The sequence below is a fragment of the Bombilactobacillus sp. ESL1202 genome, assembly GCF_058107125.1.
In genome coordinates this window covers 57,672-519,044 of sequence record NZ_CM176590.1, presented here as the reverse complement: position 1 = coordinate 519,044, position 461,373 = coordinate 57,672, and the positions used below count along the sequence as shown (strand labels likewise).

Genomic DNA, 461,373 nt, shown 5'->3' with positions numbered 1-461,373 from the left:
CGAGATTGATCGTATTTTAGAGATGGATCCATTAACTGGTGAGATTATTGGTGAGCGGCCACAAGTTGCTATTTTTCCAGCAACGCATTTTATGACTAATGACGAACAAATGCGGGCCGCTATTGAACGGATTTCTGCGGAATTAGATCAACGGCTCAAAGAACTCAAAGGCGCTGGTAAATTATTAGAAGCACAACGTTTAGAACAACGCACCACTTATGATATCGAAATGATGCGCGAAATGGGTTATACTTCCGGAATCGAAAATTATTCGCGACATATGGAAGGACGTGCAGAAGGTGAACCACCATTTACACTCCTTGATTTCTTTCCGGATGATTTTAATATTATGATTGACGAGTCACACGTTACTATGCCGCAAATTCGCGGGATGTACAATGGTGATCGGGCTCGAAAACAAATGTTAGTGGATTATGGTTTTCGCTTGCCTAGTGCGTTAGATAATCGACCCTTGACCTTATCAGAATTTGAAAAACATGTTCATCAAATTTTATATGTCTCGGCTACTCCAGGACCGTATGAAATGGACCAAACTAATGAAGTGGTTGAACAAGTTATTCGACCAACAGGGTTATTAGATCCAGAAATTGAAGTACGACCCATTATGGGGCAAATTGATGATTTGGTTGGCGAGATTAATCAACGTATTGAAAATAATGAGCGTACTTTAGTGACGACTTTAACTAAAAAAATGGCGGAAGATTTGACGGACTATCTCAAAGATTTAGGCATGAAAGTGGCTTATTTACACAGTGATGTCAAGACTTTAGAGCGGACGCAAATTATTCGGGATTTACGCTTAGGTAAATATGATATTTTAATTGGGATTAATTTACTTCGAGAAGGTATTGACGTACCTGAGGTTTCCTTGGTAGCAATTTTGGATGCGGATAAGGAAGGATTTTTACGTTCTGAACGGCCTTTGATTCAAACAATTGGCCGGGCAGCACGAAATGAACATGGTCATGTGATTATGTACGCTGACGGGATAACTGATTCTATGAAAGTGGCGTTGGATGAGACCAAACGCCGCCGGCAAATTCAAAAGCAGTTTAACGAGGAACATCACATTACTCCGAAAACAATTCAAAAACCTATTCGGGCTGCTATCACTGCGTTAAAAGAAGTTGATAACAGTAGTAGTGAAGAACAAGCAATTAAAGAAGATCAATTTGATTTTGCAAATATGACTAAACAAGATCAAACTGAATTATTAGAACAGTTAACAGTTCAGATGAATCAAGCTGCTAAGAAACTAGATTTTGAACAAGCAGCTAATTTGCGTGATACAATTTTAGATTTGAAAGCAGAGATTAGTTAATGGTAAATGATAATATTGTGATTCATGGTGCTCGTTCACATAATTTAAAAAACATTGATGTGACAATTCCCCGAAATAAACTAGTGGTGATTACTGGTTTATCTGGTTCAGGTAAAAGTTCGCTGGCCTTTGATACACTATATGCGGAAGGACAAAGACGATATGTTCAAAGTCTGTCTTCTTATGCACGCCAATTTTTAGGGCAAATGGATAAGCCGGATGTTGACTCAATTGACGGTTTAAGTCCCGCAATCTCAATTGATCAAAAGACAACCTCTAAAAATCCGCGTTCGACCGTGGGAACGGTAACTGAAATCAATGATTATTTACGACTATTGTGGGCGCGAGTAGGGATGCCAATTTGCCCCAATGATGGGACACCAATTACCAGTCAATCGGTGGAACAAATGGTTGATCGGCTCTTAAAATTGCCCGAGCGCACTAAAATTCAAATTTTAGCCCCAGTTATTCGAGCTAAAAAAGGACAACATAAAAAGGTTTTAGAAAAAATTGCCAAGCAAGGTTATGTTCGAGTCATAATTGATGAACAGCAACATGAAGTTAGTGAAAAAATTGAACTTAACAAAAATCAAAAGCATGATTTAGCCGTTGTGGTGGATCGAATTGTCATTAAAGATGGTATTCGCTCGCGATTATTTGACTCCATTGAGTCCGCTTTACGCTTATCGGATGGGTATATGACTGCAGATATTATTGGTCAAGAACCCTTGATTTTTTCCGAGCATTATGCGTGTCCGTTATGTGGTTTTACTGTAGGTGAATTGGAGCCGCGTTTATTTTCTTTTAATGCTCCATTTGGTGCTTGCCATGAGTGTGACGGTTTAGGTATGAAATTAGAGGTTGATCCCCAATTAGTGGTACCTGATGCTGATTTAACGATTGACGAAGGAGCTATTGTTCCTTGGAATAAAGACCACTCAAAGTACTATCCTCAAGTTTTAGCGCAAGTTTGTGCGCAATTAAAAATTCCAACTGACGTGGCGTTTAATCAATTAACGCAAGAGCAACAAAAACAAATTTTGTCTGGTAATGATCAACAAGAACTGCATCTGCATTTTGATAATGATTTTGGCAGTGTTCGTGATGTGGATACCTTTTTTGAGGGCGTTATTCCCAATATTAAACACCGGTATGAAAAGCCTTCAAGTACTTTTATGCGGGAAATTATGCGCAGGTATATGACCGAATTGCAGTGCCCAGTTTGTCATGGACAACGCTTGAATCCTAAAGCCTTATGTGTTCAAGTTGGCGGTCAAAATATTGCTCAAGCTTCCAATTTAGCGATTAAAGACGGCTTACCGTTTTTTGAAAGTATTGAATTGTCTTCGCAAAATCAAGTGATTGCAAAACCGATCCTAAAAGAAGTAGTTGATCGCTTGACGTTTTTAAAAAATGTCGGCTTAGACTATTTAACTTTATCTCGTTCAGCTGGAACTTTATCAGGCGGTGAAGCTCAGCGGATTCGATTAGCAACGCAAATTGGTTCTAATTTATCTGGTGTTTTATATATTTTAGATGAACCATCGATTGGTTTGCATCAACGTGATAATGAACGCCTAATTAATTCTCTCAAAGAGATGCGTGATTTAGGTAATACTTTGATTGTTGTGGAACATGATGAAGATACTATGCGTCAAGCTGATTATTTAATTGATGTTGGTCCGGGCGCGGGGGCTGCTGGTGGGCAAATTGTGGCTGCCGGTACACCAAAGCAAGTTCAAGCTAATACGCATTCTTTAACTGGACAATATTTAGTGGGCAAAAAGTATATTGCTTTACCAGCTAAACGGCGCACAGGTAGTGGCAAAGAAGTCACGGTTTATGGAGCTGCCGAAAATAACCTTAAGGCAATTGATGTGAAATTTCCGTTAGGAAAATTTATCGCGGTCACGGGAGTGTCTGGCTCGGGTAAATCTTCATTAGTTAATACAATTTTGCAACGAGCTTTGGCACAGAAAATTAATCACAGCTCCAAACGAGCCGGTAAATACCGCAAGATTACGGGTTATCAAAGTATCAAATCATTAATTAATATTGATCAAAGTCCTATTGGGCGGACACCGCGGAGTAATCCAGCGACTTATACTGGAGTTTTTGATGATATTCGCGATCTGTTTGCTAAAACCAATGAAGCAAAAGTTCGTGGTTATACGAAGGGGCGTTTTTCCTTTAATGTTAAAGGTGGTCGCTGTGAGGCCTGCAAAGGCGACGGTATTATTAAAATTGAGATGAATTTTTTACCGGATGTTTATGTTCCGTGTGAAGTTTGCCACGGAACCCGTTATAATTCTGAAACTTTAGAGGTTACCTACAAAGGGCAAAATATTGCAGATATTTTAAAAATGACAGTAACACAGGCGTTAGAGTTTTTTGATCACTTACCTAAAATCAAACGTAAATTACAAACAATTGCCGATGTGGGTCTGGGGTATGTTCAATTAGGTCAGTCAGCAACTACTTTGTCTGGTGGTGAAGCTCAGCGAATGAAACTGGCTTCAGAATTATATAAAAAATCTGAGGGTCATAACTTTTATATTTTGGATGAGCCCACGACAGGTTTACACGTTGATGACGTCAAACGTTTGTTGTCTGTTTTACAACGGTTGGTGGATCAAGGAAATACAGTGTTAGTCATTGAACACAATTTAGACGTTGTTAAATCTGCAGATTGGTTGATTGACTTAGGACCTGATGGTGGAGATTTAGGCGGTCAAGTAGTAGCAACTGGGACACCAGAAACTGTTGCTCAAAATTCGAAATCTTATACTGGTAAATATTTAAAACCAATTTTAGCCAAAACACCACGTGAAAAAAGTTCCGATTCATAATTTTGAAGCTGACAAAAATTGGGACGTGGAATAATTAAAAGTTGAGTAGAACAAAACTAGGGACTTGAGATTGTGCTAAAATCTTAAGTCCTTAGTTGTAGTTAGATATAAAATTCTCTTGAGAAACACCTGGGAGAGTTGTTAATTATTGCTAAAATATTTATAATAGACACTATGGGAAACATCGAGGAGTGATAATTGAGTGGTACAACAAAAAAAATTGACGGATTTAGTAATTATTTCGGGTATGAGTGGTGCCGGTAAAACGGTGGCTATTCAATCTTTTGAAGATATGGGCTATTTTTGTATTGATAATTTACCACCAACTTTATTGGCGAAATTTGTTCAATTAGCTCAAGGAGCTGGGAATATTAATAAAATTGCAGTAGTAATTGATTTACGGTCACAGGTTTTTTATGATCAATTATTGAGCAGTTTAATGGATTTAGAAGATTTGGTGACTATCCAAACTAGAATTTTATTTTTAGATGCCACCGATGAAGAATTAGTAGCTCGTTATAAAGAAACCAGACGTTCACACCCCTTAGCGATGGAAGATCGGTTAATTAATGGCATTAAAAAAGAGCGAAAGTTGTTAAAACCATTACATGAACGATCAGTAATTATTATGGATACTACTAATTTGACTCCACGTCAATTGCGGGCGCAAATTTTTCATCAGTTTTCCCGTCAAGAAGTTGTTCCTTTTCATATTGTTGTTATGTCTTTTGGGTTTAAATATGGTGTGCCCATTGATGCTGATGATATGATGGATGTGCGTTTCTTACCTAATCCATACTATGATCCAATAATGCGTCAACAAACAGGGTTACAAAAAAATGTCGCCGATTATGTTTTCGATCAACCAGCAACACAGCAATTTTATCAACAATATTTAAATTTAATGAAAAATGTTATTCCCCAATATCAACGTGAAGGCAAAACAATGTTAACGATTGCCATTGGTTGTACTGGTGGTCAACATCGCTCAGTTGCAATTGCTCAGCGCTTAGGTGAAGATTTACAAAAATTAGATTATGAAGTTAAAATTGACCATCGGGATATTAATCGGCATAAGGAGTCGGTGAATCGTTCATGAGAGATACGACAAAAACTATTAGAGTTATCAAAGGACGGAAACCAAAAATCACTGTGATTGGTGGTGGGACCGGTTTACCAGTTATTTTGCATAGTCTACGCAACTTAAATGCTGATATTACAGCAGTAGTTACGGTAGCAGATAATGGTGGTTCTTCCGGTGCAATTCGAGATTATATTAATGTGGTGCCACCCGGAGACATTCGTAATGTTTTGGTTTCGTTATCAAATTGGGAACAATTGCCATTAAATATTTTTCAATATCGATTTAATAGTGATGATTCTTTTTTGGCAGGTCATGCAATTGGAAATTTGGTTATTGCCGCTTTGTCTGAAATGTATGAAAATGATATTTTTGATGCGGTTCAACAGTTGGCTCAGATGATGCAAGTTGAAGGGCACGTTTTTCCCGCATCAAATTCACCACTCACTTTGCATGCGGAATTTACTGACGGGACACAATTAGCCGGTGAGCATGAAATTACGTATGCTGGAAAAAATATTAAACGGGTTTGGGTGAGTGATACGAATCACCCAGAAGTACAACCAGCAGCGGTGTTACCAGTTTTAGCAGCAATTATGCAAGCTGATGTGATTGTTTTAGGCCCAGGTAGTTTATTTACCAGTATTTTGCCTAATCTAATGATTAGTAATGTTAAACAAGCCTTACAACAAACCTCAGCAGAAGTAGTTTATATTTGTAATATTATGACCCAGATTGGAGAAACAGTTAATTTTACGGATGCTGATCATGTCCGCATTTTAAATCAACATTTGGGTGGCAATTATATTAATACGGTTTTAGTTAATGGGACGAAGGTTCCAGATAATTACATGGATCATGAAAAGTATAATGAGTATTTAGTTCAAGTGCGGTCTGATTTTGCCGGTTTGAGACAACAAGGTTGTCGGGTCATTACGGATGATTATTTATCCTTACATGACGGTGGAGCTTTTCACGATGGCGATAAAGTTGCACGGGAACTTTTAAATTTAGCTTTTCAAGCAGGAACTCGGAAACAATAAGGTGGTGTTTATCATGGCTTCTTATGCCAGTACGGTTAAAAAAGAGTTAACAAGTTTAGAGGTTCATCCTGAACACGCACGTGCTGAGTTATCAGCCTTGATTCGGATGAATGGTAGTTTATCGTTAATTGATCATCATTTTATTTTAGATGTTCAAACTGAAAATCCAGCGATTGCCCGCCGAATTTATGCGTTAATCAGACAGTTGTATACTGTAGAAGCTGATCTAGTGGTTCAACGGAAAATGAAACTCAAAAAAAATAACCAATACGTGGTTCGCTTGCGTCAGCAAGTACAAGCTATTTTGGCTGATTTACGCATTATTGAGCAGAATGGTTTTCAAATTAGAACTAATATTCCCGAGGATGTTTTAACCTCAACGCAACGCTCCCGCTCTTACTTGCGGGGAGCCTTTTTAGCAGGGGGGAGTGTCAATAATCCAGAGACTTCTAGTTATCATTTAGAAATTTATTCTGTTTATGAAGATCAGAATCAAGGCATTTTGCAATTAATGAATCAGTTTGATTTACATGCACGAGCTACAAAAAGGCGTAGCGGTTATATTGTTTATTTAAAAGAAGCCGAAAAAATTTCTGATTTTTTACGAGTTATTGGTGCAACTTCAGCAATGCTAAAATTTGAAGATATTCGTATTGTGCGTGATATGCGCAACTCTGTTAATCGGTTGGTCAATTGTGAAAATGCGAATATTAATAAAACAATCAAAGCAGCCAGTCAACAGGTTGAAAATATTAAATTTTGGCAGGAACATTTTGGTTTAGAATCTTTACCACCTAAATTACAAGAAATTGCTGAACTACGTTTAGCTAACCCAGAAATGTCATTGACTGAATTAGGGCAATTGATTCCTAGTGGTTCAATTTCTAAATCAGGGATTAATCATCGTTTACGCAAATTAAATGATTTGATCAAAGCTAAAAAACTTGATTCTTTAAAAGCCTAGGGAGGTTTAATATGCGAGTTTTAGTAGTAGGAGCGCACGGCCAAATTGGCCGTATTGTAGTCAAGCAGTTACAACAACTAAAAGAGTTTGAGGTGGTTGCTGGTCTCCGTAGTTCACAGCAAATTAAAGCTTATCAGGCAGAAGGTATCCAAACACAATTTTTGGATTTAACCGGTGAATTACAAGCTTTGGTTCAAGCGATGACAAACATTGAAGCAGTAGTTTTTGCTGCGGGTTCGGGGGGAAAAACCGGTGCTGATCAAACCATGATGATTGATTTAGATGGTGCTGTTAAGGTTATTGAAGCGGCTAAATTAGCACACACTTCCAGATTCATTATGGTAAGTGCCATTCAAGCAGATAATCGTGGTTTATGGTCTTATCACAGACAAGTTTTAAGTACTGGCAATTATTATTATGCTGCCAAGTATTATGCAGATCAGTGGTTGTGCCATAGTAATTTAGATTACACAATTATTCGGCCAGCAGCTTTGACTAATGAGCCTGGTCAAAATAAAATTTTATTGGCTCCTCGTCTGAGTCTGACTGTTGAGAATCAGGGACGCTCAATTGCCCGTGAAGATGTCGCAGCGACAATTGTTGCGTGTTTAAAGAATCCGATTACGATTAAACAGTCTTTTGATATCAGTAGTGGACCAATTGCTATTGAAAAGGCAATTACAGAATTTGTATAAGTTAGTTAAGATGTAGGAATAGTTGAATCATTTTGTTTTCAAAAATAACTAGTCCGATTGGAATTTTACTTTTTCTTATTAAGGTAGAAAAAGTACTGACAAAGCAATTATGAATAATCAAATTCACTATTTTTATTTCTATTGTATTAAATAGTGATGAATGTTTTACTAAAACCAAGCATTGGTAAAGCAAAAAAGTCTCAGAAATAAAAGTTGGTCAAACTTATAAAATAAAATGATTGGACGAAAAACATTTCGTTGCTGCTAAAACTCTAATACCTAATACTATAAAACGAATTTTGATCCCACGTACTTCGATTGAACTGAACTTTTTAGAGTAGGAAAATTAATACGGAGAAAAGAAAGGTATGTTTATAGTATAAAAAAAACTGAGAGCAGGCTCTTGAGCTCTGAAAAAGAAATAAAAAACGTTAATTATGAACTGACTAATTCTAAAAAAATATTCTTAATTTTGCTAATATTTTTCTTTCCAGATATCATCAAATTCCTAATGAAAAATTGGTAATTGAGTATTAAGATTGCAGGAGTTAACATGTATTCGATGAAAATATTAGTTTGAGTGATTATCAGAAATTTATTATAAAGTGAAGCGATCTCTATCAAAAGTGTTTTCAAACTCTTCCGACAAGTTTTGGAACACTTTTTTTATTATTTGCAGAAGAAGTATTATAGTAATGACGCTAATTCATCAAAAATTTGTTTATTACCTTAAACTAATAGAATTGGAGCAACTGGATGGCGTTGTTTTAATGAAGATATTCCTACTAAAGCCGGCAAATATTTGATTTTATAAATTGATTTTGAAATATTTTGTTAGGATTAGACACTAATATCAAATTATGTGAATAAAGTTCCATAATTTGTTACAAAAAAAACTTTCTATGTTATTATTAATATGAACTAATATATATGGATAACTATATATTAATTATGGAAAATGGAGGGATAATTTTGAAGAAGGAAAATTTAATTCGATTAATTCAGACAGAAATCAGCAATTTAAATCAAAATATTAATGAAGACAATTTATCAAGTATTATTATTCGCATGCAACAGCAAATAGATATTTTAACTGCTATTGATAAAGCAAGTTTTTTAGACACTAATTGGATGAGTGTTTCCAATAGCAATCATATTACTCCCTTTTATGGCAGTAATAGTTCGGTGACTAATAAAGCTGAAGATGATATTTTAGTTGTGGGATATTTTAAACAAATGGCTCGTGGTGGCATCATTGATAATGAAAGACCAATTGAGGTTCCCGAAAAAATTATTCAACAATTGGATTTAAAACCTGGTGATTATGTTCAGGCAACTTTGACTGATTCTGATAGTTTAACAGAGGGCAAATATAGTTTTAAAGTTTTAGCTCGAAATACTGAATTATACGAACCAACTCGCCATATTGAATCACAAGTTGTTGTTCAACAAAAGCCAGGATCTGCTCAGCTTTATATTAGTTTTAATAATGATAATGGTACTGAAAACTTAGTAATGCTCAGTAATTATGATGTCGAGCGTTTTCAATTAGTAGCTGGCGATATGATTGACTATTCTTATCAAAACGATGACTCAGCACAGGGGAGAGTTCTTAAAAAATATCCAAATAACAATACTCAACAAACAACAACTGAAGCTCATTCTACTGGAACTAAGCGTAAACGTCGGAAATTTAAGCCACTTTTTAAGGGATTGAAGATCTTGATTATTGGTAATACGGATCCAGAAGTGAAAGAGACTGTAACATTGCGGGCAGGTGACTGTCGTGTATTAAAGGGAAATGAATCGCGGCAAGCTATTTCTGAACAAATTCAAGATGCTGACTTGGTAGTTGTCTTTAATCAAAAATTAGAGACCAGCACGGTTCGGTTTGTTCGGGCCAATTGTAAAAAGTATTCTAAAATTGCCACGTACACAAAAGATTTGAGTGGTACACCTTTAGCTACTAGAATTTCACTAATGAAAAAAGAATTAAATAGTTAATCCAAATAAATTTCTGTTATTATAATAATTAGGTCAGCCTTGAGATTTAAAAATCACATTAAGTCATTTAAAATTTTAAAAAATGTTCAAAAATTAAGATTACCGTTTTTATATTAATTATACGCTAATGGTTTGATTAGAATGAAATTAAACGTAAATTGGCTAATCAGTGAAATTACAACGTTGCTAAAATGATAATGACTATTCGGCTGCTTTGGTTATAATATTTAATCATAGGAGGTATTATATTATGTTGAAGAATTTATCAGAAAAAGAATTACAAAAAGTTAATGGTGGTGCTAAGGCTTCCATATTTGGAATTGGTACAATTCCAGATGAAAAGCCGTCTACATGGTTCTGGCATTTAATTCATGGGTAATTCATGTTAGTTATTCATTTATGGACTGATACTTTTAATAATTCATTGATAATTTATGTTATTTTGAATTTTATTCATTACTTTCATAAATCATATGATTATCACTTTATTTTTACTGATCTTTTATCTTCCTTTTTTTGGGGATTAGTTGGTAGTGAAATTGGGAATATTTATTTTGCTCTGTGGTTATTTTCCTCTTTGATGCTAACTGTATTGAAAGATCAGTCTTTAGATGAACTTTATTATGATGGATTGATAAAAATAGCTAGTACTATCTTGGCTATTTTTATCAATATTATTTCCTTTATTGTTTTAAAGAATTTCAAAATTCAATTCAATAGTAATAGTACACTTATCTTTTATGGTTCTTTACTAATTATATTTTTAGTGTTTCTTGTATTGGTATTGGATTATTGTGGTAATTATAGGTTGAATTCGTTGTTTAAAGAAATTAACAATTATGGTGTATCTAAGTACATGTTTTTCTTTGTACTATTGCTATTCATGATTGTGGAAGTAATCTTAGTTGTAACTGAAAGAATTAAATCGACTTATACAGCTTTATCTTTAATTCTGTTACTATTTGTTGTTTTTGCAACTTGGACCATTGTTTATGCTTGGCTGTTTTTTCAGGCTTATTTGGCTCGACAACAAGCCGAACAAAAAGTAAAAGAAGATCGCCAATTACGTAAAGATTTGGCAAGTATTGAGCAACAATATTCTGAATTGCGAAAGTTTAAGCATGATTATCAAAATATGTTGTTAGGTTTAGAAGGCTTTGTTAAAAAAGATGATAATCAGCAGTTATCGGCTTATTATCATGAGTTACTACAACAGCGGCCGATTAAACAAGATTTAAAAAAGATGACCATTGCTAATATTGATTATCTAAAAAATGATCCAATTCGTGGTTTGCTTATTCAAAAATTTTTAGCAGCGAAAAAAGCTGGCATACAGTTGCAATTAGAATTAACGAAGTCAATTGAATTGCGCAATGTTAATGTTTTGACGGTTGTCAGAGTGTTGGGAATTTTATTAGATAATGCAATTGAACAGGTTCAAAACGAAGAATCAAAGGTTGTTGTTTGTGCGTTTATTCCATCTGATCATCAAGTTGAAGTTGTGATTGATAATCAAGCAACTAACGTTACTAATGTTCATCAATTATTTGAATCAGGCTATACAACTAAATCTGATCATCAAGGCTTGGGACTTGCTAATGTGCGGCAGTTGATCAGAGATGATGATCATCTTTGGTTAGATACCCAGTTAGATAAGGATCATCTATGTGTTACATTGATAATTACAGAGGAGGGGTAGCGATGCTCCCAGTATATTTGCTTGAAGATAATACTGAACAGCAAATTCAATATGCCGATATTATTCGAAGTGCGATTAGTACTAACAATTGGGACATGAAGCTAATTTGTCAAACATTGTCACCTTTAGAACTGTTATCAGTGGCTCAGGAATATGAAAGTAATTATGGTTTATTTTTCCTAGATATGGAAATTCATAACAATGCGCATGCAGGGTTACAATTAGCTGTTGAAATTCGGCGTTTGTTGCCTAATGCGAAAATTGTTTTCATTTCTGTTCACGATGAATTGGCATTCATGACTATTGAAAAGCGTGTTTCACCGTTAGATTTTATTGATAAAGATCATGGTTTGGACAATGTTGAACTTAAAATGTGTGAAGATTTGAATTTGACAATGTCTGCTTATCAAATGGTTGAAGAACCGCAACAACGAATGTTTTCTTATCGAATTGGAACGCGTTATTTTACGGTTCCATTAGATCAAGTATTGTATTTAACTACTTCAGAAGTAGCTGCTGGACATGTATTATTGCATACCAAAACGCGGGAAACCGAATTTTTAGGTAGTTTAAACGAATTAGAACATCGTTATCAAAACCTGTTTCGGAGTGATAAAAGTTATTTGGTGAATCTGCAACAACCTTGTAAGTATGATAACAAAACGAAAAAGTTGAAATTTCAAGATGGGAGTAGTGCCTATGTTTCTATGCGGCGCTCTCATGAATTGATGAAATATTTTCGTTAAAAGTTATTAAATATTCTTCAAGTTAACAAATCTTAACTGTAACCTGGATCCTCAGTAACTCATGTTAGTTACTGGGGATTTTGTTTGCTTAATTGAAGTTGTCGATTACAATAATAATGAGTAATTGGAGAAGGAGTTGAAGCTTATGTTGTGGTCTTGGATGCATTTAATTGCCGGAATAATTTTAATTGTTGCTTTAATTGGAGGGTTACATAAAGGGGCTCGTCAAACTAAAACTTGGGCAATGATTGCGCGGGTTTGTTATTTAATTTTATTAGTCAGTGGCATTGTCATGTTGCCTTATTCTTGGCATGAACGACCGTTCTTAACGGTTGTTAAAGTACTTGTTGCGTTAGGCTTAATTGGAATAATTGAAGTTGCCTTTGTCAAAAAGATGCAACGTAAACTTACTATGAGTTGGGTATTATTAACAATGCTGGTTATTTTAATAGTCATTGGTCTTGGCTTTTTTATGACTGGCGGTTTTCCATTATTTTAAGAATGAGGTTTGACATTTGAATTTAACCAAAGTTAATCAATTTTTATTACATTTAGCTATTTTAGTGGGCTATTTATTGCTGTATTCTGTAGCACAAATTCCAGTGATTGTTCCCCTGGAACTGCATCACGTTTCCCTTAGTTTGCTGCTGTTATTAGCTGTCATTTTATCACTATTAATGGGAGCTGTGATTTGGCGGTTGTGGCGTAGCTATCAAAAACAATCACCGCTAAGAACTCATTGGCCAGCACTCAAGTATCGTTGGCTAACTTTTGGCATTTTATTTGTTTTATTATTAATAATTGGCTTTACTAGTGATCTTTTTCCGACTTCGGATAACCAACATGATTTAGAAGTTTTAATGAAAAAGTCACCGTTTTTGATGGACTTGTTTACGATTATTTTTGGTCCAATTATTGAAGAGTTTATTTTCCGCGGATTATTTTTTAAATATTTTTTTCCAAATTTAAAAAATAATTTGCAAACAATAGTAGCGATTATGATTTCTGGAGCGGTTTTTGGCTTTATGCACGTACCAGCCCTGAAGTTGGAAGTCATTCCTTATATTTTAATGGGGATGTTATTTGCAACTACCTATGTTTTATATCAAGGAGATCTTCGCTATAATATTGCATTACATGTGCTTAATAATTTAATAGCATCTTTTTAGGAGGAAGTTCGTATGCAGATTTTACCAATTGGTTCGGTTGTAACTTTAAAAAAAGAAGCACAGACGCCTTTAATGATCGTGAATCGGGCAGCATTGTTTGAGGAAACAAAAGGAAAAATTGGTTACTTTGATTATTCTGGTGTTTTGTATCCTAATGGCGTCGATGGCACTGAGCAGTTTTGTTATTTTAACCAAAGTGATATTGGACAAGTTTTGTTTGAAGGATATTGTAATGATGAAGAACAAGCCTTTGCTGAACAATATGAACAATTAATTATCCAAAGTGGTTATCCACAACTAAAATCAAATTTAAGTTAAGTCAGGAGTTTATTTATGACCAGCAACCAGAACAAAGGTGTCTTACGACAGCAGATCTTACAGCAACGTCAGCAGTTATCGGCTAATTATCGCAAGGTTGCAACTGCCAAGATAATGAAGTTACTATTTTCTTTGCCAGATTTTAAAACTAGTCAAATGATTTTTACTTATTGGGCTTTAGAAGCGGAGTTAGCTACTCAACCATTGATTCAACAAGCTTGGCAACAGCAAAAACAAGTAGCATTACCACGGATCTATCCACAGCATCAAATGCAAGCACACTTAATAACTGAGCAGACCAAATTGGAAAAAAGTCCACTACGAGTTTTTGAACCACCGATTGCAACACCGATTGTTCAACCACAAGATATTGATTTTGTGATCGTGCCCTGTTTGTCCTGTACTTTACGGGGACAGCGTTTAGGCTATGGTGGTGGTTATTATGATCGTTATTTACAGAAAGAAAAATTAAAAGCAACAACTGTAAGTTTGTGTTTTGCTAAATTACAGCGGAACTCGTTGCCAGAAAATAAATTTGACCAAACAGTTGATTTAGTAATTACAGAACAAGGAATTGTTAGTTGTCAAAAGTAAGATTAGTTAATGCTGGATGTGTTTAAGAGTATATTAATTTACTTAGAAGGGCAGCAAGTATGAAAATTGCAGAATTAAATGAAACTATTCAACAGTATAGTAAACCTCAATTACAAAAGTTACTGAAAGAGGTTTATAAAAGTATTCCCAAAAAATTACGAGATGAAAAGCAAATTGATATGCTGATTCAAGACTTAGACGGAACTTTAGCTAGTCGTAAACTTCAGAAAAAACAACAAAACAGCATTATGGATTTTTCTACTTTCCAAAAGGAAATTGAGCAATTTGTTTCTGATGCCGAAAGTGGTTATTATTTGATTCCTAATCGTAATGTTTCTAAAAAACAACGTTCTAAATGGCGTTTTATGGTTAAGCGCTACGTCAAACTATTGCAAACAGTTTCAGTCAATTCGCCGTATGGTAATGCGGCGACGCAGATGCTTTCAATATTATATGAATTGATGTGTAGAGCAGCTGAACAATATATCTTTAACACTGAAGATCCTTTCGTTTCTATTGGAATGAAACAGAATGAATTTTTTGAGATAATTATCGTTCGAACTTTTAGTGAAGCAATTGATAAAGCTAAGATTACACAAATGATTCAACTAATTCTTAAAAGTCAAAATAGCTGGAATTTGACAAATGATGAGCTGTTTCAATTGCTACTGGCTCATTTAAAAACGGTCGATATGAAACAAGTGGCCCTTCAAATAAGCATGGCGTTGCAAAAAGAAAATTTACAACGCAAAACAAAAATCAACCCCAAGAAACCGAATAATTTCAATAATGAAATTTTGAAAATTGATTCACAAAATAGAAATTTAGCTAATTTTATATTTTTGATTTATTTAGAACTGAGTGAATATGAGCAGGCTATTGCGTATGGTAAAAATTTCTTTCTAAAATTAGATAATAACAATTATCCTGGTTTACTTGAACTATTGGGAGGTTATGGTTTCTACAGAGAATGGATTACTATGTTTGAATATGCGGTTCAAGCAGGCTTTGAGCTTCCATGGGTTTATAAAAGAGAGTATGAATTACTGTTACAGGATATTGATTCCATTGATGATTGACAGATTTTGAACTTTAATAAATTAAGTGGTGATACAAAGTTCTAATGTTAATTAAACTTAGAGATTAATCCTTGGTGCAAGTAGGTTATGATTTGATCATCTGTTTAACTATAAAAAAACACGGCAAATTAATGTCGTGTTTTTTATAGTTTTAAAATTTAATTCAGTTATTATTTTTGAGAACTGTTAGTCATAATATCATCAATTAGGCCATATTCTTTGGCTTCTTGAGCTGTCAAGTAGTTATCACGTTCAGTATCACGTTTGATAGTATCCATGTCTTGACCAGAATTATCGGCTAAAATTTTATTTAACCGTTCTCGAGTTTTTAAAATTTCTTCGGCCACAATTTCAATTTCAGTTTGTTGACCTTGGGCACCACCAGAAGGTTGGTGAATTAAAACTGTTGAGTTAGGCAAAGCAAATCTTTTACCCTTAGCACCAGATGACAATAAAACACTAGCCATTGAAGCAGCCATACCCATGGCAATTGTCTGCACGTCAGCCTTCACAAAGTTCATGGTATCCATAATTGCTAAGCCAGCAGTGACAGAGCCGCCAGGGGAGTTAATGTACATGTAAATATCTTTTTCAGAATCTTGAGCATCTAAGAATAATAATTGGGCGATAACAGTATTAGCTAAATCGTCAGTAACTTCACCAGATAACATAATAATACGATCTTTTAATAAACGAGAATAAATATCATAAGCACGTTCGCCACGTGAATTTTGTTCAATAACTGTAGGAACTAACATAAAAACAGCCTCCTATTTTGTTTTTAGCACTCTGTATACTACTCTGCTAATTTATCATATATTTGAGAATTGTCAACTCTAGCGCCCCAAATTTCCACATTAACTACAAAAAACTGGGATAATTGTTAATCCCAGTTTTTTATTTTTTAATTAATTCTTAAAATTAAGAAATTAGATGAATTAATAACGATTGATTAGTGTGACAAAAGCATCAACAATTGATTGTAAAAATTGCTTAGTATTGTCATTAGTGATTTGACCATTATCATCAATATAGTTAACCACACCGCCTAAGTAAGCTTCTGGTTGTTGCAAAGTTGGCATATTTAAGAAAACTAATGATTGGCGTAAATGATGGTTGGCGCCGAAAGCACCGGGAGCACCAGGTGAAACACTAACAACTGCAGCAGGCTTATTATCCCAAACACTTTGACCGTAAGGACGAGAACCAACGTCTAACGCATTTTTTAAGACTGCTGGCGTACTACGATTGTATTCAGGTGTAATAAATAAGATCGCATCCATTTCTTTAACTTCATGACGGAAGCGACTGTAACTGGCAGGTTCTTGTAAATCGCCATCCTCAAAGTCTTGGTTAAAAATTGGTAAATCACTGATATCAATAAACTTAGCTTCAAATCCTTCGGGAAACATTTGAGCCATTTGCCGGCCAATTGCCTTAGAGAAAGATTTTTTACGTAAACTACCAACGATAATTCCAATTTGTTTTGTCATAATTATGTTCCTCCTTATGTGGATTACAAAACCATAGTATACACATATTTAACAATAAAAAAAGTTTTTTGACTCGAAAAATATGCCGGCTGAAGACTGGTAATAAGCCAAAGCACTTGATGTTAGTTGATTTGTCCATTAATTTTTAACGATTAAATTATTTTTTTCACTATCTTAAAAATAAGATTGAATTTATATCGGTGAGCATGTGGTGAAAAGTTAATTAAGGTGTTAACGAAAAAGAATAAATGCATAAATTTTCATGACAAATGAACCTTAAAATGCAGTTAATACTAGTTTTAATTAGAATATAGATATGATTAATGCAAGCTATTCATTTTTTATGTTAAAAAATAAAAATTGGTATTGCCAAATTCTTGATTAACATGTATTATATTAAACGTACTGCGCCGCTAGTGTAATGGATAGCACACAAGATTCCGGTTCTTGGGATCTGGGTTCGACTCCCAGGTGGCGCATGATAGGGACTTTGTCAGTAATGGCAGGGTCTTTTTTTTCTATGCGTAATAATTTGGAAGAAGATTGTTAACTTGCGAAATTTAAGTTAGAAAGTTAACAATTAATTAATCTTGTTTATTGCAAATTGAATTTTGAATTGTTATAATCTGTTTGTGGGTTAGATAAGGGCTCACATATATTTTTGGAATGGATGGGTCTTAATATGCCACACAGGGACGAAAATAGTCCCACAGCCGACTTTTCACAGATTAATAACGAACTCAGCTGGATTGAGGCTATTGCACCAGATTTTTTAAAAACTTTGCGCCAACGTTATCGCATTTTACAAAGTATTCGTTGGATGCAACCAATTGGTCGTCGCATTTTAGCGGGGGAGTTAAAGCTATCTGAACGAGTTTTACGGCGAGAAACAGATTTATTTAAGACTAGTGGTTTAATTAGTTCTTCGAAATCGGGAATGATGTTGACTGCTAAGGGTGAAGAGATTGTTGCACATTTGGATATTGTTGTTGGTAAGTTAAATGATAATTCCATTTTGGCAGCGCGTTTAGCTTCATTTTTGGGAATTAAGCAGGTTATAATAATTCCAGGCGATAGTGAACATCATAATCGAATTTTAGAATTGATGGGTCAAGAGTTGAATCAAATGATGAATCGCTTTTTACCTGCTGGACGTTCAACAATTGCTGTGATGGGTGGAACAACAATGGCTGCTGTAGCTAGAGCCTTGACACCAGATTTGTCACAGAAACGTAATTTGTTATTTGTTCCAGCACGTGGCGGTTTGGGTGAGAGTGTTTCGATTCAAGCAAATACGGTTTGTGCCGAAATGGCTCACCATTCCCACGGTCATTACCGCGCTTTGTATGTTCCAGAAGATATTAGTGCTAAGAGCGTCGCTCCTTTGCTTGAGGAACCAGTAGTTAAATCGGTGTTGGATTTAATTAATCATAGTGACGTTGTGATTCACAGTATCGGTCGTGCTAAAACAATGGCAAATCGGCGTGATATGTCGTCGACGGAAATTCAACTACTTGAAGACAAACAAGCAGTTTCAGAAGCATTTGGTGTTTTCTTGGATGCAAAGGGCGAGATTGTTTATAAGATACCGAAAATCGGTTTACAGGTTTCGGATCTAACTAATATTTCACATGTGCTAGCAGTCGCTGGCGGTGCTAGTAAAGCTGCCGCAATTTGCTCATATATGAAAATTGCTCCTCATCAAACGGTTTTAATTACTGATGAGGCAGCCTCAGAAACGATTTTAAGGGATAATAACCTTTAAAATAAAAAATATTTTATTTTTCCTGAAGGAGGAAATCTTACATGGCTACAAAAGTAGGTATTAATGGTTTCGGACGCATTGGACGTTTAGCTTTACGTCGTATTTATGAAGTTGCAAATGATGACTTGGAAGTTGTTGCAATTAACGACTTGACATCACCAGATATGTTGGCACATTTATTAAAATATGATACAGCTCATGGTAACTTTAAACATGAAGTTTCCGCTACTGAAGATGCAATCGTAATCGACGGTAAGAAGATTCCTGTTTACGCAGAATCAGATGCCCGTAATATTCCTTGGGTTAAGAATGACGGTGTTGAATTAGTACTTGAAAGTACTGGCTTCTACACATCTAAAGAAAAATCTCAAGCTCATATTGACGCTGGCGCAAAGAAAGTTTTGATTTCTGCTCCTGCTGGTGATTTGAAGACAGTTGTTTATGGTGTAAACGACGACACAATTACTAAAGATGATCAAATTATTTCTGCTGCTTCATGTACCACAAACTGCTTGGCACCACTTGCTAAAGCAATGAATGATGCTTTTGGTATCAAGACAGGTACAATGACAACAATTCATGCTTATACAGCTACTCAAAAATTACAAGATGGTCCTGATCGTGGTGGTAACAAGCGTAATGCCCGTGCTGCTGCTCAAAACATCATTACTCACTCAACAGGTGCTGCTAAAGCTATTGGTTTAGTAATTCCTGAATTGAAGGGTAAACTTGATGGTCATGCACAACGTGTACCAGTTATTACCGGTTCATTAACAGAATTAGTTGCTATCTTGGATAAGAAAGTTACAGCTGATGAAATTAATGCTGCTGTTAAGAAAGTTACTGATGGTAATCAATCATTTGGTTACAATGGTGATGAAATTGTATCATCTGATATCATCGGTACAGAATTTGGTTCAGTCTTTGACCCAACTCAAACACAAGTTGTTGAAGGTTCCAATGGCGACCAAATCGTCAAAACTGTTGCTTGGTACGACAATGAATCAGGCTTTACAGCTCAAATGATCCGTACTTTGCAAAAATTTGCAAGTATGTTGTAATACCTTAGTTCATAGTAGATGAATTACTTGAAGAAGGCGGAGGGAGGATTTCTCCTTCTGCCTTTTTTCTTTGAAACTAAGGCATCAAGGCTTTGAAATATTGTGAAGTATTCCAAGTAAAAAAATTAATTAGGAGGCCAATCATGGCAAAATTAATTGTTTCTGATGTTGATGTCAAAGACAAAAAAGTTTTAATGCGGGCGGATTTTAATGTGCCGTTAAAAGACGGTAAAATTTCTAACGATAACCGGATTGTTGCTGCTTTGCCAACAATTAAGTATATTTTGGAAAATGGTGGTAAATTAATTTTACTATCTCATTTAGGCCGCATTAAAAGTGATGCTGATAAAAAAGAATTAAGTTTACGTCCAGTTGCTGAACGTTTAAGCGAACTTTTGGGTCAAGATGTGAAGTTTGTATCGGCAAATGAAGGCTCCCAAGTGGAAGATGCTATTGCGCAAATGCAAGATGGCGATGTGATTTTACTAGAAAATACCCGTTTTCAAGATATTGACAACGATTTTGGTAAGCGCGAAAGCAAAAATGATCCTAAGTTAGGTGCATACTGGGCTTCTTTAGGTGATGTTTTTGTCAATGATGCTTTTGGTACAGCTCATCGTGCCCATGCTTCCAATGTAGGGATTGCTAACGCCATGAAAGCTGCGGATAAACCAGTTGCTGCCGGTTTCTTAATGGAAAAAGAAATTAAATTCTTGGGCAATGCAGTAGAAAATCCAGTGCATCCTTTTGTAACAATTTTGGGTGGCGCTAAAGTTTCTGATAAAATTGCCGTAATTGAAAACTTAATTCCCAAATCTGATCATATCATCATCGGTGGTGGTATGGCTTATACTTTCTTAGCTGCTCAAGGTCATAAGATTGGTAAGTCTTTGTTTGAAGAAGATCGTGTACCGATGGCTAAAGAATTATTAGCTAAAGCCGGTGACAAAATTGTTTTGCCAGTTGATCATGTTGTTGCAACAGAATTTTCTAATGATGCTCCTCATGAAGTAACCGATGGTGTCGATATTCCTGATAATATGATGGCCTTGGATATTGGTCCAAAGACAATTAAATTATTTGAAGATACTTTAAAGGGTGCCAAAACTGTTGTTTGGAACGGGCCAATGGGTGCTTTTGAAATGAGCAACTTTGCTAACGGTACTTTACAAATTGGTCGAGCATTAGGTGACTTGCAAGATGCTACGACAATCGTTGGTGGTGGCGATTCAACTGCTGCGGCACAACAATTGGGAATTGCTGATAAGTTAAGCCATATTTCAACTGGTGGCGGTGCTTCTTTGGAATACTTGGAAGGTAAAGAATTGCCAGGTATTGCAGCTATTTCTGATAAATAATTTATATAAAGGAGAACCATGTTTATGCGGACACCAATTATTGCTGGTAACTGGAAGATGAATAATAATCCAGAAGATACCACCAAATTTGTTAATGCAGTTAAGGATCAATTACCTGCTTCTAGTAAGGTAGAATCAGTAATTGCAGCACCAGCTGTTGATTTACCTGCTTTATTAGCTGCAGCTAAGGGCAGTAATTTAAAAACTGCAGCTGAAAACTGCTATTTTGAAAATTCTGGTGCTTTTACTGGTGAAACTAGTCCTGAAGTTTTAGCAAGTATGGGCATCGATTATGTCATCATTGGACATTCTGAACGGCGGGATTATTTCCACGAAACAGACGAAGAAATTAATAAAAAGGCTCACGCAATCTTTGCTAACAAAATGTTACCAATTATTTGTTGTGGCGAAACATTAGAGACCAGAGAAGCTGGCAAAGCTGAAGAATGGGTTAAAAATCAAGTTACAGCTGCATTGAAAAATCTATCAGCTCAACAAGTATCCCAATTAGTTATTGCTTATGAACCAATTTGGGCGATTGGTACTGGTAAGACTGCTACTTCTGATCAAGCTCAAGAAATTTGTCATGTCATTCGTCAAACTGTTGCTGATTTATACGATGAAACAACATCTGAAAACGTTCGGATTCAATATGGTGGTTCCGTTAAACCAGCTAATGTCAAGGAATTAATGGCTAAACCGGATATTGATGGTGGTTTAGTTGGTGGTGCCAGCTTAGATCCAGAATCTTATCTACAATTAGTTAATTATCAAGATTAAGCAGTTTGCTTACTGAATTTTAAATGGTAAAATTAATTGTGTTGATCATTTAACAAAAGGAGAATATTTAATGTCTGTTATTACTGATATTTTAGCTCGTGAAATTTTAGATTCACGTGGCAACCCAACTGTTGAAGTTGAAATGTATACTGAATTAGGTGGCTTTGGTCGTGCTAGTGTTCCTTCTGGGGCTTCTACTGGTGAACATGAAGCTGTTGAATTACGTGATGGCGATAAATCTCGTTTCATGGGTAAAGGTGTTTTAAAAGCTGTCAAGAACGTTAATGACATCATTGCTAAAGAAATTATTGGTATGGATGTTACTGATCAACGGGCTATTGATCAAAAAATGATCGAATTAGATGGTACTCCTAATAAAGGTAAATTAGGTGCTAATGCCATTTTAGGTGTTTCTCTAGCTGCTGCTCATGCCGCTGCTGACGAATTGGGTCTACCGTTGTATGAATATTTAGGTGGCCCAAATAGTCATGTTTTACCAACACCAATGATGAATGTTATTAATGGTGGTAAGCATGCTAATAACAATGTTGATTTCCAAGAATTCATGATTATGCCTGTTGGTGCTAAGAGCATCCATGATGCTATTCGGATGGGTTCTGAAACCTTCCATAATTTAGCTGCGATCTTAAAAGAACGTGGTGATTCTACTGCTGTTGGTGACGAAGGTGGTTTTGCACCAAATAACATGAAGAATAACGAAGAACCTTTCCAAGTTTTAGTTGAAGCAATTGAACGTGCTGGTTACAAACCAGGTAAAGATATTGCGATTGCCTTTGACTGTGCTTCATCTGAATATTACAATACTGAAACCGGTAAGTATGATATGAAAGGTGATGGCAAGTCTTATACAGCTGAAGAAATTGCTGACTTGTTATCTGACTTAGTTGACAAATACCCAATCGTTTCCATCGAAGATCCTTTGGATGAAAATAACTGGGAAGATTGGCAAATGTTAACCAAGAAATTGGGTGACAAAGTCCAAATTGTTGGTGATGACTTGTTTGTAACCAATACCGACTACTTGAAGAAGGGTATCGATATGGGCGTTGCTAACTCAATCTTAATCAAGGTTAACCAAATTGGTACTTTGACAGAAACTTTTGAAGCTATTGAAATGGCTAAAGAAGCTGGTTACACAGCAATCGTTTCTCACCGTTCTGGTGAAACGGAAGACACAACAATTGCCGATTTAGTTGTTGCTACAAATGCTGGTCAAATTAAGACTGGTTCTATGAGTCGGACAGATCGGATTGCCAAATATAATCAATTAATGCGGATTGAAGAACAATTAGGTTCTGCTGCTGAATATAAAGGCGAAAAGAGTTTTTATAGCATTAATAAATAATCAAATTTAATTTTAGGAAAACAGTGTTGGTAATTTACTGACACTGTTTTTTTGTACAATGAATTGGTTTGTCAAAAACAAAAAAGACCCTGATTTTTATACAGAGTCATTTTTTGAGCATCTCTTATTGCTAAATCTTTAAGGGTACAAAAACTCTTGCTGAGAAGCCGCATCTAAAATACCAGTTTTTCTATTGCTAAATCTTTAAGGGTACAAAAACTAGCAAAAGAATACTGGCTAAACTGGAACTGTTTTTCTATTGCTAAATCTTTAAGGGTACAAAAACCTATTACCATGGGTCAAAATTTAATTCCAGGTTTTTCTATTGCTAAATCTTTAAGGGTACAAAAACCTATTACCATGGGTCAAAATTTAATTCCAGGTTTTTCTATTGCTAAATCTTTAAGGGTACAAAAACTGTTCCTCATTAAGTTTTTCGATTGTTTCAGTTTTTCTATTGCTAAATCTTTAAGGGTACAAAAACAATTACTCAACTAGAAATCAATTGCTAATTGTTTTTCTATTGCTAAATCTTTAAGGGTACAAAAACTAAGCGAGACCATTTGAATTAAAAACTAGTGTTTTTCTATTGCTAAATCTTTAAGGGTACAAAAACGTACGATTAGTGGAATTAACCTTTTTCTGAGTTTTTCTATTGCTAAATCTTTAAGGGTACAAAAACCATCATGGGCGATATGCAAGTTGCATACAAGGTTTTTCTATTGCTAAATCTTTAAGGGTACAAAAACCTGGTTTCATTGAGCTTTTAGTTCGTTTTAGTTTTTCTATTGCTAAATCTTTAAGGGTACAAAAACAAGTGGCCAAAGGTTTGTTGGGATACTTTAGTTTTTCTATTGCTAAATCTTTAAGGGTACAAAAACCTCAAAATTAATTTTGACCATCTACAAACTAATTTCAGTATAGCATAATTTATTCTGATAATTTTTTTAATCATTTTTATAATTGGTATCTTGCTTTACTGAATTTTTTTGATTATAATGAAAGCGTTAAAATATAATAAAAGCAAGGGGTGCCATTGGCTGAGATAGATACAATCTAAACCCTTTGAACCTGTAAGTTAGAACTTGCGTAGGGATGTGCTATTAAGAATAAGACTATTGATTAATAGACGTCTCGGTTGAGACGTCTTTTTAATATCATTTTTACGAAAGTAATCAATTTAGAAGTTCTGTGCTCGTAGGAGGAATTTTTAATGAAATTATCGTTGCTAGATGAGTTACGCCGACAAAATCCTGTGGTTTTGAATATTTCAAATTTTGTGACAGTTCAAGATGTTGCTAATGGCTTGAATGCCTTAGGCGCATCACCAATTATGTCAGAAGAAATTGCTGAAACTAAAGCGATGGTCAACATTAGTAATGCTGTTTCTTTAAATTTAGGAGCTTTTACGCAAGAACAAATTAAACATTTGCAAAAAATGGGACAGGAAGCTAATGCCGCTAAGAAACCAGTGGTGTTAGATCCTGTCGCTGTGGGAGCAATTGATTACCGCAAGCAAGTGGCTTTACAATTGCTTAAGGATTTTCAAGTTGCTGTCATCCGCGGAAATGCTGGCGAAATCGCTGCGTTAGCTGACTATGCTTGGCAAGCAAAGGGCATTGATGCTGGTGCTGGTAACGGTGACGTTGTTGAAATTGCCAAAGCAGCAGCTAACAAGTTTAATTGCGTGGTTTTATTGAGTGGTGCTACAGATTATATTACTGATGGTCAGCGGGTGGTGGCTGTTCATAATGGAACACCATTATTTGCTGCTCATGTAGGATCTGGTGATATGTTAACTAGTATTGTTGGTGCTTTTTGTGCGGTTAGTTCTGGTGATTATTTTGAAGCTGCACAAACTGCGGCTGTAATTTTTGCGACAATTGGTGAACTGGCTGTTGGTGATCAAAAGGTTGGCCCAGGTAGTTTTACGGTTAATTTGTTAGATCAATTATCATTTGCAACACTTGAGCAAGTAAAATCATTGGCAAATTATGAGGAATTATAAAATGACTGAAAAAATTAATGCTTTTCCTCAGGTTTTAACAATTGCAGGAACTGATTCTGGTGGCGGAGCAGGAATGATGGCTGATTTAAAAACGATGCAAGCCTGTCATGTTTTCGGTACAGGAGTTGTGGTTGCTGTCACAGCTCAAAACACTTTAGGTGTGCAGCAATCTTTTATGTTGCCTGAAGAAATGATCAATGAACAATTTGCTTCTATTGCGACTGATTTTCAAATTCGTGCTTGCAAAACGGGAATGTTAGGTGACGCTCAACACGTTAGTTATGTTGTTAATAATTTAAAAAAATATGATTTGGGACCATTAATTGTTGATCCTGTAATGATTGCTAAGGGTGGCGCGGTCTTATTGACCGATGATGCTATTTTGACAGTTAAAGAAGAACTGTTGCCTTTGGCGACTGTTGTTACCCCCAATTTGTTAGAAGCTCAACGTTTAGTTGGATATGATATTAATGAATCTACCGATTTTAAAAAAGCTGCTCAAGATTTGCAAGCTTTGGGATGCCAAAATGTTATCATCAAAGGTGGTCACGTTAAGGGCTCTGCGGTCAGTGATTATTGTTTATTTGCAGATCAGACTGACTTATGGTTGAGTGCTCCACGAATTGATACGATTCGTACTCATGGAACAGGTGATACTTTATCTTCATGTTTGTGCGCAGAATTGGCCAAGGGTGAATCTTTAAAGCAGGCTATCAAAATAGCAAAAAACTTTGTCCAAGCAGCCATCAAACATACGATTCAAGTTGGTCATGGTCATGGACCATTAAATCATTGGGCCTATGGAGAGGAGCAAAAAAATGATTAAATTTGATCCTAAAATTTTACAAGCTTATTTTGTTTGTGGTACCCAAGATCTTCCCGCTCAAAAAACGTTGCCTGAAATTGTGGAACAAGCTTTGCAAGCTGGAATTACAGCTTATCAATTCCGTGACAAAGGACCACGGGCGATTGTTGATCCTAAACAGCGTTTATCAATGGCACAAGAATTACAACAACTTTGCGCTCAATATCAAGTCCCTTTCATTGTGGATGATGATTTACCTTTAGCTAAAAGAATTGTTGCGGATGGAATTCATGTTGGTCAGTCAGACGAAAAAATTCAACAGGTCGTTAAAGAAGTAGGTCAAAAAATGATGATTGGTTTGTCCTGTTCTAATCAAGCTGAAGTTTTGGCTGCAAACCAAATTTCGGGAATTGATTACTACGGCTGTGGTCCGGTGTTTGTGACTAACTCTAAAGATGATGCTTCACCGGTAATTGGTCCTGATGGTTTGCAATATCTTAATCAAATTGCTAAACGTCCCATTGTCGCTATTGGCGGAATTACAGCTGATAATGTGGGAAAAGTTTTGGCAACCTCGGTCGCTGGCAGTGCAGTGATATCAATGGTGGCACAAAGTTCTGATATTTTAACTAGTGTACAAAAGTTAAAGGGCAAATAATTGATATATTAGCTAGTTCCTTGTTATGACAACCAAACAATTATTGTAAGGGATAAAAGTAAGGTTTAGTCAAAACAATAAATTTTAAATAGAGGTTGGAACAATAAAAATAATGCTTACCTTATTGATAATATTAAGTGAATTTTGAATTCAATTGCGGTCTTGCTTATAATTTTTGTCCCAGCCTTTTTCGTTGATTCTTAAAGATGTAACTCGGATAACAATGTATGATTATTGGTAATTGTCTAATTTTAATTGTGTAGCTTGCCGTTTTTAACAGATGATTTTTTCAACTAGTAAATGATAAATCTTTATGTTATGCTATCAGTAGTGCCATAACGGAGGTTATAAACGTGTACAGTTTACTAACAAATATTTTAGTTATTGATTCTATTTTGATTGTTATTGCCGTTATGATGCAACCACAAAAACAACAAGATGCATTGAATGCCTTATCTGGTGGATCAGGTGATTTATTCAATACGCAAAAGAAACGTGGCTTTGAAGCCTTTATGGAAAAGGTTACGGCAATCTTGGCAATTATTTTCTTTGTTTGTGCGCTTGCATTGGCTTTTATGTCATCAAAATAAATTTTCTAAATCCTCTGTTTTGACAGTAGGATTTTTTTATTTGTGTGTTGTGAGGTGCAAAATGAAGAGAGTTCCTCCTAAAACTTTATTTATAGATAAAGGTGAACAAACAGTTATTTTTTTACATTCGTATACTGGCAGTCCACATGATTTTTTGGCATTGAGTCGGGCTTTGGCTAAAAAAAATATTAGTTCATACCTTCCGTTATTCACTGGACATGGGACTTTAAATGCTGTTGATATTTTAACAAAGGGGACTCCTCGTGCTTGGTGGGAAGATACAAAAGCGGCCATTAATTTTGTGCGACAAAATAAATCTGGTCCAATTAGTGTTGTTGGTTTGTCTTTAGGCAGTTTGTTTGCATTGAAAGCTTTAGCAACGTTTTCAGAAATTCACAGTGGGGCAGTTTTAGGGTGCCCAGCTTTTAATAATGATTTAACCAATGTTTCAGCGGGTTTTTATCAATATGAAACTTATCTAGAGCAGCAACAGCAATTAACAATAGCGCAAAAAGCTGAGCGTCAACGCCAAATTGCTAAGTTATTGCCGCTAGCTTTAACAGCTATTAAACAAACTGCTGTAGCAGTTCGGCAACAACTGTCACAAATTAATCAACCATTATTTATTGGTCATGGTCAAGCCGACCAAATGGTGAATGTTAATTCTGCTCAACAATTAAGAGATGTTTTTCCATCCCAACAAGTTGTTACTAATTTTTATCCTGGAGCTGGGCATGTGATTACTGTTAATCAAGCAAGACCTCAATTAGAACAAGATATAGAACAATTTTTATCGTTAAATTAGGAGTAAATAATTAATGGCTTTAGAAAAAAACAAGTTAATTTCGGATGTTTTGGAAGTTTTTCGTAACTATCCTGAAAGAAAATATAGCGCTCAGGATGTGGTCGATTTACTACATTTGAAAGATGCGAATGCGTACAATAATGTCTTAAAAGCCTTAGCTGTATTAGAAGGCGAAGATAAAATTACAGCTCATAATCATAATCAATTTAAAATGACACCTATTGATCAAAAAGTAACGGGAACTTTTCGGGCAAATGATCGGGGCTTTGGTTTTGTGCGTTATGACGATGAGGAGCCGGATATTTTTATTGCGCGAACAAATACTTTACATGCAATCAATAACGACGAAGTGGAAGTACAAATTATTAAACCAGCCAATCCGTGGGGAGATAATGGTGCTGAAGGAAAAATCACTCAGATTTTAGATCATGGACTGAAGCAACTTGTCGGTGAGTTTATGCCTTACAGTGATGTTCAAGCAAAGAAAACTGGTCTTTTAGGTTATGTTAAAAGTCATGATAAAAAAATTGCTAATAATCCAGTTTTTATTAAACCGACCGGTATTACTCCACAAATGGGTGATATGGTTCAAGTTGAAATTGTTGCATATCCTAGTGATGAATTCCCTAGAAGTATGGTTGGCATTGCCTTAAAGACCTTGGGTAATAAAAATGATCCTGGTGTTGATGAGTTGTCAATAGTTTATCAAAATGATGTTAAGGATGAATTTCCTCAAGACGTTTTGCAAGCAGCACAAGAGATTCCAGATCATTTAACACAGGCTGACTGGCAGGGACGACGTGACAACCGTGATCAAGTGACGGTTACAATTGATGGTGACGACTCGAAAGATTTTGATGATGCAGTGACTTTATGGCAATTAGAAAACGGCAATTTTCATTTGGGAGTGCACATTGCTGACGTTACTCATTACGTCAAACCTGGTAGTCCACTAGATCAAGAGGCTTATGAACGAGGGACTAGTACGTATTTGGTGGATCGAGTAATTCCTATGTTGCCATTTCGTCTATCTAATGGAATTTGTTCGCTTAATCCTGATGAAGATCGCTGCGTTTTGAGTTGTGATATGGAAATTAACCCACAGGGAAAAATTATTAAGCATGAAATTTATCCTAGTGTAATTCGGTCACACGCCCGTTTAACTTATAATAATGTTAATAAAATTTTGGACAACGATTCTGAGGTTCAAGAACAATATTCTGATTTAGTACCAATGCTAAAACAAATGGCGCAATTACATGAAATTTTGTTTGCAATGCGGCATCAGCGTGGTGCCATTGATTTTGAAGAAACAGAAGCTAAAATTATTGTTGATGAAAAAGGGCACCCGATTGACATTCAATTACGGGAACGTGGCACAGCAGAAAAAATGATTGAATCCTTTATGCTGGCCGCTAATGAAACAGTTGCCGAACATTTTAATCAACTACACGTGCCATTCTTGTATCGGGTTCATGAACAACCAGATCCAGAAAAAGTCCAAAATTTCTTTGAACTGGCTAGTTCTTTTGGACTATCAGTTCCAGGCGATGCCAAGCATGTAACTCCGAAAATGTTTCAAGCTGTTCTGGAAAAAGTAGCTGGTAAACCGCAAGAAGCTGTTATTACAACAATGCTGTTGCGGAGTCTACAACAAGCTAAGTATTCTCCAGATCCATTAGGTCACTTTGGCTTAGCGGCAACTTATTATACGCACTTTACGTCACCGATTCGGCGTTATCCTGATTTGATGGTACACCGGATGATCCATAGTTATGCTGATCAAGGCTTGGGCGAAGATGTTCAAAATCAGTGGTCTGAACAATTACCGGAAGTAGCGGTTCATACTTCTGCTTGTGAAAGAAAGTCAATTGATGTTGAACGTGCTGTTGATGATTTGAAAAAAGCTGAATTTATGACTGACAAAGTTGGAGAAGTGTTTGATGGTGTTATTAATGGTGTGACTAGTTTTGGCATGTTTGTTAGTTTGGAAAATACAGTTGAAGGTTTGATTCATATTTCTAATATGTTAGACGATTATTATGAATATAATGAAAAATCTTTATCAATGATCGGTAAAAGAACTCATAAAGTTTATACAATGGGTGAAAGTATTCAAGTTAAATTGATTCGGGCTGATGCTCAACAACGACAAGTCGATTTTGAGCCCATTTTGAGTCCTGAGGAACAGGAACGTGCTGATGCAGAAAAACAACGACGTGAACAAGAACATCAACGTTTTTTGAATCGTCGGAAAAATTCTCGAAAAAATTCTCATAACAATGTAGTACGCCGTTCTGGAAAATATGAACGGCGCGATCAAAAATCCCATCATTAAGGGGGAACTTTTAGTTTATGAAAAAGCACCATCAAAAGGCAGCTAATGAGGTAGCTAATAATCGTAAAGCACGTCATGACTATAATATTTTAGCCACATATGAGGCGGGATTAGCCTTAACAGGAACTGAAATAAAGTCAGTAAGAGCACGAAAAGTTAATTTACGTGATGGCTTTGTTCAATTTCGGCGTGGTGAATTATGGTTGGCTAACGTTCATGTCAGCACTTACGATCAAGGCAATCAATTTAATCATGATCCTTTACGTGACCGTAAGTTACTTTTGCATAAAAAAGAAATCAAAAAAATTAGTGGTGAGTTGTCTAAAAAGGGGATTACTGTAATTCCTTTAAAGATGTATTTGAAACATGGATTTGCTAAAGTTTTGATCGGAGTTGCTGAGGGTAAAAAACAATATGACAAGCGTGAAACGATTAAGCGGCGCGATCAAGATCGTGAAATGCGGCGAAATCTAAAAAATGTTTTGCGCTAGTATGAAGTCAGGAGCTGCTTATGAAGCGTTCAATAACTATCGAATACCTTATTCAACGGTTAGAAAAATTATTAGAACTTAAAGAAACTCATATTTTAACTGTGAGTGATTTAATAACTAATTTAGCTATTAGTCGTAGTACTTTTTATCGTTACTTTCCCAGCGGTGTAAGCTCGATTTATCAATCGTTAATTCAAAGCCATTTCCAACATCTTGGTCAATTAGTTTTTAATGATTGGCATGACTTAAATAATTATTGCATTTTTTATTTGGATCGGCATCAGTTTGGTTGTCGTTTAATTTATAAAGTTTTACAACAGCAAAATTTATTGAATTGGTTATATCAGGAAATGATGAATTTTTTGAATAATTATTCAGCCAAGAACTTATCAGTTTTGAGTAATTTACAAAATGATCACCTTGAATTAGAATTAGTAACGAGCGCTATTTTTGACCAACTACGAAAATGGTTGGATAGTGATTTTAAGTTAGATACGCAAATTATTATAAATAGATTAGATATTATTGGCTATTTGTTAACGTGCCAAACAACTATTGAAACAATGTGACACAAACGTCTCAAAATGAGATGCTTTTGAAAAATTGTTTCTTTTTTTAATTCTTTTTTGATTGTATATTATATTTATATCATGATATTAATAAAAAATTAGGAGGAAAGGACTTTTAAAGAATCTAATATAAAATAATCAGTACAAGCTGCAGTTGTGCTGATTATTTTTTTATTATTTGCTTTACAACTTGACATTTAAAAATAAGGTTTTATAATTTCATTGTATGTTAATATTTTTTAATCTTGAAGATGAGTAAACGAGATAATTTTTTTAGAGAGACATTGGTTGGTGTAAAATGTTAAAAAATCTGGTTGAAGATGGTCTTGGAGTTGAATTTTTGAAAAATAATTTGTATTTATTTGCTACTAAAAATTCGAAACTTTATCAGTTGGATTTAATTACTGAGTTCTTTGAATAAAGTAATTATGGTGATGACCATTAAAGCATAATGAGTTAACGTACTCATAAGCGATTTTATTAAAATCGAAAACCAGGTGGTACCACGTCTTTGTCGTCCTGCAAGTCAATAATTGACTTGCAGTTTTTTTGTTTGGAGGAGAATTTTATGAAAGCACATTGGAAGGGATTTATCGGTATTAGTGTCGCTATATTAGCTTTAGGAACACAAATTAGTTCACAATCAGTACAGGCTAAAACTAAGAAAACTTTAAATTGGACTGAAAGTTCAGAACTAGCAACTGCGGATATTTCGCAAGCTTCTGATACATTAAGTTTTGATGTTTTGCTAAATACACAAGAGGGACTTTATCGTCTTGATGCCAAAGGAAAACCACAGCCTGCTTTGGCTACACAGACTAAAATTTCTGCTGATGGTTTAACTTATACTTTTAAATTACGTCCTAATGTTAAATGGTCGGATAATACACCAGTAACAGCTCAAGATTTTGTTGCTTCTTGGCGCCGAACAGTTGATCCTAAAACTGGCTCTAGTGATGCTTTTTATTTTAATCAAGTACAAAATGCCCAGCAAATTAATCAAAATAAATTACCTGTTGATAAATTAGGTGTTCAAGCTTTAAGTAAGGATAAGTTACAAGTTAAATTAACTCAGCCAGTGCCATATTTTAAAAAGCTATTAGCTTGGCCATTATTCTTTCCACAAAATCAAGCTGCCATTAATCGTTGGGGGAAAAATTACGGAACGACTGCAGCTAAAACAGTTGCTAATGGTCCCTATATTTTAAAGGATTGGAACGGAAGTAGTGATAATTGGCGGTTAGTCAAAAATCCCCATTATTGGGATAAAAAGAATGTTAAGTTACAACAAATTAAGGAAAATGTGGTCAAGGATCCGCAAACTGGCTTGAATTTATATCAAGCTAACAAAGTTGACGAAACAATCCTTTCAGGAACTCAAGTCCCTAATTTAAAAGGACAAAAAGATTTTTTGACGCGTAAGTCTTCTAATATGACTGATTTGAATTTAAATCAAAAACAAGTTGCTGCCTTTAAGAACCAGAAAGTTCGTCGAGCTTTTTCATTAGCAATTAATCGTCGCCAATTGGTAAAAGGGGTTTTAGAGGATGGTTCACTAGCGCCGAAAGGTTTTGTACCAGAAGGACTTGGTACTTATAAAAAGCAAGATTTTGCTCAAGTTAGTCAAGTTAAAAATTCGACTACTCATAATTTAAAGCAAGCCAAAAGCTTATTAAAGCAAGGTTTAAAAGCTACTAAGACTAAACAATTAAATTTAAGTTTATTGATTGATGATACAACTACATCTAAACAAACTGGGGAATTTATTCAGGGATCATTAAACAAGTTGCCACATGTGAAAGTTACTTTAAAAACTTTACCAAAAGTTCAGCGCTTAGCTCGTGAACGTCAAGGCGATTATGATATGGTCATTACCAGCTGGCAGTCAGTTTTTGCGGATCCAATTAATTTTTTGGATATTTGGGAAACCGGATCTTCATATAATACTTCTAAATTTCATGATGCTAAATTCGATCATTATTTGGATTTATCAGAAAATAAATATTCTCAAAATAAAGCTCAACGTTGGAATTATCAAGTTAAAGCTGAAAAACGTTTAATGCAATTACAAGGTACCATTCCTTTGTATCAAGCTGTTAAGGCACAATTGTTGAATCCGCAAGTTCATGGCTTAAACTATAACGGTTCTGGCGTTCCTTATGATTTTAAAACCACTTATTTTTCTACAAAGAAGGATTAATGAATGAAGTATAAAATTGATCAAAACCAATTATTAACTGATTTTTTAACTTATGTAAAAATTAATACCCAATCGGATGAACAAGCACCAATGGATCAAGTTCCCACAACAGTTGGTCAAACTGAGTTAGCCCACAATTTGCAACAACAATTGCTTGATTTAGGGTTAAGTGAAGTTAAATTAAATTCAGCCAATAGTTTCTTAACAGCTTTGCTGCCTGGAAATACTTCTGAAGATTTACCAACTATTGGTTTTATTGCACATTTAGATACAGCTACTGATTATCCGGGCGCTAATGTTCAGCCACAAGTTCATTCAAATTATCAAGGACAGGTAATCAAATGGAAGAATGGTTTGAAACTAGATCCGCAACAATTTCCTAATTTAAAAAATTATCTGGGACAAACATTAATTACTGCTGATGGAACGACTTTATTGGGAGTTGATGATAAGGGCGGAATAGCTGGCTTAATGGCAGCATTACGTTATTTAATTAATCATCCGCAAGTTAGTCACGGTCCGATTAAAGTAGCTTTTGGGCCAGATGAAGAAATTGGTCGTGGTGCTGATCGCTTTGATGTGCCAGATTTTGCAGCTGAATTTGCTTATACGTTAGATAATGGTTTGGTAGGGGATATTGAATATGAAACTTTTAATGCAGCTCAGGCTGTCATTGATATTGATGGTGTTAGTGTTCATCCCGGTCAAGCATATGGGCAAATGATTAATGCGATTAGTTTGGCCGAACAAATTGATCACAAAATTCCAGCTCAACAACGGCCAGAATTTGTGAAAGATTATGAAGGTTTTTATTTACTGAATCAATTTCAGGGGGATGTTGCTAAAGCGCACTTGGTTTATATTATTCGTGATTTTGACCGTAATGCTTTTAACAAACGTAAGCAATTTTTACAAGCAATTATTGCGCAATTAAATTCTCAATTTGCTCAACCACGGATTAAATTAACTTTGACAGATCAGTATTACAATATGGCAGATATTATTAATCAAGACCGTTATCCGATTACTTTGGCTCAAAAAGCATTGGCTAATTTACAGATTAAATCACGAGTTAATCCATTTCGTGGGGGAACTGATGGTTCCAAGATTACCTATCTTGGCTTGCCAACACCCAATTTATTTAATGGTGGCGAGAATTTTCATGGACCATTTGAATTTGTAACTGTGGAAGCCATGGCTCAATTAGCTCAAACGATTGTTGAGATTGCTAATCTTTACGCTCAAGATCATAATTGTGTGAAAGTTTAACGCGTAAATTATGCAACTTCCAATTTTTAATTGAATGTTGGTTTTTAGAGAGACGACTAGTTTGGTTTAAAACTGCCGCAAGTAATAGACCAACTCTGGCGTCTGCCTGGTTGATAATTTGCAATAAATAACCTTCGTGACCGTTTTTTAAATAAATATTGTCAATTGACATGATTAAATGGTGATGCAGATCATGAACTAAATAGTTATTTTGGAAAAGATTTCCTGAAATAATCCAATGAAATTTGGTAGCAATCATTAATTGGTGCCGTGTATTATTTAAATGAACTAGTTTGGTAACTTTCTTTTGATTTAAACTAATTTGATAATTAGCCCATGGTCGCGTTGAAGTTTGTCGAATATTGCCAACCACATTTTGTTGGACATTTAAAAGTTCATAATTTATTTTCCAGCGCGGGGCAGTACGGATTAAATAATAATGAGTGACTTGTTGTTGATCATTAACTTGGATGACACCAGGAAGATTAGCAGCGTTAAATTGTAAATAATAAATCATCGTGAACTTTCCATTGTTTTCTGATTTAATTTGATGGCGTAGTAGATTGCTTGTGCTACGCCATTTTCGTTATTACTACTAGTTTGATATTGTGCCAATTCCTTAATTTTGGGTAAAGCATTAGCCATTGCCACACCAATTCCAGCAGCTTTAATCATTGATTCATCGTTAAGATTATCACCGATCGCCATTACTTGATCAGCGGTCAAACCTAATTTTTGAGCAAAAGTAATTAATGCGGTCCCTTTCTGCGCATTAATATCATTAATTTCAATGTTATTTGGCGAAGATGATGTAACGATAATTTGTTTGTTTAACATTAGTTGTTTTTTTAAACAGTTTAATTTATCAGGATGACGATCACTAAAAACTAAAACTTTCATGACTTTAATTTGAGGATCATTTAAAATTTTGTCAAAGTTTTTGACGTAATTAATATTCATCAGTTCGGCGCGGGAACTTGCTCTAGCGACGGCCATTTTATACAATAAAGTGGGATTTAATTTAACTAGCAAATTAGCGGTATGTTGAATTCTTTGAATACGACTATTGGAATAAATTCCTTGATCAGTGATGATTTCAAAATAAAGGTTAGTGGATTTTATTTCTTGCAAACATTGTTGCAGTGCATTGGAGGTCAGCGGAATTTTAACGACAGGTTTTAGAGCTTGATCGTAGACTAGTGCCCCATTAAGAGTTATAAAATCAGGTTGCACAGTTAAGTTTTTAACTAAAGGTTCAGCTTCACTTAGGCCGCGCCCAGTAGCTACGACAAATTGAATTCCCGCTTGATTAGCTGCTTGAATAGCAGCAATGTTTTCTTGGGCAACAATTGATTCACTGTTTAATAAGGTTCCATCCATGTCGGAAGCAATTAATTTGATAGTCATAAGAATCCTCCTAAATTTATATTAAAATTTTACCATAATAGGCGGTGTTAAGTTGAAACAATTAATAAAAAATGATTGGCAGCAAATTTTAGAACCCGAGTTTAATAAAGATTATTATCGTCGCCTTCATCAATTTTTGAAACGAGAGTATCAGGAACAAACGATTTATCCCGATATGTACAATATTTTTCAAGCGTTTGATTGGACATCATTTCAACAAACAAAAGTGGTTATTTTAGGTCAAGATCCCTATCATGAACCACATCAAGCGCATGGATTGAGTTTTTCAGTTTTACCAGGAAATAAAGTTCCCCCATCTTTGCAAAATATTTATAAAGAACTGCAAGCAGATTTGGGCTATCCACCAGTCAATCATGGTTATTTAAAATCCTGGGCTGATCAAGGCGTATTATTATTAAATTCGGTATTGACAGTACGGCGTGGAAAAGCGTATTCTCATCAAGGGAAGGGCTGGGAAATATTGACGGACCAAGCGATAAAAGCGCTTTCTGATAAAGGTGGTGTTGTCTTTATTCTCTGGGGCAAAGCTGCTAAGTCAAAAATGAATTTGATTGATAGTCAACATAATGCAATTATTAGTTCGACACATCCAAGTCCATTTTCCGCTAATTATGGTTTCTTTGGTTCACGTCCATTTTCTAGAACCAACGCTGCTTTAAAACAATTTGGTGAGACACCGATTAATTGGCAATTACCAACTGAGATTATCGAAAAATAGGAGGAAAAAATGGAATTATTTGAGTCGTTAAAACAAAAGATTAGTGGTCAAAACAAGAAAATTGTTTTTCCTGAGGCAACTGATGCCCGCATTTTACAAGCGGCAGTTAAGTTACGGCAAGATCAATTATTGGAACCGGTTTTTTTAGGCAATGAGTCTGAAATTCAAAAAAAAGCCCAAGAATTAGGCTTAGATATTCAAGGAATCAAAATTTTGGATCCCCAAAATTTTGATCAATTTGATGAAATGGTTGCTGCTTTTGTTGAGCGTCGTAAAGGTAAAAATACTAAAGAACAAGCTCAACAAATGTTGCGTGATCCAAACTACTTTGGCACAATGTTAGTCTACTTGGATCAAGTTGACGGAATGGTTTCTGGTGCAATTCATCCAACTGGTGATACAGTTCGTCCAGCTTTGCAAATTATTAAAGTTAAACCAGGTTTGACACGGACGAGTGGCGCATTTATTATGCAAAAAGATCAACAGCGTTATTTGTTTGCTGATTGTGCTATCAATATTAATCCTAGTGCGGAAGAATTGGCAGAAATTGCTGTGACATCAGCAAGTACAGCCCGTTTATTTGATATTGATCCGAAAGTTGCTTTACTGAGTTTTTCAACTAAAGGTTCAGCTAAGAGTGATGAAGTTACTAAAGTAGCACAAGCCACTAAGTTAGCGCAAGAAAAGGAGCCAACTTTGGCTTTGGATGGTGAGTTGCAATTTGATGCAGCCATTGTACCATCGGTTGCTGCTCAAAAAGCACCTGATTCTCAAGTTGCTGGTCAAGCTAATGTTTTTGTCTTTCCAGAATTACAATCAGGTAATATTGGTTATAAAATTGCGCAACGTTTAGGTGGTTTTGAAGCGATTGGACCGATCTTACAAGGTCTTAATAAACCAATTTCTGACTTGTCGCGTGGTGCTAATGTGGAAGATGTTTATAAATTAGCAATTATCACTGCTGCACAAGCTTTATAATTGAGGTACTATGGAAAAATTAACACAGAACGCTGCGGAAACAAAGCAGTTTGGTCAAAGATTAGCACATTTTTTATTACCTGGGGATCTTTTGTTGCTAGATGGTGATTTAGGTGCTGGTAAAACAACTTTTACGCAAGGAATTGCTCAAGGATTAGGAATTAAACGGCCGGTTAAAAGCCCGACTTTTACTTTAATTCGGGAATATTCGCAAGCTAAGTACCCACTTTATCATATGGATATGTATCGTTTAGAAAATTCTTCTGCTGATGAATTGGGATTGCAAGAATATTTTAATAGTAAGGGAATTGTGATTATTGAATGGTCACAGTTCATTCAAGAACAATTACCACAAAATTATTTGCGTATCAAAATTGAGCGTGGTAACACTGCCCAAATGCGTAAATTAATTTTGAAAGCGCAAGGTGAGCGTTATTCTTTTTTGTTACAACAGCTAGCTGCTGTTAAGTAAAATTGATTAATAAAGTAAAGAGTCCGCTAATATGATCTTGTAAAAATTATTATCATGATCAATCTGCTAATAATTTTTATTCCATCCATATTAGGGACTCTTTTTTAGTGAATTTTATAGAAAAAGTTCTTGTTAAGCTTTTAGTTTGATAAACGGTTGTAAAGCTTCTGTACCAAATTGGGCTCTTGTTTGTAATAAAATTTCGGCACATGCTAAAGTATCATCTAAAGCATGATGGTGATGTTCTAAGTCAACATTTAAGGCTTCAGCAACGGTATTTAATTTATGATTAGGTAATTCAGGATAAAATTTTCGGGAAGTGCGCACCGTATCAATAACATTATAAGTTGGGGTGGGAATTTGATATTTTTGAAGTGTTGTTTTGAGAACGCGGGTATCAAAAGGAGCATTATGAGCCGTAATTAAGTGATTAGTGGTGAATAATGGTTTGATGTGTGGCCAAACTTGAGCAAATGTTGGTGCATCTTTAACGTCTTCTGGATGAATATGATGAATAGCAATGTTTCGACTATTAAACGGTGCCTGCGGATTAATCAAAGTGTAAAAAGTGTCTACAATTTGATTATTTAAAATGAGTGCGAGGGCTAAAGAACAGGCACTATCAGCTTGATGATTAGCGGTTTCAAAATCCAGAGCAACAAAATTCATGTAAAAAACCTCACAATTCATAACTTATTTTCAGATTTCATTATATACTATAATAGTGTTATTGTGGAAAACAGTTAGTTAGGAGTTTTAGCATGCAATCGGAAATCAGAGATCAATTTTTAAATGATTTACAATTAAAAACAGAATTGTTAAATCTGCCAGTTAAGATTAAAGTCAAAGATTCTTTAAGTCAATATACCTTTACTAAAACAGGAGGACCTGGAGATTACGTAGCTTTTCCACAAACAGTGACCGAACTACAATTATTAACCGATTTTGCCATTAAGCATCATTTACCAGTGACTGCACTAGGAAATTCTAGTAATTTAATCATTAAAGATGGAGGGATAAAAGGTTTAGTTATTATTTTAACGGCGATGAAACAAATTCTGGTTCAAAAAAATCAGATTATTGCTCAGGCTGGAGCACGTTTAATCGATGTTACTAAAGCTGCTAGTCAAGCAGGACTAAGTGGCTTAGAATTTGCCGCTGGAATCCCAGGAAGTGTTGGTGGGGCAGCCTTTATGAATGCGGGAGCTTATGGTGGTGAAGTTAGTTCAGTGATTACCCAGATTAAAGAAATCTTACCAGCTGGTCAGCTAATTGCAATTGATCAAAATGATTTGAAATTTTCTTATCGGCACAGCATAGTGCAAGATAATCACGGAATTGTGACTGAGGTGACTTTTGACTTAGTTCCAGGAGATCAACAAAAAATTCAAGCTAAAATGGACGAATTAAACGCTTTGAGACGATCAAAGCAGCCTCTGGAATATCCGTCTTGTGGGAGTGTTTTTAAACGACCAGCAGGATATTTTACTGGTCCTTTGATTATTAAAGCGGGATTACAAGGGAAGATCGTTGGCGGAGCTCAAGTTTCAAAAAAACATGCTGGTTTTATTATTAATTTGGGAACTGCCACCGCTAGTGACTATTTAGCATTAATTCATCTAATTCAAACTACTGTTCAAAAAAAGTTTGGCGTTCAATTAGAAACAGAAGTTCGAATCATTGGTGAAGATCAGAGGTGAGATTAAAGAATGCAAAATATATGGGGCCATATTTTTACATTAAATTTTTTGACTAATATCATTGATATTTTATTTGTTTGGTTTTTAACCTATAAGCTGTTAATGATGATTCGCGGAACGAAAGCCATCCAATTATTAAAAGGCTTGTTTATTATTTTAGTAATTAAATTAATTAGTTGGTTCTTTAATCTGCGTACGATTGCTTATTTGACCGATCAAGTTTTTAATTGGTCGGTAATTGCGATTATTATTATTTTTGCGCCGGAAATTAGACGTGGCTTGGAAAAATTAGGACGTTCACCAGTGTTTTTTTCAGTTCGAAATGAACAAAAGGATTTGACTGATAATTTAATCATGGCGTTAGACAAAGCGATTCAATATATGTCTAAAAGGCGTATTGGTGCACTGATTACTTTGACAATGAATACTGGTTTAGAAGAGTATGTCGAAACGGGAATTAAGTTGGATGCTGATGTTACAGGCGAATTATTGATTAATATTTTTATTCCCAACACGCCGTTACATGATGGCGCAGTAATTATTAACAAAAATAAGATTGAAGTGGCGGCGGCATATTTACCATTGTCGGAGAGTAACGCTATTCCTAAAAAGCTGGGTACCCGTCATCGAGCAGCGGTGGGGATTAGCGAGGTGACTGACGCCTTGACAATTGTCGTTTCAGAAGAAACCGGTGAGGTTATGATTACGCATAAAAATCATATGATGTTGGATTTAAATCGTGATGATTATCTCAATTACTTACGCGCTCAGTTAGAACCTAAAACATCGCAGACTAATTCTGTTGTTCGAAACTTTATTCGACGCTTTAAAAGGGGAAACGATTAATGAAAAAATGGCGGAAGTTTATTGATTCCAAGTATTTTTATCTATTATTATCCTTTTTATTGGCCTTATGGATTTATTGGAGTGTTTCTTTACCTAGTATTGGTAGTACTCGCAGTGGCATAGTGGCAGGAAATGTGGTTAATGCGAATAAAACTGCGACTTTAAATATGAAATTGCAAGTTAATTCGGATGCAGAAAATTATTTTATCACTGGTTATCCTAAACAAGTTCGAGTGAAATTAGAAGGTCCATCAGCCTTAGTGACAGCTACTAAAAATACCCATAATTTTACACTTTATATTAACTTGCATAATTTAAATGTTGGCCACCATCGGGTTTTAGTTCATCAAAATGGCTTAAATCGTGATTTAAAGTATTCAATTAAGCCACGTTATGTTGACGTTGATATCGAACCTAAAGCCGAACAAGCTTTTCCAATTCAAGCTGATTATGATGCTAAAAACATTGCGAAAGGCTACCTAGGAGGTGATGCTAGTGTTGATCCTCAAGTAGTGCAAGTTGTCGGGGCACGTAGCGAGGTTCAACGAATTAGTCAAGTAGTAGCTCATGCCAAATTACCGCATAATGCTTCAACTGACTTTCATCAAGAAGTACTATTACAAGCTCTAGATGCTCAAGGTCGAACTTTATCAGTTTTATTAACGCCACAAACAACGCGGGTGAAAGTGCCGATTAGCTTACCGAGTAAAAAAGTTGCGTTAAAATTTATCCCCCAAAACATGCCAGAAAATAAGAATTATCATTTAACAGCAGATGTGTCTGTAGTTCGTATTTATGCGAAAAAAAATGTTTTAAATCAGTTAAATGAGCTGGATATTCCGATTGATGTATCAAAAATTAGCACGAAGAAGTCAAAAATTGTTACAATTAATCAGGTGAAATCTGATATTATAGATTCGAGTCCACGAACAATTAAGGTCTATTTAAAAACTGATGAACCAAATTCAGCAGTTAATCAAAATTCAGTAAATAATTAAGATAAGAGGAGAACTATGGTTAAATATTTTGGCACGGATGGTGTCCGTGGTATTGCAAATAAAGAATTAACACCAGAATTGGCTTTTAAGTTAGGGCGTGCGGGCGGCTTTGTTTTATCACAACAAAAAGATAGTGATGAAGATCGAGCTGTAGTGTTAGTAGCACGTGATACTAGAAAATCAGGGCAGATGCTAGAGACTGCTTTGATTTCCGGCCTTTTGTCTGTTGGAATTGAAGTTTTGAATTTGGGTGTGATTACGACTCCAGCGGTTGCTTACTTAGTTAAAGTTCAAGGTGCTGATGCGGGAATTATGATTTCAGCTTCTCATAATCCTGCTAGTGATAATGGTATTAAATTTTTTGGCCCCGATGGTTATAAATTGAAAGATGCTACTGAAGAGGAAATTGAACACTTTTTAGATCAGAAGCAAGATTCTTTGCCTCGTCCTTCCGCTGAAGGTATTGGTACTTTAGAGGATTATAAAGAAGGTTCATTAAAATATTTAGAATTTTTACGGCAAAGTATTTCTGATGATTTATCAGGTGTGAAAGTGGTTTTAGATGGTGCAAATGGTTCAACCAGTAAGTTAGTTAGCAAATTATTTGCTGATTTGAATGTGGATTTCACAACAATTGCTACTAATCCAGATGGCGTTAATATTAACAACGGTGTTGGTTCAACTCATCCAGAAAAATTAGCTCGTGAAGTGGTTAAACAAGGAGCCCAAGTTGGTTTAGCCTTTGATGGTGATGGCGATCGCTGTATTGCAGTTGATGAAAAAGGTAACATTGTTGACGGCGATAAAATCATGTTTATTTTAGGAAATTACTTCAAAGCTCACGGTCGCTTGAAAAAAGATACGATTGTTACCACGGTCATGAGTAATTTAGGCTTATATAAAGCTATTGAAGCTAATGATATGAATGCTGTTCAAACAGATGTTGGTGACCGTCACGTTGCTGCTGAGATGGTTAAAAATGGTTATAATCTTGGTGGCGAACAATCAGGACATGTCATTATTTTTGATGTTCATAACACTGGTGACGGGATGTTAACTGGTATTCAATTATTAAATGTCGTCAAACAAACAGGACAAGCTTTGTCTGAATTAGCGGCACCAGTAAAGACTTATCCCCAAATTTTAATCAATGTTAAGGTACAGGAGAAGAATAATTGGCAAAATTATCCAGCTATTCAAGCAGCAATTGATACGGTAGAGAAGCAAATGAATGGCGATGGACGCGTCTTAGTACGACCAAGTGGAACGGAAGCTTTGTTAAGAGTGATGGTAGAAGCAGCAACTAAGGAAGATGCGCAGCGCTTTGGTCAACAAATCGCTAGCGTTGTGCAAGCAGAAATGGGAATTGATGAGTAAAATGTTGATAAATTATTACAATGTTTTAACAATCAATTTTGTTGAAAGTATTTAAATTATTAAATTTATTAATGAGGTGACTCCTGATTTTATTTAAATTTTCAGGAGTCATTTTTTATAATTAAAATTACTATTTACTAAAGCAACTACTATATTTGGTACTTCTTCAAAAAAAGCACTACAATATGTGTGGTGTATATGCTATTATAGATGAGGCATTTTTAGAGGAGGACAAACATGATGATAGTTTTAAGCGGTATGATTGGTGCAGGCAAAAGTAGCTTAGCAACCCTTGTTTCGGAACATTTAGGTACACAAGCTTTTTATGAACAAGTGGATGATAATCCGGTCTTACCCTTGTTTTACGATGATCCTAAAAAGTATGCTTTTTTGTTGCAGATTTATTTTTTAAATAAGCGATTTGCTTCAATTAAGCGTGCATTATCAGATGATAATAATGTTTTAGATCGTTCAATATACGAAGATTCGTTATTTTTTCACATTAATGCTGATATGGGGCGGGCAACTAAACAGGAAGTTCAAGTTTATGATGAATTGTTAGACAACATGATGGAAGAACTACCTTTTGCTGCACATAAAAAAGCTCCAGATTTGTTAGTTCATTTAGATGTCTCTTATGACAAAATGTTAGAACATATTAAAAAACGGGGGCGTTCTTATGAACAACCGGAAAATGATCCATCATTAGTGGACTATTATCATAATTTGTTGGGACGCTATGATCGTTGGTATGAAGATTACCATTATAGCCCTAAAATGAAAATTAGTTGTGATCAATATGATTTTGTAGAAAATGAAGCTGATCGACAAAAAGTTCTGCAATTAATTGATGATAAATTAAAAGAACGTGAATCAATGTAATATCTTAAGACAGTTTGGTAACTCCGAAAGAAACCTGTCTTTAAACAAAGATGATGGAGGGTTAATTTTGAAAAAATATTTTGCTAGTTTTTCCACTCGTGATTGGATTATTAATTCAATGATTGCTGCTATTTATGTAGTGTTAACCATTACACCACCATTAAATTCTTTAGCCTATGGAAATATTCAGTTACGGATTTCAGAGATCTTAGTAATGCTACCCTTTTATAATAAGAAATTTATTCCTGGTTTAACGTTGGGGTGTTTTATTACTAATTTATTTAGTCCAACGGCGGCAGTTGATATGTTTGTAGGAACATTGGCATCATTGCTGACCTTTTTAATAATTATTTACATTAAGCAAGGTTATTTAGTGCCGATAATTGCCGGAATTGTTAACGGTGTAATTATTGGTTTAGAGTTAAATTTAATGACACAAGCGCCGCTATTAATAACGATTATATATATTTTTATCGGCGAATTTCTGGCAGTGTTGATTGGCTATGTTATCTTCACGATTTTATTAAAAAATAAACAATTTCAAAAGCTAATTTTAAAAAGAGATTAATACTCGTATTTTATTTGAACAATTAAAATATTTAGTCCCCCAAAGTTCAGTACTTTTAGTATAATGTATTTGATTAAGCAGCCAAGAGGCTGTTTTTTTATTACGATAATATGCTTTGATGACTTATTTTGTTATAATTAAGCATATCAGTCAGATTTAAGGGAGCATTGATAATGAATATTGGGATATTTACAGATACTTATTTCCCACAAGTTAGTGGTGTAGCAACATCAATTCAAACTTTAAAAAATGATCTGGAACGCAAGGGCAATACAGTATATATTTTTACAACTTCAGATCCACATGTTGCTAAAGACGCTGTAGAACCTAATATTTTTCGCCTAAGTAGTATTCCTTTTATATCTTTTACTGATCGTCGTATTGCTTATCGGGGAATGTTCCACGCCTTAAAATTAGCTAAAGAATTAGACTTAGATATTGTACACACACAAACTGAATTTTCATTAGGCTTAATTGGTAAGTTTGTCGCACATAGTTTGAAAATTCCTTGTGTGCACACTTATCACACCATGTATGAAGATTATTTACATTACGTTTTAAATGGTCACTTGTTAAAACCATATCATGTTAAGCAAATGTCTAAATTATTTATTTCTGGGATGTCGGGAGTCATTGCTCCTAGTCAACGTGTTTATGACACCTTGAGAAGATATGGAATCAAGACACCAATGGAGATTATTCCCACTGGCGTTGATCTATCAAAATTTACGCAAAAAATAGATTGTCAACCATTGCTAGAGCAATTGAATTTAAGTGATGCACATCCAATTTTACTAACGTTAAGTCGAGTAGCTAATGAAAAAAAGATTGAATTGTTAATTCAACAATTACCACAATTAGTACCATCTTATCCTCGAATAGTGTTAGTGATCGTAGGTGATGGGCCAGATAAAGCTGCCCTTGAGCAATTGGTTAACCAACTTAATTTGCAAAAGCATGTACTTTTTACTGGTGAAGTTGTGCATGATCAAGTCTCGCCTTATTATCAAATGGCTGATTTGTTTGTTTCAGCCAGTGATACAGAATCTCAAGGATTAACCTTCATTGAAGCATTAGCATCACAATTAAAGTGTGTGGTTCGCTCTAGTCCTTACACTGATAATTTATTAGATGATCCATCAATGGGAGTAACTTATTTAAAGCCAGAACAATTCAATGACTTAATTAGGCAATATTTAGATCATCCGCATTTATTTGATGATCCAGCTCCCCGGCAAAAAAAGTTATATGAAATTTCCGCCGATTTATTTGGTGATCGGGTATTAGATTTTTATCAAGATGCTTATAAGTATTTTCTACGAAAAAAATTAGCAAATCAGCCATTAAAGGACGGTCAATATTACGATGATTAAAATAACAATGTTTTCATCATCACAGAAAGTAGCAGGTCAAGGAGTTGGCAGTGCTTATACTGAGTTGATGCGTTTATTAAAAACTTATTTAAGTCAAGCTTTTCAAATTAACGTTAATGATTTTATTCATGCTAGTGATATCAGTCATTATCATACAATTGATCCGCAATTTTATGCATCGACATTTTTTAAAAATCGCGGTCGAAAAATTGGGTACGTTCATTTTCTACCAGAAACGCTGGAAGGAAGTTTGCGAATTCCTAAAATAGCTCAAGGACTGGTTTCGAAGTACGTTATTTCTTTTTATCAAAGAATGGACCATTTAATTGTGGTAAATCCAAGTTTTATCAGTAAGCTGGCGCAACATGGAATTGATCCACAAAAGGTAACGTATATTCCTAATTTTGTTTCGAAATTAGAATTTTATCGATTTTCAGATCGAAAAAGGGCTCAAGTACGCGCACGATTAAATTTAAAAGCGACGGATTTTGTAGTTTTTGGTGATGGACAGGTTCAAAAACGTAAAGGAATTGATGATTTTTATCGACTGGCAGTGGAAAATCCAGAAATTAAGTTCATCTGGGCTGGGGGTTTTTCTTTTGGAGCGATGACCGATGGCTATGAACGTTATAAAAATATGATTCAACATGCGCCTAGTAATTTAACTTTTACCGATATTATTCCGCGAAGTCAACTAAATGAATATTTAAATGCAGCTGATTTATTTTTGTTACCTTCGTATGATGAATTATTTCCTATGTCTGTCTTAGAAGCTTTCAATACTGGTACACCGGTATTATTGCGTGATTTGGATTTATATCAGGCAATTATTGCTGATAAATATTTACCAGCTAAAGATTTTTCACAAATGCAGCAAGCGATTAGAGATTTACGCCATAATCCGGCCAAGTTACAGGATTTAGCGCGAAAAGCTACAAGTGCGGCTCATTATTATTCGGAAGAACATTTAAGTCAAATTTGGCATAAATTTTATCTTGAACAATTTCAGCAAACGAGGAATCCTTCATGAATCGTAAAAATCTGTTAGCGATGTTTATCATGTTGATTATTGGGGGCGGGATTTTTGCCTTCGAATTACAAAAAACCAATTTACATTCCCTAATTCAGCAAGCTACCACGATTAATTGGTGGTGGTTATTGATAGCTTTTGGTTCGATGTTTCTTTCGTTTTTTTTTGAAGCTTTGGTTTTAAAAGTTTTGTTGCACGGCCGAGAAGATGAATTACATCACTGGTGGAACATATTGCGAATACCTTGGATTCAAGCTTTGTTTAATGCAATTACGCCATTTTCATCTGGAGGACAACCAGCACAAGTTGTTTCTTTGGTTCAGTCTGGTGTTGAAGTGGGACGAGGAACTTCAGTCTTATTGATGAAATTTATTATTTATCAGACAATTGTTTTGATAAACTTTATTATTGCGATGATTTTTCAGTTTAGTAGTATTGCACAACATTTTACGGGGTTAGCTGTTTTAATTATAGCTGGTTTTATATTACACGTTTTAACCATTGGTGTTTTACTAATGATTATGTTTTACTACCAATTTACGCGAAAAATCATATTAATTATTATGAGATTTATTGGTTTTTTTGTGAATGATAATACTGCCAAAGCTTGGACTAGTAAAGTTTTGATTAAAATTGATAACTTTTATCATGAAAGTTTGGTTTTGAAAAAGGAACGGCGAAAAGTTATTAAAGCTGCAGTTTTTACTTTTATTCAATTATTGTTTTATTACCTGGTAGTTTACTTCACATTGTTGGCTTTACACGTCCATCATGTTAATATCATTAACGTCTTAATTACGCAAATTATGATTGTAATGATTACTTCGATTTTTCCAATTCCTGGAGGAACAGGTGGTGCAGAATACAGTTTTCGAACCTTATTTTCACAATATATTAGTTTGCCTAGTAAATTAGTTTTAGGAATGTTTATTTGGCGCTTTATAACTTACTATTTAGGAATGTTTTTAGGAATTATTGCAATTGCATTTAAACCGATTAATGAACGTACTAGTACGAAAGTACGTGGAGGAAAGATTTTAGAATGAAGAATTTTAGTCAAAAAATAGCAAATACTTTAAATACTAAACTGGGTTTTTTTACTTTAGCAGTAGTTCTGTGCTGGATTAAAACTTACTTGATTTGTCTAACTAAATTCAATTTAGGAATAAAAAGCAGCATGCAAGCTTTTTTGCTATTTTTAAATCCAATTCCCACAACGATTTTATTATTAGGAATTGCACTTTATCTTAAAGGACGAAAATCATACGTCTATTTGTTGATTATTGATTTGATCACTTCAACTTGGTTGTTTGCTAATATTTTGTATTATCGAGAATTTTCTGATTTTTTAACGTTAACTTTAATTAAGGGCTCTAGTTCAGTCTCTAATAATTTAGGTATGAGTATTTTGGGCATTACTAAGCCAACTGATTTTTTGGCATTCTTGGATGTTGTGTTGCTAGTTGTCCTATTAGCTTTTAAAGTTATTAAGGTCGATATTAGAAAATTAACAGCAAAGATCCCCTTAACTATTACTGGAATAGCAATTATTAGTTTTGGCATCAATTTAACCTTAGCTCAGCAAGATCGTTCAGGCTTATTGACCCGAACCTTTGATAATAATTATATTGTTAAATATTTGGGCTTAAATGCCTATTCTGTTTATGATACAGTTAAAGCAGCAAAAACAAGTGCTGTGAAAGCGAATGCTGACAGTTCCGATATGAAAACAGTTAAAAATTATATTAGCAATAATTATGTTGCACCAAATGTGCAATATACGGGAATTGCGAAAGGTAAAAATGTTTTTGTTATTCATTTGGAGAGTTTTCAACAATTCTTGATTGACTTTAAGTGGGATAATCAAGAAGTAACTCCCAATTTAAATAAGATTTATCATGAAAAAAATACGTTAAGTTTTGATAATTTCTTTAACCAAGTTGGTCAGGGAAAAACAGCCGATGCTGAGATGATGATGGAAAATTCGCTTTTCGGATTACCAGAAGGAGCGGCAATGGTAACTGATGGTACTTCAAATACTTTCCAAGCGGCGCCCGCAATTTTAGATCAAAAGGGGTATACTACGGCTTCTTTTCACGGTGATGTTCCTAGTTTTTGGAATCGGGATAACACTTATAAATCATGGGGATATGATTATTTCTTTAGTTCAAACTATTATAAGCAAAAAAAGAATTATAATGTTGGCTATGGTATGAAAGATAAAATTTTTATGAAGGATACTGCTAGTTATATTCAACAGTTACCGCAGCCGTTTTATTCTAAAATTATTACGGTAACCAATCATTATCCTTATTTATTAGACAAAAAGAATCAATCAATTTCTAAAACTAATACTGGTGATAAAACTGTTGATGGTTATGTACAGACAGCTCATTATTTGGATCAGTCAATTGGTGAATTTATGGACTGGTTAAAGGCGACAGGTCTAGATAAAAATAGTATGGTAGTCTTTTATGGTGATCACTATGGAATTTCGGGTAATCATAAAAAAGCTGTCGCTAAATTATTGGGAGAAAAGAAATTTAATGATTTTGATAATGCCCAGTTCCAACGAGTTCCATTTATGATCCATATGAATGGTTTGCAAGGTGGAATTAATCACACTTATGGTGGTGAAATTGATGCTTTACCAACTATTTTGAACTTATTGGGAATTAATAATCGGGATAAGATCCAGTTTGGTTCAGACTTATTAGCACCAAAGCATCCGCAACTTGTTGCATTTAGAAACGGAGATTTTGTCTCTCCAGAATTTACAAAAGTTAATGGTGCCTATTATTATACAAAAAATGGGCGGTTGGCTAAGAATTTAACTGCTGAGCAAAGAAAACAAGTGGAATCTATGTCCAATCAAGTAGCAACTGAACTTTCATTATCGGATAAAGTAATTACTGGTGATCTTTTGAGATTTTACACGCCACAAAGCTTTATCAAGATTAATAAAAAAGATTTCAATTATTCTAAAAAGAAGTCTTTAAAGAAATTAAAAGAGCAGAACAAGAAGGATAAGTCTAGCTTAGAGTATAAGAATGATAACAAGTCTTTATTAGACCTTTACCATACAGACGCCCCAGAACTAGCAAATTAAGATTGGAGGTTTACCTTGACTAAAAATCAAATAGAAACCGAATTTCAAGAACAAGTAGAACATTTAAAAAGTAAAAAAGTGCGCATGACCGAACAGCGATTAACTATTTTAAAGTATATGATGGAGCATCATAACCATCCAACAGCTGAAGACGTCTTTAATGATTTGAAGAATCAAATGTCTAATATTAGTATTGCTACGGTTTATAATAATCTTAATTTTTTATCTACAATTACGCCCATAAATGAATTGACCTACGATGATAGGTCAATTCATTTTGACTATTATCGTCAAGAACATTTTCATGCAATTTGTGAAAATTGCGGACAGGTTTATGATGTCAATTATGTAGATTATGAGGCTTTTAAGCAGGAATTAACTAAACTTTCACAGTTCCAAATTAAGCAGATTGAATTAAATATTCAAGGAATTTGCAAAAAATGCGAAAAAGGGGTTGCAAAAAGGACGAAAAGTTGATAATATATTTTCTGTTGTCAATGAGTCATGCAGGTCGCTGCTAAACAAATAAAAAAAACAGTTGACAAGCTCATGATAAAATGATAAACTAAACAAGCCGCTTAATCAAGTGGCAAATGATAAAAAGTAGATCTTTGAAAACTGAACAAAGTTTCTTTTAACACCAAGTGCTGGGTTCTGAAAAAGAACCTGTCAATTGAACAAAAATAAAGAAGACAAAGAACGTTAGAGTTCTAGGTCTGAGTCAACAAACTAACAAAAAATGAGAGTTTGATCCTGGCTCAGGACGAACGCTGGCGGCGTGCCTAATACATGCAAGTCGAGCGAGCAGAAGTAACGGAATACCTTCGGGTAGGAAGATATGGACGCGAGCGGCGGATGGGTGAGTAACACGTAGGTAACCTGCCCTTTAGCGGGGGATAACAATTGGAAACAGTTGCTAATACCGCATAAAGTGCTTAATCACATGATTAAGGAATGAAAGACGGTTTCGGCTGTCACTAAAGGATGGACCTGCGGCGTATTAGCTAGTTGGTAAGGTAACGGCTTACCAAGGCAATGATACGTAGCCGACCTGAGAGGGTAATCGGCCACATTGGGACTGAGACACGGCCCAAACTCCTACGGGAGGCAGCAGTAGGGAATCTTCCACAATGGACGAAAGTCTGATGGAGCAACGCCGCGTGGATGAAGAAGGTTTTCGGATCGTAAAATCCTGTTGTTGAAGAAGAACGTATTTGAGAGTAACTGCTCAGATAGTGACGGTATTCAACCAGAAAGTCACGGCTAACTACGTGCCAGCAGCCGCGGTAATACGTAGGTGGCAAGCGTTGTCCGGATTTATTGGGCGTAAAGGGAGCGCAGGCGGTTTGAAAAGTCTGAATGTGAAAGCCCTCAGCTTAACTGAGGAAGAGCATCGGAAACTGTCAAACTTGAGTGCAGAAGAGGAGAGTGGAACTCCATGTGTAGCGGTGAAATGCGTAGATATATGGAAGAACACCAGTGGCGAAGGCGGCTCTCTGGTCTGTAACTGACGCTGAGGCTCGAAAGCATGGGTAGCGAACAGGATTAGATACCCTGGTAGTCCATGCCGTAAACGATGAGTGCTAAGTGTTGGGAGGTTTCCGCCTCTCAGTGCTGCAGCTAACGCATTAAGCACTCCGCCTGGGGAGTACGACCGCAAGGTTGAAACTCAAAGGAATTGACGGGGGCCCGCACAAGCGGTGGAGCATGTGGTTTAATTCGAAGCAACGCGAAGAACCTTACCAGGTCTTGACATCTCCTGCAAGTTGTAGAGATACAAGGTTCCCTTCGGGGACAGGAAGACAGGTGGTGCATGGTTGTCGTCAGCTCGTGTCGTGAGATGTTGGGTTAAGTCCCGCAACGAGCGCAACCCTTGTTACTAGTTGCCAGCATTAAGTTGGGCACTCTAGTGAGACTGCCGGTGACAAACCGGAGGAAGGTGGGGACGACGTCAAATCATCATGCCCCTTATGACCTGGGCTACACACGTGCTACAATGGATGGTACAACGAGAAGCGAACTCGCGAGGGCAAGCGGAACTCTAAAAACCATTCTCAGTTCGGATTGCAGGCTGCAACTCGCCTGTATGAAGTTGGAATCGCTAGTAATCGTGGATCAGCATGCCACGGTGAATACGTTCTCGGGCCTTGTACACACCGCCCGTCACACCATGAGAGTTTGTAATACCCAAAGCCGGTGGGGTAACCTTTCGGGGAGCTAGCCGTCTAAGGTAGGACAAATGATTAGGGTGAAGTCGTAACAAGGTAGCCGTAGGAGAACCTGCGGCTGGATCACCTCCTTTCTAAGGAAAAGATACGGAAAGCATTTGGCTAGAAACTTTGTTTAGTTTTGAGAGGTTTACTCTCAAGGGTTGAAGACAAGCGCAGTAAAAATCGGGCCTATAGCTCAGCTGGTTAGAGCGCACGCCTGATAAGCGTGAGGTCGATGGTTCAAGTCCATTTAGGCCCATTATAGTAGTACGGGGGTTTAGCTCAGCTGGGAGAGCACCTGCTTTGCAAGCAGGAGGTCATCGGTTCGATCCCGTTAACCTCCATTGACGAGGTGAAACTTGTCAAGGAAGATAATTAGTACTTTGAAAACTGAATATTATGATAAGAAAGACACCGAGAATCGAGAGATTCGAGAAGTAAGAAGTAATAAATAGGTTAAGATAAAAAGGGCGCACGGTGGATGCCTAGGTACTAGGAGCCGAAGAAGGACGTAACGAACAGCGAAATGCTCCGGGGAGTTGTAAGTAAGCGAAGATCCGGAGATGTCCGAATGGGGGAACCCGGCTAAGGTAAAGCTTAGTCACACTTTGTTGAAAGATAAAGTGAGGAAGACGTGGTGAACTGAAACATCTAAGTAGCCATAGGAAGAGAAAGAAAAATCGATTTCCCAAGTAGCGGCGAGCGAAACGGAAAGAGCCCAAACCAAAGAGCTTGCTCTTTGGGGTTGTAGGACTGGGACGTGAGACAGTCGAAGATAGCTGAATCAGCTGGGAAGCTGAGCTAGAGAGAGTGAAAGCCTCGTAAGCGAAATCGAAGACGCTCTACCAGGATCCTGAGTACGGCGGGACACGAGAAATCCCGTCGGAAGCAGGGAGGACCATCTCCCAAGGCTAAATACTCCCTAGTGACCGATAGAGAACAAGTACCGTGAGGGAAAGGTGAAAAGCACCCCGGGAGGGGAGTGAAATAGATCCTGAAACCGTGTGCCTACAAGTAGTCAGAGCTCGTTAAAGAGTGATGGCGTGCCTTTTGTAGAATGAACCGGCGAGTTACGATTGCGTGCGAGGTTAAGTTGAGAAGACGGAGCCGAAGCGAAAGCGAGTCTGAATAGGGCGAAAGGAAGTACGTAGTTGTAGACCCGAAACCAAGTGACCTACCCATGTCCAGGTTGAAGGTGCGGTAAAACGCACTGGAGGACCGAACCCACGTAAGTTGAAAATTGCGGGGATGAGGTGTGGGTAGCGGTGAAATTCCAAACGAACTTGGAGATAGCTGGTTCTCTCCGAAATAGCTTTAGGGCTAGCCTCGGAGAAGAGGATCTTGGAGGTAGAGCACTGTTTGGACTAGGGGCCCAACATGGGTTACTGAATTCAGATAAACTCCGAATGCCAAAGATCTTTCTCCGGGAGTCAGACGGTGAGTGATAAGATCCATCGTCGAAAGGGGAACAGCCCAGATCACCAGTTAAGGTCCCAAAATCCATACTAAGTGGAAAAGGAAGTGGAACTGCATAGACAACTAGGATGTTGGCTTAGAAGCAGCAACCCATTTAAAGAGTGCGTAATAGCTCACTAGTCGAGTGGTTCTGCGCCGAAAATGTACCGGGGCTAAGTATGGTACCGAAACTGTGGATGTGCATTGAAAGATATGTACGTGGTAGGAGAGCGTTGTAAGCACGAAGAAGCCAGATCGTAAGGACTGGTGGAGAGCTTAGAAGTGAGAATGCCGGTATGAGTAGCGCGAGACCAGTGAGAATCTGGTCCACCGGAAGACTAAGGTTTCCTGGGGAAGGCTCGTCCGCCCAGGGTTAGTCGGGACCTAAGATGAGGCCGAGAGGCGTAATCGATGGAAAACAGGTTGAGATTCCTGTACTGTTCAGTGTTGTTTGAACGATGGAGGGACGCAGGAGATGAATTGTGAGCATGCAGCTGGAAAAGCATGTCTAAGCATCGAGTCTGGATATGAGTCAAATGCTTGTAACCGAGAAGGATGAGATGTGATAGGGAGCGAAAATAAAGTAGCGAAGCACAATAGTCACACTGCCGAGAAAAGCTTCTAGTTAGATACTGAGTACCCGTACCGCAAACCGACACAGGTAGTCAAGGAGAGAATCCTCAGGTGAGCGAGAGAACTATCGTTAAGGAACTCGGCAAAATAGCCCCGTAACTTTGGAAGAAGGGGTGCTGGTGTAAGAGCCAGCCGCAGTGAAAAGGCCCAAACAACTGTTTATCAAAAACACAGGTCTCTGCAAAATCGTAAGATGACGTATAGGGGCTGACGCCTGCCCGGTGCTGGAAGGTTAAGAGGATGAGTTAGACGTAAGTCGAAGCCCAGAATTGAAGCCCCAGTAAACGGCGGCCGTAACTATAACGGTCCTAAGGTAGCGAAATTCCTTGTCGGGTAAGTTCCGACCCGCACGAAAGGCGTAATGATTTGGGCACTGTCTCAACGATAGACTCGGTGAAATTATAATACCCGTGAAGATGCAGGTTACCCGCGACAGGACGGAAAGACCCCATGGAGCTTTACTGTAGCTTGATATTGAGTTTTTGTGTAACATGTACAGGATAGGTAGGAGCCGTAGAGATCGGTACGCTAGTATCGAAGGAGGCGCTGGTGGGATACTACCCTTGTTATATGAAAGCTCTAACCCGCGCCGTTGAATCACGGCGGGAGACAGTGTCAGGTAGGCAGTTTGACTGGGGCGGTCGCCTCCTAAACAGTAACGGAGGCGCCCAAAGGTTCCCTCAGAATGGTTGGAAATCATTCGTAGAGTGTAAAGGTAGAAGGGAGCTTGACTGCGAGACAGACAAGTCGAGCAGGGACGAAAGTCGGGCTTAATGATCCGGTGGCACCGAATGGAAGGGCCATCGCTCAACGGACAAAAGCTACCCTGGGGATAACAGGCTTATCTCCCCCAAGAGTTCACATCGACGGGGAGGTTTGGCACCTCGATGTCGGCTCATCGCATCCTGGGGCTGTAGTCGGTCCCAAGGGTTGGGCTGTTCGCCCATTAAAGCGGTACGCGAGCTGGGTTCAGAACGTCGTGAGACAGTTCGGTCCCTATCCGTCGCGGGCGTAGGAAATTTGAGAGGATCTGTCCTTAGTACGAGAGGACCGGGATGGACATACCACTGGTGAACCAGTTGTCTTGCCAAAGGCATAGCTGGGTAGCTAAGTATGGAAGGGATAAACGCTGAAAGCATCTAAGTGTGAAACCCACCTCAAGATGAGATTTCCCATTCAGGAATGAAGTAAGACCCCTCAAAGAAGATGAGGTAGATAGGTTGCGAGTGGAAGTGTAGTGATATATGGAGCTGAGCAATACTAATCGGTCGAGGGCTTAACCGAGGTAGTCGAGTAGGATCATAATATTCAGTTTTGAGAGGACTAAGGTTCTTTCAGAAGGTAAGAAGAGAGCAAGTGTGGTGGCGATAGCGAGGAGGAAACACCTGTCGACATGCCGAACACAGAAGTTAAGCTTCTCAGCGCCGAAAGTAGTTGGTGGGAAACTACCTGCGAGGATAGGTCGTTGCCATGCTGGTCTTATTCCGGTTTAGCTCAGTTGGTAGAGCATCTGACTGTTAATCAGGGTGTCGTCAGTTCGAGTCTGACAACCGGAGTTTTTATTTGGAGAGTTGTCCGAGTGGCTGAAGGAGCATGATTGGAAATCATGTATACGGGCTTTTACCTGTATCAAGGGTTCAAATCCCTTACTCTCCGTTAGCTTTTAGCTGACCCGTTGGTCAAGTGGTTAAGACACCGCCCTTTCACGGCGGTAACATGGGTTCAAATCCCGTACGGGTCATTTTTGGAAGATTAGCTCAGTTGGGAGAGCGTCTGCCTTACAAGCAGAGGGTCACAGGTTCGAGCCCTGTATCTTCCATTTTTATTGTTTATTATATTTTGACCCGTTGGTCAAGTGGTTAAGACACCGCCCTTTCACGGCGGTAACATGGGTTCAAATCCCGTACGGGTCATTTTTGGAAGATTAGCTCAGTTGGGAGAGCGTCTGCCTTACAAGCAGAGGGTCACAGGTTCGAGCCCTGTATCTTCCATTTTTTATTTTGGTTCTATAATATTGAGTGTTGATGAGTGATTTCATCGGCACTTTTTTATGTATACCAATTTATTTTGGAATACAAAAAAGAACATTGCCTCCCTATGTTACAATTTAGTCGTCTAAACCTATTGAAAGAAGGAAAAAACAATGCCCTTAGATAATTATTCTACCAGTTTAATTCTTGGAATTAAAGATCAAAACATTAATTTTGAATCTGTTAAGCGTCAATTTATTAATGGTAAGAGTGCTTTGGTGTTTCATGCTACTTTATCTTATCCTCTAAAACGTTGTCCTAATTGTGGTTTCACTGGAAACATAGTTAAGTATGGAACTATAAAAGTTCGTATTTTGTTACCGGACAATCACTGTCAATTAACTATCAAAACTTTTGTGAATATAACCTATAACTATTGATAATTTCAAGAAGGTTCAACTGCTTCATTAATACTGAATTTTCTTATGATTAATAATGATACCTGAACTTTTCATTTACGGTTATAGATCTGCTTGAGAAATAAACAAAAGTATCGGTTATTAGAAAAAACATTTGACCGATACTTTTCATAGTTATTAAATAAAATAGTTCAGTAAACTAAATATTACTCTAATAGTATTTAATACCGTTCCTTCTAACTTTAAATTAGTTGTAAATTTGATTATTAGAATGATTATAAAGCAACCTGAGTAACTTAAAATAGCAGTAGGACTTAGATAGTTCATAATGTATAATCCTAAAAGAACTAGGCCGATACTGAAGCCACAAATAAATATTTGTGTTAAGTTTTTGTTAAAATAAGTCAAACTACTGAAGAGCTGAATTAAAATAACACTTATAATAATTTGTGCAGATAAAAAATGAATTAAAGGAAAAATTAATAAAATGGTGCTGAAAATGGGAAGAAAAAAATTCCACAGTAAAGGTAGATGGAGATTTTTGGGAGCTAATAAGCAAACTAGTAGTTCACATAAACTTAATAGTAATAAATAGTGGGGATAAGTTTGAACTTGAATTAAATAAATAATTACTAGAGCTAAAATAAAATAAATTAAGTTGAAGTATTTATTTGCTTTAAGTGGTTTAAATATATTACAGTAGATGGCAATAATACTTACTAAAATGATGGAAATTAATCCGTTGTGATCATAAGTTGCTGGATATTTAGTCGTCAAAATTAATGGATAAATCACTAAACTAATAATATTAGTAATGGTATTAATTATTTTCATGGTTAGACTCCTTGATTATTAACTGATTTAATTTTACTAAATTTGAAGATTCTTGGCTAATGGTGTAATGTAGGAACATTGGATTTAGAAATTGAGGTAAAGATATGTTAGAAAAAACTTTTTACAAAGAGTTATTGAAGAATTCATTTAATATTCCCTTAAAGGTTACCTATTGGGATGACAAAACAGAGATTTACGGTGAAGGTGAACCACAAGTCCATATTACTTTTCATGAAGCAATCCCAATTAAAGAGATTGCCGCTAATGCTTCGATTGCACTAGGTGAAGCCTATATGAATAAAAAAATCGAAATTGACGGTAGTATTGAAGATTTAATTGTGGCTGCTTACCAAAGTAAAGATAGTTTTTTATACAATAAAAAGTTAAAGAAATTTATGCCAGAAAGAAAGCATTCTGAAAGTAAAAATCAAGAATATGTTCATGATCATTATGATATTGGTAATGACTTCTATAAATTATGGTTAGATGATACCTTAACTTATTCATGCGCTTATTTTGAGCACGAAGATGATGATTTAAAAACAGCCCAGTTGAATAAAGTTAATCATATTTTGAAGAAATTAAATCCGCAACCCGGTAAAACTTTGTTGGACATTGGTTGTGGTTGGGGCACTTTAATGTTAACGGCTGCGCAAAAATATAATTTAAAAGTGACCGGAATTACTTTAAGTGAAGAACAGTATAAGTATGTCACAGCTAAAATCGCGGATTTAGGCTTACAAGATCAAGCAGAAGTTTTATTAACCGATTATCGTGAATTAAAAGGTCGGCAATGGGATTATATTGTTTCTGTAGGTATGTTTGAACATGTTGGTGAAGATAATTTACCAGGATATTTCCAAGATGTTAGTGACTTTTTAGTGACCGGTGGTTCAGCATTAATTCATGGAATTACTATGCAAAGAGAACATGGTGCTTCCAATGGTTGGATTGATAAGTGGATTTTCCCAGGTGGTTATATTCCTGGTTTAACAGAAAATATTAAAAATATTGCTCAGTCTGGTCTACAAATTAGTGATGTTGAAATGTTACGGCGTCATTATCAAAAAACATTGGAAATTTGGGATCATAATTTTCAACAAAAGTTACCACAGGTTATTGAGATGATGGATGAGCGTTTTAGTCGCATGTGGGATTTATATTTGCAAGCTTGTGCTGCTTCTTTTGCCTCAGGTAACATTGATGTAATTCAATATTTGCTGACTAAAGGTCCTTCTGGTACCAACTTACCAATGACTCGTGATTATATTTATCAATAATTCAGTATAAATCTTAAAAGATTTGTGATAACATATTTTAGTTAACTAAATTCCCGATGGGGCTATTTAGCTTACCTGTAACCTAATTAAGGGGGAAATGGAATATTATGGAAAAAGAACGTCATTTTTTTACTTCAGAATCTGTCTCAGAAGGGCATCCTGATAAAATAGCGGATCAAATTAGTGATGCAATTTTAGATGCAATTTTAGCCAAAGATCCACAGGCACGTGTGGCTTGTGAAACTACAGTGACAACTGGTTTGGTTTTAGTGGCTGGCGAAATTTCAACGACTGCTTATGTTGATATGCAGGCAATTGTACGCAAAACTATTCGGGATATTGGCTATACCAATTCAGCTTATGGTTTTGATGCTGATACTTGTGCAGTAATTATTGCGGTGGATCAACAATCACCTGATATTGCTCAAGGTGTTGACGATGCCTTGGAAAAGCGTGATTCTCAAACTGATGACGATCCTTTGGATCAAATTGGAGCGGGTGATCAAGGCTTAATGTTTGGTTATGCAACTAACGAAACTCCAGAATACATGCCGTTACCAATTATTTTGGCACATAAATTGGTGTATAAATTAACACAAGTGCGTAAACAAAAAGAATTGACTTATTTGCGTCCGGATTCTAAGGCACAAGTAACTGTTGAATATGATGATAATTGGCATGCTTTAAGAGTTGATACGGTTGTTTTAAGCACGCAACATGATCCAGATGTTACTTTAGATAAGTTACGTCAAGATATGATTGAAAAAGTTATTAAGCAGGTAATTCCAGCAAATTTATTGGATGATCAAACTAAATTCTTTATCAATCCAACTGGGCGATTCGTTTTGGGTGGTCCAAGTAGTGATACTGGTTTAACTGGTCGGAAAATTATCGTTGACACTTATGGTGGTTTTGCTCATCATGGTGGTGGTGCTTTCTCTGGTAAAGATGCAACTAAGGTTGATCGCTCGGCTAGTTATGCAGCCCGGTATGTGGCTAAAAATTTGGTAGCGGCTGGCGTTGCTCAACAAATTGAAATTCAGTTGGCCTATGCAATTGGTGTTGCTCGTCCAGTATCTATCAACGTTAACACTTTTAATACGAGTGATTACAGTGACGCCCAGATTGTCCAAGCCATTCGACAAGTTTTTGATTTACGCCCAGCGGGTATTATTCAAATGTTAGACTTAAAGCGGCCGATTTATAAGCAAACCGCTGCTTATGGGCATTTTGGACGAACAGATGTAAAATTACCGTGGGAACAATTGAATAAAGTTGAAGCAATTAAACAAATTATACAAAAGTAGGAGATTATGTGAGTTTAGTAAATAAGCGAACGAATGTTAAGTGGGTAACAATTGCTGTTTTTATTGCAACTTTTATGACGGCCGTTGAGGGAACGATTGTTTCCACAGCAATGCCAACAATTATTGGTGATCTACACGGCTTAAAATTGATGAATTGGGTTTTTTCAATATATTTATTGATGAGTGCAGTAACGACACCGATTTATGGCAAATTATCTGATCGCTATGGTCGGAAAATTTTATTGAATATTGGCTTGATAATTTTTGTGGTCGGTTCTTTTTTGTGCTGTATTTCGCAATCAATGATGCAATTGATTTTGGCAAGAATTATCCAAGGATTGGGAGCTGGAGCAATTCAGCCCTTGACTTATACAGTTTTGGCAGATATTTATCCCCTAGAAAAACGAGCTAATATGATTGGATTAAATGGCTCAGCATGGGGAATTGCCTCAATTGTGGCACCATTATTGGGTGGTTTTATCGTTGAAAAACTATCATGGCATTGGATTTTTGCAATTAATATTCCCATTGGTTTAATTACAATTTTATTAATACAGTTATTTTTGCAGGAACCGAAGCGACGTTTTGCCCAAAAGTTGTCCATTGATTATTTAGGGATTAGTTTATTAACATTTGTTTTAGTTTGTTTGATGTTGGGCTTACAAAACCTGAATAATTTACAAGCTTGGTGGTTGAGTGTCGGTTTATTGCTGTGTTCATTGTTGGGCTTGATATGGTTTATTCGAGTGGAACGTAAACAAGCTGATCCTATTTTACCTTTGCAGTTATTTAAAAACCGAACTTTTGTAATTCAAAACCTATCGATTTTGTTAATTTCTGGTTTTTTGATTGGTTTTGAGGCCTATTTACCAATCTGGATGCAAAGTGTTTTGGGATTGAATCCTTCAATGGGAGGATTTGCGTTAACTCCAAGTTCAGTTATTTGGTTACTAGGCTCTTTTGTGTCTGGTAAAATGATTGCCAAGTATCCGCCGCATAAAATTACGTTGTTTGCTCTGAGCTTCTTAATTGTCGGTTGTTGTATTTATTTACTATTACCTCTAAAAACCGCTTTTGGCATCTTTTTATTGATTTCTGGTATCTTTGGCTTTGGCTTTGGTTTGTCGGTTACCACTTCCACTGTGACTTCACAGAGTGTTGTTGATAGTGATGAAGTAGGGACGGCAACTAGTTTTAATACTTTAGCTAGAAGCTTAGGCCAAACTTTAATGGTTTCGTTGTTTGGAATTGTTATGAATTTAAAAATGGCTCAAGGAGTTGCTGAGCATCCAGGACTGACTTTTAAGATGTTAGATCAAATGATTAATCCTTCAATGGCGCATACTTTACCTACCAAGTATTTATTGCCAGCACGGCAGGTAGTTTATGAGGGTCTGCATTGGATTTATGTGGTAAGCATTGTGATCTTACTTTTAAATTTAGTGATTAATTTGTGTGATCGAAGTAACCTGTTATTGAGTGATTTTCAAAAAAAAGATAATAGTTCAGTAAAGTCAGCGAAGTAGCCAAGAAAAAACCGGCTATGACGTCGGAAAAATAGTGAACATGTAAAATTGGTCGACTAATAATAATTAAGAAAGCAATTATCGTTAAATAAAAAGGTAATTGCTTTTTTTTCGTAGTTTGATAATAGATAAGGCTGATAGTTAATATAAAAGCAGTCGTTGCCATCGCATGTCCACTGGGAAAACTAAAACCAGTGGCCGTTACTAAATGATGGATACTGGGACGAGGACGTTGAAAAATATTTTTTAAGATATTATTTAAAATTAAATTGAGACAAAGATTACTACCAAAGAATATTTTTTGGCGGTTAGTTTTAATAAACCAGATAACTAATAATGATAAAATAAAGATCGTTTTGGGAGCACCTAAAATTGTAACGGTGGCGAAAAAAGTTTTTGCATTATGGCTTAAAGGTTTGACCATTGAGAAAAAGCTTTGATCAAACATTTTCAATAAAGAACTGTTAGTTATAAGAAGAATGGCGATTGTTAAAAAGCAAAACAGCAAGCAACTGCTTAGACAGAGGGACTTTTTGATTGATTTCATTAAAAATCTCCTAAGAATTGTTTAAATTTTCTTTAAGATGGTGGATATTTGGTACTATTAATTCATTTTATGGATATAATAATCTCTGTATCGGATAGTTTATCGGGAAAGTAATAATTAATAGAAGAACGTATCGGTTGTTTAAGATAAAATTCAGTTTCTCTGAAATTAATTTCAGAGTAGAGCTTGATTGCAATTTTACGGTTTCTTATTCAACTAGTGATTTGAAATTTATTTAAGTTTTAACTGAATGGGGTAGTAATTCATGAAGAATTATTTAAAAACGGCATTACAAATAGTTGTTATCAGTAGCGTAGGATGTTTGACACTTGCAGGCGGATTAAAGATAACTATTCATGCGGATAGTATTAATCCAGTAACTATTAATGTCAATGATGCTGATAGTTTGGAAAATGTGGTGACGTCTAATGGTTACGGTGATACAACTTTTTTAAATTATTTGGGACTATCAGCTCAAAAATTGGCCAATAATAATGATTTATACGCTTCAGTGATGTTAGCGCAGGCATTATTGGAAAGCGGTTGGGGAACCAGTTCTTTGGCCCAAGCACCTAATTATAATTTGTTTGGTGTCAAAGGAAGTTATCACGGCTTAGCTGTTAATCTGGCAACGCAAGAAGATGATGGTAGTGGTAGTCTTTATGGGATTCAAGCTAATTTTAGAAAATATCCCTCCTATCGAGAATCTTTAGAAGATTACGTGCGTTTACTCCGAGATAACGGCATGTACGCTGGAACTTGGCGCAGTAATACAAATTCTTATCGAGATGTTACTAAATTTTTAACAGGTCGTTATGCTACGGACACTTCATATGCAGATAAGTTAAATAGTTTGATTGAAAAATACGATTTAACGCGTTTTGATCAACCAATTACCGCAAATGTGAACGCTAATGATATTGTGGTTAACAATGTTAGTTTAATGACGAATAATGTTAATCATCAAATGAATAATAATTCTACAAAAAATACTTATCAAAATCAACAGGCTCCGGTTATAGTTCGGAATAAATTTTATAATCCAGCTGCGGATGAACCAATTCAAGAACCAGTGACACCAGAATTACCGGTAATTGTTAATAATTCATTGAATCAATTGATTAATTCAAATAAGGAAATGTTACAAGCTCCCAGTGTTGCTCCAACTATAAAGGTTAAAGTGCCCACAAAAGCAGCTAGTGATTTTGTTAAAACATCAAAAAATACTGATGAACAAGTTAGTCCGGCGGCAGTAATTCGTGAAAAACCTATTACCGTATCGCCAGCAAAAGATGTAGGACAGGCTGATTCTAGTACAACTAGTAAGACGCCAGCAGATACAGTTAAGCAGAATAAACCTACAGAATAGACTTGCATTTTATTTGATTTTTATTTATAATCGGTGTCAGATTAACTTTTATCAAGGAAATAGTAGTTTTTAAGTCAGTTATTTAGAGAGTGGAAGATTGGTGCAATTCCATAACGACTTTTTAATGAACTCGTCTTTGAATTTTGAAAACTGAAATTAGTAAGTTTTCACGGGGTATCGTTAATTACTAGAGGGTTATACACTTGTAAACAAGTATATAAAACTTAGGTGGTACCGCGGGTAAACTTCGTCCTATTGCGTTTTTGCAATAGGACTTTTTTTATAGGAGGAAAATTATGGGTTATAATCATAATGTTATTGAAAAAAAGTGGCAAAAGTATTGGGCTCAAAATCAAACTTTTAAAACAACTGAAGATCCCCAGAAAAAGAATTTCTATGCTTTAGATATGTTTCCTTATCCATCGGGCAAGGGCTTACATGTCGGCCATCCCGAAGGCTATACGGCGACTGATATTATAGCGCGCATGAAACGGATGCAAGGTTACAATGTTTTACATCCAATGGGGTGGGATGCCTTTGGTTTACCCGCAGAACAATATGCGATTAAAACGGGTCATAATCCCAAGGAGTTTACGCAACAAAATATTGATACTTTTAAACGCCAGATTAATTCCTTAGGTTTTTCCTACGATTGGGAGCGCGAGATTAATACGACCGATCCTAATTACTATAAATGGACACAATGGATCTTTGAACAATTATATAAAAAAGGTTTAGCATACGAAGCAAAAATTCCAGTTAATTGGAGTCCAGATTTGGGAACTGTGGTTGCCAATGAAGAAATTGTTAATGGTAAAACTGAACGTGGCGGCTTTCCGGTTTATCGGAAGCCGATGCGACAATGGATGTTGAGAATTACAGCTTATGCTGATCGTTTGTTGGAAGATTTAGACTTGATTGATTGGCCTGAAAGTATTAAAGAAATGCAGCGCAATTGGATTGGCCGCTCAGTGGGAGCTGAAGTTACTTTCCAAATTTCAGATCATAATCAGACCTTTAAGGTTTTCACTACCCGTCCGGATACATTATTTGGTGCAACTTATGTAGTGATGGCTCCTGAAAATGAATTAGTTGACGAGATTACTACTCCACAGCAAAAAGACCAAGTACAAAAGTATCAGGCAGCAACTGCTAAAAAGAGTGATTTAGATCGAACCGATTTAAATACTGATAAAACAGGGGCCTTTACTGGCGCTTATGCAATTAATCCAGTTAACGGTGATCGACTACCCATTTGGATCTCTGACTATGTGTTGGCTAGTTACGGCACCGGAGCGATTATGGCAGTTCCTGCTCATGATGACCGAGATTTTGAATTTGCCAAGACGTTTGACTTACCAATTAAAGCGGTGATTGCTGGTGGTAATGTTGCTGAAAAAGCTTATACAGGTGATGGTGAGCATATTAATTCGGAATTTTTGAACGGCTTAAATAAACAGCAAGCGATTGATAAAATTTTAGCTTGGTTACAAGAAAAGCAAGTCGGTCAAAAAAAAGTTAACTATCGTTTACGGGATTGGGTCTTTTCACGACAACGCTATTGGGGTGAACCGATTCCGGTTATTCATTGGGAAGATGGGACTACGAGCTTAGTACCAGAAGACCAATTACCGCTACGCTTACCAGTAGAACACGATATTAAGCCATCAGGAACAGTTGAAAGTCCACTGGCTAATTTGACTGATTGGGTTAACGTGGTAGATGAAAATGGGCGCAAAGGACGTCGGGAAACTAATACGATGCCGCAATGGGCAGGTAGTTCTTGGTACTTCTTACGTTACGTTGATCCGCATAATGACCAAGCAATAGCTGATTATGAAAAATTAAAACGCTGGTTACCTGTTGATTTATATGTTGGTGGCGCTGAACACGCTGTTTTACACTTATTATATGCTCGCTTTTGGCATAAATTTTTGTATGATTTAGGTGTTGTACCTACTCCAGAACCATTCCAAAAATTGTTTAATCAAGGAATGATTTTAGGTAATAATCACGAAAAAATGTCAAAATCGAAAGGTAATGTCATTAATCCGGATGATGTTGTTTCTGAGTATGGTGCCGACACTTTACGATTATATGAAATGTTCATGGGACCATTAGATGCCTCAATTTCCTGGAGTGAAGAAGGGTTAGCGGGCTCTTATCGTTTCTTAGAACGGGTTTGGCGATTATATGTCAATGAAGATGATGATAATACATTTCGGACTGATTTTGTGACAGATCAACCTAATGCTAATCTGAAAAAGGTTTACAGCGAAACAGTTAAACAAGTGAGTGATCGCTATGAAAAATTACAGTTTAATACTGCAATTTCACAAATGATGACTTTTGTTAATGCAGTTCAAAAACAAGATCATTTTCCAAGAGAATATGCAGAAGGGTTAATTAAAATGTTGGCTCCAATTGTACCGCATATTGCTGAAGAAATTTGGCAAAAATTGGGTCATGATGAATCTATCACTTACGCCCAATGGCCAACTTATAATGAAGCTGATTTAGTTAGTGATCAAGTAGAAGTTATTTTACAGGTCAATGGTAAATTGCGAAATAAAATTACAGTTCCTGCTAATACTTCTAAAGCTGAGCTTGAGCGACTAGCATTAGCTAATGAACGTGTTCAATCATTTATTGCTGATAAGAAAATTGTTAAAACCATTGTGGTACCTCAAAAAATTGTGAATTTTGTGGTAAAATAACAATTCATCAATTTTAGAGAGGATCATTTGATGGAGCAAAATGTCGAAGAGAATACAGTAGCGACAGCTAGTGCAAATGGCAAAAACAGTTTGATTAAAGGTTCCGCTTGGATGACGGCAGGTAGTATCTTTTCGCGAATCTTAGGTGCTATTTATATTATTCCGTGGAACATGTGGTTTGGTTCAGTCGTAACAGCGACGCTAGCTAATGCACTTTTTGCTAAGGGCTATAATATTTATAGCCTGTTTTTAATTATTTCAACTGCTGGTATTCCGGGGGCAATTTCTAAACAAATTGCCCATTATAATGCTTTAGAGGAATATTCTGCTGGTAATCAGTTGTTTCGCCAAGGTTTAAAAATTATGACTTGGATGGGGATTATCAGTGCTGCACTGATGTATTTTGGCGCACCATTATTAACAATTTGGTTTGCTGATGGTAATCAAAATGCGATCCCAGTTTTAAAAGCTTTAGCCATTGCTCTGTTAATCATTCCCTTATTGAGTTTGATGCGCGGATATTTTCAGGGATATTCCCAAATGGCGCCTTCAGCTATTTCACAATTGATTGAACAAGTAGCCCGCGTGATTTATATGCTGGCAGCCACTTATTTAATTATGAAAGTCCAAAAGGGTAGTTATGTTAGTGCTGTGACGCAATCAACTTTCGCAGCTTGTATTGGGGCAGTTTTTGGCTTAGGTATCTTAGTGATATATTTTTTGAAGCAGTTACCACATTTACGCCAATTATCAAGACAGAGTAGAGACCAAATAGATATTAGTAATAAAAACTTTTTTACCGAAATAGTACGCCAAGCGATTCCTTTTATTATTTTGGATTCAGGCATTATCTTATTTCAATTGTTTGATCAATCGACATTTAATGTGATGATGGCTTCATTTCAACATTTTAGTAAAGATGCTTTGAATTCAATGTATGCTCTTTTTGCCTTTAATGCCAATAAGTTAATTATGATTGTGGTTTCTTTATCAACGGCGATGGCTGTGACTGCTGTGCCATTATTATCAGCAGCTTATTCTCGGAAAAAACATTCAGAAATTCAAGAGCAAATTGCCAATATTCTCCAATTGTTTTTCTTGGTAATGCTCCCGGCAGCCTTGGGAATGTATGCCGTGGCTAAACCATTGTATATTCTGTTTTACCAATATGATCAATTAGGAATTTATTTATTACAGTGTAGTTGTGTGGTGGCCGTCTTTTTGGGATTGTTTACTGTGTTATCAGCTATTTTGCAAGGACTATATCAAAATAAAATTGCTATTAAATATTTTTTGATAGGATTCATTGTAAAGATGATATTACAATACCCATGCATCTTGATCTTTAGTAGTTTTGGACCATTGATGGCTACAACATTAGGAATGGCTGTTACTTGTTGGCTCATGATACATTTCTTATGTGTCAAGTTTCAATTTAAGTTACAGTCAACTTTAAATCGAACCTTTGGCATTTTTATGTTAACTGTAGTAATGTTAATTGTTATTGCAGTGGTTAATTTCTTAGCCTATCATTTTATAGCTAATAACGGTCGCTTCTGGGCTATTATTTTATTAATTTTAGAGGTGGCTTTAGGTGTAGTGGTTTATGGATATTTAATTTTAAAAACCCGCCTGGCTGAAAAGATTTTAGGTTCTAAAGTTGAAGTTTTACGCAGAAAATTTCATATAGTTTAATTGAATCATTGATTGGCGAAAGTAGTTTACTACTTTCGCTATTTTTGTTTGTTAATCCTAATTTTTCAAAAGTTGTCTTTGGTGTTAATCTAGGCTTATAGGTTCAAACAGCTGAAGCCATTACTTGCATTTTTATTGATTTTAGAACTTAATTTAGTTAAAAATATTTGGGGATATTATGGAAATAATTAATTTAAAGAAGTATGCAACACCATATCAGAAACAAAAATTTCATCCGCAATTGGTTACTGAACAAGAATTAACAGGATCAGGTTTTTATAATTCAATTTTTGCTCAAGATGTTCAGCAATTAAGAAAAAGAGTCTTTATTCTGACTAAAAGACAAGATAAAATTGCTTTGATTAATTCTTTAATTCCGTGTTTGTTTTTAAAAGAAATTAATTGTCATCAGCAACAAGATTTGGAAAAGGCGATAGATATTAAATATCAGGTAAATCAAGTTGATCAAGATATCATGTTAACTTGGGCCAACCAACAAGAACGACAATTATTAAAACAACGACAAGAACGTGTACAAGTTTTAGTTCGAAATTCAATTTTTCGGGATAAACGAGGAAAAATTATTCGCTCTGAAGAAGAAGTATTATTGCCTGATCAAGTTATATTTCAAAAGGAGTAAGTAGTTTGAAAAAGTATTTATATATTGAAGCTAAGGAAAAGATTCTTAACTTAATTTCTAGTGGCTTTTTTCAATTTAATGAGCGAATTTGGGACGAGCGAACATTTGTTAAAAAATTGGGTTATAGTCGGACGACAATTAAAAATGCCATCAATTCATTAGTAGCAGATAATATTTTGGAAAAACGCCGCGGGGATGGGACTTATTTAGTGGAAATGGCCGTTAATAATTTTGTGGGAATTGGTGATGATTCGCCTAATTCTTTTACGCAAATTATGAGAATTAATAAAAAGGTTACTGCTAGTCATGTCTGGTCTTTTAAGGCAATCTATCATTGCCAGCCGTTGAAAAATATTTTTCAAGATCAGTATGAAGATTTTTATGAATTAATTCGAACGCGGATGGTGGGACAGCAAGTCATAGCCGTTCAAAAGTCATATATTCCGTTTCGCGAGTTTGAAGATGCTCATCGCTATGATTTTAGCAAATTATCATTGTATGATTACATGGATTTTAGAAATAAAAAACCAGTTGTGTTTCAGACTTTATTAAAGGCACAATCACTATGTAAAGATTCTTTTGTGGCAGAGCAATTAAATTTGATTGAAGAGCAATACTTATTATTTTTTGAGTATAAAGGATTTACCAAAAAACAAAAATTAGTTGAGTATACGCAATCTTGGTACAATCCTAATTTTATTAGTTATAAAAGTACAATTATAATTGGTTCTTAAATTGGTTTTGAAAAAGAGACTATTTTGGTTAATGGTCTCTTTTTATATTGCCTAGACTTTAAAAGAGCCTTAAATTTAATTGTGGAGTTTGACAAGGGAGGTGAAAATAATGGAGGTAGTCTTAGCTAGTCATTCAACTTTATCTCAAGGTATGTATCAAACAACGTCTTTGATTATGGGACAGCAAACAAAATTGCATTATGTGACAGCTTATGTGAATGATGAAATTAGTTTTAAAGACCAATTAGAACAAACTATTGCATCTATCAAAAATGAACAACTTATTTTTGTCACTGATGTCTTAGGGGGATCTGTTAACAACGAATTGATTAAGTTAGTTGCCGACCATCATAATTATTTTTTGGTTGCTGGAATGAATTTACCGTTCGTTTTGGAATTGGTTAATTATGTTAATAGTGTTACCACGCCAACGCAATTAGAAGTAACTCAAGAACTACAGTCATTAATTGAAATCGGTCAAAAAGGCTTACAATTAGTTGATTTGTCCGACCAAATGGTTGATGAAGATTTTTAAGGGAGAAAAATAAAATGATTGTTATGACTCGAATTGATTACCGTTTATTACATGGTCAAGTGGCTTTTGCTTGGACCAATAATTTATCGGCCAATGCAATTTTGATTGCTAATGATGATGTAGCACAAAATACTTTTCGCAAGAAGGCCTTGCAGTTGGCCAAACCGGCGAATGCTAAACTGATTTTTAAATCCATTGAAGATTCTGCTAAAGCAATTAATAGCGGCGTAACTGATAAGTATAAGGTGTTTATTGTTGTAGAGACAATTGCTGATGCATATCGATTAGCCAATTTGACACCGACAATTAAATTAATTGATTTAGGATTAGCAGATAAAAAAGAACATAGTAAAAATATTGCTAAATCGGTTTATGTTACTCCAACAGAAATTGATCAGTTAACCGAATTAGAAAATCAAGGGGTAGAAGTTTTAGTTAAGCAGGCACCTAATGATCCCGATACAAAATTCTCGTCTTTAATCTAAATAAAGGAGTATGACAATGATATTACAAGTAATTGGAATTTTTATTATTTCTTTTATTGCTAATATGCAAGATTTTTTAGGCTCGTCTTTTATTGGCCGACCAATTGTAACCGGTTTTTTAGTTGGCGTTTTATTTGGTGATATTAAACAAGGATTGCTGATGGGGGCTACCTTAGAATTGGCATTTATGGGGCTGATGGGAATTGGGACAACAGTTCCGCCTGATGAAATTATTGGTGGCATTTTAGCAACGGCTTTGGCTTTAAAAAATGGCTATGGGGTTAGTGTTGCTTTAACCTTAGTTTTACCGATCGCAACGTTAGGTTTGTTAGTTAAAAATTTGTTATACGTAGTGATTTTTCCAGCGATGACTCATAAGGCTGATAAATTAAGTGATGCCGGTAAAATTAAAGCCGCCAGTCGCATGCATTTATGGGCCGCGTTTACGCGAATTATCATGATGACGTTAGTGACTACGATTTCTTTTGCTTTAGGTAGTGGATTAGTTAAATCCTTCGTCCAAATTATTCCTCAAGCTTTAATTGATGGCATTACCATTACAACAGAAATATTACCAGCAGTTGGTTTTGCGATGCTGATCAATATGTCTTTTTCCAAAAATGTGGCTCCTTTCTTTTTCATGGGTTTTGTTTGTGCCGCTTATTTAAAATTAGATATGGTAGCAGCATCAATTATTGGTGCAATTTTAGCTGGAATTATGTACTTAATTATGAGTGAAATTCATAAAAATTCGGGAACGACAGCAACCACACAGGAGGTGCAAGAAGATGACTTCTGATTCACAACACACAAAAAAATTAACTAAAAAAGATTTACGGGGCATTTTCTGGCGTAGTATGCCAATGGAAGCTTCATTTAACTATGAACGCATGATGAGTATGGGCTTTGCTTATACGATGGCAGGAATTGTTGATAAATTATATGATCGAGTTGAAGATAAGACAACGGCTTTAAAGCGACACTTGGAATTCTTTAATTGTACTTCCGCAACTTCACCATTTATTGCCGGTGTGTTAGCTTCGATGGAAGAAAAAAAGGCCAATGATTCCGAATTTGATGCGAGTGCTATCAATGCTATGAAAACCGGATTGATGGGACCACTATCTGGGATTGGTGATTCTGTTTTTTGGGGTAGTTTAAGAATTATTGCTAGCGGAATTGGAATTTCTTTGGCGCAAAAAGGCAGCGTTTTAGGTCCTTTATTGTTCATTTTAATTTACAATATTCCGAATATTTTAGTCCGCTATTATGGCACAATGTGGGGCTATCAATTAGGTAGTGCTTTTGTTGATAAAATGGCCGGTGGTTTAATGAATATGATTACTTATGCCATTAATATTTTGGGTAATACTGTGATTGGAGCGATGGTGGCTTCAATGGTGGTCATTAAAATTCCTGTAGCCATTAGTACTGGCAAACACCCGGAAACGATTCAATCAATCTTAAATTCGATTATGCCAGATCTGATGCCTTTATTAGTCACATTTTTTATTGCCTGGTTGTTAAAAAAGAAACATGTCAAGATGATGTGGATTTTATTAGCGATTTTAGTAATTAGTGTCGCTGGTGCTTTTTTAGGATTTTTGAAACCATAATTTAAAATTAGGAGAGTTAAAAATGTATTTTGATAAACAAGCTTTTACTGCTAATTACGCAGCAGCCGTTGATGAATTGGAGCATGTTAGTGCTGTAGCCAACAAATTAAAAAATAAATCAGTGGATAAAATGATTTTTACTGGTTGTGGTGGCACTTATACTAAATTTGTTGATTTACGGCCAATAATGTTCAAGCAATTGAAAGTACCATTTTTGATTGTTAGTCCAGAAGAATTAGTGTCTGAATATTTATCAATAATTGATGAACAAACTGTAATTATTGCGGGTAGCAAAACGGGTGCAACTCATGAATTAATTCAAGCACTAACTAAAATTCGTTCTGATAAAAATTGCACTATTATTAGTTTTATTGGTGATGATGATAGTCCTTTAGAAAAAGCTGATTTAATTGATGAGCGGTTAAAGTCCATTGATACTGACGCTAATTTAATTGAACTAGGTTGGTTAATTTTAAGCTTGTCTGGCAAAATTACTGCTACCAACGCTACGAAATTGCAAAATCAATTAGCAAATTTGGATACTAATTTAGTTCAAGGAATTGAAACGTTAATGCCTCAAGCTTTAGATAAAGTTAATAATACTGATTTGACGGCTCATCAGTTATGGGTAGGATCTGGTTTAATGTGGGGAGAAGTTTGTTGCTTTGCCAACTATCTCTTAGAAGAAATCCAACGGATTAAAGCTCAAGCCGTCCATTCTGGAGAGTTTTTCCACGGTCCCATGGAAATTGTTGATCATCAGCAAAATGTCAATGTAGTTATTAATAGTGGTGTTAACCGTGAAAATGATCTGAGAGTGGTTGATTTTGCTCATCAATTTACTGATGATTTGTTAACTGTTGATATGCAAGCCTTTAATTTGACTGAACTGGATCAATCAATGCGAGATTTTGTTGAACCATATGCTTTAAATCATTACTTTGATACTTTATTTAATATGTACTCGATTAAGACTGGACGCAGTGCTGAAACGCGTCGGTATTATCGATTGTTAAATTATTAGGATGATTTTTGAATAACTGAAATCGTTGAAATTTTTAATTCTAATCATTAATGACTATGATTTGAAAAAATTTCACGATTTTTTTAGTTTTAAATTTGATTTTCAACTAATATATTTGTAGAGTTAAATATTGGATAGCTCAATTGATTATCAAAAATTTCACATGTTTTGCAATTTAGATTTGATTTCCATTGATTTGAGGTTTTTGTACCCTTAAAGATTTAGCAATGGAAAAACTGAGTTTTCCAATATATTTATCTTTTGCAAGTTTTTGTACCCTTAAAGATTTAGCAATGGAAAAACATTTCCATATATATGGTTGTTATTGGATTCGTTTTTGTACCCTTAAAGATTTAGCAATGGAAAAACCTGAAAATCAAACTGGTCAGTCTGATAATGGTTTTTGTACCCTTAAAGATTTAGCAATGGAAAAACATACTTGCCCTTTAAACGGTCGCCATCTGTGTTTTTGTACCCTTAAAGATTTAGCAATGGAAAAACTCTGTAGGACCAGAAACATTCTTACTATCAGTTTTTGTACCCTTAAAGATTTAGCAATGGAAAAACTAGAATCTGTTGGGACGTTTATAGACGGGTGTTTTTGTACCCTTAAAGATTTAGCAATGGAATAATATGGAAAGCATGTTTAGCGCGATATTTAGTGAAAAATTTAATATCGAAAAAAGCTCCCATTAGGGAGCAATACATAATCTTTACTTCTATAACAAAACTGTTAGACTGATATTGAAAAATTAATTTGTGTTTTTGGTGAACATATAGTAAACAAATACTTATAAAACGTTGATATATCAACTGATTTTATGCCGTTGACAGGAGTCGAACCTGCACATGGAAATCCATACAGCGACCTGAACGCTGCGCGTCTGCCAATTCCGCCACAACGGCTTTACAAACAATAATTATAACAAATTTAGTCAATAAAGTAACTAGGGATCTGATAAAAAATGAAAAAAATAACAACTGATATTTTACAAAAGGTCATTAAAAGTCGACCAGTTAATTCTTACAAGGGAACATTTGGTAAAGTTTTATTGATTGCTGGTAGCCAACAATTTGGTGGAGCCGCACTAATGGCAACTTGTGCGGCTGTTTATTCAGGAGCTGGATTGGTTACTTTAGCAACCGATCCGGTTAATTTTACTAGTTTAAAAACAAATTTGCCGGAAGCAATGAGTTTAAAACTGGAAAATACTGATCAAATTTTGGATTTTATTACTAAAGTATCAGCTGTAGCTTTTGGACCGGGCTTAGAAGTTAATGATTTAACGGGTAATTTGTTAGTACAAGTTATTAAAGTTTTAACCAATCAACAAACGTTGATTTTGGATGCGAGCGCATTTGGTCTAATTAAAAAATATCAGATAGATTTAAAACGGATACAGGCTAATGTTGTTTTAACACCACATGTAGTAGAATGGCAAACAATTAGTCAATTAACCGTTCAGCAACAAAATCCGGCTAACAATCAATTGGTATTAGAACAATTGACTGCCAAAAATTCCGCTTTAATTTTAAAAGGCGCACCATCGCATATTTATTTTAGTGATACTAAAGAAGTTTTTGAAAATACTCTCGGTACTCCTGCTATGGCAACCGGAGGAATGGGTGATACTTTAACTGGTATTTTAACAGGATTTATTGCTCAATTTGGTTGGAGTCAAGCAACAATTTTGGCAGCGGTCTTTGCCCATAGTTATTTAGCGAAACAATTGGCGCAAGAGCGATATGTAGTTTTACCTACGCAATTAATTCAAGAATTACCCCGATTTATGAAATCGTGGGAACAAAAAAACTGAAATCATTATTGATTCCAGCTCTAATAACTATCAATTAAGCGGATGACGAGAATCGAACTCGCGACGCCAGCTTGGGAAGCTGAAGTTTTACCATTAAACTACATCCGCAAGACAAAAACAATTATACACCAATTTTAATTAAATTGAAGATTTTTTTGATATTTTTTTCTTTTTCAGGCATAATAAGATTATGATAACTATTAGAAAAAATAAATATCTCAAAAAAATTTCACGGATTCTAGGAGTTTTAATTGGTTTAGAATTAATTGCGATTAGTGTTTCAATGTTTTTTGACCCGCATAGAATTGCTGCTGGTGGTGCCACTGGGATAGCAATTTTGGTTAAAGAATTGTGGCAAATCCCGCTTTCAATAACACTTTTAATTTTTAATGTTTTTATGTGGATTTTGACGATGATTTTCTTAGATAAATTGACCGCAGTTAAAATTACTTTTGGTAGTTTAGTTTTGCCGATTTTTTTGGCTTTAACGCCCAATTTGATGATTATTAAAAATTCATTGTTGTCAGATATTATCGGTAGTATTGTGTTTGGTTTTGGTTTATCAATTATTTATCGTTTAGGTTCCTCAGCTGGTGGAACGACAGTGCCACCAATGATTTTAAATAAGTATTTTCGGATTCGTAATGCCAATAGCTTGTTTGTAATTGATGGTATTGTTTGTCTGGGAAATATAGTTGTGTCTGGCTTTGAACATTTTTTCTTAGCTATTTTATCGGTCGGTATTTCGACAATGGTCATGAATTATATTCAAACTGGTTTGGATAAGAAGTTGGTTGTCTATGTAATGAGTGAAACGCAACAAGAAGCTATTAAAATGAAATTGGAGCAAAAATTAGGTTTGGGTAGCACAATTTTTGATGTTCGTGGCGGTCATTCTAACCAGAAAAAAGAAATGTTAATGGTAGTTACGGACACTCAAAATTATGGAACTATCTTGGATTTGATTTTTGAATTGGATGATGAGGCATTTGTTTTAGCTGATAGTGTGGCTGAAGTTCACAATGGTAGTTTTTAATAAATAATTTTCTTATACTTTTTCAATAAAGATAATGAGCTGATTGGGAATAACAATTATTCTGCTCTTTTTTTGTATTATCTTAAATTATTTTAGTAAAAGATTAAGTTATTTGCTAAAATAACTTTATGAATAGGTGGGGAGGATAAGTTATGAGCTATACGATTAGTTTGGGTCTAGATATTGGTGTGTCATCTGTAGGCTATAGTGTACTGGATTATCGAACGGGTCATGTTTTAGAGTTAGGAGCACGCTTGTTTAATGCTAGCATTTCTGAAGAAAATGAAACTCGCCGTGATCACCGCCATAGTCGGCGCTTATTACGTCGCAATAAGCAAAGACGCATTGACGTAATGCATTTATTTGAGAAGTATAAATTAATTCCAAAGCATCAAAAAGATCAACCATACTATATTAATTTGCAACAAAATATTAATCCTTACGAATTACGAGTTAAGGGTTTAACGCAACAGTTATCAAAAGTTGATTTAGCTAATGCTTTATATCAGTTGGCTAAACGTCGCGGAATCAGTTTTTCATTAGAGGATTTAAAAAGTGAAAGTGACTATACCAAAAGTTTAGACATTAACGAAGCAGACCTTGAGCAATTAACGCCAGCACAGATTCAATTACAGCGCTTGCAAAAACTAGGACAAGTCCGCGCTCAAGTCCAGGATATTGAAAATAAACAAACACTGTTAAATGTTTTTCCGACCAGCGCTTTTGTTAAAGAAGCACAGACTATCATTGCCACACAACGAAAATTTTACCCAGAAATTATGACTACTGAATTTGAACAGCAGTATTGTGCAATATTACAACGTAAACGTGGCTATTATCAGGGACCAGGTAGTGAGAAGTCACGAACTGATTATGGTATTTATAAGACAGATGGTCGGACTTTAGATAATTTGTTTGAGGAACTAATTGGTCATGATAAATTTAATAACGAAGTAAGAGCTTCTGCGGCTTCTTATACAGCCCAATTATTTAACTTGTTGAATGATCTGAACAATTTAACCGTTACTAGTTACGAAGATGGTAAATTACCGGAAGCAGCCAAGTTAGAAATTATTGATCAATTAAGACACGTTAAAGGTAACCCTTCAATGATCAAATTGATTAAAAAAGTTGCGCACTGTGATGATGATGAAATTCGGGGTTATCGCACTGATGAGAAGGATAAACCAGAAATTCATTCTTTAGCTATTTATCGCAAGATGCGCAAAGCCTTTTTAAAACAAGATATTGAGATTAATAATTGGAGTATTGATTTTATTGATCGCTTAAGCGTTGTGATGACTTTAAACACTGAAAATGGTGAAATTCGTCGTCAATTACAAAAATTGCAACCTGAATTTTCTTTTTTAGATGATCAATTAATTCAAACTATTATTGATAATAAAGCAGCTTTTGAAATTAAAACTAATAATAAATGGCATCGTTTTTCCTTGAAAACAATGAATAAAATGATTCCTGATTTAAAAAAGCAACCCATTGAACAAATGACTTGGATTCATAAAAATTATCCTGGTGTTAAACTGGGGTGGGATTTTTCACAAAATAAAAATCTACCTTTTCGTCAAATTACAGAGGATATCTATAATCCAGTTGCGGCTAAATCTGTTCGTGAAGCTTTGAAAATTGTTAACGCAATTCGAAATAAGTACGGACATTTGAACTATATTGTGGTTGAAATGCCCCGTGATAAAAACGAAAAGGATATGAAAAAGTATCTTGATCAGTTAAAAAAAGAAAATAAAAAAATCAAAGATCAAGCGATGAAGGAATTTGTAATGGCTGTTGGTAGTAAACAAGCAGTTGATGATGGTTTGCAAAAACATGGTGGTAAATTGTACACGATGATTCGTTTATGGGATGAACAAGAGCGCCATAGCTTATATAGTGGTCAAGTCATTGATGCATACGAATTATTACACCATCCTGAAAAATTTGAAATTGATCATATTATTCCCCAGGCGGTATCTTTTGATGATAGTTTAAATAATAAGACATTATGTTTTAAATCAGAAAATCAGAAAAAGGGTAAACGCACGCCTTATGAATATTTGAATCAACAAAATTGGGCGAGACTGCAAGCACAGATCTTGAATAATAAGAAAATTTCTAAGGTTAAACGTGATAATTATTTATTTGACGGTAATTTAGCCGATATTGAAGTTCGTAAACGTTTCATTAGTCGCAATTTAGTTGATACTAGATATTCTTCACGAGTAGTTTTAAATAGTTTGAAAGAATTTTTCAAAGAAAAAGATGATTCAACAAAAGTGACGGTTATTCGGGGTAAATTCACTTCCAATATGCGTAAGCATTGGCGTTTAGATAAATCGCGTGATACTTATCATCATCATGCTGTGGATGCTACAATTATTGCTGCTACACCATTCTTGAAACTCTGGAAAAAGACTGGTGGAACTATTTTTCCTGTGAAAGTATCTGAGCAGACGATTGATATTAAAACTGGTGAAATTTTAGACGATAAAGATTTTAATCAGGGATTATTAGATTTAGCCGATATTAACCTAGTTGCTGAATTACGAGACATTGAACCGCGAGTGAAGTTTTCTCATCAAATTGATAAAAAAATGAATCGTAAAATCAGTAATGATACGCTTTATTCTGTTCGTAAAGGTCAGTTGGCAAATGATAAACAGCCCGCAGACTATGTGATTTCGAAAATTAAAAATATCTATGATGCTAAAGATTATGCTAAATTCAAAAAAAAATACGACAAAGATCCAACTCAATTTTTGATGGCTAAAATGGATCCGAAAAGTTTTTCCTTATTGGAAAAAGTCATGCAAGAATATCCTGATCAAATTGAAGAAGTTAATAAAGCTGGTAAAATCAAGCTCAAAAAAATTAGTCCATTTGAATTGTATCGTCAAGATCATGGCTATTTAAAAAAGTATTCCAAAAAGAATAATGGACCAATTATTAAGCAACTTAAGTATTATGATAAGAAAATGGGTTCAAAAGTTGAGATTACTCCTAAAAATGCTAAGAATAAAAAAGTTATTTTACAATCTTTAAAACCTTGGCGGACTGATGTTTATTTAGATGAGCAAACTGGTGAATATCAAATTATGGGAATCAAGCATTCAGATTTGTCAGAAATTCATGGCGTACGAGGAATTACTAGAAAAAAATATAATGAAATCAAAGAACGTGAACAAGTAAGTGATGAGGCCAAGTTTATATTTTCTTTGTATCGTAAAAACCGGATTAAAGTCCAAAATTTAAAAACGAAAGAGCAAGTTGAAATGCTATTTTGGTCGCGAACCGGGAACAATCCAAATTATGCTGAATTAAAACCACTAGATTCATATGAAAACTATTTGGAAAAAATTCCTATTTACGGTAGTGTTAAAGGTAAGCAAGTTATTAAAAATTTGGTACCAGCAAATTGTAAAATTTGGAAAGTTAATACTGATATTTTAGGCAATCCTTATTATATTGAACAAGAAGGATTGGAACCACAGAATATTCTTGATTAATTTTAAGATTGGTGTTAATATTATGGATGTAAGGGACGCCTTACTACACTTAAAGTTTTTCTATTGCTAAATCTTTAAGGATCTACAAAAATAAGGGTTAATCCCGAATTTATTGACCGTCTTTGACGGTCTTTTTTTGTACATAAAATTGTATTTTAATAATATTTATAGTTGCAATAATTGACTATAAATATTATTATGAGATTAATATTAATAAAAATTAATCAAAGAAGGAAGTGATATTGATGGGTTGGCGGATTGTTCACATAAAAGAAGGTGAATTATTAAAGCTTAGGTTAGACAATATTGAAATTATTAAATTATCCAAAAGGGTTTATATTCCACTGTCTGATATTAATATGATTATTTTGGAAGGCAATAGAACGACAATCACAACTAAACTCTTAGTGTCAATTAGTCATAATAATATTGGGCTAATTATTTGCGATGATAGGTATTTGCCAGTTGGTTTGTATCTGCCATATGGTCAATATCATCATTCTGCAAAACGAGTTATTGAACAAGCACAATGGACAAAGAGGCAAAAGGCAATTATGTGGAAACAAGTGATTGCACAAAAGATGCTGAATCAAGTTGAGTTTGCCCGATATAAGGGGGTTGAACAAGACCGTTTAGAAATAATGGAGCAATTAATTGAAGAATTGACCGATGGTGATTTAACAAATCGTGAAGGACATTTGGCCAAAGTTTATTTTGATTCACTTTTTGGGAATTCATTTACTCGCGATGCAGATGTTTTGGCAAACTATGCAATGAATTTTGGTTACGCTATTATTAGATCTGCCGTAGCTCGTTGTGTGGTAGCTGATGGCTTAAACTCCATGTTAGGAATTTTTCATCGTAATGAATATAATAGCTTTAATTTGGCTGATGATTTGATGGAACCTTTTCGTCCTTTAATGGATTATTGGATTGATCAACAAGTTTTAAATAGGGAAGATTATTTGAGTTATGAAGCGCGAATGAAATTAATTGATTTTATGAATCAAGATATGAAAATTGGTCATAAGAAAATGTCGATGGATCATGTTATACAAGAATTTGTTCAATCTTTTATTGCTGCTATTAATGGTAATGATCCGCAAGTATTATTGAAAATTAATTTACAAGATTTTATAGGAGAAAGTAACAGTTAAATAATCTATATACATTTATAGTAAAGAGTGTTATTTATGCCCCGAGTTTCTACTAGTAATCAAAAAGATAATTTGCATAATCAGGTAGCGTTTTTACAAAACTATGTAAATGCTAAAGGAATTGTTGTTGATGAGGTAATTACCGATATCGTTTCTGGCTTAAATTATCAACGCAAGAAATGGAATCAACCGTTAGACCAAGTGATGGATAAACAAATTAAGTCTATTTATATAGCATATCCAGATCGTTTTATTCGATTTGGTTTTGATTGGTTTAAGCGTTTTTGTAGTTACTAATAAGCAGCTCAGTTCTAAGCAAGAACAAACCGAGGATTTACTCAACATTATTCATGTCTTTTCTTGTCGGTCATCTGGTTTACGAAAGTATAAGAAGGGTCTAGTAAATGACAATAAAGACGCATAAGACACGATTATACCCAAATAGTCATATGAAGAAAGTAATTGATGAATCATGTGATTATAGTCGATATTGTTATAATAAAGGTCTAGCAGTGTGGAGTGATATGTATGATATGAGTAAGATTACAGACGATAAAAAGTTGAAACCAAGTTTTTATTCTGTAAAGAAGTATCTCTATAATGACAAGTCAGACTGGGAGTATAGTTATTCATCCAGAATATTACTGTTTGGTATGAAGAACTTAGATAAGGCATGGAGTAACTTCTTTCATCATATTAATAATAAGACTGGGAAACCGCGCTTTAAGTCGAAGCGTTCTGACAAGCAAAGTTTTACAACTGATCGCGCTAAGATTAAAGACAATAAATTAATCCTTGATAAGCCACGTGGTAAAGATCAAGCCACATGGTATCCAATTAAATTGGCAGAGACTTTAAGATTTGCGGGAGATGTTAAGCTGGTAACCGTCAGTAAAAAGGGCAACAAGTATTATGCTTCTATTACGTTAGATATCACGCAGGAATTGACTAAGCCTCAAAAGCAAGAGATATGTGGTGTAGATGTTAATATTAAACATTTTAATTACAATGATGGTGCAGTCTTAACATTACCTAATTCATTGATTAAGTTGTATTCGAAGATTAATTATTATCAACGTTCTTTGGCAAATAAGCGTAACAAGAACAAGCAGTATCGATATTCTCAGAGATATCAGAAGATGAAAGCCAAGCTTCAGAGGTGTTATGAGAAAGTCCAGAATCTTTAACATGATATTGTTCAAAAATTCACTACTAATTTGGTGCAAAAATATTCAGAAATTCATATCGAAGGCTTAAATGTTGCCGGTATGAAGATGAATAAGCATTTAAGTAAAAATATTCATCGGAGTATGTTTGGCTACTTCAAACAAACAATACAGTATAAATGTATTTGGAATCAACGTAAATTAGTTATGGTAGACTCCTTTTACCCCAGTACTCAAAGGTGTTCTGAGTGCGGATATATCAAGTCTAAAAATGATTATTGTGGGAAACAGACTCTGTGGGGAGATAGTATTCATCATAATCATCAAAAATATTATTGTTATAACTGTGGTGTTATCTTAGATAGAGATGAAAATGCAGTTCAAAACTTAATATAGTATAACTAAAAAGATCCCCCGTAGGGCTTTATACGGGTAACAAACGTAAGAGTTGGTCAATGTGATTACTCTCTTCATGAGAATATCGGAATACCGATGTTGACGACGTGATAAAAGTGTAGTGAATAAAATCTAATAATTATTTACAATTATATACACTTTAGAAAGCAGAATAAGGTGAAATATCAAAATATGCGTTTACTATGTATGTTTGATTTGCCAATGGAAACTACCAATGATAAGCGACAATATCGAATTTTTCGCAAAGAATTAATTCGCAGTGGTTTTACGATGTTACAATACTCAATTTATTATCGAACGCTACCTAATCGAGCAGCTAGTAAAAAATATGAGCATGCGATTAAAACTTTTTTGCCTAGTAGTGGTGAAGTTCGTCTATTAGCGGTTAGTGAAAAACAATTTGATGATATGAAAATTCTCGTCGGTAGCCGTAGTAACCAAGAAGCTTTAGTTGGTAGTAAAAAGTTGGTGCAAATATGAATTTAAAAATTGAATACTTTGATCAGCGATATATTGAGGCTGACTTGGATCAAATCTTATATTTTGTTGGTCCCAATCAAAAACTATTATGGCAAATTTTTCGTAGTTTTTATTACTATCAGCAAAAATTGGATATTACTGCAACTAATATTTATGGCGATAATGGGATTGAACTAATGATTGATGATAATTCTCTTTCCAAGAAACACAATCATTTTTATTTTCTTAACAGTCGTGAATCTATTTACCAACAGGTAGTATATCAAAAATCTTCGCTACTCTTCGATTACTTAAATCAGAAAGAAAATGAAATACCAGTAGCTCAACGTATTGAACAAATCAATAACGAAGTTTATCAATTGTCTTTTCTGTTGCAGGATTACGTTAATCAGTTTGCCGACAGTTTAATAGTTGATTTACAAGATATTAACTATCTTCAATTATTGAAACAAAATCTAGTATTAGGGTATCAAGAATCAGGACAAATGACACCCTTGGAATTAATGACCACGGATGATTTGGTAGATGAATATGTTAATTTGATTCAAATTACAGCTAAGCAAACGGCAGATGGTTTATGGTTAATTCTTTATAATTTACCAAGTTACTTGTCTAATAATAAAATCAATGAGCTATTAACTAATTTAAAGAAAATTGCGGTACAAATTAATTTGAAAATTATTTATATTTCTAATAACCTAACGGGAGTAACATTAGATACTGATGATATTTCAAAAATCATTCTGGTAAGTTCCCATTGTGAACAATTACCACCATTTGATGTGCTTCAAAGAACTTTAAGTAACCATTATCCTAATTCAATGAATTTAACGCAAGAACAAATTTTAAAATCATTAGAACGGTTGCTTCCACTAGTTGGTAGTTATCAAAAGGTAGCGTTACCACCAAAAGATATGATATTATTAAAGATAATAAATAAGTTGTTGAATTATGAGACTTCATTTGATTTCAAGAACTATTTATTAACCAGTGCAGAAACCTCGTTTTTGAAAAATGAATAATTTTTTTCATTTTGAGGTTTTTGTACCCTTAAAGATTTAGCAATAGAAAAACTAATTATCAGCAAAACAAGAATATAAATGCGTTTTTGTACCCTTAAAGATTTAGCAATAGAAAAACTAATCCACTAGTAAGATCTAATCGAAATAGGTTTTTGTACCCTTAAAGATTTAGCAATAGAAAAACTCGGACCATAGCCGTTAAGATAGTTAATAGGTTTTTGTACCCTTAAAGATTTAGCAATAGAAAAACAACTATTTGTAGAGTGCGATTTTTTCATATGTTTTTGTACCCTTAAAGATTTAGCAATAGAAAAACTGCCACCGGTGATTATGAAGCCAAAGTTGGGTTTTTGTACCCTTAAAGATTTAGCAATAGAAAAACAATTCAAGATAAAAATGATGCAGTCATTGAGTTTTTGTACCCTTAAAGATTTAGCAATAGAAAAACGATTTATATCCAATGGACATGGATCCTTCAGTTTTTGTACCCTTAAAGATTTAGCAATAGAAAAACCTCGCTTTGGTATCATTTGATGCTTAAGAAGTTTTTGTACCCTTAAAGATTTAGCAATAGAAAAACTGAGTGGGTTAGCGAGGATTACATGTCCTTGTTTTTGTACCCTTAAAGATTTAGCAATAGAAAAACCATTTCTGTATCCTTGCCGTTGGGTTTGTAGTTTTTGTACCCTTAAAGATTTAGCAATAGAAAAACCCCATCTGGGGCTACCTATAATTTAGTGGTGTTTTTGTACCCTTAAAGATTTAGCAATAGAAAAACAAACATTAAAGGAGGTGGGCGTTGATGCAAGTTTTTGTACCCTTAAAGATTTAGCAATAGAAAAACAATTTCCTTTTTTGCGAAATGAAGAAAACAGTTTTTGTACCCTTAAAGATTTAGCAATAGAAAAACTAAAAATGGTCAAAAATTGAGCGAACTTGAGTTTTTGTACCCTTAAAGATTTAGCAATAGAAAAACTTTATCATTTTATTACCTTACTTTTTAGTAGGTTTTTGTACCCTTAAAGATTTAGCAATAGAAAAACTGATAATATTAATACTATTTATATTCATAGGTTTTTGTACCCTTAAAGATTTAGCAATAGAAAAACTGATAATATTAATACTATTTATATTCATAGGTTTTTGTACCCTTAAAGATTTAGCAATAGAAAAACCTTTCGTTGAAAATAATAATCGTTACCTAGGTTTTTGTACCCTTAAAGATTTAGCAATAGAAAAGCCTCAAAATTTAATCCAATGTAGAAACATTTAATTCCAGAATTTACCTTTAATTAATAAATATTATATATAGTAAAATAAAAATATTAATGATATAATAAAAGTATGGAAAAACCAGTATTTGAGTCATATAGACGGCAAAATGGGCATGATGAATTTGAGGAATGGTTGAAAAATCTGCCTGTATCCGATCGTGCTAAAATTTTGCGAGTTATAACTGATACACAGGATCAAGGCTTACTAATTGCCCAACGTCTTAATTGGGTTAAAAAGATACAAGGTGAAAAAAATCTGTATGAAATCCGTAGTAAAGTATCTACCAATATTCAACGAGTATTATATTTTCACGTTCATGGATCTAGGTATGTAATTACTCATGGATTTACCAAAAAATCAGCTAAAACACCAAAATCAGAAATTAATCATGCAATATCTTTAAGAAGGGAATTTGAGTCTAACAATGAAAATTAACGATATCGTAAAAGAAGAATTAAAAGATCCAGAATTTGCAGAAGCTTATCGTTTGGAAAAAGAACGGTCTGCCAGTGCGATAGCTTTATATAAAGCTCGTGAAGCAGCAGGATTAACACAAGCTGATCTTGCTGAACGTGCTGGTGTACCACAACCAACCATAGCGCGTATAGAACGTGGTGATAATGTAACCTTTGATAAATTAGCTACAGTAGCGCATGCCATGGGTAAAAGACTAGTTATCAAGTTTGAATAGTATTAGATTTTTGTACCCTTAAAGATTTAGCAATACTAGGAAAAATACTACAAAAAATTCTTAAATATATTCAACTATAATTTTTAACTTATTTGCTAATTAGCGTTAACAGGACTATCATTAAATGGTCAAATTGTTTGAAATGAGTAGCAATTAATATAATTTAAAATTGCTAAACTTGAGGAGATGTAAATTTGAAATTTGACAAATTTATTACCATTTTAGGCTGGGTAGCATCAATCACAGCGATTATTATGTATGTGGCGTATATTCCACAAATTATGAATAATTTACACGGCGTGAAAGGTAGCCCAGTACAACCTTTAGCAACCGCTTTTAATACCTTATTGTGGGTTATTTATGCTTTGTGCAAAAAAGACCGCGATATTCCATTAGCGTTGTGCAATGGAGTGGGCGTTATTTTTGGTTTAATTACGTTTATTACGGCTTTATAAAAAAGTATTTATCATAATAATGTAATCGCATTCTTTTTGGGAGGAAAATCAATGGAAGCAATTAAGATTAGTGATCCAACTAATAAAATTAAGATTAACGTTCCAGTTACCTTTAATGTTAATCCAGCAGTTAAGGGAGATTTGTGGGTTGCTTATGATCAAAATCATCAAGTTGTTATTTGTCAACGATTAAAAAATAGTGATCCCAACAAATTTATCGCGATTATTTCTTTTGATCAAGGTGATGTAATTTTAACTTTTGATCATGAAGTGGCCGCAAAAGATGTTACTGGTATTAAGGAAATTGCTACAAAACAGGAAAAAGATGCTTATGTTCATTTGAATACAGGAGTCTTTGATTTAGAATTATGTCGTGGTAACGCTCAAGGTGAGGGCTCTTCAAAATGGGGTTTACGTCACTTTAAGTCTATTAAAGAAGACATGGATTTATTACCATCTGGAAATAATGCAATGGGTGGTTTTTATGGACCATTTTTCACACCAGATAATGGCTTAATTAATCCGGCTGAACATTTAATTGTTGATATTCAACCATTAGAAGATGGACCAATTTTGAAAAAGTATCGTTTATCAGGCCGCATCCCAGATGGTCTAAAGCCAGAATTATACGGCAAGCATTTTAGCTTAGATTGGTCATTTTATTATCAAGCACCATTTTTCTCTCGGACTTATCACGTAGATCATTTTCAAACAACGGTTAATCAGCGTTCGATTACGGACAAAATTACAGTTGGTGATGAATTTGAGAGTGGTATTGGTCATCAAGTCTTTGATCGCTTTATTTCTGATGCTGGTGTTTGGTATCGCGAAGGTGATCCTTACGCTAATGATCTAGCAAGTAAAGTACAGACTTTAATTAATGATGGGCAAGAACGTGGAGCAGCTTTTGAAAAGTTCCGTTCATTGTTAACCGGGGATATGGCTTCAGCGCATTGGGATTTATACTGGCGACTATTTTCTGTCTGGGAAAATGCTTTGGCTCGGGTAGAAGATGAACAACAGTTATCCGATGTTCGCGCCAAAGCTTTTGTTGAAGCAGAGACTAATCAACGTCCATGGAAGTATTCAGCTGAGCCAGTTGATGTCAGCAAAGTAGCCGATCAAACTATTTTTGCTGGTCCGGCTACGAAATCAGCGGAAATTAATACTAAAACTCATCAAGCAATGGTCTGGCAAACGGCTAATGCGTCTGGCGCTTTCCAAATTGTCCAACGTCCTAATTCTGGTTGGCAAAATTGGGGGACTAACGGGGAAAATGAATGTCCAGCTTTACCAGTCAATACCCTGATTCATACAGCTTATGGTGAATTTGAAAATAATTGGCATGAAGTAGCTGATAGTTTGGAAGCCTTAGCTCAAGTTGTGACTGAATAGCCGATAGGCAAAGTATTTGTAATTTATTCGTATTTTTTCCTTGACATGATTGGTAGATATAAGTAAAATATCTTCAATCATCTTCAAGGAGGTAATGAACATGAATAAATTACGTATTCAACTTGATACTGCTTCACAAACGTTCATTGCCGTTGATCCAAACAGAAATGTAAGTGGACAAGGCAAAACGATTCAAGAAGCAATTACACAGTTAAGTCGTTAAATTTTAAAAGCCCTTGGAACTACTAGTAAAATTATTGCTTGAAAATTGAATTTAAATCTTTTACAATAACCTTTGCAGAGAATTAAAGTATAATAAATTTGTTTCAGTGAGGTCTTGTTAGTGTGAATAGGCTACAAATAAATGCTGTCGTGTCTTTGTAACAAATAAATATTTTTAAGTGGATTACTAATCAATTAGAGTGGTACCGCGGGTTAACTCGTCTCTTTCATAAATTTATGGAAGAGATTTTTTTATACATGGAGGTCAAGATGAATTTACAGCAAGCTAAAATCAGTGTCCAACAAACTTTAAAACCAGTTTTAACGACAACTGATTTAACCGATGAACAAATTTTGCAATTAATTGAAGTTCCTAAGAATTTACAAATGGGTGATTTTGCTTTTCCAACTTTTCAATTAGCTAAACAATTGCATCAAGCGCCAGTCATGATTGCTCAAGACTTAGTTAAAAAATTGGATGCAACTCCGTTTGCCAAGGTAGAAGCTAAAGGTCCTTACATCAACTTTTTCTTACAACGCGCTGATTTGGCGACTACTACGATCAATGAAGTGTTGAAACAACAGGTAGATTATGGTGCTACTACGCAAGGTAACAAACGAAAAATAGTGATTGATATGTCCTCACCCAATATTGCCAAGCCAATGTCGATGGGGCATCTACGTTCAACTGTGATTGGTAATTCTTTAGCCAAAATTTTAGCTAAATTAGGCTATCAACCTGTTAAAATTAATCACTTGGGTGATTGGGGGACGCAATTTGGTAAGTTAATGGTAGCCTATAAAAAATGGGGCTCAGAAGCTGAAGTTAAAACAGATCCGATTACTAATTTACAAAAATACTATGTGAAGTTTCATAAATTAGATCAAGAGCATCCTGAATTGGATGATGAAGCCCGTGAATGGTTTAAAAAGTTAGAAAATGGTGATCCAGAAGCTACACATTTATGGCAGTGGTTCCGTGAAGAGTCTTTAAAAGCTTTTACTAAAGTTTATGATGAATTAGGTATTAGTTTTGATTCTTATAAAGGGGAAGCCTTTTATAATGATAAGATGGACGAAATCGTTGATCAATTAGAACAAAAAAATCTATTGGAGACTAGTCAAGGTGCCGAAATAGTTGACTTAGGTGAACAACTACCACCAGCCATGATTAAAAAATCCGATGGTGCTACTTTGTATATTACTCGTGATTTAGCCGCTGCTCTATATCGGAAACGGACTTATGATTTCGATAAGGCTTTTTATGTTGTTGGTAGCGAACAAAGTGTTCATTTTGAACAACTAAAAGCAGTTTTAGCTAAATTAGGTTATAATTGGGCGCAAGATATTGAACATATTAAATTTGGTTTGATTACTTCAGGTGGTAAAAAATTGTCTACCCGGGCAGGCCGCGTTATTTTATTAGAAGATGTTTTGCACGATTCAGTTCAATTAGCACAAGAACAAATTGCTGCAAAAAATCCAACTTTGGCTAATAAAGACCAAGTTGCGCATGAAGTTGGTGTGGGCGCGGTGATTTTTCATGATTTGAAGAATAATCGAACCGATAACTTTGATTTTCAATTGGATGAAGTAGTGCGTTTTGAAGGCGAAACGGGACCGTATGTTCAATATACACATGCTCGAGCTATGAGTATTTTACGGAAAGCTCATCATCAAAGCCCAGCCGTGACTTTAACCAAAGATACTTTAAGTGATGAAGCTTGGGAAATTGTAATTGACCTAGCTAATTTCCCTCAAGTTATTCAACAAGCCGCTCAACAAAAAGAACCCTCAGTGATTGCCAAGTACGCTTTGAAATTGGCTAAATCCTTCAATCATTATTACGCACATACTAAAGTGTTGGTGGATGATGACCAGTTGCAAGCACGATTAAACTTGGTACAAGCAGTAGCAACGGTTTTGGCAGCCGCATTAGATTTATTAGGTGTTCAAGCTCCCGATGAGATGTAGAATTTAATTAATAATTACGAAAAAATCTTTGGCAAATACTATTTGTTCAGTTTTACTTGAAGAAATAAGATAATAGCTTGCCAAGGTTTTTTTATTTTAAAAATAATTATTGCGTTAGAGTTAAAAAATTGGGCGGAATCTGGGTGGTGATAGTTTTAAATTGCCAGTCAAACGGTATTTGATAGGTTAATTGATACGCATGTAAATATAAGCGTGAAGCGGAAACATTGCCGTATAATGGATCGCCTAAAATCGGCATACCTAATGCTTTTAAATGAACGCGTATTTGGTGAGTCCGCCCAGTTTGTAATTTCAATTGGACTAGCGCCCAGTGATGGTTATGCTGTAAAATTTGGTATTGAGTAGTGGCAGATTGACCATGAGGATCAATTCGGCGTTTGCGCTGATCTGATGGATCACGACCAATCGCAGCATTAATGACCCCAGAATTTGGTAGTTGGGGATGATAGGATGTGACTGCTACGTAAATTCTTTGCAGTTGTTTTAAAGCTAATTGCCGTTCAATAATGGGAACAACTAGTGGATTTTGACCGATCATAATTAAACCACTGGTTAACATATCTAAACGATGAAGCATTAAAGGCTGCCTTGGCAAAGTAGCGGTCAAATGATTAAATAAGGTTTGAGTTTCCAATGGTTGATTAGGATGAGTTTTCATGCCCGCGGGTTTATTAACGACGACTAAATCATGATCTTGATAAATAATGGGACAGTTATTTAAGGGGGTTGGTCGGTATTGTTGGGGTTTAATATCAGTGTTAAAAGCTAAATCAATTTGTTCGCCATTCTGAACCAATTGATTGAAAGAACGATAATGACGGTTAATAAATAGTGAACGGTTGACCCGCAATTCATGTTGCCATTTTCTTGGCAAGTACCATTGCTTTAGTAATTGGCGAACCGTGAAAGTTTTGGGTGCATGTTGTAAAATTAAATGACGTTCAAGAATCAATAGTTTACTCCAGATTGAAAAATTATTTTTTGAGGGATATTAAATTATGAAACATAATGAGCAATTTGATTGGCCAGCTTTTTTTAAACGGTGCTTGACTAAAATTGTACAAAGCTGCCATTATTTGATTAAACGATTCCATTTAATCCGCTGGTTAATTTTAATTATCATGACGCTTTTCTTAGTTTTTAGTACCATTTTAACATTTAAAGCTAAAACTGCTAATGTTAGTCATTTAAAAGCTTCTTTACAAACGACGACTAAAATTATGGATGTTGATAATCAAAAAGCCGGTTCTTTGTATTCGCAAAAAGGAACCTATGTGAGTTTAAATCGCATTTCGAAAAATATGCAAAATGCAGTAATTGCGACGGAAGACCGGACTTTCTGGACAAATCATGGTTTTAGTATAAAAGGATATGCTCGTTCGGCGCTGGGATTATTATTACATCACCAAATTGTTGGTGGTGGTAGTACTTTAACCCAACAATTGGCAAAAAATGCTTTATTAACGCAAAAGCAAACTTTAACCCGCAAAGCGGAAGAATTTTTCTTGGCTGTAGAAATTAATCGAGTGTATAGTAAGCAAGATATATTATCCATGTATTTGAATAATGCTTATTTTGGTAATGGTGTGTGGGGCGTTGAAGATGCTTCGAAAAAATATTTTGCCCAAAACGCGGCTGATTTAACACCGGCGCAAGCCGCTACACTAGCAGCGATGTTACGTAATCCGAGTTTTTATGATCCCTATCGACATCCCGATAATTCTAGAGCTCGGCGCAATTTAATTTTGAATTTGATGGTTACCAATAAGACTTTGACAAAGAAAGCGGCAAAAACCAATCAACACTCGGCTTTAAATTTAGATGATGGTTACCAAAAACAGAGTGGTTATCGCTATCCTTCATATTTTGATGCGGTGATTTCGGAAGCTGAAAGTCGCTATCATTTAAGTGAAGATCAAATTCTGAATAAGGGTTACACTATTTATACTAGTTTAGATCAAACAGTGCAGCAAAAAATGCAGGCAAGCTTTGATAACGATAATCTCTTTCCCCAAAGTGCTGGTGATCAAACTTTGGCGCAAGGAGCTTCGATTGCTTTAGATCCGAAAACTGGTGGAGTTAGTGCTGTGGTTGGTGGTCGCGGCCAACATGTGTTTCGGGAGTTAAATCGAGCAACCCAAATGAAACGGCAACCAGGTTCAACGATCAAACCGTTAGCTGTTTATACACCAGCGATTGAATCCGGTTATAAAATTGATTCGCCATTACCCAATCAAGTAACTAGTTTTGGGCAAAATCATTATACACCGACGAATGCCGATGGCTCTTATACCAATGAATTACCGTTATATCAAGCTTTGAGTAATAGTGAGAATGTGCCGGCCGTTGCTTTATTAGATAAAATTGGCGTTAAAAAAGGAGTCCAGTCGGTAGAAAACTTTGGCATTAAAGTGGCTAAGAGTGATCAAAACTTGGCGTTAGCTTTAGGCGGCTTACAAACAGGAGTCACACCATATCAAATGGCTCGCGCTTATACAGCATTTGCCAATGACGGAAAATTAGCTAGTACGCATTTTATTACGAAGATTGTAGATGCTACTGGGGCAGTGGTTGGTCAAAATGAGCAAGCAGCTCCGAAACCAATTATGAGTAAAAAAACGGCGCAAACATTAACCAGTTTGATGTTAAATGTTTTTGATCAGGGCACAGGGGTCGCAGCTAAACCAGCTGGTTATCAAATTGCTGGTAAAACGGGTTCAACTGAAGTACCACAAGATTATGGCAATGGGACTAAGGATCAATGGATTGTTGGTTATACCCCTGATATTGTCGTGGCTACTTGGGTAGGATTTGATCAAACTGATCGCCAACACTTCTTACAAGAAGGTAGCGAACAAGGCGTAGCGCCACTGTTTAAAAACGAGATGACTAATATTTTACCAGCAACGAAGAATACCGAATTTCAAGTTAAAGATGCGGCTAAAATGGTACAGGAGCAAAAACAACATCATTCAAATCCTAACTGGACTCAGAAATTTAGTGATAATTTGCGCAATAAGGTACAGGATACAATAAATAATTTTAATAATGCCAAACAAAGTGTTAGTCAATGGTATAATCAAATAAAAGGCCAATGGGGTCAATAATAAGGAGATATTAAATAATGGTTAATATTTATGATACCGCCAATCAATTAGAGAAAGATTTACGTCAATCTGAAGAAGTTATGGGATTGCAAGCAGTTTTTAATCAAATGAAGGCTGATCCGATGGCTTACCAAATGTTTCAACAAATGCAAGAAATGCAAGAAAAATTACAGCAAAAACAAATGAATAATCAAGAAATTACGGACGATGAATTGCAGGAATTACAGACATTATCTGGTCAATTAGCTAAGTTTGATTCGGTTCAAAAATTAATGGATCAAGAGCGGAAAATTAATGCCATGATGGAAGAGTTGACTAAAATTATTTCTAAACCAATTGCAGATGTTTATAATAGCTAATAATTAAAAAGTGAGATCAAAATAGTCTCACTTTTTTTAAATTTCACGAATGGTTTAAATTAAATTCAGGAAGTGATAATTTTGACAAAAAACTTAAGTAATTTACACAGTGGTGATAAGTTTGAATTACCGGTTTTAATTGAACAAATGCAAGTGCGGACAGCTAAAAATGGCAAACAGTTTTTAGATTTAGTTTTTGCGGATGCTTCTGGAAAATTACCGGGGAAATATTGGCAAGCTAGTGATGAAGATGCTCACAGCTTTGTAGCCGGCAGTATTGCTATATTGACGGGGCAGTGTGACACTTATCGTAATTCATTACAAGTTAAAATTGAAAGCTTGAAATTAGCTGCACCCAATCAATATTCGGTGGCAGAATTTACACAACATGCACCTTTAAATAAAGAGCAATTACAAGATCAAATTAATGAATTAATTTTACAAATTACACAACCGCATTGGAATCGTATTGTGCGTTATTTGATTAATCAACATCAAGAGAGTTTTTTTGAATTTCCCGCAGCTAAGTCTAATCACCATGATTATGCTGGAGGTTTGGCTTTTCATACAATTAGTATTGCTAGACTAGCCAATCATGTTTGTCAACAATACCCGCAAGTTAACCGTTCTTTATTAATTTCTGGAACGATTTTACATGATTTAGGTAAAACTCGAGAATTGAGTGGTGCTGTTAATATTCAATATACTTTAGAAGGTAATTTGTTAGGTCATTTAGTGATTATGGATGCTGAAATTGTGGAAGCTTGTCAGCAATTAAAGTTAGATGCACAAGCTGAAGATGTGATTTTATTACGGCACATGATTATTGCTCATCATGGTTTATTAGAGTATGGTTCCGCTAAGCGGCCACAATTGTTAGAAGCAGAAATTTTACATGATTTGGATGAATTAGATGCGACGATTAACATGATTACGAAAGCCGAACAAAAAGTTCAACCGGGACAATTTAGTGAACGGGTCTTTGGTTTAGATAATCGCCGCTTTTATTCACCCAAAGAGTTTGCTGAAGATAAAAATAATGATTAATCAAGTTTAATTAGCCATTTAATTGCGATTAACTGTAGGTGAAAAATAAAGTTTATAGATCCTAAAAAGAAGTTGAGAACCAAATTGCTGGTTGGAAATTAACCAGTAATACATCATGATATAAAAATAAAATTTAAGACTAACTGACAGATTTAAAACGCAGTTAGTCTTTTTTGATGGACTTAAAAAATGGTCATTAATCCAACACTAGTGTTGGAACTTAATAAAAACTTAAGAATCTTAAGAAAAACTTAACATTTAGATTTTTGCTTTTTTTGAAAAAATCGTTCACAAGGATAAATGTGATGAAAATAAGCTTTATTACAAGTATGTGAAAAAATGAAACGGTCATTTTTTGTGATGTATAAATCACAATGGGCTTTTTCGAGAGTTTTTTGCCAAATAGTGTTTGATTTATCACTAATTAACCAATTATAATATGAAATATATGAGAGACCAAGATTATTAATTGCTTATTATTTGATAAAAAAGGTATCGAATTCAAGCTGAACATAATCAAAATCATTTCCAAAAAACGTAAATGTTTTAGACGATTAAAGGAGCGGATAAAAATGCATCGAAGTAAAAGATTGTTAGCAACCATGGGTGTGACCTTATTCTCATCGACATTGTGGTTAACGGCTAATAAAACGACCACTAAAGCGGATGAAGTTAATGATCAAGGCAAGGTTGATCAAGCCGCACCAGGAGAAGAAATTCAGACAACCGATCCCAGTGAAATAAATGGCAGTAACAATCGACAATCGACAATCGACAATCGACAATCGACAATCGACAATCGACAATCGACAATACTGCAGATAGCAGCGTAAATAGCACAAATAATAATCAACAGCGAGTAGAGGATGGTACTGACGAAAATAGTACGATCAATTCAATAAATGATTCTAATGTAAGCGATAGCAATAATACTATTAATAATAATCATAATCCTAACAATAGTGCCACAACCCAGCCAGATTTAACGAATCATAATACTGATCAATTAGAACAACCTAATAGTACTGATACTGATAATAATTCAGATGTAGTACATAATGATGATGAAACGACCAAGCCGGGTATTGCCAATCTTGATGGTGAAGGGGTAGTAACGGTTACGAAAGCAGAAGAATTTATCGCGGCTTACAAAGCTTCTAGTACCAAGAAAATTATCATTGCCAAGGATATGATTGTAAATTTAACTGGTAAATTAGTCGCTACTAGTTCAGATTTGACAATTGAAAGTGACTCTCCTGAAGCACCACATATTTTGGAATTACGGTGTCATGGCAATGATTCTGGTCTGTCTGCACCAGGTATCCTGAGAATAAACAATTTAATTATCTATTCTACAGCATATATTATCAACATTAACAACGATGGTGCGGATGTATATATCAATAATGTTATTGCTTATGGTATTAGCTTATTTACTGAATCGACCGATTCCAAAAATCACACGTATCATCTTTTGGGTACTTCACAAATTTATGGAGTTTCATCTTATACCTCACCAATTGATCATGAGGTACAGAATGAATCGACTACAAATCTCATCATTATAGCTTTAACCACAGGTTCAAAGTTGATTTTTGAAGATGGTGCGCAAGTTACCTTTAATCTATCAAAAACTGAAACAGATCAAATGGCCTTTTGGGTTCGTGGTTCATCAGTTGAATTAAATGCAAATGCTAATGTGACGATTAATGCTAATACTGACACAACTAATACGCATATCTTTGATATTGATGCTACCAGTACGTTGACATTAGACGATAGTTCAAAACTGAATATTAATATTCAAAAAACAGCAGATAATTATATTACTGCTTTAAGTTATCAGGGAACCATTAATATCAATCAAAATGCCGTCCTTAATATTAAAACTAGTGGAAGCTTACCAAATACAGTCTTAATTTTAGGTAGTGGTAACTTTAATATTAATAAGGATGGAACTTTACGGATTAATTGTGTAGGTATGGGTAACTTAGCTGACTTTTGTGCAATTAACTTTCACAATAATTTTAAGATTGATGAAGGAAGTCTGAATATTTCTACTGATTCTACTAATACACCATTTATGATTGCTGATTGGGGAACAATGACAATCAATAATCCAGTTTCTTTTGTATTAGATGCAGCTAATTCCTCTGGAGCTAAATTACTTCACGGTACAGGAGAGTTTAATTTTAATAACGTTAAGTTTATTGACAGTCAATCTAATACTCATATATTGAAGAAGTTAAAATTAAAGTTAATTAGTGGAATTGTTCAACCGATTAATTTAGATCCAAATGATGTAAATAATAGTGATATTGTAGGATCCTCAAAAGCAGATGAAGAAGCAATTAAAACTTTACTTGAAGGAAATGCCTTTTCTGGTAAACACTTCGGTACAGATTTAGATAATAGTACAGTCAGTTTTGTGGATAATTCCATTCAGATATCAGTTAGTGATAATAAAGTAAATGGTAAAACTGATTCTGCTAATGCCAATATTCGGGTTCAAATTAAACGTGATGATCAGTTACTGGATTTTCCGAATAATGCTAACTTAGTTGAGAGTGGTGATAATTGGCGTGGGCCTTTGTACATTACTCATTCTGATGCTGATGGTAACTTTAGTTTTACTATTCCGAGTGGTACCTTACAAGCTGGTGATCATTTAGTTTTAACGGCGGAAAAGGATTTTCAAGATAGTCCAGTTTATGACTTGGATACATCTACTCTAGCAGTATATCAAGAAGCTCAAAGCGCACTCTCAGCTTTAGGAGCTCAATTTAATCAAGATAAATCAGATTTAACAGGTATGGCCACTAATCTGGATAATACGAACGATTTAATTACTTCTTTAAGAACTGAATATAATACTGCTGTGTCTAATGTTAATAACGCTACTTCAATTACTGACATTGGCACTGCTAAGCAAGATGGTTTAGATGCTATGGCTGACGTTATGGCTTTACCACAAGCACAAAATGATGCCATTAATCAACTCAAAGACCATCTAAATGGTAATGGTTCTGATATTAATGGTGCGGTCAATGATATTAATAATTTAGGCGCGGATCAGAATGGGCATTTAACTAGTGCACAGGTTAATTATTTTAATCAAGATGGGACTGATGGCAGTAAATGTTTAACTAATGTGGCTTATGAAGCTGCTGTGCAACAAATTAAAGCCGCGCAGAATAGTACTGATGTTGATACCGCTGAACAAAATGGTGAAAACGACTTAACAGCACTAGTTAATTTAGCGCAAAAGTTAAGTGAGACCAATCAAGCTATTACTGATTTAGGTTCAGATAACAATGAGAATGGACATTTAAGTGCCGATGAAGTTAACACAGCCTTAGATCAAGTTGATCAAAAGGTACAAGCTATTATTACCGACTATCGACAAAAAACGACTTCTGAAGCTAGACAAAAAGTTGTGGATGAGGGGTTGGTTGATTTAGCTAAAGGCTTAGCTACTGCTCAATTGCAAGATTGCGTTAATAAGGCTCAGGAAGACTTGAATGCCTTAAGTACAGACAAGGGTGGTGCTTTAAGTCAAGACCAAGTTAATGGTTATATAGACGAAATTATTAATACAGATACTGGTGCACAAGCTAATGGTCAAGCAGCAATTAATGCCGCTACTGATGTGCAAGGAGCAGCAGCAGCTTTTGATGGAACTGATGGAGCTAAAGGTAAGATTGAAGCAATTGTGGCTGCGGCCAAGGGAGTATCAAATGCTAACAATGATTTCCTAACTGACAATACTGATAATGGTTTGGCTGGCTGGATTGAGGCAGCTAAACAACACATCCAAGAATTAAACAATTTAACAGGTCAAAGTGATACTAGTGATCAGACGCAACAAGTCGGAAAACTATTTAATTTATTAGATCAAGTTAAAAAAGACATTACTAATGATTTAGGTAATATTGATGTTGCTGGTTTAACAGATGATTGGAAGACTAACGAAAAAGCCAAAGTTACTAAGATTACTGATTTGGCTGATGCCATGAATACGGCCATGGGTGAGTTACAGGCTCAACATGATGCAGCAACTAATACAATTAATGACTTGCAGCACTTGGATAACAAATCAGATTACCTTGATCAAGTTGATCAGGCTTTTAAACCAGCGACAACTGGGTTAAATAATATTACTATTGATACGACAACAACTGATGTAACTGATATTGAAAAGACTGAACTATTAGGAATTGCTCAAGGCTTAGCCAGTGGTCAACTTCAAGATCATGCAACAGATGTGTTTAATCAAATTAATAATTTGAATCATTTAAGTGCTAAGGAAAAACAGAAGTATCAAGCTCAGATTACTGATCCACAAACCGGTGCACAAGCTAATGGTCAAGCTAACATTACGGCAGCTACTAATGTGGACGAGGTAACAACTGCTTATCAAGGAACAGATGGTCATGGTGGTGCTAAAGCTAAGCTGGATCAAATTTTAACGACTGCGCAAACTGCTGATGATAATAAATCAAGTTTCTTAACTGAATTACAGAATCTATTAACTGCGGCGCAGAACCAAATTAATGGTCAAGAAACTGATGGTTTACACAATTTATTGGGATATAATCCGCAAGATTCGAATCAACCTAATCAAATTCAAAAATTGCTGGATCAATTACCGACGTTAGAACAATTAACTGCTGATATTAATAATAGTGAAAATGCGCTGGATTCTGATTTTCAAGCTAAGGAAAAGCAAAAGATTGCAGATGTAGTGGACTTAGCGCAAGCAATTGATGCTGACATGCAAGCTTTAACGGCGAAGAATAATGATGTGCAACAGACCATTAATGGTTTGACTAATATTACTAATCAACAAGATTATTTAACTTCATTACAAACAGCTTATTATCAAGCGGCGCAAAACGTTTCGAAGCGCCAAGATAATGCTGAGACTGATGGTGAGTTAGCTTTACAAAAAGTTGTTGATCAAGCGCAATTAGCTGATTATGCGCAAGTTGCTTTAACAACTTTAGAACAGCAGACTTCACTTTCTCAAGACCAGATTACTGATTATAAGGGACAAATCACTAATCCAACTAATGGTGTCCAAACGACAGCAAATCATAATATTGAGAATGCTGGTAGTATTGAAACTGCTGATGGTGCTTTAACAGCTGGAGAAAAAGCAATTGCTGCGATTGTTACTGCCGCACAAGGTTTATCCGGTAATTTAAGTACAGTAGCTGGTTGGTATAATACTGCTAAGGATAATATTAATCAGTTAGCTGCAAGTAATAATCAAGGTGGTTATTTAACTGGTGCTGTTGATTCAACTGATACCAGTACGCAAGTTGGTAAGTTATTAGCTGATTTAGAGACAGCTTATAATGGAGTTTTGAATGATCTAGAAAATCCTAGTGCCGATTTTAACTTAGAAACGGAAAAACAGAAGCTAACGGATGTAACTGCTAAAGCAACAGCCATGAATACAGCCATGGGTAAGTTACAAACTGCTTACCAAACAGCTCAAGCAGCGACAACTGCTGATAAACTAAGTCATTTAAGTACAGAGCAACAGGGTTCATATCAAGGCCAAGTTAAGACAGCTTATAACAATGCAGTGACAGCTATTACCAATGGTACTGATGGTGCGGAAACCACCGGTGAAACGGCGTTACAACAAGTGGTTGATCAAGCGCAATTGGCGGAACATAAAGCTGATAATCAAAGCCAATTAGATAGCTATGCGCAAGCTGCAATTGACACAATCGGTAAGTTGAATGAAACCTTACAACCAGCTGACATTCAAAAGTATCAAGATCAAATTACCAATACCACTGATGGCGCCCAAACGACAGCAAATCAGAATATTGAGAATGCTGATAGTGTTACTGCGGCTAATACAGCTTTAAGTGATGGTAAAGATGCAATTGATGCGATTGTTACAGCGGCGAAAAACTTATCCGGTAATTTAAGTACAGTAGCTGGTTGGTATAATACTGCTAAGGATAATATTAATAAGTTAGCTGCAAGTAGTCATAATGAAGACAGTTATTTAACTGGTGCTGCTGATTCAACTGATACCAGTACGCAAGTTGGTAAGTTATTAGCTGATTTAGCTAGTGCTTATGAACAAGTTAAAACAGATGCTGCTAAACCAGGCTTTGATAGTACCCAAGAACCAAGTTCCTTAACTGATGTTGTGACTAAAGCTCAGGCTATGAATACGGCTATGCAAACAGTAGAAGCCGCTTATCAAACCGCCAAGGATGCTTTGAGTAATTTACACCATCATGATGAGTTAGTTGCTGGTAATCAATTAACAATGGCTTTAGAGCAAGCTTATCAAACCGCCCAAGCTGATTTAAGAGATGCAACTACTGCCAACATGTCGGCGCAAACTACTGCTGAAAAGACAAACATTGAGGGTGTAATTGCGTTAGTACAAGACCAAGCAACGGCTTGGGATGATCTGGAAACCATTTATAACAATGGTGTGAATGACTTAAATGGTGCTGCGGGTAATAACTTTGGTGATAACTTAACTGCGGCTTTGAAGAAGTTGAAAGACCAATACGATACTGAAGTTGATAGGATTAAAGCTGCAGACAAAGGCACGATAGAATCTGTTAGTTCCTTAGCGCAATCTAATGTCCGCGACTTGTTGGCAACCTTAAAAGAACAAAACACGCAATTAGGGGCGTTAGCCACTGCTAAACAAGATGTGGAAACAGCTTTAAGTAATGCGACCGAGTTAAGCCATGATCAAAAGACAAGTTTCACTGATGAAATTACAAACACTTATAATCAGGCTGTCAATGATGTTTTGGGTACTAAAGATTCAACTACTGCTCAAACTAAAGGGCAAGCAGGGGTTACTGCTTTAAATAAGATTAAAGAAACAATCACCCAAAAAGCCACAATTATGCAACAGTTACAAAGTGACTACAATACTGCAGTCAATCACATTAAAGAGTTAGGTACAACTGGTCATAACTTAACGGGTGGTACGACGCCAACTGATGAAGCTCAACAAGTTGGCAAGTTATTAGCTCAGTTAGATGCAGCGAAGACAACGATTGAAACTAACTTACAAAACGCCACTGATTTGCCAGAAGGTTGGTTAACTGATCAAGAAACGAAGAACTTTAAGCCGGTAACGGATTTAGCTGATAATATGAATACGGCTATGGGTGTGGTTAACGCAGCTGTTACTGCCGCTAATACTGCTATTGGTCAATTGGATCAATTGACTGACCAACAAGCTGGCTTGAAGCAACAAGTTAGTGAGCAACAAGCTAAGATTGTTGAACAAATTACTAAAGCTGATGCAACGACTAATCTTAATAAAGTAGCGAGTGACGGTGCCACAGCTATTAATAAGTTATTGAAGTTACCGCAGGCTCAAAATGAGGCCTTAACAGCCTTGCAGACACAAATTACCACCGCTAAGAATCAGCTTGAAACCACAGCTGGTTTGACGGCTGCGCAAAAGACGCAATTTAAAGAGCAATTAGATCAAGCTCAAACTGATTTAACTACTAAAATCAAAGCAGCAACGAGCGTTGAGGCTACTCAAGTCAAGACGCAAGTTATTACGGACTTAACGAGTTTAGCTACGACTTTAGGGCAAGCCAACAACGATTTAACTGGTTTAGCGAATATTAGTGCTGAGCAACAAACTGCTTTCTTAAATCAAGTCAATACCGCTGCTAACACGGCTTTAACCGGTATGCAAGATAGTAACACCGAAACTACGGCCTTTAATAAAGGGACTGCCGCCATTCAAGCAATTGTGGCTTTAGCGCAGCAATTAGCTACTAATAAGCAAAAGATTAACGACTTAGGTCAAGGCGACAACAAGTTAGACTCAGATCAAATTGATCAATTACAACACCAAGCTGACCAAGCAGCAACTAATGGTGTGAGTGCCATTGAAACGGCGCAACAAGATTCCAGTAAGACGGCGCAAGATGTCACCACTGCCGCCAGTCAACAAAACAACGCTTTAGATCAGTTAGTAACAACTGCTAAACAGAAGCAGAAATTACAAGCAAGTATTAATCAAGCAGTCAATGCCGCCAAGCAACAAATTCAAGGTTTAGGCACTGATAAGGGCGGACACTTAACCGCCGATCAAGTTAACAACTTGTTAGAGCAAGTTACAACCGAACAAACAGCGATGTTAAATGATTTAAATGACACCACCGACGTTACTGAAAGCTGGCTCAATCAAGAAAAACAGAAGTTGCAACCAACGTTAGACTTAGCTAATACGATCAATACAGCCATGCAAAAAGTTGATCAAGCAGTAACGGCCGCCAATGAGGTGATTGCGGGCTTAAATCATTATAAGTCTGACCAAGACAACTTGAAACAAGACGTGCAAACGCAAAAAACACAGGCGATTGCGGTTATCAATCAAGCTAGTTCGGCCGCTGATATTAACCAAGCGGCTAAAGATGGTGTGGAAAATATTGAGCAAGTAACGGACTTAAAGCAACAACAAAATGCCGCTTGGAATGCCTTGGATGATGAGTTAAATCGTGAGCAACAAGAATTAGGTAGTTTAGCGCAAGGTGGTAACTTAAGTAGTGACCAAGTTAACCAATTACAACAACAAGTTAAAAACGCTTATGAGACTGGTTTAGGCCAAATTAAACAGGAAACGACCGCTGCCAACGTTGCTGGTGAACAACAACAAACTATTGAGCAAATGAAACAACAAGTTACTTTGGCGCAACAAAAAGCCCAGGCAGTGCAACAGATTAAGCAAACGCAAAAACAAGCCCAACAAGCTTATAATGCTGCCGAAGCTTTGAATGAAGAGCAACAAACGGCTTTGCAGAGTCAGATTAATCAACAAGCAACAGCAGCCATTGATCAAATCTTAGCGGCAACAGATCAAAGTGGTGTGGATCAGGTTCAACAAACTGGAACTACGCAATTAAATGACACTAAGAATTTGATTAACCACAAGAACCAAGCGATGCAAGCCTTAAAGCAAACCTATCAAGAAGAACAAGTGAAGATTAATGGTTTAACGCATTACCAAGATCAAATTGGCAGTTTGAATGGTTTGTTGGAGACCGCTTATCAAGCAGCGCAAGGCAGCATTACTGAAGCTAACTTGTCAGAAGTTGATCCGCACAAACAAACCGGAATTGAAAACATGCAACAAGTGGTTCAAGTGACGAAAGCTAAAGATGATAGTTTGACTACTTTAGAGCAACATTATCAAGATACCACGGATCAGTTGAACGATTTAACTGACTTAACACCTGAACAAAAAGACGACACTCAACAAAAGGTTGATGCGGCTTATCAAGCTGCCAAAGACCAAATTGATCAAAGTCAAGGTGTTGATGCTGCTCACGCTGCGGAAGCCGACGGTGAGAACCAAATTACCAATGAAGTGGTTAAAGCTCAAGTAGCGCAAGCTAGTGCGGTTTCCATTAATGCCATTCATCAAGCAGCTGATCAAGCCGTCAAGAACTTAGAAAACAATTCGAGTTTAGACGCCGATAAACGTCAAGATCGCATCTTTGCGGTGCGGCATGCTGAAAGTGCGGGCATTGACCAAGTGCAACAAGCAACGAGTGTCGCAGCCGTTAACCAAGCCCAACATGATTGCATTCAACGCATTAATAGTTTAGTGGGCACGGGAAGTGTCAACTTAGCTGATAATTTAGGTGGTGGCTTGAGTCAAAGTCATACGGTACGCAATCCGGGCATTGCGATTGTTAAACCCGATGTCACGGGTGGTTTCATTCACTTGTATGATCAACAAGGTCACCAGTTAGAACAAGTTTTAGCCGCCAATACCGATTGGAAAGTTGACTATATCTACACGCAAAATGATGGCACGATGTATTATCGCGTAGGGGCTAATGAGTATGTTAAAGCTGATGATGTCAATTACACCAAGATTGGTAAACGCCAAATCATTGATGGGGTAATTACCGTGCAACCGACTGCTGGTCAAGACTTCATCACCGTGTATAGTGATCAAGGTGCTGCACTGAAGCAACAATTGCCAACAGGCACACAGTGGTTAGTCAATGCCCAAGAAACATTAGCTGACGGACAAGTTTATTATCAAGTAGCACCACACCAATATGTGCGTGCCCTTGATGTTACGGTCATGACGACCGCAATTGTTACTAAGCCGCAAACCGGAACCTTAAGCTTGAAAGAACAAGTGGCACCAATTTATCATTATCAACCACAAATTGGTTTCTTAAGTCGTTCCATGGATAAACATTTAACTCGCCAAGCCACTTGGAACTTCGATCAAATCTTGACTGTTAATGGTCATCGTTATTATCAAGTTGGTGATAATGATTGGGTTAGAGATATGGATGTTAAATTGAATTAAATTAAAGATGTTAAAGTATTTAAAACAAAATAAAAGAAAGTTTTCCTTAAAAAGAAGACTTTCTTTTTTTAATAATTAAAATTATCTTAAAAAGTGTATTTCAAAAATGTTATACTAACTATGTACATAAGGCAAAAGCTAAGCTAGTGGCTTCTTTTGAAGGGAGCGTGAGGCTTATGGTGTAAAAACTATAACAAATCACATTCTGAAGAAAGGAGTAAAGCTTTGTTCTGGATCATTCTCGGACATCTTTGTTTGATTTTTAAAACAATTTATTTTGTTGCACAGGCAGCAAAAGTTATTGCCAAAATCATCAAAGATCTTCGAAAATAAGATCTTAAGTACAAAGTCCCTACTTAGCTTCAAAGCTTAGCAGGGACTATAAAAGAAAAATTTTTATAAGCCACTCTTAGCAGCCTTATGAGAAGTTGATGTTCCCGCATCAACTTCGATCTACATAAATTGTAACACGTTTAGCTGAAAAACTAAAATGTTACAGTTGGTGTTACATCAAATTCTTTATTATCTTTTGGAACGCAATAATGGATTAATGTTCGTTTAACTTACGATAAAATACAAGCCTTAATCTTATTTTATCGATCTCTTAATAACAGTAATCTCTAAATTAAAAAATGGAAGTTGAAATTGTTGCAACTTTCATTTTTTATTTAAATTAGACTTATTGATACAGTAACTTCAACAGTTTCGACCATGATAATTAAAACTAAATTGACTTATTTTAATAAACAAGAGAAATAAGCTAAATAAAAATTTGTTTAAACAGATAATTGATAAAAAAATTAAAGCTTGAGCTTTGAATTTGACATTATCATTCATAAATATTAAAATTTTAGTCTAAATTCAATAAGTTGATTTTGATTTGTTCGTTAATTGTTAGATTATGAATTTGATTTAAAATTTGTCAATTATTGAAACAGTAATGTTATTCATAATAAATATTTTGCTGTTTTTTGTTATGAAATAATAATTTTTGACAATAAGACAAAAGTAGGAAGTGATTTTTTGGAACAAAATATTGAACGAACGCAACTTAGTACTGTTATCAAAAGACGATGGCCCGTTTTAATTGGTTGCGGCGTTTTAGGACTAGTGATTGCGATCTTATTAAGTTTGTTTTTTATTAAACCCCAGTATCAATCACGTATTCAAATCGTGGCCTCTGTGTCACATCAAACTTCGAAATTGAATAATGATGTTAGTGATAATTTGCAATTAATCAACACTTATAAGGAATTCGTGACGGGAGATGTAGTTTTAAAGCAAACAGCACAGCGTTTAGAAGAGCTGGGCATTGATCGCAATAGTCAACAATTAAAAAAGGCGATTAAAGTTCAGCAAACACCTAATTCGTTAATCTTTAATCTCAAAGTGACAGATTCCAACAAAAAGACAGCCAAGCAGATTGCTGAAGTGACCGCACAAACATTTAAGAAAAACGTTCAGCGTTATTTGAACCTTAATAAGCTTTCAATTATTTATCCAGCGAAGACGGTATTTCAGTCGCGGGAAAACTTCACATTAATGGTGATTGGTCTAAGTACCTTATTGGGACTAGTTGTGGGCTTATTCTTAGGCTTTGTCATTGAGTTGACTGATAAAACAGTTCGCGATGAACAATTTGTTCAACAAAGATTAGATTTACCAGTTATTGGGCGGATTAAGCAAGTTTCACCTAAACAATTCAAAACTTCAATTAATAGTCAATCATTAATAGTTCAAGATAATTTACATGATCAGGGGGAGCTGAATGATTTTTAAACGAAAAGCAAATAAAATTCGTCCCATCAGTTTAATTAGTTTATATCAACCACAGTCGCTAGCAGCACAACAGTTACGGCAATTGCAAGCTAATTTGCAATTGTTGAATCTTGATAAAAAGCTACATTCGCTGATGGTAACTTCCCCACGGGGACATGAAGGTAAATCCACTGTAGCAGCTAATTTAGCGATTATGTTTGCCCAGACAGGGCAAAAGGTTTTATTAGTGGATGCTAATTGGCAACAACCAGCACTGACTGTTACATTTCAAGCTACTAATTCTTTGGGTCTTAGTGACTTACTAACTAAATCACAAGCTTTAGCCACGGTGTTCAAGCCTACGAAGATTGAAAATCTTAGTTTTATGCCGCGAGGCGTGCAAGAATCTTTAGCTGGGTTATTAAATCCGAAAAAAGTTCAGTCCGTGGTTGAACAATTAGAAGCACAATTCGATTTAGTGATTTTTGATACTGCAGCTCTGCTTAAAACGGCAGCAACGGCTCTTTTAGCACAGCAGCTCACTGGTACCTTGTTAGTTGTCCAACCGGGAGTAACAAAAAAGCAAGCTGTGATACAGGCACAAACGACGTTAAATTTAGGGCAAAGCCCGATTTTGGGCGTTGTTTATAACCATTATTAAGATTTACTTATTAAAACCTAGTTTTAATAATCTAGAGCACGATGATGAGGTGGGATAGCAGGGGGAAATTTTCTCATTCTAACTTGGAATTGTACTTTATTTTTTTGTTAATTTTTTTAAGTCTCAAGGAGGGATTGTTATCGCAGATTGTCGACAAATTAAAGTTAATCAAGTTTCTGAACAAGTGTTACATGAACTGCCTTTTCAAGTAGGGGTTAGAAACATTAAATTTGTTCAACGCGTTTATCTAATTAATAAACGACTTTTTGATATTGTGATAGCGGCGATTGGACTATTATTGGTAGTAATCATGGGCTGTTTGTTAAAAACACTTTATTTAGTGTCTAATAATGCTGGCCCTTTGTTTTATCAACAAGAACGCATTGGGAAAAATGGTTGTCCTTTTAAAATTTATAAGTTTCGCACGATGGTGGTGAACGCCGAAAAAGTTTTAGAAAAAGATCCGCACTTATACCAAATGTATGTTGCCAATGATTACAAATTACCAGTGGATCAAGATCCGCGCATTACTAAAATTGGGGCGCTTTTAAGAAAATGGTCGTTAGATGAGTTACCTCAATTTTGGAATATTTTGAAGGGGGAGATGAGCTTAATTGGTCCTCGCCCATTAGTGCTGGCAGAATTGCGCAATTATCAGACTCCTCAGCGCATTCAAAACTTATTATCTGTTCGTCCCGGGGCTCTAGGTTATTGGCAGGCCTCAGGTCGTAGTAATATTGGCTATCCCAAACGCTGTGAAGTGGAATTATATTATGTTGAAAATGCCAATTGGTATTTTGATGTTAAGATCTTTTTTAAAAGTATTGTCAGTGTAGTTAAACATACTGGAGCTTATTAACTATGAAGCAAATTGTTTACATTGTAGAATCCTTTGGTGGCGGTGTTTTTTCCTTTTTACAGGAATTAACTTCCGCTTTAGCTCAGGACTATCAGATTACTATCCTTTATGGGCGGCGAGCTCAAACACCAGCGCAAGTGACCAATTATTTTGATAAACGTGTTCAATTGATTGAAATCAAAAATTTTCAGCGTGCTCTCAATTTGAAAACCGACTTTTTAGCTTATCGTGAATTGAAATTTTGGTTGAAGCAAATTAATCCCGATATTGTGCATCTTAATTCATCTAAAGCTGGTTTTTTAGGGCGGTTATTGCCTTTTAAGTCAGTGACCAAAGTTTTTTATACGCCACACGGGTATAGTTTTCTAAAACCCAAGCAATCTCATTACGATTTCAATCTTTATTGGTGGGCAGAAAAAATTTTAGGCTGGCGTCACCGAGTTCAAACGATTGCGGTGGGTTACAGTGAATACCAACAGGCCAAACGAGTTACAACCAATGTTACCTATGTCAAAAACGGTATTGATCTAGCAGCCATTGATCAAATTCAAGTAGCACATGCTAAATATAACAAAGCGATTGTGACAGTGGGGCGGATTGATGAACAAAAAAATCCCCTTTTAGTCAATCAATTAGCACAGCAATTTCCTCAGCAACAATTCTTATGGTTAGGTGATGGTCCTATGCGCCAACAATTGACCGCACCCAATTTGCGCGTTTTAGGCTGGTTAGATCATCAAGAAATTATTCAAATTTTAAAACAAACGCAAATCTTTATTTTATTATCAAAATGGGAAGGACTATCTTTATCTTTACTAGAAGCCATGTATTGTCAAAATGCTTGTTTGGTGAGTAATATTAGTGGCAATCGGGAAGTAATTCACAATCAAAAAAGTGGTTTACTGGTGAATGATTTACCGCAAGCCGTGGTTGCTTTAAACTGTTTGTTGACACAAGCTCCAGTCTATGCCAAACAAGCCCAAAAACGGGTAATTAATCATTATAGCTTGGAACAGATGGTAGCTAATTATCGCCGCTTGTATAACTCTTGAGGTGTTTATCTTGAAAAAAGTTTTGCATTTTGTGCGTACTAATATTTTTAGTGGTTTAGAAAGTACGGTTCTTAATATTTGCACTTTAGTGCCTAATTATCAGCATTTTTATGTCTCACCAGCCGGACCAATTGATGATTACTTGACTCAATATGGAGTCCAACACATTACGGTTTCGCGCTTAACTGCACGCACTGTTCGTCAAGTTATTCGCCAATATCAGCCCGATATTGTTCAAGGCCATGATGTGGTGGCTAGTCTGTTGTTGGCGCTGAATGCTCATTATTGTCATCAACATCAAATTCAAATTATTTCGCAGCTTCACAGTAATGATTCCCGCATGAAAAAAATTACTTTACGTTCAGTCTTATATGCAGGTAGTAGTTTGTTTTATGATCAAATTATTGGTGTATCAGCGGCAATTTTAAAGGAGTATTTTTTTCAAGCATTAATTGCCAAAAAGTTTCAAGTGATTGCTAATGTAATCAATGAAACTGTAATAACCAAACAGCTACGTTTGCCGCCGCTGAATGTTCAATTTGATTGTTTATTTATTGGCCGTTTAGTAGCAGAGAAGCAGCCGCAAAAATTTATTCACATCATCGCTGAGTTGAAGAAAACCTATCCGCAGATTCAGGGAGCGATTTTAGGAACAGGGCCACTAGAGAGCCAACTTCAACAGTTAATTAAGCAAGAACAATTGACTGACAATGTCACCCTGCTTGGCTTTCGGCAGGATCAATACCGTTATTTGCAAGCTGCTAAAATCCTAGTGGTTCCTTCGGCTTATGAAGGCTTTGGTTTGGCCGCTTTAGAAGGTCTGTTACTAGCTAAACCAGTAGTTGCTACACCAGTAGGGGGGTTAGTTGATTTGGTTGATGCAACTTGTGGGGCATTAGTACAAACAACGCCCGACTTTGTGAGAGAAATTGCTACTTTGTTAGACTCTGCCCAACTTTACCAACAAAAAGCACAGGCTGCTTATCAAAAAGGGCATGCTTTAAATCAAGTTGAGCAATTTCAACGTCAGTTTGTCGCTCTTTATCAGTAATTATTGTGTTTTAGGACTAAAGCGAATTATTAATGGCCAACAGTGGTGCTTATTGATGAAATAACTACTAAAATTAAAATGGACAACGCAAAATTCAAAAGATTGAAAGAGAAGGTTAATATATGCATCAAGAAGCCAAAAATCAACTCTGGTTACTAATTTATGGGATTTATATCTTCAGTTATCTGGTTTTATTAACCAGTAATTTAGGTTTAGATGATCAATTACAGTTTCCTTTTTTTGTTATTTCTTTAGTGGCTTTTAGTCCTTTTTTAATTTGGCGGACGTATTCGTTAGCTGAAATTTTCCAATTAGTGGTAACAATGTTCGTAGCGGTCGTTGTCTCTTGGCAATCCCATACCATTGTCTTTATTACGTTAGTAATTCTGATCTTTAGTGCGCAACAGATTGATTTAAAGCAATTTTTCCGAGTTGATTTTTGGTGGCGTTTAATTGCAGTTAGTTTAATTATTTTAGCCTCTTTACTCAAACTAATTCCGAGTTTGTTAGTTACTCGCCAAGGAATGGGGATGCGTTCTTCTTTTGGCTTTGATCACCCCAATACTCTGGGACAAATGTTAGTCGTGTTAATTGGTGAGCTTTACTATCTTTATGGCAAGAAGCATCCAGTTTTAACTAATGGCGTGACCCTGTTGGCCTTAGTGCTAGATTTCTTATTAGTTAATTCACGTACTTCCGAGTTCGGTTTATTACTACTATTGATCACTAATCTGTGGATGCATTTCAGAAATCCCCAACGGTTTTTGGGACAATTAAAAATAATTTTGTTAAGTATTATTCCTTGGTTTTTAGCACTTATCTCAGTCATGGTAATTTTGAAATTTTCCAGTAGTAATCTTTATTGGCAATTGAATAGTCTGTTATCTAATCGGTTAGTTTATATGAATTCTGTGGCCCAATCCTATCCGTTCAAAATCTGGGGTCAGTTTATTCCGGCTGGCAGTGGTAGTTATCAAAGTTTGACGCGCAATGTGATTGATAATTCTTATTACTCCATGCTTGTGCGGACGGGGATCATTGCCACAGCATTATTTTTAGGATATTTGAGTTGTCTGATTAAAAAATTAGCGCAACAGACTAATCGGCAATTATTAATCTTAATTTTGATTTTTTGCTTAATGGGCTTAATGGAATCACGTTTAAATTATTTTCAGTATAATATTATTTTATTAATCTGGTTCATGAAAGATTCTCAATCCTGGAAAGGAGCCTGCAAGACTAATGCAACCAAAGTCCGATATTGATGCTGTCATTACTTGGGTTAATGATGCTGATCCAAAATGGCTGGCCAAGAAAAAACATTATCAGGCTCAAGCCGATACAGTCATTAATGGAGCTGCTCGTTATCGTGATTTTGACACGTTAAAGTATGTTTTACGATCGATAGCGCAGTTTGCTCCGTGGCTGCGCACGATTTTTTTAATCACTGATCAACAAATTCCGATCTGGTTAACAACTAAGCACCCGCAATTAAGAGTCGTGGATCATCGTGAATACATCCCAGAACAGTATTTACCGACTTTTAATTCCAATGTGATTGAATTAAATTTGTTTCGGTTAACTGAATTATCGGAAAATTTTATTTTATTTAATGATGACACTTTACTAACTCAGCCGGTGATGCCAGAAGATTTTTTTCTTCAGGGCTTACCCCGAGATACGGCTGCTTTATCACCAATTTGTCCTGAAATTGACGGTATTGAAAGTATGATGGCAAATAACATCAAATTAGTTAATTCGCAATTCACTCAAAAATCTGTAGTCCACAAATATTGGTCCAAATTTTTTAATTGGCGCTATGGTTCATATAATCTCAGAACTTTGTTTTTGTTGCCATATACTAAATTTAGTGGTTTTATGGATTTTCACATTCCGTTAGCTTTGAAAAAAAGTGTTTTGCAAAAGTTAGCCCACCAATTTACCGCGCAATTTGTACAAACTAGTCAGCATAAATTTCGTTCAAATCAAGATATCACTATTTGGTTGGTTCGCTATTGGCAGTTATGTACCGGTCAGTTTCTGCCACGTAGTTATCATTTTGGTAAGTATGTAACACTCAATGATCTAACCTTGATTAAAAAAATGATTAATAATCAACGTTACAAAACAGTTTGTTTGAATGATGTAGCGCTAACTACTTCACAATTATTGACAGTTCAACGACAGTTGCCTTTGCTTTTACAACAAAAATTTCCAGTCAAATCTGGTTTTGAAAAGTAGCAATTATTTTGGAGATTGATAATTAATGCAGTTGCTGAAAAATTATTTATACAATGTTATTTATCAAGTATTTGTCTTGTTAATTCCTTTGGTGACGATGCCGTATATTGCTCGAACCTTAGGTACGAAAGGTTCGGGCATTGCTGCTTTTACGGCTTCGAATACGCAGTATTTTGTTTTGTTAGCAGCTTTGGGTATTTCGGTTTATGGCAATCGGGAAGTGGCTTATCAGCGGCAAAATCCCCGGCAGTTGGCGCAAACTTTTTGGGAAATTTTTATTTTACGTCTAGGAACGACTTTAATAGCGCTACTCTGTTTTAGCAGTTTATTGTGGTTCCAGCATCAATACTTGACTGCTTATCTAGCACAATCACTGTTAATTATTGCCACCGCATTTGATATTTCCTGGTTTTTCATGGGACTCGAAAATTTTAAAGTCACGGTGATGCGGAATTTTATTGTGAAATTGTGTTCGCTAGGCCTGATTTTTCTGTTAGTTAAAGCGAAAACTGATGTGAATCTCTATATCCTAATTACCTCTGGTTCTCAATTGTTAGGCAATTTATCGATGTTTACTTATTTAAAAAAATATCTTCATTGGCCCGCTGATCCATTGAAATTTGGTAAACATTTGAAGCAAGCGTTATTGTTTTTCATTCCGCAGATTTCGGTCTCTTTATATACTTCGTTAAATAAAACCATTTTAGGTGTTTTAATATCCGTGACTGCAGCGGGCATGTTTGACTATGCTGATCGTATTGTTCGCTTGGCATTGGCAATTGTCACAGCGACAGGCACTGTCATGTTGCCTCATATTGCCCAAATGTATGCTCACGGTGATCAGGCTAAAATTAAACGCTACTTGTGTTTACTTTTTAATGCCATTAGTTTCTTATCGGTGCCAATTATGTTTGGTTTAGCTGCTATTGCAACTAAATTTATTCCTTTTTTCTTGGGTCGAGCTTATCAAGCAGTGGTGGAATTGATGTTTGTGGAAGTCATCATTATTGTAATTATTGCCTGGGAAAATGTTTTAGGCAATCAATATCTAATTCCAACTAATCAGACGGCAACTTATACTAGAGCAATCTTGGTCGGAGCTTTCATTAGCTTGATTTTAAATCCTTTGTTAGTCAAATACTGGGGGCAAATTGGGGCAGTCTGGACAACAGTTTTAGCTGAATTAGGAATTTTACTTTATGAATTAGCAGCAGTTCATTCATTTGTATCGTTACGTGAATTATTTGGAGATTGTTGGAAGTTTTTTGTGGCGGGGATCATCATGTTTCTGGTGATTTATCCATTACATCTTAAATTGCCTTTTAATTTAGGAACGTTATTGCTCGAAGTTATTGGTGGCATGATGATTTACAGCGGACTAATTTGGCAATTACGTCCGCAAAGCTTGCTCTTTTTGCTGAAAACTTTAAAAAAATAATAAAATAAAATAAATTATCCGAAAAAAGTAGTGAACAGAGCTGGTACTGGGACTACTTTTTTAATATCATAAATAGTGATGGTTCGCGAAATCCCATTAAAAAAAACTAAGGATGAAGAAAAATGAATAAATTAAAAGATTGGACGTTTCCCGGAATTGCTGCTGGATTATACGTGGTAATTTCTTTGGTCTTAGCACCATGGAGTTTTGGCGCGGTTCAAATTCGCTTAGCTGAATTGTTTAATCATTTAGCCGCTTTTAACAAACGGTACATTTTGGCTTTAACAATTGGTTGTGCTATAACAAATATGTTTTCACCGTTGGGAATTATTGATATTTTTTTTGGCACGGCTGGGACCTTTTTAGGAACTAGTTTAACTTGGTATTTTGGTCACCGCGTGCAAAATAAAGGGTTTAAATATTTGTTGGCAACGCTGATGCAAATCCCTGGAACGGCGTTAGTGGCCTTAGAATTACACTTAGTTAGTCAGGCACCTTTTTGGCTAACTTGGGGAAGTGTTGCAATTGGGGAAATTATTTCGATGATTTTAGGTGCGCTCATTATTAATTTATTAACTTTACGAATTGATTTTAATAAAGGAGAAATTAAATGACATTTGAACAAGCTTTGACCGCTTTAAAGCAGGGACAAAAAGTGATTCGTCAAAATTGGCAGGGAAGTGAGGAATATATCTTTTTAGCTGTCAATCCCACTTATCAAGGAGAGGCGGTCTCGCCGTATTTTCTGATTAAGACAACAGAAACACCAGCACTATCCGTTTTTCAACCAACGGATTGTGATATTTTAGCTACAGATTGGATGATTGTTTCGTGAGTGCGATTTATCCCGATTTAAAACAAAAAGTTGCTTTAGTATCAGGCTGTGCTAGTGGGATTGGCCAAAGTCAATGTCAACTCTTATTGGCCCAAGGTTGTCAGGTGATCGGCCTGGATCAAGCAGTACCGGACTTTACTGATCGTAATTTCCAGTTTGAACAAATAGATGTCACGCAAGTTTCTGAATTACAAAAGCTATTAACCACTTTGCCAGTATTGGATATTGTGTGTAATACCGCGGGAATTTTAGACCAATATGCGCCCTCGTTACAGACTTCATTAACTTTATGGCAGCAGGTTTTAACAACTAATTTACAAAGTATGTATTTGATTTGCAACGCGGTAATTGCACAAAACTTAGCGCATCAACGGCCATTATCAATTATTAATATGGCTTCTATTGCTGGTTTGATGGCTAGTGGTGGAGGAGCAGCCTATACCACTAGTAAACATGCGATCATTGGTTATACCAAGCAATTGAATTTTGATTACGGTCGTTTTCAAATTCGTGCCAATTGTATTGCTCCCGGCGCGGTACAAACAGCGATGACGGCTAGTGATTTTGCTGACGAAACAGCGCAAAAAGTGGCGGCTCAAACGGTTATTGGCCGTTACGCTCAGCCCCAAGAAATTGCAGAGTTGACCTTATTCTTAGCTAGTTGTGCTTCCAAATATATTTACGGAGCAACAATCCCGATTGATGGTGGTTTTTCTTTAGGTAAACAAATCTAAAGTTAATCAAAAGAAAGGAGTACTTATGGCACAAAAAAGAAGCTCTAAAACTCGCTCTAAACAGACCAAAAAAACTAAGTCAAAAAATAATGATCATGTGCTTAATTTGGTGGGGTTGGTCCTAGTTTTAATTTCTGTTTTAGCTGATTTTAAATTAGGATTAGTAGGGCGTTTTTTAGCCAACTTGTATCGAATGATAGTAGGTAATGGCTTCCAAATTGCTGCAGTATTGTTGACCATCTTGGGTTTGAGCATGTTTATTTTGGGGAAAATTCCGCGTTTAGGTTGGAAACGACTGTGGGGAATTATTTTTTTGAGTTGTGGTTTATTGACGTTAATGCACGCTGCACTATTTAAACAGCTACAATTAAGCAGTGATTTTTCTAGAATAACTTGGCGAATTTTAAAAGAAGATTTTGCGGTCAATCAAGTAGCAACGAGTGTTGGTGGCGGCATGCTGGGCGCTTGGTTACTAACGATTTTAGAAACTTTATTTTCAGCGGTAGGGGCCTATTTGTTGTCTGACGTACTAGTTATTAGTGGTTGCTTAATGATTTTTAATGTACAATTTGCACAAGTAGTTTTAGTGGCCCAAAAAGTAGTGCAATTTTTTGTTTGGTTGGGTAATTACTTAAAAGATGCCTATCAACAGCAGCCTGTCAAACAGACAGCTAAAAAAACTGTCAAACAACTTAAAATAATGCAAGAATCAACAAAACCAGAACAACCAGTGACCAAAAAGCCAGAAGAAGATGATTTTCAAATTGAGACGCCACAACCGCCCAAAGCACCAGCAGAAATTGACCCGCCGGTTATTAGTGCATCCTTAAATGATGATTATCAATTGCCCAGTACTTCACTTTTAAAGCAGATACCACCGACTGATCAATCTCCTGAATACGAACTGATTGAACAAAATCGAAAAAAATTAAAGCAAACTTTGGCGAGTTTTGGAGTGGAAGTTGAAGTCAAAAAAGCCACTTTGGGACCAACCGTTACCAAGTATGAAATTCAACCAGCAGTGGGGGTTAAAGTTAGTAAAATTGTTAATTTGGCAGATGATTTAGCCTTAGCTTTAGCGGCTAAAGATTTGCGAATTGAAGCTCCCATCCCTGGTAAACCCTACATTGGCATTGAAGTACCTAATCAGCATCCATCAATGGTTAGCTTTCGCGAGATTATTGAAAATCAACCGCCACATCCCAAGGCCAGTTTAATGGTACCGTTAGGTAAGGATGTCTATGGGCAAATTGCCATGTGTGACTTAGCACAATTACCACATTTATTAATTGCTGGCTCAACCGGAAGTGGAAAATCCGTTGCTATTAATACCATTATTACTGGTTTATTAATGCAAGCTCGTCCGCAAGAAGTTAAAATGATTTTGATTGATCCGAAAATGGTCGAACTCAGTATGTATAATGGCATTCCACATTTGTTAATCCCGGTGGTTACTGATGCCAAAAAGGCTAATAGTGCCCTGCAAAAAGCAGTTCAAGAAATGGAACGTCGCTATCAATTATTTGAAAAAACCGGTTATCGTAAAATTGAAGAATATAATCAGGCAGTAGAACAAAATAATCAAGATCAACAACAACCTGTCAAAGCTAAACTACCCTACATTATTATTGTGGTTGATGAATTGTCAGATTTAATGATGGTTGCGGGACGGGAAGTAGAAAATTCTATCGTGCGTTTGGCTCAAAAAGCGCGAGCAGCAGGTATGCATCTAATTTTAGCTACTCAACGTCCTTCAGTGGATGTTATTACTGGTTTGATTAAGGCTAATATTCCTTCACGAATGGCCTTTGCAGTATCCAGTAACATTGATTCACGGACAATTTTAGATTCACCCGGTGCCGAAAAGTTATTAGGCCGTGGTGATATGTTATTTGCGCCAATTGGGCAAGCCAAGCCAACGCGGATTCAAGGGGCTTATGTTTCAACTAGTGAGGTTGAAAAAGTCGTGGCTTTTGTTAAACAACAACAAAGTGCTAACTATGATGAACAATTGTTGCCGAGTGATGCTAAAACTGCACCGAGTCAACAAGTTGATGATGAATATTGGCAAGCGGCGGTTGAATTAGTGGCACGCGAACAAAAGGCTAGTGTTTCGATGTTACAGCGTCGGTTTCAAATTGGTTATAATCGCGCTGCCCGTCTAGTTGATGCGATGGAAGCCAGAGGAATTGTTGGTCCAGCTCAAGGTTCCAAGTCACGGAAAGTTTTAATTGAGCGACCAGAAATTGAGGATATTAGAAAAAATGATTGAACCCAAAATGATCCAAGTACAATCTGGAGTTGAATTATGGTGGTGGCCCATTGATAAATTTCAAGTTTTTCGGTGTGAATTTAATTTTATTGCGCCCCAACGGCGTTCTTTGACCACTACGCGACATTTATTAGCTAATTTATTGCAACGTTCCAGCCAGCATTATCCAACACAAGCTAAATTAGCAGAACAGTTAGCCTTACTATATGGTGCTGAAATTAATGGGCGCACGACGATTTTTCAAAATTTAAATATTTTGTCATTGTCTTTAACGGCACCCAAAGCTTTTCAAACGAAAGCACTTTTTGAACCAGCGTTAGCTTTATTACTAGATTTAATTGCGGCTCCTAATTTAGATGCGCAACAACAATCATTTGCCACTACCGCTTTTGCACAGGAAACAATTAATTTAGCTAACTTATATCAATCTTTACAGGATAATTATGAGTTGCGGACTAGATTAGCACTGAAACAATTATTGGCACCAAGTAATTTGCAAATACCAGCTTTTGGGTCGTCACAACAATTGCAACAAATCACGGCGAGCCAAGTGGCCAAACAATATTTTGAATTAACGCAACATGAACGTTTAATTATTACTTTAGTAGGGATGCCGCCAGAGAAATTGTTAACTAATTGGCTCCAGCAATTGAATTTTTTAGGTACTGACCGGGAAAATGACCAGCTAGATACTGCTAGTTTAATTAAAATTAGTGAACAGCCACCAATTGTTCAAAAACATGAAGCCATTCAGCAAAGTCAAGTGGCGGTAGCATATCAGGGACCTGACAATTTTTCTGCTGCAGTTTGGCAAGTCCTGAACATGATGCTTGGCGGTGATGATCAGTCGTTACTTTTTCAAAATGTTCGTGAAAAAAATGGTTTAGCTTATTCAATTTATAGTTCAGTTAATGTTTTAGAGCGAATTGTAACCATTCAAGCTGGAGTTTCGGCAGCACAAATTGACCAATTAATTCACTTACTCGAACAGCAAATTGAGCAATTAAGCAGTCAAGACAATGAACAATTATTACAACATGCCAAAGTAGCATTAATTACACAGCGGTTAATTGATTCTGATAGTATTGTTCGGCAAACGGATCGTTTGTTAATGAAGGCTTTAAATGAGCGGATTATCTGGTCTGATCAACAATATCAGCAGCTGATTTTGGCCGTCAAAATCAGTGACGTTCAACAACTAGCTCGTAATTTGAAATTAGCAGCACAATACCAACTAATAGGTGATAACTAATGAGTCTTCTAAACATTCAAACCATTAATAATCCATTACAGTTACCGATTAAGGCCATTCTTAAGCCAGACTTTAATCAAACTTACGCTTTGGCGATGGTCGATTTTGGTTCTATTGATTCAAAAATTAACGCGCAACAAACTAGTGTTGCTGGTACGGCTCATTTTTTGGAGCATAAGTTATTTGCAAAACCAGGATTTGATAGTGCACAGGCTTTTGCCAAGTTTGGTGCTAGTTCCAACGCTTTTACTAGTTATACTAAAACTGCTTATCTCTTTCAAACTGTCGACCACGTGGCGGAGAATTTAGGAGTTTTGTTAGACTTGATTAGTCGGCCTTATTTTACCGAAGAAAATATTTTCCAGGAACAAAAAATTATTGCCCAAGAAATTCAAATGTATGCTGACAATCCCGATTGGCTGTTGGAGCAAACCACTTTGAAAAATTTGTATCCACAAGATCCCATTGCTGCTGATATTGCTGGAAGTTTGGCTTCAATTGCACAGATTCACGCTACTAATCTCTTAGCTGCCTATCAAAAATATTATGTTCCTAAAAATATGCAAATCTATTTAGCTGGAGCACTTGATCCAGTGCAATTAGAAACGGAACTAACTAACATTTTTACTACGTATTCGGCGATTCAAGATTTTGCGCACCGTTTGGCCAAACCAACTTTGAGAATGCAACCCCAGTGGCTCCCCGTTCAAAATGAGCAAAAAGTTACTTTTAAAACACAGCGACCTCGAATAATGCTGGGTTTTAGAATTGCTACCGATCAATATGATTTACCCCAGATGATTATTTTACAAAATCAATTGGAATTATTGCTAGAATTAATTTTAGGAGAAACTTCACAGTGGCGTCAACAATTACAGCAACAACAACTAATTGATGATAGTTTTGGTTATAGTGTAATTGTTGAACGACAGTACGCTTTTATTTTAATTAGCGCACAAACTGCTCAGCCACAAATTTTAGCAGAACAACTTCAAACTTATTTACTAAACCAAGAATTTATGTCAGAATTAACGCAGAAAGCACTAAAAGTCGTTCAAACGGATAGTTTAGGCAGTTATTTATTTGCGGGAGACTATATGGAAAACTTAGCCACGGAATCAGCGGAGTTAGCGTTTTATGGATTGAATTATGATCAAATGTTGCCCTTAATTAATCAAATTTCTGTAACAGCTTTAAAAAATTTAGTTCCACAAGTTTTTCAATTTAGCAATTCCACAATTACTTATTTATTACCGGAGATGAATTAAATGAAGTGGGCCTTGGTTTTAGGCGCTAGTGGTGGCATTGGTCAGGCAATTGTTGAAGATTTGGCGCAAGCTGGATGGTCATTATATCTGCAAGGTAATCAACAAATTAAACAATTACAAGAACAACAAGTGATTTTGAATCAAAAATTTCCTAAACAAGATTTTTTTATTTTACCAGCAGACTTCAATAAGCTTGAAAATACAGCACAAATAGTTGATAATATCTTTAGCTTAGATGCAATAATTGCGGCACAAGGAATTACCAATTATCAGTTATTTGACCAAGTTAGTTTGGCAAAAATGCAAGAGATATTGCAAGTTAATGTTGTTTTTCCATTACGGTTAATTCAACAATTACAGTCCAAGTTAGCACAAAGTGGTAATGGCAGAATTATTTTATTTGGTTCTGTTTATGGTGCTCAAGGCAGTGCTTTAGAAGTTATGTATAGTACAACTAAAGGTGCTTTATCAGCTTTTGCTAGGGCGTATGCCCAAGAGGTTGCTAGCTTAGGAATAACAGTGAATGTCATAGCTCCGGGGGCAGTTCAAACTCCAATGAATCAAATGTTAACACCGGAGACCAAAGAACAATTGATTACTGATATTCCAATGGGACGTATGGCTCAACCACAGGATTTGAGTTATTGGGTACAGACACTTTTATCACCCAAAGCACAATATTTAACTGGTCAAACGTTGTATGTAACTGGTGGTTGGCTAAAATAAGATAAGATTTCAAATTTAAATAATAATGGTGGTTTAGTAATGAGTGACTTAGGTAATAAATTACGCGATGCTCGGTTAGAAAAAGGCTATACAATTGATGATCTGCAAAAAATTACAAAAATTCAAAAACGGTATTTGACGGCGATTGAAGAAGGTAATTTTGATCAATTACCGGGAGATTTTTATGTTCGAGCTTTTGTAAAGCAGTATGCTGATAGTGTGGGATTAGATAGTCAAGAATTAATTCAAGAATATCAAGCAGAAATTCCAAAAGTTCAGCCTGAAGAACAACCGACTCAACAACCAACAGTTAAAAAAGAATCTCTAGCCCTGAATTTAAAAAGACACTGGCCACAATTAATGATTTTAACTGTGGTTTTGATAATTGTAATTTTAATTTGCTTGGTGGTTGCAAAAGTTCATCAACAAAACTCTAATCCGATTCCCACATCAAATCAAAAAGTAGAACAAACAACTGATACTCATAAAAAATCTAAGCCTAAAAAAGCTACTGTTAAGAAAAAGCATCCTGCTGCTAATAAGAAGGAAACTGACAATTTAACTATTAAGGCTAATGATAATACCGTTGATCATTTTGACATTCACAATTGGTCTCAGCAAAATCAACACCAAGTGAAGATACAAACGACTTCTGCCCAGGCTTGGATTTCTGTTCGGGCTAATAATCAAACAATTTGGCAAGGAGCTTTAAATCCTAATTCAGAAAGAAGTGTTCAGTTGGATAGCAATTTGAAACAATTTCAAGTGCAGACGGGCAATGCTTTAGTAACCAAGGTTTCTATTAATGATCAAACTGTCCCAATTCCCGCTAACCAGACCGGAACAGTGCACACTTATACAATGGAAATTAAGGAGTAGATATAACATGAACTTACCCAATAAATTAACGTCATTGCGGATTGTTTTAATCCCAGTGTTTATGATTTTTATGTCCATCAATTTTAATTTGGGACAACTGAATTTTTTAGGAGCTAATATTACTTGGGAAGCTTTAATTGCAACAATTATCTTTGTTTTTGCTTCAATTACAGATTTAGCAGATGGTAAAATTGCGCGCAAACACCATTTGGTAACGAATTTTGGCAAGTATATGGATCCACTGGCTGATAAAATGCTGGTATTAACCGCTTTTGTTTATTTAGCAGCTAATCATCAAGCTCCCGCTTGGATAGTAGCCATTATTGCTTGCCGGGAGTTATTAATCACTACATTGCGGCTCTTGATTGTTGAACAGGGGGGATCAGTGATGGCAGCACAAATGCCTGGCAAAATTAAGACCACAACGCAAATGTTAGCCATTGTATTCTTATTGTTAAAAGATCCAATTTTTGCTTATTGGCATGTTCCGTTTGGTTTAGTTATGCTTTATATTTGTTTGATTTTTACGGTTTATTCAGCTTGGGATTACTTGTGGCAGAATCGCCAATTTTATACAGATTTTAAATAAAGTTTATTTACTACGTCCCATAATTTTAGGGGCGTTTTTACTACTTTGAAAATTATTTCGTGTTTAATTTTGTAATTAAAGTATGATAGATTGAATCTGAAAAAACTGAAATAATGCTAAGTTAATTTTTAGTTCAATGCTTAATTTAGAAATTATTTGAAGCGGTAAAATTGCTTGACGAGGGGGATTTTTATGACTGATATGGTGACGGATTTTTGGAATAAGCAAGGTAACCCAACCCAGTTTGATTGGGCAAATTATCAAGATTTAATTGTGCAGGTTGTTCATCAACTGCAACAAAAGCAGCGAACTATTACTGCTGCTGAAAGTTTAAGTGCAGGTTTATTTCAAGCTACTTTAGCGCAGGTGCCTGGAGCTTCGCAAATCTTTGCAGGCGGTTTTGTAACTTATTCATTGGCAATGAAAGCAAAACTATTAGCAATTGATCACCAATTATTAGAAAAATTTGGCGTAGTTAGTTCTTGGACAGCACAGCAGATGGCTCAACAAAGTGCTGAGATTATTGGCAGTGATTTTGGTGTTGGTTTGACCGGGGTGGCTGGACCTGATAACTTGGAAGGACAAATTCCGGGGACAGTTTTTATTGGGATTAAGACACCGACTTTGGTGAAAGCACAGAAATTTAATTTTCAAGGTTCACGCCAAATTATTCGCCAGAAAAGTGTTGTTGCAGCTTTTATTATGGTCAACGATCAGTTATAATTATTAGTGAGTAGAACAAGTGTTCGATATGGAGGTATTTTAGGTGGCTAAAGATAACAAAGACGAAAAAGAAGGTCGCAAAGAAGCCCTTAATAAAGCACTGAAAAAAATTGAAAAAGATTTTGGTAAGGGTGCAATTATGCGTTTGGGAGAAAGTCCGCAAACCCAGATTTCTTCTGTTTCCAGTGGTTCGTTGGCGTTAGATAATGCTTTAGGGATTGGTGGTTATCCGCGCGGCCGAATTGTTGAAATATATGGTCCCGAAAGCTCAGGAAAAACTACAGTTGCTTTACATGCTGTCGCTGAAGTCCAAAAAAATGGTGGCACTGCCGCTTATATTGATGCTGAAAACGCAATGGATCCAGAATATGCAAAAGCTTTAGGGGTTGACATTGATAATTTACTTTTATCACAGCCAGATACTGGTGAACAAGGACTAGAAATTGCTGATGCGTTGATTAAAAGTGGAGCCATTGACATTTTAGTAATTGATTCAGTAGCTGCATTAGTTCCGCGTGCTGAAATTGATGGTGAGATGGGGGACTCACATGTTGGTTTGCAAGCGCGGATGATGTCACAGGCTTTGCGAAAATTGTCGGGGAATATTAATAAGACCAAAACAATTGCTTTATTTATCAACCAGATTCGTGAAAAAGTAGGTGTGATGTTTGGAAATCCCGAAACCACACCTGGTGGTCGTGCTTTGAAATTTTATGCTACTGTTCGGTTAGAAGTTCGGCGTTCCGAACAAATTAAGGATGGCTCTGATGTAATCGGTAATAAAGTTAAGATTAAAGTGGTTAAGAATAAAGTTGCGCCACCGTTTAAGTTGGCTATAGTTGATATCATGTATGGTCACGGAATTTCTCAGACTGGTGAAATTTTAGACATGGCTGTTGATAAAGAACTAGTTAATAAGAGCGGTTCTTGGTACTCTTATCAAAATGAGCGGATTGGTCAAGGACGTGAAAATGCTAAAGGATATTTGGATGAACATCCTGATATGAAAGCAGAAGTTAAGCAAAAAGTGCGGCAAGCTTATGGAATGGATGCCAGTGCTAAATCTGACAGTGAAGTTACCGATGGTAAAGAAAAAAAATCTAATAATGCTAACACTGTTAAAGAAAATTCCAATGCTAATAATAAAGCTGTCGTAAAAACTGATTTAGATTTAACAGATAAATAATGTTTGTAACTGTATTTGCCAACTGGATGAGATATTGAGCCGGTTGGTTTTTTAATTACTTAATTTTTTAATTAGATTAAGTAAACATTCGTTGACAGTTTGCACAATAAACAATAATATTAATATGTACCTGATTTTTGAAAACGAGCAAGGAAACACGTCCTTTTAAGGACGTGATGAATTGCTTATAAACTTAAATGTGTTAACATTTAAGTTGGAACTTGAAAACCAAGAGTTCTAATAGTAATAAAAAATTAGGCTTGGGACAAGCCTTGGTAAGATAAAGTGGTCACTATCCAGTTTGTATTATAAAGATTAGACAAACTACTTGTCCCCAGAAGCTCGGTACATCAGTACCGACGTAGTTCACAAAGTAATCTATTTCAAGTGAAATCAATTTTAGAATTTAAAAACAATTATTGTGTGTCGGCTACTCTTAAATTTATTGCTATTGTTGTTTACTAGAAATGAAAGTGAACAAGAAGAGCTAAGATAAAAGTCGTTTAACAGTTGAACATTGTTCAGATTAAATTTCCAAGTTGGAATTTGATTTACAAGATTTAATTTTGTTAAGTTAGATTGCTATCTTTTGAAACGTAATTTAAGAGGCTATGATAATAAACATTGAAAAGCTTAGTGCCAAGTTAGATGCCAGCTTTTACTTCTTGAACGTATTAATGAATTAATGTTCGTGTAACTATAGATGAAATATGAGTGTTAGTTTGATTGTCCCAGTCGCGTGAATTGCTTCTGATGGAGGACTAGAAAACTATGAATTCTTATCGTAAAGAAGTCTTGATTTGTAAGCAGCTTGATCAAATAAAAAATTTCTTTAAAGGTGTTGAAAAATCGTTTACGGATGTCAATATTATTAGTTTGAATAAGATAAAACTGGAACATTGACTTTTGAAACGCAATAATTAATTAATGTTCGTTTAATTGGCGATAGAATACGAACTTTAATCTTATTGTCCTAATCTATTTTCAGAATATCAGTACTTTGGTGTTGATGTAGTTTATGACATATTAACTTTTGTTGGAAAATGATTTCAGATTCAATTGATTGCTTTATAAAGGTATCAATAAAATAAAAAGTTGTTGGAATAAGGGTTCTTGTTCAATTGAAAGCAAGTTTTTAAATTTTTTGAATTAATCATCTTTATTTCAACATCAAAGTCATTAGTGTGGCTGGAGGGATTTTATGGTTATTTTTACAACCCTAATAGTCGCGCTGGGGTTATTAATTATTGGTACTGTAGTTGGTTTTTTGGTTAGAAAAAATGTCTACGAAAAAAGTTTAAAGCAAGCAGGGCAATCAGCAGGACAAATCATAGCTGATGCTAAAAAAACTGCGAAAGCTGCTAAAAAAGAGGCATTAGTCGAAGCACGTGAGGAAAGTCACAAATATCGTCAAGAACAAGAAGATGATTTACGTGATCGCCGAAAAGAGTTACAACGGCAAGAAAATCGCATGTTGCAGCGAGAGGAAACTTTGGATCGAAAGGATAATTCGCTGGATCAACGTGAACATTCCTTAGAAAAGCGTGAACAAAAGATTGATACTACAGAACAACAATTAGAACAACAGACTAAAGATGTTTCTTCTACCTTAACTCAGCAACAAACTAAATTAGAAGAAATTGCAGCCATGACTCATGAGCAGGCTCGTGATTATCTTTTAAAGCAAGTTGACGAACATTTAGTTCAAGAAAAAGCACGTTTAATTCGCAGTAGTGAAGAATCAGCTAAGCAAGATGCCAATAAGTGTGCGAAACAAATTATTGTAGATGCTATTCAGCAAAGTGCTGCTGATACTGTTTCGGAAACGACTGTTACGACAGTATCTCTTCCAAATGAAGAAATGAAAGGGCGGATTATTGGCCGTGAGGGTCGCAATATTCGCACCTTAGAGTCGTTAACAGGTATTGATGTGATTATTGATGACACACCACAAGCAGTGGCTCTGAGTGGATTTGATCCCATTCGGCGTGAGATTGCTCGACTATCTTTAGAGAAATTAATTTCAGATGGTCGAATTCATCCCGCTCGAATTGAGGAAATGGTTGATAAATCTCGCAAGGAAATGGATACTAGAATTCGCGAATTAGGTGAGCAAACTGTGTATGATTTAGGCATTCATAGCATAAATCCTGATCTAATTAAGATTATTGGTCGTTTGAATTTTCGGACTAGCTATGGACAAAATGTTCTCAATCATTCAATTGAGGTATCAAAATTAGCAGGAACAATGGCAGCTGAATTAGGTGAAGATGAAACTTTAGCGCGACGAGCAGGATTATTACATGATATTGGTAAGGCATTAGATCATGAGATTGAAGGATCACATGTGGAAATTGGTGTTGACATTACGACGAAGTACAAAGAACCTAAAGTAGTGATTAACACAATTGCTTCTCATCATGGTGATGTAGAACCACAATCAATGATCGCGGTCTTGGTGGCAGCAGCAGATGCAATTTCTGCTGCACGTCCAGGAGCCCGTTCAGAATCAATGGAGAATTATATCCATCGGTTAGAAAAATTAGAAGATATAGCTGATAGTTATGATGGCGTTGATCATAGTTATGCAATCCAAGCCGGACGTGAAATTCGGATTATGGTTAAGCCTGAACAAATTTCTGATAATCAAGCAACGATTTTATCACGCAAAATTCGCAATAAAATTGAAAAAGAATTAGAATATCCGGGACATATTAAAGTAACGGTCATTCGAGAAACTCGTAAAATTGCTTATGCTAAATAAGGCATAAGCTTTTTTTAAGGAAAAAATTCACTAATAAAAGTTGTATTCAAGTTGAGCAACTATTATAATTTCCTTTGTATGTGAAAGGGGTAGCTACCAACTATGTTGAGTGTGATTGTAAAATTAGTTTTAACAATGATTATTGCAGCAGTAATCACTCCTTTTGTGCGTAAATTGGCTTTGGTATTAGGTGCAGTTGATAATCCTAATGCGCGCAGAATTAATAAAAAACCAATGCCGACGGTCGGCGGATTAGCTATTTTTCTGGCTTTTAATTTTTCGACCTTTGTTTTATTACGGGCACAATTTCCTACACATGAGTTATTTAGTGTGTTTTTAGCTGAATGTATTATTCTTTTAACGGGATTAATTGATGATATTCGTGAATTAAAACCTATGAAAAAAATGTTTGGTATTTTGATTGCAGCATTGGTAGTTTACTTCTTGGCAGGTATTAAGATGACTTATGTGGTGCTACCTTTTGTGGGATCATTTCAATTGGGGTGGCTCAGTTTACCGGTTACTATTTTTTGGATTTTAGCCATTACGAATGCCGTTAATTTGATAGATGGATTAGATGGTTTAGCTACTGGTGTTTCCATCATCGCATTATTTACGATGGGAGTTATTGGCTATTTCTTTTCTACAATTGGCAATACTTACATTACCATTTGGATTTTTGCCATGGTGGCCTCATTAATGGGCTTTTTACCGCATAATTTTCACCCAGCTAAGATTTTTTTAGGTGATACTGGTGCTTTATTTATTGGTTTTATGATTTCAGTTTTTTCGCTAAAGGGTTTGAAAAATGTAACGTTTATTTCCTTAGTGATTCCCATTGTCATTCTAGGAGTACCAATTAGTGATACCGTATATGCGATGCTCAGACGCTTTTTAAATAATAAGCCAATTTCTCAGGCTGATCGCCATCACTTACATCACCGTTTGATGCAGTTAGGATTAAGCCATCGGCAAACAGTTTTAGTTATTTATGGGCTATCGTTAGTCTTTTCATTTATTGCTTTGTTGTATCCAGTTTCATCTTTTTGGGGCAGTGTTTTATTAACGATTGCGGTATTAATTGGCCTAGAATTGTTTGTGGAATCCATTGGTTTAGTTGGTGAAAATCGCCAGCCATTATTACATGCTATTCAAAAAATAGTTAAGCGTTTGGAAAAAGATGATTTAAAAAAAGATGATTAATTTTGAATAAAATGATATTTTATTTATTAAAAGGATACGGAACTTCGCGCGGGGCCAAGGGTCCTAATTGACTAGTAACTTGAGCATTAAGTTGGTTGTTAATGGCCGTTAAAAATTGGTCAACTAAATTGTGATCAATGAATAATGTTAGTTGAACCTGGTCAGTGTAACTAGTGTTTGCAATAGTTACAGGTTGCTGGTTTAGCCAGTGCTGGATTTGGTCAAACTGTTTATAGGTTAAAAGAAAAGTAATTTGTTGTTGCTGGACGATTTGAACGCGTCCAGCTTTTTTTATGGCCGCACTAACACTTTTGCGATAAGCCCGAATCAAGCCGCCACTGCCTAATTTAATGCCGCCAAAATAGCGGGTGACAACGGCCATTGTATTTTGTAATTGCAGTGTTTGTAATGTCTCTAACATGGGAACGCCAGCTGTACCATTAGGCTCGCCATCATCGCTAGCATGCTGGTGTAGTCCATCAATGATATAAGCACTGCAGTTATGATTAGCTTTGTTGTGCTTTTTTTTTACACCTAATAAAAAATTTTGCGCATCGGCTTCTGTCTGCACCCGTTTAACCGTGGTAATAAATCTTGATTTTTTAATAATAATTTCGTTTGCGGTTTCTTGTGCTAATGTGATTTTTTTCAAAGAAATTCTCCTTTTTATTGTAATTAATGATTGAGGGGGCGAGTTTGATGGACAATGATCAATTGTCAGGGCGTTTATTAATTGTCGGACCAGATTATCCCAGTGCACGAAAAATACCGGCTTTACGATCAATTGATGCAAAACGATTTTGTTGTCAACGTTGTCAGACAATCAATGATCGTCAAAAATATAGTTTAGCAACCGATATCTATTATTGTCCAGCTTGTTTAGCTTTGGGCCGCTTAACTAATCGTGATTATCTATTAGCAGTACCAGAAAGTAATCATTTTATTACCCCTAAACAACCAATGACTTGGCAGGGCCAATTGACGCCAGCTCAAAATGAAATCGCTCAAAAATTGTGTCAATTAGAGCGACAACAACAAGATCATTTGGTGTGGGCGGTTACAGGTAGTGGAAAAACGGAAATGTTGTTTCCAATGTTATGCCAGGCACTTTTAAAGCGAGAACGGATTGCTTGGGTGGCACCGCGGGTTGATGTCTGTAACGAAATTTTTCCACGCTTACAGCAAGCTTTTAGTCCAGTAGGGATAACTTTACTGCATGGTCAAGGAGCAAATCAGTATTCGTATTCACAATTACTAGTGTGTACCGTGCATCAATTGTTAAAGTTTTATCAGGCGTTTGATCTATTGATCCTTGATGAATGTGATTCTTATCCATATGTCAATGATCCAATGTTACATACGGCTGTTAAAAATTCGTTAAAACCGCAACATACCTTCATCTCGTTAACGGCGACTCCCAGTCATGAATATCAGGTCAAAATTAAAACTGGTCATTTATCTTATAGCGTTTTGAGTCGTCGATTTCATGGTCATGATTTACCAGAGCCCAAATATTGTTTTGTCTTGAAAGATGCAAAACAAAAGTTTAATTGGCAGTTAAGACAGTTACTGCAACGACAAATTCAAAACAAACAACGTTTTTTACTATTTGTTGATAGTATTCATCAAGCTGAATTCCTTTCACAAAAGTTGCACCAACAATTTCCTGACTTACAGCAAACTTATGTCCATGCTAAAGATAATTTTCGGCAAAGTAAGGTTCAAGCTTTTCGTGACGGGCAGTGGCAGGCCTTAGTGACTACAACAGTCTTGGAAAGAGGAGTGACCTTTAATAATATTGATGTGATTGTTTGGCATGCTGATTCCCAACGTTTTACGCAGCAAGCTTTAGTTCAAATTGCTGGACGAGCGGGACGCAGTGCAGAACATAGTGATAATCAAGTTTGGTTTTTTGGGGAACATTATACTAAAAATATTGCGCAAGCTATTCACCAGATTAAGCGTTTAAATCATGCTTAAGCGCTGTTTACTGTGCCAGAGTCCGATTGTGTTTGAATTAACACCATTACAAATTTTAGGATTACAGTTGATTGATCAGCAAAATATTTGTTCACGTTGTCTACAAGAATTTACTTTAATTCAGGCACCATTTTGTCCCAAATGTTTTAAACCGGGATCTAATAAAATTTGTTCTGATTGTCAATTATGGCAACAACTTGGTTATCAAGATTTGAAACATCAAGCCTTATTTAGATATAATGATGCAATGCATGATTATTTTAAACGATATAAGCGTTATGGTGATTATGCATTACGTTTGTGTTTTCAAGATTTATTAAAGAAAAAACTCCATCATTGTCAAGCGCCTGTGATTTATATTCCTAGTTCTCAAGAACATCTACAGCAGCGTCAATTTGACCCAGTAGTCGGTTTATTTCAAGAAGTTGTGTCATTAACACCAGCTTTAGTAAAATTGCCGACTAAGCAGGCGCAAGCGCAAAAAAATCGCTCGGAAAGATTAAGAACACCACAATTTCTAGCTTTTAATTGGGACTATCAATCAATTTTACAAGCAAAACAAATTTTAATTGTTGATGATATTTATACAACTGGTAGAACTATTTTACACGCATATGATTGTTTACGCCAAGCAGGTTTTCAAGGTGAAATTTCTTCATTTTCCTTGGCCAGATAATTGGCTTTTTAGCGGGAAAATAATTATAATGGAGTTGAACCAAATAATTGATCAAATAGATTGATGAAAGGGGTGTTCTTCATGTTAACAATTAATGTTCGTGGGGAAAATATTGAAGTTACAGATGCAATTCGGGATTATATTAATAAACGGTTAAATAATTTAAATAAATATTTTAAAGATGCTGATAATCCCATTGCTCGAGTTAATTTAAAGGTTTATAGTAATAAAACTTCAAAGGTTGAAGTTACTATTCCGTTACCCTATTTGATTTTGCGTGCGGAAAAAACTGATAAAGATATGTATAAGGGCATTGATGATGTTTTTGAAAAGTTGGAACGTCAAATTAGAAAATATAAAACCCGGATTAATCGTAAGTCTCGGGAAAAGGGAATTAAAGACTTTGATTTAACTGGTCCTAGTGATGATGTTGTCGAGGAAACCTCTGATTTACCAATTGTGCGTACAAAACGGGTGTCCTTAAAGCCGATGGATGCGCAAGAAGCAGTTTTACAAATGGATATGTTGGGACATAACTTTTTTGTTTTTGAAGATGCTCAGACTAATGGTACAAGTATTGTTTACAAACGGCATGATGGTCGTTATGGTCTAATTGAAACTGATGAGTAGTACTATCATGTGATTTTAATGTTTGCTTTGATTGGTGGTCGGAATCTGAACTTCCGAGCACCTTTTTCGTTAATTAAGTTAGAGTTTAATTATTGCTATGAAAATGATAAGATATTATAGATGTACCAGATTGAAAGTACAGGAGAGATTTAATAAATGACAAATCCAATTAAAAAATGGGTAGAAAGTGATAAACGTGAAGTCAAGCGTATGGGCAAAATTGCCGATAAGGTTGAAGCTTACGCTGATGAATACGCTAAACTTTCGGATGAAGAATTACAGGCTAAAACGCCCGCTTTTCAAGAGCTTTTAGCCCAGGGAAAAACGACATTAGATGATTTATTACCAGAAGCTTTTGCAACTGCTAGAGAAGCTGCTAAACGGGTTTTGGGGTTATATCCTTTTCGGGTTCAAATAATTGGTGGTATTACTTTACATGAGGGTAATATTGCAGAAATGAAAACTGGTGAAGGTAAGACTTTAACGGCAACATTACCGGTTTATTTAAATGCTTTGACCGGTAAGGGTGTTCATGTTGTTACAGTTAACGAGTATTTGTCGCAACGTGATGCTGAAGAAATGGGACAATTATATAATTGGTTAGGTTTAAGCGTTGGTTTAAACTTAAATTCTAAGGATTCTGAAGAAAAACGTGCGGCTTATAATTGTGATATCACGTATTCGACTAACAGTGAGTTAGGGTTTGATTATTTACGTGATAATATGGTGGTTTATAAAGAACAAATGGTTCAACGCCCTTTGAATTATGCGATTGTCGATGAAGTGGATTCAATTTTAATTGATGAAGCTAGAACGCCCTTGATTATTTCCGGTCAAGCGGAGCAATCAACGGCACTTTATCTACGAGCTGATCGTTTTGTCAAATCATTAAATGAAGCCGATTATAAAATTGATTGGCCAACGAAAACGATTGGTTTAACTGAGAGTGGTATTAAAAAAGGTGAACGAACTTTTGCTTTAAAGAATTTGTATGATATTGATAATACTTTGTTAAATCATCATATTGACCAAGCGTTACGGGCTAACTACATTATGGAACTTGATAAAGATTACGTAGTTGCTGATAAAAAAGTTATGATTGTGGATTCCTTTACCGGTCGGGTAATGGAAGGCCGCCGGTTTTCTGATGGATTACACCAAGCCATTGAAGCTAAAGAAGGTGTGCCTATTCAAGATGAAACTAAAACCATGGCCAATATCACTTATCAAAACTTTTTTAGAATGTATGATAAATTATCCGGAATGACAGGAACCGCAAAAACTGAAGAGGAAGAATTTCGGGAAATTTATAACATGGAAGTTATTACAATTCCAACGAACAAGCCGATTGCTCGAGTGGATTATCCTGATGTTTTGTATCCAACTTTAAAAAATAAGTTTAAAGCAGTTATCGAAGATATCAAAAAACGCCATGCTAAGGGACAACCTTTGTTAGTAGGGACGGTAGCAGTTGAAACTTCCGAATATTTGTCCCAACAATTGACGAAAGCCAATATTCCGCATGCTGTTTTGAATGCTAAAAATCATGCTAAAGAAGCTGAAATTATTTCCCGTGCGGGTCAAAAAGGTGCGGTAACAATCGCTACGAATATGGCTGGGCGGGGAACTGATATTAAATTAGGACCCGGCGTCAAAGAAGTTGGTGGATTATGTGTTATTGGAACTGAACGGCACGAATCACGCAGAATTGACAATCAGTTACGGGGACGTTCTGGTAGACAGGGTGACCCTGGTGAAACGATCTTTTATATGTCTTTAGAAGATGATTTGATGAAGCGATTTGGTTCTGAGCGGATTAAAAACTTTTTGAAGTCAATGAATATTGATGATGACGATGCAATTATTCAAAGTCGAATGATTACGCGTCAAGTTGAATCTGCCCAAAAACGGGTTGAAGGTAATAACTATGATACGCGTAAAAATACGTTACAGTATGATGATGTGATGCGCGAACAACGTGAAGTTATTTATAAACAGCGGATGCAAGTTATTACTGAAGATAATAGTTTAAAAGATGTTTTGTTACCAATGATGCAGCGGACTATTCAAAGTGCCATTGATTCTCGAACTTATGGAGAGCAAAAGGATTGGGATTTAGATGGGATTTATGATTTTGCTATCACCGTTTTGGTCAGTCCTAATCAATTACAGCGCTCAGACTTAGATGGTAAATCGGTTGCTGAATTGAATGAAATGTTTAAAGAATTTGTGCAGGATAATTACCAGCAAAAAGAACAGCAACTTCAAGATCCACAACAAATGTTAGAATTTCAAAAAGTCGTTATTTTACGAGTAGTTGATGAGCATTGGACCAACCACATTGATGAAATGGATCAGTTACGCCAATCAATTGGTTTACGTGGTTATGGACAGATGAATCCTTTGGTGGAATATCAAGAAGAAGGTTTTCGGATGTTTGAAAGCATGGTTGCTGATATTGAATACGATGTAACTCGGTTATTTATGAAAGCAGAAATTCGCCAAAATGCCCAACGTTAAGTCGTTATGTCAAAGTGACAGCTATTAGAAAATATAAGTGGCCGGGACAATTTTGTCCTGGCTCTTTTAGAAATTGAGGAGAATTATGGAAATTTCAGAAATTAAAGATGGTATACAACAAGCAGCAACTAAAATTGAACAATTTAGGGGGTCTCTTTGACTTAGATGAATTGCAAGAAAGTATCGCTCTGAATGAAAATAAAATGGCGCAGCCCGGCTTTTGGCAGGATCAAAATCAAGCGCAAGTATTGATTAGTCAAACTAATCAATTAAAAGAAAAGTACGATAATTTTCAGAAATTTAATTCGCAGTTAGCGGATTTGCAGATTGCAGTGGAGTTACTACAAGTAGATCCGAGTGATCAAGAATTATGGACCAATACTGTAGTTGATTTGCAACAATTACAGCAGCAATTACAAACTTATGAAACCACATTGTTGTTAAATCAGCCGTATGATAGTCATAATGCTATTTTAGAAATTCATCCAGGAGCTGGCGGCACTGAATCTCAAGACTGGGGTTCAATGTTATTAAGAATGTATGAACGTTGGGCTAAACAGCACGATTTTACGATCGAAGTTGCTGACTATCAAGCCGGTGATGAAGCTGGTTTGAAAAGTGTTTCTTTATTAATTAATGGGCACAATGCTTACGGTTTATTGCGTTCCGAACATGGAGTTCATCGTTTGGTACGTATTTCGCCTTTTGATTCTGCGGGGCGCAGGCACACTTCATTTGCTTCGGTAGAGATTATGCCGGAATTAGATCAAACGATTAATGTTGAAATTAATCCTGATGATTTGCGCATTGATGTTTTTCGTTCCAGTGGAGCTGGGGGCCAACATATTAATAAAACTTCTTCAGCTGTTCGTATTACCCATTTACCAACCGGAATTGTAACGAGTTCGCAAGCCCAACGTTCACAATTACAAAATCGGGAAACGGCAATGAATATGTTACGAGCCAAATTGTATCAGCGAGAACAGGAGCAGCAGGCTCAAAAACAAGCCGCTTTAAAAGGTGAACAATTAGAAATTGGTTGGGGATCACAAATCAGATCGTATGTTTTCCATCCTTACACGATGGTTAAAGATCATCGAACTAATTATGAGACTGGGAATGGTCAAGCTGTATTAGACGGTGATTTAGATCCCTTTATGAATGCTTATTTACAATGGCAATTAGGTCAGAGTAGTCAGGATTAAAAGGAAAATCAGTTATGAAAAAAATTTTGGTAGTTGATGATGAACGAGCGATTGTTGAATTATTGAAGTATAACTTAGAGCAAAATGATTTTGCAGTGACAACAGCGACAGATGGGCAACGGGCATTACAAAAAGTTGCTACAGAAAACTTTGATTTGATGCTACTGGATTTAATGTTACCCAATTTTAATGGCTTACAAGTCATTGAACAGTTACGTCATCAAGGTGATTTATTACCCATTATTTTATTAACTGCTCGTGATGACGCGCAAATGAAAGTTCAAGGCCTGAATTTAGGTGCAGATGATTATATTACCAAGCCATTTAATTTGTCAGAGTTAATTGCCCGGATTAATGCTATTTTACGGCGTCAGAACTCCTTAAATACTACTGAAGAGATTGTTTTAGATCGTGATAATTTTCAAGTTTTGGTTAACCAAAAGTCAGTCGCGTTAACGAAAACTGAGTATAAATTATTTGAATATTTGTATCGTAACGCTAATCGAACTTTGACTCGTGAACAGTTAATGGAGCATCTGTGGCACGATAATAGTGAGCATCTCCATGATTCGCGGGCAATTGATATTCAGGTGAGCCATTTACGTGATAAAATTGAGCAAAACCCTAAACGACCACAATATTTACAAACGATTCGTGGTTTTGGCTATCGACTAACAATTTAAGGAGATTGACATGAAACGACAACGGCGGACAATTTTTTGGACGACTATTTTAGGAGTTCTGATTTATAGTTTTTGTCTTTTGATTATGGTGCAATTTCACAAACAAGATCAAATTAATCATATTACAGCTTTAAAAGAAGATTATTTGGTTTTGAAACGCGATCTCAGTAAAAAATATTTTTCCTCCTGGGCTGATGATCATCAATTACAGATTATCACTGATCAAAAGCAACCACGGACACTTCTGCAAAAGCAAGTTCATGAATTATTGAGCCAAGATTTGTTAGACAATAATAATGCTTATCGTATTCAAAACTATCGTCATCATAAATATATTTTCTATTTACTGGACTCGACACCGGTAACTAGCCAAAAAGTCATTGTGAAAAAATATCGTTCAGTGTGGACGGAATCTAATTTGGTTTTAATTTTTTCGTTAGGCTATTGGTTGTTATTTTTAATTTTACTAATTAGTCAAATTTTAACTTATCGCCAACAAAGAATTTATATTCATGCTGTGGTTAAAAAGTTGCAACAGATCAAACAACATCAGCAAACTGATTCTTTGATGGCCTTAGATAATACACCTTATACAGAATTGATCAAAACGGTTAATTCGCTAGACCAACAGATGGGAGAATTATTAGAAAATAATAATTTATTACGTCAAAGATTTCAAAGCTTATTACGTCATTTACCACTAGGAATTATGCTGCTAGATCAAAATGGTAACGTATTATTGCATAATCAGGCGATGACAATTATCTTAGGTAAAGATATTTCTGATGAAATTCACCCTTTTGTGGAAGATATTAAGACTTATAAATTAAGTCGCATGATTGAACACACTTTACGCAAAAGTCAAAATCATCATCAAGAAATCCAATTAATTGGCGACTCGAATTGTTTGGTTGATGCGAATGTTATTCGGATTGCCCATCGTCAGGACCAAATTGAGCAGCAAGTAATTGTTATTTTGTATAATTTAACTAGTGTGCACCAGTTCGAACAACAACAACAAAATTTTATTACTAATATTAGCCATGAATTAAAAACGCCAGTGACCGCTATTTTGGGATTTGCAGATACACTATTAAATGGAGCTAAAGATATTCCCGAAAAAAATACGGAGTTTATTGGCATTATTCAGCAAGAATCAGAACGCTTGTTGGATTTAATTGAGGATGCGTTGGAGTTAGTTAAATTAGAGCAAGTGCCTAGATTAATGGTTGAACGCTTAAATTTAAAAGAATTGGTCACCAAAATTATTCAAGGCCAACAAGTTCTTATTCAAAAATTAGCGCTACAGGTAACAACTGATTTTCAAGGTAATGTTTGGGTAAGTACTTCCAGCGCAGAATTAACAACAATTTTGCAGAATTTGCTTACAAATGCCATTAAATATAATCAACCTCAGGGACAGGTGAATATTAAGCTGAATCATAATGAAATCGAAAACTATTTACAAATTATAATTCAAGATACCGGTATTGGTATTGCACCAATGGATCAGGAGCATGTTTTTGAACGATTTTATCGTGCTGATAAATCACGAAATAGTCAAATTAGTGGTACTGGTTTGGGATTAGCAATTACACAACAGGCGGTTGAAGCATTAAATGGCAAAATCAGTTTAACTAGCGAACTAGGGCAAGGAACAACGATTGCGGTTACTTTGCCGCTTTAACTACGTAGCTAACTGTTGCTGGCTTAATGAAAAACAAAATGCCGCTGCTAAAAAATTAATTTCTAAATAAAATAAAAAGTCACGATAAATTTTCAACAGAAAATATCGTGACTTTTTGATCTGGAAGAACAGTAAATTTACTTGTTAAGTACCGATGATTCTAGGCTTCGGCGTTGTCATGCTTTGGTCTTGTTGTTGTTTTTTGGGCTTTAATAGCCTGCGCTAAAAGTGCAGTTTGACCAAAAGCTGAGCTTTGATCATTAGGGATGACAACTACGTTGGTTTCAGAATTAGCTAGTTGTTGATAAGCAATAATTGATTGATTTTGAAAATATTTTTCATCAACTTGGTTTAAACCATTTTGAATGGTGTCAATACGATATTGTTCAGCATCGGCCTTAGTTTTTGTTGCTTGGGCTTGAGCTTTGGCGGTGGCAATTAAAGCATTATTTTGTGCTTCATTAGTTAAACGAATTGACTCGGCTTCACCTTGAGCTTTGGCAATAGCCGCAATTCTTTCACGATCGGCAGTTAATTGTTTATCCATTGCTTTTTGGATTTCACTTGAGGGTAATAACTCATCAATATTAATTCGGTCAACGGTGATGCCATAAGTATTGGTTAAGTCACCGATCGCCTTGGCTAAATCGAAATTAATTTTTGCCGTTGAGCCTAAAGCGGCATTCAGATCCATGCGACCAATGATATCGCGTAAATGTCCGCGAACTAATTGAGCCATTGATTCAACCGAATCAGTATTATTATATTCAAACTTGATGGCATCGGTAACATGAAAATTTAAAGTAACAGAGGTTGATACTTCAGCATTATCACTAGTAATAATCGCGTAATGTGGCAATTCAATTGGCTGCATGGCTAAACTAACAGAAGTTATTTTTTGAACCATTGGTAGATAAAAATGTAATCCTGGTTCAACGCTTCGTTTATATTTTCCAAAAGTTGTGACTAAGCCTTGACAGTTTTGCGAAATAATTTTGATTCCTAATGGCATAAAAACTCACTCCAAATTTTAATGTTTTTTTAAAAACAACTAATCATAATCAAATCATAAACGCTTACTTTTTAAAAAGCAAACTTACTTTTTGTCTTAGGACTATACCAATTACTCGAAAAATTTGACATTTTAAAATAAGATTACTATGATATCAACGTCTAGGAAGACTAAAAAATAAAATTAGGACTATACCAATTTTCTAAAGGAGAAACATTTATGTGCGGAATTGTTGGTGTTGCTGGAAGTACACAAACCAAATCAATTTTAATATCAGGTTTAAAAAAATTAGAATATCGGGGCTATGATTCGGCCGGAATTTATTTGACAACTGCAGAACAACAAGCTTATTTATGTAAACGTCAAGGAAAAATTGTTAATTTAGAACAAGCTGTCGCTGACTATCCTCAGGGAACAACCGGAATTGGTCATACTCGTTGGGCTACTCATGGTCAACCGTCACAAGCCAATGCGCACCCACAATTTTCTAGTGACGAACGTTTTTACTTGGTGCATAATGGTGTGATAAATAATAGTGCTGAACTTAAACAACAGTATTTAGCAGATGTGACATTTCAAAGTGCTACTGATACCGAAGTTATTGTGCAATTAATTGCTTATTTTGCACGAACCCAAAATTTGACGGCAATTCAAGCTTTACAAGCAACAACCAAATTGCTGCAGGGCTCTTATGCTTTGGCTTTAATGGATCAACAAGCTCCCGGGCAAATCTTCTTTGCTAAAAATAAGAGTCCGTTACTAATTGGTGTTGGCCAAGGGGCTAATTATTTATGTTCAGATGCTTTAGCCATGTTAAAGCAAACGCATGATTTTATGGAAATTCATGATGGTGAAACTGGAATTATTACGGATACTGATGTCCAATTATTTGATACCAAACAACAAGTAATTCAACGTTCAACTTATCGCGTTAACTTAGATGCTAATGATTTATCCAAGGGCACTTATGATAGTTATATGCTCAAGGAAATTGACGAGCAACCAGCGGTATTGCATCGAATTGTAGAAAAATATTTTGTGGATGGTCAAGCACAGATTGATTCATCTTTGTTACAACAATTACAACAGAGTGATCGGTTGTATATTGTGGCAGCTGGTACTAGCTACCATGCTGGTTTGATTGGTAAGCAATTATTTGAAACTTTAAGTGATATTCCCGTTGAAGTAGCAGTAGCAAGTGAATTTGGCTATCATTTGCCCAAATTATCTGCCAAACCATTTTTCTTATTTTTAAGTCAGAGTGGTGAAACAGCAGATAGTCGCCAAGTTTTAGTTAAGGTCAAAGCTTTAGGTTATCCAGTGTTAACTTTAACGAATGTGGCAGATTCAACTTTGTCGCGAGAAGCCGATTATACATTGTTATTACATGCTGGTCCTGAAATTGCCGTTGCTTCTACGAAAGCTTATACTGCTCAAATTGCCGTTGAAGCAATTTTGGCACAAACTTTAGGGCGGGTTAAACAAGTAACAGCAGCTAAGAAATTCGATGTCCAACAACAACTAGCTTTGGCCGCTAACGGCATGCAAACAATTGTGGATGAAAAAGAACAAATTAGCCAATTATCGCAAGACTATTTAACTAATCAAACTGCTGCTTTCTTTATTGGTCGCGGTGATGGTTATTACTTGGCTTTAGAAGCGGCGTTGAAATTAAAAGAAGTTTCTTATGTCCATGCTGAAGGTTTTGCGGCTGGGGAATTGAAACATGGCACAATTGCTTTGATTGAACAAGATACGCCAGTAATTGCTTTTATTACGGAAGCAAAAACGGCGGCGCATACTCGAAGCAATGTTCAAGAAGTTTTAAGTCGTGGGGCTAAACCATTAGTGATTAGTCAGGCTAATTTAGCGCAAAGTGATGACCAAATTGTTTTTAGTGAATTGAGTGAATTATTAAACGTGTTGGTGGCAATTGTTCCAGCACAACTATTAGCTTATTATACGGCTAAAGCTCGTGGTAATGATGTTGATCAACCGCGGAATTTGGCTAAAAGTGTGACTGTTGAATAAGAAGTTTTTATGGATTAAAATTAATTAGTTAAGATTAAATGATTGAGGATTTTATGAAAAAATTTAAAATCAGGAATTTAAAATGGTTAATTTTAGTTGGTTTATTAATTATTGTTTTATTTATCAGCTCATCAATGACCTATCAACAGCAATCGTTGATTTCGTTATTAATGCGGCTCCTGCCTCATCAACCAGGTTATCAGCAACTACTGAAAATTAATTTTGTTTATGGGACGAAACGCCAGGCAATTACGACTGTCGGTTACTATAAATTAGTAGAATTTTTCATTCGTAAACTAGCACATTTTAGTGTATTTGGTTGTTTAGGTGGGGTGACGTTTTTGTTTTTAAAAGATCAGGTAAAAAATTGGCATTTAGCGCCTTGGCTCAGTTGGTTTGTGGTAACTGGTTGGGCAGGTTTCGATGAGTTTCATGAATTATTAACTCAGGGTCGGACTCCTTTAATTCAAGACGTAATGTTAGATAGCATGGGGGCATTAACCGTAATTTTATTGACGTATGGTTATTTAAGCCTAAAACGATTGTTTGTTCGAAAGCATTGCCGAGCTTAGGGAAATTTGGTATGATTAATAAGGTTTTGTCTATTTAATGTTCATTTAATTCTAGACAAAATATGAGTATTAATTTTGTTGTTTTAGTTCTTTAGCTACTAATATACTAATCGGAAAGAAGGAGTAAGCGAATGTCAGGACATTCTAAATGGCATAACATTCAAGGGCGTAAAAACGCTCAAGATGCAAAACGTGGTAAAATTTTTCAAAAGCTTTCACGTGAAATCTACATGGCAGCAAAGGGTGGTGATCCTGACCCCGCGAACAATGCTTCTTTACGGTTGGTGATGGATAAAGCACGTGCTGCTAATATGCCTAAAGATAATATTAAGCGTGCAATCGATAAAGCTTCCGGTGCCGGTGGGGCTAACTACGAAGAAATCACTTATGAAGGTTACGCTCCCGGTGGTGTGGCTGTTTTAATTAATACATTAACTGATAATAAAAATCGGACGGCGACATCTGTTCGTGTAGCGGTTACGCGTAACGGTGGTAGTATGGGTTCTGCTGGTTCTGTGGCTTATCTGTTTGATCGTAAAGGTTACATTGTCGTTGATCGTTCTACCACTGATGCAGATGAGGATAAAATGTTAGAAGATTTGATGGAAGCTGGCGCTGACGACTTAGAAGTTAGTGATGATGCTTTTGAAATCTATACAGAAGCTAAAGAATTTACACAGGTGCGGGATGCATTGGAAAAAATGGGTTATGAGTTGGCTAACGCCACTTTAACGATGATTCCTAAAAATACAGTGCCAGTACCGGAAGATAAAAAAGAACAATTTGAACACATGATTGATCAATTAGAAGATGATGATGATGTTTCAGAAGTCTTTACTGCAGCGGCTGAAGAAGAATAACTAGTTAAATTACAAAAACTATGAAAAAACTTTTCTTGAAAAAAGAAAAGTTTTTTTGCGTTTTTGGGGTAGTTTTTAACTGGAAGGAGGTTAAAGTGATGCAACCAGAAATATATGCGCAAAAATTATTAGAATTTGCTTGTCAACGCGAAGTTTCTGATGTTTTTTTCTTACCGCAAGAAGCAACTTTTAATGTAAAGATGCGAGAAATTGATGGTTTACATGATTATCAGACCTTGGATTTAGCTTTTGCACAAGGAGTGATTAATTATTTTAAATTTTCAGGAAATATGGATATTAGTGAACATCGGCGACCGCAAGTAGGATCACGTTCATTTCAGTTTGCAAGGCAAAAAATTAATTTACGCTTATCAACTGTGGGTAACTTCAGTAATCAAGAGTCACTAGTTATTCGGCTACTTTATCCATTAAAATCTATGGACCAAACTGACAATCTCCAGCCTAATTGGCAGAAGATTATGAACCAAAGAGGCTTGATTTTGTTTAGTGGGCCAACTGGTTCAGGCAAGACAACTTCGATGTACCAATTAACTAAAAAATTTGCGATGAATAAGATTGTCTTAACTGTGGAAGATCCAATTGAGATTATTGAACCACAATTTTTACAGATTCAAGTTAATAATCAAGCCCAGATGAGTTATGCCGATTTAATTAGGACTTCTCTACGTCATCGACCAGACGTTTTAATTTTAGGTGAAATTAGGGATGAACAAACTGCTAGAATGGCTTTAAGAGCAGCGTTAAGTGGACATTTAGTTTTATCAACAGTTCACGCCCGTAATAAGTATGCAGTGATTGGTCGGATGATGGAGTTAGGAATTAGTCAAAATGAAATGTATTCTATTTTGAATTGTGTAGTTTATCAACGTCTTATTCCGTTAATAGATCATCATATTAAGGCTTATCAAGATGTTTTGATGGATGATGATTTAATCCAAGCGATTAAAATTCCACAAAGTAATTTTGATGATTGGCAGCAGTTGTTACAATCGGATTGGCAAAAGGGATTGATTAGTGATGAAGTTTATGAACAATTACAAACGGGGTAAATTATCCATTCAACAGCAAGCCCAATTTTTGGATACATTAGCTAAATTAGTTAAAAATGGTTTTTCACTAGAAATTGCAGTAGTTTCTTTGAAGTTGATTTATCCCCAACAAAGTTCAATCTTGGATCAAGTTTTAAAGCGCTTAAATGATGGCTTTTTACTTGATCAAGCTCTAGCAGTGACTGGTTTATCCAAAACGATCCTTAGTCAAATCATGATTGCTGATATTCACGGAAACTTAGTTCGTTGCTTGGAAGAAAATGCAGCCACCTTATTAGTTCGTCAAAAGAACAACCGTCAGATTCTTAATTTGCTGGCTTATCCGATCTTTTTATTATGTAGTTTGGGAACGCTTTTAATTTTTTTGAAAGTAGAATTAGCACAGCAACTACCCAAAATAGTATTACCTAATTGGGAGAAAATAATTTTAGGACTGGTAATTTTATTAATTGGAAGCGCAATTGTAGGGGAAATTGAGCATTTAAAGCATCTGAGCGAGTTAAAACAAGCACTTCATAAAATTAAATGGCCCATTTTAGGAAAAATTTATCAAAATTATTATCAATACGTTTTATTAACTTCCTTAGCAACTTTTTTGAAAAGTGGTTTATCACTGCAAGAAATTTTACAATCTTCGCAAAAATTAACTACTGGTTCTATTCAACATGATTTAGCGCAAATTATTCAAACTAAAATTTTACAGGGTCAAAGCTTAGCGGACATTGTGCGAGCAAATCCATTATTGCCAAAAGAAATCAATGTGGCAGTTAGTTTGGGTCATGAAACTTTACAGCTAGCAATTGAGTTACAAACAATTGCCGAATTAAAGTACCAGCAAGTTCAACGGCAAATTCAGCATTTGATTAATCAAATTCAACCATTCTTTTTTATAATTGTTGCTTTAGTTATTTTGGGCACTTATCTGAGTATTCTTTTGCCAATTTATTCGATGATGAAAGGATTATAAAATGAAAAAATTAGTTTTAAAAAAACATTCAGCGTTTACTTTAATTGAAATGGTTATTGTTTTATTCATTATTTCCTTATTGCTATTAATTATTATCCCTAACATTAATACTCAAAAGCATTCCGCTCAATCTAAAACTGACAGTGCTTTTAAATCAACTTTACAAACTCAAGTTGATATGTATGACGGAAGCAATGTCAGTTGGGATCAACTAGAACAAGAACATTATCTTTCGGCTGCCCAAGCCAAAAAAGCTAAAGGAGACGGTTATGCAATTGAAGATGGAACAGTTGTTGGACCGAAAAAATAGCCAGTATGCTTTTACATTAATAGAAGCGGTCGTGGCTTTGGGAATTGTTTGTGCCTTATTAATGCTGCCGACTAATCAATATCATGATCAGCTAGTTGATGAACAAGAAAAGCTAGCTTTAACTAGATTTGAGTACAATTGGCATACAACATTAAAAATGGCGTTTTTAAATCGACACTTTTATACAGTTACTTTAGATAATCAAGCCCATCGCATTTATTATAGTTGTCGTGGTATTAGTGATTCACAACAAATTGTTCAAGACTTTCCCCATAGTATGACTTTTGAGTTTGACACTAATCATGGTCGTGATTTAACCATGAAAATTTCAGCTGATGGGACGGTTTCGCCGGCAACGATTGTCTTTCTGACAGCACATCACCGGTATATATATAAAATTCAAATGGGATGGGGTCAATTAATTGCAGCATAAACGACATGCAGCATTTTTATTGTTGGATAACCTACTAGGCTTCTTTTTAGTATTACAGGCTTTAAGCGTTATTCCCTTATGTATTTTGCCGACGCAAGAAAAGATTCGTGAAGTTCAACAACAAACTGAGTTCAAGGCGGCCCTTTATCAGGCAATTAAGCATCCTAGTTTGCAGCAGATTACTTTGGACAATCGAGACTATAAGATTGAACAACAACCTAAGACGATTATTGTTAAGGGGCAAAAGAAAGGTTTGAGGTATGAAATTCAAACAAAGACATTCCGCTTTTTTACTGAGTGAAGCTGTGGTTTCTCTATTTATTTTGATGCTGACTTTTTCTTGTATTGCCTATTTATTGACTAGCTATCGACAACAAAAAGTAGATTTATTTCAAGCTCCCAGTGACTGGTTAGTGGCAATGTTAGAGCTCGAACAAATTAGTGATCATGCTAAAATCAAGCAAGTTGGCTATGATAAAATTACATTTGTAACCGATGATGAGGCTCATCAACCGAATAAAACTTATCAATTACAGGTTTATCATAATATGTTACGTTTAACAGGCTCTGCGCAAGGGCATATGCCCTTATTGATTAATCAAAAAAATTTACATTTAGCAGTTAAAAATCAAGTTTTAATGGTAAAAGCCATTGACCAGTTTAATCGAAAGTGGGAATATTATGTTGACTTCCAATAAACGTCATCTAAAACAGCGAGCCATGGTTTCAGTAACTGCCATTTTTTTATTGAATATTGAATGTTTATTCTTAGTGGTTTATTTGAACTTTTATCAGTCGGAATTACATGCACAACGTCAATTAGACCAAGTTTACACCCAAAAAATTATAAACTTTGCTAAATGACGTGACTTCCGCTAAGATATTATGGAAGTGTTTAGCGAAGGGAAGACTGATTATGAGTAAATCGCAAGCTCAGATTCAACAAATTTATCAATTTGTGGATCAAACTACTCAAGAATTAAAACAGGATTTACGCGTTGCTTATCAAGATGCCTTATCAGAAAATATTCTAAATATTTTAAGTCAAGCAACTTTTATCGAAGATGGTTTTCCAAATGCAGAACAGGCTAAAAGTTTAAATCAGAAGTATCAGAATTTTGATTTGAAAGCGTTTAGTTCTTCTGAAATTAAGGAAGCATTAGATTTAGCAATTATTAAGGCTCAAAAATTGGATCAAGCGGATGTCAATCATTTGATGACACCAAATATTATTGCAACCTTATGTTCATTGGTCATTGCTGAAGTGTTTAAAAACTATCCGAAAAAAGTTTTGCAAGCGATTGATCCTGCTGTGGGAACTGGCAATCTTTTGTATCAAACTAATCATGAGTTACGCCAGAGTACGATGCATAATCTTCAAATGTATGGATTAGATAATGATGATCAAATGTTAATGTTAGCAGATGCTGTTAGTCAAGCACTGAACATTGAGATTGAACTTTATCATCAGGATGCTGTGGCTGATTGGTTATTGAGTGATTTTGATTTGATATTATCGGATTTACCAGTTGGTTATTATCCAGTTGATGAAAATGTCGTTGGTTTTCAAACGCAGGCCGCTAAGGGACATTCATATGCGCATCATTTATTGATGGAACAAGCAATGAAAAATGTACAGCCAGGTGGAGTGGGAATTTTTATAGTTCCGTCACAAATTTTCGAAACGGAACAAGCAAAGCAATTGGCAGAGTGGATGGTTAAAGATGTATACTTACAGTCAGTTTTGAGTTTGCCGACGAAATTATTTGCTACTAGTGCAGCGGCTAAATCAATTGTAGTTCTGCAACGACATGGTTCCTTGGCACAGCAAAGTCCTGAAGTACTAATGGGACAAATTCCTGATTTAGATGACGGGCAAGATTTGAATCAATTTAAACAACAATTGCAGACTTGGAGTCAAAAAACTTTTCATTGGGGAGAGTAGTATTTATGCAAAAAATTTTAGTAGTAAATTCTGGCAGTTCTACTTTGAAATTCAAACTGTTTGATATGCCGGCTGAAAAAGTTGTGGCTAAAGGAATGGTGGACCGTTTGGGTAGCGACCAATCAACTTTTGAGATTACGTATGATGGTCAAAAACATACTCAAGAGCTACCAGTTAAGTCACACAGTGCAGCAGTTGACTTGTTGATTAAGAATTTGTTGAGCCTTAAAGTGATTAATGACATTCAAGAGATTAAGGGCATTGGTCACCGAGTAGTTTCTGGCGGTCCAGTCTTTGATGATGCAGTTGTTTTAACAGCTGATAATTTAACTAAATTGGCAACGATTGATGAATATGCACCATTACACAATCCAGCAGAACGCAAGGGCATTGAAGCTTTTAATGAAATGTTGCCGGGTGTCCCCCAAGTGGCAGTGTTTGATACAACTTTCTATCATAACTTACCAGAGATGAATAAAATTTATTCGATTCCGCGAAAATTGGATCAAGAATATGGGGCTCATCGCTACGGTGCTCACGGTACAAGTCATAATTATGTCTCACATGAAACTGCCAAATTGTTAAATGAAGATTATGATAAGTTAAAGATGATTACCTTGCATATGGGTAGTGGTGTATCTGTAACCGCGATTCAAGATGGACAAGCGTTTGATACTTCTATGGGCTTCACACCAATTGCTGGGGTTACGATGAGTTCACGAGCAGGTGACATTGATGTTTCACTGGTAGCCTTTTTAATGGAGAAGCTTCACATTACTGATATGCAAAAAATGATTGACCTTTTGAATAATGAGTCCGGTCTAAAAGGAATTTCTGGTATTTCACCAGATATGCGCGATTTGATAGCTGCAAGAGAAACTAATCCAGATGCTCAATTAGCAATTGATGTCTTTATCAATCGGATTGTTAAATATGTGGGTAGTTATATTGCTGAAATGCAAGGCGTTGATGTGATGGTCTTTACTGCCGGAATGGGTGAAAATAATCCCCATATCCGTGAAAAAATTATAGATGCTTTTGCATTTATGGGCATTAAAGAAGATCATGATGCTAACTTTGATGGTCAGGGTGCACGCATAATTTCGGCACCAGATTCCAAAGTTAAGGTATTAATCGTACCAACTGATGAAGAATTAATGATTGCACGTGAATTTGAACGTTTAGTTAAATAAGTTTTGTAAACATGCAATTCAGTGAAAAGGTGAGCCTATAAAGAGGGTTCGCCTTTTTACATGTTAAAAAATTGAAATTATATCAGGAACGTGATAAGATTTAATTATTAAAATTAAGGGGATGTTATGGATTCGACATATGTAGTTGAGCATTGGTTGCATCTCGTAGGTTACGGCTACGTAAAAACGTTACAGTTAAATTATAACTGCAAAAAATAATAATAATTCTTACGCTTTAGCTGCTTAATAACAGTTTAAAGTGTGATCCAGTCAATTTTGCCTAAGGATTGATCCTGGGTCTTAAATGATTAGGCTACGTTTGATTGTGCCACCTGAGCAATTGAAAAGAGATTAGTAGGTTAGCCGTTAAGGTTAGCCTTGTTACACGGCGCACTTAGCGGTGAATTTCAAATAGTGTAGCTATGGATGTAGAGACTAATGTGGCAGTATGTATGGACAGGAGTTCGATTCTCCTCATCTCCATTGCAGCTTTTCCAATTAATTCCAATAAGTTCCAATTTTATAAGAAAACATCTTCAAATCAATCGTTTGAGGGTGTTTTTTTGTTGCTTTTATTATATTAGGTTTCCAATTAATTCCATTCTATTCCAGTTTTTTGTTACCATAAAATTTAGGTTCTATGTAAAACGGTGTTTATAATTAATTTTTTAGTTAACTAGATTAGTATGGGGCTAGTTAGTTTTAGGTATCTTAAAGGTACCCAAGTTACTAGGTTTTTCAATATTATTAAATTGTTACCATTAAATCTGTAAAGTTGGTAAAAATTCTAGTTTAATGCGCAAGCAGAAATTATCCCAATTGCGAAAACCATAACTAGTTCGTTTGATTTTCTTGATCTTACTATTCAGACCTTCGATAGCATTATTATTGTAATCATAGCGACATCTATTTAAGACTGTTGTTAAATGTTTACGGAATGATTTAATGGTTTGATCCATGAAATTATGTTTGGGATTATGTAATTCCTCACAGTGGAGGAATTAAAGAATTATTTTGCAAGGTGATTTACTGCGTAATTTGCTTCTTCTGGTGTAAAACCTTCCGCGTCTGAAGTTAGCTGATCTCTAATGGCATCTGCAGACATATGTTGATCCTTTTGGTATGACTTTGCTGCTTTTAATGCATTTTTTTATAGTTGGCTTTTAAATGTTTAATAGCATATTTAGCAGCAGATGCGTGAAATTTATCTCCAGCATCTGCTGTTAGTTGATCGTATATACCTTGTTTAGACATGTGCATGCTTTTGGAATAGGTTTTTGCTGATGCTAAGGCGTTTTTCTTTTCAAAAGAAACTTTTTTAGCTTGAACTTGAGTGATAAATAAGCTTTCCTCTGAATTTTTATAGAAAGTTTTAGTTGTGGGAATAGTTAGTCCTCCAACTAGAAAGAGCGCAGTCACCAAGCTTAAAGTCAATTTTTTGCGCGTTGTATTCATAAATCAATTCTCCTTTTATATTTATTATGCAGCTTTTAAAGTCAATCAGTTTTGGACTATTGTATTTTTTTAATGTGTTCCAATAATAATTAACTTATCATTGATATAATTGAAAATAGCGTTTGTATATTCTCACGAATAAAATTTATAAATTTTTTTCACAACAAGCTCTAAAAAGTTTAGAACGTAAGTTTTACAATTAAGTTAGCCACTTAAAAAATAAAAAGACACCAAGATAAAAATCCGGTATCATTAAAGTTTCCACAACAATATGAAAAGAGGATTTTATCTTGGTGTATGAATATCTTAACACATCTCGCCGCAAAGGAAAGCATTTATCTGAGGTGGAACGTGGCAAAATTGCCACTTTACATGAACAGGGCTACTATGCTAGAGCCATCGCTCGACAACTCGGTGTTTCTCATCAAACTATTAATAATGAACTGCAACGTGGTAAAGTTAAGCAAGTTAAAAAGGTTAACGGCAAGATCTACTACTTCTATATTTATAGTCCTGAAGCTTCTCAGGAGCGGTATTTAAATAATCGTAATAACTGTAGCCGTCCCTTGAAATTCACGCAATTCACCGATTTTCTATCATTCTTTGATGAACATTTTTATCAAGATAATTGGTCACCAAATGTCGCCGTAGGCTTTGCCAAGAGTAATCAACTATTTAGTTCAGATGAAATGATTTGCACCAAGACTCTCTATAATTACATTGATAAGCAATTGTTAGAGGTTAGAAACTTGGATTTAGCTATGAAAACTAAACTCCGAACTAAACAGCACAAATCACACCAACATCGACGGCTCAAGGGACTTAGTATTGATCAAAGGCCTAAATAATATCGACAAACGTCAAGACTTTGGACACTTTGAGATAGATACAGTTATTGGTAAAAGAAAGGGACATGAAAGTGTCCTCCTAACGCTAACTGAGCGTAAAACACGCTTTGAACTGATTCGCTTAATTGATAGTAAGGACGCTGATTCTGTCAACTATTCCTTGCAACAAATCACTGCTAAATTAGGAACTATTATGAAGTCAGTTACTGCTGATAATGGAACAGAGTTTAGCACTTTAGATGTGGTTCTTGCAGGGATTGCAGATACTTATTATGCACATCCATACACTTCTTGTGAACGAGGAACCAATGAACGTCATAACAATATGATTCGGCAATATTTTCCTAAGAGCAAATCGCTAGACTTGGTTAGCCCGCTTCAAGTTCAAGAAGTAGAAGATAGACTCAACAATTTACCACGCCGATTGCTTAATTATCAAACACCAGCAGTTGCTTTCCAAAGAGAGTTAAGAAAAGCCCAGCAAAAACAAATGACTTAAATTAGAACTGAATGATTACCGAAACACTTTATCTATAGAATTTTTAGAAAGTGGCTAACTTATTATTGCAATTTACGAAAGGTAAATTACCCAGGATTTGAGTAAGATTATTTTTAATATTAAACAATTGGCTAGCAGTGACTTGAAAGATTTTAATATTACATAATTTTACTTGACGACTAAATTAGAGATGTGTCATGCTTAACTTAAATAAATTAGGAGGCTTTCATTCATGCAAAATGTGTACTTGAATCATGATGGCAATGTGGACGATTTAGTTTCATTACTGTTATTGTTACAAATGCCAGATGTTAATTTAATTGGGGTAGGCGTGACAGATGCAGACGGTTACGTGGATCCGGCTGCGAGTGCTTCACAAAAAATTATTGATACCTTTGGTCAAGCTGGAAAAAAACCAGTTGATGTTGCGAAGTCTAATTCTCGCGCTGCTCATCAATTTCCAAAGGAATGGCGTTTGAGTGCTTTTTCGTTTGATGATTTCCCAATTTTGAATGAACATGGCGCACCAAAGACACCAATTGCGGCTAAGCCAGCCCATTTAGACATGATTGACAAGATTCAAGCTGCAACTGAACCGATTACCTTAGTGATGACCGGACCGTTATCCGATTTAGCGCGCGCTTTAAAACATGATCCAAGTATCGTTCAGAAAATTGAACGTTTATACTGGATGGGTGGCGCTTTAAATAGCCAAGGTAATGTGGCGGAACCAGGTGCTGATGATACCATGGAATGGAATGCCTATTGGGATCCAATGGCTGTTAAAACTGTTTGGGACTCCGATTTAAAAATTACAATGGTCGGTTTAGACAGTACAGATCAAGTGCCATTGACTAAAGAATTACGGTTACGTTGGGCGCGTCAACGCCAATATCCAATTTTAGATTTAATTGGTCAAGGCTATTCGTTGGTGCATTCTTTTGAGGCTAATTCGATTTATTATTTATGGGATGTTTTAACTACGCTATTAAGTCGTTATCCAGAATTAGCAGATTCAAAACTTGTTAAATCCGATGTTATTACGACCGGAGCTTCACAAGGACGCACTTATCAAACCGATCAAGGCCGCGAAGTAACTTTTGTTACCAACGTTGATGCGGATGCATTTTACGATAAAATTGATGAGTTGGCAAAATTAAATTTTGCTCCTAAAAATTAAATATATTAGAGGCTGGAACAAAAGTCGTGTAACAGTGGAGCACTAACAGAATAAATTACAAAGTCCGAACTTGACTTAAAAAATTTAATTCCGTTAGGCACAAACTGTTGCCTTTTGGAGCGCAATAATGAATTAATATTTGTATAATTCTGGATCGAATACGAGCATAATTTTATTGTCCCAACCTTGTAAATTAGTGTTGATGTGTTTCTTTTGCAGATTACGTAGTATGAAAATTATTTGTACAACCAATTAAATTTTTGTGAAACAGCTTGCAACATTAATTGTTAAATTATAAACTAAGGTCAAGTGAAGCGTTGAGAGGTTTAAAATTTAATGAAATTCAAGTTATTAACTAGACAAGTGTTGATTATTATCTTAGTAATTATTGGTTTAAAGACTATTACTGCTCAAGCTAAGTCAACGCAGATGCCAGTAATTAAAGTGGAAAATACTGTCGCCCAAACGCAAAATTTGCCTGTTCCGGAAATCAAGGTTAATGCGACGGACTATCAAATTCATGAAAAGCAAGCACGTGGTGAAATTACCGAGATTCCTAATTTGCAATTACCACTGATAGCTCAAAATAACGAATTGGTACAACGCGCTAATCGTTATCTAGGAGTTCCTTATGTTTATGGTGGGACGACGCCAGTTGGTTTTGATTGTTCCGGTTTAGTCCAGTATGTAGCAAGGCAATTGGGATTAAATTTGCCGCGAACTTCGCAACAACAAAGTTTAGTTGATCAGTATATTCCCTTGAGTCAACTGCAAGTCGGAGACCTCGTCTTTTGGGGCGAGCCTGGTAGTGCTGAACATGTGGGAATTTATGCTGGTAATGGTGAATACATCCATGCTCCACAACCAGGAGAAAAGGTGCGTATTGGTCAATTTAAATGGTTTAAGCCAGATTTTGGTCGGCGATTAAATTATTGAGGTTGAGATGTTAAAAATAATCATTGCAAGCTTTATTATTGGCTTGAGTATATGGCAATTTTATCGAATTTACCAAAATTATCATCATCAAACAACTCAACAATTTCAAACGGTTGTTCGCTTAGCACAAGTCGGCAATTTGGTGTTAGCTATTTTATTATTAATTTTAGGTGTTTGGATCTTATTAATCACTTAATTAGTTTATTTAAAGTAAAAAAGTCCCTTAATTATTAGAATTGATGTAATCTAATAGTTGAGGGACTTTTTAGCTAGTTTTGTTTGAAAATAGGGTTTAATAACAAGTTCCAGGATAGACTTGGTAAGTGATATTATTGAAGTCAAAAGTAGCTAATTGACTCAAAGGCACATAACAAGTTACGCTAGGTAAGAGCATTAAGTTGATAGCGTCTTGATTGTCATCAGGAATTACAGAAACAATTGGCTTGTGATTGGCGTAAGCATAACCATATTCAAATGACATGCCAGTATCTGGATGTGATGGCAAAAACATGCCACAAACTAAATCAGAACGGTCAATACCCGCAATATCGCCATTGAAAGTCCCGATTTGCCACAAGGGATCAGCCAACATTTCGGGTTCTTTTGTGACATCGACATTGTTAAATTGGTGATCTAGGGGGCGAAAACTGTTTTTCCAATCAACCGTTGGGTTTTGAGCCAGCGCAGCTTGACCTTGTTGCATGTATGCTTGTTCCTCTGGACTAAACCAAGAGCAAGCAAAGTAAAGGGATTTCTGTTGTGTCATGATATGACTCCTATCTAATAATGTTTAATTAATTATAGCGTACTTTGATTAAAGGTAAATATTAAATTAAAAAGTTATCTTTGATAAAAGCTGCAGTTCACTGTACTAGCAAATTTGTTTTTGTTTCAAGTTGGTTAAATAAAAAACGTAGATTAATTAAGGGAGATTTTATGCAAAGTTCAGCGATTGGTTCATTTAATTATTATCCAGCGACAGATGTCCGTAGTTTTCAATTAACAGAAATTACTTTACCCAAACTACAAGCTAATGATTTATTAGTTAAAGTTTTAGCAACAGCGGTTAATCCGATTGATATTGCAACTAGAAAAAACTTGCATGATCTTACACAGCCGAAAATTTTGGGATTTGATGCTGTTGGAGAAGTCCAACAAGTGGGAAGCGCAGTGCAACATTTTCAAGTTGGTGATCGGGTCTTTTATGCCGGAGATTTCAAACGTCCGGGGAGTAACGCTCAATTTCAAGTAGTTGACCAACGAATTGTAGCTTTAGCACCGAAGCGTTTATCTATTGCCCAAAGTGCAGCGATGCCCTTGACAGCTTTAACAGCCTATGAATTATTATTTGAAAAGTTACATCTAACTTTGGATCTGGTTCAAAATCAAGCTCGTTCGATTTTAATTATTAATGGTGCTGGTGGCGTTGGTTCCAGTGCCATCCAGCTGGCCAAATTAATGGGCTTACAAGTTTTTGCGACGGCTTCACGACCGGAGTCTTTAGCTTGGGTTAAACAATTAGGGGCTGATCATGTCTTAAATCATCAGCAAGATTTAGTAGCACAAGCCCAGCAATTGGGACAAGACTATTTTGATTATATTTTGGTCTTGAGTAACGTTGATTGGCACTGGTCAGAAATTGTGCAATTAATTCAACCGACAACCGGGATGATTGGGACAATTACTAATTTAAGTGAACACCAAATTAACGACTTGAAACGTCTGAGTGTGACGTTTGCGTGGGAATGGATGTTTGCGAAAAGTTATTATCAGACTAATAATTTGGCTTCACAAGGCCGCTACCTCGCTCAAATTGCCCAATGGTTGGATCAAGGGCTATTGAAGTCTACTTTGACTAAGACTTTTAATTCTCTTGATGTTGCTAGTTTACAAAAAGCAACCCAAATAGTTGAAAGTCAGCATGCAACGGGCAAGGTTGTTCTAACGAATATGAAGGATTAAACTGATGTTAAAACAAAAGTCATTTAACAGTTTTAGACTAAGTAAATTAAATTTTAAGGATCGAAATGACTTTGAAAAATTAATTTTGTTAGTTATCAACTGTTGGTTTTGGGATGCAATACTGAATTAAAAGAGGTTGGAACAAACTTCTGATTTTTGGAGCACTATAAATCATAGCGAAGAAAAAATTCGTCAAAGTTCACGAAAAGTTCTTTTTGTCGCAATCTTTTTTACAAACTAATTTTATTGTCCCAATCGTATTAAGATGGGGATAATTACTTGGAGGAAGTAACAGATAGTATATGAAGTTATTAATGATTGAAGATAGCAAATCAGTTTCAGAAATGATGTCGATGTTTTTCCAAAAGGAAAAATGGGATGTGAGTTTTGCCTATGATGGTAATGAAGCCATTGAATTGTTTCAACAAGATCCCGCTTCGTGGGATTTAATTACGTTAGATTTAAATTTACCGGGTAAAGACGGCTTGGAAGTTGCTAAGGAAATTCGGCAGCAATCAGCCACCGTTCCTTTAATTATGTTGACCGCCCGTGACTCAGAAAGTGATCAGGTTTTAGGACTGGAGTATGCTGATGAATATGTTACTAAACCCTTTAGCCCAATTACGTTAATTGCTCGGATTAAAGCGTTGCACCGGCGCAGTGAATTGAGTGAAAGTCCTAAAGTTACTAATGAAGATAAAAATTTTGATATTCAAACTCAACATTTTCAGTTAAATAGTAGCACGCGTGAGGCTTATTTATTGGGAAAGGAAATTCCTAATTTAACGCCGAAAGAATTTGATTTATTGAAAACTTTATCTCATAAGCCGCGACAAGTTTTTTCGCGTGAACAATTATTACAGCAGGTTTGGGGGTATGATTATTTTGGTGATGAACGAACGGTTGATGCTCACATTAAGAAGTTACGCCAAAAAATTGAACAGGTTGGTCCGCAAGTAATTCAAACGGTTTGGGGAGTTGGTTATAAATTTGATGATTCCGAGTTGAGTGACTCATGAAATTAATTTATCAATATATGCTGGGATTTTTAATTGTTGTTGGAACTTGTTTAGGCGTGATTTCAATTGCAATCTATAGTTATAGTGAAAATATGGCTTACCGGCAAACGTGGGTGCAATTAGAAGGCTATTCTGATAATTTACAGAAAATGGCCTTAAAGGTTAATCCACGAACCGGGGGGATTGATAATATTACTGCTGAAACTTTAGAATCAATGCAAGATGTTCTGGCTGATCAAAAAGTTAACTTTGTGATGTTTGACAAGAATGGTGCTGAACTTTACCCTAATCGCACTTTACGACCAATGATTGATCGTCATACTTTAAAATTATTGAAGGATGGCAATGTGATTCGGGAACGGAACAGTCATGAAAATGATCGACCACAAGTTTATAATAAACAGCCCATGACTTATATTATGAAACCTTGGTTTGATCATAATAATAAATTAACTGCTATTTTGTTAGCTGGTTCCGAGGTTTCGGCTGTTCAAACTAATATTAATACTATTAAGCGTAATCTCTTATTAGCGTTATTAGTTTCAGTGGTGATTGCACTGATTATGAGTTGGTTCTTAGCTAATTGGCAAGTTAAACGAATTGATAAGTTACGAAAAGCGACCAAGCAAGTAGCGGGTGGTGATTTTGATGTGCAAATTGTCGATGAAGGTCAAGATGAATTGGACGATTTAGCCAATGATTTTAATGCGATGACTTTATCATTACAAGCTTCTGATCAGGAAATTAAGCGCCAAGAACAGCGGCGCAAGGATTTTATGGCTGATGCGTCTCATGAAATGCGCACCCCGTTAACCACGATTAATGGTTTATTAGAAGGATTAGCTTATGATGCAATTCCCAAAGACCAACAGGCGCATAGTATTCAATTAATGCGCAATGAAACTAAACGTTTAATTCGGTTAGTCAATGAAAACTTAGATTATGAAAAAATTCGGACGAATCAGATTCCTTTACATCAACGAAATTTTAATGCGACCGATTGTTTAAAAAATATTATTTCGCAATTACAAGAAAAGGCAGATTCTTCGAAAGATCAGTTGCTATTAGAGGCTCCAGATCGACTAACAGTTTATGCCGATTACGATCGTTTTATTCAAGTGATTTTTAATATTACTCAAAATGCCATTCAATTTACGCAACAAGGGCTAATCAAAATTACGGCTTGGCATGACTCAAACCAACAAGCGGTAATTATTACCATTGCTGATAATGGTATTGGCATGAGTGTTGACCAAGTCAAAAATATTTGGGAACGTTACTATAAAGCAGATCCTTCGCGAAAAAATACTAAATACGGTGAGTCTGGTTTAGGGTTGGCCATTGTACACCAATTAATGCAGCAACATCAGGGGCAAATTCAAGTTCACAGTCGCTTAGAAAAAGGAACGACCTTTACAATTACTTTTTATGATGAAGCGGTTATTAAAAAAGAAGCCACCCCAAGTTAAATAAATTGCAGTGATTCATTGAAAAAGTTGATAATTGACTAGTTTCGGTGGTTTTGATGAATTATAATGAAATTACTCTCATGTTAGGTGGAAAATTAATGACAGATAAGACTAGATTTTATAATCAGTTTCAACCCGAGCATTATGATTTATATTTAGATATCAATCGGGAAACTAAAAGTATTCAAGGCCAAACAACCATTATTGGTCAGGCTAAGGCTACTACAATTCAAATCCATCAAAAATATTTAACGATTAAACAAGTTCAAGTTGATCATCAACCAGTGGCTTTTCAAGTGGATGAACAACAAGAAGCAATCGTGATTCAATTACCACAAAGTGGTCCAGTTACTGTGACGATTGCTTATCAAGCACCACTAACGGATACCATGATGGGCATTTATCCATCATATTATCAAGTTGCTGGTCAAACAAAGCAATTAATTGGAACCCAATTTGAAACCACGGCAGCACGTCAAGCTTTTCCATGTGTGGATGAACCAGAAGCCAAGGCAACTTTTAGTTTAGCGATTAAATTTGATGAACATCCTGGGGAAACCATTATTAGTAATATGCCAGAAAAAGCCGTCAAGCATGGTGTTCATTATTTTGATACAACGGTTCAGATGTCCACTTATTTGGTAGCATTTGCTTTTGGTGAACTTTGCAGTGTGCAAGCTGTGACGAAAAGTGGCGTCCAAGTAGGTGTTTTGGCCACCAAAGCTCATCAAACTAAAGAATTAACCTTTGCGTTAGATATTGCTAAACGAGCTATTGAATTTTATGAAGATTATTATCAAACACCGTATCCATTGCCACATTCTTGGCATTTGGCATTACCAGATTTCTCTGCGGGGGCGATGGAGAATTGGGGCTTGATTACTTATCGGGAAGCTTATCTACTGTTAGATCCTGATAATTCTTCCTTGGAAACTAAGCAAAATGTAGCCACGGTCATTGCCCACGAATTGGCTCATCAGTGGTTTGGTGATCTGGTCACTATGAAGTGGTGGGATGATTTATGGTTGAATGAGAGTTTTGCTAATATGATGGAATACGTAGCGATTGACGCTTTACAACCCGATTGGCATATTTGGGAACTTTTCCAAACTGCGGAAGTGCCAGCTGCTTTACAACGTGATGCGACGGATGGTGTCCAAGCGGTTCATGTGCAAGTGGAACACCCAGCTGAGATTGACTCTATTTTTGACAGTGCGATTGTTTATGCCAAAGGTGCGCGGATGTTGGTGATGGTGCGGGCTTTAATTGGTGATGCAGCTTTACGAAGCGGCTTGAAACAGTATTTTGTTCAACACCAATATAGTAATGCTACAGGAGCCGATTTATGGCAAGCTTTAGGTGCAGCATCCCAAATGGATCTGAAAACCATTATGGACACTTGGTTAGAACAACCTGGCTATCCGGTAGTTAGTGCACAAGTAATTGATGATCAATTGGTATTAACGCAACAACAATTTTTCATTGGTGCAGCGCAAGATCAAGGGCGTCTGTGGCAGATTCCATTGAATAGTAATTATGACGCAGTGCCCCAGTTGATGACTACGAAACAATTGAAAATTGACAACTATGCGCAGTTGCGTGAACAAAATCAAGTTCCTTTACGCCTCAATTTAGGTAATGATTCACATTTGATCGTAGCTTATGATGAGACTTTATTAGCTGATATTTTACAAGCGGCTGATCAATTAGATGCAATTACCCAACTGCAAATCTTACAAGATGCTACTTTGTTAGCTCAAGGACAACAGAAATCTTATGCTGCAGTTATTAAAATGTTGCCCCAATTTAGTACCAGTTCGTCGAATATCGTGAATACAATGTTTTATCAAATTTTGCAGCAATTACAAAAATTTGTGCAACCACAGACTATTGCCGAACAAAATTTACAACAACTTTACCAAAAATTTAGTTCTTTAGCAGTAGAGCAATTAGGTTGGTTACCTAAAGAACAAGAAAGTTTAGACGATCAATTGCGCCGCCCAGTCTTACTGCAAGCTGGATTGTACGGTGAAAATGCTGATTTGATAACTGCAGGTCATCAATTATTTGGGCAATATCAAACTGATTTGTTACATTTTCCAGCAGCAACTCGGAGTTTGTTATTAGCTAGTGAAGTGCAAAATTATGGTAATGAACAGTTATTTGAGCAATTAATTAATTTGTATCAACAAACTAGTGATGCTAGTTTAAAAGCTGATATTGCCTATGCTTTACCCAAAATTAAGGATATTAGTTTATTAACTAAATTAGTTAGTTTATTTGAAAAGAGTCAAGTAATTAAACCGCAGGACTTGCGTGCTTGGTATCGGGGCGTTTTAATCAACCCTAATGGGCAACAATTGGCTTGGGATTGGTTAAGAAATGATTGGGCTTGGTTAGATCAAAATTTGGGTGGTGATATGGAATTTACCACTTTTATTACAGTGACCGCCAATGCTTTTCATACCGCGCAACGGTTACAAGAGTTCCGCCAATTCTTTGAACCTAAAGTTAATGTTCCTGGCTTAGGTCGGGAAATAATTATGGATACCAAAGCAGTTGCTAGTCGAGTTGAATTAATTGCCAAGCAACAAACTGCTGTTAATCAGGCAATTGAGCAATTAATTTAAATAATTATGTAAATTATTTATAATTTAAGGGGCTGGATCAAAAGTCGTTGTTATGTTGAACCAGAGGCCAATGACTTTTGACGTACAATATCAAATTAATATTCAGGTAATTAACTGTTTATTAATTTAATTGTTGTAGCCTCTTTTTTCTGTGAATTATTAGTTTTTAAGAGGAGTAGTGACATTTTGTTAAGTTTATTCAAACACCATCATTTAAAAACGGAAATTTTGGCCGGAATTACGAGCTTTTTTGCCATTTCTTATATTATTATTGTCAATCCGTTAATTTTAAAAGACGCAGGTATGCCCGTTAATTTGAGTGTTTTTGCAACAATTATTATTTCAGCCATCGGCTGCTTAATTATGGCTTTTTGGGCTGACGCGCCAGTAATATTGACTCCGGGAATGGGCGTTAATGCCTTTTTTACGTACACTTTGGTTGTTAATTTAAAATTTAGTTGGCAAGAAGCTTTAGCTGTTTCGATTTGCAGTAGTCTGGCTTATTTGGTGATTGCTTTTACACCCTTGGTCAAATTATTAGCGCGAACGATCCCCGTTACTTTAAAAACCGGAACTAGTATTGGGATTGGTTTATTTTTAGTGGAGTTGGGATTAAAGAAAGCAGGGCTAATCGTAGCGGGGCATAATGGCTCGCTAGTGGCTGGTGGTAATTTGAGTGTACCGGCAACTTTGTTGGCACTCTTTGGCTTGATTTTGACATTAGTCTTATATCTAAAAAAAATTCCAGGCTATTTTATTATTGGTATTGTTGCTAGTAGTATTGTGGCAGTAATTGCCCATATTCAAGCAGCAGCACCGCCGGTTAAATTAAGTCAATTGACGCAACTAGGTCAGTTAATTAATCAAGCTAATTTTGATCAAATTGGTGGTTTGAAATTTTGGTTAGCCGTCTTTTCTTTAACGATGATTTTAGTCTTTGAATCAATGGGCTTGTTAACTGGAATTTTGCCAGATGAGAAAAAATTTCCACGGGCTTTTCAAAGTAGCTCCATCACCGCAGTTTTATCTGGCATAATGGGCAGTAGTCCGACCGTGGCAGCTGCTGAAAGTGCTTCGGGAATTGAAAGTGGCGGCCGGACTGGAATTGTCGCTCTAGTAGCAGCCATTTTATTTGGTTGTTCCTTGTTTGTTGTTGGCGGCCTAAAATATATTCCCCAAGCAGCCATTGCCCCAGCGTTAATTTTAACTGGAGCAATGATGATGCAGCAATTACAGGCTATTAATCTACAAGACTTTAGCGAATGGTTTCCGGCTTTTTTGATAATCACTTTGATTCCACTCACAGGAAGTATTGCAACGGGATTAGCGTTTGGCTTTGTGAGTTATCCCATTGTTAAGTGGGCTACCAAGCAAAAGCAACAATTAAACTGGACGTTATTAATTTTGAGTGGATTATTTCTATTAGATTTGATCGTCAGTGCTATTTTATAAAAAGAATATGTAAGTCAAAATAGCTTAGTTGCTGGCAATTTCATTTTCCAGTGAAGACTGTCAGTAATTTAAGCTGTTAATTCTATAAATATTGAGTGTCGATGAGTAATTTCATCGTCCTTTTTTTTCAAAACAAAAAGCGTTAAAATCATTGAATAAACAAGGATTTATAACGCTTTTTATGGTAATTAAAATAGTAAAGTTAATTCTAAGGCGGTGACTATCCCTAAAAAGGGAGTGCTGCTTATAGTGTCAAAACTATAACCCAGATCCTAGGAAAGGAGTAGCAGTGTTTCCGTATCAGACACTCTTCAATTAATGTTGACATTTTAGCCATGCCAGGCTAGCGATTATTTTGATTTAATAACATAATCATGAATAGTCCGACGTCTTAGCGACTTTACGGAAAAGGATTGGTGTTTGTAGCACTGATCCTTTTTCAATAATAACTGTAACACAGAAATTAAAACTTTACTATCCTGAACGTACTTTAAAATTTAGCAATAAAAATCAGAGCTGTTTTTTTAAGCAAAAGGGCGTTGCAACATCAGCTTAAACTCTTATTCTAGCTTGAATTGAATGAAAATTAATTCATTATTGCGTTTCAAAAGTCAATCGTTTATCTAGCTCGCCTTCAAATAAAGATAATTTATTTTTGGGGAACTTCGTATAAGAAATTGTCATTATCTTCCAGTTCTGGCGCATCACTTTTGTATAAATCAGTAGTGGTTTTGTTATCGTTGCGCGAGTAGAGACTAGTGGATGCAGAGCCTAAAGCATCGCGGGTCTTGATTAATTGCTGAAATTCATTTTGATAGCTAAAGTCCTTGGGATTAACTGGTGTAAAACCTTTCGGAGTGTAAAAACGTAAGAGATTAGTTTTGTTGACCGAATCTGATAAGCTTAATTCTTGATCCTTTTGTTGGGCAATGTGCTTTAAACGACGTTTTAATTGCGGCGTCGGATCCGTGATTAATTGACCGTCACTATTTTGATAAATCGTCATTTTATTATTGGCATTGACAACCGTGTATTTGGGTGTGACAAAAGTATGATTACGGAAAATCACATTTTGGTCGTGTTGCTTGGATAAGAGGTCGTTACCCATCAAAATATAAGGCTTGGTATTAACACCTAATAAATTTAAAAGTGTTGGTAAAACATCAATTTCACCCCCGTATTGCTTTTGAATGCCACCTTTGAGGCCAGGCATATGAATCATAAAGGGCACCCGCTGTAATTGAAGATGGTCAAAGTTCGTCCACGTTTTAGGATCACGGTTCAACAGTGGGGCAAGATCTTTTTCATCACCTTCACTTAAGCCAAAATGATCACCATATAGGATAACAATGGAATTATCATATAAACCACTTGCTTTAAGATAATCAAAAAATTCGTGTACAGCAGAATCTAAATAATGCGCCGTCCCAAAATAATTGTTAACCATGGTGTTATTGGTTTCCGGCCTTTGAAAATCACTCAGATCATTATTGGCGATTTCAAAAGGATTATGATTGCTGACAGTTAAAAATTTAGCATAAAAAGGTTGTTGCATTTGTTCCAAATATTTTGTGCTTTCGGCAAATAACAACTTATCTTTACTACCCCAATAAGTGTTACTGTCGGGTGTTTGTTGGTAATAACTTTGGTCAAAGAAATAGTTATAACCCATATTTTTATAAACGGTATCGCGACTCCAAAAGGAGCCAATATTACCGTGGAAAACGGCGGAAGTGTAGCCTTGCTTTTGACTTAAAATCGCGGGGGCTGCTTGAAAGGTATTATTAGAGCCCAGACTAGTAAAGAAGGATCCTTCAGGTAAGCCGAATAATCCAGTTTCAAGCATAGTTTCGGCGTCACTGGTTTTGCCTTGCCCAACTTCATGAAAAAAATTGGAAAACGACAAAGTGTTATTGTCATGGTATAAACTATTTAAAAAGGGTGTTACTTCTTGACCTTTAACTTTACTGTCAATTAAGAATTGCTGAAAACTTTCTAAATGGAGGATGATCACATTTTTGCCTTTAGCGATGCCTTGATATTTGGGATTAGGTTGGGCGTAATGATCATGGACATAAGTTAAAACCGGATCCATGTTGGCTCCTTGAGCCCCCGAACGAAGATTATTACTCTGCGCAGTTTTAAAACTATCGTAGGCTAAAAAAGAATTTAAACCCAAGTATTTGACGATATAAGTGCGATCAAACGTCCGCATTAATAATTGTGGCCGACTTAATTCAGATAAAAAAAGATTTAAAGTTAACAACATTAAACTGCAACTAGTAATGGTAAAAGCTTGTAATTTGGTGGCTGGTTTGGCATCAGGTTTGATTTTTTTGGTAATCCAGAAGCAAGCAAAAATCAAAAAGTCAATGAAGTAAACTAAGTCATGAACTTTAACCATCGCAATGGCGCTACTACCTAAACCCTTTGCAACTTTACTAACACTTAAAATCGTGTTGATACTGATAAAATCGTTAAATTCACGATAATAAAGAATATTACTGTATAGTAGAATAGTCTCTATCAAGTAGATGGCTAAGATCAGCCAATAAAAGGGTTTGGTTTTTTTAAAATAGAGCGGTAGACTCAATAACAATAAGCTGGTGGCAATGGGATTGATAATCAATAAAAAGTGCTGAAAAGGATCAGCAGCTCCCATATTAAAATCACAGTAATAGGCGATGACAGTTTTTAACCATAAGCAGCCGGTTAAAATGAATAACCAGCCACGGCGGCTTGAAGTCATTTTATTAAACATTTTCATTAATTAATTTCTCTCCATAATCGTAATCAATAACAATTTTACCATTTAATTATCTTGACAGTGAGGTTAGGCATGATTTTCTTAGGTTCAATTTACCAACAGGTTTACCAGCAGCTAGCGGGGCGGATTAATCATTTTCCTTTAATTCGCTTGATTTTTGTGAGCCTTGATAAAACGATTTTTTATTTTTTGATTTTTTTCGTTTGTCGCTTACTCTGGCTATTTCAGCGTAAACGCAAATTAAGCTGTGGTCATGAACTATTAGTGAATTTTTTTGTAATTTATTTGTTACTGTTACTTTTTCTGACAGTTTTTCGGGCAGGATATTTTCCGTGGGATTTTCAGTTTCACTGGCAACGTTCTTGGCGTGAAATTAACTTTACACCTTTAGTAGAAACATGGAAATTAACGGCAGGAACTTCAATTGTAGATTTCTTTTATAATTCTTTAGGCAATATTTTATGGTTTTTACCATATGGGTGGTTACGACCTTTGATTGGGAACAAAAAGTTAACGGCGTCACGGGTAGTGATTGAAGGCGTACTTGTATCAATGATGATTGAAAGTTTGCAATTCGTGTTATTAACCGGAGTTAGTGACATTGATGATGTGATTTTTAATACGATCGGGGTAATTTTAGGTTATGGAATTTATCGGATTTTTGAAAAGGTTCCGCACGTTAAATAACGATTGAGTATTTTTGAAAATCACTAGGCTTACACTTCAATGAATATGCTATAATTTGTTCGTGGTACTCATTAGTGTACTTTAATCAATCTTTGGAGGAATGTATAGTGGCACATATTAAATTTGATGACTCAAAATTAAGTCAATTCGTTCATGATAATGAATTGACTGAAATGCAACCGCTAGTCAATGCAGCAGATCAAGAATTACGTCAAGGTACTGGTGCTGGTAATGACTTTCGCGGTTTTTTAGATTTACCTGTTGCTTATGACAAGGAAGAATTTGCCCGAATTAAACAAGCAGCGGCGCAGATTCAAAACGACTCTGAAGTTTTTGTCGCTATTGGGATTGGTGGTTCCTATTTAGGCGCCCGTGCAGCGATTGATTTCTTAAGCAGTAGTTTCTATAATATCAAAAATGAAAAATCAGTGCCCGAAATTTATTTCTGTGGTAATTCAATTAGTCCTAATTATCTCAGCGATTTGTTAGCAGTGATCGGTGAGCGGGATTTTAGTATTAACGTGATTTCGAAATCGGGGACAACGACTGAACCTTCCATTGCTTTTCGGATTTTGAAAGCCAAGTTAATTGCTAAATACGGTGAAGCGGAAGCTAAAAAGCGGATTTATGCGACAACTGATCGGCAAAAAGGGGCTTTAAAGACGGAGTCCGATGCGCAAGGTTATGAAGAATTTGTCGTTCCAGATGATATTGGGGGGCGTTTTTCTGTTTTAACAGCAGTTGGTCTATTACCAATTGCCGTTGCCGGGATTGACTTAGATCAATTAATGCAAGGTGCGGCCGCTGCGCGGACAGACTACCAAAATCCTGACGTGCAACAAAATGATGCTTATAAATATGCTGCTTTACGCAATATCTTGTACCGGAAAGGTTACACTGTTGAATTATTGGAAAACTATGAACCAAACTTGCAATACTTTGGTGAATGGTGGAAGCAATTAGCTGGCGAATCTGAAGGTAAAGACCAAAAAGGCATTTTTCCAGCTTCGGCTAACTTTTCAACAGATTTACATTCCTTAGGTCAGTATATTCAAGAAGGTATGCGTAATCTAATGGAAACTGTGATTATGATTGACAAACCACGCCATGACGTCGAAATTCCCCAAGAAGCTGATAATTTAGATGGTTTGCAGTATCTTGAAGGCAAAACTATGGATTATGTGAATAAAAAAGCTTATGAGGGTGTTGTTTTGGCTCACACCGATGGTGGTGTGCCTGTCATGAGTGTTAAAATTCCAGAACAAGATGCTTATACTTTAGGTTATCTAATTTACTTCTTTGAAATTGCCATTGCTATTTCCGGTTATTTAAACGGAATTAATCCATTTAACCAACCAGGTGTTGAAGCCTACAAGAAGAACATGTTTGCACTTTTAGGCAAACCTGGTTTTGAAGAATTGGGTCAAGAATTAAATCAACGTTTGTAAAAATAAATTAACGATAAGTTAATTGGTAAAAGAACATTAGTTAGTAAGTCAGCTAATGTTTTTTTATTCACTATTTTTCAGAAAACTTTATTAAATTATAATTGAAACATTATGACTATGGCGATTTTTTGTAATTTTTTCACTTTAAGACTGGAAAAATATGCAAAGACATGCTAAAATGATTTTGTTACTAATCATAGTAATAAAAGATTATTATTTATTTAATAACTCTTTTCCCCATATCGGAAAAGGCTAGTACATAGTACTAGCTTTTTTTGATCTCTTAAAATCCGAATATTAGTGTTCAACATGAAATTAATGATGCGGGTGTTTCAAATTCTATAAAACTGCGTTTGCATCAATGGTTATAACGCTTTTTGTTTTAAAAAAATGTAACTTCTTATTGGTCACATTATATGTAATGTGTTATCATTGACATTGAAAAAGGATCAGTGCTTGAACACCAATCCTTTTAGTAAAGTTGCCAAAGCGGTGACTGTTCAAAATTAAATATAGAATTTGAAAGCCATCAGCTCCTGCACAGAGCTAAGACGGCTTTTTTCTACCTTGAATTGCGATATTTTAGAATGTCTATCACTGTATCCACAATTTCATGAATTGCTTTTGCAGACCAATAAATGACTTCTAAAACAACGATGATCCAAGCCAACTGGCTACTCCTTTCTTCAGGATCTGCGTTTACAGTTTTTACACCATAAGCACCACCTCGGTTCCAGAATAGCCACCGCCTTAGGCCTTAGCATTTACTTTACTGTTTTTATTATATCATAAAAAGCCTTATAAATTCTTATGTATCAATGGTTTTAACGCTTTTTGTTTTAAAAAAATGTAACTTCTTATTGGTCACATTATATGTAATGTGTTATCATTGGTATTGAAAAAGGATCAGTGCTTGAACACCAATCCTTTAGTAAAGTTGCCAAGATGGCGACCATTCATTTTTAAATTCAAAAATAAATAATCGCTAGCCTCACGCGGCTAAGGCGATTATTTTTTGTCCTTTTTGATATATTCAAGAACTCTCATCACAGCGTCAAATATTGCTTTGCCGCCTGTAATGATAAGCTCCAGAATCTCAAACAGAGACACTTTGCTACTCCTTTCTTTAGGATCTGCGTTTACAGTTTTTACACCATAAGCACCACCTCGGTTCCAGAATAGCCACCGCCTTAGCATTTACTTTACTGTTTCTATTATATCATACCATCCCTTTATAAATTCTTATGTATCAATAATTGCAGTGTTTTTAGCTTTCTTAAGTCACTCCTATTTATGGTGGGAATGGCTTTTATGATACAGTTAATGTGTGAGATGATATAAGTTGTAATAACATTTCAGCACCCCTTTTTGGGGCGAGTTGCCATGTTTGATTATATCATTTAAAACAAATTGTAAATTCGCTTGTGAGTACTACTACCGGTTTTGTACATAGTTGATCTTGGAACTTGTTCCAGGATTAAAAAAGTAATTTTGTTTTTAAAATGATCGTGACAAGATAGACGCTCTATTTATTCTATGCATTGAGTGTTATCGTTTGATGGGAAAGAATGGTGCACTCGTTTTAGTAAGTACTTTTTAATAACTTTCCTTTAACAAAGCTGCCGATAATTTATCGGTGTCTTTGTTTCTTACATAAATTCATAAATTAAAAAAGAGGACAGGACAATAAAACAGAATTAATGTCCTGTTTAGAATTTAACGAACATTAATTCTGGATTGCGTTTTAAGAAACAAACCTTAAAAACGGCTATGATAACCCTCAATTATCGGTTACGATCACTGGGATAAGTAGCGTCTTGTTGTTGCTGAGCTAGTTGGGCACTTTGATAGTAGTGAACATCAGTCCAAATTCCAGCACCACTGGCAGCAATGAGAACCGGGGTACTTTGACCGTCAATATCTTCATTCATCACGTAATAAAAAGTACCATCACCAGCGCTTTGATACCAGCCTTGTAAGTCAATAATTGGTGAAGCAGGCAGCGGATCAAAATTAGCTTCTTTAGGATCAATGACTTGTGCTGCTTGCCAGGTATTCATTCGTTCTTGTTGTTCCGGACTTAATGAAGAAGTGTCGCCATTTAATGGCCCACGATCGCTTTGCGGGCGAACCTTTGTATCATAAGCGTAATCAGTTTTGCCCGCAACTGTAATTTGATTGCCATTAAAATTAATGGTTTCTACATTATCGTCATCAGGATCGTAACGATACCAAGTGCCTTGTAAAGCAGTTGGAAAAGTGAATTCTTGAAAGTCGATCTTAGTTTTAGCGGGCTGGTTTTGAGAACTAGCAGTAATAGCTTGGGCACTATTGTTATTAGTTGTTTGCGACTGGTGTTTGGCTGCTGGTTTTTTCAACCAAGTATCCTTTGCAATACGCGCCATTTGGTGATTACTAATCGCTTTAACAGCCTGAACCTGCCATTTGGAATGGGATGCTAGGACTTTGGCGCGGTATCTCTGTCCTGTGGTGTGATATAAACTAGTGGTTTTAATGGTTGTGACGGTCTTGGCCGCTTGCACAGTTTGTGCTTTATTGAGTGTTAAACTGCTAAGGCTAATAATTGTTGTTGCCATTAGCGAGTAAATTAATTTGTGGTTGATCATCTTTATTCCTCCTCAAAATATAAATAGCACTTTTGGAAAAGTTTCGCAAATTTTGATACAAATAGCACGAATTTGTTTAAATCTTAAGAAATCCTTAAGATCTTTACCAAATCTTAACATTTAGATTTTAGCCGTTTTTGAAAAAATTGTTCACAAGAATAAATGTGATTAAATCAAGATTTGCTGTGAGTATGTGAAAAAATAAAGCGGCCATTTTGGGTAATGTATAAATCACAATTGGCTTTTTGGCGAGTTTTTTGCAAAATAGTGTTTGATTTATCACTAATTAACCAATTATAATATGAAATATATAAGAGACAAAGATTATTAATTGCTTATTATTCGATAAAAACAGGTATCGAATTCAAGTGAACATAATCAAAATCATTTTTAAAAGTGTAAATAGTTTAGACGAGACGAACAAAGGAGAGTATAAAAATGCATCGAAGTAAAAGATTGTTAGCAACTATGGGTGTGACTTTATTCTCATCAACATTGTGGTTAACAGCTAATAAAACGACCACTAAAGCCGATGAAGTTAATGATCAAGGCAAGTTTGATCAAGCAGCACCGGGGGAAGAAATTAAGACGACCGATCCCAGTGAAATAAATGGCAGTAACAATCGACAATCGACAATCGACAATCGACAATCGACAATCGACAATCGACAATCGACAATCGACAATCGACAATCGACAATCGACAATCGACAATCGACAATCGACAATCGACAATCGACAATCGACAATCGACAATCGACAATCGACAATCGACAATCGACAATAATGCAGATAGCAGCGTAAATATTACAAATAATGATAGTCAACAGCAAGTAGTGGGTAATACTAACGAAAATAGTACGACTAGTTCAGTAGGTAGCTCTAATGTAAACGATAACAATGGAGCTGATTCCAACAGCAATGTTACAGAAAATAATGTAACTAATGATGTTAATCATTCTAGTCAATTAACTGACGAAAATTCTGACAATAATGGTGGTAATCAAACAGTATTACATAATAATGAGAATACCAAGCCAGAAATTGCGAATTTTGATGGCACCACTGTACATGTTACTAATATGGGGAACTTTGTTAGTGCAATTAATGATAATAATGTTTCAGAAATCCAATTAGATGCTGACGTTGACTTTACTGCACATGGAGATGTTTACGCTAGTATTATACAAATCAATCATGATCTAATCATTGATGGTCAAGGTCATTACTTGAATCTAAGAGTGCATAGTATTGGTGGTAATGGTAATCTAACTTTTAAAAATATTAAACTTTATGCGACCAGCGTCAATGGGGTAGTCGTTAATACTTCAGCAAATACCGATAAAACTATTACTTTTCAAGATATAACCTTTCAAGGCTCACAACTAACGCAGGGAAATAGTGGAAATAATAATGGCTCTCCACATGGTTATGGCAATTTAATCTTTGAAGGCACTAATAGGATTGAAAGTGTGGCTAGTTATACGACGAATGGGATTACGTATACTGTTTCTTCGGCTGACCGTAAACCAATGACCGCCGGAGCAATTACCATTAAATCGGGTGCTGAATTATCTTTGATTAATGTGGGGATCAATGCGGTTTATGCTAAATTAACCGTTGAAAAAGATGCTAAGTTAAATATTAATGTTGATGGTAGTCAATATAATAATAATAATTATCAATATGCCGATATTAGATATGAATTTTTTACTTTTGATTATTTGTATGACTATGGTTCGATTGATGTTACAGCCACTAATATCAATTTAGGTAACAGTACAGCTATTAACTGGGCGATATTTTTAACTAATGATTTTTATGTTGAGCCTGATGCAACCTTGAAAATTGTTAGTCAAGGAACGAATGGCAATTATTGGTTTTCTTATGGAATGGATATTACAGATCCTAAATTGTTAATATTGGATGCTGGTGGCAGCAATCCGGTTAAATTTTTTAAGAGCAGTTCAGATTTTAAACTATCTAATGTTGATTACGTGAAAAGTCCAACGGAGTCATACGAATTAAATAAACTTAATTTTACAGTTGGCTATACTAATACCATAGCAGCGATTAAGCAGGATGAAAGTAGTGAAGCAACTAGTGACATCGTTGGTAAAAGTAAAGCCGATGAACTACAGGTTATAAATTTTTTAAATCACAGAACTTTGGTTGGTGAAAGGCTAGAATTTAGAAAGCTAGATAATAATAATATTAATTTTGATAATGTTAATTTAAATCTAGATAATCAGTTAATTAGCGGTAAAACAACTTTGCCAAATGCGAATATCAAAGTGCAAATTAAACGTGGTGACCAGTTACTTGATTTTCCGGATAATGCTAATTTAAAAGAATCCGGTGGTTATTGGCGTAATAATAAGTACTACATTACACACTCTGATGAAAACGGTGATTTTAGTTTTACTATTCCAAATGACGCTTTACAAACTGGTGATCATCTAGTCTTAACTGCGAACGAAGACTTTCAAGATAGTTCAGTTTATGATTTAGATATAGCAGCTATTAAAGCAGCTCGCCAGGCTGCTCAAAGCGCACTCTCAGCTTTAGAAACTCAATTTAATCAAGATAAATCAGATTTAACGGGTATGGTCGCTAATTTGGGCGATACGGGTGATTTAATTACTTCTTTAAAGAATGCTTATGATACTGCGGTGGCTAATGTTAAGGGTGCCACTTCAGTTGTTGCTGTTGATACCGCTCAACAAAATGGTTTAACTGCAATGGCTGGCGTTATGACCTTAGCTCAAGCGCAAAATGATGCCATTAATCAACTCAAAGACCAATTAAATGGTAATGGTTCTGATATTAGTGGCGCCATCAATGATATTAGTGATTTGGGTGCGGATGCTGACAAAGGTGGTCATTTAACTAGTGATCAAGTTGCTGACTTTAATAATAATGCGACTGATGATAAAGGTTTAGTTCAAGTTGCTTACCAGACAGCTGTTAGTCAAATTAAAGCAGCGACAACCACTGCTGCTGTTACGACCGCTGAAACTACAGGTACCAATGATTTAACAGCTTTAGTTAGTTTAGCGCAAAAATTAAGTGACAATAATCAAGCGGTTAATGATTTAGAAGATAAAAATGGAACTGGTTATTTAAGTTCAGATGAAGTTCAAGCGGCCTTAGATCAACTTGACCAAACAGCTCAGAATTTAGTAACTGCTTATCAAGGTACTAGTGATGACTCAAGTCGCCAAACCGCTTTAACTAAAGGGCAAGCCGCTTTGGCTGCTGGTGCGGATTTATTAACTAAACTTCTTGATAATTTAACGACGATTGCTGGTTTACAAGGTGCTGACGGGTTAGATGCTGATCAGGTTTCAACATTACAAGGCCAAGTCATTAGTGATGCGCAAGCTGGTTTAGTAGCGATTAATGCTGCCCAAAGTGCAGCCGATCAAGTTGCTAATGACGTGACACAATCTACCAGTGATGCTATCTCCAAGATGAGTGCAGTGGTTCAATTAGCTCAAAGTCGTCATGATGCTATTAATGATTTATACAACACTTATCAAACGGCATATAATACAACCATTCCTAATTTAAATTTATCTGAACAGCAAGAATCCTATAAAGGTCAAGTCAAACAAGATTTTGATGATGCCGTAATAGCTATTAATCAGGCTGAACAAACAGCAATTGATACAGCCAAATCTGCTGGTTTAACAGCGATTGCTAAGACAGTCGCCAATGCCCAATTGCAAGCTTGTGTTAATAAGGCTAAGGATGACTTGAATGCCTTAAGTACGGATCAAGGTGGTGCTTTAAGTCAAGACCAAGTTAATAGTTATATAGACGAAATTATTAATACCGATACTGGTGCACAAGCTAATGGTCAAGCAGCAATTAATGCCGCCACTGATGCGCAAGGAGCAGCAGCAGCTTTTGATGGAGCCGATGGTGCTAAAGGTAAGATCGAAGCTATTGTGGCGGCTGCCAAGGGAGTATCAGATGTTAACAATGGCTTCTTAACGGATGATACTGAAAATGGTTTGGCTGGCTGGATTGATTCAGCTAAACAACACATTAATGATTTACAACATTTGACAGTCGGTAATACTCCAACTGATACAAGTAAGCAAGTTGGTCAATTGTTGGCATTAGTGGATAATGTTCAAAAAGAGATCATCAAAGATGTTAATAATTTAGGTGCTGGTGGTTTAACTGATACTTTTAAAGCTGACGAAAAAGCGAAAGTTACAAAGATCACCGACTTGGCGGATAAGATTAATGCCACTATGGAAGAGTTGAAGAGTCAACATGATAACGCCAATACGACAATCAATGGCTTACCAAACTTAGCGACGGCTCAGGATAAGAAAAAGTACACTGACTTGGTTGATAAAGCTTATAATGATGCTACAAATAATTTAAATACCATTACTGACCAAACGACAATAGATAGTGTAACAAAGACTACAAACACTGGTTTATTAGGAATTGCACAAGAGTTAGCCAGTGGTCAACTTCAAGATTGTGTTAATCAAGCAGAAACTGACCTGAATGCTTTAAGCACTACGAATGGTGGTCATTTAAGCTCTGGTGTCATTCAGGGTTATGTAGATCAAATTACAAATTCTGATTCAAGTAAAGAAACTGAACAAACTAAAGGTCAAGCTAACATTGATCAAGCCGGTACTGCAAGTGATGCTAATAACGCATTTACTACCGCCCAAACGAATATTAATAATATTGTCCAAGCCGCTCAAGGTGTGGCTGGTGTTAATAGTGGCTTCTTAACAGACGATACTGAGAATGGTTTAGCTGGCTGGATTGAGGCAGCTAAACAACAGATTAAAGCCTTGCAACATTTGACCGTCGGTAGTACACCAGCTGATACAAGTGCACAAGTTGGCAAATTGTGGGCATTAGTGGACGATGTTCAAGCAGTGATTACGGATGATTTAAACAATTTAGCTGCTAATGGTTTAACTGAAGAATGGAAGACTAACGAAAAAGCAAAGATTAATGTTATCACTGATTTAGCTACTAACCTTGATACTGCCATGAGTAAGTTGATTACAGCTAAGGATAATGCGGATTCAACGGTTGACACTGATTTAACCGCCTTAAATAATTCACAAACTTATAAAGATAACATTGACGGTGCTTATAATACAGCTGTGGGCAACTTAAATCCTTTGATTGTCACAACCACAACCCAAGACCAAATTGATGGTGTGGTTAAGGCTGGTCTAAAACAAATTGCCCAGAAGTTAGCTAGTGCGCAACTTCAAAATGGGGTCACGGACGCTGTTAACAAAATTAATGCCTTAACGCATTTGACAGACCAGCAAAAGACAAAGTACCAACAACAAATTACGAATACTGATCCGACTAAAGAAACCGAACAAACTAAAGGGCAAGCCAACATTGACAGTGCTATTGATGCAGACTCTGCTGCTAATGCTTATCAAGCTGCTCAAGCAAATATTAACAATATTGTTAGTCAAGCTACAACGGCTGATAAAGTTACTGATTGGTACAATACTGAAAAGGAAAGCATTACCAATTTAGGTGACAATCAAACTGATGGTCATTTAACAACCACAGCGCCTGACGCCGAACATAAGTCGCAAGTGGATACCTTAGTGGAACAATTAGGCACGGCTTACGATACAGTCTTGAGTGATTTAGAAAATTCTGGGGCAAACTTCAACGAAGAAACAGAGAAGCAAAAGCTCACGGCAGTAACTGGTAAAGCAAGAACCATGAATACGGCCATGGGTCAGTTACAAACTGCTTACCAAACAGCTCAAGATGAAACAGCTGCTGACAAACTCGGTCATTTAAGCACAGAGCAACAGGGTTCATATCAAGGCCAAGTAACAAGTGCTTATCAGGCTGCAGTAGCTGAGATTACTGCTGGAACTGATAACGCAGAAGCTGCTGGTGAAACAGCGTTACAAAAAGTGGTTGATCAAGCGCAATTGGCGGAACATAAAGCTGATAATCAAAGCCAATTAGCTGATTATGCGCAAGCTGCGAGTGACATAATTGGTCATTTGACGGCCACTCTGCAACCAACAGATATTCAAAAATATCAAGATCAAATTACCAATACCACTGATGGCGCCCAAACGACAGCAAATCAGAATATTGAGAATGCTGATAGTGTTACTGCGGCTAATACAGCTTTAAGTGATGGTAAAGATGCAATTGATGCGATTGTTACAGCGGCGAAAAACTTATCAGGTAATTTAAGTACAGTAGCTGGTTGGTATAATACTGCTAAGGATAATATTAATAAGTTAGCTGCAAGTAGTCATAATGAAGACAGTTATTTAACTGGTGCTGCTGATTCAACTGATACCAGTACGCAAGTTGGTAAGTTATTAGCTGATTTAGCTAGTGCTTATGAACAAGTTAAAACAGATGCTGCTAAACCAGGCTTTGATAGTACCCAAGAACCAAGTTCCTTAACTGATGTTGTGACTAAAGCTCAGGCTATGAATACGGCTATGCAAACAGTAGAAGCCGCTTATCAAACCGCCAAGGATGCTTTGAGTAATTTACACCATCATGATGAGTTGGTTACTGGTAATCAATTAACAACGGCTTTAGATAATGCTTATCAAACCGCCCAAGATGATTTAAGAGATGCAACTACTGCCAATATGTCGGCGCAAACTACTGCTGAAAAGACAAACATTGAGGGGGTAATTGCGTTAGTACAAGACCAAGCAACGGCTTGGGACGCTCTGGAAACCATTTATAACAATGGTGTGACTGAATTAAATGGTGCTGCGGGCAATCACTTTGGTGCTAACTTAACTGCGGCTTTGAAGAAGTTAAAAGACCAGTACGATATTGAAGTTGGTAAGATTAAAGCTGCAGACAAAGGCACGATAGAATCTGTTAGTTCCTTAGCGCAATCTAATGTCCGCGACTTGTTGGCAACCTTAAAAGAACAAAATACGCAATTAGGGGCGTTAGCTACTGCTAAACAAGATGTGGAAACAGCTTTAAGTAACAGTAGTGATTTAACAAGTGCACAACATGATGTTTTTGTCAGTTCAATTAATACAACATACAAAGATGCTGTTAAAGATGTATTAGGTACTACAAATTCAACTATTGCTCAAACTAAAGGGAAAGCAGGGGTTACTGCTTTAAATAAGATTAAAGAAACAATCACCCAAAAAGCTACAATCATGCAGCAGTTACAAACTGACTACAATACTGCAGTCAATCACATCAAAGAATTAGGTGACGGTACCACTGGTCATAACTTAACGGGTGGTACGACGCCAACTGATGAAGCTCAACAAGTTGGTAAGTTATTAGCTCAATTAGCGGCAGCGAAGACAACAATTGAAACTAACTTACAGAATGCTACTGATGTACCAGAAAATTGGTTAACTAGTCAAGAAGCAACAAACTTTAAGTCGGTAACGGATTTAGCTGATAATATGAATACGGCCATGGGTGTGGTTAACACAGCTGTTACTGCCGCTAATACTGCTATTGGTAAGTTGGATCAATTAGCTGACCAACAAGCTGGCTTGAAGCAACAAGTTAGTGAGCAACAAGCTAAGATTGTCAACCAAATTACTAAAGCTGATGCAACGACTAATCTTAATAAAGTAGCGAGTGACGGTGCCACAGCTATTAATAAATTATTGAAGTTACCGCAGGCTCAAAATGATGCCTTAACAGCCTTGCAGACGCAAATTACCACCGCTACGAATCAGCTTGAGACCACAGCTGGTTTAACGGCTGCGCAAAAGACACAATTTAAAGATCAAATTACCCAAGCGCAAAGTTCATTAACTACTCAAATCAAGGCAGCAACGAGCGTTGAGGCGACTAAAGTCAAGACGCAAGTTATTACGGACTTAACGAGTTTAGCAACGACTTTAGGTCAAGCCAACAATGATTTAACTGGTTTAACGAATATCAGTGCTGAGCAACAAACTGATTTCTTAAATCAAGTCAACACCGCTGCTAACACGGCTTTAACTGGTATGCAAGATAGTAACACCGAAGCTACGGCCTTTAATAAAGGGGGCACCGCTATTCAAGCAATTGTGGCTTTAGCGCAACAATTAGCTGCTAATAAGCAAAAGATTAATGATTTAGGTCAAGGTGACAACAAGTTAGACCCAGATCAAATTGATCAATTACAACACCAAGCTGACCAAGCAGCAACTAATGGTGTGGCTGCCATTGAAACGGCGCAACAAGATTCCAGTAAGACGGCGCAAGATGTCACCAATGCCGCTGGTCAACAAAACAATGCTTTAGATCAGTTAGTAGCGACCGCTAAACAGAAGCAGAAATTACAAGCAAGTATTAATCAAGCAGTCAACGATGCCAAGCAACAAATTCAAGATTTAGGTAAACCGGACAAAGACGGGCACTTAACCGCCGATCAAGTTAACAACTTGTTAGAGCAAGTCACAACCGAACAAACAGCGATGTTAAATGATTTAAATGAAACCACCGACGTTACTGAAAGTTGGCTCACGCAAGAAAAACAGAAGTTACGGCCAACGTTAGACTTAGCTGAGACGATCAATAAAGTCATGCAACAAGTTGATCAAGCAGCAACGGCTGCCAATGAGGTAATTGCGGGCTTAAATCATTATGAGTCTGATCAGGACAGTTTGAAACAAGATGTCCAAACCCAAAAAGATCAAGCCATTGCCGTTATCAATCAAGCCAGTTCGGCTGCTGCTATTACCCAAGCCGCTAAAGACGGTGTGGAAAACATTAAGCAAGTAACAGACTTGAAGCAACAACAAAATGCTGCTTGGAATGCCTTGGATGATGAGTTAAATCGTGAGCAACAAGAATTAGGTAGTTTAGCGCAAGGTGGTAACTTAAGTAGTGACCAAGTTAACCAATTACAACAACAAGTTACAACTGCTTATGAAACTGGTTTAAGCCAAATTAAACAGGAAACGGTGGCCAATAATATTGTTGGTGAACAACAACAAACCATCGAGCAAATGAAACAACAAGTCACTTTAGCCCAACAAAAAGCCCAGGCAGTGCAACAGATTAAGCAAACGCAAAAACAGGCTCAACAAGCTTATGATCAAGCGTCCGCTTTGAATGAAGAGCAACAAACGGCTTTGCAGAGTCAGATTAGTCAACAAGCCACAGCAGCCATTGATCAAATCTTAGCCGCGACAGATCAAACTGGTGTTGATCAGGTTCAACAGACTGGAACTACACAATTAAATGACACTAAGACTTTGATTAATCACAAGAACCAAGCAATGCAGGAATTAAAACAAACCTATCAAGAAGAACAAGCTAAGATTAACGGCTTGACGCATTATAAGGATCAAATTGGCAGTTTGAATAGTTTGTTAGAGACCGCTTATCAAGCAGCACAAGACAGTATTACTGAAGCTGCTTTAACGGAAGTTGATCCGCATAAACAAACCGGAATTGAAAATATGCAACAAGTGGTTCAAGTGACGAAAGCTAAAGATGATAGCCTGACGGTTTTAGAGAATCATTATCAAGATACCAAGGATCAGTTGAACGATTTAACTGACTTAACACCTGAACAAAAGGAAGACACTCAACACAAGGTGGACGCGGCTTATCAAGCGGCCAAAGATCAAATTGATCAAAGTCAAGGTGTGGATGCTGCTCACGCTGCGGAAGCCGACGGTGAGAATCAAATTACCAATGAAGTGGTTAAAGCTCAAGTGGCGCAAGCTAGTGCGATTGCCATTAATGCCATTCATCAAGCAGCTGATCAAGCCGTCAAGAACTTAGAAAACAATTCGAGTTTAGACGCCGATAAACGTCAAGATCGCATCTTTGCGGTGCGGCATGCTGAAAGTGCGGGCATTGACCAAGTTCAACAAGCGACAAGTGTCGCAGCCGTTAACCAAGACCAAAATGATTGGATTCAACGAATCAATAGTTTAGCGGGCACGGGTAGTGTCAACTTAACTGATAATTTAGGTAGTGGCTTGAGTCAAAGTCATACGGTGCGCAATCCGGGCATTGCGATTGTTAAACCCGATGTCACGGGTGGTTTCATTCACTTGTATGACCAGCAAGGTCACCAGTTGGAACAAGTTTTAGCCGCCAATACTAATTGGAAAGTGGATTATATTTATACGCAAAATGATGGCACGATGTATTACCGCGTAGGGGCTAATGAATATGTTAAAGCTGACGATGTTAACTATACTAAGATTGGTAAACGGCAAATCATTGATGGAGTAATTACCGTGCAACCAACTGCGGGTCAAGACTTCATCACCGTGTATAGTGATCAAGGTGCCGCGCTGAAGCAGCAATTGCCAACAGGCACACAGTGGTTAGTCAATGTCCAAGAAACATTAGCTGACGGACAAGTTTATTATCAAGTCGCTCCACATCAATATGTGCGAGCCCTGGATGTTACGGTCATGACGACCGCAATTATCACGAAGTCGCAAACCGGAACCTTAAGTTTGAAAGAACAAGCGGCACCGATTTACCATTATCAATCACAGATTGGTTTCTTAAGTCGTTCCACAGATAAACACTTAACTCGCCAAGCTACTTGGAACTTCGATCAAGTTCTAACGGTTAACGGTCATCGTTATTATCAAGTGGGTGATAATGATTGGGTCAGAGATGTGGATGTTAAATTGAATTAAAGTTATTAAGTTAAATAGTTAAACAAAAAAAGCTACTCGCGGGTAGCTTTTTTTTGTTTTGTCTAATGCTGGTACATCAAAGAATGATAGGCTGGTTATTTTTTTTCTTTAACGATATATAACGGACGATGTTTCACTTCTAAGAATATTTTACCAATATAATTGCCAATGATTCCCAAGAAGAAAAGTTGCATGCCACCTAAAAATAAAATAATTGAAATTAAAGATGACCAACCTTTGGTGGGATTACCAAAGATTGACGACCGAATCACAATGAATAAGAGCGCTAAAAAGGCTAAAAACATCACGATTAACCCTAACCAAACAGCAACGATTAAGGGTACCGTCGAAAAATCAGTAATTCCTTCAACCGAGTACTTAAATAAACTCCAAAAATTCCAACTAGTTTGGCCAGCAACGCGTTCGACATTCTTATATGGTAGATACTTGGTTTTAAAACCCACCCAGGAAAAAATTCCTTTGGAAAAACGATTATACTCGGTCATTTCTAAGATGGCATCAACCATATCGCGGCGCATTAATCGAAAATCTCGGGCACCAGGAATAATTTGGGTATCCGAAATTTTATTAATAATTTTGTAAAATAAATTAGAGAAAAAAGAACGGATTGGCGGCTCACCGCTCCGATCCTGGCGCATGGTACCAATACAGTCATAATCTGTGGTTTCAAGTAAGTGTACCATTTCTACTAACATGGCTGGGGGATCTTGTAAGTCGGCATCCATAATAGTCACTAATTCACCATCAACGTTTTTTAAACCAGCGTAAATTCCTGCTTCTTTCCCGAATTGCCGGGAAAAAGATAAGTAATGACTTTCGATTAAGGGATCTTTTTGCAAAGTTCGTAATTTTTGTAAAGTTTGATCAGTTGAGCCATCATTAATAAAGAGTACATCAGGTTGATACTTGGGTAATTGTTGAAAAGTCTGAGCAATCGCTTGATAAAATAAGTCGACGGTTTCTTCCTCGTTAAAACAGGGAACAATAATACTAATTTTAGTGGTCATTTACAAATTACCCCTCCTTATTTATCATTAATATTTTAACCATAAAAATTAATAAATGCTACAATTATTTAAGATATAATTGTTGGACTAGAAGGTGAAGTTCTCAATGTCGTTTCAATTAAAGTTACAAACTATGGATGAGCAAGCATTTAAACAGTTTTTTCTTTCACAGACTAAGGAATATGCACAACAAAAAATAACTAATCATTCTTGGACACCACAAGAAGCCCAATTACGAGCGGAAGAAGAATTTAAATTGCTGTTGCCCGATCAACAAAACACCTACCATAATTTTTTATATGTGATTCAACAAGCTCAACAATTGATTGGTTATGTTTGGTTGGCCGAAGTCATTGATGGTGATTTTGTGCAACATCCATATTTATTTTTGTATGATTTTGCAATTCTAGATCAATTTCAAGATCAGGGTCTAGGACAGCAAGCACTACAATTAGTGATTCAGCAGGCACATGATTTAGGCTATCAAGAACTCGGATTACACGTTTTTGGTGCCAACCAAAAGGCACAACACCTTTACCGTAAAATGGGTTTTCAAGTCACTGACTTAACAATGAAACGCTCTGTTTAAGATTTATTAATTTTGTGAGCTGAGAGCGCTAATGATTTTTAATTGTGTTATGATCAAATTATTCAAAAAAGGAGTGAGTAAATTGAGTCAAAGACCATTTTATCAAAAATACTTTTATGATGAAAATGTTTATGATTTACATGATGGTGGTTATAAAAAGTTACACTTACCAACAGTTCCGCCAAAAGCCTTAACAATTCCGCAAGTTTTGCAACCTGACAAAGTTGAAGGTCACGAAGTGTGGTACACGATTGTTGCTCAAGAAGGGCAAAGTGCGATTTTACCAGGAGCTTTGACCAAAACTTGGGGGTACAATGGCGATTTATTAGGCCCAACTTTAATTTTACATGATGGTTGGCATTATCATGTTCATATTAAAAATGAGTTACCTGAAACGACGACTTTGCATTGGCATGGTTTAAATGTTCCCGGTCCTATTACTGATGGGGGACCACACGCACCAATTATGCCGGGTGAAGCGCGGGACATTGAATTTACTTTACATCAAGAAGGCGCGCAAACAGATTGGATGCACCCACATCCTTGTCCCAATACGGCTCGGCAAGTTTGGAATGGTTTAGCAGCAATGGTAATCGTCACTGACGAATATGCGCAACAATTACCACTTCCGCAAGAATACGGGGTTGACGATCTGCCTTTGATTTTACAAGATCGCACTTATCATGATAACCAGTTAGACTATCAAGCCGATTATGATGTTGACGGCACTTTAGGTGAATATCCATTAGTTAATGGTACCATTAATGGCGTTTTTAAAGTGACGACACCGCAGGTGCGTTTACGACTATTAAATAGTGCGAACCGCCGAGAATTTCGGTTACATTTTAATGATTACCGACGTTTTACTCAGATTGCTGGTGATTGTGGTTTCTTACAGCAGTCGATTGATCTGGATCGTTTAATGTTAACGGTGCCGGAACGAGCAGAAATTATTGTTGATTTTAGTGATTGTCAAGTTGGAGAAAAGGTTCAGCTTATGTCAGATGACACAACCTTGTGTACTTTTGAGATTGAGGAATTTCAGACCACAGCCAAAGAAATCCCGGATCATTTATTTGATGTACCCCAATGGCAAGTTGATCCGCAAACACCAGTGCAAACCACAGTCATGTCGGGCATGGATGACGAGGTTTTACTAGATGGTAAATTGTTTGATATGACGCGGATTGACCGTAAACAACTATTAGGTCAAACCGTTGATTGGGAAGTCAAAAACACCAATGATGCTTGTGGAGGCATGATTCATCCGTTTCACATGCATGGTTGCCATTTTCAAGTAATTAGCCGAAATGGTCAGGCACCTTATCCTAATGAAACTGGTTTTAAAGATACAGTTGGCGTTAATGCTGGTGAAACTGTGCGCTTGCGAGTTCGGTTTGATGTTTTAGGAGTCTTTATGTATCATTGCCACATTTTAGAACATGAAGACACGGGCATGATGGCACAAATTGAAGTTTATGATCCCAAGCAACCACGGACTTATAATTTGAAATCCATGCATAGCATGTAATAACTGGTTAAATTATTATCAATTATTGATGTAATATTTATTTGATTAAAATTAGTTGGTGTAATATTTGCATTTAAAATGGTTTTCTAAAAATTGACAAAATTGCTTTTTTGTTAGAAAATACTAATCATACTCTAATGAAGTTTCATTAAAGCAATTAAGTAATTTATGGGAGGCCTTTTTATGGCGAGTATAAAAGAGCGGATTTTTCGCAAAGAAGATCCAAATGTTTATGAATCTAAGGATTCACATTTAGTAAAATCACTGACAACTAAGGACTTTTTGGCCTTAGGGGTGGGCACGATAGTTTCCACTGCCATTTTTACTTTACCAGGTGATGTGGCCGCATTGCATGCGGGACCGGCGGTTGTTTTATCCTTTATCGCGGCGGCGATTGTCGCTGGTTTGGTGGCTTTTGCATACTCAGAGATGGCTTCAGCCATGCCTTTTGCTGGTTCAGCTTATTCTTGGATTAATGTGATTTTTGGCGAATTTTTTGGTTGGGTCGCTGGTTGGGCCTTATTAGCCGAATATTTTATTGCCGTAGCTTTTGTAGGATCTGGTTTATCAGCTAATTTTCGTGGATTAATTGAACCATTAGGTTTGCAACTACCGAAAGTTTTAGCTAATCCACTGGGAACAGCTGGTGGCGGGATTGATTTAATTGCTGCTGTAGTAATTATTGCGGTTGCTCTTTTATTATCGTTAGGTGCTTCGCAAGCTTCGAGAGTAGAAAATGTCTTAGTCGTTGGTAAAGTCTTAGCAATTTTGTTATTTGTGATTGTGGGTTTAACAGCCATTCACCCCGCAAATTATTTTCCTTTTATTCCTAAGTATCATCCCAATCCTGATGGTAGTGCCTTTGGTGGCTGGCGTGGGATTTATGCGGGTGTTTCCATGATTTTCTTGTCTTATATCGGTTTTGATTCGATCGCTGCTAATTCAGCTGAAGCTAAGGATCCCCAAAAAACAATGCCCCGGGGAATTTTAGGATCATTATTAATTGCGGTCTTACTGTTTGTTTCCGTTTCTTTAGTCTTAGTCGGAATGTTTAAGTATACTGCTTATGCTAATAATGCTGAACCTGTTGGTTGGGCTTTGCGTCATAGTGGTCATGGTTTAGTGGCAGCAGTTGTGCAAGCTGTCGCAGTTATTGGCATGTTTACGGCTCTGATTGGGATGATGTTAGCTGGTTCCAGATTACTGTATTCCTTTGGTCGTGACGGTTTGTTACCCAAATGGATTGGTCATTTAGATCAAAAGAATCGTCCCAATCACGCAGTTTTAATTTTGACCATTGTTGATGTTATTGTGGGTGCAGTTTTTCCCTTTGGGATCTTATCACAACTGGTTTCAGCGGGGACTTTGATTGCCTTTATGTTTGTAACATTAGGTATTTATGGCTTGCGTAAACGAGAAGGTTATGACTTGCCAGAACCAGGTTTTAAAATGCCCCTTTATCCAATCATGCCGTTGCTCGGATTTTTAGGATCGCTCTTAGTTTTTTGGGGTCTAAGTAAAGAAGCTAAAATTTATGCTGGTGGTTGGTTTATCATTGGTTTAATTGTTTACTTCTGTTATGGCATTCGTCATTCTTATTTAAATAAAAAAGCCAAATAGATAAATTAAAATATTAAAAAAGACTGAGAAGAAGTTTAACAGTTTAGTGATTAACAGCTGTTAAAGCTCATTCGCAGTCTTTTTTTTGGTGCTCAATTGTCAAAGGTTCAAGCTTTGCGTCCAATCTAAGTAAGCCGCAGCTTCCGGATTGACTTGGATCGGATGAGAAAAATTAGTAGTCGGTTGATGCAACCAATTTTCTGAAACTAACACGGTGCCCATCAGTGTAGCATTACCAATTAGTTCCATCCAATAGTGCTGCTTAGTTTGGTGTACCTTAACATGCACTAAACCACCAGGATTATACACGCTAATTAATTGTTCCACTTGGGCTTGCTGTGGATAATTTAAGACGAAGGCTAAGCTAGTTGCTGACATGCCAGTACCACAGGCATTAGTCAAGCCGACTCCCCGTTCGTAAGTTTGGACAAATAATTTATTGGAACCCAAAATTTGGGCAAAACTAACGTTGATGCCTTGAGGAAAATAAGGATTCTGGTGATTTAATTTAGCACCTAATTCAGATAAAAGTTTAGTGGACTTTTGCTCTACAAAACTAATTAAGTGGGGATTAGGTACTGCAATGGCAGTGAAGTTTAATTCTGAATCAATTTGTGGTAATTTTTGATTGATTAATTGCACTTTGTGAATGTTGGTTGCTCCCACGGCCTTTAAGTCAAAACTGACGGGGGAAATTTCAACACCAAATGCGGGTACTTGCTGAGCAAGGTCTGGATAATGCTGGACTTTTAGCGCTTTTTCTGGTGTCTGCACTAAAAAGTTATCCTGCTGAAATTTAGCGGCTAAGTAGCGGGCAACCGTGCGCAAACCATTGCCACACATCAGTGCTTGTGAACCATCAGCATTAAAAATGCGCATTTGACCCAGAGCGGTTTGATCACTGGCTTTTTCCACCACTAATAAGCCGTCAATTGGTTGCAAATTTTTGATTTGACTCAAAACTTGAACTAATTTAGTCAATTCAGTGGTTGTCAAAGGCTGTTGCAGTAAAGTTTGATCTAATAAAATAAATTGGTTTAAGGATCCGTGAACTTTGAATAATTTAAGCATTTTTAAACTCCTAGTTAATGGTTGTTGTTAAGCAAAAAAACTTTGATAGATGGCTTGAACTGCTTTTTTGGCATCGGCTTGTTTGGTGCCAATCATAATGGAAATTCGGGATGCTCCTTGATTGATCATGTGTAGGCCGATTTGTTCCTGCGCTAAGGGGTCAATAATTTTTTTGAGCATCCCAATTTTTTCACGTAGTCCTTCACCGACGATCATCGTAATGGCATAATCATCCATCCAGACTAACTGGTCTGGTTGCAGGGTTTCTTGAATTTCTTGGCACATTTGGCGTTGAATTTGCGGTGTAAATTGCCGCCGATCAAAAATAATGGTTAGATCATCAATTCCTGAAGGCATATGTTCATAAGATATCTGATATTTGTAAAAAATTTGTAATAATTTGAGTGTAAAACCAATTTCTTTATTTAATAAATAACGATGTAAATATAACGCCACGAAGTGATTGGAAGTAGCGACACCAGTCATTAAATGCTGTGGTTGGAAATTTTTTTCTGGTACAATCATGGTCCCTGGTAAATCTGGATGATTGGTATTCTTGATGTTAATAGGAATTTGCGCTTGAATCGTTGGAATTAAGGCTTCATCATGGAAAACGGAAAAGCCCGCATAAGATAATTCCCGTAACTCTCGGTAGGTCATGGTGGTAATGGCTTGGGGATTTTTCACGAGGCTAGGATCGGCCGCATAAACGGCATCAACGTCCGTGAAATTTTCATAAAGTTCAGCTTGAAAACCTTTAGCTAAAATTGCCCCGGTAATATCTGAACCACCACGTGAAAAAGTTGCAATTTCTTGGTTGATGGTCATTCCGTAAAAGCCCGGGACGATGTAATAATTATTCGGCAAAATTGGTTGTGAAAAATTTTGATAAGTGGCTGGTAAAACTTCAGCATCATTGGGTTGATCACTGACGATCAAGCCTAATTTTTGAGGATCAAGGTAATGTGCTGCTATGCGTTGTTGTTGCAAGATTAAAGCCAATAATTGAGCAGTAAGTTTTTCACCATGTGCTTTAAAAGCTGCTTGTAAGTAATCATTATTGGGAAATGATTGGTGCGCTAGCACTCTTAATTGTTGCTTTAAAGGATCTAATACTGTTGCATCTAGGTTAAAAGTTTGTCCGATATCAGCATAGCGTTGCCAAATTTTGCTCAGAGTATCGCTATAATCCTGGTGATCAATCACTTGTTGACTGTAGCGAATTAATAAATCGGTGACCTTAATATCTTGTTTAAAACGTTTACCGGGAGCTGAAGTTACGATGATTTGTCTTGTTTTGTCTGATTGAATTATTGAAATTATTTTTTTAAATTGTGAACCTGTAGCTAATGAGCTACCACCGAATTTAACGACTTTCATTACCAATTGTTCTCCTCTGTTTATCGAATTCAGTTGCCAAATTAAAATTAGCTGAGTGATTAATTTGCATTCTAACATTTATTTTTTAATCTGCAACTTTTTATTTTTTAACGATTTGCCATTTATGATTAAAATGGCTTGACATTTTTTTAAATTAATTATAATATTTGTGATATCGAAGAGGTTGCAGCCGCCAAGAGTAACTACAGGAGCTGGTCAGCGAAGAATGTAGTGGAAGGGAAAGCTGCCGAAGAATTAAATCTTTAGGCCAAGACTTAATTTCTGGGACATAATTTAAGAGATTATGGACTGTCGTAGTTTGAACTACGGAGCGCTTACGACAAATTACAACCAGAATGAATTAGCAAAAGGTTATTTGTTTGTGAGCAAACAAATAACCTTTTTTATTGACAAAAATTTTGAGGAGGAACACTGGCGTGACTAATAATTTTGCAACAAACACGCAGGGACATTTAACGATTGGCGGTTGTGACACTTTAGAACTAGCTAAAAAGTACCAAACGCCCTTAATTGTTTACGATGTTGCACAAATCAGAAATCAGATTCACCAATTTCAAAAGGCTTTTACGCAGCAAAAGTTAAAAGCGACGATTAGTTATGCTAGCAAGGCCTTAGCCATTAAAGCCATTTATCAAGTGATGAATCAAGAACGGGTTCATGTTGATGTTGTTTCTCAAGGAGAAATGTTTACTGCTTTAGCAGCAGGCTTTCCGGCTGCGAAGATTAGTTTTCACGGCAATAATAAATCGAAAGCAGATTTACAAGTAGCATTACAACAGCAGATTGGTGTGATTATCATTGATAATTTTACGGAGCTAAACTTACTGCTGGAACTGATTAAAGAACAAGGTATAACTCGTTTAGTGCCGGTAATGTTACGAATTACCCCCGGAATTTCTGCACATACACATGAGTACGATCAAACTGGGCAAATTGATAGTAAATTTGGTTTTGATGTGCAATCTCAGCAAGCACAAGTGGCTTTGAAACAAGCTTTAAGTCAACCACAATTAAAAGTTTTAGGCTTGCATGCTCATATTGGATCACAAATTATGTCAGTAGCTGGTTTTAAATTGTTGGTGGATAAGTTGTGTCAGTTAGTGGCAACTTGGCATACAGAGCTCGGATTTGTACCACAAGTACTGAATTTGGGGGGCGGTTTTGGCGTTGCCTATACTTCAAAAGACCAAATTTTAAAACCCGAGCAATTTGTCACCGCAATGAGCCGAGAACTCAAGCAACAATGGCCATTGGCGACTGCATTACCGGAAGTTTGGATTGAACCCGGCCGTTCCTTGGTCGGCAGTGCGGGGGTTAGTTTATATACCTTAGGCGCGCGTAAACGAGTGCTGGGAGTTTGTGATTATATTACAGTTGACGGGGGAATGGGCGATAATATTCGACCTGCTTTGTATCAAGCACAATACCAGGCTTTATTAGCCAAAACACCGTTAGCAGAACCGACACAAACGCTCACCATTGCTGGGCGTTATTGTGAATCGGGAGATATTTTAATTAAGCAACAAGCTTTACCAGACTTTGAAAGCGGCGATATTTTAGCAGTATTAGCCACTGGTGCGTATGGTTATTCGATGGCTTCTAACTATAATCGCTTTGGTCGCCCAGCCGTCGTTTTTGCCGAAAAAGGCCACAGTCAATTGGTAGTCAAACGTGAAACACTAACGGATTTATTACATTTGGATTGCGATTATCAACTAAATTAATCTTATGAAAAGAGAGTTCAATAAATGAATACACAAGAAATTATTGATTTTATTAGTCAAGCACCTAAAAAAACGCCTCTGCAAGTGATAATTAAAGGACAACTTCAACAGCTGCAAGCAGTTAGTGGTGTGGAAACTTTCTTAGGAAAACAGGTTGGCATCATTTTTGGTGATGCGCTAGCGGTGCATGAGTTTTTAAAACTTAATCAAAAAGATATTACGGCCCAACATACCAACGTTCAAGCTAGAAATTCAGCGGTGCCATTACTAGATATTCAACAATTAAATGCACGTATTGAACCGGGGGCTTTAATTCGCGATCAAGTCCAAATTGGCGAGCAAGCGGTGGTCATGATGGGAGCGGTAATTAATATTGGGGCGGTTATTGGTGCCAAAACCATGGTCGATATGGGGGCAGTCATTGGTGGACGCGCCCAAATTGGGCAACGAGTTCATGTTGGTGCCAATGCCGTGATTGCTGGGGTGATTGAACCCGCTTCTGCTAAGCCAGTGATAATTGGTGATGATGTTTTAATTGGTGCCAATGCGGTTGTACTTGAAGGAGTAACAATTGGAAATAATGCGGTCGTTGCTGCGGGTGCGATCGTAACTCAAGATGTGGCAGCTAATTGTGTTGTGGCTGGTGTGCCCGCTAAAATAGTGAAGCAGGTAGATGCCCAAACACAACAAAAAACGGGTTTAGAAACTGATTTAAGAAGGTTGTGAAATTATGTTGACCACTGAAGACTTAATTCAAATTCGCCGTCATTTGCACCAAATTCCTGAATTAGCATTACAAGAACACCAAACTGCTGCTTATCTAAAGCAAATCATTGCCCAAATGCCCCAACAATATTTAACTGTCAAAACCATCCCAAAACTACCCACAGCTTTGATCGTTCATGTCAAAGGGCGGCAACCTAAAAGGACGCTGGGCTATCGTGCCGATATGGATGGTTTGCCGGTGACGGAAGCGCCAGCGGTTAGTTATCACTCACAACATCCTGGCGTGATGCATGCTTGTGGTCATGACCTTCATTTAACAATTGCTTTGGGAGTTTTAGCTTATTTTGCACAAAATCAACCCCAAGATAATCTAGTTTTCTTTTTTCAGCCAGCTGAAGAAAGCGACAGTGGAGCGGTTTTAGCTGTTGACCAAGGGGCTTTTCAGGGCCAGTTTCATCCCGATGAATTTTACGGTCTGCATGTTAATCCAGATTTAAAAGTTGGTCAAATTGGTTGTCGGTTAGGAACCTTGTTTGCAGGAACTACTGAAGTCGATGTGCACTTTATTGGTCAAGGTGGGCACGCTGCTGCACCTCAGAAAACACGGGATGCGTTAGTCGCCGCTAGTTTTTTTATTACACAAGTTCAAACCATCATTTCACGGAATATTGATCCGTTAGCGAGTGGCGTGATTACCTTTGGTGAATTTCGAGCAGGGAGTATCCGGAATGTTATTGCGGAGCAAGCTCATTTGTCAGGAACCATTCGTGGTTTGGATCAAGCGATGCTCTTAAAAATTCGTCAGCGTCTTCAAGCAGTAGCGCAGGGGGTGGCGCAAAGCTTTGATGTTCAAGTGAAAATTGACTTTAATCAAGGGGGCTACTTACCCGTAGTGAATGAGCAACAATTAACGTCGTTGTTTTTAGATTATGTAAAAGCTAATCCCCAGTTGGAATTAGTACAGACAACGCCCGCAATGACGGGTGAAGATTTTGGCTATTTATTAAGTAAATTTCCTGGAACAATGTTTTGGTTGGGTGTGCAAAGTCCTGCAAGTTTACATTCGGCGGACTTTTTACCGCAAGAGGCAGCGATTGCAGTTGGCGTCCAGACGGTTCAAGGATTTTTGCAAAAACGAATGCAACAATAGGAGGAATGAATCATGTTTGAACAAGTAGATTTAATGACCGCAATCGTAACACCATTTAATGAAGAAAACCAAATTGATTTTCCCGCTTTAGAACAATTAATTGAGCATTTGTTAGAGACTGGTACCAAAGGCTTTGTCGTCGGGGGGACTACCGGTGAAGTGGCAACGATGACTGCAGCAGAAAAATTAAAGTTATATCAACGCTTTAGTGAAATTGTTGCTGGACGAGTACCTGTGATTGCTGGTACCGGTTCTAATAATACCCAGCAAACGATTGAATTTACTCAAAAAGTCGGACAAATTGCAGGTATTGACGCGGTTTTGGTGGTAGTTCCTTACTATAATAAACCCGATCAAAATGGTATGATCGCTCACTTTGAAGTTGTGGCCGCTAATAGTCCAGTTCCGTTAATGATTTATAACATTCCTGGTCGTTCAGTAGTTAGTATGCAACCCCAAACCGTGCTTCATCTAGCCCAAAATCCACAAATTATGGGGATTAAGCAATGTGCTAGCTTGAGTGATTTACAAGAAATCATTCAAGGTGTCCCTGATGATTTTCTAGTTTACACGGGTGAAGATGAACAAGCTTTAACTGCCAAAGTCTTGGGAGCAAAGGGAGTAATTTCTGTGGCCAGTCATTTATATGGTAGAGAAATGACACAGATGTATGCGGCTTTGACTGCGGGTCAAGTTGATCAAGCTGGGTCATGGCAACGTTTATTAACACCGCGGATGCAAGCTTTATTTATGTACCCATCACCGTCAGCATTAAAGGCTTTGTTAAATGCCCAAGGCTTTGCTAGTGGAAACTGCCGTTTACCAATTGCTACTTTAGATGCACACCAGGAACAATTATTGGCACAACGTTTAGGAATTACACAATTAAGTGATTCTTTAGATTTTGATTTAGGAGAATAATTATGTATCGAGTTTTAATTGCTGGTGCGACCGGTAAAATGGGGCAAAAAGCCGTACAGTTAGTCCAACAAAAAAATAATTTTGAATTAGCGGCAATTTTGTCACCGCAAGCTTTAACAACTGATTTGCCGTTAGCTAAGTCGGTTCAACGTTTTACTAGTTTAGCAGAAATTGTTGGTCAGTATGATCTGTGGTTAGATTTTACAACGCCACAAGCAGTTTTTGACAACACTAAGTTTGCTCTACAACACCAAATCCGACCGATAATTGGGACTAGTGGTTTGAATCATAAGCAAGTCGAAGACTTGCAAGCTTTAGCTATTAAGCACCAAATTGGCGGTATTATCGCCCCTAATTTTGGTTTGTCAGCAGTTTTATTAATTAAATTTGCACAAGAAGCAGCACAATATTTTCCCGATGCTGAAGTGATTGAATTACATCATGCCGATAAAAAAGATGCGCCCTCTGCGACGGCCTTAACAACAGCGCAAAAAATTCAAGCTGGTCGCAAAGAAGCCTATGCTAACTCTGATTTTAAGCAACGTGCTCGAGGACTAGCTAGCGATGGAGTGGCAATTCATTCGGTTCGCTTGCCTGGTTATATTGCACATGAAGAAGTTTTGTTTGGCGGAGCTGGAGAAGCTTTGACTTTACGGCAAGATTCTTTTGACCGGAGTTCTTTTATGCGCGGAGTTGATGTTGCTTTAGACAAAGTCCCACAATTAACGCAATTAGTTTTTGGTTTAGAAAATATTTTATGAAAGAAGGGACGAACAATGCCACAGTTAGCAGCAGATTTACAAGCAACAGGTAATCAAACATTAGAACGGATTACTCCATCAGCTATTCGACAATTTGACCAAGAAATTTCGCAAATTCCTAATATTATTAAGTTAACTTTGGGTGAACCAGATTTAACAACACCAGAACATGTCAAACAAGCTGCTATTTTAAGCATTAAAAATAATGAATCGCATTACTCAGCGCAAAAGGGAACGTTGGTTTTACGTCAGGCAATTAGTGCTTACTTACAGCGGCACCAAAATTTGACGTATGATCCTCAAAGTGAAATTTTGGCCACTGTTGGTGCTACTGAGGCCTTAGCCGCCACGATCTTTTCCTTGATTAATCCTGGTGATGAAGTTATTGTTCCGACACCCACCTATGCTTTGTATTTTCCGTTATTGCGCTTAATTGGTGCCAAAATGATTATCGTTGACACTAGTTCGAGTCAATTTTTATTAACGTCACAGCAATTACAAAAAGTAACACAGGAACATCCCCAAGCTAAATTTATTGTTCTTAATTACCCGGGAAATCCTTCGGGACAAGAATATTCTGCACAACAATTGCAAGCTTTGGCACAGGTGATTGTCAAGCAGCATTTGGGGGTCATTGCTGATGAAATTTATAGTGAGCTAATTTATGAGGGTCAAGTACATCATTCCATTGCCCAATGGATTAGTGAGCGCACAGTATTGATTAATGGGTTATCTAAATCGCATGCGATGACGGGCTATCGCGCTGGCTACGTGGCTGCACCAGCACCGTGGACGGCTCTCATTGCTAAGATGCATGCATTTTTAGTAACTTGTCCGCCTAATCCTTCCCAGGCAGCAGCAACACAGGCACTAAGTGTGTTAGGAGATCAAGATCCTAAAGCGGCTGTAAAGTTATATCAACGGCGCCGTGATTACTTATTAGAGCAGTTACCACTATTAGGGTTTCAACCGGTGAAGCCACAAGGGACTTTTTATCTTTTTACTAAAATTCCAGCAGAATTTGGTAATGACGAATTAGCCTTTGCTCGTTTATTGGCGCAAAAGGCGCGTGTTGGAGTGATTCCGGGACGTGCTTTTGGTGACAGTGGGCGCGGTTATGTCCGTTTTTCTTTTGCAGCTAGTTTAGAAACTTTGCAACGCGCACTCCAGCAAATACGCACCTTTTTATTAAACGAAAGAAATTAACGGGGGATAAAATGAAAGAGTATAACGTAGCCATTTTAGGAGCGACTGGTGCTGTGGGCACACGCATGATTGAACAGTTAGCACAAACCAATATTCCAGTAAAAAATTTAAAAGTTTTAGCTTCCAAACGTTCTGTAGGTAAAAAATTAAAATTTAGAGGAATGACGTGTAGCGTAGAAGAAGCAACACCGGCTTCCTTTAAAAATGTTGATTTAGTTTTGTCATCGGCAGGTGGTGCTGTTTCTAAATCCTTGTTACCAGCGGCAGTGGCTGCCGGAGCAATTTGTGTGGATAATACGAGCGCTTTTCGGATGGATCCCCAAGTCCCGCTAGTCATCCCGGAAGTTAATCGGGTCGCATTAAAGCAACATCAAGGCATTATTGCCAATCCGAATTGTTCGACGATTCAAATGTTAATGGCGTTGGCTCCATTTGATCAAAAATATGGGATCAAGCAAATTATTGTTTCGACTTATCAAGCAGTCTCTGGTGCGGGTCAGTCAGCGTTAAATGAATTGCTACAACAAAGCCAGCAAGCTTTAAATCAGGAACCACTGACAGCCAAAATTTTACCAACTAAAGGTGATGCTAAGCATTATCCTCAAGCCTTTAATTTGTTACCGCAAATTGATGTGTTTGAAGATTCCGGTTATACACATGAAGAATGGAAAATGATTCATGAAACTAAAAAGATTCTGCGCCAAGATATGGATGATCAACAATTAAAAGTAACGGCCACTTGTGTTCGGGTTCCAGTGGCCATTGGTCATGGAGAGTCGGTGTATTTTACCCTGCAAGATGAGCAAGTGACGGCCGAAGATTTGCGGGCATTATTACAACAAACGCCAGGAGTGGTGGTTGAAGACGATCCGAAACAACAACTTTATCCGCAACCACTCAAGGCTGCTGGTAAAAGAGCAACCTTTGTCGGAAGGTTACGGGCTGATGCTGAAAATCCCGGAGCCTTTAATTTATGGGTTGTAGCAGATAATCTGTTAAAAGGTGCCGCTTGGAATGCCGTGCAAATTGCTCAATGTTTAATGGAAGACGGTTTATTATAAAAAGTATCTTAGTATTTGTTAGTTAAATTTATGAGATTAGAATAATGTTCACTGAGATCGAGACTGGATAAAAGTCATTTAGCAGTTGCTGTGAGTTTAATTGTTAATTACTTTGAACTTCAGTCTCGTTTTGCTTTAGAAAAAGTGAATTTTGCGTAATTGAAAACGCTATATTTCACTTTGCAATCTTTTAGACGGATAATAAATTTATGATGATGAAAGGAAGCTTGAAAAATGAATATTTCAATTTTCGGTAAGGGCAATATGGGACAAGCCATTGGTAAAAATTTGGAAATCGCTGGTAACGTTGTGAATTATTATGATACTAAGATTAAAGCCACAAGCTTAGATGACTTAGTCATTTTCGCTGTTCCTTATCCAGCATTAGCCAAATTAGCTCAACAGTATCAAGAACAATTGGCAGGTAAAGTGGTTGTCGATATTACCAATCCACTAAATTTTGCGACTTTTGATGAGCTAGTGGTTCCTGCTGATAGTTCAGCGGCGCAAGAATTACAGGCCAAATTGCCGCAAAGTCAAGTTTTAAAAGCGTTTAATACTAATTTTGCGCAGACTTTACAAACTGGTAAAGTGGGTCAAGAAACAACGACAGTGCTAGTGGCCGGTGATGATCCAGCAGCCAAAGAAGTTTTGCTGAAGGCTTTAGCAGCTAGCCCCTTGCAGGTTATGGATGCCGGAAAATTAAAGCGAGCACGCGAACTAGAGGCGCTGGGTTTCTTGCAAATGACATTAGCTAATAAGGAACGTATTAGTTGGCAGGGTGGTTTTGAAATTAATCATTAACGAAAAATTACTAAAATAAAAAAAGCCGAGGTTGAAACAAAAATCATTTAGAACTTAATGATTTTTGGTCTAATCTCAGCTTTTTTAAAGTGAATAAGTCTTAAGGTTCCGCAAATTAAACGAACATTAATTAATTATCGCGTTCCAAAAGTCAGCAGTTGGTGCCTAACTGTTAAGCGACTTTTGTTCTAGCCCTGTTTTGGCATCCATCATTAGCTAGTAACAAAAGCCCAAACGTTAAATAATGACAATAATAGAATTATTCCTAGACAAATAATATGAAATTTTTTGTGGTTGTTTAATAAGGCTAAATATTCGCGTAAAAAAGCATTAGGGACAAAGAAACGACTAGTTTTGGCTCCGAGACCAGTAATATTTAAGCCAACAAAGCGTGCATAGCCGGCAGCACGAAAAGTATGGTAATCACTGGTGGCAAAAATCCCTTTTTGCAGATTTAAATGATGTTGCTGTAAAATTTTTTTTGAAAATAGCATATTTTCATAGGTGTTTTTAGAATGTGCTTCACTGACGACTAATTGGGGGGCAATGCCTTGATTTAGAACGTAGGCACGCATGGCTTGACCTTCAGGTACTGTTTCATCATGGCCTTGACCACCTGAACAAACAATTAAGGGAAAATGTCCCGTCTTTTGCCATTGCTTGCGTGCAAAATCCAAAGCGACGTTAATTCGAGCCTTTAACAGCGGCGAAACCTGATCACCATCAAGCAAGCCAGCACCTAAGACAATAATGTAGTCTTGATTAAAGCGTGGACGATATAAACGTGTGATTAAAAAGGAGGTAATGAATGCTAAAAACCAAAAGATAACATAAAAAATGATGGGCAATACTAGGTGCGTATATATGCTAAAAAAAGTGGGTGATAGTAAATGGCGCGTGCTGACTTTGATTACTGGAATTGCAAGCACAATTAAACCTAAAATTAAAGTCAGATTATTGGCTAATGTGTGGCTTTCATGATGCCAAACAATAACCGCATTCCATAATAATAACAAACCCAAAGCAGCATAAAAAATTAAAATAATTGCTGTTACTATGGCGACCAGCCAATACACAATTTGATAAAGAATGTGGTTGTGCAAGGCTTCAACACTTAAGATCAAAGTGATTCCTAAGGTAAAAAGCATAATGTTAGCTAAAGCTCCATTTAGCAGGCGGAACTTATTTTGCATCAAACTGATGACTAAACCGCTAGCACTGATAAAAACGATTAGCCACAAGCCACTTAATAAATAATTGGATATCATACATAACTTCCTTTACAAATGTGGTAGTTCTAATGAGCACTGCTTTAAAGCTAACGTATAACTAATTTCTTGATTACCCCGAATTGTCATTTCAAAATCGGTGGCGTAAACAATTAAACCTAATTGATGTCCAGTCGCTAATTGGTAATGAGTGGGTTGTAATTGGACACTGAGATCATAAAATTTCCCAGGTAATATTGGTTCAGTTTGATAATTACCCTGACGGTTTTGTAAATTAAGATGGGTTAAAGAAATCAATTGGTAGGCGGATGGCTTGGTGGCTAATTCATATTCTTTTAAATCTTCCTTGTGATAATGATAGCCCTGGTCATAACTTTGCGCAGCCAAAGTGCTTGGCAAAGTGGTTAGGCGTCGGAATTGACCGTAATCAATTAGTCGTAAACTTAATAAGCCTAAATTTGCGGAACTGGCGATTCTTAAATTAACTTGCGCGCGACCATCAATAATTAAATCTTGTGTTTGCTTTGGTGCTAAAAAGATTAATTTATTAGCATCTAAGGCTGAAGTTTGACTTGTCATTACATCTTGACGCCAAGTTGCTAAATCATGACAATAATTTTGAAAAACTGATTCAGGCAAATGATCAGTAAAGCTCATAGTTGTTGGCTGCTTTGGCTGCTCACTGTTTAAAGTATTTTGATTGAAATAATAAGTTTGTATTGAATTATCAGGACTACTCCAATCTTGATAAGAATGCCAAGTTTCTGGAATAGTGTTATCTTGAATTAAAACGGTAGGTAAAAGCTGATCTGCTTGATTATCAACATCATACAACTTATAAGATAACCACAAATTCATCATGTCAGTAAAATCTAATGAACGATTATTGTTAATGTAGATGTGGGGTCCTTGGTGTAAAATCAATTTCTTGGTAATCGGCAGCTCACGTAATTTAGCCCACAATTTTTGAACGTTTTTAGGTTTTACGTTCCAATCATTGAGTCCATGGACTAAAATAACATCGGCCTTAATGTTTTGGGCTTGATGACGATAATTGCGTTGCTCCCAAAAATTATTATAATTTCCAGTGGTGCGCTCTTGTCCACTGGTTATGTGCGTTAGTTGTTGGTGCCAGCGACTTTTTATTGTGTAGTAATCACCAGCCTGTTTTTGGCGCGAAAAAGTTTCCTCGGCTAAAACGTCACAATCTTCACCAGGAAAACCACCAGGAGCCACCACTAAGCCGTGTTCGCGGTAATAATCATACCAACTAGAAATAGCAGCTTCGCTGATGATGGTCTTTAATCCTTCAACGCCGGTAGTAGCTGCTGCTGTGGCTAGAGTGCCCAGGTAAGAGCGCCCGGTCATGGCAATTTTATGATTGGACCACCACGCTTTAATTTGAATTTGATCAGTTTTATTAGTAAAAGCAGTTCTGTTACCCGCTAGCCATTCAATTACAGCAGTAGTGGAAATAGTTTCTTGTTGATCACCACAAGTTCTGAATCCATCAGAATCTTTGGTACCAATACCTGCAGCATAAACGACGGCAAAACCGCGAGCTAAGAAATAATCATTTAAACTGTAAGTAAAATGATTGCCGAAACTTTGACTGGCAGTTTTGGTTGTTCCTAAAATTTTTCTAGCAGCGGGAATTGTTGAATCATTCCGTGTTGATGGCGTTTTTGGCACAAATTGTTGGGAAGTTTTTTTGACTAAAGGAACATTGACATTGTGCGTTAATTGTTCACCCGCTAAATCATTAGTTCCTTGATTATAGGGGGAGGCGGTATATAAAACAGGAACTTTTAAACCAGTATTTGTTTCACTAGGACGGGTAATTTCGACTTTTAATAAATCACGTTGACCATAGTTGGCGCTGTCTTGGCTACTTTCAACATAAACTACTTCATTAATTAAGTGTGTTGTATCAAAAACTGGTTGGGCCTTACCATTGAAAAATAATGGTTGACTAATTGATTGGTGTTGCTTTAAGTTGTGGAAATAACCCCGACTGGCTAAGTCATCCAAATAAGTTTGACCATTAACTGTATGAGTAATTAATAACTGATAAAAGCCGTGAATTAAATCGGCAGTAGTTAAATTCTTGGCGGCAAATTGCGGATAATTTAATTGAACCGTTGTTGCTAAAGGTTGATTCAAGTCAAAGTCTTGCTCCACTTCTAGACCTAATAATTGAAAATATAAATTATAAAAAGCATTTGTTGATACACCATCTTCTTGTTGTAGATATTGTTGAGCAGTTTGGCTACTAGTAGCCATTAATGTTTTCATTTGCTGTGCTTGACTACTGGAGTCATTAAATTCTGGGAAACATTGTAATAAAAATTGTTTGAAAAGAATGATAGGTTTTTGTTTTGCTTGCTCTGGTTTCAAAAAGCCAATTTGTTCTAATTCGTTAATTTCCTCTTGTTTTTTAGTGGGACGGATACCAAATTGATTTAACTTCATAATAAGATTGATCCTTTCAAGCTTGATATTTTTATTATAAAGGTGAAAGTCATTTGGCAAAAGGATTTTCCTAAGCTAATTATTACGCTAATGAAAGTGAAACTAATATACTAAAGTTAAGTTATTAATTGGGAGGCTTAAGGTATGTATTGGATTTGGGTTTTAATCGTCGGAGCACTTATCGGTTTAATTGCCGGAGCATTAACTAAGAAGGGCAATTCTATGGGCTGCATTACAAACATTGTTGCCGGTTTGGTTGGTTCTTCGCTAGGGCAATGGTTATTAGGCGATTGGGGGCCACAATTAGCCGGTATGGCGATTGTTCCTTCAATTATTGGAGCAGTAATTCTAGTGTTGATTGTTTCTTTTATTATTGACAAGTTGAATTAATGTTTAAAATAGTTGCTGAATATTGGGGTAATTTAGTTTGTAAAAAAATTGTTTATCATTAAAAACGTTTTTGGGGGTAATGGTGCTAGTACAAATTGATGACTTTGAAGATAATGTACAAATAAAAGCGCTTTTTTGTAGTCAGTTTTGTAGCCAAAATAAAAATACCAGCCACAAAGGCTGGTTTTTGAACGTTTGAAGACTGATTGGGTATGTAGGGCTCGAACCTACAAATTACGGATTCAGAGTCCGTTGCCTTACCGGTTTGGCGAATACCCATTACTTTTAATCAACATTAATATCTTAACTAAAGTAAATCTTGGTGTCAATAGGAGAATAGAAATTTTTCTGTTTTCAGATAAGTTGCGTCTCTTAGAAAAGATGCCTACAATTAAAGTAGTTAAGTTATTTAATTTGTAATTAAAGGAGTAAAAAATGAAAATGCCAAAAAGAACTAGTGCTTGTACTAGTATTTTAATTGGTAAACAAGCTAGTAGAGATGGTTCAATTATAATTGGTCGTAATGAAGACGCTAATACAGCTTTACCCAAACATTTTGTAGTTCGTCCACATCAAAAATTTTCACAACCGCAGCAATTTATTTCCAAAGCTAACCACTTTCAAATGGCGTTACCTCAAGAGCGATTTAAATATACTGCCACTCCGGAATGTAGCGATCGCAACGGAGTTTTTGAAGAAAGTGGTTTTAATGAATATGGTGTGGCCATGAGTGCTACGGAAAGTACTTATACCAACCCAACGGCTTTAGGTGCTGATCCTTTAGTCGCAGATGGAATTGGTGAAGAAGCAATGGTGACTTGTGTTTTACCATATGTCAAAACTGCGCGGGCAGCCATTGAACGTTTAGGAAGTATTGTGGAAAAATATGGTACTTGTGAATCGAATGGCGTTTTGTTTGCTGATCAAAAAGAAGCTTGGTATATGGAAATTGTCTGTGGTCATCAATGGGCAGCACAATTAATTCCCGATGATAGCTATGCAGTAATTGCTAATCAAGTAGCCATTCAAGAAATTGATTTTGCTGATAATTATAACTTTATGTTCAAAGATGATTTGAAAGAGTTTGTGATTGATAATCAGTTAAATCCACAAGCAACGGGTTTTAATTTTCGCCAAATTTTTGGCACCCAAACGGACTTTGACGAACATTATAATACGCCACGGGTTTGGTGGGGACAACAACAGTTCTCTGGAGCAGATGCGCAACAACCAAATAGTGAAGATTTAGCTTTTATCAGAAAACCACAGCAAAAATTGAGTATTGATGATGCTAAAATGTACTTATCCTCACATTACGAAAAAACACCATATGATATTTTAAATAGTCAAGAGCATCCTTATCGACCAATTAGTCTAGCAAAAACGCAAGAATCGCATTTGTTACAAATTAGACCGGCTTTACCACCTGCCATTGCTTGTGTGCAGTGGTTAGCTTTAGGTGTTAGTGCCCAAAGTGTTTACGTACCGTTTTATTTAGGGATGAATACAACTCCTGATTTTTATCAAGAGGGTGATTTGACTTACGATAGTGTTTCAGCTTATTGGCTTTATAAGTTAGCAGGTGTCTTGGTTGATAGCCATTATCCAGAGTTTGGTCCCATCTTGAAAGAATACCAAAAAAAGATTACTGCTTACTTGAATCATGAGTTGAGAATGAGTGATCAAACGGCTCAAGAATTTAGTGATGAATCCATGCTAGCAACTTATTTGACTAAATGTTCTGCCCAAAATGCTGAATATGCGGCTCAACAATATCGGCGATTGATTTCTACATTAGTTACCAAAGCAACGGCTTTGTCGCCATTAAATTATCAAACGGATTTGAATCTATAATCTAAAAAACTACTACCACAAAAAATTGTAATTATAATATGGTTGCCAAAGTTAGAGAGACTTTGGCAAACGGCACATTATATTCATGGTAGTAGTTTTTATTTTTTTAATACAATTGATTTTTTAAACTAATTGAAATTTTGATTGGTGTCTACCAACGTTTAATAGGACGTTTATCCGTTAATTGTTGAACTTGTTGTTTAATTTGCTCTAATTTTTGGGTGTCATCAGCGTTATGAATGACTTGTAAAATTAATTGAGCTGTTGTTTTACTATCTTCTTCATCAAAACCTCGACTAGTGATTGCCGGTGTTCCTAGCCGTAAACCAGAAGTTTTAGAAGGTGGTAGTGGGTCGTTAGGGATGGCTTCTTTGTTGGTAGTGATTCGAACGCTATCCAATAGATCTTGAACTTGGGCCCCATTTAAAGCAGTTTTACTTAAGTCTAAAGTTAATAAATGGTTGTCAGTTCCACCGGTTAAAACTTGCACTTGGTCATCAGCGTTAAAGACTTCAGCCATTGCTTGGGCGTTATTTAAGATTTGTTGTTGATAAGTTTTAAACTCTGGTTGGCTAGCTTCGTAAAAAGCAGCCGCTTTAGCAGCGATGACATGTTCTAATGGTCCACCTTGAGTGCCTGGAAAAACGGCACTATTAATCTTTTTAGCATATTTTTCTTGGGCTAAAATTAGTCCCCCACGTGGTCCGCGTAAAGTTTTGTGGGTCGTAGAAGTCACAATATCGGCAATTCCCACGGGACTTGGATGTAGTCCGACAGCTACTAAACCAGCGATATGAGCCATATCAACCATTAATTTAGCACCAACTCGATCAGCAATCTCACGAAACTTTTTAAAATCAATGATGCGACTATAAGCTGAAGCGCCCGCAACAATTAATTTTGGCTGAACTTTTTGGGCAATTTCCAGCACTTGGTCATAATCTAGATAACCTTGATTATCAACACCGTAACTATAAAAATCATAAGTTTTACCAGAAAAGTTAACTTTAGAACCGTGAGTTAAGTGGCCACCAGCGTCTAAATCCATTCCCAATACTCGATCGCCGGGTTTGATTAAAGCACGATAAGCAGCTTCATTAGCTTGAGAACCTGAATGAGGTTGCACATTAGCATATTCCGCATGATAAAGTTCTTTGACGCGGTCAATTGCTAGTTGTTCAATTTGATCAATATATTCGTTGCCACCATAGTAACGTTTACCAGGATAACCTTCAGCATACTTATTAGTTAAAACGGAACCTTGCGCGGCAAGTACGCTTTTTGAAACAATATTTTCAGACGCAATTAATTCAATATTATGTTCTTGACGCTCTTTTTCAGCATTAATTAACTGCCATAACTGGGGATCTGTCTCTTGATAAGTTGTCATGATATTCCACCTTTCAAAATTAGATAATGCAGTGTTAGTTGTAAAATATTAATTAACTCAGTTCTATTATATGCAAATCACTTTACTTTACCAAGCTGAAATTGTTAAGAAAAGTTTAAGAATTAGCCCGATTACCTTGAGAACAATTTCATATTTATTAAATTTATGCCATAATATCGCTAGGAGGTGTAAGAATGAAAGCTCAACCAGACTTTGATTATGAGCAACTACTAAACGGTAAGCTGTATCGTTCAGATCAAATTTTAGCAGAGAATAAGTCCGTATCTGGTAAATTAATTGCCCAAAAAATAAATCAAGTGCCAATTAATCAAACGGAACAAATTGTAGCTTTAGAGCATCAATTGTTTGGCAAAACGGGGCAAAATTTGTATGTTAATCCACCCGTTTACGTTGATTATGGACGACATATTTCTATTGGCGATAATTTTTACGCTAATCAAAATTGTACTTTTTTAGATGTTAACCCAATCATTATTGGTAATGATGTTTTAATTGGACCTAATACTAGCCTTTACACAGCTGGTCATCCTTTGGATCCAGAAGTTCGTAAAGAGGGTTTGGAATTTGGTAAACCCATTGTTATTCAGGATAATGTTTGGCTAGGCGGTAGTGTTTGTGTATTGCCAGGAGTGACGATTGGTCAAAACACGGTCGTTGGTGCTGGCTCGGTAGTGACCAAAGATATTCCCGAAAATAGCGTAGCGGTTGGTAATCCTGCGCGGGTAATTCGGACGATTGATATCAAAGATTATCAAATTTGGCGGCAAAGACGTGTCGAATATTGGCAAGCCCAAAAGCAGGCCAATGTTAATGTAAATGTAAATGGAGAGGGAAATGATTAAATTAGTAGCAATTGATGTTGATGATACGTTATTGAATAGTCAGGGAAAATTACTGGATTCCACAATTGAAGTTATTAGACAAGCAGTAAGACAAGGAGTTAAAGTTGTTCTTTGTTCTGGACGACCGTTAGCTGGCGTTCAAAATTTTTTAAAGACTTTAGACATACAACAGGCAGATCAATATGTTATTACATTCAACGGAGCAGTTATTGAAAGCGTGACGGGAACCAAAATTAGTCAAGCAGGCCTTAGCCGAGCTACTTATGAACAAATTGATACTTATTCTAAAAAACATAAGTTAGCATATAATGTCTTAGATGCTGAGAGTAAAATTTATACCAGTAATCAAGATGTTAATCGTATTACAGTTGTTCAGGCGTGGGAAAATTCAGCTGGCATTTATATTCGTGAACCGCAAATGATTTCAGAACAAACAATTATGATTAAAGGTGTCTTTGTTGGTGAGACTCAAGAATTAGATCAACAAGAACCCCGTGTTCAACAAGTTTTTGGTCAAGATCATTATGTCGTTCGCGCTGCCGCTAATTTTTTGGAAATTATGCATCCAGATGTTAATAAGGGTAATGCTTTGAAAACTTTAACTGATAAGTTAGGTTTCACTAGTCAGGAAGTTATGGCAGTGGGTGATGAACAAAATGATATTCCAATGTTTGATTTTGCTCAGACGGCAGTGGCTATGGGCAATGGTTCCGCTGCTGCTAAAGAACATGCTACTTATGTTACTAGTTCTAATGATCAAGATGGCATTGCTCAAGCTTTTCAGAAGTTTGTTTTGTAATACAAATTTTAATTATAACAATAAAAGGTTGCGGCACTAATTTAGAAAAATTCTAATTAGTTGCTACAACCTTTTTATAATAATTATTTTTGAACGTAGATTTTTTGGAATGTTTCCAAGTAATCAGGTGCTAGTTGAAGTCCATTGTGTAAATAATTTTCAAAAGAACCATAATGTTCAACAATAATGTCTTGAGCGTGTTTAAGATATTCTTGTGCTACTTGCAAAGCGATTAACAATTCTTGAGCTTGTAAGTCAGTCATTTGATCTTGATATTGATTTAAAATAGCTCGATTAGCTTCTTGACGAAGTTCATTAGTCTTTAAATAATCGGCCATAATTACCTCATCGCTTGCACCGGCAGCCTTTAAAATCAAATAAGCCGCAAAACCGGTACGATCTTTGCCCGCAAAACAATGGAAAAGAATAGCTTGAGGCTGATTAATTAGATCATTCATAAAAATTTGATAGCCTTTTAGTGCTGATGAACTTAAGACTAATTGTTCATAGGTTTCTAACATATGTTGGTGGGTATCACCAGAAGTTTGAATCATTTTATTCATCGAAGCGTAGTTAGCAGTAGCATCTTTTAGAATATCTAGATGTTTGATACTGACTTGGTTCAAAGGGGTATCGGGCATTTCTGAAGTTTCCTTAGCACTGCGAAAATCGTAAATCACTTTAACATTGCAGGTATCAGCAATAAATTTACTAGTTTCTGGTGTGAGATCCACTAATTGCCCACTACGAAAAAACATTTTCTTTTTTAATTGGCCATTTTTGACATTGCATCCGCCAATATCACGAAAGTTAACTGGTTCAATTTGCATATTAATTGTCCTTCCAAATATCATCTAAAATTTAATATTATGATAAAACAAATATTTGTCAATCAAATTTACTATGTGTTAGCAGATAGTTGTAAATTTAAAAAAAGAAGTTATAATGATTTTTGAGTAAGTAAGTGATTACTAACTAATAAAAGTTGTGAGGTGTGACGATGACTAAAACAATTATCAGACTAACTGATTTGAAAAAGAAATTTGGCAATCAAACTGTTTTAAATGATGTTAGTTTTCAAGTCCAGTCAGGAGAAATTGTGGGCTTAATTGGTCCTTCAGGGGCTGGCAAATCGACAATTATAAAAATCACTTTGGGAATGGAAAAAGCTGATGGTGGTCAAGCAACTGTTTTTGACACAATAATGCCTAATCGAGTTTTATTGAAAAATATTGGTTATATGGCGCAAACTGATGCTTTATATGATTCATTAACGGCTTATGAGAATTTAGTTTTTTTCGCACAAATGAAAGGTGTAGCTAAAGACCAAATTGCTCCAGCAATTGAGCACGTAATTACAGTTGTGGATTTAACAAAAGATATTAAAAAGCGAGTCAGTGGTTATTCTGGCGGCATGAAACGCCGCTTGTCTTTAGCGATTGCTTTATTGGGTAATCCACCATTATTAGTTTTAGATGAGCCAACCGTTGGTATTGATCCTTCATTACGCCAGCAGATTTGGCAAGAATTGGCTCGTTTGAGAGATAGTGGTCATGCGATTTTAGTAACGACTCACGTTATGGACGAAGCCGAATTAACAGATCGAGTAGCACTACTACTTGGAGGTCAGGTAATCGCCAATGATCATCCGCAGATGTTGGAACAACAATTTGGGGTACAAACGATTGAAGAAGTCTTTTTGAAAGCAGAAGGTGATTTAAAATGAGAACTTGGGCAATTACTAAACGTGTTTTAACAGAATTATTTCGTGATAAAAGAACCTTAGCATTAATGTTTGTTGCACCGTTGGTAGTGCTAGCTTTAATGAGTTATATTTTTGGCGTGAATACTACTACGGATGTCAAAATTGGTACGGTTAATGTTTCACAAGTTGTTAACCATCATTTAAATCAGGTCAAAAATGTTCAAGTTAAAACTTATTCTTCAAAAGCTGACGTCCAAACAGCTTTAAAAAACGAAAAAGTTGATTCCTATATCATTAAAGATGGAAAAAACTTGGATGTGACTTATGCCAATGTAGATGCAAGTAAAACTAAATTAGCAAAGTCAGCTTTACAAATGGCACTTAGTCAAAAAAATATTGGCCAATTACAAACAGCTTTTCAAAAAATGCAAACGGTTTTACCACCAATGGTTACACAACAAGCCAAAACTTCGCTTCACAAAAGCAATCCAAAAATCCATAATACCTATAACTACGGTACCAAGGATTCTAATTTCTTTGATAAATTAATGCCGATTTTAATGGGCTTCTTCGTCTTTTTCTTTGTGTTTTTAATTTCGGGAATGGCATTACTTAGTGAACGTACTTCCGGAACCTTAGATCGTTTATTGGCAACACCAGTTAAACGCTCCGAAATTGTTTGGGGCTATATGTTAAGTTATGGTTTGGTGGCGATTATTCAAACTTTATTAATTGTGTGGTTTACGATTACGATTTTACATGTCCAAGTAGTTGGCTCTATTTGGTTAGTATTATTAGTGACGGTGTTATTAGCGTTAGTCGCTTTAGCCTTAGGAATTTTTATGTCAACTTTTGCAAAATCAGAATTTCAAATGATCCAATTTATTCCAATTATTGTGATTCCGCAAATTTTCTTCTCGGGAATTATTTCTCTATCAGCGATGGCCAAGTGGGCGCAGTGGCTGGCTGATATTTTGCCAATGAAATATGCAGCTTCGGCTTTGACAAACATAATTATGAAAGGCTATGGTTTTTCACAAATTGCAGGTGAATTATCGGCATTGGTTATTTTTATCGTTATCTTGACGGTGGGTAATATAATAGGTTTAAAACGTTATCGAAAGGTCTAACATGACAGAAAAAGATTTTGCTTCATTTTTAGACGACCAAACCATGGCGCCTGGTAAACGAAAAATTTTACAAGCGGCCATTGAATTATTTGCACAGCAGGGCTATCAAGCTACTTCAACGGCGGCCATTGCTAATAAAGCTGGTCTCAGTGATGCCACTATGTTTAAGCATTTTAAATCGAAGGCCGATTTATTGCAGGCAATTATTGAACCGTTGCTGACACAGTTAGTGCCGACATTGAGTACTGAATTTTTGGGGAAATTAGAAGATCATGCGACAACAATTAATCATCTGATTGCTTATATGATTCGGGATCGTTATGGTTTTATTAATCAAAATTGGCAAATTATTTCAATTATTGTTAATCAATTATTAGTAGACCAAAATTTAAGAAATCAAATTATCGAACTTTTACAACCTAAGGTGCAAAAACTTTTAGTGGTCTTGCAAGATTTATTAATAGCAGAGCCCCAAATTGATCCCCGAGTTGAGCCTGCTGATGTACTACGCTTAATTATTGGTCAATTGCTAACTAATTTTTTAGAGAAATATAAATTTCAATCCCAACCACTGGTTACTGATCAACAAGATGAACAAATAATTAATAAGATGACTATCTTAGTGCAACATGCCATCTTAAAATTACCTCTTGACGATTCGCAATTGTAGTAATATAATCAGTAATTGTTGAAACAAGCAGAAGCTCCCGCTTCTCACCCACGCTTGAAGCCACTGGGTTTGATAATAATAATCGATGATGATTGCGGGTGCTTTGGCACCCGCATTTTTTGTGAGTGATAATTTTTCGGAGGTGGATACCCATAGCTAATAATAGCAAAAACAATATGATCGTGAATGATCGCATTCGTTCACGTGAGTTGCGTGTAATTTCAGTTAATGGAGAACAATTAGGTGTTAAGACTAAACAGGAAGCAATGCGTTTAGCTGAACAGGCAGATTTGGACTTGGTATTGGTATCACCCAATGCTAAGCCTCCAGTAGCTAGAATTATGGATTATGGCAAATATCGGTTTGAATTACAGAAGAAAAACCGGGAATCGCGTAAAAAACAAAAAACTGTCAGTATCAAGGAAATTCGTTTAAGTCCAACAATTGAGCAAAACGACTTTGATACCAAGCTGAAAAATGCTCGTAAGTTTCTTGAAAAGGGTTCTAAAGTTAAGATTTCGATTCGCTTCCGTGGTCGAGCTATCACTCATAAAGAAATCGGTCGGGATGTTTTGGAACGGATGGCTGAAGCTGCTAAAGATGTGGCAACGGTTATTACACGTCCAAAAATGGACGGTCGCAGTATGTTCTTAATGCTTGCACCAATTAATGATAAAAAGAAGAATTAATATAGGAGGACTTTATTATGCCTAAGCAAAAAACACATCGTGCATCAGCAAAACGGTTTAAATTTACTGCTAATGGTGGCTTGAAACGTAGCCATGCTTATACTAGTCACCGTTTTCATGGAAAAACTAAGAAACAACGTCGCCAATTAGCAAAATCAGCAATGGTTAGTGCTAGCGATATGAAACGAATCAAACAAATGTTGACTACCTACAAGTAAACATGATTTAGTTTAATAATTTTTAGGAGGAATCTTTATGCCACGTGTAAAAGGTGGAACAGTAACTCGTAAGCGCCGTAAGAAAGTTCTTAAATTAGCCAAGGGTTATCGCGGTTCTAAACATATTCAATTTAAAGCAGCTTCAACTCAATTATTTAATTCTTATCACTATGCTTTTCGTGATCGGAAGCAAGTTAAACGCAATTATCGTAAATTGTGGATTGCACGGATTAATGCCGGTGCCCGGATGCATGATTTGAGCTATAGCAAATTAATGCATGGTTTGAAATTAGCTCAGGTTGATATTAACCGCAAGATGTTGGCTGACCTAGCAGTTAACGATCAACGTGCTTTTAAGAAGTTAGTTGATTTAGCTAAAGATGCGTTAAAATAAGCACGTAACTAGCCTAGCTAGTTGCGTGTTTTTACGCAATAGACAATAAATCTGAGATTAACTTGAGATATTTAAATTAGAGGCTAGAATAATCTTCTTCGGCTCCTGAATGAGGCTTCTGTTATAGGTACGTTTGAATTAATGGTTATTAAATTTATTATTCTGATCCACTATGTTCAGGCAGTTTTTAATTTATCTACTTGTTTGATCTCATTTTTTTCTGAAAATTGTAGGGAGTGAACATTCTGGGAATTTTCAAGCCAACTTTTATGGTTGAACAGATTACTAAAATTGCACCGAGTGAATTTGCGCAGGCAGGAATTAAAGTTATTTTGTCAGATTTAGATAATACGTTGATTCCTTGGAACCAAAAGGATCGCCAAACTGAGCAGTTAACGCAATGGATAAAGTCCTTAAATCAGTCTAATATTCAATTAGTGATTGTTTCTAATAATAGTGAGGAGCGGGTGCAGCGAGCTGTTGCTGGCCTACCAGTTCAGGTCGTAGCTCGAGCACTTAAACCATTGCCTTTTATTTTGAAAAGATTTGTTCAAGCTAATCCACATTCTACGCCCCAAATGGTAATGGTAGGGGATCAATTAATGACTGACGTGTTAGCGGGTAATTTAGCTGGTTTAAAAACGATTCTAGTTCAGCCCTTGGTTAAGACTGATTCTAAAAAGACGCGTGTTAATCGGATGTTGGAACGCCCACTGTTAAAAATTAACCATCTTTTATATCCTCGTTTACGTTGGAGGAAACATTTATATGAATAAAACTGAACTTTTTTGTATTGGTTGTGGTGCTAAATTACAAAGTGATGATCAGACAGCAATGGGTTATGTTCCGCAGTCAGCGTTAGATAAAGCATTGCAAGATTTAGATGCTCAAGACTTATATTGTCAAAGGTGTTTTCGCTTACGACACTATAATGAAGTGGCACAGGTGCCCTTGGATAATGTTGCTTTTCAAAAGTTATTGAAAAACATCGGCCGTAAAGACGCTTTGGTAATCTATGTTGTAGATATTTTTAATTTTTCAGGTAGTATTGTTAATAATTTAAAATCTTTTATTAAAAATAATCCAGTCTTGATTGTTGGCAATAAAATTGACTTAATTCCTAATTCTTATAATCGTAATAAATTAGTCAATTGGCTGCAACAGCAAGTTAAACAAATGGGCTTACATCCTGTAGGGACACAATTGGTTAGTGCTCGTAAATTAACACAAATTGATCAATTAATGACACAAATTGATCACTTGCGTCAAGGACGAGATGTTTACGTGATTGGTTCAACTAATGTTGGTAAATCAACCTTAATTAACGCCATTTTACAAGCTAATAGTGAATTAAAGAATTTAATTACTACTTCTAATTATCCAGGAACGACGTTAAATGAGATTCGAATTCCATTAGCTGGTGGGGGTTATTTAGTTGATACACCAGGAATTATTCATGATAATCAGATTGCTAACTTATTAGTTGATCAAGACTTGAAATTTTTGACACCACAACATGAACTTCATCCAAAAGTTTTTCAATTAAAACCACAACAAACTCTCTTTTTAAGTGGTTTAGGACGGTTAGATTTTATTAGTGGTGAACCGGGTTCTTTTGCTGTTTATGCAGATAATCAATTGTACGTTCACCGAACAAAATTAGCTAATGCGGATCAATTTTACCAAGCTCATCTCCAAGACTTGTTGGCTCATCCCCAGCCTAAACAAGAAATTTTGAGTTTAGTAGCTCATTCAATCAAAACAACTGTGCCTAATGATATTATCTTTTCAGGGTTGGGTTTTGTTAGTGTACCAGCCAATGTGCAATTAAAAGCGTATTTACCAGCTGGCGTTAAAGTTCATGTTCGTCCCGCTTTAATTAACTAATGGGAGTTTGAAATGTTAAATAAAAAACAATTAAAATTTTTAAAAAAGCAAGCACAATCCTTGACGTCAAGCTTACAGATTGGTAAAAATGGATTAAGTAGTGGCTTTTTGGAACAGTTAGAAGCGCAGTTAGAAATTCAAGAATTAATCAAAATTAATTGGCTGCAAATGGCTCCTGTTAACCGTTTAGCAGTAGTGCATACAATTACTCAAGAAATTGTTCAAATTGATTTAATTCAACAAATTGGTCATACTGCAGTCTTTTACCGTCCTGCTCGTCAAGAAAAGAATCGTCATTTGAGTCTAGAGGTTGAAAAAATTAAGGGATAGGTGAGAGCAATGGTACAAGTATTAACTACTCGACAAACATTAACTCAACCACAAGCCCAAGTTGCTGATGATGCAGTTAAAAAACGCATCGGAATTTTGGGTGGAACTTTTAATCCGCCCCATATTGGACATTTAATGATTGCTGATCAAGTTTCTGAGCAACTAGGTTTGGATAAAATTCTATTTATTCCTGATGCTAAGCCTCCTCATGTTGATGAAAAATCAGCAATTGCCATTGAACATCGGGTGGAAATGGTTCGGCGCGCAATTATTGACCATCGTAATTTTGACTTATGTTTAATTGAAGCTCAGCGTGGTGGAATTAGCTATACGTACGATACGATGCAACAATTAACAACGATGCATCCACAAAATCAATATTACTTTATTGTTGGTGGTGATATGGTCGAATATTTGCCTAAATGGCATAAGATCGATGAATTGGCTCAGTTAGTCCAGTTTGTTGGCGTTTGTCGTAAGGGATATGAAAAAAAATCACCTTATCCCATTATTTGGATTAATATGCCAACAACAGATGTAAGTTCAACTTGGGTGCGGCAGACTATTCAAACGCATGGCTCAATTCGATATTTTGTGCCTGACTTAGTACGACAGTACATTGAAGAAAAGGGGCTTTATCTTAATGATCGTAACAACTGAGTATGATTTTGAAGAATTAAAGAAAAAGGTGCAAGCTAAACTATCATCTCATCGTTTTGAGCACTGCGTGCGAACAAGTCAACGTTGTGTGGAATTAGCACAGCTTAACCATTGCGATGTTACTAAAGCTAAAGTAGCGGGTCTAATTCATGATTATGCCAAAGAGCGTAGTGATGCTGATTTTATCCAAGTTATTAAACATGAACATTTAAACCCTGATTTGTTAAATTATGGTAATGCAATTTGGCATGGCGTAGTCGGTGTTTACTTTATACAGCGAGAATTAGGCATTTATGATGAAGAAATTTTAAATGCTATTCGCAAGCATACGACCGCAGCGATTAAGATGACGACGCTAGATAAGATTGTTTTTATGGCTGATTACACTGAATCCGGACGCGATTTTACAGGAGTCCAAGAGGCACGTGAAATTACCGACCAGGATTTAGATGCCGGTGTTAGTTATCAAATTGAACACACTTTACAATTTTTGTTAAGTCAAAAGCAACAGATTTATCCGAAAACGATTGATAGCTATAACCAATGGGTAGTAGCAGCTAACAAGAGAGGTTGATAATTTGAATAGTCAGGAAATAATGCAAACTGCAGTCCAAGCAGCTGATTCTAAACGGGCGCATGAAATTACAGTTTTAGATATGCGGCAGGTCAGTTTAGTAGCTGATTATTTTGTGATTGCTGATGCTAATAGTCAACGTCAAGTTGATGCGATTGTAGATGCAGTAATTGAACAAGAAGAAATTCAAAATGTGACTATTAAACAAATTGAAGGTTCAAAAAATTCACCTTGGATTTTAATTGATTTAGGTGACGTAATTGTCCATATCTTTACGCAAGAAACACGGGAATTTTATCAATTGGAAAAATTGTGGTCTAAAGCTCCTGTGGTGGAAATTTCTTCACTACTACAAGCAAAATGAAGGTCTGTGGAGTAATTGCAGAGTATAATCCGTTTCATAACGGCCATTTGTGGCAGTTACAGCAAATTCGCCGACAGTTAAACCCAGATGTTTTACTGGTTGTAATGTCGGGCAATTTTGTCCAGCGTGGTGAAGCGGCGCTCGTTGATAAGTGGCGTAGAACCCAGATGGCATTGATGGCTGGGGTAGATTTAGTTGTTGAATTGCCATTTTATGGTGCAGTGCAACCCGCAAATTTATTTGCACAAGTAGCGTTAAAAATTTGTCAACAATTACAGGTTTCACATTTGGTTTTTAGCACGGAAAAGCCACACCTTGATTATCAAAAATTAGGTTCGCGTGTTTCACAAATTATTACTAAACAACCGGAATTTAAAGATTATCGAAACACGTATGCAACCCAATTCAACCAAATTTTACGAACAAAATTAGGAATTAATTTAACTAACCCCAATGAGATGTTAGGTTTAGCCTACGCGCAAGCTGCTGCTGATTTAAATTATTCTGTACAATTGGTTGCTCTGCCGAGAAAAGGTCAAGCCGATCATGGTCAAACTGATTTTTCGGGGGAATTTTCTAGTGCTAGCGCGATTCGGCAAGCAGTTTTAACCAATCAAAATTTTCAAACTGCGGTTCCTGAATTTGTTCCTGAATTATTAGGAACTAAATTTTTAAATTGGCAACAACTATTTCCTTATTTAAAATATCAGTTATTGACGACTAATCTGGTTCAACTAGGTCAAATTTATCAAATGAATGAGGGCTTGCAGTATAAGCTACAGCAGGAAATATATCAAAGTTCAAATTTCACAGAATTTTTATATCATATCAAAAGTAAGAGATTTACTTTTGCGCGTTTAAGACGGTTATGCCTATATACTTTGTTGAATGTTTCAACGCCACAAATGCAACAAATGCTGGCACAGCCTTATTTGCAAGTTTTGGGTTTCAATACAGTTGGACAACAACATTTGCATAGTCTGAAGAAAGTAATTGAGTATCCTTTAATTACAAAAGTAACTCAAAAATTAGGCAATCGTTCGGGAGTTATGGCTCGCGAAGTACAAATAGATCGGTTATTAACTTTACTGGGATTAACTGAACAAAATTTTGGTCGGCAACCGATTAGATTTTGATGACAATTTTTGTTTCAATAGTTTAGTAGTAATAATATTAAGTTTGACTTGAGAAATTTGTTATGATGCCAACTGCAAACTAGTTTAATTTGAATTGAATGAGCAACAGATTAGGGGTGATAAAATGCTAAGTTTTAAAACTGGTGAATTGGAAAAATACCGCCAACAACCGTTGAAGTTAGAACAAATAATTGATGTAGCAGCTAATTTAAAGCAACGTGATTCACAAATTATTAGTGTGAGTCCGATTAAAATTCAAGGCTTGATTAGTTTAGATGGTCAATTCATTTTGGGCGATTTTCATCTGATAGGGTCAATGACTTATCCTTCAACCCGTAGTTTAAAACCAGTTGATTTACCAATTGATTTTACTTTTCATGAAACCTATACTAATTTAACTGATGACCAAATTACAACTGAACAAAATGAACAGTATGGCTTAATCATATCTTTGACGGATCAAACCTTAGATTTGCAACAGGCAATTGAGGATAATTTATTGTTAAATATTCCGACGCAAGTTCTTACTCCTAAAGAGCAAGCGACGGGAGAGATGCCTCAAGGTGAAGAATGGTCCGTGATTTCAGAAGCTGATTATGACCGAGAGAAGACACCTAATTTAGAAGCTAGTGAAGAGCTAGCTAAATTGAAGAACTTTTTTGATGATGATGAGAATTAAAGATTATCAATTAGCTGAAGTTGTGATAGTGTAATGTAAGAGGAATTAATCATTTAGGAGGCAAATTGAGATGGATAAACCAACCATTGGTGTCATTGGAATGGCAGTTATGGGCAAAAATCTAGCTTTAAATATTGAAAGTCGAGGTTATACAGTTGCAATTTATAACCGAACCGGTTCCAAGACACAACAGGTTGTTGAGGATCACCCTGACAAAAGTTTAGTGCCTAGTTTTACAGTTGAAGATTTTGTGAACTCATTAGAAAAACCGCGGCGTATTGTGATGATGGTTAAGGCCGGTAAACCAACTGATGCAGTGATTGATGAATTATTGCCTTTATTAGATAAGGGCGATGTTTTGATTGATGGCGGTAATACCTTTTTTGAGGATACAATGGCTCGTAATGCCCGTTTGGATAAATCAGGGATTAACTTTATTGGCATGGGAACATCTGGTGGTGAGTTAGGTGCGCTCAAGGGTCCTTCGCTCATGCCGGGTGGACAAAAAGATGCTTATGATTTAGTAGCACCAGTTTTAGAACAAATTGCTGCTAAAACTGATGATGGTCAACCTTGTGTAACTTATATCGGCCCTAATGGTGCTGGTCACTATGTGAAGATGGTTCATAATGGTATTGAATATGGCGATATGGAATTAATTGCTGAAAGTTATAATTTGATGCGTCAGTTAGGAAATTTGAATCCTGAGCAAGCTGCTGCGATCTTTAAAGAATGGAATCAGGGCGAATTATCTAGTTATTTGATTGAAATTACGGCTGAAATTTTAACGCAAGTAGATGATTTAGGTACTGGTCAGCCCATTATTGACCTAATTTTAGATACTGCTGGCAATAAGGGAACTGGTAAATGGAGCTCCCAAAGTGCTTTGGAATTAGGTGTGCCCCAATCTTTAATTACAGAAGCTGTTTATGGTCGTTACATCTCAACTTTTAAAGATGAACGAGTAAAGGCCAGCAAGGTATTACCAGGCTCAAAATTGACTGTGAAAGTTCCAGATGATTTTACTGAAAAAATCCGTGAGGCCTTGTATTTCAGTAAAATTATGAGTTATGCTCAAGGATTTGCACAGCTAAAAGCTGCTTCCGAGCATTATGATTGGAATTTACAATATGGTAAGATCGCTAATATTTGGCGTGAAGGTTGCATTATTCGGGCGCAATTTTTGCAAAAAATCACGGCTGCTTATCAAACTCAACCTGATTTAGATAACTTATTATTAGATGATTACTTTAAGGAAATTTGTGCTAAATATCAAGATTCTGCGCGCCAGGTAGTAGCTTGGGCAGTGCAAGCAGGAATTCCGGTTCCAGCTTTATCTGCCGCGATTGCTTATTATGATTCTTATCGCGCAGCAGTTTTACCTGCTAGTTTGATACAAGCACAGAGAGATTATTTTGGAGCTCATACTTATCAGCGTGTTGATCGGGCTGGTATTTTCCATTATCCATGGTATGAAGAACAATAATCTTTAGTATTACAATGTAATTAATATAGAGATAAGTTAGAAAACTCGGTAATTTTATTGCCGAGTTTTCCTAATGTTTGGCTTAATTTTGATAGAAATGGCTAAATATTTTAAGTTTCTGTTTGTTAACTAAACTTAAGTAAACGTGATACACTAGTGATAGTTAGATTTAAAAAAATTAATTTGATTAAGAATTGGAGTTTTTAGAATGTCAAAAATATTAATAATTGAAGATGAGAAAAATTTAGCACGTTTTGTGGAATTAGAATTAAAGCATGAAGGTTATGATACTCGTGTTGAATTAGATGGACGTAAAGGTTTAGATGCGGCTTTAGGTGAAGACTGGGATGCAATTTTATTGGATTTGATGTTGCCAACTTTAAATGGTCTAGAAGTGTGTCGTCGAATTCGTCAAGAAAAAAGTACACCTATTATTATGATGACGGCTCGGGACTCAATTATTGATCGTGTTTCTGGCTTAGATCATGGTGCCGATGACTATATTGTTAAACCATTTGCAATTGAAGAGTTATTAGCGCGTTTACGTGCCTTATTACGCCGAATTGACATTGAAGATCAAAAGATGGCACCTCATTCTACTAAAATTGAATATCGTGACTTAATTATGGATAAAGAAGCTCATACCTTAAGTCGTGATGGAAAAGTTATTGAATTAACTCGTCGTGAATATGATTTGTTCTTAACTTTATTGAATAATATGGGTAAAGTTTTAAGCCGTGAACAATTATTAAAGAGTGTTTGGGGAAGTGAATCAACCCAAAGTGAAACTAATATTGTTGATGTTTACGTGCGTTATCTTCGTAATAAAATTGATGTTCCAGATAAGGAAAGCTATATTCAGACCGTTCGTGGGACAGGATATGTTGTTCGGCCATGAAGCAAAAACTAACTACTTGGCGGATTACGATTCAATTCAAGTGGACTTGTTTTTTAAGTTTAGCGATCTTTTTAGTTTTTGGACTTTTTTCAACTTTAATCTACACATCAGTTAATCAAGCCTTATTAAGAAGTGAAGAAAATAATGTCCGTGATACGATTTCGGCAGTGGATAGTCGGTTTAATGTTTATCAAGGTCCACTAACTAAAAAACAAGTTCAAAATCGTTTGGCTCCACGACTCAATCAAAAAACAGTTGAACGGGATGCTAATGGTCATTTAGTAGCTGAAAATCCAGAGAAGTTCTATCATGATAGTTTATCCAAGCAATTAGCGCGTGGTGATTTGGCCATAGTTTTGTATGATATGCATGGTCTGGTTTTATTTAAAGATGGCAATATTGATTCTAATTTTACTGGAACCACCAAAATAACTTTAAAAAAAGTACCTGGTAAACTAAGTTTTCTTGAGACAACGGTGCCTATTCGCTCTAACCGTAATCATAATGTTATTGGCTATGTCAAAATTAATGATGGCTTGCGTGGCTATCATCGTGCTTTTCGGGAATTAAATCGCTGGATGGTTGTTGTGATTATTTTTGCTATATTATTAAGCTTGTTCTTAGGTTATGTATTGACGCAACCACTAGTGCGGCGAATTAATCAAGTTAATCGGACGATTGATGAGATTAACGAAGATCCTGATTCCCAGGCACGGATTCCCAAGCAGCGGTCCAATGATGAAATTACTGATTTAGTTGATCGTTTTAATCATATGCTAGACCGTATGCAAGAATATACAAACCAACAAAAAGAGTTTGTAGAAGATGTTTCGCATGAATTGCGGACGCCAGTGGCAGTGATTGAAGGTCATTTGAAGATGTTACAGCGCTGGGGAAAAGATGATCCACAAGTTCTGAATGAATCAATTGATGCATCGGTCAGTGAAGTTTCACGGATGAAAAAACTAATTCAGGAAATGTTGGATTTAACCCGTGCTGAACAAATTGAAGTTAATTATACCAATGAGGTTAGTGAAGCTAACGAAACGATTAAGCAAGCTTATAATGATTTTGTGATGTTACATCCAGATTTTGAAATTGATTTTGATGATACTGTTCCTGATCATACAATGGTACAGATTTATCGTAATCATTTAATGCAGATTTTAGTGATTTTAATGGATAATGCCGTTAAGTATTCTAAAGAGCGTAAGGAAATTAATTTATCGGCTTCTACAGAAGACGGAATGCTCAATATTGCTGTGCAAGATTTTGGCGTTGGGATTACACAGACAGATCTACACCGAATTTTTAATCGCTTTTATCGCGTTGATAAAGCCCGTTCTCGGGAAAGTGGTGGTAATGGTTTGGGATTGTCAATTGCCAAAAAAATCGTGGAAATGTATAAAGGCAGTATTACGGCAGAAAGTGCCGTTGGTTCAGGAACCATTTTTCGGATTAACTTGCCACTGGTTAAGAAGAAAAAGCTTAATTAATTGAAGAATAAAAATGAATGCTTTTCAAATAATCTTTTTGTTATTTGAAGAGCTTTTTTTGTAAGATGAAAGTAGGTTGAAGTGATTAGTTGTAGTTAAATGCAAGTACTTTTGACAGTTAATTTAATAAGTTAATTAAAGTTAAACAACTAATAATGTCACTAAAGATGAGTTTGGAAATCGTGTTGTGATATAAGTTGAGTGTTGTTTCATCTTTTGGTGTTAAATATCTTTAAAGTTGTTTAAAAAATTTTGCTGTCAAATGCTTGATCAAAAAATGCTCCTAATCATTAGACAACATTTCTAATGATTAGAAGCATTTTAGCTGTAAAAAGATGTTGTGCATTTACTGTCGATGTTGTTTACCAGCATTACGTTGACGATTTTTTTGATGTAATTGCTGACTTTGAGCCTGTTTTTGGTGAACAATTGTAGTTGATTCATTCTCATTAGTTTGTGCAAAAGTTTCTGGAGTAACAACTTCTACAATAGGCTTATCTTTTAATTCTTGATCAACTTGTTTACGAACTTTCGGGGTGATAATGTAATCACTGATAAATTGTTGCAGAACAATGATAATTCCGCCGATTAAGAAATACAAGCCTAAGGCAGCTGATGAAGCAATACTAATAAAGAAAGTCATAGCTGGACTTAACCACAACATCATTTTCATCTGTTGTTTTTGCTCAGGAGGCATATTTTTTAATGACATCCAGCTTTGAATCACGTAAAAGACGGTCGCTACAATCGTAATAATTAAACTAGGTTTAGATAAAGGTGCACCTAAAAAATTAGCCTTAGAAATTTCTGGTGAATATTGTACGGCTTGATAGATGGCAATAAAAACTGGAAATTGTAATAATAATGGCAAACACCCTAAACCACCAGTTAATTTAATTCCATTTTTGGAATAAACTTGCATCATCAATTGACTAATTTGCGCTTGTTGTTCTTGACTAGTAGCTTGCTTTTGCTGTTGTTGAATGAGTTTTAATTGAGGTTGAATGCCCTTCATTTTTTCTTGCTGAACAATTGATTTCTTTTGCTGAATTAAGCTGAGTGGTAATAGAATTAAACGTACCAAAAAGGAAATAATGATAATTCCCCACGCATAACCATTTTTACCGCCAATAGTCTGTGAAGCGTAAAGCATTAAATGTTGAAAGGGCACACCTAAAATTTGATAAACCCAACCGTAAGGGCCACTTGTTGGTGGTTGCGGTGTTTTTCCAATACCAGTTCTCGAACAGGCAGTAATAAATAAAATCAGACTCAATAAACCGCCTAGTAAAATTAAACGTTTGGTTATTTTTTTCATAAATTTCTCCATAACTACATCATTAAAAATTTAGAATAATTGGTTAGAGGTTTTTCTTGCCAATCAATATGATCAATTTTGGCAAATTTGCTGGGGCTTTGTTCCATAATTTTCATAAAATGTTCCAAATTAAGTAGAGAACCTTGTGCTTCTAAATGGACATGACCATCGGCACAGTTTTGAACGAAGCCCTTAATTTGCTGTTTTTCGGCAACAGTATAGGTGGAATAGCGAAAGCCAACCCCCTGAACGTGACCATAAATATCAGCTGCAAAATGTTTTTCTGCCACAATCAAACCTTCTCTTTCATTATTCTTTAGATAATACTTCTCTAGTATAGCGGAAAATGTGGTTGAAGCCAAAAGCATTCCTCAAAAAATTGCTAAAAAATGGTATGATAGAATTGATTTTAAGAAGGGAATTTTTATGGAATATATTAGTTCAGTACAAAATAGTAAAATTAAAAATTTAAAAAAATTACAAAGTCATCGTGGTCGGCAAAAACAACACCGGTATCTATTAGAGGGTGAACATATAATTGATGAAGCATTACGGAATCAAGTTCCATTCTTGGAAATTTATGCAACTACTGCTTATTTAAATCGGGATCCTAAACATTTAGTACGTGATCATATTGAACAAGTGATTGAAATTACTGCTGAAGTAGCACAAGCAATTACTAAAATCGTAACTCCACAAGGAATCTTTGCAGTTGTTGCCATTGAACCCGAAGCAACAATTAATTTAACCGCGGGCAAGTGGTTATTATTAGATGAAGTTCAAGATCCTGGTAATGTCGGTACAATGATCCGAACGGCTGATGCAGCTGGTTTTGACGGTGTCATTTTAAGCCCTGATTCAGTTGATGTTTATGCTCCCAAGGTGCAACGATCAATGCAGGGAAGTCAATTTCATTTACCAATTTATACTATGGATTTAATGGCAGCTGTTAATGATTTAAAAGCTGCACAGATAAAAGTTTATGGAACTCTAGTTGATGACCAAGCTCAAACTTACCAGTTGGTACAAGCACCACCAGACTTCGCAATCATTATGGGCAATGAAGCGCACGGTTTAAATCCCAAATTAGCGGCAATGACTAATGAAAATTTGTATATTCCAATTTTAGGTCAGGCGGAATCATTGAATGTGGCGGTCGCTGCTGGTATCATTATGTATAGGCTCGCTCTTTAAGGAGGAAAACTTTTGAGCAAAGAATTATCTTGGCAAACTGATACTGAATATTTGGCTCAGGTAGCCGATTTGTTAGTAAAACCAGAGATTCAAAAGTTAAGTCAAATAAAGCATCATCATTATTCTAATCGTTTAGATCATTCGATTAGTGTTTCTTATCGTAGTTATTTGATTGGTCAGAAATTACATTTGGATACACGGGCATTAGCCCGTGGAGGTTTAATGCATGATTTGTTTTATTATACTTGGGATTCACAGCAATTAAGTTTTCGTAATCACGCTGATATTCACGCCCACGTCGCGTTAAATAATGCCCAGAAGTTAACCGAATTACGACCAATTGAAGCCGATATTATTGTTAAGCATATGTTTGGGGCAACCTTACAACCGCCTAAATATCTCGAAAGTTTGATTGTTAATTTAGTTGATGATCAATGTGCTTTACAAGAAGCATTAAGGCCTAAACTAATGCTCTGGCGTCAAAAGTTACATTTAAAGAAATTTTAATAAAATTTAATTGAAATTTTTGCATGAAAGTTTTAAACTGATTTTAACGACGATGAAAGAAAATAGTAGCACCAAACAATTCAAATTGACAGGGACAATTGATAAAGTGAGAACAATTGAATTTGAATAGTGTGAATTCACTCTGGAGTCTAGACGTCATTTATCAGCGTTATTTGATAAGTAAGTGGTTGTTCATTAATAACAGCAATTTAGGGTGGTACCGCGAAGCCTCGTCCCTGTTTTAGGGATGGGGCTTTTTTATTTGTAAATTAACGATGAGGAGAAGGTTGCGATGGATTTAAAAGATTTATTAGATGATTTACATCAAAAAGGTTTACAGCAAATTCATGAAGCTCAAAAAATTGAACACTTAAATGATATTAGAATTCATTTTTTGGGAAAGAAGGGTCCTTTAAGCCAAGCTTTACGGGGAATGAAGGATTTAAGTGCTGAACAACGACCAAAGGTCGGAGCATTGGCTAATAGTGTACGTGATGATTTACAAAAAGCGTTAGATCAGGCTAAGGAACGTTTAGAAAGTCAAGCGACGGAACATCAATTAGCTGCTGAAAAAATTGATGTCACATTACCCGGTCATCAACGCCATGTAGGAACGAAGCATGTTATTTATCAGGTAATGGATGATATTGAAGCACTATTTATTGGTCTAGGTTATGAAGTAGTGAATGGTCCAGAAGTCGAAGAAGATCACTATAACTTTGAGATGATGAACTTGCCCAAAGATCACCCAGCCCGCGATATGCAAGATACTTTTTATATTACAGATGAAATTTTAATGCGGACACAGACATCACCTGTTCAGGCACGAACGCTGGAAAAACATGATTTTTCTAAGGGACCATTAAAGATGATTAGTCCAGGTAAGGTATATCGTCGCGATACTGATGACGCCACGCATTCACATCAATTTAATCAAATTGAAGGGTTAGTTATTGATAAGCATGTGACAATGGCTGACTTAAAAGGAACCCTAGAATTGACGGCACGACATATTTTTGGAGCCGAACGCCAAATTCGCCTGCGACCTAGTTACTTTCCATTTACGGAACCATCAGTTGAAGTGGATGTTTCTTGCTTTGCATGTGGTGGTAAAGGCTGTAAAGTTTGCAAGTATACAGGCTGGGTGGAAGTTTTAGGTGCCGGAATGGTTCATCCTAATGTTTTAGAAAATGCCGGTGTTGATTCCAAAGTTTATGGTGGTTTTGCTTTTGGTTTAGGACCTGATCGTTTTGCAATGCTGAAATACGGGATTAATGATATTCGTAATTTCTATCTAAATGATGTTCGTTTCTTAGAACAATTTCAGGGGGAGTAAATAAATGAAAATTTCAACAAATTGGTTGGCACAATACGTCAACTTACCAGAAACACCCGAGCAATTAGCTGATCGTGAAACGGTAACCGGGATTGAAGTTGATGAAATTATTAAACCAGATGCTGGTTTGAAAAATTTGGTGACCGGTCGGGTTAAGAGCATTAAAAAGCACCCGGATGCTGATCATTTAAATATTTGTCAAGTTGATGTGGGCGCTGATGAATTGAGCCAAATTGTTTGTGGTGCTCCCAACGTTGCTGCTGGTCAGACTGTAATCGTAGCTTTACCCGGAGCTAGAATTGCTAATAATGAAAAGATTAAAAAAGGTAAATTTCGTGGAGTTGAATCAAACGGCATGTTATGCGCACTTCAAGAAATTGGTTTTGATGATGCAGTTGTTCCGGATGAATTTAAAAACGGCATTTACGTTTTTCCTGATGAAGAAAAGATTCCGATTGGTCAACCAGTTTATTCTTATTTAGGGATGGACGACACTATTTTAGATTTTGATATTACGCCTAATCGAGCTGATACCTTAGGAATGCACGGTACAGCTTGGGAAGTAGCGGCAATGTATGATGAACAGCCACACTTTGAAAAACCAGCACTAACAGAAGAAGCTAATACTGCGCAAGAAAAATTAAGTATTGACGTTACTGATAATCAATTGGCGCCTATTTATCGTACCCGTTTGGTGCAAAATATCCAAATCAAGCCTAGTCCACTTTGGCTACAGATTCATTTGTGGAACAACGGAATTAAACCAATTAATAATATTGTAGATATTACTAATTATATTATGCTTGATTATGGTCAACCACTGCATGCCTATGATTATGATAAATTAGGTTCAAAAAAATTGATGATTCGCCAAGCTGAACAGGGAGAAACTTTTACAGCTTTAAATGAAAATAGCTATGATTTAACAACTGATGACATTGTTATTTCTAATGATGAACAGGCAATTGGTTTAGCTGGAGTCATGGGCGGTTTAGCAACTTCAATTACTCCGCAAACAACTAATATTGTTTTAGAGGCAGCAGTCTTTAACCCGACCAAAATCCGCAAGACAGCTCAACGGCATAATTTACGGACTGATGCTTCCGCACGCTTTGAAAAAGGGGTGGATTTGTCAGCAGTTGCAGAAGCATTGGACAGGGCTGCACAATTAGTTCAACAATTAGCTTGTGGTTCAGTTTTGAAAGAGCAAGTAGTTGGTAGTCAAGTGAAATTACAGCCAACAGTGGTCAAAATAACTGTTGATCATATTAATCACGTCTTAGGGACACAGATATCGCAATCAGAAATTGTGGCCATCTTTGAACGTCTTGGTTTCAGTGTTGAAGTTCAAGCAGCAGAATTAATCGTGACAGTCCCATTACGGCGGTGGGATATCTTTATTGATTCTGATTTAATTGAAGAAGTAGCAAGAATCTACGGTTTTGATAAAATCCCTAGTACTTTGCCAGCAGGTATGCCAACGATTGGTGGCTATACACCGCGCCAAAAGTTTTTACGACGTAGTCGTCAAACTTTACGGGCTTTGGGGTACGATGAGGCAATTAGTTATTCGTTGACGAATAAAGATAAAGCTGGAGCTTTTAATGTAAAAGACATGGCTTTGACACGAGTTGATTGGCCAATGACTAAAGATCATGAATATTTAAGAACTAATTTAGTAAGTGGTTTGCTAGATAATTTAGCTTACAATGCTGCGCGCAAACAAACTAATGTTGCCTTATTTGAACAAGGACGCGTTTTTTTGAAAAATGATGTTCAAACAGTCCGTCCACAAGAAATTGAAATGATTGCTGGCGCATATAGTGGCCAAGTAGTTAATGATAGTTGGGATCAAAAGGGCCGTGATGTGAACTTTTATGATGTTAAGGGTGATGTTGAACAATTATTGCAAAGTTTCCAAAAGGATGCTTCAATTATGTATCAATCAACTAGCGCAATTAAACAATTGCATCCTGGTCAAACTGCCTTGATTTTAATGAATGAAGTACCTGTTGGGTTTATTGGAACTTTACATCCGACTTTAGTTAAGCAGTTACGTTTAGCTCCAACAATCGTATTTCAATTAAATCTAGAACAAATTATGGCTTTACCGGTTGCTTCTGAAATTTATATCGAAGCTAGTAAATATCCAGCTGTTAGTCGCGATATTGCGATAGTTGTGCCTGAGGTCGTTACTAATGAAGCTGTAGAGTTGGCAATTAATAAAGCAGCTGGTAAATATTTAACTGATATTAATTTGTTTGATGTTTATGCCGGTCAAGGTATTGCTCCGGGACATAAGTCGTTGGCCTATAGTTTGACTTTCCAAAATCGGCAAGCAACGTTGACTGATGGTGAAGTTAATCAACATTTTGAAGCTGTTAAACAAGCACTAATAGATTTATTTGATGCACAAATTCGGTAAAAAAAACAACATTTAAGAAAAAGTTGTGTATAATTAACTGTTGAGATTAAATGTTGGAGGAACCATTTTTGGCTAATTCAGATAACAATCGTAGTCAATCGAACGACGAACAAGAATTAATTAAGCAAAGAAAAAAAACTCGGGAATCGGAACAGCGAGTGGTTAATCATATTGTGTATTGGATTGTAGGTATTTTGGCAATTTTAATTTTAACTTTTGGAGTTTTGGGCTATAATTATGTTCAAGAATCACTACAACCATATAATAATAAAAATCATCAAGCTGTGGAAGTTAAAATTCCGATTGGTTCATCTAATAAGCAAATTGCTTCTAAACTGCAAGATAAACATATTATTCGTAGTGCAACGGTTTTTAACTATTATGTTAAGTCGCATAATTACACTGACTTTCAAGCTGGTTATTACACGTTTAAACCTTCAATGACGTTAACTCAAATTGTAGCCAGATTACAAAAGGGTGGTAGTTTAGAGCAAGTAGGTCAACCAGGTTCCAACGTTTTGGTTCGTGAAGGAGTAACCATCGAACAAATTGGGACGGTTATTGCTAAGAAGACGCCTTATTCGAAAAAGCAATTTTTAAATTTGATGAAAGATCAATCTTTTATGAAGCAATTGCAGCAAAAATATCCGAAACTATTAACTTCTTCGCTGGAATCTAAACATGTGCGTTATCATTTAGAGGGTTATTTATTCCCAGCCACATACCCTTATTATTCCGGATTAACTTTACGAAAACTAGTGACGCAAATGGTCGGTAAAACTGATCAAGAATTGGCACCTTATTACGATCAAATTAAAGAGAAAAACTTAACTGTACAGCAAATGTTAACTTTAGCTTCTTTAATTGAACGTGAAGGGGTTACTAATACCGATCGGCGCAAAATTTCGGGTGTTTTCTTTAACCGTTTAGGTGCTGATATGCCATTACAGTCTGATATTTCTGTTATGTATGCTTTAAATAAACATAAGCATAGTTTGACAAATAAAGATACGAGTGTAAAATCGCCTTATAACCTTTATAAAAATAAGGGATTTGGACCAGGTCCATTTAACTCACCAAGTTTAGGTTCGATTCAGGCAGTTTTAAATCCGGCTGATCGAGACAAAGGGTATCTTTATTTTGTGGCTAATTTGAAGACTGGTAAAGTGTACTATTCAACAAGTTACTCACAACATTTAGATACTAATTCAAAAATTGGTCAATAATCTAGTGGACTGACACAAAGTCAGTCCCTTTTGATAAGGAGAAAAAATGACTGTAGTTAATAAGCCTTTAATTATTGGGGTTAGTGGTGGTTCTGGAAGTGGTAAGACAACAATTGCGCAACGTTTAATTAAGGAGTTGCCTCAGGAATCAATTGCCCTTTTACAGATGGATTCATACTATAAAAAGTTGGATTTACCATATGAACAACGTAAGCAACAAAATTTTGATCATCCGTTCTCATTTGATACTGATCTGTTAGTAGCAGATCTCAAAAAGTTACGGGCTTTTCAAAGTATTGAAGTACCGATTTATGATTTTGTTGATAGTAATCGAACTAATCAAACAAGACACCAAGAACCGGCAGATGTAATTGTTTTAGAAGGTATCTTAACGTTATACGAAGAAAAGTTACGTGATTTAATGGATATTAAAGTTTTTGTTGATACTGACGATGATCTGCGCTTAATTCGGCGGATCAAACGGGATGTTGAGGAACGAGGTTATACACTAGAAACAGTTTTTGAACAGTATCTAGATCATGTTCGTCCGATGTATCAACAATTTATTGAACCGACTAAAAGATTTGCGAACGTGATTATTCCTGAGGGTGGCGCTAACGAAGTAGCGATTGATTTATTAACTTCCAAAATTAAATATTTATTGCATCAAAAACGACAACAACGTTAATGTTGTCTAAAGTTAATCTTAAATGAGGTGTTAATTGTGGCTGAACAAAGATATCCTATGACGGCTGAAGGTAAAGAAAAATTAGAACAAGAATTGGAAGACTTAAAATTAAAGAAGCGTCCGGAAATTATTGAACGAATTAAGATTGCACGCGGCTTTGGTGATTTATCAGAAAATTCGGAATACTCATCTGCTAAAGACGAACAAAGTGTCGTTGAATCAAGAATTTCTGAAATTAATACGATGTTGCAATATGCTGATGTTGTTGACGTTAGTCAAGTAGATGAAAATGAGGTTTCTGTAGGTAAGACAGTCACTTTTCAAGAAGATGGTGAGGAAGCAGAAACTTATCAAATTGTAGGGGCTGCGGAATCTGATCCAATGCAGGGTAAAATAAGTAATGATTCACCAATCGCTAAGTCATTGTTAGGTAAAAAAGTTGGCGATAATGTGACCATTGAAACTCCGGGCGGTTCTTTTGTGGTAAAAATTACAGCGGTGGAGAATTAATTACTAGCATTAATCGCTTACATGAGTTACTATATAATTGGTGATGAATATGAAGTTTACAGTAACTCCGCAAGCCCATCAGTGGTATTGTGACAATTTAGATCTAAAACCGGGAGATGGTTTGCATTTTTACGGCAAGGTTTATGGTAAAACCAATGTTCATAATGGTTTTTCGCTTTCTTTTATTAAGGAAAAACCGCACAACGAATATTATGAACTTCAACAAGATGGTATTGCATATTTCTTTACTGATAATGATGTTTGGTTTTTTAAAGACTTAGATTTACAAATTGACTACGATTCCCAATCGGATAGTCCGATTTATACTTTTGTGGCTGAAGCTTAAGAGTAGTTTACTAACAAACAGATGTTAAGTAAGCTGCTTTTTTATTACATTTTTTGTTATAATTAATTATTGAGATCAAATTTGAGGAGAACTGCATTTTGAAATTTTTTCAACGTTTAAATCAATCAAAAACAACGCAATCGATTTTACCTTTTCGATTAAATGTTTTATTAGCGATTGTTTTTGCATTATTTGCTTTATTAATTGGCCAGTTGGCCTATTTACAATTATTAAATGGAAATAAATTTCAGGCGGAAGTAGAACGTTCAGATAAAACAATTATTAGTGGTGATGTTCCGCGGGGCTTGATTTATGATTCTAAAGGGCGCTTAATTGTCGATAATCAAGCCAGCAGTGCCATTACTTATACTAGAAGTTCAGCTGCTAAAACAGCTGATATGTTACAAATTGCTAATCGCTTACAAAAATTCATTACAATTGATGACGTTAAATTGACTGCTCGTGATAAAGCTGATTATTATTTGGCAAATACTAAAAACTATGATCGTGTTTTGAAGATAGTTAATAAAGGTTTAACTGACGATGAAGTTCAGTCACAAACTCAAACACACCAGTATAATAAAGCGGTTAGTTATGTTAAAAAAATGCATTTAACTTTAACACCGGCTCAAGAACAGGCAGCTAGTATTTTTCAAAGAATGAGTGCAGCGTATCAGTATTCAACGGTTTATATTAAAAGTTACAATGCGACCCCGAAAGAAGTGGCTGAGGTTAGTGAACACCAGATTGAATTACCTGGTGTGCAAGTGGGAATTGACTCACAGCGCTCATATCCAATGGGTGATTCAATGACTAGTATTATTGGACGGGTATCTACTCAAAAGCAAGGTTTGCCTGATAATCGTGTCAATGAATTATTAGCACAAGGTTACTCACGTAATGATCGCGTTGGAACTAGTTATTTGGAACAAGAATATGAACCAATTTTAAAGGGTAGTAAATCTCAAACCCAAATTTCTGTTAGTCCAAATAATAAATTAACTGATTCTATCCAAAAATATAGTGGCTCTAAGGGCGATAATTTAAATTTAACAATTGATGCTGATTATCAAAAAAAAGTTGATGCTGCTTTAAGAAACACTTTTGCAGCTGCTCAGGCTAATGGTGTAGCTCAATATTCGGATGGTGCCTATGCTGTTGCCATGAACCCGAAGACTGGGGCAATTTTATCAATGTCTGGTGTTCACTATAATCCTAAAACGGATAAGTTATCTGATGACTCTTTGGGAGTGATTAATCGAACTTTTGTAATGGGGTCTGCAGTTAAAGGGGCGACGGTGTTAGGTGGCTTGATGAGTGGTGCTATTACTCCGGAAAATAATGTTTTATCCGATGATCCCATTTATTTACCTAGTACCCCCGTTAAAAAATCTGTTTATCCCGTTGGGACTTTTGGGGCTTTAGGTGCCGAACAGGCTTTGGAAGTTTCATCGAACATTTATATGATGCGCTTGACAATGCGTGAAGGTCATGCTAAATATGTACCTAATAGTTATATTCATATTGACCAAGATATTTTTCAAAAAATGCGGGCTAATTTTAATCAATTTGGTTTGGGTGTAAAAACTGGAATTGATTTGCCAGGGGAAGCTAGTGGCATTGAGGGACCTAGTAAATCTGCTGGTTTAGTCAAAGTTGGTTCGGCATTAGACGAATCTTATGGAAACTATGATGCTTATACTTTAATGCAGATGGTTCAATATGTTTCAACCATTGCTAATGGTGGCTATCGAATGCGGCCTTACGTAGTGGGTTCCATTCAAAAAACGAATCGTGATGGCTCTAAAGGTGCAACAGTTCACACAACGCAACCACAGGCTTTAAACCGTGTTGGCTTTACTAGCAGTCAACTAAATGTTGTACAAACCGGATTTTATAATGTTGTTCATGGTCATGGTGGCTGGACAACGGCTAAGCCGCTAGGCAATGTTACTCCGGCCATCGCTGCTAAAACCGGAACGGCGCAGTCTTTCTACTATGATGCTGATCATCCTAATAATCCCAATCCACCACAGACAATTACTTTGAGTATGGTTGGCTATGCTCCAGCTGATAATCCTAAAATAGCTTTTGCGGTAGTTTTCCCCAATTTAAGTAGTGAAAAAGGTGAATATAATTTAGATTTGGTGCGGAATATGGTAACCGATTATTTTGGAACCAGTGCAAAAGATTCTCAGTAAATACTGGTCAAATCACTCTTCTAGTGGTATCATAATATGGTCGTATAGCAAAATGTAGACAAAGGAGTTCATGAATTATGCGCGTAAATATTACACTTGAATGTACTGAATGTCACGAACGCAATTATTTAACTAGCAAAAATAAGCGGAATAATCCTGATCGTTTGGAATTAAAAAAATATTGCCCTCGTGAACGTAAGACAACATTACATCGCGAAACTAAGTAATAAACAACAGGTTAAACCTGTTGTTTTTTCGGTTCTATAATATTGAGTGTTGATGAGTGATTTAATCGGCACTTTTTTATGTATACCAATTTATTTTGGAATACAAAAAAGAACATTGCCTCCCTATGTTACAATTTAGTCGTCTAAACCTATTGAAAGAAGGAAAAAACAATGCCCTTAGACAATTATTCTACCAGTTTAATTCTTGGAATTAAAGATCAAAACATTAATTTTGAATCTGTTAAGCGTCAATTTATTAATGGTAAGAGTGCTTTGGTGTTTCATGCTACTTTATCTTATCCTCTAAAACGTTGTCCTAATTGTGGTTTTACTGGAAACATAGTTAAGTATGGAACTATAAAAGTTCGTATTTTACTACCAGACAATCACTGTCAATTATCATATCTAGTTCTAAAGAAACAACGATTTTTATGTCGACAATGTCATTCCACAACAGTCGCGCAAACTGATATTGTCAAACCACATTGTCATATTGCCCTAAATGTTTATCGTTGTGTAACCCTGGCTGCACGCAAGAATCAGTCACTCAAAGATATTGCCCAAAGATATAGTGTTTCAGCCACCACTGTGCAAAATGTCTTAAACCAAAACTATCAGCGATTGTTGGGCTATCCAACTTATCGTTTACCTAAACATCTTTTGTTTGATGAATTTAAAGCTTTAAAGAATTATAGTTTTATCTTGATGGATGCCAAAAGTCACCGTTTATTAGATACCTTACCCACCAGATTAACTAAAGATCTGAAACACTATTTTGAACGGTTTTCTTTAGAAAATCGGCAACAAGTGCAGACCATTGTCGTTGATTTGAATGCTGCCTATATTAATTTTATTCCCAAACTATTCCCGAACGCAGAAATCATCCTTGATCGTTTTCATCTAGTACAAATGGCTAATCGGTCACTGAACTCCATTCGTAAACGGGTAATGGAAGGCTGTGTCCACAGGAGTCGTGACTATTGGATCTTAAAAGGTTATTGGCGGCTGTTTTTAACTAATTTTGAAAATTTGGAAGCTAAAAAAATGAATTATCAAACCAAAGTTGGTTATTATGACACGCAAGTCAATTTATTGCATATTGGTTTAGCCTTAGACTGTCAGTTTCAAGCTGCTTATGAAGTTTACCAACAGCTATTAACCGCTGTGAAAACGCGAAATGCTCATCTTTTGAAAACTATTTTGAATGACTATCGACCTCTGCATAATGAGATGGACCAAACAATTAAATCATTGCGTAAGCATTTAACAGCCGTTTTAAATAGCTGTCGCTATGAGTACAATAATGGTGCTATCGAAGGTCTGAATAGTAAGATCAAGAAAATCAAACGAACTAGTTATGGTTTTCGCAATTGGGATAATTTCCGCTTACGCATTAAACTGGAATGTTTACCCACTTTACAGATTTAACGATAACAATTAAATAATTTTTAAAAGCCCAACAGCTTGGGTACCTTTAAGATACCCAAAAATAGCTTAGAATTAAAAAATGACGACTGAAAAGTAAACAAAAAAACTAACTAGACCAATTACTAATCTAGTTAGCTAAAAAATTAATTATCAACACTGCTTTACATAGAACCGTTTTTTCTTGTCAAAAAAATGAAATCGCTTTTTGGATAAGAAAATAATTTTACAGCCGAGGATAACTAAGCTAATTAAGATATTCTATGCTAAACTATTATTAGTTTTCATCAATAGTTGAGGTGGTTATAATTAAACGGTACTTGCGACAATATCCATGGATAACTTACATTTTATTAGGACTACAAATTCTGGTATTTTTATGGGAAATATCACATGGTGGTAGCTTTAATACTCAAACGCTAGTAGCAGTCGGTGCACGAGTTAATGAGTTAATTACTCAAGGGCAATGGTGGCGCTTAATCACACCAATGTTTGTCCATATTGGGTGGTCTCATTTAATTATTAATTCATTAACACTTTATTTTGTTGGAATACAATTAGAAGCATTGTACGGTTCAATGCGTTTTTTAATTATTTATTTACTGAGTGGAATAGCTGGTAATTTATTGGGTTTTGCATTTGGCAATCAATTAGCTATTGCAGCAGGAGCTAGTACTGCCTTGTTTGGCTTGTTCGGTGTTTTTGCAACTTTAGGTTTTCTGTTTAAAAATAATCCTGCAATTATGGCGTGGTCACGGCAATTCATTGTTTTAATTATCTTGAATTTAGTCAGTGATTTATTTATTGGACAAATTGATTTATGGGGACATATCGGTGGAGTGATCGGTGGCATTTTATTGGCGCTGAGCGTTCCTATTCCTCATCAAGTCTCAACGTTCTCAACTGTTAAAAGGAACTGCAGTGGCTTTCTATTTGTGATTTTGGCGCTTATTTTAGTTTATATAGGAGTTCAACGTGGATGAAAGAAACCAATATTAAAACACTTTATGATGTCCAACAAGTATTAAAGCGCTTTGGCATTTACGTTTATGTTGGCAAAAGAATTTGGGATATTGAATTGATGGCGATTGAATTAGATCGACTTTATCAAGAACAAGTTATTGATCAGCCAACATTTATTACCTGCAAATTAGTTTTAAAACGAGAACATCAGATTGAGGAGAATAAAGAAAAATGTTAGATCAAAAAATAATTGGTGTGGATTTAGGCGGTACAACGATTAAATTTGCAATCTTAACGGCCGCGGGCGAAATTCAGCAACGTTGGAGTATTAAAACCGATATTTTGAATGATGGCAATAACATTATTCCAAGTATTAGTGATTCAATTAATGAACATTTAGAAATGTATCAAATGACGCCTAAACAATTTTTAGGGATCGGGATTGGAACACCTGGAAGTGTCGATTATCTCACTGGTAATGTCAGCAGTGCTTTTAATTTAAATTGGGATCGACCAATGCCCTTAAAAACTAAATTAGAACAAGCAACTGGGATGCAAGTTATTGTCGAAAACGATGCTAATGTAGCTGCATTAGGAGAGCGTTGGCAAGGAGCTGGTGATAATGCCGCTAATGTAGCGTTTGTTACATTAGGAACTGGTGTTGGTGGCGGTATTATCGTTAATGATCAAATTGTTCATGGAATTGGTGGTGCCGCTGGTGAAATTGGGCATTTGACGATTGATCCTAATGGTTTTACTTGTACCTGTGGTAAAAAAGGATGTCTGGAAACTGTGGCTTCAGCAACCGGAATTGTACGCGTGGCGCAAAAATTGTCTCAAGAATATGTAGGATCAGCACAATTAAAAGCATTGATTGATGACGGTCAAACTATTTCTTCAAAAGATGTTTTTGATTTGGCACAGCAAGCTGATCCGTTAGCTCAAAGGGTTGTCCAAGAAGTAACCAACCAATTGGGTTTAGCACTGGCCAATGTTGCAATGACTTTAAATCCCAAGTATATTATTATTGGTGGTGGAGTATCCAATGCTGGCCCATATTTGTTGGATCAAGTACAGGTTGCTTATAATCGCTCGGTTTTTCCAGCTGTTAAAAAAACGACATCATTGCGCTTGGCAACTTTAGGCAACGAGGCGGGAGTAATTGGTGCTGCATCATTAATTGTTCAACCATAATTATTTGAGAGGTGTAAACGTGTCATTTGTAAATGCATTAATTTTAGTTATCATTGTGATTGCTTTGTACTATGGAATTTCTTGGTTATATTATTGGTTCCGAGCTAAGCAATTAGGTGGAGCTTTAGAAGAAGAACAGTTTGAAAAAACAATGCGTAAGGCGCAACTAATTGATTTACGCGAGAAAAAATATTTTGATTCTGGTCATATTTTAGGAGCACGGAATTTACCTTATACTCAATTAAAAATATTAACGTCTGAGTTAAGACCAGATTTACCAGTATATTTGTATGAACAAGGTAGTACTTTGAGTATTCGTGCTGCTTTAAAGTTGAAAAAACAAGGATTTAAAGACATTAAATGGTTAAAACACGGTTTTAATGAGTGGAACGGTAAAACGAAAAAAACTACTAGATTATAAAATTATTTTCCCGTAAGAAGAAAGAATAGTAAGCTTTTTCCCAAAATTTTTGAAAACGAGCAATAAAACACGTTCCTTTAAAGACATGATGAATTCTTTTATTTTGTTTCATGACTTTAATATTTTGGGATGATAGTTGTTGGGAATTTGTAAGTAATTTTTATTATGTAAAACTGAGGCTGGAACCAAGTATTGTGTTGAACAGTCTGAAATTTTCTTAGTCAAGTTCAGACTTTGAGATTTAAGACCATGAAGTGCTCAACTACGAAATAATTTTTGTGCCAGCCTCTTTATTTCATTAGTTAATATGTGCTGAATGCGCCTTACGGTTAGCTTTTCGACGGTTAGTAGCAATTCGTTCTGCTTCTTTGTCAACTGGTTGAACTACTTTTTGATGATAAGTTAATGCAGAACCAACAACTGCTCCAGCAGTAGCTAGAGTACCAATCAAAATACCTGGGATCAGACCTTTTCTTTTCATTGAATTTACCTCCTTAATTACTTTAATTATTAACAAAGTAGACTGTAATTTCAACTAAAATCCTGATTAATTTTGTTAAAGGAGCTTAAATGATTCAAAAAGCAATTGTGATTGTTGGACCAACCGCTGTTGGTAAGACTGATTTGAGTTTGGAAATAGCCCAAAAATTTAATGGTGAAGTGATTTCGGGAGATTCTATGCAAATTTATCGTCACCTAGATATAGGAACTGCCAAAATTTTGCCCGAACAGCGACAAGGAATTCTTCATCATTTAATTGATATTCGTAATGTTAATGAAAGTTATACAACTTATGAATTTCAACAAGCCGCGCAAAAATTAATTAAACAAATTACTAGACGGCAGCATGTGCCATTGATTGTTGGCGGAACCGGCTTTTACATTAAATCTTTGACGCAAAACCTTCAATTGGGTGGTTCAACTAGTCGAGATTGTTCTCAGAACCGACGAAAGTATTATGAAAAATTAGCACAGCAGCAGGGTTTTTTTGCTATTTGGAAAATTTTATATCAAAAAGACGCAGTAGCGGCACAAAAAATTGCACCGAATAATATTCGACGAGTTATTCGCGCGCTGGAAGTTATTGATTTAACTGGTCAAAAATTTAGTCAACAAAAACAGGAGTTACCAGTAACTGAATTTTTGATTTTAGGTTTAACAACGCAGCGTGATTTACTATATCAAAGAATTAATGAGCGTGTTGATTTGATGGTGCAACAAGGATTGGAACAGGAAGCTAACTGGTTATTTCAGCAAAAAGATCAGGTGCCACAAGCGCAAGCAGCGATTGGTTATAAGGAATGGTTTACTTATTTTCAGAAAAAAAACACCAAGTTAGAAGCGATTAATCTAATTAAGCGCAATTCTCGACGTTTTGCCAAACGCCAGTTAACTTATTTTCGGCACCAAATGACAATTCAATGGTATGATTTGTTACAAAATCCTGTACAAAAGAATCTGATTTTCCAAGTAGTACAACATTTTTTGGAGGAATAATAGTGAATTGGTTAGATAAATTACCACAAAACATTCAAACGGCTGTGAAAGTTGTTGATCAGCGTATTAAACCTTATTTAGAAGTTATTGATCAACGCATGGAAAATAATCAAGCTAAAGTTTTACAAGCGTTTCAGGATCAGCAAGTAGCAGAAAGTCATTTGTTTGGATCAACTGGTTATGGCCATAATGATGAAGGACGTGAAGTTTTAGATGCGGTTTATGCACAAGTGTTTCAAGCACCAGCAGCGTTAGTGCGCCCCCAATTTGTCTCGGGAACTCATACGTTAGCAGTTGGGCTATTCGGGTGTTTAAAGCCAGGACAGAAGTTACTTTACATTACTGGTAAGCCATATGATACCTTGCAAGAAGTTGTGGGCTTAACTGGTAATGGAATTGGTAGCTTAAAAGAATATGGTGTTGAGTTTGACTATGTAGAATTAAATGCGCAAGGCAAAGTTGATTTTCCAGCGGTAGCACAAAAAATGACTACTTTTCACCCTGATGTAGTAGCGATTCAGCGTTCACGCGGGTATGATCCACGGCCTAGTTTTTTAGTATCAGAAATTAAAACAATGATTGATTTTGTGAAGCAAAAGTCTCCGCAAACAATTATTTTTGTTGATAATTGTTATGGTGAATTTTCTGAAGAAATTGAACCGACTCAAGTGGGAGCTGACCTAATAGCAGGTTCACTATTTAAAAATGCTGGTGCCGGTTTAGCAACAACAGGTGGTTATTTAGCGGGACGGGAAGATTTAATTGAACGAAGTGCCATTCGCTTAACTGCTCCTGGAATTGGCCGGCACGAAGGGGCCACGGGGAATAATTTGCGCGGCATGATTGAGGGCTTTTTCTTGGCTCCTCAAGCAACTGGTAATGCGATTAAAGGAGCTATTTTTGCTGCGGGGTTGTTAGAAGAGCTAGGTTTTCAAGTTACGCCCCGTTTTAATGAACCACGAACAGACTTGATTCAAACGATTATTTTGGGCAGTCCTGAAAAAATGATTCAATTTGCCAAGGCTATTCAAAAGTATTCACCAATTGATTCTTTCGTCGAGCCGATTGCTAGTGATATGGATGGCTATGAGGACCAAATTGTGATGGCTGCGGGAACTTTTGTTGAGGGCTCAACGATTGAATTATCGGCTGATGGTCCTTTACGCCCACCTTATGCCATTTATTTACAAGGTGGTTTGACTTATGCGCATGCTAAAATTGCTGTAACGCATGCTTGTGCTGAAATTTTATAGAACTTCATGTTAGCTTTGCTAACATGAATTGTTGACAAGTTTTTTAATCCTTGTTAAGGTGGCATTATGTTCGAGGTTGTAAAGCATGAGTGAGAAAACTATTCGACGCAATTTAGCAGTTTTGACAGTGGGGACGGTTACCAAATTAACTGGTTTAACGCCCCGCCAGTTGCGTTATTACGAAGAATTTCATTTAGTGACACCTAAACGCAGTTCGGGTAATCAACGCCAATATTCATTGAATGATATTGATCAATTATTGGAAATTAAAGACTACTTAGCTTCAGGAATGACTATGAATGAAGTAGTCCGAGTCTTAACTAAGAAAAAGTCGAATAGTTATAGCTTATCTGCTACTGAGACTATGAGTGATTCAACTGCCCGTAAGATCTTATCTAATGAGATGTTACAAGTTGGCCGGTGGAATAACCAAGACTCGAATAATTCATTTTAATTAAGGAGACGATTGGTTTTATGGCATCAAAAAAATATACAGCACAAGATATTCGCCAAATGGCAAAAGATGAGCATGTTGAATTTTTACGGTTAATGTTTACTGATATTAACGGTATTATTAAGAATGTTGAAATGCCAGTAGATCAATTAGATATGATCTTGGACAACAAAGCTACCTTAGATGGTTCTTCAATTGACGGTTTTGTTCGCATTGAAGAAAGTGATATGCTATTGTATCCGGATTTAGACACCTGGTTAGTTTTCCCATGGGGTTCAGAGCACGGCAAAGTAGCACGTTTAATTTGTGATGTTCACACTTCTGATGGTGAAGAATTTGCTGGTGATCCACGTAACAATTTGCGGCGAATTGTCAATGAAATGCATGAGATGGGTTTTTCTGCCTTCAATATTGGACCAGAGCCAGAATTTTTCTTATTTAAATTAGATGAAAAAGGACAACCGACGTTAAACTTAAATGATAACGGCGGCTATTTTGATTTTGAACCCGTTGATATGGGTGAAAATTGTCGACGTGAAATTGTACTTGAATTAGAAAAGATGGGGTTTGAAGTTGAAGCCAGTCACCATGAAGTTGCTCCGGGTCAACATGAAATTGACTTTAAGTATGCTGATGCCATCGAAGCTGCTGACAATATTCAAACTTTTAAATTAGTTGTTCGCACTGTGGCTCGGAAGCATGGTTTACATGCAACCTTTATGCCCAAGCCATTAGAAGGGATTAACGGCTCAGGCATGCATATTAATATGTCTCTGTTTAATCAAGATGGTAATGCATTTTATGATGAGAAGACGGATAATAAATTATCTCAAACAGCTATGTATTTCTTGAGTGGTTTGATGGAACATGCCCAAGCATTGACCGCCATTAATAACCCAACTGTTAATTCTTATAAACGGCTAGTTCCTGGTTTTGAAGCTCCGGTTTATGTTGCTTGGTCTGGTAAAAATCGTTCTCCATTAATTCGAGTACCAATGGCCCGTGGAAATGGAACGCGTTTAGAAATGCGGAGTGTTGATCCGACAGCTAATCCTTATTTAGCCATTGCGGCTATTTTATACAGTGGTTTATCGGGAATTAAAAAACAAACTTTGCCAGTACCACCAGTTAACCGCAATATTTATAAAATGACTGAAGCAGAACGTCATGAAAATCAAATTTTTGATTTACCTTCAACTTTACACAATGCAGTGAAAGCTTTGAAAAAAGATTCTGTGGTTAAACAGTCGATGGGAGACCATTTGTATAAAAGTTTCATTGATTCACGGGAATTAGAATGGGGAGCATATCGTCAAACGGTTTCTCAATGGGAACGTGATCAATATTTGAAACGGTTCTAAAACCGATAATTCTGATAAAAAGATTTGGACAGGAAATTTGGTCTAGATCTTTTTTTATATACTGATGTGGCAGACTTAATGAGAAAATTTACCTATTAAATAAATAAAAATAGAAAGTGTCTTCAAAATGCGGTTAAAGGCTGTGTAATAACTTTAAATGACTTTCTTAGTCAGTTATTTGTTGACGAAAGCTTGGTTTAGTGGTAACCGCAGTTTTTGTTTATCTATTTTGTAATTTGTTTTCTTGATCCCAGCAAATTTTTATCCTGAAAATTTTTCCATGCATAAGCAAAAAAGTAGTTTATAGCTTCAGGTTTAATATTGATTGTATGTATATAAAAACATCCTAGACAATGAGGTTATGATAGTAAGATTAAGACTCGTATTTTATCGCAAATTAAATGAGTCTTAATTTATTATTGTGTTCAAAAGTCAGCAGTTTGTACCTAACAGAATTAAGTTTCCAAAGTCAATGCGCTCTTTTGAAATCTAATTCATTCCACTGTTAAATGATTTTTGACCCAGCCTCTTATCTAGGATTTTTTAGGAAAAATTGGTATTAATACAAAGCTTTAATCAGATTGAGTCGATCTTTAAATTATGTCTAGTAGCTTGCTTGTACTTATCAATTGCTGCCCGCGAGCGTTCAACCCCTAATTTGGCTGATTCAAAATGATCACTAACATAGGCGTAATAAATAATATTAACTAATAATAATTGCACTTGTAAAGAATCTGTGGCTGCGATTCGAAAACGAGGTTCATGAGGTTTAGAAGTTTGAATGCTAACATCAGCGTATTTAGAAAGACGATTCTTTCCTAAAGAAGTAATTGTAATAACCGGCATATGTCGTCCTTGAGCATATTGGGCAATATCAATGGCTTCAGGTGATTCACCGGAATTAGAAATGAGCCACAATAAACTTTTTTGCGGAACGGCGTTAACAATTAATGGTAAAAATTGATTAATATCATCGCTAACAGTGGTTACTAAGCCTAAGCGGGACCACTTTTGCGCAATATCTTGAGCCACAAGATTAGAGGCGCCGACGCCGAAGATCATCATTTGTTGCGTATCTTTAAGAATATTAACAACTTGTTTCATGGTAGAAGTCTTAATTAGTTCTGCAGTTTCTGTCAAAGAGTTTTGAATATCATGTAAGAGCTTAGATTTAATGGAATCAATGCTTTCGTGAGCTTGAATTTCTGTTTCAATTACTTGATCCATATCATTTTTTTGAGATAAGTCATAAGCTAAATGTAGTTTTAAACGATTATAGTTGTCATAGTTTAAATTGCGTGCAAAACGACTGACAGTTGCTGGACTAGTTTGTGCAGCTTGAGCAAATTGATGAACAGTCATGGTTAATACAGTTTGAGAATTATCTTTTAAATAATCGGCTAAGCGTTTTTCAGCTTTAGAAAGGCTAGGATAAATACTATCAATATTATTTCGGACACTCATATTTTTTGCTCCTTATTTAATAAAACAGATTGGATGGTCTGGGCAATTCGCCCGTTATTAGATTGTAATAATTTACGAGCCTGATGGGCGGAAGTTTTGGTTAAAATCATTACAATCGCAACTTGTGGTTGTTGATCAGCTGCGATTAACATTTCACTAGCGGTTTGTTTATTACAGTCAGTAGCTTCACGAATGATTCTCCGAGCACGATCAATTAATTTTTCATTAGTCGGTTTAACATTAACCATTAAATTGCCATAAACTTTACCTGATTCAATCATTGCTGTGGTTGAAATCATGTTTAACACTAATTTTTGTGCCGTACCAGCTTTCATTCTAGTAGAACCAGTGATAACTTCTGGACCGGTAACGACTTCAATCGGATAGTCAGCATGCTCACTGATAAGCGAATTTGGATTACAAGAAAGGGCTCCGGTTTGAGCGCCAATTTGATGTGCATAATCTAAACCACCAATCACATAAGGTGTTCGACCAGAAGCAGCGATCCCCAGGTAAAAATCACGTGAGTTAAAATTATGTGCAATTAAATCTTGACGCCCTAATCTGTCGTCATCTTCAGCACCTGCAACGGCCTGAATTACGGCTTTGGTTCCGCCAGCTATTACAGCTTGAAATATGTCAGAAGTAATGCCATAAGTGGGAACTGTTTCAGCCGCGTCTAAAACACCGAGGCGCCCACTAGTTCCAGCACCACCATAAAAAACGTGGCCACCATGATCAAGACAATTTTTAACTGCTTCAACGACCCGAGCAATTTGATCCATGACGATAGGTTGGCTAATGACAGTGGGAACCGTTTGATCTTCTTGATTGATTAATTCTAAAATTTCACGGGTTGATAATTGATCAATATTAGTAGTTTTTTGATTACGTTGTTCAGTTGGTTTCAAAAATGATCGCACCCTTTAAAAATTGAAGCTTTTAAAATAAATGAAACTTAATATCTTTTAATTGACTTTAATTATGAAATTTAATTTCATTCTATATGTCTAATGTAACGAATTTTAGTTGCTAAGTCAAATAAAAATCCACTATTTTTAATCTTTTCCAACTTATTTAAAAAAAGTGTCTGTTCTTTATAGCTTTATTCTATAAGTTGGAACTTATTTTGAAAATAGTACTAGTTTTGTTAAAATAATATCAGGTAGAAACGTAATTTAAATGAATTGTTAACTGGTGTTTCATGGGCATTACGAAAAATCAATTTATTGATCATTTTAGTCGGCAATTCTTAAGGAAGTAACTATGAATCAGAATAAGTACCAAACCCTCGGGCAAAACATTTATCATCAAATAGGCGGTAGCGACAATGTTATTGAGTTAATTCAATGTATGACCCGTTTAAGAATAACTGTGGATGATAGCTCTTTAGTTAATATTCAAGGTTTGAAGCAGATTGCTGGTGTTTTGGGAGTTGTTCAAGAAGATACCTTACAGATTATTTTGGGACCGGGAATTGTGCGGAAGGTTGCTAAGGCAATGACCAAACAAACTGGTGTTAAGTTGAATAAATCTTTTGGTAAAAGTAATGTCCAAAATAAGGCTCACAAACTGCATGATGAACAGCAATCACAGTTAAAACTAACTTGGTGGCGAAAAATTTTAAAACATATTAGTGCGATTTTTATTCCATTAATTCCAGTCTTTGTGGGTGCGGGGTTGATGTCAGGAATTGCTGGTATTCTAACTAATTTACAAGCAGTAGGAATTTTAAATCTGCAGTGGAAACCATTAATTAATTTATTTAGTGTCATTAATGGTGGGTTATTTACTTATTTAAATATTTATATTGGGATCAATGCCGCCCAAGAATTCGGAGCTACTCCAGGCTTAGGCGGAGTTTTAGGTGGGCTGATGTACTTGCCAGGTTTGCTAGCACCTGATAGTTTACCAAATATTTTTACGGGCAAGGATTTAGTTGCCGGATCTGGGGGAGTTATTGGTGTTTTGCTGGCTGTTTGGTTATTAGCACACGTTGAACACTGGTGTCATCAAATTGTACCTGATTTTTTAGATATTATTTTAAGCCCTTTTTTAACTTTATTAGTAATGGGAAGCTTAACTATCTTTTTGATTATGCCAGCAGCTGGCTGGTTATCAACGTCGTTAGTGGGAGCAATTAATTGGATCTTAGATGTAGGTGGCGCACTAGCTGGTTTTGTTTTAGGAGTAGCTTTTTTACCAATGGTGATGTTAGGTATACATCAAATCTTTTCGCCAATTCATTTAGAAATGATTAAACATACTAGTGTGACACCATTATTACCAATTTTTGCGATGGCGGGAGCGGGTCAAGTTGGGGCGGCCTTAGCTTTGTGGATCCGTTGCCACAAAAATAAATCACTAGTTAATATGATTAAAGGAGCGTTACCAGTCGGCATTTTAGGTGTTGGCGAGCCCTTAATGTATGGGGTAACCCTCCCCTTAGGACGCCCCTTCATTACGGCCTGTATTGGTGGTGGTGTTGGTGGTGCTGTTGAAAGTATGTTTCATGTGGGAGCAACTTCAATTGGTCCATCGGGAATTGCATTAATTCCATTAATTTATAGTGGACAGTGGTTAAAATATATTGCGGGACTTTTAACAGCCTATCTTAGTGGTTTTTTAATAACCTATTTGTTTGGCGTGCCGCAAGGCACAATGTACAATGAACAGGGCAATAATGAAGAACAAACAACCGTTGGAATGGCAACTGTCGTCAAACAAGCAATCATGGCTAAGCCAGTGCGCAATGCGGTTAGTGAAATTGTGACACCAGTGACGGGACAATTAATTAACTTAGCAGAGGTTGACGATGAAGCCTTTGCTAAAAAATTATTAGGTGATGGTTTTGCAGTTGAACCAAGTCAATCAAAGATTGTGGCACCAGTTTCTGGATTGATTATTAGTATTACTGATAGTCAGCACGCTTTTACGATTAAAACTACTAGTGGATTAGAATTGTTAATTCATCTCGGAATTGATACTGTTAAATTACAAGGAAAGTTGTTTAATTTTTTTGTAGAAGTCGGTGAAGAAGTTACGGCTGGTCAACAGTTGGGAACAATGAATTTGCAAAAAATTAAGTCTGCCCATAAAGCAACGACAGTAATTACTGTGATCTCTAATATGGCAGCTGTTGATAAATTAACGTTTTTGACTAATGAACAAGCAGTTACGGCGGGGCAAAAATTATTACAAGTCAAAAATAAATAAGAAGAAAATGTTCATGTGAATTTTCAGAATTTATGAGCATTTTCTTTTTACATAGTTAAGTGTAGTAAAAATATAAATAGAATATTTAGTGACTTGAGATCTCCAATCTGACAGTTATTGATATGGTTAAAGACTAGGGATAACAATTATTTTAAGTAGCGCCATAATGTACTGCGGCTAATTTGTAACTCATTAGCAGTCTTGGTTTTGTTACCTTGATTATCTGCTAGTAGTTGCCGAATGATTAATTGTTTAATTTCTTCCAAACTCTTATGGTGTAATTCTTGGATACTATTGTAATCCTGGATGCTTTTACTCTGGTTATCAATGCGTTTAGCCTGCTCAATATATTGTTCGACGTCTTTTTTGGAAATAAAGGCATTATTGGATAAAACTACTAATTCTGCAATTGTTTTTTTTGAGTTGTTTGATATTGCCAGGCCAATTAAAATTTTCAAGTAATGTTAAAGCGCTAGGTTCCAGACCAATGACCTTTTTATCATACAGTGTTTTAAATTCATAAATATAAAGACTAATGATTGAACTTAATTCTGCCTTTCTTTCACGTAGAGGACTGATTTCAAAAGCTAATAGATCAGAACTATCAAGCAAAGATCTAAGCGCTAATTGACTATTTTTACTAATGGTTAAAAAGAAAAACCACCGATTCGTACGACTGCCCATTTCATGAATTACTGAGAGTAAGTCCAACAATTCATTTTCTGTAGTATCGGTAATTCCTTCTACAAAAAAGGCCGTGTTAATGTCATAGATAATTGATGATCTGGCGTTTAAGAGATTTTGCCAATCATTTAAAGAATGGGGTTTACTGAAATCAATAGTCCAATAATTTTTAAACTTTTTTTGATTCATGACAATTTTTTTAATACTGGTTTTACCAGTTCCTTGTTCACCGTAGACAAATAAATTAGCGTGCGAAGTTAACAATTTCTTTAAGTTATTCATTTTTTTACCGATTAAAATAGAACTATTTTTTAGAATATTAGTATCGTCAAGGAGTTGATTCTTTTGAATAAAATGTTGTTGACGTTTGGAAGCTGAAATTTTTTTACAAAATATAATATGATTTATTTCTGTGGCGTAAGCTTCAACGGAGTATAGTTCACCGTTTAACTCTTTATAAGTAAAATTATGTTCAGACTTTTGCTTCAATAACTGCGGCACTAGTTTAACAATTGTTTTTAAGGGTAGTTGATTGTTATTGGTATAAACTAAATTATCTTGTTGATTAAAAATAAAAACTGCAATACCTGCAACTTTTAAACTGATTTTTTCATACTTATTGCTTTGGTCCTGGTTAATAAAAATATTGCCAATGGTTATTGCCTCTTTGATGGAAGTGGTAACGCTTTCTAATCCAGATTCAATTAAGATCGCATTTAATTCATTTTCTTGAGCAATTCTTGTTGTGACGCGATCGCCAATGATTAAACTGTAATTATTCTGTTTGACATTCTTAATAATTTCGGGAACTTCTTGACCGTCTTCAATGGTAATGATATCAATCTTTTTGTTGAGTATTTCTGATAAGATTTTGACTTGTTTTGTAATGTTTTCATAACCAATAAAGACAAAATTTTGTGTGTAATTTTCAACCATTGTGATGTTACGCAAGATATCTAAAATTGAAATATCAACTTCAATGACTGGTAAATGGCTAATTTTTCGAATTTCTTTGGCAGTACCACCCCGAGAAATAATGACATCAAATTGACTTTCTTTATCTTGGACTAAATTAACGCCGTTATCTAAATCGCCAACAAAACTTACTAGTTTAATATTAGCAAATTTTTGGGCAGCTTTTTCAAAGATCGTTTTTAAATTGGGATAAGGTGCAATTGCTAGAATTCGAATCATTAATTGACCTCCGTTTTATTTTGCAACAATATATCCTTGATAAAATATTTGTACTCTTTTTATTTTGTAAACAGTTTCAATTTTATACAATTTTATTTAAAAATACAATTGCAGTAGTTCTGTAAACGGTTTATATTTTGAGTTGTTTAGCGAAAACAGATAGGAGGTTTTAAAGTGAAAATTTTGGCAGGAGTCAAGAAAATTCCTGGTGGTATGATGGTAGTGCCGTTATTATTAGGTTCACTAACCAATACTTTTTTTCCACAATTCTTTAAACTAGGAGGCTTTACAGAGGCCCTATTTAAAAGTGGTGCAACGGCCTTATTAGCAGCTTTCTTGTTTTGTAATGGGGCACAAATTAATATCAAACAAGCAGGATTATCAATTTATAAAGGTGTAGTTTTATTAATAACAAAAGTTGGGATTGGGGCAATCTTGGGCATTATTGTTAATCATTTTTTTGGAGTCCAAGGTGTCTTGGGACTTAGTCCCTTAGCAATTGTTTCGTCTTTGACTAATAAGAATGGTGGACTATATGCAGCTTTAGCCGGTGAATATGGTGATTCAACAGATGTTGGGGCAACTTCGATTGTTGCATTAAGTGATGGACCAATGTTTACGATGATTGCTTTTGGAGCAACCGGATTGGCCCAAATTCCACTATCGGCTTTGTTGGCAGCGGTAGTACCAATTTTGATTGGCTTTATTTTGGGTAATGTTGATAGTGATATTCGTAATTTTTTGCAACCAGGAACAACTTTATTAATTCCGTTCTTTGCTTTTCCATTAGGAGCTGGATTGAACTTGGGGCAGCTAGTTTCTGCAGGTATGTCTGGAATCGTTTTAGGCATTTTATGTGTCTTGATTACTGGTTTTGCTGGATACTTTGTTTTTCGAGTTTTGAAATTTAAACATCCACAAGTGGGTGCAGCGGTAGGAGCTACTGCTGGTAATGCAGTAGGAACGCCAGCAGCAGTGGCAGCCATTGATCCCAATTTTAAGGCGGTAGTTTCTCAAGCAACAGCACAAGTTGCAGCAGCTATTATTGTGACTGCAATTTTATGCCCCGTCTTGGTGACTTTTATTGATAAATATGAAACTAAACGGCAAATTAAAAAAGGAAGTATTGTAGATGACGGATAAGTATTTAATTATTGCGGATGATTTTACGGGATCTAACGATACGGGCGTGCAATTAAAAAAGAATCACATTGATGTTGATTTATTGTTAGACCCACCTAAGGAAGTGATCACCAACTCAGTAGTTTTGGATACTGAATCGCGTAATTTATCTAAGACAGCAGCGCAACAAAAAGTTAGAACCTTAACTCAAAAAATACTTTTACAAAATGACTTTTCAATTATCTATAAAAAGGTTGATTCAACTCTCAGGGGTAATGTGGCAGCAGAAATTCAAGTAATTGCTGAGCTCTACCAGCCAGACTTAATTTTAGTAGCGCCAGCTTTTCCAAAAATTCAGCGCACGACGGTTAAAGGTGTGCATTATTTAAACGGTCAGCCATTAATGCAGACAGAAATTGCGCACGATCCCTTAACACCGATCTGGACGGATAATATTGTTGAATTATTACAGGATTCGCTGGTTGGTGAAATTAAGACGATTAACACTAACGAATTGCATCAGTTGACACAATTACCAGCTACTAAGATTCAAGTTTTTGATGTACAAACTGATCAAGATTTAGAAAAAATTCAGGAATTAAGTTCCCACGATTCACGGAAAATTTTATATGTTGGTTCGGCGGGATTAGCAGAATATTTATTTGGCAAAAATTCAATCCCGACTTTATCAGTAGTGGGAAGTATTAGTGACGTTAGTCTTCAACAAATGGATTATGCGCAGAATCGTGGCTTTCAAATAGTTAATGTGGAGATTAATGATTTAGTTATTGACTCGAAAGTTGAAAACTATACTCGATTAGTTTGTGAGCAATTAAAAAAGGGTCAGAATACCATTCTTACGGTTACTAGAAAAAAAGAAGATTACCTAAGAACATTAGCTTTATTTAAAAACCTAGGTATAGAAGATAAAGCAGCAGTTAGTCAAATTATTAAGCAGACATTGGCTACCATTACTAAAAAGGTTTTGGCAGAAGTTGTGGTATCGAAATTATTTTTGACAGGAGGTGATACGGCTATTGAAATTTTTCAACAGTTGGGAGCACAAGGCTGTAAGATCCAAGCCGAATTGGCGACGGGAATTGTTGCCAGTTATCTGGTTGGGGGCAAATACGATGGTTTAGAAATTATTACTAAGGCTGGAGCTATCGGTCAAGTAGAATCGTTATACAATACTTTAATTTAAAAAAGATGAGGAGCATTTTAATGATGAAAAATTTAATTGGAATTACGATGGGCGACTTTGAAGGAATTGGTCCTGAAATTAGTTTAAAAGCATTGGAGAAAGCCGATTATAAAAATAAAGCGGTTATTTTTGGTTCGGCTTCAGTAATTAGTTATTACAAAGATTTATTAGGAATTACCACAGATCTAAATGTTATTAATAATATTCAAGATTTTCAAACAGACAAGATCAATGTTTTTAATGTTTTGAATGTGGATTTTAATCACGATAAAATTGGACAGGTGAGCGCTGAAGCTGGCGATGCAGCTTACCAATATATTGCTAAAGCCATTGAGTTATCAATGAAAAAAGAAATTGGTCCTGTGGTTACAGCACCGTTAAATAAAGAAGCGTTGCACCAAGGTGGTCATAACTTTGATGGACATACTGAAATTTTTGCACAATTAACCAATACTAAAAAATATACGATGATGCTATGTAGTAAAGATTTGAGTGTGGTTCATGCCACGACTCATGTACCTTTAAGAAAGGCTTGCGATTTAGTCAAAAAAGAGCGTGTCATGGAATGTATTGATTTAGCAGATGATGTTATGAAAAAATTAGGAATTGACGCTCCACGTGTAGCAGTTGCTGGTCTTAATCCTCATTGTGGAGAGGACGGATTGTTTGGTGATGAGGAAATTAAAGAAATTGCACCAGCTGTCAAAACTAAACAAGCTGAAGGAAAAGATGTTACTGGACCCATTCCGGCTGATACAGTCTTTTTAAGAGCTAAGCGTGGTGAATTTGATATTGTGGTAGCTATGTATCATGATCAAGGTCATATTCCGATGAAATTATTAGCTTTTGATACCGGTGTTAATGTCACATTAGGTTTACCAATTATTCGGACTTCAGTAGATCATGGCACGGCATTTGATATTGCTGGTAAGGGAATTGCTAACGATGTGTCGATGATTTCCGCAATGGATTTAGGCTTGCGTTTTGCAGAAAATATGAAGTAAAAAAGACTGAATTCCAATGCGCTAAATTACTATTTTTAAGATCGTTGTAAAAGTATACCTGAAATTTTTTGAAAAACTGGATGTTTAAAATCATAACTTAATAATTAAAAGAACTAACCTTCAGCAAAAACTGAAAGCTAGTTCTTTTCATTTTAAAGTTAAAGTAACATTATTATTGAAGTATGGTTAATTTTATGAAAATTACCTAGATTGTTTGAAATCTCTAATGCTATTGATCAAATCAAAAATTGAAGCAATTAGGTTTAACATAGTTATTGTAAGAATTAATTTGTGCTTGAAGTCCATACTACCAAAGCTGTTTCCTTGAAATAATTTTTTCATAATTAGCATCCTCTCTCAATAATTATTGATATTTTAAATACATTATAGCATTTTTAGTTAATTTTGATTTATACATGAACCTTTTTCATTCAGCACTGGATTCTTTGCAACTTGAAGCATAGTACTTTTTAAATAAGTAACTTTTAAAAATAATATTGACAAAAGTACTCCATATTCAATATAATATTAATTGTTTGTCGCAGTGGCTCAGCTGGATAGAGCAACGGTCTTCTAAACCGTAGGTCGTGGGTTCGAATCCCACCTGCGACATTAGAGTGTTATTTAACCGTAATTCAAGTAATTGAGTTGCGGTTTTTCTTTTGCCTAAAATGCTGCTAGATAGGCTTTTATGGCTTATTCAACTGAAAAAGTATTTTGCACAATTTTTGCACAATTTAGCTGTTTTTTTAAATTCTGCACAATTTTGGCACAATTTTTTTAGGACTAAAAAAGCCTTTATATCAAGGTTTTTAACTAAATATTCCTGATGGTTTTTAATGCTTTTTCATCGTTCTCCGAACGCTTGTCTTGAAGCAAGTGAATGTAAACTCTTGATGTAATTGATGTATCAGTGTGTCCAAGCCTTTCAGCAATCTAATCAATACTAATTCCTTTAGCTATCAAAATAAAAGAATGCGTTAGAGACTGGGACAAAAGGATCAGCCTTTGCTCAAATCTTTTTAATTTATTCACAATTATTGGCTTAAATAGCTATTTTTGAATAAAAAAGGATAGTCAAATTGACCACCCTTTTTAAACAACTAGTGTCGGCAATACCTAAACTAGCGAACGGGCTAACCGCTCTTTCCTTATCTACATACTACTAGTACATATTTAAATAGTCAACCAGTTGATTTAATATACTGAAAAAGGTATTTAACTGTATGTTGTTTTTGTACCATTGCGAATGCCTATTAAATCTTTGTATTAGATGATTGCCTTGCCTAATACGATATTCACTCATTTTATTACTTTGTAATAACCGGTGTAAATAAAAAAGTGAGACTAAATCATGTATTTTGATGTCTTTAATGTAGGAAGTATCAACACCAATCGCTTTTGCTGCGGAATTAATTGGTGCTGATGGTCTCCTAATAAATTCCTTTTCAGAGAAAAGATTAACCAATAAGGGATTACTATGTGCGCAAGCATTTCTAATGTTTTTACTAAATCGAAAGTGATTTTGAATTCTACGAACCGATTTAGTTTTAGTACGACTGTAATAAAAGTCTATAAACATTGATAAACTTCCATATGTTATAATCTCCATTAATGCCCATATAGCTACTTGATCATGTCGTTTAGCATAAAAGTCTTTAAGATATTTATTATGACTCCAATAATTCATTAACTGATTGTACTGTTTATTATATTCATTTTTAAAATCTTCGACAATGGAGTACCCATCCTCTTGGGGATCGTTCGCAATAAGATTTAATAAAACAACTTTTACAGAATGCTCAATGTCTAAAGATAAGTTCAACAGGTACTCTCTTAGTTGCATGTCAATAGATGCTAAATCTGTAAGATAGGCAAAATCTAGATTGATGTATTTTCCTTTATTGTTTTTAGGAAAATTGGAACGATAAGAAGATATTTTAAAGTAGTAATTTGTTTTATTTAATATTTTTTTAGCTTTTTCTGTGTTAGTAATATCGAAGCTAATTCCTTTGTTTTTCATATGATTTATGAGATCGTTAGTGCTTTTCATTTCTTTAGAATTATTATTTATCATATTTCACCTCTCCTAAAAACAAAAATCATACATCTTTTACATTTATCAGATTTGTACATATGTAGTTCCCCGTAGTGGGGAATAATTAGATTTTAAGATTATTTCATTATGAGTTTTATCAGTAACTTTATCATTTTGAATAGAATTAAAATCGTCAAGAGTAAATTTTTAAATCAATTGATTTTTTGTTTGTAAATTCAAACCTAAAATTAGCGCCTAAACTGCCATCTTTGGTCTTATCTCAAATTTTATTGCCGCCTTTGACATATTGTTGAACAGTTTGATTCAAATTAGTACTTGATTAACTAAATTTATCTTCCAATTTTTATTCACTAGTTCATTTATTAAATACTTTAGTAACTAAAGTATTAAAATCAAACTAAAGGGACTGACTTCGATTGAGTATCGTAATTAGTCTTAACTTGAATTTTAAAAATATATCCTATTTTTGGAGTGCATATCATCAGCTGATGGCTCTTTACTTTATCTTATTTTTTAGATTTTTTATTAGCTAAGATATGCCAAAATAAAAATCCAATTCCAATAATAAAGGCCAGCCAGCCCCAAATAGGTAAGTCGACATATGTTTTATCAGCATTACTAATGGCAATTAGCCAAGCTAATATTAAGATGATACAATTGGCAATATCGCCACCTAAACCAAACCGTTTTTTACTAGCTAAGTAAACAATACCTGCTACTAAATAGCAGATTGCGACTAAAACGCCACCTGAGCCGCTGGTATGGTGATTATTAGCAATTGAATTTCCAATACCCATAATCGTACCTTGTAAAAATATAAATACTGAAACTACGATCATTAAAATACCTATAACCAATTTGGTGATACGCATACCACTATTAGCTACTGGTTTTTCAATTGGGATTCTTTGATATTGTTGCTGTGATGGTTGTTGATACTGATTGTAATTCGGTGGAGTTTGTTGAGTATATTGTGGCTGTTGATACTGTTGATTATTTTGAAAACTAGGATTTTGTTGATACTGATTTGGTTGCTGGTAATTATCAGTGTTATTTGGTTGAGGTGCGTTTGAATAATCAGAATTGTACTGCTGATTATTATTCGTTGGTTGATTAGGCTGATTGTAATTATTGCCCTGATTATTATTTTGGTTAAATCGGTGACGTGCCATTTATTAAGGACTCCTTTGAATTTATAAATTTAATAATTGCTTTTTCTTGATTTTATATTCAACATCAGTAATAGCTCCTTGCTGACGCAGTTGGTTTAATTGATTCAACTCATTTAAACTTTTTTGAGACACTGACTTATTATTTTTATAATAATTAAAAGTTTGGTCAATTTTAGCTTTGGTTTGTTGAACTACTTTAGATTTATTCTTTCTAAAGAAATTTATGAATTGATCAAATTGTGGTTTTGCAAACCTGTACAGTAAAAATAAAATTAGTACAATACCTAAAATGATCGGTAAAAGCAAAGCTAAAATGGTTGGATTAAATATAAAAGCAACGACTATATAAAAACCAATTATGAAACTTATAATTTTCCAAATTAATTTAAATCCGAATTTCATTAAAATTACCTCCTCCAGTAATTATAAATTAGATTCATATTAAATATCACAAAAATTATTAGGATTGCCGATAATTTTTTACAAATGGAAATAATGTATTATCAGTAAAATAATATTGAAGATCAAAAGGTTATTAAATTTCAGCATGGTTCTCTGGCTATTTTTACAACATATAGTTAACCCTTTAAATAACCTTAGCATGTTATTAATAATGATAAAATCTAATTTTTACTCATTAGCATACTTTAAAATTAGAATATTTTTCTAACAATGTCAACGTTAGCAAAATATTGAATACTTTTAAGAAGGTGCTGTTATCAAGCAAGAAGTTCGATAGCATCCATTTTAAGCTTTGTTAAGTTCAAAAAGACTCAAAGATAGTGACGAATTAGACTGTATAAAAGTAATCGGACTATTTAATTGATACTGAAAGATGGAAGTAAAATAGTAATGGTATTACACTTTTAAAGTCACTGGTTTTACTGACAATGAATTAAGTTTTAAAGTTTGATGATTCAAAAAATAAGTTTTCCTTGACCTAGAGTTAACTCTAAGTTGTACAGTTAACTTATTCAATGTTGGAGGTGCTTTACTATGAAGAAACAAACAGCTGGACGCGAAAATTTAGGTGATTTTGCACCCAAATTTGCGGAAATAAATGATGATGTTTTATTTGGCGAAGTTTGGTCACGAGAACAAGAGCTATCACCACGTGATCGTAGTTTGGCGACGATTGTGGCGATCATTACTGCTGGAAATTTTGAACAGTTACCAGCCCATTTAAAAATGGGGCAGCAAAATGGCTTAACCAAAGCTGAAATTAGTGAAATTATTACACACATTGCCTTTTATGTGGGGTGGCCTAAAGCCTGGTCAGCTTTTAATATTGCCAAAAAATTCTATGACGAACAAGGAGATAAGGACTAATGGCTAAAAATGAAGATGTAAAAAATGGGGTAATTTTTAGTAGTGGCGATAAAAATGATGCTTTTGCCCAATACTTTGTAGGTCAAAGCTATTTAAAAAATTTAGTAGCTGATCCAGAAGTTAATGTTGGCGTCGGCAATGTTACCTTTGAGCCGGGGTGTCGCAATAATTGGCATATCCACCATGATGGCTTTCAAATTTTATTGGTTACTGGTGGTGAAGGCTGGTATCAAGAAGAAGGACAGCCAGCACAACATTTGGTTCCAGGCGATGTCGTGGTGACACATGATGGGGTTAAACATTGGCATGGTGCCACAGATGACAGTTGGTTTGAACATCTGGCAATCACAGCGGGAACACCAGAATGGTTAGAGCCGGTTTCTGATGAAATTTATGATGCTTTATCAACAAAGAAGGCTAAATAATGGCTCAAAATATCACGGTAATTGGAGCTAATGGGCAAATTGCCCGGTTGGTAGAACAAAATTATTTAAATGATTCACAAATTAATCTAAGGCTATTTGCTCGGCGGATTAACCGTTTACCCCAAAATATTCAGCAAGCTAAAAATGTTGAATTAATTGAGGGTGATGCCAATCAATATCATGCTGTGTTAAGAGCTGTTAAAAATGCGGACTTAGTTTATGTTAATCTGGGTGGTGTCTTTACGCCAATGGTTAAAAATATTGTGACAGCTATGAATGAACAAAAAGTTCGGCGAATCATTCATGTGACTGGTTTAGGTTTATATCATGAAGTCCCAGATTCTTTTGGCAGTTGGGTTGAAGAATCTTGTGGACATGCAGTAATGGAAGATACCCGTGATGCTGCTAAATTAATTGAAGATAATTCTAATTTGGACTTTACGATTATTCGGGCTGGATATATGTCCAATGATCCGCAAATTGATTATGAATTAACGCATCGTCACGAGTCTTTCAAAGGGACAACAATTTCACGAGCTAGTATTGCTGATTTGATTGAAAAAATAATTGCCGATCCCAAATTGTATGTCAATGATAGTTTGGGCATTTCACAACCTGGAACTGATGGTGCAACTCCAGTTTATCTCTAGGAGAAAATTAATGACAAAAACTTATCATATTGGTGAATTTGCTAAATTAGTTCAGTCAACACCTTACACTTTGCGCTTTTATGAAAAAGAAGGTTTATTAACTGTCAAAAAAGTTCATGGTCAACGATTATATACTGACCAGGATATTTTGTGGTATCAATTTTTACAACATCTAAAGGGAGCTGGTTTTAGCTTATTTGAGATGAAGCAGTATGTTAAATGGCGAGAGCAAGGCGATTCAACGATTGATCAACGTCAGGAATTGTTACAAGCTAAGCGTCGTGAATTAGAAGATAAAATTAAACAAGAGCAAGCTCATTTACAAGTTGTAGAAGATAAAATTGAATTTTACGATGGTTTAAAAAATCATACGTTTCATGATGATTTTGAAACATTTCGTCGTCAAAAGCACTATTATGAAATGAAAACGAGTTTGTAATCTTTTCATATATATAAGAAGATAAATTAATTGAGACTGGAGCAATGAGATTAATGATTGTCTTTTGTCTATCATTAGCCAAACATTAATTTAGTATTGCATGCCAGAAGTCAGCAGTTTGTATCGAATACTAGTAAATCTTTTAAGTTAGGTTGGAACTTGAAGGTTGATACGTAACTGTTGATTTTGGCTCCAGTCTTATTTTGGTCAATTAATCTTATTTGCAAATCTACAACAGAAAGGAGAGCTTATAATGATAAGCGTTAAAAATGCGGCTCAATAAACTGGTTTAACAGCTGCTACTATTCGGTATTATGATAATGGGGTCTATTACCTGCAGTGCAACGATCGCAAACAGGAGTACGACAGTTTGATGATGTGGTTTCACTGCGACTAAACTTTGTTAAATGTCCGCGTCAAGCTGGAATGTCTTTTGATATTTTTAAAAAATATATTGATCTTTATCAATCTGACAAGAAAACCAATCCAGAATAACTACAAATTATGGAAACCAAAATAGCTAATTTTCAAACTGCAATAGATCATTTAGTACCTAAATAAAGTTACAGAGCCTAGAAAAATAACTCTTAGTCCTTATATTGGAGGCCAAATTGTATTTCTATTTTAAAGATTGCATTCAGACTTTCTGTGAAAACAGTGGAGTTTTTAGAAATTGGCTTTGGTCAAAAAAATTTTTCGATGATAAAATTTTGCCAATAACACAACAAATTACCCCAAGAATGATAACTGCGGGGGTTGATGTTAAACCAGTAAAAAGAAATTTAGCTAATCGAGCGTCCGTTAAAGGATTATTACAGGAAGCACAAGTTAGTGGTGAAGTTACTATGGTGATTAATGTAGCAAAAGTATCTCCAAGTCGAGCTTCCGTTGAAACAATTTTGAACATTGATTTGTATGGAACCGCTATTTTATTTAGAGGAAGTAAAGAAAATAATTGCGTCGAATGGAGCAGACTTAGTGATTTCTATTCAATTGGGACATCGACTACCAGATTTGATGCCAGAGCAAGATTGACAGTTAACTGTGACACCGATTGCAGAGTTATTAGATTTAGATTTTTGAAGCTGAGGAAGTAAAAGTTATGATTAGCAGTTAATATTATACTATTGAACTTATAAAACGCATTTAACTTGTTCAACGAGATGAAATATGCTATTTTAATCTTAAATAAGGAGGAATAATAATGAAATTATTAACTGTTGTTAAAAGGGGAAACTCTTTATGCTTACCAGTTTCTAAAGAAGATTTCAGGTTAGACCAAAAATGGTTATTGGTTCCCAAGAATAATGGTGGGTATGAATTAGTTCCAAAATTGGAAGATCCTTATTTAAAACCTGATTTAAAGAATCAATATGAACCAGATGAGTGGGCTGATTTTGATTATGATGGAGAAGAAAATTAATGTATCAGCCAAAACAAGGAGATATTGTTTGGATTAATTTTGATCCTCAAAGAGGAAGAGAAATAAAGAAAAGACGTCCAGCGCTGATTTTAAGTAGAGATGTCTATAATCAAGATACTGGTTTCATCATAGTTAACCCCATTACCTCTACTATTAGAAAAAATAGACATGGTTTTTATAACTTAGAGGGTTATAAAACCCAAGGGCAAGTAATAGTTCGACAAGTTCATTCTTTTGATGTCACTGAACATTCGGGTAGGAATGTAGAGTTCATTGAACATATTAATGATGCTGATTTTTTTCAAATTTCACAACTCTTCCTCTATAACTTTAATTTTCCATTGGTGTAATTTTATGGTGTCTTTAGAGATTAGCAATTATTCATTAATGTTAAATATTTTTAAGCTTTCTCCGGATATACTTATAAGTAACATTATAATGCAGTTATTTTAAAGAAAGAATGAAGCGTAAGTTTTACAATTAAGTTAGCCACTTGAAAAATAAAAAGACACCAAGATAAAAATCCGGTATCATTAAATTTCTCACAACCATATGAAAAGAGGGTTTTATCTTGGAGCGTGAATATCTTAACACATCTTGTCGTAAAGGACAGCATCTATCTGAATTTGAACGCGGCAAAATTGCTGCCTTACATGAATAAGGCTACTCTACTAGAGTTATTGCTCGAAAGCTCGTTTTTTTCATCAAACTGTAAATAATGAGTTACAACGCAGTCGAGTTAAATAGGTTGAAAAACTAACGGCAAGAAACAGTCTATAGTCTAGGTACTCAGAAGCGTTACTCAAATAACCGGAATAACTGTGGTCGTTCTTTGAAATTCAAGCAGGCGACGGATTTTCTGGCGTTCTTTAATGATCATTTTTATCAGGATCATTGGTCACCAGATGTCGTCGTAGGCATAAATTATTCTCTGTAGATGAAATGGTTAGCACTAAAACTTTCTATAGTTATATTGATAAGCAGTTATTAGAAATCAAGAACTTAGATAGACTTATTAATGAAAACCAAGCTTCGGTCTAAACTACATAAATCGTACCTACGCCGACGGCTCAAGGAACTAGTTTTGATAAAGACCAAAACGGATCGACAAAATATCAAGAATTTGGAAAAATGCAGTTATTGGTAAAAAATAAAAGGACACGAGATTGGTTTCTCAATGTTAATTGATTGCAAAGCACGCTTCCAACTTATTCGTTTAATTAATGACGGTGCACTGCTGCTTATTATTATGGATCTTTGCAATAATCAATAGTTAACTTTTGATTATTGCAACCGTTTCAAAAAATGCTATAATGAATTTAAATAAGTAAGGATTGTTACTCGCTTTTTGAGGCATTACCTTCTCTGTTAATAAAGGGGGGAGTGTCTTAAAGAGCGTTTTTTTATTTTCAGAAGGGAGCATTAATTTTGCAATTTAGGAAAACAAAGAAGGCAACAATCTTTGAGGTAGCGGCACCAATCAGTGGTCAATGTTTACCACTAGAAGAAGTAAATGATGAAGTTTTTTCACAGAAGATGATGGGAGAAGGTTTTGCAATTCAACCGACGGCAACGGCCAATACTATTGTGGCACCCGTTGTGGGACAAATTGTGGCTTTGCCTCAATCTAAACATGCCATTGGTTTGAAAGCAGCCAATTTTAATTTAGAAATTTTGCTTCATATCGGTTTGGATACGGTTCGGCTTAATGGTCACGGATTTAAATCTTTGGTTAAAATTAATGATTATGTTACTGCTGGCATGCCATTAGTACAATTTGACCCTCAAATTATGAAACAAGAGAAATTAGATATGACAACAATGTTAATTTTTACTAGTGGTTATCAACAACCAATTAATTTGGGAAAATTAGCGCATAAGATGGTTAAAAGTGGACAGGTTTTATTACGAGCAGAATGATTTGAGGATAAATTGATGCAAGCAATTAAGAAAATTAATAATAACGTTGCTTTATGTAAAGATGATGATGACAATGAATTGGTAGCTTTTGGTAAAGGAATCGGCTTTCCCCAAATGCCATATGAGATTAAAGATTTGCATCAAATCTCGATGACTTTTTATAAATTAGATCATCGTTACTTACAATTGCTCAAAGAATTGCCAGAAAATGTCTTGACTGTCAGTACCCAAATTGTGCAGAAAGCGCGGACTCTAATTCAACGTCCGTTTAATCCTAATATCATTTTTAGTTTGGCTGACCATATTAATTTTGCCATTATTCGGTCCCAAAATTATCAGGAACTAAAACTTTTGTATTCATATGATATTGAACAACTTTACCCACAAGAAACTGCTGTGGGTCAATACGCCGTTCAATTAATTAAGCAACAGTTACATGTACAATTACCGACAGCCGAAATTACGGCCATTGCGACGCATTTTTTAAATAGTCAATCATTAAGCGCTGATGAACAGGTTCAACAGGAGCAAAAATTAATTGAACTGTCATTGAATTTGATTGAGCAACAATTTAGTTTAAAAATTGACCATTCGAGTTTTACCTATAATCGATTTGTCTTGCATCTTAATTATTATATTCGACGGTTAAAACAGGCGCAGCAAATGGCTACCGACCAAACTAATAATCTTTATGAAACTTTTCAACAGCAAGTGCCACAAGTTTATCAATGTGCTTGTCAAATTAGTAAATTAATTGATCAATCTTATCACACTCAAAGTAGCCAATCAGAAAAATTTTATTTGATGTTGTATATCAAACGAATCATTGATAATTCAAAAACACAACAACAGTTAGGAGAGGATTTTAATGGTGCAAAATAAGCAGCAGCAATTTAAGCTAATTGCTAGCAAAGTTTTACAAGCAGTTGGTGGCGCAGATAATGTAGAATCAGTGACACATTGTATGACGAGATTAAGATTTATTTTAAAAGATAATAGTTTGCCGGATGATCAGGCAGTACAACAAATTAATGGGGTGATTGGTGTTCGACGTTCAGCCGGTCAATACCAAGTAATTATTGGCCAAACGGTGGATCAAGTTTATGAAAAATTATGTCAAATCGCTAATTTTAGTCCAGCACCAGCCATTGCGGAAAACTTAGATCAAACGTTACCTCATCAGGAAAAATTAACTTGGAAAAAAGTTGGTTCCGCAATTATGAATAAGTTGGCAGGATGTTTAACACCGCTCATCCCGGTTTTAGTTGCTGCTTCAATGTTTAAAATGTTTGCAGCCGTTTTAGGACCTAGCATGTTGCATCTTTTAAGCGCTACCAGTGACACTTATCGGTTGTTTACTTTTGTTGGCGACGCCGGATTTTATTTCTTTCCTATTTTAATTGGTTACACGGCTGCCAAACAATTTCATACCCAACCATTGGTTTCGATGTTTTTAGGTGCAATTATGCTACATCCAACGTTGATTAAAATGGTAACTACAGGTAAAAGTTTTTCAGTGTTTGGTTTACACATGCCCTTAGTTAATTATAGTGCGACTATTATTCCTATTATTCTTTCAGTTTGGATTATGTCTTATATTGAGCGCTTTTTCAAAAAATTTATTCCAGCTTCTTTGAGTACCATTTTTGTACCAACATTGACGATTTTAGTAATGTTACCAATTTCTTTATGTATTCTCGGACCAGCGGGTGGTTTTATTGGTAAGTATGTTTGTGACACGATTATTGGTTTTGGTAAGTTAGGTGGCATTTGGAGTGTTTTAGCTATTGGCATTATTGGTGCTATCTGGGAGTTGTTAGTCATGACTGGAATGCATTTAGTTTTAATTTCAGCCATGATGATGGTCATTGCTCAGAATGGTTTTGATAATTTTACGTTGTTAGGATCTTTAGCTGCTAGTATGTCCGTGGCAGGAATGTGTATTGGTGCTGCTTTAAGATTAAAAGATAAGAATCAAAGAGCCTTAGCTTGGAGTTACTTTATTGCTAGCTTTATCGGCGGTGTGACGGAACCGGCCTTATATGGCATTGCAGTTCGCTATAAGCGTAGTTTTTTAGGCATGATGATCGGTGGTTTTTGTGGTGCTATTTATGCGGCTATTTGTCAAGTTAAAGGTTATGTTTTAGTACCGGTAGCGAATTTCATGTCTTTAACGGCTTATGTGCACAATGATCCTACCAACTTAATTAACGGTATCATCAGTGGTGTTATTGCTATTGTGGTGGCAGCTGTTGCTACTTACGTTATTGGTTTAGGTAAGAAAAAGCAAGATAACCTGACGGTCACTAATTTACAACCAGTGGAGGAGTAAACAATGAAAAAGCAAATGATTCTACGAGCTGATGATTTAGGCTATAGTGAAGCGGTTAACCTAGGGATTTTAAAAACCGTTCGTTCAGGTTTAATTAATAATGTCGGGATTATGGTTAATATGCCAACTTCACAAGCAGCCATCAAAGCACTATTACAAATGGCACCACAGTCCATTGATTTAGGGTTACATGTAGTTATTTGTACAGGAAAACCAGTAGTTACTTTTAACCAAGTACCAAGTTTGACTACTCCTAATGGTGAATTTAAACCATCTAAGATTTATCGTGAAGCACAAAGTGATTTTGTTAGTTTAGATGAAGCAGTTCTAGAAATTGAAGCACAATATGCTCGCTTCGTTGAATTAGTTGGACGTAAACCAGATTATTTTGAAGGTCATGCAGTTGTCAGTGATAATTTTGTTCGTGCATTGAAAATTGTTGCTCAACGTCATCAATTACGGTTTTTAGAATTTCATTTTGATAATCAACCAACACGACTAAACCAGCAAAATCTTTATATTGAGATGCAAAGTATGCAGCCTAATTATGAGCCATTTAAAGCTTTAAAACATGCAGCTTTAACCCAGCGTGCTGACGGTTATGAAGTCATGGTTTGTCATCCGGGATATTTAGACAATTTTATTTTGACACACTCTAGTTTAACCGTTCCACGAACTCAAGAAGTAGCGATGTTGTGTGATCCACAAACAAAAATCTGGTTGTGGGATCATGATGTGGAATTAATCCGTTATAGTCAAATTTAAAATTAATTCAGATCATCAATTTTGATTGGGATGCAGTAGTTGATTTAAAAGTTTTAAGCTGTCGGCAATTTGAGTTTGTTGTTCTTTAGACAGGGGACTGAGCACTTGCTGAAGGGTTTGGCTTCGGGCTTGAACAATTTTGGCATTGAAATTTACTCCTAAGGGGCTCAATTTGACTAATCGGCTGCGAGAATCGATGCTACTAACTTTTGTTATAATAAGTTTTGCTTGCTCCAAGCGGTTAAGTTGGCGACTGATAGTAGAATGAGAGCTGCCTAAAAAATTAGCCAAATCTCCCACATTAGTTACTGATTTTCGTGCGATGGTTGCAAACAGGGGTAATAATTTATAATCTAGGTCGACATGAGCATTTTTTATTAAATTTTGATCGATTTGTGGTTGATGAAAGAAATAAGCAATTTCGATTAGTTGTTCATAAAAAGTTTGGATTTGTACATTATTCATGATTTAATAATAACAAAATTATGTGCAAAATGCACCTAAATATGTTATTCTCTTATGTACATTGGTACATAAAGGGAGAACAAAATCATGAAAGCAGCAATAATTCGACAAAAGGGTCTGCTACCAGAAATAATAAAAGTTGTTGAACCACTAGAAACCAAAAATGAAAAAGTTGTTACCGTTCAAGCTAGTGTATTGAGTATGTTCAATAAATCTCACTCAATGGGAAAACATTATTCAAATCATGAACAATTCCCACGAATTGGTGGGGTTGATGATGTTGGGCAACTAGCTAATGGTCAACGGGTTTACTTTCTTGATCCACAATGGCCTTACGGCGCATTAGCGGAAAAAACCTTGGTACCAGTTAAGTCTTTAATACCGATTCCTGATCAATTAGACGCTTTGACTGCAGCAGCGATTGCCAATCCAGCAATGAGCTCATATGCGGCTTTGGTTTATCGTGCCAAAATTCAACAGGGCGATACAGTTTTGATTTAACGGTGCTACGGGAACAGCTGGCTCATTGGCAGTTAAAATGGCTTATACCTTGGGAGCAAAAAGAGTGATTGCTATGGGGCGTAACGAAGCCAAATTGGCGCAACTAGGAGTGGACAATTATTTTTCATGGGGTGCCTATGATTTACAAAATGCTCAGCAATTGCGTCAGTGTCAACTGGATTTACAACCGTTAATTAATGAAACAACGATAGTTTTAGATTATTTGTGGGGATCAACTGCACAAATAATTTTAAATACTTTAGCTACTAGTTTAAAGGCGGTTGACCTTAGGTACGTGGAAATTGGTTCAGTAACTGGGGCACAGATTAATTTGCCAGCGACAATTTTAAGATCTAAAAATATTCAATTAATGGGTTCAGGCATCGGTGCGCTAACCAAAAATAATTTATTACAGTCAATTCAACAAGTCTTTATCTTAGCAGCACAAAATCAGTGGACGGTACCATTCAAACAATATTCATTGACTAACATTAAAACTGCGTGGCAAGCACCAAATGCTCCACGAGCAGTTGTTAAAATTAATCAATAAAACTATCGGCGAATAGTACTTGTTTTTTTAATTGTGTGGTTGTATCCATTTTAAAAATCATTTCCTATTGGTTTTAGGTTCATGGGAGAATGCGCTATTAATTCTCAGAGGCACTTTTCTTTACGAAGCGCTCACAGAACTTCTACAATGAAGTTAAGTATAGAGGAGGTTTGAGGTTATGAGTAGTAAAATGGATCAAGTTAAAGGAAAAGTTAATGAAACTTTGGGTAAGGCTGCCAAAGATGATTCAAAAGAATTAAAAGGTAAAGCTGAACAAGCCATGGGTAAGGTCAAGGATAAATTTCAAGATGCCAAAGATGATGTTGCTCAAAAAATTAATAAGAAAATTGACAAGCATAAAAAAGATTAATGATTTATACTAATACTTTAAACTGTGACACAACGGATAACCGATTGGAGTCACAGTTTCTTTTTGGAAAGGGAGGAGATTGATTGAAAACTTTAATCATTGTGGCACATCACCAGATTGATAATTCCGCCACCCAGCAATTTTTAAAACAAGGAGCTACCTTAACGCAAACGACTTGGCATGATATTAGTTCTCAACAACAAACTTCAATTATCCAAGAGCAGCAATTGTTACAACAGGCTGAACGAATTATTTTGCAATTTCCACTATATTGGTACACGATTCCAACTGAATTGAAGTCTTGGCAAGATCACTATTTAACTACACAGTTTGTTGAACAAAAATTAATTGGTAAGCAACTTGGAGTAGTAGTTTCAACTGGTTTACCCCAAACCGCTTTTCAAGCGGGCGGAAAAGTTGGCTTTAGCTTGACCCAGTTACTAACACCACTGCAGGCTCTAGCTCAGCAATCTCAAATGCATTGGTTACCAATTTTTCCCATTTATCAATTTGCTTACTTAAATGAAGTCGAACAACAACAGTTATTAATGGATTACCAACGTTACTTAAGTCAAATTCAACCTGATTCTTTGTTCAACCGCAGTCAATGGTACTTACAAAAATTAACTCAATTAAATAAAACGTCTACTAATCCAATGACTGGCTTGATTCAAGAACAGTTAAATCAGAATATGCTACAAATAGAAACGAGCACGGATACTTTAAAATTAATTAAGGCGGGTGAAACAGAAAATCTTGAATGAAAATAATCAATGGGTTATTGAGCAATTAGAACAGTTGATACAACAAGAACCACAATACGAAAAACGTGCTTTTTGGCGCGGATTAATGACGTTAATTAAAGAACAAGATCGTAGATTACAGCAATTACAAGTAGAAATTGATGGCCGCTTATGGAACCATGACCAGTGGTAGAACAATTTTAGTTGTGGTAAAATTAAAAATAAATAAACTTTTAATTGTTTGGTGATTATGATGAAGAAAAAAACGCTGAAGGCCATGCTCAAAAAATCTCAACCTGCTCGTCCACAAATTAAAGCTGAGTTAACTTTTTCTGATGGTCGAATTTTGAATGTGCCTGTGTACGCTGATGATCAAGCAGCAATTGATCACTTAAAGCAACAACTTCGTGATAAAGACGGCAACTTTACGGATTTGCAAGGTCGTGATTATGATTTGCGTGGTTTGGTTCATTACGAATTTCTTGATAATAAAATTTAGTTGACGAATAGCTACTTTTTTTGTACAATTAAACAGTTGTAATTGTGCTACCACAGCTGCAACCGCGCATGACTAGGTTTAAGCTTAAAGCGCCTAGTGTGGCGAGTCTAAGAATGGAGGTGTACAAATGTACGCAATTATTAAAACTGGCGGCAAGCAATACAAGGTTGAAGAAAATAAAGCGATCTTTGTTGAAAAGCTTGATGTCCAAGAAGGTCAAGAAGTAACTTTTGATCAAGTTCTTTTAGTCGGTAGTCGTTCCATTACTGTTGGAACACCAACAATTGAAGGAGCTAAAGTTACTGGTACTGTTGAAAAACAAGGCCGGGAAAAGAAAGTTATTACTTACAAGTATAAGCCTAAGAAACATTCCCATACTAAAAAGGGTCATCGGCAACCTTATACTAAAGTTGTAATTAACAAGATTGAAGCCTAATAATGATTAGGGCAACTTTTGTTTGTAATAAATTACGTCAATGCAAGAAGTTTGTCATTACTGGTCATGCGGATGCTGGGGCTTACGGACAGGATATTGTCTGTGCGGCTGTTTCCGCCATTAGTTTAGGAACTATTAATTCGTTACAATCAATTGCTCGAATTACTCCGCAGATCAAAAGTACGCCTGATACTGGTGGTTACTTGGAGTGTGTAGTTGATTATGGAGTAATAAGTGATTATGATCAGTTAATCAAAGTACAAACATTGATGGATAATTGTTATCAAATATTACAATCGATAGTTGAAAATTACGGTGATTTTGTCCGTGTTGATTTAAAACAGGAATAGTTGGGAGGTAACAATTATGTTAGAAATGAATTTACAATTCTTCGCTCACCATAAGGGGGGCGGTTCAACTGCCAATGGTCGTGATTCTGCTGGTCGTCGTTTAGGTGCTAAAAGTGCTGACGGACAACGGATTAATGCTGGAACAATTATTTATCGGCAACGTGGTACTAAGATTCATCCTGGTGCTAATGTTGGTCGCGGTAGTGATGATACCTTATTTGCTTTAAAGCCAGGTGTTGTTAAGTTTGAACGTCTAGGACGTGACAAAAAGCAAGTTTCAGTTATTACTGAAGATTAATTTTAAGAGGGCCGCGTGAGCGGCCTTTTTTTAAATATAAATTTGTAGCCGGTTTATGATATACTTTATTCAGGAACATTAAATTCCAATTATCAAAAGGTTTTAGATAATGAGATGATAATTTTACTTTTATAAGTGATTAAATGAATATTAATTCTTTATTATACTTCAAACGTCAGTGGGCTGAACTTGAAAGAATTAAATCTTTTCGATCAACCTTTAATGTTAAGTAACTTTTATTCACTTATTGTGCAATTGGGAATTAATAAGTATTAGCTAGTTATGAAAATAGATCTGGTTTCTTAGTGGTTTGCTAGGAAGTCATAAAATAATTTTAAAGATTCTAGGAGTTTAAAATGATTTCAGTTAATGAGTTTAAAAATGGATTGACAATTCAGGTTAATGGTGAATTATGGCGGATTGTGGAATTTCAACATGTGAAACCAGGTAAAGGGAGTGCGTTTGTCCGTTCTAAGTTAAAGAATTTACGTTCGGGAGCTGTTCAGGAAAAGACTTTCCGTTCAACCGAAAAGGTCGAACAAGCACAAATTGATAATAAAAAAATGCAATATCTATACGCTGATGGTGATAACTATGTTTTCATGGATACTAATACCTACGAACAGTTATCGTTGCCCCGAGAAAATATGGGTGATGCATTAAATTATTTGGTGGAAAACATGGAAGTTAATGTGATCATGCATGGTGGAGAAACATTGGGCATTGATATCCCTAACGTTGTCGATTTAAAAGTGGCAGCAACTGAACCTGGAATTAAGGGAGACACAGCTTCTGGTGGTAGTAAACCTGCTACAATGGAAACTGGTTTAGTTGTCCAAGTACCATTTTTTGTTAATGAAGGTGACGTTTTAACAATTAATACGGTTGATGGTAGTTACAGTTCACGAGCTAATAAATAATTGTAAGTTAATTGAAGGAGACTTTAGGATGGCTGATAATAAATATTTACAGATTGCTACAACGCAAAATGATAAATTAGGCAACATTCATGTGGCAACTAATGTCTTAGAAGTCTTATTAGGGATTGCGGCAACACAGGTTAATGGTGTTTATGAAATGCGTGGTACTTTAGCCAACAATATCAATTCCTTATTTGGTCGCCAGAATCGTGGCAAGGGTGTTAATGTGGCTTATGATGATCAAAAACAACGCTTATCTGCTGACGTTTATGTCTATTTAGAATATGGTGTCTCCGTTCCTAAAGTTGCAATGGCTTTACAAAGATCTTTAAGCCAACAACTACAATTTATGACTGACTTAACAATGGCTCAAGTTAATGTTCACGTGGTTGGCTTAGTGGCTAAAAAAGAAAATGTTAGTGCAAAATTAGCTAAAATTTGAATCCAGAAAGTGGCGTGAAAGTGACTTTAAATCGACATAATATACGCGAGATTGCTTTTCAAACTTTATTTTTGATTGATTCTCTACCACAGCAAACTGTTAATGCTGCTATTCAGGAAGTTTTGTCTTTACAAGATATCAATGAAGTTCCAGAGTATCTTAATTTTTTAGTGAATGGTGTTTTAGAGCATAAGCTAGATTTAGATGAACAATTAAGTCAATATCTAAAAAAGGGCTGGTCTTTAAAAAGAATTAGTCGTAGTGATGTTAACATCATGCGATTAGGATTATTTGAAATTTTGTACAGTCCTGCAATTCCAACTAAAGTAGCGATTAATGAAGCCTTAGAGTTGGCAGAACAATTTAGTGAAACGCAATCAAAGAAATTTATTAATGGGGTGCTGTCTCATTTTACTGATCAGTCGCCTACTCAAGCAAAGTAAGGTGCTGTGAAAACAGCACTTTTTTTATGATTTTAAGTTCGGTAATTGGTTGAATATCGTATCAAAATAATACTTGTTTGATTTCATGCGAAACTTAATTAGCAACCTGCACTTCTTAGCTTGTAGTAAAGTTGAACTCAAGTTTGAATATTAGTATAGTAAACCTAGGATATTAAGTTGATTGTGAATAACCGTTAGATAAGGGAGGTAAATATGATGGCAATTGTAATGGATGGTAAGAAATCTGCTCAAGTGGCTGATAAACATTTTCAAGCACAAATTCAACAATTAAAGCTGCAAAATATTGTTCCCGGTTTAGCCGTAATTTTAGTTGGTGACAATGCTGCCAGTCAAATTTATGTTCGTAATAAAAAAAGACGGGCTGAAAAAATCGGGATTAACTATCAGTTGTATCATTTACCAGTAACAGTTAGTCAAACAGAATTATTAGATTTAGTTCAAAAACTGAATCAAACTCAAGAAATTGATGGAATTTTAGTGCAGATGCCACTTCCTGAACAAATTGATGCTGATTTAGTTATGAATACTATTGATCCGCAAAAAGATGTTGATGGTTTTGGGTTGTTAAACATTGGCCGTTTGTGGTCTGGTGAGCCGGGAAATTTTCCAGCCACCCCACGCGGTATTTTAAGATTACTTCACGATTATCAAATTCCAATTGCTGGTAAACAAGCAGTGATTGTGGGACGCAGTAATATTGTTGGTAAACCCATGGCTGGTTTATTATTACGGGAAAATGCAACGGTTACTTTGGCTCATTCGCAGACCAAAAATTTGCGACAAGTAACAAAACAAGCTGATATCTTAATTGTAGCAATTGGACAAGCTGAATACATTACGGCTGATTATCTGAAACCGGGAGTCGTAGTTGTAGATGTGGGAATGGATCATAATGAGCAGGGAAAACTGGTCGGGGATGTTGATTTTGCTAGCGCTGAAAAGGTTGCTAGTTATATTACACCGGTACCAGGTGGCGTTGGTCCCATGACGATTACCGGTTTGTTAGAACAAGTAATTAATCTAGCTCAACAGAGGAAAAATGTTTGAAAACATCAGAGTATTTAACTGTTAGTGCGCTGACACAATATTTGAAACGAAAGTTTGATTTGGATCCTTATTTGAATCAACGAGTTTATTTAACTGGTGAAATTTCCAATTTTCGCCGTCGGCCAAAGCACCAATATTTCTCATTAAAAGATCCACACGCTAAGATTTCAGCCATTATGTTTCAAAGTGCTTTTCAAAAGTTGAAGTTTGAGCCTGAAGAAGGAATGAAAGTTTTAGTTTGTGGACGGGTAACAATTTATGAACCAACTGGTCAATATCAAATTTATATTGAGCAAATGCAACCCGATGGTGTTGGTGCTTTATATCAAGCTTTTGAGCAACTCAAACAAAAACTGCAAACCGAAGGTGTTTTTGACCTACCTAAAAATCAAATTCCGAAGTTTCCGAGGAAAATTGCCGTGATTACTAGTCCTTCGGGAGCCGTAATTCGTGACATCATAACGACGGTTAAACGCCGTTATCCTATTGCCCAATTGGTTTTATTTCCAGCACAAGTCCAAGGAGAACAGGCAGCCGCTAGCTTAGTCCAGCGATTAAAACAAGTTAATGATTTAGCAAATTTTGATACTATTATCATTGGCCGAGGTGGTGGTTCTATTGAAGATTTACAACCATTTAATGAAGAAAATGTTGCGCGCGCAATTGTTGCTTCGAAAATTCCAGTTATTTCTTCCGTGGGTCATGAAACGGATACGACAATTGCTGATTATGTAGCTGATTTACGGGCACCAACACCGACAGCAGCTGCTGAATTGGCAACACCAGTCTTGAGTGAAGTGATTGCCAATTTACGCCAAATAAAATTACAACTGTATCAAATGGTTAAACAAATTTTACGCCAAAAACAGCAGTTACTTGAACGATATCAAACAAGCTATTTATTTAAAAATCCTCAAACGCTATATCAGGACTATTTACAGCGGGTAGATCAACTGACTTTACGATTAATGACGGTAGTAACTAATCTGTTACGACAACATCGTCATCAATTAGAATTAATACAACAGAGCTTGCTGTATCAACAACCACAGGTCTCAATGTTGCAAAAAAAAGTCAGTGAATTAGAAAACAAACTTCAGTCTGATTATGATAATTATTTAAAGCAGAAAAAACAGCAAGTGCGCCATTTATACGGCATTCTAGATGACTTAAGTCCTTTGAAAACATTGACCCGCGGTTATGCTGTTCTGCACGTTCAAGAGCAAACAATCACTAGTGTTGACCAAGTTAAATTAAAAGATCAACTGCAAGTGGAACTAAAAGATGGTTTATTAACTACGACTATTCAAGAAATTAAGGTAGGTCAAGATGGCACAAAAAAAGCATAGTTTTGAAGAAAATTTAGCAGCACTTCAGCAAATTGTCGAAAAGTTACAAACGGGTGATGTTCCTTTGGAAGAAGCAATGGATCAGTTTCAAAAAGGAGTAACTTTAAGTCAAAAATTAGAACAAACCCTTACAAAGGCTCAAGAAAAGTTGACCAAAGTTATGAATGAAGATGGTCAGGAAGCTGATTTTCAATTAACTTCTGAAGCAGATCAGGATAAGACTAAAGATGAATAAATTTACTAATTTATACGACCAATTGTTAGTTCCATTTAATGAATTTATGTATCAGCAGCTTGCTGATGAAGTTCAACAGGAGCAATTACGAGCAGGAATGTTGTACTCTCTACAAGCCGGTGGTAAACGGTTACGACCGTTTTTGTTTCTGGCGACCTTAAAATCTTTTGCTCCGCAATTAGACTTGACTAAATACTTTAAAATCGCCGGTGCTTTAGAGTTAATTCACACTTACTCATTAATTCATGATGATTTACCAGAGATGGATAATGATGATTATCGTCGTGGTCAATTAACTAATCATAAAAAATTTACAACTGGTCGAGCAGTCTTAGCAGGCGACGGTCTATTGACACATACTTTTGTTTGGTTGGCTGCTAATGACTTAGATGCTGAAATAAAAGCCCAATTAGTTTATGTTTTAGCTAAGGATGCTGGCATTCAGGGCATGGTCGCTGGGCAAATGACTGATATTGTCCAAACGGGTCAGACTTTGACATTAGAGCAAATTACGCAATTAGATGAGCAAAAGACAGGCGCTTTAATTCAAGCGAGTGTGGAAATGGGAGCCGTTTGTCTAAAATTATCGACCATACCGGTTAAACATTTGCGAAAGTTTGCCCAAAATTTTGGTTTGGCTTTTCAAATTTATGATGATTTATTGGATATTATTGGTGATCAAAAATCTTTGGGAAAAGCTGTTGGTAAAGATCAAATAGCAGGTAAGAATACTTATCCTGAAATTTTAGGAGTCTGTGGGGCAAAAGAAAAGCTGCAGACTGTTTTAAAATTAGCTCACCAAGAGTTAGCGGTAATTAATTTGGATAATAGTTATTTAGCTGATTCATTAGCCTATTTTGAGTTGGAGGATCATCAACAATGACTATTCAAAAAGAACGAGTGGACGTGTTAGTAGTTAATCAAGGTTTAACTACTTCACGTGAACAAGCTAAGCGGGCTATTATGGCTGGCGAAGTTTATAATGAAGATAATTTGCGGTTGGATAAACCTGGTGAAAAAATTGCAATTACCAGTCAATTACATTTAAAGGCACGCAAGCATCAGCAATATGTTGGCCGTGGTGCGTTAAAATTAGCTAAAGCATTAGATGTATTTCAAATTGATTTAACGGATTTGTTATGTTTAGATATAGGAGCTTCGACCGGTGGTTTCACTGATGTTGCTTTGCAACATGGTGCTCAAAGTGTTTATGCGTTAGATGTGGGGTATAATCAATTAGCTTGGAAATTACGCACCGATCCCCGCGTTCAAGTTATGGAGCGGGTTAATTTTCGTTATAGTCAACCACAAGATTTCACTCAAGGTTTACCAGCATTTGCAATGACGGATGTTTCTTTTATTTCTTTGAAATTAATTTTACCGCCACTGACTAAAATTTTATTACCACATCATGATGCAGTTTGCTTAATTAAACCGCAATTTGAAGCTGGTAAAACTAAGGTTGGGAAGCACGGAATTGTTCGTGATCCGCAGGTTCATCGGCAAGTTTTGAACGAGATTTTAGCTTTTGCCGTGACGCAAAATTTTGATGTTTTGGGATTAGACTATTCACCGATTACTGGTAGTGGTGGTAATATTGAGTTTTTAGTTCACTTACGCTTAAGTGAGACAACAGGTAAAATAAGGGCGTCAGTTAAAATTGATGAAGTTTTAAAGCGGGCTTATCAACAGTTAAAAACACATTAGTGAGGGGTTAACATGCTGCAGGAGTTAATTATTCAAGATTTTGCGATTATTCACCAAGTTGATGTTTGTTTTTACCAAGGTTTAACAGCACTAACGGGCGAAACCGGAGCAGGTAAGTCAATTATTATTGATGCGTTGGGACTTTTAATTGGTCAACGCGGTTCTAGTGAATATGTTCGTAGTGGTACTGATAAAGCCCTGGTTCAAGGAATGTTTACCATTGATAATGCCAATCAAAAAATAATTGGTGATTTTTGTCATAATTTGGGGATTGACTTCAGTGAACAAACGCTGATTGTGAAACGGGAGTTACACCGCAATGGCCGTAATGTTTGTCGAATTAATGATCAATTAGTTCCGGTAACTACTTTAAAAACATTAGGGCAATATTTAGTTGATATTAGTGGGCAAAATCAAAGTCAGCAATTGTTAGATCCTACGAGCCATGTGCGACTATTAGACCAATTTGGTGGTGAACAAACGCTAGCTAGTTTACAAAAATATCAAGTAATCTATGAAAATTATCAAAAGTTACAGCGACAGTATGTTTCCCTTCAACAAAATCAACAACAACGAGCTCAACAAATTGATATGTTGCAATTTCAAATTAAAGAAATCTCAGCAGCTCAGTTGCGTGTTGATGAAGAAGATGAACTTTTGGAGGAAGAACAGAAATTAGCTAATTTTGAAAGAATTAATACGGCTTTAAATGATTCTTATCAATTATTGGCTGGTGGTGACCAAAGTTTATTGGATCAACTCAATCAAGCATTACAAAACATCCAACAAATTCAAGATTTAGATCCGACTTTTGCGGAAATCGAACAAGAGCTCAGTGATGCGTATTACAATCTTCAAGATAGTCAAGAACAGTTATCCAGTCAATTAGACGAGGGTGATTTTGATCCGCAAAAATTGCAGATGATTGAAGAGCGACTACAGTTAATTCGCAATTTAAAGCAAAAATATGGTACTAATATTTCAGAAATTTTACAATTTTATCAACAAGCACAAGCGCAATTAGCAAAATTACAAGCGGAGTTGGTCGATCCCCAAGAATTACAGCAACAAATTACGACGCTTGAAAGCAAATTGACGGTTCAAGCGGAGGACTTGAATCAAAAACGCCAACTAGCTGCTAGTCAATTGACTCAACAAATCAGGCAGCAATTGCAAGCGATGTATATGGAAAATACCGTTTTTAAAGTGAAGTTTACTAAACAAGATTTTACGACCCAGGGCAATCAAGCTGTTGAATTTTATTTACAAGCTAACCCTGGTGAGGATTTAAAACCCTTAGCGAAAGTAGCTTCGGGAGGGGAATTGGCGAGAATAATGTTAGCTTTAAAGACGATTTTGGCGCAGTATCAAAATGTCGAAACGATTGTTTTTGATGAAATTGATACTGGTGTTAGTGGCCGAGTAGCACAAGCGATTGGTGATCAAATGCGCCAGCTGGCGCAAACGGTTCAAGTTTTATGTATTACTCATTTACCACAAGTGGCAGCTGATAGTCGTCACCAATATTTAGTTCAAAAACAGGTTCAGTCGGCTCAGACCATCACAACAATTGAATTATTGAATCAGCAGCAAAGAATTGAAATTATTGCACAGATGTTAGAGGGAACTAAAGTTACGACCATTACCCGAAAACATGCACAAGAATTATTAATTCTGGCGCAAAAATGATAATTGTTGTAAACAACTCTTGAAAAAACATTGAAAATGGTGCATCATGTAAAGTAAATATTTTGTGTTAAAAGGGTGTCTATATGGTCTCGGGAAAAGGTATGTTAATTGTATTATCAGGTCCATCAGGTGTGGGGAAGGGAACCGTCCGCAAGGCAATTTTGCAAAATTCAGCAATTAAGTTTAAGTATTCGGTTTCTATGACCACAAGAAAAAAACGTGCTGGTGAACAAGAAGGAATTGACTATTTTTTTCGGACTAAAGAACAATTTGAATCAGAAATTAAGAATGGCGGTATGTTAGAGTACGCTCAATATGTTGATCATTATTACGGAACACCATTGAGTTATGTTCAACAGACTTTAAATGCAGGCATTGATGTCTTGTTAGAAATAGAAGTTAATGGCGCGATGCAAGTACGCCAAAAAATGCCGGATGGTGTTTTTATTTTTCTGACACCACCTGATTTGTCTAGCTTACGTAACCGAATTATCAATCGTGGTTCCGAAGATCAAGTAACAATTGATAAAAGAATGGAAAAAGCTAGACAAGAAATCAAAATGATGTCAAACTATGATTATGCAGTAGTTAATGATGAAGTACCGCAAGCTGTCAAACGGATTGAACAAATTGTCCGCAGTGAACATTTACGTGTTCCACGAGTCATTGGCAGCTATCAAAAAATGATTGGAGCTAATTGATATGATTTCTTATCCCTCAATTGATAAATTATTAGATCAAGTTAATTCACGTTATTCTTTAGCAATTTTATCAGCTAAGCGTGCTCATGAAATTGATGACGGTGATGTGGAAATGTTAAGTAGTTATGAATCACCACGTTCCGTTGGCAAAGCTTTAGAAGAAATTGCTGATCAAAAAATTCAAGTTGACCCAGAGTCGATTTTAAGTGAACGTAGTGCTGAGCGCATTGATTATCTGGAAGAAGCTGAGCATGAGCGTTTAGAAGATTTGAACAAAGGTCTATAATGCTACTCCATTCAGATGTTAATCTGGTGGAGTTTTTTTGTCTTTGATTTGAACGCTTTATCTTATAACAAGATTATTTTTAAATTTTTCAGTAAGATAGGAGATGAAAAGCTATTTGTATGCGCAAGTAATTGTGGATGTGCCGACCAAACAAACGGATCATACTTTTGATTATGAAATACCAACTGATTTGCAAGAATTAGTTAAACCTGGTGTTCGGGTTAGTGTTCCATTTGGTCGCTCGGCTCGTTTGGTTCAGGGATTTGTCATCACAATCAGTTCGACTAGTGCTTTTACTGGTAAGGTCAAAGCCATTACCGCGGTATTAGATTTACAACCGGTATTAAATTCAGAATTGTTACAATTATCCGATTGGTTGGCGCAAAATACGTTTGCTTTTCGGATTTCTTGTTTACAGACCATGCTACCTAATTTGATGCGGTCTAAATCCCAGAAATTGGCAGTTGCCTTAAATCAGCAAATTAGCAAATCCGCTTTGTTTAACGGTTCAGAATTTGTGGATTTGTCCAAATTAACGGTGTCACAACAACGTCAGATTGCTACTTGGCAAAAACAAGGCGGAGTAGCAATCAAATATATCTTAAAAAATCAAGCGCACCATTTACAACAATTAGTATTAAAACGGCGGGCTTTAGATTATCCAGCCTTATTGGCGCAATTACCCAAAAATGCTAAGCAACAAAAGAGATTATTGCAATTATTTAGTAATACTAATTTAACTAGTGTTAGTTATCGTCGTTTAAAACGTGATTATCAAATTACTAATGCAACAATTAATGCTGTTCTTAACAAAGGCTGGTTTACTAAGGAACAAACAATTTTATGGCGTGATCCGAATCAAGAGCCAGTCAAAGCAACAAAGCCCAAGCAGTTAACCCAGGAACAACAAGCAGCTGTTAGCCAAATTATTGCCGATCAACAACAACCTATTTTGTTAGAAGGCGTAACTGGCAGTGGTAAAACTGAAGTTTATTTACAAGTAATTCAACACTATTTGGAGCAGGGAAAAAGTGCTTTAATGTTAGTTCCGGAGATATCGCTAACACCACAAATGGTGCAGCGGGTGCGGGGACGTTTTGGCAAGCAAACAGCAGTTTTGCATAGTGGTCTATCACAAGGTGAGCGCTATGATGAATGGCAAAGAATCCAGCAAGGTCAAGCTAAAGTGGTGGTGGGCGCCCGGTCGGCTATTTTTGCTCCTTTAACTAATATTGGTGTCATTATTATTGATGAGGAACATGAAGCTAGTTATAAACAATCAGATAATCCCCGTTATCATGCCCGTGATGTTGCCTTATGGCGCGGCAATTATCATCATTGTCCTGTGGTATTAGGCAGTGCTACTCCTAGTTTAGAAACACGTGCTCGCGGTCAAAAAGGTGTTTTTAAATTAGTTCGCTTAACTAAACGTGTGCATAATCAGGCTTTACCGACAGTTACCGTTATTGATTTACGTCAGCCAGAACAATTATCAGCACAACTAGATTTATCAAAACCTTTACTAAAAGGCTTAAAAAACACTTTAGCCAATCGTGAACAAGCAATTTTATTATTAAATCGTCGGGGGTTTGCGTCTTATTTAATTTGTCGCCAGTGTGGTTTTGTACCTGAATGTCCTAATTGTGATATTTCGTTGACGGTCCATTTAAAAGAGCATCGTTTGTTATGTCATTATTGTGGGTTTAGTCAGCCGTTATTAAAAAAGTGTCCGCAATGTGGTAGTAATAAAATTCGTTTTGATGGTACCGGAACACAAAAGGTTGAACAAGAATTAACGCAAATTTTTCCTACCGCTAAAATTATTCGGATGGATAATGATACTACGAAAACAAAGGGTGCTCATCAACGGTTATTGGCTGAGTTTGAACAGCAAGGCGATATCTTATTAGGTACCCAAATGATTGCTAAGGGGTTGGATTTTCCACGGGTAACTTTGGTGGGCGTTATTAACGCCGATACGGGGTTAGCTTTAAGTGATTTTCGAGCCAGTGAACGAACTTTTCAGTTATTAACGCAAGTTAGTGGCCGAGCTGGTCGAGCCCAACGACCTGGTCAAGTTTATGTTCAAACCTATAATCCTGATCATTATGCAATTCAACTAGCAGCCAAACAAGATTATGAAAAGTTTTATCAACAAGAAATGAAATTTCGGCATCAGGCAGGCTATCCGCCTTATTTTTATTTAATTAAAATTAGTGTTTCCCATAAATCTCAAGCAGCGGCTTTGAAGATGGCATATAATATAGCTAAACGTATTAAACCAGTTTTACGGGAACGAGAGCAGATATTGGGGCCAACACAACCAACAGTGGGACGTGTAGATAATCGCTATTATTATCAAATTGTCATCAAATATCGTCAAAACGCTGCACTGTTTCGAGTTTTGCATCAAATTATGAATAATGTGCAAATTGATCGTCGCCAAGGTTTTTTAGTTGCGCTGGATCATGAGCCACAACAATTGGAGTAGATTATGACAAAAATTATTTTTATGGGTACACCAGAGTTTTCAGTGACCATTTTGGCAGGTTTGTTAGCGGCTAATTATGAAATTAGTGCGGTGGTGACACAGCCTGATCGGCAAGTTGGAAGAAAGAAAAAAATTGAATTTTCACCGGTGAAAGAATTTGCCCTGCAACATCATTTATCGATTTTTCAACCAGAAAAATTGAGCGGTAGTTTGGAATTGGAGCAATTAATTAATTTGCAGCCGGATTTAATTATTACAGCAGCCTTTGGTCAATTTTTACCTAATAAGTTGTTACAAGCAGCTAAAATTGCGGCAATTAATGTTCATGGATCATTGTTACCACACAATCGTGGTGGTGCACCAATTCAAAGAGCCATTATGAATGGTGATCAGATGACTGGTATAACAATCATGTACATGGCATCGCAGATGGATGCAGGCGATATTATTAGTCAGCAAAGTTTGGCGATTTTGCCCAAAGATACGGCGGGGTCATTATTTGAGAAGTTAGCGGTCATAGGGCGTGATTTGTTATTAAAAACTTTGCCGGCAGTAATTAAGCAAACTAATTCCCGGCAAAAACAAGATGAAAGTCAAGTGACAATTACGCCTAATTTAAAAGCTGCAGAAGAACAAATTGACTTACAGCAGCCGGCCTTAAAAATTGACCGGCAAGTGCGTGGTTTGAATCCGGATCCGGTGGCTTATTTATTGATGAAGGGTCAGCGGTTAAAAGTTTACCAAACAGCCTTGAGTGAACAAACGACAACTGCCAAGTCAGGAACAATTGTCGTTCGGACAAAAAAACGATTAGGAATTGCCGCCGGTGATAATTCCATTATTTATTTGGAACAAGTTCAACCAGCGGGTAAAAAAATCATGTCCATTAATGCTTATTTAAATGGTCAAGGAAAGGATTTACAAGTTGGTGACACAATCAATTAAAACGAGTGTCCGTGCAATTGCGGTGCAAATTTTAACGCAAGTTTTTAGTAATGCTGGGTATTCAAATCAGTTGTTGAACCAAGCTTTACAGAAAAAATTGTTAAATGAAGCTGATCAACGTTTATTGAGCCAATTAGTTTACGGAGTCTTGCAACACAAGTTAACTTTAGATTATGAATTAGCACCGTATCTAAAGGGCAAGAAGTTAGCACCATGGGTTCAAAATGTTTTACGCGTTGCTGTCTATCAGTTAAAATACTTGGATCGCATTCCTGATCGGGCAGTGTTATTTGAAGCAACACAATTGGCTAAAATTCAAGGAAATCTCGGTTTAGCTAAATTGGTGACGGCAGTTTTACGCAATTTGTTACGTAATGGTTGGCGCAGTTTAACTAATTTGCCCACTTTAGAGCAGCTCAGCATTCAATATAGCGTTCCGCAATGGATTATCGAACAAGTGCAACAACAATTGGGGCTAGCTAAAACACAAACATTATTGGCCAGCTTAAATCAGCCGCCTAGATTATCGCTGCGTGTTAACACAGCTAAAATTAGTCGTACTGAATTACAAAGTCAATTGCAAGCTGAAGGCCTAGCAGTGCAACCTAGCGAAGTTAGTGAGCAGGCCTTAGTAGCTGAGCATGGTTTTGGGGCTGGTTCAAAATGGTTTCAGAACGGTTTTTGTACGATTCAAGACGAAAGCTCAATGTTAGTGGCTCCAGCTTTAAAAGTTCAACCAGGCAATCAAGTGTTAGATGCTTGTGCTGCTCCAGGAGGTAAAACCACTCAAATTGCGAGTTTGTTAGCTGGTCAAGGCAAGGTGACCGCCTTAGATATTCATGCTAAAAAATTACGTTTAATCAAAAATAACGCCCAACGTTTGGGAGTATGGCCACTAGTCCAAACTAAGGCTTTAGATGCGCGCCAAGTTGCTGATCAGTTTGCACCAGCTAGTTTTGATCGCATTTTAGTTGATGCACCATGTTCTGGTTTTGGCTTGATGCGCCGGAAACCAGAAATTCGTTATGGTCGGCAATTAAGTGATATTTTGAATTTATCCAAGATTCAACAGGCGATTTTGAATGCTGTTGCGCCGCTATTAAAACCGCAGGGTTACTTAGTTTACAGTACATGTACGATTTTTGATCAAGAAAATCAACAAGTAATTACGCAGTTTTTAACGACCCACACCGATTTTCAATTGGTACCAGTCCAAACGACTAGGCACCTAGCTTTACAAAAGCAAATGTTAAAGATTTATCCGGATGATTATCAAACTGATGGTTTTTTTATTGCTTGTTTAAAAAAGGTGAAATAAATTATGCAAATTGCTTTTACAACAGATATTGGGCGTCAGCGCCAAACTAATCAAGATGACGTTCAAGTTTATCAAAATCAAAAAGATGTTATTTTAGCTTTAGTTGCTGATGGAATGGGTGGACATCGCGGTGGTGATGTTGCGTCTAATATGGTAATTCAACATTTTAAAACGGCTTTTGAACAAAATAAACTCCAAGATATCCACGAATTAGCACAGTGGACCGAAAATTTTTTAGTTCAAGAAAATCAACGGATAGTAGCGACGGCTAATGAACATACGGAATTAAATGGTATGGGTACAACGATTGTGGGCGCGTTTATTTTGCCGCAACAATTAGCGGTTTTTAACGTTGGTGACAGTCGTTGTTATTTATTGGTGCAAGGAGAATTACGGCAGGTCAGTTTTGACCATTCATTAGTTAACGAATTATTAGTAGCAGGCGAAATTACGCCCGAGCAGGCGCGCAATTCTCCGAATAAAAATATTATCACCCAAAGTTTAGGGGTTTCAAAGGATGTCAAACCCACTTTTGGCTTCTTCAATTTACAATCACAAGCCCAAATTCTACTATGTACTGACGGATTAACTAATATGTTATCTAATCAACAAATTCAACAAATTTTAGAGCAAAATCTAACGCCCCAGGAAAAATGTGATTTATTGATTCAACAAGCTAATTTGGCTGGTGGGTTAGATAACATTACCGCTTTAGTAATTGATATGGCCGCTCAACAAGGGGTGAGTCAAAATGATTAATAAAGGGGATTTAATTGCTGAACGTTACTTGATATTGGACACTTTAGGCGAAGGTGGAATGTCGAATGTTTATCTGGCTGAGGATACATTTTTACATCGGCGGATAGCCTTGAAAAGTTTACGCTTAGATTTAACTGATAATCAACAATTTCGGCGCCGTTTTCAACGTGAATCACGAGCCATGAGTGAATTATCCAGTCCCTATATTGTCAATATTTTAGATATTGGTGATGATAGTTTTCCCTACATTGTGATGGAATATGTGCAAGGACCAACTTTAAAAAAGTATTTACACCAACATTTTCCGCTACAACATACCCAAATTATCCGGTTGATGTCAGAAATTTTACAAGGCGTTAAAGCGGCTCATAATCGTGGCATTATTCATCGGGATTTAAAACCGCAAAATGTCTTTATTACGCCACAATGCCACGCAAAGGTCGGCGATTTTGGGATTGCCTTAGCTTTAGGGGAACAATCCATTACGCAATCCGATTCAACGATTGGTTCGGTTCATTATATGGCACCAGAACGGGTTCGGGGAGCTCAAGCGACGGTGCAATCAGATATTTATTCTTTAGGAATTATTCTCTTTGAAATGTTAATTGGCCATTTACCATTTGATGCAGAAACTTCAATGGCAGTGGCGGCAAAGCATTTTAATGAGCCAATTCCAGATTTACGGGAAATTAATGCTCAAATCCCCCAGGCGTTAGCGAATGTTGTCTATAAAGCGACAGCTAAAGTACCCGAACAGCGTTATCGTAACGCAGAGGAAATGGCGCAAGATTTAGCAACTAGCTTGGATCCTAGTCGCGTTAATGAGGCATGCTTTATTCCGGAACCAATAAATACCGAAGAAACAAAAGTTTTATCTAATGTGGCCAAAAAATCTTTAACCCCCGAGGTTAATCCAGCCTCCGACCAAACGGTGGCTCCAGTTAAGCCAAGTCAGAAAAAGAAAAAGCGGCATTGGTTTTGGTGGCTATTGACATTGGCGATTTTAGTGTTGCTTGCCTATTTTTTAATTTGGTTTAACCGTAAGGAAGTTCAGGTTCCTGATGTAAGTGATTTAAGTTTAAATCAAGCGGAAGCAGTTTTAAATAACTCCGATTTAAAATTAGGAACGGTGACGCGTCAAACTAGTAATACTGTGAAAAAGCATAATATTATCCGCTCAATTCCGCCCAAGGGTGGTCATTTAAAATCGGGAACTAAAGTCCAACTAGTTCAAAGTACGGGGCCAAAAAAGCAGAACTTACCCAATGTTCGGGGGTGGAATTATTACGATGCACGTAAAAAGCTACAAGATGCTGGTTTTACCGTGAAACGTCATAATCGCTATTCAACTAGTGTGGCTGCGGGTAAAGTTATTAAACAAACACCAGCAGCTAATGGTCAAAAGATTTCTCAAGGTAGAACCGTTCACTTAACCGTGTCTTTAGGAATTAAAAACACCGGGCTCGTGGTTAAAGATTTAACTGGATATAATTTACGCGGTGTACAAGATTATGCAAATGAGGAAGGCTTACAATTAGAAATTAAAAATATTCCGTCCTCGACAACCGAAAAGGGTTTAGTTATTTCGCAAAATCCGAGTGCTGGAACCCGAGTGGTTAGCGGAAGTACATTGACAGTTAATATTTCTAGTGGCAATCAAACTGCCGATAACCTACCACCAAATCGTTCAGCGGCAACGAATGAGGCCGCGCAATCAAATAATGTGCAAAATATTTCGCGGACTGTTAATGTACCCTATAATAGTCAGACTGGAAATAGTAATAATGTGGTTAAAATTTTTGTCAAAGATTTAAATCATAATTTAAATGATGTTTATCAAACTTTGAACATTACAGCTGATACACCGATAACAATTAACTTACAACTTAATAAAGGACAAAGTGGTCAATATTTAGTGGAACGCGATGGACAAACCATTGATTCGCAAACGGTCACGGCTGATTAAAATGCAAACAGGGAAAATTATTAAATCAAATAGTGGTTTTTACGATGTACAATTACCCGACGGGCGCGTTGTGACAACACGGGCGCGCGGGAATTTTCGGCAACAAAAGATCAAACCAATTGTCGGCGATCTGGTCGATTTTGAACAAGAATATTTGCTCAAGATTCATCCGCGCAAAAATGAAATTATCCGGCCGTTAATTGCTAACATTGATCAGGCTTTAATTGTAATGTCCGCCGTTCAACCGGCGTTTTCCACTAATTTATTAGATCGTTTTTTAGTCAATTTACAGTTGCAAAAAATTAAACCAATTATTTATTTAAGTAAAACCGATGTGGCTACAGAAGCTGAGCTACTAGCAATCCAACCAATTTTAGCTTATTATCAACGGTGGGGCTATTTAGTATTTGAGCAAACGGATTTGGTCGCCTTAAAGCAGTCTTTAAAGGGAATGGAAACTGTAGTTACTGGGCAAACTGGTGTTGGTAAATCAACGTTACTCAATCAATTGCTACCGGAGTTAAAATTAAAAACAGCGGCTATTTCTAACAGTTTAAATCGGGGTAAACATACCACTCGTTTAGTGACGTTATATCCCTTAGCAGAAGGCTTGATTGCGGATACGCCGGGTTTTTCGGCTCTGCAATTTCAAGGAGTTACCAAAGAGCAGTTACCACAATTATTTGTTGATTTTCAGGCAGTACAAGCTGATTGTAAATATCGTGGTTGTTTGCACTTACAAGAGCCGAATTGTGCTGTGAAGCAAGCGGTCACGCAAGGAAAAATTTTAACGAGTCGTTATCAAAATTACGCACAATTTCAAGCTGAGTTGGCGCATCAACGGCCAGTTTATCGCAAAACACCGAAAAAGAAGAGGTAAAGCTGATGAAGCAGTATATCATTGCACCATCAATCTTAAGTGCCGATTTATTAAATTTACAAACTGATTTACAAGCCGCAATTGCTGGGGGCGCGGACATGTTTCATATTGACATCATGGACGGCGCTTTTGTGCCCCATTTAACATTTGGCCCTGACATGGTGCAAGCTGTGCGTTCATTGACTAAAGTGCCGTTAGATGTTCATTTGATGGCGCAACAGCCTGAGAATTATTTAGATCAATTATTACAAACGCCAGCGGATTTAATTAATTTACATGTTGAAAGTACCAATCATATTTATAATTTAGTGCAGCGCGTTCAAGCTGAAGGGGTTAAGGCGGGGATTGTTTTGAATCCCGGAACTGCAATAGCAACGGTGACACCATTGTTACCGCTGGTGGATAATGTCTTAGTGATGACGGTTAATCCGGGCTTTGGTGGTCAACAATTTATTCAACCAATGACCGCCAAAATTGCCCAATTACAGCAGTTGCGTCAAGAAAATTTGGCTTATAATTATACCATTGAAGTTGATGGGGGGATTAATGACCAAACAATTCAATTATGTCAACAAGCAGGCGCCGAAGTTTTTGTAGCAGGTTCTTATATCTTTGATCATGAAGTAGCTTCCCGAATTGACAATTTAAGGCAGGCTTTAGCTAATGAAAACTGTTAATGTAATGTTAGGCAGCACGCAAAATTTACCTACCGATTTGGCAAAAATAAGTGGTCCTTGGATTGGAGCAGATCACGGGAATATTACCTTATTGCAAAGACAAATTGTTCCTCAAATTGGCGTCGGTGATTATGATTCTTTATCGGTAATTGAACGAAACTGGTTAGAAGCTGAAGTAGCTGATTTGCGTTATGCTAAACCAGAAAAAGACTTTACTGATTCGCAGGCAGCCGTCAGCTTAGCTTTACACGCGTTAGGAGCCGATCAAGTTAAGATCTACGGAGCAACGGGTGGGCGATTAGACCATGAATTAGTTAATTTGTGTTTGCCATTAGATTTTGCACTTGATGAAGCGGTTAAATTGCGGATTATTGATCGTCAAAATGTTATTACTTATTATCGACCGGGACGTTATCAGGTCACTAAATTAGCAGCGACGAAGTATTTGGCCTTTTATAATTTAGTGGCAGTAAAAAGTTTCTGGATTAAAGATGCTAAATATCCATTAGTACCAACCGATTTGAAACGACCCGTCTCTTTGTCCAGTAATGAATTTATTAAACAAACGGTCGAATTTGGTTTTCAAAGTGGAATGGTAGCAGTTATTCAGTGTCATGATTAAAGTACAATGGGATAGACAAATTAAAAGTAGGACTAATTAGCCAAAAATTTGGCAGTTAGTCTTTTTTAATTACATAGAAAATCTAGCCAAAAATCCAACACTAGTGTTGGAACTTAATAAAAACTTAAGAATCTTAAGAAAAACTTAACATTTAGATTTTAGTTATTTTTGAAAAAATCGTTCACAAGGATAAATACGGTTAAATCAAGCTTCGTTGTGAGCATGTGAAAAAGCAAAACAGCCATTTTGTGTGATATATAAATCACAACGGGCTTTTTCGAGAGTTTTTTGCCAAATAGGGTTTGATTTATCACTAATTAACCAATTATAATATGAAATATATGAGAGATTAAGATTATTAATTGCTTATTATTTGATAAAAACAGGTATCGAATTTAAGCGAACATAATCAAAATCATTTTTAAAAATGTAAATATTTTAGACGAGATGAACAAAGGAGAGTATAAAAATGCATCGAAGTAAAAGATTATTAGTGACTATGGGCGTGACCTTATTCTCATCAACTTTGTGGTTGACAGCAAATAAGACCACTACTAAAGCGGATAATGTTAATGATCAAGGCAAGTTTGATCAAGCAGCACCAGGAGAAGAAATTCAGACAACCGATCCCAGTGAAATAAATGGCATTAACAATCGACAATCGACAATCGACAATCGACAATCGACAATCGACAATCGACAATCGACAATCGACAATCGACAATCGACAATCGACAATCGACAATCGACAATCGACAATCGACAATCGACAATCGACAATCGACAATCGACAATCGACAATCGACAATCGTGCAGATAGCAGCATAAGTGATACAAGTAATAATAATCAACAGCAAGTAGAGGGGAGTGCTAACGAAAATAGTACGACTAGTTCAGTAGGTGGCTCTAATGTAATCGATAACATTAATGATACCAATAACGCCGACCAAGATAATACTAGTGCAGTTACTGGTAATCATAGTCCTGCAAGTAATTCTACCAGTAGTTCCGTAACTCAGCCAAGTAATCCCAATTTAGACAATCATAATACTAACCAATTAGAACAACCTAATAGTACTGACACTGACAATAATCCTGGTGTAGTACATAATGACGATGAAGTAACAAAGCCAGAAATTGCGAGTTTTGTAACGACTGATAGTGTTACTGTATCTAATGAAACACAATTCGTTAATGCATTAAAGAAATATTATGGCAAAAGTGACGTTAACTATACAATAATTTTAGCGAATGATATTGAACTAACTGCTGGACAATCAGCATCTAATAGTCAATTTTTAAGGCCTTATATGCTTGGAAATTCCAGTTTAACCATTGATGGTAAAGGATATCACATTAATTTACAAGATAACTATATTTGGACTGACATAAAGTCTTTTACTTTTAATAATATTGACGTATATAGTACAAATTATGCCTTATGGGGAGCACCTTCCTATAATGGTAGTAGTTTTGAAAATACAACTCTTTATCTGAAAAAATTTAGATATTTTGGTGCTCAATTGTTGCGAGATAGCGGTAGTATTCATGGTACAGATATAATTATTGATGGGAAATGTTTCTTTTATACAGTTGATTATTATTATTTTTTAGGTTTAAAACATATTATTCCAGTTAGTAATCAACTGCCTATTGATATGGGATCTCATAGTTTAACTATTGAAAATCATGGGATTGGTGTTTTTTATATGGGTTTAAATACCTCAGGAAACGTAACCGTAGATGTTGGTGGTTCATTGCAAACTAGACGTTGGGGTAATTATTCTGTTGGTATTGCCGAAAATAATCCTTTTGCTTATTCTATTGGGAATCCTAATTATCATGCTTATAATATTGGCAATTTAATAATCGATGGGGAGTTTTATTTGGATTATAGAGATGCTGACTATAACTATCCTTTAACTGATTTTATGGCAATTAATAATTTGAAAATTAATTCTGGATCCACTGTAGTTATTCGTATTGCCTCTGGTGTAACAACAGCCTCTTCTGTATTTAATGTTAAACAGATTACAATAGATCATCCTAAACATTTTTGGTTTAATGGAAATAATACTAACTTTAAATTATTTTCAGGGTCTACCAGTTTATCTTTAACTAATATTTTTAAGCTTACATTACATTCAGATACTAATGCTAGTTATATATTGGATAAACTAAATTTGACGATTAAAGATGGTGTTTTACAATCAATTAAACAGAATTTAGCAAGTAATGAAAATAGTGACATTGTCTCAACTTCTAAGGAAGATGAAGACTCTATAATTTCTTACTTTGATAATAGTAATAATTTGTCTGGAGTATATTTTGAATTTAATGCCGTTCCTGATAATGGTGTTGATTTTGTAACGGATTCACTTAAATATAGTTTGAATCAGCATACGATTAGTGGTCAAGTCAATTTAGCTAATGCCAATATTCGCGTTCAAATTAAACGTAATGGTCAATTATACGATTTTGCCGACGGATCTAATTTAAAGAAAAATGGTGATGATTGGCGAAAAGGTCCAATTTATATCACACGTGCAGATTCTGATGGAAGATTTAGTTTTGATATTTCCATAGACACTTTTCAAAAAGATGATCAATTAGTATTAACTGCTGAAAAAGATTTTCAAAATAAATTTGTAGACTTTAATGATCCAGTCTTGACGGCTTATTTAAATGCCTTAACAGCTTTAAATTTGCAGTTGGATACTGACATAACAGCTTTACAAGGATTATCCAATGTTCCAAACATTGATAATTTAAAAAGTTCATTGCAATCAGCGCATGACAATGCTATTAACAACGTTAAATCAGTTAAAGATGATACAAAAGATCCAGCTAATCCAAGTGGTGGTGCTAATCCTGCAGCAGCATTATTAGCTAGCCAACAAAATGGAATTATAGCGATGGATAATGTTATTAAATTAGCTCAAGCACAAAAGGATGCTTTAAATAGTTTAAAGACTAAATATGATGGCACCAATGGTGCGTTGCCAACAATTAATGGTTTGCAGAATCTAACTCCTGACCAAACTAATTACTTTACTGATGCAACTACTGGTCAAGTACCACTAGCTTATAAACAAGCTGTAACTAACATCAAGACCGCAACTGATTCAACAACTGCCACTCATGCAGGCAGTGTCGGTGAGCAACAATTAGCTGATTTAGTTACTTTGGCCACAGCTTTAGCTAATGCTAATCAAAAGATTAATCAATGCAGTACGGCCAATGATGGACAATTAAATCCGACAAAAGAAGTGAAAAACTTCTTAGAGCAAGTGCAAACCGCTTTAGAAACTGCGGTTACTAGTTATAACCAAGCTACCAATGACATTGATCGCCAAACAGCAGTGGCTAAAGGTCAAGCAGCCATTAATGCGATAGCTGATCTAGCAGATAAGTTAAATACGGTTGACCAAACGATTGCTGGTCAGACCGACTTAGATGAAACGGGATTAAAGAGTCAAGCCTATCAAGCAGCTAAAGCTGGGATCACAGCGATTCAGACTGCGCAAACAGCTGCTGGCAAGACAACAACTGATGTGACAAATGCGGCGAAGGACGCGTTAAGCAACATTAATAATTTAGTTAGTGACCAGCAGACTGCAATTAATAATTTAAAAGATAAATTGGATAGTGCTTTAGCAGCGGTCACTGCTTTAAGTAAGGATAATGGTCAAAGCTTAACAACTGCACAAATTAATTACTTCAATGAAAATGACGAAACGCAAGTGGGGTTGATTTATCAAGCTTATCAAACGGCTGTAGCTCAAATTAAGGACACAACAACTAGTGCAGATGCCACTTCAACTGAAACGACAGCAGAAGGTATTTTAGATACGTTAGTTGATTTAGCGAATAAATTTAATGAGACTAATAACAGTATTAATGATTTAAGTAAGGATAAAAATGGACATTTAAGTTCAACTGAAGTTACTGACGCTTTGACACCAATTGATCAAAAAGTTCAAGGTATGGTCACAGCATATCAACAAGCTAGTTCCGCAGATGATAAAGATAACGTCATTAAGCAAGGCATGGTTGATTTAGCCAAAGGCTTGGCTAGTGCTAAATTGCAAAATTGTGTTAATAAAGCCAAGGAAGACTTGAATGCCTTAAGTACGGACCAAGGTGGTGCTTTAAGTCAAGACCAAATTAATGGCTATATAGACGAAATTATTAATACAGATACTGGTGTACAAGCTAATGGTCAAGTCGCAATTAATGCCGCTACTGATGCGCAAGGAGCAGCAGCTGCTTTTGATGGAACTGATGGAGCCAAAGGTAAGATCGAAGCTATTGTGTCGGCTGCTAGGGGAGTATCAAATGCTAACAATGATTTCCTAACTGACAATACTGATAATGGTTTAGCCGGCTGGATTGAGGCAGCTAAACAACAGATTGAGGCCTTGCAACATTTGACCGTCGGTAGTACACCAGCTGATACAAGTGCACAAGTTGGTCAATTGTTGGCATTAGTAGATAATGTTCAAAAAGAGATCACCAAAGATGTTAATAATTTAGGTGCTGGTGGTTTAACTGATACTTTTAAAGCTGACGAAAAAGCGAAAGTTACAAAGATCACCGACTTGGCAGATAAGATTAATGCCGCTATGGGTGAGTTACAGACTCAACATGATAACGCCAATACGACAATCAATGGCTTACCAAACTTGGCGACGGCTCAGGATAAGAAAAAGTACACTGACCAAGTGGATCTTGCTTATGAGACGGCAACGAATAGTTTAAATACTATTACTGACCAAACGACAATAGATAGTGTAACAAAGGTTGAAAACACTGGTTTATTAGGAATTGCTAAAGGTTTAGCTAGTGGTCAACTACAAGATTGTGTCAACAAAGCGCAAACTGACCTGAATGCTTTAAGCACCACGAATGGTGGTCATTTAAGCTCTGGTGTCATTCAGGGTTATGTAGATCAAATTACAAATTCTGATTCAAGTAAAGAAACTGAACAAACTAAAGGTCAAGCTAACATTGACCAAGCTGGTACTGCTAGTGATGCTAATAACGCCTTTACCACAGCCCAAGCAGCTATTAATGAGATTGTGCAAGGCGCTCAAGGTGACGCTGATGCTAACAATGGTTTCTTAAATAATACAACGGATGGTTTAGCTGGCTGGATTAATGATGCTAAGCAACAGATTGAGGCCTTGCAACATTTGACGGTTGGCAGTGACCCGGCTGATACAAATGAGCAAGTTGGCAAATTGTGGGCATTAGTAGATCAGGTACAAACTGAGATCACCAAAGATGTTAATGATTTAGGTACTGGTGGTTTAACAGATACTTTTAAAGCTGAAGAGAAAGCGAAAGTTATAAAGATCACCGATTTGGCGGATAAGATTAATGCTGCCATGGACAAGCTACAAACCGCTAAAAATAGTGCTGATCAAACGGTTGACACTGATTTAACAGCTTCAACAACTGATCAACAAACTTATAAAGATAATATTGCTGGTGCTTATAATACGGCAGTTAGTGGTTTTGATACTCTGATTGTCACAACCACAACCCAAGACCAAATTGATGCTGCGGTTAAGACTGGTTTAACGCAAATTGCTCAGAAGTTAGCTGGTGCGCAACTTCAAAATTGGGTCACGGCTGCCGTTAATAAAATTAATGCTTTAACGCATTTAACAAATGAACAAAAGCAACAGTATAAAGAACAAATTACAAGTTCTGATCCAACTAAAGAAACCGAACAAACTAAAGGGCAAGCTGCGATTGATAGTGCTACTGATGCAACAAAGGCTGCTAATGCTTATCAAGCTGCTCAAGCAAATATTAATAATATTGTTAGTCAAGCTACAACGGCTGATGAAGTTACTCAATGGTACAATACCGAAAAGGAAAACATTACTAATTTAGGTGACAATCAAACTGATGGTCATTTAACAACCACAGCGCCTGACGCCGAACATAAGTCACAAGTTGGTAAATTATTAGCTGATTTAGAGACAGCTTACAATGAAGTCTTAAGTGATCTAGAAAATCCTAGTGCCGATTTTAACTCGGAAACAGAACAACAAAAACTAACTGCAGTAACTGGTAAAGCAAGAACCATGAATACGGCCATGGGTCAGTTACAAACTGCTTACCAAACAGCCCAAGATGCGACAATTGCTGAAAAACTAAGTCATTTAAGCACAGAGCAACAGGATTCATATCAAGGCCAAGTAACAAGTGCTTATCAGGCTGCAGTAGCTGAGATTACTGCTGGAACGGCTAATGCTGAAACTGCTGGTGAAACAGCGTTACAAAAAGTGGTTGATCAAGCGCAACTAGCTGATTATGCGCAAGCTGCTTTAACAACGTTAGGACAGCAAACTTCACTTTCTCCAGAACAGATTACTGGATATAAGGGACAAATCACTAATCCGACTGATGGTGCGCAGACGACAGCAGATAGAAATATTGATAATGCTGATAGTATTGAAAATGCCGATAAAGCTTTAAGTGCTGGTAAAAAAGCAATTGATAAGATTGTTACAGCGGCGCAAAACTTATCCGGTAATTTAAGTACAGTAGCTGGTTGGTATCATATTGCTAAGGATGATATTAATAAGTTAGTTGCAAGTAGTAATCAAGGTGGTTATTTAACTGGTGATACTGGTTCAACTGATACCAGTACGCAAGTTGGTAAGTTATTAGCTGATTTAGAGACAGCTTACAATGAAGTCTTGAGTGATTTAGAAAATCTGGGATCCAACTTTGTTGAAGACACAGAACATTCTAAACTAACTGCAGTAACTGACAAAGCAACGGCTATGAATACAGCTATGCAAACAGCTCTTCAAACAGTAGAAGCTGCTTATCAAACCGCTTTGAATGATTTAAATACTTTAACCCATAAAACTGATTTGGATCCTAGTAATCAGCTTGCCAGTGATTTAGAAGGAACCTATCAAGCAGCACAAACGGCCTTAGGAGAACTTACTACTTCAGCAGATATTATAGCGCAACAAGTAATTCAAAAAGGCAAGATTGAAGCAGTCTTAGCAACAGTCAAAGAAAAAGATCAAGCTTTAACGTCCTTAGAAACAACTTATCAAACAGATTCCCAAATAATTAGTAATTTAGAACAAGGACAAGGAACCGATGCTCATTTAACACATGATCAGGTTAGTCAGGCTTTGAGTCAATTAAATCATGATTACAAAACTTATTCAGATAATATTAAAACTGCTGGCGACGACTTACAGTTACAGTTGCAGAATGGTCAAGATACTCTAAATAAGTTAGTAACAACGATGCAAAATAAAAATAGCATCATGCAGCAGTTACAAACTGACTACAATACTGCAGTGGATCATATTAAAGAGTTAGGTGACGGTACAACTGGTCATAACTTAACTGGTGGTACGACGCCAACTGATGAAGCTCAACAAGTTGGCAAGTTATTAGCTCAATTAGCGGCAGCGAAGACAACGATTGAAACTAACTTACAGAATGTTACTGATTTGTCAGATTCATGGTTAACTGATCAAGAAACAAAGAACTTTAAGCCAGTAACGGATTTAGCTGATAATATGAATACGGCTATGGGTGTGATTAACGCAACTGTTACTGCCGCTAATACTGCTATTGGAAAGTTGGATCAATTAACTGACCAACAAGCTGGCCTGAAACAACAAGTTAGTGAGCAACAAGCTAAGATTGTCGACCAAATTACTAAAGCTACAGCAACAACTGATTTGAACCAATTAGCTCAAAATGGCAAACAAGCTATTAATAAGTTACTGAAGTTACCGCAGGCTCAAAATGAGGCCTTAACAGCCTTGCAGACGCAAATTACCACGGCGATTGGACAGATTGATACGACTGCTGGTTTGACGGCTGCGCAAAAGACACAATTTAAGGATCAAATTACCCAAGCGCAAAGTTCATTAACTACTAAAATCAAAGCGGCAACGAGTGTCGAGGCTACTAAAGTCAAGACGCAAGTTATTACGGACTTAACGAGTTTAGCCACGACTTTAGGGCAAGCCAACAATGATTTAACTGGTTTAACTAATATTAGTGCTGAGCAACAAACTGATTTCTTAAATCAAGTCAACACCGCTGCTAACACGGCTTTAACCGGTATGCAAGATAGTAACACAGAAACTACGGCCTTTAACAAAGGTACCGCCGCCATTAATGCAATTGTGGCTTTAGCGCAACAATTAGCTGCTAATAAGCAAAAGATTAATGATTTAGGTCAAGGCGACAATAAGTTAGACCCAGATCAAATCGATCAACTACAACATCAAGCTGACCAAGCAGCAACTAATGGTGTGAGTGCCATTGAAACGGCACAACAAGATTCCAGTAAGACGGCGCAAGATGTCACTAATGCTGCTGGTCAACAAAATAATGCATTAGATCAATTAGTAGCGACTGCTAAACAAAAGCAGAAGTTGCAAGCAAGTATTAATCAAGCGGTCAATGATGCCAAGCAACAAATTCAAGATTTAGGTAAACCGGACAAGGGTGGATACTTAACCGCTGATCAAGTTAATAATTTATTAGAGCAAGTCACAATCGAACAAACAGCGATGTTAAATGATTTAAATGAAACCACCGATGTTACTGAAAGTTGGCTCACGCAAGAAAAACAGAAGTTACGGCCAACGTTAGACTTAGCTAATACGATCAATAAAGTCATGCAACAAGTTGATCAAGCAGCAACGGCCGCTAATGAGGTAATTGCGGGCTTGAATCATTATGAGTCTGATCAGGACAGTTTGAAACAAGATGTCCAAACCCAAAAAGATCAAGCCATTGCCGCCATCAATCAAGCTAGTTCGGCTACTGCTATTCAACAAGCCGCTAAAGATGGTGTGGAAAGCATTAAGCAAGTAACAGACTTGAAGCAACAACAAAATGCCGCTTGGAATGCCTTGGATGATGAGTTAAATCGTGAGCAACAAGAATTAGGTAGTTTAGCGCAAGGTGGTAACTTAAGTAGTGACCAAGTTAACCAATTACAACAACAAGTTACAACTGCTTATGAGACTGGTTTAAGCCAAATTAAACAGGAAACGACCGCTGCCAACGTTGCTGGTGAACAACAACAAACCATTGAGCAAATGAAACAACAAGTTACTTTGGCGCAACAAAAAGCCCAAGCAGTGCAACAAATTAAGCAAACGCAAAAACAAGTTCAACAAGCTTATGATCAAGCGTCCGCTTTGAATGAAGAGCAACAAACGGCTTTGCAGAGTCAGATTAGTCAACAAGCCACAGCAGCCATTGATCAAATCTTAGCCGCGACAGATCAAACTGGTGTGGATCAGGTTCAACAAACCGGAATTACGCAATTAAATGACACTAAGAATTTGATTAACCACAAGAACCAAGCGATGCAGGAATTAAAGCAAACCTATCAAGAAGAACAAGCCAAGATTAATGGTTTAACGCATTATAAGGATCAAATTGACAGTTTGAATGGTTTGTTGGAGACCGCTTATCAAGCAGCGCAAGGCAGCATTACTGAAGCTAACTTGTCAGAAGTTGATCCGCACAAACAAACCGGAATTGAAAACATGCAACAAGTGGTTCAAGTGACGAAAGCTAAAGATGATAGCCTGACCACTTTAGAGCAACATTATCAAGATACCACGGATCAGTTGAACGATTTAACTGACTTAACACCTGAACAAAAAGACGACACTCAACAAAAGGTTGATGCGGCTTATCAAGCTGCCAAAGACCAAATCGATCAAAGTCAAGGTGTGGATGCTGCTCATGCCGCCGAAGTAGCAGGAGAAAAAAATATCTCTCATGAAGTGGTTAAAGCCCAAGTAGCGCAAGCTAGTGCGGTTGCCATTAATGCCATTCATCAAGCAGCTGATCAAGCCGTCAAGAATTTAGAGAACAATACCAGTTTAGACGCTGATAAACGTCAAGATCGGATCTTTGCGGTACGGCATGCTGAAAGTGCGGGCATTGACCAAGTGCAACAAGCAACGAGTGTCGCAGCCGTTAACCAAGCCCAACATGATTGCATTCAACGCATTAATAGTTTAGTGGGCACGGACAGTGTCAACTTGGCTGATAATTTAGGTGGTGGCTTGAGTCAAAGTCATACGGTGCGCAATCCGGGCATTGCGATTGTTAAACCCGATGTCACGGGTGGTTTCATTCACTTGTATGACCAACAAGGTCACCAGTTGGAGCAAGTCTTAGCCGCCAATACTGATTGGAAAGTCGATTATATTTATACGCAAAATGATGGCACGATGTATTACCGCGTTGGTGCTAATGAATATGTTAAAGCTGACGATGTCAATTACACCAAGATTGGTAAACGCCAAATCATTGATGGGGTAATTACCGTGCAACCAACTGCGGGTCAAGACTTCATCACCGTGTATAGTGATCAAGGTGCCGCGCTGAAGCAGCAATTGCCAACGGGTACGCAGTGGTTAGTTAATGCGCAAGAAACATTAGCTGACGGACAAGTTTATTATCAAGTCGCTCCACATCAATATGTGCGAGCCCTTGATGTTACGGTCATGACAACCGCAATTGTCACGAAGCCACAGAACGGAACCTTAAGCTTGAAAGAACAAGCGGCACCGATTTATCATTACCAATCACAAATTGGTTTCTTAAGTCGCTCCACAGATAAACACTTAACTCGCCAAGCCACTTGGAACTTTGATCAAGTCTTGACTGTTAACGGTCATCGTTATTATCAAGTTGGTGATAATGATTGGGTGAGAGATGTGGATGTTAAATTGAATTAAAAAATTTTGATGTTTAATCCTCAAATTTAAAAATGAAATTTTGAGGATTTTTTTATCTGCAAATTAATTAAAGGATAGCTTGCCAAATAATAAATTTTTCTCAGAAATATGCTATTATATTAATGTAATAGAGGGGGGAGTTAATTATCAGTAAAGAAAAGGCTAACGTTCAGACAATTATTGAAGAGCAAATAATTAAAAAAGCGCAAAGGGTCGATCAGTCAAATGAATTAACTGTGGAAGAAGAACCACATTTTGGCCCCGTACTTTTGAATGATAATTTATCAATTAAAAAATTATTCGTTAATGCTTTGAGGTTGCAAGACTATAAGTTTTGGATGAAAGAGTTTGTGATTTCAATTCTTTTGCTTTGTTTTAATCAATACTCTGCTATTAGAATTAATGCTTTGTTTAATCCATTTACTTTGAATAGTTTATTTTCAATTTTTAATTTGTTTTTATATCCTTTAACAGCTGCAGTCAGTAAGAGTAAATATCAAAGAAATCAAAGAGGTTTTATAAGTGCCATTATTTTTGGAGGGCCTAGTTTAATTGATATTTTGTCTTTTATGTCTTCTGATGGTTTGGCAGTATTTATCTTTTGTCTTATTCTTTTGATGATACGTTTATTAATTACAAGTTTGGTGTGGAGTTTTAGTTTGCCATTAGGTGTTTTTTGCTTAATTTATTTAATGAATCAAGTTAAATATATGTATTTTAAAGATATGTGGGGGAAGTAGGTTTGCGAAAATCAATTCATGTCGGTAAAGGATTAGGTAAATATTCCCTAGATAAGGCAATTAGTCAATGTTGTTCAGGTGATGTAATTTTACTTGACCCTGGTGAGTATCATTGTAAAGTAATACCTGTAAGTAATATAAAATTTCGTGGATTGGGGAAAAAACCTGAAGATGTAGTTTTTAATTCATCTTTATTTGTGGAAGAAAATAGTACGTGTGTTTTAGAAAATTTAGTTTTAAATAGTTTAATTGGTCAGAATGGAATTAATGTTGGTCAGTCAGCTACTTTGTTAATCAATAATGTGATTGTAAATTCTAGTGAAAGAAAGTATCCAGCCATTTATTTGCACGAGCAAGTAAAATGTCAAATCAGATTTAGTGAGATTCATTCAAATGGTAAAATATTTGCTGTTTTAGCTGATCAAGCGCAACTAATTAAAATAACTCATTCAATTATTAATTTGATGTATGCCGAAAATTCTGAGATCGATACTGATGTATCCCAATTCGGTTGTTTAGTTTTAAATAAACATTCTCAGTTGAAAGCTGGCCAGTTATACTTAACAAATAGTTGTACGGAACAATTATATTTAAAAAGTGATTCGATTGCCCAAATTGAAGATTTAAAATTAGCAAATGGTGATTCTTATTTTTTAATTGAAGACGGTAATATTGAGGTTAAACAAAGTAATTTAGATGAGTTACATAAATTACAAGTAAACTCAGATGAAAATTCAGATATTAATATTTCTAAATTGCAGTCTACTGATTTAAAATTTGAAGATTCAAAAAAGAAGACGATTATCAACCATAAGACCACTGATATTAGTGCTCTTGATAAAATTAACCAGTTAATAGGTTTAACTGAAGTTAAACAAAAGATCAATTCTTTTGTTAAAACTGCGGTCTTTAACCAAGACAGGGTTAAAAAAGGCTATCATTCTGGGATGCCTGTACTACACTCTATTTTTCAAGGTAATCCGGGAACTGGTAAAACAACAGTAGCACGTTTAGTTGCACAAGCGATGTATGAAGAGGGAGTTTTACCATCAAATCATTATGTTGAGGTTTCCCGTCAAGATTTAGTTGCTGAAAATGTTGGTGGAACTGCTAAGGCAACAGCAGCTATTTTGAATAAGGCACAAGGAGGTGTCTTATTTATTGATGAAGCTTATTCGCTATATCAGGAAGGTACAACCAATTGGGGACAAGAAGCAGTCGATGTGATTTTGAAATATATGGAAGATCATCGCGATGATTTGATGATAATTTTTGCAGGATACACTAAAAAAATGCAAGACTTTTTAGCTATGAATGAAGGATTAAAATCTAGAATTCCCAACGTTTTTAATTTTGCCGATTATACTCCTGATGAGATTGTTAAAATTGGTTTATTAGATTTAAAAAATAAGGATTATAGTGTTGACGAAGCTTATTATGGAAAAAGTGTTAAAAGACTTTATCTATCTGATATTGATAACTCTAACGGTCGCTGGATACGGAATTTGAACCAAGCACTGATCAATGTTGTAGCTCAAATTGAGGGGCACAGTTTGACGACAATTACGAATAAGGATATTGATCAAATTTTAGGAGGAAATCATGAAACCAAAGAAGATAACATTGAAAATCTTTTAAAACAGTTAGATTCTATGACTGGTTTAAAAAATGTTAAAAAATTTGTTCATGATACTATTGACCAAACTAAAATTGATCAAAAATTGGCTGAACAATTATCAGATCAACCAAAACCAACTTATCATATGGTTTTTGAAGGGGCACCAGGAACTGGTAAAACCACTATTGCTCGACTAATTTCCAAATTGTTTTATAACTTGGGAATTTTACCTAAAGATACTGTTATTGAAGTTAAACGCGCAGATTTGGTTGGTAAATATATCGGGCACAGTGAAGCTAATACTAAAAAAGTTATTCGTGATGCCATGGGTGGTGTTTTGTTTATTGACGAAGCTTATCAATTAAATTCGATTGGTAGTGAAAATGACTTTGGCAAAGAAGTTATTGAAACATTAATTCCGGAATTAGAAAATAATCGCGACAAATTGGTTGTTATTTTTGCAGGTTACACTAAACAGATGGAGCAGTTTTTAGAAGCTAATCCTGGTTTACGCTCTCGAGTTCCTTTAAAAATAGAATTTGATTCCTATTCTGCTTCTGAAATTGCAGAAATTGTTATTAATAGTATCAGCAAAAATTGGAAAGTTAATAAAGAGCTACTAAAGGAAGTAGTTATTACTAAATATGAACGTTCTACAGATAAAAGTAATGGTCGTTGGGCACGAAATTATGTCGATCAATTGATTAAACAACATAAGTCGTGGCTAGTAAAACATAGTGAATGTGATGATCTAACGCTGATTGATGATTCCGTTGTTAAAGCCAGTCTTGATTTATAAAAATATTGTAATAAAAGAGTGTCGGTAAAATTACTCATCAACACTCAATATTATAGAAACATTAATTTAAAACAAAATAAAAGAAAGTTTTCCTTGAAAAGAAGACTTTCTTTTTTTTATAATTAAAATTATCTTAAAAAGTGTATCTCAAAAATGTTATACTAACTATGTACATAAGGCGAAAGCTAAGCTAGTGGCTTCTTTATGAAGGAGCGTGAGGCTTATGGTGTAAAAACTGTAACAAATCACACTCTGAAGAAAGGAGTAAAGCTTTGTTCTGGATCGTTCTCGGACTTCTTTGTTTGACTTTTAAAAGGCTGTGATCCAAGTTGGTTAGCAGTTGCGCACTAACGCTATTAAATTTCAAAGTTGAATTTTACTTTGAAAATTTAATAACGTTAGGCACAAACTGTTGACTTGGAGAACGCAATAAGTAGATTAAATTATTATTGCCAAAATCATCAAAGATCTTCGGAAATAAGATCTTAAACGCAAAGTCCCTACTTAGCTTCAAAGCTTAGCAGGGACTGAATATTTAATTTTTATCTATAGCCACTCTTAGCAGCCTTATGAGAAGTTGGTGTTGATAGCGCCAACTTCGACTACATAAATTGTAACACGTTTAATTGAAAAACTAAAATGTTACAGTTGATTTTTTACATAAGGCACAAACTGTTGACTTGGAGAAAGCGATAAATAGATTAAATTAATGTTGTAATAAAAAAAGCTATCCACTTCAGGATAACTTTTTTGCATTAAAATTAGACGCGAGTGACTTTGCCAGACTTTAATGCGCGTGTGGAAACCCAAACACGTTTAGGCTTACCATCAACTAAAATCCGCACCTTTTGTAAGTTAGCTTTCCATGCACGACGTGATGAATTTAAGGCATGTGAACGCCGGTTACCAAAACTGGTTTTACGTCCAGTAATAATATCTTTAGCCATGGGACAAACCTCCTTGTCCTAGATACTTTCTATAATAGAATACTTTAAATATGTTATCATTTACCCATAGATAAAGCAAGTTCTATCTCAAGGAAAAATACTTGACAGTTTTTTAGATGGCTGTTTTTTATAGACGGGCTATGATAAAATTTAATGTTGAGAAGAAGATAAAGCGGGGTGTTAAATTTTGGCAGTAACTATTCAAACTAAATATGGACAAGTTGATATTTCTAACGAAGTTATCGCTGCAATTGTTGGCTGTGCTGCGACGGATATTTACGGCATTGTAGGCATGGCCAGTAAAAATCAGTTGCGTGATGGCGTGAATGAGATTTTGAACCGTGATAATTATACGCGGGGAGTAGTTGTGCGCCAACATGAAGACAATACCGTGGTTGATGTTTATATTATCGTTGGTTATGGTGTTAAAATTTCAGAAGTTTGTCGTAATGTCCAAAACAAAGTCAAATATAATTTAGAAACAATGTTAGGTGCACCAACAACACAAGTTAATGTTTATGTACAAGGAATTAAAATTTTGGAAGAAGATTAATTTGGAGGAATAATTAATTGTCTGTGGAGAAAATTACGGCCCAAGAATTTACTGATATGATTCGCATGGGCGAACATCGTTTGGGTCAAAATGCTGAATTTGTTAATTCATTAAATGTTTTTCCAGTTCCGGATGGTGATACAGGAACTAATATGGATCTGACTTTTAAATCAGGCTATAAAGCGGTCAATGAAGCTGATACTAAACATGTTGGCGAATTAGGCCAAGTTTTAGCTAAGGGCTTATTAATGGGAGCTCGTGGCAATTCGGGTGTTATCACGTCACAAATTTTTCGCGGATTTAGTAAAAGTATTGAAACGAAAGCAGAGTTAACGTCACAAGACTTAATTCAAGCTTTGGTAGCTGGGGTTCAAACTGCTTATAAAGCTGTGATGAAGCCAGTTGAAGGGACAATTTTAACTGTTGCACGTGGTGCTAGTGAAGCTGCGCAAGAAGTCAGTGATACTGCTCAAGACGTGACCGCTGTGATGACGGCTGCCTTACAAGGTGCTAAAAGTGCTTTGGCCAGTACGCCAGAATTATTACCAGTTTTAAAAGAGGTTGGCGTTGTAGATTCTGGGGGTCAGGGGTTAGTTTTTATTTATGAAGGCTTTTTGCAAGCTTTAGGCGGTGAAGTCAGTGATGATCAAGCCTATCAACCCGATGCGGTGGAAATGGACGAGATGTTAAATGCTGCCCATCACCAATCAGTGCAAGCACAATTTAATAATGAAGATATCAAAAATGGTTTTTGTACAGAAATGATGGTGCAGTTAGGTGTCAAACCGACGAGTGATCAACGGTTTGATTACGAAGAATTTCGCCAAACTTTAAGTGAAATTGGTGATTCTTTATTGGTAGTTGCCGATGAAGAAGTTGTTAAAGTGCACGTGCATACACAACATCCACAAAGAGTCTTTACTTATGGCCGCCAATTTGGCTCGTTAGCGAAAATTAAGATTGATAACATGCGCATTCAACATGAGACAATCGTGGAAAATGATATATCCAAACCGGCAGTACCTGAACAAGAACTTGATTATGCAGTTGTGGCGGTGGCTTCTGGTTCAGGCTTGCAAAAATTATTTGCAAGTTTAGGTGTGACCACAATGATTAGCGGTGGGCAAACGATGAATCCTTCAACGCAAGATATTGCGCAAGCAATTGAAAATAGTCACGCCAAAAGAGCTTTAGTTTTGCCAAATAATGGTAATATTTTGATGGCTGCCAAGCAAGCTTGTCAAATGGTTGAAATTCCGACGGAAATTGTTGCTAGCAAGTCAATCGCGCAAGGCATGACAGCTATGTTAGCCTTTGATCCGACCGCTGAATTACAAGTTAATCAAGCTAATATGACGGAAACTTTAACAACCGTTCACAGTGGTCAGATTACCAGCGCTGTGCGTGATAGTGAAATTGGTCAATTAAAGATTAAAAAGGATGACTTAATCGGCATTGTTGATGGTGATATTGTCGTCAACGGTTTAGATCCAGTGCAAGTATCAGTCCAAATGGTGCAAAAAATGGTCGATGAAGATAGTGAAGTTGTGACAATTTTGGTGGGTTCTGATGGTGATCAAAAGATTGCTGAACAAATTGCTACAACCATTACCACGGACTTTGCGGATCTAGAAACGGAAATCCATCAAGGCGATCAACCGGTCTATCCTTACTTGATAGCTGTTGAATAAGTCAAAGTTGCAGTTAAAAAGTTGGTGAAATAAGGAGCCAATTATGCAAGAACTTTTACAGTCAGTCAGTTTTTTAACAGGAGTGGGTCCTAAACTCCAGCAAGCATTAGCTAGCTTAGGAATTATCACGATTCAAGATTTACTCTATTATTTTCCACGGCGGTATGATGATCTTTTAGTGAAAACTTTAGATCAAGCAAGTGATCAAGAAAAATTAGTTTTACAAGGTGTGGTGGTAGCGCCAGCCTTATTAAAACGTTTGGGTGGTAAAAGAAATTTAGTCATTGTTCGTTTGTTAGTTGATGATGAAACGATTCCAGTGACTTTTTTTAATCAACCATGGCTCAAAAAGCAATTCGAAACTGGACAAGAAATTTTGATTTATGGCCGCTTTGATGCCACTAAACGTTCCTTAACGGGAATGAAAGTTCTTCAGAGTAAGCAACAAACCAATCAATTAGATGCTATTTATCCAACCAATCGGCAAGTTTCCCAAAAGATTTTAGTTAAATTAATTAAACAAGCAACTGAAAAATATTTAACTCAAGTTGTAGACTTAATTCCCCAACAGTTACGCCAGAGTTATCAAATTTTATCGGAGCAACAAATCATTAGCGGCATGCATTTTCCTAAAACTAAACAGCAAGCACAATTAGCGCGCCGCAGTGCTAAGTTTCGAGAGTTATTTTTGTATAGTATGCGACTGTGTGAGTTGAAAGTTAATGATCAAAAGCAGACGTCAGGATTAGTACAAAATTATGATTCCAAGTACGTTCAGCAGTTTTTAGCAAATTTTAATTTTCAATTAACAGGTGCGCAGCAGCGTGTGTTGACTGAAATTTTAACGGATTTGCGTTCCGTAAAACCAATGAATCGCTTATTGCAAGGTGATGTGGGGAGTGGCAAAACGGCGGTTGCTGCCACGGCGATGTTTGCTTCAGTGACAGCTGGTTTTCAGACGGCGTTGATGGCACCGACGGAAATTTTGGCACAACAACATTATCAAAAATTAAAGCCGTTATTTGCCAAGTTTAAAATGACGATTGAGCTTTTAACGAGTTCTGCAACTGCCGCAAAAAGACAAACTAGTCTGGCAAAAATTAAATCTGGGCAAACGAATGTGATTGTGGGGACGCAGGCCTTATTTCAAAAAGATGTTGTTTATCAAAATCTAGGCTTAGTGGTAATTGATGAACAGCATCGTTTTGGAGTACGTCAACGCCAAGCTTTACGCCAAAAAAGTGGTCATCCCGATTTATTGTTGATGACAGCGACGCCCATTCCCAGAACTTTGGCGATTACTTACTATGGAGAACTAGATTTATCAGTCATTGATGAATTACCTGCTGGTCGTCAACAAGTAACAACTTATTGGCTTCGTTCTAATAAAATAGAACAAGTCCGTCATTTTATGGCGGTTCAGCTACAACAACAGGCTCAAATTTTTGTAGTGACAGCTTTGGTTAATGATTCTGATAAAATCAGTTTAATGAGTGCCCAAACATTATATGAGAAGTTGTGTCAGCAATTTCCTCAGGCACGAATTGGTCTGGTTCATGGTCAAATGAGTGCTGCCGATAAGAATCAGATTATGGAACAGTTTCAACAGCGACAATTAGATATTTTGATTGCAACCACCGTGATTGAAGTGGGGGTTGATATTCCGAATGCAACCGTGATGATTATTTTGAATGCTGAACGTTTCGGCTTATCCCAACTTCATCAATTACGTGGGCGCGTGGGTCGTGGGAACAAAGCAGCTTACTGTATTTTGGTGGGTGATCCTCCTAATAAAACGGCTTTGCAGCGCTTGAAAACGATGACGCAAACAAATGACGGCTTTAAATTAGCCCAAAAAGATTTGGAATTACGGGGCAGTGGCGACTTTTTTGGTGATCAGCAATCAGGATTGCCACATTTTGAGTTGGCAGATCCAATTAGTGATGTTAAAATGCTGGATATTGCTTATCAAGAAGCACGGAAAATTATTCAAGCTAATCCTAGCTTAAGTGATTTTCCTAATTTGAAAAATTATTTACAAGCAACAACAAAAGATACTTTAGATTAGTGAGGTTATTTATTTTATGAAAATTGCAGTTGACGCAATGGGCGGCGATCATGCTCCAGAAGTTGTGGTTCAAGGAGTTGAGCGTGCACGTGATGAATTTAACGATTTAGAATTTTTATTGTTTGGCGATCAAACGGCAATTAAACAATATTTACAAAGTTCTGAACGCATTGAGATTGTGCACACAACTAGTCAAATTTTAGGAACTGATGAACCAATGAAGGCTATACGGCAAAAAAAGGACTCCTCGATGGTTTTGGCTGCACAAGCAGTTAAAGCAGGTCAAGCTGATGCGATGACTTCTTTGGGAAATTCAGGCGCTTTATTAGCCGCGGGGATTTTTATTGTTGGACGCTTAAAAAATATTGCGCGTCCTGCTTTAATGCCTACCATGCCAATGATTAACCAAGACCATGGCTTTGTCTTTTTAGATGCGGGTGCCAATGCTGAAGTTAAAGTACCTTACTTAACACAATGGGCAGTAATGGGGTCATTTTATGCGAGTGAGGTTTTAAATGTAAACCAGCCACGGGTTGGTTTACTCAATAATGGTAGTGAGTTTGATAAGGGTGATAAATTGCACCAACAAGCGTACCAGGAACTCAAGGATTTAGCCGGAATTAATTTTGTAGGCAATGTTGAGGCGGATAATTTATTGAATGGTCCTGCTGATGTGGTGGTCGCAGATGGTTTTAGCGGCAATGCAGTTTTAAAAGCGATTGAAGGAACAGCTTCATTAGTGATTAAAGAATTAAAAACAGCCTTATTAAATAATGGTTTGCGAGCCAAAACGGGGGCTTTGTTGGCAAAACCGGCCTTAAAGTCAATTAAATCTTTATTTGATGTGTCGACTTATGGTGGAGCGGTATTAATGGGTACTAAAGCGCCAATTGTTAAATCACATGGTTCGTCTGATGCACGGACAGTTTATTATGCCTTGGCTCAGCTGAGAATGATGTATAATAAAGGAATGCTGGATAAGGTTATTGCATATTTCAATCAGGAACAAAAGATTAATAAATAGGAGAATTGTTATGAATAGAGAAGAAGTTTTTAATAAAATTGCTAAGATGTTAAGTGATCGTTTCAATGTTGGTGTTGATCAAATTACTGATGCTACTAATTTTCAAAATGATTTAAAAGCAGATTCGATTGATATGGTGGAATTTGAATTGGAATTAGAAGACGATTTTGGAGCAGAAATTCCCGATGAAGAAGCAGCCAAAATCCAAACTGTTGGTGCAGCAGTCGATTATATTGTTTCACAACAATAAGATTAGTGATAGGGGGCTGATTTATCTGTGGTTAAAGGCAAAGCGTTGAGTGATCATCAATTAACAGAATTATTGCTAGATCGCTATCAAATAAAATTTAAAAATATTGATTTATTACATTCAGCTTTAACACATTCTTCATTTGCTAATGAACATCGTGAATTAGGGGTGAAAGATTATGAACGTTTGGAATTTTTGGGCGATGCTGTTTTGGAATTAAATGTTTCAGAGTATATCTTCAAAAAATTTCCCAATTTACCAGAAGGCCAACTAACTAAGCTACGGGCAGATATTGTTTGTACAGCTAGTTTTTCACGTTTTTGTCGTGAAGTTGGTTTACCAAAATTTATTCGTTTAGGTAATGGTGAAGAAAAAGCAGGTTCGCGTGATCGGGATACCTTGTTAGAAGATGTGTTTGAGGCCTTTGTTGGAGCTTTATATTTAGATCAGGGCAATCAAACGGTAGTTGCTTTCTTACAAAAAGTTGTTTATCGACATATTGATGCTGGCGAATTTAGTGATGATAATGATTTTAAGACTGAACTGCAAGAAGAATTGCAGCAAAATGGTGATGTTAAAATTGATTATCGAGTAATCAATACTGAAGGATCAGATGATCAAATATCATTTACTGTCCAGTTAGTTGTTAATCAAAAGCCATTGACAACTGGTGTGGGGCATAGCAAAAAAGATGCGGAACAACAAGCAGCGCACAAAAGATTACAACAATTACATCAAAAATAGGAGGAGTTTTGTTTGGTCTTAAAAGCATTACAAATGATGGGTTTTAAGTCTTTTGCAGACAAAACAACGATTCATTTTGATGAGGGAATTACTGGCATTATTGGCCCTAATGGTAGTGGTAAGAGTAATCTAACGGAAGCGATTCGCTGGGTCATGGGAGAACAGTCTCCTAAAAGTTTGCGTGGTGATAACATGCAAGATATCATCTTTTCTGGTAGTGATACTAGAACACCACTCAGTCGAGCTGAAGTAGTTTTGAAATTTGATAATCGTGATCGACAGTTGCAATTTGATCATGATGAGGTGCAAGTAACACGTCGGTTATTTCGCACGGGTGAAAGTGACTTTTTACTAAACAATCGTAAAGTTCGTTTAAAAGAAATTGTTAATTTATTTTTGAATTCCGGTTTAGGCAAACATTCGATGGCGATTATTTCCCAGGGAAATGTCGAGGCAATTTTTAATAATAAACCGCAAGATCGGCGTTTTATTATTGAGGATGCTGCTGGAGTTGCGAGTTTTAAATTAAAGAAAAAGCAAGCTCAACAACAATTAGAGCAGACTGATGATAATTTAAAACGAGTTAATGATATTGTTCAAGAATTAGCTAAACAAGTAGAACCCTTGAAAAAACAAGCTAGTATTGCCCATGATTATCAAGAACAAAAAGCACAGTTTGACCAATTAGAGCAGCAGGTTCTGGCGGTTGAAATTGCTGATTTGAATCAACAACAATCTAAGTTACAACAACAGCGACTTGACTCAAAACAGCAATTGCAAACGGTGGAGCAAAAGTTAACGTTGGCTAATGAAAAAGTTAAAAAAAATAATCAGACTAATGAAAAACTGACACAACAACTTGATCAAAGTCGTGATCAATTGGCTCAATTGGGTCAAAAATTAGAAGCTGCTAAAGGTCAAAGAGCGTTGCATGCTGAACGTTTTAGTTATAGTGATGACCAGCGGCAAACTTTACAGCAACAACAGTCTGAATTACAACAGCAACTGCAAGCAAGTGACCAAAAAATTTCTCAAATTACTACTAATTTGGACGATTTGCAACAACAGTTAAAACAATTAAATTTAGAATTACAACAACAGCAAGAAAATTTGGCTGCTGATCCACAAAAGTTAGCAATCACTGTTAAAGATTTACAAGAGCAACGCATTGAGTTGTTACAACAACGTTCTGCTGTCCAACAGCAGGTTGAGTTTCAAATTGATCAACAACAAAAACTGCAAGATAAGGCAGAGCAACTAACAATTATTAAGCAACAACAAAGCGATGCTTACCAAAAGGCACAGCAACAATTAGAGCAGTTGCAGCAACAAACATTGGCCGCTGAAAAAAGCCGTAATCAAGAACAGCAAAAAGCTACGCAAATTAAACAAAATCTTCAACAAGTTCAACAAAAATTACAACAGGCACAGCAAGGATACTATCAGTCTTTACGAGAATTTCAGCAGTCTCAAGCAGAATTAAAATCTTTACAAAGAATTCAGCAACAACACCAAGGATTTTATCAAGGAGTTCGGGCTATTTTGTCAGCTCATTTGTCAGGAATTATTGGTGTTGTAGCAGAGCTAATTAGTGTTCCGGAAGCTTATCAAGTAGCAATTCAAAGTGCAGCGGGTAATCAGTTGCAGTCCATTGTAACCCTTGATCAAGAAGCCGCTAAAAAAGCAATTCAATATTTGCGACAACAGCGACAAGGCCGAGCAACGTTTTTGCCACAAAAAATCATGCGTAGTCGCAAGTTGCTACCAGAACAGTTGTTAGTTTTGCGAGACTTAAGGCAGTGGAGTTTAGCCAGTGATTTGATCACGATTCGTTCAGATTTACAAAATATTGTTGATCATTTATTTGGTAACTTAATTGTAGTTAAAAACTTGGATATCGCTACTCAGGCGGGGAGTTTGTTGAATCATCGTTATCGAATTGTTACTTTGCAAGGAGATTTGGTGAATCCTGGTGGTTCTATGACTGGTGGTCAAGTCCGGTCTGGTTTTAATTTGTTAGGACAAAAAAACCAAGTTGAACATTTACAGGCAGTAGTTAAGACGGCACAACAGAAATTAGACCAGCAACAAGCTTTAATTCAATCTTTACAACAACAACAAGCTAAGCAACAACAGCAGCAACAACAGCAAGATCAACATTTACAGGCACTTTTACCAACTTTGCAAGAGCAATATAGTCAAAAACAATATCAACAACAACTTTTAAAACAGCAACAAGATCAAATCAAGCAATCACAGCAACAGCAACAATCTTTGCAGCAGCAACAACAAACTGTGCAACAAGCTCAAAAAGATAGTCAGAAAAAAATCGCTGAACTTACGCAGCAAATAACGAGTTTGTCTAACAAACTACAGCAACAGCAAGCTTTAATTCAAGATTATGACCATCAAAAAATTGTTTCAAATCAAACAATTCAAAATTTACAAACAAAATTAACGATTATCAAAAATGATCAGCAGAATTATCAAAAAGATCGGCAGCAATTGCAGCAACAAGCTCAACAACAACAAATTAAGTTACAAAGTGTTCAGAATCAGTTAGCTGATTTGCAAACTACGCAAGGTGATTATTTACAAACCAAGCAGGAACTTAATGAAAATATTGAGCAAATTCAAAAACAGTTAACTCAATTAAAAAACAGAATTCCTGAACTCCAACAGCAACGAATCAAAATTCAACAAACGGTTCAGGAATTGACGCCGACAACTCAGCGTCTATTGGCTTTACAAAAGCAACAAATGGATCAGGAAAATCAACTGGCTGTTCAACAGGTTAATTTAAAAAATCAATTACAACAATTTTTATCAAAATTGGAGCAGGATTATCATTTGAGTTTTGAAGCAGCTTTTGCTAATTTGCCACAAAATTTTGATATTGATCAAGTTAAAGATAAAATTCGTTTGTTACGTCAAGGACTAAATGATTTGGGCACGGTTAATATTGCTGCTATTTCTGAATATGATCAAATTAAGGATCGTTATGAATTTTTGACCCAACAACGTGATGACTTGATTGCTGCGCGTCAACAATTAAAGACAACAATGTCGGAAATGGATCAAGAAGTTAGTCAGCGTTTTGGTAAAATGTTTAATCAAGTTGCATTGGCTTTTGAACAAATTTTTCCAGATATGTTTGGTGGCGGTCATGCTAAGCTAGTTTTGACTGATCCTGATGATTATTTATTAAGCGGAATTGAAATTGTTGTGCAACCACCAGGCAAGAAGTTACAACGAATGAGTTTATTATCTGGTGGTGAACGTGCTTTAACAGCTATAACATTATTGTTCGCTATTTTAAAAGTTAAACCGGTACCTTTTTGTGTATTGGATGAAGTGGAGGCATCATTAGATGATGCTAATGTGACACGTTTTGCTGATTTTTTGCGGCGATATGATCAAAAAACGCAATTTATTATTATCACTCACCGTAAGGGAACAATGGTAAAAGTGGATCGATTATATGGTGTCACAATGCAAGAATCAGGTATTTCGACAGTCTTGTCAGTTAATTTACAGCAGAATGGAGTTGATCACGAGTAATGGGATTATTTGATTTATTTAAGAAGAAAAAGTCTAAAACACCGGAAACACCGGAAACACCGGAAACACCGGAAACACCGGAAACACCGGAAACACCGGAAACACCGGAAACACCGGAAACACCGGAAACACCGGAAACACCGGAAACACCGGAAACACCGGAAACACCGGAAACACCGGAAACACCGGAAACACCGGAAACACCGGAAACACCGGAAACACCGGAAACACCGGAAACACCGGAAACACCGGAAACACCGGAAACACCGGAAACACCGGAAACACCGGAAACACCGGAAACACCGGAAACACCGGAAACAGATGATGTAACTAGTTTAAATATACCTACAGAAACAAATGAAGAATTTACCAAAACGGATTCTAATTTAAATCGTGAATCAAGTGGTGAAAATTCTCAACAAACAAATGATTCAATAGTTAACAATTCGGCTGATTCGGCAGAAGTGGATTCGCAAACCGAGTATGATCAGGGATTAAAAAAGACCCGACATAGTTTTCGAGAAAAGTTAAATTCTTTCTTAGCTAATTTTCGTTCAGTTGATGAAGATTTTTTTGATGATTTAGAGGATTTATTGATTCAGTCGGACGTTGGGTATGATATGTCTTTAAAAATTTCTGACGCTTTACGTGAAGAAGTTAAGTTAAAAAATGCTAAGTCTAAAGCTGAGATTGCACAAGTAATTGTTCAAAAAATGGTTGATTTATATCAAGCTGATAATCAAAGTGATAATTATCAATTAAATTTAGATTTTAGTAGAAGCTTAAATGTTATTCTATTTGTTGGAGTTAATGGAGCAGGTAAAACGACAACTATTGGTAAATTAGCAGCTCAACTAAAAAATGACGGTCATAAAGTTTTGTTGGCGGCAGGTGATACCTTTCGGGCAGGCGCGATTGAACAGCTCCAAGCTTGGGGACAAAAAGTTGGTGTGCCAACAGTTTCTAAAAAAGCTGGCAGTGATCCCGCGGCTGTTGTTTATGAAGCTTTGCAGCAAGCTCAAACAGAAAAGTATGATGTCTTATTGGTTGATACAGCAGGTCGCTTACAGAACAATGCTAACTTAATGAAAGAATTAGAAAAAATCAAGCGAATTATTACTCGGGAAATACCTGAAGCACCGCATGAAGTATTGCTAGTGATTGATGCTACTACTGGACAAAATGCTCTGAGTCAGGCTAAGCAATTTCAAAAAGTTACACAAGTTAGTGGTATAGTGTTAACTAAATTAGATGGTTCTTCACAAGGTGGCATCGTTTTAGCAATTAATTCTGAGTTACAAATTCCCGTTAAGCTAGTTGGCTTAGGTGAAGGCGTTGCTGATTTACAAGCTTTTGATCCTAAACAATTTTCACAAGGCTTATTTAGTCAATTATTGGATAATCCAGATGAATGATAATTTAGCACAGAAAAATCAAGTTAATTTATTATATAGTTTTTATCAACCACTTCTGACTGACAAGCAAGATCAATATATGAAACTCTATTATGGTGATGATTTTTCTTTGGGTGAAATAGCGCAGAATTATCATGTTAGTCGTCAAGCAGTTTATGATAATTTGAAACGAACGGTTAAAATTCTAGAAAATTATGAACAAAAGTTACATTTATGTCAAAATTTTCAAGAACGAGAAATTGTCTTAACACAATTACAGCAACTAATTCAAACAAATTATCCGCAAGATCAAGATTTAAAAACTATTTTGCAAAAATTGCAGCAGTTAGATATTTGATATGTAAAATATGTAGTTTGATAGGAGATTGAATATGGCTTTTGAAGGATTAAGTGAACGACTCCAAAAGACGTTTGCCAAGTTACGTGGTAAGGGTAAAATTACTGAAAATGACGTCAAAGAAATGATGCGTGAAGTTCGGCTGGCATTATTAGAAGCCGATGTCAACTTTGATGTTACCAAAACTTTTATTCAAACTGTTCGTCAACGTGCAATCGGTAGTGAGGTCTTAGATAGTTTAACTCCGGCCCAACAAATTATTAAGATTGTTAATGAAGAATTAACTAAAGTGATGGGAACCGAAGCAGTAGCCTTGAATAAAGCTGCTAAAATTCCAACTATTATTATGATGGTTGGTTTGCAAGGGGCAGGTAAAACTACTTCAGCAGGGAAATTGGTGAAGTTTCTTCAGGAAAATAATAAAGCACGGCCATTGTTAATTGCTGCCGATGTTTATCGTCCAGCTGCGATTGAACAGTTAAAGACGATTGGTCAACAATTAGCAGTACCGGTTTATGAAGAAGGTACTGATCAAAATCCGGTGGCAATTGTTGAACATGGTTTGCAGCAGGCTCATGAAAATAATAATGATTATGTTTTGATTGATACTGCTGGTCGCCTGGAAATTGATGATCAGTTAATGAATGAACTGAGTCAAATTAAAGCAGTGACCAACCCTAATGAAATTTTGTTAGTCGTTGATTCGATGACCGGTCAAGCAGCAACTCATGTGGCTGAGGGTTTTAATGAACGTTTAGATATTACTGGTGTTATTTTAACTAAATTAGATGGCGATACGCGTGGTGGTGCTGCATTATCAATTCGTTCAGTGACTGGTAAACCGATCAAATTTATTGGTTCAGGGGAAAAATTAGATGCTTTAGAAGTCTTTCATCCTGATCGCATGGCTGACCGGATTCTAGGCATGGGCGATATGATGACCCTAATTGAAAAAGCCCAACAAGAATATGATGATAAACAGGCCGAAGAATTAACACGCAAAATGCAGGAAAATTCGTTTGACTTCAATGATTTCATTGACCAAATGGATCAAGTGCAAAAAATGGGCCCCATGGATGAATTGATGAAGATGATTCCGGGCATGTCTAATAATCCTGCTTTGCAAAATATTAATGTTGATCCCAAAGATTTAGATCATTTAAAGGCCATCGTTTATTCCATGACCCCCGCAGAACGCCAAGATCCTGAGCTATTAAATCCGTCACGTCGCCGACGTTTAGCAATAGGTTCTGGTCGACCAATTGTTGAAGTCAATCGGATGATTAAACAATTTAAACAGATGCAAACAATGATGCAAAAGATGTCCAAAGGCAATTTTTCAGGAATGGAACAAATGATGGGGGGCGGATTACAAGGTAAATTGGGCAAGATGGCGATGGGTTCGATGGTTCGTCATAATAAAAAACGTAAGAAAAAGCGGTTAAAGAAAGTTAAACGATTTAAATCCTAGTATTTCACCTGTTGTAAAGAAAAAAAGCTTTACACCATTGTTAAAAACAGGTATACTATTCAACGTTAAGTTATCAAGTTAAATTTTTATGGAGGAATTAATTATGGCAGTTAAAATTCGGATGCATCGTATGGGAAGTAAACGGCGTCCCTTTTATCGAATCGTAGTTGCTGACTCACGTGCACCGCGTGATGGTCGTTTTATCGAGCAAGTTGGTCACTACAATCCCTTACACAAAGAAGATTTAAAATTAGATGCTGATTTAATTTTAGATTGGTTACAAAAGGGAGCTCAGCCTTCTGATACCGTTCGTAATTTGTTACAAAAACAAGGTATTATGAAGCAATACCATGATTTAAAATTAGCCAATAAGAAAGCTAAGTAGTTTAAAAAATTATGGAAACCGATATTGTGACTTTAATCAAAGCAATAGTTTTACCATTAGTTGATGATAAAAATCAAGTTCATATCACTGTTAAAGATGAAACTGATTATTTAATTTACGAATTATCACTGAGTACACAAGATGCGGGTCGAGTTATTGGTAAGCAAGGTCGAGTGGCGCAAGCTATTCGGACGATTGTTTATTTGCAAAATCAGACTAATAACCAACGGGTGAAATTAAATATTGTTCCAGTTACAGTAAATTAGTATTTGAGGTGGTTGCAACGAAAGTTGCGACCATTTTTAATAATAAAGAGGAGTTATTAATGACCCAAACTGATTATTTGCGCGTTGGCAAAATTGTTAATACACATGGATTAAAAGGAGAAGTTAAAGTTCAGTCAATGACTGACTTTGCCGAGCAACGATTTACAACAGGACAAGTTTTATATGTTCAACTACCAACCAATGTTTATCAACCGTTAACGGTTGATAGTGCCCGACGTCAAAAAAATTTTTGGTTAGTGATATTTCAAGAAATCAAAAGTATTGAAGCATCTGAACAATTAAAAATGTGTGAATTATGGATTACGACCCAACAATTACCCTCACTACCAGCAGGACAGTATTATTATAAAGATATTTTAGGCATTTCAGTTTACGATCAGCGGTTAGGATTATTAGGGCAAGTTGTCGATATTTGGGACTTGGGTCCGAATGATGTTTGGACAATTCAAGGTGCAAAATTTGGCGAAGTTTTAGTGCCAATTTTACCGGATGTTTTATTAGACGTTAATTTAGATCAGCAAAAAGTACAAATTTCTTTACCAGAGGGATTAATCGATGAAAATTGATATTTTAACGCTTTTTCCCAAAATGTTTGCGGCGTTAGATGAGTCTTTATTAGGAAAAGCGCAAGCGAATCATTTAATTGAAATTAATATCTGTGATTTTCGCCAATATTCGCATGATAAGCATCATCACGTCGATGATACACCCTATGGTGGTGGTGCGGGCATGCTACTACAACCACAACCATTTTATCGTGCGATGGACGAAATTAATCAACAAGATTCTGGTCCCAAGCGGGTCATTTTATTGGATCCCGCAGGTCAAAGATTTGATCAAACTGTTGCGCAAGAATTAGCTCAAGAACAGCATTTGGTTTTTTTGTGCGGACATTATGAAGGTTTTGATAATCGAATTGAGAATTTGGCAACGGATAAATTTTCAATTGGTGATTTTGTGATTACTGGTGGAGAAATGGCAGCGATGATGATGATTGATGCCACTGCTCGATTTGTACCAGGAGTTTTGGGAAATCAGCAATCGGCATATGAAGACTCCTTCAGTAATGAATTGTTGGAATATCCTCAATATACTAGACCAGCTGAATATCGTGGAATGAAAGTGCCAGCAGTCTTGTTAAGTGGTAATCATCAAAAAATTTCCCAGTGGCGTCGCCAGCAAGCTTTGCAAAAGACCTATGATCAACGTCCTGATTTATTAAAAGATGCGCAGCTAACCGAAGATGATCGATTATTTTTGCAACACTTAAAAAAATTAAATCAGAATGATGATTTTGAAAAATAAAAAAGTATGTTATACTGTTACTTGTGTGTAAACACAACAACAATATTCCGCTAAACTGTTATTAAGTTTAAGAGTATTAGTATAAAGGAGAGATTTACAATGGGTATGAAGAGTCCCTTAATTGATGTTGTAACGAAATCGCAATTGCGTGATGATATTCCTGATTTTCGTGCTGGAGATACGGTTCGTGTTTCTGTTAAAGTTGTCGAAGGATCACGGGAACGGATTCAGTTATTCGAAGGTGTAGTTATTAAACGTCGTGGTAGTGGTATTAGTGCTACTTATACTGTTCGTAAGATTAGTAGTGGCGTTGGTGTTGAACGGACTTTCCCACTACATTCACCACGAGTAGCTAAAATTGAAGTAATTCGTCAAGGCCGTGTACGTCGTGCTAAGTTGTACTACTTACGTAATCGTCGTGGTAAAGCTGCAAGAATTGCTGAAAAGCGTCGTTAATTTTTATAAAATTAAAATAATTTATAGAGGCTGGGCAAGGGTTGTTATTGAATGTAATTGCAACTTTTGACATACAATAGGAAAGTTAATATTTATGTATTTCTACTAGAGATATATTGATTAATCTTATTGTTCCCAACCTCTTTTTTGAAATTTAAAGTTTTAAGCAGTTTGGATTTTAAAGGGACAGAAGATGAAGCGAAAACCGCAAAAAATTACAGCTATTCAGTTTAGTGATGATGACAAAAAAAACTTAACTATATGGTTAGTTGAACAAGCACGACGAGTTAAGATTATTCAACAAACTGACTTAAGTAAAAGTACTGTTACGCGTTATATTAACAAACTTAAAAATGGTGAAGCTCAGATTGAGGACTTATTTACTTTAAGTGAACTGCAAACATTGATTAAGTTGGCTAATGAAGATTGGCAAAACTTTGAACTTTTAAAAAAACAAGGCAATAATTCATTGAAAAACTTTGATTTATCGGAACAAGAACAGTTGTTAAATCAGGTTTTAACCCAAGTGGGGTGGCGGTCCACTGATCAATTGGATTTCGCTAAAATGTTACGCTTGGTTGCTGGTAATCAAGCTGAACAAGAATTGGCACAGCAACAAATTAGTAAATGGCCCCAAGATAAACAACAACGGTATAAAAAGTATCGAAAATTAGTTATAGATAATGTGAGTAAAAAAAACAATGACTGCTAATGGTGATGTCCATTACTCGGTCATTGCTTAAAAGTCTCTTATGAAATTTCTGCGCGGTATAGTCCGACGACTTTACCTAAAATTACAACGTTGCTTAAGTAGATAGGCTCGAAGTCGTCATTTTCCGGTTGCAAACGAATACAGTGTTCTTCTTTATAAAATCTTTTGCAGGTGGCTTCATCATCGTCGTTCATAGCAATGACAATTTCACCATTCTGCGCAGTATTTTGTTGGCGAACAATTACTTGGTCACCATCTAAAATACCGGCATCTTGCATGCTATTACCATGAATAGTCAACATAAATAAAGGCTGTCGTTCATTAACTAAATTAGGTGGAACCGGAAAATAGTCACCATCATCTTGCTGAATAGCTAAGGCTGGTTGACCAGCAGTTACAGTTCCTAAAATGGGAATTTGACTAGTTGGAATATTTAATTGATCTAGGCCACTAGGAGTTAACATCAGGGCACGTGGTTTAGTAGGATCGCGTTCTAAAAAGCCCCGGGCTTGTAATCGCTCTAAGTGACCGTGAACAGTGGATGTAGAAGATAAATTAACTCCTTGACAAATTTCACGAACAGTTGGTGGATAACCATGATCTTTTTGTTGATCATAAATAAATTGTAAAATTTCTAGTTGTTTAGTACCGATTGGTTGACTCATAACGTTACTCCTAGTAAGTTTAATTTTAGATTAGCATAAGTTACTATCAGTTTCAAACTGGTGTAAGTTAAAAGGAGAGAATTTAATTAATAATGACAGAAATTAATGAAAATAAGCGGCAAGCTGAATTGATCAAACGAATCAATGTTTTAGCACATAAACAAAAGAAAACTGGTTTAGATCCTGAAGAAAAGAAAGAGCAAGCTGCTTTACGCCAAGAATATCTGGCTAACTTTCGAATTGGTTTAAAAGAGCGAATTGAACATACCAAGTTATATGACAAAGCTGGTCAAGAAATAACGTCAAAAAAAGTTCGTGATATTCAACACGAACACGGCTGGCGGGATGATTAATGCCTAATAATTTTTCCCCGTCTTAATTTTAAGGATGGTTATGGTATAATTATTTTGATACTGAAATTAATAACAGTAAAGGTTTAGGAATTACTTTTAAAATTGTAATTAGATCAATAAATATAATTGAGATGCTAGCAGGATTTATTTGGCGGTTGGCGGTGAACAACTATTAAAAAATTATAGGTTTGGAACCAGTCTTGACCAGATAAAGTGGACACTATCTAGTTTGTGTTACAAAGACTAAACAAACGACTTGTTCCCAGAAGATCGGTACTTTAGTATCGATTTAGTTCACAAGAATATTTGATAATTAGTTGCTTAATTTAAGATTGTATTCTGATTGATTTGAAACTAATTATTTAATTACATTGGTTTTTTCCTAAACAAAGTTAGATTAAAGGTGGATGAATAGAGCATGTTGATTACGGTCCTAGTAGGAATAGTGATGTTAATTGTTGGATTAGTTGGAGGTTTTTTCGGAGCACGTGCTTATATGAAAAAGTATCTTCAAGATAATCCACCGATTTCTCCAGATATGATGCGACAAATGATGGCTCAAATGGGACAAAAGCCATCGCAAAAGAAGTTGAATCAGATGATGCAAATGATGAAAAATCAATCTAAAAAGTAATTGATTTAAATAAACTGAAATAACTTAATAAAAAGCTGGAGCAATTAATTTAATATTGCATTTTAAAAGCCAAAAGTATTAATGGGCTTTTAAACCAGCTTTTTTTGTTATAAGAAAATAATTTGACTGATAAAAGCTAATTAAAAATCTAGCTTGTTGAAATATTAGGAATATTTGTTAAAGTTAAAATAAACTAATTTTAAGCGAGTGAGGCTATAAAGTGACAATATTCAAAAAATTAAGTTGGTTTTTTAAAGAACAAAGAAAGCATTACTTAATTGGGATTATATTTTTAATTTTAACAGCGTTGGTTAATTTAATTATTCCCCAAACAATTGGTCAATTTTCTGATTGGGTTAATCAGCACCAATTAAGTTGGGGAAAAATATTTGGTTCATTAATAATATTGCTCTTCGCAGGGATAATGCAATATCTTTTTCGCTATGGCTGGCGGCGAGAGATTTGGGGTGGCGCAGCTAAATTGGAACAACAGCTACGAGGGAGATTATTCTGGCATTACTTAAACATGGATGATCCTTTTTTTAAACAGCATCGAATTGGCGATTTAATGGCTCATGCTACTAATGATATTTCGGCCGTTCAAAATGTTGCCGGATCAGGAATCTTAACGTTAGCGGATTCCATTATTACTGGTGGTTTAACGATTGTTGCCATGATTTGGCTCGTTGATTGGCGTTTGACAATTATTGCAATTTTACCCTTACCGTTGTTAGCCGTAATGGCGCGCTTTTTGGGTAACAAACTGCACCATTATTTTTCACAATCTCAGGCGGCTTTTTCACAATTGAGTAATAAAACACAAGAAAGCATGACTGGTATTAAAGTCATTAAAACTTTTGGGCAAGAACAAGCTGATATTGCTGATTTTAATCAGCAAGTTGATCAGACCATTGCGATTAATCGCAAAGTTAATTTTGTGGATGCTTTATTTGATCCTTGTACTAGTCTAATCATGGGTTTGACTTATGTCATTACAATTATCTATGGTTCACAGTTGATTTTACAAAAGTCCATTACGATCGGGCAATTAATTACTTTTGTTGGCTATATTAATGCTTTAGTTTGGCCAATGTTTGCAATCGGTCGATTATTTAACATCTTAGAACGTGGTAATGCCAGTTTTGACCGCATTCAAGCTATTTTAAAGGAACAGTCAGCAGTAATAGAGTTAGATCAAGGTCAGACGAAAATTCCTAATAGTCAACTGCGAGTTGATTTACAAAGTTTTACTTATCCCGATGGCACACAGCCCGTTTTAAAAAATATTAAATTTGAATTATTGCCAGGCAAGACCTTAGGAATTGTGGGCCGGGTTGGTTCTGGAAAAAGTACATTAATTAAGCTCTTGTTGCGGCGGTTTGATCAGTATCAAGGTCAGATTAAATTAGGTGGAATTGATATTCGACAATATGCGTTAGATACTTTGTTGAGTGCTATTGGTTATGTACCACAGATTAGTTTTTTATTTTCAGCGACGGTGAAGAACAATATTCGTTTTGCGGATTATCAAAGTTCTGATGAATTGGTGCACGATGCCGCAAAACTTGGTGCGGTTGATAACGATATTCAAAATTTAAGTGCGGGCTATCAAACTTTGATTGGCGAAAAAGGGAATTCTTTATCAGGTGGACAACAACAACGACTAGCGATTGCCCGAGCAATATTGAGTCAACCCCAAATCCTCATTTTAGATGATTCTACTTCAGCAGTTGATGCGAAAACCGAGGTACAGATCAATCATAATTTACGTCAATTTCGTTCACAACAGCAATCAACAATTATTATTTCACAACGTTTACGCAGTGTGATGGATGCTGATGAAATTTTAGTGTTCGAAGATGGTCAAATTAAACAACGCGGAACACACCAACAATTATTGGCACAAACAACTGATTGGTACGCTAAAATGTGGCAAAGACAACAGCTAAGTTATTAAGGGGGGGATTAAGACAAAAATGAGAGCAGCTAAAAATCAACAAAAAATTACAGCACATGAGCAACGCCAAATTGTTTGGCGTTTACTAAGGTTTACTAAAAAACATCGGCTGGCTTTTACGATCGCAACTTTAGCAGTTGTCTTACAGTCAGTTATTAATATCATTCTGCCCAAATTCTTACAATACTATATGGATCACTATTTAGTTCGGAGTAATTTGACCCAAAAATTGGTAATTGGTTGTGCTTTACTTTACTTATTAGGAGTTATTTTACGCGCAATAGGACAGTTGGGGACGACCTTTGCTTTTAATATGGGTAGTGAATATATGCTGGAAGATTTACGGCGGGCATTATTTGCTAAATTACATCAATTAGGAATGAGTTATTTTGATCGAGTAGCACCAGGGTCAATTGTTTCGCGGGTTAATAACGATACGATGTCGATTTCAGATTTTATGCAGGTTTTTTTATCAGGTATGATTGGGATTTTTTCTATCATAGCGGCTTTTGTTGCCATGTTAACGACTGATTGGCTGACCGCAATGGTGGTTCTGGCTTTTTTGCCAATTTTGTTATTAACTATTAAAGTATATAATCACTATAGTTTAACCGCTTATCGCTATATGCGTAATAAGTTAAGTGAAATTAATACTAAAATTAGCGAAACAATTCAGGGAATTCAAATTATCCAAAATTTTCGCCAACAAAAAAGAATTAATCAGGAATTTTCACAGACTAATAATCAGTATTTTAAAGCACGTCAATCAATGATTAAAATTAATTCACTACTGCTGTCGCCGGTAGTAAATTTACTTTACACGTTGGCTTTGGTTTTGGCCTTAGGATTTTTAGGGTTAAAAGAACATGTTGGCATCTTACAAGCAGGGGTAATTTATGCATTTACCACTTATGTGAGCCAATTTTTTAATCCGATTACTAATTTAATGGATACTTTGTCGTTTTTTCAAGATGGAGTAGTAGCTGGTCATCGTGCTTTTAAAATTTTAGACAGTCAAGAATATGGTCCACGACAAATAAAGCCTTATGAGGGAAAAATAAAACAAGGAGCAATAGAATTTCGCCATGTTAGTTTTGCTTATCCTAATGGTCCTGAAATTTTACATGATGTTTCATTTAAGCTTAATCCCGGTGAAAGTTTGGGAATAGTTGGTCATACTGGCAGTGGCAAAAGTACGATGATTAATATTATGTTACGTTTTTATGAATTTGGTACAGGAGAGATTTTGATTGATGGTTATGATATCCGACGTTTACCGATTGAAGAACTTAGAAAAAAGATCGGCTTAGTTCTCCAAAATTCATACTTATTTTATGGTGATATCAATTCAAATATTCGCTTATTTGATCAAAATATTAGTGATGAAGACATTGTTCGTGCAGCTAAACTGGTTCATGCTGATGGATTTATTGAACAATTGCCACAAAAGTATCAAACGCAGGTCACTCCTGGAACTAGTAGTTTGTCAGCGGGACAACGACAACTACTGTCGTTTGCCAGAACTTTAGTAACTGATCCCACTATTTTAGTTTTAGATGAGGCCACTGCTAATATTGATACACAGACTGAAGAACAAATCCAAGCGGGTCTCAAAAATTTACGATCGGGCCGAACAACGATTGCTATTGCCCATCGCTTATCAACAATTAAGAATTCAACACAGATTATTGTTTTAGATAAAGGGCAGATTGTGGAACATGGTAATCATGAGCAATTATTACGACAGCACGGTTATTATTATGAATTATATCGACTGCAAGAAAGTGTTGAATTGTAAAAAGAGGCCGGGAACAATAAGATTAATACTCGTATCCTATAAAATGATACGAACATCAAGTCATTATTGTGTTCCAAGAAACCAAAGCTTCTTGTCCCAGTCTCTTAAATGGCATTTAAAAGCGATAATTAAATCTTTAAAGTTAAGTTTGAATTTGGAAATTTAATCTGATTGTTACTTAACTACTTTTGTTACATCCGTGATTAAGATTTATTTTTAACAGGTGGTACGTAGCGAAAATTAGGATTGATTGAATGGTCAATTTTTTGCCAAGCAGCCTCCATTTTTTGATTGATTAACTCAGTATTTTCTTCATTAACTTTTAAACTACGGTCAATTTCAATTGATTGTCCGAATTTAACAACACAACGTTTTCGTTTTAAGAAATCTGTAAATGATAAGGGACCTTGATAAACAACAGGGACTAATGGTTTACGTGATAGTTTAGCAATTAAAACGGCTCCTCCTTTTAATTGACTGGAATATCTTGTTCCTGATGGAAACATTATCAAACTTAAATTGTGTTTATTTAGATCTTTGACTGGAGTTTTGATGGTTGAAGGGCCGGGATGCTGCCGATCAACGGGAAAAGCATTAGCGTGGGTTAAAATAAATCTTAAAATCGGATTTTTAAATAACTCTTTTTTCGCCATAAAAGCACAGGGAGTGGGACTGACTGCTAACGCAAATAATAAAGGTTCCCACCAGGTCCGATGTGGTGCTACCATAATATAAGATTGATTGCTGGGTAAATTTTGTTTGTCCTCATAATGGACATTACCGTTAATTACCCAGATAATAAAGCGAACAATTGGAACAATTATTTTATAAAACATTATTTTTACCTCAGATATTAATTTTCAAATTTTATTATAGCAAAAGGAAACAGATGATGACAAAAACCTTAGAATTAGTTCCCGGCTTTGATTTACAATTGGTACAAGATACGAATTTATATCGGAGTTCGATTGATTCAGTTTTATTAGCAAATTGGATTACTGTACGTCCGGCGGCAGTGGTGGCAGATTTATGTAGTGGTAGTGGCTTAATTGGCTTATGTTTAGCTAAGAAATATCAAGTAACGACTTATTTATTAGAGCTGCAAACAGAATTGGCGCAGTTGGCGCAACAGTCGATTCAAAAAAATCAGTTGCAAGACGATGTGTACTTATTTAACACAGATATTGCTGCCGCCTTAGATTATGTATCTCATGATAGTTGTGACATTATTAGTTGTAATCCACCGTATTTTGCGATGAAGGATACGCCCATGCTGGGAAAATCACAATCACACAATATTGCCCGTCACGAATTGTTTTTTTCGCAAGAACTATTAGCAAAGACGGCGAAGAGCTTGTTGAAAGATAACGGTAGTTTATACATTGTTTATCGTCCTGACCGGTTGTTAGAACTACAGCAAGTTTTACAACAACATCATTTGCCAATTAAGGAGTTATTGTTTGTTTATCCACACCAAGGTGATTTGGCTAATCTAGTTTTAATTAAATGTCGTAAAACAACAAGAACCAATGGGCTTAAAATTTGGCCAGGGTTAGTACTATATAATAGGGATGGTAGTTATACACAGCAGTTACGGGAGTTTGTCCATGAATGAGGAGTATAGTGTTTATATTGTTTTATGCGCTGATAAGACGTTATATACGGGTATTTCCAATGATGTGACTCATCGAATAAAAATGCATAATGCGGGCAAAGGAGCTAAATATACTAAAACCCGCCGCCCCGTCCAGTTAAAATATCAAGAAGTAGTCGGCAATCGTTCCCAAGCTTCCAAACGAGAATGGCAAATCAAGCAGTTAACGCGGACCCAAAAATGGCAGTTAATTCAAGCTGATCAGGATAGAAAAAAGTTATAGTTAGTTTAGATGTTAAGAAAAACCCATTAATTTTCTGTTGTTAAGGCGGATAATCCGTTATTACACCCCTACCAATCTGATTTGCAATATCGTTCTGGTATGATAACAATGAATGTTCCTAATTTAGATTTTGCCAAGAAGATTAACCAATAAGCAGGTCTATGCCGTGCAACCTAGTGACTTGGATCAAAAGTTGGTGGTAACTGATGATATTGGTGCACCTAATTGGCAGTTATTATTGGCAATCAAAGATGACTTCAATTATGCTGGTGGGATCTTGAATACTGCTCTGACTAAGATTTTGCAGTATTTGGCTCCTGATGGAGACGTTGGCCACAGTTGGATACTGACCAAAGTGCTCACAGTGATTGACGGTTATGCTAATTACCAAACGCCCGTGAATAATTTTGGTATCGTCGTCACGAATGTCTCGGATTGCTGATGAATACTAGTCAACAACAAATCATCAGTTCTCAATTAAATTTACGGACGCCCTCACACCCGATTCATGTTGCTAATTATAGCGCGACGTTAAGATGGTCACTAGAAAATACATTACAATCATGAATGCTTGGGACTGTGAGTGATTTATCAGTTGCATGTGTATTATTCTTTTAGTATAATGTTTAATTGTATTAAATACTCACGTTGATTTTTGATTTGTTGGTGCACGTTAGTGTTACAAATCAGTTAAAGTTGACGGTGGAAAAACCATGGAGGTTGAATTAATGTCTGTTTTATCAATGAAACAATTATTAGAAGCGGGTGTTCATTTTGGACACCAAACGCGGCGTTGGAATCCTAAAATGAAGCCGTATATTTTTACCCAAAGAAATGGTATTTATATCATTGATTTGCAAAAAACGGTTCATATGATTGATGATGCTTATAACTTTATGAAAGATGTTGCTGCTGACGATGGTGTGTTCTTATTTGTTGGTACTAAAAAGCAAGCTCAGGAATCCATTGCTGAAGAAGCAACCCGCGCTGGTCAATATTATGTCAACCATCGTTGGTTAGGTGGGACTTTAACTAACTGGGATACAATTCAAAGCCGGATCAAGCGTTTGAAGCAAATTAAGAAAATGTCTGAAGATGGTACATTTGAACGCTTACCTAAAAAGGAAGCTGCTTTGTTAGTTAAGCAAGAACAAAAATTGGAGAAGTTCTTGGGCGGTATCGAAGATATGCCAAGAATTCCTGATGTAATGTTTGTTGTTGATCCACATAAAGAAATTATTGCTGTTCGGGAAGCTCAAAAGTTGAACATTCCAGTTGTTGCGATGGTTGATACGAACACGGATCCTGATGACATTGATGTGATTATTCCATCTAACGATGATGCTATTCGGGCCGTTCGTTTGATTACTTCCAAGATGGCTGATGCTATTATTGAAGGTCGTCAAGGCGAAGAAAATGTTGATTTACCAGAAGAACAAATGGCTCAAGCTGCTGCAAATGAAGATAACGATGGCGAACAATCTATCGAAGAAGTCGTTGAAGATTCTGAAAAATAATAAATATTAATTTGAAATGTAGAACTGTCTTGCTTACTAACAAGATAGTTTTTGTTGTGTAAGTTGAGACTATGTTAGGAGGATGTAATATGGCTAAAATTACTGCTGCGCAAGTTAAAGAATTACGCGATAAAACAAGTGTTGGTATGATGGATGCAAAAAAAGCCTTGGTAGCTGCCGATGGTGATATGCAAAAAGCGATTGATGAACTACGCGAAAAAGGTGTTGCTAAAGCTGCCAAGAAGAGTGGTCGGATTGCTGCTGAAGGTTTGGCTGCTATTGAAATCCAAGGTAATACTGCTGCTATTATTGAAGTTAACTCTGAAACTGACTTTGTAGCATCTAATGATAAGTTTAAGGATTTAGTAGCTCAAATTGCAGCTGCTATTGCTAAAGAACAACCAGTCGATATGGCTGCCGCTTTACAAGTTAAGTTGGCTGATGGCAATAGTATCGAGGCTGCTATTACTAATTTAACAGCAGTTATTGGTGAAAAGCTAACTTTACGGCGCTTCACAGTTGTTAATAAGAAGGATAACGAAAACTTTGGTTCTTATTTGCATAATGGTGGTCAAGTAGCTGCTTTGACAGTTATTGCTGATGCTGATGAAGAAACTGCTCATGATGTTGCAATGCATGTTGCGGCAATTAATCCAGAATATTTAGATCGTTCTCAAGTTCCTGAAGATGTGTTAGAACATGAACGCCAAGTTTACACTGAAGAAACTATTAATGAAGGCAAACCAGAAAAAATTGTTCCTCGGATTGTTGAGGGGCGTTTAAACAAATATTTATCTGAAATTAGTTTAGCTGATCAAGATTTTGTTAAGGATCCTGATCAAACTGTTGCTAAATTTGTTGCTTCTAAAGGTGGCAAATTAGTTTCCTTTGTTCGTTATGAAGTTGGCGAAGGAATTGAAAAACAGGAAAATAATTTCGTTGATGAAGTTATGGGTCAAATTAAATAAAAAGCGCGTAGCGCTTTTTTTTTGGTTAAATTTTTTTAAAGCTCAGTATCAATGTGGGATTATGTTAAAATAAACTTTAGAAGAAAATTTAAGGAGTTCACAATGTCTGTCAAATATCAACGAATTGTATTGAAATTAAGTGGCGAGGCTTTAGCCGGTGAGAATGGTTTTGGAATCAATCCGCCAGTTATTGCCAATATTGCACAGCAAATTAAAAAGGTTCATGCTCTTGGTGTGCAAATTGCAATTGTTTGTGGTGGTGGCAATATTTGGCGTGGTGAAACTGGTGCCCAGTTAGGAATGGAACGGGCTCAAGCTGATTATATGGGAATGTTAGCTACTGTAATGAATGGTTTGGCTTTGCAAGATGGTTTAGAAAAAGTTGGTGTTCCTACTCGGGTGCAAACTTCTATTGAAATGCGACAAATTGCAGAGCCCTATATTCGGCGCAAGGCAATTAGACATCTGGAAAAACAGCGAGTTGTGATTTTTTCTGCGGGAACTGGTAGTCCTTATTTTTCAACTGACACAACTTCAGTATTAAGAGCAGCAGAAATTGGGGCGGACGTCATTTTGATGGCTAAAAATGGCGTGGATGGCGTTTACTCAGCAGATCCCCAAAAAGATCCTTCAGCTGTTAAATATAGTGAGTTAACGCAACTGGATGTTATCAATAAAAAATTAGGGGTCATGGATTCAACCGCTAGTTCGTTATCAATGGATAATGACATTCCACTAGTTGTCTTTAATTTAAATGAAACTGATAATATTTTACGGGTTGTACAAGGCGAGAGTATCGGAACCACAATTCACGGAGGTAAGAATTAATGACACAACAATTACTTGAACAAACTAAAAAGCACATGCAAAAAAGTACTGATGCTCTACGGCGAGAATTGGGTAAAATTCGTGCCGGTCGAGCTAATGCTAGCATTTTAAATGGAATAAATGTTGAATATTACGGTGCAGAGGTACCAATTAATCAGGTGGCTTCAATTAGTATTCCAGAAGCGCGGGTTATTTTAGTAACTCCATTTGATAAATCAGCATTAAAGGATATTGAAAGAGCGTTATTAGCTTCAGATATTGGAATTAATCCTGCTAATGATGGAAGTGTGATTCGGCTAGTTATTCCCCAATTAACCGGTGAAAGACGTCAAGAATTAGTTAAAGAAGTTGGAAAAATTTCTGAAAATGCTAAAATTGCTGTTCGCAATATTCGGCGAGATGCAATGGATTCTTTGAAAAAACAACAAAAGAATCATGAAATCACAGATGATGAGTTACATGATTTAGAAAAGCAAGTGCAACAAGTAACTGATCAAAGCATCAAAGATGTTGAAAAAATCACTGATGATAAGTCGAAAGAATTAGTGGTTCTTTAGCATTCATGAATTGCTTCTAAACTGAAGTGTGTTAACATTTAGGTTTAGAATTCGAAGAACAAGAGTTCTAAAAAAAATTATAGGTTTGGAACAAGCCTTGGTAAGATAAAGTGGTCACTATCTAGTTTGTGTTACAAATATTAGACAAACGACTTGTTCCCAGAAACTCGGTAATTTAGTACCGATGTGGTTCATAAAAATTAATGTTTAATTGTGATAGAATCAAACTAATAATTTGAAATCAGTCATTCTAATATGATTTGTTTTTCTAGTGGACTTTTGCTTTCATTTGAATTTTAAGAAATTAGTTCAGGTTGGTGAAGTTTTAATTCAATTAAGATCTAAGAAGTGATTAAAGCTACTATAGTATGAAGCATTGGTCTGATTAAAAATAAGACTGGGGCAATATGATGATTAATGATCGTGTTCTATAGAATACGCACATTAATTATTATTGTTTTTTTGAAGGTAATGATTAACAATATCATCTATTAATGAATTTAGTAAAAAAGTCGTTTGGCAGTTGCGCATTAATCAGAATTAAACTTTTGACTTTTGTAACGCAATAATTAATGTTCGCTTAATTCTATATAAATTACGGACTTTAAGTTTATTGTTACGCTCTCATACTAACTTTAACGAGGTGAATTGATCAAGGCCTTTGGTTCCAGCCTTTTTTAAACTTTACTAGGAGTTTTGAAAATGGTTAACCAAGCAATACCGCGGCACGTGGCAATTATAATGGATGGTAATGGTCGATGGGCAAAAAAGCGTGGCTTGCCTAGAATTGCTGGTCATCAAGCAGGGATGAACAATTTAAAAAAAATCGCAACTGCGGCTAGTCAAATGGGAATTTCTGCATTAACGGTCTATGCTTTTTCCACAGAAAATTGGACCCGTCCTTCGAAGGAAGTTCAATTTTTAATGAGTTTACCAGTTACTTTTTTTAATAAATTTATGCCGGATTTAATGGCTAATAATGTTAAAGTTTTGATTACTGGTTTGGTTGAACAACTACCGGTTAAAACACGTCAGATTTGTCAAAAAGCAGTTAATCAAACTCGTGAAAATACCGGAATGGTCTTAAATTTTGCATTTAACTATGGTGCTAGAAGTGATATTGTTAATGCTGTTAAGTCAATTATTCAGCAATTACCAACCCACCCTGAACTAGTAGATTCTTTAGATGAAAAAACTTTTAGCAAATATTTATCGACTGCGCAGTTGGCTGATTTACAGTATCCTGATCTATTGATTAGGACTAGTGGCGAGATCAGATTGTCTAATTTTTATCTTTGGGAATTGGCATATGCTGAAATGGTTTTTGTAGATGAATATTGGCCTGATTATAGTGTTGAAAATTTGAGACGAGATATTGCAAGCTTTAATCAGCGTGATCGACGTTACGGTGGAATAAAATAAATATTTTAGATTAGGAGTTTATTTTGAAAACACGGATTATTACTGCGGTAATAGCTTTACTTATTTTTATTCCAATCTTGATTGCAGGGGGTGTGTGGATTGATTTGGCCGCCTCTGTTTTGGCAGTGATTGGTTTATCAGAAGTATATATTATGCGCAAGCGAATTATTGTATCACCAGATTTCTTAATTGGGGCAATTGGTGTTTTATTACTGTCATTACCTGAAAGTGCATTAACTTGGTTACCAGCAGCCTTTTCACGATTTGATTTGGCGTACGTGTTTGTTGTTTTATTACTTTTACTGACAGTTTTTACTAAAAATAGCTACAACTTTGAAGATGCTGGAACGACTATTTTATCAATGTTTTACATTGGTAACGGCTTTCATTATTTAGCTGCTATTCGTAATTCGGATGTTGGCGGTTTGTCACTATTATTATTTGGAATGATTATTGTTTGGGTCACTGATAGTGGTGCCTATTTCATTGGTAAGGCCATTGGTAAACATAAATTGTATCCTGCCATTAGTCCTAATAAAACTTGGGAAGGTTCGCTCGGCGGTGTCTTATGTGCGGTTATTTTTTCCTTAATTTATATGTTAGGATTGAATCAGTGGAATTATATGGCACAGGTACCGCATAATATTTGGCTACTGATGTTAATTACAATTTTCTTATCGGTCGCTGGTCAAATTGGTGATTTGGTTGAATCAGCTTATAAACGTTATTATGGTGTCAAGGATTCGGGCAAAATTTTACCAGGTCATGGTGGCATTTTAGATCGATTTGATAGTATGTTATTTGTCTTACCATTAATCCATTCTTTAGGCTTTATGTAATCGGGAGGAAGTTATTTGGTTGCAATTTTAACTTTTATTATTGTTTTTGGACTGATTGTTTTCGTACACGAATTTGGACACTATTTTTTTGCTAAAAGATCCGGTATTTTGGTTCGACAATTTTCGATTGGCATGGGTCCTAAGTTAATTTCTTATACGCGTAATCACACACTTTATGTTATTCGATTATTGCCACTGGGGGGCTATGTAATGCTGGCCGGTGCAGAGGATGACGATGAACAATTAAAACCGGGTGTAATTGTTGGCTTGAAATTAAACGATCAAGGACAAGTTGTGGAGATTGATCATTCCCAAAATACTAATAATTCAACTTTGATTCCGTTTCAAATTGTTAAAAGTGATCTTGAAAAGGATTTATTTGTGGAAGGTTATGAAGCTGGTGATGATGAACATTTAAAACGGCTTGTAGTTAATCATGATGCGATTTTGATTGATCAAAGCAATAATCCCATGCAAATTGCTCCTTTGGATGTACAATTTAATTCTGCTAGCTTGTGGCATCGGTTTTTAACTAATTTTGCTGGTCCTTTTAATAATATTATCTTTGGCATGTTGATTTATATCTTAAGTGCTTTTTTATTGGGGGGAGCTCCCAGTAATTCAACTAAATTGGGAACTATTCAAGCCAATTCACCAGCAGCGCAAGTCCATTTAGAGGCTGATGATCAGATTTTAAAAGTTGGTTCCCAAAAGACAAATAATTGGAATCAATTGGTTCAAGCGATTAGTCAACGGCCAAAGAAGAAAACAAAATTAGTTGTCAAGACGGCCAACAATCAAGTTAAAAAAGTTGTTATTAAACCACGAGCTGTTAAAGAAGGTAAGCAAATTATTGGCCAGATTGGTATTATGCAAGCGCGTAATCATAGTTTTAGTGCGACTTTGAAATATGGCTGGCAATCGGCAATTGGCGCGGTGGCAACAATTGTTAATGCTTTAAAGACAATGGTAGCTGGTGGTTTCAACATTAACCAATTAGGTGGACCTGTGGCTATTTATTCGGAAACAAGTCAAGTAGCAGCCATGGGTTGGCAGCAAGTATTGTTGTTTATTGGCTGGTTATCCATTAATTTGGGAATTATGAATCTCTTACCAATACCAGCTTTAGACGGTGGCAAATTATTGTTGAATATTATTGAAGCAATTCGAAGAAAACCAGTGTCACAAAAAACTGAAGTGATTGTGAATTTAATTGGTGTTGGCTTATTGGTTATTTTAATGATAGCTGTAACTTGGAACGATATTACCAGATTTTTTGTGAAATAAATTTTTAAACTACGTGGAGTAAGGGGATAATTTTATATGAAGCAATCAAAAGTATTTATTCCAACTGTGAAAGAAACACCCAGTGATGCGGAGGCAGTCAGTCATCAATTGATGTTACGGGCAGGATTTGTCCGACAAGTTTCAGCAGGAGTTTACGCTTATTTGCCCTTAGCTTATCGCGTCCTACGCAATGTTGAGCAAATTGTGCGCGAAGAATTAGAGAAAATCAACAGTGTTGAGACCTTAATGCCAGCTATTTTACCAGTAGAATTATGGCAAGAAAGTGGTCGTTATGAGACTTATGGCGATAACCTTTTTAAATTAAAAGATCGTCATGAACGAGATTTTATTTTAGGACCAACGCATGAAGAAACCATGACCTATTTGATTAGGAATGTGTTGAATTCTTATAAAAAAATGCCACAAATTTTGTATCAAATTCAGACAAAATTTCGCGACGAAGATCGGCCACGTTACGGGTTGTTACGGGGACGAGAATTTATCATGATGGATGCGTACTCTTTTACAGCCAATACAGATGATTTAGATACTATATTTGATCAATTTGAACAAGCTTATCGAAAAATTTTTGAACGTAGCTCATTAAATTTTCGTGCTATTTTAGCTGATTCTGGTGACATGGGTGGTAGTGGTTCCAAAGAATTTCATGCAATTGCTCCAATTGGTGAGGATACAATTGTCTATTCTGATGCTAGTGATTATGCTGCTAACTTGGAAATGGCAACTAGTATTTTAAAAACCAATGTGCCAGCAGCTCCACAGCCATTGGCTACAATTCAAGTTAATCCTGATGTTAAATCGGTGACTGATTTGGCTAGTGACTTAAAAATTGAAGTTTCAAACATTATTAAATGTGTCGCTTACATGGCTGATGAGCAGCCAGTATTAGCTTTAATTCGGGGCGACTTTGATGTTAATGAAGTCAAACTGAAGAATCTTTTAGGCGTTAATGAATTATTACCAGCAACCGATGAACAGGTGCAACAAGTCTTTCAAAGTGTACCGGGTTTTATTGGACCTTTGAATTTAAAAGTTCCAGTACAATTGGTTGGTGATTTGTCTATTCAAGATTTGACTAATGCCGTAACTGGAGCTAACCAACAAGGATTACATTATCAAAATGTCAATCCTTTGCGTGATTATCAAGTTGAACAATATGCAGATATCAGAACGGTTAAAGAAGGTGAATTGTCACCTGATAATAAAGGTGTGCTTCACTTTACGCGCGGTATTGAGATTGGTCATATCTTTAAATTAGGTACCAAATATTCTGACAGTTTAAATGCTAATTTTTTGGATGAAAATGGTAAACAAAAGCCAGTAATCATGGGATGTTATGGTATTGGTATTAGTCGTTTATTATCGGCCATTGTAGAACAGCATCATGATGACAAAGGAATCATTTGGCCGTGGGCAATTGCTCCTTACCAAGTTCACGTTGTTGTGATGAATACGAAAAAGTCCGAGCAAACAGAATTAGCCGACAAAATTGAAGCTGATTTAACAGCTCAAGGTCTGAGTGTTTTGGTAGATGATCGTAAGGAACGTCCCGGTGTTAAATTTGCGGAAGCCGATTTGATTGGCTTACCAGTACGAATTACCGTTGGTAAAAAAGCTAGTGATCAAATCGTGGAAGTTAAATTACGACAACAAAGCGATTCGGTTGAAGTTGCTGTTAATGATGTTAGTGAGACCATAAAAATTTTATTACACAATAATTAAGATTAATTTGAGGTGATTTTATGTCTGATTCACGAGCAATGTTTAGAAATCTCTTGGATCAAATGCAGTTACCGGAAGAAATTCGGGAAGCGGCAATTTTTCAATCAGCTCAAATTCAGAAAGTAAAAGTCCATACTGAATCTCAGCGATGGACTTTTATTTTAGAATTTGAGCAAATTTTGCCAGTCAATATTTATCGTGTTTTTCAACAGCATTTACAAACGGCTTTTCAAGGTGTTAAAACGGTTGATTTTATCGTTAAAGCTCAAAATCAGCAATTTGATCAAACACTAATTAATAATTATTGGCCCTTAGTTTTAGAACAACAACAGATGAATGTGGCTATTACCCATGAATTACAACAGCAGTCGCCACCGGAATTGCAAGATCAACAGTTATTATTGACGGTTAATAATGATATTTTGGGTGATTATTTAACTAAGCAATATTTAAGCACGATTGAAAATACCTTTCAAAAATTAGGTTTTCCAAACATCCGAATTAAAGTTTTAGTTGATCAATCACAAACACAAGCCAGAATTGATCAGTTAGAACAACAACAGCAACAACGTCAACAACAAATTGCGGCCACTGTTAATCAAAAAAAAGCGCAAACGCCACACCTAGCTAATACGAGTGATGCTAGTTCAATTATTGGAAAAAAAATCGCTGATAATGTTGCAGTGATGGCAATGAAAGACATTGTCGAAGAACAACAATCAGTGGTGATCGAGGGCTATATCTTCAGTTCAGAAGTCAGAAAATTGCGCTCGGGACGTCAATTATTAATTTTGGAAGCCACTGACTATTCGTCTTCTTTTGTGATTAAGAAGTTTTCTAAAAATGGCGAAAGTGAAGCTGTCTTTGCACAATTTACTAAGGGTACTTGGATAAAGGCTCGTGGTTCAGTGCAAGAGGACAATTATTCGCGGGAATTGACGCTTAATGCCTATGATTTAAATGTCATTAAGAAAATTGGCCGTCAGGATAAGTCGGAAGATAAACGCATTGAATTACATGTTCATACTAATATGAGTCAAATGGATGCTGTAAGTTCGACGACTGATCTGGTTAAAAGGGCTGCTGATTGGGGGCAACCAGCAATTGCCATTACGGATCATTCTACAGCACAATCATTTCCTGATGCTTATAGTGCAGGACAAAAGTATGGCGTCAAAGTTATTTATGGTGTGGAAGCTAATTTAGTAGATGAGGGCGAGCCCATTGCTTATAATTTACGAGATGAAGTTTTGGCTAGTGGCGAATATATTGTTTTTGATGTTGAAACTACTGGTTTGTCAGCAGTTTATGATTCCATCATCGAATTAGCGGCTGTTAAAATGCAAGATGGTCAAATTGTGGCAGAATTTGATGAATTCATTGATCCAGGACACCCTTTGTCTCAAACGACAATTAACTTAACTTCCATTACCGATGAAATGGTTCATAATAGTAACACTGAGCAAGAAGTAATGGATAAGTTTAATGATTTCATGGGTGACGCCATTTTAGCGGGACATAATGTAACTTTTGATATTGGTTTTTTAAATGCTGCCAGACGACGTTGCGGTTATCAACCAGTTACAGTTCCAGTAGTTGATACTTTGGAAATGTCGCGGACTTTACATTCAGAATACCGCAATCATAAATTGGATAGTTTAGCTAAACGCTATGATATTAAATTGGAACATCATCATCGGGCCAATTCGGATGCTGCCACCACCGGTTATTTGATGTATGCATTATTTAAAGAAATGTTGGACCAGTTTGGGACAGAAAATGTCTTACAATTAAACGATCATTTAGGTGGTCAAGAAGCCTATAAACAAGCCCGACCATATCATGCAATTTTGTTAGCCAAAACACAGGCAGGTTTAAAAAATTTATTTAAAATTATTTCTATTTCTATGACGGAATATTATTTTCGGACACCGCGTGTTCCCCGAAGAATTTTGAATGAATATCGTGAAGGTATTTTAGTAGGTTCGGCCTGTAGTTCTGGTGAAGTTTTTACAGCGATGATGCAAAAAGGGTATGATGAAGCTTATCAAAAAGCACAATTTTATGACTATTTGGAAGTTATGCCCCATGATATTTATCAACCTTTATTAGATTCTGGTTTGATTAAAGATCAAACAGCACTAGAAGAGATATTAAGTAATATTGTTAAGTTAGGCACAGATTTAGATAAGCCAGTGGTTGCTAGTGGTGATGTTCATTATTTAGATCCAAAGGATGCCATCTACCGTGATATTATTGTCAAGGCTGTGAAAAGTAATCCTTTAGCACGACAAAAATTACCATTGTCTTATTTTAAAACCACTGATGAAATGCTGACTGATTTTCAATTTTTGGGTGAAAAAACAGCACATCAAGTGGTCATCGACAATCCGCAAATTGTTGCCGATTGGGTTGATGATGAAATTACGCCAGTTAAGGATAAATTGTATACTCCTAAAATGCCGGGTTCAGAACAAGAAATTCAAGATCTAACTTATAATAAAGCGCATGAATTATATGGTGATCCCTTACCCCAAATTGTTCAAGAGCGCTTAGATAAAGAATTAAAAAGTATTATCGGTAATGGTTTTTCCGTAATTTATTTAATTGCTCAACGTTTAGTTTACAAGAGTAATAAAGATGGTTATCTAGTTGGTTCACGGGGTTCGGTTGGTTCAAGTCTAGTTGCTACCATGACGGGAATTACTGAAGTTAATCCTTTGCCACCACATTATCGTTGTCCGCAATGCCAATATACAGAATTCTTTACCAAAGGTGAAGTGGGTTCCGGTTTTGATTTACCAGATAAAGTTTGCCCTAATTGTCAAAGTGAACTAGTTAAAGATGGCCACGATATTCCCTTTGAAACCTTTTTAGGCTTTAATGGTGATAAAGTTCCCGATATTGATTTGAATTTTTCCGGTGATTATCAACCGATTGCTCATAATTATACAAAGGTTTTATTTGGGGAAGATCATGTTTTTCGTGCAGGAACGATTGGTACGGTGGCTGATCGGACAGCTTATGGTTACGTTAGTAATTATGAGGAATTAACAGATCAAAAATTTCGCGGTGCCGAAAAGGATCGGTTAGCTGCTGGAGCAACAGGGGTTAAACGTACCACAGGTCAACATCCGGCGGGAATTATTGTTGTGCCCGATTATATGGATATTTATGATTTTACGCCTATTCAGTATCCAGCTGACGATCAGAGTGCCGCTTGGAAAACGACGCATTTTGATTTTCATTCGATTCATGATAATATTTTAAAATTAGATATTTTAGGCCATGATGATCCCACAATGATTCGGATGCTCCAAGACTTGTCGGGAATTGATCCAAAAACGATACCCACCGATGATCCAGGGGTAATGGCGTTATTTTCTGGAACTGAATCTTTAGGTGTTACCCCAGAGCAAATTGATTCGAAGATGGGAACGTTAGGGGTTCCCGAATTTGGAACTAAATTTGTGCGGGGGATGCTAGAAGAGACGCATCCGACCACTTTTTCAGAACTATTACAAATTTCAGGTTTATCCCACGGGACGGATGTTTGGTTAGGCAATGCTGAAGAATATATTCAGCAAGGAATTGTGACCTTAAAGGATGTTATCGGTTGTCGGGATAATATTATGATGGATTTAATTCACTGGGGCATGGAACCGGACATGTCATTTCAAATTATGGAACACGTCCGTAAGGGTAAAGGAATTCCGGATGAATGGCAGAAAGTGATGCGTGCTAATAAGAATGTTCCTGATTGGTACATTGAATCGTGTTTAAAAATTAAATATATGTTTCCTAAAGCACATGCGACTGCTTATATTATGATGGCATTAAGAATTGCCTACTTTAAAGTGCATATGCCCATTATTTATTACTGCGCTTTTCTATCAGTCAGAGCCGATGTTTTTGATTTAGTAGCGATGGCTAGTGGTAAACAAGCAGTTAAAGACGAAATGAAAACAATCAATGAACAAGGAAATGATGCGACTGCTAAAGATAAAAGCTTATTGACTGTTTTAGAAATTGTTAATGAGTGTTTGGAACGTGGAATTCAGATTAAGATGGTTGATTTAGATCAATCTGATGCAATGAATTTTAAAATTATTGACGACCATACTTTATTGGCTCCCTTTGTAGCAGTTCCTAGTTTAGGGTTAAATGTTGCCAAACAAATTGTAGCTGCACGTGAGGAACAACCATTCTTATCTAAGGAAGATTTATCGAAACGGGGCCATGTTTCTCAGTCAATTATTGATTATTTAACTCAAAATCATGTTTTGGATGGAATGCCCGATGAAAATCAACTATCATTATTTTGATAAGATTTTAGTTTGCCTGCTGATTTTGAGGGACACCTTAAACTTGAAAAAAGTAAGTGGTAGTTATATACTTGATATAAGTTGATTTCACATGACGAGTGAGCAGGAATGCTCACTCTTTTTATTGCAGGTTAATGAAACTAGCTTGAATGGCATTTAGGAAAGGGGTGTAGTTTTGAATTCTGTTATTGATCAAGTTAAACTTTTGGTGACGCCGATTTTAAATAAACATGACTTTTATCTAGTTGATTTAGAGTACGTCAAAGAAGCTGGTAGTTGGTATTTAAGATTGTATATTGATAAAGATGGCGGTATTGATATTGAAGAATGTGCTATGATTAACCAAGAATTAAGTGAACAATTAGATGCCCAAGATCCAGAATTGATCCCCAATGCTTACTTTTTGGAAGTATCTTCACCAGGAGCTGAGCGACCAATTAAAACCCAGCAAGATTTACAAAATGCTGTGGGTCAATATATTCATATTAGTTTATATCAAAAATTGAATGGTCAAAAGGTTTTTGAAGGTACCTTAAAAGGGGTTGACGATCAACAACTAATGTTAGAGGTTAAACTTAAGACACAACGACAAATACTGACTATTTCGCGACAAAAAATAGCAGCAATGCGCTTAGCCATTGAGTTTTAACTGTAAGGAGATCAAATTATGAGTAAAGAATTAGTAGGTGCATTAAATGCCCTAGAAGAAGAAAAGGGTATTTCGAAAGAATTAATTGTTGCTGCCATGGAAGAAGCTTTAAAGTCTGCTTACAAGAGAAATTACGGTCAAGCGCAAAATGTTGAAGTCATTTTTGATGATAAAAAAGGTGATTTTCACGTTTATACCGTTAAGGAAGTTGTGGAAGAAGTAGCTGATTCACGGTTAGAAATTAGTTTAGCAGATGCGCAAGAAGTTAATCGTGGCTACGAAATTGGTGATCATTTAAACGAAGAAGTAACGCCAAGCAATTTTGGACGAATTGCGGCACAAACGGCTAAACAAGTAGTGATGCAACGTGTTCGTGAAGCAGAGCGTGACAATATTTATAATGAATATAGCCAGTATCAGGATGAGATTATTCAAGGGGTTATTCAACGACGAGATAATCGATTTGTTTATGTCAATTTTGGTCGGGTTGAAGCAGTCATGGAACGCAAAGATCAGATTCCGAATGAATCTTATCAACCTCAAGATCGAATTAAGGTATATGTTTCTAAAGTTGAAAACACGACAAAGGGACCACAAATTTTTGTTTCTCGTTCTAATCCCGGCATTGTCAAACGTTTGTTTGAACAAGAAGTTCCAGAAATATATGATGGAACGGTCGAAATTGTTTCAGTTGCTCGTGAAGCAGGCGATCGGACCAAGATTGCTGTTCGCTCTATTGATGATAATATTGATCCAGTGGGAACCACAGTTGGTCCTCGTGGACAACGAGTGCAGGCAATAGTGGATGAACTCAATGGTGAAAATATTGATGTAGTAAAATGGGAACCAAATCCTTCAGATTTTATTGCTAATGCACTAAATCCTGCTGAGGTAATTGCTGTGCAGTTTGATGATGAAACTAATCCTAAGTCTTGCATTGTAATTGTTCCCGATTATCATTTATCCTTAGCTATCGGTAAGCGTGGGCAAAATGCACGTTTAGCTGCTCGATTAACTGGTTTTAAAATCGATATTAAGCCGGAATCAGAAGTGGAATTTGTTGATGAAACTGGTGAAGAAGTTGACGAGGAAAACCTTGATTAAAAATAGATAAAGGTGGTGGTTGTTTGAAAACTAGAAAAGTTCCAATGCGAAAAGATGTTTTAACTAATGAGATGGCGCCCAAACGCTTGCTAGTAAGGATTGTTCGTAATAAGCAGGGTGAAGTTAGTGTTGACGAAACTGGTAAAAAACCTGGTCGCGGTGCTTACGTCGGGTTAGATCCAATTGCTGTTAAGCAGGCGCAAAAGGAACATAAATTGGATAAGATTTTACAAACAGATTTATCTGCTGACTTTTATGAAGAATTATATGAGTATGTTGATCATCAAAAGGCACGTTTAGATTTGTTTGGTGAATTAGGTAAAAAACATTGAACAAGCAACAGAAAATTCTAAACCTTTTAGGATTAGCCAAACGAGCACGACGCATTATCAGTGGTCAAGAATTAGTTTTAATAGCAGTCAAAAAACAACAAGCTTATTTTGTTTTTTTAGCCAATGATACTGGCGCAGTTGCTCAAAAATCATTTCAAACAACCCTTAAACGTCAAGCCATCAATTTTGATCAAACTTTTAGTTCCGAACAATTAAGTCAAGCTATTGGTCAAGCGACCAAGTCAATTGCTATTACCGATCAAGGCTTTGCTAAACGATTTCAAGAGTTAACGAAAAATAATTAAGGAGCGTGAATTTATGGGAAAGAAACGAGTTTATGAACTAGCAAAAGAGCTCCATGTTCCAAGTAAAGATTTGGTGGATTTAGCCCGCAAGCATCATATGGAAATCTCATCCCACATGGCTGTGTTGGATGACAAACAGTTAAATGATCTATCTAAGATTGTACGTGCGGCTAATAATTCGCACCAAAATAAGACCAATACCACAGCAGGTAAAAATGCTGCTGATGCTAAAAGTAAAGGAAAAACAAAAATCAAAGTCACAGCTATTCGGCATTCGCCCAAACCCAATGATAATAAGAAAAATCATCCACATTCCAATAATAATCGCTCTAATTCTAGTAATAATGTAAACAATAATCACCCACATTCAGTTGGTGAACGCAATAATAATCGTAATTCCAATCAGAATCGTAATGCAAACCAAAATCGCAACAATAATTCTCGGAATAATCAGCGAAATAACCGGAATCGGAATACGACGAATGATCATCGTTCTTCCATGATGAATCGTGCTAGTGCTGGACGTAAGCATTTAGCTCAGTATCGGCAAAACGCTCAGGCCTCAGTTGCGTCTATTGAACAAGAACGCGATCATCTACGCCGTCAAAATGAGCAAAGAGCTAAACGTAATAATGAACGAAAGCAACATTCGCAACAGCGTCCGCAGCACACCAATAGTTCTAACGGACGTAAAACTAATCAAAATTCTAATCGTAGTACTAATACTACTAATCAGCGTTCAAATGTTAAACCAACTGTAGCAAAAACTAATAGTACTAATAGTACCGTTACTACTGCTAATACTGCGGCAAAACCAGCAACTGACAATAAACGTCAACATGAGTTTACTAATAATCGCCGAAAGAATGAACATATTGATTATCGTAATCGTCCGAAGCATAAAAATAAGCGTAAGTTACGTAAACAGCAAGCTAGTCAACCTAAAAAGCCAATGCCACAACGTAAAGAACGACCATTACCAGAAATTTTGGAATATTCGGTTGGGATGAACGCACAAGATTTAGGCAAGATTTTGCATCGTGAGCCAGCAGAAATTGTGAAGAAGTTATTTATGTTAGGTGTTATGGTTAATCAAAATCAATCTTTGGATAAAGATACGATTGAAATTTTAGCAGCTGATTATAATATTGAAGCGCAAGAAAAAATTGAAGAAGATATTACTGATTTAGATACCTTCTTTGAAGATGAAGTTAAAAATACTGATAATTTAACTAATCGTCCGCCAGTGGTGACAATTATGGGTCACGTTGATCATGGTAAGACCACATTATTAGATCATTTACGTCATAGCCATGTAACAGCGGGTGAAGCAGGTGGTATTACGCAACATATTGGGGCTTATCAGGTCCAATTAGATGGCCGTTTAATTACCTTCTTGGATACTCCTGGACATGCTGCTTTTTCTAATATGCGTGCTCGGGGTGCAGATATTACTGATATTGTAGTTTTAGTAGTCGCAGCGGATGATGGTGTTATGCCACAAACCATTGAAGCGATTAATCATGCTAAAGCCGCTAACGATCCGATTATTGTTGCGATTAATAAGATTGATAAACCAGATGCTAATCCCCAGCATGTTACCGAAGAATTAATGAATTATGGTTTAATTCCGGAGGATTACGGTGGCGATACAATTTTTGCCAATATCTCTGCTAAACAAGGTACTGGGATTGATGATTTGTTACAGATGATTTTATTAGAAGCTGACGTTTTGGAATTAAAAGCTAATCCTGAACAAAAGGCAGTTGGAACTGTAATTGAAGCACGTTTGGATAAGGGACGTGGTCCAGTAGCGAGTTTGTTAGTTCAACAAGGGACCTTGCACAAAGGCGATCCAATTGTTGTTGGGAATACTTTTGGTCGTGTACGGGTCATGACAGATGATCGGGGTCGCCAAATTGATGAAGCCTTACCTTCACAACCAGTGATGATTACTGGTTTAAATGAAGTTCCTCAATCTGCTGATAAGTTTGTAGTTTTTGCAGATGAAAAGACGGCGCGTGCGGCTGGTGAAGAACGGGCTAAGCGGGCACAAATTGAAGAACGTAAACGGACGAACGCCGTTACCCTAGATAATTTGTTTGATACTATGAAACAAAATGACATGAAAAAGGTTGATGTCGTAATCAAGGGTGATGTTCAAGGTTCAGTTGAAGCTTTACGCAATAGCTTAGAAAAAATTGAAGTTGAAGGTGTCCGGGTTAATATTATTCACGCTGCTGTTGGCGCAATTAATGAAAGTGATGTTACTTTAGCCTCGGCAAGTAATGCAATTATTATTGGTTTTAATGTCCGTCCAACGGTTCAAGCTAAATCACAAGCTGATAGCGAAAATGTTGATATTCGTTTGCATAATGTGATCTACAATGCAATTGATGAAATTGAATCTGCTATGAAGGGAATGTTAGAACCAGTTTACGAAGAAAAAGTAACTGGTAACTTAACCGTTCGTGAGACTTATAAAGTTTCAAAATTGGGAACCATTGCAGGCTGTATAGTTGATACAGGTTTGATTCAAAAAGACAGTGGTGTTCGTTTGATCCGAAACGGTATTGTTATTTATGAAGGCAAATTGGCATCTTTGAAACGTTTCAAAGATGATGCTAAAGAAGTTAAGCAAGGCTTTGAATGTGGTTTAATGATTGAAGGCTATAACGATATTAAAGTTGACGATCAAATCGAAGCTTATATTATGCAAGAAGTGCCTGTTAAATAGGAGGAAGTACAATGAAATATCGTGTTGGTCGAGTTGAACAAGAAATTCAACGAGAAGTGAATGATATTTTGTTAAAACGAGTTCGTGATCCGCGTGTTGATGGGATAACAATTACTGGAGTGGAAGTTACTGGTGATTTACAACAAGCAACAATTTACTTTAGTATCTTGTCTGATACAGCTAGTGCGTCTGAAAAAGCCTTAGCTGGTTTAAATAAAGCTAAAGGATTGATTCGCGGAGAACTAGGACATCGTTTATCAATTTATAAAACTCCCGATTTAATTTTTAAGCAAGATGATTCGATTCGCTACGGAGAACACATTGATCAATTATTACGTCATTTACATGAATCTGACTAATAAGCTCGACAGGAATCAAATTTTTTAAATTAAATTAGAGGCTGGAACAAAAGTTGTGGTAACCAACTACTAACTTTTGGAACGCAATAATGAATTAATGTTCGTCTAATTCTAAATAGAATACGATCATTACCCTTATTGTCCCAGTCTCTTTTTTGTCTTATGGTGCAATGCTATACTGAATATTAGATTAGATAATGAGGCTATCAAATGAATGGTATTATCCCCTTATATAAACCTCGTGGTATAACTAGTGCGGATTGTGTTTATCAATTGCGCCGGTTACTTCATGAGCGAAAAATTGGTCATACAGGTACCTTAGATCCTGATGTTGATGGGGTCTTAGTAATTTGTGTCGGTCAAGCCACTAAATTAGTTAACTGGCTTTTAAATTCTGATAAGATTTATCAAGGGCAAGTGACTTTAGGGACTGCTACGACGACAGAAGATGCCAGTGGTGAAATGATTGCTCAAAAAAAGATTTTAGAACCGATTACAGATCAACAAATTAAATTAGGAATGCAAAGTTTAACTGGCACTATCAATCAACAACCACCGATGTATTCAGCAGTCAAAGTCAACGGTAAGCGATTATACGAATATGCACGTGCCAACCAAGAAGTTCAGCGGCCTATTAGACAGGTAACGATTAAGCAATTTACATTATTGGGAACTTCTAGTTTTATTGCAGATCAAAGTCAACAAACATTTGACTTCCAGGTTCGTTGCACTAAAGGGACTTATATTCGTACATTGGCGGTGCAATTAGGTCAATATTTCAACTTGCCGGCACATATGAGTCGTTTAACGCGAACTTTTGGTGGAGGCTTTTCAATTGAACAAACATACACTTTAGAACAGGTGGCAGCGCAAATAGCTCAGCAGCAACTAGACTTTTGTTTACCAATAGTAACAGCATTTAAAGATGAATTGCCAGTGATAGAATTGACTGAACAGCAGTGGCTAATAGTTAAAAATGGTGGCAGCTTGAAGTTAGATTTAACAGATCTAAAAGTGCTGTTAACTTGGCAAGGAATTGTTAAAGCCGTCTATCAGCAAATTAATCAGCGCTATGTTCCTCAGTTAATGCTTTTAAAAAATGATAGGTGAAAATAGTGAAAGTTCAAGTATTAAAGTATCCTTTTATAACTGATTTAAAAATGCCTGATCGGCAAGTAATTGCAGCAGGTTTTTTTGATGGTGTTCATTTAGGTCATCAGAATTTAATTAAAACCGCGGTTCGTTTAGCTCATACTAAGCAAGAATTAGCAGCAGTTTTAACCTTTGATCGTCATCCGGTGGAAGTTTATCAACCACAATTATTAACTAATGGTGGCTATCAGTATTTAACACCCTTTGAACGTAAGTTAGAGCTACTTGAACAATTACAAGTCGATGTGGTCTATGTGGTTGAATTTAATCCAATTTTAGCGCATTTGGCACCTGAGCAATTTGTTGAAGACTTTTTATTAAAATTAAATATTTCAACGCTTGTTGCGGGCTTTGATTGGACTTTTGGTCCTAAAAAAATAGCGACAATGACGTATTTACGAAAATTAGTAGCGCAAAGATTTGAAGTTGTGGAAATCCCATCCTTAAATTTTGCCAAGGAGAAAATTTCTTCAACTAACATTCGACAATATTTAAGTCATGATCAAATTCAAAAAGCGAATTTGTTATTAGGATATAATTACCAAAATCATGGTTTAGTAGTTCATGGTTATCAAATGGGACGAAAACTAGGTTTTCCCACGGCTAATTTGGCATTGACACCGAACCAATTTGTTCCTAGCATTGGTGTTTATGTTACTCGCGTTTTAGTCGGTCAAACATGGTGGCCAGCAATGACTTCGATTGGGCGTAATATTACTTTTAAGCGTGGTGATAATCCATTAACCATTGAAGCTAATATTTTAGACTTTGATGCTAATCTTTACGATCAAGATTTACGAATCGAATGGTTAAAGTATTTACGTCCAGAAGTCAAATTTGCTGGTGGTCAGGATTTAATTGGACAATTGGTAAAAGATCAGCAAGCCACGCAAAATTATTTCAGAAAATAATAGCAACTAACTTGACATAGTGCTAATAGCTTGCTATATTTAACATTGTTAGCACTAATGTATATAGAGTGCTAAGAGCGAGGTGATTTAGTTTGATAACTGATCGTCAAGCTGCAATTTTAAAAGCAATTGTTCAGCAATACATTGAAACAGGTCAGCCAATCGGCTCTAAAGCTTTAATGGAGCGTTTGCCTATTCATGTTAGTTCGGCGACTATTCGTAATGATATGGCTAATTTGGAAAGTGTTGGTCTAATTGAAAAAATTCATCTGTCTTCTGGTCGGGTTCCATCGGCTAGTGGATATCGTTATTATTTAGATCATTTGTTAGAACCGATTGATGTTTCTGAACAAACGTCAGAGATTATTCACTCTGATTTTGCTAAACAGCAATTTAATGAAATTGATGAAATTGTAGCTCAATCTGCGAAAATTTTGTCAACCTTGACTAGTTACACCGCAATTGCTTTAGGACCAGAAAGTGATAATACAGTTTTAACAGGTTTCCGGGTGGTGGCACTAGGTAATAACCAAGTGATGGCAATTATGGTTACGAGCGATGGTTCGGTTTATAATCAGGTTTATCGCTTGGATTCCACTTTGTCAGCAGATCGTTTGGAAGCAGTAGTGCGAATTATTAATGATCAATTAGTGGGGCAGACTTTAAGTGACGTTTCACAACGTTTAAAGACGGATTTTCCTAAATTGGTTGCTCAATATTTGCAGACACCAAACGGTTTCTTGACTATTTTTGATGATATTTTAGCAAAAGTGGCTGCTGATCACTTCTTTGTTGATGGTAAGTCAAATTTATTTAATTACGTCGATGCTCGTAATAGTGATAATTTAAAAACTCTTTATTCCCTATTTGAAAACGACGATGATTTGACAAAGCTTTTAGGCCTAGATCATAATTTTAATAATGAGTCTGACAATCAAGGCATTAGAGTTCATTTAGGAGCTGAATTAGCACCACAAATTTTAAATAACTATAGTTTAATTACCGCTAAATATAGTGTTGGCAGTCACGGTGACGGTTTAATTGCGTTATTGGGACCAACTAACATGCCTTATTCACAAGTGATTGGCTTAATTGCTTCTTTACGTTATGAGTTGGCTAAGCGATTGATTGACTATTTTCAAGAATTAAATGGTAATTCAGGCTAGGAGGTAGGCTTATGACTGATTCAAAAATGGATCCACAAGAATTTCCTTCAGAAAAAAAGCAGTCAGATCATTCGAAAGTGACTGATAAAACTGCTACGGTTGAGGATAGAAAAACAAAGCCGGCTACCGCTGAGGATTCTGATAGTGTAGTTGATAAGTTATTAGATAAAAATCAAGATTTAGAAAAAGAATTAAAAGCTAGCCAAGATCGAGAATTACGGGCGCAAGCAGAAATTCAAAATATTAAAAAGCATAATCAGCAAGATCAAGCTAATTTGATTAAATATGATGGTCAAAAGTTAGCGATGGCAATTTTACCATCAATTGACAATTTGGAACGTGCTTTACAATCTAGTACTAATGATTCAGCTAATGATAGTTTGTTACAAGGTGTGAACATGGTGTTAAAACATCTTAAACAAGCTTTAGCAGAAAATGATATTACGGAAATTAAAGCATTGCATGAAAAATTTGATCCAACGATTCACCAAGCGGTGCAAACAGTACCAGCTGATGATGATCATCCTAGTGAAACGGTAGTTCAAGTTTTACAAGCTGGATATCAATTAAAGGATCGAGTTTTACGACCAAGTATGGTTGTTGTTGCACAATAATTAAAAGAACAAAACAAGTAAAATAAGGGAAGGTTTAATTTTATGTCAAAAATTATTGGAATTGATTTAGGAACCACGAATTCAGCTGTTGCTGTTTTAGAAGGTGGCGATCCCAAAATTATTGCTAATCCAGAAGGTGGTCGGACAACACCATCTGTAGTAGCTTTTAAAGATGGTGAAACTCAAGTTGGTGAAGTTGCTAAACGGCAAGCTATTACTAACCCGAATACTATTTCTTCAATTAAACGTCATATTGGTGAAGCTGGTTATAAGGTTAACGTTGAAGGTAAGGACTATACTCCACAAGAGATTTCAGCGATGATTTTGCAGTATATTAAAAACTTTGCTGAAAAATATTTGGGAGAAGAAGTTACAGAAGCAGTTATTACTGTACCAGCATATTTCAATGATTCACAACGGCAAGCAACTAAAGATGCTGGTAAGATTGCTGGATTGGATGTTAAACGAATTATTAATGAACCAACAGCTTCTGCTCTTGCTTATGGTTTGGATAAAAGTGATGCTGATGAAAAAGTTTTAGTCTATGATTTAGGGGGCGGAACTTTTGATGTTTCAATCTTGGAGTTAGGTGACGGTGTGTTCCAGGTTTTGTCAACTAATGGTGATACTCATTTAGGTGGCGATGACTTTGATAATGCCATTATGAATTGGTTAATTGCTGATTTTAAAGCCACAAACCAGATTGACTTGTCACAAGATAAAATGGCTTTACAACGTTTGAAAGATGCTGCTGAAAAAGCGAAAAAAGATTTATCTGGTGTCACTGAGACTGAAATCAGCTTACCATTTATTTCTGCTGGCCCTGCTGGTCCCTTACATTTACAAACAACATTATCACGAGCTAAATTTAATGAACTAACAGCTGATTTAGTTGATCGGACTAAAATTCCAGTTCAAAATGCTTTAAAAGATGCTGGTTTAAGTAGCTCAGAAGTTGATAAGGTCATTTTAAATGGTGGTTCAACGCGAATTCCAGCCGTTCAAGAAGCCGTTAAACAATGGACTGGCAAAGAACCGGATCATTCAATTAACCCTGATGAAGCTGTAGCTTTAGGTGCTGCTATTCAAGGTGGCGTCATTACTGGTGATGTGAAAGACGTGGTTTTATTAGATGTAACACCATTATCTCTAGGAATTGAAACCATGGGTGGTGTCTCAACTAAGCTAATTGACCGGAACACTACTATTCCAACCAGCAAGTCACAAGTTTTCTCAACGGCTGCTGATAATCAACCAGCTGTTGATATTCATGTTTTACAAGGTGAACGTTCCATGGCAGCTGATAATAAAACTTTAGGTCGCTTCCAATTAACTGATATTCCAGCAGCACCAAGAGGGGTTCCACAAATTGAAGTTAAGTTTGATATTGATAAAAATGGGATTGTTAATGTTTCAGCTAAAGATTTAGGAACTGGTAAATCACAAAAGATTACTATTAAGAGTTCTTCGGGCTTATCTGATGAAGAAATTGAGCGGATGAAAAAAGAAGCTCAAGAAAATGAAGCATCTGATAAGAAACGTAAAGAAGAAGCCGACTTGCGTAATGAAGTAGATCAATTAATTTTTACAACTGATAAGACTTTAAAAGATCTTGAAGGTAAAGTTTCTGAAGATGAAATTAAGAAAGCCAATGATGCTAAGGAAGCTTTGAAGAAAGCCCAATCAGATAATGACCTGGAAGAAATGAAAGCTAAAAAAGATGATTTGAATAAAATTGTTCAAGACTTATCAGTTAAATTGTATCAACAAGCACAAGATGCACAACAAGCTAGTGGTAATAATAGTGACAAGGGCCAATCTCAAGACGATAATGGTACTGTTGATGGTGACTTTAAAGAAGTTGATCCAGATAAGGACGATAAATAATTTAAATTAATAATTGGTTTTAACCATAGGGAGAAATGACGAAGGTTGAAGTTTAACTTTCGTCATTTGTCTGAGTTATCTGTAAATTAAATTGCGGAAAATTTGAGCATTATCCCAATTTATGGTACCAATTAAAGTCAGCTTAATTTTAGGATTGAAAGAAAGGCTAGGGTGAGAAATGGATCCTTATGAAACTTTAGGTGTCGACCGCAACGCTTCGGAAGATGAAATTAAAAAAGCCTACCGAAAATTATCTAAAAAATATCATCCTGACTTAAATAAAGCACCAGATGCGGAAAAAAAGTTTAAAGATGTTAATGAAGCTTATGAAATTCTGAAGGATCCACAACGTAAAGCGCAGTTTGATCAATACGGTTCCACTGATCAGCAAGCAGGTGGTTTTGGTAACGGACAAGGTTTTAGTGGTTTTGATACCAATGGCTTCGGTGATTTCGGAGATATTTTTGATTCCTTTTTTGGGGGTGGTCGGCGGCAAGCAGATCCTACTGCTCCACGTAAGGGATCAGATTTAGAATATCGCTTAAAAATTAAATTTGAAGAAGCAATTTTTGGCGGCAAAAAGACAATTCACTATAATCGCAGTGAACAATGTTCAACTTGTCAAGGAACGGGTGCTAAGCCTGGTACCAGTCCTAAAACTTGTCATAAGTGTCACGGAAGCGGACGGATTACTGTCAATCAACGAACGCCATTAGGAATGATGCAAAGTCAACAAGTTTGCGATGTTTGTGGCGGAACAGGACAAGAAGTTGAGGAGAAATGTCCTACTTGTCATGGTCGCGGAAAAATCACGCGTAGTCATGCAGTTGAAATTGATATTCCAGCTGGGATTGATAATTTACAGCGGATGCGTTTAGATGGTCAAGGTGCTGCCGGTTCTAACCAGGGACCATATGGTGATTTGTTTGTTACTTTTGAAGTTGAACCAAGTAAACAATTTCAACGTCAAGATGCGACAATTTATTCACATGAAGCAATTTCATTTCCACAAGCGGCTTTGGGTGATGAAATTAAAGTGAAAACTGTTCGGGGGCAAGTTGAATTGCGCATTCCTGCGGGAACTCAATCCGGAACAGTCTTTAAATTAAAAGGTCAAGGTGCTCCACGATTAAACGGCGGTGTTGGTGACCAACAAGTAAAAGTGGAAATTGTTACACCGAAGCATTTGAATGAAAAGCAAAAAGAAGCGCTACAAACTTTTGCACAACTAGGTGGTGCTAAAGTTAAAGAACAGGATCGCAGTTTTTTCGAACGCATGCGCGACAATATGAAAGATAAATTTAAATAATAGACAAAAAGGTTGGAATAGTAAATATAGTGATATGCAAAGCTGTATTGATAATTAATTTTTAGCTAATTAGATTATTAAGATTCTATAATATTGAGTGTTGATGATTAATTTCGGTTCTATGTAAAGCAGTGTTGATAATTAATTTTTTAGCTAACTAGATTAGTAATTGGTCTAGTTAGTTTTTTTTGTTTACTTTTCAGTCGTCATTTTTTAATTCTAAGCTATTTTTGGGTATCTTAAAGGTACCCAAGCTGTTGGGCTTTTAAAAATTATTTAATTGTTATCGTTAAATCTGTAAAGTGGGTAAACATTCCAGTTTAATGCGTAAGCGGAAATTATCCCAATTGCGAAAACCATAACTAGTTCGTTTGATTTTCTTGATCTTACTATTCAGACCTTCGATAGCACCATTATTGTACTCATAGCGACAACTATTGAGAACTGCTGTTAAATGCTTACGCAATGATTTAATTGTTTGGTCCATCTCATTATGCAGAGGTCGATAGTCATTCAAAATAGTTTTCAAAAGATGAGCATTTCGCGTTTTCACAGCGGTTAATAGCTGTTGGTAAACTTCATAAGCAGCTTGAAACTGACAGTCTAAGGCTAAACCAATATGCAATAAATTGACTTGCGTGTCATAATAACCAACTTTGGTTTGATAATTCATTTTTTTAGCTTCCAAATTTTCAAAATTAGTTAAAAACAGCCGCCAATAACCTTTTAAGATCCAATAGTCACGACTCCTGTGGACACAGCCTTCCATTACCCGTTTACGAATGGAGTTCAGTGACCGATTAGCCATTTGTACTAGATGAAAACGATCAAGGATGATTTCTGCGTTCGGGAATAGTTTGGGAATAAAATTAATATAGGCAGCATTCAAATCAACGACAATGGTCTGCACTTGTTGCCGATTTTCTAAAGAAAACCGTTCAAAATAGTGTTTCAGATCTTTAGTTAATCTGGTGGGTAAGGTATCTAATAAACGGTGACTTTTGGCATCCATCAAGATAAAACTATAATTCTTTAAAGCTTTAAATTCATCAAACAAAAGATGTTTAGGTAAACGATAAGTTGGATAGCCTAACAATCGCTGATAGTTTTGGTTTAAGACATTTTGCACAGTGGTGGCTGAAACACTATATCTTTGGGCAATATCTTTGAGTGACTGATTTTTGCGTGCAGCCAGGGTTACACAACGATAAACATTTAGGGCAATATGACAATGTGGTTTGACAATATCAGTTTGCGCGACTGTTGTGGAATGACATTGTCGACATAAAAATCGTTGTTTCTTTAGAACTAGATATGATAATTGACAGTGATTGTCTGGTAGTAAAATACGAACTTTTATAGTTCCATACTTAACTATGTTTCCAGTAAAACCACAATTAGGACAACGTTTTAGAGGATAAGATAAAGTAGCATGAAACACCAAAGCACTCTTACCATTAATAAATTGACGCTTAACAGATTCAAAATTAATGTTTTGATCTTTAATTCCAAGAATTAAACTGGTAGAATAATTATCTAAGGGCATTGTTTTTTCCTTCTTTCAATAGGTTTAGACGACTAAATTGTAACATTGCCTCCCTATGTTACAATTTAGTCGTCAAAAACTGTTGACTGAAAACTCTTAAAAAGGACTTAAACGCTGTTGCGGATAGTTGCTGTTATCATTTACAGCAACGACTCATTAGAGGGGGAACCGTAAGATCAAATGCATTAAACGGCCGAGTTCGAGTGATGGTTTTAGAAACTGGTTCATTTTCAAGTTAAGGATCTTTTTGGAGTGTACCAGAAAGATCTCAATACTAGACTAGTTCAAAAAATTAATTATCAAAGAAGCTTATTTAGCATGTGTTAAAAGCTTGAGAATACACTAAAATCAAAAGTAATAATCATGACAAAAGTAAAAACGATTTAAAAGTAATATTGATTATTGGTATCGAAAAAGGATATTATTAAAACAGTATCTGTTAAACTGTTAATCATCGCCAGTTACTATGTATTGAACTTTTTAAATCTTACAAAAATTAATTTCTGGATTTTTGCAATTGATTATAAATCAAAGCTAGTAAAAATACTACATCAGTAGTGAATATCAAAAAGCTAATAGCTTCCTAGTATTCTTTCGCAATGATGAAAACTTACTTTTAATATTTGCATTAACCATTGGATTTTATAAAATCGCTAAAAGATACCTATCCTGACAAATTAAAAATTGATGGAACATTTAATTTTCTATTTGATGAAATTAAAAAATAGTACCAGTGGTCTATATTTTAATGCCAATGATACTACTGTAACATCCAAACATTTTTTCGGAACTGAAAAGGAAAGGAATGACCAAACATGAATAGAAAAAAATATTCTATAGACTTTAAGAAAACAGTTGTCGACTTTTATGAAAAGGGTTCTTCAGTAACTGACTTACAACGTGAATATGGTTTAGCATCAGCAACAATTTATAAATGGATTAAACTTTATCAAAAAGATTCAGAAACAGGTATTTATCAAGCTGATTTTTTAGCCTTAAAAAAACAAGTAACCAAACTAGAAAGTGAAAATGATATTTTAAAAAAAAGCCTTAACTATATTCGCAAAAAAGTAAGTGTTAATGATTGTCAAACTGAGCTGTGTGTCAATCAAAAGCAGCATTCCATTATTTAAATCTGTTAGGTATTAGACAGTCCCAGATCAACGTATTATAACGCTTTGCAATATAAGATTTTCCAACGAAAACAACGTTATTTAGCTTTCAAAAAACGTATTGAAGAAATTTATGATTGGTTTAAGGGCATCTAAGGGATATTAATATGACAACGCTACGATTGAATTATTTCATGCTTCATTAAAAAAGTAAGGGGGATATCTGCATAATTACCTAACTTTTGAGGAAGCAAAAATTGCTGTATTTAAATACATTGAATGTTTTTATAATAACCAAAGAATTCATAATAGTAGTCTCAATTATTTAACACCTAATCAAGTTGAAGCAATGTAATCAGAGGTAATCCCTTATTTAAGTGGTGAGATTACTAATAAAATATCTTGTTCAAATTGTTAAAAGCTACATTGAAAATTTAGATAAAGTGAACCATAATCGAATTATTACTGATTTCCATAATTTAGAAGCAATACTACAAGAGTCTTTATTGTTAGAATACTTACCACTAGGAATTGATTTCGATGAAAATTTAAAGAAGTTACTCAAACTAGTTAATTTACATCTAGATCATAAATTATTATTAGACCCATTATGCTATAATAGAAACAGTTCTAAAGGTTCATGAGACTTGTTATCTCAAAACAATATCTGTGGTTTGTAATCTCGCTAATTACCTAGAACTACAGTGACTATCTGAAATAAATCAATTAGTTAGTGAGTTAAATTTAATTTTCGTTGTCATAGAATTTGCAACTCCGGATTTAATTAGAATCCCGCAAGGAGTGCAATTCTACTATATTGATGAAGATCTTGTTGATTAGTATTAGCAACTAAATTAAAATTAGATTATAAAAAATCGGTTTTAGATAGTTGTTATATCAATGAGGTTTAGAACGGCTAAATGGTCGAATTGGCGATTATGACTGTTTTAGATAGTTGTTATATCAATGAGGTTTAGAACCCTGGTTTATCAAACACTGCGTAATCTTCACGTTTTAGATAGTTGTTATATCAATGAGGTTTAGAACGCGTTTTCTTGTGCACTCATTATTCTTCCTGTTTTAGATAGTTGTTATATCAATGAGGTTTAGAACGCGATTCCGATACTTGCCAAGGCATTAGAAGTTTTAGATAGTTGTTATATCAATGAGGTTTAGAACATGCTCTTGTCGGGATATCGTCCATTGTTTGTTTTAGATAGTTGTTATATCAATGAGGTTTAGAACATTGGTCTTTAATCATAAATTCTGTGCCATGTTTTAGATAGTTGTTATATCAATGAGGTTTAGAACTGCGGCTTTTTACCAGTGGTTAAAACATAAGTTTTAGATAGTTGTTATATCAATGAGGTTTAGAACGAAAGTCCTGAATTATTGGAGGGTAACAAAGTTTTAGATAGTTGTTATATCAATGAGGTTTAGAACTCAGCCTTTGATATAGCAACGATATACGGTGTTTTAGATAGTTGTTATATCAATGAGGTTTAGAACAGGCATCTCCAGAACCAGCTTCTTCAATTAGTTTTAGATAGTTGTTATATCAATGAGGTTTAGAACTTTCCATACATCTTCGATAAATGATTGAGAGTTTTAGATAGTTGTTATATCAATGAGGTTTAGAACAAGGCACGCAACAGTGCCAGAGAATTAGCAGTTTTAGATAGTTGTTAGATCAATGAGGTTTAGAACCAATGACTGCATCTACAATCGCATCAACTTGTTTTAGATAGTTGTTAGATTAATGAGATTTAGAACAGAAAACGTAAGTTTTACAATTAAGTGGCTAACTTATTATTGCAATTTACGTATTTATAATATTTTCTGTTTAACAGCATCGGTACGTAAGGCACTAGCCGTTTTCGGTGACACAACTAAGACTACTTGTGCGGTATCTTCATCATTGAAAATATCTAACGCTGATTGAATACCAGCAACAGTAGCTGCCATTGATACGGTTTGTGTACCCATCTTGACCGCCGCCAATAAATCATCATCAACTTTATTGGCTAAAGCTAAACCTAATTGATTAGTTGACTCTTTAACGGGGTCGCCATAGCCACTCAATACTGCTTCATCAGTAATTGAAGTACCCAAACCAACTTTTTTAACCGTGACTGATTTATCAGTAGTACCTAATTTATTAACCGGAATAGGTTGCCCTTCAGGTACGTCTTGCGCATCACCAATGTAACCAAAGGCGGGCATTGTTAATGTGTCTCCTGGCACTCCACTCAAGGTATTATCAATAGTTGCTAACGGGGTAAAACGCAACGCATTCTTTAAATTATATGAAATAATTGGTGCTAATACTTGCGGATCCACTAAATCCGCTAACATTGTTTGAACATTTGCCATAATTAAATTCCTCCTACTAATTTGTTGAACGCCTCAGGGTCATTCTTAAATAACTCCGACCGTTCTTGACTACTCATTTGATTGAATTGTTCAATCGTAACTGTGGATTTTGAACTTGCACTCTTTGGTGTTGAACCTTTCAATAACTCATCTTTGACTTGACCTGATAACCGTTCGACCATGCTTTTAATGACCTCAATATTCTGATTGGTCGTGTCTTCATCAGCACCAACCACTAATTCCAATTCATCAGCAGTTAAATCAATGTTGGACTCTTTTAAAGTCGAACGGGCAGCATCTAATAAATTGATATGAGCGAGCTTACTTTCAGCTTCATTCTTGGCATCAGTCAACTTTTTTAACTCTGCGTCCCGTTTTTGGTCGGCGGTCATCTTAGCTTCCTTTTTTGCTTGCTCCAAGGCGTCTTGTTTAGCTTTCTTAATCTCTGCTGCTTGCTCCTCTTTTTCACGGGCCAAACGTGTTTTAACAATCTGATCAACTTCCGCATCAGAATATTTTTTCTCTGGTTCAGCTGGTTTCGGGTCATCTTTTGGTTCGTCATGTTCCGCAAAATACTGCAAATTCATTTTTAAATCTTTATCCATAATTAAAACTCCTTTCCATTGCTTTTAAAGTGACTCAATGCTTGCACTATCCGTAAAGTTTAATGACATTAACGCTTGGTCAATTTTTATGCATAATAAAAACGCCTTAATTTTCGTTTTAAGACGTTTTAGTTAATTTAATATAATTATTCAGACTAGTGATTAAAATTCAATCTACCCATCAGAAATACATTTTTAGTGTAGATTAACGGTTACTTTTTAATTTTATTTTCATTTTCATCTAAATGCCAAACCTTGCGCAACTGTTTCATAAATTTATCATGCTCCGCTTTAATTTGGGGAGTAATAACTGCTTGTTTCGTACATTCCATTTCTCCCACTTGGCCTTGCCAACGGCTATCTGAATATAATTTTTTTTTGGTCATTACATTTCCTCCAAAATCACGGTAGGTTTACTATCTTTATCAAAAGTCATTTTACGAACTTTAAATTTTGTACCACGTTTAAATAATACTTCTTGCTCACCATCATTATAACCTTTTAAATCACGACCAGAATGTGATTTTTTGATTATAAAACGTAACTTATCATTTTTATCGTAAATTCCTTTGCTTGAAGAAATGTATTGCTTAAATGTATATTCTCCAGTATCATGCATTTCATTTAACATTTTATATAAGGATGTTTCATCAGTTATTTGCGGATATGAACGATATAGAACAGTTTTGCTACCGTCAAACTCAGGTAATTTATCTAATGCTTTGTCTAGTTTCTTAACCCATTGTTTTTGTTCATTAGTTAATTCAATATTATTTCGTAAAGAATAATTTACGTAATAAGATTTAAATCCCTTATAATCGTACAATGCTTTTAACTCGTCATCATCTAAACCAGCTGGGTTACGCTTTTTATTTGCTAAGTAATCTTCAAATTCTTGTCTAGCATCACCAGCTTTAGAACACCGACAATTCGGGTGTACTGGAATATCTGGCACATCTTGAATTGGGTAAATACCTTCGTCTGTATCAGAAATTTCTCGACATATCTTGCAAGCGCTTGGCTCAGCAATCCATTTAACGTACTTAACGTCATAGTGTCTAAAACTATCCATTTGTGCTTGGTCTTCAACTCTTGCCATTTCAGTACGCGCCAGTCGTTGAGCTACATAAATCTTATTTTGAACATCATCTTTGATCAAAGGCATCAATTCATGTTCTAATTTACTAGAACTTAATCCTTGAACTAAAGCATCATTTAAATTAATACCGATAGTAGCTTGAAGCTCACTCATTGAGTTCCACAATCGCTGTGACCAAGTTGCATTTTGATATGACGCATCAACAACCGTTTTGGCATCACTCTGTAATTTACTCTTAGGATTGACATAATCCTTGAAGATTCCAGCTTGACGCTTAATCTCGTCTTGATACGCAGTAGTTAACTTAGATCTCATTGTGTTTTCAATCTTAGAACCATGCTCAACTAGCGTTTGACCAATCTGAGACTTAATCATTTCCAACCGATTAATTCGCATCGTGGCATTGTAAAGTTTCATTTCAGAATTAGCATAATCACTAAAGTCTTTATTCGGCACCATTGTTGCAGCTTCTTTTGAAAGTTTATCAATATCAGCTTGCGAAACTTTTTTCATAGCTTCATTCAACGTCAAATGTTCAGCTTTAGCATAGCTAATATAAAACTGATTAATTTGGTTATTAATATCCTTTAGCGCATCTTGGTAGTATTTTTCAAGCTCCTTATCAAACTGCTGGTCCTGTTTAATATTGGAATTAATCCAATTTTTTTCGCGTTTCTCCCAGTAATTATTTTTAGCAGTCATAGTAGCTAATCCTTATCACTTGGATCATCGTCTTTATCGTTAGACTCATCATCTGATTGTTCAGAATCAGAACCAGTAAATTTAGCTTGACGATTTACTGCCCGTTGAACTTTGGTGTTCTGCTCATCATGGATTTTCTCAATTTCAGCGTTGGGATCTTTGACAATTGATAAAGTGCTTAATAAAGTTTCTTGACTAACCAAACCATTTAATTTAGTAGCTGTATCAGCGTCTTCACTGTTATTATTTGGAAGATTACGTACAAATTGAAATTCAAGTTCACGACCTAAATCTAAATCACCCACGCCAAACGTTACGGTTTTAGCAACCAAATCAAAGACTTTACGCAACTGCTTTGTAAATTTACGTTCCTTGTTAGACGTAAGATTACGCATTGAAAGCAGCTTGTACTCCAATGAACGACCGCTTGTTGCATTGCCAAAGATTTCATCATTGATATTTGCCACCATTGAAATTTGAAAAATCAAATTAGTAATACGGTCAATTAAATGTTCTTGCGTCTCATCAGCGTTTGGTTTTTCTAAGAACTTAACATCAACATCTTGGTCTGGATTTTGAGCCACTGCTTGAATCAAGCGAGTATCTTTAATACTTAACTGCTCTTTCATTTGCAGTTCAAAGCCTTTGATAAATAAATAGGCGTCGGCAAAATAGTCAACATCATCAGCTTTGTTTGATAAAGTTTTATTCAATGAGTCAATCAATGACTTAACACCGTCGGTAATTCCAGTTCGTTCTTCATTGTCATAAAATTCAACTGCTGGCACAGTCCCAAATAACAATGGTTGTTCATCAATCGCCTTTAACTCATGATCAACCGAAAAGTGAACTAACTTATTAGAGTAATAAATAACACCAACTGTTTTATCATCTGATAATTGATACTGTACAAATTCTAATGGTCTATGTTCAACTGAATCATCGTAAATCATAAATGCACTGTACGGTGGAACGACTGTTACTTTCGTTTCAGCATTTTCGTTCGTATAAATTAATAAATAGCTATTATCGTATAATGATGACTGTTTAGATAACTCGCTCAATTCATCAACAAAATCATAATCATTTAACCGATCTTGCAACTTATCGTTAATGCCATCATTATCAATTTTAATAGTCGACGAAATGCTCGCAGAAAAAAACATTCAGCGTGTAAACTAAGTATTTATGGTTTCAACCTTTTTGGTGTAATAAAGAAAGGTGAATTTAAGCAGACTAGCTTTTTTATTAGTAATTTTTTTGCTATAGTAATCTATGAAAGAAAAAACGGAACCAAAGTTAAAATGAGGATATTGGAAAATGACACAATCAAATTTGATAGATAAGCAAAAATATATTCGTAACTTTTCGATTGTGGCACACATTGATCATGGTAAATCAACGATTGCTGATCGGATTTTGGAGTTAACCGATACTGTTGCTAAGCGGGATATGGAAAATCAAGTTTTAGATGATATGGACATTGAACGTGAACGCGGGATTACTATCAAATTAAATGCAGTTGAATTAAACTATCATGCAAAAGATGGACATACGTATACCTTTCATTTAATTGATACTCCCGGACATGTTGATTTTTCTTACGAAGTATCTAGGAGTTTAGCAGCCTGTGAAGGTGCCTTATTGGTGGTTGATGCTGCTCAAGGTGTTCAAGCTCAGACAATGGCTAATGCTTATTTAGCAGTGGATAATGACTTGGAGATTTTACCTGTAATTAATAAAGTGGACTTGCCATCGGCTGATCCTGATAAGGTTAAGTTGGAAATTGCTGACATGATTGGAATTGACGCTGATAATGCAGTATTGACAAGTGCTAAAAGTGGTCTGGGAATTGAAGAATTATTAGAGCGGATTGTTAGTGAGGTTCCTGCACCTAGTGGTGATGTTAATGCACCATTGAAGGCTTTAATTTTTGATTCAATTTACGATAGTTATCGCGGCGTGGTTTTAAGTGTCAGAATATTTGAAGGACAAGTTAGAGTTGGTGATCGGATTCAATTAATGAGTAATGGTAAAACTTTTGAGGTAACAGAAGTGGGGGTAATGTCACCACATGCTGTTCCCCGAGAAAATTTGAGCGTGGGTGATGTTGGCTATGTCACAGCTAGTATTAAAAGTGTTCAAGATACACGAGTTGGTGATACAATTACGCTAGCTGATAATCCGACTGTAACAGCGCTGGCCGGTTACCGTAAAATTACGCCCATGGTTTATTCGGGAATGTACCCAGTTGATAATGCTAAATATGGTGATTTACGAGAATCTTTGGAAAAATTACAGTTAAATGATGCTTCCCTAGAATTTGTTCCTGAAACATCGCAAGCTTTGGGGTTTGGTTTTCGCGTAGGTTTTTTGGGATTATTGCATATGGATGTTATTCAAGAACGTTTGGAACGCGAATTTAACTTAGATTTAATCATGACAGCACCATCAGTCAATTATCAGGTGATTTTAACTGATGGCACTACTAAAATTATTGATAATCCTTCAAAAATGCCTGATCCTTCGGAAATTAAAGAAGTGCAAGAACCAATGGTTAAAGCAGAAATTATGGTTCCTAAAGATTATGTTGGGGCCGTGATGGAATTAGCTCAACGTAAACGTGGACAATTTGATACGATGGATTATTTAGATGATTATCATGTTAACGTCGTCTATCGTTTACCGTTAGCTGAAATTATTTATGATTTTTTTGATACGTTAAAGTCTAATACTAGAGGCTTTGCTTCACTAGATTACCAAATTATTGGTTATCAACCTTCAAAAATGGTGAAGATGGATATTTTGCTTAATTCTCAACCAGTTGATGCTTTAAGTTTTATTGTGCATGAAGATTTTGCCTATAATCGCGGTCGGCAAATTGTTCAAAAATTAAAAGGCATTATTCCACGACAACAATTTGAGGTGGCCATTCAGGCAGCAATTGGAAATAAGATTGTTGCGCGTTCAACTGTCAAAGCTTATCGTAAAGATGTCACCGGTCCACTTTACGGAGGGGATCAGACTCGCAAGAATAAATTGTTAGATAAGCAAAAACGGGGTAAAAAAAGAATGAAAGAAGTAGGCAGTGTTACTGTACCACAAGCGGCGTTTATGGCTGTTTTACAAATGGATGATGAAGATTTAAAAAAATAAATAATTTACAGTTAAACGATGATGTTATTAATTTAAAAATAATTTGACTTCAGATAAAAAGGAAAGGTTAAAATAATTCATGAAAAAATTTTTGAAATATTTTCTAACTATTATTGTATTAGTAATAGCATTAATCTTAATTTTCAATGGTCAAATTAAGTCTTATATGGTGAAACAGTTATCACAACAGAGCATTACTTCATTAACTAAAAGACAAATTAGACAAAATAATTTAAAATCAGCTTCCTTTGATTTTTCCAAAGTAAAATCCATAAATGTACAACAAGTAGCAAAAGCCAGTGTACAAAAAAATGCTCCCATGATTGGTAAAATTGCGATCCCGGCTGTAAATTTAAAGTTGCCAATCGTGAAGGGCATTGATGATAATGCTTTAGCAACTGGTGCTGGTACCATGAAGCCCGATGAAAAAATGGGACATGGAAATTACGCTTTGGCAGGTCATTATATGACACAAAAAGGGGCTTTATTTTCGCCGATTTCTGATGCACAAATTGGTGATTTGATTTATGTAACTGACTTGTCCAATGTTTATACCTATAAAGTAACTTTAAAGCAGGTTATTTCACCTAAGGCAACTTGGCGAATTGATGATCAAGGACGACAGAAAATTATTAGTCTAATTACTTGTGCTGATGGTGGTGCTAATCGTTGGATTGTCCAAGGAAATTTAGTAAAATCGCGGGTAGCCAATCGAGCTACACTAGCAATTTTTGATTAGGGGTTATAATATTGAGCTTAAAGTATCAGTGGCAACAAAAGTCGCTTGCGCCAGAAACTGCAGTAACGCAACTGGCTCAGCAATTAAAATTGCCATTATTTGTTGTTCAATTATTGGAGCAACGTGGTTATGATGACCAACAAAAAATTCAACAATTTTTACAACCAAATTTAAAGCAATTGGCAGATCCATATCTAATGCATGACATGAAATTAGCCGTTGAGCGGATTACGCAAGCAATTATGGCTGGCGAAAAGATTTTAGTTTACGGTGATTATGATGCTGATGGCATTACTAGTACGACTATTTTGACCGAAGCAATTATGACGCTGGGAGGACAAGTCGATTATTTTATTCCGGATCGCTTTCAAGATGGCTATGGTCCTAATTTGGAACGTTACCAACAATTTGTTGATGAAGGAGTGCAACTAATTGTTACAGTGGATAATGGTGTGACGGGAGTCTCCGAAGTTGACTATGCTAATAAACACGGTGTTGATGTAGTTATTACTGATCATCATACCTTACCTAAACAATTACCTGCAGCACTGGCCATTGTTCATCCAGCATTTCCTCAAGATCATCCATATCCCTGTCCTGATTTGTGTGGAGCTGGTGTAGCATTTAAAATTGCTAGTGCTTTATTAGACGAAGTACCAGTTGATTTGTTAGATTTAGCAGCTGTGGGAACAATTGCTGATGTCATGGAATTGTCTGGCGAAAATCGAGTTTTAGTTACTTTTGGTTTAAGACAGATGAGAACTCAAGAACGTCTTGGATTGGCACAATTAGGAAAAGTAGCACATTTAAATTGGCAGTATTTGACTGCTGAGGATGTAGCTTTTCAAATTGCCCCCCGTTTAAATGCGCTAGGACGTTTGGCAAATGCTAAAACGGGGGTTCAGTTATTAATGACCTTGGATGAAGACCAAGCGCATCAACTAGCCAAGGAAATTGATCAATTGAATCAACAGCGTAAAGATTTAACAAAAGCTGTTTTTGATGAGGCTTGGCAACAAGCGCAAGAGCAAATCAGTGCTGGTAATCACATTTTAGTTTTAGCCAAAAAAGGCTGGCATCAAGGAATTTTAGGCGTGGTTGCTGGGAAAGTTTTACAGCAAAGTGGCTGTCCAACATTAGTATTTAATATTGATTCTGATCAACAAGCTACTGGTTCTGGACGAAGTAATGAAAGTTTTGATTTATATACTGTTTTAAATACACAAAAATCTTTGTATCGAAAATTTGGTGGACATGCTCAGGCTTGTGGTTTAACTTTATATTTTAAAAATTTAGAAACTTTGAAACAAAAATTAAATCAATTACCAGCAGCTTTAGCAATTGATCCAACGCAAAAAAGACAGCAAAAATATGATTTAACGGTTAGGTTAAAGGACTTATCTTTAGACCTATATCAACAATTACAATGTTTAGCACCTTTTGGTCAGGGAAATCCGCAACCAATTTTTAAAGTAGTTGATTTTCAAGCAGCCGGAATTGATTTTTTAGGTAAAAAAAATCATGATCATTTAAAACTTTCTTTAGATCATCAATTAGAATGTTTAGCATTTAATTGGGGTGATAAGATTTCAACTTTACGTAATAATCAAGTTCAAGCTGTATATGGAACTTTAATGACCAATAATTGGCATCGACAACCTGTTTTACAATTAAAAATTGATGATTTAAATTTGGAAAAAGAACGTCTGCAAATTACACAAAATAAGCAGCAATTTGTCGATTTACGTCAAAAACTTGATTTAGCTGAGGTTACTACCGAACCAGAGCTACTGTTTTTTCAGGAAAAAAATCGTCAGCAATTTTTGAAAAATGGGTTTAATTATCCAACAAAAAATTTTGATGCTGAATTATCAGCTTTAAAAACGGTTGTGTTAATGGATTGTCCCACTAACTTAAAGCAATTTAATGAATTAATAATAAGATTGTCGCCATTTATTAAATTGGTCTTTGTCTTTGAGAATGAGCCAATGCCAGTTGCGGTTAATTCTAATCAATGGCACATTGCCTTAAAATATTTAGTGATGCATAAAAATTTACGCGTTCAGGATTTACCAATAATAGCCAATTATTTAAAATTGTCTAAAAACCAAATTAAATTAATAATTAAAGTGTTTTCTGAACTGAAATTTGTTACAATAAATAGTGGCTTGTTAAGATTGCCGCCGACGTTACCGACACGGCAATTGGAAGATTCTTCTTTATATCAATATAACCAAGAACAACTATTAATTAAAAAAATGTTAATCGATTCTGATTTTACACAATTGATTAAATATATAATAAAATTACAAAAATAATTTAACTAGGGGAGAATTTTCAATCTATGGATTTTAAAAAGTACGTAGCTAATGTTCCTGATTTTCCAGAACCGGGAATATTGTTTCGTGATATTTCACCATTAATGTATAACGGCGAAGTTTATGCTGAAGCAACTAATCAAATTGCTGAATATGCTAAAAAAAGACAAACAGAGATGATTGTGGGACCTGAGGCACGGGGATTTATCGTTGGCTGTCCAGTAGCCTATAAATTAGGAATTGGCTTTGCACCAGCACGAAAAAAAGGAAAGTTACCAAGAGAAACTGTATCGGTTTCTTATGATCTTGAATATGGTCAAGCTTCTTTATATATGCAAAAGGATGCTGTTAAACCTGGTCAGCGTGTTTTGGTAGTAGATGATTTAATGGCAACTGGTGGTACGTTGGCTGCAACAATCAAGTTGGTTGAAGAGTTGGGTGGTATTGTGGTAGGCACGGCTTTTATGATTGAATTGACAGAATTACATGGTCGTGATAAAATTAAAAATTATGATATGTTTACTTTAATGCAATATTAATATTTATTTTTTAGATAGATTTAATCTATCTATTTTGGAGAGTTGGCAGAGTGGTAATGCACCGGACTCGAAATCCGGCGAACCGATTAATATTGGCGCGCAGGTTCAAATCCTGTACTCTCCTTAGAATACTTTTTATACTTGTTTATATGTTCCAGATTGTTGATTTAACAGCAATCTGGAATTTTTGTTTAGTCTATATCTGCCTATTTTTGCTATTCAAAGTGAGTCAAAAGTGTAGTCAAATTTAAAGAACGAGTTAAAAATTAGTGAAAATGGCTCGTTTAGTGAGCTAAAAGTGAGTCAAAAATTTTTTTGAAGTTGTTGATATATCAATGCTTATAGGCACTTTTAAGAATTAAAGGGTAGTCAAAAAAGACACTTAGAAGTCAATATCTAAAGTGTCATTTAAGAGTTTGTCTTGATCAGAAGTTACGTGCGTATAAATATCCAATGTGACAGAGATATTTTTGTGACCTAGGCGTTGTTGTACAGCCTTAGGTGTAATTCTATTATTCTTCTCAAATATCCATGTGGCATGTGTATGACGTAAGCCGTGGGGTGTAATTTGGTGAACGAACTCTTTATAGTAATCCTCTTTGGTCATTTGATAAATCTTTTGAAAGTCGGTAGTTCCTTGATTAATAATTGACCGTAACCAAACATTAGGTTTTCCTAGATTACGCCAAGTACCAGCTTGATTAGGAAATAGTAAAGTAGTGTTGCTTTGATATTTACGATATTCATTCAAATATTTAGCAATTAATGAATTGTAGGAAATTACGCGAAATGAGTTCCATTTTGGTGGCTGAGTCCGCTGCTTACCATTTTCATCAGTAACCACCGTTTTATTAATATCAATTGTCTGTTGATCAAGATTAATATCCGACCACTCTAATGCTAATAACTCACCTTTACGCATTCCTGTGTAAGCCATGATTATAAAGAACACAGCTTGTGTGAATCCAATATTTCCACTGTTATCGCTTGTAGTATTGTTAATTAAATATTTGGTGAACTTTTCCAGTTCAGTCGTAGAAAAAAAGTTATTTTTAGGTTTGCGATTAATTGCTTGGTGCTTATTTCTCTTAGGTAAGAGAATGTGGTCAAAAGGATCGGCGCTAATAATTTTGATTGTATAGGCATATTTAAATACACGATCGGCGTATCGACTAATAATGTTTAGCTTAGTGTATTTATTTGCCCACTGGTCAACAATTGGCTGTAAAAATTCAGAGGTAATTTGATTAATATTCATGTTACCAATTTCTGGTAAAATATGGCAATCAAAGATCTGTTTAGTTTTATATAGAGTGCTAGATTGGACGGTATCTTTGTAAGAGTTGTCAAACCATTGCTGATAAACATTTGCAAAGGTTAAATTTGATGTAGTATCAGGTTTAAAAGAATTATTATTTAATTGTGCTGATAATTTTAAATACTCTTTATTAGCTAAAGCAGGGGTCTTAAAACCACGCCGTGAAGTTCTTTTCTTCTTACCGGTAGTTGAATCAGTACCTAAATAAATTTGAAACCAATACTTTTTTTCGCCATTTTTAGTGACGTATTCTTTAATAGCGGGGTTCTTTTTGTATTTAAACATTGAATTTACCTCCAATTATTTGTTAAAATGGTACACGAAAAGCGCATACCATATGTATGTTTTTCACGTTAGTCATATCTTCGACCCGCCAAAGTTAGGAGATATGGCTTTTTCTGTGTGTTTAAAAATAAGTATGTTTTGTAATCCATTGTTTTAGTTTTATTTTTAGCCAGAAACTATAGATACCCAATGTACAAATAGTCAATAACCACCATTTTATCCAATTTCCAAAAAGTTGCATTGCTGTACCGTTAAAATGCAGTCGATATCCATTAACAACAGTATGCTTAATTTCCCAATTATATTTCATTGTACATGCCCAGGGGAAACAAATGCCAAGAGTAAATACGGTTATAAGAAATCCTAAAATACTATATCCAACTTGTTGGGCTAAACCGCCATCAAAATAAGATTGTCCTGCATTTGTTCCTTGATAATTGTTGTAATTTTGTTGAATTGGAACTTGCTGATAATTATTCTGATACTGCTGGTTATTCTGTTGATAATAACCATTATTTTGTTGATTAGGATATTGTGGCTGTTGATATGGATTGTATTGATTATTCATTTTATCCCCCGTATAAATACTACATAATTTCGTGAACATTAACACCTTGTTGTTGTCTAGCGCCAAAAACTATGTTTCTTAAAATTGATAATTTTTCTCCTGGATTTTTTATTAAGCGCAATGTAATAATTTGTCCATTACTCATTTGAAAAATTAAGGATCCGCCATTTATTAGAGTATCATCAGCACTAATGTTCATTACACGGTATAAATCTACTGTAATATATTTTTTATTTAACCAGCCACTTTCTTGGGTTATCATATTTGAATCCATTGTTGTGTGTGTGGTTAATGATTTTACTAAAAATGGAATTGATGGAATAAACCATAATATCCATGACCAAATTAAACTAAAATAAAATGGTTTTTTATCTTGTTCAAAGATTATATTATTTGCAGCTAATTGATTATAGTTAAAAGCTTGAGAAAAATTATTAGCAGGTTGCTCTGGGTAACTAGGTTGAGCTTGCTGATAATTAGGCTGCTGTGGATACTGATTTTGTTGCTGATAGTTTTGTTGCTGTGGATTCTGGTAATACTGCTGGTTATTATCTTGCGGTTGACTATTTGTATTGAATCTATGACTTGGCACTTATAATTCCCCCTCATAAGTATCAATGTTTGTATTTTGAAAAGTCTGATTTGTAATCAGCATACAGAAATTTGCTATCTTTTCGATTATCTGGTTGTTTAATTATTATTTGAAAACTAGTACTTAAAGTTGGCTTAAACAGTTTACTAATATTAGGTTTAACCGTAAACCTTATACTATATTCACCAACTTTTTTTAGTTTTTCTACGTACAGACTTGTAACGTCAAAATCGTCCCATTCTTGTTTTCCATCTGCAGTATCTACAACATCTTCTCCAAAATCAATGAACATATCTTGCTGTCTACTAGTTAATTTATGTTCAGCTGCACTATCTAGAACTTGTTCATGGCTAGTATAGAAATAAGGAAGTATATATGATTTAACATTTTTATACGTTCTAAAACAACAGATAGCAGATATTAATAATAGTAAAAGCGTAATGCCTAAGGTAATTAAAGTTAGCGGCTTAGGCGTTTTTATTTTCATGCATCACATCCCCTTCGATGAAAAACTATAAATGATACTTTAATTCAACAATTAATACAATTTCATATAACGTTTACAAAAATCTATAAAGCAAAATGAATCTTTTTAGGATTAATAAAACGCTCCATCGAATATGGCAAATGGAAATAATCCAAGATTCGATAAGTGGTAATGCACTCATTAGGTTCCATATTGTACATAAGTAATTGAAAGGCAAAACGATTGGCATTAGCCTCCATCTCAGGAATATGAAAACCGAAGCTTTGCTTTCTTAAAAAAGTAGTGGAATAAATTTCGTCATTAACCGCATGACCTAATTCATGTGCTGCTACAAATAATTTTTGATTATTTATAATCGCATTATTAATGATCACGGATTTTTCACCATCAGTGGATATCGTCATACCCAAAGTGGTTTTACCAAGAAATTGTTCTTTTACTTGAAAGCCTAAATCAGTAATCAGTTCAAATGGATTATTAGTTTTAAATGTTTTAATAAGTTCATCGACTTTGTTCAAAGTCTTCACACCTTTATATTTAGTTTTTCTATTTTAACAATCTACATTACATTAGTTATTATTTAATATCTCCAGCTTTACGCTGCTTAGCTCGTTTTTTATTCATTTCTACGGCAACTTCTAAAGCCGCTTTGATAGCTAGTTTATCTTCGTCATCCATAGGTTCTCCAAAGAAATTAATAGAATCATCAGTGTCCATACCATTTAAAAGTTCTTCAACTTTTTTACCCACATCAATTTTTTCAGCATTAGATAGGGCATATTTATCATCAGTTCTGCCTAAAAGATAATCAGTTGAGACGTTAAAGTAGTCGGCTACTTTTTCTAGTTTGTCAATTCCGGGCTTAGTTTTTTTCCATCGACTGATAGTTCCATTTCCATAGCCTAATTTTTCTTCCAACTGTCTAATTGATAACTTTTTTTGAACAGCTAGTTTTTTGATTCTTTCAAAAAGCATCATGTGCCACCTTTTTTTAACGCAACATATTATATACAAATATTCTATAAAGTTGTTGACTTTGTAGAAAATGTGTATATAATATGTTTTGTAAGCTAACTTGATAGCTAATAAGTCATATTAAAAAAGCAGCTATTTTTAACGTTTCCCGACGGTTCAGTAGCTTTATATGCCTTATTTAACTATGCTTTGATTGTAGAATATTTGTATATGCTTGTCAACATTTTTTAGAAAAAGTTGCTATCTAATTAGCTTACTACATAAGTCCAAAACGGACTGTGTGTCGTCCTTTGAAAACTGAATATTTACATACCCCCTGCAAAGTGGGGGGTGTATCTTTAAGGATTTAGCAGTAGAAAAACGAGAGTGTAGTCCAAAGTACCCCCTTCGATGTTTTTGAACCCTTAAAGATTGAACAATAGAAAAACTGAAAGGAGGTGAGTTATAAAAAATACAAACTTTCTGATAAGCACATCAGATAGGTTGTATAAGGTTTAACAAGTAGAGTGATTGAGCAAATAAATAAGATAATTCATCGTTGATTTATGTAAATTTTGGCAAAAAATAACCCCTTCCTTTGGCATAAGAAGGGTCATCGATATTTTTTAAAGTTCTAAAGGTGCCAACCTCACCTCATTTTTAACTGGTTATCGTTCCAGCAAGTGCACTTGGAACTAATAGTACTTTACGGAAGAATCCATATATGACGTCAAAGGGTTCCCTTATAAAACAAATATATAGGTCATTAGCCAAGCTGAGCTCCAGCAAGGAAACAATTTTTATATAAGTTTCATAAGCATATCAGTCATGTATTTTTTCTTCATCATCTACTAAGAAAAGTCAAATCAATTAGTCATACGATGAACCTATCGTGAAACGTCATATCTTTAAACCAAACATTTTGATGACTCGTATCTTCTTATTAGCTAGAACACACTATACTCCAAAAATTGTGACATTACTATCACACTCCCTGTGTTAAAGGATTTAAAGTACATGTTAATTCTACATCAATAAATAACAGAAAGAAAGTGATTACAATATCAGAGCAAGATTTAGATGAAGTTGCACTTGATAACGAAGTTAAATTTAAAATTGCTTTGTTAAAACACAGTCTTACTCAAGTGAAAATTGCTTCAATGATAGGAACAGGGCCACAACAAGTTAATCGTGCCATTAAAGGAGATATGTCACCAAAATCAAAAGAGATAAGAAGTAGGATGAGACAAATTTTAAACATCGATTAAAGGAGGTGATTCACATGCCAGCAACATTGGCTGGAAGAGAGTTAATTAAGCAGTATTTAAAAGAGAACCACATTACCATTTCTAGTTTGGCTGCCACTTTTGGTGTCGGTAAAGTCTACATGGGCCAAGTTTTAAGTGGTGAACGTGCAACAACGGCTGCTAATGAGTTGATCTTAAGAATTATTGAAACTTTCAAAATCCGACCAAAAAAGGAGTGATATTAATTGAACACTATCTTTAGTGAACAAGCTATTAGTAATTTCGAAAATGATGTAGCCAATATTGTGGTTCAAGTCATTACTAATCTTAAAACTGATTCTCAAGCTGTTAAGAAGCCAGCTGGTATTAAAGGCTACTTGAATCAGTCTGAAGCGATTAAGTATGTCGGGTCTCGAAATACGCTTAATGTTTTAGAAAAAAGTGGCTTAAGTCGTTTCAAGATTGATGGAATGCTGCGTTACAAGATTTCAGAGATTGATGAAATTATGGAAATTTTCCGAATTTAATTTAAGGAGGTGAAAAACATGGTTGTACCAATTGATGTCATTAGCGTAATTATTGGCGTTTTGTTTGGCTACGGACTCAAGGATTTAGTTGATGCTAAAGGAGGTTGGAAAAATCTATGGGGACTGTAAACAAAAAAGATGCCACAGAGCAGGCACTCTGGTTGGCATCAAATGCAATTCATATTACAGGACTAAGTATAACACGAAAGGACAAAAAGTAATGGTTTCAGATGAAGACCAATACTTTAAACAGCTGGAAGCAAATTACTATCGTTCGTTAGAACCACAAATTGAACCGGATTTAGACAACTATGATGAAGATTTAGAAGGAGTCGAAGACTAATGGAAAAATTAATTATTGAAAAAAGAACCCCAGTTTCAAAGGCATCTTACTCAAGACCAGTTTTCATTGACGATGATTTACACGAAAAGATTGTGGAATTAAAAAACGCTACTAACGTTCCAATTAGACAAATTGTTAATCAATTCGTTCGTTACGGTTTAGACAATGTTCAGATTAAGTCTGTAACGAAAGAAGATGATAAATAATGGCTACTTTGTTTGATTTAGCTAGTAAGTATGAGCAATTAGTTGATTTAGAAAGTGAACTTGATTCCCAAGTATTTAGCGACACGATGGAAAGTATTACTGATGATATTACAACTAAAGCAGAAAATTATGCCATGGTTGACCATCAAATGGCTGCTGATATTAAGCAGTTAAAAGAAGAAAAAGAACGATTATCTAAAAAAATCAATGCAGTAACAAACAACCGTAAGCACTTACGAGAAAATTTAATGGATTCCATGACTAAGTTGAATACGACGAAAATTCGTACTAAAGAATTTTCAATCAGTATTCAGAAAAATCAAAAATCCATTGATATTGATGATCAAAAACTACCAGCTTTTCTATTTAAAGAGACAATTGTTCGCACGCCAGACAAAGGAAAAATCAAAGAGATGCTGGAAAACGGTAAGCAAATACCCGGAGCTAATTACAAGCCTTTAAGTTATCACATGGTTATTCGCTAATGTACCAATTGCGAGACTATCAAACAGAAACCATTGAGCAAATTTATCATTCAATGGCAAATGGTCATCGTTCAATTATCGTGCAGTCGCCGCCTCGAACAGGCAAGACAGTCATCATGGCTGAAATTGCACGCCGAACAACCGCTAAAAATAATCGTGTTTTGTTTGTCGTCCATCGTCGAGAGATTGTTAAGCAAGCTCAGACAACGTTTGAAGAACAAAATGTAAACATGAATTTAGCCACCGTCGGCATGGTTCAAACTATTGCGTTACACCTTCATCATTTACCTGAACCACAAGTCATTTTAATTGATGAAGCACATCATGCCTTAGCTAAGAGCTATCGACGTATTTTAAATCAATTTCCTAAAGCTATTAAGCTGTTGTTTACAGCAACGCCATACCGAATGAGTGGTCAAGGGTTTGAAAGTATTGCTGATGATTTAATTGGCGGTAAACCGATTAGTTGGTTAATTGAGAATAATTTTCTAGCACCAGTCGATTATTATGCACCAGCAGAAATTGATAGTGACAAGCTTAAAGTTAAATCCACCGGTGAATTTGATAATCAAAGTATTGAGGCAGCATTGAAACCCAAGATTTATGGTAATGCAGTCAAAACTTTTCAAAAATTAGCTCCTGACAAACAGGCCATTGCTTATACGTACAATGTAGCGAGTGCTAAACATTTGGCACAGGAGTTCCAATCGCAAGGTATCACTTGCCAATATGTTTCTGGTAAGACACCAATTGCTGAGCGCGATGAGATTATCAAAAAATATCGTGAACAAAAGATTCAAGTCTTAACTAATGCCGAGTTATTCACTGAAGGATTAGATTTGCCCAATGTTGATTGTGTCATTATGTTACGGCCAACACGTTCGTTATCGCTGTATTTACAGTTTGCTATGCGGTCCATGAATCCCCGAGCAGGTAAGCGAGCCATAATTATTGACCATGTCGGCAATGTTAATCGTTTTGGCTTACCTACAGAAGATCGTCAATGGACTTTAACAGGTAGTAGGCAAAAAGGAACGACTAACACGCGAGTGGCTGATGTTAAACCAGTGACAGTTTGTCCAGAATGTTTTGCCACGTTTTATCGTAAAGGCGATTTGTGTCCGATGTGCGGTGCCACTTTAACAGTTGAAAAAGAATTAGAAGTTGTTGATCAAGTGGAACTAAAAAAGATTACGCAACAAAAACTGGCGCGCATTCACAAAATCATTGACGACAAACAAATGATGAATATTGCAGGTAAACAGCCTAGTGAGTTAAACAGTTACGAAGAAATTAAGGCCTACGGTAAGTTAAACAACTATAAACCGGGTTGGACTTACTTTTATGCCAAGAAGAGAGGTTTTATTAAATGAGTATTTTACCGGTTAATAAGCCACACAAACCAAATCAGACACCACATAATTTCTTTATCTATGGTGCACCGATGAGTGGTAAGAGTTATTTAGCGGAACATTTTCCTAATCCATTGTTTTTAAATACCGATGGTAATTCGGATATGAATTCAGCGCCAGCTATTCAAATCAGAAATATTAAAAAAGCTGATGGTTCACTAAAAGAATCAGTTATTGACCAGTTGGACAATATTTTAACCGCGCTACAAACAGAAAAGCATGGTTATGAAACGGTAGTTATTGACGTGATTGATGATGTCTGTGTGATGATTGAGCAAGCAATCTGTATTGAGAATAATGTGCAATCCATTGGCGATATTGCTTATGGCAAAGGCTATTCAATGTTTAATGTTTTGCTCCAAACTTTTGTAATGGAATTAAAGAGTTTACCAATGAATGTAGTGTATATCAGTCGTTCCATTACTGTTGGTGAAGGTATCAAGGAAGAAGAAGTACCGTCCCTAAAGGAAAAATATTACAACATTGTTAATGGTAATTCGGATTTATTAATTTTTACGCAACGTATCGGTAAAAAATATATTCGGCGCGTTACAGCTAGACGCAAAAACTACGTTCGTGAAGATATTCAAGACGCAGCTATTTTACACGTACTAGACAACATTAATGGTGTGTTTGATAAAACGATTCAAACGACAGCTAAAGAACAAGACAAAATTATTAAGAAAATGGAGAGTGAATAATTATGAGTTTACGAGATATGGCTAACAAAGCATTACAAAATTTTGACGCAGAAAAGGATAATCCTAATACGCCACAAACACTACCCAGTGGCACGTATTTAGTAGTCTTAGATGGGGTTGAACACCGCTCTACGAAAAGTGGTTGGGATGGTTTAAGCATTGCGGTAACTGTTTCTGATGGCGATTATGCCGGACGCCGAGATTTTAATAGTTTTAACTTTGATACTACATCTAAGAATGGCAAACCAATTCCAGAAAGTGTTGTTGCGGGCCATATTAAATTAGTGGCTAAGTTGGCCAATGCTGTTGGCATTGTTCTATCAGATGATGATTGGGAAGATGAAGATAGTATTGCGGCAGCTTTTCAAGGTGCAACAGGTACGCAAATTACGATGGATTTATCAGTGAAAGAAAATAAGAAAAATCCGCAATATCCGTATAAAAACTATGACTTTGAAAAGGCTGAGCAACCAGAAGCGGTAGAAGTTAAAGACAGTGATTTGCCATTCAACGATGATGATTCGTTTAAAGAAAATAAAACAGTAGATGAGGGCGGCGCGCCGTTTTAACCACGATGAAGAATTTAGTTAATTATGCTATTTATTACGCGGAACATGGCTACAGTGTTTTACCAATGATTAATAAACGTCCATTAATTGAATTTGCTGATCAACCACCGTTAACAGCGCCCGAGATTAAACGGTTATGGCGCCACAATCCATTCGCTCAGATTGCTTTACGTACAATTGATTTCTTTGTCATTGATATTGATGTACATGATGTGAACGGCTATGACTCAATTAAGAATTATGTTTATAAAGATTTGTTAGTGCCTACTTTGGCGCAACGAACTGGCAGTGGTGGCGAGCAGTTGTTTTATCGTAAAATTCCTGATACTGATGTTACCCAACATATTGGTTGGCTGCCAGGGGTTGATGTTAAAGCTCACATTAATAATTATGTAATGGTTGCTCCGTCGAGCAATCATGGTAAGCAATACCAGTGGCTGAATCAGTTGCCGATGGCAACACCTGATAAAAGGTTAATTGACTTAATTAACCAAGACAAGCCCTCAGAATATCAACCGGTTAATTTAAAGTTTAATGGTAAAAAAACTGCCACTACTGAGCTGTTTGAGCAAATCATTCAAGGTTTAGGTGAAACCGGTGGGCGTAATAATGCGTTAGCTGCATTCATTGGTGGACTGTTATTTAGAAATGTTGATGTCAAAATCGTCTATGAATTGGCAAAATTAGCTAATCAGAACACACCGAAAGCATTAGCTAACAGGGAGTTTGACCGCACCTTTGAATCAATGGTTAAAAAAGAACTAAAACGAAGGGAGGTTAGTGAATGAGTTTAAAAGATGATGCTGATAAATTACACGATTTACAGCAACAACAAGATGTTTTACAGATGCCCTTACGTTTTACACTCACTCAAGCTGGTGGGATTAAAGTAAATAGTTTGCGTAATATTGGTTTGATTTTAGAACATGATAAAACGTTATTGCATACTTTTGCTTATAACGATTTTGCACACGAAATCTCAGTTATTAAAGATATTCCAGAGTTAACAATTGAAAAAGGACGACTCAGTGACTCATATTACGGTGAAATTCAACGCTTTATCGAAGACACTTATCAAGTCCTATTTCCAACTTCATTACTACAAACAGCCATTATTAATGAAGCTAGGCGGCACATTTATAATCCTGTAGTTGATTACTTTGAATGGTGTTATCAGCAGTGGGATGAAAAAATTCGAGCACCTATTTTTCTACCAATCTTTTTAGGAGTAGAGGAATCAGAAGTGACGACGTTACAAACTAAATTATTTTTTACTGGTGCTGTAGCTAAAGCTTATAACCCTAAAGTTAAATTTGATTATGTTTTAGATTTAGTCGGTGGGCAAGGAGCTGGCAAGACAACTTTATTAAAAAAGATGGCACGTGAGTGGTACACCGATCAATTTACCGATTTTAAAGATAAAGATAGCTACGCAATTATGTTACGGGCTTTGATTGTAAATGATGATGAAATGACCGCTACAAATAATAGTAGCTTCGAAATCTTAAAAAAGTTTGTTTCGATGGAAAAGTTAGAGTTTAGAAGTCCATATGGTCATCAATCTGAAAGCTATGATAAAAACTTTGTCATTGCTCGAACAACGAATGAAGTTAGTTATTTAAAAGATAAAACTGGTGAACGACGTTTTCTACCTAATTTGGTCGATAAAGATCGCCAAATTAAACACCCAGTATCAGATTTAACGGAAGATGATGTGACTCAATTATGGGGCGAATTTGTCGGCTATTACAAAAACGGTTTTAGCTTTGATTTAACGCAGAAGCAGGAACATATGTTAGAGGTGCATCGGCGAGAGTTTATGTACGTTGATGAAGTTGAACGGGAAATTGATGAGTTTTTGGAAGATTATCCAGATGATTTTGTTTCTAGTAATCAAATTGCCAAATATTTAGGTGAAAATAATTTGGTTAAAAATCGAAAAATGGCTAAAAAAATTAAGTATGTTATGGATAACAAAAATGGTTGGAAATATAAAGTGAAAAAAATTAATGGAAAAGCGCGTAGGGGATATAGTAAATTACATTAATTTTTAGTAAGTGCAACCAACAAAACTCCTTGTCCCCCATACTATATATAACTATAAGTTACACTATTACACTAATAGTAGTAGTAAATAATAATATATATAGTATTTAGTAATAGAAAAGAAAAAATATCGAAACCGCAACTGAATCAAATGAATACTTTGGGAGAGTAAGGCTAATGGCATTTTTTATTAACGAAACGAGTGTAAATAATATGAATAAACCAGAGCATCAGATTCAAAATGAGATTCGAGTGGCAGTATCACAGCACGGTTGTACGATTTTTCGCGCCAATGTTGGCAAAGTTTTAATGAAGAATGACCGATGGTTTGATACTGGATTGCCAAAAGGATTTCCTGATTTAATGGGTTTTCGGCATTCAGATGGCAAGATGTTTTTCATTGAAGTTAAAAATAAAACTGGGCGCTTGCGCGATGATCAAAAGCACTTTGCCAAATTTTTAAGTAAATTTCCTGTGTTGTATGGAGTTGCGAGGTCTGCTAAAGAAGCAGTAGCAATTGTAGAGGGGTGAAAATTATGAACCCAATGTTAAAAGTAATGCCGCAGATTCAAAAGCTGGAAGATGAATATGGCGACTTGATGCATGTACCGGATGACAATTTAGAATTAAAACAAATTCGTCGAACCATGAAAGTCGTGAATATTGATCCACAAAGAGCTAGGGAAGATAAAAAGTTAGTCAATAAAGCTTTAATTTATATGGCGAATCATAATTCTGGCTTGGTGGAAATGGCTAAGTATTTACGAATAGATTACCGCAAATTAAATCGGGCGTTTAATAATGCACACGTTCAGTTACCGGTGATTTATCGAACAAAAGTTTTTAATGATCGAAGAATTTATTATGCCGATAATTTAGCAATCGTGGCCAAATTTTTGAACTGTGAAAAAATCCAGTTGAGTAGAGCTAAACAAACTGGATGTAGAGTTAATGGCTACCAGGTTAAAAATTGCAAGGTGTCATCGTTGAATGTTCCGCTGTATGAGCGGTTGGATTTCTTAGTTCATTGAGAGGTGCTTGATGAAGAAAACTGTACGATTGAATAAATGGCGTTTATTAGCCTCGTTGAAGTTTTTTATAGACAGCACTCAACTAACGATTGATAAAGCTGATAGTGATGATGTCATTATGTATGAGATATTTTTAAAAATATTTCAGTCATTTTATCAGGATATTTTACAGAGACCGAGTTCTGATTTGAAATTGAAGATTAAATTATAGGAGGTAAATAAATGAAAAAAGCAATTAGTAAGCATTCAATTAAAATGGGTTGTCTCGTAAGTATAGTAATTATTATTTTAGGAATAGCTGGCTGTACCAATTGGTATTTCCACGACACAGGTTCAGGTGTGAGAATGGCTAAAAATTTTAAGTCTGAAACACATAATGGACTGAAGCGTAAAATCACGGTCTACAATGTTGACGGCAAAGTTTTATTCACTCAAAAAGGTAAATTCGATATTGAATATCATGATCACGATTTACAGTATGTAGATTCACATAATAAGAAGCACAATATATATATTGGTTCAGGAACAGTTGTTGTTGATGATTTAGAATAATTACTTTTGGGAGATTGAAAATGAAAATTGATGTTAATTTAAGTGACGTTCAAGAACGATTGAATGAAATGAAGAATGACTCTTCACATAAAACTAGTTTAATAAATAGTATTAACGGGCAAATTAATTATGCTATCAAAAACGGTTATGATCCTAAGCTATCGTTTGATATTCCTAAGGTGGAAGTACCACAGTACGTGGCTAATACGTTGAATGACGTTAATAACGGAAATGTGACGTTAGAAGAGTTGATTGAAAAAGCAATGTCAATCTCTTATGCAGCTGATGGTGAAGATGAATCAGACACCATTTTATGGACAAAAGAAAACGGGCCATTAGCATTATTGAATGCATATCAGTTGGGTTGGAGAATTAAGAAACAAAAATATTATATTCAGTTTTTGCAAAATGATGAAGATAGTTATTTGAATGTTAATATTAAATCACCATGGAAAACATCAAATTGGAAAGCCTACGACAAAAACCAAGCTGAAGGTTATCAAACCAAATTTACTATGGCTGAAATAGAAGAACATTTTCCGCAGTTCAAGCCATTCGCTGAGTTAGTGAATGATAATGAATAAAACCGTATTAATCAAATAAGGAGATAATTAGTGTGAATAGAAAGGAATTTTATATACCCAAGCCTAGTATTATCGCTGAACAATTTGACGACAGTGAAGTGATGAGAAAAGAGTATCACATGAATGGTGATGTTCAAGTTAATATTGGTGACTGGATTGTCACTGATCCCGAAACTCTTGAAAATTGGGTTATTTCAGATAAAATTTTTCGAAAACTATATACGGAAGACCCTGAAAGGGATTATGGCAGTGAGTTTTACGATAATTAGCACGACTATAATTATTAAAATTTATTGGAAATATGAAGAAGCAAAGGAGTATGAGAATTATGAACGGTAAAGTATTACAATTTAAAGGACAGATTGACAGTTTTAAGACTAAGGATGATGAAGTGACAATTCAATTTAAGGCTAATACCAAAGATATTTCGCTGGACCGCCTAAATGAATTCACTAAGGACATGATCAGTGTCAATTTAGAATCGGCACAGACTGAATTAATCCCACAAAATGAGTAATAAAAAAACTCCGGTCGTTAAACCGCAGCTTCCACTAGTCATAATTAAATTATATCATAAAGGAGCTGGCGGCTTGGGATTATTCGATGAGTTGGACAACAGGCAAAGTAGAGCAAACGCGCGGAATGTTTTAAGTAAATTTAGAATGTGGGCACGAATAGCAGATTATCACATTGACACCCTCAAGTCGCCAATTATTGACGGTATGCCTAAAGCTACCAGTGGTGACCACGATGGGCAGATGATACCACTGCTTACTAAATTGGACCGTAAGCATGAAGCACAAATTGATATTGATGAGATGACCACGGCTATTTTGAAGCTAGACCGGGAAGAATGTTTGAGTTTGTATTACACGTATTTGGTGCCTGAAAAGCTAAAAGATTTAGTCATTTCCGAACGGATTTACCACAATCTAATATCGGTGCGGATGATGCAAAACCGACGTGATCGTGCGTTAATTGGATTCTGTGAAGTTTACCAAAACGGCAGGTTGTTAGTTTTTAAATAATCGTGTTATAATGACTTTGCGAGATGTTAGGAAATCTTAGCATGGAAACACAAAAGCCACTCCTACGCCAAATAGGAATGGCTTTTTTTTGTGTGGTTGCAAGCGACAACTCATTTTCGTTTGTTATGTTTGCTGTGCAACCATTCAGCAATCATTTGATTCACTGCGCCAACAATAATTGGTGCAACGATCAATGTTAGGAAATCTCTAAACATGGAGCCACCCCCTCTCGGGGCGAGTTGCCATGTAAAATTATATCATAAAAAATTTCGTAATCTGGGGGAAATCCGAAGGAAATGTTATGGGCAAAAATCTGTATTTAAGAGGTATTATGGTAGTGTAAATAATTTAGGAAGTTTTTGATAAATTGTGATTAAATTTTGCTACTTTCAAGTTTTTCTTTTTCAACAATGTTATATTATGTATAGTGTTTATTGAAGTTAAGGTCTACTGGTTTTACCAGTAATAGAAGAGTGGTGAGATTTTATATGCAAGCTGTGGTTAAACCTATAGTATTTCCTGATTGTTTGAATAAAAAACGTTTTTTGGCTAAAGAAAAAAATGATAATTGTATATCTGAGGTATCTAAAAATATGGTGGCTATAGATTATGAACCTGAAGATTATAAAGTTCATATTAAAGATGGTTTAATAGATAAACTAAAACGTAGCAAAGGATCTTTTTTTGTGATCTCTAATTTACAGTTTGCATATATTTCCAGAGAACTTAAAAAGATTAACTTTAGTGTTAAAGACGTTGACTTTATAGACTCATTTGGTAATCAAAAAAATATAGATGATTATTGTGAAATTAATTTTGATGAAATAGATAATTTTTACGAATTCTTTTATAATTGTAAAATATCAGTGAATGATGTTTTGTTTTTTAATGAAAGAAAAGAAAGAATAACTGTATATAAAAATGGAACAATAAAAGTTGATCTTAAAAAGTCTTCTAATAATTTTAATTTTTACTTGGAAAAAATAAGGGTAGCTTACTCCAAATCACAGGACTATGATTCATGAAATTTTTTTGTAAGCTTTTTTTTAAATGTATTTATATCATTATCATCATATTATTTTATGATTTGATTAATGGTTTTGTTAAGGGGAGACTTCACCTTAGTAGTGAAGCTATTTCTATGGTAACTACTGCTATTATTGCCTTGATGGATATGATGATACGATGGATAGCGAGCTTTGTTTTTAGCAACAAAATTGCTAGAATAGATGTTAATTTTTTATATGAGAATGAAAAAAATCCATTAATGTAGAAGATTATGACCCCACAAACTCTAATCAATATACTATATCAGTTAAGGTTAGTATTAAAATTCAAAAATTATTGCTTTTTAAATTATTAAGTTTTTTAGGAGCTAAGATAATAATTTGTTCTAGTCCTGAGGATTCTATAAATTTTGGTAAGTTGCCTTTTGGTCATAATAATACGTTTAAAAGACTTAAAGTTACTGGCAATAATATTTTTTGCGAATGTTTTTATCATCCTCAAAGTCATATAGATACATCACATAAATATGAATTTTGTTTTAATACTTTAATTACAGACGGATATTGTCGGGATATAAAGTTATTTTATAATATTGGTTTATTGATTCCAAAAATCAATAAACCTTTCTGTATTAATAAACTTTTTGATTTATCTGGTTCAGAATTTGTTTTTAAAATAAAATAGAATGGTGGAAAGGATTTCTATAATGATAGAAGAACCTATTAAAAGTAATCAATTAGCTACTATTTTTAAACTATCTTCAGATTTTAATTGTTTAGACAGTTTGGATAAAATTCCTAATTATTACTCAGAACCCATAAAAGTAAGACAAGGGTTTCCAAGTGAGATTGACTATAACGATGATGAATATTGTAATAAATATACTTGGAACAAAGACTTTGAAAGATTTAAATTAAATGGAAAATTTAAAAATGTGGAATTTGAAGTTTGGAGTGCTGATATAGAACATCGAAAAAATAATATATATTCCGATCATAATAAGAATAAATTATTAGAAAAAGGAGAAAGAACAGGGATTTACGGACCTATTCCTGTTATATTTTATTGTAAATCTGATTCTGTATACTGTATTGTTGTTACAAGTAATGAAGTGTGTCTGGATAAAATTAAGCTTCTGATTAATAATTCTAATATAGACCTTACAATTAATCCTTTGTCAACGACTCAGAATGTTATTGATTGGTTATTTTGGAGAAAAATGACTAATAAGAAGATTTTATCATATAACGATGATTGTCCAGATATTATATTGCAAGGAATATTTGGCTTTGAAGGAAATGTTTTAAAAAATGATGCTGATAATACATTAACGGGACGTTCTCCACAGGTTTCCACCCTTAGTGTAACTAAAGCAGTTTTATGTTTTAATTCTGAATTAACATCTGCTAAAGTGGAACTTAGTTATTACGGATCAGATATTACTTTTTTCTATTCTATTAATGGCAATGTACTAATTGATGCTAGAAAATCAATTATTGATAAAGAAGTCTGTGAATATAATAATGGTCAAGCAGCATTGCATAGTTGTCAAGTTATTGTGTATTTATGCTCAATAATCATTCCTGATATTTTTGATAAATTCAATCAAGATAGTCAAGATTTTTCAGAAAATTTTGAAGGTTTTAAAAAAGAGTTGGCTAAAGATTTGGTCAACAAATTAATTAATTTATATGATTTAGATTTTTAATGTTTTTTAGCACTCAATTATGAGTGCTATTTTTATACCCAAAATTAGGAGGTGTGGTGAGATGACGTGACAGTACACAAAAATTCACAAAACAAGGCTTTTCATAGCTTGAACAGTGACCGCAAAAAAGCAGTTAAGCTGCTGTTTGAAGATACCTTGACCGATGAAGAAATTGCTAAACAAGTGAATCGTAGTCGTAGGACTTTGGCTAAGTGGAAGAACGATCCATTATTTATTGAAGCTCAACGTGAATATAGTATTTCTCAATTAGACGAGGCTTTGCCAGACTCCGTTAAAGAGTTAATTAAATTAATCAAGCATGGTAAATCAGAGATGGTTAAACTTCAAGCTATTCAAACTGTCTTTAAGCGAGCAGGATTATTTTCGGACAATGGTTCGCCTGATTTAGATAAAGCAAAGGTTCGTAAAGCACTTGCTGAAGCACGCATTTCTGAGCATCAAGCTGACCAATTAGAATCAGACGATTCAAATGACGCTGCAATTGATATCAATTTTAATATTCCATCAAGGGAGGGAACGGATGGTTGAAGTAAGTCTAAAAGATAATGTTTCACCGGCGTTTTACAGTATGTTCTGGGATATTCACAATCGCAAACATTCAAATTACTGGCTAAAAGGAGGGCGTGGTTCAACCAAGTCCTCCTTTATTAGTATTATGATTGTGCTCGGCATTATGCAAGATAAAGACGCCAATGCGATTGTGCTTCGAAAAGTTGCCAATACGTTGCGTGATTCGGTCTTTGAACAATATATGTGGGCAATTGACCTCCTGAAAGTTAATGATTACTGGCAATCGTCGGTTAGTCCAATGCAGTTAACGTTTCGACCGACTGGCCAACAAATTAGGTTCAAAGGTGCCGACGACCCACGCAAGATTAAATCACAGACATTTCGGCAGGGTTACACTAAATTCAAGCATTTTGAAGAAGTTACTGAGTTCAAAGGTATGGAAGAGATTCGGTCGATTAATCAATCGTTAGGTCGTGGTGGTTCAGGCATTATTACGTTTTATTCATACAACCCACCGGCAAGGCAATCTAACTGGGTCAATCAAGCGGTCGATACTGAACAGATGCGTGATGATACGTTGGTTAATTTATCTGATTATCGCTCAGTTCCTAAGCAGTGGTTAGGTATTGAGTTCTTGGCTGATGCTGAGCAGCTGAAAAAGGACAATGAGAAAGCTTATCGGCATGAATACCTTGGTGAAGTAACTGGTACGGGTGCGGAAGTGTTTAATAACATTACGACCCGTGAAATCAGTGATGAAGAAATTAATAGTTTTGACAAGGTTTATCATGGGTTGGATTTTGGCTTTGCCCACGATCCAACGGCTTATGTAAATATTTATTGGGATTCCGCCAGAAGGCGGATTTTTATTTACAACGAAATCTACCAAGTCGGTCTCAAGAATCGTGAAGCGGTGCAACAGATTAAACAACTTAATCCGTTAAATGAACCTGTGACTGCTGATTCTGCTTCTCCTGGGACAATCGCCGAATATCGCGATTTAGGATTGAATATTTACGGTGCGCGCAAGGGTCAAGGTTCACGTGACCATGGTTATAAGTGGCTGGAAGATTTACGAGAAATTATTATTGACCCAGTTCGCTGCCCAAATGCTTGGCGGGAATTTACCAGTTATGAATTTGATCTGGATTTAAACGGTAATTACAAATCAGGCTATCCTGACGGCAATGACCATACGATGGACGCCACAAGATATGCGCTAGAGAACTTAACGCGGAAAGGAGGATGGCAACCGTGGAAGTAAAGCAGATGCAGAAACTGCTCAGGAATACCGACCAGCGACGTAATAACTTTTTAAATAAGTACGATATTTCTAAACGCTATTATTTGAATAAAAATGATATTACTTTGAAAAATCAAGGCAAATCAATTACTAAGGACAAAGACGAAGAAACTAGTAGCAAAAATCCATTACGAAATGCTGATAATCGGGTTAGTTCTAACTTTCATCAATTGTTAGTCGACCAAGAAGCAGGTTATCTAGCAACTAAACCGCCAACAATTGACGTTGATGACGACAAATTAAATGAACAAATTACTGACACTTTAGGCGATAACTTTGCTTTGCGCTTGAATGAGTTAGTAGTTGATGCAGCAAATGCTGGTGTGGCCTGGTTGCATTATTGGATCGATGACAGTGACCAATTTCGATATGCGATTGTTCCACCTGGTCAAATCACAGCAATTTATTCGACGGATTTGAATCGGAAGTTGATTGCTTTGCGTCGAACTTATCAAAGCTTAGATCCTGATACTGCTAAGAATTATTCTATTCATGAATATTGGACTGATACCACGTTGACCGTTTTTAAATCAGCAAGTAATAATTACTATGATTTAGCGCCAATTAATGACCGCTTTACAATTTATGATGTGGCTACTGGTGAAGAAACTGGTCAGTCAAACGTATTTGCACACGGACTTGGTCGAATACCATTTATCGCCTTTCCTAAAAATAAAGAGCAGCAACCTGATTTGTTTAAATACAAAGGCTTAATTGATGTTTACGATAAAGTATATAACGGCTATGTAAATGACCTGGATGACATCCAACAGGTCATTTTTATTTTAAAAAATTATGGTGGTCAAGATTTAAATGAGTTTATGGAGTCATTGCGCAAAGACAAAGCAGTTAAGTTTAATGCTTTAGGACCAGGCGATGAATCGGGCATGGATCAGTTAACGATTGAAATTCCCACTGAAGCCCGTAATTCGATGCTAGAAACCACTAAGACTAATATCTTTGTTCACGCTCAAGGTATTGATCCGACTGATTTTGAAACTAATAACGCAACGGGTACTGCGATTAAGATGCTGTATTCACACTTGGAATTAAAAGCTGCAAAGACTGAAGCTTACTTTAGAGATGCGTTAACTGAATTAGTAAGAGCTATTATGAATTGGTTGCATGTTACAGATGCTGATAGTCGTTCAATCAACCAGACTTGGACCAGAACCGCTATTCAAAATGATGTTGAACGAGCGCAAGTAGTTAGTCAGTTAGCTAACTGGACAAGTAAGGAGGCAATTGCCAAGGCTAATCCACTAGTTGAAGATTGGCAGCAGGAATTAGAAGACCAGCAGAAAGATTTAAAAAATCGCAATGATAGCTTTGGTAATCCTGATGCTTTGAACGATACTGGCGGTGACGATGATGACGAAGAATCAACTTAATTACTGGCAAAAACGTTATTTGCAGGAAAAAGACCGACAGTTAAATAACACAACTGAATACGAAGCTGCGTTGCAGGCCAGATTACAGTTAGTTGAACAGAATTTAGAAAAAGAAGTTCATTATTGGCTACAGCGCTATGCAAATAATCAAAATACTAATATTGAAGATGCTAGTAAAATTTTGAATACAATTGGTACTACTGATTGGCATATGACGCTAGATGAATTTGAATCTAAAGCTAAGCAAGGTGGTTTTGATAAAGAGTTAGATGCTGAGTATTTTAAAAGTCGGTTGTCTCGTTTACAAAATATCAATGACCAATTAACAAATTTACTGAAACAATCTGAGCCAAGTGAAGCTAATCATTTTGAAGCTGGTTTAAAAAATCAATTTCAAGATACCTACATGCATACAATTTTTAACACACAAGTGCAGCAAGCTAAATTAAGTAGTAACTTTGCCAGATTTAATGAAAATCAATTGAAACAAATAGTTAATAAGCCATGGCAAGGTTCAAATTTTTCAAAACGAATTTGGAAGAATTACACCGAAGTTTTACCTAATCAGTTAGTCGATGCACTGTTACGTGGGACGGTTTTAGGATATTCAGAACAACGAATTTTTAAAATGTTTCGTCAACGTTTAAAGAATGTTGAAGATAACCAAATTCATCGTTTAGTAATTACTGAAATGGGGCACTTAGCAGAGCAGGCAACTGCTAAAGCTTACCAAGAATCAGGTATTGACCAATATGAGTATCTAGCAACGCTTGAATCACATACGTGTGAAGAATGTGCACACTTAGATGGCAAGATATTTGACGTTAAGGATGAAAAAGACGGCATTAATTATCCATTAATTCACCCTTATTGTCGCTGCACAACTATGCCGTATATCAAAGGCTTACCTGATTTGGATCAACGCTGGATGCGTGACCCTGAGACGGGTAAAGGTAAGTCTATAGATCAATTGAGTTTTGATGAATGGCAAACATTTTATCTTGATTCTAATAAGCCAAGTTTGAATTCTAAATATACTGCTGCTACTTTACGACCAAAACCATTTACGGGACTTAATTTAGACCATGCTAGTGAGTCTGAAATGCGTGATTACATTAGTAATCATTTTGGAATGCAATTAGAAGAAACTAGCCGAACTAAATTATCTAAAACTGCTTTACGAGAAACTATTAAGACTATTGGTCAGTTTGAAGATTTGTATAATGTTTTTCCTGATAAAATTCCAGTCTTAAAAGCTTATCCTGCTTCTAAGATGGGAAATGCGATAGCTTGGTATTCTAGTTATACGTTAACTGGAGAACCAGTAGAGTTTGGATTAAACGTCAAATGGTTTAAAAATGATGCAGGTCTTAAAAAGATGGTCGATGACTCAGTTGATAGTCATTGGTTTTCAAATAATCGTGATGCCAATCATGTTATGTTGCATGAATTTTCTCACCATATTGATGGACAATTATCTAAAATTATTGATACCAGTTTTTCAACGAGAGTATTTAATCAAATGAAACTGGATGGTAAAGCAATTGACATTTCTTCTATTGGTGATTATGCTGAACGTAGCTTAGTTAAATTACGTGATTATAGTGAACCGTTTGCTGAAATTATGGCAGAAGCTTATGGACCTACTCCAGGAAAGCAAGCTCAAGAATTTAAAAAGTATTTTGAAAAAATGGCATTGGAGGTCTTGAATAATGATGGTAAGACCCAAGGGATATGATTACTGGATTGATACTGATGATGGTGTTGTAATTGATCCCAAAGCTCCGCAATGGGCTAAGGATGAATTTGATAGCTATATGAAACAAATGGATGAATTTAACAAACCAGATAAAAACGGAATAATTACAGAGGCTTAATTAATATGGCTAAAGACGATTATTTCGTAATTATGTACATGCTGTTGAGACGATTGTACGATTACTTGAAACAAGGTAAGCAAATTTCAATTGAAGAATTGAATGACATTGCTAGTCAATACAACGATCAATATTGGAATTACATTTTGACTAACATGACCAGTGATGGCTATATTACAGGTGTTAATTTTATTAATACTTTAGGCAGTAAGTCTATTAAGTACGACAATGTTCAAATTACACCAAGAGGCATTGAATATCTATTCAGTAATTCAATGATGGAACGTGTCAAAAATACATTAAAAGATATTAAAGGAATTATTCCTGGAATTTAGATAGCTGAAATGGCTGTCTTTTATTTTGCCCTGAGCATGGCGTAAAAAGGCTTATTTTTTATACCCTTGATTGTGGTCGCCCCACGTAAAATATTGCGAGAGAGGATGAGTATTAATGAAACGTGAAGAATTACAAACATTAGGTTTGAATGATGAACAAGTTGATAAGGTTATGGCGTTGCATGGAGCAGATGTAGAGAAATCTAAGTCAGACAATGCCGAATTGCAACAAACTAACGAATCTTTGAAAACGCAAATTCAAGAACGTGACAAGGATTTAAAAGGTCTGAAGAAACAGGCTGGCGATAATGAAGAGTTATCCAATCGGTACAAGGACTTACAAGATAAGTACAAACAAGACACTGATAATTTAACTAAAGAGTTAACACAGACTAAGCTTAATAGCGCTATTGACACTGCATTAACAGGAGCTAAAGTTCGCAACACTAAGGCTGCCAAAGCATTGTTAGATATGGACCGTGTCAAGTTAAATGATAAGGGTGAGCTTGAAGGTTTAAATGATCAACTTGCTTCATTACAAAAATCTGATGGCTATTTATTTGACCAGGGTACAAAGGAGCCATACGACCCGAAAGGCGGTGCTCAGGGTGGTGACCCTGATCCAGTGGCAGAAATGACAAATATTTTTAAAGGAGAAGGTAAATAATGGCAACAATTAATTATGCAGAAGCCTACCAACAGGCGGTGCAAGAAAGTTTCTATGATGGACATTTATATTCCAGTGCTTTATGGCAGTCACCATCGAATAGTTTAATTAAATTTGATGGTGCTAAGCATATCAAATTGCCTAAATTAAGTATTTTAGAAGGACGAAAAGACCGTTCTCGGCGGACGATTACACCAATTACACCGAACTATAGTAATGACTGGGACACTTACGAAATTAAGAATGAACGGTACTGGTCAACTTTAGTCGATCCATCAGACGTTGATGAAACTAACCAAGTCGTCTCTATGGCTAATATTACTAAGCAATTTAATTTAGACGAAAAGATGCCTGAAAAAGACCGCTATATGTTTAGCAAACTGTTCCAGGAAAAGCAAACTAAAGATGGTGGTCAGGGCATTACAACGGACGCTTTAGATGAAAAGAACATTTTAGAAGCTTTTGATAACATGATGGTTGATTTTGATGAAGCACGAATTCCTAATCAAAATCGAATTTTATATGTAACTCCAAAAGTAAATGCGATTTTAAAACGTGCTGAAGCTATGAATCGGGCGTTAGTTTTGAAAGATGCTAATACTATTCAACGGACAGTTTATAGTTTAGATGACGTCACAATTGTGATCATTCCATCTGATTTAATGCAGACTAAGTACGACTTTACTATTGGCGCTAAACCGTTAGATGATGCACAGCAGATTGAAATGATGTTAATTTACAATGGCGTGCAAGTTGCTCCAGAGAAATACACGTTTGCTGGTTTTGATTCACCAACCGCTGCCACGAGTGGGAATTATTTGTACTATGAACAATCATATGATGATGTATTATTGCTTAACACGAAAACTGCTGGTATTCAATTTGTAGTTAGTGATAAAACACCAACTACTCCGGCACCAGAGTCTAAAGCAGCAAAGAGTTCTAAATAATGAGTGAATTTAAAAGGTTTGATATTTTAAAGGAGCAAATTAACAAATTATTACAGTCGCCAACTGAAGATCCCACTTTAGAATTTAGTTTAACCAAGGTTATTCAAGATGTAGCTAATTATTGCAACATTCCAATTGAAGATTTACCGGTTGAACTAGATCCAACGCTGATAGCCATGTGTATTCAGTTAATTCAATCCCATAATTGGGTAAACAATTCGCAAGATAGTGGTGTTAATTCGATCTCTGAGGGCGATGTATCAGTTAGTTTTACGTCGCCAGCTGACTTGTATGAAAAAATTCAACAATTGAACGCAGTTACTGATGATTTTGTTAGTCAATTAAATCAGTTTCGGAGGTTAAGATAATGATTAGTAGTTTTAATCGCTTGAAAACAACAGCTCCAATGTTGTGGACTGATAAAGTTACAATTTACGGCGTCAAGTCAGTAACTAATGAACACCATATCACTAACAATGTACCTGCTTTGATTGTCGAAAATGAACCAGCCAAGGTAATTTTGAAGGGTCAAAAAGCTAGTGAGCAATCATTTTTTGGCACTGATGAATATGATGCCGAGTTACTAATTCGCAATGATATTAAAATTCCCGCGGGAGCTACAATTACAGTTACAGACGTCAATGGTCAAACGACTCAGTATAAGCGCGCTAGTAAGGGCTATACTGGCTACGTTAGTCACCAAGAAATTGCGATGGTCCGTGATGAGAAAGCGAGTGAATCAGTTGAGTAGTTTTGGTGATGTTGATGATGCTCAATTTCAAGAGTTTGCCCAACATGTGCAGAGTTTTGTCAATGGTGGGCGATTAAAGCGTGAGTTAAATCAAAGTGTGAAGCAAGTTGGGGTGCAATATCAACGGGCTTCTAAAAATTTAACACCAGTAAAAAGTGGCACCTTACGGCGCAATTGGTATTTGAAAGGACCAACAATTACAGGAACAATGATTGCTATTGAATTGATAAATAATACTGAGTATGCGTCATTTGTGGAGAATGGTCATCGTCAAACACCAGGACGTTATGTACCAGCAATTGGTAAAAGATTAAAAGCTAGTTGGGTACCAGGGAAGCATATGCTAGAAAAAGCAACACAGCAGGTCAGTGGTCAGATTCCCCAATTAATTACACCAGTCTTTTATGGCGTTCTCAAGGAGTTAATGGAATGACAATTATTGAACGAATTGCTGATGAATTAGCACGGATTTTTCCTCAAACACCAATTTATACTGAGAATCAAACGGGTGGTTTTAAAGAACCATCTTTTTTTATTGAAAAAATTACGACTACAGCAGTTGCAGAAGTCTTTGCTCGTCAAATGCGCCACTATGTTTACCAGGTGATTTATTTTCCTAATCCAGAAAGTCCCAAGACCGATATGGAGTTAGTAGAAGATATCTTGTTGAGTAATTTATTGGAGTTAAAGGACTATGCACCATTGCGCAATAAAGAACTAACGCAACAAGCTGATGATACTTTGATTTATAAGTTTGAAGTTTGGGGTCGATTCTATCCACAGAACCAAGTAACAATGATGAATAACGAACAAATGAAAGGAAGTCTCAAATGACAGTTTGGAAAACGCAAAACAAGCGCCGTCCGGGTGCTTATATTAATGTTGTTGGCAAGGGTAATGGAACCGTTAATACTGATTTAGGTCGAACTTTCTTACCAATCAGTAATCAATTAAATTGGGGTAAAAAAGGTGTCATTAAATTAACGCATGATTCAGATTTTAAAGCTTTACTAGGTCATGGATTAGATGAACCAGAATTACAGGTCTTACATGAAGTATTCAAAGGTGCTGATACTGTCTTATTACTAAATAATAATGATGGTCAAAAAGCAACGAGTAGCGATGTAGCTTTGCCATGGAGATTTACAGCTCAATATCCAGGTACTAAAGGCAATGACTTACATGTTGCTGTAGAAAAGTCTGCTGATGGTAAACAAGGAACGGTTTCTACTATTTTCGGTACTGAGATTGTTGATCAGCAAGTAATTAATGTAGATCAGCCAGAACAATTGGTTTCTAATGATTATATCCAAGTTCAGCTGACCACTACACCACAACCTGAAGTACAGGACTTACCACAAGAACCAGAAACTGAACCACCAGTTAAAACTGGTGGATTATTAGCAAACTTGGACCACGATGTTACAGCAGATTTAACTGGTGGAAGTTCTACACCAGTAGCAGTGACTGATTTATTAAATGATGCATTAGAAACGGAAGAATATGATGTGGCAACCACCGCTGGTTTTGCAGTAGATAATCCTATTCACCAACAGTTAGTCGAAGAGATTAAGCATTTACGTGAAGATGACGGCATTAAGGTTCGTGGAGTCATTCCAGTAATTTCTGCAAAAGTTAATTATGAAGGTATTTCTCAAGTAGCCAATGGTGTAGTTTTAGGTGACGGTACACAATTGCCAGCAACGATTGCTGCTGGTTACTTTGCTGGAGCTTCTAGTGCGGCTGATGCTGCAAAGTCATTAACTTATGTGGAATATCCAGATGCGATCAGTTCTTATCCTAAATTAAATAATGATAAAACAATTCAGGCGTTAGAAGCTGGTCAAATTGTTTTTACTACCAAACGTAATGATTCAGTAGTAATTGAGCAAGATATTAATTCGCTTACTGGAATCACAGATGAAAAACCACAAGCTTTTACTAAAAACCGAGTAGTTCGTGCCATGGACGCTATTGTTACCAATACTGAACAGGTCTTTGAACAAATGTTTATTGGCAAAGTATCCAATAATAGTGAAGGTCGCGATTTATTTAAAGCCAATCGGGTCAGTTACTTGCAAGGTTTAGCTGATGCACAAGTGATTGATGGTTTTAATGCTGCAGATATTTCGGTGGAGCCAGGTAATGAAATTGATTCAATTTTAGTTAATTTAGCAATTAAACCGTTAGACTCAATGGAAAAACTTTATATGACAATGGTTGTCGGTTAGGAGGAAGAATATGGCAGATGAAACAGTAAGTACTGTAGGAAGTTTTTTAAATGGTCGTGATACGATTTCAACTAAGGATGCAAAAGTTTATGTAACAATTAATAATCAAGTTATTCCGTTAATTGAATGTAAAAAGTTCAGTGCCAAGTTGGAAAAGAATAAGGAAGATGTTCAAACCTTGGGTAGTCGCTGGAAACATAAGAAAGTTACCTCAGTTGAAGGAACTGGGACTTTAGGCGGTTATTTAATTAGTTCTAATTGGACTAAGTACGCATTGCCTTATATTCAAGGCGGTAAGGACCTTTATTTTGAAATTACAATGACAATTAACGATCCTACTAGTCGAGCAGGAACTCAAACCTTGCACTTTGGCGAAGTTAATTTAGATGATGTACCGTTTGCTGATTTTGAAGCTGATGACGGCGTAATGGATTGGGAATCTGATTTTACTTTTGAACAAGTTAGTTTAGTAACACCTTTTACTGGATTTGATTTATAGGAGAATAATAGATGGCTTATAATGTAGAAGATTTCTTAGCAGAAAACGTTAAAAAAGAAGTAGAAACAAAGAATGTGAAAATTAAGGGCTTTAAGAGCCCTTTTATTATCCGTTCTTTATCAGCTGATGAATTTAATGATTTACAAAAACAGGCAACAAGAAGTTTCGTTAACAAAAAAACACATCAGCGGATGCAAGAAACTGATCAAGAGAAATTAGTTGATTTAATGATGGCTAATGCAGTTGTGCAGCCTGATTTAAACAACGAAAAATTACAAAAATCTTGGGGCTGTGTTGCAGATCCAGCAGGTGTTTTAAAGAAAATGTTGAATGCTGGCCAATATACCGATTTGGGGCAAGAAATTCAAGAACTTTCTGGCTTTGACGTTGAAGATATGAAGAATTACGTTGAACAAGCAAAAAACTAATTGAAGAGTCTGATGGTGATTTTGGTATTTACCATTATGTGTTAAATGAATATCATTGGACTCCAAGCCAATTTGCTGACTTATCAATGAAAGCAAAAGCGCTAGTTGTTGCTTCTATTGAAGTCCGCCAAAAAGAAGAACAGAAACAAGAACGTGAGGCTAAACGCAAAGCACGGTCTAAACACATTTAAGAAAGGAGGAAAATATGACAACCATTAGCAATACTTTACGAATCAATGATGCCTTCAGTAATACTTTGAGCAAGTTCAATTCTGGCGTGCAACGAAGCGCGTCAATGATGGGGCGTTTAAAAGATGCATTGAATAATGGTGGTTTTAATTCCATGAATCAGGGTGCGCATTCTGCCACTTTAGGACTAAAAGGTTTGATAGCTGGTTCTGCTTTTGGCGGTATGATTAGCTCAGCTACAAGTCTAGCAGCTAATGGTGTTCGTTCATTTGTCGGAGAATTAAATGAAGCGACTGTAGCATGGTCAACGTTTGAAGGAAATATGCGCCAACTTGGTAAAAGTCCTGCTCAAATTGCTGTAGCTAAAAAATCTATGCAAAAGTATGCGCAACAAACTATCTATTCGGCTTCTGATATGGCCTCAACCTATAGTCAGTTGGCAGCAGTTGGCACCAAAAATACTGGGCAGTTGGTTAAAGGTTTTGGTGGCTTAGCTGCAGCAGCGAATGATCCTAAACAAGCTATGAAAACCTTAAGTGAACAAGCTACACAAATGGCTTCCAAACCAATGGTGCAATGGCAGGATTTCAAGTTAATGTTGGAACAAACACCAGCTGGGATGGCCGCCGTTGCAAAAACGATGGGCATGAGTACGAAACAGTTAGTACAGAATGTTCAAGATGGCAAAATTAAAACCGAAGATTTCTTAAATGCAATTGCTAAAACGGGGACTAATGCTAACTTTACTAAAATGGCGACGCAATATAAAACTGTTGGTCAAGCCATGGATGGTTTAAAAGAAACGATTGCTAATAAAGTTCAACCGCAATTTGCCAAGCTGAGTCAAGTTGGGATTCAAGCTTTGAGCAGTTTATCAGATAAGCTTGGTAGCATGGATTTCAGTGGTTTTGCTAATAATTTATTAGGTACTATCAAAAATGTTCAAAAAGCTTGGTCAGATTTTACTAGTGGATTTTCCAAAGGTAGTGCTGGAGTTTTTGTGCCAGTGATGTTCAAAGCATTGCAAACAAGTGCTGAAGATTTATTTAAATCGTTAGCTGGCAAAAATATTGGTAAATCGTTACAAGGATTAGGCAAAGGTACTAGTAACTTTATTGGTAGCTTAGCTAGTGGAATATCTAATCTAGCACGAGCAGTATCACAAATGAATCCTAATACTATAAAATTGCTGGGTGCTGCATTTATAGCATTAAAAGCTGGTACTAAAGGATTAGTTTTAACGGCGATTGTTTGGGGACTTAAACAAATTGGTAAAATAGATCCTGGTCAAATTAAGGCTTTAGCTACCGCATTAACAGTTTTAGCAAATGCTTTTATGTTAATGAAAGGGCTAAGCTTTCTGAATAATATTTTTGGTGGATTAAAAGTGTTTAGTAGTTTGAAGTCCAAATTGGGCGGATTAAAAATATTTTCTAAAATGAAATCCGGTTTAGGTAGTCTAAAAGGTATTTTGGGTAAAAAAACACCAATACCGGCAGCCCCTAAGACACCAGAAGTTCCGGAAACAGGTAAAGCGACTGGTGGTTTATTACAGATGGGTGGTGCCTTAGTTAAAATTGGTGCCGCGGCATTGATGGCTGGAGCAGGATTTGCCTTATTAGGAGTGGGAATTAAACTGATTGCTGATAGTGGATCCAGTGCGGCAGGGATTTTGTTAGGTGTTGGAATTGCTATTATTGTTGTCTTAGGCGTAGTAGCTGCTTTAGCTGGCCCCTTGGATACAGCTTCAGTCGGTGTTTTAGCACTAGGAATAGCGGCATTACTTTTAGGTGCCGGTTTATTATTAGCTTCTTTAGGATTAACTTTATTAGCTACTCAATTACCAAATATTGCCCAATATGGAGCTATGGCAGCATTAAATATTTTGTTATTAGCAGTAGCAATTGCTGTCTTTGGTTTTGCTGCTTTAATTGCTATGGTGGGCTTAGTAGCATTAGCCATTGGCTTAGTGCTATTAGCAGTAGGATTAGTAATTGCCGCCGTTGGGGCGATTTTGTTCGGTGCAGCATTATTAATTGTTGGCATTGGTGCGATCGTGGCATCAGTTGGCGTCATGTTATTAGCAGTTGCTATTATGTTAATTGCAGTTTTTGCAATTGTAGCATCAGTTGGCATTTTATTAATGGGTGTTGGTTTAGTCTTAATTGCGGCGGTTGCTATAATTGCTGCCATTGGCTTAATGCTATTAGCAGTAGCTTTAATTTTAGCGGCGCCAATGATGATGATTGCGGCAGTTGGTGCTTTATTACTTGGCGTTGCTGCAATAATTCTTGGTGCTGGGTTGTTAATTGTTGCTGCTGCTTTAATGCTTGTATCGGCTGGTTTAATGATGGTGTCGGTGGCGGTTATTATGTTAGTAACGGCCTTTATCACTGCTAGCACGATGATGGTTAATGCAATTGTGAATGCAATGCGTGGTGTTGTTAATGGGGTTCGTAATGGCGTTCAAAGCGCAGTTAATGCGGCTAAAAGTTTTGGCAGTTCATTAGTTAGCACTGGTAAGCAATTAATTCAAGGCTTAATTAACGGGATTAGTTCAATGATTGGTGGTGCAATTTCCGCAGTTGGTAAATTAGCCAGTGCAGTGGTCAATAAGGCTAAAAGTATTTTGCATATTGGTTCACCATCCAAACTCTTTAAACAGTATGGGCGTTGGGTTGACCAAGGCTTAATCAATGGTTTAAATCGTGATGCAAGTGCTGCAGCACAAGCTTCCGCAAATATGGCTCAAGGTGTGGTTAATGCAGCTTCAGGGATGCAACCGACTTTGGGTTCTTTTAATACAAGTAGTTTAGGAGCTGGCGATTTATTGGCGAATGGTTTTAACCGCGCTTATGGAGCAATTAACCAGGTTGCTGGGGCACTAAATGGATTAAATGGTTCTAGTGCAGATATTGGTATTGATGAGCAAACCAGTACCGACTCTAGTCGTGACCCTTTGAATTTGGCTAGTGCGCATTTTAGAGGTCAGTCTGGGTCTACTCATAATGATAATAGTGCCCACGTGACCATTGAAAAGGGTGCGATTCAATTGAATAGTAGTGGCGATGCTACTGTAGATGCCGATCGGATTTTAGAAATTTTAGAACAAAAGATGCTGTCATTGGCTAATGCTCATTTAGGAGGTTAATATGGAAAATCAATTTGTTATTTATATTACAAATGATCAAAACTTTTGTTTGCCACTGCCTGTTAATCCCACTGAAGTTTTATTAAAAGGTGAAACTGATGATAAAAGTGAAACAATTATTGACGCTGGCGAATACAATCGGGTTGGTGAGTTTAAATTACGCACGATTAGTATTGAAAGTGTGATTCCAGAAAATGATGTAACTTATTTAAATAATCCTTACTTTTTGGATAATCCCAAAGCTTATATTGATTATTTACAAAAAATTTATCAATCAAAGAAGCCAACACGGGTAATCATTCCCGCCTTGGCTAATTTTAGTGCGGATATGACGATTTCCAGCTTGGAATATGGCTTTAAAAATAGTTACTGTGAAGAATATTCTTACACTTTAGATTTAAAAGAGTACAAACCGTTACAGATTAGTAAGAAAGCTAATTATAATTTTGCTAAACCAGCTGCTCAACAACGAGCAGCGCCACCGAAAAAGATTGGCATTGGATCTATCGTAATTGTTAACGGACAGCTGCACCGTGATAGTTATGGTTCTGGACCAGGGGATTATGAACAAAATGCCCGTCGAAAAATTTCTATCATTGCCAGCGGTCATCCATATCCTTACCACATAACGCTAGAAAATGGTGGCTGGCGTGGTTGGGTACGTGAAAGTGATGTGAGATTAGCTTGATTACTAAATTTGAAATGTCCTCCCGAAACGGAACCAACGTTTGGGATGTTAGCAAAGCGGTAACCAGTGTTAAATGGACCACCGACTTAAATTTTTCAGCTGGCACTTTGGAATTTGATGTTTTAAAAAGTTCAGCTAACGATTTTTACCCAGTAAATGGTAATGTTGTAGACTTTTGGTGGGATGATAACAAGGTTTTTTATGGCTATGTATTTAGTGTGACTTATAATCAGGATCATAAATTTAGTGTCAAAGCTTATGATAAAACGCGCTATCTAAAAAATAAAGATTCACTAGTATGGCCAATCTCCAGTATTTCTGACCGCTTTAATACCGTTTGTGGTCGAGCGTTAATTGATCATGCCATTATTGAGTGGTGTGATTATAAATTACCAGCGCAAGTTGAGGATAGTAAGACGTATTTTGATATGTTGAAAGATTCAATTGATCAAACACAAAAAGCTACTGGCCAAATGTATTATATTTTTGCTAATTACAATTATGTGGAGCTGCGCAAAGCACCATTTAAACAGTTGCCGTTAATTATTGGCGATAATTCGTTATTAACTGGTTTTGAATTAAAGCAAAGTATTGACGATGCTGTTAATGCAGTTCGGGTAGTTCAAGAAAATCAGCAAGATTCACAGCAAGTGTCTTCTAGTACTGATGCTTCAGAAAATGGTGGGAAAGACCCTGATAAAACTAGCTACACTTACGTTGATGCTTATAGTAAAGAAACAACGTCACATTGGGGCTGGTTACAAGATGTGGTCAATGCTAAAGATAAGGCCAATGCAGCCCAATTACGGCAACAAGCATTGGATACTCTATCTGAAAAGAACTTTGAAGATAAAACTTTAAAATTGGATACTGTGGGAAACATTGATTTAGTAGCGGGTAATGCTGTCAATTTTCAGATTAAGGCATTAGACCAAATAGGATTTTATAAGCAACATAAGGCTGCTATTTTAAAAGCAACACATAATTTTGGTTCTGATTATACGTGTGAACTAGAAATGAAGGTGAATGCAGCATGGCTGGCGAACAACTCTTCGGAATGATTAACTCCCGTGGTGGCAAAGATAGTGAGTATGCCAATATCGTTTATGGTCGGGTAACTAATATTAGTCCGTTAAAGATTCAATATTCTAACCAAATGATTTTAGATAATAATTTTTTAGAAGTTAGTCCTAGCTTGGGCAAAATAAAACTAAGCGGTAACTTAAATACTAGTGAATACTCAGGTCAAGCGACTTTGACAATTGATAATTCATTAAGAATTGGCGATAAAGTAACGATGGTACGTTGCGATGGTGGACAGCGATTTTATGTATTGGAGCGGGTGACTTAATGGATTTAACATTTCAAGTGATTAACGGGCACATTGGTGGAAAAATCGACCAACAAGAAGCCATGATTCAAGCGATTGATAAGATTTTAAGAACACCGCGGGTCATGTATCCAATTTATTCAGATCAGTATGGGCATGACTTAGATGATTTGTTTGGTCAGCCATTTCCATACGCTGAAGTTGAAGCTCAACGTATGGTTAAAGAGGCATTATTAGCTGATGACCGCGTGACTTCCGTTAGTTTTGATCAAGTTGAAAAAATAAATATAGGAACATTAATGTTAAGTGGTTCTTGTACTACAGTTTATGGCAACGTGTCAATCAAAAGTGAGGTGAGAATCAGTGAGTCCCAATGATTTAGTGGAACAGTTACAAAGTCAAAATTATGATTTTTATTTGAACAAATTATTAGACAAGATTCCAGAAGATATTGATAAACGTGAAGGTTCAGTTATTTTTGATGCTGTGGCACCAGCTGCTATTTATATGGCTTATCAAAATACGTTACTGGCTAACATAATTCAAGAAACTTATATTAAAACGGCAAGTGATGAGTTCTTAGATTATCGAGCGGTAGAACATGGGACACAGCGATATCCTGCTACCAAGGCGCAAGTAACAGCTAAATTTTTAGACAAGGATAATCAATTAATGTCCGGCGTTGATGTCGGAGATCGGTTTGCCAGTATTGGAGACAAGCCGATTTTTTATACCGTCAAACAATTAAATCAAGATTTAACTGCCATTTTGGAAGCTGAAGTTACTGGTTCGAAGCCTAATTCTTATTTGGGACAAATCTTGCCAGTTACGCCAAATGACACGTTATATTGGGCAGAAATTGTTGAAATTACCACACCTGCACGTGATGCAGAAACGGATGACCACTTACGTCAACGTTTGCTAAGCGCTGATAATTATTTGAGTTATGGTGGTAACATTGCCGATTATTTAGATATGGTTTCTAAAATTGACATTGTCGGAGCGGTACAAGTTTATCCGGTGTGGAATGGTGGTGGCACTGTAAAATTAGTGATTTTGGATAATGATTTAATGCCAGCTAGTTCTAAATTGTTGGATGATGTTAAGGAACAAATTGACCCCACCGATAGCTCAGGTCAAGGTTATGGTTTAGCGCCAATTGACCATAATGTAACAGTAGTTGCACCGACAGCTGTAACCATTGATATTGATGTTACTTTGCAAGTTAACAGTAATACTGAGATTGAAACACTCAAGCCACAAATTAGTGCAGCAATTGAAGATTATTTTGTAAGTGAGCGGTCAAGCCTGGAGTCAGTTTAATCATAAAACAGGACGTGGTTATTCACTAACTGTTTATCGTTCGCAAATTTTAAAAGCCATTTTAAATGTGGATGGAGTGATTGATTCCCAAACACCATTTTTGAATGGTCAAGATAATGACTTGATTTTGATAGAAAGTAATCAAGAGTCACAATTGCCAATTTTAGGACAAGTTAATTTAATTGGTCGAGATAAATCAGAGGTGATTAAACCATGAGTTTAAAAGATTTTGTGCCCGACTACTACCAAGACGTTTACGAAATGACGGAATTGATTAAGGCAGAGCAAGGTGAACTAGAAAGCTTTGACAGTTTAATTAATCGCACGCTATTAAATGAGTTTGTTCAAGTAGCAGATAGCACAGGGATTTCTATTTTTGAAAATCAATTAGGAATCATTCCAGAAGAAACCGATAGCTTGGAAACTAGACGGTACAACGTTTTAATGTATCTTTTACCACCTAGTCCGATTACTATTGGTTATTTTCGTAATTTATTAGCTACTTTAAACATTCCTGCAATTATTAATATGGAATATGCTGTTAGAAATGTGGTGGTTAAAGCTAAACGTTCGGAAATTTCTAAGTCACAAATTAAGCGCCTGGAGTATTTGTTAAATGTCTATTTACCAGCTAACTTAACTTTTAATGTCACTGTTCATAGTGAAAATAAAGTTAACCAACAAGAATATGTCGGTGTAACCCACCGTGTATTTGTTGAAGCTAGTGCGCCACCAGAATTAAATTTTCAGGCTCACACTCAGTTTAATAAATATATTGGTGTTGGATACCAGTATGTCGAAGTTAATTACAAACAAGGGGGTAAGAAATGAGTAAATATAGTAACTCAATCTTAACAAATAAAGGTATGAACTTAGCTACGCAAGCCGCTAATGGTAAAACCAATTTTACAATTACTAGGGCTGCTAGTACGGCTGATGATTTATCTAAATTGTCCGAGGATGATTTAAAAGCTTTAACAGTTATTCCAAATGAAGTTCAAGATGGTGACCTCAATACTTTTGATGATGATCGCACAACGTCAGATAATATTTTGGGTACTGATGTAACATTTAACAATCAAGACTTAACTCAATCGTACGCTATTAATGCCATTGGATTATATGCACAAGAAAATAATTCAAGTGATGAAATACTGTATTGTATCGTTCGAGCTGAGGAGCCTGAAACTTTACCTGACTTTAATGACGGTATTATTTTTCAATTTAAAATGAGTATTTATGTAGTTGTTGGCAGTGCAGCGAGTGTTACAGTTTCTGTAGATTCTGTTAGTTTAGCTTCTAAAGAGTATGTTAATCAAAGAATTGAAACAGTAGTAGATGCTGCTGTTGAAGATATGGCTACTTTGACAACTGTGAATCAAAATATTGCGGATGCTACTAAAGATATGGCAACTAATGCTGATGTTGACCAAAAATTGCAAACTGTTAAAGCTGATCTTAGTTCAACAATTAATAATTCTACTGTGAAAGGTGCTAAGTATAAAACCTCCACAGCAAAGATTGACAATACTGATAAGCAAATTGACTTAACACCAGTAATTAATACAGTTGAAAATGAAGCTCAACAACAGGCAGCCGATGATTTAGCTTCTAAATTAACTAATATGACTAATACGCGGATTAGAAGTGGAGCTATTAACGCGACAACTGATTTAAATCTAATGGATAGTATTGGTAATGTAGCAAAAGACTATTCTGCTAATGCTAAAGGCAATAAGTTGCAATTACCAATTACTGATATGTTGAGTTGGTTTGAGGATGCTTACGGCACTAAAACCACTTGGATTGGTTTAACAGATAGTGAATCCAAAACGGCCGTTAATGTGAAACCACCAATTCCATTGGCTGATACTTTTCAAATCATGCCGATGATGCACAAACGGTCGGTAAAAGGTGGATATATGTCGAGTCCCAAAGATGATATTCCAGTTATTAAATCAGAAATTGCCATTCAGGGCTACTATGCCGTAAGCATTGATTTACCAATCGTTGTAAAAAAATCGGACTTAAAAGTAGGAGTTACAAAGACTATTGATTTAAAAGGTATTGGTGAAAATCTTAATTCTAATGGCAAGAAAAGTTCGCCAACCTTGAAGTTGACTCTTAAAGATGATGGCTCGCTTGATGTTGATACTGGAGGTGGTTATGACCTTGATAAGCAATTGGCTGATAAAGGTAGTGGCCAATGGTACAACCCTGAAATTATGATGATTAGAAATGTTGATAGCAGTAGTCCTCTAAATACCGATTTTGTAGCCACTAATTCTCAAGTTGATTTAAAGATTACAAATGCTACCAAAGACATGGCAACAAATGCTAGCGTTGACCAAAAAATACAGAAAGTTCCTAATGGAACCGTGTTATGGTCAGGAAATTCTCCACTGGAAGGTGGCACTGTTATGTTACCTAATATTATTGATTTAAATAAAATAAGCAATGTTGCCCTAACTTTTGCGAATGGACTACGATCATATCCGAGTTCATCTCCTAGCAAGGAAACACCTTTGCTAACCTATCTTATGACTGTTGATTGGACAAATTCTAAGTTAAAAATGGTTTTGGATGGAACTGAAAAAGAATATCCTATTGATGTTTTAGGTTACTATTCAGCTAGGGTAATTATACCCGCTAAAGATTTATTAACAGGAAAAAAATTAATTTTACAGAGCTCATTAATGCCCAATGATACTTTAAAAGTTTATACATGTAATTCTATATTTAATACTGGTGATTTTATTCCAATCGGCATAAATTACAGTGTTGATTTTTTAACTACTAATTTATTTCTTATTTATTTAAAAGGTAAAAGCATTTATATAGAATCTAACTATCTTAGAATTAAAAGTGATGCTCCTGATACATCAACTAATTTTATAAGCGAATTTAATGCTTCACCCCAGCTTTTAGAAATTAAGGCTGTTGATTAAAGTGGGGGGCTGAGTTTTTGAATTTAATACAATGGCTAGATTTAGTAGTAGCTATCTTCACTTTACCCGCTGCATATATTGGTGCTAGAAAAGCTCTGACTTCGATCAAAACGAGTACGCATTCTTCAAAAATGGAGCAAGATTTTTCAAATCGTTTTTTAATAATTGAAACACGATTAACTAATACCGAGCAGGCTGTACAAGCCGTATTACATGATTCGTTATACAAACAATGTACACATTGTATTGTTCGCGGGTCTGCAACCGTTAGTGAATTAGACAATATTGAACATTTATATAGTGGCTACAGTGGTGTTGGTGGAAATGGAACAGGCAAAGCATTATATCAGAAGGTAATGAACTTACCAGTAATTAATGATTCACAATTAATAGACAAGGAGCACAATAATTAAAATTAGCTTCAACTATAAATTTGCAAAAGCAAGGAGATTAGTATGGATTTTTTGAATAATTTGAATTTGGGCACTGGGACCGAAATAGTCGGGATCAGTGCTATTTGTTACGCCGTGGTTCAGGCGTTTAAACAAACTAAGTTTGGCAATCACTGGTTACCGTGGCTATCCATGGGCGTTGGTGTAGCGGCTGGTTTGGTGATGGGCGTTGTCCAAAAGGACACTCATTTGGCTTCAGTTGCAGTATTAGGTTTTCTAATTGGCGCGGCTACTGCTGGTTTATTTGACGGATTTAAAGCGCCAGCTGTAGTAGTTAAGCAGAAAAATATAGGTGCGACACCGATTAATTCACCGAATAGTGAACTCGTGGAGAACGCCCAAGATATTGTTAAATCAACAAATAATAGGCATTTTGATAAAGTGGGTGGTGAACAACATGACTAACTTTGCAGTGGATGTTTCTAGTTATCAAGATTCTAGTATTGATTTCTTTAAACAATTCAAACAAGCAGGTGTACAAACAGCCATCATTAAATTAACGCAAGGCTCACCCGTCGGTGATAACTATCTTAATCCTAAAGCTGGTGAACAAATTAAATCAGCTCAATCCACTGGTATGAACGTGTCCGTCTACCACTATTTTAAAGGGCAGGGATACGCAGACTCACAGAATGAAGCTAAGTTCTTCCTATCTAAGGTTCAGGCTTTTGGATTACCTAAGTCAACAGTCTTAATTTGTGATGTTGAAGACCCGAGTTTAAATGCCAAGTCGGTCATGAACGACGTTAATGCGTTCATGCAATATTTAATTAATGCTGGTTACACTAATGTGGGACTGTATAGCATGGCCAGCTGGTTTAATGGCGGTATTTTAAATGCGTGGACTTATCCGTTATGGGTTGCAAGTTACGGCTCAAATACTTGTGGCGTGAATGGAAATGTTCAGGCGTGGCAATACACCGACAACTGGTCGGGCCAGTCGGTTGATATGAGTTACGATTACGGTCTGTTTAATAGAAAGAAAGTAGCCGAAAAACCACTTAAATCTCACGAAAATGTTGTAGTTACTAAAAATCAAACCTATACCCGTGAGAAATTCGGTATGTGGCTCAATCAAAAGATTGAACCTAAAACTCAATGGAAATCGGGCGGCATTATTGGCATTGATAACCAACCAGCATATTTAGTAGCTGGTGGGACCTATTTAATGCAAAATGCCACCGATCAAAACGGCATTGCTACTGTGCATTCTTATTTATCTTCAAAAGCGCCGTTGATTAATAAAAAGGGTAACTATATACGGACTGTGATAAACGGCAATGTTTATAAATTTAGTAACTTTATCAAAATCAACGATAGTTGGTGCTATCAAGTAGCTGCTAATGAATATCTACCCGCACTTTATGCGGTTGGTAGTGGTAAATAACAAAAAGCTCCCAATGCGGGAGCTAATACATATATGATTATTTTTGATGGTATAATTACTTTAACTTTAATGCTAAGTAGGAAATTAAAAAGTGAAAAAAATTTTAGAAGCAATAGAAGACATGTATGATTGCTTAATTGAGATTTCGGACGTTTTTAAAGAAAAATTTATTAATAATAAAAGTAGAGTAATCAAAATATCAGGTAAAAGTACTTTATATAATGACCTGTATGAAATAGTTGATAATTTGTTAGTAGACTATAAAGGTAAGATTTTTGCTTTTGTTGTAAAAAAAATGTTAGCAATAGTAATTTTAATATATTATGTTTTAATTATATTAGGAGCAGTTTTTATTAAAAGAAAACTATTTTATAAGTGGATTATATCTTATATTGTCTTTTTGTTTTTATTGTTTATTTGGATGAGTATAAAACCTCAAAAATTTAATTTAAATATTGAAGATTACGAATATGTGTATAAGCCTATCTATTATGAACTTTACGAGTTTGATGATAGAGCAATTTTAGAATTAGTAAAAGAATGTTCATCTTCTCAAAAAGATCGTTTAACTAATACTATAAGTAATATTATAAATTATATTCTTACTGGAGTAATTGGGGCAATTTGTATATCAAAAATACAAGATTTAAGAACCCACACATTTGAAGTGGTTATGGTTTTAATATGCATTTTTTTGAATGTTTTGACTATTCTATTTTTTTCTTTTAAATCAGAAACTTATTATTTTAGTACTAGGGGTCAAAAAGAGAAAATCTTAGAGAGCATTTTAAAAGATATATACTTGAATCGCAATGTAAAATAGATGATATTCAATATCTAAATAATATTTCTGCTTAATTTACGACAGACTGTAGTTTGTTAATAATTTAATTGTTAAGATGTGACCATTATGTGACCATTTTTTTAATTAAATACTAATAAATAAACGTTTTTTGGCTTTTTATAATCCTGTACTCTCCTTTTAGACGCGTTTTTTAAAGGCTTTTAAGCCTTTTTTATTTTGCTTAAAAGTGGTATGGATGTTGTTAAATCAACGTTTGTAAGATGCTTTTTAAAAAGGTTCTATGTAAAGCAGTGTTGATAATTAATTTTTTAGCTAACTAGATTAGTAATTGGTCTAGTTAGTTTTTTTTGTTTACTTTTCAGTCGTCATTTTTTAATTCTAAGCTATTTTTGGGTATCTTAAAGGTACCCAAGCTGTTGGGCTTTTAAAAATTATTTAATTGTTATCGTTAAATCTGTAAAGTGGGTAAACATTCCAGTTTAATGCGTAAGCGGAAATTATCCCAATTGCGAAAACCATAACTAGTTCGTTTGATTTTCTTGATCTTACTATTCAGACCTTCGATAGCACCATTATTGTACTCATAGCGACAACTATTGAGAACTGCTGTTAAATGCTTACGCAATGATTTAATTGTTTGGTCCATCTCATTATGCAGAGGTCGATAGTCATTCAAAATAGTTTTCAAAAGATGAGCATTTCGCGTTTTCACAGCGGTTAATAGCTGTTGGTAAACTTCATAAGCAGCTTGAAACTGACAGTCTAAGGCTAAACCAATATGCAATAAATTGACTTGCGTGTCATAATAACCAACTTTGGTTTGATAATTCATTTTTTTAGCTTCCAAATTTTCAAAATTAGTTAAAAACAGCCGCCAATAACCTTTTAAGATCCAATAGTCACGACTCCTGTGGACACAGCCTTCCATTACCCGTTTACGAATGGAGTTCAGTGACCGATTAGCCATTTGTACTAGATGAAAACGATCAAGGATGATTTCTGCGTTCGGGAATAGTTTGGGAATAAAATTAATATAGGCAGCATTCAAATCAACGACAATGGTCTGCACTTGTTGCCGATTTTCTAAAGAAAACCGTTCAAAATAGTGTTTCAGATCTTTAGTTAATCTGGTGGGTAAGGTATCTAATAAACGGTGACTTTTGGCATCCATCAAGATAAAACTATAATTCTTTAAAGCTTTAAATTCATCAAACAAAAGATGTTTAGGTAAACGATAAGTTGGATAGCCTAACAATCGCTGATAGTTTTGGTTTAAGACATTTTGCACAGTGGTGGCTGAAACACTATATCTTTGGGCAATATCTTTGAGTGACTGATTTTTGCGTGCAGCCAGGGTTACACAACGATAAACATTTAGGGCAATATGACAATGTGGTTTGACAATATCAGTTTGCGCGACTGTTGTGGAATGACATTGTCGACATAAAAATCGTTGTTTCTTTAGAACTAGATATGATAATTGACAGTGATTGTCTGGTAGTAAAATACGAACTTTTATAGTTCCATACTTAACTATGTTTCCAGTAAAACCACAATTAGGACAACGTTTTAGAGGATAAGATAAAGTAGCATGAAACACCAAAGCACTCTTACCATTAATAAATTGACGCTTAACAGATTCAAAATTAATGTTTTGATCTTTAATTCCAAGAATTAAACTGGTAGAATAATTATCTAAGGGCATTGTTTTTTCCTTCTTTCAATAGGTTTAGACGACTAAATTGTAACATAGGGAGGCAATGTTCTTTTTTGTATTCCAAAATAAATTGGTATACATAAAAAAGTGCCGATGAAATCACTCATCAACACTCAATATTATAGAACCTTTAAAAACAACAAAGTGTTTAAGAACTTTTAAATTTAAAAAGTTTTGGCACTAATTTGGCACCAAAACTTCTTGATTATTTTCGCTTTATTCTAGGCTATCGAGGACATTTTCGATTTCTTGATCAGCTTGAGTTTTGTACTCATCAATCAAATATGAGTACACTCTGATAGTTGTGGTCATGTCTTTATGTCCTAAGCGCTTAGAGATAATGTATAAATCAATTTTCTTATATAGTAGAAAAGCAACGTGTATGCCTTAATGAATGAAAATGAAAACCTTGGCGATTAATACCAGCTGCTTGTAATGATTGATGCAATGTTTTGTTAACGGCAGCAGAAGTTGGCACCGTTTGGTACTGATCAATAAAAACTTGTTTAGTTTTATCACTGTGATCTAATTGCTTTAAAATATCTAAGATTGTATTGTTCACTCTAATAACTCGTTTGGATGATTCATTTTTTGTTTCCTTGAATTGCTTTAAGCCTTCATGCCATGACCGTTTAACTGTAATAGTTTTGAACTGAAAGTTAATATCGGACCATTTTAAGCCTTGAATTTCTCCTAGACGCATATACCCGGTATAGATCGCCAATAAAATCATGTATTTAGATGTAAAGTGAGGGTTAAGAGAATTGGTTAAACAGTCAACTAATTGTTTTAAATCATTCATATTTAAGTATTCAATTTTTCGTGTTCGGTTTTTATCGTACACAACAGTAACGTTTTGAATAAAATCTTTCTTAATGGCACCATCGTATAAGGCGGATTTTATGCACGCATGAACAAGAGAATTAATTTTATTGATAGTTGACTTGGAATGGTTAGAACCGAAATTAGATAGGAATTCTTGGTATTGCTGGCGGGTAATTTCTTCAATAGGATATTCATTAAAGTATTTTTGTAAAACATGGTAGGCATGAGTATATGTTTTTTGAGTACGGTCAGTTATGTTAGGCTTTTTGTACGTCTTGTACCAGTTCCAAAAGTACTCGGGCAAAGTTAATTTACCAGAAGTTGAAATTGGACCATCGGAGGCTCTAGCTCAAATTCATTGGCATATAGTTGAGCTTCTTTCTTTGTATCGAAGCCGCCTTTATTTTTACGTTGGTAATTACCGTTTGAATCTTTGTAGCTAATGCGAGCCATCCATTTTTTGCCTTTTTTAGTGAATGTTGCCATTGAATTTACCTCCAATTATTTGTTAAAATGGTACACGAAAAGCGCATACCATATGTATGTTTTTCAGTTTAGTCATATCCTTGGCTTGGTAGGTGAGGGATGTGGCTATTTTTAATTGTTAGGGTACCATTTGTATTGATGATTATCCGTCATTTTAGAATGACCAATTGCATGTTTATCTAACCAAAAATACAATGAGTATCCTTTTTGATCATTAGCAGGTTTGTAATTGGCGTCTGACATTGCAACACCTGCACCAACTACACCCTGAACTTTTTCTGCTATTTGACTTTTTGAATTATCATCTAAACTATTGAAATCAATATTCACATAAACTTTTGTGCTGTCAGTGGTGTATGTTATTTTTTGGATATAATTAGAATACTGATACCTTGAATCACCGTTGGAAAAATCTTTTTGGTCGTCCGCTAATAGTTGATTGATATTAGCATTGACTGATTTTCCCACCTTTTCTTGCTTGTCTTTTTTTGCAGCTTCTTTGCGATCTGCTTTATTACTTTCCTCAACTTCTTCATCAGTTAATCCATTATTTGATTGTTTAGAAGTTTTATATGTGAAAAATGGGACTATAATAATCCAAATTGCAACTATAGCAGCAACAGATGAAATCTTAACTATATTTTTATGAGCTACAGCATTCCTATTTTTAAACCAATAGTATATTACAAACAAAGATACAACTGCAATTAAGATTAAAATCAATGTAAATATCCAATTATTTTGTATCTGAAATATGTCATAAATTAAATACACTAGAGACATGAACATTAATATTTCCGATGTATAGACTATTTTATTACTCCAATTTAGTGAATAACATAAATATAAAATTATTCCTAATAGTATTAAAACTATTGTTGCAATTAATACGTTCATAAATTACTCCTCAGTCCATTTTTTAGCAGATTGAATAATTTTATTAGAATAATTCATCAAATCTAGAGGATGATCAAAATTCAACTCTGTATTTTCATCGTTATTTAAAACTATGAAGTTTCTATTGGTTTTAAAGTAGATTCTAATAATCCATTTTCTGATATTGTTATCTAACAAGACATTAAAGTATGATTTGTTGTCACGATAAAATATTCTATTTGGGTCAATAAGATTTTTCAAAATCACTTTGGAAACTGTATAACTTTCTATTTCTTCAGGAGTAGTAATAATTCCGTCGTTTGTATCATCTTTCTTATCAGCTGAGTCTTCAGAAATTAGCTCTGTATCGGTAACGGTTTGATTTAAAGCGTTGCTTAATTTTGAATTAACAGATTCAGATATGATTTGAGAAAAACCTTTTGAAATTACGTCTTTAAATTGTTGAATAACAGATTTTGTTCTAACACCATCGTAAATGTGTGAAAGCTAATTTGACAAAATCATCCTGTGGTTCGTTAATTTGTTGCTGTAAATATTCTTTTGCTAATCCAACATATTTTAAATCTGATGCACTATTCATAATTCTATTGACATCAAAATTATCTTTAGTAAATTTAAATAGTTCAGTAATCTGTGAATCCTTGATGTGATTTAACTCTATTGTTAGAAACGGTGTGTTATCCATCACATTGGGTTCTTCTAAATCAGTGTAAAATTTGAACTTATTTCCATTGGTAAGGATGCCAAATTTTGCATTAGTAGCAGTAAAGTATCTAAAAAGTTGAGAATAATCTTTGGACAAGTCATTGGGAAATTCTTTAGCTTCGATTAATATTTGAACTTCATTGTTAATTATTATGGCATAATCAACACGTTCACCTTTTTTGCTTCCAAAATCCGCAGTAAATTCTGGTACAAATTCAGTAGGATCAAAAACGTTATAACCTAATGAAGAAAAAAAGGCATAATTAATGCATTTTTAGTTGCTTCTTCGTTATTTAATTGGTCAGAGAATTGATCAATCTGATTAGATAAATTTTTTATTTTGTTGTAAAATTCAGATTTATCCATAGTAGTACTCCCCCTCAATATCAGCTTTTAAAGTATCCCCTAAAGGGGAGTTGTAACTATTGTGGATCGTGGTTCTTAATTTTTGATTGGTACTCGTCAATGTCAGATTCAACATCGAACTCAGCTTGACTTGCTTTGTCTCTTTTCGATGTTAGTTTCTTACTTTTCTGTTTTTCAGTCTTGTACAACTTTTGGTATTTCGAATATTGAGCATCCAAATGCTTTTGCTGTGAGCTAGTGCAACCAGCAGTTGAGAAGGGGAGTACTAAAATTGCTAACATTAAAATTAATTTTTTCTTCAATTTATTGTCCACCTTCCCACTTGCAGAGAGTGTAGCCTTCAGCTATCGCTTGCTGTTCAGTTATTTGCTGTTTGCTGCTTGCACGATTTAATCCACGGCAATTTTGGTCATAGTGATACTTTCTACCAGACCCAGGAGCAATCCAGACCATTCTACCGTTTTGGTTATTAGCCGGTTGAGAATTGGTGTTCTGCTGTTGCTGGGTGGCAACTTGCTGCTGTTTCTTTTGCTGTTCTGCCTGCTGAGCTTGTTGCTGGCGTTGAGCTTCTTCTTGCTGTTCCTGCTGGTCTCTTTGAGCTTGTTCGGCTTTTTCTTGCTGTTCTTTTTGTTCTCTCTGTTGCCGTTTTTGCTCTTTTTTCTGCTCGGCTTGCTGTTTCTTTTGATCAGCTTCTTGTTGGAATTGGCCTTGTTTCTGATGATAGTCAGCTTTTACCTTTTTTAGTTGGCCATCTTTGTCAGATTTTTCAGCTATTAAATTTATACGTTGATGTCTTAATTTATCATTGTGCTCTTTGGCACCTTTATATTTCTGCTGCATAGCTTGCACATCAGTGGCAGAGTAGTGAGTTTGTTGTGAATTGCCACCAACACTAACTCCAATGGGTAAAAGTACAATGGTTGAAAGAATCAACTTCCAACTAAAATGTTTTGTCTTGAAGCTTTTGTGTAGTAAATAAAGTACATAAGCAGTAATTAAAACTAAAATGAACCTTAGCATTTTCCTTACTCCTCCTAAGTATTAAGATTTTGCCAATTTGGTTACTATCCACAGAAAAATCCATAGCACGCCAAAAATCCAGAAGAACGCGTTAGGCAGGCTAAATATAGGGCTAAGCCAGATACTCCAACCACACATTTCTCTAATGACTTTCAATCCACTAAGGTCGGTGCCATCACTGCTACTTGATTTCTTAGGTGATGATGTTTGAGCTTTAGCAGCATGGCTTGATTTAGTTTGAGCCTGAACCTTAATAGGGACTACCTCAGGCTCTTTATTTGAAGTAGTAGCAAATTGATGACCATTTGGCTTTGCTGATGATTTCTTTTTGGGTGATGTCACTGCATCAGCTATTACTTTTCTAGTGTCAATCGTTGTTTTCTGGTAGATGTCGTTGTAGATTTTTCTTTTGGGGTGAGCCCAACCCATGCCTTTTTGACCATATCCGGGTATGACCGCTTTCTTAACTGATCTAGTAACTCTGCCTTTGGTTCTGGCACTAATTGATTTCTTGATACTGGGTTTCCTAAAACCAACTTTGACCATTGTATTCACATCCTATTGTTATTGATTGTTGTAATTTAGTGGAACTTTGAGCGTGCCTAAATCAGTATTACTTTCTTTATCTTTAGCTCTAAATAATAATGGATTATCTTTATTAGCAACTTCTAGAGAAGCAACACTCTGCACAGTTGCTTTAGGCTTTATCTTGCTTTCAACACTGTCATTGCTCATTTGAGTATAATCGGGGTGGGCATCTTCCCAATCAATATCAACTATGCCTGTTTTAGTATCTTTATAAGCATCACCGTCGTCTTGTTCAAAATCTCCAGCATCTAATAATAGATTGTAGGGTTCTTTTGCTTCATCGGACAGGTTTGTGACTGTGTAGTATGCAAGAACTACTATATCGCCTTCATATCCCGGTACTATTTGAGCACTATTAAATTGAATTTTTTCATTACTTGTGACAACAGTCATATTCTTTTTGTCAATATGAGGCTCTTTTGCTAAAGCATTTTTCATAGTTTTTACCCAATGGTTAACAGAGGATACATATTTATCATATTTCTTTGAGTTTTCATTTATTTTTAGTGACTTTCTTGCTTTAACTTCACTTTTTTCCCATTGCATTTGTTCTTTAGCGGTTTTATCAAAGTTATCTTTTTCAATATCACCGACCCACTTATTAGATGCCTTTGACATTTCAACCAACTTTTTAGTTTGAAGCTTATTTATTGAGTTGTCTTTTATCTTTTTAATGATTTTATTATTTGCTTTGATCATTTTGTTGGCTTGGGGCTTCATTAAATTTTTGTCAATTTTGGCGCTGTCAGAGTACTTATCTAATAAATCGGCAGTCATATTAACTTCTTTAAAAAGATAGTCTTGAAGTTCTGACTTGCTGATTTTAGTTTCTTGCTGTTGGCTGTTATTGCTACCACAGCCCGCTAATAAGCTAGCAGCCATTATCCTATGACTGATGCTTTTAATACATTTTTCACTTAAATTTCCCCCTCAATTCAGCTTTTAAAGTCGTCAGTATTTGGACTAACGTTAAAAATTAAAGATTAATGTGATATATTTATTAGCTCTAATTTATAACCGCTTACATATTTGAACGGATAAACTTCATAAATTGCTTTTGCACAACAGGCTCTAAATCGCTTGGAATGCAAAAGTAGTTCATAAAATTAATCATATTCAATTGATCTAAATCTTTATCTTCGGCGTAAACAGAAAGCAGTAGGTTGATAGCTTCAATATTGGCTTCAAGCTCAATTCCATAATTGCAAGTTGAATATTCAAGAACAACTTTCTCACAATGATTGCACAGAATGTGCCCAATCTCATGACAAAGTTGAAAAACTATTTGATGGGGATTTGTCGCATTTAAATTAATAATTGCAATTCTGCACTTTGCAAAAGAAACGGACGGTGTATTGCCGCTTAATTCTTTGGTAAAGTACACTTTGATATTTTTAGACCGTGCATAATCTAAAAAGTAATCAATCCAAACATTATTCATCATCCTTAAGGGCGCTCCTCAGAATTCTTTTAATAACCTTTAAATCTTCTGGCGGAATAGGTTTGCCCTCAAAAGTCATTATTGAATTTTCGTCAATGTCTAACAAATCATCGTCTTCATCATTAATTTTTCTTTTGCTATTTGTTCTGCCTAAAAGATAATCGGTTGAGACGTTAAAGTAGTCGGCTACTTTTTCTAAATTTTCAGCTTTAGGTGACGTTTTGTCCCATTTTCTAATTTGACCGTTCGATATATTAACTGCTCTTTCTATTTCAGCCAAAGTTACGTGATGCTGATTAGCAAGGTCTTGAATCCTTTGCTTTACAGACATTAAAAGTTCAACTCCTATTTTTGGGCTAACAAAATAATAAAAGAGCTATTTATCTCTTAGCAATTATCTTAAAAGCTATTATATTATGTTTTGTAAGCTAGATTGATAGCTAACAAGCCATATACAAAAGCAGCTATTTTCAACGTTTCCCGACGGTTTAGTAGCTTAATAGGCTTTATTTAACTATGTCTTGATAATAGTTTAAAAACTATTGTGTGTCAATAGATTAATCCAAAAATTATTAGATGTAGCTATCTAATTAGCTTACTACATAAGTCTAAATGATTATGTGTCGTTCTTTTAAAACTGAATATTTACATATTTATTTACTTGAATTTGCTTCAAAAACAGAATTAAAGTTCTTTGGTCGGTTGATAGTTGATTAATATCATAAGCTAAAACATATTGATTATGAGTGGCAATGATATGAACCTCAAAATTAGGACAGATTTTTAAACTTTAACTTAGGACTAATTTCCGATACTCAATCGGAGTTAGTCCTTTTAATTTATATAAGGTGAAAATAAACCACAAGTTTTACTTGTGGGGGTCAGAAATAGCTTTAGCGTTAAAAACTCCCTTTCGATATAATAGTTTTTGGCTGTCAACCAATGCTGCTATCGAAAGGGAGTTTTTCTAATCTTGAAATAAGATACTGATAGCCTAGCACATACGAGATGGAATTGTAAGTATCATATTATTTTTACACCAAAATATCGTAGAAAACATTCTAAGCTTAGTGGTGGATAGATAATTCGACGGAATTATTTATTCACCACTTTTTGTATAATTAAAAGTGGGTATGAAATTGATAAGTCGAAACTTTCTTTGGCGCCAGACGCCGCAACCAAAACTGGCAATTTCATAATCTTATCTAAATCTGTTCGAAAAATGTTGGACGTAAAACGTCGTGTATAGAAAATTAGATTGATAAGTCCGTTTCATATCATAAGGTGGTATTAATTATGCGAGTAGTATTTGGCATTGATGTTAGTAGTCAATCTTCTAATGTTGCAGTATTTGTTGAAAAACAGGTGATTAAACAATATAAAATTAGCAATGATTGCTTGGACTTTGAACAATTGTTAGCCGATTTAAAAACAATGAATCAACCAGAAATTGTTTTTGAAGCCACTGGTGTTTATTCACGGCGTTTACAAGCTTTTCTATCAAATAATCATTATCAAGTACATCTCTGCTTAAATCCTTTACAGGCCAAGAAACAAATTGACAAGTTACGACCGTATAAAACGGACCGCGCTGATGCTTATAATTTGGCTAAAACTCAATTTGTTTTGAATAGAGTCGCACAATATCAACAAGATCCGTTATATAGAATTAAGAGATATGAGTCGTTTTTACCAGGAATTAACTGCTGATTTAATTAGAGCTAAAAATCGGCTGCATCGTATCTTACAATTGACTTTCCCGGAAATTGAACATTTATTGAGTTATCCGCGCGATGAGATGTATTGGAATTTAGTTCAATTATTTCCCGTAGCTAGTTTGGTTAAGAAACAAAATTTAAACAGTTTGACTCAGATTGTTTTAGCTTCTACACCGAAATCTATGTCACAGAAACGTGCTCAAATCATCGCACAAAATTTAATGGAGATAGCACAAGTCTCTTATTCAGCAGTGGCTGATAATTCACTTGATATTGATCAAGTAAAATATCTAGCACAAGAAGCTCAGAGATTATTTCATAAAAAGGCTGAAGTTATCCAGAAAATGAGTCAATTAGCGCAAGAATTACCTGAATTTGAGATTTTATTTAGTGTTCCTGGAATCAGCGAAGTCAGTTCTAATTTAATAATCGCCGAATTAGGAGATATTAGACGTTTTAAATCGCCTAACAAAGTTAATGCCTATAATCGGCATTGACCTACGGCATTATGAATCAGGCAAATATTTAGCGGATGAACACATTAGTAAACGGGAAAATAGTTACGCACGCAAGATTCTATATCGAACCATTATGAATATTGTCTCGACGGGAACACATCCTTCAAGCAGGAATCATATCTGTGACTTTTATCAAAGCAAAAAAGCAATCTTCGGGATCAAAAATGACCAAGAAGATTGCAATAGCTGCGATAAACCGCCTCATCAGACTAAAGATTTATTTAAATATAATATAGATTTAAAGAAAGTATTGGATCCTTTATTATTATAATTGGATTCTATGTTTCCACCGCATAAAAAGTCCATAGTATTTAAAGAATATGTTTATAGAAGTAGATCAGTAATTATTTCTCGCTTTATTCTGAAAACTATAAGATTATGTCTAATAATGATGATAAAAATAAAAAAATATTACGTGAAAAATCTAAGTTGAATGCTATTAATGATATCTTTAAGAAAGATTCAGACGTTTTGCATTTTAAACACCAAAATTTAGATACATCACAGTATTTAGAACAAATGATTTTATTAAATTGTACAAGAAATAATCAGAGGTTGTTTAAAAAAATAGATTCATTACATTTGTTTTGTATAGATGTTTTACCTGTTATTACAAAATTAAATTTAGATGATTTATCCATGAATCAAAAAAATGAATATTTACATTTGATAAATGATTTGAAATAATTCTGTATAAATTTAATCAAGCAAGCATTCATTATTCTTTAAAATTAGTTGTTAAAATAGATTAAGCTTATTAGTGATTCTGATTAAAAATAACCGAGCTAAAAAAGTTAAATTGGTTTAAAACTAATTTGTTCCTAATTTTAATGTACTACTCTCAAATAATGTCAGTCTTCGTTTGAAATTTTTTAGTAAGGAATTATGTAGTTTACAATTGATTTATATCCCATTTGATGATCTTTTAAGGCTAAAAATTTCAATTCACAAGATTATTGTTTGACGTGGCCTTGAACTAAAATCTCTTTCCCAGTGACTAAATGTCTGCTACTTTTTGATTTTTCTAATCACAATTTTATGTTCAGTATTTCTAACCTAAACTTTTCAAAAAGCGCTACAATATGATTCATAAAGATTATGTCAAAAGGAGTGGTGATTAAATGTGTACTAATATTAGTATTCAAGCAACTAATGGTGATGTTTTTTGGGGTCGAACAATGGACTTTACGTTTGATCCATTCAAAGATAGTGTTAAAACACAAATTACAGCTTATCCTGCTCAAAGTAAATTAGAAGGACTGGTTGAAACGTGGTGTGCTAAATATGCCTTTATGGGTATTAGCATGAACAATTCGTTGTTTTTCTATGATGGGATGAATAGTGCTGGAGTCGTTGGAGATGCTCAATATTTAGAAGAATGTAGTTGGGCTAGTTCTGATGATTTAAAACAACGTGGTTTACATCCCTTAATTGGTGAAGAACTTGTAGCTTACGTCTTAAGTAATTTTGGCAGTGTGGCTGAAATCAAGTCGGCGTTTGCAAAAATGGGGTTATTGGAAACTCAATATCCCGCTTGGGAAAACGCACAGACTGGAATTGTTGGTCCAGTGCCGATGCATTACACATTCAGTGATGCTAGTGGGGACAATGTTGTCCTGGAACCGGTTAAAGGTGGAGCTTTCAAGATTTATGATGGTATTGGTGTAATGACTAATAGTCCTGAGTATTCTTGGCATATTGATAACTTACGTAACTATTTACAACTAACTAATCATAATTTGGGCTATAATCAACTATCAAATAAGTTAAAAGTTCAGCAAATTGAAAGTGGTTCGGGACTAATTGGTTTGCCAGGAGATTATACGGCACCTTCGCGCTTTGTGCGCGGAACTTATTTAGCTAATTTTTTAGATCCATTTACTAGTGAACAAGGAATCACTCAACTCTATAATTTATTTAAAACTGTGATGATTCCTAAGGGAATTGAACATGTTAAAGTTGATAGTGAAAATAGTGATTATACAGGTTATTGGATTGGTTATGACGTTAAACGGCAAACTTTATATTTACAACCAGAAGATACGCCTACATTGACACAATTTACCTTGCCAACTAATTTAACTAAAAAGATTGATTTACCAATTAATCATAAATTTAAAGCGGTAACGGCTGAGTAATAGTAATGATGAATTTATCCATGCAAAATTGAGACGGATATAAGAGTATTTAGTCTAAATCTTAAAAGCAATGTAACTTTGATTTTTATCAGGTACATTGCTTTTTTTTATTGTCTATTTCTATTTAAAAGTCACTGTTAGAATTTGTTTGAATTTTTTACTATTCATTTTTTAAGTTGTTGCCGTTGACAGTCTGGTGAGCTTTTGGTTAGTAAGAACTCAAAGATATTAAAAAAAACAATTGACAAAAAATCATTAATAAATTATTGTTTACATTGTAACTTAAGATTACAATGTAAAATTGGAGGTATTACAATGAATGTCTTACAGGTAAATCATGTGTCTAAAACTTATCAGAATAATAAACAAGCTTTAACCAATTTGAGCTTTAATGTAAGAGAAGGAGAGATTTTAGGATTTTTAGGTCCTAATGGGGCTGGTAAGAGTACGACAATTAGAATTATTGCAACTTTACTAAAGGCAGATAATGGTTCAGTTATTTATTTTGGCAATAAGAATTTGAAGTCCAAGGATATCAAACGACGCGTAGGAATTGTTCCGCAAGAGATTGCAATTTATGAAAATTTATCAGCTTATGAAAATGTGAAATTTTTTGCAGCATTGTACGGAATAAAAAAGAAATTACTAGATAAAAAGGTCATACAAGCTTTAGCTAAAGTAGGATTGCTTGAACGAAAACATGACAAAGCAGCAACTTTTTCCGGTGGAATGAAGCGACGTTTAAATATTGCTTGTGCAATTGCTCATGAGCCAGAATTGATTATTTTTGATGAACCAACAGTAGGAATTGATCCACAATCACGTAATCATATTTTAGTAGCCATTAAAGCAATGCGCGATGCTGGAGCAACAATTATTTACACGACCCATTACATGGAAGAAGTACAGCAGATATGTGACCGTGTCATTATCATGGAGGGTGGTCAGGTTTTACTTAATGATAATTTGCAGAATATTTTATTAAAATATTCCGATGCACACAATTTGGAGGATGTCTTTTTAACTTTAACTGGTAAAAAATTGCGTGATTAACGTGATTAAAAAGGAGAAATTCATGCTAACAATTATGAAACAAGATTTGCGCAATTTATTAAATAATAAACCTATCATGTCTTATTTAATTATTTATCCACCATTACTTATTATGGTGTTCGGTTTTGTCTGTAACAGTATATTTAGCGGTGATGTCTTATCATCTTATGATTATTATGGTGTAACGATGATCGTTTATTTATCTATGGCAACAGTCATTATCTTGCCCGAAATGCTATTTGGCAGTCATGTCAAATTAGCTAATCGCAGGATCATTTACACGCCAATTTCTCGGACAACAATTTATTTATCGAAGTTAATTGTAGCCATCACAGTTTCTTATCTAATCTTGGCCTTTTATCTGCTTTTATTTAATATTACAGGGTTAGTTAACTTTGGAGGTGGTGAAATTAAGTATCTATTGCTGCTAGATTTGGCCTTTGTTACTTTTTCAATTACCTTGGGTGGGGCCTTTTGTGTCTTATTTAGAAGTGAAGATTTAGCAACTAAATTATTAAATCTATTAATTAACGTTTTGGCAATAATATCAGGCTTATTTTTTCCAATGACGGTTTTGGGTAAAAAAATTGCACAAATTGCTAATTTATCGCCAATTTCGAGGGTAGCAAATAGTTTTTTTAATTTGATTTATGACCATAATTTGGGACAGATCTTCATTACAATTAAAATTCTGTTGATTTGTACAACTGGATTTTTGTTGATCATTCATTTGTTATATCGACCAGAAAAGTTTAAGGAGTAAAAGAATGATAATTTTAAAAAATAACTTTTTGCGCTTTGTGCGTACCAAAAGTTATATCGTATTGACAGTCCTCGTTTTATTGGTTATGACAATTGCTTCAGCATATTTTGTGACGATGCCAACGCCGCAAACTGAAATTGGAGTTTTGCCAAGTGCAAACGAATTATTGTCAACAAAACTTGATACTAAAAAAATATCTTTTAAAAAAGTGACGCAAAGTCATTATTATTTTCAAAATTTAATTTTGGGTAAATATGATGCTTACATTACTAAAAATAAAAAAGGTCAATATCAAGTAACAACGATTCGAAATATGGGTTTAAGGCAACAGCTCAATTCTTTTTTGAATTACGGTCAAGAGCGCACCAAGGAAAAACAAACTAAGCACACTTTTAAAATTTTATGTAGTATTTTGGCTTTAAGTACGATGATGCTGGCAATCATTTTGACTAAATTTTATTTCGATGATCGTGATGGTCTAGATCAGCGAATTTTTGTCAGTGGGGCATCACCATTTTCGTATTTTATGCAAAATTTACTGTTTAATTTCTTGGTTTTATTTGGGCTTAGCGCTTTTAGTGTAACGACGGTCTTACCAATATTTAATATTGAATTATCGTTAGCATTATTTGTGATAATTGGCTTAATTAGTCTTTTTTCTTCTTCATTTGGTTTAATGTTAGGAACTTTAACTACCAGTAATGAAAAAGCTTTAAGCATCGGAACCATGCTAACAACTTTAACATTATTATTATCAGGTGTATTTTTTAAAATTAAAAAGTATTCTATTCAAGCAATCATACAATATTTTTTTCCGCAACATTATATTGCTAATTTAGGAAAATATTTAGATGGCAGCTTGAAAATCATATTTTCAGTCATAATGATGCTGATTTATATTGCCTTATTAGTGGTAATCTCGCTAAGTATGCAAAGAAAAAGAGTGGAAAAACAATGACAAAAACGAAGCAAATTATTAGTTTTATTGGTTTGACAATTGCAATGTTTATGGGAACTTTGGACAGTACGATTGTAAATATTGCTTTACCCGATATCATGAAGCAGTTTAGCTCGAATTTAAATAATACGAGTTGGATTACAACGATTTATACTTTAGCGCTAGCCGTATTTATGATTACAGGCTCTAAGTTAGCCGATCAATATGGTAGGAAAAAGGTAATGCTAATTGGTTTATTGATTTTTGGCGGCTTTTCTGCTGCCTGTATGTTTGCGTCTAGTTTACTAGCCTTAATTATTTTTCGCTTTTTTCAAGGAATTGGTGGTGCCATTATTACACCAATCGTTTTACCCATGGGAGTTGAACTTTTTGGTAAAGAAAATACTTCTAAGATTTCCAGTATTGTAGGGGCAGTGACTGCCTTAGCAGCTGCTGGTGGACCACCAATTGGTGGTATTATTCTACGAGTTAGTTCTTGGCGCTTAGTTTTTGGTATCAATGTTCCATTAGCGATTGTTGCTGCTATAATTATTGCTATTTTGGTCGATGAATCATACGATGATACTTTAACTGGTAGGATAGATTGGCTAGGAATGCTGATTTTGTCATTAGGATTAGTTGGTATTGTATTTGGATTACTAGAGGGAAGGCAATTTGGTTGGACTGCACCTGTAATTATTTTTTCATTAGTAGCGGGCTTTATAACATTAATTGTCTTTTACTTGATTGAAAAACAAATTTCCTCACCATTAATTGAATTTAGTTTGTTGAAAGAGCAAACGTTAACTGCTTCCGGTTTGGTTTATTTTGTTACTGGGTTTTCACTAGTGTGTCCAATGCTAATCATTAATTATTTTTTGCAGGATGTATTGAACTATCAACCATTACATGCAGCTTTTATTATTATGCCAGTTTCGTTGACTGTTATGATTGCAATGCCCTTAGGAACCAAAATTTTGGATGCGATGAATGCTCAAATAGTTACTTTTATGGGATTAATCTTGATCTCATGTAGTTTGTTTTTATTATCGTTAGTTAAAACTAATACTCCGACAATCATAATTGTGGTGTTTTTAATTATTAATGGTTTTGGATTTGGTTTTTCTTCGGTATCATTAGTAGCTGCCGTTAAGTACTTACCGCAATCTAAGACCGGTGTTGGGTCTGGAATTGTTAATGCAATGCGGCAAATTGGTACTTGCTTGGGGGTGGCACTGTTAGTAACTGTTTTGAATAATAATGTTAGTAATGCCAAGGATGAAATTAAAACTAATTCCAACCAAATTGTCAGACAACATCAGTTGGCACCTCAGGTTAAAGCTACTGCTATTAGTGATATTAATAAAGTCTTTAATAGTAAAAATGATAAAATAAGTATTAAGTCAGTAACTGAAAATATCAAGAAATCAGCTACTCAAACATCTCAACTGCCAGTTCCTAAGAATAATAGTGCATTAAATAAATTGTATAAAGTACAAAAAAAATTAGCAGCGAACAATCATAATTTGACTATCGGACTCCGTCAATTTAAAAACCAAAGTACGTCAGCGACTAGCATGGTAAAGTCACTAATTAAGGGAGCAGATGTATTGGCTACTGGTCAGGATGATATTTTAATAGAAATTAAATTGTTGGCACAAAAACAGGAGTTACAATCAGTTTTAGTTACTATTAATAAGCAAAGAAATCAAAAATTAGCGCAAGCATTTAGTCAAACTTATTTGCTGGCTGCTTTCATTGTTCTTATTTGTGCACCGATTACCTGGTGGACTGACCGTCAGCTAAAATAATATTTTATTTTGCCAAGAACTGTTATTTGCGGTATATTTGCTTTAATTGAGTTCAAGTGACTGTAAGAAGGGAACTAATTAAAGTGGCTGAAAGACCAACCAAGGAAACATTGAGTAAAGCATATATTTTACAAGTAGCACTAGATTTAATTGATCAAAATAGTTTGAAAAAATTTACAATGCGTAAACTAGGGATGGAGCTAGGCGTATCAGCTATGGCTGTCTATCGTTATTTTCCAAATCAAAAAGTTTTATTTGACAATTTAGTTGAACAAATTTGGCAAGATGTTTTGACTGTTAAATTGGACGAGGGCTTAACCTGGCAAAAGCAATTGATTAATTTAATGTTACATTTACGTCAAGTATTAATGAAACATCCACATGTTTTACCATTAATTTCGACTAGACCCATTGTGACTGCTAAAGAGTTTGCATTGGTCGAGCAAATATTAACTAATTTTGTCAAACTAGGTTTAGATATTAAGTCAACGACAATTTTTTTAATTAATTCACTAACCTTTTATACAATTGGTTTTGTGTGGGATGAAGCTGTTGGCAAGGAAAATACAAATCTTGACGTTGATGCACTAGCAAATTTTCAGACAAATTCGATAGCTTTAAAAAAATTTATGCAGCCGTTGCAGAAAAATCAGAATCAATTTACAGCTGATGATCAATTTTTGATGGGAATCAAAGCTATTTTGAATGGTTGGAAGTAGCTTTTTATTGAACTTTTTCTAATTTTTGATGGTTATTAATTGTAATCACAATTAATGTTTTTTAATTCTTTAGTTGACATTTAATAAAAATAATTATATGATTTCACCTAACGAATATTAAAAACAAGTTGATCAGGGGAAGTAGTTGGTTTAATCTTGTACAGAAACTTCCGGTAGTTGAGATGGAAGCTGGATTGCTGATGAAAATGACCTGTGATTGGTGCGCTGAGTCAATTGATAAGGTGGCAATGGTTGGTACTCTTTATTGTACACGCATATAGGTTTGATTGTATGTTGTTGAGGGGTATTTCGATACTCAAAATAGAATGGTACCGTGGCCGAGGTCGCTTCTATCTAAATTCCACATGGAATTTAGATAGAAGCGACTTTTTTGTTTTTATTATTCAAAAAATAAATTACTGAGGTGAAAATGATGAAAAAACGGAGTAAATTAATTAAAACTTTTTTAGTAACTAGTATTGCCACGTTACTTTTAATAGTGACGGGATGTGGACAACAATCGCAGGAAAAAACGGTTAAAGTAGGGATTAATAATGCTGATACACCAATTTGGAAAATTGTTCAAAAGAAAGTTAAAAAAGATAATATTAATTTAAAAATTGTTGAATTTTCAGATTACAACCAACCCAATACTGCATTGTCACAAAATGAGCTAAATATTAATGCTTTTCAACATCAATATTTCTTAAAAAATTGGAATAAAGCTCATCACACTAATTTAGTGGCGATTGGCAAAACAATGATTCAACCAATGGCAATTTACTCCAATAAATTAACAAAATTAAGTCAATTAACTAATGGCGCTAAAGTAGCAATTCCGAATGACAGTTCTAATGAAGCGCGAGCTTTACAATTATTGGCAGCAGCAGGATTGATTAAATTACAAACTAAGAAATCGCAGTTGCCATCAACTAAAAATATTATTGCTAATCCGCGGCATTTGAAATTTCAAGTTTTAGATGCTGCTCAAACAGCACATTCATTGGGTGATGTGCAAATTGCCGTAGTTAATGGCAATGTGGCGAGTGCCGCTAAATTAAGTCAAAAAAAATTAATCTATCGGGAAAAAGTATCACAACAATCCAAACCATGGATTAATGTGATTGTAGCAAATCAAAAGGATCAGCATAACGCAACTTATAAAAAAGTAGTTAAAGCTTATCAAAGTGATGATGTTTTAAAAGAAGTTCATAAAATTTATGGTTCCAATGCTGTAGCGGCTTGGAAAGTGAAGTTTTAATAATTGAGAGGAGCTTTAACTATGTTGCAATTACAAGATGAAATAATTCAAGAATCTTTACAGCAATTATCTGCTTATATTGCTTTGCCTTCAGTTTCAGCAAAACATCAGTCTCAGAGGCAAACGGCAACTTTTTTAAAAGATTTATTAGAGCAGCAATTGTCTGCTCAAGTCCAGGTTTTAACTGATTATTCAGCACCACTGGTCTTCGCTCAAATTAAACCACAGCAGCCCAGTGCGACAACTTTATTGATTTACAATCATTATGATGTGCAGCCAGAAGAACCATTGGATTTATGGCAATCACAGCCTTTTACACTTAAAATTACTGAGCAGCAGCTTTTTGGACGGGGAGTGGCTGATTGCAAAGGTGATTTGATTAGTCGGATCACTGCTTTAAAACTTTATCATCAAGAATATGGTGACTGGCCATGTAACGTGAAGTTTTTAATTGAAGGTGAAGAAGAGGTGGCCAGTGAACATCTAGCAAAGTATTTGACCAAATATCATGATTTATTAGCAGCTGATTTAGTTATCTGGGAATCTGGTAGTAAGAATGATCATGAACAATTCAGTATTGAAGGTGGTAATAAGGGGGTTTTATGTTTTGAATTGACAGCCACTTCCGCTGCTAGTGATTTGCATTCGTCTTTAGCAGCAGTAGCTGATAGTGCAACTTGGCGCTTGATTCAAGCTTTGACGGCCTTACGAGCCACAGATGGCACTATTAAAGTACCCGGATTTTACGATCAGGTAGTACCTCCGAGTCAAATTGAACAACAATTAGTTGCACAGGCACCGACCCCTAATTTAATTAAAAAATGGGATTTGCGTTTACCTTTATTGAAAAATTCTAGTGTTAATTATAACTTGACCTTTGCTCCAACAATCAATATCGAAGGAATTAGTAGTGGTTGGGAAGGTACTGGTGTCAAAACAGTGACTCCGCGCCAAGCACAAGCTAAGTTAGAATTTCGCCTCGTACCAAATCAAGATCCGCAAATAATTTTTCAACAGTTACAAACTTATCTGCATGATCAGGGTTTTAGCGATATTAAAGTAACATATCTCTTAGGCGAACGTGGTTATCGCTGGGATTTACAAAATCCATTAGTACAACGGCTAATTACAACGGCTAAGAAAGTTTATGGTCAAAAGCAAGTAGTGGCTTTGCCTTCGAGTGCAGGTACTGGTCCTATGTATTTATTGAATAAATATACTAAGGCACCAATTGTTTCTTGTGGTGTTGGTTATAGTCAGTCTGGTCCCCATGCCCCCAATGAAAATATTCGAATTACCGATTATTTACAGTTTATTGAATTTTTTAAACAATTTTTAAGTGAGTTGTAGGATTAATATGGTAGATGAAACAGCAATTATTAAATTAAACAATATTTCCGTAACTTTTTATGATCAAGAACAAGCAATTAAAGCCGTTCAAGATGTTTCTCTAACAATTAATCGCGGGGATGTTTTTGGTATTATTGGTTATTCAGGAGCTGGTAAAAGTACTTTAGTCCGGGTTATTAACTTATTACAACGTCCTACAAGTGGGGAAGTTTTTGTCAATAATCAAAATTTATTAACTTATAGCTCGAAACAATTGCGTTTAGCACGACAAAAAATTGGAATGATTTTTCAACATTTTAATTTAATGGCTTCACGTAGCGTCTTTGGTAATGTGGAATTTCCTTTAATTAATACGAAAGTTCCAGCGTCTAAACGACGACAAAAAGTTAATCAATTATTAGATTTAGTAGGTTTAGCAGATAAAGCTGATGCTTATCCTTCCCAACTTTCAGGTGGACAAAAACAACGTGTGGCAATTGCTAGAGCATTAGCTAATGATCCGCAAATTTTAATATCTGATGAAGCAACCAGTGCGTTGGATCCGGAAACAACGGCTGAGATTTTAACATTATTAAAAGACCTAAATCAAAAACTTAATTTAACCATCGTAGTTATTACACACGAGATGGAAGCTATTAAACAAATTTGTGATCATGTAGCAGTAATGGATCAAGGACGTTTAATTGAACAGGGGAGCGTTTTACAAATTTTTGGTCAACCACGACAAGTTTTAACGAAAAAATTTGTAGATTCTGCGACCCAATTGGGACCTGTTCTACAAGAAATTAAGCAGCGACACTTAGTTAAAGCGCAAACTAATAATTTAATTGAATTGGATTACTTTGGTGACATAACTAATGATCCAATTGTCGTAGATTTGTATAAAAAATTTGGTGTTGAAGCTAACATTTTGTTTAGTAATATTGAGCAGTTACAAGGTACAACGGTGGGGATCATGCTATTAGATTTGGATGGTAGTCAGCATGATATTAAGCAGGCATTAGCTTACTTGAATGAATTACAGGTAACAGTTAAACCACTTAATTTGGCGAAGGAGGTTAAAGGCGATGCAACATTTGATTAATACGTTCTTACCCAATGTAGTTGCTAATTGGTCGGGAGATAACGGTTTTGTAGTCGCTATTTATCAAACTTTGTACATGACTTTTATTAGTGCGATATTTTCTGGAATTTTGGGCTTAGTTTTAGGCTTAGCTTTGGTAGTCATTGCCGATAACGGTATTTTACCGCATCCAAAATTTTATTATTGTTTAGATAAAATAGTTAATTTATTTCGCTCTATTCCCTTTGTAGTTTTATTAGCGGTGATTGGTCCCTTTACTAAATTGATCGTTGGTCAAACCATCGGGCCAACTGGGGCGTTAGTTCCATTAATTGTTGGAACGTCTCCTTTTTTTGCACGTCAAGTTCAACTAGCGTTAGTTGACGTTGATTCAGGAGTAATTGAAGCTGCTCAGGCAATGGGCAGTTCTTCTTGGCAAATTATTTATCGTGTTTATTTAAAAGAAGGGCTACCTGAATTGGTACGTAGTGCTACGCTAACAATGATTAGCCTGATTGGATTAACAGCGATGGCTGGCGCCATTGGCGGTGGTGGTTTAGGCAATATGGCCATTGCTGTTGGCTATCAACGCTTTCAAAATGATGTTACTTTTGTTTCATTAATTTTGATTTTAATTTTAGTTTTCATCGTACAAGGAATTGGCGATTATTTTACTCGAAAACTCAAGCATTAGATTTTTTGCAAATAAAAATTTTTGAAAGTAAGCGATGAATTGCTTCTAAACTTCAATGTGTTAACATTGGAACTTGAAAACCAAGAGTTTTAAAAAAGTAATAAAATTATAGGTTTGGAACAGCCTTGTTAAATTAGGATCAACCGCTACTAAGTTTCAACATAAAGCTTAGCAAGTTAAGTCTGTTCCAATAAATTCGGGACTTTAGTGCCGTACCTTCACATAAACTGAAGCTAAATAAAAGTTATTTAATGGTGCTCTTAATTAGATTAAATCTCAAAAGCTTGATTGATGGTGTTAATTTTGTTAGGAATGACCGTTGACTTTTAGAATAAAATTATTGTCTTAGCTTTGGTTTTTTATTTTTAAAAATTGACAGCGCATTCATTAAGATGTTAAGCTCTTAAAGTTAAATAAACTATGAATTACAGGGGGGCAATAAAGGTGAAGCAACATTATCTGGGTTTTTGGAATTTTACTTTGTTAGTAATTTTAGGATTGGTTAGTTTTCATCAAACACCGATAAACGTTCGTGCTAGCGAAAAACCAGTTACCATTTATTTAGTACGTCATGGTGAAACAACTGCTAATGTAATGCATTTAGCACAAGGTTGGTCAGATTTTCCGTTAACGAAGAATGGCAAGCAAGGTGCTAAATATTTAGGAATTGGTTTAAAAAAAGTTAACTTCCAAGCAGCTTATTCAGGAAATTTAACGCGTCAGGAAGAAACAGCGCAGGGAGTTTTGCAGAGTTCTAAAAATTCTAAAATTAAATTAAGAATTAATCCCGATTTGCGAGAAGATAACTATGGTAGTTTTGAAGGACGACCGGATATGGCCGAAAGTGTTCCTAAAATTGCCAAGTATTACGGTTATCCTGATGTGCAAACTTTTTTGAAAAAAACCGGCAAAAATGCGATGACTAAGATGCAAGATGGCTATTATCATTTAGATCAGCAAAATGTTTTAAAAACCGATCTTAAACCGCAAGATCGGGCTGAAAGCTCACAACAAGTTCAAAAGCGGATGCAAAATGCAATTTTCAAGATTGCTCAGAAAAATCAAAAATTTGGTCATAAAAATGTTTTAATTGTTAGTTCAGGAATGTCCATTAATCAATTTTTGGCTGCTGAAAAAATTCCAGAATACCAAGGTAAAGCATTAGATAATGACTCAGTAACAAAAGTTATTTATCAAAATAAAAAGTTTGAGTTAAAAGGAAAGATTGGGGACATTGGTTATTACAATCAGGGGAAAAAAGTAGCACGCTAAAATTAAATTGAGTTTAAAAATAAAAAAAGCATTGAAATCAAGAAGAAGTGTGTACAGCCAATCGTTTGGTTCTTGGAGGCACACTAGCTTAAGATGGCAATGCTTTTTATGTTAAAATGATTTTTCATTCCAAGATTGTTTAGCAATATTAAAAACAATTTCAGAATTTTATTTGACACTAATTTGTTTTCTTAATTATGCTATAATGATTTTTGTGCGAACTTGTGTTCGCGATAAAAAAAGATTGAAATCAGAGTAGATTTAGTTAAAATATATCTTGCTGCTCTTTGTTTTTAGGGATTTTTATGTCGGCGTTTTTGCAAAGAATAAACTAAACCAACATGAACTAAATTTTCATTATGATGAATCATTCGCTTGATATTTGACCAATGACGAAGATAAACAACGATCGTTACGACAATTGCCGCAAATAAGAAGTATGGATCGTGAGTTCGCCAAATTAAAATAGTTAAAACGGGTAGGGAAATCAGGCTAGCCAAGCTCACCGTACTACTGAGTAAGACAATTACGGCAAATAAACTAAAAGCGACCCCAAATAGCGGTGGGTTATAAGCTAACAAAATTCCAGAAGCGGTAGCAACTGCCTTACCACCGGTAAAGTGCATGAAAATTGAGTAGCAATGGCCTAAAACAGCAGCTAAGCCGACGACAATCATCCATTGCTTTCCAGGAATACTAAAAAAAACCGGTAAACTAGCTCCTAATGTGCCCTTAAAAATGTCTAAAGCTAAGACGGTAATTCCTGGTAAAACACCAAAGACTCGAAAAGTATTAGTAGTTCCGATATTGCCACTACCACTTTTGCGAATATCTTGGTGAAAAAATAATTTTCCTAACACATAGGCTGAGGGAAAAGAGCCAATTAAATATGCTAAAATAAAGCAGGTTATAGCCTTTAATAACAACGATAAAACCTCCGTTATAAAAATTAATCAGATTTTCTGAATTTAATCAGAAGTCTATTTTAATACAAAACAATAAAATATTCTGTTATTTTTTGAAAGTGGGATTCTATGACAAATAATTATGACGATTCGTCAATTCAAATTTTACACGGTTTACAAGCAGTTCGCAAAAGGCCGGGCATGTATATCGGCTCGACTGATGCGCGAGGATTACATCACTTAGTATATGAAATTGTTGATAATTCAGTTGATGAGGCCTTAGCTGGTTTTGGTAAAAAAATAGGTGTTACGTTAAATCAAGATGGTTCTGTAACTGTTGCTGATCAAGGGCGAGGGATGCCAACTGGTATGCATGAATCAGGTATTCCAACGATTGAAGTAATTTTAACTGTTTTACATGCTGGTGGAAAATTTTCTGATAATAGTTATAAAACCTCTGGTGGTTTGCATGGCGTTGGTTCTTCAGTGGTTAACGCCTTATCTGAATGGCTAAAAGTTAAGGTTGTTCGTGACCACGTTGCTTACGAAGAAACTTTTAAGACTGGTGGTCAACCAGTGGGAACTTTAAAAAGAGTAGGACGCGTTCAACAATTAAGTGGGACTACGATTACTTTTAAACCTGACGCAACTATTTTTCAGACAACGAAATTTAATTTTGAGACGTTGGCGGAGCGTTTAAGGGAATCAGCCTTTTTACTGAAGGGTGTCAAAATCACCTTAACTGATAAACGTGTAACGCCCCAACGCCTTGAAGAATATTGTTTTGCGGATGGTATTCAATCTTTCGTGAAGTATTTAAACGAGGGTAAAGATGCCATTAAAAACATCTTTTATTTTGAGGGTACTAAAAATAAAATTGAGATCGAATTTGCTGGTCAATATAATGATGGCTATTCCGAAAATATTCTTTCGTTCGTTAATAATGTTCGCACTAGCGATGGTGGTAGCCATGAAGCAGGAATGAAGTCCGGGTTAACGAAAGCTTTTAATGAGTACGCACGTAAAGTTGGTTTGCTTAAAGACAATGATAAAAATTTAGAAGGTTCTGATGTTCGTGAGGGATTAAGTGCAGTTTTATCGGTTAGAATTCCCGAAAATTTGTTACAATTTGAAGGTCAAACCAAGGGAAAATTAGGAACACCTGAAGCTCGTGGTGCAGTTGATAATTTGATTTATGAGCAAATGACGTATTATTTAATGGAAAATGGTGATTTTAGCCAGATGCTTGTAAAAAAAGCGCTAAAAGCTCGCCAAGCGCGTGAGGCTGCACGTAAGGCTCGTGAAAATAGTCGTGGTAAGCGGAAGAAAAAAGATCAGGGGTTGCTTTCAGGAAAGCTTACACCAGCACAATCGCGTAATCCACAAAAAAATGAGTTGTATTTGGTTGAGGGAGACTCTGCTGGTGGTTCAGCCAAACAGGGACGTGACCGTAAATTTCAAGCCATTTTACCTTTACGAGGCAAAGTTTTAAATACGCAAAAGGCTAAATTAGACGATATTTTTAAAAATGAAGAAATCAATACAATGATTTATACAATTGGGGCTGGTGTGGGTCCAGAATTTAATTTGTCTGATAGTAACTACGATAAGGTGATTATTATGACTGATGCTGATACGGATGGTGCACACATTCAAATTTTATTACTGACTTTCTTTTATCGCTATATGCGACCATTAATTGAAGCTGGCCGTGTTTATATTGCGTTACCACCATTATATAAACTACAAAAGGGACGTGGCGCTAAAACTAAGATTGAATATGCTTGGACTGAAGATGAACTACGCACAGATATTCAGCAAATTGGTGCCGGTTATAGTTTGCAACGGTTTAAAGGTCTAGGGGAAATGAATGCTGATCAATTATGGGAAACGACGATGGATCCAGCCAGTCGAACTTTGGTACGAGTGCGCATCGATGATGCGGCTTTAGCAGAACGACGGGTAACAACTTTGATGGGTGATAAAGTTGCCCCACGACGTCAATGGATTGAAGAAAACGTTAAATTTAATTTAGAAGATGATGGCAGTTTGATTGATAATGCTTCACAGTCTAATTTAGCAACGACTGATTTAAAAAAGCAATTAAGTAATAAATAAGGTGAGTGAATAATTTGAGTACAGATTCCCGAATTCAAGAATTATCCTTGGAAGAAATTATGGGTGACCGTTTTGGACGTTATTCCAAATATATTATTCAAGAACGGGCTTTGCCTGATGTACGCGATGGATTAAAGCCAGTACAGCGACGGATTTTATATGCAATGAATATTGATGGCAATACTTACGATAAGGCTTTTAAAAAATCGGCCAAGTCTGTTGGTAATGTTATGGGAAATTTTCACCCTCATGGTGACAGTTCAATTTATGAAGCTTTAGTGCGTCTCAGTCAAAATTGGAAATTGCGGGCGACCTTAATTGAAATGCACGGAAATAATGGTTCAATGGACGGTGATCCGCCGGCAGCTATGCGTTATACTGAAGCTCGTCTTAGTAAAATTGCCCAGACGATGTTGCAGGATATTGATAAAGACACTGTAGATATGGTTTTAAATTTTGATGATACTCAAGAAGAACCTACAGTTTTACCAGCACGGTTTCCTAATTTACTAGTTAATGGGGCAACTGGTATTTCAGCAGGGTATGCAACGGAGATTCCGCCACATAATTTGGGTGAAGTTATTGATGCAACGATTGCTTTAATTGATAATCCTGAATTAACATTAGACCAAGCAATGCAATACGTTCAAGGACCAGATTTTCCCACGGGAGGCATCTTACAAGGAGTTGCCGGTATTAAGCAAGCGTATGAAACTGGACGTGGACGTGTGGTACTTCGTTCTAAAACGAAAATTACTGAATTACGTGGTCATCGGAGTCAAATTGTGATTACCGAAATCCCTTATGAAGTCAATAAAGCACAATTAGTGAAAAAGATTGATGAGATTCGAGTGTTTAAGAAAATAGAAGGAATTGCTGAAGTTCGTGATGAGTCGGATCGTCATGGATTATCAATTGTCATTGAATTAAAACGTGATGTCGATGCTCTGGGTGTGTTGAATTATTTATATAAAAATACGGATTTGCAGGTTTCTTACAACTTTAATATGGTGGCGATTTCTCAAATGCGTCCGCAACAAATGGGACTACTCCCTATTTTACGGGCTTACGTTGAACATCAAAAGGAAGTTGTTCTACGACGAACACATTTTGATTTAAAAAAAGCTCAACAACGTCTGCATATCGTTGATGGTTTAATTAAGGCGTTGTCCATTTTAGATCAAGTTATTACAACAATTCGAGCAAGCAAAAATAAACATGATGCTCAACAGAATCTAATGTCTGAATACAATTTTAGTGAAAAACAAGCTGGTGCGATTGTTGCTTTGCAGTTATATCGTTTAACTAATACAGATGTTTCATCATTACAGAAAGAACAAGCAGGTTTACAGAAAAAAATTGGGCAGTTTCAAAGGATCATTGATCAGCCACAAGTTTTATTGACAGTTATTAAAAAAGAATTACAATTAATTAAATCAGAATTTGCTACACCACGTTTAACCCAAATTCAAGCTCAAGTTCAAGAATTAAAAATTGATCGTAGCGTGATGGTTGGCAATGAAACGGTTAGAGTTTTGGTTAGTGAACAGGGTTATCTTAAGCGAAGCAGCTTACGTTCTTATCAGGCCTCTAAAGCTACTGAAAATGGTTTACAACGGGATGATTTAATAATCTTAGATCAAGAAGCATCTACCTTGGACCATATCTTTTTATTTACTAATTATGGTCATTTAATTTATCGACCAGTACATGAGTTAGATGATGTCCGTTGGAAGGAAACCGGTCAACATTTATCACAAACTTTTACTCTTCATTCAGATGAAACAGTATTAAGAGCTTTCATATTTAAAGATTTAAAGCAGCAAGGTAATTTTATTTTGACCACCGATGATGGTTATATTAAGCAAGTTAATTTTCAGGATTTATTACCTGGAAGGACTTATCGCACTAAGCCATTAGTAGCCATGAAATTACATTCGGTGGCGCATTTAGTGAATGTCGGTTATACTAATCATTCTAAAGATAATTTAGACGTGGTATGTTGGTCAAATACTGCTTATGCATTACGCTTTAATTTACGAGAAGTACCGGTAGTCAAAGCTAAGGCAATGGGGGTTAAATTATTAAAATTAAAGCCAGGAGAATTAGTTGTTAATTGTGAAATTTATTCTTCAGACAGTGCGGACCAGTTAAACGTTGGTATCTTAACACAGCGCGGTGCCTTTAAAAAAATGAAATTGACAGAAATTCCGTTATCTAGTCGTGACCATAGAGGAATATTAGTTTTGCGGAAATTAAAAAAATGTCCTCATTTCATAAAATTTGTTTCTTTATTTGCTAAAAATGATATATTAGAAGTTGAAACGAAAAATCATTATTGGAATCAGCTTAAATTAACGGATTTTACTAAGGTAGATCGTTATTCAAATGGCTCCTTTGTAATTGACGTTGAAAAAGATGGACCAATAATAAAAACCAAAAAAATTACTCAATCACCAGTGGATGATGAAAAATAAGTGAGGTAGATTTATGACTGTTAGCAACAATAATGATGATTTTACGAGAGTTTTTACTTCTAAATCATTGGGCTATTTTGCTAAGTTAGCTGATAATTTAAATTACACTAAGACTGCTCGTTCTTTGGGAATTACGCAGCCTGCTTTAACTCAGCAAATTAAAAAAATTGAGCGTAGCATTGGTACGCCTTTATTCTATTCAGTTGGTAAACAAATCCATTTAACTGATGCAGGAAGAATTTTATTAAAGTCAGTTCAGGAAGTTTATGGAACAATGATTACGGCAATTGACAAGATTCAAAAATCAACGTTGTCTTCGACAGGATCTATTAAGATCGGTTTATTATCAACAATTGAAGATAGTGTAATTGAAGATTTTATTATTCGCTATAATGACTTGCAACCAGATGTTGTGTTAGAAACTTTGTTATTAACGCGCCGCGAATTGTGGGATAGTTTAGAGAATAATCAAATTGATTTGGCAATTATGTATTTGCCAGATGTGTCAATCAAGAATTGGCGTCCTTATAGCACTAAAAAAATTGTTGGTGAAAATTTAATTCTTTTAAATGATAATCCTCAGTGGAAGGACCAACGTGTTTTACAATTAAGTGAAACGACTGTAAAATCGTGGGTTAGTTATCCAAGCAATTATTATTTGACAGAATTATTACGGGAGCAATTTAAGAATCAATTAGTTGATCAACCGCACTGTATTGCTCGTTTTTCAGCGCCTGATCAAATTTTACGTTTTGCACAGGAAAAGGGAGTCTATGCGGCTTTTCCAGAGAGCTATGTTATTGCCAATGAAGAACATATTACAATGCAGAAAAATTATATTGAACCGGCCATTGATTTTGAGCTTGATTTTATTTATCGAAAGGAAAAATCCAGTATTCCGCGGATTGAAACTTTTTTAAAGGCTTGGGATAGTTACGTGGAGGATATCTCTTACAGTGATCGATTAAAAGCTGTTGCTCAAAGAAATAGTAAGTAATTGAGCTTAATACAAGTTGTCGGTTAAAAATAATAGTTGAGACAATAAGTTTAATGTTCGTATTTTAGATAGATGATGCGAATATTAATTAATTGTGGTTTTCCAAAAGTCAAATGTAATTGTTAAATGATTTTTGTTTCAGTCTAACCCTTGTATTATAATAAAGCTAAATAAATCCGTTTGGAGGGGATTATTGTGGCAAAAGAGTTTATTTTTGGACATCAAAATCCAGATACTGATGCAATTGCAGCGGCCATTGCATATTCATATTTACAAAATAAGTTAGGTTTAGATACGCAACCTGTTGCACTGGGTGAACCTAATGATGAGACGAAATTTGTTTTAGAATATTTTAAACAATCAGCACCGAAAGTTATTCATCAAGCTAAACCTGAAGTGGATAGCGTTATGTTAGTTGACCATAATGAGGCTCAACAAAGTGTTAGTGATATTGATCAATTAACCGTAACCCATGTTGTAGATCACCATCGGATTGCTAATTTTGAAACTGCAGGTCCCTTGTATTATCGGGGCGAACCTCTGGGATCAACTAATACTATTTTGTGGGAAATGTATCATGAAGCTGGTGTAGAAATTCCTGCTCAGATTGCTGGATTAATGATGTCTGCAATTATTTCTGATACATTATTGCTAAATTCACCGACGACAACAGAGGTAGATCATCAAGCGATTGAAGATTTGGCCAACATTGCTCATGAAGATTACAAAACATATGGTTTAAAGATGTTAAAGGCTGGGGCTAATATTGCTGATAAAACGGCTGTGGATTTAATTGATGCTGATGCTAAAAGTTTTGAAATGGGTGGTCAACAAATTAGAATAGCCCAAGTAAACGTTGTTGATATGGATGAAGCTGTTGCTCGCCAAGAAGAATTTGATGCGGCGATGGCTCAAAGTCGCAAAGAAAATGGTTATGCTTTATTTTTATTAGCTATAACCAATGTTTTGAATAGTGATACGACGATGATTGTCAATGGAGACGCTACTTTGATACCAAAGGTAGAAGCAGCGTTTAATCAACAATTAAATCAGGGAAAAATGCATTTACCCGGTGTTGTTTCACGTAAAAAACAGATTGTTCCACCACTACAAAAACAATTTTAATCTTTAATTAAGCAAGAACCTTAAATAAAGAGGTTGGGATAAAAGTCGTTTAACGGTTGAGCACTAACAGAATTAAATTTCAAAGTCCGAACTGGACTGTAAAAATTTAATTCTGTTAGGTACAAATTGTTGACTTTTGGAACGCAATAATGAATTAATGTTCGTTTAATTTACGATAAAATACGAACCTTAATCTTATTGTCCCAACTTCTTTTTTTGTTAGAAAAATTTGGAACCCGTAATCCGATTTTAGGAGGCTTGTTTTTATAAATTTAATGTAAACTAATAACTGCCGTTAAAAGTTTTGTTATCTATGACAATGAATAAAAGATTGAATAATTATGTATCACACGACAATTAACTTTGTTATAATTGACAAAATGATTGAGAGAAGGTAATTCTTATGAATCAGGATCAAAAAATCGCTATTTTGGATAAATTAATTAGTTTTAAATCAGTAAATAATAATGAAAAGCAAGTAGCTCAATACTTACAGTCTTTATTAACTGATGCTGGAATTGATAGTCAATTAGTACCGGTTGAAGGAGAGCGAGCTAATTTAGTTGCAGAAATTGGTTCAGGTCAACCTGTTTTAGCAGTTACTGGTCATATGGATGTAGTTGATGTTGAATTAGATAATTGGGAAACCGATCCTTTTAAATTAACTACTAAGGGTGATAAGTTATATGGCCGAGGAACGACTGATATGAAAGCTGGATTGGCTGCTTTGGTGATTGCATTAATTGAGTTGAAGCAAAATAAAACGCCAATTAATGGAACCATTCGTTTGTTAGCTACTGCTGGTGAAGAGGTTGGACAACAAGGGGCACAAGTTTTGTTTGAGAAGGGATATATGCAGGACGTTGACACTTTATTGGTTGGTGAACCTTCTGGTTATATGGCCCCTTATGCTAGTAAAGGTGAATTAGATATTCATTTAAAATCTGTAGGAAAAGCAGCTCATAGTTCGATGCCACAATTTGGCAATAACGCTGTTGAACATTTGATTAGTGTTTTAAATAATGTTAAGGAAAAAGTCGCTAAATTAATGACTTCTGCTCATAATTCAGTTTTAGGTGATACTGTGTTTAACATTGATGTTATTCATGGAGGTAGTCAGGATAATGCAATTCCTGGCTTTGCAGAAGCAGTTATTAATATTCGAACAATTCCAGAATTAACTAATCAAACTATTTTAGATGCTATTCAGGCAGTGATTGATCAATACAATCATGATACAACTGGTCAAATTTCAATGGTTGTCAACATGGATATTATTCCAATTGTTGGTAAAGAAGATGCAAAAATTATTAAATTAATTCAAGAAATTGCCGTACCTTATGAACAAGAATATTATCAAAATGCGATGAGTGCTGCTGACTTAGAGCAGAAAAAGCAAAGTAGTAAATTAATGAATGTGAAATTTTCGGATGACCAAATTGTGACTGTCGGAGTTGCTGGTGGTACTGATGCATCTAAATTATTATATGATCAGCCCACTGGTGCTAATTATGTAATGTTTGGTCCAGGAAATGATAATCCGCATCAAGATAATGAGTATGTTTCTCAAACAATGTATTTACAATTTATTGAAATTTATCGAAAATTATTTACAGAATTTTTTAATAAATAAGATTAAAGTTTTTTTGGATGGCTGGTAATGACAAAACAATATTTAAGTATTGATGTGGGAGGAACACATCTAAAATACGGCTTAATTAAAGCCGATGGTAAATCGACTAAATTGACTATTAAGCAGACGGTTCCTACTGTGACAACGAGTCTAACTGACTTTGTTCAACAAGTACAAACAATTATTGACCAACTAGCTGGTCAATATCAAGGTATTGCCTTTAGTGTACCTGGTAAAGTAGAACATCCATCAGAAAAAATTAGTGGTGGTGGTTTACTCGGATTTTTAGATCAACAGTCTTTACAGCAGTTACTTAAAGTTCCGATGGCTGATGTTTTATTAACTGTTGAAAATGATGGAAAAGCAGCTGCCTTGGCTGAGATGTGGTTAGGAAATTTACAAGGAATTGCCAATGGTGCCGCTATCGTCTTAGGCTCGGGTGTTGGTAGTGGCTTAGTTTTAAATCATCAATTATTATATGGTCAGCATTATCAAGCTGGCGAAATTAGCTTTATGTTGCAAGACAAGACAGCTAAGTTGGATAGTCTGAGTGGCAAAAATTGTTCCGCGGTTTTAATGATTAAGACAATTGCCCAGGAGCTGGGGTTAACTAATTTAACTGATGGCAAAACAGTTTTCACGGCTATTAATGATCAAGATTCGCATGTACTACCAATTTTTGAAGAGTATTGTCAAAATATTGCTTTACTATTGCAAAATGTTCAAGCGGTTGTAGACGTACAACGTTTTGTGATTGGTGGCGGTATTTCAGACCAGCCAATCGTAACTAAGATGATTGAACAAAAATTACTTCAATTAAGAAAAAAATTACCAATTATTGAACAGACGTTAGTCATGCCTGAGATTATAACTAGTAAGCTGAGAAATGATGCTAATTTATACGGGGCACTGTATCACTTATTATTAGTACAGCAACAAAATGAGCATTAAATTTGTGATTTTGACTAAGATGGTATTAGATGTATAAGTTAACTAATGTCATTAGGAGGACAAAATTTGAAAATTGCAGTGATTGGTGCTACCGGAATGGCTGGCTCAGCCATTGTTCGTGAGGCTTTAATGAGAGGTCATGAAGTGACGGCTATTAGTCGTACTCAGTCTAAGTTGAACAAATTAGCTGAAGATTTAGGCAGTGACCGTTTAAAAATTCGAGCACAAGATGCTTTTGATTTAACCCAAAACGACTTAGAAAAGTTTGCAGTAGTCATAGATGCCTTTGCTACGGCACCTAATAAAGCATATTTACATGTTGATTTAGCAACGCATTTAGTTGCTAAATTACGTGAAACAAATCAGCCTCGATTAGTGTTTATTTTGGGTGCTGGCAGTCTTTTGACAGGATCAGATAATCATTTACTGGTACGTGATATGCAACAAGATCCAGCAAAGCAATCATTTATTTCTGTGCCGGAGAATCAATTAGCAGAATTAGAATTTTTAAAAACTGTAAAAAATGTTTTTTGGGTGGGAATTTCTCCTGGTGATAGTTTTGTTGCGGGACCTGCAACAGCTACACAAATTGGAAAAGATCGGTTGTTGTTTAATCAACAACATATTTCGCAAACTAATTCGGGCACTATGGCAGTTACTGTTTTAGATGAAATTGAAAAGCCAACGCATCAAAATCAGCGCTTTACAGTGATCAATCAATAAGTATTATTTGAATTTTCGTTCAGTTAGAGACTAGAACATCACAACAATTAATATTCGTATTATATTAATTGTTGAAGTGTTTTAGTCTTTTTTGGTTTTTTTACAAGAAATTTAACTCAGTCACTTAAGTTTAAAACATGGTAAGATAGATTGAGTAGTTAAGTTGGGTTTAATAGTTGAGTTCAGGATAATAAGATTAAAGCTCGTATACTTTATCAAATGATACGAACCTTAATTCATTCTATCCTCTTAGTAATTAAAAAGTGATCAAATATTGAAGTGGGAAGCGAATTTATGGCCTCTTTAGCACGTGATTTGTTGAATGCAGGTAATACAACCATTAATAACGTATTATTGGCTAATATTAGTAAACTAAAAATGACGGGAGATGAATTTTTAATTTGGACTAATTTAAGAATGTATCAGGAACAAGGAATCCAATTTCCTCCTACAAATGATTTGGTAGCCAATACGGGGCTGGATGATAATTTAATCTATCAAATTATTCAAAATTTAATTGATAAGAAATTAATTAAAATTATTTCGAAAAATAAATCGAATGCTCCCCATCAAGATGTCTATGATTTAACGCCGACTTATGAGCGGTTATTAAATTTAGAAGTAACTGATAATTCAATAAAACAAAAGCCGATTGTTGATGGTGATCAGCAGGTTAGAAAATTATTTCAACAAATCGAAGTTGAATTTGGACGCCCGCTATCACCAATTGAACAACAAACTATTCAAGAATGGTTAGTAAAAGATCATTATGATTATCAATTGATTCAATTAGCTTTGAAAGAATCAGTATTAAACCAAGTTTATTCGCTGAAATATATGGATCGAATTTTATTAAATTGGGAAAAACATAATATTAAAACGGCTGCACAGTTACAACGGAAAAAAGAAAATTTGGAGGATTATTAATGTTGCTTACCGATGAACAAATTAAAATGGCAGTATTAATGATCATTCGACAATATCCTAAAGCAACACCGAGCTTGAAAGCTGCGAGTGATTTTCAATACTTATTTGCTGTGATATTAAGTGCTCAAACAACCGATAAAGCTGTCAATCAGGTCACACCACAGTTGTTTCAAAAATTTCCTGATGCTACTCATTTGGCTAAAGCTTCTGTATCCGAGGTAGAACCATTGATTAAAACATTAGGACTATACCATAATAAAGCGCGTAATTTAGTACGGTGTGCTCAGCAGCTAAGACAGAATTTTTCTGGACAGGTTCCAAATAAGAAAACTGATTTGATTACATTAGCTGGAGTAGGTGTCAAGACAGCGAATGTTGTTTTGAGTGATCGTTTTGGGGTTCCGGCTTTTGCTGTTGATACCCATGTTAGTAAAATAACCAAAAGACTTCATTTCGTTGATCCGACGGCTAGTGTTCACCAAATAGAGCAACGAGTTACGCAGGCACTTGATACTAAGTATTGGACCAAGGCGCATCATGCTTTGATTGATTTTGGGCGTGAATATAATTTTCATAATGAAAATCAAATTAAGAACTTACCGGTGGTTAAACTTTGTGATTGTTGGGTAACTCAAACTGATTTTATCCAAAATAAAACCTAATGCTGGTTTTAAAATTATATAATTTGATTATGAATTAGATAGAAGCTGAAAGATAAATTATAAAATTTTTATAAACAAATAAAAAAGGTTGGGACAATAAGATCAAGGTTCGTCTTCTATCACGAATCAAATGCCTTTTGTCCCAGCCTTTTTATCAATTGGCTTATTTAAAGTATTGAACTAATCCTTGATAGATGGAATTTGCCAAGTTATCTTGATAAGATTTGCTACTAATTTTATGATAATCTTTTTTATTATTGATATATCCACCCTCAATTAAGATCGCTGGTTGTTCGTTTTCACGTAAAACTTCATAATTGCCAAATCTAATACCACGATTAGGAAGTGGAACCTCTTTTAGTTGCTGATTAATACTTTTAGCTAGTCTTTGATCTTTTTTAGAGGAATAGTAATAGGTTGTTATGCCACTAGCATGATTGTCGTTAGTAGCGTCAAAATGTAAACTAATAAAAACATCAGCGCTTAATTTATTAGCCGTTCGTGCACGATCGGCTAAAGAGACACCAGTATCAGAATGTCTGGTTAAAATTACATTTGCACCTGCTTGTTCTAATTTTGCTTGAAGAATTTGTGCTGTTTTTAAAGTATAAGTTTTTTCATAATGCTTCTGATTAGAAGATAAAGCCCCAGGATCAGCACCGCCATGACCAGGATCTAACACAATAGTGGCTTCTGGTAATTTGGTGGCCGCTGTTTTGATAGCATGCTGAGTATCAGAAATAGAAACTAAGCCACTAGCAATGTACCCCTCATCACCAGAGTTTAACCGAATTTTATAAAATTTTCCGCTACGACCTAGATAAGGCAAGGTGGTTTGATCTGTGATATGAGCAATGACTTTACTGTTACTATTGGCACTTTGATAAATCCTAGTATTATTTTGTAAAGTGGTTACTGATTTGATATTAACAACTTTAGCATTGCCATTAATTGGCTGATTCTGTTGGATTTTTTCGGGAACTTTATCAGTAATAATTAATTCAGAGTTAGGAATCCAACCGACAGTTTTGTCAAATAAAATTTGACTCCAATTATTTTGGGAATAAACAATGTTAACTTTTTCGGACTGATTTAAAGTTCCTAAAACAGGTGCTGTTTTATCAGGATATTTTTGAACATTCGTATTCGGAGCTTTAATCACACCAAAGGTATTACTAGAAGTGTTAGCATCATCATTTGTAATTAGCCAACTAGCAACCCAACCAATTTTATCACTTGCAATTCGGACTTGATACCAATCATTTTTTTCACTAAGAATAGTTAGATGTTCTCCTCGTTTAACTTGCGTAATAGTGTCATAAGATAAACTGGGTCCCAGGCGCACATTTAAAAAATTTGCCCGCACAATAATTTGATTTGACTCTGCCAATGTTAAGGTTGAATAACTAGCAATTCCTAAAAGAACAGTTATAATTGAAATACTTATAAGATGATGATTATTTTTCAATAATATTTGTTTTAATTGTTTAAACATAAAATGACGTCCTGTAATCTTTCTTAATACTATATTATAATATTAAAAAGCAAATAGCTATGGTATTTATGCTTGGCTTAAATTGCACAGTAAATCAATCTAAATAAACAAGAATAACATTGACTATTAATTAAAAAGAATAATTGGAGGAAATTTTCATGCTAGAAGTGGTTAACTTGAGCAAAAAAATTTGGTGCAAATACTGCTTTACAACAGGTTTCTTTTACTGTACAACCTAAGCAAATTTTGGGACTCATTGGGCAAAATGGAGCAGGTAAAACGACTACTTTTCATAGTATTTTAAATTTTATTACTTATACAGGGCAAATAACCTGGCAGCAAAAGCAAATTACCAAACAAAATTTCAATAAAATTGGTTATTTACCTGAAGAACGTAGTTTAATGCCTAAATTAACAATTGAAGAACAAATTACTTATTTTGCTCAATTAAAGGGGATGTCTAAACAAGCTGCACGTAGCCAAATTACTACTTGGTTGGAACGATTCGCAGTTAAAGGTACTAAGAAATCAAAAATAAAAAATTTATCCAAAGGTAATCAGCAAAAAATACAATTAATCTGTACATTAATTCATCATCCACAATTGATTATTTTAGATGAACCATTTAGTGGGCTGGATCCAGTTAATGCTAGTTTATTGAAACAGGCGATCTTAACGGCTAAAAATGCCGGGGCAGCAATTATTTTTTCCAGTCATGATATGACTAACGTTGAAGAAATTTGTGATAATTTGTTGATGTTAAATAATGGTCAAGTTGTCTTGAATGGAGAATTAAAAACGGTTCGGGATTCTTTTGGTAAGACTGAGATTTTTGTCAGAACTTCCAAATCAATAGCAGAATTAAGTCAACTTCCGTACGTTTTAACGGTGGAAAAACAAGAAGAAAATCGTTATTTACTACGAATCGCTAATGAAAATTATGGTCCTGAAGTCTTTGCGGCTTTGACCCAAGGAAATTATATTGAAGAATTTAGTCAGCAACCACCAACCTTAGCTGAAATTTTTAAAATGAAAGCAGGTCAATAAGATGCGTAAATTAGGTATTGTTACTTGGCATACTTTTTATAAGCAGGTTAAATCATGGTCGTTTTTATTTTTGGTTTTGGGACCGTTTGTGGTTTTGGCATTTTCATTTGGGGCGGGTTATGCGAGTGAACAAAGTATGGATAATGCTAATCAAATTGCAGTGGTCAGTCAGCCAACTAGTCTTGGCGAGCAATTTGTCAAAACTAATTCTAAAAAAGATATTAATAGTAGTGTCAAAAACACTTCTGCAGCTCAAGCTAAGTTAAAAAGCAATAAAATTTCCGGCTACATTCAAATAAAAATTAGACAGAATCATGTCCAGGGGATTTATTATGGTCATCAAAAATTAGCGTCCCACTTAAAAACGCGCCTTCAACTTTATTTAGAGCAATTACAAAGTCAAATTAATTTGCAGAAAGCTCACTTGAATCAGCAACAAATCATCAGCTTAAATCAAAAACCCAAAATTAAAGAACTGGTTCAAAATAAAAATAATAATCAAGAAACTATTCGCTTTATCTCGCTGACGCTATTAACGCTCGTATTATATATGGTTATTTTGACCTATTCTAGCATTACGGCACAAGAAATTGCTTCAGAAAAGGGCAGTAAAGTTATTGAAGTATTACTATCAAGCGTTTCAGCTAGGAAATATTTTGTTGGCAAAATTATCGGTATTTTAGGAGTTATTTTGCTGCAAGTGGTAATTTACTTGAGTGTTGGTTTTCTGGGATTACAGTTTGCCAAGCGCTCAAGGCTTACGGCTGGATTTATGAAGCAAAATGCGAGTTTACTGGATCAGCTTTTGCCTAATTTATTAGGCATTAATTTGATATATATTTTATTGGGTATTATTTTATTCATTATTTTTGCGGCTTATTGTGGTGCTTTAGTCAAGCGCACCGAAGATGCTTCCAAGGCAACGAAACCGGTCACTGTTTTGTTAATGATCATTTTTATCGTTTTTACAATTTTTACCAACCAAGCCGACAGTGGACTAGTCATTATTTTGTCTTATATTCCAGGCTTTTCGTCCTTTTTTATGCCCTTGCGCTTGGTTAATGGTAGTGTTAGTTGGTATGGCAAGATAAGTTCACTGTTAATTTTGATAATTAGTATTGTTTTGTTGGCAATATATCTGGGAAAATCTTATCAGAAATTGATGTTACAAGCTGATAGGCAATCGATTTGGCGAAAGTTGCTGAGCAACATAAAAAATTGACTAGAATTACCCTTTAAAGTAATTTAGACTTGACTTTCCTTTTGATGATGGTAACTTAATAGAGGAGAGTGTAACAATCTAGGATGCTTTAAACTAACAGAGAGAATATAATGCTGAGAATATTCACTAAAGTATCGGTGACAATCATAATAAACCAATTCGTTTGGCAGGCGTTAACTGTAGCAGTAATTAAAGGTGGTACCGTGCAATTAATTGCACCCTTGTTTTTTAGCAAGGGTGTTTTTTAGTGAAACGGTAACATTGTTATAGCAAGATGTGACAAAAGGAAAATTCTTATAATTGGATACAAAAATTTTTTCTTGACGATGTTCCAAAAGTCCGAAGTAGGCGTTTAACTACGTTTCAAAAAAGATTATCAGTTCATGCTCAACTTCTAATGGACTTTTGTATAAACCTCTTACAAACGGTTGTCTTTTGGCTGCAATATTGAATAAATTTTTGTGTTATTTTGGATAGCAAACGAGTACTATTCTGATTGTCAAAATATTTTTAATTGTTGTTATTTTAGTTAACGATGAAGGAGGAAAAAAGATTGCGGTATCAAAAACCAAAAGGTACAGTCGATATTTTACCGGGTGAATCCCAAAAATGGCAGTTTATTGAAGCCACAGCTCAAAAGATTTTTCAAAATTATCAGTACCATGAAATTAGAACGCCCATGTTTGAACAATACGAAGTTTTTTCGCGTTCATCAGGAGATACTTCCGATATTGTTTCTAAAGAAATGTATGATTTTGAAGATAAGGGTGGTCGGCATTTGGCCTTGCGTCCTGAAGGAACAGCGGGAGTAGTCCGAGCATATGTTGAAAATAAGTTGTTTGCCCCAGAATATGTTCGCCCCTATAAAGTTTGGTATAAAGGACCGATGTTTCGTTATGAACGTCCCCAATCAGGACGACAACGTCAATTTCATCAAATTGGGATTGAAGCTTTGGGTAGTGATAGTCCGCAACTAGATGTGGAAACGATCCTCATGGCAACGAGTTTTTTAAATGAATTAGGAATTAAAGACTACCAGGTTGCTTTAAATACGTTAGGTGATCAAGAAACACGTCAAGCCTATCATCAAGCATTACTAGCTTATTTAGAACCTTTAGAAGCTGAATTGAGTGCTGATTCTAAGCTACGCCTGCATAAAAATCCATTGCGAATTTTAGATAGTAAAGATGATCATGATCAAGAATTAGTGGCACAAGCACCATCAATCTTAGATTACTTAACACCACAAGCCAAAGCGCATTTTGAACAAGTGACACAGTTATTAGATACTTTGAAAGTTCCGTATACCATTGATTCTAATATGGTGCGCGGACTTGATTATTACAACCATACGATCTATGAAATTATGGTTAAAAGTTCTGCGTTCAATAATCAAGAAATGACCGTGATTGCTGGTGGTCGTTATAATGGTTTGGTTCAACAATTAGGGGGGCCGGATGTGTCCGGGGTTGGCTTTGGCCTTGGCGTTGAACGCTTAATGTTGTTATTAGAAGCGGAAAATCAGTATTTACCAAAAATTAAGGGTCCAGATGTTTATTTAGTGAGTGTTGACCAAACGGACTCGTTAGCAGTCTCAGAATTATTAGCGCAGTTGCGCCAAGCAGGAATTTCAGCGGAACGTGATTATCTTGATAAAAAAGTTAAGGGTCAGTTTAAGCAAGCAGATCGTTTGCATGCTCAGTTCACTTTGACCATCGGTGATAGTGAATTACAAAGTCGTCAAGCCAAGTTGAAACGCTTAGCAGATGGTCAAGAAATTACAGTTAACTTAGATGATCAAGCTGATTTATTAGCCAAAATTAAAAAGGGGTAAAATGATGGAACGAACAAATTATTGTGGCTTGATTAATGAACAATATTTAAATCAAGAAGTAACTTTAGCTGGTTGGGTACAAAAAAAGCGGAATTTAGGTAATCTGATTTTTGTCGATTTACGTGATCGCGAAGGCATTGTGCAATTAGTTTTTAGTCAAGAGATCAATTCAAAAGCTTTAAAGCAAGCTGATCAATTACATTCGGAATATGTGATCAGTATTCAAGGTAAAGTAGTTGCCCGGGCGCCACAAGCGGTGAACGCTAAAATGAAAACTGGGCAGGTAGAAGTAGAAGTTAGTTCGTTAGAAATATTAAATCGGGCAAAGACCGTTCCATTTAATATTGAAGATGCTGTTGATGCGACTGAAGAAACCAAATTAAAGTACCGTTATTTGGATTTACGCCGACCAGAAATGCTAGCTGGCTTACGTATTCGTTCCCAAATTATGGCGACGGTCCATCAATATTTTGATCAACATGGTTTTATTAATGTCGAAACGCCTGATTTAGCCAAGTCGACCCCAGAAGGAGCCCGCGATTATTTAGTTCCATCGCGGGTATACCCTGGAAGTTTCTATGCTCTACCACAATCACCGCAATTATTTAAACAATTATTAATGGGTGCTGGCTTTGATCGCTATTATCAAGTCGCTCGGTGTTTTCGAGATGAGGATTTACGAGGTGATCGGCAACCAGAATTTACCCAAATTGATTTTGAAACCAGCTTTTTAAGTGCGGAACAAATTCAAAACATTACAGAAGGCTTAATTGCACAGGTCATGCACGATGTTAAAGGTATTGATGTTTCGTTACCATTTCCACGTCTAACTTGGAATGAAGCAATGGCGCGGTTTGGTTCAGATAAACCAGATACACGTTTTGGTATGGAATTACAGGACTTGAGCGAATTATTTGCCGATTCGACTTTTAAAGTTTTCCAAAATGCGTTAGCTAACAATGGTCAAGTTAAAGCAATTGTGGTAAAAAATGCTGCTGATCAATATTCACGGAAAAAAATTGAAGCCCAGCAAGAATACATTAAACGCTTTGGTGCCAAAGGTTTGGCCTGGCTGAAAGTTAATGGCGACGAACTAACGGGTCCTGTTGCAAAGTTTGTACAAGATCAAGCAGCAGTTTTAACACAACAGTTGAATTTAGCTGATAATGATTTGGTCTTATTTGTGGCTGATAGCCGTAAAGTTTGTGCCGATGCTTTAGGCTATTTGCGGAAGCATTTTGCAAAAGAATTACAGCTTTATGATGACAAGCAATTTAACTTTTTATGGATAGTTGATTGGCCTTTATTTGAATACGATGAAGGAATTGAGCGTTGGACGGCGGCACATCATCCGTTCACGATGCCTAATGAAGAAGACCTTGATTTGTTAGAAACTGATCCGCACAAGGCGCATGCACAAAGCTATGATATTGTTTTAAATGGCTATGAATTAGGTGGCGGTTCGATCCGAATTCATACTCGTGAAATCCAAGAAAAAATGTTTAAAGCTTTAGATTTCACTAAAGAACGGGCTCAAGAACAATTTGGTTTCTTATTAGATGCACTGGATTATGGTTTTCCACCTCATGGTGGCTTAGCTATTGGCTTAGATCGGTTTGCGATGTTGTTAGCACATCGGGATAATATTCGCGATGTAATTGCTTTTCCAAAGAATTCTAAGGCGTCTGAACCAATGATGCAAGCACCAGCTCCGGTGGCGCAAGCGCAATTAGACGATTTGGATTTAAATATTCAAAAATAATTGCTTGAATATTTTCTAGTTCTTTAAGCATAACTACTGAAGATTACCTCCTAAATGTTAAACTAACATTAGGAGGTAATTTTTATGTATGAAAAACAAAAAGCCGATTTAACTCCCTTGCAGTACCAAGTTACCCAAGAAAATGGGACTGAGCATCCATTTGATAATCAATATGATAATTTTTTTGAACCTGGAATTTATGTAGACATTGTTAGTGGCGAACCGTTATTTTCTTCGGCTAATAAGTATCAATCAGGCTGTGGCTGGCCAGCTTTTACTAAACCTATTCGTCCACTATCACAAAAACGTGATGCTAGTCACAATATGGAGCGAGTTGAAGTGCGCAGTAAAAAAGCTGACTCGCATTTAGGACACGTTTTTAATGATGGTCCTCAAGATCAAGGTGGTCTCCGCTATTGCATTAACTCTGCAGCTTTGAAATTTATTCCGTTAGCTCAAATGGAACAGGCTGGTTATGGACAATATCTGGATCAGGTTGAAAAGTCTCGGGATTAGACTTTTTTTCTAAAAATAGTGTGTTAAAGTAGTTATGCAAACAATTTTAATGGATAAGGACTTTAACATATTTTATGAAAGAGCTGGAACGAGTTTTAAAACACTATCGAACTTTAACCAAATTATCTGTAGCTTTAGTTTATGCATTATGTGTTTCGATTGCGGTTAATATTTTTTGGACACCAGGGCACATTTATGGTTCAGGAATCACGGGCTTTGCTCAATTAATTTCTACTATTTTGAGTCGGGGGCTTTCATTATCAGTTCCAGTAGCCTTTTTGTATGCTTTGCTGAATTTGCCGTTATTAATTCTATCTTGGAAAAAAATTGGGCACAATTTTACGATTTTTACTGTGGTTGCGGTTTGTCTGTCCACCGTTTTAATGCGGTCATTGCCACCAGTCAAAGTTCAGTTTGATCCTATTATTTGTGCGATTTTTGGTGGTGTATTTAACGGCTTTGGAACTGGTTTAGCTTTAAAAAACGAACTATCCACGGGTGGGTTAGATATTATTGGGATTGTATTACGTAAAAAAGTTGGTAAAAGCGTTGGTAATATTAATTTAGCCTTTAATTTAGTGATTGTTATTGGTTCCGGATTTTTATTTGGCTGGGTACATGCACTTTATACGATTTTAGGCATCTTTGTCAATAGTCGCTTGATTGATGCGTTGTATACGCGGGATCAAAAATTACAGGTTATTATTGTCACTTCACACCCCAAGCAAGTGGTTCATGATTTACAAAAAGAAATGCGACGGGGGATTACAATTATTAATGATGTTGAAGGCGCGTATCGGCATACACAAAAAACAATGCTGTTTACGGTGATTTCGCAATATGAATTACCAATCTTTCGACAAGCTATGCATCATGCTGACCCTTACTCTTTTGTCAGCATTACCGAAGCAAAAATGATTATGGGGCGTTTTTATCAGGAACATATTTATTGAAATTATATTAATTTTATAAGATTGAGTGTTGGTGATTAAAGTCATCAACGCTTTTTAGTTTCTAAGGTAAAATTGTTTTTGATAATAAATTTTCCACGCCGTAATTATTAGTTAATAAGTGTAAATAATTTAGTCCTGAATTGTCAAATCAAGTGCAACAATCCAGGAAATCTAACTTAAGGCTTTGAATTGTTGTTGAAAACATTCTAATGCTGAATGATAATTGAGTATTTTTCGGTATCTTTGATTAAGAACTAATTGGATCTTTTGAATTGTCTAAATCGAATATTTACGCAGTGATTGGCCTTTCGGTATGAACTCTCTGATTAAGCCATTTTGATTTTCATTACTGCCTCTTGCCTATGGTGAATAAAGGATGTGCATAATAAATCTGTGGCCCCCTTAACTTGATCTAATAACCGGAATTCTGAATCATTATCAAACGTAATACTTTTTAAGACTTGTGGCGTTTTATCAACTACTGCTTGTAAAGCTTGCAGACAAGTTTGGGCATGATAATTAGGAATTTTAACTATGATTTCATACCTAGTCTGACGTTCGGTTAATGTTAGAAGTGCCGGTTCACTGGCCTGGCGCTTACCTTTGACCAAATCACCTTCCCAATGACCAAAAGTTGTCCGTTCTTGAACCTCATAAGGGCGTTGTTCAATTTAGGTTCCGGCTAACCGCTTGTTTTTTCGCTCGTGAGCATGTTTGCAGTCTTTAACATGTCTGCGCATTTTAGCAGGTAAATCAATGTTCTTAATTTTTAAACGATTTTGGTCGATATAGCGGTAAATGGTTGGAGTTGAAGGACAATGTTCCTGAGGATAAACTTTTTTGAAATAATGTACTAGACTATCAATACTTTCAACTCGTGGCCTTTTATGCAAAGCTTTAGTTAAGAATATGAAGAAGAAGCGACAGAACCCATTCTAATCCGTGGGAATGACAGTTTTGTCGCTTTTTTTCATGGATAATCTGTGCAGTATCAGCATAATAATGACTAACAAAGAAATAATTGAAATTCCTTTGTAGAGTGGATCCACGCTGAATTTCGCGATAGATAGTACTACGTGAACGTTTTAATTTACGTGCAATATCTGCGTAAGAAAAACCTAAATCATAATATGCTTGGATTTTACCTCTTTCTTCAGGAGAGAGTTGTTGATAATGGTGTTGCGTGTTAGACTTAGATTGGGTCATGGAGAATTACCTACCTTTTTGTTTGATCACTTTAAGTTTAGGTCTCCATGGCCTATTTGTATACTTCTATTTTTGTTACATTTATGTTTTACATCCTTCTAATTTAGATTTGACTTTTTTAATCTGATGGCTATAATATTAAACATAATTAATCTTTTTATGAAAGAATGCCTTTTTAATTTATTCGGTACAAAGTTAATATTGGTAAGTTTTACAATTAAGCTAGCCACATTTTTAAAGAAACAATGATATATAAATTAGGTATTACTAAATTTCACATACTATTGTTTGTCAACTTTGCATTTCCATCAAATTGTTAATAATTGGTTGAAATGTGGAGATAAAGTTAAAAGGCTAATGTCTTCTATGTCTATAGTTTTGAAACTGTTAAGAAATATTAATCAATAAGTAGATCAACTGTGATTGATCTTTTTTAGGAACGCTTTTTTAATTTTTATTAAAAAATAAATTTAATTTAATAGGAGTTACAAAATAATTATGGAAATTAATAAAACTGACTTGTCAAAATTAGTAGATGAACAATTCAATGTATTGTCCAGTAATTCGGTTTTTCTAGAAAATAAAATAGAATTAAAAAATAAAATAAAGAATTCAATTGTAAAGCAAATTCCTTTGAAAATTAAATTAGGATTAGATCCATCTGCACCAGATATACATTTGGGGCATTATGTTGTTTTAAAAAAATTGCGTCAATTTCAAGATTTTGGTCATATAATACAGTTAGTTATTGGTGATTTTACTGGAAAAATAGGAGACCCAACAGGAAAGTCTGAAGCTAGAGTTCAATTGAGTGATTCAGAAGTTAAGAAAAATGCAAAGACTTACGTTGAACAATTTTCTAAAGTTTTAGATATTTCTAAAGTTGAATTATATTATAATTCAACTTGGTCTAATAAAATGAAGGCTGATTTTTTTGTGGAATTATTGTCTACAACTACTGTTGCTAGAATGTTAGAACGTAATGATTTTCAAAAAAGATTTTCTATGCATACTCCTATTTACCTGCATGAATTCTTATACCCACTATTTCAAGGATATGACTCTGTGGCATTACACTCAGACGTTGAAATAGGGGGGAATGATCAACAGTATAATTTATTGATGGGGAGAAAGCTTCAGGAACATTTTGGACAAGAGAAACAAGTTGTCATGACTTTACCTTTACTTGTTGGTCTTGATGGTAAAGATAAAATGTCAAAATCTAAGAATAATTATATAGGTGTAACTGATAATCCAAACGACATGTTTGGAAAAGTTATGTCTTTACCGGATCAACTAATTCCTGATTACTTTAAATTAGTCTCTACTTTAAAAAAAGATGATTTAGATAATATTTTACATGATCTAAAAACTAAGAATCCTAAGGATATTAAGAAAATTTTGGCTAAAGATATTGTGACACAATTTTATTCAGAATCTATGGCAAATTCGGCAGAGAAAGAATTTGAAGAAGTATTTAAGAAAAACGGCATACCTCAAGATATTAAAGAATTCAAGTGGACAGATGATAATACTGAAGTAAATGTTATAAATCTTTTTTATAAAGTTGGTTTGGTGAAATCAAAGAGTGAGGCTAAGAGACTTATTTTGGGTGGAGGAATAAGAATTAATTCTCATAAAGTAATTAGTCCTGATTTAAATGTCTTTATGGAAGATGGTATTGTTTTACAGATTGGTAAAAGAAAGTTTTTGAAGATTATAATGTAAATTTTTGGGATGAGTGATAAGTTAATGCATTATGTTTAATTTGTTATATTCAATTTATACTTCTTGTAGGTTACTTATTTTTTAATATATTATTTTAGTGTGATTTAATTTATGGATAGGTTTATTGAGCTTAATAGAAACTTAAAATTAAGAATATTAACAGTCTTTATAACAACTCTTGTTACTAGTTCTATATATCCATTTATAACTATTTATTATACGAATTCTTTTGGACTTAAATTACAATAATAAGTTAGCCACTTTCTAAAAAACTTAAAGATAAAGTGTTTCGGTAATCATTCAGTTCTAAATTAAGTCATTTGCTTTTGCTGTGCTTTTCTTAATTCTCTTTGGAAAGCAACTGCTGGTGTGATTTGTGCTGTTTGGTTCGGAGTTTAGTTTTCATAGCTAAGTCTAAGTTTCTAACCTCTAATAACTGCTTATCAATGTAATTATAGAGAGTTTTAGTGCAAATCATTTCATCTGCAGTGAATAGTTGATTACTTTTAGCAAAGCCTACGGCGACATCTGGTGACCAATTATCTTGATAAAAATGATCATCAAAGAATGCTAGAAAATCAGTTACTTGCTTGAACTTCAAGGGACGACCACAGTTCTTACGATTATTTGAATACCGTTTCTGAGATGCCTCAGGACTATAAATATAGAAGTAGTAGATCTTGCCGTTAACTTTTTTAACTTGCTTAACTTGACCACGTTTCAATTCATTATTAATAGTTTGATGAGCAACACCAAGTTGTCGAGCGATGGCTCTAGCAGAGTAGCTCTGTTCATGTAAAATAGCAACTTTGCCACGTTCCTACTCATATAAATACTTTCCTTTACGGCGGGATGTGTTAAGATATTCATGCACCAAGATAAAATCCTCTTTTCATATGGTTGTAGGAACTTTAATGATACTGGATTTTTATCTTGGTGTCTTTTATTTTTTTAAGTGGCTAACTTAATTGTAAAACTTACAAAAATTAAAAGGGTAACTTAGATAATGAATGCCAAATAAATGATGCCTAACATCAAGCACAAAGATATTGTTCAAGTCTTTATCAGTTCTTATTAGACAAGTCTAGTTCATGATCAAAATAAATTACTTAAAATTATTATTGAAACAGGTTTTTCAACTGAAGCGCAAATCAATAAAGTCGATCAATTGGCAGAACAAATTCTAGTTGATGCGATTGAAACGCATAAAGATTTTATGTTAGCTGATGCAGCTGGGTGGGAATTTTTAAAATATTTAAAAAATTGTTAATAAGCGCTCAGATGTGCATGATTCTAATAATGAGTACAGTTATGATGGTTAATGCTGTTTGAAACCACTAAGAAAATTTTGGCAGATACCAAGAGAGTGGGACAAAAAGAATTGCTCGTAAATTTTGACGAACATTTTCTTCTTAAATAATGTTCCAAAAGTCAGAAAGTTTGTAGTTAACTGTGTCCAGCATTAAAGCAAAAGTTCGCACTTTAGTGCTGGACACAACTAGTACTCAACTTAATTAGTCTCAATCCCTTAGTTTGCATAAAGATTTAGTTTTTAATTAATATCAAAACTATTTAAGTTTAGTTGGTCTTCAATGATTGCGGCAACTTCTTCAATTGACTTATTAGCGACATTAATGACTAAGCAACCTAATTTGTGGTAGAGGTCGTTCGCGTATTTTAATTCTTGTTGAATTTTATCGCTGCTGGAATAATTAGTTTGAGCTTGTAAACCATAGGAAATCATGCGTTGCTCGCGAATTTTACGCAATACTTCTTCATCATTAGTTAAGCCAACAATTTTATGAGGATCAACTTGCCACAATTCTTTTGGTAATTGGACTTTGGGTACAAGAGGTAAGTTCATTACTTTGATTTGTTGGTTGGCTAAATAAAAAGTTAGTGGTGTTTTAGAGGTTCGAGAAATCCCGAGTAAAACGACGTCAGCTTCTAGCATACTATGCGGATTTTTACCGTCATCATTTTCCGCTGCAAAGTCAATTGCCGCAATGCGTTTAAAATATTGGGCACTTAATTTGCGTGCCGCTCCGATTTCATGGGAAGCTTTCTGATGAGTAAAAGCTTCGATGGTGGCTAAGTAAGGACTTAAAATATCAAAACATAGCATTTTTTGATCATGTTGAAAATCTTTGACTACTTGATCAAATTTTTGATTACTGAGAGTATAAAAAATAATCGCTTGGTCATTTTGCGCTTGTTGAAGAATATGTTTTAATTTATCAATATCATTGATAAATGGATAACGTTTTTGGATCATTTTAATATCAGGAAACTGCGCTAACATGGAGCGGGAAAAGTTCGCGGTCGTTTCACCTGAAGAGTCTGAAATTGCATAAACTATTTGTTGCAAAGTCTTTCACCTACCGTTTTTCTTTCAAATTAGCATTTTTTTTCGAAAAAAGCTAGTGAAAGTCAGTAAATTATGGTTTCAACTTCGCGTATTGTTTGTTATACTAGTTAAGAACTGTTTTAATAAACGGTTACGTAATGAAGCGGAAGGAGGGATATCATATGGCTAAGACAGTTGTTCGTGAGAACGAGTCTCTTGATGATGCTCTTCGTCGGTTTAAACGTTCTGTTTCTAAGAGTGGTACTCTTCAAGAATACCGTAAACGTGAGTTTTACGAGAAACCTAGTGTAAAACGTAAGTTGAAGTCTGAAGCTGCACGTAAGCGCAATAAGAAGAGAAGAAGACGTTAAGAATTCGGGGTGTGATAGGAATGTCCCTCACTGATCAATTAATGACTGACATGAAAGTTGCCATGAAAAGTCATGACAAGACCGGTTTGTCAGTTATCAGAATGCTTAAATCAGCTTTGATGAACAAAAAGATCGAAGTCGGTCATGATTTAACTGCTGATGAAGAAAATCAAGTAGTTGTTTCACAAATGAAGCAACAGAAGGATTCTTTAGCAGAATTTCAAAAGGGTCAACGTGAAGATTTAGTTGCTGATACTAAATCACAGATGGCTATTTTAGAAAAGTACATGCCACAACAACTATCCGAATCTGAAATTCGTCAACTGGTTCAACAAACTGCCACTGACATAGGCGCAGAATCAAAAGCTGATTTTGGTAAATTGATGAAGTCTGTGATGGCGCAAGTTAAAGGTCAAGCAGATGGTTCATTGGTTAATAAAATTGTCAAAGAAGTACTGCAATAATGTAGTAAGGTTAAAGTATTTTTTACTTTAGCCTTTTTCTTTAACCTGAATTTGTAATAAAATAATATCAGTATTGTATTTAAAAATTAAAATTAAGCCGATAAGAAATGTTTTACAATAATTGGAGCCTGAGATTATGAACATTATTTATTGCGCTCCACAGGTTAGTAACTTGGGTCTCGGACACATTTTGATTCATTAACAATGACAGGAGTAATTTTATTTGACAGATGAGATAACAAAATCATTTCAATTATTAAATAATGATGAAGCTGTGATTTTTGGCAGTAATGACACTAATTTAACAATTTTGGCAGAAAAATTAGGCGTTCAACTTCATCCTTTTGGTAATCAGGTTGATATTATTGGCTCAAGTCAGCCTGTTAATTTGGCTTTGCAAATTTTAAAAGTTTTGAGTCGCTTGCACCGCTCAGGAATTCAAATTGGTCAAGCTGATGTTGTTAGTGCCGTACAAATGGCTCAAGATGGCACTTTAGAGTACTTTGAAGATTTGTACAATGAAGTTCTACTACGTGATGCGAAGGGGAAACCCATTCGAGTACGTAATTTAGGTCAGCGGCGCTATATCAAAACAATTCAAAAAAATGATATCACTTTTGGGATTGGACCGGCAGGAACGGGGAAAACTTACTTAGCAGTGGTTATGGCAGTAGCAGCTTTAAAAAAAGGACGTGTTAAAAAATTAATTTTAACCCGTCCAGCTGTTGAAGCTGGTGAAAATTTAGGTTTTTTACCTGGTGACTTAAAAGAAAAAGTGGATCCTTATTTACGTCCCATTTATGATGCCCTTTATTCGATTTTGGGAACTGAACAAACTAATCGATATTTAGAACGTGAAATTATCGAAATTGCCCCGCTTGCTTATATGCGGGGGCGAACGCTTGACGAAGCTTTCGTTTTATTGGATGAAGCGCAAAATACTACACATGAACAAATGAAAATGTTTTTAACGCGCTTAGGTTTTGGTTCTAAAATGGTTGTGAATGGTGATCCAACGCAGATTGATTTACCACGACGTTCACCGAGTGGACTATTACAAGTGCAACAAATTTTACGGCATTTACCACACATTGGTTTTGTTGATTTTCAAGCTAGTGATGTGGTACGTCACCCAGTAGTGGCGGAAGTTATTGCAGCTTATGCCAAAGTTAATAGGAGTAAAGCATGAACTTAGATATTTATGATGAGCAGCATTTGGTTGATCAACCGCATATCAAATTAGCGCAAAAGTTGTTTGACTATGGTGCTAAAAAAATTAACTTGCCTGAGAATACCGAAGCATCTATCACTTTTTGTACTTCTGAGCAAATTCATCAAATCAATAAAGAGTATCGTCAAACAGATCGGCCAACTGATGTTATCAGTTTTGCAATTGAAGATGGTGATGATGATGGCATTAGTTCACAAGCGTTGGCTGAAGAATTTGGTATTCCCCGTAACATTGGCGATTTATTTATTTGTCCAGAGGTTGTCACCAAACAAGCTCAAGATTATGGTCATTCATTTGATCGTGAATTTGGCTATACTGTTGTGCACGGCTTATTACACTTGTCTGGTTGGGATCACATTCAAACGCAAGAAGCAGAGAAAATGTTTAGTTTACAGCGTGAAATTTTAGAAGATTTTGGGTTGAAACGTTGAGTAAAGGAGAAAATTAATGATTGAGACTAATAGTTTAATGAAATTAGCAACTGAAATGTTAGCTAAAGCTTATACACCTTATTCACATTTTCAAGTAGGAGCAGCGCTCTTGACTATTGATGACCAGCTATTTGGGGGCTGTAATATTGAAAATGCTTCTTATGGTTTAACTAATTGTGCGGAACGGACCGCGATTTTTCAAGCAGTTGCCCAAGGACATCAAAATTTTCAGGCGTTATTAATTACTGGTAGAACTGATGGTCCCATCGCGCCTTGTGGTGCTTGTCGACAAGTTATTAGTGAATTCTGTGATCCTAAAATGCCAGTTTTTTTAACTAATCAAGCGGGGGCTTTTCAAGAAGTCACTGTTGAACAATTATTACCAGGAGCCTTCTCAACAGGAGATCTAAATCATGAAGGATAATTTTCGTTCCGGATTTGTGGCAATTATTGGTAAGCCCAATGTTGGTAAATCAACTTTTATGAACCGTATTTTGGGTAGTGAGATTTCCATCATTTCACCGAAAGCTCAAACAACGCGTAATAAAATTCAAGGAATCTATACAGATGATGATCAGCAGATCATCTTCGTTGATACTCCGGGTGTTCATGCGCCTAAAAATAGTTTGGATCAATATATGGATCAAGCAGCTTATTCAGCGCTAAATGAAGTAGATTTAGTATTGTTAATGGTTAGTGCTAAAGACTTTGTTGATGATGGTATCCAAAAAATTATTACTAAACTAGCTACAATTAAAGTACCAGTTTTCTTAGTAATCAATAAGATTGATTTGGTTCATCCTGATAGTTTATTGCCGTTAATTGATCAATATCGGTCTCTGCTTGATTTTAGTGAAGTGTTTCCAATTTCGGCGACACAGGGAAATAATGTATCGGAATTGTTACAGACTATTGGACAAAAATTACCTGTAGGACCACAATATTATCCAGAGGATCAAATTAGTGATCACCCAGAATACTTTGTAGTAGCTGAAATTATTCGTGAGAAAATCTTGGAATTGACGCGTCAAGAAGTTCCGCATGCTGTTGCTGTGATGGTAGAGCAGATGAATCAACGAGTTAACAATAAATTACAAATTGAGGCTACAATTTATGTTGAGCGTGATAGCCAAAAGAAGATTGTAATTGGTAGTAAAGGTTCGATGCTCAAACAAGTAGGTATTCGCTCACGACGCAAGTTAGAGGAACTTTTAGGAGAAAAAATTAATTTAAAATTATGGGTTAAGGTTCAAAAAAATTGGCGTGAAGATCCCTTATTTTTAGCTCGCGTGGGCTACTCAGTGAAAGATTTGAAGTAAAAATGGTTTTAAAACGGGATCAAACTTTTCAAGGCTTAGTTTTACGTAATCAAGATTATCATGAAAATGACCAATTAGTTTGGTTGTTGACGGATCAATTCGGCATTGTAACTTTTTTAGTTCGTGGTGTAAAAAAAGATCGTTCTAAACAGCGCAGTTTGGTGTTGCCATTTACTTTTGGTCGATACCAAGGAGTGATTAATGAGAACGGTTTTTCTTATCTGAGTGATGCTTTAAACCTTCAACAATTACGAAATGTGGCACAAGATATTGAACTGAATGCTTATGTAACATATATTAATGATTTAGTGTTGCGGGCTTTTAGCGAACAGCTGGTTTCTGTAACTTGGTTTAAACAAATTTTAACGGCACAGAAATTAATTGACCGTTATTTGGATCCGGAAATTATTACTAACATTATAGAAATTCAATTACTCAAGCCATTTGGAGTAGCTCCCAATTTGACAAGTTGCGTAATTGGTGGTGAACGGCAAGGGATTTTTGATTATTCTTTAAATTTGGGTGGAATTTTATGTTCCAAGCATTGGTTAAAAGATCAGCATCGCTTGCATTTAGATCCTAAAGTTGTTGCTTATTTGCGTTTTTTTGTACGTTTGAATTTACAAAAGGTTGGAAAAATTCAAGTTGCTGTACCTATTAAAGCTCAATTGAGGAAAACGTTGGATCTAATTTATCAAGATAATGTTGGTGTTTATCCGAAAAGTAAAAAGTTTATTGATCAAATGTTTCGTTGGCAATTGTAGTTTTGTACCCTTAAAGATTTAGCAATAGAAAATAACTTTATTTAACTTGTATTCAGGAGCTGCGGTTTATGATTTTACTTTGAGCATTTGACTAGGAATGTTTAATTTTAGTTTATTTTTAACATGGAGGATTTTTCATTTTTATGAATGATTTTTTAAAAGTAATGCAGCAACACTCATCAGTACGTAAGTTTAGACAACAAAGTTTGAGTCAAACAACTAAGCAACAATTGCTGACGGCGGCTCGCAGTAATTCTTCTTCTAATTTTGTGCAGGCATTTTCTATTTTGGAAATTCAAGATGCTAATAAAAGACAGCAACTTGGTCAAATTGCTCATTGTGAAGATTATGTTGTTCATAGTGGAGTGTTTTACGTTTTTGTGGCTGATTTATATCGCCAAAAACGTTTATTAGAGCAGAACAAGCAAGATATTGTTAGTTTAACTAATCTAGAATCCTTATTAGTTAGTGTCGTGGATACAACAATTAGTGCTCAGAGTATGGTTTTAGCGGCTGAACAATTGGGTTTAGGCATTTGTTATATCGGAGGAATTCGTAATGATTTATTTAAAGTTGCACGATTATTGGATTTGCCGGCTTTAACTTTACCGTTGTTTGGCTTAACGATTGGTTATCCGGCAATGAAAAACCAAGTTAAACCACGGTTACCGCAGTTTAATCAAGTAGCAATTGATACTTATCCAGCTAGAGAATTTAGTGATTTGACTGTTTATCAGCAACAAACAAAAGCTTATTATAAACAACGGCAAACTAATGCACAGCATAGCGATTGGTTACAAAAAAATTTAAACTTTTTTAAAAAAATTAGGCGTCCAGAAGTGGCAGATTTTGTTCATCATCAAGGTTTTAAAATTTAAAGAAGCAGGTAGTTGACACTTACGGTCAGACTGCTAAAATTAAATTGTCTAAACAGCGAGTGTGGTTAGTGAGAGCACACAGAGATTATGGCTGATATCAAAATTTGAATAATTAAGAGCAGACTTTTGTCTGAAGTAGGGTGGAACCGCGAAGATTATTCGTCCCTATGCAATTTTTGATTGCATAGGGCTTTTTTTATGAAATGAGGTAAAGTAGTGGATAAAAAATTGAATGTTCAAAACATGATTTTGACATTACAACAATTTTGGAGTGAAAAGGGCTGCATGATTATGCAAGCCTACGATACAGAAAAAGGTGCCGGAACAATGAGCCCGTATACTTTCTTGCGTGCTATCGGGCCAGAACCTTGGAATGCTGCTTATGTAGAGCCATCACGTCGTCCAGCTGATGGTCGCTATGGTGATAATCCCAATCGCTTGTACCAGCATCATCAATTTCAAGTAGTTATGAAACCATCGCCATTAAATATTCAAGGATATTATCTGGATAGTTTAAAAGCTTTAGGAATTGACCCTTTGGAACATGATATTCGATTTGTCGAAGATAATTGGGAAAATCCTTCTATGGGATGTGCCGGTGTTGGTTGGGAAGTTTGGCTTGATGGGATGGAAGTTTCTCAATTTACGTATTTTCAACAAGTTGGTGGTTTAACCGCAAAGCCTGTCACCAGTGAGATTACTTACGGTGTTGAGCGCTTAGCTTCTTATATTCAAGATGTTGATTCTGTATTTGACTTAGAATGGGGAAATGGCGTGCGTTATGGTGACATCTTCAAGGAGCCAGAGTATGAACATTCGAAGTATGCTTTTGAAGAAAGCGATCAAAAGATGTTACTGCAATTTTTCAATGATTATGAACAAGAAGCTAAACGTTTGATTGGTTTAGGATTAGTGCATCCTGCTTACGATTATATTTTGAAGTGCAGCCATACTTTTAATTTATTGGATGCCCGAGGTGCAGTTTCGGTAACCGAACGAGCTGGTTTTATGCATCGAATTCGCTCGTTAGCACACCAAATTGCGCAAGCTTTTGTGCAAGAACGGGAAAAATTAGGTTATCCATTGTTAGATGATGCTACCCGTCAAAAATTATTAAAGGAGCAGGATCATGACTAAAGATTTTTTATTAGAATTAGGTTTAGAAGAAATGCCCGCCCATGTGGTAACTAATAGTGAACAACAATTAGCGCAAAAAGTGCAATCTTATCTGGATGCAGCTAACTTGACTCACGGTGAAATTGAACAATTTTCGACCCCACGACGTTTAGCGTTATTAATTCATGATGTGGCTGAACAACAACCTGATGAAGAGCTAGAGGTTAAAGGTCCGGCTCAAAAAATTGCCCAAGATGAAGCAGGTAATTGGACCAAAGCCGCTCAAGGTTTCGTGCGCGGACAACAATTAAGTACTGATGATATTTACTTTAAAGAATTAAAAGGAACACAATATGTTTATGTTAAAAAGCAAATTGTGGGTCAACCAGCAGCTAAAATTTTAGCTGGTTTAACTAAACCATTGTCAGAGCTTACTTTTCCAACCCGGATGCGTTGGAATAAATTTGATTTTGAATATATTCGTCCGTTTCATTGGTTGGTGGCTATGTTGGATCATGAAGTGATTGATATGCAGATGTTAAATGTTCATTCTAGTAATCAAACGTCCGGTCATCGCTTCTTAGGAACAACGATTACGTTGGAAACAGCAAGTGATTATCAAAAAGCTTTGACCGATGATTTTGTGATTGCCGATGCAAGCCAACGTAAAAATTTAATTCGTCAACAAATTCAAGCTTTAGCTGATCAGCATCAATGGAATGTTGATTGGGATGAGGATTTGTTGGAAGAA

Annotated in this window: 422 protein-coding genes, 14 tRNA genes, 3 rRNA genes, 1 other RNA gene, 12 pseudogenes, 4 CRISPR repeat arrays, 2 riboswitches and 4 other annotated features (2 of these 462 running past the window's edge); of the genes and pseudogenes, 384 read left to right on the top strand and 68 right to left on the bottom strand. The window is 35.7% G+C overall.

Annotation, left to right across the window (positions count from 1 at the left end; genetic code table 11):
- The 15 genes from uvrB to AC3B7A_RS02425 form a co-directional block, all read left to right on the top strand.
- On the top strand, positions 1-1,342 hold the 3' portion of the coding sequence (gene uvrB, locus AC3B7A_RS02495) for an excinuclease ABC subunit UvrB (protein ID WP_489756163.1). The gene continues 671 nt to the left of window position 1, outside the view; 1,342 of the gene's 2,013 nt are visible here — the last part of the coding sequence; its start codon lies beyond the left edge, outside the window; it ends in the stop codon at positions 1,340-1,342.
- A complete protein-coding gene (uvrA, locus tag AC3B7A_RS02490) occupies positions 1,342-4,191 on the top strand; it encodes an excinuclease ABC subunit UvrA (protein ID WP_489756162.1) in 2,850 nt (949 codons plus the stop codon). The genes uvrB and uvrA overlap by 1 nt, the downstream gene beginning before the upstream one ends.
- A gap of 202 nt (positions 4,192-4,393) precedes the next feature.
- Entirely contained in the window at positions 4,394-5,290 is an 897-nt protein-coding gene (gene rapZ, locus AC3B7A_RS02485) for an RNase adapter RapZ (RefSeq protein WP_489756161.1), read from the top strand.
- Positions 5,287-6,315: a gluconeogenesis factor YvcK family protein gene (locus AC3B7A_RS02480; RefSeq protein ID WP_489756160.1), complete on the top strand. Its 1,029-nt coding sequence runs from the start codon at positions 5,287-5,289 to the stop codon at positions 6,313-6,315. The genes rapZ and AC3B7A_RS02480 overlap by 4 nt, the downstream gene beginning before the upstream one ends.
- 13 nt (positions 6,316-6,328) lie before the next feature.
- Entirely contained in the window at positions 6,329-7,279 is a 951-nt protein-coding gene (gene whiA / locus AC3B7A_RS02475; protein ID WP_489756159.1) for a DNA-binding protein WhiA, read from the top strand.
- A gap of 11 nt (positions 7,280-7,290) precedes the next feature.
- Complete coding sequence (locus AC3B7A_RS02470) at positions 7,291-7,974, top strand: SDR family oxidoreductase (RefSeq protein ID WP_489756158.1); 684 nt, start codon at positions 7,291-7,293, stop codon at positions 7,972-7,974.
- Positions 7,975-8,946: 972 nt separating this feature from the next.
- Positions 8,947-9,978 carry a hypothetical protein gene (locus AC3B7A_RS02465; RefSeq protein ID WP_489756157.1) on the top strand — a complete coding sequence of 344 codons (1,032 nt, stop codon included), beginning with the start codon at positions 8,947-8,949 and terminating at the stop codon, positions 9,976-9,978.
- 250 nt (positions 9,979-10,228) lie between these two features.
- The gene (locus AC3B7A_RS02460) at positions 10,229-10,357 is read left to right on the top strand and encodes a bacteriocin (protein WP_489756156.1); all 129 of its coding nucleotides are present in this window, start codon (positions 10,229-10,231) and stop codon (positions 10,355-10,357) included.
- A gap of 438 nt (positions 10,358-10,795) precedes the next feature.
- On the top strand, positions 10,796-11,677 hold the full coding sequence (locus AC3B7A_RS02455; protein ID WP_489756155.1) for a sensor histidine kinase: 882 nt from the start codon (positions 10,796-10,798) through the stop codon (positions 11,675-11,677).
- Positions 11,678-11,679: 2 nt separating this feature from the next.
- Positions 11,680-12,423 (top strand): response regulator transcription factor, encoded by a 744-nt coding sequence (locus AC3B7A_RS02450; RefSeq protein ID WP_489756154.1) that lies wholly within the window; start codon positions 11,680-11,682, stop codon positions 12,421-12,423.
- A gap of 145 nt (positions 12,424-12,568) precedes the next feature.
- Positions 12,569-12,922, top strand: coding sequence for a DUF1516 family protein (locus AC3B7A_RS02445; protein WP_489756153.1), 354 nt, complete (start codon positions 12,569-12,571; stop codon positions 12,920-12,922).
- 16 nt (positions 12,923-12,938) lie between these two features.
- Positions 12,939-13,592 carry a CPBP family intramembrane glutamic endopeptidase gene (locus AC3B7A_RS02440; RefSeq protein WP_489756152.1) on the top strand — a complete coding sequence of 218 codons (654 nt, stop codon included), beginning with the start codon at positions 12,939-12,941 and terminating at the stop codon, positions 13,590-13,592.
- A 12-nt stretch (positions 13,593-13,604) separates the two neighbouring features.
- Positions 13,605-13,910, top strand: a complete 306-nt coding sequence (locus AC3B7A_RS02435) for a DUF4176 domain-containing protein (protein WP_489756151.1) — start codon at positions 13,605-13,607, stop codon at positions 13,908-13,910.
- Between the two features lie 15 nt (positions 13,911-13,925).
- Complete coding sequence (locus tag AC3B7A_RS02430; protein WP_489756150.1) at positions 13,926-14,504, top strand: 5-formyltetrahydrofolate cyclo-ligase; 579 nt, start codon at positions 13,926-13,928, stop codon at positions 14,502-14,504.
- A 59-nt stretch (positions 14,505-14,563) separates the two neighbouring features.
- Complete coding sequence (locus tag AC3B7A_RS02425; protein ID WP_489756149.1) at positions 14,564-15,583, top strand: hypothetical protein; 1,020 nt, start codon at positions 14,564-14,566, stop codon at positions 15,581-15,583.
- A gap of 170 nt (positions 15,584-15,753) precedes the next feature.
- Here AC3B7A_RS02425 and clpP read toward each other — a convergent pair whose 3' ends face one another.
- Positions 15,754-16,341 carry an ATP-dependent Clp endopeptidase proteolytic subunit ClpP gene (gene clpP, locus AC3B7A_RS02420; RefSeq protein ID WP_489756148.1) on the bottom strand — a complete coding sequence of 196 codons (588 nt, stop codon included), beginning with the start codon at positions 16,339-16,341 and terminating at the stop codon, positions 15,754-15,756.
- Positions 16,342-16,521: 180 nt separating this feature from the next.
- On the bottom strand, positions 16,522-17,076 hold the full coding sequence (locus AC3B7A_RS02415; protein WP_489756147.1) for an NADPH-dependent FMN reductase: 555 nt from the start codon (positions 17,074-17,076) through the stop codon (positions 16,522-16,524).
- A gap of 407 nt (positions 17,077-17,483) precedes the next feature.
- On the opposite strand from AC3B7A_RS02415, the gene AC3B7A_RS02410 reads away from it, so the two are divergent.
- The 16 genes from AC3B7A_RS02410 to pepT all read left to right on the top strand — a co-directional run bounded on the left by AC3B7A_RS02410 (position 17,484) and on the right by pepT (position 35,139).
- Positions 17,484-17,555, top strand: a tRNA-Arg gene (locus AC3B7A_RS02410).
- 248 nt (positions 17,556-17,803) lie between these two features.
- Positions 17,804-18,841: a sugar-binding transcriptional regulator gene (locus tag AC3B7A_RS02405; RefSeq protein WP_489756526.1), complete on the top strand. Its 1,038-nt coding sequence runs from the start codon at positions 17,804-17,806 to the stop codon at positions 18,839-18,841.
- Between the two features lie 41 nt (positions 18,842-18,882).
- A complete protein-coding gene (gene gap / locus AC3B7A_RS02400) occupies positions 18,883-19,902 on the top strand; it encodes a type I glyceraldehyde-3-phosphate dehydrogenase (RefSeq protein ID WP_489756146.1) in 1,020 nt (339 codons plus the stop codon).
- 143 nt (positions 19,903-20,045) lie between these two features.
- A complete protein-coding gene (locus AC3B7A_RS02395; protein ID WP_489756145.1) occupies positions 20,046-21,260 on the top strand; it encodes a phosphoglycerate kinase in 1,215 nt (404 codons plus the stop codon).
- Between the two features lie 24 nt (positions 21,261-21,284).
- Entirely contained in the window at positions 21,285-22,040 is a 756-nt protein-coding gene (gene tpiA, locus AC3B7A_RS02390) for a triose-phosphate isomerase (protein ID WP_489756144.1), read from the top strand.
- A 70-nt stretch (positions 22,041-22,110) separates the two neighbouring features.
- On the top strand, positions 22,111-23,406 hold the full coding sequence (gene eno / locus AC3B7A_RS02385; RefSeq protein ID WP_489756143.1) for a phosphopyruvate hydratase: 1,296 nt from the start codon (positions 22,111-22,113) through the stop codon (positions 23,404-23,406).
- 118 nt (positions 23,407-23,524) lie between these two features.
- Positions 23,525-24,287: direct repeats of the CRISPR family, unit length 36 nt; unit sequence GTTTTTCTATTGCTAAATCTTTAAGGGTACAAAAAC.
- A 135-nt stretch (positions 24,288-24,422) separates the two neighbouring features.
- Positions 24,423-24,521: riboswitch (TPP riboswitch) on the top strand.
- 98 nt (positions 24,522-24,619) lie between these two features.
- Positions 24,620-25,414, top strand: coding sequence for a hydroxyethylthiazole kinase (thiM, locus tag AC3B7A_RS02380; protein WP_489756142.1), 795 nt, complete (start codon positions 24,620-24,622; stop codon positions 25,412-25,414).
- A gap of 1 nt (position 25,415) precedes the next feature.
- Entirely contained in the window at positions 25,416-26,240 is an 825-nt protein-coding gene (gene thiD, locus AC3B7A_RS02375) for a bifunctional hydroxymethylpyrimidine kinase/phosphomethylpyrimidine kinase (RefSeq protein WP_489756141.1), read from the top strand.
- Entirely contained in the window at positions 26,233-26,877 is a 645-nt protein-coding gene (gene thiE, locus AC3B7A_RS02370) for a thiamine phosphate synthase (RefSeq protein WP_489756140.1), read from the top strand. The genes thiD and thiE overlap by 8 nt, the downstream gene beginning before the upstream one ends.
- A gap of 353 nt (positions 26,878-27,230) precedes the next feature.
- Positions 27,231-27,467 (top strand): preprotein translocase subunit SecG, encoded by a 237-nt coding sequence (gene secG, locus AC3B7A_RS02365; protein ID WP_489756139.1) that lies wholly within the window; start codon positions 27,231-27,233, stop codon positions 27,465-27,467.
- A gap of 61 nt (positions 27,468-27,528) precedes the next feature.
- On the top strand, positions 27,529-28,272 hold the full coding sequence (locus tag AC3B7A_RS02360) for an alpha/beta hydrolase (protein ID WP_489756138.1): 744 nt from the start codon (positions 27,529-27,531) through the stop codon (positions 28,270-28,272).
- 13 nt (positions 28,273-28,285) lie between these two features.
- Positions 28,286-30,610 carry a ribonuclease R gene (rnr, locus tag AC3B7A_RS02355; RefSeq protein WP_489756137.1) on the top strand — a complete coding sequence of 775 codons (2,325 nt, stop codon included), beginning with the start codon at positions 28,286-28,288 and terminating at the stop codon, positions 30,608-30,610.
- 17 nt (positions 30,611-30,627) lie between these two features.
- Positions 30,628-31,101 carry an SsrA-binding protein SmpB gene (gene smpB, locus AC3B7A_RS02350; protein WP_489756136.1) on the top strand — a complete coding sequence of 158 codons (474 nt, stop codon included), beginning with the start codon at positions 30,628-30,630 and terminating at the stop codon, positions 31,099-31,101.
- Positions 31,102-31,121: 20 nt separating this feature from the next.
- On the top strand, positions 31,122-31,670 hold the full coding sequence (locus AC3B7A_RS02345; protein WP_489756135.1) for a hypothetical protein: 549 nt from the start codon (positions 31,122-31,124) through the stop codon (positions 31,668-31,670).
- Between the two features lie 568 nt (positions 31,671-32,238).
- On the top strand, positions 32,239-33,870 hold the full coding sequence (locus AC3B7A_RS02340; RefSeq protein ID WP_489756134.1) for a peptide ABC transporter substrate-binding protein: 1,632 nt from the start codon (positions 32,239-32,241) through the stop codon (positions 33,868-33,870).
- Between the two features lie 3 nt (positions 33,871-33,873).
- On the top strand, positions 33,874-35,139 hold the full coding sequence (pepT, locus tag AC3B7A_RS02335) for a peptidase T (protein WP_489756133.1): 1,266 nt from the start codon (positions 33,874-33,876) through the stop codon (positions 35,137-35,139).
- On the opposite strand, the gene AC3B7A_RS02330 is transcribed toward pepT, so the two are convergent.
- A complete protein-coding gene (locus AC3B7A_RS02330) occupies positions 35,099-35,656 on the bottom strand; it encodes an LURP-one-related/scramblase family protein (protein ID WP_489756132.1) in 558 nt (185 codons plus the stop codon). The genes pepT and AC3B7A_RS02330 overlap by 41 nt on opposite strands.
- Positions 35,653-36,546 (bottom strand): Cof-type HAD-IIB family hydrolase, encoded by an 894-nt coding sequence (locus tag AC3B7A_RS02325; protein ID WP_489756131.1) that lies wholly within the window; start codon positions 36,544-36,546, stop codon positions 35,653-35,655. Before AC3B7A_RS02325 ends, AC3B7A_RS02330 begins: the two co-directional genes overlap by 4 nt.
- Before the next feature lie 52 nt (positions 36,547-36,598).
- Here AC3B7A_RS02325 and AC3B7A_RS02320 point away from each other — a divergent pair, with 52 nt between their 5' ends.
- The 3 genes from AC3B7A_RS02320 to tsaE are packed head-to-tail and all read left to right on the top strand — an operon-like array spanning position 36,599 to position 38,735.
- Positions 36,599-37,285 (top strand): uracil-DNA glycosylase, encoded by a 687-nt coding sequence (locus tag AC3B7A_RS02320; RefSeq protein ID WP_489756130.1) that lies wholly within the window; start codon positions 36,599-36,601, stop codon positions 37,283-37,285.
- 9 nt (positions 37,286-37,294) lie between these two features.
- A complete protein-coding gene (gene pta, locus AC3B7A_RS02315) occupies positions 37,295-38,263 on the top strand; it encodes a phosphate acetyltransferase (RefSeq protein ID WP_489756129.1) in 969 nt (322 codons plus the stop codon).
- Positions 38,264-38,273: 10 nt separating this feature from the next.
- Positions 38,274-38,735, top strand: coding sequence for a tRNA (adenosine(37)-N6)-threonylcarbamoyltransferase complex ATPase subunit type 1 TsaE (tsaE, locus tag AC3B7A_RS02310; RefSeq protein ID WP_489756128.1), 462 nt, complete (start codon positions 38,274-38,276; stop codon positions 38,733-38,735).
- Between the two features lie 132 nt (positions 38,736-38,867).
- Here the strand turns inward: tsaE and AC3B7A_RS02305 are convergent, their stop codons facing one another.
- On the bottom strand, positions 38,868-39,404 hold the full coding sequence (locus AC3B7A_RS02305) for a 3'-5' exonuclease (protein ID WP_489756127.1): 537 nt from the start codon (positions 39,402-39,404) through the stop codon (positions 38,868-38,870).
- A gap of 92 nt (positions 39,405-39,496) precedes the next feature.
- Between AC3B7A_RS02305 and murB the strand changes: the two genes are divergently transcribed.
- The 26 genes from murB to AC3B7A_RS02175 all read left to right on the top strand — a co-directional run bounded on the left by murB (position 39,497) and on the right by AC3B7A_RS02175 (position 62,252).
- A complete protein-coding gene (gene murB, locus AC3B7A_RS02300; RefSeq protein WP_489756126.1) occupies positions 39,497-40,435 on the top strand; it encodes a UDP-N-acetylmuramate dehydrogenase in 939 nt (312 codons plus the stop codon).
- Positions 40,436-40,444: 9 nt separating this feature from the next.
- Positions 40,445-41,281, top strand: coding sequence for a diadenylate cyclase CdaA (gene cdaA, locus AC3B7A_RS02295; RefSeq protein ID WP_489756125.1), 837 nt, complete (start codon positions 40,445-40,447; stop codon positions 41,279-41,281).
- Positions 41,281-42,279 carry a CdaR family protein gene (locus tag AC3B7A_RS02290; protein ID WP_489756124.1) on the top strand — a complete coding sequence of 333 codons (999 nt, stop codon included), beginning with the start codon at positions 41,281-41,283 and terminating at the stop codon, positions 42,277-42,279. Before cdaA ends, AC3B7A_RS02290 begins: the two co-directional genes overlap by 1 nt.
- A 15-nt stretch (positions 42,280-42,294) precedes the next feature.
- On the top strand, positions 42,295-43,656 hold the full coding sequence (gene glmM, locus AC3B7A_RS02285; RefSeq protein WP_489756123.1) for a phosphoglucosamine mutase: 1,362 nt from the start codon (positions 42,295-42,297) through the stop codon (positions 43,654-43,656).
- 240 nt (positions 43,657-43,896) lie between these two features.
- Complete coding sequence (locus AC3B7A_RS02280) at positions 43,897-44,538, top strand: deoxynucleoside kinase (protein WP_489756525.1); 642 nt, start codon at positions 43,897-43,899, stop codon at positions 44,536-44,538.
- 67 nt (positions 44,539-44,605) lie between these two features.
- Positions 44,606-45,106, top strand: a complete 501-nt coding sequence (locus AC3B7A_RS02275; RefSeq protein ID WP_489756122.1) for a QueT transporter family protein — start codon at positions 44,606-44,608, stop codon at positions 45,104-45,106.
- Between the two features lie 173 nt (positions 45,107-45,279).
- Positions 45,280-46,479, top strand: coding sequence for a glycosyltransferase family 4 protein (locus AC3B7A_RS02270; RefSeq protein WP_489756121.1), 1,200 nt, complete (start codon positions 45,280-45,282; stop codon positions 46,477-46,479).
- Positions 46,472-47,509 (top strand): glycosyltransferase family 4 protein, encoded by a 1,038-nt coding sequence (locus tag AC3B7A_RS02265; RefSeq protein ID WP_489756120.1) that lies wholly within the window; start codon positions 46,472-46,474, stop codon positions 47,507-47,509. The genes AC3B7A_RS02270 and AC3B7A_RS02265 overlap by 8 nt, the downstream gene beginning before the upstream one ends.
- A complete protein-coding gene (locus AC3B7A_RS02260; RefSeq protein WP_489756119.1) occupies positions 47,506-48,555 on the top strand; it encodes a lysylphosphatidylglycerol synthase transmembrane domain-containing protein in 1,050 nt (349 codons plus the stop codon). The genes AC3B7A_RS02265 and AC3B7A_RS02260 overlap by 4 nt, the downstream gene beginning before the upstream one ends.
- The gene (locus AC3B7A_RS02255; RefSeq protein ID WP_489756118.1) at positions 48,552-50,618 is read left to right on the top strand and encodes an LTA synthase family protein; all 2,067 of its coding nucleotides are present in this window, start codon (positions 48,552-48,554) and stop codon (positions 50,616-50,618) included. Before AC3B7A_RS02260 ends, AC3B7A_RS02255 begins: the two co-directional genes overlap by 4 nt.
- A 15-nt stretch (positions 50,619-50,633) precedes the next feature.
- Positions 50,634-51,095, top strand: a complete 462-nt coding sequence (locus AC3B7A_RS02250; protein ID WP_489756117.1) for a Fur family transcriptional regulator — start codon at positions 50,634-50,636, stop codon at positions 51,093-51,095.
- A 258-nt stretch (positions 51,096-51,353) separates the two neighbouring features.
- Positions 51,354-52,920 (top strand): 16S ribosomal RNA (locus tag AC3B7A_RS02245).
- 93 nt (positions 52,921-53,013) lie between these two features.
- Positions 53,014-53,087 (top strand) — tRNA-Ile (locus AC3B7A_RS02240).
- Between the two features lie 12 nt (positions 53,088-53,099).
- Positions 53,100-53,172, top strand: a tRNA-Ala gene (locus AC3B7A_RS02235).
- Between the two features lie 110 nt (positions 53,173-53,282).
- Positions 53,283-56,200 (top strand): 23S ribosomal RNA (locus AC3B7A_RS02230).
- A gap of 73 nt (positions 56,201-56,273) precedes the next feature.
- Positions 56,274-56,390: ribosomal RNA gene (gene rrf, locus AC3B7A_RS02225) — 5S ribosomal RNA — on the top strand.
- Together the 16S, 23S and 5S rRNA genes with 8 tRNA genes alongside form the textbook arrangement of a ribosomal RNA operon.
- 9 nt (positions 56,391-56,399) lie before the next feature.
- Positions 56,400-56,472 (top strand) — tRNA-Asn (locus AC3B7A_RS02220).
- 9 nt (positions 56,473-56,481) lie between these two features.
- A tRNA-Ser gene (locus tag AC3B7A_RS02215) sits at positions 56,482-56,572 on the top strand.
- 13 nt (positions 56,573-56,585) lie between these two features.
- Positions 56,586-56,657: transfer RNA gene (locus AC3B7A_RS02210), tRNA-Glu, on the top strand.
- 5 nt (positions 56,658-56,662) lie between these two features.
- A tRNA-Val gene (locus AC3B7A_RS02205) sits at positions 56,663-56,735 on the top strand.
- Positions 56,736-56,757: 22 nt separating this feature from the next.
- Positions 56,758-56,829 (top strand) — tRNA-Glu (locus AC3B7A_RS02200).
- A 5-nt stretch (positions 56,830-56,834) separates the two neighbouring features.
- Positions 56,835-56,907 (top strand) — tRNA-Val (locus tag AC3B7A_RS02195).
- 152 nt (positions 56,908-57,059) lie between these two features.
- Positions 57,060-57,326: a hypothetical protein gene (locus AC3B7A_RS02190; protein ID WP_489756116.1), complete on the top strand. Its 267-nt coding sequence runs from the start codon at positions 57,060-57,062 to the stop codon at positions 57,324-57,326.
- A 917-nt stretch (positions 57,327-58,243) separates the two neighbouring features.
- Positions 58,244-59,419: a class I SAM-dependent methyltransferase gene (locus tag AC3B7A_RS02185; protein WP_489756115.1), complete on the top strand. Its 1,176-nt coding sequence runs from the start codon at positions 58,244-58,246 to the stop codon at positions 59,417-59,419.
- 107 nt (positions 59,420-59,526) lie between these two features.
- Entirely contained in the window at positions 59,527-60,726 is a 1,200-nt protein-coding gene (gene metK, locus AC3B7A_RS02180; RefSeq protein ID WP_489756114.1) for a methionine adenosyltransferase, read from the top strand.
- 8 nt (positions 60,727-60,734) lie between these two features.
- Positions 60,735-62,252 (top strand): MDR family MFS transporter, encoded by a 1,518-nt coding sequence (locus AC3B7A_RS02175; protein WP_489756113.1) that lies wholly within the window; start codon positions 60,735-60,737, stop codon positions 62,250-62,252.
- Here AC3B7A_RS02175 and AC3B7A_RS02170 read toward each other — a convergent pair.
- Positions 62,173-62,676 (bottom strand): phosphatase PAP2 family protein, encoded by a 504-nt coding sequence (locus tag AC3B7A_RS02170; protein WP_489756112.1) that lies wholly within the window; start codon positions 62,674-62,676, stop codon positions 62,173-62,175. The two genes, AC3B7A_RS02175 and AC3B7A_RS02170, sit on opposite strands and share 80 nt — an antisense overlap.
- A gap of 388 nt (positions 62,677-63,064) precedes the next feature.
- Between AC3B7A_RS02170 and AC3B7A_RS02165 the strand changes: the two genes are divergently transcribed.
- The 10 genes from AC3B7A_RS02165 (at position 63,065) to AC3B7A_RS02120 (ending at position 73,614) form a co-directional block, all read left to right on the top strand.
- The gene (locus AC3B7A_RS02165) at positions 63,065-64,168 is read left to right on the top strand and encodes a glucosaminidase domain-containing protein (RefSeq protein WP_489756111.1); all 1,104 of its coding nucleotides are present in this window, start codon (positions 63,065-63,067) and stop codon (positions 64,166-64,168) included.
- A 40-nt stretch (positions 64,169-64,208) separates the two neighbouring features.
- Positions 64,209-64,426 (top strand) — a binding site (T-box leader).
- Positions 64,427-64,464: 38 nt separating this feature from the next.
- Positions 64,465-66,885 (top strand): leucine--tRNA ligase, encoded by a 2,421-nt coding sequence (gene leuS, locus AC3B7A_RS02160; RefSeq protein WP_489756110.1) that lies wholly within the window; start codon positions 64,465-64,467, stop codon positions 66,883-66,885.
- Between the two features lie 30 nt (positions 66,886-66,915).
- Complete coding sequence (locus AC3B7A_RS02155) at positions 66,916-68,580, top strand: putative polysaccharide biosynthesis protein (RefSeq protein ID WP_489756109.1); 1,665 nt, start codon at positions 66,916-66,918, stop codon at positions 68,578-68,580.
- A gap of 178 nt (positions 68,581-68,758) precedes the next feature.
- Positions 68,759-69,220, top strand: coding sequence for a hypothetical protein (locus AC3B7A_RS02150; protein WP_489756108.1), 462 nt, complete (start codon positions 68,759-68,761; stop codon positions 69,218-69,220).
- 5 nt (positions 69,221-69,225) lie between these two features.
- Positions 69,226-69,954 carry a GntR family transcriptional regulator gene (locus AC3B7A_RS02145; RefSeq protein WP_489756107.1) on the top strand — a complete coding sequence of 243 codons (729 nt, stop codon included), beginning with the start codon at positions 69,226-69,228 and terminating at the stop codon, positions 69,952-69,954.
- A 109-nt stretch (positions 69,955-70,063) separates the two neighbouring features.
- A complete protein-coding gene (locus AC3B7A_RS02140) occupies positions 70,064-70,489 on the top strand; it encodes a PTS sugar transporter subunit IIA (protein WP_489756106.1) in 426 nt (141 codons plus the stop codon).
- A 14-nt stretch (positions 70,490-70,503) separates the two neighbouring features.
- Positions 70,504-70,974, top strand: a complete 471-nt coding sequence (locus AC3B7A_RS02135) for a PTS sugar transporter subunit IIB (RefSeq protein ID WP_489756105.1) — start codon at positions 70,504-70,506, stop codon at positions 70,972-70,974.
- Positions 70,975-70,990: 16 nt separating this feature from the next.
- Complete coding sequence (locus tag AC3B7A_RS02130; protein ID WP_489756104.1) at positions 70,991-71,773, top strand: PTS mannose/fructose/sorbose/N-acetylgalactosamine transporter subunit IIC; 783 nt, start codon at positions 70,991-70,993, stop codon at positions 71,771-71,773.
- A complete protein-coding gene (locus AC3B7A_RS02125; protein ID WP_489756103.1) occupies positions 71,763-72,590 on the top strand; it encodes a PTS system mannose/fructose/sorbose family transporter subunit IID in 828 nt (275 codons plus the stop codon). The genes AC3B7A_RS02130 and AC3B7A_RS02125 overlap by 11 nt, the downstream gene beginning before the upstream one ends.
- A gap of 22 nt (positions 72,591-72,612) precedes the next feature.
- Positions 72,613-73,614: an SIS domain-containing protein gene (locus AC3B7A_RS02120; protein ID WP_489756102.1), complete on the top strand. Its 1,002-nt coding sequence runs from the start codon at positions 72,613-72,615 to the stop codon at positions 73,612-73,614.
- 201 nt (positions 73,615-73,815) lie between these two features.
- A CRISPR array of direct repeats spans positions 73,816-74,247; the repeat unit is 36 nt; unit sequence GTTTTTGTACCCTTAAAGATTTAGCAATGGAAAAAC.
- Between the two features lie 189 nt (positions 74,248-74,436).
- Here AC3B7A_RS02120 and AC3B7A_RS02115 read toward each other — a convergent pair.
- A tRNA-Leu gene (locus AC3B7A_RS02115) sits at positions 74,437-74,520 on the bottom strand.
- A gap of 59 nt (positions 74,521-74,579) precedes the next feature.
- On the opposite strand from AC3B7A_RS02115, the gene AC3B7A_RS02110 reads away from it, so the two are divergent.
- The gene (locus AC3B7A_RS02110) at positions 74,580-75,431 is read left to right on the top strand and encodes an NAD(P)H-hydrate dehydratase (protein ID WP_489756101.1); all 852 of its coding nucleotides are present in this window, start codon (positions 74,580-74,582) and stop codon (positions 75,429-75,431) included.
- A 37-nt stretch (positions 75,432-75,468) separates the two neighbouring features.
- Here the strand turns inward: AC3B7A_RS02110 and AC3B7A_RS02105 are convergent.
- A tRNA-Gly gene (locus AC3B7A_RS02105) sits at positions 75,469-75,539 on the bottom strand.
- 82 nt (positions 75,540-75,621) lie between these two features.
- On the opposite strand from AC3B7A_RS02105, the gene AC3B7A_RS02100 reads away from it, so the two are divergent.
- The 14 genes and pseudogenes from AC3B7A_RS02100 (at position 75,622) to argS (ending at position 90,239) form a co-directional block, all read left to right on the top strand.
- Complete coding sequence (locus AC3B7A_RS02100) at positions 75,622-76,467, top strand: YitT family protein (RefSeq protein WP_489756100.1); 846 nt, start codon at positions 75,622-75,624, stop codon at positions 76,465-76,467.
- A 152-nt stretch (positions 76,468-76,619) separates the two neighbouring features.
- On the top strand, positions 76,620-79,985 hold the full coding sequence (cas9, locus tag AC3B7A_RS02095) for a type II CRISPR RNA-guided endonuclease Cas9 (protein WP_489756099.1): 3,366 nt from the start codon (positions 76,620-76,622) through the stop codon (positions 79,983-79,985).
- A 245-nt stretch (positions 79,986-80,230) separates the two neighbouring features.
- Positions 80,231-81,142, top strand: coding sequence for a type II CRISPR-associated endonuclease Cas1 (gene cas1 / locus AC3B7A_RS02090; protein ID WP_489756098.1), 912 nt, complete (start codon positions 80,231-80,233; stop codon positions 81,140-81,142).
- A gap of 42 nt (positions 81,143-81,184) precedes the next feature.
- Positions 81,185-81,566 (top strand): annotated as a pseudogene (locus tag AC3B7A_RS02085) (IS607 family transposase); the annotation flags it as partial.
- Positions 81,547-82,329 (top strand): RNA-guided endonuclease InsQ/TnpB family protein, encoded by a 783-nt coding sequence (locus AC3B7A_RS02080; protein ID WP_489756097.1) that lies wholly within the window; start codon positions 81,547-81,549, stop codon positions 82,327-82,329. The pseudogene AC3B7A_RS02085 and the gene AC3B7A_RS02080, both read left to right, overlap by 20 nt.
- A gap of 6 nt (positions 82,330-82,335) precedes the next feature.
- The gene (locus AC3B7A_RS02075) at positions 82,336-82,704 is read left to right on the top strand and encodes a zinc ribbon domain-containing protein (protein WP_489756524.1); all 369 of its coding nucleotides are present in this window, start codon (positions 82,336-82,338) and stop codon (positions 82,702-82,704) included.
- A 192-nt stretch (positions 82,705-82,896) separates the two neighbouring features.
- The gene (cas2, locus tag AC3B7A_RS02070) at positions 82,897-83,205 is read left to right on the top strand and encodes a CRISPR-associated endonuclease Cas2 (RefSeq protein WP_489756523.1); all 309 of its coding nucleotides are present in this window, start codon (positions 82,897-82,899) and stop codon (positions 83,203-83,205) included.
- A complete protein-coding gene (locus AC3B7A_RS02065; RefSeq protein ID WP_489756096.1) occupies positions 83,202-84,227 on the top strand; it encodes a P-loop NTPase family protein in 1,026 nt (341 codons plus the stop codon). Before cas2 ends, AC3B7A_RS02065 begins: the two co-directional genes overlap by 4 nt.
- A gap of 16 nt (positions 84,228-84,243) precedes the next feature.
- Positions 84,244-85,468: direct repeats of the CRISPR family, unit length 36 nt; unit sequence GTTTTTGTACCCTTAAAGATTTAGCAATAGAAAAAC.
- A 103-nt stretch (positions 85,469-85,571) separates the two neighbouring features.
- Positions 85,572-85,937 carry a type II toxin-antitoxin system RelE/ParE family toxin gene (locus AC3B7A_RS02060; RefSeq protein ID WP_489756095.1) on the top strand — a complete coding sequence of 122 codons (366 nt, stop codon included), beginning with the start codon at positions 85,572-85,574 and terminating at the stop codon, positions 85,935-85,937.
- The gene (locus AC3B7A_RS02055) at positions 85,927-86,193 is read left to right on the top strand and encodes a helix-turn-helix domain-containing protein (RefSeq protein ID WP_489756522.1); all 267 of its coding nucleotides are present in this window, start codon (positions 85,927-85,929) and stop codon (positions 86,191-86,193) included. The genes AC3B7A_RS02060 and AC3B7A_RS02055 overlap by 11 nt, the downstream gene beginning before the upstream one ends.
- A gap of 194 nt (positions 86,194-86,387) precedes the next feature.
- Positions 86,388-86,648 carry a SemiSWEET family transporter gene (locus AC3B7A_RS02050; protein WP_489756094.1) on the top strand — a complete coding sequence of 87 codons (261 nt, stop codon included), beginning with the start codon at positions 86,388-86,390 and terminating at the stop codon, positions 86,646-86,648.
- Positions 86,649-86,699: 51 nt separating this feature from the next.
- On the top strand, positions 86,700-88,043 hold the full coding sequence (locus AC3B7A_RS02045) for a hypothetical protein (protein WP_489756093.1): 1,344 nt from the start codon (positions 86,700-86,702) through the stop codon (positions 88,041-88,043).
- Positions 88,044-88,143: 100 nt separating this feature from the next.
- Positions 88,144-88,266 (top strand): hypothetical protein, encoded by a 123-nt coding sequence (locus AC3B7A_RS02040; protein WP_489756092.1) that lies wholly within the window; start codon positions 88,144-88,146, stop codon positions 88,264-88,266.
- 269 nt (positions 88,267-88,535) lie between these two features.
- A complete protein-coding gene (argS, locus tag AC3B7A_RS02035) occupies positions 88,536-90,239 on the top strand; it encodes an arginine--tRNA ligase (protein WP_489756091.1) in 1,704 nt (567 codons plus the stop codon).
- 106 nt (positions 90,240-90,345) lie between these two features.
- On the opposite strand, the gene AC3B7A_RS02030 is transcribed toward argS, so the two are convergent.
- Complete coding sequence (locus AC3B7A_RS02030; protein ID WP_489756090.1) at positions 90,346-91,212, bottom strand: RluA family pseudouridine synthase; 867 nt, start codon at positions 91,210-91,212, stop codon at positions 90,346-90,348.
- A gap of 46 nt (positions 91,213-91,258) precedes the next feature.
- Between AC3B7A_RS02030 and AC3B7A_RS02025 the strand changes: the two genes are divergently transcribed.
- The 26 genes from AC3B7A_RS02025 (at position 91,259) to AC3B7A_RS01900 (ending at position 128,615) form a co-directional block, all read left to right on the top strand.
- Positions 91,259-93,367, top strand: a complete 2,109-nt coding sequence (locus AC3B7A_RS02025; RefSeq protein WP_489756089.1) for a transglycosylase domain-containing protein — start codon at positions 91,259-91,261, stop codon at positions 93,365-93,367.
- Positions 93,368-93,384: 17 nt separating this feature from the next.
- Positions 93,385-93,726, top strand: coding sequence for a YlbF family regulator (locus tag AC3B7A_RS02020; protein WP_489756088.1), 342 nt, complete (start codon positions 93,385-93,387; stop codon positions 93,724-93,726).
- 81 nt (positions 93,727-93,807) lie between these two features.
- Positions 93,808-94,773, top strand: coding sequence for a 3'-5' exoribonuclease YhaM family protein (locus tag AC3B7A_RS02015; protein ID WP_489756087.1), 966 nt, complete (start codon positions 93,808-93,810; stop codon positions 94,771-94,773).
- Positions 94,774-95,345: 572 nt separating this feature from the next.
- Entirely contained in the window at positions 95,346-95,606 is a 261-nt protein-coding gene (locus AC3B7A_RS02010) for a hypothetical protein (protein WP_489756086.1), read from the top strand.
- A gap of 356 nt (positions 95,607-95,962) precedes the next feature.
- A complete protein-coding gene (locus AC3B7A_RS02005; protein ID WP_489756085.1) occupies positions 95,963-105,124 on the top strand; it encodes an SLAP domain-containing protein in 9,162 nt (3,053 codons plus the stop codon).
- 1,023 nt (positions 105,125-106,147) lie between these two features.
- Positions 106,148-106,903 (top strand): YveK family protein, encoded by a 756-nt coding sequence (locus tag AC3B7A_RS02000; RefSeq protein ID WP_489756084.1) that lies wholly within the window; start codon positions 106,148-106,150, stop codon positions 106,901-106,903.
- Positions 106,893-107,543 carry a CpsD/CapB family tyrosine-protein kinase gene (locus AC3B7A_RS01995; protein ID WP_489756083.1) on the top strand — a complete coding sequence of 217 codons (651 nt, stop codon included), beginning with the start codon at positions 106,893-106,895 and terminating at the stop codon, positions 107,541-107,543. The genes AC3B7A_RS02000 and AC3B7A_RS01995 overlap by 11 nt, the downstream gene beginning before the upstream one ends.
- Before the next feature lie 184 nt (positions 107,544-107,727).
- Positions 107,728-108,402: a sugar transferase gene (locus tag AC3B7A_RS01990; protein WP_489756082.1), complete on the top strand. Its 675-nt coding sequence runs from the start codon at positions 107,728-107,730 to the stop codon at positions 108,400-108,402.
- Between the two features lie 2 nt (positions 108,403-108,404).
- Positions 108,405-109,454, top strand: a complete 1,050-nt coding sequence (locus tag AC3B7A_RS01985; protein WP_489756081.1) for a glycosyltransferase — start codon at positions 108,405-108,407, stop codon at positions 109,452-109,454.
- Positions 109,455-109,464: 10 nt separating this feature from the next.
- The gene (locus tag AC3B7A_RS01980; protein ID WP_489756080.1) at positions 109,465-110,505 is read left to right on the top strand and encodes a glycosyltransferase; all 1,041 of its coding nucleotides are present in this window, start codon (positions 109,465-109,467) and stop codon (positions 110,503-110,505) included.
- Positions 110,506-110,627: 122 nt separating this feature from the next.
- Positions 110,628-111,770, top strand: a complete 1,143-nt coding sequence (locus AC3B7A_RS01975; protein ID WP_489756079.1) for a hypothetical protein — start codon at positions 110,628-110,630, stop codon at positions 111,768-111,770.
- The gene (locus AC3B7A_RS01970) at positions 111,748-112,746 is read left to right on the top strand and encodes a stealth conserved region 3 domain-containing protein (protein ID WP_489756078.1); all 999 of its coding nucleotides are present in this window, start codon (positions 111,748-111,750) and stop codon (positions 112,744-112,746) included. Before AC3B7A_RS01975 ends, AC3B7A_RS01970 begins: the two co-directional genes overlap by 23 nt.
- 25 nt (positions 112,747-112,771) lie before the next feature.
- Positions 112,772-114,184: an oligosaccharide flippase family protein gene (locus tag AC3B7A_RS01965; RefSeq protein ID WP_489756077.1), complete on the top strand. Its 1,413-nt coding sequence runs from the start codon at positions 112,772-112,774 to the stop codon at positions 114,182-114,184.
- A gap of 122 nt (positions 114,185-114,306) precedes the next feature.
- Positions 114,307-114,798 carry a QueT transporter family protein gene (locus tag AC3B7A_RS01960; RefSeq protein WP_489756076.1) on the top strand — a complete coding sequence of 164 codons (492 nt, stop codon included), beginning with the start codon at positions 114,307-114,309 and terminating at the stop codon, positions 114,796-114,798.
- A complete protein-coding gene (locus AC3B7A_RS01955; RefSeq protein ID WP_489756075.1) occupies positions 114,795-115,019 on the top strand; it encodes a DUF2829 domain-containing protein in 225 nt (74 codons plus the stop codon). The genes AC3B7A_RS01960 and AC3B7A_RS01955 overlap by 4 nt, the downstream gene beginning before the upstream one ends.
- On the top strand, positions 115,016-115,753 hold the full coding sequence (locus tag AC3B7A_RS01950; protein WP_489756074.1) for a 3-oxoacyl-ACP reductase: 738 nt from the start codon (positions 115,016-115,018) through the stop codon (positions 115,751-115,753). The genes AC3B7A_RS01955 and AC3B7A_RS01950 overlap by 4 nt, the downstream gene beginning before the upstream one ends.
- Positions 115,754-115,778: 25 nt before the next feature.
- Positions 115,779-118,025, top strand: coding sequence for an FtsK/SpoIIIE family DNA translocase (locus AC3B7A_RS01945; protein ID WP_489756073.1), 2,247 nt, complete (start codon positions 115,779-115,781; stop codon positions 118,023-118,025).
- Positions 118,018-119,277: a M16 family metallopeptidase gene (locus tag AC3B7A_RS01940; protein ID WP_489756072.1), complete on the top strand. Its 1,260-nt coding sequence runs from the start codon at positions 118,018-118,020 to the stop codon at positions 119,275-119,277. Before AC3B7A_RS01945 ends, AC3B7A_RS01940 begins: the two co-directional genes overlap by 8 nt.
- Positions 119,277-120,545: an EF-P 5-aminopentanol modification-associated protein YfmH gene (gene yfmH / locus AC3B7A_RS01935; RefSeq protein WP_489756071.1), complete on the top strand. Its 1,269-nt coding sequence runs from the start codon at positions 119,277-119,279 to the stop codon at positions 120,543-120,545. Before AC3B7A_RS01940 ends, yfmH begins: the two co-directional genes overlap by 1 nt.
- The gene (gene ymfI / locus AC3B7A_RS01930; protein WP_489756070.1) at positions 120,546-121,271 is read left to right on the top strand and encodes an elongation factor P 5-aminopentanone reductase; all 726 of its coding nucleotides are present in this window, start codon (positions 120,546-120,548) and stop codon (positions 121,269-121,271) included.
- Positions 121,272-121,310: 39 nt separating this feature from the next.
- A complete protein-coding gene (locus tag AC3B7A_RS01925; protein ID WP_489756069.1) occupies positions 121,311-122,150 on the top strand; it encodes a helix-turn-helix domain-containing protein in 840 nt (279 codons plus the stop codon).
- Between the two features lie 7 nt (positions 122,151-122,157).
- Positions 122,158-122,739 carry a CDP-diacylglycerol--glycerol-3-phosphate 3-phosphatidyltransferase gene (gene pgsA, locus AC3B7A_RS01920; RefSeq protein ID WP_489756068.1) on the top strand — a complete coding sequence of 194 codons (582 nt, stop codon included), beginning with the start codon at positions 122,158-122,160 and terminating at the stop codon, positions 122,737-122,739.
- A 192-nt stretch (positions 122,740-122,931) separates the two neighbouring features.
- Positions 122,932-123,462, top strand: coding sequence for a nicotinamide-nucleotide amidohydrolase family protein (locus AC3B7A_RS01915; RefSeq protein WP_489756067.1), 531 nt, complete (start codon positions 122,932-122,934; stop codon positions 123,460-123,462).
- Between the two features lie 43 nt (positions 123,463-123,505).
- Positions 123,506-124,648: a recombinase RecA gene (recA, locus tag AC3B7A_RS01910; RefSeq protein ID WP_489756066.1), complete on the top strand. Its 1,143-nt coding sequence runs from the start codon at positions 123,506-123,508 to the stop codon at positions 124,646-124,648.
- Between the two features lie 1,201 nt (positions 124,649-125,849).
- Positions 125,850-127,412: a ribonuclease Y gene (gene rny / locus AC3B7A_RS01905; protein WP_489756065.1), complete on the top strand. Its 1,563-nt coding sequence runs from the start codon at positions 125,850-125,852 to the stop codon at positions 127,410-127,412.
- 102 nt (positions 127,413-127,514) lie between these two features.
- Positions 127,515-128,615 carry a glycosyltransferase family 4 protein gene (locus AC3B7A_RS01900; RefSeq protein WP_489756064.1) on the top strand — a complete coding sequence of 367 codons (1,101 nt, stop codon included), beginning with the start codon at positions 127,515-127,517 and terminating at the stop codon, positions 128,613-128,615.
- 19 nt (positions 128,616-128,634) lie between these two features.
- Here the strand turns inward: AC3B7A_RS01900 and AC3B7A_RS01895 are convergent, their stop codons facing one another.
- On the bottom strand, positions 128,635-129,267 hold the full coding sequence (locus AC3B7A_RS01895) for a YigZ family protein (RefSeq protein WP_489756063.1): 633 nt from the start codon (positions 129,265-129,267) through the stop codon (positions 128,635-128,637).
- 47 nt (positions 129,268-129,314) lie between these two features.
- On the opposite strand from AC3B7A_RS01895, the gene AC3B7A_RS01890 reads away from it, so the two are divergent.
- The 7 genes from AC3B7A_RS01890 to AC3B7A_RS01860 all read left to right on the top strand — a co-directional run bounded on the left by AC3B7A_RS01890 (position 129,315) and on the right by AC3B7A_RS01860 (position 137,996).
- Positions 129,315-130,595 carry a DEAD/DEAH box helicase family protein gene (locus AC3B7A_RS01890; protein ID WP_489756062.1) on the top strand — a complete coding sequence of 427 codons (1,281 nt, stop codon included), beginning with the start codon at positions 129,315-129,317 and terminating at the stop codon, positions 130,593-130,595.
- A 28-nt stretch (positions 130,596-130,623) separates the two neighbouring features.
- Positions 130,624-131,271 carry a ComF family protein gene (locus AC3B7A_RS01885; RefSeq protein ID WP_489756061.1) on the top strand — a complete coding sequence of 216 codons (648 nt, stop codon included), beginning with the start codon at positions 130,624-130,626 and terminating at the stop codon, positions 131,269-131,271.
- Between the two features lie 81 nt (positions 131,272-131,352).
- Positions 131,353-131,901 (top strand): ribosome hibernation-promoting factor, HPF/YfiA family, encoded by a 549-nt coding sequence (hpf, locus tag AC3B7A_RS01880; protein WP_489756060.1) that lies wholly within the window; start codon positions 131,353-131,355, stop codon positions 131,899-131,901.
- A gap of 156 nt (positions 131,902-132,057) precedes the next feature.
- The gene (gene secA / locus AC3B7A_RS01875; protein WP_489756059.1) at positions 132,058-134,421 is read left to right on the top strand and encodes a preprotein translocase subunit SecA; all 2,364 of its coding nucleotides are present in this window, start codon (positions 132,058-132,060) and stop codon (positions 134,419-134,421) included.
- 85 nt (positions 134,422-134,506) lie between these two features.
- A protein-coding gene (prfB, locus tag AC3B7A_RS01870) for a peptide chain release factor 2 (RefSeq protein ID WP_489756058.1) occupies positions 134,507-135,626 on the top strand; the annotation gives its coding sequence in 2 pieces (ribosomal slippage) (positions 134,507-134,578 and positions 134,580-135,626; 1,119 coding nt in all).
- A 14-nt stretch (positions 135,627-135,640) separates the two neighbouring features.
- Positions 135,641-136,309 carry a response regulator transcription factor gene (locus tag AC3B7A_RS01865; protein WP_489756057.1) on the top strand — a complete coding sequence of 223 codons (669 nt, stop codon included), beginning with the start codon at positions 135,641-135,643 and terminating at the stop codon, positions 136,307-136,309.
- Between the two features lie 10 nt (positions 136,310-136,319).
- The gene (locus AC3B7A_RS01860; protein ID WP_489756056.1) at positions 136,320-137,996 is read left to right on the top strand and encodes a sensor histidine kinase; all 1,677 of its coding nucleotides are present in this window, start codon (positions 136,320-136,322) and stop codon (positions 137,994-137,996) included.
- A 160-nt stretch (positions 137,997-138,156) separates the two neighbouring features.
- Here the strand turns inward: AC3B7A_RS01860 and AC3B7A_RS01855 are convergent, their stop codons facing one another.
- Positions 138,157-139,008 carry an SPFH domain-containing protein gene (locus AC3B7A_RS01855; protein ID WP_489756055.1) on the bottom strand — a complete coding sequence of 284 codons (852 nt, stop codon included), beginning with the start codon at positions 139,006-139,008 and terminating at the stop codon, positions 138,157-138,159.
- Between the two features lie 219 nt (positions 139,009-139,227).
- Here AC3B7A_RS01855 and glmS point away from each other — a divergent pair, with 219 nt between their 5' ends.
- The 7 genes from glmS to AC3B7A_RS01820 all read left to right on the top strand — a co-directional run bounded on the left by glmS (position 139,228) and on the right by AC3B7A_RS01820 (position 145,251).
- Entirely contained in the window at positions 139,228-141,039 is a 1,812-nt protein-coding gene (gene glmS, locus AC3B7A_RS01850; RefSeq protein ID WP_489756054.1) for a glutamine--fructose-6-phosphate transaminase (isomerizing), read from the top strand.
- Between the two features lie 53 nt (positions 141,040-141,092).
- Complete coding sequence (locus AC3B7A_RS01845; protein WP_489756053.1) at positions 141,093-141,611, top strand: VanZ family protein; 519 nt, start codon at positions 141,093-141,095, stop codon at positions 141,609-141,611.
- 131 nt (positions 141,612-141,742) lie between these two features.
- Positions 141,743-142,471, top strand: a complete 729-nt coding sequence (locus AC3B7A_RS01840; RefSeq protein ID WP_489756052.1) for a YebC/PmpR family DNA-binding transcriptional regulator — start codon at positions 141,743-141,745, stop codon at positions 142,469-142,471.
- Positions 142,472-142,569: 98 nt separating this feature from the next.
- Entirely contained in the window at positions 142,570-143,541 is a 972-nt protein-coding gene (gene comGA, locus AC3B7A_RS01835; protein ID WP_489756051.1) for a competence type IV pilus ATPase ComGA, read from the top strand.
- Positions 143,519-144,508 (top strand): type II secretion system F family protein, encoded by a 990-nt coding sequence (locus AC3B7A_RS01830; RefSeq protein ID WP_489756050.1) that lies wholly within the window; start codon positions 143,519-143,521, stop codon positions 144,506-144,508. The genes comGA and AC3B7A_RS01830 overlap by 23 nt, the downstream gene beginning before the upstream one ends.
- Before the next feature lies 1 nt (position 144,509).
- Positions 144,510-144,818 carry a competence type IV pilus major pilin ComGC gene (gene comGC / locus AC3B7A_RS01825; protein WP_489756049.1) on the top strand — a complete coding sequence of 103 codons (309 nt, stop codon included), beginning with the start codon at positions 144,510-144,512 and terminating at the stop codon, positions 144,816-144,818.
- Positions 144,778-145,251, top strand: coding sequence for a hypothetical protein (locus tag AC3B7A_RS01820; RefSeq protein ID WP_489756048.1), 474 nt, complete (start codon positions 144,778-144,780; stop codon positions 145,249-145,251). The genes comGC and AC3B7A_RS01820 overlap by 41 nt, the downstream gene beginning before the upstream one ends.
- On the opposite strand, the gene AC3B7A_RS01815 is transcribed toward AC3B7A_RS01820, so the two are convergent.
- The gene (locus AC3B7A_RS01815) at positions 145,237-145,323 is read right to left on the bottom strand and encodes a hypothetical protein (RefSeq protein ID WP_489756521.1); all 87 of its coding nucleotides are present in this window, start codon (positions 145,321-145,323) and stop codon (positions 145,237-145,239) included. The genes AC3B7A_RS01820 and AC3B7A_RS01815 overlap by 15 nt on opposite strands.
- A 254-nt stretch (positions 145,324-145,577) precedes the next feature.
- On the opposite strand from AC3B7A_RS01815, the gene AC3B7A_RS01810 reads away from it, so the two are divergent.
- The 5 genes from AC3B7A_RS01810 to ssrA all read left to right on the top strand — a co-directional run bounded on the left by AC3B7A_RS01810 (position 145,578) and on the right by ssrA (position 148,875).
- Positions 145,578-145,949, top strand: coding sequence for a hypothetical protein (locus AC3B7A_RS01810; protein ID WP_489756047.1), 372 nt, complete (start codon positions 145,578-145,580; stop codon positions 145,947-145,949).
- Complete coding sequence (locus AC3B7A_RS01805; RefSeq protein WP_489756046.1) at positions 145,933-146,115, top strand: hypothetical protein; 183 nt, start codon at positions 145,933-145,935, stop codon at positions 146,113-146,115. Before AC3B7A_RS01810 ends, AC3B7A_RS01805 begins: the two co-directional genes overlap by 17 nt.
- Before the next feature lie 52 nt (positions 146,116-146,167).
- On the top strand, positions 146,168-147,196 hold the full coding sequence (locus AC3B7A_RS01800) for a class I SAM-dependent methyltransferase (RefSeq protein WP_489756045.1): 1,029 nt from the start codon (positions 146,168-146,170) through the stop codon (positions 147,194-147,196).
- Between the two features lie 5 nt (positions 147,197-147,201).
- Positions 147,202-148,389, top strand: coding sequence for an acetate/propionate family kinase (locus tag AC3B7A_RS01795; protein WP_489756044.1), 1,188 nt, complete (start codon positions 147,202-147,204; stop codon positions 148,387-148,389).
- 117 nt (positions 148,390-148,506) lie between these two features.
- Positions 148,507-148,875: a transfer-messenger RNA gene (gene ssrA, locus AC3B7A_RS01790) on the top strand.
- A gap of 275 nt (positions 148,876-149,150) precedes the next feature.
- On the opposite strand, the pseudogene AC3B7A_RS01785 reads toward ssrA, so the two are convergent.
- Both AC3B7A_RS01785 and AC3B7A_RS01780 read right to left on the bottom strand, forming a co-directional pair.
- A pseudogene (locus tag AC3B7A_RS01785) lies at positions 149,151-149,351 on the bottom strand (transposase); the annotation flags it as partial.
- A gap of 47 nt (positions 149,352-149,398) precedes the next feature.
- Positions 149,399-149,688: pseudogene (locus AC3B7A_RS01780) on the bottom strand (Ltp family lipoprotein); the annotation flags it as partial.
- Between the two features lie 449 nt (positions 149,689-150,137).
- Between AC3B7A_RS01780 and AC3B7A_RS01775 the strand changes: the two are divergent.
- From AC3B7A_RS01775 to AC3B7A_RS01760, 4 genes and pseudogenes are all read left to right on the top strand, one after another.
- Positions 150,138-151,191, top strand: a pseudogene (locus tag AC3B7A_RS01775) (IS30 family transposase).
- Between the two features lie 232 nt (positions 151,192-151,423).
- Positions 151,424-152,371: a nucleoside hydrolase gene (locus tag AC3B7A_RS01770; RefSeq protein WP_489756043.1), complete on the top strand. Its 948-nt coding sequence runs from the start codon at positions 151,424-151,426 to the stop codon at positions 152,369-152,371.
- 336 nt (positions 152,372-152,707) lie between these two features.
- A complete protein-coding gene (locus AC3B7A_RS01765; RefSeq protein ID WP_489756042.1) occupies positions 152,708-153,307 on the top strand; it encodes a C40 family peptidase in 600 nt (199 codons plus the stop codon).
- Between the two features lie 7 nt (positions 153,308-153,314).
- Positions 153,315-153,503, top strand: a complete 189-nt coding sequence (locus tag AC3B7A_RS01760) for a hypothetical protein (RefSeq protein WP_489756041.1) — start codon at positions 153,315-153,317, stop codon at positions 153,501-153,503.
- A 96-nt stretch (positions 153,504-153,599) separates the two neighbouring features.
- On the opposite strand, the gene AC3B7A_RS01755 is transcribed toward AC3B7A_RS01760, so the two are convergent.
- The gene (locus AC3B7A_RS01755) at positions 153,600-154,073 is read right to left on the bottom strand and encodes a nucleoside 2-deoxyribosyltransferase (RefSeq protein ID WP_489756040.1); all 474 of its coding nucleotides are present in this window, start codon (positions 154,071-154,073) and stop codon (positions 153,600-153,602) included.
- A 170-nt stretch (positions 154,074-154,243) separates the two neighbouring features.
- Here AC3B7A_RS01755 and AC3B7A_RS01750 point away from each other — a divergent pair, with 170 nt between their 5' ends.
- The 5 genes from AC3B7A_RS01750 (at position 154,244) to AC3B7A_RS01730 (ending at position 161,839) form a co-directional block, all read left to right on the top strand.
- A complete protein-coding gene (locus AC3B7A_RS01750; protein ID WP_489756039.1) occupies positions 154,244-155,269 on the top strand; it encodes a zinc-binding alcohol dehydrogenase family protein in 1,026 nt (341 codons plus the stop codon).
- 302 nt (positions 155,270-155,571) lie between these two features.
- On the top strand, positions 155,572-156,288 hold the full coding sequence (locus tag AC3B7A_RS01745) for a winged helix-turn-helix domain-containing protein (RefSeq protein WP_489756038.1): 717 nt from the start codon (positions 155,572-155,574) through the stop codon (positions 156,286-156,288).
- Positions 156,285-157,757, top strand: coding sequence for an ATP-binding protein (locus AC3B7A_RS01740; protein ID WP_489756037.1), 1,473 nt, complete (start codon positions 156,285-156,287; stop codon positions 157,755-157,757). Before AC3B7A_RS01745 ends, AC3B7A_RS01740 begins: the two co-directional genes overlap by 4 nt.
- 98 nt (positions 157,758-157,855) lie before the next feature.
- On the top strand, positions 157,856-160,387 hold the full coding sequence (locus AC3B7A_RS01735) for a M1 family metallopeptidase (protein WP_489756036.1): 2,532 nt from the start codon (positions 157,856-157,858) through the stop codon (positions 160,385-160,387).
- 183 nt (positions 160,388-160,570) lie between these two features.
- Positions 160,571-161,839, top strand: coding sequence for an NCS2 family permease (locus AC3B7A_RS01730; protein WP_489756520.1), 1,269 nt, complete (start codon positions 160,571-160,573; stop codon positions 161,837-161,839).
- A 649-nt stretch (positions 161,840-162,488) separates the two neighbouring features.
- On the opposite strand, the gene AC3B7A_RS01725 is transcribed toward AC3B7A_RS01730, so the two are convergent.
- Positions 162,489-164,606: an LTA synthase family protein gene (locus AC3B7A_RS01725; RefSeq protein WP_489756035.1), complete on the bottom strand. Its 2,118-nt coding sequence runs from the start codon at positions 164,604-164,606 to the stop codon at positions 162,489-162,491.
- A gap of 72 nt (positions 164,607-164,678) precedes the next feature.
- Between AC3B7A_RS01725 and AC3B7A_RS01720 the strand changes: the two genes are divergently transcribed.
- Both AC3B7A_RS01720 and AC3B7A_RS01715 read left to right on the top strand, forming a co-directional pair.
- Positions 164,679-165,293, top strand: coding sequence for a VanZ family protein (locus tag AC3B7A_RS01720; protein WP_489756034.1), 615 nt, complete (start codon positions 164,679-164,681; stop codon positions 165,291-165,293).
- Between the two features lie 107 nt (positions 165,294-165,400).
- Positions 165,401-166,741 carry a glucose-6-phosphate isomerase gene (locus AC3B7A_RS01715; RefSeq protein WP_489756033.1) on the top strand — a complete coding sequence of 447 codons (1,341 nt, stop codon included), beginning with the start codon at positions 165,401-165,403 and terminating at the stop codon, positions 166,739-166,741.
- 1,784 nt (positions 166,742-168,525) lie between these two features.
- Here the strand turns inward: AC3B7A_RS01715 and AC3B7A_RS01710 are convergent.
- The gene (locus AC3B7A_RS01710; protein WP_489756032.1) at positions 168,526-169,338 is read right to left on the bottom strand and encodes a hypothetical protein; all 813 of its coding nucleotides are present in this window, start codon (positions 169,336-169,338) and stop codon (positions 168,526-168,528) included.
- Positions 169,339-169,806: 468 nt separating this feature from the next.
- Here AC3B7A_RS01710 and AC3B7A_RS01705 point away from each other — a divergent pair, with 468 nt between their 5' ends.
- Positions 169,807-170,172, top strand: coding sequence for a hypothetical protein (locus AC3B7A_RS01705; protein ID WP_489756031.1), 366 nt, complete (start codon positions 169,807-169,809; stop codon positions 170,170-170,172).
- Between the two features lie 32 nt (positions 170,173-170,204).
- Complete coding sequence (locus AC3B7A_RS01700; RefSeq protein WP_489756030.1) at positions 170,205-180,011, top strand: SLAP domain-containing protein; 9,807 nt, start codon at positions 170,205-170,207, stop codon at positions 180,009-180,011.
- A 95-nt stretch (positions 180,012-180,106) separates the two neighbouring features.
- Here AC3B7A_RS01700 and AC3B7A_RS01695 read toward each other — a convergent pair whose 3' ends face one another.
- Complete coding sequence (locus AC3B7A_RS01695; RefSeq protein ID WP_489756029.1) at positions 180,107-181,039, bottom strand: glycosyltransferase family 2 protein; 933 nt, start codon at positions 181,037-181,039, stop codon at positions 180,107-180,109.
- A 106-nt stretch (positions 181,040-181,145) separates the two neighbouring features.
- Between AC3B7A_RS01695 and AC3B7A_RS01690 the strand changes: the two genes are divergently transcribed.
- From AC3B7A_RS01690 to AC3B7A_RS01680, 3 genes are all read left to right on the top strand, one after another.
- Positions 181,146-181,628 (top strand): GNAT family N-acetyltransferase, encoded by a 483-nt coding sequence (locus AC3B7A_RS01690; protein ID WP_489756028.1) that lies wholly within the window; start codon positions 181,146-181,148, stop codon positions 181,626-181,628.
- Between the two features lie 73 nt (positions 181,629-181,701).
- Positions 181,702-183,159, top strand: a complete 1,458-nt coding sequence (locus AC3B7A_RS01685) for a multicopper oxidase family protein (RefSeq protein WP_489756519.1) — start codon at positions 181,702-181,704, stop codon at positions 183,157-183,159.
- A 183-nt stretch (positions 183,160-183,342) separates the two neighbouring features.
- The gene (locus AC3B7A_RS01680; protein WP_489756027.1) at positions 183,343-184,779 is read left to right on the top strand and encodes an APC family permease; all 1,437 of its coding nucleotides are present in this window, start codon (positions 183,343-183,345) and stop codon (positions 184,777-184,779) included.
- Positions 184,780-184,878: 99 nt separating this feature from the next.
- On the opposite strand, the gene dapF is transcribed toward AC3B7A_RS01680, so the two are convergent.
- Together dapF and AC3B7A_RS01670 are read right to left on the bottom strand one after the other, a co-directional pair.
- Positions 184,879-185,850, bottom strand: coding sequence for a diaminopimelate epimerase (dapF, locus tag AC3B7A_RS01675; RefSeq protein WP_489756026.1), 972 nt, complete (start codon positions 185,848-185,850; stop codon positions 184,879-184,881).
- Positions 185,851-185,877: 27 nt separating this feature from the next.
- The gene (locus tag AC3B7A_RS01670; protein WP_489756025.1) at positions 185,878-187,230 is read right to left on the bottom strand and encodes an aspartate kinase; all 1,353 of its coding nucleotides are present in this window, start codon (positions 187,228-187,230) and stop codon (positions 185,878-185,880) included.
- Between the two features lie 170 nt (positions 187,231-187,400).
- A riboswitch (Lysine riboswitch) is annotated at positions 187,401-187,576 on the top strand.
- A 91-nt stretch (positions 187,577-187,667) separates the two neighbouring features.
- On the opposite strand from AC3B7A_RS01670, the gene lysA reads away from it, so the two are divergent.
- From lysA to AC3B7A_RS01630, 8 genes are all read left to right on the top strand, one after another.
- On the top strand, positions 187,668-188,975 hold the full coding sequence (lysA, locus tag AC3B7A_RS01665) for a diaminopimelate decarboxylase (RefSeq protein ID WP_489756024.1): 1,308 nt from the start codon (positions 187,668-187,670) through the stop codon (positions 188,973-188,975).
- Between the two features lie 24 nt (positions 188,976-188,999).
- Positions 189,000-189,701: a 2,3,4,5-tetrahydropyridine-2,6-dicarboxylate N-acetyltransferase gene (dapD, locus tag AC3B7A_RS01660; RefSeq protein ID WP_489756023.1), complete on the top strand. Its 702-nt coding sequence runs from the start codon at positions 189,000-189,002 to the stop codon at positions 189,699-189,701.
- A gap of 4 nt (positions 189,702-189,705) precedes the next feature.
- Entirely contained in the window at positions 189,706-190,851 is a 1,146-nt protein-coding gene (locus AC3B7A_RS01655; RefSeq protein WP_489756022.1) for an N-acetyldiaminopimelate deacetylase, read from the top strand.
- A gap of 12 nt (positions 190,852-190,863) precedes the next feature.
- Entirely contained in the window at positions 190,864-191,772 is a 909-nt protein-coding gene (gene dapA / locus AC3B7A_RS01650; RefSeq protein ID WP_489756021.1) for a 4-hydroxy-tetrahydrodipicolinate synthase, read from the top strand.
- A 2-nt stretch (positions 191,773-191,774) separates the two neighbouring features.
- Entirely contained in the window at positions 191,775-192,533 is a 759-nt protein-coding gene (dapB, locus tag AC3B7A_RS01645) for a 4-hydroxy-tetrahydrodipicolinate reductase (protein ID WP_489756020.1), read from the top strand.
- Between the two features lie 15 nt (positions 192,534-192,548).
- Positions 192,549-193,739, top strand: a complete 1,191-nt coding sequence (locus tag AC3B7A_RS01640) for an aminotransferase class I/II-fold pyridoxal phosphate-dependent enzyme (RefSeq protein WP_489756019.1) — start codon at positions 192,549-192,551, stop codon at positions 193,737-193,739.
- An 11-nt stretch (positions 193,740-193,750) separates the two neighbouring features.
- Positions 193,751-194,800, top strand: a complete 1,050-nt coding sequence (locus AC3B7A_RS01635; RefSeq protein WP_489756018.1) for an aspartate-semialdehyde dehydrogenase — start codon at positions 193,751-193,753, stop codon at positions 194,798-194,800.
- A 234-nt stretch (positions 194,801-195,034) separates the two neighbouring features.
- The gene (locus tag AC3B7A_RS01630; protein WP_489756017.1) at positions 195,035-195,604 is read left to right on the top strand and encodes an NADPH-dependent F420 reductase; all 570 of its coding nucleotides are present in this window, start codon (positions 195,035-195,037) and stop codon (positions 195,602-195,604) included.
- Positions 195,605-195,816: 212 nt separating this feature from the next.
- On the opposite strand, the gene AC3B7A_RS01625 is transcribed toward AC3B7A_RS01630, so the two are convergent.
- Entirely contained in the window at positions 195,817-196,872 is a 1,056-nt protein-coding gene (locus AC3B7A_RS01625) for a YdcF family protein (RefSeq protein WP_489756016.1), read from the bottom strand.
- A gap of 12 nt (positions 196,873-196,884) precedes the next feature.
- Positions 196,885-199,305, bottom strand: a complete 2,421-nt coding sequence (locus AC3B7A_RS01620; RefSeq protein WP_489756015.1) for a Xaa-Pro dipeptidyl-peptidase — start codon at positions 199,303-199,305, stop codon at positions 196,885-196,887.
- 144 nt (positions 199,306-199,449) lie between these two features.
- Here AC3B7A_RS01620 and AC3B7A_RS01615 point away from each other — a divergent pair, with 144 nt between their 5' ends.
- Complete coding sequence (locus tag AC3B7A_RS01615) at positions 199,450-199,695, top strand: GlsB/YeaQ/YmgE family stress response membrane protein (protein ID WP_489756014.1); 246 nt, start codon at positions 199,450-199,452, stop codon at positions 199,693-199,695.
- Between the two features lie 206 nt (positions 199,696-199,901).
- On the opposite strand, the gene AC3B7A_RS01610 is transcribed toward AC3B7A_RS01615, so the two are convergent.
- Positions 199,902-199,974: transfer RNA gene (locus AC3B7A_RS01610), tRNA-Gln, on the bottom strand.
- A 156-nt stretch (positions 199,975-200,130) separates the two neighbouring features.
- Here AC3B7A_RS01610 and AC3B7A_RS01605 point away from each other — a divergent pair.
- Positions 200,131-201,549: a C69 family dipeptidase gene (locus AC3B7A_RS01605; RefSeq protein ID WP_489756013.1), complete on the top strand. Its 1,419-nt coding sequence runs from the start codon at positions 200,131-200,133 to the stop codon at positions 201,547-201,549.
- A 151-nt stretch (positions 201,550-201,700) separates the two neighbouring features.
- On the opposite strand, the gene glyA is transcribed toward AC3B7A_RS01605, so the two are convergent.
- Positions 201,701-202,939, bottom strand: a complete 1,239-nt coding sequence (gene glyA, locus AC3B7A_RS01600) for a serine hydroxymethyltransferase (protein WP_489756012.1) — start codon at positions 202,937-202,939, stop codon at positions 201,701-201,703.
- 194 nt (positions 202,940-203,133) lie between these two features.
- On the opposite strand from glyA, the gene AC3B7A_RS01595 reads away from it, so the two are divergent.
- Complete coding sequence (locus AC3B7A_RS01595; RefSeq protein ID WP_489756011.1) at positions 203,134-203,802, top strand: sugar O-acetyltransferase; 669 nt, start codon at positions 203,134-203,136, stop codon at positions 203,800-203,802.
- Positions 203,795-204,601, top strand: a complete 807-nt coding sequence (locus AC3B7A_RS01590) for a Cof-type HAD-IIB family hydrolase (protein WP_489756010.1) — start codon at positions 203,795-203,797, stop codon at positions 204,599-204,601. Before AC3B7A_RS01595 ends, AC3B7A_RS01590 begins: the two co-directional genes overlap by 8 nt.
- A gap of 83 nt (positions 204,602-204,684) precedes the next feature.
- Here AC3B7A_RS01590 and AC3B7A_RS01585 read toward each other — a convergent pair whose 3' ends face one another.
- Positions 204,685-205,431, bottom strand: a complete 747-nt coding sequence (locus tag AC3B7A_RS01585; RefSeq protein WP_489756009.1) for a tyrosine-protein phosphatase — start codon at positions 205,429-205,431, stop codon at positions 204,685-204,687.
- Positions 205,432-205,601: 170 nt separating this feature from the next.
- Between AC3B7A_RS01585 and AC3B7A_RS01580 the strand changes: the two genes are divergently transcribed.
- The 17 genes from AC3B7A_RS01580 (at position 205,602) to AC3B7A_RS01500 (ending at position 218,917) form a co-directional block, all read left to right on the top strand.
- Positions 205,602-206,327: an ABC transporter ATP-binding protein gene (locus tag AC3B7A_RS01580; protein WP_489756008.1), complete on the top strand. Its 726-nt coding sequence runs from the start codon at positions 205,602-205,604 to the stop codon at positions 206,325-206,327.
- Complete coding sequence (locus AC3B7A_RS01575; protein ID WP_489756007.1) at positions 206,324-207,436, top strand: ABC transporter permease; 1,113 nt, start codon at positions 206,324-206,326, stop codon at positions 207,434-207,436. The genes AC3B7A_RS01580 and AC3B7A_RS01575 overlap by 4 nt, the downstream gene beginning before the upstream one ends.
- A gap of 1 nt (position 207,437) precedes the next feature.
- Positions 207,438-208,106 carry a TetR/AcrR family transcriptional regulator gene (locus tag AC3B7A_RS01570; RefSeq protein WP_489756006.1) on the top strand — a complete coding sequence of 223 codons (669 nt, stop codon included), beginning with the start codon at positions 207,438-207,440 and terminating at the stop codon, positions 208,104-208,106.
- Positions 208,107-208,125: 19 nt separating this feature from the next.
- Positions 208,126-208,234: a sequence feature (ribosomal protein L20 leader region), on the top strand.
- Positions 208,235-208,282: 48 nt separating this feature from the next.
- Positions 208,283-208,795 (top strand): translation initiation factor IF-3, encoded by a 513-nt coding sequence (gene infC, locus AC3B7A_RS01565; RefSeq protein WP_489756005.1) that lies wholly within the window; start codon positions 208,283-208,285, stop codon positions 208,793-208,795.
- Between the two features lie 17 nt (positions 208,796-208,812).
- Positions 208,813-209,013, top strand: a complete 201-nt coding sequence (rpmI, locus tag AC3B7A_RS01560) for a 50S ribosomal protein L35 (RefSeq protein WP_489756004.1) — start codon at positions 208,813-208,815, stop codon at positions 209,011-209,013.
- 37 nt (positions 209,014-209,050) lie between these two features.
- Positions 209,051-209,407 carry a 50S ribosomal protein L20 gene (gene rplT / locus AC3B7A_RS01555; RefSeq protein WP_489756003.1) on the top strand — a complete coding sequence of 119 codons (357 nt, stop codon included), beginning with the start codon at positions 209,051-209,053 and terminating at the stop codon, positions 209,405-209,407.
- Positions 209,408-209,643: 236 nt separating this feature from the next.
- Entirely contained in the window at positions 209,644-210,183 is a 540-nt protein-coding gene (locus AC3B7A_RS01550; RefSeq protein WP_489756002.1) for a YqeG family HAD IIIA-type phosphatase, read from the top strand.
- The gene (gene yqeH, locus AC3B7A_RS01545) at positions 210,176-211,294 is read left to right on the top strand and encodes a ribosome biogenesis GTPase YqeH (protein WP_489756001.1); all 1,119 of its coding nucleotides are present in this window, start codon (positions 210,176-210,178) and stop codon (positions 211,292-211,294) included. The genes AC3B7A_RS01550 and yqeH overlap by 8 nt, the downstream gene beginning before the upstream one ends.
- A gap of 12 nt (positions 211,295-211,306) precedes the next feature.
- The gene (locus tag AC3B7A_RS01540) at positions 211,307-211,624 is read left to right on the top strand and encodes a YhbY family RNA-binding protein (RefSeq protein ID WP_489756000.1); all 318 of its coding nucleotides are present in this window, start codon (positions 211,307-211,309) and stop codon (positions 211,622-211,624) included.
- Between the two features lie 9 nt (positions 211,625-211,633).
- On the top strand, positions 211,634-212,284 hold the full coding sequence (locus AC3B7A_RS01535; RefSeq protein WP_489755999.1) for a nicotinate-nucleotide adenylyltransferase: 651 nt from the start codon (positions 211,634-211,636) through the stop codon (positions 212,282-212,284).
- Positions 212,268-212,858, top strand: a complete 591-nt coding sequence (gene yqeK / locus AC3B7A_RS01530; protein ID WP_489755998.1) for a bis(5'-nucleosyl)-tetraphosphatase (symmetrical) YqeK — start codon at positions 212,268-212,270, stop codon at positions 212,856-212,858. The genes AC3B7A_RS01535 and yqeK overlap by 17 nt, the downstream gene beginning before the upstream one ends.
- Before the next feature lie 4 nt (positions 212,859-212,862).
- Positions 212,863-213,222, top strand: coding sequence for a ribosome silencing factor (gene rsfS, locus AC3B7A_RS01525; RefSeq protein ID WP_489755997.1), 360 nt, complete (start codon positions 212,863-212,865; stop codon positions 213,220-213,222).
- Positions 213,219-214,358 carry a nucleotidyltransferase gene (locus tag AC3B7A_RS01520; protein ID WP_489755996.1) on the top strand — a complete coding sequence of 380 codons (1,140 nt, stop codon included), beginning with the start codon at positions 213,219-213,221 and terminating at the stop codon, positions 214,356-214,358. Before rsfS ends, AC3B7A_RS01520 begins: the two co-directional genes overlap by 4 nt.
- 124 nt (positions 214,359-214,482) lie before the next feature.
- Positions 214,483-215,037: a DUF177 domain-containing protein gene (locus tag AC3B7A_RS01515; protein WP_489755995.1), complete on the top strand. Its 555-nt coding sequence runs from the start codon at positions 214,483-214,485 to the stop codon at positions 215,035-215,037.
- Between the two features lie 70 nt (positions 215,038-215,107).
- Positions 215,108-216,523, top strand: coding sequence for an NADP-dependent phosphogluconate dehydrogenase (gene gndA / locus AC3B7A_RS01510; RefSeq protein ID WP_489755994.1), 1,416 nt, complete (start codon positions 215,108-215,110; stop codon positions 216,521-216,523).
- A 208-nt stretch (positions 216,524-216,731) separates the two neighbouring features.
- Positions 216,732-217,421, top strand: a complete 690-nt coding sequence (locus AC3B7A_RS01505; RefSeq protein WP_489755993.1) for a response regulator transcription factor — start codon at positions 216,732-216,734, stop codon at positions 217,419-217,421.
- Positions 217,418-218,917 carry a HAMP domain-containing sensor histidine kinase gene (locus tag AC3B7A_RS01500; protein WP_489755992.1) on the top strand — a complete coding sequence of 500 codons (1,500 nt, stop codon included), beginning with the start codon at positions 217,418-217,420 and terminating at the stop codon, positions 218,915-218,917. The genes AC3B7A_RS01505 and AC3B7A_RS01500 overlap by 4 nt, the downstream gene beginning before the upstream one ends.
- Before the next feature lie 346 nt (positions 218,918-219,263).
- On the opposite strand, the gene yidC is transcribed toward AC3B7A_RS01500, so the two are convergent.
- Together yidC and AC3B7A_RS01490 are read right to left on the bottom strand one after the other, a co-directional pair.
- Complete coding sequence (gene yidC, locus AC3B7A_RS01495) at positions 219,264-220,235, bottom strand: membrane protein insertase YidC (protein WP_489755991.1); 972 nt, start codon at positions 220,233-220,235, stop codon at positions 219,264-219,266.
- 14 nt (positions 220,236-220,249) lie between these two features.
- Complete coding sequence (locus AC3B7A_RS01490; protein ID WP_489755990.1) at positions 220,250-220,525, bottom strand: acylphosphatase; 276 nt, start codon at positions 220,523-220,525, stop codon at positions 220,250-220,252.
- A gap of 136 nt (positions 220,526-220,661) precedes the next feature.
- Between AC3B7A_RS01490 and AC3B7A_RS01485 the strand changes: the two genes are divergently transcribed.
- The 15 genes from AC3B7A_RS01485 to AC3B7A_RS01415 all read left to right on the top strand — a co-directional run bounded on the left by AC3B7A_RS01485 (position 220,662) and on the right by AC3B7A_RS01415 (position 234,898).
- Positions 220,662-221,429 (top strand): TrmH family RNA methyltransferase, encoded by a 768-nt coding sequence (locus tag AC3B7A_RS01485; RefSeq protein ID WP_489755989.1) that lies wholly within the window; start codon positions 220,662-220,664, stop codon positions 221,427-221,429.
- A 12-nt stretch (positions 221,430-221,441) separates the two neighbouring features.
- Positions 221,442-221,936 (top strand): HD domain-containing protein, encoded by a 495-nt coding sequence (locus AC3B7A_RS01480; RefSeq protein ID WP_489755988.1) that lies wholly within the window; start codon positions 221,442-221,444, stop codon positions 221,934-221,936.
- A gap of 43 nt (positions 221,937-221,979) precedes the next feature.
- Positions 221,980-222,177, top strand: a binding site (T-box leader).
- A 51-nt stretch (positions 222,178-222,228) separates the two neighbouring features.
- Positions 222,229-223,272, top strand: a complete 1,044-nt coding sequence (gene pheS, locus AC3B7A_RS01475) for a phenylalanine--tRNA ligase subunit alpha (protein ID WP_489755987.1) — start codon at positions 222,229-222,231, stop codon at positions 223,270-223,272.
- 4 nt (positions 223,273-223,276) lie between these two features.
- Positions 223,277-225,697, top strand: coding sequence for a phenylalanine--tRNA ligase subunit beta (gene pheT, locus AC3B7A_RS01470; protein ID WP_489755986.1), 2,421 nt, complete (start codon positions 223,277-223,279; stop codon positions 225,695-225,697).
- 68 nt (positions 225,698-225,765) lie between these two features.
- Complete coding sequence (gene mltG / locus AC3B7A_RS01465) at positions 225,766-226,923, top strand: endolytic transglycosylase MltG (RefSeq protein WP_489755985.1); 1,158 nt, start codon at positions 225,766-225,768, stop codon at positions 226,921-226,923.
- 46 nt (positions 226,924-226,969) lie between these two features.
- A complete protein-coding gene (gene udk, locus AC3B7A_RS01460) occupies positions 226,970-227,611 on the top strand; it encodes a uridine kinase (protein ID WP_489755984.1) in 642 nt (213 codons plus the stop codon).
- A gap of 36 nt (positions 227,612-227,647) precedes the next feature.
- Positions 227,648-228,121 (top strand): transcription elongation factor GreA, encoded by a 474-nt coding sequence (gene greA, locus AC3B7A_RS01455; RefSeq protein ID WP_489755983.1) that lies wholly within the window; start codon positions 227,648-227,650, stop codon positions 228,119-228,121.
- 49 nt (positions 228,122-228,170) lie between these two features.
- Entirely contained in the window at positions 228,171-228,467 is a 297-nt protein-coding gene (locus AC3B7A_RS01450; RefSeq protein WP_489755982.1) for a HesB/YadR/YfhF family protein, read from the top strand.
- A 98-nt stretch (positions 228,468-228,565) separates the two neighbouring features.
- Positions 228,566-230,668 (top strand): peptidoglycan D,D-transpeptidase FtsI family protein, encoded by a 2,103-nt coding sequence (locus AC3B7A_RS01445; protein WP_489755981.1) that lies wholly within the window; start codon positions 228,566-228,568, stop codon positions 230,666-230,668.
- Between the two features lie 77 nt (positions 230,669-230,745).
- Positions 230,746-230,895 carry a 50S ribosomal protein L33 gene (rpmG, locus tag AC3B7A_RS01440; protein ID WP_249514839.1) on the top strand — a complete coding sequence of 50 codons (150 nt, stop codon included), beginning with the start codon at positions 230,746-230,748 and terminating at the stop codon, positions 230,893-230,895.
- Between the two features lie 171 nt (positions 230,896-231,066).
- The gene (locus AC3B7A_RS01435) at positions 231,067-232,323 is read left to right on the top strand and encodes an ISL3 family transposase (RefSeq protein WP_489755255.1); all 1,257 of its coding nucleotides are present in this window, start codon (positions 231,067-231,069) and stop codon (positions 232,321-232,323) included.
- 317 nt (positions 232,324-232,640) lie between these two features.
- Positions 232,641-233,303 carry a rhomboid family intramembrane serine protease gene (locus tag AC3B7A_RS01430; RefSeq protein ID WP_489755980.1) on the top strand — a complete coding sequence of 221 codons (663 nt, stop codon included), beginning with the start codon at positions 232,641-232,643 and terminating at the stop codon, positions 233,301-233,303.
- Between the two features lie 11 nt (positions 233,304-233,314).
- Positions 233,315-233,521, top strand: a complete 207-nt coding sequence (locus AC3B7A_RS01425; RefSeq protein WP_489756518.1) for a YqgQ family protein — start codon at positions 233,315-233,317, stop codon at positions 233,519-233,521.
- Entirely contained in the window at positions 233,515-234,477 is a 963-nt protein-coding gene (locus AC3B7A_RS01420) for an ROK family glucokinase (RefSeq protein WP_489755979.1), read from the top strand. Before AC3B7A_RS01425 ends, AC3B7A_RS01420 begins: the two co-directional genes overlap by 7 nt.
- A 19-nt stretch (positions 234,478-234,496) precedes the next feature.
- Complete coding sequence (locus AC3B7A_RS01415; protein ID WP_489755978.1) at positions 234,497-234,898, top strand: rhodanese-like domain-containing protein; 402 nt, start codon at positions 234,497-234,499, stop codon at positions 234,896-234,898.
- A gap of 298 nt (positions 234,899-235,196) precedes the next feature.
- On the opposite strand, the gene AC3B7A_RS01410 is transcribed toward AC3B7A_RS01415, so the two are convergent.
- Positions 235,197-235,379: a DUF3042 family protein gene (locus AC3B7A_RS01410; RefSeq protein ID WP_489755977.1), complete on the bottom strand. Its 183-nt coding sequence runs from the start codon at positions 235,377-235,379 to the stop codon at positions 235,197-235,199.
- 89 nt (positions 235,380-235,468) lie between these two features.
- Here AC3B7A_RS01410 and miaA point away from each other — a divergent pair, with 89 nt between their 5' ends.
- The 4 genes from miaA to AC3B7A_RS01390 all read left to right on the top strand — a co-directional run bounded on the left by miaA (position 235,469) and on the right by AC3B7A_RS01390 (position 239,463).
- Entirely contained in the window at positions 235,469-236,395 is a 927-nt protein-coding gene (gene miaA / locus AC3B7A_RS01405) for a tRNA (adenosine(37)-N6)-dimethylallyltransferase MiaA (protein WP_489755976.1), read from the top strand.
- Positions 236,395-237,648, top strand: a complete 1,254-nt coding sequence (locus AC3B7A_RS01400) for a methionine gamma-lyase family protein (protein WP_489756517.1) — start codon at positions 236,395-236,397, stop codon at positions 237,646-237,648. Before miaA ends, AC3B7A_RS01400 begins: the two co-directional genes overlap by 1 nt.
- Before the next feature lie 85 nt (positions 237,649-237,733).
- The gene (locus tag AC3B7A_RS01395; protein WP_489755975.1) at positions 237,734-238,102 is read left to right on the top strand and encodes a MerR family transcriptional regulator; all 369 of its coding nucleotides are present in this window, start codon (positions 237,734-237,736) and stop codon (positions 238,100-238,102) included.
- Between the two features lie 20 nt (positions 238,103-238,122).
- Complete coding sequence (locus tag AC3B7A_RS01390) at positions 238,123-239,463, top strand: glutamine synthetase family protein (RefSeq protein ID WP_489755974.1); 1,341 nt, start codon at positions 238,123-238,125, stop codon at positions 239,461-239,463.
- Positions 239,464-240,039: 576 nt separating this feature from the next.
- On the opposite strand, the gene AC3B7A_RS01385 is transcribed toward AC3B7A_RS01390, so the two are convergent.
- The gene (locus AC3B7A_RS01385; protein ID WP_489755973.1) at positions 240,040-240,927 is read right to left on the bottom strand and encodes a MurR/RpiR family transcriptional regulator; all 888 of its coding nucleotides are present in this window, start codon (positions 240,925-240,927) and stop codon (positions 240,040-240,042) included.
- The gene (gene murQ, locus AC3B7A_RS01380) at positions 240,924-241,838 is read right to left on the bottom strand and encodes an N-acetylmuramic acid 6-phosphate etherase (protein ID WP_489755972.1); all 915 of its coding nucleotides are present in this window, start codon (positions 241,836-241,838) and stop codon (positions 240,924-240,926) included. The genes AC3B7A_RS01385 and murQ overlap by 4 nt, the downstream gene beginning before the upstream one ends.
- A gap of 355 nt (positions 241,839-242,193) precedes the next feature.
- On the opposite strand from murQ, the gene AC3B7A_RS01375 reads away from it, so the two are divergent.
- Positions 242,194-244,143, top strand: a complete 1,950-nt coding sequence (locus AC3B7A_RS01375; protein ID WP_489755971.1) for a glucose PTS transporter subunit IIA — start codon at positions 242,194-242,196, stop codon at positions 244,141-244,143.
- A gap of 146 nt (positions 244,144-244,289) precedes the next feature.
- On the opposite strand, the gene AC3B7A_RS01370 is transcribed toward AC3B7A_RS01375, so the two are convergent.
- Both AC3B7A_RS01370 and AC3B7A_RS01365 read right to left on the bottom strand, forming a co-directional pair.
- Entirely contained in the window at positions 244,290-244,601 is a 312-nt protein-coding gene (locus AC3B7A_RS01370) for a helix-turn-helix domain-containing protein (RefSeq protein ID WP_489755970.1), read from the bottom strand.
- Positions 244,525-246,021, bottom strand: a complete 1,497-nt coding sequence (locus AC3B7A_RS01365) for a PrpR N-terminal domain-containing protein (RefSeq protein WP_489755969.1) — start codon at positions 246,019-246,021, stop codon at positions 244,525-244,527. The genes AC3B7A_RS01370 and AC3B7A_RS01365 overlap by 77 nt, the downstream gene beginning before the upstream one ends.
- A gap of 174 nt (positions 246,022-246,195) precedes the next feature.
- Here AC3B7A_RS01365 and AC3B7A_RS01360 point away from each other — a divergent pair, with 174 nt between their 5' ends.
- The 4 genes from AC3B7A_RS01360 to AC3B7A_RS01345 all read left to right on the top strand — a co-directional run bounded on the left by AC3B7A_RS01360 (position 246,196) and on the right by AC3B7A_RS01345 (position 249,963).
- On the top strand, positions 246,196-247,164 hold the full coding sequence (locus AC3B7A_RS01360; protein ID WP_489755968.1) for a 2-keto-3-deoxygluconate permease: 969 nt from the start codon (positions 246,196-246,198) through the stop codon (positions 247,162-247,164).
- Positions 247,154-248,347, top strand: coding sequence for a four-carbon acid sugar kinase family protein (locus AC3B7A_RS01355; RefSeq protein WP_489755967.1), 1,194 nt, complete (start codon positions 247,154-247,156; stop codon positions 248,345-248,347). The genes AC3B7A_RS01360 and AC3B7A_RS01355 overlap by 11 nt, the downstream gene beginning before the upstream one ends.
- A gap of 23 nt (positions 248,348-248,370) precedes the next feature.
- Positions 248,371-249,351, top strand: a complete 981-nt coding sequence (gene pdxA, locus AC3B7A_RS01350; protein ID WP_489756516.1) for a 4-hydroxythreonine-4-phosphate dehydrogenase PdxA — start codon at positions 248,371-248,373, stop codon at positions 249,349-249,351.
- Positions 249,352-249,889: 538 nt separating this feature from the next.
- Positions 249,890-249,963 (top strand) — tRNA-Arg (locus tag AC3B7A_RS01345).
- A 553-nt stretch (positions 249,964-250,516) separates the two neighbouring features.
- Here AC3B7A_RS01345 and AC3B7A_RS01340 read toward each other — a convergent pair.
- From AC3B7A_RS01340 to AC3B7A_RS01330, 3 genes are all read right to left on the bottom strand, one after another.
- Positions 250,517-251,428, bottom strand: coding sequence for an Abi family protein (locus AC3B7A_RS01340; RefSeq protein WP_489755966.1), 912 nt, complete (start codon positions 251,426-251,428; stop codon positions 250,517-250,519).
- Positions 251,429-251,916: 488 nt separating this feature from the next.
- Positions 251,917-252,582: a hypothetical protein gene (locus AC3B7A_RS01335; RefSeq protein WP_489755965.1), complete on the bottom strand. Its 666-nt coding sequence runs from the start codon at positions 252,580-252,582 to the stop codon at positions 251,917-251,919.
- A 21-nt stretch (positions 252,583-252,603) separates the two neighbouring features.
- Entirely contained in the window at positions 252,604-252,984 is a 381-nt protein-coding gene (locus AC3B7A_RS01330) for an SHOCT domain-containing protein (RefSeq protein WP_489755964.1), read from the bottom strand.
- A gap of 594 nt (positions 252,985-253,578) precedes the next feature.
- On the opposite strand from AC3B7A_RS01330, the gene AC3B7A_RS01325 reads away from it, so the two are divergent.
- From AC3B7A_RS01325 to AC3B7A_RS01270, 12 genes are all read left to right on the top strand, one after another.
- A complete protein-coding gene (locus AC3B7A_RS01325) occupies positions 253,579-253,911 on the top strand; it encodes a carboxymuconolactone decarboxylase family protein (protein WP_489755963.1) in 333 nt (110 codons plus the stop codon).
- The gene (locus AC3B7A_RS01320; protein ID WP_489755962.1) at positions 253,911-254,336 is read left to right on the top strand and encodes a cupin domain-containing protein; all 426 of its coding nucleotides are present in this window, start codon (positions 253,911-253,913) and stop codon (positions 254,334-254,336) included. The genes AC3B7A_RS01325 and AC3B7A_RS01320 overlap by 1 nt, the downstream gene beginning before the upstream one ends.
- Positions 254,336-254,986 (top strand): NAD(P)H-binding protein, encoded by a 651-nt coding sequence (locus AC3B7A_RS01315; RefSeq protein WP_489755961.1) that lies wholly within the window; start codon positions 254,336-254,338, stop codon positions 254,984-254,986. The genes AC3B7A_RS01320 and AC3B7A_RS01315 overlap by 1 nt, the downstream gene beginning before the upstream one ends.
- A gap of 10 nt (positions 254,987-254,996) precedes the next feature.
- Positions 254,997-255,425, top strand: a complete 429-nt coding sequence (locus tag AC3B7A_RS01310) for a MerR family transcriptional regulator (protein WP_489755960.1) — start codon at positions 254,997-254,999, stop codon at positions 255,423-255,425.
- 339 nt (positions 255,426-255,764) lie between these two features.
- Positions 255,765-255,920, top strand: coding sequence for a MerR family transcriptional regulator (locus tag AC3B7A_RS01305; protein ID WP_489755959.1), 156 nt, complete (start codon positions 255,765-255,767; stop codon positions 255,918-255,920).
- Positions 255,921-256,036: 116 nt separating this feature from the next.
- Positions 256,037-256,522 carry a hypothetical protein gene (locus tag AC3B7A_RS01300; protein WP_489755958.1) on the top strand — a complete coding sequence of 162 codons (486 nt, stop codon included), beginning with the start codon at positions 256,037-256,039 and terminating at the stop codon, positions 256,520-256,522.
- A 107-nt stretch (positions 256,523-256,629) separates the two neighbouring features.
- Entirely contained in the window at positions 256,630-256,848 is a 219-nt protein-coding gene (locus AC3B7A_RS01295) for a type II toxin-antitoxin system PemI/MazE family antitoxin (RefSeq protein ID WP_489755957.1), read from the top strand.
- Complete coding sequence (locus AC3B7A_RS01290) at positions 256,848-257,198, top strand: type II toxin-antitoxin system PemK/MazF family toxin (RefSeq protein WP_489755956.1); 351 nt, start codon at positions 256,848-256,850, stop codon at positions 257,196-257,198. The genes AC3B7A_RS01295 and AC3B7A_RS01290 overlap by 1 nt, the downstream gene beginning before the upstream one ends.
- 1,078 nt (positions 257,199-258,276) lie before the next feature.
- Positions 258,277-258,768 carry a PTS sugar transporter subunit IIA gene (locus AC3B7A_RS01285; RefSeq protein WP_489755955.1) on the top strand — a complete coding sequence of 164 codons (492 nt, stop codon included), beginning with the start codon at positions 258,277-258,279 and terminating at the stop codon, positions 258,766-258,768.
- 15 nt (positions 258,769-258,783) lie between these two features.
- Positions 258,784-259,650 (top strand): PRD domain-containing protein, encoded by an 867-nt coding sequence (locus AC3B7A_RS01280; protein WP_489755954.1) that lies wholly within the window; start codon positions 258,784-258,786, stop codon positions 259,648-259,650.
- Positions 259,637-261,100, top strand: a complete 1,464-nt coding sequence (locus AC3B7A_RS01275) for a PTS transporter subunit EIIC (RefSeq protein ID WP_489755953.1) — start codon at positions 259,637-259,639, stop codon at positions 261,098-261,100. Before AC3B7A_RS01280 ends, AC3B7A_RS01275 begins: the two co-directional genes overlap by 14 nt.
- A gap of 3 nt (positions 261,101-261,103) precedes the next feature.
- Positions 261,104-261,865: a ChbG/HpnK family deacetylase gene (locus tag AC3B7A_RS01270; protein WP_489755952.1), complete on the top strand. Its 762-nt coding sequence runs from the start codon at positions 261,104-261,106 to the stop codon at positions 261,863-261,865.
- Between the two features lie 15 nt (positions 261,866-261,880).
- Here AC3B7A_RS01270 and AC3B7A_RS01265 read toward each other — a convergent pair whose 3' ends face one another.
- Positions 261,881-262,330 (bottom strand): MarR family winged helix-turn-helix transcriptional regulator, encoded by a 450-nt coding sequence (locus tag AC3B7A_RS01265; RefSeq protein ID WP_489755951.1) that lies wholly within the window; start codon positions 262,328-262,330, stop codon positions 261,881-261,883.
- Between the two features lie 87 nt (positions 262,331-262,417).
- On the opposite strand from AC3B7A_RS01265, the gene AC3B7A_RS01260 reads away from it, so the two are divergent.
- From AC3B7A_RS01260 to AC3B7A_RS01105, 32 genes are all read left to right on the top strand, one after another.
- Positions 262,418-262,831 (top strand): hypothetical protein, encoded by a 414-nt coding sequence (locus tag AC3B7A_RS01260; protein WP_489755950.1) that lies wholly within the window; start codon positions 262,418-262,420, stop codon positions 262,829-262,831.
- Between the two features lie 25 nt (positions 262,832-262,856).
- Positions 262,857-263,381, top strand: coding sequence for a hypothetical protein (locus AC3B7A_RS01255; RefSeq protein ID WP_489755949.1), 525 nt, complete (start codon positions 262,857-262,859; stop codon positions 263,379-263,381).
- A gap of 178 nt (positions 263,382-263,559) precedes the next feature.
- Positions 263,560-263,751 carry a CsbD family protein gene (locus tag AC3B7A_RS01250; RefSeq protein WP_489755948.1) on the top strand — a complete coding sequence of 64 codons (192 nt, stop codon included), beginning with the start codon at positions 263,560-263,562 and terminating at the stop codon, positions 263,749-263,751.
- 83 nt (positions 263,752-263,834) lie between these two features.
- Positions 263,835-264,515, top strand: a complete 681-nt coding sequence (locus tag AC3B7A_RS01245; RefSeq protein ID WP_489755947.1) for an NAD(P)H-dependent oxidoreductase — start codon at positions 263,835-263,837, stop codon at positions 264,513-264,515.
- Positions 264,508-264,687, top strand: a complete 180-nt coding sequence (locus AC3B7A_RS01240) for a hypothetical protein (RefSeq protein WP_489755946.1) — start codon at positions 264,508-264,510, stop codon at positions 264,685-264,687. Before AC3B7A_RS01245 ends, AC3B7A_RS01240 begins: the two co-directional genes overlap by 8 nt.
- Positions 264,688-264,747: 60 nt before the next feature.
- Complete coding sequence (locus AC3B7A_RS01235; protein WP_489755945.1) at positions 264,748-264,993, top strand: hypothetical protein; 246 nt, start codon at positions 264,748-264,750, stop codon at positions 264,991-264,993.
- Positions 264,994-265,043: 50 nt separating this feature from the next.
- Positions 265,044-265,112 (top strand) — a sequence feature (ribosomal protein L21 leader region).
- 8 nt (positions 265,113-265,120) lie between these two features.
- Entirely contained in the window at positions 265,121-265,429 is a 309-nt protein-coding gene (gene rplU / locus AC3B7A_RS01230; RefSeq protein WP_489755944.1) for a 50S ribosomal protein L21, read from the top strand.
- Positions 265,430-265,431: 2 nt separating this feature from the next.
- Positions 265,432-265,779 carry a ribosomal-processing cysteine protease Prp gene (locus AC3B7A_RS01225; RefSeq protein ID WP_489755943.1) on the top strand — a complete coding sequence of 116 codons (348 nt, stop codon included), beginning with the start codon at positions 265,432-265,434 and terminating at the stop codon, positions 265,777-265,779.
- 16 nt (positions 265,780-265,795) lie between these two features.
- The gene (gene rpmA, locus AC3B7A_RS01220) at positions 265,796-266,077 is read left to right on the top strand and encodes a 50S ribosomal protein L27 (protein WP_489755942.1); all 282 of its coding nucleotides are present in this window, start codon (positions 265,796-265,798) and stop codon (positions 266,075-266,077) included.
- 356 nt (positions 266,078-266,433) lie between these two features.
- A complete protein-coding gene (efp, locus tag AC3B7A_RS01215; RefSeq protein ID WP_489755941.1) occupies positions 266,434-266,997 on the top strand; it encodes an elongation factor P in 564 nt (187 codons plus the stop codon).
- Between the two features lie 28 nt (positions 266,998-267,025).
- A complete protein-coding gene (locus AC3B7A_RS01210; protein WP_489755940.1) occupies positions 267,026-267,439 on the top strand; it encodes an Asp23/Gls24 family envelope stress response protein in 414 nt (137 codons plus the stop codon).
- A gap of 20 nt (positions 267,440-267,459) precedes the next feature.
- Positions 267,460-267,882, top strand: a complete 423-nt coding sequence (gene nusB / locus AC3B7A_RS01205) for a transcription antitermination factor NusB (RefSeq protein ID WP_489756515.1) — start codon at positions 267,460-267,462, stop codon at positions 267,880-267,882.
- A 216-nt stretch (positions 267,883-268,098) separates the two neighbouring features.
- The gene (gene folD, locus AC3B7A_RS01200; RefSeq protein WP_489755939.1) at positions 268,099-268,950 is read left to right on the top strand and encodes a bifunctional methylenetetrahydrofolate dehydrogenase/methenyltetrahydrofolate cyclohydrolase FolD; all 852 of its coding nucleotides are present in this window, start codon (positions 268,099-268,101) and stop codon (positions 268,948-268,950) included.
- Positions 268,947-270,299 carry an exodeoxyribonuclease VII large subunit gene (gene xseA, locus AC3B7A_RS01195; RefSeq protein ID WP_489755938.1) on the top strand — a complete coding sequence of 451 codons (1,353 nt, stop codon included), beginning with the start codon at positions 268,947-268,949 and terminating at the stop codon, positions 270,297-270,299. The genes folD and xseA overlap by 4 nt, the downstream gene beginning before the upstream one ends.
- A complete protein-coding gene (locus tag AC3B7A_RS01190) occupies positions 270,280-270,534 on the top strand; it encodes an exodeoxyribonuclease VII small subunit (protein WP_489755937.1) in 255 nt (84 codons plus the stop codon). The genes xseA and AC3B7A_RS01190 overlap by 20 nt, the downstream gene beginning before the upstream one ends.
- On the top strand, positions 270,527-271,417 hold the full coding sequence (locus AC3B7A_RS01185; protein ID WP_489755936.1) for a polyprenyl synthetase family protein: 891 nt from the start codon (positions 270,527-270,529) through the stop codon (positions 271,415-271,417). Before AC3B7A_RS01190 ends, AC3B7A_RS01185 begins: the two co-directional genes overlap by 8 nt.
- Positions 271,414-272,241 carry a TlyA family RNA methyltransferase gene (locus tag AC3B7A_RS01180; RefSeq protein ID WP_489755935.1) on the top strand — a complete coding sequence of 276 codons (828 nt, stop codon included), beginning with the start codon at positions 271,414-271,416 and terminating at the stop codon, positions 272,239-272,241. Before AC3B7A_RS01185 ends, AC3B7A_RS01180 begins: the two co-directional genes overlap by 4 nt.
- A 12-nt stretch (positions 272,242-272,253) precedes the next feature.
- The gene (recN, locus tag AC3B7A_RS01175; RefSeq protein WP_489755934.1) at positions 272,254-273,930 is read left to right on the top strand and encodes a DNA repair protein RecN; all 1,677 of its coding nucleotides are present in this window, start codon (positions 272,254-272,256) and stop codon (positions 273,928-273,930) included.
- Positions 273,931-274,013: 83 nt separating this feature from the next.
- Entirely contained in the window at positions 274,014-274,631 is a 618-nt protein-coding gene (gene gmk, locus AC3B7A_RS01170) for a guanylate kinase (RefSeq protein ID WP_489755933.1), read from the top strand.
- A 1-nt stretch (position 274,632) separates the two neighbouring features.
- Complete coding sequence (gene rpoZ / locus AC3B7A_RS01165) at positions 274,633-274,917, top strand: DNA-directed RNA polymerase subunit omega (RefSeq protein WP_489755932.1); 285 nt, start codon at positions 274,633-274,635, stop codon at positions 274,915-274,917.
- 103 nt (positions 274,918-275,020) lie between these two features.
- Positions 275,021-277,408 carry a primosomal protein N' gene (gene priA, locus AC3B7A_RS01160; protein ID WP_489755931.1) on the top strand — a complete coding sequence of 796 codons (2,388 nt, stop codon included), beginning with the start codon at positions 275,021-275,023 and terminating at the stop codon, positions 277,406-277,408.
- A 3-nt stretch (positions 277,409-277,411) separates the two neighbouring features.
- The gene (gene fmt, locus AC3B7A_RS01155) at positions 277,412-278,353 is read left to right on the top strand and encodes a methionyl-tRNA formyltransferase (protein WP_489755930.1); all 942 of its coding nucleotides are present in this window, start codon (positions 277,412-277,414) and stop codon (positions 278,351-278,353) included.
- On the top strand, positions 278,310-279,671 hold the full coding sequence (gene rsmB, locus AC3B7A_RS01150; RefSeq protein WP_489755929.1) for a 16S rRNA (cytosine(967)-C(5))-methyltransferase RsmB: 1,362 nt from the start codon (positions 278,310-278,312) through the stop codon (positions 279,669-279,671). Before fmt ends, rsmB begins: the two co-directional genes overlap by 44 nt.
- Before the next feature lie 3 nt (positions 279,672-279,674).
- Positions 279,675-280,430: a Stp1/IreP family PP2C-type Ser/Thr phosphatase gene (locus AC3B7A_RS01145; protein ID WP_489755928.1), complete on the top strand. Its 756-nt coding sequence runs from the start codon at positions 279,675-279,677 to the stop codon at positions 280,428-280,430.
- Complete coding sequence (gene pknB, locus AC3B7A_RS01140) at positions 280,423-282,396, top strand: Stk1 family PASTA domain-containing Ser/Thr kinase (RefSeq protein ID WP_489755927.1); 1,974 nt, start codon at positions 280,423-280,425, stop codon at positions 282,394-282,396. Before AC3B7A_RS01145 ends, pknB begins: the two co-directional genes overlap by 8 nt.
- A gap of 1 nt (position 282,397) precedes the next feature.
- Positions 282,398-283,276: a ribosome small subunit-dependent GTPase A gene (gene rsgA / locus AC3B7A_RS01135; protein WP_489756514.1), complete on the top strand. Its 879-nt coding sequence runs from the start codon at positions 282,398-282,400 to the stop codon at positions 283,274-283,276.
- Positions 283,277-283,281: 5 nt separating this feature from the next.
- Positions 283,282-283,953, top strand: a complete 672-nt coding sequence (gene rpe / locus AC3B7A_RS01130; protein ID WP_489755926.1) for a ribulose-phosphate 3-epimerase — start codon at positions 283,282-283,284, stop codon at positions 283,951-283,953.
- Positions 283,940-284,575 carry a thiamine diphosphokinase gene (locus tag AC3B7A_RS01125; RefSeq protein ID WP_489755925.1) on the top strand — a complete coding sequence of 212 codons (636 nt, stop codon included), beginning with the start codon at positions 283,940-283,942 and terminating at the stop codon, positions 284,573-284,575. Before rpe ends, AC3B7A_RS01125 begins: the two co-directional genes overlap by 14 nt.
- A gap of 469 nt (positions 284,576-285,044) precedes the next feature.
- The gene (locus tag AC3B7A_RS01120; RefSeq protein ID WP_489755924.1) at positions 285,045-285,395 is read left to right on the top strand and encodes a hypothetical protein; all 351 of its coding nucleotides are present in this window, start codon (positions 285,045-285,047) and stop codon (positions 285,393-285,395) included.
- A 490-nt stretch (positions 285,396-285,885) separates the two neighbouring features.
- Positions 285,886-295,344, top strand: coding sequence for an SLAP domain-containing protein (locus tag AC3B7A_RS01115; protein ID WP_489756513.1), 9,459 nt, complete (start codon positions 285,886-285,888; stop codon positions 295,342-295,344).
- A 236-nt stretch (positions 295,345-295,580) separates the two neighbouring features.
- The gene (locus AC3B7A_RS01110) at positions 295,581-296,084 is read left to right on the top strand and encodes a hypothetical protein (RefSeq protein WP_489755923.1); all 504 of its coding nucleotides are present in this window, start codon (positions 295,581-295,583) and stop codon (positions 296,082-296,084) included.
- Positions 296,085-296,086: 2 nt separating this feature from the next.
- Positions 296,087-298,501 carry an AAA family ATPase gene (locus AC3B7A_RS01105; RefSeq protein ID WP_489755922.1) on the top strand — a complete coding sequence of 805 codons (2,415 nt, stop codon included), beginning with the start codon at positions 296,087-296,089 and terminating at the stop codon, positions 298,499-298,501.
- A 761-nt stretch (positions 298,502-299,262) separates the two neighbouring features.
- Here the strand turns inward: AC3B7A_RS01105 and rpmB are convergent.
- Positions 299,263-299,448, bottom strand: a complete 186-nt coding sequence (rpmB, locus tag AC3B7A_RS01100) for a 50S ribosomal protein L28 (protein ID WP_489755921.1) — start codon at positions 299,446-299,448, stop codon at positions 299,263-299,265.
- Positions 299,449-299,635: 187 nt separating this feature from the next.
- Here rpmB and AC3B7A_RS01095 point away from each other — a divergent pair, with 187 nt between their 5' ends.
- From AC3B7A_RS01095 to AC3B7A_RS01020, 16 genes are all read left to right on the top strand, one after another.
- Positions 299,636-300,001, top strand: a complete 366-nt coding sequence (locus tag AC3B7A_RS01095; protein ID WP_489755920.1) for an Asp23/Gls24 family envelope stress response protein — start codon at positions 299,636-299,638, stop codon at positions 299,999-300,001.
- Positions 300,002-300,018: 17 nt separating this feature from the next.
- Positions 300,019-301,692, top strand: a complete 1,674-nt coding sequence (locus tag AC3B7A_RS01090; RefSeq protein WP_489755919.1) for a DAK2 domain-containing protein — start codon at positions 300,019-300,021, stop codon at positions 301,690-301,692.
- A 43-nt stretch (positions 301,693-301,735) separates the two neighbouring features.
- Positions 301,736-303,760: an ATP-dependent DNA helicase RecG gene (gene recG / locus AC3B7A_RS01085; RefSeq protein WP_489755918.1), complete on the top strand. Its 2,025-nt coding sequence runs from the start codon at positions 301,736-301,738 to the stop codon at positions 303,758-303,760.
- Between the two features lie 16 nt (positions 303,761-303,776).
- The gene (gene plsX, locus AC3B7A_RS01080) at positions 303,777-304,784 is read left to right on the top strand and encodes a phosphate acyltransferase PlsX (RefSeq protein ID WP_489755917.1); all 1,008 of its coding nucleotides are present in this window, start codon (positions 303,777-303,779) and stop codon (positions 304,782-304,784) included.
- 10 nt (positions 304,785-304,794) lie between these two features.
- A complete protein-coding gene (acpP, locus tag AC3B7A_RS01075; RefSeq protein ID WP_489755916.1) occupies positions 304,795-305,034 on the top strand; it encodes an acyl carrier protein in 240 nt (79 codons plus the stop codon).
- A gap of 27 nt (positions 305,035-305,061) precedes the next feature.
- Positions 305,062-305,778: a ribonuclease III gene (gene rnc / locus AC3B7A_RS01070; protein ID WP_489755915.1), complete on the top strand. Its 717-nt coding sequence runs from the start codon at positions 305,062-305,064 to the stop codon at positions 305,776-305,778.
- Between the two features lie 33 nt (positions 305,779-305,811).
- Positions 305,812-309,339 (top strand): chromosome segregation protein SMC, encoded by a 3,528-nt coding sequence (smc, locus tag AC3B7A_RS01065; RefSeq protein WP_489756512.1) that lies wholly within the window; start codon positions 305,812-305,814, stop codon positions 309,337-309,339.
- Entirely contained in the window at positions 309,339-310,754 is a 1,416-nt protein-coding gene (ftsY, locus tag AC3B7A_RS01060) for a signal recognition particle-docking protein FtsY (RefSeq protein WP_489755914.1), read from the top strand. Before smc ends, ftsY begins: the two co-directional genes overlap by 1 nt.
- Complete coding sequence (locus AC3B7A_RS01055; RefSeq protein ID WP_489755913.1) at positions 310,747-311,091, top strand: putative DNA-binding protein; 345 nt, start codon at positions 310,747-310,749, stop codon at positions 311,089-311,091. The genes ftsY and AC3B7A_RS01055 overlap by 8 nt, the downstream gene beginning before the upstream one ends.
- Before the next feature lie 34 nt (positions 311,092-311,125).
- A complete protein-coding gene (ffh, locus tag AC3B7A_RS01050; protein WP_489755912.1) occupies positions 311,126-312,562 on the top strand; it encodes a signal recognition particle protein in 1,437 nt (478 codons plus the stop codon).
- Between the two features lie 103 nt (positions 312,563-312,665).
- Positions 312,666-312,947, top strand: coding sequence for a 30S ribosomal protein S16 (gene rpsP, locus AC3B7A_RS01045; RefSeq protein WP_489755911.1), 282 nt, complete (start codon positions 312,666-312,668; stop codon positions 312,945-312,947).
- 11 nt (positions 312,948-312,958) lie between these two features.
- Positions 312,959-313,213 (top strand): KH domain-containing protein, encoded by a 255-nt coding sequence (locus AC3B7A_RS01040; protein WP_489755910.1) that lies wholly within the window; start codon positions 312,959-312,961, stop codon positions 313,211-313,213.
- Positions 313,214-313,272: 59 nt separating this feature from the next.
- Positions 313,273-313,800: a ribosome maturation factor RimM gene (gene rimM, locus AC3B7A_RS01035; RefSeq protein WP_489755909.1), complete on the top strand. Its 528-nt coding sequence runs from the start codon at positions 313,273-313,275 to the stop codon at positions 313,798-313,800.
- Entirely contained in the window at positions 313,790-314,539 is a 750-nt protein-coding gene (gene trmD, locus AC3B7A_RS01030) for a tRNA (guanosine(37)-N1)-methyltransferase TrmD (protein WP_489755908.1), read from the top strand. The genes rimM and trmD overlap by 11 nt, the downstream gene beginning before the upstream one ends.
- Positions 314,540-314,644: 105 nt before the next feature.
- Positions 314,645-314,995 carry a 50S ribosomal protein L19 gene (gene rplS, locus AC3B7A_RS01025; protein ID WP_489756511.1) on the top strand — a complete coding sequence of 117 codons (351 nt, stop codon included), beginning with the start codon at positions 314,645-314,647 and terminating at the stop codon, positions 314,993-314,995.
- Between the two features lie 193 nt (positions 314,996-315,188).
- Positions 315,189-315,707, top strand: a complete 519-nt coding sequence (locus AC3B7A_RS01020; protein WP_489755907.1) for a hypothetical protein — start codon at positions 315,189-315,191, stop codon at positions 315,705-315,707.
- 38 nt (positions 315,708-315,745) lie between these two features.
- On the opposite strand, the gene lexA is transcribed toward AC3B7A_RS01020, so the two are convergent.
- Positions 315,746-316,372: a transcriptional repressor LexA gene (lexA, locus tag AC3B7A_RS01015; protein ID WP_489755906.1), complete on the bottom strand. Its 627-nt coding sequence runs from the start codon at positions 316,370-316,372 to the stop codon at positions 315,746-315,748.
- Positions 316,373-316,464: 92 nt separating this feature from the next.
- Between lexA and AC3B7A_RS01010 the strand changes: the two genes are divergently transcribed.
- The 4 genes from AC3B7A_RS01010 to AC3B7A_RS00995 all read left to right on the top strand — a co-directional run bounded on the left by AC3B7A_RS01010 (position 316,465) and on the right by AC3B7A_RS00995 (position 321,114).
- Positions 316,465-316,725 (top strand): DUF896 domain-containing protein, encoded by a 261-nt coding sequence (locus tag AC3B7A_RS01010; RefSeq protein WP_489755905.1) that lies wholly within the window; start codon positions 316,465-316,467, stop codon positions 316,723-316,725.
- Positions 316,726-317,143: 418 nt separating this feature from the next.
- Positions 317,144-317,359, top strand: coding sequence for a YneF family protein (locus AC3B7A_RS01005; protein WP_489755904.1), 216 nt, complete (start codon positions 317,144-317,146; stop codon positions 317,357-317,359).
- Between the two features lie 220 nt (positions 317,360-317,579).
- The gene (locus AC3B7A_RS01000; RefSeq protein WP_489755903.1) at positions 317,580-319,316 is read left to right on the top strand and encodes an ABC transporter ATP-binding protein; all 1,737 of its coding nucleotides are present in this window, start codon (positions 317,580-317,582) and stop codon (positions 319,314-319,316) included.
- A gap of 7 nt (positions 319,317-319,323) precedes the next feature.
- Positions 319,324-321,114 carry an ABC transporter ATP-binding protein gene (locus tag AC3B7A_RS00995; protein WP_489756510.1) on the top strand — a complete coding sequence of 597 codons (1,791 nt, stop codon included), beginning with the start codon at positions 319,324-319,326 and terminating at the stop codon, positions 321,112-321,114.
- A 203-nt stretch (positions 321,115-321,317) separates the two neighbouring features.
- Here AC3B7A_RS00995 and AC3B7A_RS00990 read toward each other — a convergent pair whose 3' ends face one another.
- Complete coding sequence (locus tag AC3B7A_RS00990) at positions 321,318-321,950, bottom strand: lysophospholipid acyltransferase family protein (RefSeq protein WP_489755902.1); 633 nt, start codon at positions 321,948-321,950, stop codon at positions 321,318-321,320.
- Between the two features lie 53 nt (positions 321,951-322,003).
- Between AC3B7A_RS00990 and AC3B7A_RS00985 the strand changes: the two genes are divergently transcribed.
- The 24 genes and pseudogenes from AC3B7A_RS00985 (at position 322,004) to dnaJ (ending at position 349,002) form a co-directional block, all read left to right on the top strand.
- Positions 322,004-322,729 carry a tRNA1(Val) (adenine(37)-N6)-methyltransferase gene (locus tag AC3B7A_RS00985; RefSeq protein ID WP_489755901.1) on the top strand — a complete coding sequence of 242 codons (726 nt, stop codon included), beginning with the start codon at positions 322,004-322,006 and terminating at the stop codon, positions 322,727-322,729.
- The gene (locus AC3B7A_RS00980) at positions 322,722-322,991 is read left to right on the top strand and encodes a GIY-YIG nuclease family protein (protein ID WP_489755900.1); all 270 of its coding nucleotides are present in this window, start codon (positions 322,722-322,724) and stop codon (positions 322,989-322,991) included. Before AC3B7A_RS00985 ends, AC3B7A_RS00980 begins: the two co-directional genes overlap by 8 nt.
- Positions 322,992-323,121: 130 nt before the next feature.
- Complete coding sequence (locus AC3B7A_RS00975; RefSeq protein ID WP_489755899.1) at positions 323,122-323,433, top strand: hypothetical protein; 312 nt, start codon at positions 323,122-323,124, stop codon at positions 323,431-323,433.
- A gap of 286 nt (positions 323,434-323,719) precedes the next feature.
- Entirely contained in the window at positions 323,720-324,508 is a 789-nt protein-coding gene (rpsB, locus tag AC3B7A_RS00970) for a 30S ribosomal protein S2 (RefSeq protein ID WP_489755898.1), read from the top strand.
- A gap of 89 nt (positions 324,509-324,597) precedes the next feature.
- Positions 324,598-325,476: a translation elongation factor Ts gene (gene tsf / locus AC3B7A_RS00965; protein WP_489755897.1), complete on the top strand. Its 879-nt coding sequence runs from the start codon at positions 324,598-324,600 to the stop codon at positions 325,474-325,476.
- Positions 325,477-325,578: 102 nt separating this feature from the next.
- On the top strand, positions 325,579-326,304 hold the full coding sequence (gene pyrH / locus AC3B7A_RS00960; protein WP_489755896.1) for a UMP kinase: 726 nt from the start codon (positions 325,579-325,581) through the stop codon (positions 326,302-326,304).
- The gene (gene frr, locus AC3B7A_RS00955) at positions 326,304-326,861 is read left to right on the top strand and encodes a ribosome recycling factor (protein ID WP_489755895.1); all 558 of its coding nucleotides are present in this window, start codon (positions 326,304-326,306) and stop codon (positions 326,859-326,861) included. Before pyrH ends, frr begins: the two co-directional genes overlap by 1 nt.
- A gap of 702 nt (positions 326,862-327,563) precedes the next feature.
- The gene (uppS, locus tag AC3B7A_RS00950; RefSeq protein ID WP_489755894.1) at positions 327,564-328,283 is read left to right on the top strand and encodes an undecaprenyl pyrophosphate synthase; all 720 of its coding nucleotides are present in this window, start codon (positions 327,564-327,566) and stop codon (positions 328,281-328,283) included.
- Positions 328,284-328,306: 23 nt separating this feature from the next.
- Entirely contained in the window at positions 328,307-329,122 is an 816-nt protein-coding gene (locus AC3B7A_RS00945) for a phosphatidate cytidylyltransferase (protein WP_489755893.1), read from the top strand.
- 15 nt (positions 329,123-329,137) lie between these two features.
- The gene (gene rseP / locus AC3B7A_RS00940) at positions 329,138-330,409 is read left to right on the top strand and encodes an RIP metalloprotease RseP (RefSeq protein ID WP_489755892.1); all 1,272 of its coding nucleotides are present in this window, start codon (positions 329,138-329,140) and stop codon (positions 330,407-330,409) included.
- Between the two features lie 36 nt (positions 330,410-330,445).
- Positions 330,446-332,152 carry a proline--tRNA ligase gene (locus tag AC3B7A_RS00935; RefSeq protein WP_489755891.1) on the top strand — a complete coding sequence of 569 codons (1,707 nt, stop codon included), beginning with the start codon at positions 330,446-330,448 and terminating at the stop codon, positions 332,150-332,152.
- A gap of 20 nt (positions 332,153-332,172) precedes the next feature.
- Positions 332,173-336,477 (top strand): PolC-type DNA polymerase III, encoded by a 4,305-nt coding sequence (locus tag AC3B7A_RS00930; protein WP_489755890.1) that lies wholly within the window; start codon positions 332,173-332,175, stop codon positions 336,475-336,477.
- Positions 336,478-336,652: 175 nt separating this feature from the next.
- The gene (gene rimP, locus AC3B7A_RS00925) at positions 336,653-337,126 is read left to right on the top strand and encodes a ribosome maturation factor RimP (protein WP_489755889.1); all 474 of its coding nucleotides are present in this window, start codon (positions 336,653-336,655) and stop codon (positions 337,124-337,126) included.
- A gap of 18 nt (positions 337,127-337,144) precedes the next feature.
- Positions 337,145-338,194, top strand: a pseudogene (nusA, locus tag AC3B7A_RS00920) (transcription termination factor NusA); the annotation flags it as partial.
- 59 nt (positions 338,195-338,253) lie between these two features.
- Positions 338,254-338,562: an RNase P modulator RnpM gene (gene rnpM / locus AC3B7A_RS00915; RefSeq protein WP_489755888.1), complete on the top strand. Its 309-nt coding sequence runs from the start codon at positions 338,254-338,256 to the stop codon at positions 338,560-338,562.
- Positions 338,559-338,867: a L7Ae/L30e/S12e/Gadd45 family ribosomal protein gene (locus AC3B7A_RS00910; protein ID WP_489755887.1), complete on the top strand. Its 309-nt coding sequence runs from the start codon at positions 338,559-338,561 to the stop codon at positions 338,865-338,867. The genes rnpM and AC3B7A_RS00910 overlap by 4 nt, the downstream gene beginning before the upstream one ends.
- 13 nt (positions 338,868-338,880) lie before the next feature.
- Positions 338,881-341,604: a translation initiation factor IF-2 gene (infB, locus tag AC3B7A_RS00905; RefSeq protein ID WP_489755886.1), complete on the top strand. Its 2,724-nt coding sequence runs from the start codon at positions 338,881-338,883 to the stop codon at positions 341,602-341,604.
- Positions 341,605-341,615: 11 nt separating this feature from the next.
- Entirely contained in the window at positions 341,616-341,963 is a 348-nt protein-coding gene (gene rbfA, locus AC3B7A_RS00900; RefSeq protein ID WP_489755885.1) for a 30S ribosome-binding factor RbfA, read from the top strand.
- 210 nt (positions 341,964-342,173) lie between these two features.
- Positions 342,174-343,073 (top strand): tRNA pseudouridine(55) synthase TruB, encoded by a 900-nt coding sequence (truB, locus tag AC3B7A_RS00895; RefSeq protein ID WP_489755884.1) that lies wholly within the window; start codon positions 342,174-342,176, stop codon positions 343,071-343,073.
- A gap of 5 nt (positions 343,074-343,078) precedes the next feature.
- Positions 343,079-344,026, top strand: coding sequence for a riboflavin biosynthesis protein RibF (gene ribF / locus AC3B7A_RS00890; RefSeq protein WP_489755883.1), 948 nt, complete (start codon positions 343,079-343,081; stop codon positions 344,024-344,026).
- Positions 344,027-344,118: 92 nt separating this feature from the next.
- Complete coding sequence (gene hrcA, locus AC3B7A_RS00885) at positions 344,119-345,192, top strand: heat-inducible transcriptional repressor HrcA (RefSeq protein ID WP_489755882.1); 1,074 nt, start codon at positions 344,119-344,121, stop codon at positions 345,190-345,192.
- Between the two features lie 11 nt (positions 345,193-345,203).
- Positions 345,204-345,806: a nucleotide exchange factor GrpE gene (gene grpE, locus AC3B7A_RS00880; RefSeq protein WP_489755881.1), complete on the top strand. Its 603-nt coding sequence runs from the start codon at positions 345,204-345,206 to the stop codon at positions 345,804-345,806.
- Positions 345,807-345,848: 42 nt separating this feature from the next.
- A complete protein-coding gene (dnaK, locus tag AC3B7A_RS00875) occupies positions 345,849-347,693 on the top strand; it encodes a molecular chaperone DnaK (protein ID WP_489755880.1) in 1,845 nt (614 codons plus the stop codon).
- A gap of 178 nt (positions 347,694-347,871) precedes the next feature.
- Positions 347,872-349,002: a molecular chaperone DnaJ gene (dnaJ, locus tag AC3B7A_RS00870; RefSeq protein WP_489755879.1), complete on the top strand. Its 1,131-nt coding sequence runs from the start codon at positions 347,872-347,874 to the stop codon at positions 349,000-349,002.
- Positions 349,003-349,291: 289 nt separating this feature from the next.
- On the opposite strand, the gene AC3B7A_RS00865 is transcribed toward dnaJ, so the two are convergent.
- Positions 349,292-350,548, bottom strand: coding sequence for an ISL3 family transposase (locus AC3B7A_RS00865; RefSeq protein WP_489755255.1), 1,257 nt, complete (start codon positions 350,546-350,548; stop codon positions 349,292-349,294).
- 815 nt (positions 350,549-351,363) lie between these two features.
- Between AC3B7A_RS00865 and AC3B7A_RS00860 the strand changes: the two genes are divergently transcribed.
- Positions 351,364-351,681 carry a transposase gene (locus AC3B7A_RS00860; RefSeq protein ID WP_489755878.1) on the top strand — a complete coding sequence of 106 codons (318 nt, stop codon included), beginning with the start codon at positions 351,364-351,366 and terminating at the stop codon, positions 351,679-351,681.
- Positions 351,682-351,883: 202 nt separating this feature from the next.
- Entirely contained in the window at positions 351,884-352,015 is a 132-nt protein-coding gene (locus tag AC3B7A_RS00855; protein ID WP_489756509.1) for an IS3 family transposase, read from the top strand.
- Positions 352,016-352,538: 523 nt separating this feature from the next.
- Positions 352,539-353,433: direct repeats of the CRISPR family, unit length 36 nt; unit sequence GTTTTAGATAGTTGTTATATCAATGAGGTTTAGAAC.
- A 54-nt stretch (positions 353,434-353,487) separates the two neighbouring features.
- Here the strand turns inward: AC3B7A_RS00855 and AC3B7A_RS00850 are convergent.
- From AC3B7A_RS00850 to AC3B7A_RS00830, 5 genes are all read right to left on the bottom strand, one after another.
- On the bottom strand, positions 353,488-354,033 hold the full coding sequence (locus tag AC3B7A_RS00850; protein WP_489755877.1) for a N4-gp56 family major capsid protein: 546 nt from the start codon (positions 354,031-354,033) through the stop codon (positions 353,488-353,490).
- Positions 354,034-354,035: 2 nt separating this feature from the next.
- Positions 354,036-354,638, bottom strand: a complete 603-nt coding sequence (locus AC3B7A_RS00845) for a DUF4355 domain-containing protein (RefSeq protein WP_489755876.1) — start codon at positions 354,636-354,638, stop codon at positions 354,036-354,038.
- Between the two features lie 212 nt (positions 354,639-354,850).
- The gene (locus tag AC3B7A_RS00840; protein ID WP_489755875.1) at positions 354,851-355,024 is read right to left on the bottom strand and encodes a hypothetical protein; all 174 of its coding nucleotides are present in this window, start codon (positions 355,022-355,024) and stop codon (positions 354,851-354,853) included.
- The gene (locus AC3B7A_RS00835; RefSeq protein ID WP_489755874.1) at positions 355,024-356,439 is read right to left on the bottom strand and encodes a minor capsid protein; all 1,416 of its coding nucleotides are present in this window, start codon (positions 356,437-356,439) and stop codon (positions 355,024-355,026) included. The genes AC3B7A_RS00840 and AC3B7A_RS00835 overlap by 1 nt, the downstream gene beginning before the upstream one ends.
- 5 nt (positions 356,440-356,444) lie before the next feature.
- Positions 356,445-357,605 (bottom strand): phage portal protein, encoded by a 1,161-nt coding sequence (locus AC3B7A_RS00830; RefSeq protein ID WP_489755873.1) that lies wholly within the window; start codon positions 357,603-357,605, stop codon positions 356,445-356,447.
- Positions 357,606-357,759: 154 nt separating this feature from the next.
- On the opposite strand from AC3B7A_RS00830, the gene lepA reads away from it, so the two are divergent.
- From lepA to AC3B7A_RS00805, 5 genes are all read left to right on the top strand, one after another.
- A complete protein-coding gene (lepA, locus tag AC3B7A_RS00825) occupies positions 357,760-359,595 on the top strand; it encodes a translation elongation factor 4 (RefSeq protein WP_489755872.1) in 1,836 nt (611 codons plus the stop codon).
- 79 nt (positions 359,596-359,674) lie between these two features.
- Positions 359,675-360,334, top strand: coding sequence for a class A sortase (locus tag AC3B7A_RS00820; RefSeq protein WP_489755871.1), 660 nt, complete (start codon positions 359,675-359,677; stop codon positions 360,332-360,334).
- Between the two features lie 11 nt (positions 360,335-360,345).
- Positions 360,346-362,652: a single-stranded-DNA-specific exonuclease RecJ gene (recJ, locus tag AC3B7A_RS00815; RefSeq protein WP_489755870.1), complete on the top strand. Its 2,307-nt coding sequence runs from the start codon at positions 360,346-360,348 to the stop codon at positions 362,650-362,652.
- 26 nt (positions 362,653-362,678) lie between these two features.
- Positions 362,679-363,191, top strand: a complete 513-nt coding sequence (locus AC3B7A_RS00810; protein WP_489755869.1) for an adenine phosphoribosyltransferase — start codon at positions 362,679-362,681, stop codon at positions 363,189-363,191.
- Positions 363,192-363,227: 36 nt separating this feature from the next.
- Positions 363,228-363,315, top strand: a tRNA-Ser gene (locus AC3B7A_RS00805).
- A 258-nt stretch (positions 363,316-363,573) separates the two neighbouring features.
- Here the strand turns inward: AC3B7A_RS00805 and AC3B7A_RS00800 are convergent.
- The 6 genes from AC3B7A_RS00800 to AC3B7A_RS00775 form a co-directional block, all read right to left on the bottom strand.
- Positions 363,574-364,794: a site-specific integrase gene (locus AC3B7A_RS00800; RefSeq protein WP_489755868.1), complete on the bottom strand. Its 1,221-nt coding sequence runs from the start codon at positions 364,792-364,794 to the stop codon at positions 363,574-363,576.
- A 121-nt stretch (positions 364,795-364,915) separates the two neighbouring features.
- Positions 364,916-365,251, bottom strand: a complete 336-nt coding sequence (locus AC3B7A_RS00795; protein WP_489756508.1) for a DUF898 family protein — start codon at positions 365,249-365,251, stop codon at positions 364,916-364,918.
- A gap of 130 nt (positions 365,252-365,381) precedes the next feature.
- A complete protein-coding gene (locus tag AC3B7A_RS00790) occupies positions 365,382-365,954 on the bottom strand; it encodes a hypothetical protein (RefSeq protein WP_489755867.1) in 573 nt (190 codons plus the stop codon).
- Positions 365,955-365,976: 22 nt separating this feature from the next.
- Positions 365,977-366,441 (bottom strand): hypothetical protein, encoded by a 465-nt coding sequence (locus AC3B7A_RS00785; RefSeq protein ID WP_489755866.1) that lies wholly within the window; start codon positions 366,439-366,441, stop codon positions 365,977-365,979.
- Positions 366,442-366,524: 83 nt separating this feature from the next.
- Positions 366,525-366,959 (bottom strand): ImmA/IrrE family metallo-endopeptidase, encoded by a 435-nt coding sequence (locus tag AC3B7A_RS00780; protein WP_489755865.1) that lies wholly within the window; start codon positions 366,957-366,959, stop codon positions 366,525-366,527.
- A gap of 58 nt (positions 366,960-367,017) precedes the next feature.
- Positions 367,018-367,419 (bottom strand): helix-turn-helix domain-containing protein, encoded by a 402-nt coding sequence (locus AC3B7A_RS00775; RefSeq protein ID WP_489755864.1) that lies wholly within the window; start codon positions 367,417-367,419, stop codon positions 367,018-367,020.
- 1,028 nt (positions 367,420-368,447) lie between these two features.
- Here AC3B7A_RS00775 and AC3B7A_RS00770 point away from each other — a divergent pair.
- The 19 genes from AC3B7A_RS00770 to AC3B7A_RS00680 all read left to right on the top strand — a co-directional run bounded on the left by AC3B7A_RS00770 (position 368,448) and on the right by AC3B7A_RS00680 (position 378,126).
- Positions 368,448-368,663: a helix-turn-helix domain-containing protein gene (locus AC3B7A_RS00770; RefSeq protein WP_489755863.1), complete on the top strand. Its 216-nt coding sequence runs from the start codon at positions 368,448-368,450 to the stop codon at positions 368,661-368,663.
- A 14-nt stretch (positions 368,664-368,677) separates the two neighbouring features.
- Positions 368,678-368,881, top strand: coding sequence for an XRE family transcriptional regulator (locus tag AC3B7A_RS00765; RefSeq protein ID WP_489755862.1), 204 nt, complete (start codon positions 368,678-368,680; stop codon positions 368,879-368,881).
- A gap of 6 nt (positions 368,882-368,887) precedes the next feature.
- Positions 368,888-369,169 carry a hypothetical protein gene (locus tag AC3B7A_RS00760; protein WP_489755861.1) on the top strand — a complete coding sequence of 94 codons (282 nt, stop codon included), beginning with the start codon at positions 368,888-368,890 and terminating at the stop codon, positions 369,167-369,169.
- A 220-nt stretch (positions 369,170-369,389) separates the two neighbouring features.
- Positions 369,390-369,512, top strand: coding sequence for a hypothetical protein (locus AC3B7A_RS00755; protein WP_489755860.1), 123 nt, complete (start codon positions 369,390-369,392; stop codon positions 369,510-369,512).
- Positions 369,512-369,718, top strand: coding sequence for a hypothetical protein (locus AC3B7A_RS00750; RefSeq protein ID WP_489755859.1), 207 nt, complete (start codon positions 369,512-369,514; stop codon positions 369,716-369,718). The genes AC3B7A_RS00755 and AC3B7A_RS00750 overlap by 1 nt, the downstream gene beginning before the upstream one ends.
- Positions 369,718-370,203 (top strand): siphovirus Gp157 family protein, encoded by a 486-nt coding sequence (locus AC3B7A_RS00745; protein WP_489755858.1) that lies wholly within the window; start codon positions 369,718-369,720, stop codon positions 370,201-370,203. The genes AC3B7A_RS00750 and AC3B7A_RS00745 overlap by 1 nt, the downstream gene beginning before the upstream one ends.
- Positions 370,203-371,576, top strand: a complete 1,374-nt coding sequence (locus AC3B7A_RS00740; RefSeq protein ID WP_489755857.1) for a DEAD/DEAH box helicase — start codon at positions 370,203-370,205, stop codon at positions 371,574-371,576. Before AC3B7A_RS00745 ends, AC3B7A_RS00740 begins: the two co-directional genes overlap by 1 nt.
- Positions 371,573-372,316 (top strand): AAA family ATPase, encoded by a 744-nt coding sequence (locus AC3B7A_RS00735; protein WP_489755856.1) that lies wholly within the window; start codon positions 371,573-371,575, stop codon positions 372,314-372,316. The genes AC3B7A_RS00740 and AC3B7A_RS00735 overlap by 4 nt, the downstream gene beginning before the upstream one ends.
- 2 nt (positions 372,317-372,318) lie before the next feature.
- A complete protein-coding gene (locus AC3B7A_RS00730) occupies positions 372,319-372,885 on the top strand; it encodes a DUF669 domain-containing protein (RefSeq protein ID WP_489755855.1) in 567 nt (188 codons plus the stop codon).
- A gap of 5 nt (positions 372,886-372,890) precedes the next feature.
- Positions 372,891-373,673, top strand: a complete 783-nt coding sequence (locus AC3B7A_RS00725; RefSeq protein ID WP_489755854.1) for a bifunctional DNA primase/polymerase — start codon at positions 372,891-372,893, stop codon at positions 373,671-373,673.
- Positions 373,670-374,932, top strand: a complete 1,263-nt coding sequence (locus AC3B7A_RS00720; protein WP_489755853.1) for a VapE domain-containing protein — start codon at positions 373,670-373,672, stop codon at positions 374,930-374,932. Before AC3B7A_RS00725 ends, AC3B7A_RS00720 begins: the two co-directional genes overlap by 4 nt.
- A 176-nt stretch (positions 374,933-375,108) precedes the next feature.
- On the top strand, positions 375,109-375,462 hold the full coding sequence (locus tag AC3B7A_RS00715; protein ID WP_489755852.1) for a VRR-NUC domain-containing protein: 354 nt from the start codon (positions 375,109-375,111) through the stop codon (positions 375,460-375,462).
- 5 nt (positions 375,463-375,467) lie between these two features.
- Positions 375,468-375,962, top strand: a complete 495-nt coding sequence (locus tag AC3B7A_RS00710; RefSeq protein ID WP_489755851.1) for a hypothetical protein — start codon at positions 375,468-375,470, stop codon at positions 375,960-375,962.
- A gap of 10 nt (positions 375,963-375,972) precedes the next feature.
- On the top strand, positions 375,973-376,173 hold the full coding sequence (locus tag AC3B7A_RS00705) for a hypothetical protein (RefSeq protein ID WP_489755850.1): 201 nt from the start codon (positions 375,973-375,975) through the stop codon (positions 376,171-376,173).
- Between the two features lie 11 nt (positions 376,174-376,184).
- A complete protein-coding gene (locus tag AC3B7A_RS00700; protein WP_489755849.1) occupies positions 376,185-376,514 on the top strand; it encodes a hypothetical protein in 330 nt (109 codons plus the stop codon).
- Between the two features lie 20 nt (positions 376,515-376,534).
- Positions 376,535-377,098, top strand: a complete 564-nt coding sequence (locus AC3B7A_RS00695) for a hypothetical protein (RefSeq protein ID WP_489755848.1) — start codon at positions 376,535-376,537, stop codon at positions 377,096-377,098.
- Positions 377,099-377,130: 32 nt separating this feature from the next.
- Positions 377,131-377,367, top strand: a complete 237-nt coding sequence (locus AC3B7A_RS00690; protein WP_489755847.1) for a hypothetical protein — start codon at positions 377,131-377,133, stop codon at positions 377,365-377,367.
- Positions 377,368-377,426: 59 nt separating this feature from the next.
- Positions 377,427-377,615 carry a hypothetical protein gene (locus tag AC3B7A_RS00685; protein ID WP_489755846.1) on the top strand — a complete coding sequence of 63 codons (189 nt, stop codon included), beginning with the start codon at positions 377,427-377,429 and terminating at the stop codon, positions 377,613-377,615.
- Entirely contained in the window at positions 377,608-378,126 is a 519-nt protein-coding gene (locus AC3B7A_RS00680; protein WP_489755845.1) for an ArpU family phage packaging/lysis transcriptional regulator, read from the top strand. The genes AC3B7A_RS00685 and AC3B7A_RS00680 overlap by 8 nt, the downstream gene beginning before the upstream one ends.
- 110 nt (positions 378,127-378,236) lie before the next feature.
- Here the strand turns inward: AC3B7A_RS00680 and AC3B7A_RS00675 are convergent, their stop codons facing one another.
- Positions 378,237-378,341 (bottom strand): type I toxin-antitoxin system Fst family toxin, encoded by a 105-nt coding sequence (locus tag AC3B7A_RS00675; protein WP_489755844.1) that lies wholly within the window; start codon positions 378,339-378,341, stop codon positions 378,237-378,239.
- A gap of 273 nt (positions 378,342-378,614) precedes the next feature.
- Here AC3B7A_RS00675 and AC3B7A_RS00670 point away from each other — a divergent pair, with 273 nt between their 5' ends.
- The 30 genes and pseudogenes from AC3B7A_RS00670 to AC3B7A_RS00525 all read left to right on the top strand — a co-directional run bounded on the left by AC3B7A_RS00670 (position 378,615) and on the right by AC3B7A_RS00525 (position 404,096).
- The gene (locus AC3B7A_RS00670) at positions 378,615-379,151 is read left to right on the top strand and encodes a hypothetical protein (RefSeq protein WP_489755843.1); all 537 of its coding nucleotides are present in this window, start codon (positions 378,615-378,617) and stop codon (positions 379,149-379,151) included.
- A 319-nt stretch (positions 379,152-379,470) separates the two neighbouring features.
- Positions 379,471-379,818 (top strand): hypothetical protein, encoded by a 348-nt coding sequence (locus tag AC3B7A_RS00665; RefSeq protein WP_489755842.1) that lies wholly within the window; start codon positions 379,471-379,473, stop codon positions 379,816-379,818.
- Positions 379,819-379,840: 22 nt separating this feature from the next.
- On the top strand, positions 379,841-380,842 hold the full coding sequence (locus AC3B7A_RS00660) for a hypothetical protein (protein ID WP_489755841.1): 1,002 nt from the start codon (positions 379,841-379,843) through the stop codon (positions 380,840-380,842).
- A gap of 66 nt (positions 380,843-380,908) precedes the next feature.
- Complete coding sequence (locus AC3B7A_RS00655; RefSeq protein WP_489755840.1) at positions 380,909-381,391, top strand: phBC6A51 family helix-turn-helix protein; 483 nt, start codon at positions 380,909-380,911, stop codon at positions 381,389-381,391.
- Positions 381,384-382,637: a PBSX family phage terminase large subunit gene (locus AC3B7A_RS00650; protein WP_489755839.1), complete on the top strand. Its 1,254-nt coding sequence runs from the start codon at positions 381,384-381,386 to the stop codon at positions 382,635-382,637. The genes AC3B7A_RS00655 and AC3B7A_RS00650 overlap by 8 nt, the downstream gene beginning before the upstream one ends.
- A complete protein-coding gene (locus AC3B7A_RS00645) occupies positions 382,628-384,067 on the top strand; it encodes a phage portal protein (protein WP_489755838.1) in 1,440 nt (479 codons plus the stop codon). The genes AC3B7A_RS00650 and AC3B7A_RS00645 overlap by 10 nt, the downstream gene beginning before the upstream one ends.
- On the top strand, positions 384,045-385,805 hold the full coding sequence (locus AC3B7A_RS00640; protein WP_489755837.1) for a minor capsid protein: 1,761 nt from the start codon (positions 384,045-384,047) through the stop codon (positions 385,803-385,805). The genes AC3B7A_RS00645 and AC3B7A_RS00640 overlap by 23 nt, the downstream gene beginning before the upstream one ends.
- Positions 385,780-385,944 (top strand): hypothetical protein, encoded by a 165-nt coding sequence (locus AC3B7A_RS00635; RefSeq protein WP_489755836.1) that lies wholly within the window; start codon positions 385,780-385,782, stop codon positions 385,942-385,944. The genes AC3B7A_RS00640 and AC3B7A_RS00635 overlap by 26 nt, the downstream gene beginning before the upstream one ends.
- Before the next feature lie 5 nt (positions 385,945-385,949).
- Positions 385,950-386,279 (top strand): YjcQ family protein, encoded by a 330-nt coding sequence (locus AC3B7A_RS00630; RefSeq protein WP_489755835.1) that lies wholly within the window; start codon positions 385,950-385,952, stop codon positions 386,277-386,279.
- 115 nt (positions 386,280-386,394) lie between these two features.
- Positions 386,395-386,946: a phage scaffolding protein gene (locus AC3B7A_RS00625; RefSeq protein ID WP_489755834.1), complete on the top strand. Its 552-nt coding sequence runs from the start codon at positions 386,395-386,397 to the stop codon at positions 386,944-386,946.
- Positions 386,946-387,896 carry a capsid protein gene (locus tag AC3B7A_RS00620; protein ID WP_489755833.1) on the top strand — a complete coding sequence of 317 codons (951 nt, stop codon included), beginning with the start codon at positions 386,946-386,948 and terminating at the stop codon, positions 387,894-387,896. Before AC3B7A_RS00625 ends, AC3B7A_RS00620 begins: the two co-directional genes overlap by 1 nt.
- On the top strand, positions 387,896-388,264 hold the full coding sequence (locus AC3B7A_RS00615; protein ID WP_489755832.1) for a phage head-tail connector protein: 369 nt from the start codon (positions 387,896-387,898) through the stop codon (positions 388,262-388,264). The genes AC3B7A_RS00620 and AC3B7A_RS00615 overlap by 1 nt, the downstream gene beginning before the upstream one ends.
- A gap of 2 nt (positions 388,265-388,266) precedes the next feature.
- On the top strand, positions 388,267-388,647 hold the full coding sequence (locus tag AC3B7A_RS00610) for a hypothetical protein (RefSeq protein WP_489756507.1): 381 nt from the start codon (positions 388,267-388,269) through the stop codon (positions 388,645-388,647).
- Complete coding sequence (locus AC3B7A_RS00605; RefSeq protein WP_489755831.1) at positions 388,631-389,080, top strand: HK97 gp10 family phage protein; 450 nt, start codon at positions 388,631-388,633, stop codon at positions 389,078-389,080. The genes AC3B7A_RS00610 and AC3B7A_RS00605 overlap by 17 nt, the downstream gene beginning before the upstream one ends.
- Complete coding sequence (locus AC3B7A_RS00600) at positions 389,077-389,481, top strand: phage tail terminator family protein (RefSeq protein WP_489755830.1); 405 nt, start codon at positions 389,077-389,079, stop codon at positions 389,479-389,481. The genes AC3B7A_RS00605 and AC3B7A_RS00600 overlap by 4 nt, the downstream gene beginning before the upstream one ends.
- Positions 389,478-390,878, top strand: coding sequence for a phage tail sheath C-terminal domain-containing protein (locus AC3B7A_RS00595; protein ID WP_489755829.1), 1,401 nt, complete (start codon positions 389,478-389,480; stop codon positions 390,876-390,878). Before AC3B7A_RS00600 ends, AC3B7A_RS00595 begins: the two co-directional genes overlap by 4 nt.
- Before the next feature lie 10 nt (positions 390,879-390,888).
- Positions 390,889-391,377: a phage tail tube protein gene (locus AC3B7A_RS00590; RefSeq protein ID WP_489755828.1), complete on the top strand. Its 489-nt coding sequence runs from the start codon at positions 390,889-390,891 to the stop codon at positions 391,375-391,377.
- 11 nt (positions 391,378-391,388) lie between these two features.
- Positions 391,389-391,805, top strand: coding sequence for a phage tail assembly chaperone (locus tag AC3B7A_RS00585; RefSeq protein WP_489755827.1), 417 nt, complete (start codon positions 391,389-391,391; stop codon positions 391,803-391,805).
- A gap of 205 nt (positions 391,806-392,010) precedes the next feature.
- Positions 392,011-395,145: a tape measure protein gene (locus AC3B7A_RS00580; protein ID WP_489755826.1), complete on the top strand. Its 3,135-nt coding sequence runs from the start codon at positions 392,011-392,013 to the stop codon at positions 395,143-395,145.
- A gap of 1 nt (position 395,146) precedes the next feature.
- A complete protein-coding gene (locus tag AC3B7A_RS00575) occupies positions 395,147-395,833 on the top strand; it encodes a hypothetical protein (protein WP_489755825.1) in 687 nt (228 codons plus the stop codon).
- A gap of 14 nt (positions 395,834-395,847) precedes the next feature.
- Complete coding sequence (locus tag AC3B7A_RS00570; RefSeq protein WP_489755824.1) at positions 395,848-396,894, top strand: XkdQ/YqbQ family protein; 1,047 nt, start codon at positions 395,848-395,850, stop codon at positions 396,892-396,894.
- Positions 396,867-397,184: a DUF2577 domain-containing protein gene (locus AC3B7A_RS00565; protein ID WP_489755823.1), complete on the top strand. Its 318-nt coding sequence runs from the start codon at positions 396,867-396,869 to the stop codon at positions 397,182-397,184. Before AC3B7A_RS00570 ends, AC3B7A_RS00565 begins: the two co-directional genes overlap by 28 nt.
- Positions 397,184-397,540, top strand: coding sequence for a DUF2634 domain-containing protein (locus AC3B7A_RS00560; RefSeq protein ID WP_489755822.1), 357 nt, complete (start codon positions 397,184-397,186; stop codon positions 397,538-397,540). Before AC3B7A_RS00565 ends, AC3B7A_RS00560 begins: the two co-directional genes overlap by 1 nt.
- Positions 397,527-398,703: pseudogene (locus AC3B7A_RS00555) on the top strand (baseplate J/gp47 family protein). The gene AC3B7A_RS00560 and the pseudogene AC3B7A_RS00555 overlap by 14 nt, the downstream one beginning before the upstream one ends.
- Complete coding sequence (locus AC3B7A_RS00550; RefSeq protein WP_489755821.1) at positions 398,700-399,317, top strand: putative phage tail protein; 618 nt, start codon at positions 398,700-398,702, stop codon at positions 399,315-399,317. Before AC3B7A_RS00555 ends, AC3B7A_RS00550 begins: the two are co-directional and overlap by 4 nt.
- A complete protein-coding gene (locus AC3B7A_RS00545; RefSeq protein ID WP_489755820.1) occupies positions 399,314-401,434 on the top strand; it encodes a hypothetical protein in 2,121 nt (706 codons plus the stop codon). Before AC3B7A_RS00550 ends, AC3B7A_RS00545 begins: the two co-directional genes overlap by 4 nt.
- A 17-nt stretch (positions 401,435-401,451) precedes the next feature.
- Positions 401,452-401,847, top strand: coding sequence for a hypothetical protein (locus tag AC3B7A_RS00540; RefSeq protein ID WP_489755819.1), 396 nt, complete (start codon positions 401,452-401,454; stop codon positions 401,845-401,847).
- A 42-nt stretch (positions 401,848-401,889) separates the two neighbouring features.
- Positions 401,890-402,291 carry a holin gene (locus AC3B7A_RS00535; protein WP_489755818.1) on the top strand — a complete coding sequence of 134 codons (402 nt, stop codon included), beginning with the start codon at positions 401,890-401,892 and terminating at the stop codon, positions 402,289-402,291.
- Positions 402,284-403,273, top strand: a complete 990-nt coding sequence (locus AC3B7A_RS00530) for a GH25 family lysozyme (RefSeq protein ID WP_489755817.1) — start codon at positions 402,284-402,286, stop codon at positions 403,271-403,273. The genes AC3B7A_RS00535 and AC3B7A_RS00530 overlap by 8 nt, the downstream gene beginning before the upstream one ends.
- A gap of 91 nt (positions 403,274-403,364) precedes the next feature.
- Positions 403,365-404,096, top strand: coding sequence for a hypothetical protein (locus AC3B7A_RS00525; protein WP_489755816.1), 732 nt, complete (start codon positions 403,365-403,367; stop codon positions 404,094-404,096).
- 430 nt (positions 404,097-404,526) lie between these two features.
- Here the strand turns inward: AC3B7A_RS00525 and AC3B7A_RS00520 are convergent, their stop codons facing one another.
- From AC3B7A_RS00520 to AC3B7A_RS00470, 11 genes and pseudogenes are all read right to left on the bottom strand, one after another.
- A complete protein-coding gene (locus tag AC3B7A_RS00520) occupies positions 404,527-405,783 on the bottom strand; it encodes an ISL3 family transposase (RefSeq protein WP_489755255.1) in 1,257 nt (418 codons plus the stop codon).
- Positions 405,784-406,011: 228 nt separating this feature from the next.
- A pseudogene (locus AC3B7A_RS00515) lies at positions 406,012-407,106 on the bottom strand (site-specific integrase).
- Between the two features lie 111 nt (positions 407,107-407,217).
- Positions 407,218-408,003, bottom strand: a complete 786-nt coding sequence (locus AC3B7A_RS00510) for a hypothetical protein (RefSeq protein ID WP_489755815.1) — start codon at positions 408,001-408,003, stop codon at positions 407,218-407,220.
- Positions 408,004-408,463: 460 nt separating this feature from the next.
- Positions 408,464-408,976 (bottom strand): type I restriction endonuclease, encoded by a 513-nt coding sequence (locus tag AC3B7A_RS00505; protein ID WP_489756506.1) that lies wholly within the window; start codon positions 408,974-408,976, stop codon positions 408,464-408,466.
- Positions 408,949-409,074 (bottom strand): hypothetical protein, encoded by a 126-nt coding sequence (locus AC3B7A_RS00500; protein ID WP_489755814.1) that lies wholly within the window; start codon positions 409,072-409,074, stop codon positions 408,949-408,951. Before AC3B7A_RS00500 ends, AC3B7A_RS00505 begins: the two co-directional genes overlap by 28 nt.
- Before the next feature lie 56 nt (positions 409,075-409,130).
- Positions 409,131-409,376: a hypothetical protein gene (locus AC3B7A_RS00495; RefSeq protein WP_489755813.1), complete on the bottom strand. Its 246-nt coding sequence runs from the start codon at positions 409,374-409,376 to the stop codon at positions 409,131-409,133.
- Position 409,377: 1 nt separating this feature from the next.
- Complete coding sequence (locus AC3B7A_RS00490) at positions 409,378-410,094, bottom strand: hypothetical protein (protein ID WP_489755812.1); 717 nt, start codon at positions 410,092-410,094, stop codon at positions 409,378-409,380.
- 21 nt (positions 410,095-410,115) lie between these two features.
- Positions 410,116-410,640: a hypothetical protein gene (locus AC3B7A_RS00485; RefSeq protein WP_489756574.1), complete on the bottom strand. Its 525-nt coding sequence runs from the start codon at positions 410,638-410,640 to the stop codon at positions 410,116-410,118.
- An 18-nt stretch (positions 410,641-410,658) separates the two neighbouring features.
- Entirely contained in the window at positions 410,659-411,564 is a 906-nt protein-coding gene (locus AC3B7A_RS00480) for a DUF5067 domain-containing protein (RefSeq protein WP_489755811.1), read from the bottom strand.
- Between the two features lie 139 nt (positions 411,565-411,703).
- On the bottom strand, positions 411,704-412,126 hold the full coding sequence (locus tag AC3B7A_RS00475; RefSeq protein ID WP_489755810.1) for an ImmA/IrrE family metallo-endopeptidase: 423 nt from the start codon (positions 412,124-412,126) through the stop codon (positions 411,704-411,706).
- Positions 412,116-412,454 carry a helix-turn-helix domain-containing protein gene (locus AC3B7A_RS00470; protein WP_489755809.1) on the bottom strand — a complete coding sequence of 113 codons (339 nt, stop codon included), beginning with the start codon at positions 412,452-412,454 and terminating at the stop codon, positions 412,116-412,118. The genes AC3B7A_RS00475 and AC3B7A_RS00470 overlap by 11 nt, the downstream gene beginning before the upstream one ends.
- Before the next feature lie 651 nt (positions 412,455-413,105).
- Between AC3B7A_RS00470 and AC3B7A_RS00465 the strand changes: the two are divergent.
- The 14 genes and pseudogenes from AC3B7A_RS00465 to AC3B7A_RS00400 all read left to right on the top strand — a co-directional run.
- A pseudogene (locus tag AC3B7A_RS00465) lies at positions 413,106-413,180 on the top strand (IS200/IS605 family transposase); the annotation flags it as partial.
- A 239-nt stretch (positions 413,181-413,419) separates the two neighbouring features.
- Positions 413,420-414,595, top strand: a pseudogene (locus AC3B7A_RS00460) (IS110 family RNA-guided transposase).
- A gap of 142 nt (positions 414,596-414,737) precedes the next feature.
- Positions 414,738-415,046 carry a hypothetical protein gene (locus tag AC3B7A_RS00455; protein ID WP_489755808.1) on the top strand — a complete coding sequence of 103 codons (309 nt, stop codon included), beginning with the start codon at positions 414,738-414,740 and terminating at the stop codon, positions 415,044-415,046.
- Between the two features lie 434 nt (positions 415,047-415,480).
- Positions 415,481-416,497: a linear amide C-N hydrolase gene (locus AC3B7A_RS00450; protein WP_489755807.1), complete on the top strand. Its 1,017-nt coding sequence runs from the start codon at positions 415,481-415,483 to the stop codon at positions 416,495-416,497.
- Positions 416,498-416,812: 315 nt separating this feature from the next.
- A pseudogene (locus AC3B7A_RS00445) lies at positions 416,813-417,496 on the top strand (ABC transporter ATP-binding protein); the annotation flags it as partial.
- A gap of 76 nt (positions 417,497-417,572) precedes the next feature.
- Complete coding sequence (locus AC3B7A_RS00440; RefSeq protein ID WP_489755806.1) at positions 417,573-418,313, top strand: ABC transporter permease; 741 nt, start codon at positions 417,573-417,575, stop codon at positions 418,311-418,313.
- 4 nt (positions 418,314-418,317) lie between these two features.
- A complete protein-coding gene (locus AC3B7A_RS00435) occupies positions 418,318-419,271 on the top strand; it encodes an ABC transporter permease (RefSeq protein ID WP_489755805.1) in 954 nt (317 codons plus the stop codon).
- Positions 419,268-421,061, top strand: coding sequence for an MFS transporter (locus AC3B7A_RS00430; RefSeq protein WP_489755804.1), 1,794 nt, complete (start codon positions 419,268-419,270; stop codon positions 421,059-421,061). Before AC3B7A_RS00435 ends, AC3B7A_RS00430 begins: the two co-directional genes overlap by 4 nt.
- 83 nt (positions 421,062-421,144) lie before the next feature.
- Positions 421,145-421,780 (top strand): TetR/AcrR family transcriptional regulator, encoded by a 636-nt coding sequence (locus tag AC3B7A_RS00425; protein WP_489755803.1) that lies wholly within the window; start codon positions 421,145-421,147, stop codon positions 421,778-421,780.
- A 433-nt stretch (positions 421,781-422,213) separates the two neighbouring features.
- Positions 422,214-423,041, top strand: coding sequence for a MetQ/NlpA family ABC transporter substrate-binding protein (locus AC3B7A_RS00420; RefSeq protein ID WP_489756505.1), 828 nt, complete (start codon positions 422,214-422,216; stop codon positions 423,039-423,041).
- Positions 423,042-423,062: 21 nt separating this feature from the next.
- Positions 423,063-424,391 (top strand): M20/M25/M40 family metallo-hydrolase, encoded by a 1,329-nt coding sequence (locus tag AC3B7A_RS00415; RefSeq protein ID WP_489755802.1) that lies wholly within the window; start codon positions 423,063-423,065, stop codon positions 424,389-424,391.
- A 25-nt stretch (positions 424,392-424,416) separates the two neighbouring features.
- Positions 424,417-425,475, top strand: coding sequence for a methionine ABC transporter ATP-binding protein (locus AC3B7A_RS00410; RefSeq protein ID WP_489756504.1), 1,059 nt, complete (start codon positions 424,417-424,419; stop codon positions 425,473-425,475).
- A complete protein-coding gene (locus AC3B7A_RS00405; RefSeq protein ID WP_489755801.1) occupies positions 425,459-426,148 on the top strand; it encodes a methionine ABC transporter permease in 690 nt (229 codons plus the stop codon). Before AC3B7A_RS00410 ends, AC3B7A_RS00405 begins: the two co-directional genes overlap by 17 nt.
- A gap of 444 nt (positions 426,149-426,592) precedes the next feature.
- On the top strand, positions 426,593-427,420 hold the full coding sequence (locus AC3B7A_RS00400; RefSeq protein WP_489755800.1) for a histidine phosphatase family protein: 828 nt from the start codon (positions 426,593-426,595) through the stop codon (positions 427,418-427,420).
- Between the two features lie 293 nt (positions 427,421-427,713).
- Here AC3B7A_RS00400 and plsY read toward each other — a convergent pair whose 3' ends face one another.
- The gene (plsY, locus tag AC3B7A_RS00395) at positions 427,714-428,346 is read right to left on the bottom strand and encodes a glycerol-3-phosphate 1-O-acyltransferase PlsY (protein ID WP_489755799.1); all 633 of its coding nucleotides are present in this window, start codon (positions 428,344-428,346) and stop codon (positions 427,714-427,716) included.
- Positions 428,347-428,454: 108 nt separating this feature from the next.
- On the opposite strand from plsY, the gene parE reads away from it, so the two are divergent.
- The 9 genes from parE to AC3B7A_RS00350 all read left to right on the top strand — a co-directional run bounded on the left by parE (position 428,455) and on the right by AC3B7A_RS00350 (position 439,938).
- A complete protein-coding gene (gene parE, locus AC3B7A_RS00390) occupies positions 428,455-430,443 on the top strand; it encodes a DNA topoisomerase IV subunit B (RefSeq protein WP_489755798.1) in 1,989 nt (662 codons plus the stop codon).
- A gap of 14 nt (positions 430,444-430,457) precedes the next feature.
- Positions 430,458-432,920: a DNA topoisomerase IV subunit A gene (parC, locus tag AC3B7A_RS00385; RefSeq protein ID WP_489756503.1), complete on the top strand. Its 2,463-nt coding sequence runs from the start codon at positions 430,458-430,460 to the stop codon at positions 432,918-432,920.
- 13 nt (positions 432,921-432,933) lie between these two features.
- Positions 432,934-433,917 carry a LysR family transcriptional regulator gene (locus AC3B7A_RS00380; protein ID WP_489755797.1) on the top strand — a complete coding sequence of 328 codons (984 nt, stop codon included), beginning with the start codon at positions 432,934-432,936 and terminating at the stop codon, positions 433,915-433,917.
- A 195-nt stretch (positions 433,918-434,112) separates the two neighbouring features.
- Complete coding sequence (locus tag AC3B7A_RS00375; RefSeq protein ID WP_489755796.1) at positions 434,113-435,042, top strand: manganese-dependent inorganic pyrophosphatase; 930 nt, start codon at positions 434,113-434,115, stop codon at positions 435,040-435,042.
- A 403-nt stretch (positions 435,043-435,445) separates the two neighbouring features.
- Positions 435,446-436,675, top strand: coding sequence for an ArgE/DapE family deacylase (locus AC3B7A_RS00370; RefSeq protein ID WP_489755795.1), 1,230 nt, complete (start codon positions 435,446-435,448; stop codon positions 436,673-436,675).
- Positions 436,676-436,702: 27 nt separating this feature from the next.
- Positions 436,703-437,626, top strand: coding sequence for an ROK family protein (locus AC3B7A_RS00365; protein ID WP_489755794.1), 924 nt, complete (start codon positions 436,703-436,705; stop codon positions 437,624-437,626).
- A 66-nt stretch (positions 437,627-437,692) separates the two neighbouring features.
- Positions 437,693-438,349 (top strand): NAD(P)-dependent oxidoreductase, encoded by a 657-nt coding sequence (locus tag AC3B7A_RS00360; protein ID WP_489755793.1) that lies wholly within the window; start codon positions 437,693-437,695, stop codon positions 438,347-438,349.
- A gap of 294 nt (positions 438,350-438,643) precedes the next feature.
- On the top strand, positions 438,644-439,276 hold the full coding sequence (locus AC3B7A_RS00355; protein ID WP_489755792.1) for a DnaD domain-containing protein: 633 nt from the start codon (positions 438,644-438,646) through the stop codon (positions 439,274-439,276).
- On the top strand, positions 439,276-439,938 hold the full coding sequence (locus tag AC3B7A_RS00350) for an endonuclease III domain-containing protein (RefSeq protein ID WP_489755791.1): 663 nt from the start codon (positions 439,276-439,278) through the stop codon (positions 439,936-439,938). Before AC3B7A_RS00355 ends, AC3B7A_RS00350 begins: the two co-directional genes overlap by 1 nt.
- Positions 439,939-440,101: 163 nt before the next feature.
- Here AC3B7A_RS00350 and AC3B7A_RS00345 read toward each other — a convergent pair whose 3' ends face one another.
- Positions 440,102-441,433, bottom strand: a complete 1,332-nt coding sequence (locus AC3B7A_RS00345) for an N-acetylmuramoyl-L-alanine amidase family protein (RefSeq protein WP_489755790.1) — start codon at positions 441,431-441,433, stop codon at positions 440,102-440,104.
- A gap of 243 nt (positions 441,434-441,676) precedes the next feature.
- Between AC3B7A_RS00345 and AC3B7A_RS00340 the strand changes: the two genes are divergently transcribed.
- The 7 genes from AC3B7A_RS00340 (at position 441,677) to AC3B7A_RS00310 (ending at position 448,767) form a co-directional block, all read left to right on the top strand.
- Complete coding sequence (locus tag AC3B7A_RS00340) at positions 441,677-442,480, top strand: ABC transporter ATP-binding protein (protein ID WP_489756502.1); 804 nt, start codon at positions 441,677-441,679, stop codon at positions 442,478-442,480.
- A 1-nt stretch (position 442,481) separates the two neighbouring features.
- Positions 442,482-443,702 carry an ABC transporter permease gene (locus AC3B7A_RS00335; RefSeq protein ID WP_489755789.1) on the top strand — a complete coding sequence of 407 codons (1,221 nt, stop codon included), beginning with the start codon at positions 442,482-442,484 and terminating at the stop codon, positions 443,700-443,702.
- Positions 443,703-443,812: 110 nt separating this feature from the next.
- Positions 443,813-443,950 carry a hypothetical protein gene (locus AC3B7A_RS00330; protein WP_489755788.1) on the top strand — a complete coding sequence of 46 codons (138 nt, stop codon included), beginning with the start codon at positions 443,813-443,815 and terminating at the stop codon, positions 443,948-443,950.
- Between the two features lie 305 nt (positions 443,951-444,255).
- Complete coding sequence (hisS, locus tag AC3B7A_RS00325) at positions 444,256-445,536, top strand: histidine--tRNA ligase (RefSeq protein ID WP_489755787.1); 1,281 nt, start codon at positions 444,256-444,258, stop codon at positions 445,534-445,536.
- Between the two features lie 4 nt (positions 445,537-445,540).
- Positions 445,541-447,298: an aspartate--tRNA ligase gene (gene aspS / locus AC3B7A_RS00320; RefSeq protein ID WP_489755786.1), complete on the top strand. Its 1,758-nt coding sequence runs from the start codon at positions 445,541-445,543 to the stop codon at positions 447,296-447,298.
- 84 nt (positions 447,299-447,382) lie between these two features.
- On the top strand, positions 447,383-447,814 hold the full coding sequence (msrB, locus tag AC3B7A_RS00315; RefSeq protein ID WP_489755785.1) for a peptide-methionine (R)-S-oxide reductase MsrB: 432 nt from the start codon (positions 447,383-447,385) through the stop codon (positions 447,812-447,814).
- A 74-nt stretch (positions 447,815-447,888) separates the two neighbouring features.
- Positions 447,889-448,767 carry a YitT family protein gene (locus AC3B7A_RS00310; RefSeq protein ID WP_489755784.1) on the top strand — a complete coding sequence of 293 codons (879 nt, stop codon included), beginning with the start codon at positions 447,889-447,891 and terminating at the stop codon, positions 448,765-448,767.
- 171 nt (positions 448,768-448,938) lie between these two features.
- Here the strand turns inward: AC3B7A_RS00310 and AC3B7A_RS00305 are convergent.
- Positions 448,939-449,973, bottom strand: a pseudogene (locus AC3B7A_RS00305) (IS30 family transposase).
- Between the two features lie 498 nt (positions 449,974-450,471).
- Between AC3B7A_RS00305 and tyrS the strand changes: the two are divergent.
- A complete protein-coding gene (tyrS, locus tag AC3B7A_RS00300; protein ID WP_489755783.1) occupies positions 450,472-451,701 on the top strand; it encodes a tyrosine--tRNA ligase in 1,230 nt (409 codons plus the stop codon).
- Positions 451,702-452,065: 364 nt separating this feature from the next.
- On the opposite strand, the pseudogene AC3B7A_RS00295 reads toward tyrS, so the two are convergent.
- Both AC3B7A_RS00295 and AC3B7A_RS00290 read right to left on the bottom strand, forming a co-directional pair.
- Positions 452,066-452,575: pseudogene (locus AC3B7A_RS00295) on the bottom strand (transposase); the annotation flags it as partial.
- 678 nt (positions 452,576-453,253) lie between these two features.
- Positions 453,254-454,069 (bottom strand): pyruvate, water dikinase regulatory protein, encoded by an 816-nt coding sequence (locus AC3B7A_RS00290; protein WP_489755782.1) that lies wholly within the window; start codon positions 454,067-454,069, stop codon positions 453,254-453,256.
- A gap of 161 nt (positions 454,070-454,230) precedes the next feature.
- Between AC3B7A_RS00290 and rpsU the strand changes: the two genes are divergently transcribed.
- The 10 genes from rpsU to glyS form a co-directional block, all read left to right on the top strand.
- Positions 454,231-454,419 carry a 30S ribosomal protein S21 gene (rpsU, locus tag AC3B7A_RS00285; protein WP_249512765.1) on the top strand — a complete coding sequence of 63 codons (189 nt, stop codon included), beginning with the start codon at positions 454,231-454,233 and terminating at the stop codon, positions 454,417-454,419.
- Positions 454,420-454,439: 20 nt separating this feature from the next.
- Positions 454,440-454,883 (top strand): GatB/YqeY domain-containing protein, encoded by a 444-nt coding sequence (locus tag AC3B7A_RS00280; protein ID WP_489755781.1) that lies wholly within the window; start codon positions 454,440-454,442, stop codon positions 454,881-454,883.
- Positions 454,884-455,106: 223 nt separating this feature from the next.
- Entirely contained in the window at positions 455,107-456,072 is a 966-nt protein-coding gene (locus AC3B7A_RS00275) for a PhoH family protein (RefSeq protein ID WP_489755780.1), read from the top strand.
- Positions 456,069-456,545: an rRNA maturation RNase YbeY gene (gene ybeY / locus AC3B7A_RS00270; RefSeq protein ID WP_489755779.1), complete on the top strand. Its 477-nt coding sequence runs from the start codon at positions 456,069-456,071 to the stop codon at positions 456,543-456,545. The genes AC3B7A_RS00275 and ybeY overlap by 4 nt, the downstream gene beginning before the upstream one ends.
- Positions 456,546-456,561: 16 nt before the next feature.
- On the top strand, positions 456,562-456,969 hold the full coding sequence (locus AC3B7A_RS00265) for a cytidine deaminase (protein ID WP_489755778.1): 408 nt from the start codon (positions 456,562-456,564) through the stop codon (positions 456,967-456,969).
- The gene (era, locus tag AC3B7A_RS00260) at positions 456,959-457,864 is read left to right on the top strand and encodes a GTPase Era (RefSeq protein WP_489755777.1); all 906 of its coding nucleotides are present in this window, start codon (positions 456,959-456,961) and stop codon (positions 457,862-457,864) included. The genes AC3B7A_RS00265 and era overlap by 11 nt, the downstream gene beginning before the upstream one ends.
- A gap of 2 nt (positions 457,865-457,866) precedes the next feature.
- A complete protein-coding gene (recO, locus tag AC3B7A_RS00255) occupies positions 457,867-458,628 on the top strand; it encodes a DNA repair protein RecO (protein ID WP_489755776.1) in 762 nt (253 codons plus the stop codon).
- Between the two features lie 143 nt (positions 458,629-458,771).
- Positions 458,772-459,506: an NADPH-dependent oxidoreductase gene (locus AC3B7A_RS00250; RefSeq protein WP_489755775.1), complete on the top strand. Its 735-nt coding sequence runs from the start codon at positions 458,772-458,774 to the stop codon at positions 459,504-459,506.
- 243 nt (positions 459,507-459,749) lie between these two features.
- Positions 459,750-460,643 (top strand): glycine--tRNA ligase subunit alpha, encoded by an 894-nt coding sequence (glyQ, locus tag AC3B7A_RS00245; RefSeq protein ID WP_489756501.1) that lies wholly within the window; start codon positions 459,750-459,752, stop codon positions 460,641-460,643.
- Positions 460,636-461,373 carry the 5' portion of a glycine--tRNA ligase subunit beta gene (glyS, locus tag AC3B7A_RS00240; protein ID WP_489755774.1) on the top strand. Its footprint extends 1,335 nt past the window's final position, so only the first 738 of its 2,073 coding nucleotides appear in the window; the start codon lies at positions 460,636-460,638; its stop codon lies off the right edge, out of view. Before glyQ ends, glyS begins: the two co-directional genes overlap by 8 nt.

Bases quoted from the DNA above. Each gene is read 5' to 3' on its own strand.
- AC3B7A_RS02260 (WP_489756119.1), top strand. From the start codon at position 47,506: ATGAATCGTAAAAATCTGTTAGCGATGTTTATCATGTTGATTATTGGG.
- AC3B7A_RS01720 (WP_489756034.1), top strand. From the start codon at position 164,679: ATGATTTTCTTAGGTTCAATTTACCAACAGGTTTACCAGCAGCTAGCG.
- secA (WP_489756059.1), top strand. From the start codon at position 132,058: ATGACAAATCCAATTAAAAAATGGGTAGAAAGTGATAAACGTGAAGTC.
- AC3B7A_RS01540 (WP_489756000.1), top strand. From the start codon at position 211,307: ATGTTAAATAAAAAACAATTAAAATTTTTAAAAAAGCAAGCACAATCC.
- infB (WP_489755886.1), top strand. From the start codon at position 338,881: ATGGGAAAGAAACGAGTTTATGAACTAGCAAAAGAGCTCCATGTTCCA.
- AC3B7A_RS02190 (WP_489756116.1), top strand. From the start codon at position 57,060: ATGCCCTTAGATAATTATTCTACCAGTTTAATTCTTGGAATTAAAGAT.
- AC3B7A_RS00570 (WP_489755824.1), top strand. From the start codon at position 395,848: ATGTCCTCCCGAAACGGAACCAACGTTTGGGATGTTAGCAAAGCGGTA.
- AC3B7A_RS00450 (WP_489755807.1), top strand. From the start codon at position 415,481: ATGTGTACTAATATTAGTATTCAAGCAACTAATGGTGATGTTTTTTGG.
- AC3B7A_RS00845 (WP_489755876.1), bottom strand. From the start codon at position 354,638: ATGGATAAAGATTTAAAAATGAATTTGCAGTATTTTGCGGAACATGAC.
- AC3B7A_RS02045 (WP_489756093.1), top strand. From the start codon at position 86,700: ATGGAAGCAATTAAGATTAGTGATCCAACTAATAAAATTAAGATTAAC.
- AC3B7A_RS00765 (WP_489755862.1), top strand. From the start codon at position 368,678: ATGCCAGCAACATTGGCTGGAAGAGAGTTAATTAAGCAGTATTTAAAA.
- AC3B7A_RS01615 (WP_489756014.1), top strand. From the start codon at position 199,450: ATGTATTGGATTTGGGTTTTAATCGTCGGAGCACTTATCGGTTTAATT.
- rsmB (WP_489755929.1), top strand. From the start codon at position 278,310: ATGGTCAAGGAAAGGATTTACAAGTTGGTGACACAATCAATTAAAACG.
- rpmA (WP_489755942.1), top strand. From the start codon at position 265,796: ATGTTAGAAATGAATTTACAATTCTTCGCTCACCATAAGGGGGGCGGT.
- AC3B7A_RS00370 (WP_489755795.1), top strand. From the start codon at position 435,446: ATGAATCAGGATCAAAAAATCGCTATTTTGGATAAATTAATTAGTTTT.
- rpe (WP_489755926.1), top strand. From the start codon at position 283,282: ATGAAGCAGTATATCATTGCACCATCAATCTTAAGTGCCGATTTATTA.
- truB (WP_489755884.1), top strand. From the start codon at position 342,174: ATGAATGGTATTATCCCCTTATATAAACCTCGTGGTATAACTAGTGCG.
- AC3B7A_RS00500 (WP_489755814.1), bottom strand. From the start codon at position 409,074: ATGGATAAATCTGAATTTTACAACAAAATAAAAAATTTATCTAATCAG.
- AC3B7A_RS02340 (WP_489756134.1), top strand. From the start codon at position 32,239: ATGAAAGCACATTGGAAGGGATTTATCGGTATTAGTGTCGCTATATTA.
- rny (WP_489756065.1), top strand. From the start codon at position 125,850: ATGGTTATTTTTACAACCCTAATAGTCGCGCTGGGGTTATTAATTATT.
- AC3B7A_RS00535 (WP_489755818.1), top strand. From the start codon at position 401,890: ATGGATTTTTTGAATAATTTGAATTTGGGCACTGGGACCGAAATAGTC.
- grpE (WP_489755881.1), top strand. From the start codon at position 345,204: ATGACTGATTCAAAAATGGATCCACAAGAATTTCCTTCAGAAAAAAAG.
- AC3B7A_RS01970 (WP_489756078.1), top strand. From the start codon at position 111,748: ATGCAACCAAAGTCCGATATTGATGCTGTCATTACTTGGGTTAATGAT.
- AC3B7A_RS00985 (WP_489755901.1), top strand. From the start codon at position 322,004: ATGATGACAAAAACCTTAGAATTAGTTCCCGGCTTTGATTTACAATTG.
- gmk (WP_489755933.1), top strand. From the start codon at position 274,014: ATGGTCTCGGGAAAAGGTATGTTAATTGTATTATCAGGTCCATCAGGT.
- AC3B7A_RS00830 (WP_489755873.1), bottom strand. From the start codon at position 357,605: ATGTTTTTTTCTGCGAGCATTTCGTCGACTATTAAAATTGATAATGAT.
- AC3B7A_RS01755 (WP_489756040.1), bottom strand. From the start codon at position 154,073: ATGACACAACAGAAATCCCTTTACTTTGCTTGCTCTTGGTTTAGTCCA.
- udk (WP_489755984.1), top strand. From the start codon at position 226,970: ATGACTGTAGTTAATAAGCCTTTAATTATTGGGGTTAGTGGTGGTTCT.
- AC3B7A_RS02480 (WP_489756160.1), top strand. From the start codon at position 5,287: ATGAGAGATACGACAAAAACTATTAGAGTTATCAAAGGACGGAAACCA.
- AC3B7A_RS00675 (WP_489755844.1), bottom strand. From the start codon at position 378,341: ATGTTTAGAGATTTCCTAACATTGATCGTTGCACCAATTATTGTTGGC.
- AC3B7A_RS01915 (WP_489756067.1), top strand. From the start codon at position 122,932: ATGACTGATATGGTGACGGATTTTTGGAATAAGCAAGGTAACCCAACC.
- AC3B7A_RS02100 (WP_489756100.1), top strand. From the start codon at position 75,622: ATGATAACTATTAGAAAAAATAAATATCTCAAAAAAATTTCACGGATT.
- AC3B7A_RS01020 (WP_489755907.1), top strand. From the start codon at position 315,189: ATGAAGCGAAAACCGCAAAAAATTACAGCTATTCAGTTTAGTGATGAT.
- AC3B7A_RS02065 (WP_489756096.1), top strand. From the start codon at position 83,202: ATGAATTTAAAAATTGAATACTTTGATCAGCGATATATTGAGGCTGAC.
- AC3B7A_RS01585 (WP_489756009.1), bottom strand. From the start codon at position 205,431: ATGCAAATTGAACCAGTTAACTTTCGTGATATTGGCGGATGCAATGTC.
- rplU (WP_489755944.1), top strand. From the start codon at position 265,121: ATGTACGCAATTATTAAAACTGGCGGCAAGCAATACAAGGTTGAAGAA.
- pdxA (WP_489756516.1), top strand. From the start codon at position 248,371: ATGAAAAATTTAATTGGAATTACGATGGGCGACTTTGAAGGAATTGGT.
- AC3B7A_RS02120 (WP_489756102.1), top strand. From the start codon at position 72,613: ATGTATTTTGATAAACAAGCTTTTACTGCTAATTACGCAGCAGCCGTT.
- yfmH (WP_489756071.1), top strand. From the start codon at position 119,277: ATGAGTCTTCTAAACATTCAAACCATTAATAATCCATTACAGTTACCG.
- AC3B7A_RS01735 (WP_489756036.1), top strand. From the start codon at position 157,856: ATGACAGATAAGACTAGATTTTATAATCAGTTTCAACCCGAGCATTAT.
- AC3B7A_RS01005 (WP_489755904.1), top strand. From the start codon at position 317,144: ATGTTGATTACGGTCCTAGTAGGAATAGTGATGTTAATTGTTGGATTA.
- comGA (WP_489756051.1), top strand. From the start codon at position 142,570: ATGCAACCAGAAATATATGCGCAAAAATTATTAGAATTTGCTTGTCAA.
- AC3B7A_RS01250 (WP_489755948.1), top strand. From the start codon at position 263,560: ATGAGTAGTAAAATGGATCAAGTTAAAGGAAAAGTTAATGAAACTTTG.
- uppS (WP_489755894.1), top strand. From the start codon at position 327,564: ATGGTTAACCAAGCAATACCGCGGCACGTGGCAATTATAATGGATGGT.
- AC3B7A_RS01995 (WP_489756083.1), top strand. From the start codon at position 106,893: ATGATTTTTAAACGAAAAGCAAATAAAATTCGTCCCATCAGTTTAATT.
- thiE (WP_489756140.1), top strand. From the start codon at position 26,233: ATGATTAAATTTGATCCTAAAATTTTACAAGCTTATTTTGTTTGTGGT.
- AC3B7A_RS01185 (WP_489755936.1), top strand. From the start codon at position 270,527: ATGAATAAATTTACTAATTTATACGACCAATTGTTAGTTCCATTTAAT.
- recO (WP_489755776.1), top strand. From the start codon at position 457,867: ATGGTTTTAAAACGGGATCAAACTTTTCAAGGCTTAGTTTTACGTAAT.
- lepA (WP_489755872.1), top strand. From the start codon at position 357,760: ATGACACAATCAAATTTGATAGATAAGCAAAAATATATTCGTAACTTT.
- smpB (WP_489756136.1), top strand. From the start codon at position 30,628: ATGAAAAAGCACCATCAAAAGGCAGCTAATGAGGTAGCTAATAATCGT.
- AC3B7A_RS00420 (WP_489756505.1), top strand. From the start codon at position 422,214: ATGAAAAAACGGAGTAAATTAATTAAAACTTTTTTAGTAACTAGTATT.
- AC3B7A_RS01340 (WP_489755966.1), bottom strand. From the start codon at position 251,428: ATGATAAATAATAATTCTAAAGAAATGAAAAGCACTAACGATCTCATA.
- ymfI (WP_489756070.1), top strand. From the start codon at position 120,546: ATGAAGTGGGCCTTGGTTTTAGGCGCTAGTGGTGGCATTGGTCAGGCA.
- AC3B7A_RS01115 (WP_489756513.1), top strand. From the start codon at position 285,886: ATGCTTGGAAATTCCAGTTTAACCATTGATGGTAAAGGATATCACATT.
- AC3B7A_RS00280 (WP_489755781.1), top strand. From the start codon at position 454,440: ATGTCCCTCACTGATCAATTAATGACTGACATGAAAGTTGCCATGAAA.
- AC3B7A_RS01725 (WP_489756035.1), bottom strand. From the start codon at position 164,606: ATGAAAATGTTTAATAAAATGACTTCAAGCCGCCGTGGCTGGTTATTC.
- AC3B7A_RS00590 (WP_489755828.1), top strand. From the start codon at position 390,889: ATGGCAGATGAAACAGTAAGTACTGTAGGAAGTTTTTTAAATGGTCGT.
- AC3B7A_RS00980 (WP_489755900.1), top strand. From the start codon at position 322,722: ATGAATGAGGAGTATAGTGTTTATATTGTTTTATGCGCTGATAAGACG.
- AC3B7A_RS01590 (WP_489756010.1), top strand. From the start codon at position 203,795: ATGATTAAATTAGTAGCAATTGATGTTGATGATACGTTATTGAATAGT.
- cas2 (WP_489756523.1), top strand. From the start codon at position 82,897: ATGCGTTTACTATGTATGTTTGATTTGCCAATGGAAACTACCAATGAT.
- AC3B7A_RS00335 (WP_489755789.1), top strand. From the start codon at position 442,482: ATGCGTAAATTAGGTATTGTTACTTGGCATACTTTTTATAAGCAGGTT.
- AC3B7A_RS02170 (WP_489756112.1), bottom strand. From the start codon at position 62,676: ATGGTCAAACCTTTAAGCCATAATGCAAAAACTTTTTTCGCCACCGTT.
- AC3B7A_RS01180 (WP_489755935.1), top strand. From the start codon at position 271,414: ATGACTATTCAAAAAGAACGAGTGGACGTGTTAGTAGTTAATCAAGGT.
- AC3B7A_RS02360 (WP_489756138.1), top strand. From the start codon at position 27,529: ATGAAGAGAGTTCCTCCTAAAACTTTATTTATAGATAAAGGTGAACAA.
- AC3B7A_RS01225 (WP_489755943.1), top strand. From the start codon at position 265,432: ATGATTAGGGCAACTTTTGTTTGTAATAAATTACGTCAATGCAAGAAG.
- AC3B7A_RS01745 (WP_489756038.1), top strand. From the start codon at position 155,572: ATGAAGTTATTAATGATTGAAGATAGCAAATCAGTTTCAGAAATGATG.
- AC3B7A_RS00615 (WP_489755832.1), top strand. From the start codon at position 387,896: ATGAGTGAATTTAAAAGGTTTGATATTTTAAAGGAGCAAATTAACAAA.
- AC3B7A_RS01900 (WP_489756064.1), top strand. From the start codon at position 127,515: ATGTTGAGTGTGATTGTAAAATTAGTTTTAACAATGATTATTGCAGCA.
- AC3B7A_RS02130 (WP_489756104.1), top strand. From the start codon at position 70,991: ATGATATTACAAGTAATTGGAATTTTTATTATTTCTTTTATTGCTAAT.
- AC3B7A_RS00635 (WP_489755836.1), top strand. From the start codon at position 385,780: ATGATGGTAAGACCCAAGGGATATGATTACTGGATTGATACTGATGAT.
- AC3B7A_RS02470 (WP_489756158.1), top strand. From the start codon at position 7,291: ATGCGAGTTTTAGTAGTAGGAGCGCACGGCCAAATTGGCCGTATTGTA.
- AC3B7A_RS01265 (WP_489755951.1), bottom strand. From the start codon at position 262,330: ATGAATAATGTACAAATCCAAACTTTTTATGAACAACTAATCGAAATT.
- pknB (WP_489755927.1), top strand. From the start codon at position 280,423: ATGATTAATAAAGGGGATTTAATTGCTGAACGTTACTTGATATTGGAC.
- AC3B7A_RS01800 (WP_489756045.1), top strand. From the start codon at position 146,168: ATGAGTAAATCGCAAGCTCAGATTCAACAAATTTATCAATTTGTGGAT.
- AC3B7A_RS02425 (WP_489756149.1), top strand. From the start codon at position 14,564: ATGAAAATTGCAGAATTAAATGAAACTATTCAACAGTATAGTAAACCT.
- AC3B7A_RS01925 (WP_489756069.1), top strand. From the start codon at position 121,311: ATGAGTGACTTAGGTAATAAATTACGCGATGCTCGGTTAGAAAAAGGC.
- AC3B7A_RS00685 (WP_489755846.1), top strand. From the start codon at position 377,427: ATGAACGGTAAAGTATTACAATTTAAAGGACAGATTGACAGTTTTAAG.
- rpmG (WP_249514839.1), top strand. From the start codon at position 230,746: ATGCGCGTAAATATTACACTTGAATGTACTGAATGTCACGAACGCAAT.
- AC3B7A_RS01705 (WP_489756031.1), top strand. From the start codon at position 169,807: ATGCATCGAAGTAAAAGATTGTTAGCAACTATGGGTGTGACTTTATTC.
- AC3B7A_RS01740 (WP_489756037.1), top strand. From the start codon at position 156,285: ATGAAATTAATTTATCAATATATGCTGGGATTTTTAATTGTTGTTGGA.
- AC3B7A_RS00265 (WP_489755778.1), top strand. From the start codon at position 456,562: ATGATTGAGACTAATAGTTTAATGAAATTAGCAACTGAAATGTTAGCT.
- AC3B7A_RS02055 (WP_489756522.1), top strand. From the start codon at position 85,927: ATGAAAATTAACGATATCGTAAAAGAAGAATTAAAAGATCCAGAATTT.
- AC3B7A_RS00935 (WP_489755891.1), top strand. From the start codon at position 330,446: ATGAAGCAATCAAAAGTATTTATTCCAACTGTGAAAGAAACACCCAGT.
- AC3B7A_RS01270 (WP_489755952.1), top strand. From the start codon at position 261,104: ATGAAAAAGCAAATGATTCTACGAGCTGATGATTTAGGCTATAGTGAA.
- AC3B7A_RS00310 (WP_489755784.1), top strand. From the start codon at position 447,889: ATGAAAGAGCTGGAACGAGTTTTAAAACACTATCGAACTTTAACCAAA.
- AC3B7A_RS00545 (WP_489755820.1), top strand. From the start codon at position 399,314: ATGAGTAAATATAGTAACTCAATCTTAACAAATAAAGGTATGAACTTA.
- AC3B7A_RS01695 (WP_489756029.1), bottom strand. From the start codon at position 181,039: ATGACCACTAAAATTAGTATTATTGTTCCCTGTTTTAACGAGGAAGAA.
- AC3B7A_RS01860 (WP_489756056.1), top strand. From the start codon at position 136,320: ATGAAACGACAACGGCGGACAATTTTTTGGACGACTATTTTAGGAGTT.
- AC3B7A_RS00810 (WP_489755869.1), top strand. From the start codon at position 362,679: ATGGATTTTAAAAAGTACGTAGCTAATGTTCCTGATTTTCCAGAACCG.
- AC3B7A_RS02040 (WP_489756092.1), top strand. From the start codon at position 88,144: ATGAATAAATTACGTATTCAACTTGATACTGCTTCACAAACGTTCATT.
- AC3B7A_RS01680 (WP_489756027.1), top strand. From the start codon at position 183,343: ATGGCGAGTATAAAAGAGCGGATTTTTCGCAAAGAAGATCCAAATGTT.
- AC3B7A_RS02155 (WP_489756109.1), top strand. From the start codon at position 66,916: ATGGAGCAAAATGTCGAAGAGAATACAGTAGCGACAGCTAGTGCAAAT.
- AC3B7A_RS00735 (WP_489755856.1), top strand. From the start codon at position 371,573: ATGAGTATTTTACCGGTTAATAAGCCACACAAACCAAATCAGACACCA.
- AC3B7A_RS02445 (WP_489756153.1), top strand. From the start codon at position 12,569: ATGTTGTGGTCTTGGATGCATTTAATTGCCGGAATAATTTTAATTGTT.
- msrB (WP_489755785.1), top strand. From the start codon at position 447,383: ATGTATGAAAAACAAAAAGCCGATTTAACTCCCTTGCAGTACCAAGTT.
- AC3B7A_RS01325 (WP_489755963.1), top strand. From the start codon at position 253,579: ATGAAGAAACAAACAGCTGGACGCGAAAATTTAGGTGATTTTGCACCC.
- AC3B7A_RS00490 (WP_489755812.1), bottom strand. From the start codon at position 410,094: ATGCTAAGGTTCATTTTAGTTTTAATTACTGCTTATGTACTTTATTTA.
- pheS (WP_489755987.1), top strand. From the start codon at position 222,229: ATGGATTTAAAAGATTTATTAGATGATTTACATCAAAAAGGTTTACAG.
- ybeY (WP_489755779.1), top strand. From the start codon at position 456,069: ATGAACTTAGATATTTATGATGAGCAGCATTTGGTTGATCAACCGCAT.
- AC3B7A_RS01120 (WP_489755924.1), top strand. From the start codon at position 285,045: ATGCATCGAAGTAAAAGATTATTAGTGACTATGGGCGTGACCTTATTC.
- rnr (WP_489756137.1), top strand. From the start codon at position 28,286: ATGGCTTTAGAAAAAAACAAGTTAATTTCGGATGTTTTGGAAGTTTTT.
- AC3B7A_RS01830 (WP_489756050.1), top strand. From the start codon at position 143,519: ATGAACAATTACAAACGGGGTAAATTATCCATTCAACAGCAAGCCCAA.
- AC3B7A_RS02255 (WP_489756118.1), top strand. From the start codon at position 48,552: ATGAAGAATTTTAGTCAAAAAATAGCAAATACTTTAAATACTAAACTG.
- thiD (WP_489756141.1), top strand. From the start codon at position 25,416: ATGACTGAAAAAATTAATGCTTTTCCTCAGGTTTTAACAATTGCAGGA.
- rpsU (WP_249512765.1), top strand. From the start codon at position 454,231: ATGGCTAAGACAGTTGTTCGTGAGAACGAGTCTCTTGATGATGCTCTT.
- AC3B7A_RS01595 (WP_489756011.1), top strand. From the start codon at position 203,134: ATGAAAGCTCAACCAGACTTTGATTATGAGCAACTACTAAACGGTAAG.
- infC (WP_489756005.1), top strand. From the start codon at position 208,283: ATGATCGTGAATGATCGCATTCGTTCACGTGAGTTGCGTGTAATTTCA.
- glyQ (WP_489756501.1), top strand. From the start codon at position 459,750: ATGATTTTGACATTACAACAATTTTGGAGTGAAAAGGGCTGCATGATT.
- ftsY (WP_489755914.1), top strand. From the start codon at position 309,339: ATGGGATTATTTGATTTATTTAAGAAGAAAAAGTCTAAAACACCGGAA.
- AC3B7A_RS01280 (WP_489755954.1), top strand. From the start codon at position 258,784: ATGCAAGCAATTAAGAAAATTAATAATAACGTTGCTTTATGTAAAGAT.
- metK (WP_489756114.1), top strand. From the start codon at position 59,527: ATGGAAAAAGAACGTCATTTTTTTACTTCAGAATCTGTCTCAGAAGGG.
- AC3B7A_RS00355 (WP_489755792.1), top strand. From the start codon at position 438,644: ATGGCCTCTTTAGCACGTGATTTGTTGAATGCAGGTAATACAACCATT.
- AC3B7A_RS00470 (WP_489755809.1), bottom strand. From the start codon at position 412,454: ATGTCTGTAAAGCAAAGGATTCAAGACCTTGCTAATCAGCATCACGTA.
- AC3B7A_RS01840 (WP_489756052.1), top strand. From the start codon at position 141,743: ATGTCAGGACATTCTAAATGGCATAACATTCAAGGGCGTAAAAACGCT.
- AC3B7A_RS01975 (WP_489756079.1), top strand. From the start codon at position 110,628: ATGCATCAAGAAGCCAAAAATCAACTCTGGTTACTAATTTATGGGATT.
- AC3B7A_RS01375 (WP_489755971.1), top strand. From the start codon at position 242,194: ATGAATCAGAATAAGTACCAAACCCTCGGGCAAAACATTTATCATCAA.
- AC3B7A_RS00850 (WP_489755877.1), bottom strand. From the start codon at position 354,033: ATGGCAAATGTTCAAACAATGTTAGCGGATTTAGTGGATCCGCAAGTA.
- AC3B7A_RS01845 (WP_489756053.1), top strand. From the start codon at position 141,093: ATGAAAAAATTTAAAATCAGGAATTTAAAATGGTTAATTTTAGTTGGT.
- rpsP (WP_489755911.1), top strand. From the start codon at position 312,666: ATGGCAGTTAAAATTCGGATGCATCGTATGGGAAGTAAACGGCGTCCC.
- AC3B7A_RS00600 (WP_489755830.1), top strand. From the start codon at position 389,077: ATGACAATTATTGAACGAATTGCTGATGAATTAGCACGGATTTTTCCT.
- pepT (WP_489756133.1), top strand. From the start codon at position 33,874: ATGAAGTATAAAATTGATCAAAACCAATTATTAACTGATTTTTTAACT.
- parE (WP_489755798.1), top strand. From the start codon at position 428,455: ATGACAAATAATTATGACGATTCGTCAATTCAAATTTTACACGGTTTA.
- AC3B7A_RS02280 (WP_489756525.1), top strand. From the start codon at position 43,897: ATGATAGTTTTAAGCGGTATGATTGGTGCAGGCAAAAGTAGCTTAGCA.
- smc (WP_489756512.1), top strand. From the start codon at position 305,812: ATGATGGGTTTTAAGTCTTTTGCAGACAAAACAACGATTCATTTTGAT.
- AC3B7A_RS00625 (WP_489755834.1), top strand. From the start codon at position 386,395: ATGAAACGTGAAGAATTACAAACATTAGGTTTGAATGATGAACAAGTT.
- pyrH (WP_489755896.1), top strand. From the start codon at position 325,579: ATGTCTGTCAAATATCAACGAATTGTATTGAAATTAAGTGGCGAGGCT.
- plsX (WP_489755917.1), top strand. From the start codon at position 303,777: ATGAAAATTGCAGTTGACGCAATGGGCGGCGATCATGCTCCAGAAGTT.
- AC3B7A_RS00560 (WP_489755822.1), top strand. From the start codon at position 397,184: ATGGATTTAACATTTCAAGTGATTAACGGGCACATTGGTGGAAAAATC.
- AC3B7A_RS01275 (WP_489755953.1), top strand. From the start codon at position 259,637: ATGGTGCAAAATAAGCAGCAGCAATTTAAGCTAATTGCTAGCAAAGTT.
- hpf (WP_489756060.1), top strand. From the start codon at position 131,353: ATGTTAACAATTAATGTTCGTGGGGAAAATATTGAAGTTACAGATGCA.
- AC3B7A_RS01235 (WP_489755945.1), top strand. From the start codon at position 264,748: ATGAAGAAAAAAACGCTGAAGGCCATGCTCAAAAAATCTCAACCTGCT.
- dapB (WP_489756020.1), top strand. From the start codon at position 191,775: ATGTATCGAGTTTTAATTGCTGGTGCGACCGGTAAAATGGGGCAAAAA.
- trmD (WP_489755908.1), top strand. From the start codon at position 313,790: ATGAAAATTGATATTTTAACGCTTTTTCCCAAAATGTTTGCGGCGTTA.
- AC3B7A_RS00695 (WP_489755848.1), top strand. From the start codon at position 376,535: ATGAAAATTGATGTTAATTTAAGTGACGTTCAAGAACGATTGAATGAA.
- AC3B7A_RS00440 (WP_489755806.1), top strand. From the start codon at position 417,573: ATGCTAACAATTATGAAACAAGATTTGCGCAATTTATTAAATAATAAA.
- AC3B7A_RS02325 (WP_489756131.1), bottom strand. From the start codon at position 36,546: ATGACTATCAAATTAATTGCTTCCGACATGGATGGAACCTTATTAAAC.
- AC3B7A_RS02185 (WP_489756115.1), top strand. From the start codon at position 58,244: ATGTTAGAAAAAACTTTTTACAAAGAGTTATTGAAGAATTCATTTAAT.
- AC3B7A_RS00510 (WP_489755815.1), bottom strand. From the start codon at position 408,003: ATGAACGTATTAATTGCAACAATAGTTTTAATACTATTAGGAATAATT.
- dnaJ (WP_489755879.1), top strand. From the start codon at position 347,872: ATGGATCCTTATGAAACTTTAGGTGTCGACCGCAACGCTTCGGAAGAT.
- AC3B7A_RS01635 (WP_489756018.1), top strand. From the start codon at position 193,751: ATGAAAGAGTATAACGTAGCCATTTTAGGAGCGACTGGTGCTGTGGGC.
- cdaA (WP_489756125.1), top strand. From the start codon at position 40,445: ATGCAAAATATATGGGGCCATATTTTTACATTAAATTTTTTGACTAAT.
- AC3B7A_RS00725 (WP_489755854.1), top strand. From the start codon at position 372,891: ATGAAGAATTTAGTTAATTATGCTATTTATTACGCGGAACATGGCTAC.
- AC3B7A_RS01420 (WP_489755979.1), top strand. From the start codon at position 233,515: ATGTTAGATCAAAAAATAATTGGTGTGGATTTAGGCGGTACAACGATT.
- gap (WP_489756146.1), top strand. From the start codon at position 18,883: ATGGCTACAAAAGTAGGTATTAATGGTTTCGGACGCATTGGACGTTTA.
- AC3B7A_RS00775 (WP_489755864.1), bottom strand. From the start codon at position 367,419: ATGATGCTTTTTGAAAGAATCAAAAAACTAGCTGTTCAAAAAAAGTTA.
- AC3B7A_RS01855 (WP_489756055.1), bottom strand. From the start codon at position 139,008: ATGCCATTAGGAATCAAAATTATTTCGCAAAACTGTCAAGGCTTAGTC.
- AC3B7A_RS00730 (WP_489755855.1), top strand. From the start codon at position 372,319: ATGAGTTTACGAGATATGGCTAACAAAGCATTACAAAATTTTGACGCA.
- AC3B7A_RS02460 (WP_489756156.1), top strand. From the start codon at position 10,229: ATGTTGAAGAATTTATCAGAAAAAGAATTACAAAAAGTTAATGGTGGT.
- yqeK (WP_489755998.1), top strand. From the start codon at position 212,268: ATGATCGTAACAACTGAGTATGATTTTGAAGAATTAAAGAAAAAGGTG.
- dnaK (WP_489755880.1), top strand. From the start codon at position 345,849: ATGTCAAAAATTATTGGAATTGATTTAGGAACCACGAATTCAGCTGTT.
- AC3B7A_RS02305 (WP_489756127.1), bottom strand. From the start codon at position 39,404: ATGAATTTTGTTGCTCTGGATTTTGAAACCGCTAATCATCAAGCTGAT.
- AC3B7A_RS02450 (WP_489756154.1), top strand. From the start codon at position 11,680: ATGCTCCCAGTATATTTGCTTGAAGATAATACTGAACAGCAAATTCAA.
- tsf (WP_489755897.1), top strand. From the start codon at position 324,598: ATGGCTAAAATTACTGCTGCGCAAGTTAAAGAATTACGCGATAAAACA.
- AC3B7A_RS01335 (WP_489755965.1), bottom strand. From the start codon at position 252,582: ATGGCACGTCACCGATTTAACCAAAATAATAATCAGGGCAATAATTAC.
- AC3B7A_RS01505 (WP_489755993.1), top strand. From the start codon at position 216,732: ATGTCAAAAATATTAATAATTGAAGATGAGAAAAATTTAGCACGTTTT.
- clpP (WP_489756148.1), bottom strand. From the start codon at position 16,341: ATGTTAGTTCCTACAGTTATTGAACAAAATTCACGTGGCGAACGTGCT.
- AC3B7A_RS00865 (WP_489755255.1), bottom strand. From the start codon at position 350,548: ATGCCCTTAGATAATTATTCTACCAGTTTAATTCTTGGAATTAAAGAT.
- AC3B7A_RS01450 (WP_489755982.1), top strand. From the start codon at position 228,171: ATGAAGTTTACAGTAACTCCGCAAGCCCATCAGTGGTATTGTGACAAT.
- AC3B7A_RS02150 (WP_489756108.1), top strand. From the start codon at position 68,759: ATGGAAATAATTAATTTAAAGAAGTATGCAACACCATATCAGAAACAA.
- AC3B7A_RS02395 (WP_489756145.1), top strand. From the start codon at position 20,046: ATGGCAAAATTAATTGTTTCTGATGTTGATGTCAAAGACAAAAAAGTT.
- AC3B7A_RS00750 (WP_489755859.1), top strand. From the start codon at position 369,512: ATGGAAAAATTAATTATTGAAAAAAGAACCCCAGTTTCAAAGGCATCT.
- AC3B7A_RS02290 (WP_489756124.1), top strand. From the start codon at position 41,281: ATGAAAAAATGGCGGAAGTTTATTGATTCCAAGTATTTTTATCTATTA.
- AC3B7A_RS02265 (WP_489756120.1), top strand. From the start codon at position 46,472: ATGATTAAAATAACAATGTTTTCATCATCACAGAAAGTAGCAGGTCAA.
- folD (WP_489755939.1), top strand. From the start codon at position 268,099: ATGGCAATTGTAATGGATGGTAAGAAATCTGCTCAAGTGGCTGATAAA.
- AC3B7A_RS01320 (WP_489755962.1), top strand. From the start codon at position 253,911: ATGGCTAAAAATGAAGATGTAAAAAATGGGGTAATTTTTAGTAGTGGC.
- AC3B7A_RS01960 (WP_489756076.1), top strand. From the start codon at position 114,307: ATGAATAAATTAAAAGATTGGACGTTTCCCGGAATTGCTGCTGGATTA.
- fmt (WP_489755930.1), top strand. From the start codon at position 277,412: ATGACAAAAATTATTTTTATGGGTACACCAGAGTTTTCAGTGACCATT.
- tsaE (WP_489756128.1), top strand. From the start codon at position 38,274: ATGGAAAAATTAACACAGAACGCTGCGGAAACAAAGCAGTTTGGTCAA.
- pheT (WP_489755986.1), top strand. From the start codon at position 223,277: ATGAAAATTTCAACAAATTGGTTGGCACAATACGTCAACTTACCAGAA.
- AC3B7A_RS01795 (WP_489756044.1), top strand. From the start codon at position 147,202: ATGCAAAAAATTTTAGTAGTAAATTCTGGCAGTTCTACTTTGAAATTC.
- AC3B7A_RS01500 (WP_489755992.1), top strand. From the start codon at position 217,418: ATGAAGCAAAAACTAACTACTTGGCGGATTACGATTCAATTCAAGTGG.
- AC3B7A_RS00405 (WP_489755801.1), top strand. From the start codon at position 425,459: ATGCAACATTTGATTAATACGTTCTTACCCAATGTAGTTGCTAATTGG.
- AC3B7A_RS01010 (WP_489755905.1), top strand. From the start codon at position 316,465: ATGACAGAAATTAATGAAAATAAGCGGCAAGCTGAATTGATCAAACGA.
- AC3B7A_RS01655 (WP_489756022.1), top strand. From the start codon at position 189,706: ATGTTGACCACTGAAGACTTAATTCAAATTCGCCGTCATTTGCACCAA.
- AC3B7A_RS00430 (WP_489755804.1), top strand. From the start codon at position 419,268: ATGACAAAAACGAAGCAAATTATTAGTTTTATTGGTTTGACAATTGCA.
- AC3B7A_RS02080 (WP_489756097.1), top strand. From the start codon at position 81,547: ATGACAATAAAGACGCATAAGACACGATTATACCCAAATAGTCATATG.
- AC3B7A_RS00520 (WP_489755255.1), bottom strand. From the start codon at position 405,783: ATGCCCTTAGATAATTATTCTACCAGTTTAATTCTTGGAATTAAAGAT.
- AC3B7A_RS00755 (WP_489755860.1), top strand. From the start codon at position 369,390: ATGGTTTCAGATGAAGACCAATACTTTAAACAGCTGGAAGCAAATTAC.
- AC3B7A_RS01570 (WP_489756006.1), top strand. From the start codon at position 207,438: ATGACAGAAAAAGATTTTGCTTCATTTTTAGACGACCAAACCATGGCG.
- AC3B7A_RS01355 (WP_489755967.1), top strand. From the start codon at position 247,154: ATGACGGATAAGTATTTAATTATTGCGGATGATTTTACGGGATCTAAC.
- argS (WP_489756091.1), top strand. From the start codon at position 88,536: ATGAATTTACAGCAAGCTAAAATCAGTGTCCAACAAACTTTAAAACCA.
- rpmI (WP_489756004.1), top strand. From the start codon at position 208,813: ATGCCTAAGCAAAAAACACATCGTGCATCAGCAAAACGGTTTAAATTT.
- rplT (WP_489756003.1), top strand. From the start codon at position 209,051: ATGCCACGTGTAAAAGGTGGAACAGTAACTCGTAAGCGCCGTAAGAAA.
- AC3B7A_RS00415 (WP_489755802.1), top strand. From the start codon at position 423,063: ATGTTGCAATTACAAGATGAAATAATTCAAGAATCTTTACAGCAATTA.
- rpsB (WP_489755898.1), top strand. From the start codon at position 323,720: ATGTCTGTTTTATCAATGAAACAATTATTAGAAGCGGGTGTTCATTTT.
- leuS (WP_489756110.1), top strand. From the start codon at position 64,465: ATGGGTTATAATCATAATGTTATTGAAAAAAAGTGGCAAAAGTATTGG.
- AC3B7A_RS00580 (WP_489755826.1), top strand. From the start codon at position 392,011: ATGACAACCATTAGCAATACTTTACGAATCAATGATGCCTTCAGTAAT.
- AC3B7A_RS00630 (WP_489755835.1), top strand. From the start codon at position 385,950: ATGGCTAAAGACGATTATTTCGTAATTATGTACATGCTGTTGAGACGA.
- AC3B7A_RS00595 (WP_489755829.1), top strand. From the start codon at position 389,478: ATGACAGTTTGGAAAACGCAAAACAAGCGCCGTCCGGGTGCTTATATT.
- dapF (WP_489756026.1), bottom strand. From the start codon at position 185,850: ATGCTTAAATTATTCAAAGTTCACGGATCCTTAAACCAATTTATTTTA.
- AC3B7A_RS00475 (WP_489755810.1), bottom strand. From the start codon at position 412,126: ATGATGAATAATGTTTGGATTGATTACTTTTTAGATTATGCACGGTCT.
- AC3B7A_RS02025 (WP_489756089.1), top strand. From the start codon at position 91,259: ATGAAACATAATGAGCAATTTGATTGGCCAGCTTTTTTTAAACGGTGC.
- AC3B7A_RS00930 (WP_489755890.1), top strand. From the start codon at position 332,173: ATGTCTGATTCACGAGCAATGTTTAGAAATCTCTTGGATCAAATGCAG.
- AC3B7A_RS01605 (WP_489756013.1), top strand. From the start codon at position 200,131: ATGAAAATGCCAAAAAGAACTAGTGCTTGTACTAGTATTTTAATTGGT.
- thiM (WP_489756142.1), top strand. From the start codon at position 24,620: ATGAAATTATCGTTGCTAGATGAGTTACGCCGACAAAATCCTGTGGTT.
- AC3B7A_RS01520 (WP_489755996.1), top strand. From the start codon at position 213,219: ATGAAGGTCTGTGGAGTAATTGCAGAGTATAATCCGTTTCATAACGGC.
- cas9 (WP_489756099.1), top strand. From the start codon at position 76,620: ATGAGCTATACGATTAGTTTGGGTCTAGATATTGGTGTGTCATCTGTA.
- AC3B7A_RS02020 (WP_489756088.1), top strand. From the start codon at position 93,385: ATGGTTAATATTTATGATACCGCCAATCAATTAGAGAAAGATTTACGT.
- AC3B7A_RS01040 (WP_489755910.1), top strand. From the start codon at position 312,959: ATGGAAACCGATATTGTGACTTTAATCAAAGCAATAGTTTTACCATTA.
- AC3B7A_RS01535 (WP_489755999.1), top strand. From the start codon at position 211,634: ATGGTACAAGTATTAACTACTCGACAAACATTAACTCAACCACAAGCC.
- AC3B7A_RS00620 (WP_489755833.1), top strand. From the start codon at position 386,946: ATGGCAACAATTAATTATGCAGAAGCCTACCAACAGGCGGTGCAAGAA.
- AC3B7A_RS00660 (WP_489755841.1), top strand. From the start codon at position 379,841: ATGATAGAAGAACCTATTAAAAGTAATCAATTAGCTACTATTTTTAAA.
- uvrA (WP_489756162.1), top strand. From the start codon at position 1,342: ATGGTAAATGATAATATTGTGATTCATGGTGCTCGTTCACATAATTTA.
- era (WP_489755777.1), top strand. From the start codon at position 456,959: ATGAAGGATAATTTTCGTTCCGGATTTGTGGCAATTATTGGTAAGCCC.
- rpmB (WP_489755921.1), bottom strand. From the start codon at position 299,448: ATGGCTAAAGATATTATTACTGGACGTAAAACCAGTTTTGGTAACCGG.
- AC3B7A_RS02140 (WP_489756106.1), top strand. From the start codon at position 70,064: ATGGAGGTAGTCTTAGCTAGTCATTCAACTTTATCTCAAGGTATGTAT.
- AC3B7A_RS02430 (WP_489756150.1), top strand. From the start codon at position 13,926: ATGACCAGCAACCAGAACAAAGGTGTCTTACGACAGCAGATCTTACAG.
- acpP (WP_489755916.1), top strand. From the start codon at position 304,795: ATGAATAGAGAAGAAGTTTTTAATAAAATTGCTAAGATGTTAAGTGAT.
- AC3B7A_RS00785 (WP_489755866.1), bottom strand. From the start codon at position 366,441: ATGAAAATAAAAACGCCTAAGCCGCTAACTTTAATTACCTTAGGCATT.
- rpoZ (WP_489755932.1), top strand. From the start codon at position 274,633: ATGATTTCTTATCCCTCAATTGATAAATTATTAGATCAAGTTAATTCA.
- pta (WP_489756129.1), top strand. From the start codon at position 37,295: ATGGAATTATTTGAGTCGTTAAAACAAAAGATTAGTGGTCAAAACAAG.
- AC3B7A_RS01820 (WP_489756048.1), top strand. From the start codon at position 144,778: ATGCAATTGAAGATGGAACAGTTGTTGGACCGAAAAAATAGCCAGTAT.
- AC3B7A_RS00365 (WP_489755794.1), top strand. From the start codon at position 436,703: ATGACAAAACAATATTTAAGTATTGATGTGGGAGGAACACATCTAAAA.
- AC3B7A_RS02135 (WP_489756105.1), top strand. From the start codon at position 70,504: ATGATTGTTATGACTCGAATTGATTACCGTTTATTACATGGTCAAGTG.
- AC3B7A_RS00650 (WP_489755839.1), top strand. From the start codon at position 381,384: ATGGTTGAAGTAAGTCTAAAAGATAATGTTTCACCGGCGTTTTACAGT.
- AC3B7A_RS00455 (WP_489755808.1), top strand. From the start codon at position 414,738: ATGTCTAATAATGATGATAAAAATAAAAAAATATTACGTGAAAAATCT.
- AC3B7A_RS01940 (WP_489756072.1), top strand. From the start codon at position 118,018: ATGATTGAACCCAAAATGATCCAAGTACAATCTGGAGTTGAATTATGG.
- AC3B7A_RS00640 (WP_489755837.1), top strand. From the start codon at position 384,045: ATGATGACGAAGAATCAACTTAATTACTGGCAAAAACGTTATTTGCAG.
- rplS (WP_489756511.1), top strand. From the start codon at position 314,645: ATGAAGAGTCCCTTAATTGATGTTGTAACGAAATCGCAATTGCGTGAT.
- yidC (WP_489755991.1), bottom strand. From the start codon at position 220,235: ATGAAAAAAATAACCAAACGTTTAATTTTACTAGGCGGTTTATTGAGT.
- glmS (WP_489756054.1), top strand. From the start codon at position 139,228: ATGTGCGGAATTGTTGGTGTTGCTGGAAGTACACAAACCAAATCAATT.
- AC3B7A_RS01330 (WP_489755964.1), bottom strand. From the start codon at position 252,984: ATGAAATTCGGATTTAAATTAATTTGGAAAATTATAAGTTTCATAATT.
- AC3B7A_RS01410 (WP_489755977.1), bottom strand. From the start codon at position 235,379: ATGAAAAGAAAAGGTCTGATCCCAGGTATTTTGATTGGTACTCTAGCT.
- AC3B7A_RS00550 (WP_489755821.1), top strand. From the start codon at position 398,700: ATGAGTTTAAAAGATTTTGTGCCCGACTACTACCAAGACGTTTACGAA.
- AC3B7A_RS01125 (WP_489755925.1), top strand. From the start codon at position 283,940: ATGAAAACTGTTAATGTAATGTTAGGCAGCACGCAAAATTTACCTACC.
- AC3B7A_RS00485 (WP_489756574.1), bottom strand. From the start codon at position 410,640: ATGGTCAAAGTTGGTTTTAGGAAACCCAGTATCAAGAAATCAATTAGT.
- priA (WP_489755931.1), top strand. From the start codon at position 275,021: ATGAAAAGCTATTTGTATGCGCAAGTAATTGTGGATGTGCCGACCAAA.
- AC3B7A_RS01575 (WP_489756007.1), top strand. From the start codon at position 206,324: ATGAGAACTTGGGCAATTACTAAACGTGTTTTAACAGAATTATTTCGT.
- AC3B7A_RS02005 (WP_489756085.1), top strand. From the start codon at position 95,963: ATGATTGTAAATTTAACTGGTAAATTAGTCGCTACTAGTTCAGATTTG.
- AC3B7A_RS00710 (WP_489755851.1), top strand. From the start codon at position 375,468: ATGAACCCAATGTTAAAAGTAATGCCGCAGATTCAAAAGCTGGAAGAT.
- AC3B7A_RS00575 (WP_489755825.1), top strand. From the start codon at position 395,147: ATGGAAAATCAATTTGTTATTTATATTACAAATGATCAAAACTTTTGT.
- AC3B7A_RS01640 (WP_489756019.1), top strand. From the start codon at position 192,549: ATGCCACAGTTAGCAGCAGATTTACAAGCAACAGGTAATCAAACATTA.
- AC3B7A_RS00835 (WP_489755874.1), bottom strand. From the start codon at position 356,439: ATGACTGCTAAAAATAATTACTGGGAGAAACGCGAAAAAAATTGGATT.
- efp (WP_489755941.1), top strand. From the start codon at position 266,434: ATGATTTCAGTTAATGAGTTTAAAAATGGATTGACAATTCAGGTTAAT.
- murB (WP_489756126.1), top strand. From the start codon at position 39,497: ATGCAATCGGAAATCAGAGATCAATTTTTAAATGATTTACAATTAAAA.
- AC3B7A_RS01710 (WP_489756032.1), bottom strand. From the start codon at position 169,338: ATGGCAACAACAATTATTAGCCTTAGCAGTTTAACACTCAATAAAGCA.
- yqeH (WP_489756001.1), top strand. From the start codon at position 210,176: ATGAATAAAACTGAACTTTTTTGTATTGGTTGTGGTGCTAAATTACAA.
- AC3B7A_RS02010 (WP_489756086.1), top strand. From the start codon at position 95,346: ATGCATCGAAGTAAAAGATTGTTAGCAACCATGGGTGTGACCTTATTC.
- AC3B7A_RS01210 (WP_489755940.1), top strand. From the start codon at position 267,026: ATGGCTGATAATAAATATTTACAGATTGCTACAACGCAAAATGATAAA.
- AC3B7A_RS02415 (WP_489756147.1), bottom strand. From the start codon at position 17,076: ATGACAAAACAAATTGGAATTATCGTTGGTAGTTTACGTAAAAAATCT.
- comGC (WP_489756049.1), top strand. From the start codon at position 144,510: ATGAAAAAATTAGTTTTAAAAAAACATTCAGCGTTTACTTTAATTGAA.
- AC3B7A_RS01620 (WP_489756015.1), bottom strand. From the start codon at position 199,305: ATGAAGTTAAATCAATTTGGTATCCGTCCCACTAAAAAACAAGAGGAA.
- AC3B7A_RS02345 (WP_489756135.1), top strand. From the start codon at position 31,122: ATGAAGCGTTCAATAACTATCGAATACCTTATTCAACGGTTAGAAAAA.
- AC3B7A_RS00670 (WP_489755843.1), top strand. From the start codon at position 378,615: ATGCAAGCTGTGGTTAAACCTATAGTATTTCCTGATTGTTTGAATAAA.
- AC3B7A_RS01760 (WP_489756041.1), top strand. From the start codon at position 153,315: ATGTTAAAAATAATCATTGCAAGCTTTATTATTGGCTTGAGTATATGG.
- AC3B7A_RS00380 (WP_489755797.1), top strand. From the start codon at position 432,934: ATGACTGTTAGCAACAATAATGATGATTTTACGAGAGTTTTTACTTCT.
- AC3B7A_RS01365 (WP_489755969.1), bottom strand. From the start codon at position 246,021: ATGATTCGAATTCTAGCAATTGCACCTTATCCCAATTTAAAAACGATC.
- AC3B7A_RS01670 (WP_489756025.1), bottom strand. From the start codon at position 187,230: ATGAAAGTCGTTAAATTCGGTGGTAGCTCATTAGCTACAGGTTCACAA.
- AC3B7A_RS00480 (WP_489755811.1), bottom strand. From the start codon at position 411,564: ATGGCTGCTAGCTTATTAGCGGGCTGTGGTAGCAATAACAGCCAACAG.
- AC3B7A_RS01965 (WP_489756077.1), top strand. From the start codon at position 112,772: ATGCAGTTGCTGAAAAATTATTTATACAATGTTATTTATCAAGTATTT.
- gndA (WP_489755994.1), top strand. From the start codon at position 215,108: ATGGATAAACCAACCATTGGTGTCATTGGAATGGCAGTTATGGGCAAA.
- AC3B7A_RS00700 (WP_489755849.1), top strand. From the start codon at position 376,185: ATGAAAAAAGCAATTAGTAAGCATTCAATTAAAATGGGTTGTCTCGTA.
- AC3B7A_RS01580 (WP_489756008.1), top strand. From the start codon at position 205,602: ATGACTAAAACAATTATCAGACTAACTGATTTGAAAAAGAAATTTGGC.
- AC3B7A_RS02330 (WP_489756132.1), bottom strand. From the start codon at position 35,656: ATGATTTATTATTTACAATTTAACGCTGCTAATCTTCCTGGTGTCATC.
- tyrS (WP_489755783.1), top strand. From the start codon at position 450,472: ATGGAAATTAATAAAACTGACTTGTCAAAATTAGTAGATGAACAATTC.
- AC3B7A_RS01295 (WP_489755957.1), top strand. From the start codon at position 256,630: ATGAAATTATTAACTGTTGTTAAAAGGGGAAACTCTTTATGCTTACCA.
- AC3B7A_RS00350 (WP_489755791.1), top strand. From the start codon at position 439,276: ATGTTGCTTACCGATGAACAAATTAAAATGGCAGTATTAATGATCATT.
- rimM (WP_489755909.1), top strand. From the start codon at position 313,273: ATGACCCAAACTGATTATTTGCGCGTTGGCAAAATTGTTAATACACAT.
- AC3B7A_RS00745 (WP_489755858.1), top strand. From the start codon at position 369,718: ATGGCTACTTTGTTTGATTTAGCTAGTAAGTATGAGCAATTAGTTGAT.
- AC3B7A_RS01955 (WP_489756075.1), top strand. From the start codon at position 114,795: ATGACATTTGAACAAGCTTTGACCGCTTTAAAGCAGGGACAAAAAGTG.
- AC3B7A_RS00800 (WP_489755868.1), bottom strand. From the start codon at position 364,794: ATGTTTAAATACAAAAAGAACCCCGCTATTAAAGAATACGTCACTAAA.
- AC3B7A_RS00345 (WP_489755790.1), bottom strand. From the start codon at position 441,433: ATGTTTAAACAATTAAAACAAATATTATTGAAAAATAATCATCATCTT.
- AC3B7A_RS00585 (WP_489755827.1), top strand. From the start codon at position 391,389: ATGGCTTATAATGTAGAAGATTTCTTAGCAGAAAACGTTAAAAAAGAA.
- AC3B7A_RS00860 (WP_489755878.1), top strand. From the start codon at position 351,364: ATGAATAGAAAAAAATATTCTATAGACTTTAAGAAAACAGTTGTCGAC.
- aspS (WP_489755786.1), top strand. From the start codon at position 445,541: ATGGAACGAACAAATTATTGTGGCTTGATTAATGAACAATATTTAAAT.
- AC3B7A_RS01805 (WP_489756046.1), top strand. From the start codon at position 145,933: ATGTTGACTTCCAATAAACGTCATCTAAAACAGCGAGCCATGGTTTCA.
- AC3B7A_RS01945 (WP_489756073.1), top strand. From the start codon at position 115,779: ATGGCACAAAAAAGAAGCTCTAAAACTCGCTCTAAACAGACCAAAAAA.
- eno (WP_489756143.1), top strand. From the start codon at position 22,111: ATGTCTGTTATTACTGATATTTTAGCTCGTGAAATTTTAGATTCACGT.
- AC3B7A_RS00680 (WP_489755845.1), top strand. From the start codon at position 377,608: ATGAGTAATAAAAAAACTCCGGTCGTTAAACCGCAGCTTCCACTAGTC.
- ffh (WP_489755912.1), top strand. From the start codon at position 311,126: ATGGCTTTTGAAGGATTAAGTGAACGACTCCAAAAGACGTTTGCCAAG.
- AC3B7A_RS00435 (WP_489755805.1), top strand. From the start codon at position 418,318: ATGATAATTTTAAAAAATAACTTTTTGCGCTTTGTGCGTACCAAAAGT.
- AC3B7A_RS01865 (WP_489756057.1), top strand. From the start codon at position 135,641: ATGAAAAAAATTTTGGTAGTTGATGATGAACGAGCGATTGTTGAATTA.
- AC3B7A_RS01390 (WP_489755974.1), top strand. From the start codon at position 238,123: ATGGCATCAAAAAAATATACAGCACAAGATATTCGCCAAATGGCAAAA.
- AC3B7A_RS02125 (WP_489756103.1), top strand. From the start codon at position 71,763: ATGACTTCTGATTCACAACACACAAAAAAATTAACTAAAAAAGATTTA.
- AC3B7A_RS00840 (WP_489755875.1), bottom strand. From the start codon at position 355,024: ATGACCAAAAAAAAATTATATTCAGATAGCCGTTGGCAAGGCCAAGTG.
- AC3B7A_RS01770 (WP_489756043.1), top strand. From the start codon at position 151,424: ATGCAAAATGTGTACTTGAATCATGATGGCAATGTGGACGATTTAGTT.
- dapA (WP_489756021.1), top strand. From the start codon at position 190,864: ATGTTTGAACAAGTAGATTTAATGACCGCAATCGTAACACCATTTAAT.
- rsgA (WP_489756514.1), top strand. From the start codon at position 282,398: ATGCAAACAGGGAAAATTATTAAATCAAATAGTGGTTTTTACGATGTA.
- AC3B7A_RS00330 (WP_489755788.1), top strand. From the start codon at position 443,813: ATGCTGAGAATATTCACTAAAGTATCGGTGACAATCATAATAAACCAA.
- AC3B7A_RS02060 (WP_489756095.1), top strand. From the start codon at position 85,572: ATGGAAAAACCAGTATTTGAGTCATATAGACGGCAAAATGGGCATGAT.
- AC3B7A_RS01810 (WP_489756047.1), top strand. From the start codon at position 145,578: ATGCTGACTTTTTCTTGTATTGCCTATTTATTGACTAGCTATCGACAA.
- AC3B7A_RS00820 (WP_489755871.1), top strand. From the start codon at position 359,675: ATGAAAAAATTTTTGAAATATTTTCTAACTATTATTGTATTAGTAATA.
- glyA (WP_489756012.1), bottom strand. From the start codon at position 202,939: ATGACAACTTATCAAGAGACAGATCCCCAGTTATGGCAGTTAATTAAT.
- AC3B7A_RS01315 (WP_489755961.1), top strand. From the start codon at position 254,336: ATGGCTCAAAATATCACGGTAATTGGAGCTAATGGGCAAATTGCCCGG.
- glmM (WP_489756123.1), top strand. From the start codon at position 42,295: ATGGTTAAATATTTTGGCACGGATGGTGTCCGTGGTATTGCAAATAAA.
- AC3B7A_RS00990 (WP_489755902.1), bottom strand. From the start codon at position 321,950: ATGTTTTATAAAATAATTGTTCCAATTGTTCGCTTTATTATCTGGGTA.
- AC3B7A_RS01395 (WP_489755975.1), top strand. From the start codon at position 237,734: ATGAGTGAGAAAACTATTCGACGCAATTTAGCAGTTTTGACAGTGGGG.
- AC3B7A_RS01260 (WP_489755950.1), top strand. From the start codon at position 262,418: ATGAAAGCAGCAATAATTCGACAAAAGGGTCTGCTACCAGAAATAATA.
- AC3B7A_RS01485 (WP_489755989.1), top strand. From the start codon at position 220,662: ATGGAATATATTAGTTCAGTACAAAATAGTAAAATTAAAAATTTAAAA.
- AC3B7A_RS00740 (WP_489755857.1), top strand. From the start codon at position 370,203: ATGTACCAATTGCGAGACTATCAAACAGAAACCATTGAGCAAATTTAT.
- tpiA (WP_489756144.1), top strand. From the start codon at position 21,285: ATGCGGACACCAATTATTGCTGGTAACTGGAAGATGAATAATAATCCA.
- AC3B7A_RS01385 (WP_489755973.1), bottom strand. From the start codon at position 240,927: ATGAGTGTCCGAAATAATATTGATAGTATTTATCCTAGCCTTTCTAAA.
- AC3B7A_RS00705 (WP_489755850.1), top strand. From the start codon at position 375,973: ATGAAGAAAACTGTACGATTGAATAAATGGCGTTTATTAGCCTCGTTG.
- recG (WP_489755918.1), top strand. From the start codon at position 301,736: ATGCAAGAACTTTTACAGTCAGTCAGTTTTTTAACAGGAGTGGGTCCT.
- whiA (WP_489756159.1), top strand. From the start codon at position 6,329: ATGGCTTCTTATGCCAGTACGGTTAAAAAAGAGTTAACAAGTTTAGAG.
- AC3B7A_RS01890 (WP_489756062.1), top strand. From the start codon at position 129,315: ATGGACAATGATCAATTGTCAGGGCGTTTATTAATTGTCGGACCAGAT.
- frr (WP_489755895.1), top strand. From the start codon at position 326,304: ATGACACAACAATTACTTGAACAAACTAAAAAGCACATGCAAAAAAGT.
- AC3B7A_RS02165 (WP_489756111.1), top strand. From the start codon at position 63,065: ATGAAGAATTATTTAAAAACGGCATTACAAATAGTTGTTATCAGTAGC.
- AC3B7A_RS01290 (WP_489755956.1), top strand. From the start codon at position 256,848: ATGTATCAGCCAAAACAAGGAGATATTGTTTGGATTAATTTTGATCCT.
- AC3B7A_RS00565 (WP_489755823.1), top strand. From the start codon at position 396,867: ATGGCTGGCGAACAACTCTTCGGAATGATTAACTCCCGTGGTGGCAAA.
- AC3B7A_RS02270 (WP_489756121.1), top strand. From the start codon at position 45,280: ATGAATATTGGGATATTTACAGATACTTATTTCCCACAAGTTAGTGGT.
- AC3B7A_RS00720 (WP_489755853.1), top strand. From the start codon at position 373,670: ATGAGTTTAAAAGATGATGCTGATAAATTACACGATTTACAGCAACAA.
- AC3B7A_RS01515 (WP_489755995.1), top strand. From the start codon at position 214,483: ATGCTAAGTTTTAAAACTGGTGAATTGGAAAAATACCGCCAACAACCG.
- AC3B7A_RS01145 (WP_489755928.1), top strand. From the start codon at position 279,675: ATGCAAATTGCTTTTACAACAGATATTGGGCGTCAGCGCCAAACTAAT.
- AC3B7A_RS02435 (WP_489756151.1), top strand. From the start codon at position 13,605: ATGCAGATTTTACCAATTGGTTCGGTTGTAACTTTAAAAAAAGAAGCA.
- rbfA (WP_489755885.1), top strand. From the start codon at position 341,616: ATGAAATATCGTGTTGGTCGAGTTGAACAAGAAATTCAACGAGAAGTG.
- dapD (WP_489756023.1), top strand. From the start codon at position 189,000: ATGAATACACAAGAAATTATTGATTTTATTAGTCAAGCACCTAAAAAA.
- AC3B7A_RS00250 (WP_489755775.1), top strand. From the start codon at position 458,772: ATGAATGATTTTTTAAAAGTAATGCAGCAACACTCATCAGTACGTAAG.
- miaA (WP_489755976.1), top strand. From the start codon at position 235,469: ATGATTCAAAAAGCAATTGTGATTGTTGGACCAACCGCTGTTGGTAAG.
- pgsA (WP_489756068.1), top strand. From the start codon at position 122,158: ATGAACTTACCCAATAAATTAACGTCATTGCGGATTGTTTTAATCCCA.
- recN (WP_489755934.1), top strand. From the start codon at position 272,254: ATGCTGCAGGAGTTAATTATTCAAGATTTTGCGATTATTCACCAAGTT.
- AC3B7A_RS01625 (WP_489756016.1), bottom strand. From the start codon at position 196,872: ATGATATCCAATTATTTATTAAGTGGCTTGTGGCTAATCGTTTTTATC.
- AC3B7A_RS01690 (WP_489756028.1), top strand. From the start codon at position 181,146: ATGTCGTTTCAATTAAAGTTACAAACTATGGATGAGCAAGCATTTAAA.
- cas1 (WP_489756098.1), top strand. From the start codon at position 80,231: ATGGGTTGGCGGATTGTTCACATAAAAGAAGGTGAATTATTAAAGCTT.
- lexA (WP_489755906.1), bottom strand. From the start codon at position 316,372: ATGAGTCAACCAATCGGTACTAAACAACTAGAAATTTTACAATTTATT.
- AC3B7A_RS00715 (WP_489755852.1), top strand. From the start codon at position 375,109: ATGGCATTTTTTATTAACGAAACGAGTGTAAATAATATGAATAAACCA.
- AC3B7A_RS01630 (WP_489756017.1), top strand. From the start codon at position 195,035: ATGAATATTTCAATTTTCGGTAAGGGCAATATGGGACAAGCCATTGGT.
- AC3B7A_RS02110 (WP_489756101.1), top strand. From the start codon at position 74,580: ATGAAAAAAATAACAACTGATATTTTACAAAAGGTCATTAAAAGTCGA.
- AC3B7A_RS01190 (WP_489755937.1), top strand. From the start codon at position 270,280: ATGGCACAAAAAAAGCATAGTTTTGAAGAAAATTTAGCAGCACTTCAG.
- AC3B7A_RS01765 (WP_489756042.1), top strand. From the start codon at position 152,708: ATGAAATTCAAGTTATTAACTAGACAAGTGTTGATTATTATCTTAGTA.
- AC3B7A_RS01435 (WP_489755255.1), top strand. From the start codon at position 231,067: ATGCCCTTAGACAATTATTCTACCAGTTTAATTCTTGGAATTAAAGAT.
- AC3B7A_RS01055 (WP_489755913.1), top strand. From the start codon at position 310,747: ATGAATGATAATTTAGCACAGAAAAATCAAGTTAATTTATTATATAGT.
- AC3B7A_RS01985 (WP_489756081.1), top strand. From the start codon at position 108,405: ATGAAGCAAATTGTTTACATTGTAGAATCCTTTGGTGGCGGTGTTTTT.
- AC3B7A_RS00530 (WP_489755817.1), top strand. From the start codon at position 402,284: ATGACTAACTTTGCAGTGGATGTTTCTAGTTATCAAGATTCTAGTATT.
- AC3B7A_RS01750 (WP_489756039.1), top strand. From the start codon at position 154,244: ATGCAAAGTTCAGCGATTGGTTCATTTAATTATTATCCAGCGACAGAT.
- AC3B7A_RS01310 (WP_489755960.1), top strand. From the start codon at position 254,997: ATGACAAAAACTTATCATATTGGTGAATTTGCTAAATTAGTTCAGTCA.